This is a genomic window from Rhizobium lusitanum, from assembly GCF_014189535.1.
Lineage (GTDB): Bacteria > Pseudomonadota > Alphaproteobacteria > Rhizobiales > Rhizobiaceae > Rhizobium > Rhizobium lusitanum_C.
On sequence record NZ_CP050307.1, the window covers coordinates 1373777 to 1835149 of the forward strand.

Below are 461373 nucleotides of genomic sequence, written 5' to 3' on the forward strand. Positions count from 1 at the left end.
CCAGCTGCAACCGGGTCAAGCCGAGCGGCGAGTTCAGGGTCCTGCGTAGTGATACCGGCCGGGTCCTTGCCTTCGTGCCAGTCGTCATAGGCGCCGGCGGTGGTGCCGAGCTTCTGGTACTCTTCTTCCCAGCGCGGATCGTTGTCGCCGATCGCGACCAGCGCCGCCGTACCAATGGCGACGGCATCGGCACCAAGCGCCAACGCCTTTGCCACATCCGCGCCGGAGCGAATGCCGCCGGAGATGATCAATTGCACCTTGCGGTGCATGCCGAGATCCTGCAGCGCCTGAACGGCTGGACGAATGCAGGCGAGCGTCGGCATGCCGACATTTTCGATGAAGACGTCCTGGGTGGCCGCCGTACCGCCCTGCATGCCGTCGAGAACGACGACATCGGCGCCGGCCTTTACAGCCAAAGCCGTGTCGTAATAGGGACGTGCGCCGCCGACCTTGACGTAGATGGGCTTTTCCCAATCGGTGATTTCGCGCAGTTCCATGATCTTGATTTCAAGATCGTCGGGACCGGTCCAATCCGGGTGACGGCAGGCCGAGCGCTGGTCGATACCCTTCGGCAGATTACGCATATGGGCGACGCGATCGGAAATCTTCTGGCCGAGCAGCATGCCGCCGCCGCCGGGCTTTGCGCCCTGGCCGACCACCACTTCGATCGCATCCGCACGCCGCAGATCCTTCGGGTTCATGCCATAGCGCGAGGGAAGATACTGATAGACGAGGGTCTGCGAATGGCCGCGTTCCTCATTGGTCATGCCGCCGTCGCCGGTCGTGGTCGATGTGCCCGCAAGCGTGGCGCCGCGACCAAGCGCTTCCTTGGCATTGCCAGAAAGGGCGCCGAAGCTCATGCCGGCAATGGTAATCGGGGTCTTCAGCGTAATAGGCTTCTTGGCGAAGCGGCTGCCGAGAACCACGGTCGTGTCGCACTTCTCGCGGTAGCCTTCGAGCGGATAGCGCGAGATCGATGCACCGAGGAAAAGAAGGTCATCGAAATGCGGCACCTTGCGCTTCGTGCCGGCGCCGCGAATATCGTAGATGCCGGTTGCCGCCGCGCGGCGGATCTCGGCCAGCGTATGGTCGTCGAAAGTGGCGGACTTGCGCGGCGGCGTCAGAGGATTGTGATAGCTCATGATATTCCTTTCGCCTCAGTACGCGTCGGCATTGTCGATGTTGAAATTATAGAGCTTGCGCGCCGATCCGTAACGCTTGAACTCTTCCGGCTTGACGCCGCTGACGCCGGCCTTGTCGAGAAGCTCGGAAAGCTTTTCGAGATGCTCCGGGCGCATCTCCTTTTCGATACAGTCCGAGCCGAGGCTCTTGACTACACCGCGAACGAAAAGCTTGGCTTCATAGAGGCTGTCACCCAGCGCATCGCCAGCATCACCGAGCACGACCAGATGGCCCGACTGCCCCATGAAGGCAGACATGTGGCCGATATTGCCATGCACGACGATATCGATGCCCTTCATCGAGATACCGCAACGCGAAGCGGCATTACCCTTGATGACCAGGAGACCGCCTTGACCGGTCGCACCCGCATACTGGCTCGCATCGCCTTCGATGACAACGGTGCCCGACATCATGTTCTCGGCAACACCAGGACCAGCCGAGCCATGGACGGTGACGTTGCCGCCATCGTTCATGCCGGCGCAATAATAGCCGACAGACCCTTTGACATCGACAGTCACGGGCGCATCGATACCGACGGCCACCGCATGATGGCCACGCGGATTGACGACTTCGAAGGCTGTATCGTTGGCGCCTGCCGCAAGGCCGTGGAGAGCGCTATTGAGGTCACGCAGCGACGTGACGGAAAGATCGAAAACTGGCATTAAAGAACTCTCTCGATTGCGCTGACCCTAATCAGGCAGCCTTTTCGTGATCCCAGAAATAGACGGTGGCCGGCTCCGGCTCCCAGATACGGGCATCCTCGATGCCGGGCAGGTTGACGAGCGCGCGATATTCGGAACCGAACGCAACATATCGATCGGTTTCGGCCATGACGGCCGGCTTGCAGGCGATGGGATCGCGCACGACGCCGAAGCCGGACTTGGTGCCGACGACGAAGGTGAAGAAACCGTCGAGATCGTCCAGCGCGCCGGTCAATGCCTCGCCCAGATCCTTGCCCTTGGCCATCTCGGCCGTCAGATAGGCGGCGGCAACCTCGGTGTCGTTCTGGGTCTCGAAGGTCATGCCCTCGCGCACCAGTTCGCGACGCAGATTGTTGTGGTTCGACAGCGAGCCGTTGTGGACCAGGCATTGATCCGAGCCGGTCGAGAAAGGATGGGCGCCGAGCGTCGTAACGGCGGATTCGGTCGCCATGCGGGTATGACCGATGCCATGCGTTCCGGACATGGAGGCGACGCCGAAACGGGAGACGACGTCCTTCGGCAGGCCCGTCTCTTTATAGATTTCGATGGCATCACCGCTGCTCATCACCCGAACATCCGGCCGCAACGACGCGATCGCGGCGCGACCCTCATCGAGCTTATCCTTCGCCAGCGCGATAACGGCATGCGTGCTCTTTACCTCGATCGATACCGGTGCATCGAGCGCCCGCCGAAGATCCTGCTCGAGACCGGCGAAGTCCTTCGCCGGATTGGCGGACTGGATGGTGATTTTTGCTTTGTTGCCGTTCGCGCTGCCGTAAATCGCGATGCCGGCGCTGTCGGGGCCACGGTCCGTCATCGTCACCAGCATGGACGAGAGAAGCGAGCCGAGTTCCGGCTCCAGGCTTTTATCCTTCAGGAAGAGACCCACAATTCCGCACATGATCAGACCCTCCATTTCGCGTCTGCAAAATGACTAGCAGGTCCAATTTCAGATTTCAACTGGTAAGAATAATATTTTCTTTTAAAGCAAGTCAGTCACTCTTGCCGCGCTGTGGATAGCTGATGATCGAGAGATAACGGCTGGGCAGTTTCACCAGCACTTCCGGCCCATGCGGCGCATCGGCGTCGAAGAACAGGCTATCGCCCGGCTGCATCTGGAAAAGCTGGTCGCCGTGGCGATAGACCACCTCGCCTTCGAGCATATAGAGAAACTCCATGCCCTCGTGCTGGAAGGTCGGAAAGACGTCGGAATTGGTTGTCAGCGTGATGAGATAGGGCTCGACGATGACGCCGCTCGAATTATTGTCGATGTGGCCGAGCAGATTATATTGATGACCGGCGCGCGTGCCGCGTCGTTCAAGCTCGATGCCTTCCCCGGCTTTGACGAAGACGGCGTTGCGCGGCTCCTCGTAGCGCCGGAAGAAGGCCGTCAGCGGCACGCCGAGCGCACGAGAGAGCGATTGCAGCGTCGTCAGCGACGGCGAGATATTGCCGTTCTCGATCTTCGACAGCATGCCGAGCGAGATCCCGGTCGAGGCCGCAAGGTCGGTCACCGTGATGCCGAGCTTCTTGCGATAGGCGCGCACCTCATGGCCAATCGCCATTTCGAGATTGTTTACCTTCGGCTCGCGAACCGCATGCGGGTCCTGCAACAAGGCCGGCCGCGCGCCGTGGGGATGCTCGTCAGTCGATGTCTTCTCCGGCTTCGTCTTCATTCACAATCCTTTGCTGCAACGCGTCATCACAACCACCCTATCGTCGCAGTGAAATTTCCTCAACCATGAAGAAAGTCAGGACTTACGAATATTGCTGGGTGCGGCGCCATAGGCGCTGCGATAGACGCGGGAGAAATGCGCGCCGCTTGAAAAGCCGGTGGCGATGGCGATTTCGGAGATCGAAAGCGGGCTCTGTTCCAACAGTCGCCGAGCGTGCTGAAGCCTGATCCGGCGATATTGATCAAGAAAGGTGGCGCCGAGATGCGCGGCAAACAGCCGGTCGAGATGGCGCGGCGTGACGCCGGCGATCCTGGCCATCGCGGTGCGACCCAGCGGCATCTCGATCGTCTCCTCCATTTTCTCCAGCACACTGAGGAGGCCCGGATGATGAACCCCGTAGCGCTCGGCAAGCGAGCCGCGCTGTGGCGCTGTGGGTTCGCCGACCTCCGTATGTAGATACCAGTCACTGACGCGGCGAGCGAAATCCGGTCCCATGCGCTCGGAAATCAGCACATGCATCATGTCGAGAGGCGCGATACCGCCGCCGCAGGTGATGCGATTGCCGTCGACGACGAAGCGGGCCTGGCGGGGTGAAAGCGCGGGAAAGGCTTCGAGCAGCGTCGGCGCATGCTCCCAATGGATGGTGAAGTCGCGCTCGGCAAGCAGCCCGGCTTCGGCCAGCAGATAGGGGCCGCCTGAGATGCCGCCGATACGCACGCCCTCGCGCGCCAATTGCCTGAGACAGGCGAACACGGCCGGATAATGCCAGTCGCGCGGCGAACCGCCGGCACAGACGAAGACAGTACCGAGCCCGGAGCCACGGCCTGGAAGCAGATCGGCCGGCACCGACACGCCGCCGGAGGACAGAGCCGGCTCGCCATCCGGCGAGAAGCTTGAGAGACGATAGATCTCCCGCCCCGCCAACAGATTGGCGGCGCGCAGCGGTTCGGTCGCCGAAGCATAGGACATCAGGGCAAATCCCGGGATCAGGATGAAGCCGATGTGCTGGACGTTTTTCGCATCAATCGATGACATGTCCCTTTTCTATTCACAAAGGTCCTAAATGGGCAAGTGGATAGCTATCCTTCTGTCATCATAGGGCGGTTCTTTCGGAGCAATTCATGCGCTATTCCGCTTTATCCATTTTCCTCAACGGCCTTCGCGGCAATGCCGGCTGGGCTCCTGCCTGGCGTCAGCCCGAACCGAAGCCGCATTATGATGTCATCATCGTCGGAGGTGGCGGCCACGGACTGGCGACGGCCTATTATCTCGCCAAGACCTTCGGCATCACCAATGTCGCCGTGCTGGAAAAGGGCTATCTCGGCTCTGGCAATATCGGCCGCAACACGACGATCATCCGTTCGAACTACCTGCTACAAGGCAATAACCCCTTCTACGAGCTGTCGATGAAGCTGTGGGAAGGGCTGGAGCAGGATTTCAATTTCAACGCCATGGTCTCGCAGCGCGGCGTACTCAATCTCTTTCATTCCGATGCGCAGCGCGACGCCTATACACGGCGCGGCAACGCCATGCGTCTGCATGGTGTCGATGCCGAGTTCCTCGACAAGGCGGCGGTGCGCCGGAAGCTCCCCTTCCTCGACTTTGACAATGCCCGCTTTCCCATTATGGGTGGACTGTTCCAGCCGCGCGGCGGCACTGTGCGCCACGATGCGGTCGCCTGGGGCTATGCGCGTGGCGCCGACAGCCACGGCGTCGACATCATCACCGGTTGTGAAGTGACCGGCATCCGCTCCGAAAACGGCCGCGTGACCGGCGTCGAAACCACCAAGGGCTTCATCGGCTGCGGCAAGCTGGCGCTGGCGGCCGCCGGCAATTCCACTGTCGTCGCCGATATGGCTGGCCTTCGCCTGCCGATCGAAAGCCATGTGCTGCAGGCCTTCGTCTCCGAGGGGCTGAAGCCTTTCATCGATACGGTCGTCACCTTCGGCGCCGGCCATTTCTATGTCTCGCAGTCGGATAAGGGCGGCCTTGTCTTCGGCGGCGACATCGATGGCTACAATTCCTACGCCCAGCGCGGCAATCTCGCCACCGTCGAGCACGTCGCCGAGGCCGGCGTCGCCCTGATCCCGTCTCTGACCCGCGTGCGCTACCTGCGCTCATGGGGTGGCGTCATGGACATGAGCATGGACGGCTCGCCGATCATCGACCGCACCCATATCGACAATCTCTATCTGAACGCCGGCTGGTGCTACGGCGGCTTCAAGGCCACACCCGCCTCCGGTTACTGCTACGCCCATCTGATCGCCCGCAACGAGCCGCATGAGACGGCGCGCGAGCTGCGCCTCGACCGTTTCCGGCGCGGCTATCAGCTCGACGAAAAGGGCGTCGGCGCCCAGCCGAACCTGCATTGAGGACATGACGACATGGCAAGCCTGATTACCTGCCCTCACTGTGGCCAGCGTCCCAAGGAGGAGTTTACCATCAAGGGCGATGCGAGCCTCACGCGCCCTGCCCCCGATGCCGGCGCGGATGTCTGGTACGACTATGTCTATCTGCGCGATAACCCACGGGGTCATCATAAGGAATATTGGCATCACTCGTCCGGCTGCCGCCGCTGGCTGATCGTCGAGCGGGATACCGTCACCCATACCGTTCATGAGGTGAGCGACGCAGCGCTCACCAAGCTCGGAGGCCGGGCATGACAAGCTATCGCCTTCCCGCTGGCGGTCGGATCGATCGCTCGAAAACCATCAACTTCACCTTCGACGGCAAGGTGCTGACCGGCCATCCCGGCGACACACTTGCCTCCGCTCTGCTGGCCAACGGCGTCCAGCTCGTCGGCCGCAGCTTCAAATATCATCGGCCGCGTGGCATCCTGACGGCGGGTGCGGCCGAACCCAATGCGCTGGTGACCACCGGCACCGGCGGTCGGACGGAAGCCAACAGCCGAGCCACGATGGTCGACCTCTATGACGGGCTGATCGCGCGCAGCCAGAACCGCTGGCCTTCGCTCGGCTTCGATGTCGGCGCAGTCAACGGTCTGCTCTCGCCCTTCCTCGGGGCCGGCTTCTACTACAAAACCTTCATGTGGCCAGCTGCCTTCTGGGAGAAAGTCTACGAGCCAATAATCCGCAAGGCCGCCGGCCTCGGCAGGGCATCCTATGAGGCCGATCCCGATTCCTATGAGAAATGCTGGGCGCATTGCGACCTGCTGGTGATCGGCGCCGGACCAACAGGTCTTGCCGCAGCACTCACCGCTGGACGAGCAGGTGCCCGCGTCCTCCTTGCCGACGAGAATTTTGCTCTTGGCGGCAGTCTGCTGTGCGAGACCGGCCCTGCCCTGCAAGGCATTCTCGACGAACTCGCGACGCTGCCGAACGTGCAGATCCTGCCGCGCACCACCGTCATCGGCTGGTACGACGACAACGTCTTCGGCGCGGTCGAACGTGTGCAGAAACATGTGGCGACGCCCGATCCGCGCCGTCCGGTCGAACGGTTCTGGCGCATCATCGCCAAGCAGGCGATCCTTGCGACCGGCGCGGAAGAACGCCCGCTCGTCTTTGGTGGCAACGACATTCCAGGCGTCATGATGGCCGGCGCCATGCGCAGCTATCTCAACCGTCAGGCCGTCGCCCCCGGCGCCCGCACCGTCGTCTTCACCACCAACCAATCCGGCTACCGCACCGCCGCCGATCTTGAAGCGGCCGGCGTCGAGGTTGCCGCCATCGTCGATAACCGCAGCGGCGGCGAAAGCTGGAGCGGCAAGGCACCAGCCCTCTCCGGGGGATGCATCATCGACGCGCATGGCGGCAAGCAATTGCGCCGTGTGACCATTGCAACGGCGTCCGGCATGCAGGACATCGAGGCCGATGCGCTGGCCATGTCTGGCGGCTGGAGTCCGATCATTCACCTTGCCTGCCATCGCGGCGCAAGGCCGGTCTGGTCCGATGAGAAAGCCGCCTTCCTGGCACCGGAACAACAGGACGGCTTGCTGATCGCCGGTTCTGCCGCCGGTCTCGCCACCACCGAAACCTGCCTTGGCGATGGTGCGCGCAAAGCCGCCGAGGCGCTGGAAGCGATCGGCTTCGGCAGGATCACGCCGGCCTTCGCTCCGGCAGAAGAGGCCTCTGTTGCCAGCACCCAGCTCTGGTATGTCAAGGGCGGCAAGGGCAAGGCTTTCGTCGATTACCAGAACGACGTGAACCTTAAGGATCTCGGCCTTGCCGTGCGCGAAGGCTACGGGCATGTCGAACTCGCCAAGCGCTATACGACCAACGGCATGGCGACCGATCAGGGTAAGCTCTCCAATATCAACGCCATCGGCATTCTTGCCGAAGCGCGCGGAGTCTCGCCCGGCGAGGTCGGCACCACCACCTTCCGACCCTTCTATACGCCGGTCTCCTTCGGCGCGCTCACCGGCGCCTCGCGTGGCAAGCATTTCCAGCCGGCCCGCAAGTCGCCGCTGCACAACTGGGCGAGCAAGAACGGCGCAATTTTTGTCGAGACGGGCCTCTGGTATCGCTCCTCCTGGTTCCCGCGCCAGGGCGAGACGACATGGCGCGAAAGCGTCGATCGCGAGGTGCTGAACATCCGGAGTAGTGCCGGGATCTGCGATGTCTCGACGCTCGGCAAGATCGAGATCTACGGCAAGGATGCAGCAGCCTTCCTTGACCGCATCTACTGCAACGGCTTTGCCAAGCTTGCCGTCGGCAAGGCGCGCTACGGCATCATGCTGCGCGAAGACGGCATGATCTATGACGACGGCACCACCAGCCGGCTTGGCGAAGAGCATTTCTTCATGACGACGACGACGGCGCTCGCCGCCGGCGTGCTCACCCATCTCGAATTCTGCGCCCAGACGCTCTGGCCCGAGCTTGAGGTCTATTTTGCCTCCTCGACCGATCAATGGGCGCAGATGGCGGTCGCCGGTCCGAAATCCCGCGCGATCCTTTCCGAGATCGTCGACGAGGATCTGTCGGATGCCGCCTTCCCGTTCATGAGCGCCCGCCCGATCACGCTTTTCGGCGGCAAGCTCGAGGGCCGGCTTTTCCGCATCTCTTTCTCAGGCGAACTCGCCTATGAACTCGCCGTGTCCGCGGGCTATGGCGAATGGGTGGCCGATGCCATCATGCAGGCCGGCGAAAAGCATGGCATCTGCCCTTACGGCGCGGAAGCGCTCGGCGTCATGCGCATCGAGAAAGGCCACGTCACCCATGCCGAGATCAACGGTACAGTAACGCCTGGCGATCTCGGTTTTGGCCGCATGGTCTCGGCGACCAAGATTGATTTCATCGGCAAGGCCATGCTCGCCCGCGAGGGTTTGCAATCGCCCGACCGTCCCCGCCTCGTCGGCGTCAAGCCGATCGATCCGGCGACAAGCTTCCGCACCGGCGCCCATATCCTGGCGGACGGCGCGGCTGCCACACTCGAAAATGACCAGGGCTATGTGACCTCCAGCGCCTTTTCGCCAAGCCTCGGCCATACGATCGGCCTTGCGCTGGTCAAACGCGGACCAGAGCGTATCGGCGAAAAGGTCATGGTCTGGAATGGTCTGAGAAACGAATTCACCGAGGGGCTGCTTTGCAGCCCGATCTTCATCGATCCTGAAAACGAGAAGCTCCATGCCTGATCGTCCCGAACACAGACCGGTGCTTGCCGGCAACGCCGTCTTGCAAGGTCCCGGCATCCGCTTGGAACCCCTGCCGGAAGGCCATCTGCTGCATGTCATGGGCGCGATCGACGATGAGGGCCTTGCCGGCCATCTTTCCGCCGTCGGGCTTGAAGCGAGCACGATCCGCTCCGCCGGATACCGGCAATGGTTTATCGCAGGCGACGATGCACTTCCATCGTCGCGTATCGCTGCCCTTTCCTCGGCCCTGCAGGGAAGCGCCTTCGTCTCCGACCAGAGCCATGGCCGCGTCCGCATCGGCCTCTCCGGCCCACAGGCAGCCGAACTGCTCGCCAAAGGCACGGCCGTCGATCTGCATCCCTCGGCATTTTCGGAAGGCCGCTCGACCGTCACGCTGTTCGGCCATATTACGCTGCAACTGACGCGCATTGGTGCTGACAGTTTCGAGCTGACGGCGCTACGCAGCTTTGCCGAAGCGCTCTATGAGGAGCTTGAAGCCCTGGCGGTTTCGCTCGGTGCCGCGCCTGAGCTTTAATCCGCCGCCTTCAGCTCTCCCCAACAAGGGCATCTATTCCCTTGAGAGTCCGATGTTTTGGCATCGAGCTCCATTGTCTTTTTGCAAATGCAACACAACTGGGTTAGAGCGGTTCATTCCCAACCGAACCTGATCCGGCCGACATACTCATGCATTTCAAGAAGGACATAGCCGCACTCTGCAAGGAAAACGGGCTCCGTCTGACCGGGCCGCGGAAGGTCATCATGCAGGTTCTGTCGGCATCATCGGATCATCCCGACGCGGTAGAGCTGCATCGGCGCGTCAGCGAAATCGATCCGGGCATAGCGATCGCCACCGTCTACCGCACCGTCAATTTGCTGCAGGAAAAGGGTGTGCTCGAGAAGCACACATTCGGCGACGGCCGGGCTCGCTTCGAAAGCGCCGACCACGAGCACCATGACCATCTGATCAATGTCGAAACCGGCGATGTGATCGAATTCCGCTCCGACGAAATCGAGCGGCTACAGGAAGAGATTGCCCGCCAGCACGGCTTCACGATCGTCAGCCACAAGCTGCAAATCTACGTCAAGCCGATCGACAAGAAGCGCCCGCCCGGGAAGGGCAAGGAAACGGCCTAGCAAGGCTGCTCCGAGCCGCCTCCGGTAAAATCTCCCTTACATCGTCTCAGGTGCTTCCGACCGCACTGCCCTGCGGGCGGTGTGAAGAAAGGCGCCGACGAAGGTGATGGCAAGCAGCAGCACGATGGTTGGCGCAGGCGCGCTGTCGATGAAGAAGGACAGATAAACGCCGGCGAATGCCGCCGTCACCGCAATCACGACCGACAGGATGAGCATGACACTGAACCTGCGCGCCAACAGATAGGCGATGGAGCCCGGTGCGATCAGCAGGGAGATGGCCAGAATAATCCCGACCGACTGCAACGTCGCCACGATCGTCAGCGACAGCAGGCAGAGCAGGCCATAATGGAGTAGGTTAACCCTGAGGCCGACCGCCCTTGCCTGTGCCGGATCGAAGGCATGCAGCAGCAAGTCGCGCCACTTGACGGCGATGACGACGGCCGCCAGTACGGCAATGGCCGCAGTCTCCACAATGTCCTGAAATCCGATGCCGAGCATATCGCCAAACAGGATGTGATCGAGATGCACCTCGGACTGGATTTTCACATAGAGAACCAGGCCAAAGCCGAACATGCCCGAGAACACGATGCCCATCACCGTATCCTGCTTGATACGGCTATTGTCTTTGAGAAAGCCGGTGGCAAGGGCGCAGACCATGCCGGCGGCAAAGGCACCGACCGCCAGGGGAAAGCCGACGATATAGGCGATGACCACGCCCGGAAACACCGCATGGCTCATGGCATCCCCCATGAGCGCCCAGCCCTTGAGCACCAGGAAGCAGGACAGCAACGCCGTCGGCACCGCAATCAGCACCGAGATGATCAGGGCGTTGACCATGAAGTCGAACTGGAACGGCGCCAGCAGGGTGGATAGAGCATTCATGGTGTCACCTCCCGCCCTTCCGCCGCCCTGCGTCGGGCGGCAAGCATGCCGTGCTTGGGCGCGAGGAAGAAGGCGACGAGGAAGATCAGCGTCTGGAACACGATGATGATGCCGCCGGTGGCACCATCAAGGAAATAGCTTGCGTAAGCGCCCACGAAGCTACTCACGGCTCCGATCGCGACCGCAATAACGAGCAGCCGCGGGAAGCGATCCGTCAGCAAATAGGCTGTCGCTCCTGGTGTCACCACCATGCAGATCACGAGAAAGGCGCCGACCGTCTGGAGTGCCGCGACCGTCGAGGCGGAGAGCAGCGTGAAGAACAGGATCTTGAGTGCTGTCGGATTGAGGCCGATCGAACGGGCATGGGTCTCGTCGAAGAAGGTCACCATCAAGTCCTTCCATTTCACCAGCAGGATGGCGAGCGAAACGAAGCCTATAATGGCGAGCTGAAGCGTGTCTTCCGGTGTAATGGCGAGGATATTGCCGAGCACGATGGTCTGGATGTTCACTGCCGCAGGCTTGAGCGAAACGATGAACAGGCCTAGCCCGAAAAACGAGGAGAAGATCAGCCCGATAATGGCATCCTCCTTCAGTTTCGTGCGCTGGTTCAGGAACAGCATCGCCGCCGCCGCAAGCCCACCGGAGAAGAAGGCGCCGATCGAAAAGGGAAGCCCGAGCATATAGGCACCGGCGACACCGGGCACGATGGAGTGAGACAGCGCATCCCCGATCAGCGACCAGCCCTTGAGCATCAGGAAGCAGGAAAGAAACGCACATACCGCGCCCACCAACGCCGAAACCCACATGGCGTTGAGCATGTAATTGTAGCCGAAGGGTTCGAGAAGGGAGGCCATCAGACATGCTCTCCGTGTTCGTTTGCGGAGACATTCGCGGATGGCTTGCCGGCCGGGCCGTTGAGCACGAAATGGCGAAGCACGCCGCCGAACGTCCTTTCGAGGTTCTCCTGCGTGAAGGTCTCCTCGGTCGGTCCATAGGCAAGTACGGTGCCCTTTATGAGTACGGTGCGATCGCAGAACTCCGGCACGGAACCGAGATTGTGCGTCGAGACCAGCATCACCCGGCCATCGTCACATAGCGAGCGCAGCAATTTGACAATCGCTTCCTCGGTCTTCACATCGACGCCGGTGAAAGGCTCGTCGAGCAGGATGACGCGGCTGTCCTGCGCCAGAGCACGAGCCAGGAAGACGCGTTTCTTCTGGCCGCCGGACAATTCGCCGATCTGACGTTTGCGGAATTCGCTCATGTCGACGCGCGCCAGTGCCCTGGATACGGCTTCATGATCGGCCGCCTTCGCAATCCGCATCATGCCCATATGGCCGTAGCGGCCCATCATGACGACATCCTCGACCAGGACCGGGAAATTCCAGTCGACCTCTTCCGCCTGCGGCACATAGGCGACCAGATTTTGCCGCAGCGCCTGTTTGACCGGCAGTCCCAAGACCGAAATCTCGCCCTTTGCCAGACGCACGAAACCCATGATCGCCTTGAAGAGCGTCGATTTTCCCGAGCCATTGACGCCGACCAGCGCCGTGATGGTGCCCGCCGGGATCTTGAAGCTGGCATCGCGCAGTGCCGTGTGGCCGTTGCGATAGGTGACGGTGGCATCCTTCACGACAATGCCGCCCCCCGCATCCGCAGGTGCTGGGGAGATGCGGGTGGCGACCGCGTTCATTGCGACAGTCCCTCGGCGAGCCCCTTGGCAACGGTGTCGGAGGTGACGCGCAGGAGATCCACATAGGTCGGCACTGGGCCATCGGCCTCGCTCAACGAGTCAACATAGAGCACACCGCCATAATGGGTGCCGGTTTCGCGGGCGACCTGCCGGGCCGGCTTATCGGAGATGGTGCTTTCGCTGAAGACCGCGCTGATCCTGTTGGCGCGCACGGCATCGACCACCTTGCGCACTTGCTGCGGGATGCCCTGCTGGTCGGCATTGATCGGCCAGAGATAGAGTTCCTTCAGGCCGAAATCGCGGGCCAGATAGGAAAAGGCGCCTTCGCTCGAAACCAGCCAGCGCTTGTCTTCCGGAATAGTATCAAGTTTCTCGCGGATCGGCGCGATGGTCGCCTCGATCTTCGTCTTGTAGGCCTCCGCATTGGCCTTGTAGATCTCGGCATTCTTCGGATCGTATTTGACGAAGGCATCGCGGATGTTGTCGACATAGACGATCGCATTCTTCGGCGACATCCAGGCATGCGGATTGGGCTTACCGTTATAAGGCCCTTCCGTGATACCCATCGGCTCGATGCCGGTCGAGACCACGACGTCGGGGACGTCCTTCAGGTGTCGATAGAACTTCTGGAACCAGAGTTCGAGATTGAGACCGTTCGAGAACAGAAGCTGTGCACCCTGCGCCCGCTGAATGTCGCCGGGCGTCGGCTGATATTCATGGATCTCGGCGCCGGGCTTGGTAATCGACTCGACGATGGCGGCATCGCCGGCCACATTCTTCGCCATGTCGGCGATCACCGTGAAGGTCGTTACCGCCTTGAATTTCTGATTGGCGGCCTCCTCAGCGGCCGCACCGCCGGCCATCAGGCCGAGTGCCACGAAACCTGCCAATCCCCCAAGGACCGTGCGTCGGGCGCGATCTAACATGAAACTGTCTCTCCTTCTTTCTTGTCCGGACCTGAATATTCAACCCGTCCCGACAGCCAGGCTTACCCGTCGGGCCTTCATGGGCGCGCAAAATACCGTTCGGCTGCGGGCATCCGCAGCCGGTGAAACTTGAATCGATCGCTGGCTCAGCCCGCCCCCTGTTGCGAATTATTCGCAACATTTGAACAAAATTTTGCAAATGCAACTCATTTGCAAAACTATCCGCCACACCCCACAAACTAATAATTATGCAATTGCGACTGAATTGCAATAAGATTCGCATGCGTTCGCAAATTTCTGGCGAAGTAAACGCGATAGACCCCGTACAGTTGCTGACCGTGAATGCGACCCGAGACGAGAGCGCGCCACAAAAGGGTGGCGTTCTCAACCTCGACGTGACGTTATCGGCGCGGATACGCTGCCCGGCACACGGACATCACGGTGTCGCGCAGCCAACGATGTGCTGGATCGGCATCCATTCGAGGATGCCAAATTGCCGATACCTTAAACTCCGACGTTGGGACCGGGGGTTCGAAAATGGCAAGACCCGACGTGGCGGCGTGATCGGTTGTCAAACCATTGCCAAAGCACGAACGCGGCACGAGCGCGACCAGATCCGATTGGCGCGATCCGCATCGCATCCGGATACCCCGGCACGACAACCCTTATTGTCCGCTTGAGGCCGAGTTTCTCCAGGGCGGTATCGATCGGCTCGATCGCATTCCCTTCCTTGGACGCGACAATATGGTCACAGGCCGCATAGCTCGGCGGACCGGGCGCACGGCTGACCATCGAAGAGAGCATTCCTAGCCTGGTGAACGTCCTTCTCGCCAAACAGGGAAAACCGGGCCTGGAATATCTCGACTACCTCGGCCTTACTGTTCCCTGGTGAAATGGCGGCTTCATATTTCTGGAGCGGGTCAAAAACGCGCTATCCAATTTCGATTGGGAGTTGATCTTCGTCGATGACAACTCCTCGGACGGAACAGCACGACCCGGCGGTTGAATCTCGCGATGCTTGCCGGCTTGGCCGCAGCCATTCTCTCCGTGGGGCTCGCGGTTGGAAAACCGGGCTCGGACAAGATCGAGATCGAGGATGCACGAGAAATCGCCTGCCCCTTGAGCGTCCATGGCTCCGCTCCCTATTCAACCGGCACAACCCGGAATGTCGTGCTTTGGCCTGCCCTGGACAGGACGGTGGAGAACCGAAATCAGATTGATACGCCAAAATACGACTAGCGCAATAATGGTAATATTACCTTAGTTTACAGTAATAAAAGCTCGTAATTAAATGATTCTCCACACAACAACTAATTAAACACGGGCATTACAATCATTTGATGTGTTTTGTTTCTGTAAGTTTCTGGATATTTTCCGTGACACGGACGATGTTGCCTACATACAACAATAATACAGACTCTAATCCAATATTTTCACTTATATGTACTTCGGTCGTTCTCACCTTTCTCCGTTCTTGGTAGCTCATTTGGGAGAAGTCGGATGGCTTCTGAATGGGGAAACGTTCGAAATGGGATTGAAACACGGCGGACTTGGTTCGTGCGCCATTTCCCAGCTCGACTTACACGGATTGGAACTAGAATGAACATTAAGAGCCTTCTACTCGGCTCCGCTGCTGCGCTTGCAGCAGTATCCGGTGCTCATGCGGCTGACGCTATCGTTGCTGCCGAGCCCGAGCAGCTCGAATACGTTCGCATCTGCGACGCATATGGCGCCGGCTACTTCTTCATTCCGGGCACGGAAACTTGCCTCAAGATCGGCGGCAAGGTTCGTACGGAAGGTGAATGGGGCAACGCCTACAACCCGAACGACGTTCGTGGCACGCTCTGGCACACCCGCGCCGAACTGCAGCTGCAGACAGCTACGGACACCGAGTATGGTCCGCTGAAGACCAACACCGAACTGCGTTGGGACTGGAACGACGGCAGCTCGACGTCTACCAATCTCCTGCACGCCAGCATCAGCCTCGGTGGTTTCACCATCGGTAAGGAAGACTCACAGTTCAACGTCTTCACCGGCTACGCCGGCGACGTCATCAACGACGACGTTGTCTATGACGGCCCGTACGAACTCAACCAGATCACCTACAACTACGACGCCGGCAACGGCTTCACGGCTGTGATCTCGCTCGAAGACACCAACTCCGGCTCCAGCGCCACGGGCTCCAACGGCGAAGACAGCTCCGATCATTATGCTCCAGACGTCGTCGCCGGCGCCGGCTACAAGTCGGGCGCTTGGTCCTTCAAGGTTGTCGGTGGTTATGACTCCATCGTCGAAGAAGGCGCCGTCAAGGCTCGCGTCGATGCTGACTTCGGTGCTTTCTCGGCATTCGTCATGGGCGGCTACAACACCGATGGCAGCAAGCTGAACAAGTACGCCGGCGCGAACGGTGGCGGCGACGCTGCTGACATCGGCTGGGGCGATTGGGCAACCTGGGGCGGCGTCAGCGTTCCGATCAACGAGAAGCTGAAGTGGAACGCGCAGGTCGCCTACACCGACTCGAAGATCTTCTCCGCGACCACGAACGTCAAGTTCAACCCGGTCAAGAACCTCCTGATCGAGCCGGAAGTAACCTACACCAACTGGGATTCGATCAACGAAAACCAGTGGGCCGGTATCCTCCGTTTCGAGCGCAGCTTCTAATCTGATTTGATTGACCTCCGATCAGAGAAGAGGAAGGCCCGGTTCCCTGCCGGGTCTTTTTCGTTGATCGCCAAACATGTTCCAAGTGCAGCTTAGAAGCTTGGCGGCGTGCAGGCACTGATGACCTCGCACGGGACCGGTCCGACACACCGGAAGCGATGCGGACGCCGGCTCTCGAAATAATAAGCATCTCCTGGCCCAAGGATCCGTCGCTCCTCGTCCACGGTGACCTCGAGCCGCCCGGAGAGGACAATCCCTCCCTCCTCACCTTCGTGGACGAGCGGCACCTTGCCCGTGTCTGATCCCGGCTGATAGCATTCCTTCAGGATCTGAAGGCTGCGGCCAAACAGATTGTCGCCGATCTGGCGATAGGAGATCGGGCCCTTGCCGATCTCGACAAGCTCCTCGGCCGCGTAGAAAGCCCTGCGAGACTTCTCAGGCTCGAACGCGAAGAATTCCGCAAGCCCGATCGGAATGCCGTCGAGGATGCGCTTCAGTGCGCCCACCGATGGATTGGTGGAGTTCGACTCGATCAGCGAAATCGTCGAATTTGTCACGCCCGCGCGCTTTGCGAGTTCGCGCTGGGATAGATTGTGCGCCAGGCGCAGATGCCGCAACCGGTTGCCAATATCGACGGACATGGATTCCTCATGTTTTCAGTTGTTCGATATATGGAAATATCCTGCAACTCGTAATATATTTTTCAATGGGTTAGCAAGAGCGAGAAAAGGACTTGTTCGGAAACGGAAAATGCCCGATTTGAATCATTACCGCAATGGAGAGCGCCATGGATCAGATCAGCAAGCCCAACAGCCCCAGCCTCGAAAACTTCTGGATGCCCTTTACCGCAAACCGACAGTTCAAGGCGGCTCCCCGCCTGCTGGCCTCGGCAGAGGGCATGTATTACACCGACATTGACGGCAATAAGGTTCTCGACGGCACCGCCGGTCTCTGGTGCGTCAACGTCGGCCATGGTCGGGAGCGCATTGCCCAGGCCGTCGAACGCCAGCTTCGCACCCTGGACTTCGCTCCGACATTCCAGATGGGGCATCCGATCGCATTCGAGTTTGCGGAAAAGCTGGCTGCAATCGCGCCGGGCGGCCCCGCTGCCAAGCTCGACCGCGTATTTTTCACCGGATCCGGCTCTGAATCCGTGGACACCGCCCTCAAGATCGCCATCGCCTATCAGCGCGCCATCGGCCAGGGCACCCGGTCACGCATCATCGGCCGCGAGAAGGGCTATCATGGCGTCGGCTTCGGCGGCATTTCCGTCGGCGGCCTTGTCAACAACCGCCGCGTCTTCCCGCAGATCCCCGCCGACCATATGCGCCACACGCTCAACATCGAGCGCAATGCCTTCTCCAAGGGCCTGCCGCAACACGGCATCGAGCTGGCCGAGGATCTTGAACGCCTGGTGGCGCTACACGGTGCTGAAACAATCGCAGCCGTCATCGTCGAACCAATGTCCGGCTCGGCCGGCGTCATCATGCCGCCGAAGGGCTATCTGGAGCGTCTGCGCGCCATTGCCGACAAGCACGGCATCCTCCTGATCTTCGACGAAGTCATCACCGGTTTCGGCCGTCTGGGCACCCCATTTGCGACCGACTACTTCGGTGTCGTGCCCGATCTCGTCACCACTGCCAAGGGCATTACCAACGGAGCGATCCCGATGGGTGCCGTTTTCGCAAGCCGCAAGGTCTATGATGGCCTGATGACGGGTCCGGAAAACCAGATCGAGCTTTTCCACGGCTACACCTACTCCGGCCATCCCGTCGCCTGCGCCGCCGGCATTGCGACCCTGGAAATCTATCAGGAAGATGGCCTGCTGACCCGCGGCGCCGAACTGGCCGAGACCTGGCAGGACGCGCTTCATTCGCTGAAGGGCCTGCCCAACGTCATCGACATCCGCAACTTGGGGATCGTCGGCGCTATCGAGCTTGCCCCGCGCGACGGCGCACCCGGCGCACGCGCCTACGACATCTTCGTCGATTGCTTCCAAAAGGGCCTGCTGATCCGGGTCACCGGCGACGTCATCGCCCTGTCGCCGCCGCTGATCATCGAGAAGGACGAGATCGGCAAGATTGTCTCGATCCTCGGCGACGCCTTGAAGCGTGCTTTATAAGCCATCCGATCAGCCCCGGAGATTGCCGGCATAGCCTGCACCCGGCGATCTCTGAGACAAATTCCCCCAGGCCACACAGTTGGCCTGTACCTCGCCCGGCGTCTCCGATGCCGGGCTTTTTCGTCTTTCGCAAAAGGCGCGAAAGCTCCTCAGCGACGCCCCTTTGCCCGGGTCGCGAGCACGTTTCTGATCGAAAAGCTCGAATGGATCCGCAACACGCCCGGCAAGGTTGACAGGATCTCCTTGTGGATCCGCTCGAACTCGCCGGCACCGGCAACCTCTACCTTCAAAAGATAATCCGACCCGCCGGTCATCAGGAAGCACTCCTGGATTTCCGGGTGCTTGCGAACGGCCGCCTCGAAGCGGTTGAGATGATCCTCCGTCTGCCGCTCCAGCGTGATGTTGATGATCACGGCGATGGCGCTCTCGCCTGAAACATTGTCGATCAGCGCCGTGTAGCCACGGATTACGCCGGCCTTTTCAAGAAGATTGATGCGCCTCAGGCAGGCCGATGGCGACAACCCAACCTCGACCGCAAGCTTCGCATTGCTCATGCGCGCATTCAGCCGGAGCAGCCGAATAATGTTCCGGTCGATCGCATCAATTCCCGACATGCATGTTCTTTCAATTTTTCGCTGACTATTCTGAAAATCATGCATTCATCGAATAATCAATCAGCAATTAGAGGGAAATTCATCGATCGTTTCAATATTCTGCTTCAAACAGTAGTGAGGGATTTCCCATGGATGGCGTCGTGAGAATGAGCCCCGTTCCGGCACGGCAAAGACAAGCCGGTGCAACGGGCTATCTGACGATCGACCTTGCTGCGATCAGCAGGAACTATGAAGCAATCGCAGCCACCGTGGCGCCGGTAAAGGCCGCCGCCGTGGTCAAGGCGGATGCCTACGGGCTAGGTGCGGATCGAGTGGCCCCCGCATTGTATCGCTCCGGATGCCGCGATTTCTTCGTTGCCCAATTCGGGGAGGCAGAGAGCGTACGGCAGCACCTTGAAGCCGATACCCGCATTTACGTGTTGAACGGCCTGCAGCCGGGCGCCGAGGTTGCCTGCGCGGAGGCCGGGATCATTCCCGTGCTGAACTCTATGGAGCAGTACAAGCGGTGGAAATCCACCGCCCTTGCGCAAGGTCGCGTCCTGCCGGCTGTCCTGCAATTCGACACCGGAATGTCGCGACTGGGGATCCCGCCGGAAGACCGGGCAGCATTTGCCACGGAGCTTGCGCAGTCCAGCGCCGTCGAGATCCTGTTTATCATGAGCCATCTGGCCTCTGCCGACGAACTGGACAACGTGCAGAATGCCGAGCAGCTCGCCGAGATGCGCAAGATCGCCGTTGAATTTCCCCAGTTCGGCGTCAGCTTCGCCAATTCCGGCGGCGTCTTCCTTGGAGTGGATTATCACGGCATCCTCACCCGTACCGGCATTGCAGTCTATGGCGGCGCACTGACTGCGGGGCAGTCCAATTCGATACAGCCTGTCGTTCGGCTTGACGTTGCCGTCGTTCAGACGAGAACCGTGCCGCCCGGAACCCTTATCGGATATGGCGGCACCCATGCGGCAAAGGCGGAAATGCGCCTTGCCACGATCTCCGCCGGCTATGCGGACGGGCTGCCGCGCTGCCTTGGAGACCGGGGCGCGGTCTTCTACGATGGCGTGCGGCTGCCCATCGTCGGCCGCGTTTCCATGGACAGCGTTACGATCGATATTACCGCCCTGCCCCCGGGCACGCTTACCCTCGGCAACCTGGTGGAGGTGATTGGGCCGCACCAGACACTGGAAGACCTTGCCAAATCCGCCGGAACCATCTCGTATGAGATTCTGACCGGCCTCGGCCACCGCTACCACCGCGACTATCTCTGACATTCCCACCGCCATTATCGAGGACACCATGAAAGTCACTATTCTCGGCGCCGGGGTTATCGGCGTCACGACCGCCTATCAGCTTGCCAAGGCGGGACACCAGGTTACGGTCGTCGACCGGCAGGCCGGACCCGCGCTTGAGACCAGTTTTGCGAATGCCGGGGAAGTCTCCTTTGGCTACTGCTCGCCCTGGGCCGCGCCGGGTATCCCGCAGAAGGCGCTGAAGTGGCTTTTCATGAAGCACGCTCCCCTGATCCTTCGCCCGAAGATCGACGCGGCAATGCTATCATGGCTCGTCAAGATGCTGTCGAACTGCACGTCGGAGCGTTACGCGGTCAACAAGAGCCGGATGCTGCGGCTTGCCGACTACAGCCGGATTGCGCTCGCCGACCTCAGGGCGGAGACCGGCATTGCCTATGACGAGCGGATGCAGGGCACGCTGCAGCTCTTCAGAACCGAGCAACAGCTCGACGCATCGGCCAAGGACGTGAAGGCGCTTGCCGCCGACGGCGTCCCTTATGAGGTTCTCGATCGAGACGGCTGTATCCGTGTCGAGCCCGCGCTCAGCCACGCCCGCGACAAGATCGTCGGTGGCCTCCTGACCCCAAAGGATGAAACCGGCGACTGCTTCAAGTTCACCAACGCGCTGGCGGCAAAGGCTGCGGAACTCGGCGTCCAGTTCATCTACGGACGAACGATCAAGGAGCTGCAAGTCGAGGGCGGCCAGATACGCGGTATCCTGACCGATCAGGGCCCGATAGCCTCAGATGCCGTCGTCGTCGCGCTGGGTAGCTATTCACCGCTGCTTCTCAAGCAAGTCGGCATCGGACTGCCCGTCTATCCTGTGAAGGGCTATTCGCTGACAATCCCGATCATCGACCCAGAGCGCGCCCCGGAATCGACCGTCATGGACGAAACCTACAAGATCGCGATCACGCGTCTCGGGGACCGTATTCGCGTTGGCGGCATGGCGGAAATCTCCGGTTACACCAACGACCTCGGGCTTGCACGGCGCAATACACTCGAGCATTCCGTCATGGATCTGTTCCCCGGCGGCGACGTGAGCAAGGCGACCTTCTGGTCCGGCCTGCGCCCGATGACACCGGACGGAACCCCGGTCATCGGCGCAACGAAAATCCGTGGCCTCTTCCTCAACACCGGCCACGGCACCCTCGGCTGGACCATGAGCTGCGGCTCGGCGCGCGTGATCAGCGATCTGGTCAGTGGACACAAGGCCGAGATCGATACCGCGGACCTGTCAGTCGCACGCTACGGGTAACGACGTTCATCGGATCCCCCGCGGCATCACTGGATCCAACGAACCTTGTAGAGATGCATGCCTTCGATCGGGATGCGTTTCTGCTCACTGCCATCAGCCCCGGCGACGGTGAAGCCGTTCGCCCACCAGCTTTCCTCCGCCTGCACCCAAGCGAGCCTGTCCCCCAAGGCGCTCACCGCCTTGACTTGCAGTTTGGGATTGAGCGCGGAGAAGGGTAGGAAGGTGCCCGCATCCGGATCGAAGGTCCAGACGCCGTCATCCGTGGTCACGAAATACCCGCCGCCTGGCCTGCTCGACAGGTCGTGGCCGTCATGGCGGCCGGGAAGCGTCCAGCGCGCCGTTTCGGTCAGCGTCGGCGTCGCGTCTGTCCCCTCGACTTTATAGGCCTGGATCAGGTCATGCGACAGGACGAACAGCCGCGCGCGGGTCTGATCCCAGACTGCGCCATGGCCGGAAGGAAGCGGCAGATCGAGCAACGGCGCTTCTTCGTTGCGGTCGCGGCCATATATTTCGAGCCGATTGCCCTCCGCATGGAGCGAAAGTGCGACAGCGATCCAGCCACCAGGCAGAAGGTCAGCCGAATGCGCCATCGGCGTCTTGGCGTGGAAAGAGACATGACCGGTCTCGCGGTCGATCAGCACCACCCCACCGGTCGAGGCGGTCGCCAAGATCGAGCGGCCACCGTCGACCGGCTTGCAATCGTCGAGGTGCCGAAGAAGTTTGAGGCGATAGGCCTCGGGAAGGTCGGCGGCGTCAGCGGCACGCCAGCGCCAGGTCTCGGTGGCCGCCCCGCCCTCGACCCGGTATTCACGGATCTGATCGTCACCGCATGCATAGAGCCGGTCGGCGGCCAGTGTAGGCTGTGCCGCAGCGAATGCGACGATTGCCGCGGTGAGTATCATCGTGACGGACTTGGTCATTCGTGGTCTCCAAACGGATCATCCGCGAGGCGCGGCGGCGCGACCCATACATCGCCGAGTTTGACAGCTTTATGTCAGCTCGAGAGAATTGACATCATGGCGCACCCCTCGGTCCGCCAGGGTCTCGATGCTCTCTCCGGTGCCGATTGGAGAGTATGGCTCGCAGCTGGAGCACTGTTGCTGTTCAGCAACAGGCCGCATGTTATGCGTGCAATTCGAAATTGCGGGCTTGTCTATGACCGGTTCTTGCGTATCATTGTCGCCATCCGCAACTCAAATCATAGGAGGCGTCATATGCAAACTGCAACCGTATTTATGTGCGCCTCTGGCGGAATGTTCGTGATGGCTTTGGTCCGACCAATGCATCATCACGCTCTTCGGCGCTAATAGCCGATATTCCCTGCCTTTTTGGCGTTTTTCAATGAACCTGACGTGACCGGCTGATTGAGCGGGCGTGCGCATTTCTGCGTCCGCGATCCATCAACTTTGTCACCCGTAAGAGGACCTGGCTGCCTGGACGGCGCCGGGATGATAACGATGACAGATTCGCAATTACTGGTTGCCGACTCCTTGAGTGCGGCAGTGGACGAACTGTGCCAAAAATTCGGTGCCTGGAGGACGGCGCGCGCGCTGTTGTTCGCCGCCTGGAGGCGCCATCAAACGCACAGCACGGTCTCGGAGCTTTCAAACTACCAGCTACGGGATATCGGCCTTCCGGAGAGGGAGGATATGTTCGAACAGCCCAATTTCCTGTTTCGCAACATCCGACCCTTCGGCTAGATCGCCGACGCAAAGGGCGTTGGAGCTGGCTTCAAAAGCCGCTCCGACGCCTTTTTGACATGGCAAAATCTCAATCAGACAGTTGATTGAGCCAGAGCAAAGCTCTCGCGTCGAATGAGTCTACTCGGGATAACATGGCGCATCGCTGCTCCCCTTTCCGTCGCATCGATGCGCTCCATCAGTATATCGACGGCGGCTTGCCCCATCTCTTCGACCGGTTGCTCGATCGTTGACAGCGGCGGCGAGGAAAATTCGCAGACCGGTGAGCCATCGAACGAAACGACGGAGAGATCGCCGGGAATATTCAAGCCCATTCGCTGCACGCGGCTGACGAAAGAAATGGCCATATCGTCACTGGTTGCTATCACTGCGGTCGGCCTATTCGCCAACTGCGCGAAGTCGGCGGCCGCCTCAACACCGATCGCAAAACCCTCCTGATAATCGCGACGACCGCCCGATCGCGACATTGATTCTTCGGAGAGCCCCGCGGCACGAAGTGCCTCGAGCGCGCCGGCATAACGTTCCACGTCGTGATAATTGCCCTCCGGGCCGGCTATATAGAGAAAGCGTCTATGGCCTAGTCCGATCAACTCCTCCGTCACGTCCCGCATCGCCGCGCGGTCGTTCGTGACGACACTCGGCAAGCCGGCGTCGCTCATATCGAGCAGCATTGAGACGATCGGCAGGCCGGCATTGGCAAGAGACCGCCCGTCCACCTCCGGCAGCTTTGACGATAGGATGATGGCACCGCGTACGGTGCCGCTGAATGCCAGATCCAGGATGTGACGCTCCGACATTTCGTCACGATCAAGGTTGGCGATCATCAGATGGTAGCCGTTTTGGATCAAGGCCTTGTTGATGCTTTGCAGAACCTGCGGAATGATCTGGGACACGCCGTAATAGAGCGATCCCGGCAGGATGATCATGATGATATTGGACTTGCCGACCCTCAGATTGCGGGCCATGGCGTTCGGCGTATAGCCCAACTGCTTGGCGGCAGCATCGATCTTGAGGCGTGTCTTCTCGTTCACCCGTCCCGGATTGGCGAGCGCACGGCTGACCGTGGAGATCGCCACCCCCGCCAAGCGTGCAACGTCGGCCATCAAGGGTCCTGATTGCTCCTCCACGGGCATATCCTTGTTATTTTTCAATTTTTCGCTTTGCTCCCCGATGCCAGCCCTATTGAAGGATAAGATCAAGACTATAATCTTCTTAAGCGCAGTATTTTTCTTATATTATTCAATATGTTACAGCTACACCCAAATAGGCAGAGCGGATGATTTGCACTCGAGACACCACCAGGACACCACGGAATATGCGTTACGCAGGAGTTGCCCAAGCCTCTCACTGTTCTTGCGATATTCTGTCCGGCAACGAAACCACTTTTCTGTTTGCTTCTGCTTCCCAAACTCACACTGAATACCGGCGCACGTGGTAGCGGAGGTCCGTTCTGATCACAACAGCCGACAGCAGGAACGGACCGAAATCAGCTTGGGAACGTGGCAGATCGCATTAAAACGGGCAATCTCCAAGTATCTGAAAACAAAAGTGCCTATGCAGGCAAATACCGAAGGCACTCATGAGAACAAGCGGCAGATGGAGTAGCCCTGACTGCGTTCGGTTTCTAAAAATGCTACTGAAATTAACGGTCGCACTACCAAAAAACCGATCGCTAAAAACAACCCGAAATGACAAGTGGCCCAATCAGATCGGAGGCGACCCTCAAGCGTTTGGTGGCTTCGAAGCAGAACATCGACGATGCTGCAGTGCGCTACATGCGGGACAAATGGTAATACAGGGATGATCGAAGCCTATCTGACGAGGCTACTGTCAACACACCCAGAAGTATTTCCTACTATTTCCGCTACTGGAACCTTTGCCACGGCGAAGAGTTTTCCGATATGGAGGAAATTTATATGAGCAATAATTCGAATAGATCAAATCTAGATCTCAGAACAACGCCATATTCCCGCCGATCTTCTTGGGGCGTGTCGATCGCTATATTTGCGGTGCTTGCCGCCGCAGCACTGGCGTGGAACTTTTGGCCTTATGCAAACTCGCCTTACGCAAGCACACAGGAATCTAGAGTTCCAGTTGCTTACAAGACCACGACACAGCCACCGTCAATGCCGCCTGCGACGGCGCCTGCTCAGCAGTAGAGAAGGATAAAGCCCATGGCAAAACATAACGAACCGCCAGTCTTGAGCGCAACGGATGCGAAGCAAGCTGACAAGCGTGATACTAGCGCGTATGGGCGTGGTGCAAAAGCCGGCAACCAGAAGAACCCGGCAGAAGGCAACCCCTATCCCGAAGGCAGCGGCGCTGCCAAGTCGTTCGAACATGGACAACTGGACGCCCAGAAACTCAGAAGCAGCGACAAGCCACCGGGACGATAGACGCCAGCAGCCTGGTTCAAGTTTCAAATATCGAAATCTTTGGCTTCACCCGACTTGATCCGATGTCGGCGGACAAGTGTAGCTGTAACATCACCGATGTCGGCAAAACCCTATCGGCGGATTTCGTGGATGTCATCGTAACAGTTGCACCATCGAATTGAACGAAACTCGGTTCTGAACGTTGAGTTAGATTGGAGTGCAATTGCGAACAGCGCATCGTGCAAGTAAGCGCGATGGAGCTGATCAGGCGCTCCCCAGGAGACGCATATGGATATCACCACGCTTCTCATCATCGTTATTGTTGTTTTACTGATTGGCGGCGGCGGCTGGTTCGGCCGGGGGCGCTGGTACTAGAGGCGCCCTTTGCGGCATGGACAAATGCTCGCTGGTGACGAAGCTTCACACAGTAGTTGCCACTGCCTCGGGTCCATTAAGTTTACGATGCCCCTGCCATGTATCGCTTGTCCATCATCTTCGCCGTATGCGTATTTGCAACGTCGGTCGTAGCCGCGGACTTCAAACCGTACGAGAACGGCCGCTTCGGCTACGTGATCGACCTTCCATCGGACTTCAAAACGGTGCAGACGCCCGACAACGGGGACGGGATCGGTCTCGAGAGCGCCGACGGGACGGCGAAGCTATCGGTCTGGGGCAACTATGTGACGGAAGGCGGCTTCAGACAGGAGAGCGATCTTCGGAAGAAGTTCGAGACCGAGGACGGCTGGAAATTTAGCTACGAGAAGCGCGGCGCGTCATGGGCGAGCCTTTCAGGAACCAAGGGCGACCAGATCATATACATGCGGCAGATTGCGCTCTGCGATGACGCCATGGGGAACTTCACGCTCGAGTACCCCGCCGCGCAGCAAAAGCGGTTCGGGCGACTGGTGGACAGGATGGTGAAGACGCTTAAGGCACCGAAGCACTGCGACTGAGGGCCACCGGCTAAGTCACCGCCGAGCGTGCGGCATTGCGCGCCAGGATGTCGGCAAGTTCGTTGCCACCTGCCCCGGAATGCGCTTTGCACCATTCCACGACCACATGCGGATGCCGCTCCAGAAGGCCGTCGAGCTGCTGCCAGATTTCCATGTCCGGAATCGAACGGCGTCGCGCGTGCGAGTTCGGAGTGATCCGCTTCCAGCCGTTGGTGCGCCAGATGGCCCTCCATCGACGGCAGCCTTCTATGACGTGGGCGGCATCCGTCCAGAGCGTGACCGACCGCGCCGGGACCTCGGCAGCGATCCAGGCCATCGCGTTCAAAACAGCGAGGACTTCGAACGTGTTGTTCGATGTTCCGGCTCTCTTGCCGCAAGCGGCATATAACTGGCGGTCGCCTTCATAGACGACGAACGCCCATCCTCCGGAACTGTTGGCGGCATCAAAGGAGCCATCGGTGTAGGCGTGAAGCGCGTCGGTCATGTGGAGGGCATAGCATCGATAGGGAAGCCGCTAGGGAAAGAGTTCCAGGACTTTCGCAAACGGGTTCTTTCTCTCAGATTGTTGAATTCCATACGAAACTTCCCCCATTTGCCATTTCACGATCAGCCGTAGTTGGTTCAAAATTGTCAAGCATATCATGGGTTTGAATTCGCTTCGCAGGATCAGCGCCAAGCGAAAAAATGGGCCAAATCACGGTGGAATTCAACACAGCAGTTCTTATTCCGACCCCAGCTACTTTTACTCTTCTTTATATTTACCATGATTAAATAGGGGTGCAGCGCCTTCGCGTCGAGCATGACCGCTCCTTGTCTGCAGTTCCTTTGCCATAAGTAACAACGAGATATGCACCGCTGGCACACGTTCGCGACTATCGTCGAACGCGGGCCTCGCATGCATCAACGAGAGCGGCCCCCATGTCTTTTCTTCAGAATGCAAGAATAAGAACCAAAATTCTCTCAGTTCTCCTACCAATCTGTGTGGTGGGGGTTATCGGGATCGGAATGATGTCGCGCAACTACAAGAGCGCAGATAATGACTACTCCGACCTTCTGGCAAACGATGACGTTGCCAGCATTTCCATGGCACGCGCCAATCTGGAAATTACCTCGCTTAGCTACAATGCCTATCAAGTGCTTGCCTACGACTCCAAGTCACCTGAAATGGCAACCTTCGTCGCGAATTATGAGGACAGTAAGAAGCTTCTCTTTAGCGAATTCCAGAACGCAAAAGATCATGCCCAGGACATTGCGTCGACTGTTGACCCGTTGATCGACGCGGCAAAGTCTATCGTCGTCCTGACCGATGCGGCGGTGAAGGCAGGGCAAGTTGACGACAATGCGAAGGCGCTGTCGCTTCTGAAGGAAGCGGATGTCAAAATCGGCGCGGAAGTCAAAGATGTCAGGGCTTGGATCGAGAGCTCAATTCAACGCGTTCAGGTCCAAAGCGATGCTTTGACCGACAAGACGAACAATACGATCTTCTACACGCTGATAACGCTTGGCATTGTGTTCGCTGGCGCGATCTTGACTGGTCTTGTCGTCTCCGCCCGCGGCATTACCGCGCCCATCGAGAAGCTGCGTGGCCGCATGGCGTCGCTGGCCGAAGGAGAAACGGAAACTCCGGTCGACGGCTTGGAGCGCAAGGACGAAGTCGGCCAGATGGCCGCAGCCGTCGCAATCTTCCGCGACAACGCGATCGAGCGCATTCGTCTGGAGCATGACGCTGCTGCCAATCGTAGTCTCTCCGAACGGGAGCGGATGGAGCGCGAAGCGCACAAGGCCAAGGAGGCGGCGGATACCGAGTTTGCTGTCAAGGAACTTGCCGAAGGTTTGGCTCAGTTGTCGAATGGCAACGTGACCTATCGCATCAACACGCCCTTTGTCGCCCATCTCGATCAGCTGCGCAGCGACTTCAACGCCTCGATGGGCAAGCTCCACGAAACCTTGCGTGCCGTCGGTCAGAACGCCCGTGGCATCGATGCCGGTGCGAACGAGATCCGCTCAGCCGCCGACGACTTGTCCAAGCGCACCGAGCAACAAGCAGCCTCTGTCGAGGAGACAGCGGCTGCATTGGAGGAAATCACCACGACGGTGAAGGACTCGACGCGCCGCGCTGAGGAGGCTGGTCAACTCGTCGCTCGTGCCAAGGTTGGTGCGGAAAAGTCGGGCGCCGTTATGCGTGAAGCGGTCACGGCAATGGAAGGCATCGAGAAGTCGTCGAGCGAAATCTCCAACATCATCGGCGTTATCGACGAAATCGCCTTCCAGACGAATCTTCTGGCACTGAATGCCGGTGTCGAAGCTGCGCGTGCCGGAGATGCGGGCAAGGGCTTTGCAGTCGTTGCACAGGAAGTGCGCGAGCTTGCCCAGCGCTCCGCACATGCGGCCAAAGATATCAAGGCGCTGATCTCGACCTCGGGTGACCAGGTTCGCAGCGGTGTCGATCTTGTGGCGCGCACCGGCCAGTCGCTCAGCCAAATCGTTCAGGAAGTCGACGAAATCGACCAGAATGTGCGTGCAATCGTCGAGGCAGCGCGAGAGCAATCGACGGGACTTGCCGAAATCAACACAGCGGTCAACACCATCGACCAGGGAACGCAGCAGAATGCAGCGATGGTGGAGCAGTCGACGGCTGCAAGCCACAGCCTTGCCAAGGAAGTTGCCGCGATGAACGGTCTGCTCGCGCAGTTCAATACCGGCGAAATTCGCAGCCAGGGCCGCCCCGCCGCCGTCAGCGAACGCAATGCTCCGGTGGCATCGCCGGCACGCAATCTGCGCTCCAAGATTGCCGGCGCCTTCGGCAGTGGCGGCGGGGCGGCTGTTGCTGCGGCATCCAAGGACAGCTGGGAAGAGTTCTAAGCTGGCCAGCCAGATGGGAGCGACCGGGCTCGTCACCAACTTTTGGAAAGGCCGGAGCGCCGGCCATTTCTCGACATAATTATGCAGAGAATTGCTGAAATGCCGACCAGCCATCGGATGCAAATGGTGATGTCACATAAACTAGGTGTCAGTGATTCGAGCATAGAGATGGTTTGATGAAGAATTCGGCCGTCGGCTAGCCGTGGAGAAGTCTGACGCTTGGACGGCGGGTCACTGGCAATGTAGATTGCGGACGTAAGCCAAAAACAGTGATCTTGAAGGGAATTGAACCCCGCGCACCCCTATTCGATTTACGGCTGCATCGCGCAAATCGAACTATGGACCTTCAGACGATCTGCAACGGACCACCGTCGCGATGTCCGGCCTGAGAGACAGGTGACGCATTGTGTCGGGACATGGCCGCACCAGACCCACGGCCCCCAAACAGCGACTAAAATCACGTTGCCAAACCGGTGTCGTTCAAACATTAAAGTGCCAGGGAACAACATCGCGGATGTTGCCCTGCAAGTGGAGAAGACGATCCAAATATAGACTATTCGATGTTTGCGCTGCCGATAGTGACACTGGCACCTACGCCATCGCCCGTTTGCGGTTCGAGATGGATAGTGATGGCACGCGGCTGGCGGCAGGCCGGATCGTCGGGCAAGAGAAAGCTGAACCGCTGGGGTTGGGTTCCTGCTGACGCCGAAAACGCCTCGTCCGGGAAAATACCAAACCGGCCGATTTCTTGCGTATCGCCACCACAGTGCACCGAAACGACTGTTGTTACAGGCCCCGTTTTCGAAGGTTCGTAACCGCTGACGGTGACGACGATCCGCGTGCCGACATCAGCCGGCGCAGGATTTGTTGCACCGGAGATTGCTATCGTTGCCGGCTTGCCGACTGTCGCCTGCATGTCACCCTCATTGGCGTGGACCGGGCTGATGATACCCAACATTGAGAATGTTGCCGCCGCGCAGATCGCGATGAGCACCATAAGATGATAGCGCATCAATCTCTCCACCTCTCAGCCCGGTCCAAATCCTAGGCGGATACTATGGCTATTTCTAGCCTTGCAGGTTTCGCAGAGCCTGGCTTGCCTGCTCCCGCTCCGACTGGAACCAACTGCAGATTGATGTCTTCGCCGTCCGCATGCCCACCGCCATAGACCCGCTGGATCGCGTCCGTGAGATCAAGCACGAAGGATGGCGGCGGTCGGTGACCATGGGCGCCGCCATGATCGCCACTATGGTCGAGGACGGCGAAGGAGCCGACATAGTGGGGATCGGTAACCGGTGTATCCGCCTTGAGATCATGCTTGCCGAGGAAGACACGAACGCTCGTTGTCTTGGGATCGGTAATTTCGACATCGCGCAGGAACGCCAGGACGCGTGGAGCGGAAGCAGCCTGCTCCCGTGCGGCGCCAAAATCCATCGTCTCCATGCCGGAGGGCAAGGGAGGTTGACTGAAGATGCCCTGCAATGCACCGGCCGGGATCTTGATCGGCAAGGAAAGCGGCGCATTTCGCGTTGCTGCCTTGCTGTTTTCGACAAAGGCAGTCGTCAACCCCGCAACAGCGGCATCGGACGTCGTTGCTGCGATGACGGATGAAAGCTTGTCATCGAGAGCGAGTGTCTTGGCACTCGCGGTCGCAACCTTGAAGTAATTCCTGAAGCCATAGGTGTATCCAAGCTCTTCTGGAACATAAAGATCGGATACTTTCGGAGACCAGAAGCTGCCATCGACATTGTAGAAGTTCTCGTTGAACGGCATGTTGGTCCAGAGCGGATCGGCGCTGTTGGAATTGCGGAGATTCCACGTCGCCCAGATGCGGTCGATATTGGCGTGATGCATGAAAAATATCGGATCGCGCGGAGACGACGCGGTGGGCATATACCCGCCGATATTGTTGTGCACCTGATTATGCGGAGTGGCCTCCAATATGCCTTGCGTGCCGCCACCGCCGGTAATCCATGACGGATCGAGCGAATTCTGACCACGGGGACGGCTGGTCCCGAAGATTTCGTATGGTGTGGATGCCAATATGTTGTTGAGCACTGCTTGCCCGACGATGTTGTTTGGCATCGGCTGAGCGGGCGGCCAAGTGCGCGTCGCCACATAAAGAGGGTTCTCCTTGCCATCAGGTGTTTTTTGCATCGTGAACACTTCAGGCAGGTAAGGATTGGCCGTCCAATCCCAGAATGGCATGGCGAAATCATTGTTCTTGGTCACCTGCCGGACAATGCGCTCGTACATTGCCGTAAAGGCCCTATGCCATGGCAGGAAATACCAGTTGCCATGCGGGCAATATTTGAAACCGCTCGGGCTGCCGTGTATCTCCGAGAGCTTGACCCAGTTGAATTTCTCGCTGGCGGGCATGGCCTTGAGGATGCGCACCGCATCGCGATAGGTCGCAACGATCGGATCGTTCCAGGCCAATCCTTGAAGGGAACGCCGCCATGGAAGCGGCGATATCTGCGCGAGCGCCTTCATCCCCGGCAATCCGCTGGCGAGCAGGCCCGCTCCGATGACGCCACCCTGGACGATGACAGATCTGCGTGTGATGCTCATGTGACTCTCCCTTGGTTCGAAAAACGATTTACTTGAGGTCAGTGATGCGTCGCGTCCGATTGCTGGCCGGGCTCGGGCCGCAGCAGCCGGGCGCAATTTGCACCGCCGCCGCCATCGGGCAAATCGATGCAGACGTTCTGCATCATCCCCTGGTCCTCATGATCCAGGATGTGGCAATGCAGGACATATTCGCCGATGAAGCGCTCATATCGGGTGCGGATCTTGATCTTGTAGGTCGACGAGGCGAGCTTGTCCGGGAAGTCGGCCGGATTGCTGATCAGGCTCTTGACCCAGAGTGTATCCTTCCAGACACCCTTCAGACCGGGATATTGTGGATCGATCGTGCCGCCGCCATTGTCGACGGCTCCGGGCGCGCTGACGTCGACGCCGTTCGGATCGAGGATCTCCACGATCTGAAAAGGATTGACGTGAATGTGAAACGGATGGCCGACGAAGGCCGATTGCAAGGTCCATTCCTCGACACCGCCCAGCGGCAGGGCACGGTCGACATAGTTGGGGTCGTAAGAGCGTGGCTTGAACGTCGCGGGGTCGAAATTCTTCGGGTCGAACGATTTGTTGCCCACTTCGAACTTTGCGACCTCACCGCTGAGATCGATGAAGAAGACCAGTTCCTGCGTCCCGGTGATTTCGTCGTCACCGACATCCGGGTGGGGCACGAAGCGGGTCAGCTTCAGGCCGTCCTTGAGATCGGCTATGACGGCGGACTTGACATCGGCGGGCATTGTCCGCTCGGCGGCCGCAACGAGCGCATCGGTCAGCGCCGTGTCGATATTATTGACCGGAGACCCGGCCGCGACCGACACGGTGGCAAGCAGTTGGCGATCCTGAGCCGCGCGCGTCACGCTTGCCGTGCCGGGAAGCGGCTCGTTGACGACGCAATAATCGCCGGCAGCCGGGAACATGACGAGCGCATCGAAGCGGTATCCCGGTTGCAGCGTCGCAGTGAGGGTGGAGCGGGCCGTGGATGTCGTGAGCCCGTCCGCCGCCGCGATGTGGTATGGGATCGGCTCCCCGACGCAGTTCTGCCTTACATAGTCGGCCGCCGCCTCAGCGGTAGTCGCCCTGTAGACTGGAGCACCCGCCCGACGTGGACGAAAGGCAACAGTGAGCGTTTCGCGTACACCACCATGGATCATGCGCCAGCGTTCGACCTGGCCTACCTTTGAGGAGAAACGCGGCTGAACCAGCCCATTGATGGTCGTATAGCGCCCGGATTGTCCCCATGTCGGCGGGCCGAATTGGTCGTAATTGCGGATCTCGCCGACATCGCCCGGATCGCAGATCCAGGCGACGACCTTGCCATCCACCACTCTCGTCTTGATCTTGCCGTCCGCATCGAAGCAGGCATACTGGATCTGCTGGAACACCAGCAGCTGCTCCTGCATCGGCTGGCCGTCTGCATCCTTTAGCAAGGCGTCGAGATCGCCATTGGCATTTTGTGTCGGCACCCGATCGCCACGCACGATCAGTGCTCCAGCCATGCCGCTGGAAACCTGGAGCGCGGTCGACCCGTGCCGATGCGAATGATACCAGAACGTGCCGGCGGGATGCTCGTCCGGCAGGTCGTAGAAATAGGTGAAACTCTTGCCGGGATTGACCGAGATCAGGACATTGTCGCTGTTGCCGGTCGGGCTTACCCAAAGACCATGCGAGTGCAGGTTCGTCCCGTTGAAGCAATGCGGCTGGTTCATGTCGCCATGCCCGGCGCAACTGTCATCCGGGGGAAGCTCGTTGTGGAGCGCGACTGTGATCCTCTCCCCCGGCGCGGCCTCGATGACCGGCGCCACGTAGGGCGCCTTCGGATCGACGCCGGCGCCCGTATAGCCGCGGAGATTGACCTTGTCGACGCGGCCCGTCGCCGGATTATAGATACCGTTTTCGATGAACTTGACCGTCAGGTCGAGTTGCCGCCTGCCTGATGACGTAACCGGCGCCTGCGCTTTCCTTAATCGGCTCATCGGCGCCTGGCCGGGTCGCGTTTCCTCCAGGACCGGAGGATTGGAGAAACGTGGTTCCGCCTGCTGGCCGAAAGCCGACATCGGCAGCATGCATGCTGCAAGTCCCGCTGAAATCGCCAGGCCGTTCCGCCAGATTGTCCCGATCGCCATCCTGTTCACCGACATGCTGCGCCTCTCCCAATCGGTCAAAAAATCCGTGAAATTCCCGGCACGAAGCCGATGCAATTGTCTCTGCTTCGCGCTTGCCCGCCCTGTTTCGAAGGTTGATGCGGACAAGCGACCGGCATCTATGCTGGGATGAAATGCGCCCAGACGGTCACGTCTGCTTGACGGCGATGAACGAAGCGACGTACCCGGCCGGGGAACCGTTATGCGGTTTTGCGCGCAATACCGATCCGACAAAAGCCGGGACCTGGTCGACACCCTTGGGCCAGGTAAAGGCGTCGGTGCCGTGATAGTCGTATTCCCAACCCGCCGTCGGTGTTCCCGACCGCCCGGTGCCGGTCAGCATGAAGGCAATTCGAACGTCTCCGCCATCGACCGGCACCACCGGGCCGCTGAGATCGAGAACGTAGCCGGACCCCATATCGAGCGTCCCGCTCACTTGTCCGTTCAATACCGCAAGCGCGAATATGCCTTCGCCAAAGATGTTTTGGAGTGCTTTTTGAGCGTCGTCTCCAACGAGCGCGGCATCGTTTCGATAGCTTCTATAGGTCCAGCGTCCCTGCAACTGAAATGACATGTAAAATCCCCCAATTCTACTGTGGCCATAGACTTCGTCCGCGTTAAGACGCGTTCGTTACATCAGAAAACCGCAACCATGCGGCACTGTGAGATGTCGAGATTCAAAATCGGCAACGACAAGAACACCATGTGTTCTTACAATTAGAGAATGTATCTCAGAGCAATTGAACCAGCAAGTGGTTATATGCAAATATTCAAATATATTGTGAGGTCGCGTTGCGGAGCAGCTGGTTTGGAGACGCTATTGCCTTAAGCTCACATTCACAGGCTGTTGATTATCGAATTACGTTGACCCCCTTTTCCACTTTGTCATGCTCCTGTGCCAGAGGAGGAAGGCAAAATATTCCAAACGATTGGAAGTATATACATGCGTCACTGCGAAACGGGCAATTGGATCACTTTCGACAGGAGTATCTCATCTGCGGATCAAGCCGCCGCGTAAGGGATCTTTGTTGTTTCCTCAGCGAGACGCGCTTCGCCTGGATGCAGAAACTCTAGATGGCTCAAAGGAACATCAGGCCTCAACGGGTTTTGAAAGCCGCGTTCGAGCTGGAGCGTACTACCTTGCATCGAATAGAGACTGTGATGGCGCAGCAGGCCGGATACCGACGGGGTTGCCTGAATAGGCACTATCACTTCGTTATCGAGATATGAAGAAGCAGCAAGCGTATTGACATCCCAGCCAGTGGAAATCAGAAGATTTACCAGATTCGGGTGGGTCTCGACGATTAACGAGGCAATGCCGGCGGCGAGACAAAACTCCATCACCCCCGTCATCAAGACATGCGCGGCTGGTAGCCCATTGATCAGAATGTCGCCTTCAGCGACGACACAGCGAGTCCACTCGAAAATGCCTGGTCCACACGGCCACTTTCCTCCATGCATGATCTCGGGATAGACGTGTGAGAGGAGATGCGGCTCTGCCGTCGGCAGCAGTCGCGAATAGCCCACGACCTCCCCTTCCCTAATAAGCGCCAGATGCAAGGCTTGCTGATGATCGAACTGATCGATTTCGCGGCCATCTTCTCGACGGAGCGCATGCCAACCAAGGCGTTCGACGAACTGTTCGTGCCGAAAGCGCCAAATTTTCTCCATGGCATCTTGATTTGATGCTGAGTGACCGATGAAAATCCTAATCATTTTCACACCTAATTTTGGACAAAAGGTGCAACATATTTTTCGTCGCTTAAATGAGTAAATTTACTCAAAATCTAACGAAGAATGCCTGCGCGATAGCTCTCTGCGATCATCTGGGCAGCGTTGACGACGTTGAGCTTGCGTTGGACATTCGATATTTCGTTTTGAATGGTTCTATGCGAGCGTCCAAGGATACTAGCAACCTCCACAGCCGTTTTCCCTGCTGCGCACCATTGGATGATTTCACGCTCACGCGCTGTTACTCGCAGTGCGCTCGTGTTGCGCACATGCGCTTTTTGCACGGTCAATCCACGCAAAGCGTTATGGGCGTAAATCGCCAAAACATGCAGTGTTCCGCGCGCGGGTTTTGAAAGATCTACTTTGTCCGCGCCAAAGGTGACAATTGCCTGAGATCCACCGGCGGTGTGTAGCGGAACACTATACCCATCGTTTATCGTGAATTCCTTGGCTTCATTCATGATACGGCGCGCACAGCGCCCAAGTTCCTGATTGCGCAACGCTTCGGACCACACAAAGGCAGAATCCTGCATCCTGCATAGATTGATGACAGGATCCGCGTGAACGTAGTTGTTTGACAAATAATGCTCAAACCATTCCGCGGGCCACGCATTCAGCATAAAATAGGAATCGATACGCTCACTCGGCGACGGAATTCCTGATATCGCAAAGCAATTGAAGCCAAAATGATGAGCTGCTTTGGCCAGCGAGTTCAGTATATCTTCCCTAGACGTCGCTCCTGCGGTCTCCGATAGGAAATCGAACATGACGTTCGCTGATGCCAAAGCTTCACTGTCCATTCTTTCCTCCGGAAGTTTAACATTAGCTACAGAGCAACCACGTCGACACACCTACCGCCAGCATAATTTCAGAAATGTCTAATTATCATACAACTTACCATAGGTAGAGTAAAGGAATACAATAACTCGCGCTTTATCACCGTGATGTGCGGAAAAGCGCATCAAGAATGATGGGTTTTCACCGCATAGAATTGCGTTGAAATCTGCTCTCAACGCAGGGTCCTATCCCATCGTTTTGATCTTCAATAACGAGGATCCTAAATCATATCGGGCATGCAGCTTATAATTGCTTCGATGGAAGAAAGCTTTCGGTTAGGTCAGCAAAAAGCCAACCGCATCTCCAGCCCGCCAACATGGGACAGCTGTAACTTTAATCTCGCGAGGCAGAATATCGTTGCAGCGATGACATCGATATGGCGGTGATTGTTTCCTGAGAAGGTGAGTAAATTTGCTCATTTACTACGATGAACCAGGACTATAAATGACTAACACAAGAATATGATTTAGATATACATAAAACACTCAAGGCATACAATCCTTAAGGCGGAAATATGTCTTGAGTGTTGCTGAATTTCTCCCTGAATACTTCATTCCCCGGCGAGACATACCTGAGCCCAAAGCCGGTAGAGAATGCAATTTGCCACGCGTTGATAGCCACATTTGAATCTCAACCGGCACGAAGCAACGTCCTGGTGTCGAAGGGAGGGTTTGGGCCATGTCGTCCATCGCAAGATATAACGGTGAATATGATCCCGCCGTGGTCGTCAGCGGTGCGATCGGTCCATACGCTGCCGTTTGTGGAGGGACAGTCGGAAACGGCGCGTCCGGAACCGGCTATGTGACGGGGTTGAAACTCGCTGTGGGAATTACGTCTGCGGCTGGGCTGGATGAAGGCACATGTAGGATCGTGTCCGGGGACAGATGCCGTGTTGCCGGCACCTATATCGGTCAAACAAATTTTTTGATCGCAACCTCCTACACTGGACTCGACGGCGTTATCTGGGGCCTCGATGTCGTCGCCGAACCTTCCATAAACAATACTGTTCCACAGCCATTATTTTTGCAAAATCAGCCGGACGGCCCGCCAATTCCGGTCCTACCGATTGAACCGTTGCTGCAAGCCAGCCGTCAACTCCTCGGTACGCGTGAATCCCGAGATGGCCAGGTACAGGAACAGCGCTTTCCACCACTTCCAGGATTGCAGCTGGTCGCAGCCTACAAATCCGGGGCGGGTTATGGGCCGGGTTGGATCTGGTCGGCATTAGCATTGGCGGTCCTGGTCGATCGGAGCAGCGGCTCGAGTCTCTTCAACGAAGATGGGGGCATGTTTGGAGATGCGCAAACCAAGGAAGCCGATGTGCGGTCCTTCCTGATGCAAACCCTTCATTGCGTGGGTAACAGCATCGTTGCGTGTGGTCAGAACCACAACGTCCGCTACGGCCGGATCTTCGCCGGCGCAAAGGCACTCTATGTCCCCGAGGGCTATTATGGCTGCGCGATTGCCTGCGGCCCGTACCTGACGTTGGCGCAACGAACAATTCCCCCTGGATGGTCTGCGGCGCAACTTGCCAACGCAGACAGACCGGAATGGGAGACAGCGCTTGGGCTTGTTCCGTTGGCTCGCTCGCCGCCGATCTATCTGCCATCAGGAGAGGTCATACCTGGTGGGACAAGGATTGTCTCGATGGGGTGTGCGCCAGACGCTTGAGCATTTGCCGGTCATGCAAACGGTCCATTCAATTGGCTTTCGCAGTGCAGTGAACCACCAACCTGGGAGTATGTCATGACAGTCACAATCAAACGCAAGGCAAAATTCGCAGTGATTTCAACAGCTCAGCTGCGCGCCATCAGCCCTCTTTCCGATGAGGATGTTATCAACGCACAGAGCCATGTCTCGAAGGAGATGATCGCGGCACTCGAAGAAATGGTGAACGCCGCAAAGGCCGGCCGAATAAAGGGCGACGAAGTATTGGCCTTCGGCGCCGTTGCATGGGCGGGTGCCGCGGTCTAACGGCGGAAACCAGAAACGAAATCGATCAGGCACATTGCATCGGCAGCGCCGGCTATCCCACAAACGATCTGAAGCACTGCGAAAGCGTGGTCAGGTTCGGCGTCAGGCAGGAAAATGTGTCTGATTTTACTCTACGAGTGTGCGATGAAACGTTCCGAACTTCTTTTGCCACCCACAACCAGGCAGGATTCCCGGATCTGGCTGAACCAGCCACATGGGACGATCGGGGCTGCCCCGTTGGAAACCATAATCGGTCAATTCGGGCGACATAAAACTCTGACACCGAAAACGTTCCACTGCCGTAGTCTGAACGGTGATCTTTCCACCTTCGCCACGGCAATCCGCCTGCTCGAAAAGCTCTGCGAGGAACCGGCAATCGGTGTGCTTTCCGGCCAGTTGGGTAGGCTGATCGATGGTATGCGTAAGGCGTGCGCTGAAGAAGCACATCTCGATTCCGCAGCGGGCCTGGAAGGCGCAATCCAGAAAAACGGCGATGCACTGGCAGCATTGCGGCGGATCAGCCGCGAAAGCATGGTCAGCAGCAATCTCATCGATCAGGCCGCGCGCTGCGTTCTCGCAGCACTTGACGCGGCAGGTTACACACATGTGGTGATATCGAGTGCTGAGATCATCGATCGACCGAGCTTGAAGCTGTTTGCCAGAGCCTGTCTGCTGACCCCTGAAAATAGCAGGTTGGTTTGGATCTGGACGGCGACCGCTTCGAACTCTTGGAAAACGCACCCGGGTTTGGAGTTCGGGATGCTGCCGGTCTGCGCCCGTGAAAACTTCATGGAGGCCATAAAGTCCGTCTTGCAGCCCCTTGAACTGGATGCTCCGCAAGGTTCCCACGAGGTCGGCACTGCTCTCAAGACCCATATTGCGCAGCGAGGGGTCGGTGGCGCGACCGGCTGGCTGGCCAATCTCAACTACGATGCCTGCGCGCATTGGGCTGCGGCCCAGGCCGATCCCGGCGTTGACGACTGCCGCCTCATCGCTCTGCTTATGGTCAACCTTGGTCTTTACGACGATGCCGTCGATATCCTGCAGCGCGCTATTGCCATCTGCAGTCAAGCGACACTGCGTTGCCATCTCTGGTATGTAAGCGGCCTCATCTGGTCAAAGCGCCTATATAATGTCGCGCGCTCGAATGCTTGTTTTGACATGGGCGATGCGGCGTTAGAGAGCGTTGCTGCCGGAGACGGTGGCGACCCCCACATGGAACGCGCGTGGGTTCAGAACGGCCGTGCGATGAACGCAATCCTCGCCGCGCGACTGGCTCATAAGCCCATTTCGACTGCCTTCCCGATTGCCTTCAGCCATCTGACGCGAGCGTTTGATCTTGTGCGTGACGGAGGTACCCGGGACCGCGTCTATCTGCGCTTCAATCTGCTCGGCAACATGAGCAACCTGATGGAGATCGGCGGAAACTACGCAGTCGCACTGGACCTGCTGAACAGAACCTTTGACGAATCCCTGGCGCGTGGAGCCGAGAACGAACGGGAGTGGATCGCACAGCAGAGATGCATGCGTGCAGCGCTGATGGCGCGAGCAGGCGACGCCGCTGCGGCCATTCCAATCTTTGCCGAAGCGCGGGAACTAATGCAGCAGTTCGATCGGCCGATCAGCGCCGAAGCGCTCGGCCGGTCGCAGGCAAAAGCGCTCTATCAGAGCGGCGCCTACGGCGAAGCGCGAGAGCTGTTTTCGACTTGCCTGGACGAAGCGCGCGCACTGCGCAGCCGGCTTGGCGTGCAGACACATGTCATTGGACTTGCGGCTTGCGAGATTTCGCTCGGTCGGGAGAAAACAGCTCTTTCACTGCTTCGCACGATCGGAGAGCTGGAAGACGTCTGGGCCTTGCCGCCAGCCGCCCTTGCATCTGCAGATCTGAGTGGCCTGCGGATCCAGGACGCATACTATGGGCTATCGTTGAGTATTCCCGAAGTCGATCTCGAAGACATGGCGCCGGCCAGTATCGCCGGAGCGCTACGCGGACGGCAAACCGAAGTGGACGCAGTCAGGGCGTTGAAGAAATGAGCGATCGATCCAAGAAGCCACAACTTCGGTGCCTTATCATTGGTACCGGACAGATCGGAACCTTCGCCGTGCGCAGTTTTACGCAGGCAGGCTGGGTCGTCACCGCCGCCGACCTCGCCCCCAATATCGGCTATATCAGAAGATTCGGGCGCGCGGATTGCCCCATCCATAGTGTGGACGTGACCGATGCCGGGATGGTTCGCGCGCTTTTCGATCATGCCGGTGTGTGTGATGCCGTGGTCTTCGCCGCCGGCTTGACGGGGCAGCGAACCCAGACAGATCCTTCATTGGCGACCGATATTCTCCTAAAAGGGACCGAATCCATTGCAGCGGCAATGCGCGCAACGGGCATTCCCAGGCTCGTCGGCGTTAGCAGCCTTGCCGTTTATGCCACCGGTCGGAATTCTTCCGAGCCACTCTGCGAAGCCGAAAACCCGACCGGTCAGGTCGGCGTCTACGGCTCCGTCATTCGACGCATGGAGGCGGCAATGATCGCGTTGGAGGGACTGTCGGTCGGCCTCGCAAGGGCGGCCGGAGTTTACGGCCCCAACCGTTATGGACACGGCAGCCAATCCTCCCAACTGATCGAAAGGCTCCTCTACAGTGCCGCCTTGAAACAACCGATAAACCTTCAGGGTTACTGGCAAGACTGCGACGATTTCATCTATGCGCGCGATCTGGGGGACGCCCTTGAAGGGCTAGCAAGGCCTGGTCATCCCGAGGGTTGCGAAATCATCAATGTCGGAACCGGAACGACGGCGAGCCTGCGGGAACTGATTGAGGCGATTGAGCAGTCAATCGGACCGATCGATGTCAATCTTGTCGCCCCTGATCCGCCACGCGCTCCGTTGGCTCGCCCGCCTTTGGACACTGCAAGGATGCTCAAGCGCATCGGCCCTCCGAAATTTACGCTCAAGGAAGCCATGCGCGACTTTGCACGTGAGGTTGATCTTTTAATCGCACAGGAGGCGTGACCATATGCAAACCAATCCCGATCTGTTGGCGATTTGCGCATCGTTGAAGCCCGCGCCAGGACGAATGGAACCATCGGCTTGCCGGGAAATATTGAGAGCCGCGACCACCTATCTCTCCCGTGTCGTCCCCAATATCGAAACCCTGGATCTGCGCGATGCGGCATTGCCCGGTTTTGAGGGCTTGGCCCCGGCGCATCACTACGATCCGGCGGTCATGCGCGTTCACCAACGCATCCGCGCAGCGTCCGGATTGATCTTCTCTATTCCCGCCTATTGGGGTGGGGTTGGCGGTGCTTTCAAGACATTTGTCGAACTCGTCTGCGGACCAAGCTACGAAAATGCATCATCATCGCCCTTTCAAGGCAAGCCCGCAGTCGTTCTGCTTGTCGGGTCCGATCCGTTTTCAGCCGAGAGCGGAACTGCGCAGCTGGAAAATATCTTCGAGGCGATCGGCGTGCACCTAATCTGCGAGCTTGTGGTCGTGCCCAATCCGGCAGCAACGGGTGCGTCCGATGCGGCCATTCATGCGCTGATCGGCGCGTCCGCCCAACTCGCGCAGCATATTATCAAAGTGGAAGAGGGCGCATGAACGCTCTCACGCAACGGGATGTCGGGGTCATCATAGATGCATCCTTTGCTGTCCTGACATCATGCGGCATCTTGAAAGGGCCGGTCTCTTCTTTCGAACCCGACCTCTACGAGCGTGCGCAAGGACGAATCGAGCCGCATTTCGAGGTCCCGCAAACAACAATAAGCCCCTTGATGCGGCGGTTCCTGTTTCACTTCGCCCACGTGACACGGCCACAATTCATCTATGGCGCCGGCACCTATGTCGGTTTTGCATTTGCCTGGCTCATCAGTGGCAGGCAGGCGCGCGATGGCGACTTCAACGCAAGGGGTGTCGACTGCGATGAAGCGGCAACCATCATCGCTCGGCGCAACATGCTCAGGCTGGAGGCGACTGGAGCTCTCGATATTCGCATTGCGGATGCTCTGATTGATCTGAAAGCAAGGCGCGATCCGATTGATCTGCTGTTCATCGATGTCGACGCTGCCGACACGCGCAAATCTCTGTATACGGATATACTCGAATGCGCGAAGCCTCTTCTAAAGTCGGGAGCGCTGATCCTGGCCCATGATCCGCTGGTTCCGGCCTTCAGGAACGATTTTGAACGGTTCTTTGCCTATATTGAAGAGCAGGATTGCTTTGGCCCCAACTGCGTCCTGCCACTGGACGACTGCGGCATCAGCGCAACGGTGGTGCGATGAAGACCTTGCATGACTTGTCGCTCGGCACGCTGGACCCCTCTTACTGCCAAGCGGACGGAAGCAGCAATAGCGCCTATGCGCCGCGTCAGGGCTTGCCTGTTCTGACTCAGCTATTGGCGGCTCGTTTTGCGGTAGAACCCTCCGAAGTTCTCGTTACCGCCGGAGCATCGATGGGCCTGACCTGTGCTTTCCTCACCTGCCCCACCGCCCGACCGATACTGCTCCCTTCACCCGGTTTTCCGGCCTATGAGGCGGTTCTACGCCTTCTTGGAAGGGACATAATCTCCTACAACGTCGACCACGACTGGGAAGCGAATGTCTTGCAGGCGATCGAGCAAGGGGCGCCAGCCGCAGTCCTCTTGAATTCTCCTGGCAATCCATTGGGAAACGTCATCGCGGACGAGCAACGCCGAAGGGTGTGTGACATGGCGCGGGCTTGCGATGTGGCTCTCATCCTGGACGAAACCTATGCAGGTCTTGAATTTTTTGGGTCGGCGTCGACCGGCCCCCTTCTGGGACCAGCCGAAGGCGTCATCCGCATTGGCAGCTTCTCGAAGCGCTTCGCCCAACCGGGTCTGCGCATCGGGTATGTGATCGCGGATCCGAAAACCTGCCGCCAGATGACCGATATCAATTGGGTTATCGCCATGTCGCCGTGCGTTTCCTCGCAGTTGGCGGCGACCGATCTGCTGATGGCTGAAATCAAGGATCCGGCTCGGATCAAAAACACGGCCGGCGAGCTTGAAGCCTCCGCGAAGCTGGCCATAGCAACGCTTGCGACCCATGGGATTGCCGTTTCGATACCGAAAGGTGGTCCTCTCCTCTGGATTGAACTGCCGGGCACCCAGGGTGCCGGCGCACAGCTGGTTGCCTATTGCATCGAGCACGCAGGGGTAGTCGTGAGCCCCGGAAACGCTTTCCGACACCACGGACCGCCCGCCATTCGCTGCAGCTATGCGATCGCAAGACACTATATCCCTGCCGTCTTTGATCGTCTTGGTGCGGCACTTGCAAGATGGAAGAGCGAGAATAGCGATTGAACACATTTTCCGATGGTCGGTAGAGGTCGAACCATGACACATTCTCAAACCGTGCTCTTCCTGACGGGCAGTTTGCGCAGGCCGTCCCACAGTTGCGGACTTTGTCATTCCGTTGCCACCACTCTTGGGAATTTCGGCATGACGGTCACGATGTTCGACCAGCGTGACGTGACGCTGCCATTGCATGATTCTGTTTGGCACAAGGCCCCAGAGCAAAACCCCGATCCAGGCGTTCGAAAGCTCGTGCAACTGGCAGAGCAGGCAGATGCTTTCGTTCTTGCCAGCCCCATCTATCACAATGGGCCGAGCGGGGTTCTCAAGAACGCACTTGATCATCTGGCGATCGAGCATTTTGCCTATAAGCCGATTGGCCTAATCAGCCACGGCGGAAACCGAACGAGCCAGGCCGTCGATCAGATGCGCATATGGGGCCGCGGCTTGCTCGGACATGCAATCGCGACGCAGATCTGCACCCAGAACAGCGATTTTGAGCCCCACGATACCGATGATCCCCGTATCTCCAATCCGGATATCTCCGCACGGATTGAGAGATTTTGCCGCGAACTGAGCGTTATGGCCAAAACGCTTGCGATCGCACGGACAGCCCTGATCGAATGAGGGGATCAAGAAGACAACGTGCCTATCACCTGACTTTCGCGGGCATTGATAGCAGTGACGACCCCGGCAGAGATTTCGTCCCAGGTCAGCCAGCGCTTCCGTCCAGCCTCCCATTTCGCGCCGAGGGTAACGGTTATCAGACGCGCCCGCCCTCGCATTTCGAATGGTGGATCCTGTCTCGTTCCAATGTCTTGTAAGGCTTGACTGCCGCGCACTTGGACGATCAGGCAGGGTCGATGAGATAGCGCAACGAGGAGCCGTTGAGCGGCTTCCGCCCCACTGCCATGGATCCAGATGACCGCAAGCTGCGCGCTTTCAAACCTGGGCATTTCAACAATGGTGCTAACAAAAGGCAATGGATCACGCCAGTCGAGGTCAAGAGCTTCAACATTGTTGTATCTGCAGAGTGTAGAAGAAGACGCGTTGCGGGAGACGAGGATTACCCTGCCGGATCTCCCCACCACCCATTCAGCAGCAGCCGTCAGCATTCCGGTCGTCCCAATGAGCAAGCTAGCATCGAACTCGATTTTCTTCATGATTGGTCCCACTCGTGGCTCATCCTGGCGAGCACGCCATCCAATATATGTGAGGTTGGGCAACAGGGTGAGTGTCCAAGGTGCTGGGTCGACTGATTTTGTGGGTTCGCATGCCGAAGAAGGCCACACTGACATTATTAGCAAATGCTAGCATTCATTACTGAAAGTCAGGCCATTCAGATCTTCGCGTTGTTGACCGCCTCGATAGGACGAACCTCGGACCCGTCATTCCCTCGAACCAACGAGCTTCCGGCAACCGCCGCACATGGTGGTCTTGAAGGGATTCGAACGCTCGAGCCACACAATGCTTCGACGACAAAGGAAATAAATAGCGAGCTTTGCGATCAACTGCGGGCTCTGCACCGACAGCTGGAAGCAAACGAGCCACGACCAAAGGCCTAAACCTTGCCCTTTTACTTTGCCCGAACCGTAAGAACCTACCGGTGTCCGGCGAAAACGACGCTCGCGTCACTGACGGTCGCAACATGGGAATAGGCGGCTTGGCTGGCAGCGGTCGCATCCGCGCGCATGATCGCGGTCACAATGATCTCATGCTCGCTGAATGACTTGGCAAGGCGACCCGGTAGCCGAAACTGGGCGCGACGGAAGGGAGCCAGCCTGGCGCGGGTCTGCGTCACCAGCTCGAAAATATGATCGTTGTGAGCGCCGTGATAGAGTTGGCTGTGGAACTCGGTGTTGTAGGTGGCGTAGTCCTCCTCGGCGCCAGTGCGCACGAGTTGCGCCGACGCACGATGGTCGAGCTCCAGGTTGCGGCGCTCTTCAACCGTCATTCGCTCGGCGGACAGGCGCGCGCAGATTGCCTCAAGCTCGGCCATCGCCTCGAACATCGAATGCAAATAGGTGCCGCTGACGTTCGTTACCACGGCGCTGCGGTTCGGCTCGCGTCCGACCAGGCCCATGGCGCCAAGCTCGCGCAACGCCTCCCGCACCGGCGTGCGCGACACCTCGAAACGGCCCGCCAACGATATTTCGTCGAGCTTCTCCCCCGGCAGAAGCGCGCCTGTTACAATCATGTCCGCAATGGAGCGCACCATCTGCTCGACGGTCGTTCCGGCTCTGATCACTTCTCTGCGCTTGATCTGCTTCAACGGGGCGAATCTGCCTTTCAATCTTGCATACAGATTTATGCCGGCGGTCCTCAAAGTCAATCTTTGAATTATATCTATGTTTTCAAATGATATTTATCCCCGCTATATCGATTCTGAAACGAGAATACGGCTTAGCATCCCTTTTTATGGCTTAAAAAATAAGCAACTGTCTTCGCAAAGCCAATTTTACGGCATTAATGTGCATACACTTTCTACACGGCGTTTTCACCTCGCAATTTATATCATGAAAATCAATATCTTATAATCTGGCACGGTGATTGCATACACTTTTCTGCAACCCTTATTCCGAACCGGCTTCCGCCCCAAGGAGCATGCCCATGACCAGCCTCCTTTCCATGAATCGCCGCAATTTTCTCCGCACCTCCGCAGCCGGTGCTCTTGTCAGCACCGTCCCGGGCCTCCTGTCCTCCCGCGCCTTTGCCCAGAGCACGCTCACCGTCGGCTTCATCTATGTCGGACCCAAGGACGATTATGGCTATAACCAGTCCCATGCCGAGGGCGCGGCTGTCGTCAAGAAGATCTCCGGCGTGACTGTCGTCGAGGAAGAGAACGTCCCCGAGACTGTCGACGTCCAGAAGACGATGGAATCGATGATCAATCTCGATGGAGCGTCACTGCTGTTTCCGACATCCTTCGGCTATTTCGATCCCCATATGCTCGCGATGGCTGCGAAATATCCCGATGTGCAGTTCCGCCATTGCGGCGGCCTCTGGCAGGCCGGTAAGCATCCGGCCAATACCGGCTCCTATTTCGGCTATATCTTCCAAGGCCAGTATCTGAACGGCGTCACGGCCGGCTATGCGACGAAGAGCAAGAAGATCGGCTTTGTCGCCGCCAAGCCCATCCCGCAGGTTCTGCAGAACATCAACGCGTTCCTCCTCGGCGCCCGCTCGGTCGACCCTGCCATCACCTGCCAGGTGATCTTCACGGGCGAGTGGTCGCTGGCCGTCAAGGAAGCCGAGGCCACCAACGCACTCATCGACCAGGGTGCGGATGTCATCACTTGCCACGTTGACAGCCCGAAGGTGGTGGTCGAGACCGCCGCCGGCCGCGGCGCTTTCGTCTGCGGTTATCATGCAAACCAGAGCCCGCTTGCGCCGGCCAAATATCTGACGGGCGCCGAGTGGGCCTGGGGGAATGTCTATTCGGACTTCGTCAAGAAGGCACAGGCCGGCGAGAAGCTCGGCAATTTCGTGCGCGGCGGCCTGAAGGACGGGTTCGTCAAGATGAGTCCGCTCGGCCCCGGCGTTTCCGATGAATCCCGCAAGAAATTCGAGGCGACGCTGGCCCAGATGAAGGCCGGCAGCTTCTCGGTCTTCAAGGGCGCGCTCAAGGACAACAAGGGCAATGTCGTCATCGCGGCGGACAAGAGCTACGCCGAAGATGCGATCGAGCTCGAGAGCATGAGCTATCTGGTCGAGGGTGTCGTCGGATCAACAGCCTGATCGCAAGGGGAGACGCGTCATGACGGTCAAAATCGACGACCCCACCCTGTCCATTCCCGCCGAAAGGCGGGCACTCCTGCGCCCGGCGCTCGAGTGGATTGCGCGAAGGGCCGAGCCGTTGGCGATCACGCTCGGCGCCATACTGGCGGGCACGGCGCTCTTCTCCCTGTTCATTCTTGCGGTCGGCAAATCGCCGACCGACCTCTATCGCCTCATGTATACCGGCGGCTTCGGCAGCTGGTTTTCCATCCAGAACAGCCTGAGCCGCGCCTCTCCACTGTTGCTGACAGCACTCTGCGTCGCGCTGCCGGCAAGGCTCGGCCTTATCATCATCGGCGGCGAAGGCGCAGTCGTGCTTGGCGGCGTGGCGGCGGCGGCAATCGCACTGCCGATCGTCGGCCTGTTGCCGCCGATCATCACCCTTCCCGTCATGGCGCTGGCTGCCATGGTGATCGGTGGTATCTGGATCGGCCTTTCCGGCTTCCTGCGCCACTATCGCGGCGTCAACGAAACCATCTCGTCCCTTCTGCTCGCCTATATCGCCATTGCCTTGATGAACCAGTTCGTCGAAGGGCCGTTGCGCGATCCGGCAAGCCTCAACAAACCCTCCACCAGACCACTGCCGCACGACTACATGCTTGGCAGCATCCCCGGCATGGATGTTCATTGGGGCCTCGTCATCGGTATCGTCGCCTGCATCGCCTCCTGGATCCTCATCGAGATGACCAGCCACGGATTTGCCGCGCGCATTGCCGGCGGCAACGTCCGCGCCGCGCAGATCCAGGGTTTGCCTGTCGGACGTCTCATTACCGGTTTCACGGCGATTGCCGGCAGCTTCGCGGGACTGGCCGGCATGATCGAAGTCGCCGCCGTCCAGGGCGGCGCCAATGCGTCGCTCGCCGCCGGTTATGGCTATACCGGTATCCTCGTCGCCTTCCTCGCCCGGCACAATCCGTTGGCGATCATCCCGGTCGCCATTCTGCTCGGCGGCATCAATGCCTCCGGCGGGCTCATCCAGCGCCGCATGGGCCTGCCAGACGCAACCGTTCTGGTCCTGCAGGGCACGCTCTTCATCGTCATCCTCTTCTGCGAAACCCTCTACGGCCGCTTCAAGATCTTCAATCCCGACCTCTGGAAAAGGAGCACATGATGGAAGACACTGCCATCGGTCTTTGGGGCGTGCCCCTTGCCATTTTTGCAGGCGCGATCCGCGTTTCGACCCCCTTCATTTTCGTCAGCCTCGGCGAGACGATCACCGAGCGTTCCGGCCGCATCAATCTCGGGCTCGAAGGCACGCTCGTCTTCGGCGCCATGACCGCCTATGCCATCGCGGTCCTCAGCGGCTCGGCCTGGCTCGGCGTTCTCGCTGCCATGGCGACCGGCGCGGTCTTCGGCACGGTGCACGGCTGGATATGCAAGTGGCCGAAGGTCAATGATATCGCCATCGGCATCGCGATGATGCAGTTCGGCCTCGGCCTTGCCTTCTTCCTCGGCAAGCCCTTCATCCAGCCCGTTGCGCCACATCTGCCGGCAATCCCCTTCGGCTTCTGGTCGAACCTGCCGCCGGTAGAGGCCGCCCTCAATATCAATATCCTCTTTATTCTCGGGGGAGCACTTGCCGTCATATTGTGGTGGGCACTGAAGAACACCAGGATCGGCCTCGTGCTGCGTGTCGTCGGCGACAGCACGGACGCGGCGCGCGCCATGGGCATCAATCCCGATCGCGTCCGATTGCTGGCAACGGCCGTCGGCGGCTCGCTGGCGGCAATCGGCGGCGCCTATCTCTCGCTCTATTATCCGGGCTCCTGGAACGAGCGCATCTCCTCGGGACAGGGCCTGATGGCCGTGGCGCTGGTGATCTTCGCTCGCTGGAATCCGATCGGCTGCTTCGTGGCGGCACTTCTCTTCGGCGGCGCCGGCGCGCTCGGCCCGGCCTTGCAATCGGTCGGCGTGACCCAAGGATATTATCTCTTCTACGCCGCTCCCTATGTGTTGACGCTCGTCATCATGATCATCACCTCCTCGCCCACGCGCGCACTCGCCGGTGCTCCCGGCGCACTCTCGCTCACCAAATAGGGAGACCAGCCATGAACCATCCCGCGACCGCCTCCACGAACCAGACGCTGGCTTATATAGATGCCGATCCCTATGCCTGGCCCTATAACGGCGCCTTGCGACCCGACAATACCGCCCTGATCATCATCGACATGCAGACGGATTTCTGCGGGCCGGGCGGTTATGTCGACCACATGGGCTACGATCTCTCGCTGGTGCGCGCGCCGATCGAGCCGATCAAGAAGGTCTTGGCCGCCATGCGCGCCAAGGGCTATCACATCATCCACACCCGCGAGGGCCACCGCCCTGATCTCGCAGACCTTCCCGCCAACAAGCGGTGGCGGTCGCAGCGCATCAATGCCGGCATCGGCGATCCCGGCCCCTGCGGCCGCATTCTCGTGCGTGGCGAACCGGGCTGGGATATCATCGACGAGCTGAAGCCGATCGAGGGCGAGACGATCATCGATAAGCCGGGCAAGGGTTCTTTCTGCGCCACCGATCTGGAACTCATCCTCAATCAGAAGCGCATCGAAAACATCATCCTGACCGGCATCACCACCGATGTCTGCGTCCACACGACCATGCGCGAGGCCAACGACCGCGGCTTCGAATGCCTGCTGCTCGAAGACTGCTGCGGCGCGACCGATTACGGCAATCACCTGGCCGCCATCAAGATGGTGAAGATGCAGGGCGGTGTCTTCGGCTCCGTCTCCAATGCCGCAGCTCTGGTTGAGGCCCTGCCCTGATGCCGTCAATGCGTGCCCACGTCTATCGTATCGCCGCCGACGGACCGGACGATGTCTCCGGCCTCGATGCACTTTTTGCCGGCGGCGTGTCCGCGAAGAATGTTGTGGCCGTGCTCGGGAAGACCGAGGGCAATGGCTGCGTCAACGACTTCACCCGCGGCTACGCCACCCGCAGCTTTGAAGCCCTGTTTCAAAAACACGGCGTCGAAGGTGTCTCGCTTGTCATGTCGGGCGGCACGGAAGGCGCGCTTTCCCCGCACTGGACAGTCTTCACTCGTGAAATGGTCGATGCCGTGGCCGGCCGCGCGCTTGCGATCGGTGTTGCCCGCACCCCGCATTTACCACCTCACCATCTCGGTCGGCGCGAACAGGTGTTGCTTGTCGCGGACGGTGTGCGCAAGGCGATGCGCGATGCCGGCATCGATGATCCGAGGGATGTGCATTTTGTCCAGATCAAATGCCCACTACTAACGCTGCACCGCATCACCGAAGCGGAAGCCGAGGGCAACTCGCTCGCCACCCGCGACACATTGAAATCCATGGGCTTGTCGCGCGGTGCCTCTGCACTCGGCGTTGCCGTTGCCCTTGGCGAAGTGGATGCGCAAGAGATCGCCGATGCCGATATCTGCAGCCGTTACGAGCTCTTCTCGCATTGCGCCTCCAGCTCGGCCGGCGTCGAGCTGACCGATCACGAAATCATAGTGCTCGGTATGAGCGACAGATGGTCCGGCCCGCTTGAAATCGACCACACCCTCATGCGTGACGCCATAGACGCGACGTCCGTACATGAAACATTCCGGCGTCTGCCGCAGCCAAGCCGCCTCGCCGCCGTTCTCGCCAAGGCGGAGCCTGATCCCTCCGGCAAGGTCGGCGGCAAGCGTCATACGATGCTCGATGATTCCGATATCTCGGGCACGCGCCATGCGCGGGCCTTTGTCGGTGGGGTTCTCGCCGGCGTCTTCGGCATCACGGATCTCTACGTCTCGGGCGGCGCCGAACATCAGGGGCCGGCCGGCGGCGGGCCCGTCGCCATCATCGTCGAAAAGGAGGATTGAAGTGAGCATAGTGCGCGATACTCCCCTTCCGCAAGCCGGCAAGGCAGTCGGCGTCGAAACGCTCGACATGACCATGCGCTTCGGCAGCTTCACGGCACTCGACCATGTCTCGGTCAGCATTCCGGCCGGCAGCTTCCATGCCCTGCTCGGCGAAAACGGCGCGGGCAAGTCGACCCTGGTCAAATGCATCATGGGCTTCTACCACCAGACATCCGGCTCGCTGTCGGTCGACGGCAGGGAGGTGGTGATCACCTCACCGAAGGATGCCGCCGCCTATGGGCTCGGCATGGTCTATCAGCATTTTACGCTCGTGCCGTCGCTGACCGGCGCCGAAAACCTCGTCATCAGCCGCACGGAAGTCCCCGCCGTCATCAACTGGCCCAGGGAGCGCAAGGCGCTCGCAGCCTTCATGGAGCGCATGCCCTTCCAGATTCCGCTGGACCGGCCGGTCAGCCAACTGGCCGCCGGCGAAAAGCAGAAGCTGGAGATCGTCAAGCAGCTCTATCTCGGCCGCAGTTTCCTCGTTCTCGACGAGCCGACTTCGGTGCTGACGCCGGCTGAAGCCGACGAGATGCTTGGTCTCGTGCGTGGGATGACCGAGCGCGGCGAGCTCACCGTATTGATGATTTCGCACAAGTTCCATGAGGTGACCAAGTTTGCCGACACAGTATCAATCCTGCGTCGCGGTAAGTTGATCGGCGGTGGAAAGGTGGGGGAATTGTCGACCGCGGAGATGGCCGGAATGATGATCGGGGACGTCAAGCTTGCCGAGCTCGATACCCGTATTCCTGTGGTCGAAACGGCAAAGCCGGTGCTGCAGATCGAACGGATCAAGGCACCTGATCACTCTGGCCTGAAGACCATAGAGATCGACAGCCTGACGGTGCATGCCGGCGAGATCGTCGGCATTGCCGGCATATCCGGCAACGGCCAGAAGGAACTCACCGAAATCCTTGCCGGTCAGCGGCCGACACAGGCAGGTTCCGTCACCGTCAAGGGGGCCGCCTATGGCGCCACGCGGTCGGAGACGCGCCGTAACAATGTCCGCTTCATTCCCGAGGAGCCGCTGCAGAACGCCTGCGCGCCGCGCATGAGCGTCAGCGAGAATCTGGCCTTCCGGACTTTCGATCTTAAGGAAAGCGGTGCGGATGCGATCTGGCTTAACAGGAACAAGATCAAGAAGGGCGCAACCGCCCTCATCGCCGATTTCAAGGTCAAGACGGCTTCACAATCCTCTCCGATTGCCGCCTTGTCCGGCGGCAATGTCCAGCGCGCCGTGTTGGCGCGGGAGCTGACGGGCGAGGTCGATCTGCTGATCGTCTCCAACCCCTGTTTCGGGCTCGACTTTTCCGCTGTCGCCGAGATCCGGGCTCGCATCATGCGAGCCCGCAATGCGGGCACCGCCGTGTTGCTGCTGTCGGAGGATCTGGACGAGCTCATGGAAATGTCCGACCGGATCATGGTGATCTCCGAGGGCAAGCTCGTCTATGAGACTGCGGCCCGAAGCGCCGATACTTCGGTGATCGGCGCGCATATGGCGGGGCATCACTGATGAGAGAGATTTCAGCCCAACCCTTCGCCTTCCCGTTTCAACGCGATGCGGTCGCGCTTGTCGTCATCGACATGCAGCGCGATTTTGCCGAACCGGGCGGCTTCGGCGCAAGTCTTGGCAATGATGTCAGCCGTATCACCAGGATCGTCCCAGATGTGAAGCGGCTGATCGAAGGCTTCCGCAAGGCGGGCCTGCCGGTCATCCACACAATGGAGTGCCACAGGCCCGATCTCTCGGATTTGCCTCCTGCCAAGCGCGACCGTGGCAATCCCACGCTCAGGATCGGGGACGAAGGCCCGATGGGGCGCATTCTCATCGCCGGCGAACCCGGCACTGCGATCCTGCCGGAGCTCGCACCGATCGACGGCGAGATCGTCATCGAAAAGCCGGGCAAAGGGGCCTTCTACGCCACTGAACTTGGCGATATCCTGAAGGACAACGGCATACGACAGCTCATCTTTGCGGGCGTGACCACGGAGGTCTGTGTCCAGACCACCATGCGCGAGGCGAACGACCGCGGCTATGAATGCCTGCTGGCCGAAGAAGCAACCGAAAGCTATTTCCCCGAGTTCAAGGAAGCTGCCATCGCGATGATCCGTGCTCAAGGCGCGATCGTCGGCTGGACAGCGCATGTCGATGACATTCTGGAGGCGATCACTCATGCCTAGAACGACGCGAGAAATGCTGACGGCGGGCGGCTGGAAAGATCTGGCCTTCGGTCCCTTTCGCAAGGACGTCACCATTCATTGGATCCAGCCTTTCGAAGACGATCAGCCTGGCGTCGCCCTCTTGAAATACGAAGCCGGCGCTTCCGTGCCTCGCCACCGGCATGAAGGGCTGGAGACCATTCTCGTGCTCGAGGGCATACAATCGGATGAAGCCGGCGATTATGCCAAGGGCTGCTATATCGTGAATGCTGTGGGTACCGAGCATTCAGTTTGGAGTGACACAGGCTGCGTCGTGCTGATCCAATGGGACCGGCCCGTCAGAATATTGGAGGAACAGGCGTGACCGGTCCGGCTCTCGATATTTCGTCCCTGCATGCGTTCTATGCAGACGGAGACTCGGCGACTGCGATCATCGAGGCTGTCTTTGCGCGTATTGCCGCAGTAAACGATCCCGGCATCTTCCTGCATCTTGCCGGCAAAGCGAACTTGTTGGAACAGGCGGCGGCTCTCGGATCCTTTGATCCGGTGGCAAAGCCGCTCTGGGGCGTACCCTTCGCCGTCAAGGACAATATCGACGTCGCGGGGATGCCAACCAGCGCCGCGTGCCCCGATTTCGCCTACATGCCCAAAGCCGATGCAACGGTCGTTCGGCTATTGAAGTTGGCTGGAGCGCTGGTGATCGGCAAGACCAACCTCGACCAGTTTGCAACCGGTCTTGTCGGCGTGCGCACCCCCTATCCTGTGCCACGCAACGCCATCGACCCCGCTTTGGTGCCCGGCGGATCAAGCTCAGGCTCCGCCGTCGCGACGGCGCAGGGCATCGTGAGCTTTGCGCTCGGCACCGACACCGCGGGCTCCGGGCGCATTCCCGCGGGCCTTAACAATATCGTCGGCCTGAAACCCAGCCTCGGCGCATTGTCGACCACCGGCGTCATTCCCGCTTGCCGCACGCTAGACTGCGTCTCCATCTTCGCTCTGACGGTGGATGATGCATGGCGGGTCTTCGAGGTCGTGGCGCGCCATGACGCCACGGACGCTTATTCGAAAACCGTTCCAGCTGATGGTTTCGGCCGAACGCTACCGACCCTAACCATTGGTGTGCCGGCAAAGGCGGACCGACTGTTTTTCGGCGACGCCGTCATGGAAGCGGCCTACGACGACGCCTTGCGCATGTTGATGGAACTGGGCCATCGCCTGGTGGAGATCCCCTTCGGCGATTTTTACCAAGTGGCAAACCTGCTTTATGAAGGCGCCTGGGTCGCGGAGCGCTATGCCGCAGTGAAGGATTTCTTCGACACCAAAGAGGCAAGCTTTCATGCCATCACGCGCAAGATTTATGGGGGCGCCAAGCAGCTTTCGGCCGCAGATGCCTTCAAAGGCCTCTATGCGCTGCAAGCCCTGAAACAGAAGGTTACGCCGCTGATCGCTTCGGTCGATCTCTTCTGCGTACCGACCGCCCCAACGCACTATACGCGCGCGGACCTTGAGGCCGAACCGATCCGCGAGAACTCGCGTCTCGGTACCTATACGAATTTTGTCAATCTGCTTGATCTGTGCGGCATCGCCGTGCCGACAGGCATACGCAGCGATGGTCGTCCAGCCAGCGTTACCCTGCTGGCACCTTGGGGAGGCGATGGTCTCACAGCTTCGCTTGCTTGTGAGATTCACAGGGCCAGCGGCTTGACGCTTGGCGCCACCGGCTGGCTACAGCCGACGGCGAAAGACACGACCGCCGTTGACGAGGTCGACCTGATTGATATCGTCGTCGTCGGTGCCCATCTCTCCGGCATGCCGCTGAACGCACAGTTGCTCGCCCTTGCTGGCCGCCTTCTGCGGACAGCACGAACATCGGATTGCTATCGGCTTTATGCCCTACCGGGGCAGATGCCAACCAAGCCCGGACTCATCCGTGTCGCATCAGCAACAGGCGGTGAAATCGATGTCGAGATCTGGCGATTGACGCGGGCTGCTTTCGGCCAATTCGTCGCCGCCATCCCCTCACCACTCAGCATAGGTACCCTCTTCTTATCCGATGGTACTTCGGCCAAGGGATTTCTGGTCGAAGCCGCCGCCATCGCTGACGCGACAGATATTACGCATTATGGCGGATGGCGCAGTTATGTTACGGCAACGACGTAGAGCCGCCAAGACGGCGTTATCACGTTGTTTGAAATGTGGCCGCTTGAGCCGACACCGCGGTTTTCAGGCAGATCGTGCACTTACGGCTTCCCACGCGGCCATGGCCTGGCGTCGATGGGTTCGAATCTGTGCTGAGGAGCGGTTGGTCTGGGTGGGACGAAGAGGTTTCGGACGGCGGAGAAGATCGACACCGCCATCGACTTGCTGACCGGAGGTCGAAATGAGCGCCTCGATCTCAGTGGCCGCTTTGGCGGAGCGCTGGGCAAGCTCGCACCTCCCGGGCGACAATGGCGAAGCCACCTATCCGTTAGCTGCCGGCTGGACGCTCTCGGGAATGGGACACATGTAGGGCTCACCATCCATCTTCTCAGACCATTCGATTTTTGCCTGGGCAAGAAGTTCGGATGATGTCAATAGATCGAGGCCCGTTGCCGCCAGTGCCTTGGCGGCATGGATCATCGCCTTGTGCGCTCCAGGGCTGCGGCCTTGAGCTACGACTTGCCAAGTATGGGGATTGGTGCCGATTGCCCAGGCCGGCGCCCAGCATTGGGCCGTTGGCGTCACCCGACTGACATCTCCGACATCGGTCGAACCGGCCCGAAAATGCGACTGGCCCTCGAAGGCACGCAGGCCAAGATGAAGCGGCGTCGAGCCGTCGATCTTTCTGTTGGAGAAAACATCCTCCTTGATCTGGTAAAGGCGAATGCTGCTCTTGATCGCCTCCTCGCTGAAGGTTGCCTGAATCCTTCGGGCAAAATCGATATCGTTTTCATCGAAGGGGATGGGGCCGAGCGCAACCAGATTGTCGTGGATGGCATTTTCAAGCGTGAGATTGGGCAGGAGATTGGTCGAGGCGGTGTCGAAAACGGCCTCAACCTCCGTCTCCGTCATCATCGCCGCACCCCTCGCAACTTTTTCCACCCGCTCGCCAAGAGCAAGCGCCTGCGCCATTTCCGGCGCGCGGATCAAGTACAGTACCTCGGCCTGGGCCTGCACGACGTTGGCGGCCCGTCCGCCCGCATCGGTGATGGCATAATGCACCCGGCAATCCTGCGGCATGTGTTCGCGCAGGAAATTGACGCCGACATTCATCAGTTCGACGGCATCCAGCGCCGATCGGCCGAGATGGGCGCTGTTGGCCGCATGCGCCGCAACACCCTTGAAACGGTAGAATGTTTCGATAACAGCCAGATTGTTGGTCGAGCGAACGCCATTGAAGGGGGCTGGATGCCAGGTGAGCGCCGCATCGACATCGGCAAAGGCGCCGGCACGCACCATGAACGTCTTGCCGGAGCCGCCCTCCTCGCCCGGACAGCCATAATAGCGCACGGTTCCGGACAGCCCATTAGCCTGGAGATATCTGGCAAGCGAAACGGCGGCCAGCAGCGAACCGCTTCCGAGCAGATTATGCCCGCAACCATGCCCGGTGCCGCCCGCCTCGACGGCTTGCGGCGCGTCCACGCCTGCAACCTGGCTCATGCCGGCAAGAGCGTCGTACTCGCCGAGAAAGGCGATCACGGGCTTGCCACTTCCGAACTCGCCGATGAACGCGGTCTTCATGCCGGCAACATCTTGCCGCACCGAAAATCCGTGTTGCAGCAGGGTCTGGATCAGTAGATCGGACGATCGATCCTCATCGAATTTCAGCTCCGCGAAATCCCATATCCGGTCACTGAGAGCGGTGAATTCGGGAGCCATCGCATCGATGGCGGCGTTGAGCGAAAGCAGGGAAGCGGTGCCGGGCATGTGATCTCCTCGCGGAAGCCTGAAATTCAGACGTCGAAAATCGGGTTCGGCGGGCGGCATGCCCACCGAAGACATATGTTCTGATGCGTCCTGACGAATGGCGCCGCCAAGGCTACGTCATTCGTTTGTGCCCTAGTTGTCGAGAGACACTTCCCAGAGGCGGGCATTGGACTGCCAGACGGGCTGGCCTTTCAGCGCCTTGGTGGCACCCCAGACATCGATCATATCGTAGAGGAAGATGCCGGGCATATCCTGCAACATCAGCTCATGGAACTCATCGAAGATTGCCTGACGCTTTTTCGGATCGATTTCGGCATAGGCGGCCTTCATCAATTCGATGGCCTTCGGATTGTCCCACATCAGCGATGCGTTCTGATCCTTGTCGCCGACGTAGAAACTGTACATCAGCGCCGGGTCGAGGCGAGGCGCCACGGATTGCGAAATGATCTGATATTTGCCGGAACGGCGACGATCGACCTGGGTGGCGTAATCGAGCACTTCGATCTGGATGTTCATGCCGATCTGCTGGAGCATGGCCTGCGCCATGACCGCAGCAGGAAAACTCGGCACGTTTCCGCGCTTGTTGGCGATGATGCTGATCGGTTCGCCTTTGTAGCCGGCCGCATCAAGCTCTTTCTTGGCGGCCTCCAGATCATAGGGGAGACGCTTCTTCTGCGTTTCGCTGAAGTAAACGGAATCGGACGAGACCATCGATCCGTTCGCCTCACCCGTGCCGTTCGACGCGGCCTCGACGAGCTGGTCGAGATCGAGTGCCTGCGCCATGGCACGGCGGATGCCGGGCTTGCTTAAGGTGGGGTCGCGGGTCTGAAAGTAGAACAGGTTCTTGCCGTTGTTCCGCGAAATGATCACCTGGGTCGTCTTGCTCTCCTTGAATTCGGGAATGAGATCGGGAGAAATCTCTGCCGTGTCGAGCACACCCGATTGCAGGCCGGCCTTGACCGTGGAGGCGTCGGGAATGACCATGAATTTGATACCGTCGACCAGCGGTCGCTTGGAGCCAACCATACCGTCCGGCTTGCCGTCATTGGCGGGCGAAACATAACCATCAAACTTGGCAAGGTGAATATATTCGCCCTTCTTCCAGACGTCCCATTTGAAGGGACCCGTTCCGATCGGCTTGTCGAACGTGCCGTCGGCAGCAATGGAGTCCGGGGAGATGATGCCGGTATAGCCGCATTCGGGGCGTGACATCAGGCCGAGGAAAACCGCGGACGGCTTTTCCAGCGTCATGGTCACGCTCGAGGCGTCGGTCGCCTTGATGCCGGTCACGTGCACCGCGCCACTGCCGTCGAAATCCTTGATACAGGTCCATTTGGTCTTCGGATCCATGTAACGGTTCCAGTTCCAGACCACATCGTCTGCCGTCAGCGACTTGCCATTGTGGAACTTCACACCGTCACGCAGCTTGAACGTATAGCTGAGGCCATCCGCCGCCATATCGACGCTGGCCGCCAGAAGCGGCTTGACCTCACCATTATTGGCATAGCCGACGAGACCTTCGACAATATGGAGGATGACGCCGTCGGTGTTGCCGTCGCGATTGACGCCGGGATTGTTGCTGCGCAGGTCGGAACTCTGCGCCACGACAATATCGCGGGCGGTCGCGCTGGCGACGAGCGATATCAGCATGGCGCCCGCAAGCAGAATGGTCTTCATCGTTCTACCCCTCTTATGTGTTTGATTGTTCTACGCTTGAAACTCATCCCAGCAGGCGCGCGAAAGCCGACCGATGGTCTCGAGCGACACCGTGTATCCCGGTGTTCCGTCAGGAAGCGCCTGCGGCACCTGATCAGTGTAAGCGGCGATGATGTAGAGCGGTGCACCGTCGCAATAGACGATGCCTGCATCCATACGGCCACGCTTGCCGCGCCCACCCTTGCTCGCCACCTTCGTCTCGAACGGCAGGCGGGAGTGGATGCCGTAGCGCAGCACCTGGTTCTTCAATGTCTGAAGCGCGAATTGGCAGAGGTCCGCCGGGCAGCCAAGTTTTTCGGCTGCGGCTTTCGACGTTTGTGCGTCGAGGATCATCTGCAAAAGCATGACCTGATCGGCCGCTGTCGTGGTGGTGACCGCGCCAAGCGCATGATCCGGGGAAAGTGCCAGCGGCGGGATGAGGAAGCGGTGGTGCGTGCCGGTCATGCCGATCGACTTGCAGTAGAGATCGACTTCTTCCAGCGTCAGGCGTTCGAACACCATCTTGGTGCAGACATTGTCGCTCAGCACCATCATGCCGGTGATCGCGTCGCGGAGCGATATGACGATGCCCGGCGTCAGGTATCGAAATATGCCGCTCGCCACCTCCTCAGCGAAGCGCGGCTCATAGACGATCTGCTCGTCGAGATCGAGGCGGCCCTCGCCGACGGCCTTGAACGCCGCCATCATGATCGATGTCTTGCGCGTTGAGGCCGAGGGCGTCTCCTCTTCGGCACCGCGGCCAAAGGTTTCGCCGGTCAGGAGATTGCGGATGCAATAACGGGTTACAAAGGGTTGCGCGTCGCAGATCGCGTTCAGCCGTTCGGCCGCCTTGCTCGAATTGATGATCGTGTTCATTTTAGGCCTCCAGTCGCCATTTCAGTTTGACCCCGCCGGTCTCGTTGAGATCGAGCGCGGGGATGGCCGAGAGGAGACGTCGCGTATAAGTCTCCTGCGGCCGGTCGAAGATCGTATTGCGGTCACCCTGTTCGATGATGCGGCCGTCCTGCATGACGACGACGCGGTCCGCCACCTGCTCGACCACGCCGAGATCATGGCTGATGAACAGGCAGGAAAAGCCATAACGCCTCTGCAGGTCCGAAAAGAGCGTGAGAACCTGGGCGCGGACCGTGACGTCGAGTGCCGAAACCGGTTCGTCGGCAATCAGGAATTTTGGCCGCCGGGCGATAGCGCGGGCAATCGCAACGCGCTGGCGCTGGCCGCCGGAAAGTTCGTGCGGATAGCGCTGGGCATGGTCGGTTCCAAGTCCGACTTCCTCGAGCGTCTCATAAGCCCGCGTCTTCTTGGCGGCCCGATCGATATCCGGCACAAGTCGCAGGGCTTCCTCGACCAGCGCCAGGATCGTCATGCGCGGATCGAGCGACGAATAGGGATCCTGGAACACCATCTGGCAATTCAGCCGATAGTCACGCCAGTCCGCCGAACGCTCGCGCCCCTGAAAGAGCACTTCGCCTTCACTCTGATGAACCAGTCCGGCGATGGTGCGCCCAAGCGTCGTCTTTCCCGACCCTGAACCGCCAACCAGGGCGACCACTTCGCCCTCATGGATATCGACGCTGACACCGTGAAGCGCCCGCTTGGCGGCTCCCTTCTTGAGCAACGATTTGCGGCCGGGATAATCAACCACAATATTGCGCGCCGACACTATCGGCGCGGAGGCCGTGTCGATGCTGCGGACTTTGCCGCGAACGGGAAGCGACGAGAGAAGCTTGCGCGTATAGGAATGTTGCGGCGCCTCGAGAATCTGCTCCGTGGTTCCCTGTTCGACAACCGAACCCTTTTCCATCACGACGATGCGGCTGGTATAGCGCGCCACCATCGGCAGATCGTGGCTGATCAGCAGCACCGCCGTGCCTTCGGCCTTGGTGAGTTCGACCATCAGCTCCATGACATCTCGCTGGATGACAGCATCGAGCGCCGTCGTCGGCTCATCGGCGATCAGCAGTGCCGGTTTCAGGAGCATGACGGAGGCAAGCATGATGCGCTGACGCATGCCGCCGGAAAATTCGTGCGGATAGGCGGAAAGTGCCGCCTGTGGATCGCTAATCCCGACACGCTCCAGCATGGCGAGGATGCGGGCGCGGCGTTCAGCGGCCGTCGCGTTGGTGTGGAGCGTGAGCCCCTCCTCCAGCTGCCGGCCGATGGTCATCGACGGATTGAGCGAGGTCATCGGCTCCTGAAAAACGAGCCCGATCTCGGCGCCGCGCAGCCTGCGCAAATCCGCTTCGCTCATCGACATGACATCACGACCCTTGTAGGTCACCTCGCCGCCCGTCACTTTGATGGGAGGTGGAAGCAGCGAGATCAGCGCGCGCGTCGCCAGCGACTTGCCCGAGCCGCTCTCCCCGACAATGCCGAAAATTTCGCCCGGCTCGATATCGAAGCTGACGTTCTTCACCACCTCGACACCGCGGTGGGCAACCTCGAGCGAGAGGTTGCGGACGCTTAAGAGTTTCTGTTGGGTCATTTCAGGCCTCTCATGCGCGGATCCAGCCTGTCGCGGAGCGCGTCGCCCAGAAGATTGATGCCGAGAAGTGTGAGCGCGATGCACAGGCCTGGGAAAAGGCCGAGCCAGACGGCCTGCTCGACGAAAGGCCGACCGGCGGCCAGCATATTGCCCCAGGTGGGAGCCGGCGGCGGAACACCGAGCCCCAGGAAGCTGAGTGCGCTTTCAGACAGGATCGCCCAGCCGAACATCGAGGTGGCCAGAACCGTGATCGGCGCCAGGCAATTGGGAAGGATATGACGCAGCATCGTATAGATCTCGCCATTGCCCATGATCTTGGAAGCCTCAATGAACTCACGCTCGCGCAGCGACAACACAGCACCGCGAACCACGCGCGCCATCGACGGCGTATAGGCAATCCCAAGTGCAAAGATGATCCCGTATTGGTTGGCGCCAAACACCGCGAGCAGCCCCAGAGCCAGAAGAATGCCGGGAAAGGCAAGCAACGCATTATTGATCGCCATAATGACAGCATCGACCCAGCCGCGTGCGTAGCCGCTGACAAGGCCGATCAGCGTCCCGGCGATTACAGCCAAGGAGACGGTCAAGGCGCCAATCCAGACACTGGCGCGAGCACCAATCATGATCCGGCTAAGGACATCGCGGCCAAACTCGTCCGTTCCGAGCCAATGGTGGGCGCTGGGGGCCGCAAGGCGAGCAGTGAAGCTGAGCTTCATCGGATCGAACGGCGTCCAGAAGAGGCCGAGGGCTGCGACAGCAAGCAGAAGAGCGATCAGAGTGCTGCCGATCAGGCCGTTGAACGTATAATTTTTCATTCGGCCACCACACGCGGATCGAAGAGAGGATAAAGCAGATCGACGATCAGGTTGACGACCACATAGGAGAGCGCAACGATCAGGAGGCAGCCCTGGATGACCGGATAATCACGCTGGAAAATGCTGTCGACCATGAGCCGGCCGAGACCTGGAATGGTGAAGACCGTTTCGATCACGGCGATACCGCCGAGCAGATTGCCGAGGATGAGCCCGATCATCGTCCAGGTCGGGCCGAAGGCGTTCTTGAAAGCATGCTTCCAGAGAACCGCGCTTTCGGACAGACCTTTCGCCCGCGCATGGGTGATATAATCGAGCCGGAGGACTTCGAGTGTAGAAGCTCGCGCCATGCGGATCAGCACGCCCATCTCATGGATGACCAGCGTCATGATCGGCAGGACGAGATAAAGCAGCCCGGCAACGACATGGTCGCCGATCGAGACATAGCCAAGGACAGGCAGCCAGCCGAGTTTCAGGCCGAAAAAGAGAAGCAGCAGCAGGCCGAGCCAAAATGTCGGGATCGACAGGAGTACCGTTGCAGTGCCGACGAGCGCCAGATCCGTGAGACTGTTCTGCCGCCAGGCGGCGATGACGCCGGCCGGAATCGCGATCAGGCTGGCCAACAGCACCGCGGTCAGCACGATCTCCGCACTGACGACAAACCGGGACACGACAAGCCCCAGAACCGGTTCGTTGTTGACGATTGAGCGGCCGAAGTCTCCGGTCAGGACATTGCCGCCCCAGATCAGGAATTGTTCAGGCATGGATTTGTCGAGCCCGAGCTCGGCGCGCATTTCGGCAATCTGATCCGGCTGCGCCATGTCCCCAAGCAGCAGCGCTGCCGGATCGCCTGGAATGAACCGGATGAGCGCAAACACGGTGATCGCCACGATCACAACCGTCGGCAACGCCATGAGGAGGCGGTTTAACATGAATCTGAGCATCGGTTCCCCTGAACGCGATTGTTAGTGAGCCGTTGATCGGCTTGTTGTTTGCAAACTATGAGTGATTAGAAAATCTTGCGCAATATTATGCATTTTCGTCATAGTGCTATGCGAAAACCGCGCGCTGCGGAGGCCATAGTTGGCCTATGCGAAAATCAGTAATCCATTGTGCCGGCTAGATTTTCTGCGACAGGTCAATCTGGCGCTTGAGCGCATCCACCAAAGCCTGCGCGGCGAGCGATAGAGGCATGCCTGCCGGCTTGGCCAATCCGAACTCCTGCTTGGAGACAGGTGTGAACGGGCGTTGAACGACCGGTAGGCGCCGATAAAGGTTGGCGTAGAAGCTGCTGATAATGGCGATGCCCAGGCCATGGGCGACATAGGCGCATGCAGAACTGTTGGTGTGCGTCTCGATCTTGACATTCTGCTTCACGGCGGCTCGTTTGAAGGTCTGATCAAGAAGCATGCGGGTTGGCCTTTGCCGTCCGATGAGGATCAAGGGAATATTGCGCAGATCCCTAGGCGTGATCTCGGCAAGCGCTGCCAGCGGATGGCTCTCGGGGATGACGCAGACGCTTACCCCGCTTGCCACCGGCTCCATATCGATGCCTTGCCCAATTTCTCCTTCGTAGCGCAGAAACCCAAAATCGATCACCTGTTGTTCGACCAGCCGCGTGATCGCCGTCGTGGTCTCGAAAAAGGTCTCGATGCGGACCGTTGGATAATCCTTGGCATACTCGACCAGCATGGCCGGCGCGAACTCTTCCCACATGCTGCTTGGTAACCCAATGCGCACGACTTCAGGCCCCGCAGCTCCGCTGCGCAGATCCTCGGCCAGACCTGAAAACCGGTTGAGCCCGAGCAGGATATGCTCCGCGTCTCGGGCGAGGATGCTGGCTTCAGGCGTCGGAATGAGCCGCCCTTTGTCACGGGCAAACAGCGTCAGCGACAGATCGGATTCGAGCTGCTGTAGAAGACGGCTGACACCCGACTGGCTGAGCCCCATGCTCTTTGCCGTCGCGATCGTCGATCCTGTTGCCAGCAGTGTCTTCAACACCTCCAATTGCCGGAAATTGATCATTTCAAAGGTTCCTTAGAGGCATAGACACAATTTGTTCCGGTGGCTAACCAGTGCCGCCGGCGATTGGAAGGAAGAATGGACACTATGCCCAATCCTGCAGATACCGCAGAAACGGAGCCGCCGCCTTCGGCAGCGGTACGCGATCCGAGCTGACGATGGCATAGGATACCGGCAAGGCTGGCTCCAGCGGCACAAAGGCGAGCGGCATGGAGCGGTATTCGCTCGCCAGCAATTCGCTAACGATGGCGATCCCCAATCCTTCGGCGGCAAGCCCACAGGCGCATCCCACCGAATGGGCCTCGATAGCAGGGCGCTTGCGCAGTCCCTGTTTGTAAAAGAGCGCCTCCAGCTCATGGCGCACCGGGCGCTCTCGATTGAGCAGGATCAGGTCGTGTGACTTGAGGTCGGCGACCGTCAGCACGGCGCGTCCGGCCAGTGGATGGTCCCGATGCAACACGCAGATATTGCGCGACGGCAGTTCATGCTCGAGCCGCAATCCCGGCGTTGGCGACGGAAGGCGCGTAAAACCGATATCCGCCTCCCCGTCCGCCACCATTCGCTCGATCGCCAGATAGTTGCCGGAGGCAACCTCGATCCGGACGGGTCCATTCTCGGCAAGGAAGCGTTTGACAAGACGCGGAACAAGCGTCACGGACAGGCTCGCCGGAAACGCTAGCCGTAGGGGGATTTCCTGTGAACGGCCATTCTCCAGTTCCACCGCCAGCACTTTCAGCGCGGTCAGCCGGTCGGCGATCGCCCGTATTTCCGGTCCGAGCTGCAGCCCTTCGCGCGTCGGCGCCAGCCGGTTCTTGTCGCGTTCGAACAGCCGGACACCGAGATAAAGTTCCAACTGATGCAGAAGCCGGCTGGCATTCGATTGCGAGATGCCGAGTTCACCAGCCGCAGCAATCGTCGATCCTGTCGCTGCGATCGCGTCATAGGTCTGGATATGCTTGACGCTGATCGTGACATCGCTGTCCTTCGTCATTCCCGCTCCCGAAATTGAATAGATCGACCCGTAAACCGCATAAGATTGCACCCCTCTGCGAAGTCCAACATCCTTGCGCGCATCAACGAAGACTTTGTGGAGGCATTCGTCAATGGCGACAGTTCTGGAAAAAATCACTGATCAGATCGTTTCGAGAACGAGCTTTTCTCCCGTCGCGATGAAGCGTGCGCAGGAGGCTGTTGTCGACACGATCGGCTGCATGCTGGCGGGTGCCGCCGATCAGGCACCGCAATCCGTGACGAGGGCATTCTCTGCGGATATCGGCGCGAACGGCGCCTCGGCAATCCTGCGAGGTGGTCGGGCATCACCGTCGGTCGCAGCGCTGATCAACGGGACGGCCGCTCATTGTCTGGATTTCGACGACAATTTCCATCCCGCCCGGGCGCATGCCTCCGCGGTGTTAGTCCCGGCCTTGCTGTCGATCGCAACCGCCGATACCGCCGTCTCGGGACGACGGTTTCTGCACGCCTATCTCGCAGGCCTTGAGGCGCAGGCTGCCGTCGGCTTCGGGGTCAATCCATCGCATTACAACAGGGGATGGCACGGCACGTCGACCGTCGGCTGCATTGGAACAGCCGCCGGCGTGGCTGTGCTTTTGGGCCTGGATGCCACCGGGATCGCACAGGCGATGAGCATCGCCACAAGCTTTGCCGCAGGCCCCAAAGGCCAGTTCGGAACATCAGCCAAACCGCTTCATGCCGGCATGGCTGCGCGAAACGCGGTCGAGGCAGCTCTCCTGGCGCAAGCCGGCATCAGCGGACGGCTTGATATTCTGGAGCGCTCGCAAGGCTTTCTCGATCTTTTTGGTGGGGAGGCAAGCAATGGGTGGCAGGCTCTCTCCGCGAGCGATCGCCACGTCATCGAGACGTACGGCCTGGTGACGAAGCTCCATCCCTGCTGTGCCTCCACGCACCGCGCCATCGATGCGGCCCGCGATCTGCAAATCGAACACGGCTTCTCCTTGGATGATGTGCTTTCCATTCAAACGAAAGTGGGTCGATCCGCGGTCGACAATCTCGCCTATCCCCATCCGGTGGATGAGATGCAGGCCCGCTTTTCGATGCAATATTGTCTCGCAACCGCACTTTACCAAGGTAGGCTTTCACTGACCGATTTTACCGACAGCGCAATTTTGCGGCCTGAGATTCGCCGTCATATGCCGAAGATATCGATGAGCGCCTACAGCGCGGCGGAAGAGCACGGAATCGAACGCCTTCCGCATCAAGTCATCGTCAATCTCAGCGATGGGCGCAGCCTGAAGACCGAGCGGCTCCATGCGACCGGTTCGGTCGCCATGCCGCTCACCGCCGCCGACCGACGCTCCAAATTTGCCGATTGCCTGCGTTGGGCAGGACTGAAAACTGAGGAGACGCATGGCACACTCTTGCGTTTTGAAGATACAGCGTCCGTCAAGGTCTTGTTGAATGGCTTCGAATGGTTTGCCATTTCTTGAAGCGCCGACCGATAGCCTGAGAGATTACAGCGGATACCGAGCCTGCCAATCCAGCGCGTGTTGCGGCGTCTGGCATGCCCCCGCAGGATGATCCGGGTCGAATGTTAGTGCATGCTGGGCTTGAAGCGCTTGGGTTTGGTGGTCCAGCCCCAGGGGCTCACTCCACTTTCCGCTTGGCGCTGACCCAGATAACCGGAGATAGGCCCATGAAGTGCTTCACTATTTTGAACCAATTGTGGCTTATCGCGAAATGGCAAACGAGACGCGTTTCATATCGAATTCAACATGGTCGAATGTCATTCTATGCTGGCGCCGTGGACATTCGCAACTTTGTCACAACCATGTCATGAAATGCGTCGACACCTCGTGCCGGATCAAGAACGGGTACCCAGATGGATTATTTTAGACGTTTCAACTTTTTGTTTGCGACACCGGCCTTTGACAGCGAGGATTTGGAGGGCACCCGTTACAACCAGATTGTCGAGGAGATCGAGCGCTCCGGCTTCGAGGTTGTGCGCGCGCGCAATCTGGAAGACGCGGAGATGGCCGTGCAGACGGACGCCGCCATCGGCTGCATGATGGTCGACTGGGGTAAGAAGGGGCTCGAGGGCAAGACTGCCTCGCTCATCAATCTGATGCGCCGCCGCGGCCTCGAATTCCCGATCATCCTGCTGATCCGCCGCAAGCGCTTCGAGGATGTGCCGGTGGAGGTGCTCGACTTTATCGACGGCTATGTCTTCCTCTCCGAAGAAACGCCTGCCTTCATCGCCAAGAGCCTTATCAGCCGGCTCAAGCAATATGCTGAGACGCTGAAGACGCCGTTTTTCGGCGCGCTGGTGGACTATGCCGAGGAAGGCAATCAGCTCTGGACCTGCCCCGGGCATAATGGTGGCGTGTTCTACAGCCGCAGCCCTATCGGCCGGGTGTTCATGGAGCATCTGGGCGAAGCAGTGTTTCGTGACGACCTCGACAATTCGGTGCTCGACCTCGGCGACCTGCTGACCCATGAGGGCCCCGCGCTTGCTGCACAGAAGGAGGCAGCCAAGATCTTCGGTGCCGAGAAGACGTATTTCGTGCTGAACGGTACCTCCACTTCCAACAAGGTTGCGCTCTCCGCGCTCGTTACCGACGGCGATCTCGTGCTGTTCGACCGCAACAACCACAAGGCCGCCCATCATGGCGCCCTGATGATCTCCGGCGGCATTCCGGTTTACCTGCCGACCAAACGCAACGTCCATGGGCTGATCGGTCCCATGGATTTTGCGGCCATGGACGAGGACGCCCTGCGAGAGCGCATCCGTACCCATCCGCTGGTGAAAGATCCCGATGCTTATAAGAGGCCGCGTCCGTTCCGCGTCGCGGTGGTGGAGCAGTGCACCTATGACGGCACGATCCATAATGCCGAAATGATCCTCAAGCGCATTGGGCATCTGTGCGACTATATCCTCTTCGACGAGGCTTGGGCGGGCTTCATGAAATTTCACCCGCTATATGCCGGACGCTTTGCCATGGGTCTTGCTGAACTTGGTCCCGATGCGCCGGGCATTATCGCCACGCAGTCCACCCACAAGCAGCTCGCGAGCTTCTCGCAGGCGTCCCAGATTCACATGAAGGACCGGCATATCTCTGGCCAGAAGCGCCGCGTGGAGCATCGGCGGTTCAACGAGAGCTTCATGCAGCACGCCTCGACCTCACCCTTCTACCCCTTGTTCGCGTCACTCGACGTCGGGGCGCAGATGATGAAGGGGCGCTCGGGCGAAGTGCTTTGGGACGACACGATCCGTCTCGGCATTGAGCTGCGCAAGAAAATCCGGGCCGTGCGCCGCGAGTTCGAGGAGAAGGAACCTCGCACCGAACGTCGCTGGTTCTTCGAACCTTTCGTGCCGGACCGGGTGTCGATCCCGGACGTGTCCAGCCCCGGCGCTGTGCATGACGTGCCATGGGAAAGCGTCACCACCGACCAACTCGCCACCAATCCTGCCTTCTGGCACCTGACGCCCGGCGCGACGTGGCACGGTTTTCCCGGAATGGAACCGGGCTTCGCCATGACCGATCCCAACAAGCTCACCCTTCTCACCCCTGGCTTTGATCGGGCGACCGGCACCTACACCGAGCACGGCATTCCAGCGCCCGTGGTCGCGCAATACCTGCGCGAAAACCGCATCGTGGCGGAGAAGAACGACCTCAACTCCCTGCTGTTCCTCCTCACCCCTGGCGTAGAGGCCAGTAAAGCCGGGACTTTGATCAGCGGCCTCGTCGCCTTCAAAAGGCTCCACGACGACAATGCGCTGCTGGAGGAGGCAATCCCGGAATTCTATCGTCGCCGGCCGAAGCGCTATGCAGGAGTGCGGCTGCGCGACCTGTGCGGAGAGATGCACCGCTTCTTCCGCCAAGCCAATGTCAGCGCGCTTCAGACGAAGCAGTTTTCGGCGGCCCACCTGCCGCCGATCGTCCTCTCTCCCCATGATGCGGCGCGCTGCCTGGTGCGTAATGATGTGGAGTATCTGCCGATCGACGCCATTGCCGGCCGCATCGCAACAACGCCATTCGTGGTCTACCCCCGGGCATCGCCACCATCGTGCCCGGCGAGCGGCTGACGGATGAGGCGCAACCCATGATCGACTATCTCAAGATGTTTGAAACTTGCTTCAACACCTTCCCCGGTTTTGAAGTGGAGATTCAGGGGGTCTATCGCGAGACTGATGCAACCGGCCGCATCCGGCTTTATACCTATGTCGTAGCGGAATAGGCTGGGAAGTTCAGGTCAGTCATGGAGCAGGACAAAACAATCGTCATTCGCCCATCCCGGGATAGCGACGTCGATGCCATGTTGGCGATCTATCGCCGCCACATTCGCCGCGGCATCGAGGATGGAGTTGATGATAGCGACACGCCGCAACCGGATGATCTGCGAGAGCGGCGCAAGAATTTAAAGAACCGCCGCTTCCCCCATGTCGTTGCGATCAAGGGCGGAGAGGTTGTAGGCTATGCCTATGTGGTGCTGTTCCGCAAACGTCCGGCCTATCGTTACACCGTCAAGCACTCGATCTATGTGCATCACGACCATATCGGCCAGGGCGTCGGGAGCCAGCTTATGCGCGGGCTGATCGACGCCTGCGCGGCTGCCGGCTTCCGGCAGATGATCGGCTATATCGATGGCGACAACGTTGCTTCGCTCGCCCTGCATGAACGATTCGGCTTCGTTCGTGTTGGCCTATTGCCAGGAGTCGCTTACCGTTACGGCCGTTGGGCGGACAGCGTGATGGTCCAGCGCTCACTCGGCTCCGGCTCGACCACCCCACCACCGCCGCCAGCGCTTTCCACTCGTTAAAATGAACGGGATTGATGCATGCAGTGTATCTTGGAGTTCTCGACGTTTATCAACCAAAGACAGCGACTGCTGATTTGACAATGATACCACCATCCGGACTTCTGCGCATTTGACGGCCGGTAGCAGCATGAACGCCGTCCGTTAGCGCTTCCGCAAAGTGCTCTTCGTTGACGATTTCAATTCCAGGTCCACTCAAAACGCATGCATGAAGCTACGAAGGTAGCTACTGAGCTGCGGACTAAGATAGCCTCCTTCTTGGACGAGCAAAGTAGGCAATCCGAGACCCCGAAATCGACTTCCCGCTACGGAAAAGCCGTCATGGGTGACTTTAAATGCCGACACGGGATCATATTCTGCCGCATCCAAACCGAGAGACACCACTAGTGCCTCGGCTCCATATTGCTGCACTTTCGCCAGAGCTCGGTCAACGGCTCCCAGCCACACACTATCTTCGGTTCCCATCGGGAGTGGTTGATTAAAATTGAGATTCTTGCCTGGTCCATCGCCGGTTTCGTTCGCATATCCCGCATAGTATGGAGCAGCTTCCGACGGATCGACATGAATGGAGCAAAACAATACATCCGCTCGCTCCCAGAATATAGATTACGTGCCGTTGCCGTGATGAACGGCGTTGGTGCATGGGTCACAAGGGGAGCGGCTTTCTGTCTTTGAAGCAGACGCTATACCTTTGCTGCTTGGCAGCGGACGGAATTCGGGCGAGCGCATGCCAGCATGCGATTGAGGGCGGCGCAGCCGATGGCGACCTCGGTCTGTTGCGCGCCGAATGAGCGTGCCCGTAGTCGGTGTCCGATGATCGATTTGTATCGGCCGATGGCGGTCTCGACCAGCGAGCGCTTGCCATAGCCGGTCGTTGCTTGCCATTTCATCCGACCGTGCGCCTTGATCGCTTCGATGTATCGGTCTCGCTGACTGGCGATCCCCGTTTGCGATCTGTCGATCGCGTTTGATCAAGGTGGAATGACGACGACAGCATCGGCGCAATGACGACCGACGGCATCATAGCTCGGTTCACCATCATAGGCGCCGTCGGCCGTGAACTGGCTAATCGGTCGATCGATCTCACTGAGCAGCGGTTCGACCTGTGAGGCGTCGCCCGCATTCTGATCGGTCATGTTTTGAGTGATGATTTCGCCAGTGTCGGCGTCCAGCGCAAGGTGCAATTTGAGCCAGCGCCGACGGGATTTAGCACCGTGCTTCTCCGCCAGCCACTGGCCGGCGCCATAGACTTCGAGCCCTGTGCTGTCGATGAGAATGTGAACTGGTCCCGTTTTTGCAATGCTACGACCATTTGGCCTGTTCATCGATCGCCATGTCCGTGCCCGCCGGCTCAGCGCGGTGTGATCGGGCACGGCGAGATCCAACCCCATCAATTTGAGCGCCGACACCAGCAAGCCCTCCGCCTCTCGCAAACGCAGGCCGAACACCAGGCCCAGCGTCAAGGCGGTCTCGATCGCCAGATCAGAATAGCGAGGCTGGCCGCCGCGTGTCGTCCGCTTCGGCGCCTGCCAGGAAGACGCTTCCGGTGTTATCCAAAACGTCAGACTGCCGCGACGGCGAAGGCCAGCTTCGTATTCTGCCCAGTTCGTCACCTTGAACTTCATCTTGCCGATACGATGGCGGCGGGGGCATTGTGTTTGATGGGCATAGTGGTGGCACGAGGTTGAGGCGATCGCAGCCGATTATCCCATCATCGATAAACGATCCGTGCACCAACGCCACCCGGCAACAATTCCGCCGTGGCCTGATTGCCACACAATTCCTCATGCTCTCCATCAATGAGAAAATGCCGGTGCCATCAGCGGATCCTCACCAACTATCTCGATAAGAAAATCGAGAACGGTCCTAATACGCAGCGGCAGGTTTCGGCGCGACGGATAGACGACACTAATCGCGAGCCGGCTCGGCGGAAACTCAGGCATGACGTTTACCAGCCTTCCTTGCTCGATCTCAGATCCGACAAGAATGTGGGACAGTACGGCAAGACCATTACCGGCGAGCACCGCTCGGTAAACGGCAACCGAATTGCTGGCGTTAAAGCGTGGCGCGATGCGCACTGTAACGTCATCGGAGCCATTGGAAAATGACCATAACCGGGCGTTTCCGGCACGACTATAACAGATGCAATCATGTGCGGTGACATCGTCCGGCGTTTTAGGTTCGGCTCGCCCTTGCAGATAGGAAGGTGCGGCGACGAGAAAGGCCGTCGTCCAACCAATTCTGCGACACATCAGACTACAGTCCGAAACCGCCCCGAGACGCACTTCGAGATCGATCCCCTCTCCGACTAGATCGGATGGCTCTTCGCGAACGAGCAAGTCGACGGAAAGCCCCCGATGGCGTTCGAGCAACACCCCAAGCCGGTCGCTGACGTAAAGCCCGAGCGGAGTGGGCAAAGCTAGCCGTACCTTGCCGGCCACAGCTCCTCCACCGCGACACGTCGTTTCACTCAAAGCCTCCGCTGCTTCGATGACCTTAAGCGCCATCGGGATGATCTGCTCACCCTCGGCCGTCAGAGCTAATGCGCTCGTCGTGCGATGCAGAAGACGTGTGTTGAGATGTGCCTCCAGCGCCGAAATCTGTCGGGAGACCGCAGGCTGCGTCAAACTGAGGTCAACCGCCGCGGCGGAAAAAGAGCCGGCCTCCACCACTCGCATGAATGTTTGCAATGCGCCTACGATATCCATTCCCCACCGCCCCATACTTTTCAGCATAAGCCTTATGTCCAAAGCTTAGTCCGTCAGCGCTTTACTGTCCAGCTATTAAGGATATCATATATCCATAAGGACACTATATATCCTTAATAATGGAGCCGACCATGACACAGCGCTTGAACTATGCCCAACAATCCCCGGAACTTTTCAAGAAGCTCTCGGAACTCAGCATGGCCCTGAAGGACAGTGCTATTGAACCGAAGATCCATGATCTCGTGCAAATCCGCGCATCGCAAATCAACGGCTGCGCCTTCTGCCTGGACATGCATGTGAAGGAAGCCAAGATCCATGGCGAAAGTGAGCTCCGGCTCTACCACATCGCCATCTGGCGGGAATCCAATCTCTTCGTGCCCCGGGAACGTGCCGCGCTTGCCTGGACGGAAGCCGTGACGAAACTGCATGAGGGCGGCATTCCCGATGAGCTCTACGAGCGCGTGCGCGGTCAGCTTTCCGAGAAAGAAATCTCCGACCTCACCTTCGCGATCATGGTCATCAACGCGTGGAATCGTTCCAGCATTGCCTTCAAAGCCGTGCCCGGCTCGGCCGACAAGGCGTACGGCCTCGACAGGGCCGGTCTCAACTAAGCCTTTCGCCCAGCAGCCCCGTGAACAATGCCCGGCCGCACGAGTGGCCAAGGAACACCCTTGAACATCGCCATCCGCGCTGGAACCGGCCTGACCGGTTCAAAGACCGCAATCAACAGGAGACAGACATGACCATACAGAACACTTCTCATCCCATTAAGTCGCCCCCCGACGAGCTGGTTCCGTCGCGCTACGCGGTGCGGATCGGCGAGATCGACGTGCTGGTGGTGAGCGACGGCGTGCTGCCGCTGCCAACCAAGATGTTGGGCTACAATGCCGACCCGACCGAACATGCGGCATGGCTGGACGGCATGTTCCTGCCGCCGGACGCTTTCGATTGGGCACTGAACGTGGTCGTGGTGCGTAGCGGCGACCAGACCATTCTCATCGACGCCGGCTTGGGTTTGGACCCAGATCTGAACCTGCCGCGGGCCGGGCAATTGATCAAGCGACTGGAGGCTGCCGGCATAGACCTTGGCTTCGTGACCGACGTCGTGCTGACCCACATGCATATGGACCATGTTGGCGGCTTGCTCGTCGACGGGGTGAAGCAACGGCTGCATCCAGACCTGCGAATCCATGTGGCAGCAGCCGAGGTCAAATTTTGGGAGTCGCCCGATTTCTCTCATGTGTCGATGCCCCCCGGATTCCCGGACGCGCTTCGAGCGACCGCCAAGCGGTTCAGTAAAGAATACGAGAGCCAGCTGCGATTGTTCGATGACGAGCACGAGGTAGCGCCAGGCGTCGTAGTCTCTCGAACCGGCGGCCACACACCCGGACATAGCGTGGTCCGCGTGGCGTCCGGCAAAGACCGCCTGATGTTCGCTGGCGATGCCGTGTTCGCTGTCGGGTTCGAGCATCCCGACTGGTACAACGGCTTCGAACACGACCCGGAAGAAGCAGCTCGCGTTCGCGTTCGTCTTTTGCGGGAATTGGCGGAGACCGGCGAACTTCTGGTGGCCACCCACATGCCGTTCCCCTCCGTCGGCCACGTCGCGGTCGATGGCGACCACTTTCGTTGGGTGCCGGTCTTCTGGGACTACTGAGCACTTGTTGGTCGGGCAGAGCCGACCGCGAAGCCTTCGCGGTCGGCACGGCGCATACGATCTGCGGCTTCGATGGGGCCGCCCCGAACCACAACTACCGGCAACAATAAAACAGTGCGGCGCATAAAGTGCCGTGAATGGAGAAGCTCATGAAAATCGTCATCATCGGCGGAACCGGCCTGATCGGCTCAAAGACGGCCGACCGCCTTCGCAAGCAGGGCCATGAAGTCATCGCCGCCGCTCCGAGCACCGGCGTCAATACGATTACCGGTGAAGGTCTCACCGAAGCATTGACCGGCGCCTCCGTCGTTATGGATCTGGCAAACTCGCCATCCTTCGAGGACAAGGCAGTGCTCGAATTCTTTGAGACATCTGGCCGCAATCTGGCGGCGGCAGAAAAGGCGGCCGGCGTGAAGCATCACATCGCCCTTTCCATCATCGGGGTCGATCGCCTACCCGAAAGCGGCTATATGCGCGCCAAGGTCGCTCAGGAGAAGATCATCCGGGAATCCGGCATTCCCTATACGATCGTCCATTCGACCCAGTTCATGGAATTCCTCAGCGGCATCGCCCAGTCCGGCACGGTCGGCGATACGGTGCGTCTGTCACCAGCCTATGTGCAGCCGATCGCGTCCGACGATGTGGCCGACAACATGACCGTTGTTGCGAACTCGGCGGCCATCAACGGCGTCGTCGAGATCTCCGGTCCGGAACGTGCTCGGCTGAATGAGCTTGTTGCCCGCTATCTCACGGCGATGGGCGATGCGCGGAACGTCGAGGCGGATCCGGAAGCCCGCTATTTCGGCGCCAGGCTGGACGACGGCTCGCTCGTTTCCGACAACAATCCGCGCCTCGGCCGCATCACCTTCGAGCAGTGGTTCGCAACCTCTGCCCGCAAATGACCGGAACCGACAAGAACCCAGGCGCCGTAACACCTCTCTCTCAAGAAAGGAATTCGATATGCTAAAGTCAATTCTCGGCCTCGCCCTGGCCGCTCTTCTATCCACTACGGCTGTTGCTCGTGATGCAGGCGAGAAGGATGCAAAAGTCACGCTGGTTTACGAGCACGAACTGCCGAACGTTCCCGGCAAGAGCATCAAAGGCATTCTCGTGGAGTACGGGCCGGGTGGCTTTTCCGAGGGCCATACCCATCCAAGCTCCGCCTTCATCTATGCAACTGTCCTGGAAGGGGCGATCCGCAGCCAGGTCAATGACGGTCCGGTGAAAGTCTATAGAGCCGGAGAGAATTTCTCCGAAATGCCCGGCGATCGTCATGGCGTCAGCGAGAATGCCAGTAAGACCAAGCCGGCGAAACTGCTGGCCGTCTTCGTCGTCGATAGCAGCCAGAAAGAACTGACCTTCCCAATCAGGAAATAGCCGGATGCAGGATGGGTGCTTGAGGCGCCCGTCCCTCCCCGCCTTCAGGAAATCATCGTCGGTGAGCCCCATCATGTTTGGTGAAGATCATTCCCTGCCGCTCGTCCTTATCAATCTTCTAGGGCTCGCCGGTATTCTCATTTGGCATATTCAAGGGCGCCGTCATCCAACCGCCCGCCTTGTCGTGCAGATCCTGTTTTTCGCAGGCATGAGCCTCGTGCTTTGGCTCGCCGGCATTTCGCCCTATTATCTCGATGATGGCGAGCTCCAGGGTGCCGGCGTCCTGCTTGCCAAGTCTGCCAGGGTGCTTTGGTGGCTGCATCTTGCGTGGACGATGATCGGCTTCGTCCACATCTATCTCACCCTGAACCGCCGGCCTCAGGAGGCGCATCTTCTTCAGGATTTGATCGTCGGCGTGGTCTATCTCGGCGTCGCATTGTCGGTCATCGGTTTCGTCTTCGGCGCACCGATCGGGCCGTTGATTGCCACCTCCGGTGTTGTCGTTGTCATTATCGGTCTTGCTCTGCAGAACACGCTGGCCGATGTCTTCTCCGGGATCGCGCTTGCACTCGGCCGCGCCTACGTGATCGGCGATTGGATCCAGCTTGCCGATGGCACCGAAGGGCGGGTCGTTGAAACCAACTGGCGCTCCACCAACCTGCTCTCGGGCGGGAATAATGTCGTCGTGCTGCCGAATGGCGTCCTGGCGAAACAGGGCGTTACCAACCGCAGCCGCCCGGATGAATCGCACCAGATATCGTTGATGATGCGAGTTTCCGCCGCCCACAAGCCGCGGCTCGTCGAAGAATTTATGCTCGCGGTTCTGCAGGGCTGCGAAAGGATCGTCATAAACCCGCCGCCGGCCGTCGCGCTCAAGACCATCGATGCGATTGCCATCGAAGTCGAGTTGCTATTCCGCGTGGCGAGCGCGGCAAGCCGCATGTCGGCCCAAAACGAGATCATCGATCTCATCTACGAACATTGCAGGACGAATGGAGTGTCATTGGCGATGCCGGCACAAAGCCTCGTCTGCGTCCCCATGGGCGACCCCAAGGAGCGGGCTGCTCTCACGGCGATTTCATCCGGCGCGCTCTAGCACCCATTCGAAGGAGCTCTTCCAGAGTTGCGGCGGGATTTCCTGCGACAGGATGCCGACGAGGTCGGACAATCTGACACCGCGCAGTTTCTCCCGCCAGGCCTCATCCGCCTCCCACATGATGCGGGCAACCGCGCACGGGCTGCTTTCGCAATAATCCTTCGGCCGGCACGGATTGTTGGCCCTGATATTGCTGCAGATAAAGGTACGCTGCCGGCCTTCCACGGCTTCAACGATTTCGAGGAAATTGATATCCGCCGGAGGCTTTGCCAGTCGGTAGCCGCCGGACGGACCAAGAGACGTGTCGACAAGGCCCGCGTGCGACAGGCCCTGAAGGGCCTTGGAAAGATATTCCTTCGGAAGCCCATGGAATTCGGCAAGTGCTTTGGTCGAGAGATAGCGACCATCGGGCAGACCGGCAAGAATGGCGCAGCAATGGAGCGCCCATTCGACTTGGCTTTTTAAAATCATGAATTCATTTCCAAGGCCTCTGCACGCCTATCAAGGATAACGAATATCCTTATTTGATCCCCATGTAAACAAAAGGTGGAATCATTGACCACCTCACCCAATGCCGAACCTCGGCAGGTGGAATAACTCTACGGGTTTCGCTCCGCGGCAACATAGCCCGCACGATTCCTGCTGTGCGACCGATTGCATCAAGACGAGCAACTCGACGAGGGTCAGAATGCCGGTCTTGAGTAGATTCGAATTTCCGATCTATTGATCGATATCCCGCACGCGGCATATTGCATGCCTCGGTTTGATTGCCTTTTCTTTCACTTGGTCATCGTCCTCGCTCCCGCTCCACTAGATTGCGCAATGGTGCCATTTAGTAAAAATGCCATTCCGATAATTGACGCACCTTGCTGACGCGGCTGATAGCCTCTGTCTCGCCGGCGGGACCATTCTTGGGTACTTTTCGCAGCGCGCAAATACTCGCCATTCAGAGATGTACCCGGATCAATGCTCTTTGGCTGCAGCGAAAATAATAGGCAAAAGCTATTGTCATAAAAATGAAATAGGTATTTCCTATAATTCTGCTCACCGTACCCTTCTTAAAGGGATCTCCCAAGCACGAGAGCAGGGCCGGAAAGATCGCGAACCCACCGGGGGGTCCGCGCAATTCAACAAGAGGGAAAAGATCATGACAGCAAGATCTATACTGTTGGCTGCCGGCGTTGTTGCTGCAGCGGCGCTGCCGGCGATGGCGGCGGATAATGTCGTCACCATCTACAGCGCGGATGGACTTCATGACGGAACGCCGAGCTGGTTCGGCAACGAGTTTGACGCCTTCACAAAGGCCACCGGCATCAAGGTACAATATGTCGAGGGCGGTTCGAGCAGCGTTGTCGATCGCCTGGCGAAAGAGAAATCCAACACGCAGGCGGACGTTCTCGTCACGCTCCCACCCTTCGTGCAAAAGGCTGCCGCCGACGGCCTGCTGCAGGCCTATGAGCCGGCCGGCGCGGACAAGATCGACACCCGCGACAAGGATCCGAAAGGCCTCTACGTTGCACTGGTCAATAACTATCCCAATTTTATCTACAATGCCTCGATCCTGACGACCGCTCCCACGGCCTACAGCGATCTGCTCGATCCGAAATTCAAGCAGAAAGTCCAGTATTCGACGCCCGGCCAGGCCGGCGATGGCACGGCGCTGATGCTGCAGGCGTTCCACGCGTTTGGCGGCAAGGATGAAGGCCTTGCATATTTGAAGAAGCTTCAGGTGAACAATCTCGGCCCTTCGGCTTCCACCGGCAAGCTCACGGCGCTCGTCAACAAGGGCGAACTCTATGTTGCCAACGGCGATCTTCAGATGAACCTGGCGCAACAGGCCGACAATCCGAACATCAAGATATTCTTCCCGACCGGTCCGGACGGCAAGAAGACGGCATTCTCCCTTCCTTATTATATCGCGCTGGTCGCCGGCGCCCCGGACAGCGAAAATGGCAAGAAGCTGATCGACTTCCTGCTGACGGCGGAAGCCCAGAAGGACGTGAGCGCTGTCGCGCAGGGCCTGCCGGTGCGTACCGACATTCATCCGACAGACGAGAATTTCGCCAAGCTCCATGCCATCATGGAAGGCGTGGAGATCTGGTCGCCGGATTGGGCCAAGGTTCTGGCCGATCTGAAGCAGGACATCGCCGACTACAAGCAAGCGGTATCGGGGAGCTGATATGTCCTCGATCACGGTAATGGCAGAGAAGAAAGGTGCAGCCGCCACGGCTGCACCCGAGACACAGGGCGGCAGTCGGATCGGTTTTGAGAACGTATCGGTTGCCTATGGCAGCCTCGTGGTGCTCGATTCCCTGACCTTGACCGTCAATCCGGGCGAAATCGTCGCGTTGATCGGTCCCTCGGGATCGGGCAAAACGACGGCTTTGAGGACGGTCGCCGGTTTTGTGCGCCCGTCGGCTGGGCGCATCACCATCGGCGACCGCGACGTCACGCATCTGGCGCCCTATGACCGCAATATCGGCATGGTCGTCCAGAACTACGCCCTATTCCCGCATTTGCGGGTGGAGGAGAACGTGGCGTTCGGGCTTCGTGCGCGCCGCTTGCCGGAGGACATCATTCGGTCGCGCGTGCCTGAATCCCTGGCCATGGTCGGCATGGCGGCCTATGCCAAGCGCTACCCGCGCGAGCTGTCCGGCGGCCAGCAGCAACGCGTCGCCATTGCCCGGGCGATTGCGATCCGGCCGCAGGTGTTGCTTCTCGACGAACCTCTTTCGGCGCTCGACGCACAGATCCGCCGTTCGATGGTCGACGAGATCGCCAAGCTGCATCGCGATCTGCCGGCGCTGACCGTTCTTTACGTGACGCATGATCAGTCCGAGGCGCTGACCCTCGCCAACCATATCGGCATTATGCGCGACGGCAAGCTCAGGGCCTTCGGCGACACGCAGTCGCTGTTTCGCCACCCCCCGAACCGCTTCGCCGCCGAATTCCTGGGGCGCGCCAACCTGCTTCCGGTGAGCGGATTGAGCCCGCTCGATGGCAATCGGGCACGGGTCGGTTTCGGCAATACCGCGCTGTCGGCACAAAATCATCATGGCATGCCCCAAGGCAGCGATTGTCTGTTGTGCGTGCGACCGCACGATTTCAAGTTGCAGCAGGCCCGCGACGATTCAAACTCGCTGACAGGCATCGTACGCAGCGTCCAGTGGCAGGGCGACGTGCACAACATTACCTTCGACGCCGGCGGTCACGAATTGCGAATGACCTCCATGCCAATGAGCGAACCGCCCCAGCCCGGCGCCTCGATCGAAGTGCATTTTTCCGCCGCCGATGTGACGCTCGTGCCGGAGGATAGCAGACATGGCTGAGCTCGCCGTCACGGCGCCCGCGCCCAAGATGACATTGGGTCGGTTCTGGATCGCCCCACCGCTGCTACTGCTGGCGTTGCTCTTCCTCTATCCCCTGGGATTGATCATACGCCAATCTCTCGGCGATGGTGAGGTCCTGTCATCGGCCGCTTTCGCCGAGGTGCTCGGCTCGCACGAGTTTCGTGACGGGCTCCGGCACACCATCGTCATCGCCATCGGCGCCACGGCCGGTTGCCTTCTCCTCGGCTTCGTCTTCTCGCTCGTAATCGCCTTCGTTCCGTTTCCCGGCGCGAAATTGGCGAGCCGGCTGATCGATACCTTCGTCGCCCTGCCCACCTTCCTCGTCACCCTCGCCTTCACCTTCATCTACGGATCGGCGGGTCTTCTCAATGAATCACTGATGAGGCTGATGCATACCGATCTGCCGCCGCTTGATTTTCTTTATTCGCAATGGGGTGTCATCCTTGCGGAAGCGACGGTCTATACGCCTTTCGTCATGCGCCCGCTTCTGGCGTCATTCTCGCTGATCGATCAGGCGCAAATCGAAGTGGCGAGCAGTCTCGGCGCAAGGCCCTGGCGCATCGTCCGGCAGATCATTTTACCCGCAGCACTTCCGGCGTTGGTCGCCGGTGGCAGCCTTTGTCTGCTTCTGACGGTCAATGAATTCGGCGTCGTGCTGTTCATCGGCGCCAAAGGCGTGATCACGCTGCCGCTGTTGATCTATGGGAAAGCCATCCAGGAATTCGATTATACGACCGCCTGCGTCATAGCAGTGGTCAACATCGTTCTCTCCCTGGGTCTTTATAGTCTCTATCGCGTCGCAATAGCGCATTTGGGAGCTGGCCGTGCTGGTGTGGTCTAAAACAGGGCGATTTGCCGTCTGGGCGGTGGCCGTACCGCTGTTCCTGGTCATCTACGGCCTTCCGGTCGCCGTGATCGCGCTTGCAAGCATCAGCGGCCAGTGGAACGATATACTGCCCAGCCATCTTACGCTGGCGCACTATGCAAATGCTTTCAGGAGCGATTCTTTCACAAACCTGAAATCCAGCATCTGGACCGGCATCATCGCGAGCGCCGCGGCGCTGGTGAGCGGTACATGGGCGGCACTTGCCTTGCGCGAACTTAAGCCGCTGCCGAAGCGATTGCTGGATCTGTTCTTCTTCATTCCGAGCGCGGTACCGTCCGTGTCGGTCGGACTGGGGATGCTTGTTGCCTTCAGTCATCGGCCTTTGCTGCTGAACGGCACATGGCTGATCGTGCTGATCGCGCATTTCGTGCTGATATCCGCATTTACCTACGGCAATGTAACGGCGGGTCTGTCGCGCCTGCCGAATGATTGCGAGCAGATTGCCGAAAGCCTCGGCGCGCGACCCTTCTACAAGCTTCGCCGGGTAACCTTGCCGCTCCTCATGCCCTATCTGGTTGCCGCCTTCAGCCTTAGTTTCGCGATGTCGATGGGCGAACTCGGCGCAACAGTGATGGTCTATCCGCCAGGCTGGGTGACGCTGCCGGTCAATATCTTTGCGCTCTCCGATCGCGGAGCGATCTTCGATGCGGCGACGCTGACGATGATCCTCGGTGCAGCGACACTAATCGTGCTTCTCGCGTTGTCGCGACTGTCGACGAAGGCGATGTTGCGCTGAGCCAGGGCACCGGTGATCCCAGGGCTAGGCAAAGCCCCGAACACGGATTGTTTGCTTAGGCTAAGCGGCTCATCTAAGAGGTGTGTTGCGGCGAAGCGAACGATGGAGAATATCGAGCATGGCGTCCCCGACCCTTTCTCAAATGAGAGCCGTTGACGCTCTTGCGCGAACGGGCAAGTTTTCCCGGGCCGCCGAAGCCCTGGGAATCAGTCAGCCGTCGGTCTCCACGCAAATCCAGTCGTTCGAGGAGCTTTGCGGGACGCGCGTCTTTATTCGCGACGGACATACCATTCATGTCGCCCCGGCAGCCGTCGATCTCATCGCCAAGATCAAGATTGCGCTAAAATGCGTCGACGAGGTCGAAATGGCCATAACGGACAAGACGGCCCTGAAGAGCGGGCTTCTTTCGGTTGGCTTCAGTGCACACCGCCTTATCATGCCGACGCTGACAGCGTTCGTGCGCAAATATCCCGGGCTGCGCCTGACGACGCATGGCGGGCCATCGCTGGAACTGGCGGACGCGGTTTTGTCGGGCGAACTGGACGTCGCCACGATTTCCCAGGCCGTACCGGACAAGCGGTTTGCATCGTTCAAACTGTTTGACTCGCGTGTCGCCATTTATGGCCGCAAAGATCACCCGCTTTTGAAGAAGGGGCAGTTGAAGCTCACGGATCTGGATGGACAGGATATGGTCCTCTGGAATCGCGCTTCCGGAACCCGGACGGTGATCGAGGAAGCGGCCAATAAATACGGTGTAGAATTGAAACCGGTTCTGGAAGTCGCAACCCTCGACGTTGCTTACGCTGCGGCGGCGGCGGGGATAGGCCTTGCCATTTCCATCGAGGGCGAGGTTCGCGCCGACGAACATATCGACGTCGCACCGCTTGTCGAGCCTGAGTTGGCAATCGGACATTATCTGATCGCCTTGCCGGAGTGCCGTAACCATTCCACCGTCAATGCCTTCTTCGAGGTGGCGAAGGAATCCGGTTCTTCGGCAGATGGTCCAATCCCGAGATAGGCCACCTGCAAATTTATAGTTTTTGCCTATAAATTCAAAATATTCATATCATTGTCATATATAATGAGCTATGGTCACCCCATAGCGCAATCGACTGCGGCCGATTTACTTGTCGTCCCCGACAGTGATCGCGGCGGATGGTTTTCTGCAGCCAGATATGGCCGGACGAGAATGCCTGTGCCGCAAGTTGTAAGGATTTAAAATATGACGGTTGAGTATGATTTAGCGGTCGTCGGTGCGGGTATTGTCGGCCTCGGTGTCGCATTGGCGGCGTCGCGGCAGGGTAAGAAAGTCGTCGTCATCGAGCGCAATGCCAAGGCAATCGGCGCCTCCATCCGCAATTTCGGTTTCATCACCGTGAGCGGTCAGAAGGCCGGCGATCACTGGGCGCGCGCCATGCGAAGCCGGGATATTTGGGCAGAGGTGGTCGAAGAGGCGGGTATTGCCGTTCACCATCGCGGAGCGCTGCTGCCGGCAAGACGCGACGAGGCGGCCGAGGTTCTGGAGGCCTTTCTGAAAGGACCGATGGCGGCTGGTTGCCGGATGGTCAGCAAGAAAGAAGCGGCTGAAATCGTTCCCGCGCTGCGGCTTTCTGATGTCAGATCGGTCCTCTACAGCCCGCATGAGCTGCGGGTCGAATCCATGGATGCACTGCCGAAACTCGCTCTTTGGCTTGCCGCAAAGCACGGCGTCGAATTCCGCTGGAACACGGCGGTGCGCGCCATCGAGGGCCCGCGCATCGAAACCAGCCGCGGCATCGTGCATGCCGACGCCACCATCGTCTGCCCCGGCGATGATTTCTCGGCACTCTATCCGGAACGGATCACCCCGCATGCGCTCTCCGTCTGCACCCTGCAGATGCTGCGTGTCGCGCCTGCCACGCCTGCCCCCTTCGGCGCCGCCGTCATGTCGGATATGAGCCTTGCCCGTTATGAAGGCTTCGCCGCGCTACCGGAAGCCGAAGCTTTAGCAAAGCGGCTGGATGTCGAGGAGGCCGAAAGCCGCGCCGCCGGCATACATCTGATTGCCGTGCAATCCGGCGATGGCTCGTTGGTCGTCGGTGACAGCCATGTCTATGGCGACGCGCAGGCGCCTTTCGCGGAAGTACGCCTCGATGATCTCATCCTCGCCGAATTCGACCGGGTGTTCGATCTGCCGGGCCGGCAGGTGGTCAACCGCTGGATCGGCACCTACGCCTCTTCCAAGGAGCACACGGTCCTCGTGGATCGGCCGGCTGAGAATGTCCGGATCGTCATGGTGACGGGCGGAACGGGCGCATCGACGGGCTTTGCCCTTGGCGAACAAGTTATTGGCGATCTCTTCGGGTCGCATTCGGTTTATCAGGAGATTACACAATGAGCGGCTTGAAGGCAGTTGTGTTCGATTGGGCGGGCACGGTTATCGACTTTGGATCTTTCGCCCCCATGGGCGTGTTCGTCGAGGTGTTCGCCCGGTTCGGTATCGAGGTGACGATCGCCGAGGCTCGCCAGCCGATGGGACGGCCGAAATGGGATCATATCGATGCCATGCTCAAACAGCCGCGCATTCATGATGCCTGGACGTCCCGCCATGGCAAGGCGCCAGCATCAGCGGATGTCGATGCGATCTACGAGGTCTTTGTGCCGATGAACGAGGAGATCGTCCATAAATTCGCCGATCTCGTGCCGGGAACGCGGGAAATGGCCCAGTCCCTGCGCGCACGCGGCTTGAAGATCGGCTCTACGACCGGATATACCCGCTCGATCATGGAACGGATCCTGCCGCTGGCGAAGGCACAAGGATATGAAGCCGACAACCTCGTCTGTGCTGGCGACCTGCCCGAGGGTCGGCCGACGCCGATGAATATGTACAAGTGCTTTCTCGATCTTAACATTTGGCCCGCGCATGCGGTCGTCAAGGTCGACGACACCGATGTCGGCATCGACGAAGGGGTCGCCGCCGGCTGCTGGACGGTCGGCGTCGCGCTCAGCGGCAATGAGGCCGGCATGACGCAACAGGAGATCGCAGCACTTGCCCCGGACGAACTCGACCGCGTCCGCCAACGTGCCGCTGGCGTGCTGCGCGCACGGGGCGCTCACTACATCATAGATAGCGTCGCTGATTTGCTGCCGGTGATTGACGATATCCAGTCCAGGCTCCTTGCGGGCCAACGGCCTTAAAAAGCGGCGACTTAAAGATAGCGAATGATAGCTCCTGAAGGTGGTTGGCGAATATTACGAACCAAATTCTGCCTAAACATCTCAAGATCATTCCATGATCGCGAATATTGGTTCTGTCGCAAATCGTGCCTTTGGTGATCTAAACCCTTCAAACTGGACCGTTTTTGGTTAGAGTTTTCCGGTGCATTTTCCAAGCAGGGAAAGGAACGGAAGACGATGAAAGCATCGCAGTTTTCGGACGCACAGAAGGCGTTCATTTTGAAGCAGGGTGATGAAGGAGTGTCGGTGGCGGAGATCTGCCGCAAGGCGGGAATTAGCCAGGCGACCTATTTCAACTGGAAGAAAAAATACGCGGGCATGCTGCCGCCGGAGATGAAGAAGCTGAAGCAGCTCGAGGACGAGAATGCGCGGTTGAAGAAGATCGTCGCGGACCTGACGCTGGACCGCGAGATGTTGCAGGACGTCATCCGGCGAAAGCTCTAAGGCCTGCTCGGAAACGCGAGATGGTGAAAGGCATGTGCCGGGATTGGATGATCTCGATCCGGCGTGCCTGTGGGGCACTGAACTTCGATCGGTCGACCTACCATTACACCTCTCGCCGTGCCGATCAGGCCGGTCTGGAACGTCGGATTCGTGCGATCTGCGAAATACGTGTTCGCTACGGCTATCGTCGCGTGCATGTACTGTTGGAACGCGAGGGTTGGGGGCCAACATCAAGCGAACCTATCGCATTTACAGAGACTTGGGCCTGCAGCTGCGCAACAAGACACCGAAGCGACGGGTCAAAGCCAAGCTGCGGGAAGATCGGCAAATGGCCGTTGGACCGAACGATGTCTGGGCCATGGACTTCGTTCATGACCAACTCGCGACCGGCAAGAAACTGCGGGTGCTCACGGTGGTCGACACCTTCTCGCGCTATGTGCCGGTGCTTGATCCACGTCACAGCTATCGAGGTGAAGATGTCGTGCAAACCTTGGAACGGGTATCCCGGAAAGTTGGCTATCCGAAGACGATCCGTGTCGATCAGGGGCTGAGTTCGTGTCTCGCGATCTTGACCTTTGGGCCTATGCCAAAGGCGTCACCTTGGACTTCTCACGCCCCGGCAAACCGACCGACAATGCGTTCATCTTGCGTCGGGGCAATCGATTCACTGGATCGATTGCTTTTCCCTCCTCACGTTCAATGGCCGCTTCCGCGCCGAATGTCTGAACCAGCACTGGTTCCTGACCCTTGCGGATGCCCGCGAAAAGATGGAGGATTGGCGTAGAGAGTATAATGAGTTTCGGCCGCATGGTGCGATCGGCAATAAGGTGCCGATCTCGCTGATGAAATCAGGAGGCGCAACCAGCCCGCCTCCCTGAATGAAGCCGGAAAACTCTAGCCTCAGCTGGTCCAGAAACCTGGGGCGGTTCAAGCCCAGTATGTACTGACATTAAACCCGGATCATCCTGCGGGGGCATGCCAGTTTTCAAGAACGACAATACCTGCCCAATGTCGTATTTGGCTGGGCGCAGAATACCCACCTGTCGTGGCTTTGTCGAAAAGCTACGTCACCGCCAAATTGAACCGAGCAATGAAGGAAATAGCGTGAGTCTTTTTATCCCGTCACCGTTGATACAGGAAAACATAAATTCGGCTGTGGGTTGGATGACCGGCGACGACGACTTTCTCGCTGAGGTCTATCTCAGCTCGCCTACCGCCCGGATACAGATTAATTTTGGTGACACGCATCGGCACGGCGGGGTCGTGCGATTAAAGGCGCTGGAAAAGGCAATCGCTACCGCCAAGGATCATTTGAAATCCCTACCACTAAAGCAGAGGCTCCTATTCAAGCTCGCTTATTCTGGTCGCGGAAATCACCAGCTCTCAACTGATCTTCACCAGACACTAGAATGGGCTGATAGCATCGGGCTGCTCGCTAGCGGGATGATATTCAATCAGGTCTTCAGCAAGAACATTGCGGAGAGCTTTATTTGGCTGGGCTTTCCCGACCCCAAGATTGCAGTGCTTTTCAAGTTGGCAGGGTACGATCATACATTATTTTGACGAAGGATCAAAAGCCGCCGATGGGCGATCGTTGGCATCTGCACATCCCTGGAGCGAAACTCTATGTTGCGCTGTTCGCAACGATACGCCGGTGTCCGGCCAGCGTCCGAAATATGCGACATACTCGGACCCTAATCTCAATGGTCGCCTTGATGTTGGAGTGGACGGCCCCTGAACGGCATCGAAATGTGCCAGAATGAGCTGTTAAGATCTCAATCGAAGGGGCCGCCCATGGACAAGATTATTCGTATTGGCATGGATACGTCAAAACATGTTTTTCAGTTGCATGGCGTGAATGCTGGAGAGAAGCCGGTCTTGCGTAAGAAAATGCGACGCAAGGAGATGATCGACTTCTTCACGACCTGCCCGCCAACTTTGGTAGCGATCGAGGCCTGTGGTGGTTCGCATCATTGGGCACGGCTGCTCGCCTCATTCGGACATGAGGTGAAAATGATCGCGCCACAACTTGCTAAGCCCTACGTCAAGCGGAACAAGAACGACGCGGCCGATGCGGAAGGGCTCTGCGAGGCAATGAGCCGCCCAACGATGCGGTTTGTTCCGGTTAAGACAGTTGATGAACAAGCGGCACTCATGCTGATCGGCGTCCGTACCCGTCTCATCGCCAACCGCACCCAACTCGCCAACGCAATCCGGGGCTACGCCAATGAGTTTGGTGTCTCTGCAGCCAAGGGGCTGGCACATATCCCTCTGCTGCTTGAAAGGATACAAGCCGACGGGACTGTGCCAGAGCTCGCACAGGAATTGTTCATGAGCCAGGCCGAGGAATACGCTCAACTGGAGAAGAAGATTGCGGATGTCGAGGCCAAGGTAAAGGCATGGCAGCGTAACGACGAACGCAGCATACGTCTCAACACCATTCCCGGCATTGGCCCAATCGGTTCGGCTCTTTTGATAATGAAGACACCCGCTCCGGAGCTCTTCAAATCTGGTCGCCAGTTCGCAGCTTGGATAGGGTTGACGCCAAAAGATCACTCGACCGGCGGCAAGCTGCGGCTCGGTGGTATCACGCGAGCCGGCGATGAAGCTCTGCGGGCCGTCTTGGTGGCTGGAGCAACCGCTGTCATTCATCACGCGCGACGATCTGGCAAGGCTTCTCGATGGTTGGCGGAACTGCTCAAGCGCAAGCCGCCTAAACTGGCAGCTGTCGCACTCGCTAACAAGATGGCGCGCATGGCTTGGAAGCTCATGGTCTCTGGAGAGACATACAGCGCACAATCAGGACCAGCTTTGACGGGATGCGCCGCATGAAGATTGGGAAGCAAGAACCGGGACATCCTGATCTTCACCACGTGTTGGTAATACTACAACTTGCAAGATAATAGCAGATGGTGTGATCGATCGATCCGGGACACAGGACACCCCGGGAATCCCATTGGCCCCTCAAGGCCGCCTTGATGTTTGGGACCTGTGTTGCGGAAACCATCTTGGCCAGCGTTCATGTGCGAACGCAACAACAGGCCGGACATATGGACGCAAGCGATCAGATCAAATTATCTCAAACTATCTTGCGAGTCGGGGGCCGTCCACATATGGGATTTGAACCTGAGACGCACCAAATACCACAGCTCCATCCGAGGGGCGCTAAATGGAATGACTTGCCCAATCTTCATGCCCATGGCCAATTCGTATTACAAAAATTGTCTCGTCGTCTTCGATCCGATAAACGATGAGATGCGCTTTGAAGGGATGAATTCTAACGGGCGGATCAATCTCATCCCGTTCGCGCGCGATGCGTGGATTGACAGCTATCAGATCAAATAATGCGAAAAGTTCATCGTGGTAGCGCTTTGCCTGGCCTGCTGCGAACATACGGACACCTTGCTCGGCGATCGCAATAATGTCCTCTTCCGCTTCGACAGAAAGCTTAAAACTCATGACTTGCTGGCACGAGCCGTCGCTTCAGCAAAGAGTTCATCCTTTGATCGGATGCCAACACCACTTTGGAGCCCGGCCTCGACGAAGCTTTGCATGGCGGCGATCTTGTCGTTTCGTGTCTGGTCGCGGCGGATCAGGTCGCGCACGTAGTCGCTAGCATTCGAATATCGTCCGGTCCTGGCCTGGGCCTCCACCCAGTCCTTCATCGGGCCCGGAAGAGATACGTTCATCGTGGCCATTGATAACCTCCATTTGAAGGCACCATAACCGATTTTGGCAAAGTTTGTCAAAGGCTCGAGCGCCTTGTTGAGATGTGGACCAGTTCGTCTCGATAGCATCAAATTCAATGACTTAGCGACGCTGTGGCGGGGAAGTTGGAATGTCCGCTGTAGTGCAAAGTAGAAATGTCACTTCGCGCTGCATGGATACCGAAGTTTGCGAATGCATTGTGCTTCGAAAGCTGCTGATCCACAATCAGGGCCAGATCTGCATGTCGACGGAACGTATCATCGTCCGTCAGGCGATCGCCGACGCCGAGGCCAAGGGCGCAAAGCTGGTTGCCGGCGGCAAGCGGACCGGCACGGTCGTCGAGGCGACCCTTCTCGATCACGTCACGCCTGACATGCGTGTCTATGCGGAGGAGTCCTTCGGGCCGGTGAAGCCGATCATCCGAGTGGCGGACGAGGACGAGGCGGTGCGTGTCGCCAATGATACCGAATATGGGTTATCGTCGGCGGTCTTCAGCCGCGATGTCCAGCGGGCGCTCGCTGTGGCAGCCCGCATCGAGACGGGGCCTGCCACATCAACGGCCCAACCCTCAACGACGAAGCGCAGATGCCCTTTGGCGGCGTGAAGGGCAGCGGTTACGGCCGCTTCGACAGTAAGGCAGCCATCGCCGAATTCACCGATCTGCGCTGGATCACCATCGAGGATTCGACGCAGCACTATCCGTTCTGAGAAAACAGGCGGCAGGTACTGATCGATAGATTTGCCTGCCGCCTATTGCAGTCGATATTCCGCGTTTGAAGACTGCCGGCTTGGAGCTTGCCAAAACTATCTGGCCCTGTTTCTCCAATGGAGAAGTCGCTGCTCCACAATAGCCAGAAGCAACGACGACAGGCATCCGAGAGCAGCGAGCAGGATGACGCCCGCATAAAGGTCCGGTGCCCGGAACGCCCGCGCGGCAAGCAGGATCCAGTTTCCGAGCCCGTCCCGACCGGCAAGCATTTCGCAGACAATCGCGACGATGAGTGCCACCGTCAGTCCCAGTCGCATGCCCGACAGGATATCGGGGCTGGCGGAGGGCAAGGCGATTTTAACGATTGTTGCGGTTCGCGAAAACCCAAGGGCCCGCCCGACCTCATAAAGCGTCGGTTCGACTGAAGAGAACCCCTGGATCGTGGAAAGCAGCACCGGCCATAACGCGCCGAAGACGATGACGCTCAGGACCATGGCGTCCGTCAGGCCAAGGATAGCGATGGCGACCGGAATGATTGCAGACGCCGGCAGCGGACGCAGGAATTCCAGCATGGGTCCAAGATAACTGCGCAAGGTCGGTGACGTGCCAACGGCCGCGCCGAGCACAATCCCGACAAGCGACGCGACCAGCCATCCCCAGAACATGCGCTCGATCGTCAAAAGAAATTTGGTCAAGAGGTCGCCGGTCGCAAAGCCCTTTATCATCGCACTCCAGGCGCGATCAGGTCCCGGCAGGAAGACCGGCGAGATAAAGCGATGATCGGCAATCCACTGCCACAAGAGCACCAGCAGGGCGGCAACCAGCAGGCCCGAAAACAACGATATGAGCCGGTTCGCTCTCATCAGCGCGCCTCCGGCATGGCTGCTCGCCCGGCATGGCGCTGGAGGACGCCGAACAGCCAATTGAAGCCATAACCGACGATGCCGACCCAGAGCAGATAGGCAAGCATAAGATCAGGTCTCAGAGCTTGCTGGGCAGCGAGAATACCATAGCCCAACCCGAACGGATTGGCGGCGATCTCAACCGTCACCGCCACCACGAGCGCGATGCCGGCGGCAAGACGAAATGCCAGCGTGATGCGGGGCAAGGCGGCAGGAAGGATGATCTTCCATATGCGATCCAGCATCGAGAGCCGCAAGGCGCGCGACACTTCCATCAGGCGTGGTTCTATTCCCGCAAGAGCAGACCGCGTCAGGATCAGCATTGGCCAGATGCAGGAGAATGCGACGATTGCCATCTCCATGCGAAATCCGAAACCGAAGACCAATAAGGCAATGGGGAGCAAGGCGACGGAGGGGATCGGGCGTATCGCCTCGATCGACAATTCCAACGCACCATTGAGAAACGGCACGAGACCAAGGAGAAGCCCGAGGACAAGGCCGATGGCAACACCCAGAAACAGGCCCCCGAAAGCCATTGCCAGCGTATCCAGGGTCGCCATGGCGATCGAACCGTCGGCAATCGCCCGGACCAGCGCCAGAAGAACGGCGCTCGGCGGTGCCACGGCATCGCTGCCGCCGCTCGACAGGCGCGCCACAATTTCCGCGACGATAAGCAACGCCAGCGGAACCGCCAGGGCTTTCATCGTCGCCTTCATCTCTCCGCCTTTTCGATGAAGGCGAAGAGCTCGCGGCGAAGCTTGAGAAACTCCGGAAGCTCCCGGGTGGCGAGTTGGCTGCGCGGGCGCGGCAGGGGAATATCGAAAACCCGGCCGATACGGCCCGGATTCGGCAAAAGTCCGATGACCCTGTCACCGAGATAGATCGCCTCCTCGATGTCGTGCGTGACGAAGAAAACCGTGGCGCCGGTCTCCGAAGCGATCGACAGCATTTCGTCCTGCAGGCTCTGCCGGGTCATCGCGTCCAGCGCGCCGAATGGCTCGTCCATCAGAATGACGTCGGGCTTTTGGGCGAGACAGCGGGCAATCTGCAGGCGCTGCTGCATTCCACCGGACATCTCCGTCGGATACCTGTCCGCATGCGATGCGAGCCCCACTTTGGAAAGCAACGACATGATCTGCTCTTCGCGCTGCCGCACCGGCACGCCGGTCGCCTCGAGCGCCAGGGAAACATTGCCGCGGGCCGTTCGCCAGGGAAGGAGCGCCTTGCCATAATCTTGAAACACGATCGCGACATCGCGGCGCGGGCCGTCCAGTTTCTGGCTCAATACCTTGACGCCGCCGCTGTCCGGTCGCACAAGCCCGCCCGCCATTCGGAGCGCCGTGGTCTTGCCGCAACCCGATGGGCCGATCACGCAGACGATCTCTCCCTTGTTGACGGAAAAGCTCAGATCGGAAATGACCGCGCGATTTCCATAGGAAAGGGAAACGTGTTCGAATTCTATGCTGTGAAACTGTGATGCCAGGGAAATTGTCATTTTACCGTGTTCGCCTGTCCTGAATCATAGACGACATCCAAGGTATGATGGAGATGCGCGGAGAGACGGGCGACCACCGTTTCCTCATCCCGCGCAATCGCCAGGTCCGCAAGCTCCTGATGCTCCCAGAGGAACCAGCTCTTCTCCCTGATCGCACCCATCATCGCGCGGCGATAGCGATAAGCCTGCAGATAGAGGCTGTCATGCAGCGCCAGCATCCGCTCCGAGCCGCAGGCAGCGATCAGCGACCTGTGGAATGCCTTGTGGAGCGTATCGAACTCCGGATTGCCGTCCTGCATCTGCTCGGGGTTGTTCTCCACGTTGCGGCGAAGGCGATGAAGTGCCGCAAGTATTCCCGCCTCCCACGCATCATCCCCCTTCTGCATCGAAAGCCGCAAGGCCTCAGCCTCGATCAGCTTGCGCAGATTGGTGATGTCTTCCAGATCCGCGCGCGAAACGCTGGCGACGCGGAAGCCGCGCTGCCCGACAACGGAAATCAGCCCCTTCGAGACAAGGCGGGAAAGTCCCTCGCGCAGCGGTGTCGCGCCGATACCGTAATGGGCTGACAGCGCGTGGATACCGAGACGCATCTCCGGTTTCCAGCGTCCGGCAAGGATGTCTTGCTCGACTAGGCTGGCCGCCTGTTCGCTCAGGGTGTCGGCGGCTGTCCGCTCACCGTCATCCTGTTCCTGCCACTTGCTTTCCCGTGCCTTTATATCCGTCATTTTTGTATAAGCTTCGCCACATCTGGTTTCGATTGAAGCATGCCCTGCTTGTCCATAACGTCAACCCACCATCCAAGCTCTTCCGGCGTGAGATTGGGGTCGGCAACGGCAACTTTCATCGACGAAAGCACGTCCAGGGAGATCTTCGTAAAGCGGGATATTGCCGCCTTTGCCTTGTCGGGCTGACCATTGACCACGGTCGATGCCTCGGCGATCGACTTGCGGAAGGCCACGACCGTATCCGGGTTGGCATCCGCCCAGTCACGCGAGCCGGCATAGAGGATCTGCGGACGCTTCTCGGGTAGGGATTTGAGGAAGTAGGCGGCGGCCGTGCCGGTGCCGCTGGAAATGATCCGCGACATGATCGGATCGGCGGAGACCACGGCATCCACCGCACCTGACTTCAGCACGTCATTCATGGTCGGAAAGGTGACCTCGACGAAGTTCACCTGCTTGGGATCGACGCCGTTGTCCATCAGCCATTTGACGAACAGGACCTGAAGAAAGGCTCCGATACCGGGCGCTCCGACCTTCTTGCCGATGAAATCCTCGGCCGTCTTGATCGAGCTTCCCTTCGCGACGACGACGCCGGCTGCCTCGGCCGTGGAATCGGCCGTCGAGGACGCGCCGCTGACCACGACGAGATCCAGGCCGCCATCGACGGCCTGTAGGAAGACGGAGGGCGTCGGTCCGCCAATCTGGATCGAGTTTGAAAGCAACGCCGCCGGAATATTCGAGTTGAGCCCAATAAGGATGAGCTGAACATCGAGCCCGTTCTTCTTGAAGATGCCATCCTCGACAGCAATTGCGGCGCTGGCGCAGTCGGTCGTGGCCGTACAGCCAACGGTGACTTTTGCGTCCGCCGCCATGGCGAAGCCGGACATGCATAGCGTCGCCACGGCAGCTGCCGCGACAGCCGGTACAAAAGTCCTCATCTCAATTCCTCCCAAGACAGGTCTTTTCATATACATATTTTTCGTTTATCGATATAAACACAAAATATATATATTTGCAATGAGGTGATGCCATGAAACTCGCTACGTTCCGAAACGGCAATAGCGAACAGCACGTCGCGATCGTCCTTGACGAGGGCCGTTATCTGTTCGACCTGACAACTGCATCACGCCGCCACGGCCAAGATACTGAGACATTTTCCACGATGCTGTCGTTGATCGACGCCGGCAAACGCGGACTGGATGCGGCGGCCTCGCTCCTTGATAAATATGGATCGGAGGAAGATCTCTCGGTCCCAACCGACATGGTCGACCTTCAGGCTCCGCTGCCGTTGCCCCGGCAAATGCGCGATGGAATGAGCTTCCCGCTGCATATTCGCCAGTCGCCTCGCGGCATGCGAAAGCTTTATGCGGCCGAAAACGCCCAGCTCATAGCGGAGATCGATGCAGAGCCGCTGGCGGAGCTGCCCGCCCTCTACCGCGAATTGCCGATTTACTACATCACCAATCGTATGATTGTCGGCGGCCCCGGTTCGACCGTCGTCTGGCCGCGCTATAGCAAGGTGATGGACTATGAGCTCGAGTTTGGCATCATCACCATGAACACGGCCGCAAACATCAAGGCCGCCGATGCGCACGAACACATCTTCGGCTTTACGATCTTCAATGATTTTTCAGCGCGCGATCAACAGGCCAAGGAAATACCTGGCTGGCTGGGACCCGCGAAGGGAAAGAGCTTCGATGGTGCAAACGTCATCGGCCCCTGGATTGTGACCCCAGATGAGATAGGCGACCCCTACTCGCTGAAGGCGCAGGCAAGAGTGAATGGTGAAATCTGGTCCGAGGGAACGACAGAAGGCATGTTGTTCAGCTTCGAGGAAATCCTGGCGCACATGTCGCAGAGCGAAACGATCTTCGCCGGCGAATTCATCGGCTCGGGCACGCTCGGCAACGGCTGCGGATTGGAGCACGGCCGGTATCTGTCTGACGGCGATACGGTCGAGCTGGAATTCGAAAAGATCGGTGTACTCAAGAACAAAGTGATCCGCCAGGACTAACGGACGGATTCAAGGGAGGAAATGAAATATGGCGCAATCCATTGTCGATCTGTCGGTGCCGATAGCCAACGATATCCCGGCGGATCCTCCGATCCAAATCCCGCATATCGAATATATCGACCACAAGCAGAGCCTTTCGCAGATCCTGCCGTTCTTTCCGGGCCTTGCCGCCGAAGACCTTCCCGACGGCGAAGGCTGGGCGGTCGAGCGCATTACCCTTTCGACCCATAACGGCACCCATCTCGACGCACCCTGGCACTATCACTCCACCATGGATCACGGCCTGCCCGCGCTCAAGATCGATGAGATCCCGCTGGAATGGTGCTTTCAACCGGGCGTCAAGCTGGACTTTCGTCACTTCGAAGACGGCTATGTCGTAACGGCAAAAGATGTCGAAGCCGAATTGGAGCGCATCGGACACACGTTGAAGCCGCTGGAAATCGTCGTCGTCAACACCTCGGCGGGCAAGCGCTTCGGCCAGGATAACTATGTCGCCAGTGGTTGCGGCATGGGATATGAAGCGACCATGTATTTGCTGGAACGCGGCGTGAAGGTGACCGGCACAGATGGCTGGAGCTGGGATGCGCCCTTCGTCCATACCGCCCAAAAATATGCAGCAACCCGCGACGCGTCGCTGATCTGGGAAGGGCACAAGGCGGGACGGCACCGGGGATATTGCCATATCGAGAAACTGCACAATCTCGAAGTGCTTCCCTCTACGGGTTTCAAGATCAGCTGCTTCCCCGTCAAGATCGAGCGCGCCTCCGCCGGCTGGACGCGCGCCGTCGCCATTATCGATGCGTAAGGGTACCGCCGAAAGCTTGTCCTGTGAAGCGGCTGAAGCAGCTTGAGGAAGAGAATTCGCGACTGAAGAAGATCAGTCGCGGATTTGACGCTGGACCGCGAGATACTTCAGGACGTGCTGTCAAAAAATGTATGGTCCGCCCTGTCATTGCAAGGATTTTAGGTTCAGACGACTGCAGTTTGCGTAAATGTATCCGGCCTCTCGCGAGTGGACTGCTGTTGCAGCCAGGCCCTGATGAGATGCGCACATTCTGTTTCCAAATAGCTTCTTCGGGCACGAGGCCCGCTTTCGACCAGGATTTACAGAATGCCGATCAACTGTTTCGTCATCACCCTCGAACCTCGCAATCTGTCCAGTCGGTAAAGACCGGAAAAGCGATGGGTGTTAAATTGCTGCCTGGCGAATGTAGGTCGCGCCTGGTTTTGTCAGTATGACCCAGACGATGCGTGCCAGTTTCGCAGCCAAAGCAACAGTCACCTTGTTGACATGCATCCTCAGTCGCAGCGCATCGATCCAGCTTCCAAGGCGATCCTTGTTCCGGTCGAGGTGCATCATGCATGATCGGGCACCGTGGATAATCAGGCGACGAAGATAATTGTTTCCGCGCTTGCTTATACCCAGGAGGTTCTGCTTTCCGCCTGTCGAATACCGGCGAGGCACCGGACCTAACCAGGCAGCGACATCGCGTGCCTTGGAAAAGCGTTCGGGGTCACCGATTGCTGATAGAATCGCTGTTGCACCCAACGGACCGATACCCGGAATTGTCATAAGACGTCTTGCCCGCTCATAGGCATCCGCAATGTCTTCGATCTCATCCGACACTTGTCGAATACGGACGTCCAGCCGTTGAAGATCTTCATAAAGATCCCGGAGTATCGTGCGTGCCACAGAGGTCAGATCGTTTTCCAGGTCGTCAAGAACGCGGCAGATATCAAGTTTGAAAACGCCGGGACCCTGCCGCATCGCGACACCATGCTCCAGACAATAGGCGCGCATTTGGCAAATTAGTGTGAAAAAGCATCCAAAGATGACCCCGTGGATATGGGGCATAAATCATTGAAATATATTCAATTTTCTAGAGAAAGAAGCGGTCATATCCGGCGTCGCCCATGTCCCCATTTGTTGTTCCGATTTTCCTATAAATTTCAAATTGTTGAGCGAGATCGCAACGGGGTCATTGTTCAAAGCCAGTTCACACCCATAATCCGTATTACCCAGCAAAGAGGTCGGGCAAGGCGCCGGGGCAAGAAGGAAGTCGGCGCGGCCGTTCCATACCGCCGTATGGGCAGTGCCGAAGATCTCACGGGATGGCGGTTTTCCTCGCCTCCCAGGATTCCGATTATGTTGTCGCTCAATGCTACAATGTCAGCGGCGGGTAATGGATGCACTGATCTCAGGCGTGGGAGATCCGGAACGAGCGGTCGTCGTTCCGGGAAACGGATCGGGGAAGGACAAGTCTGACCGAGCGTATCTCCTCCGTGGGGTGCCAGCACGCGCGGTGTCGGGTTCCCTACAGGCCAGCTCACCAATTCAGCCCGCGATGCCCTCAACGATGAACACGCGATACTCGGCGCCCTTCAGGCGGTGTTTCATGGCTTCTTGATAGAGAGGGCTGTCGTACGAAGCCTTGGCATCAGCGACCGTTGGAAACTCAATGACGACTGCGCCATCCACTTTATCGCCTTCCAGCGTTTCGACCGCGCCATAAAAAGCGAGCGGGGTCATGGGTTGCCCGACCGATGCAGCGGGGGCGCTCTCCTCGTATTTTTTGAATTCTACAGGGTCGGTGATCCGGTCCCGGACATAAACGAGATAGGCACTCATTGAAGTTCTCCTATGCAAAGTAGCGGATAGATCAGAGTTCGCGCCTGTCTCTGAGGCGGCATTGGGCAGATGGCGAGCCGTGGATGGTTCCCCAACTACGTCGTGCGGGCGTTTCAGGCGGATGGAAAGTCGCCAAGTCGCTCGGCAAAGTTCAACTCGAATTCACCGACCTGTCCCAGACCAGCATCCAGCATTTTCGTGAATGCCTTTGCCGCCTCGGGCCACAAGTCCACCCCTTGCAGGATGTGGTTCGACATCCAGAGATCCCCTTCTGACGGAACGCCAGCACGCCCGTTGACCATTTTCTTGGCCGTCCCGAGCGCGCGCTTCTCGAACCGTGCCATCCGCTCGGCCAAGGCGCCGACGAACCCGTCTAGTTCGGCGTCCGGAATTGACCGATTAACGAAGCCGTAGCGCTCACCGATATCCGCGTCGAAATCGTCGGCGCTGCATACGATTTCGAGCGTCCGCGAACGTCCAACCAGCGCGGACAGCCATTCGACACCACCACCGCCTGGAATCGACGAGCCGCCAACCTCGATTAATGCGAACTTCGCCCGTTCCTTGGACGCGAAGCGCATGTCGCAGGCGAGCGCGAATTCAAAGCCCTGTGCCCTGGCACGCCCCCGCACCTTCGCAATGCTGATCACCGACGACTGCGCAAGGCGGGTCACGAACTTCGGCCAATTACCGAAGAAAGGCATCGCACCGGGTTGATCTGGAACCGTGAGGCGGTTTTCGACATCGTGGTGGTTCATGAAGAAGTCCTCGTCACCGCTCTCGAACACCACGACCTTGAGATCGGTATCTTTCTCGATGTCGTCCATGAGAACGTTCAATTCCGCGAACATCTTCGGGTCGAAAAGATTCAGCGGCAGATTGTTGATGACGATGCGCCAGTAGGCTGGCGACTGCCGGACGATAGTAAGGCGGTTGTTGGCGTTCATGAGGCGTACTCCATTCTAGCCGGCCATCTTGGTGGCCGGCGGTTACAGGGTCTGCGCTGCTCGTCGCAGTCTCGACGCGTGTCAGCGATTGAGATGGATATAGACCCACGGCCCCCGGCCAATAATCCCTCGCGCGTTCCGCTGTGACCGGAACCGCATTCCGTAGTGTGCCGACGCTCTCGGCGAATCTCCTTTAACTGATCCCGGAACCCGGTTCCTGGAAGATCGGAATATGAAACCGTTTTTCCCGTGGCGTACCCGGTCTACATCGGGGCGAAGCGGCCTCGTATCGGCTCGCGGATAGGAGATGATATGCCCTCGAATAAAGCTGAGGCCTCCACTCGCGGGAACCGGGCGCACATCCGACGTCCGCCCGACGCCGAAACGGGAACATGTTCGGCCTAATGGAAGCAGTTCGGACTGATGTGTTGCTTCCGGAGGAGAATCTTCTCCCTTGACGCGTCCACCGCGGGGCATGCAACGGCAGATCGCTGCCGTTGGTCCTCTATCTGCGGGGAACGGGACTTTGTGATCCGGAAAAGATTCTAGTGAGCTCCGTCGCAGCGACCCTCGTGTCGGCGGGCGCGACCGTGGTGGAGCCGGACTTCGGAGGGAGTGAAGGAATCGTCTTTCCGCAGGCATTCGAACAGATGTTCGATCTGATGTGCTGGCTCAACTCGCACCGCGCGCGGGTCGCGGGCCGGAAATCGCCATTGATCATGGCAGGAGAGGAAACAGGGGGAGGCCTTGCAGCCGGACTGGCGCTGAAGGCACGGGATCAGAACTCCGGCATGCTCGACGGGCAGATCCTCATTTCTCCCCTGCTCGATCCGTCTATGGCGACCGCATCCTTTCGAGGTGCCGAGGCGTTACAGCGGGACCATTGGAGCGAATGGTGGTTTCGCTACCTGGGTGGTCGCTACCACCCATATGGCGCCCCAAGCCTCTGCTCCCGGATGGCACGCCTAGCTCCGGCCGCGGTTTTGACAGCACAAGACGACCCGCTTCGCGACGAGGGCGTCGAATATGCAAGACGGCTGGAGACGGCAGGCGTGGCGGTTCATCAGCACGTCTTTCCTGCGGGGACAGGTTGGGCGACGATCTGCGGCGCGCAGTCCTGCGAGAGGCCCGCTTGGCAGACAAGTGTCCGCGACGCGCTTGGCAATTTCTTCAATGAGATCGCCCCGCGCTCGATACCGCGCCCATGAATCGAGCCGAAGTTCGATCAGCCGTCCGCGCTGTCTGCAGTCACGGCGCTCTAACGTCGAACGTCAGGTTCTCAGCGAGGAAATTTACGAAGGCGCGAATCCTTGGCGAAAGCTGGCGGCTGGTGGGCCAGAGAGCAGCGAACTCTCCCGTCTCCCTGACGTAATCATCCATAAGCGGGACAAGCGTGCCCTCCTGGATTTGGATGGACACGGCGAACGGCGGGAGGAATGCAACCCCGAATCCCCGCTCCGCGAGATGGATGATCGGCTCGATGGTCGTGGCGCTCATCGTCTCCGGAATGGCGAAGTGGACGCTGTTGGCGACGGCCAGAGGCCAGTCGACCAGCTTCCCGCTCGCAGGCGACCGCTGTCGCAGGCACGCATGTGATGTCAGGTCTTCGGGCACCTCGGGCCGGCCACGTCGCTCGAGGTAGGCTGGAGAGGCCACTATACGCCCGCTGAACCGCCCAAGACTGCGACGCATCAGTCGACTGTCCGTGGCGACACCGGTTCTGATCACGACATCGAACCCTTCCTCGACCACGTCGACGATCCGGTCGCTGTAGTCCAGATCGAGCAGGATCGCGGGATGGGCCTCCATGAATTCCGCAATGACAGGCGTCAGAAGCATGCCGACCAGCGGCAGGCTCACGCGCAGCCGTCCGCTCGGTTCCGACGCAATCTGCATCATTTCCATCTCCGCCGCTTCGATCTCGCCGAAGATGCGACGGCATCTTTCGAGGAAGACACGGCCCTCCTCGGTCAGCACCATGTTGCGGGTGTTCCGATGGAACAGCCGCACGCCGAGCCGCTTCTCAAGGCGGGTGATCGCTTTCCCGACGGCAGACGCCGACAGTCCGGTGTTTCTGCCAGCCGCGACAAAACTGCCTGTGTCGGCGGCGTGAACGAAGGCGTTGAGGGTGCCAAGGTGCTCCATCACCAATGGATAGCGGAATGCTGTTCCGTAGTAAACGGAAACCAAGGTCCTTTTTCTGAACGGCGGTGCGGTCTACTTGCTGAGCGCAGAGCTACTCAAAGGATACCAACATGGCTGATACGAAAAAGATCTGGTTCATCACCGGCGCGGCACGAGGCTTCGGCCTGCTCTGGGCCAGGGCCGCCCTCGAGCGAGGCGACAACGTCGCTGTGACGGCGAGGAATACGGACGCTCTCGCACCGCTGGTCGAGCAGTTCAGGGACGCAGTCTTTCCGATCGCCCTCGACGTGACTGATCGCCAGGCGGTCTTCGACGCCGTAGGCAAAGCCCACCAGAAATTCGGTCGGCTCGATGTCGTATTGAGCAACGCAGGCTACGGCCATCAGGGCGCCGTCGAGGAAATCACCGAAGCTGAAGCACATGCCCAGATCGACACCAACCTGTTCGGAACCATGTGGGTCGCACAGGCGGCCCTTCCGATCCTTCGCGAGCAGAAGTCCGGCCACATTATCGCGGTGTCCAGCGTACTCGGCGTCTTCGCGATCCCGAACTTCGGTATCTACAACGCCTCCAAGTTTGCGGTCGAAGGGCTACTCGACGCCCTGTCGCAAGAAGTCGCCTCATTCGGCATCAACGTCACGCTCATCGAGCCCGCCGGCTACGCGACGGATTTCAACAATCCGTCTTCTGCCAAGAACTCGGCGCCGAATCCTGCATATCAGGGTGTCAGGGATGGACTGGCGGCAGCCTTCGCGAACTATGTCATGGGCAACCCTGCTGCGACGCCGGCCGCAATTCTGAAGCTGGTGGACAGCCCGAATCCGCCGCTGCGTCTCGCACTTGGCAGCAGCGCCGTGGGCGACATCACCGGCGTCTACCAGAACCGTTTGTCGACATGGGAATCCTGGCAGGACGTGAGCGCGGAAGCGCAGGGCTGATGAACTAAGGGGCGTTTGCCACTCTGTCTCGGGTGGCGAACGCCTGCAACTGGAAGAAAGAGGCGTTCACCATGACTAAACTTTCGATCCTCGAACATGTGCGGGTGACCACCAAGACGGATGCGGGTCAGGCGCTGAACAATGCCCGTGACCTCGCCGCCCATGCCGAACGCTTCGGCTACCACCGCATCTGGGTGGCCGAGCACCATAACATGCCCACTGTCGCCAGCGCCGCGACCGCGGTCGTCATCGGCCATATCGCCGGCGGAACCAATACCATCCGCGTCGGCTCGGGCGGCATCATGCTGCCGAACCATGCGCCCTACGTGATCGCCGAACAGTTCGGCACACTGGCACGGCTTTATCCCGGCCGCATCGACCTTGGTCTCGGCCGCGCACCGGGCACAGATCAGATGGCGGTCCGTGCACTACGTCGTCCACCCGAGGCTTCCGACCAATTCCCGCAGGATATCCTGGAACTACAGGCCTATTTCGCGGCGGCCGCCCCCAACCAGCAGCTTCTCGCGGTTCCGGCGGCAGGGACGAAGGTGCCGCTGTGGATACTCAGTTCCAGCAATTTCGGTGCAATGCTCGCGGCTCAGCTCGGCTTTCCCTACGCGTTCGCGTCGCAGTTCGCCCCCGACTATCTCATGCAGGCGCTTCACATCTACCGCTCAAGTTTCCGGTCATCGCAACAACAGGAACGACCCTACGCCGTCATCGGTGTCAACGTCATCGCTGCCGACACCGATGCACAAGCTCGCCGGCTAGCCACCTCGCAGCAGATGTCGTTTGTCGACATGTTCCGCGGTACGCGTGAACTCACCCCGCCGCCCATCGACGACATCGAGACCTACTGGTCGCCATCGGAAAAGGCGCAGGCAAACAGAATGCTGGCACGTTCCATTATCGGGTCACGAGATACCGTCAGGACTGGGATCGACGCGCTTCTGGCCGAGACGCGAGCAGACGAACTGATGATCGTCTCCGACGTCTTCGAGCATTCCGCCCGGATACGTTCGCTGGAACTGATCGCGCAAGCCGCTGGCATCATGCAGACGTCGCCAACAATGGCTTCCTGACCGATCCCTAGCCTCAGAACATTGCAGACCAAACCATCATCGCGGAGGAAAGAATGATGATAGACGAACTTCTGAACAAGCTGACTCTTGAGGAGCAGGTCTCCCTGCTCTCGGGCGCGGACTTTTGGACCACGGTTGCCGTGGAGCGGCTGGGTATCCCCAAGATCAAGGTGACAGACGGCCCGAACGGCGCACGCGGCGGCGGCTCCTTCGTCGGAGGGGTCACGTCTGCCTGCTTCCCCGCAGCAATTGCTCTCGGAGCAAGCTGGAATCTGGAACTCGTCAGGGAGATGGGCGTAGCGCTTGCGGAAGAAGCCAAGAGTAAAAGTGCCCGCGTTCTGCTCGCGCCCACGGTCAACATCCAGCGCTCCGGACTGAACGGTCGCAACTTCGAGTGCTATTCGGAGGACCCACACCTCACCTCGGAACTCGCCGTCGCCTATATCGAAGGCGTCCAAAGCCAGGGCGTAGCTGCGACCATCAAGCACTTCGTCGCCAATGAATCCGAAATCGAACGTGACAGCATCTCGTCGGATGTCGACGAACGCACACTGCGCGAAATCTATCTTCCGCCATTTGAGGCAGCCGTCAAAAGGGCCTCCGTCATGGCCGTGATGACCTCCTATAACCGGCTCAACGGCACCTTCACCAGCGAGTATCCCTGGCTGTTGAATCAGGTGCTGCGAGAGGAATGGGGCTTCGACGGCATTGTCATCTCCGACTGGTTCGGATCTCATTCCACCGTCGAGACGATCAACGCCGGGCTGGACCTCGAAATGCCAGGCCCCGCGCGCGACCGCGGCGACAAGCTGGTGCAGGCGGTGAAGGATGGCAAGGTCGATCCTGAGGCTGTGAAAGCTTCCGCAAGGCGGATACTCGTTCTGCTGGATCGCGTCGGTGCCTTCGCCGATCCGTCAATGCACAAGGAGCGCGCCGAGGATCGCCCGCATCACAGGACCTAGATCCGCAAGCTGGGCACGGAAGGTGCGGTGCTTCTCAAAAACGACGGCATCCTGCCGCTGGATAAGAGCGTGCTCGATCGGATCGCCGTGCTTGGCCCAAATGCCGAGGAAGCCCGCGTGATGGGCGGAGGCAGCGCCCAGATCAACGCGCATTACAAGGTCAGTCCTCTGGAGGGCATTCGCGCCGCTCTTGCTGGTGCCAACAGCATCTCCCATGCCAGAGGCGTCCAGATCAACCGGCTCACCAAGCTATTCAGCGGCCCTGTTTCCATTGATTTCTTCGCGGGAACGGAATGCGAAGGTCCGGCCCTATGGCATCAGGAAGACATCAGTGGCGAATTCATCTGGCTGAACCTTCCCGACACGCTGGATCGCTTGAATTTTTCCGCACGGCTCACCGCCACCTTCACCCCCGAGGAGAGCGGAGAACATGTGGTCGGGATGACGACGGCGGGATATGCCAAGCTTCATATCGGCGGCGATCTGATCATCGACACTCATGAGGGCTGGGAACGCGGAGGCAACTTCCTCGGTGCGGGCAATGTAGAGAAGCGCGACACCATCATGTTGGAGGCCAGGCGCCCGTATCCAATTTCCATCGATTTCCGGACACTGGACCTTTCGTACGGCGGTATCGGATTCAGCGCGATCCGGTTTGGTCTGGAAAGACCTCTGGGAGAGGCTGAGCTTGAAGAGGCGGTGCAGCAAGCGAAAGACGCAGATGTCGCTGTCGTCTTTGCCGGACGCGAGGGCGAGTGGGACACCGAAGGTCGCGATCTGCCAGGTCTTTCTTTGCCTGGTCGTCAGGACGAACTGATCGCACGCATTGCCGCTGTCAAGCCGAGAACCATCGTCGTGCTGCAGACGGGCGGCCCGGTCGCCATGCCCTGGCTCGATCAGGTCTCTGGTGTTCTACAAATATGGTATCCCGGCCAGGAACTTGGCAACGCCGTCGCGGATGTCTTGTTCGGCGACGCTGAGCCCGGCGGCCGTCTGCCGCAGACCTTCCCAAAGCAGCTATCGGACAATTCCGCATTCACCGACGATCCTCTGACCTATCCCGGCCAGGATGGCCATGTGGCCTATCGCGAAGGCGTCTATGTTGGATATCGCCACCACGACAAGTGGGAGATTGCACCGCTGTTCCCGTTCGGGTTCGGATTGAGCTACACCAGATTCGAATGGGGAGAGGCTCGGGTTTCGTCTGCTGAAATGGGCAAGGACGGCATCTCCGTCGCGCTGAGCGTGAAGAACACCGGCGAGCGCACCGGTTCAGATCTGGTCCAGCTTTACGTCCGCCCGCTTGGCTCGAGCGTTAATCGCCCTGATAAGGAGCTGCGCGCCTTCGCGAAAGTCCGTCTTGATCCCGGCCAGTCCGCCGATGTGCATTTCTCGGTTATGCCAAGAGACCTTTCCTACTTCGACACCGACGCCAAGGCCTTTATCGCCCCCGCTGGAAATTATGAACTGCTGGTTACGTCCAATGCCAGCGAAGTCCATCGGGCAATCCCCATCAGTCTCCCTGAAGACTATGTCGCGCCCGTCGCGAAATGACGGGAAGAAATGAGAAGGAAACACCATGAGCACCAAAAGCCTCGAGCAGGCTGTTGAGTTCCGCCATGAACTACCACCTGGTAGTCCAAGTTTTTGTCCACATCCCCTCTGAGTGAATTCTGCTGGGAACTCAACAAACTCCTTATGCGAAAGTTCGAATCCTTACATCGAGCAGATTTGAACTTTCGACCTCGTCATTCCGTTGAATCGACAAGCTTTTCGACGAAGCCGCAAATGGCGGTCTTGAAGGGGTTTGAACTCTCGGCGCCCTGTTTGTCTTCGCCACTTCGAATCAATCAACTACTTGGCTTTCGAGTCAGAGGACAGCCTATTCCCCAAACGGAAGCTCAATGTCTTCGCGGTTTTTCTTTGCCCCCTCGATCAGGACCATCTTGAACCGCTCGGCATCTTCTGCTGGCAACATCCCCACCCCGGTTTGAACACCTTCCTGCCACGCAGGCCCTCGCTTCCACGCTTCGTTGTAGACAAGCGCCAAGTCGGCAGATCGCCTCGTCTGCTGTAGAGCTTCAAAGAGCAGGGCAGCTTGACGAACGTCCTTCTCTCGCTTGGCCGGTCCCTGCCCGTCAGTGTGCCGACGGCTGGCGACTATAAGCTTGTGGATCGCATACCTGGACGGATCCGGGACGATGACTGGGACACCGCTTCGGTGGAGCAGCATTGTCCTGACAGGTTCCTTGATGAGGAAATCGAGAAAGCGTAATGGATCCGCGCTGGCGCCGCCGAGGGCGGGCATCGTGGCCGGCTGGTCGATGTAGTCGTCCGAACCACGGTTTGACGTCAGGAATTCAACCCTGTAGCCGTCGGCATTCTGAAACGCCGACGAAGCCGCGGATCCCGATCGATGGAGAACTGGCCGGAAGCTGGCGTCGACGCTTTGCAGAAGCTCAACAATCGGAGGCAGGCTGTCTTCAACTTCCCGGCTGATGGCATAGTCCTGGGCGATGTCCGCATCGCCGGTCAGGATTGCAGCCATGGGAAGGCGGACGCCCAGCAGTCCTGAATAGCACTGAAAGGCCACTGTGCCGATGAGAACACCGCGGAGCCGAAAAAGACCGCCGTCGGCAAGGGTCTCGACGATGTCGCCCGACATCGCGTCAGGAGCGATCATCCCGCCTTCCCGGGTCAGGGTGTTGACCATGCGCCTGCGGGCGCGTAGATCGTCTTTGTCCCGCTTATGATCAGTTACGCGCTGCGCGATATCCGGATCGTCAGCAGGCCCGACGTAACGACGTTTCGTACCACCATGTCCATCCGGGATGTCGAAGTACCAGTACTTGCGCCCCTTGATGTTCGCCGGGGTGAACCGACCCTCCGGAGGAAAATGAGCCGTCCAAGCGGCGTCAAGCGAACGCTGACCTAGCTCGGCGAGCATCGTCTGATACATGAGGTCGATTGACTTCATAAGCGCGACTCCGAGTTATACTGTTTCTCAAAAACAGTATAACGGTCGAGAGGATGGGCAGCAAGATTGGATGCTAGCCCTATTTCGCCTTGAAGGGGCCTGAACCAACGACCTGTCAATTAGTTTCGAATCAAGGTTTTATGCGGTTTTTTTAAAACATGCCGCATTCGTAACGCAACGGGAATCGAGGTTGGAATCATATTCACGCTCCAAGGACTAACGCGGAATTTGTCCTATTCCCTTACGTGAGGCTATATCAATCGCCTGACCGTGTGACTGACGGATATCGCCAAGCACCGCTAACGGACCTACCCGAAAGAATTATCGACGTCGTGGGTTGTTGCGAGACCGACCGCCAGTTCATACATTCTCTGATCCAACCGCAGAAGGAGCAGCAGATGCAGATCGACCTCGCGGGCAAGACCGCTCTGATTACTGGATCTACCGAAGGCATCGGCTACGCGATCGCTCGCCAGCTCGCGAGGGCTGGCGCCGACGTGGTGATCAACGGACGGTCTCAAGAAAAGACCGCAAAGGCCGCCGAACGCCTGAAAGGCGAAGGTGCCGTGGGCACCGTAGCTACCGTCGCAGCCGATGTCGCGACCGCTGAAGGGTGTAGCGCTCTCGTCGCAAAAGTTCCTCATGTCGATATCCTAATCAACAATGCCGGTATCTTCCAGCCGCTCGACTTCTTCGAGGCGAGCGACGAGGTGTGGGATCGCCACTGGCAGGTCAACGTCATGTCGGCCGTACGGCTGTCGCGTGCCTACCTACCGGGCATGCAGAACGTCGGCTGGGGCCGTGTTATCTTCATCGCATCGGAATCCGGCTTTAACATTCCGGTGGAGATGATTCACTACGGCGTTAGCAAGACCGCCGATATCGCGGTTGCCCGTGGGCTCGCCAAGCGCATGGCTGGCACGGGCGTTACGGTCAACTCGGTCCTCCCCGGCCCAACACTGTCCGAAGGCGTCGAGGCGATGCTTGCCGAAGAGCGGGCAAAGACGGGCAAGCCGATCGAAGAGGTCGCCGCGGACTTCGTCAAGAAGCATCGCGGCAGTTCGATCATCCAACGAGCTGCAAGCGTCGAGGAGATCGCCAATCTCGTAACCTATTTGGCCTCGCCGTTGGCATCGGCGACGACTGGAGCTTCCATGCGCGTGGACGGAGGACTGATCGACACGCTCTGAGCGTCATCCCCCACCTGCGTCGGAGGCTAACGCTCCAAGCTGGACCACCAAACCCAAGCGCTTCAGTCTTGAAGAGATTAGAACCGTTGCCCCCTATTTGGTCAAAGCTTCCGACGTGCCCTGCAGGGCATAAGGGCATTTCTTTAAGTATGCTACCGACAATACTAAGCCGCTCCTACCCCTTTGCGAAGTGTAGCTCGGAGGCGCTCTTCTGGGAATTCCACTCCTCCTTCGTCTGAGTCGTGATATCGAACTGGTCACGCGTCCTGGCATAGGTGTGACCACCCATCCTCCCTACCGCATCCATCAACTGCTGATCGATATGGAGGTTCGACGGATCGACCGCGTCGCTGCGGACGTAGACGCCGAGAACTTCGCCGAGGATGATTTCTCGGGCCGGGCCAACTTGCAGGGTCGTGTGGCGACGGCATTCGAGCGCTGCTGGTGCTGCCAGAATGCGCGGGCTTCTGACCATCTGGCCCGGTGTCGTTGCCAGTCCTGCTTCACTGAGCTCATCAACTTCAGGGCCGAACTTGATGGCGCAGACCTCCATCTGATCGACGAGCGCATCGTCACAGATGTGCACCGTAAATTCCCCCGTCTCACGGATATTGCGGGCGGTATCCTTGAAACGCATGTCGGAATAGTTCTCGACGCCGATCGCAACGATCGCCGGATCGTGGGTCAGCACGTTGAAGAAGCTGAAGGGGCCGGCATTCGGGTTGCCGTCCTTGCTCACGGTGGTCACCAGCGCGATCGGACGGGGAATGACCGTGCCGATCAGGATCTTGTAACGCTCCCGTTCCGTTAGTTTTGCGAAATCGAAATGCGTGTGAGATTTGGTGTTGCTCATGTCAGGCCTCGACGGCGATGCGGTGGGTTTCGAGCGGGGTATGGCGGCTGAGATTTTCGAAACCGTTCTTGGTCACGACATACATATCGCCGATGTTGCCGCCGGCGGACAGTGGTTCCAGCCACTGCGTATGCAAGACAAAGACCATGCCCTCCTCCATCTTGTCGTAGTTGTGCGAGGAAATGTTGAAGCTGTTCTGGCCGCCGGCCATGCCGACCGAATGGCCGAGGTTGGGATTATGCGGCCCATGCGTTGCCGGGTAGACGTGCATGAGCTTGCGGCCCTGCGCTTCCCAGTCGATATCTTTGACATATTGCTGCGGGATAAGGCGGGCGCCGCCGTCCTCCATCGGAGCCCAGTTGTAGGGCATGGTTCGCGCCTCCGGTGACGACAACATGCCGCGCTCGATCATCGGCTCGAAGGCGGCATTGTTGACGTCACGCATCAATGCGCCGGGCCTGATCAATTTTTCCGCGCGCTTCACGCCTTCAGTGCAGGCGGCAAGCACCTCTTCCTGGCGCTTGGTGATATCGCCGACAGCGATCATCCGCGCCGTCTGCGCCGTGTAGCCGCGATAGGTCACATTCGAGATATAGAGGTTGATGAGGTCTCCCGGCCGGACAATGTGGCCATAGGGCTTGCCACAGTGGGTACCGAACTCGTTGATGCCGATCTGGTAGCCGTCGCCCGTCTCGCCACCAAGCGCGAACTGGGCAAGGGTGAAAGCGGCGTAGACTTCGTGGTCGGTCACGCCGGGCTTTGTCACGTGATAGGCGGCCTGCGTGCCGATGCTGATCAACTGGGCGGCGGCACGGAAGATTTCGATCTCGCGCGGCGACCTGATCTTCTGCATGCGATCCAGAATGGCGTTGTCAGCGACAGACTTGCTCTTCGGAAGCAGGTCCTCGAGCGCTGCCCAGAAAGTCAACGACGTCCGGTCACCGATCCTGCCGATCTGGGCCTTGGCGAGACCGAGATTGCCAAGAACCTCGGCGCATTTCTCGGCGGTCTTGATGACAGAATCGCCGGGGCGATCCGAATATTCCCGGCCGATCGGGCCGATCTGCCAGATTTCGTCGACGAGGACTGGCTCGCCGCCGGGGGGCAGCAGAACTGACTGGGTGAAGAAAGACAGAAGGACGAGCGCCTTGTCGGCGTCGGTCGGAATGATCAGCACGCCCTCGCGCATCCAGTCGCAGATGTAGCGGAGATAGGCGTTCGAGGCATGGAACCAGCCGACGCTACCGGCATGGACGATGATCGCGTCGTGGCCGGCTTCGACCGCCTGACGGCGAATTCGGCGCAGGCGGTCCTCGAACTCTTCGACAGGAAGTGGCAAGGGGGCGGAAAAGTCGAAATCCGGCTGGAAGTCTGCCAGCAGCGATCCGATGCGATGGCCGCCTGCCGGTGTCGAACGAATGTTCATGAGTTTATTCCTTGTAGGTTCATATATCTTGCTGAGGTCAGGCCTGCCGAGGTGGCGCCAGAACGCGCCGGGCAACAAGCAGTCCGACCAAAGTCACAGCGATCAGAATTCCGGAAATTGCTGCCACCCGGACATCGAGCGACTCCTCGATCAGCGCGAACATGCGCAACGGAAGCACGGTCGTTCGGGCGTCGGCGAGAAAGAGCGAGACTGAGACGTTGTCGAGTGATTGGATGAACACCAGAAACGCGCCAGCGAGAATGCCCGGCATCAGCAATGGCAAGATCACGCGCCGCAGCGTCATGAACCAGCTCGCCCCCATCACCGTCGAGGCTTCGGCAAGCGAGGGATTGAGACCCTGGGCAACGACGGATGCCGCGCGATACATCAGCGGCCCAAAAACGACGATATGGCCCGTCACCGTCAGCCAGAGCGAAGGCCGAAAGCCGAAAGCCGATGAAGTTGGCGACGATCAGGGCGGCAAGACCATAGACGAGGCTCGGCAGAACGAGCGGAGCCAGCAGCAAAGGTTCGATCGTGCCGACGGTGCTACGCTTCATTCGCGTCATGCCAATGGTTGCCGGCACAGCGAAAAGCAATGATCCGAGAACGGCAAGACCTGCGATCTTCAGCGAGTTCCAGGCTGCGATCTGTTCCGTTGCGGATCGCACCGGGTCCAGCAGAGCTTCATACCACTTGAAGGAAAAGCCCTGCGGCGGATATTTCAACGTCTGGCCCGATGTGAACGACATCGTCAGGGCGATCACGATGGGCGCGATGAGGTAAATCACGCACAGGCCTCCGAATCCGAAGACGAATACCTTGTAGAGTATGGCTGGAACGGGATTCTCCCTATTCGGACTCTTGTTGGGATCAGGCATGTCCAACCAACCTCCTGTGACGGGAAATCATTGTGAGTGCCACCAGCAGGCAGCCTGTCGACAGCAGCAGAACCACCGCGATGGCTGACGCCAGCGGCCAGTCGAACAGCGTGCCGACTTCTCGATAGATCAACTGCGGAACATAGACGTTTCGAGCACCACCGATCACCGCCTGGGTGACGAACGAGCTGCTTGTGCTCGCAAAGACGAGAATCCAGCCAGCCAGCAGACCCGGCAGCATCAGTGGCAAAAGCACAGTCACCAGAATGCGCCAAGGGCCAGCGCCGGAAACCTGGGCTGCCTCGGTAAGCTGTACAGGGGTGCGCGACAGGATCGCGATCAGCGGCAGGATGATCAGCGGTAGATCGATCTGGCACATGGCCATCAGCAGACCAAGCTCGGTGAACAAAAGGCTGGTTGGCATTCCCGTAAGGCCGAGCGCCATCAGCGTTTCGCTAATCGGTCCCTGACGGCCAAGAATGACGATCCAGGCAAAGGTCCGGACCACATTGCTGGTGAGCATGGGAATGAGGGTGAGGAAGATCAGAACCTGCCGCAGGTTTCGCCCCCCGTGCCAATAGAGCAGTGCGATGGGTATTCCGAGCACTGTCGTGCCGACGACAGTCTCAAGCCCGAGCCGCGCGGTATTGACGAGAACGCGGAAATTGAACGCATCCCCGAAGAAGCGCGCATAGTGATCGAGAGTTGCTCCGCCGGGACCGGCGAAGCTGAAACCGACGAGAACGGCGAACGGCGTCGCGAAGAACGCCACGGACAGCAACAGCATCGGTACGACGTATGGGAAGCCGCTCGCCTTCATCATCTCGCCTCAACCAGCCACGAGCGCGTCGAACTGGCGAATCCAGTCGGGACGGTGCTTGTTGATCTCAACCCAGTCCGGATAGACCATCGCCTTCAACTGCTCGCGCGTAACATAGGCTTCGATGGCGGGGGTAAGAGCGACGTCCTTGTTTGTGGGAAACATCTCCGTCGGCGGCTCCTTGAGCTGGTCCTGAGCTGCCTTGGAGATGGCGGCATCCATGTAGGCGTATGCCGCATCAAGATTGGCTGTGCCCTTGGTCAGATGGATGTTGACCGGTGCTGCCGGCGATCCGGTTTCGGGGTGGGCGAATTCCGCGTTGAGACCAAGGCTCTTGAGGCGGGCAACATTGCCGGTGCTGCACATGAAGACGGCGATTTCGCCCTGCTGGAACAGCGTCATCTGATGGTTGGTGCTGTCGACGACGCCCTTCAGATGCTCCGGATGAGCCTTGAACAGCTTGAAGACAGCATCCATGTCGTTGGGGCCGGAGCCGAAGATTTTCGCAATCTCGGTATAGGCCATTACGGCCGTGTTCGAGGCAAAGCCGGTCCAGGATACCTTGCCGCTATAGGCCGGATTCTCAAACAGATCGCGATAGCCCTTCGGCTTCGGAACGAGATCGGGATTGTAGGCGATGCCGTTGACTTCGATGGTCACGGTCGGCCCGTATTCGCCCTGAAACGACGGATCGAGCATTCCCCAGTTGCTGAGCTTGCTCGGATCTATTTTCTGGATCAGATCGTTCTCGATGGCCACCGCCATCTGGCCCGGTGACATCAGCAGCGTGTCATAGGGTGGATTGCCGGGGCTTGCCATCACCTTTGCGAGCTGGTCTTGAGCGAGAGCCGGTGCAATCGTGAGATCGTAGCCAGCCTTCTGCACCATCGGAGTGAGGACGGTCCGGTAAGCGTCCTCCCAACTGCCTGGAAAGGTGGCTGCGACCGCCCCAGCGCCCGCAGCGCGCGCGGAAACAGGAAGCATGGCCGATACGGCGGCACCTGCGGCCAGAAAGCCGAAGCCACGACGGGTCATCTGAAAATCTCTCATCATCATCTTCACCTCTGTTGACCTGTTTCTTTATTGGGTGCCGTCCGGTTCAGCCGGAAAGGCGTGACACCTTGCGGTGTCGATTTCGGCAAATAATTGCGCGCCCGGTTCGGGGATCGCGGTGGAAGGTCCCCTCACCTCGGAAGCGCGCAGACCCGTACCGTCTTCGAGGACAAGATCATGGACGAGGGATGGCCCGAGAGGCACGGATACCGTCATGCGTACCGGCAGCGCCGTTTCACTCGGCCGCGTCGACAGACGGACCTCTTCAGGTCGGAACGTGATCGTAACCTTCGAGCCGATGGTGAAGTTCAGGCGGCGCGGCAAAGCGAGGGTCTTTTCATTCGCAAGGCCTATCAGCGTGGTCTCGCCGTCGAACCGGAGGACTGTTCCATGCAGCAGATTGGCCTGTCCGATGAAGGTGTTCACGAAAAGGGTCTTCGGACGATCGTAGACGGTCATCGGCGTGTCGATCTGCTCGACATGTCCCTTGTTCATGAGCACCAGCCGGTTTGCCAGGCTTTGCGCCTCTTCCTGATCGTGCGTGACGATGAGCGTCGTGATGCCGAGCGTCTTCTGCAGATGAAGCAGTTCGACCTGCAGATCGAAACGCAATGCCCGATCGAGAGCGCCGAAGGGCTCGTCGAGCAGCAGAAGTGACGGACGGCCTGCAATCGCTCGCGCAACGGCGACGCGCTGCTGCTGTCCGCCCGACAGCTCCCGCGGCAGACGGTTGCCATAGCCGCCCAGCCGGACAAGAGACAGCATCTCCTCGACGCGCGCTCTCCGCTCAGCCCGTGGAATCTGCTGGCAGGCAAGTGGATAGGCGATGTTTTCCGCGACGGTCAGGTGCGGAAACAGGGCATAGTTTTGAAAGACCATGCCGACACCGCGTGACCTGGCGGAGACATTTGCGAGGTCCTTTTCTCCAAGGACAATCTTTCCGGTCTTCGGCTGGATCAGCCCCGCGATGGCGCGCAGGACGGTCGACTTGCCGCAGCCGCTCGGCCCAAGCAGAGCCACGATCTCGCCGGCTTCGACGTCAAACGAAACGTCGCTAACCGCATTCTGCCCGCCATAACTATGCGTGAGGCCATGAACGCTCAGCCGCTTCCGTCCGACAACATTCTGGGTGTCTGGCATCTGGTTTCCCTGAGGTTGCGACGAGTACACGAATGGATGCGTACTCTCCGGCATCAGGCGGAGATACGGCTTGGAGAGGAGTGTTACGTCGATCTTGTTCATGAAAGCTGAGGAGCAAGCTGCGTGCCAACTTTCGTAACCGGCAGTTCGTCGCATCATAATAGTTTGAAAATAATACGGTATTTTTGATTTATAAATATTCGAAACTTTATAATTATTATACTACGCGCCTAAGTTCGAATTTCTGCGTGAGCAATTTTCCGCCATTCAAGCATATTTATTGAGCATGCCTGTGAGCGTTTTTTGATCGATTGTGCGGGCTGCCCGCCGATGACAGACGTGGAAAGGGCGCAATCTCCGCACGAAACACACCCGCATCGGACATAACATCGGGCCATGCGCGCCTATGATGCCTATTGAATCCGTTATAAGGGCAAAAAATATGCAGATAATGTTCGAAATATCATTCGCATAATTATACGAATTATCATTCGAATAAACTTTCTCCGTAAATATTATTTCAATATCAAATAGATACCGAAAATAATTTGGAATTGGCACAGCAATTGCTTGATAGACCCCGAGAATTCATGGGAACAAAAATGAAAATGGGGATCACATGAAAAGCCTTGAGGAAATCTTGAAAGCGGGGCTTGCCGCGGCAATCGCCACGCTGATCGCCACCTCCGCACAAACCGTTGCGGGCGCGGCGGAGAAGACGCTCCCCGACACCGATGTTGCAAAGCTGCCCGGCGTCGTGCTGACGAAGAAACTGGCGGAAGCCTTACCACCGGCCATCAAGACTTCGGGCATCCTGAAGGTCGCCACCGACTTGACCCCACCGATCAGCTTCCACGCCGACGATGGGAAGCTTGTCGGCATTGACGCAGATATCGCTGCGGCGTTGGGCATCATTCTCGGTGTGAATGTTCAAATGACCGATGTCGGCGCGGGAGCGGCAATCGTCCCCTCGATTTTGTCCAAACGATTCGACATCTCGATCTCCGGGATCAACGACGATCCGGAACTGGAAAAGCAGGTCGACGTCATCGACTACATGTATGACGCGACCACGATCATGACCATCAAGGGCAATCCTCTCGGCATCAAGAGCATGGCTGATTTGTGCGGCAGGAAAGTCGCGGTTCCGGTCGGCACCTTCCAGGCAAAACTGGTCGAAACGGCTTCGGCCAAATGCTCGGCTCCGATCAATATCATGGCGATCCCGAAGATGCCCGATGTCCTTCAGGCTGTCCGCACCGGTCGGGCCGACGCGACCGTCAACGGATATGCCACCAGCGTCTACACGACGGAAAACCAGACAGGGAACGGCAAGGGCCTTGAGGCACTTCCCGATATCCGCCTGGCCGTCGGCTACCTCGGCATGCTGACCGCCAAGGACAATCCGCAACTGCGTGACAGCGTCGTTGCCGCCCTGCAGCAAATGGTGGACTCCGGAGCCTACGAGACCATCATGAAGACGTGGAGCCTCGGACCGCTGGCCGTGAAGACCATCAAGGTCAATGATGCCGCAAGCATGCCAGTGGATTGACGACCATGGCGCTGTTCATCGCTCAACCAATCACTCTTTCCCATGCCCCACGCAGCTCGCGGCAGATCCAGTGGGGGCAGATCGCAACGGGTGCCATCGCGATATCCGCGATGGCGTTCTTCGCCCTGATCGTGGGCCAAAGCCAAAGCATTCAATGGTCCGAGATTCCGCACTACCTCGTGCACCCCTCTATCCTGAGCGGCGTGCTGCTGACGCTTGAATTGACGGCGGGTGCCATGGTGTTCGGCATCGCGCTTGGATGCGTGCTTGCCGTGATGGCCACGAGCGAGAACCTGGTCCTCAAGGTCATGGCCGCCGGTTTTGCCTGGTGGTTTCGCGGCGTGCCGCTGATCGTCCAGATATTCTTCTGGTTCAATATCGCTCTCTTCATTCCACAGGTCGGGATCGGGAGCTTCAGCATTTCGATCAACGATCTGGTGACACCTTCACTCGCAGGGTTTCTGGCGCTCGGGCTTCACGAAGCGGCAAACATGTCCGAGATCATCCGTGGCGGCCTTATGTCCGTCGATCGCGGACAGCGCGATGCGGCTGCCACATTGGGTTTAAGGCCGGTGCAGCGGTTGCGCGCAGTCATCCTGCCGCAGGCGGCCCGCCTCATCATTCCGCCAACCGGAAACCAGGCCATCGGCATGCTGAAGGCCAGCGCCATCGTCTCGGTCATCAGCATACAGGATTTGCTGACACAGGCGCAGGCGATCTACGCCCGGAACTTCCTGGTCATCGAACTGCTGTTCGTCGCCTCGATCTGGTACCTCGCGATCACCTCGCTCGCATCGATCGGCCAGCATTTCCTTGAACAGAGCCTTCAGCCGAAGGGTTACGGCTCTGCGAAGAAAGCGCGCGTGTGGTGGCGACGCACGCCATGAACGCCGCGACATCGACAATCATCAACCGTCCAATAGCACCAAGGATCGCCAGTGAAGCGCATCCGATCAGGAAACAGCAAAGGAGTTTGACATGAAATTGGGTATAGACGGGCTGAAGCTGCCTGAAGCGAAGAAGCGCGGCCCGCTCGCAAGTCTCAACCACGTTAACGAACTTGGCCTGGCTGGCATCTTTTTCAGTGCTGTGCTGGATATGAGCCCTGACCTCGACAGCGGCATGCTCCGCGACATCAGGGCGAAGGCCGACGAGCTCGGACTTTACCTCGAGAGCGGCCTTGGCAAGATCAACCCTTACTGCAGCGCCGAGGCTCCGGAGCTGAGGGCCATCGGTGGAGGTGACATCATCGCCGGCCTGACCCGGATGATCGAAGCGAGCGCCGCCATCGGCTGCCACGAGCTTTGGGTCGCACCGGGCAACTTCAAGGCCGAATATCGCGGTCGACTGGCCAATGACCGCTTCCGCACCGACGTGACCTGGGAAGAACAGTTGCTCGGGATGGAAAATGTCCTCCAGAAGCTGGCTCCTGTCGCGCGTGCCAACGGCACACATATGAACATCGAAACGCATGACGAGATCACCTCCTTCGAGATTTTGCGATTGATCGACAAGGTCGGCGCCGACTGCGTCGGCGTCGTGTTCGATACGGCAAATGGACTGCAGCGGGCAGAGCATCCGGTCTTCGCCGCCAAGCGCCTGGCCCCCTATGTCCGCCAAACGCACATCAAGGATGCCTATGTCGGTCGCGCTCCCGGCGGTCTCGATTTCCAGACACGGCCCTGTGGCGGCGGTATCGTCGATTTCGCGGCGATCCTTCCGATTCTTGCGGAGGCCAACCCTGCGCTGAACCTTTCGCTGGAAGTCGCCCAGTCCGTCGACGACAAACGCCGCAAGGCCAATCCACGCCAGTGCATCGAAATCGACGACCCGATCTGGAGAGCCGGCCACCCCGACCTGTCACCGGGCGAACTAGACGCCTACATGGCCATGGTCGACGCCTACGAAGAGCGGGTCGCATCCGGTGAGGTTCCGGATTGGGAAGCCTACGAAAGCACCCAGTACGGCTATCCGACCTACGAAAACCAATCCTATGGCTTCAACGATGCGATCGGCTTTATCAAACGATCGGCCCGCCATATCGAGGCGCTTTGCGCCGACAAGGGGATCGCCTTGTCTTCGTCGTCAGCAAAACAGAAGGCAGCTTAGTCCTGAGATACGGAGGGTTGGCAAAAACTGACGCCAACGTTTCCAATTTGAATTGCCGTCCAAATTCGCAGCTTGCGCAGAAACATTCTTATGGAAATAATTACGGTGGAAAGATATTGAGTGCGGCGGGTTACCGGACACGCAAGAGATACCGAGGCTTGAAGTGGTGAAGGCAATGAGGAAGACGCGTCGTCAAAGCGCCAAGGCGATCCCCGCGGCCAACGGGGCGACGGAGAATGCTGATAACAACGACGACGTTTCGGAGCGCATCCGCGCGACGCTGGCCGCCGCCATTGGCGAAGGCGCACTCAAGCCGGGCACCAAGATTCTGGAAGAAGCGATTGCAGAGCATTTCGGCGTCAGCCGAACGGTCGTGCGCGGCGCATTGGGCGTTCTTGAAAGCGACCATCTCCTGGAGCGGAAGAGAAACCGCGGCACCTTCGTCGCTGAACCAAGCATCGCGCAAGCCAGGAACCTGTTCGAGGCCCGCCGAAAGCTCGAGGGACTTCTGCTTGAACTCGTGATCGCGCGGGCGACTGAAGACCAACTGGATGCTCTTCAAAAACTGACGGACGAGGAAGAGCACATCCATCATCATGGCGATGAGAAATCCAAGACGGTTTTGTCGGGCAAGTTTCATATCGTGCTCGCCGAAACCGCCGGAAATCCCGTGCTGACGGAAATGCTCTCGAAGATCGTCGCACGGCTCTCACTGGTCATGGCCTTGTACGAGGAAGAGCGCAAGGACGACTGCGGCGCAGACCACCATCGAATGATCGTCGCTGCCCTAAAGGCAAAGGACTTGGCGAAGGCGCAGCAACTGATGGATCATCACTTGGCCGATATCGAGGGCCGAGTACGGCTGACCGAGGGACAAGGCGACCGGCACACCTTTCTGGCCGTGCTGGAGAACTTTTCCTGACACTGGCGAATGATTGTTGAGAGCTGGTGGTCTTGATGGGATTAGAACCTGAGATCCGTGTTCGATTACAAGGCTGTATGGCGTAGACAGCAATTGCGGATTCAAACAATTGATACTAGAATACTAAAGTTGAGAGCGTATGTTGTGGAATGAGGGAAATATTCTACGGCGCGAGCGCTAGGGATCAGTCCCGCGTATCGCCTGCGATCCATCTCTCGAGCGCTCTCGCCTTCGATTCCAGATCGCGGCTCTTACCCGCAAGCTTTTCGATCGCGGCGATAGCGAGGTCGCTCGCGATATAGTCCGATTTATGCCCGAGATTGTGGACGACCAGCAACTCCGCACCGCCTATGTCGCGCGCGAGATGGCGCGCATGAACGTCAGGAGAAACGATCTCGTCCGCATCTCCCGTGATGATGACGGTGGGCGCTTTGATTTCGTGATATCGCCTGGAGGCGATCCTTGCCCAATTGCTCAGCGCAGCGATCTCCTGTGCGTTGTGACGAAAAGCTGCGGGCCTTAGGGCCTGCAGGGCTTTGATCTTTTCGATATAGTCGGGAGGTGGCGAATTCGGTGCGAAAACCTCCTTCGTTGCCCGATCGATCGCCAGAAGTCCGAGCGGTGGAGCGATAAGGGCGCTGAACAGTTGCCCCGTAATCGGCACCCGCGCCGCTTGGTAATACCAGGCGACACCACCCGGCCACGGATAGACGGCCGGTGACAGAAACACGAGCCCGACCACCATTTCCGGATGGCGGACCGCAAGCGCCGCGGCAATGGCGCCGCCGAACGAGTGGCCGACGATAATCGCCTTGCGGATGCCACGTTTTTCCATCAGGCGAGCTATTGCATCCGCCTGGCCATCGGGGAGGATATTCTCACGTCCTCCACTATCGGAACGTCCATGACCCGGCCGATCGAGAAAGAGCAACTCCGCCCTGCCCTCCAACTTTTCCCGAAACGACAGCATCGGATCATAGAGGCTTGTACTCGCGCCATGGATGAAGACGATCGGCGGAAGGTCGGCCTTTCTGGTCGCGCCGACAAGAACACTGTTGAGCTTGAAGCCGCCGACATCGATGCGGACTTGTCCGTCCGGTAGTTCGGCGGCCATCGCGGAAATGCCGAGAATATTCATTGCGAAAATCAAAGTGATGAGAATGGGGATAGGCCGGAAAATACGGTCGGTCATGATCTCTCTGGATAGGTTCGGCATCAACGCCGTTGACAGCTAGAGACGAGACGAAGAGCAGACGTAAATAGTTTCAGTACCGCCGCGAAATATCATCGCGGTGGCTGGAAGCACCCCTTTCCTGCGGGGGAAGGTCAAGACCTGCGGGCGACGCCGCTCGCGATTACCGGACCGGTGGGCAGGCCCGTCGGCGAACCGCCAAATGGTTCTAGGCTGACGGCGAATGTCGCGCCCTCGGACATATTGCCTCGGAGATCGGCCGGGATCACAAGCTCGCCATCCGCGCCCGGCTGGAAGACGCCGAGCGACTTTGGATTGCCGCTGCCCGGCACCAGCCAGAGCTGCAGAGACTTCTCCTCGGTCCCGCTGGCGGCGACCGGCACGATGTGCAAACGGCCGCTTGCGGCATCATATGAAGCCAGCAGATTGACCTGATTGTTGGGAGCGGAAAGTTCCGCCACCAGTGGCGTCGCGCTGTGCGTCGTTGGAACAACACCAGACGTATAAACCAAAGCGATGACGGCGATGGCAGATGTCGCGACCCAAAGCCGGCGCCAGAAAATAGCGGAACTCCAGAGGCCATGAGAGGGCGCTGTCAACTCAGTTGAACCGAACAGGCGCCGCTCGATCTGCGTGAAGACGGCAGCCCTTGGCGTGACGTCCTCATAATCGTCGTTGAACGACGCAAAGTCCGTCTGCCATCGTTCAATGACTGCGGCAAAGGCTCGATCATTCGCGATACGCTGCTCGACCCGGCGCCGCGCTTCGATCGACAGCACGCCGAGTACATATTCGCCGGCCAGGATTTCGTCCTGCGCGCGTCCACCTTGACCTTGATCGCCCGATGTCATCGCTGCATGCACTCTCTGAGTTTGAGTAGGCTCCGGCGCAGCCATGTGCGCACGGTATTCAAGGGAACCTTCAATTCGTCCGAAAGCTCGAGATAGCTTAAACCTTCGACATAAGCGCTCCGAACCGCGCGGGCACGCACTGCATCCAGTTCCTGCATGCAGCGATCGATCCGGCGGCCTTCGTCAGCGATCGCCACCTGCTGCTCCGGATCGGGGCTATTCTCGTCGGCAAGATCATAGGCTTCGTCGAGATCGTCGGCCACGGGCTTTCTTGCCCGGATCGTATCGATCGCATGATTGCGCGCGATCGAGGCCAGCCAAGAGGATGCTGTCCCGGCACTCGTTGCAAAGGTTTTGGAGCGCTGCCAGACCTTGATATAAATTTCCTGAAGAGCTTCCTCCGCGTCGGGCCTGTCTTTCAGAATACGGAGACATATCGAGAAAAGTTTCGGGTTCGTCGCCTGATACAATGTTGCGAAGGCCGTGCGATCTCCCATCGCGACGTGATTGATCAGAGCTGCGATCTCATTGCTTTGCATTCGGAAAAAACCTTCTCGCCCTCTATATATAGAGACCGAAGATCTGGAAAAACAAGCCGCATTCGTAGCAGAAATATGGCGTTGACTGATAGCGAAGAGGGGCGGCGTCAAGTCGCGAGCGTCAGCCATCAGGATTGCCCGCGTGCTGTCTTATCGCACCGTTGATCCCACTCGTGATCCATTGGCCGGCACCGGAGGCGAACGCTGAAAGGAAAGTACCCCAGATAAGGTCCGCCACCGTCAGCGACGTCGACCAGTTCTTCAGCGTTGCCTGATTGGTGAGATCATAGGTGGCGTAGGCCGTGAACCCCAGCGCCGCGCCATGGAAAACTGCCGTAGCCAACGAGCTGAATGCCAGTCCTGGGCGAACGGCAAAGAACGTCAGCCCAGCGATATAGACGAGATAGAAGAGCACGGCGGGTGCCAGCCGAAAATCCGGGGCCAGCATATCGCCCATCGCCGGTCGGTAGAGGCGATCTGCCATGGTGCCGAGCCAAACGGAGTCGATCGCCACAAAGACGGCCAAAGTGACGATATAGGCGATGATGTAACTCTTGATGGAAAGCTTCGGCATGGCTGCACTCCGTTTGGCTAGTTGATGCGCGCCCAATTGACGTCCTTGCAGAGAAGCCCCGCCAGCACGCAGCCTCTCGTGGTCATCGTGTCGCCCTTGACGCTCACGCTTATTTTGTAGGTCATGTTGCGCTGGGGATCGAAGGCCGTGCCTGAATATTCGCCGTTCGAAACTGGTTTGATCGTCATCGTCAATATGTCGCCGGCCTTCTCGCTCGGAGTGCCGGGCTTGATCCAGGTGTTGGTGGCGCAGATGTTCGATCCGCATGGCGCGATCCTCACCTTGGCATTGCCATCACCGCGCGCCCACTGGCCGTCCATGCCGGCTGCATCGGCCATGGTCGCAAAACCAAGGCTCAACATTGCCGCCATCGTTAGAATCCGCTTCATGTCGATGCCTTCTCTCATGCCGCCGCCCCTTGCGCCTCGGAATGCTCGATCGTGTAGAAACCGACGTTGATGGCTCCCTCTTCGAAGCCGGCTTCGCAGTAACAAAGGTAATAGTCCCAAAGCCGCCTGAAGCGCTCGTCGAAACCGAGAGCAGCGATAGCCGGCCAGTGCGCATGAAAACGCACCCGCCACTCGGCGAGGGTGCGAGCATAGGATTTGCCGAAATGCTCGGTCTCGGTGAGCCTCAGGCCCGCTTTGGCGACCTCAGCCGCAAGTGCGGAATCGGACGGCAGGAAGCCGCCGGGAAAGATGTATTTCTGGATGAAATCCGTATCCCGACGATAGGTCTCGAAACGGCTCTCCTCGATTGAGATAATTTGCAGCACCGCACGACCGCCCTGTTTCAGGCAGCGCTTCAGCGTCTGGAAATAAGTTGGCCAATAGGCCTCGCCGACCGCTTCGAACATCTCGATCGAAACGATGCGGTCAAACTGTCCGTTCGTATCGCGATAGTCCTGCAGCCGAAGATCGATCTGCTCGTCCTGGCCGGCCTTAAACACCGCATCCTTCGCCCAGGAGAGCTGCGACGGCGAGAGCGTGATGCCAGTCACTTTCGCATCCGCTTTGCAGGCAAGATGCGTGGCAAGAGCGCCCCAACCGCAGCCGATCTCAAGAATTGTCTCGCCGCCGCTCAAGGCGAGCTTTTGGCGAACCCTCTCGAGCTTGCGCTGCTGGGCGGCTTCGAGCGTCGGTGTAGCCGAATCCCAGATTGCCGATGAATAGAGCATCGAAGGATCGAGCCATTCCTTGTAGAAGTCATTCCCGAGGTCGTAATGCGCCTCGATATTCTTTCGGCTGCCGCGCTTTGTGTTGGCGTTCAGCAGATTTCCCAGCCTATAGAAGAGCCGCATCAAAGGAGTTCCATGGATCGCCGGGGCAAGCGCCTCACCGTTCCTCGCCGCAAAGCGGATGGCTGCTGTGAGGTCCGGCGTTGCCCAGTCTCCATGGATGTAGCTCTCGGCAAATCCGATGTCGCCGCCGGTCAGAAGACGGCGCAGCATGCGCCAGCGTCTCACGACGATCGTAGCGTCCGGCCCGGGTTCCGATCCGGCTTTCTCGATCAATGCGCCTGATGGCAGCTCTATTCTCAGCCGTCCATAACGGATATTGCCAAGCAGACGCTCGAGCAACCTGCCGCCAAAACCGAGCCTGTCCGTTTCGGTGGAAGCATCGAGCGGGATACCGGGGAAATCTTCAAGCGAACTCATAAACCTCGACCTTGCTGTGTGTGGATGCTGTGTGCGGATGGGGGACTGACAAGGGAGACCGGCTTTTCCGGCGGGCGCGGGTGTTCGCGCAGACGAATGCCTTTCAGCCAGATCTTGAGAGCTTCCCAATGGATGCCTCCGATCACCCTGAGTGTCAGGAATGGGATGGCGATGAAGGCTTTGAGCAAGGCTCTGTCCGAGAGCTCCACGCGCCGCGCGACGTGCCGTGCTGTCAGCACCAGGCCCTTGTCGTCGAACGTGTCGATCCGGATCGCCAGCTTGTTCGTGGGCGGAGAAACATGGAACGTGTAGCGGAGATCCATGTCCATGAACGGTGAGACATGGAATACCTTGTCGCAATGCTGGACGATCGCGCCGCCGATTTCATCCTCGACGGGGATCATGTAGCCATGGCGCTCGCCGAAGGTGTTGTCGACCTCCCACAGGATGGCCCCGAGCTGCCCGCTCCTGTCGTAACAGAAGAAGACGCTGAGCGGATTGAAAGCCCAGCCGAGAAGCCGCGGCATGGTCAGGAGCCGGATCGGACCACCGTCTGGCTCGACGCCGGCCGCTCGCATGGAGTGTTCGACCTGCGCGCGCAGGTCCGAGCCCGAGCGGTCGCCGCGATCCCTGCGGTAAAATGAAAAAGATTGAACCGGTCGACGGAGAACCAGCGCAGCCGGCGATCGAGTTCATCAAGTTCATCGAGATCGATCAGCAGTGAATAGATGCGATAGGCGAGCTTATGCACCTTCGGTGTCAGCCGCGCATGCGTCACATGGCCGGGAAACAGTGCCGATTGCAGTTTGGCCTTCATGCCAACACCTCTTGCGTGGTGGGATCGATGACCGGCTTGCGGACGATCCGGGCGCTGTCCTGCGCCACCTGCCAGGGCCGGCGCAGGCCGCCGAGATCTTCAGCCACGGCAAGTCCTGCCTGTAGACCATCCTCGTGGAAGCCGGAACCGAAGTGCGCGCCGCAGAACCATGTGTTGCGGATGCCCTGCAGCGACCAGATTTCCTGCTGTGCCCGCTCCGTACCCATGTCGAAGACCGGATGTTCATAGACCTCGCGGCGGATAATCGTCGCCTCGCGCGGCGCGCGGCGTGGATTGAGCGTCACGAAGACCGGCGGCGCCTGGCCGAGCGGCTGCAGCCGGTTCATCCAGTAGGTAATCGACGGCTGGGTCGGCGCCTCGCGCGTATCGGCCAGATAGTTCCAGCTCGACCACGCGGCGCGGCGCTTCGGCATGAGACCGGTATCGCCATGCAGGACCGCTTCGTTGCGAGAATAGGAGAAAGCCCCGAGGATGCGCTGCTCCTGCCGGCTTGCGTCAGTCAGCATTCGCAACGCCTGGTCCGCATGGGTGGCGATCACCACATCGTCGAAGACATTCCGCCCGCCATGGGCGTCGATGATCTCCACGCTATCGGACATCCGGCGGATCGCCCTTACCGGTGTCGAGAGCCGGATGCGGTCGGCGAACCCGCTCGTCATCCGCTTCACATATTCACGGCTGCCACCCTTGACCGTGCGCCAGATCGGGCGGTTCCAGAGTTCAAGCAGACCGTGATTGCGGCAGAATCTCACGAAGTGCGCCGCCGGATACCGGCCGACCTCCATGGCCGGTGTCGACCAGATGGCCGCCGCCATCGGATAAAGGTGGTCATCGCGGAAAGCGCGGCCATAGCCGTTGCGCAGCAGATAATCGGCCAGCGAGATGCCGCCCATCGTTGGCAGATCGCGCGGCGCATTGCGATAGAACCGCACGAGATCGCGCATCATCGACCAGAAGCGCGGGTTGATGACATTTGATTTTTGCGCGAACAGCCCGAACCCGGTACCGCCGGAATATTCATAGGCGCCGTCGTTGAGCGATACCGCAAACGACATGCTGGAAGCCACCGTCGGGACATCCAGCGTGCGAAACAGTGCGGTAAGATTGGGATAGGTGACCTCGTTGTAAACGATGAAGCCAGTATCGACCGAAATGCTGCCGGCTGTACTGTCGAAATCCACCGTATTGCTATGGCCACCGACACGATCGGCCGCTTCAAAGACGGTGACGTCATGGCGCTGCGACAGCAGCCACGCCGCCGAGAGACCTGAAATGCCGGTCCCCACGATTGCGATATTCAGACGTCTGCCGCCTGTGTTCCGGTCGTGATAACCCATGAAATCCTCTCTTCCGCGCGATGATCCCAGCCGTGTCTTCGGCCGCTTCGAAACAGTTACGAGAGGTTTCCGCGGCGAGTTTCACGGAGCCGACATTTTTTCGATCGAATTTCTTGAGGCGGGACGAAACTAGTTTCCCCTGCACTCCGTAGATGCGGGAACGAGCGCAATGATGCATCCCGCAACGCGAGGGGTTTGATGGACTACCTTCTTCTGGCTTTCATCGCGATCTGCCTTTCCCTTGCAATGACGGGCGCCTGGACAGTGCAGCGCGAGACCGGCGCGAGCGGCTGGGTCGATACGATCTGGTCATTCGCGGTCGGGCTCGGCGGCATTGGCGCGGCGACCTTCGCCGACGGCGCGTTTGACCGGCGCGTTGCGGTCATCACCATCATCGCCGCCTGGTCGCTCAGGCTCGGCTACCATATCGGTGCGCGCACCAGAGGCGGTGGCGAAGATCCGCGCTATGCCAAACTTGTCGAAGGATGGGGCGATTCGGCGCCCTGGCGTCTTTTCGTCTTCCTACAGGTTCAGGCGCTTGCTGCCTTCATACTCGTGCTTGCCGTCTATCTCGCGGCCGCCAACACCGCGCTCTATCCACGCGCATCCGATTTCATCGCCATCCTGGTCGCAGTCATAGCGCTCGGCGGTGAAGCAATCTCGGACGTACAGCTTGCTCGCTTCCGCAAGACGCCGGGCGCCAAGACTGCAGTCTGTGAGATCGGATTTTGGCGTTACTCCCGTCATCCCAATTACTTCTTCGAATGGCTCGGCTGGTGCGCCTGGCCGCTCTTCGCGCTCTCCGTAAGTCCCTGGAGCTGGCTTTCCCCGCTTGCGCCGGCGCTGATGTACTGGCTGCTGGTCCACGTCTCCGGCATCCCACCGCTCGAAGAACACATGCTGAGATCGCGCGGCGAAACGTTCCGTGGACTGCAGATCCGCGTCAACGCCTTCTTCCCCGGCCCCCGCAAACCCCAATCCCGCCAACAAGGAGACTTGCAATGAACATGCTGGCTTTTGCCATCAACACCGCAGAGCGGACCCCGCTCACCGACGGCATGACGCTCGCCGGCATCGATTTCCTCTGCGGCCGTACCAAGCGAAAATTGGCTGCCGCGTCCGAGGAAGCGGAACATGCTTTCCTCGAGACGATGAAGCATTTCCCGGTCGCCACCCATACCGACGACGCGAACCGCCAACATTACGAAGTGCCGGCCGAGTTCTTCTCCCTGGTGCTCGGACCGCAACGGAAATATTCAAGCTGCTTTTATCCAAGCACCGATACGACGCTTGCCGAAGCGGAAACTCATGCGCTCTTGCAGACGGTCAAGCATGCCGACATTCAGGACGGCATGAGCATCCTCGAGCTTGGCTGCGGCTGGGGTTCCTTGTCGCTCTACATGGCGCGGCGTTTCCCGAATGCCCGGATCACCTCCGTCTCCAATTCGGACTCGCAACGCCAATATATCCTGCAGCAGGCGAAACAGCGCGGTTTGGGCAATCTCTCCGTCATCACCGCTGACATGAACGATTTCTCCGCTGGTCAGACCTATGACCGCATCGTCTCGGTCGAGATGTTCGAACACATGTCCAATTGGCGCATCCTTCTCGAACGGGTCCGTATCTGGCTGAAACCCGAAGGCAAGCTTTTCCTGCATGTCTTCGCGCACAAGGATCGCTCTTATCGCTTCGACCATTCCGACCCCGCCGACTGGATCGCCCGCCATTTCTTCACCGGCGGCATCATGCCGGCTTTCGACCTACCTCACCGTTTCGGCGATCTCTTCAAGGTAGAGCAAGACTGGCGCTGGTCCGGCACGCATTACCGCCGCACGGCTCTCGACTGGCTCGCAAATTTCGACCGGGAGATAGACCGCATTCAGCCGATCCTCAAAAGTGTCTACGGTAGGGATGCCTCGCTGTGGCAGCGCCGCTGGCGCCTGTTCTTCCTGGCGACCGCCGGCCTGTTCGGTCATGAAAACGGCGATATCTGGGGCGTCGGCCACTACCTTATGACGCCAGTTGCCTGATGTCAGGGCTTAGAACATCCCCGGATTCCCTCACCCGGGCGAGCATCACGATCGCCTGGGTGATCATAGCCAACAAGCCCTTCTACCCGCTCTATGTCTGGTGGCTCCTCGGGAATGGCATTGTGGCTTCGCTGTTCACGCTGATTGCAGCCCCCTTCTTCCTGGCTATCCCGTTTCTTGCAAGCCGATCGCCGCTTGCCGCCCGCATCGCGCTGCCTGTCATAGGCACGATCGATACGCTCTTCGAGACAAAGCTGTTCGGTGCCGGATCGGGCACTGCGCTTTTCCTGGCACCCTGCATCATGCTCGCGGCGCTGTCATTTCATGCCGAAGAGAAATGGTGGCAGCGCGGCGTGACCGCCTTCATCTTTTTGGTTTTCGTCATCTCTCGGATGTCTGTTGGTGAACCATTTCACACCTGGGCGGACGCGGACCTGTCGATCTTGCTCAACCTCAATGCCTTCGCGGTCGCGAGCCTGATGGCTTTCATCGCGCTTCGTTACGCTGGCGTCCGATAAATTTCATTTATGAGGCTGTGAATCGGCTCCGAACATTCACCCCATGAGCGTCCACGACAACCATTTGGAACCGCTTAGAAAATTGAGACATTGGCTAGGGTCAACTAATTGCTGGCGCTGACCTCGCAATCCTGAAAAATTGCTATTTAAACTCAACAACTTAGATGTCGTCCGAAAGGGGTGAATGTTCGGAGCCGTTTCACACACAAGGTCTCAGGTCGGCGATGCGCTGAAAGCATGGGTCCAATCAGCAGACGGGCTGAGGGGGAGCGATCAGGCCCGGAACCGGTCGAAGGCCGTGAGGCGTTTGATGGGTGGATCGGCGTCTGGATAGCGATAGATTTCGGCCCTGAGATAGCGAAGCTCATCATCGAGCGCTTCTTCTCCAACCTCGATCCACCAGGATTTGGGACGGCCGTCGCTTCCGTCGGACCAGCGATAGCCTCGCGCCTTCAGATGGTCCTTCATGTCGAAGGGGCTGTTCTCCGCAAAGATCCGGACACGCGACCTCTGGCTTGCTTCATAGAGCTCGGCAAAAGCGGTGGAAGCCGGTCCATCCATTTCTCGAGCCAGGACCTCCAGAAGTGCAAAGCAATCGTCGACCGCGCGATGACCTTCATGGAAATATCCCGCTTGCCCGATCAGGTATCCGAGCTTGGTACCTTCATATCCCCGCGACGACCAGTCGATCTCGGAGTTGGAGCAAGCCCAGGGCTTGCCGGAAAACAGGTGAGAAAATGCCTCGCAGAATGGCCGGTCGAAACCGGGATTGTGGGCGATCAGCAGATCAGCCGGTTCAATCAGCGCCCGCAACGCAGCCATATCGATTGACTGTCCGGCGACCATATCATCCGTGATCCCGGTGAGCCTGGTGATCTCAGTGGGAATGGAAACGCTTGGCTGTTGAAGCCCACCGTAGATGCCGGTGACGTCACCGATGCTTCCTGTCGCATCGAAGGTGAAAGCGATCACGCCAATCTCGATGATCTCATCCTTGCGAGCATTGAGGCCCGTGGTCTCGGTGTCGAGAATGGTGCCCTTGAGGGGGTATGCTGGCCGGGCGAATGGTGCGATTGCGCGCGGCGCGAGTTTCTGCAGGATCCGATATCGACCTGTCTGCGACAGATGTCGGACCATGTTCTCTTCACTCATGGGGATGGCATGTTTGTAGGGTTTAGCGAATTTGGGGGAGCCGCGCGTGACCGCATGGTCGCGCGGAGCCTGCTCCGAAAACATGTCAAACTGTTCGGCCATTCCTGTTGTCTAAGCCCCGCCGCCAATTTTCCACCTTCAAAACACGGCACGATCTGCAGATTAACCTTGTTGGTGGGGGGTGCGATTTCAGCCAACCTAGCGAGCAGGGTTTACGATCGCGCAGTTTCACGCAGTGACCGCTCTTGGGTCGCTGCGCAGAAGCGTCTGGAATAGGAAGGGCATACCAGCTGTAGCAGGAACTGCGAAAGCCGTTCGCCTCCCACAAGACCGGTTAAAAGGGTTGCCGCAGGAGGTTTAGCATAGCGACGGCAACGCCGGAAACCGGGACCGACACCCCCGGCGCGCGGGTCCGCTCTTAAACCAGCTACCGCCGCAGTGGCGCTTTTGAGCAGTCAGATGTGAACGCCCTGATGGGAGCCGAAACCGACGACCTGTTAAGTCGGTCTGACGGCGTAAAGACTTATGGAACCTAGACAGAAATTTTAGATCACATTCGGAGTACACGCGAAACGTCCCCGAGCCGTGAGGAAGCGCTCTTTCGATCAGAGGTCGACGATCGTTGTGTCGGCTATCGTCTCGGCAAAACCGTCGCCGAACAGTCCGGCGGGTGTCTGGAACCCGGGAACCGCTTCGCCCTCCAGCACCCGCCGTCCGGCTTCGGCTGCTGCCATCGCGGTGAAGGTATAACCGTTGACAGTGTCGAGAAGCGCGCGGGCGATAGTCCCGTCGGCACCTATTACCTCAACGACTGCCTGATATCGGTTGGCCCGTCGCTCTTCCTCACTCGGACCGTCGGGCAGCGCCGAGAGATCGCCCTGCGGGAAGCCGTCCCCCGTGACGTGAACGAAGGTCTCGATATCAGCCACACCAGTGGCCTTCCAGATCGTGATCAGATCCGGCAGCGTGACCGGAAAGCAATCCACGACCCCATTGCCGAAATCGAATTGCTGAATATCGTTGACGGCCTTCTCAACCAGCTTGCCGTCAACGCGCTGGAAGGTCTCGACAGTGAGGTTTTTGCTCGCGCTGATTGCCGACCCACGTGACAGGCCGCCAGCGACATGAAGCGCGATCCCGATCTTCCTGGGATCCTCGACCCTGTTTACAGCGTGCCCGGCCAGGCTTCCCAGCATCGCGACGCTGCCACCGCCACCTGGTAGGAGCATCACGCCCGCCGCAGCTGCCTGGGCATCAAGGACTTCCGCCAGCCGGTAGCTATCGAGTTCCGCAGCCGTGTCGATATAGTGCACGCCGTTGCGGATGCAGGCCTTCATCAGGATTTCCGCCGTCCGCATGAACGGGCCGGCACAGTTCAGTATAACCGAGATATCCGTCAGCATCTGGTCGATGGCCGCGGCATCATCGAGTGCGAACACGCGGTATGGCACACCAAGTTCAGAGGCAAGCGTGGCAAGGGTCGCTTCGTTGCGTCCTGCGAGAACGAGCGGCGTGCCAGCCGCATGAGCATGCTGGGCGGCCATGCGACCGGTATAGCCCGTCGCTCCGTAGATCATCATGTTCTTCATGTCAGTGTTCCAGTTCTTTTGGCCCACACGGGCCCTATTCAAGATCGGCATCTATGCGAGCGATCAGGCCGCCAGGATCGAAAGTGAGATCGAGCCGCCCGATCTCGTGCCCGAAATCGCCTGTGAACTCGACACGGACACGAACACGGCTCGCATCGAGGGACTTGACCGACAGGAGCTTTGTCACGGTGTGATAGCCAACGAAAAATCGTTCCACATACTCTCGGATGCCAGGATGTCCATCAAATCGCTCGCCTGTCGACGGGTCGTCGATGACCGCGTTAGGCGTGAAGAGCGCAAGGACTGCTTCGACATCGTATCCGTTGGTGGCACTGATCAAGGCATCCACGATCCTGCTATCGGCTTCAATCTTGGTCATGGCTTCGCCTTTCGTGCTGCCAGGTTTTATAGACAAATTCGAGGCTGTAGCCGTCCGGGTCTGTCACCTGGGCGGCGTAGTAGCGGGGGTCGTAGTGAAGCTGCGGTCCGGGCGGATGGATTTCCGTGGCACCTGCTCCAATGGCGGCCGCATAGGCAGCATCGACTTCAGGCTTGCCGTTGGCGACAAAACCGACATGAGCAGCACGGCCTTCGACGACACCCTTGCGAAGCCAAAAGAACACCCGGCCGTTCGCGCCACACCCCTTGAGATCAGGATGGCCGGCATGGCCTTGCCTGCCGTCGTAGTCGATCGCATGAACGATACCGAGCGGTGCAAGTGCTTTCTCGTAGAAAGCGATCGAGCGGCTGATGTCGCTCACCGAAATGAAGACGTGGTCGAGCATATGGATCTCCTGCGCGTTAAATGATGTAGCCGCCCGCAACTTCGATGTTCTGGGCGTTGATCCAGCGGTTCTCATCGGAAAGCAGACTTGCGATCACGCCGCCGATGTCCTCAGGCTCGCCGACGCGACCGAGGGCGGTCTGGCCCGCCAGCATGGATTCGAACTCGTCGTTCAGTCCACCGCCGAGCTCGGTGCGGATGGCACCGGGAGCGATGGAATTGGCCCTGATCCGGCGCTCGCCGAATTCCTTGGCCATGTAGCGCGTCAGCACCTCGAGACCGCCTTTGAACGCTGCATAGGGAGCGACGCCGGCTGTGGCGACGCGGGTGGTGGCGCTCGTCATATTGATGATGTGCCCGCCATCCTCCATGAGCGGAAGAAGGGCTTGGGTCAGGAAGAACGGACCCTTCAGATGGACGTTGAACAGGCCGTCGAACTGTTCTTCAGTCACGGTGGCGATTGGATTGAAGAGTCCGTATCCGGCATTGTTGACCAGGTAGTCGAAGGACTGGCGTCGCCATACGGTGTCGAGCTCAGCGACAACGGCGTCCCGGAAAGCCGGGAACGTGCGGCTGTCGGCGACATCAAGCTTCAGCGCCACGGCCTTGTCGCCCTTGGCTGTGATGGTATTGACCACATCCTGGGCCGACTTTTGGGTGTTATTGTAGGTGACAATAACACCCATGCCGCGCTCCGCGCATTTGAGGGCGGTGCTGGCCCCTAGGCCGCGGCTGCTTCCGGTGATGATGACGACTTTCATGTGTCTCTCCTTCGTGTTTGGTGTGAGATGAACCTACGTCCATCGCACACCGCGCACTCACCCGATCCTCTTCGATACTTGCCTATTCCTGCTTTTGACTTGTCTGCGCCTCTCGCCTCTGCCAAGGTCCGCGCATGGAACAGCAACTACTTGAACTCCGGGCCTTGGCCTCAAGTGCCGAGAACAAACGCACCGAGACGGGCATCCCGCGCGTAGCCATGGTTCAGGGCGAAATCCCCGAACACCAGCTCGCCGCCATCTACGACCCGATGATCAACCTGATCCTGACGGGCAGCAAAACGATGACGGTCGGTGACAGAACATTCCACTATGACCCGGCGACCTATTTCGTCATGTCGGTGGATCTTCCGGCAGTGGGTTCGGTCCATCCATCGGATACGGGAGAGCCTTATCTGGCGATCAGCCTGACGCTCGATCCGACAATTGTCGCCAAGCTGCTGTCGGACATTGCGAAGCCGTCAGGTGGCGGGCTGTTCGTTTCAGGCTTCTCGGTCGCCCCGGTGACGAAGGAGCTTCTCGACGCCTGGCTCAGGATGATGCGCCTTGTCGAACGGCCAGACGAGATCGCAGCACTTGCCCCGGCCTATGAGCGGGAAATCCTTTTCCGCGTTCTGCAGGGGCCGCACGGATGGATGCTTCGCGATATCGCAACGCCTGACACCGCCCTCTCCCGTATCAGTGTAGCAATCGAATGGATCCGGCGGAATTTCGCCGAGCAGATCCGGGTCGAGGCGCTTGCCGAAATGGCAGCCTTGAGTGTGTCCGCCTTCCATCGGCATTTCAAGGCGGTCACGGCGCTCAGCCCTCTTCAATATCAAAAGCGCGTCCGCCTTCTGCATGCGCGCTCGCAGCTCATCGCGGGCCATGGCAGCGCGACATCGATTGCATTCGGCGTAGGTTACGAAAGCCCGAACCAGTTCAGCCGAGAATACGCCCGCCTGTTCGGTCTGCCGCCGTCAAGAGATCTGGCGAAGGCCGTGCGTGATTTGAAAGCAGCATAGGGGCCTCCGTTGACCCCCTCGTTTCAATCGCGACGAGTAGGGAAAAGTTGTCATCGCCTTGAAGGGATTCGAACCGACGACCCCTCGGTAAAATTTCAATGCCGAAACCAAATAGAATTGCGATATCAATAATTTGTATTGCCTTAGATCGACAATAGAGCTTTCGGCTCCCAATAGTTCGATCTTTGAGTGAAGGATCTGGATTAGGAGTAGCATTTGATGCTTCTTCAGAATTCACCGGCGCTCACCGTCGATATCGCAGCGCGCTGTGGATATGATTTCGCCGGTTTGCACCTGCTGCCTTCGGCCCCCAGAGGAATCGCCTAACCTCTTATGAGCGGCGAAGGTGTTAGGTTCCAAGTCATTTTGACCCATTTTTCCATCTGCGGTTGACTACAGCTGATCGAGATAAGGTAATGATCAATAATAGTTTTTTGCGAAGTAAGCGGGTCAGCTCCGGATGGCAATGAGGGGGGTGCGGATAAAAAGTTGGACTGCTTCATATGCTAATGCCGAGGCTCTTACGATACTCGACGGGGCTTAGCGATCCCAGCGATATCTTGATGCGCTTTTCATTGTACCAGCGGATGTAATCATCTACCTCAGCGACGAACTGTTCGATTGTGATGGTCTTCCAATCTCGTGGATAAAATAGTTCCGTTTTCAATCGGCCGAAGAAGCCTTCGCATGCGGCGTTATCTTGTGAGCAGCCCTTTCGGGACATCGAGCGAACCAGTTTCGCTTCGCTGATCCGCGTTAGCCAGCCTGGCCAGCGATAATGGGCTCCGCGATCGGAATGGACGATTGGCCGTTCCTCGCCGTCGGTCACGGTCTCAATAGCTGCATCCAGCATAGTATTGACCAGCCCCGCGTCTGGTTGCGTTCCAATCGACCAACTGATGACCATTCCGTCGAAGCAATCGATGATGGGCGAGAGATACACCTTCCCGGCTGGGATCTGGAACTCGGTGATGTCTGTCAGCCATTTCTCGTTCGGCGCTTTCGCATGGAAGTCGCGATTGATCAGGTTCTCGGGTGCCGGACTTATTTCTCCCAAGTATGATCCGAAACGCCGTCGGCGCGGTCTGGCCACGACCAGGTGCTCCTGCTTCATCAAGCGCTGGACAACCTTTTCCGAGATGATCACGCTCTTCCTGGCCAGTGACGCCTGTAGTCTGCGGTAGCCGTAACAACGACGGTTCGCTTCAAAGATTTCCGCAAGGCTGTGCCGGACGGCGGCATACTTGTCTGCCAGACACATGCGCGTGCGATGATAAAAGTAGGAGCTTCGCGCAATTTGCAGCTGTGCGAGCAGTTCTGGCAAGCGATAGGTATCTTTAAGGGCGTCAACCAGCTGTGTCTTTTCCCGATTACTCAGGATCTGCAGATCGACGCCCAGTTCTTTTTTTAGGAGTTCATTGGCCTTCTTCAGGAGGTCATGCTCGAGTTGCAACTGGCGAACATCACGTTGGAGGGCTTCAAGCTGTCGCTCGAGTTCCTCGCGTTCCGGCGCCTGCGGGGTGGTTTTGCGGCGTTTCATGGATGAAGGAGCCTCATGACCGAGTAGCTGGTCTTTCCAGTTGTACAACGTCGGCCTACAGACGCCCAGCCGGTCAGCCACCTGTTGGGCGCTTTCATTTCCACTACATAGTCCGATGACACCAGCTTGCTTCACCGCTGCGGGATAGGCAGGGCGCCACGATCGACCGACCATCGATGTTCGTGTCTCCGGAAAGGCCTCCCGTACCCATGCGGTCAGAGTTCCTCGACCAGGATAGCCGAGCGCCCTCATCGTCGCAGAGATGCAACGATCATGGGTGCGGTAATGCTCAAGTGCCGCCTGCTTCTGACTCTCGGAATACTTTGGCGCTCGAGCTACCGGCTGAATACGCAGGTCGAGATGCTGTACGTACTCGCGGTACCAACCCCTCAGCGCATTCTTTGTGGGGTAACCCAACTGGCGAATGGTCCCGTTAAGTCGCTTGCCAAGCCTGATATAAAGCTCAACGGCTCGAAGTCTGTCTGCGTAGGAATACATGAACTACCTCCTGGTGGTCCAAGTTTTCGTCCGCACCCCCTGAGGTTCAATCTGGTGCAGAAACCGACAGTCCAGTCGCAGAATTTCGGTGATTACGCTCTGCGCAGGTTCAAACAAACGCACCTTCACCCATCGAGGCCATCGGTGGCGTCTGCGTCATCGGGTCTTCCCTCGAATCACGGAGTTCTGCTAACCATTTATGGTTCGAATCAAGAGCCCTTTAACTTCCAAAAAGGACCGCGATGGCCTCTGCCGATCGTCTAAGCGATATTGCGAGCTGCGCCGACCTTTCGTCAGTTCCGGCCGTCCGAAAGCTGAACGACCACGCATTCGTGGACATGCTGCGGATGGCGGTTCCGTTCGAGTACGTGACCATCGGTGGCCTCGATCTGAAAGGCTATGAGCTAGGCAGCAGTCAATCGATCGACACCAACATGCCACCGCTCTACATGGAAACCTACTTTGCTGAAAAGATGAGTCCTCAAGACCCACTGATTGCTTTGGGAAAGACCAGGAAAACGGCGTACACCGAGGAAGAAGCCTTCGACCTGATTTCGCCGCCGCAGAGGCTGCTTTATCTGGGGCGCGCTCACGGTATCCGGAACAGGATCTTGTTTCCGTTGTCCAGAAAGGATGCCGTCTATGGTGCAGTCTGCTTCACCAGCACCAGGCCGTTCACTCAAGGCGAATTCGAGTTCTTGTCATTGATGGCCGAACCGCTGCATGCCGCGGTCACCAAGCCAATCATGGATAGATTTGCAGCCAGCCAGCTCCGCCTAACCAAGGGCGAGTTGCTGTGCTTGAAAATGGCTAGCCGGGGTTTGACGAGCGAGGAGATCGCCGTTGCGTCCGACTATGCGCTGGAAACGATCAATAGTTATCTCAAATCCGCAGTCCGCAAGCTTGGCGCATCCAACCGGGTTGAGGCGGTCGCTGAAGCGATCGGAAAGCGTCTGATCGACTGATCCATCGCAGTCGCGTTTAGATCTCACCGATGCTGTGAACATTGTCAGCCAATCGTACCAGGTCTGATTGACGATGTTGCCTTGGCCAAGTAACGGACTGGGCCTGTCGCCAGGCTCGATCGTCATCATACCTACTTCTTGCGCTATCAAAATACTGGCCCTGCTCAAACACTGACACCGTCGATCAATCTGATCACCTCGACAAGACGTCTGTCATCGCAGGGCTGCGTGGGAGCCTCATACTCAAAAGCGCCAAAATATCCAATATACGCAATGCAATTTGCGCACGCCCGGCATGTTTACATTTCATAAAGCACTCGACCCCAAATTTGGGGTTATCCGATGAGGTGCGGTCTGTACCTCTTACCGCCATAATGACGGGCTTCGGTGCGCTGTTTCCTGCGCTCATCATCCGAAACATCCTGGCGACTTGACGCTCCGATCTCGGCACGCACGCCGACCCGGGACGCTCTAATCAACACATTTAGTCGTCGCGAAGCTCTCTGTTCCACGGACGCCGGTCATCACCGGCGGTGCCATTGCTCTATTATCTTCGAGGACACCAATGCCGTTGCAAATCAATATAAAAATGACATTGTTCTGCCTTTTCGGAACTTTAGCCGCCGTATCCGCCATTCAAGGCCTTGTCTCTATCCGTTCATTGTCGGCCATCAACACATCTACGCGATCGATTGCGGAGGATACGGTTCCCTCAGTCCTGACACTTGGCCAGCTAAATGCTGACTACGGAGATCTTCGGACGGAGCACTTGGGGTATCTGTTGAGCGATGGCGCTCAGCAGCAACAGATTCTGAGGAACCTGCAGGAAACGCAGTCGGAGATAGCGAAGGATATCGCAACATACTTGCCAGCCATCACCTCGGATAATGAGCGGTCAATCTATCAGCGGTATGTCGACGCATCTGCATCCTATGATCAAATTTGGCAGCGCGCCAAAATATTGAAGGATCGCGGTCAAGGCGGTGAGGCTGTTGCTCTGCTGCTTGGCGATGGCAAGGCAGCCTACGAAAAGGCAAGCGATACGATCCAAAAGGATGTTGACCAGAACACTGTCGACACCAAGGCCAATTTGGACAGTACTGATGGCGCCATTGTATCCAGTCTCACGTCGGCGTACCTGGCCTTCGGTTTCGCCATGATCGTCGCGTTTGCCGCCATGATTTTAAGTCTGTCGCGGATTATCAAGCCGCTCTCACGAATGACCGCCCATATGGGCCTGCTGAGCAGCGGAGATACGACAAAAGAAGCGCCCGGCCGTGACCGGCAAGACGAGATTGGCGCGATGGCCGCCGCCGTTGAAGTATTCCGTGAGGCTGCGATCACCAACAGTCGGCTTGAAGGTGAAGCACATGCAATGCGTGAGCGTCAGGATGTCGAACGGGTAGCAGTCCAGAAGCGCTCCGAGATGGAAGCTGAGCAACTGCGGTTTGCTTCCGACAATATCGGAGCTGGCCTGAAGCGGCTCGCCGCAGGCGATCTGGCCTTTCAGTTGAACGAGGCTTTCGCGCCAGACTTCGAACCGCTACGCCACGACTTCAACCAATCGGTCCTCCAACTCGGCGCGGCGCTTTCGGCGATCACCGAAAGCATCGCCACAATGGACAACGGCACCCGCGAGATCGCCTCTGCCGCCCAGGACCTCGCCAAGCGTACCGAACAGCAGGCGGCCGCGCTTGAGGAGACTGCGGCCGCGCTTGACCAGATCACCGTCAATGTCGGCTCCTCGACGAAACGTAGCGAAGAGGCAAGGACGGTTGCGATGCAAGCCAACCAGAGTGCGGCGAAATCAACCGAGGTCGTCTCGCACGCGGAAGAAGCCATGCGCCGGATCGAGGAGAGCTCGCGCCAGATCTCCAATATCATCGGCGTCATCGACGAGATCGCATTCCAGACCAATCTCTTGGCATTGAATGCGGGCGTCGAAGCGGCGCGCGCCGGTGACGCTGGCAAGGGCTTTGCCGTCGTCGCCCAGGAGGTGCGCGAACTGGCGCAGCGTTCTGCGCAAGCTGCCAAGGAGATCAAAGGGCTGATCCGGAACTCGTCGACGGAAGTGGAAAATGGCGTCAAGCTGGTGCGTAACACAGGCGAAGCGTTGAACGATATCGGCGGTTTCATCAGCCAGATCAACAGCCACATGAACGCGATCGCCGTCTCGGCCAAGGAGCAGTCAACGGGATTGGCCGAGATCAACACGGCGGTCAATTCGATGGACCAGAGTACCCAGCAGAATGCGGCGATGGTGGAAGAATCGACAGCGGCGGCCTCAAGCCTGGCGCTTGAAGCGAGCAAGCTGCGCGACCTCGTCGCGCGCTTCAAGCTAGATAGCACCGTCTCCCCGCCACGCGCGGCGGACCGGACGAGCCGACCGGTGGCCTCACCCGCCCGCACCCTCGGCAACAAACTTGCCAGCGTCTTCGGCGGCAAAACAGCTACCGCCGCCGCTGTAAAGGAGTGGGAGGAATTTTGAGTATGGCTCCCTCGCTCAATTGCCGGCTGAACCCGTGAACGGCGCCTTCGAGATCATCGTCTTTCGAATCTCGAATCAAGAATTCTCTCTTAGAACCACCACCATCCGCGAGCTTCGCGGATGGTCTTCCTAGACCCCAGCGCCACATTCGCCGCCTGATATCGTTGGCGTGATCAATCCGCGCGGACCGGCGAGATCGAAGGGCCTGATAACGCGCCGGGCTCTAGTCGCTGCTGCATGAAAATTCAGTGTCAGGTCACCTGAAGGCGAGCGAGGTCGCGCCGTAAAACGCTGCTTGCCTATTTTTGGTCGTGCTGCCAAGTCGTGTTCCAAAGGCGCATATGTATCCGCTCTACGCTGGATATTAATGTCACTGTGCCGAACAACTGGGGATATGTCGGCCACCATACTTGATCAGACCGCTCGATCCTTCAGTCTTCTATTGCTCGACATGATGACGAGCAACGCCATGGCCCCGTGTCGGGTCCCCCAACTGATGACACGGTCGGCCATGGCCCTTCGTTCTCGCCGACAGGGATCGGCGATCCGCGCAGATTGATCACGCCAACGGGTGGCGTCGCCTTACCCAATTTTGCTGATCGGAATGGTATGCGTGTTCCGTGACAAAGCTTGGCACCGACATTGCCGCACGCCGCTACAAGCGCCATCGCTTTCCTGCTGGGATCACCACCCACGCGGTATGGCTCTATCATCGGTTCCCACTGGGTCTGTCGGACGTCGAGAGCCTGCTCGCCGAGCGCGGGTCGATATCTCGTTTCAAACCGTGTCAGAGTGGGCCACGAAGTTCAGTCGCAAATTCGCCGACAAATGGCATCTTGACGATGATGCTCGTGTCCATCAAGGCAAAGAAATACTGGCTGTGGCGCGCCGTCGATGCCAACGGCTATGTTCTCGACGCCCTCCTGCAAAGCCGGCGGAACAAGAATACCGCTGTTCGACTGATGCGAAAGCTGCTGAAAGCCAAGGCCTCACGCTGCGTGTGATGGTGACCGACAAGCTGCGCTCATACGCCGCCGCAAAGGCTATATTGATCCCCGACATTGAAACTCGTGCACACAAGGGCCTCAACAATTGAGCGGAGAATTCTCACCTGGCTGTGCAGCGACGCGAGCGGCGCATGACGCGGTTCAAATCGGCTCGACAATGCCAGTCTTTCGTTTCAGCCAACGGCCAGATCGCCAAACTCTTCCTCCACCATCGAAAGCATCTGACTGCCGCCGATCATCGCAAACTTCGCGGCGATACCATCACGACATGGCGCGAAATTTCTTTGTCGATTTCTGCATGAAAGCAGAACCGCTGCATCGTCTCAAACCGCAGTCATTAAGGCGACGCCACCACCAGCTTTGACCATGACCTGCGTGTCCAAAGCCAGGCGACCGGGCGGTCCATTCGATTCATTAAGGTGCGGCCACTCATAGGATGGTCTCAAATAGCGGAATCAATGCCGCTCCGATTGCGCCGGGGGCATCAAGCACCTCCGCAACGGCGAGCCGAGGCTCGTCACGCAATACGCCGTGCCGGGGCAGATTGTTGATTTCCGTGCGTTCGATGAGCATTTTTGCCAAAGAGGGTGGGAGCTCGCCACCAAGGACGATTAAGGCCGGGTCAAATACAGCGCAGATCGCGTTGATGGCGAGGTTGTGCGCGGGCGCAACGCGTTCGATCCACTCCTGAACGCCATCCCAGGTCGAGACGTCTTCGCTTTTGAGATCCCGCAAGGTCAGGTTCGGTCGGCTCTTCATTCGCAAATGCTCAATCAGAAGACCAAGCGCAGGACGATCCCCGTAATCCTGATGACCGAAGAGAACGGAAAATTCGCCGGCGTTTCTGAAATTTCCGCGGAAGGGCATGCCTCCGGAAATCAGGCCACCGCCGTAACCGTGAAGATGGGAAATATAGGCGAAATTAGCAACCTCGCGGCCGACACCGAAGATTGCTTCCGCCAATGCCGCCGTCCTGGCAACATTGTCGACCCAGACCGGCAAGCCAAGTTGCTTTCCAAGGAGTGGCGCCAAGTCGATCAATGACCAATGGGCGAGCGGCACGGGGCAATTGAAAGCCGTGTCCGGCATGTGATGGCCGCTGACGGCAAGACCGACGCCAAGGATGTCCTGCCGCTTGGCTCCACGACGGGCAAGAAGGTTCGCAATTCCGGCTTCGATGCGATCCATCTCCGAGGAAAGGGACGATCCCACCTGCGGAACCTCCATTTTCTCCAAAGGCTCGCCGAACCCCATGAGGCAAAGCCCGATCGAACCAACGTTTACGGAAATGCCGAGCGTCAGACACCAGTCTTTGCAAAGACTGAGCTTCGGGCTAGGAGGGCCGGGGCGCCGAGCGTCCGACGATGTGAAAGCAACCATTCCTCGGTCGTGAAGCCGCGCGATAATCCTGTGGAGAGATTGCTGAGTGAGGTCGAGCGGCTCGCTCAGATCAGATCGTTCGATCCCCGGAGACTTCCAGATCAGCCGCAATAAGTCACGTTCATTGCGCGAGGCAACCCGCGGAGGTTGTGAACCTCGCAGAAAATGGGGTGCAATATAGTCTAGCGGATCATACTTCATTTTTAGATCAATTTGATTTACACTATAGGTGTAAAACACGGTTGAGAATGCCTTGCGTCCGTCATACCGAGGAATTTAATCCCTGGAATGTGTCCTGCTTACCTCATCAGGACCGGTCAATCTAGCCGGTGGCAAGGCATCTATGGATCGCAGAAAGGACAGTGTCGACGTGTTGGAGGCATCGCTGCGTCTGTCTCAGACGAGATGGAGCGGACGAAAGAGCGGTCCCTGTTGGTGCCGGTGACCAAAAATGGAAAGAGCCGAGTTGCATGATATCGATCAGATCCGAGAACCTGTCATTGTGCATCCCCGATCAGTCGACCTCCAGCTTTGCGCCGACGCATGAAGGCGATGATTTCGAGTCAATGGTTCAAGCCTTTTCGGCCGGATATGGGGCCTTCGGAGCAAAGCCGCTGAGCGGCGATCGGCCCTTCACTTGGGCGGCAGATTTGAGAAGAACCGGGCCATTTACGATGTTTCATTCGGCTTACCAGAGCTCCTGGGAAATTCGAACGCTCAATGAGACGCCGCAACATCTTGCGTTCTACATCCCCCACACGGGGTCCTTTCGTCTGTCCATCGGCCAAAAAACAGTCGAAGGCGGATCCGGTCACCTTCTGATGGCCAACAATCATGAGGCAAGCGATCGTCTTGTCCAGGGCGATCCGCACCGCTCGGATGCTCTTTTCCTAGACTGGAAAGTGGTGACGCGGATGCTTGTGGCGCATTTTGAAACGCCGATCCTTTCGCCACTTAATCTAGAGCCCGTTGTTGATCTGGCAAAGCCCTCGGGCCAGCTCATCGGCAACCTGGCCCGAACAATCGTGCATGGTATGCGCAACGGCGGCGCGCTTTTGTCTTCGCCTCTTGCCGTGTCGATGCTGAGCGAAACGCTCGCTGACCTGGTGATTCGATTTGCCGACCACCGTCTTTCAAACCAATTAGAATCGAAAAAGGTCTCGATGATAGCACCGTGGCATGTCCGACGCGCAATCGACTACATGCACGCCAATATCAGCGATCCGTTCACAATGACGATGGTCGCGGATGCTGCCGGGGTCTCGATTCGCGCATTGCAAACGGGCTTCAAGGCTTTCAAGGGAACGTCTCCGGGAGCCTACCTGCGTGCAATCAGGTTGACAGCTGCTCGCGATCAGCTGCAAAATCCTGCAAACACGCTTTCCGTTGGCGAGATTTGCGCGACATGGGGTTTCTTTAATCCAGGCAGGTTCTCCGTAATCTATCGCAGCGCTTTTGGAGAAAGCCCGAGTGATACGCGCTCGCGCGCCGCGGTCTTGCGAAGGGAGGCTTTCACTTCCGCAGGTGTGGTTCGTAAGGAAGCGATTTGACTGCCATGCCTACTACCGCGATGGACATGGCAAGGCGGGTTCCAATCTTGGTCAAAGCGAAGGCGCGGCGCTCTGGATTTCGCACATCATTTTGCATGCGGCAGATGCATTCGCGTCCTCACTGTCGTTGATGACGTGGGCTATCTAAAAGTTCTGGACACCTTGGAATATATGACCGCCGCGCAATTAGGATAGAGTTGCGTGTTTCGGATAATGATATGACGTCCGTCAGCTACAATGAGGCCTGTGCGCGGGAAAAGTTTTGCGCGGAGAGGACAGAGCACCGGATCAGAATACGCTGCCACGTCGCTGTCTCGTTTCGGAAGGGGTTTCACCGAAGGATGCTCTGTAGATCGAAGAAAAGCGGCCGAAGTGGAAGAAGCCCCACTTCAGGCAGATCTTCGACATGGGTTCATTGTTGCTGAGGTCCAGCAAGTCGTTTCTCACTGCTCGAAGCCGCATTTCGCGCAGGAATTCAGAGGGTGATCGGTCTTTGAACATTCTAAAGCCGAACTCTAGGGCGCGTATGGACACGCCGACCGATACGGCCACCTCTCGTATCAGTATCGGCTGATTGATGTTCGCATGCATATATTCAATTGCCCGGCACACATGTCCGGGGGAAACGAGGTGTATCTTCTTGTCCAGAAGCTGAGACGCGCGATGTGGGACGGTCCGAACAATGATGTCAGCCAATGCTTCGGTTAGATTAGACAGGGCGATCGGGCATCTGAGGAGTGGACCCTCATTCTTGACGCCAACGTAAATCGTTTGCCACAACATGTTCAGGAGAGTTGCTGGTTTCCCATCAAGGTCAAGTGCCTGTGATATGTCGAGGCTGCCCATCAGGGGGGCTTCGAACGCTGCGGCATATGCTTGAGCAATCGCCTCCCAGTTCAGGCTGATGCTTTCCGCGAAATGTTGTCCGGGTGCAACGGAAACCAGATCGGGTTCGTGATTGTTGATTAGTAGAAGCTTTCCGGGTGTTCCCGTCACGTCTCGAGATAGCGCGGACAGTGAGATTGCGCCGGAGCGGGGCAGCACCAGAGTGAGTGTTTCGGGCGTGTTTGGCGACGTACGAACTCGCCATCCGCCATTGTCCCTGTTTGATACCAGCGAGAGGTTGTCGGTTGCCCAGTAGTCGACGCTCCAGTCGAGCGGGACGTCCCGTCCCAGGCGCCAAGCTTCAAACGAGCCGAAACCCTGCCTTAAGGCCTCGACCATCTCGTCGAAGGTAGAGCCAGTCAGTCGTGCTTTCAACGTTGGGTAACAATCACCTTGCATCAATTGTTCCCAGCCAAAATCATCTTTGAGCTAGTTGCCGGTGCCCACGAACCTGATTTTAGGCCTTCTAACATAATACCTAAGATTGGTCTTGAAGACTTCTCCAATCGGTCTTCTCCAGTGAGGCGGTGTTTGTTCATATTTTCTTCCCCAAGAGGTTACTGCCTTCCCCCAGGCACGCCAGGGGGGGCATAATATCGTTGTTCGCACCCAGACGCTGTCACCGGCTTCACTTTCGAGCGGCGGCTTGTGGATCGCAGCGACCGCAAATTGTTGAGACCGATGGCCATCCTCTAGGGCGCCTTGCTTGGGGCCGGCTTCGATAACATCATGCTGGCGGCCATCTGACCGATCATCATCGACGGCGCATTGGTGTTGCCGCCGATCAGCGTCGGCATGACGGACGCATCCGCGACACGCAGATTGTCCATGCCACGCACCAGCAACGTCTGCGGATCAGTCACCGCCATGGCATCGGTGCCCATCTTGCAGGTGCCGATGGGATGATAAACCGTCAGCGCCTCCGCACGTAGATAGGCAAGGATCTCGTCGTCGCTATGCACATCCGGGCCTGGCAGAATTTCGGGGCCACGCAGAGCGTCGAACGCCTTGTCGGCAAAAATCAAACGAGAAATCTTGATGCCTTCGACCAGCGTCAGCGCATCTTGCTCGTCTGTGAAGAAATGATGGTCGATCTCCAGCGCTTCGCTCGCACGACCTTTGCCTGTAGACAGCCGGATTTCGCCGATGCTTTGCGGCCGCAGCACGCAGGTGTGGATCGCATAGCCATGCCCATATTCTACCAGTCGGCCGCGATGGCTTCGATAGCCCGGCACAAAGTGGAACTGGATATCGGCCGGGCCATCGCCCGCAAATTTCGTCTTGGCAAAACCGCCAGCCTCGACATAGTTGGTCGTCAGCATACCCCGGCGAGCGCCAAAATACTGAAATGGCGCGGCAAGCATTGCCGGCAGGTTCTGGATTGACAGACCGAGCGTCCGGCTGCTCTTCGAGCGCACCGTGATCATCCCGTCGACATGGTCACGCAGGTTCTTGCCGACACCGGGAAGATCCACCACCGGCGTGATGCCAGCGGCGGCGAGTTCATTTGAGGGGCCGATGCCGGATATGAGCAGCAGCTTGGGCGAGCCGATCGTGCCAGCCGACAGGACAACCTCGCCGCGGCAGCCAATTACGCGCGCCTGACCATGCTGCGACACGCGCACGCCCGTGACCTTCCTTCCGTCGAGAACCAGCGACAGCACTTCGGTATCGGCGAGCGTGGTCAGGTTCCTGCGATCGGCAACCGGCTTGACGAAGGCGGTATGCGCCGAAAAACGACGGCCGCGATCCTGCGTGACATCATAGATGCCGACGCCGAACTGGCTCTTGCCGTTGAAATCCTTGTTCTCCGGCAGGCCGACATGCGTGCCGGCTTCCACGAACACTTTCGAGACTTCGTTCGGATCGCGCGGCTCATCAACCAGCAGTTCACCAGAAAAGCCATGATAGGCAGGATCCTGCTTCAGCAAGTTGCGCTCGAGGCCTTTGAACACCGGCAGAATATCGTCATACGACCAGCCGGCGCAGCCAAGCGAGGCCCATTCGTCGTAGTCTTCGCGGGCGCCTCTGATATAGATCATCGAATTGATCGCGCTCGATCCACCCAGTGCCTTGCCACGATTGACCGGCAGGCGACGGCCGTTCAACTCGGGTTGCGGCACGCCGACATGGCTGTAATCGTAGCGCGGATTTCCATAGAGCGACAGGATACCGGCCGGCACGCTGACCCGCAGGCTGGCATCGCTGCCGCCGCCCTCGATCAGGCAAACGGACTTGGAGGGATCGACACTCAACCGGTTGGCCAGCACGCACCCCGCCGAGCCGGCACCGATGATGATATAGTCGAAGCTCAGTTCTTGCATTGCGCTAAACCTCGCCCTCGCACTCAATGCCCACCGTTGTTTTTCAACAGACCAAGGATCTCGCGCTTCATGGCGATGAAGTCAGGCTCCATCACCAGATCCATGTCGCGCGGGCGTTCGAAAGGAACGGTGAGATCGGCAAGAATCTGGCCGGGACGACCGGACATGACGAAGACGCGGTCCGCCAGTAGGATGGCCTCGTCGATGTCGTGGGTCACGAACAGCACGGTCTTCTTCGAATGCTCCCACACGCTCAGCAGCAACTGTTGCATCGAGTGCCGGGTCTGGCTGTCGAGCGCCCCGAACGGCTCGTCCATCAGCAGCACCTCGGGATCGTTGGCGAGCGCACGCGCAATCGCCACGCGTTGCTTCATGCCACCGGACAGTTGCGATGGGTAGTGACTGCCAAAGGCCGCGAGCCCGATCTCGGTGAGGTAATGATCGACGATACGGTTGCGTTCGGCAGCCGGCATGCCCTTGCGGCGCGGGCCGTATTCGACGTTTTGCCGGACCGTCAGCCAGGGAAACAGCGTATAGGCCTGGAAGACCATGCCGCGATCGGCCCCCGCGTCGCTGACCGGCCGGCCGCCGACCTTGATCATGCCGCCAGTGCGCCCCTCCAGCCCCGCAATCAGATAGAGCAGGCTCGACTTGCCACAGCCCGAAGGCCCGACGATAACGCAGAATTCCTCTTTCTTGACATTCAGCGACAGTCCGTCGAGCGCCAGCACCGCGCCTTCGCCGGTGCCGTAGCGCAGGGCCACCTTTTCGACGGATATGTCGGAGCTGCGTGTCGCGGTATTTGGATTGTTCAGCATCAGCATGGCCTTTTAGTTTGCCCACGGGGCCGCAACGCGACGCAGCACGCGGAAGATCTGGTCGGTCAACAGACCGAGAATGCCGATCATGGCAATGGCCATGAAGATGACGTCGACCTGGAAGCCGCGCATGGCCTTGAGCGAGATATAGCCCAGCCCCGAGCGCGCGGCGACCAGTTCGGCGACCACGAGATAGGTCCATGCCCAGCCCATAGTCACGCGCAATACGTCGAAGATGTTCGGCAGGGTCGCCGGAAAGACGATGTGCCAGACAGTGTCGCGGCGGCGCGTACCCAGCGTATAGGCTGCATTGACCAGATCGCGCGGAACCGAGCGTGCGGCATCGGCAATCATCACCACCTGCTGGAAGAAGATGCCGAAAATGATCACCGAGACGCGCTGTTCGATGCCGATGCCGATCCACAGAATGAACAGCGGCACGAAGGAGGTGACCGGCAGATAACGGATGAAGTTGACGAGCGGATCGAGAAAAGCCTGCACGACACGATAGGTGCCCATGGTCAGGCCGAGCGGCACCGCGACGATCGAGGACAACACAAAGCCGATGATGACCACCTGGACACTGGCATAGGTGTGCAGCCAGAGTGTACCGTCGGTGGCCAGCGCGATCGTTGTGTTCAGCACCTCGTTCGGCTTTGGCAGGAACATCGGCTTGACGAAGCCGCCGAATGTCAGCACGAACCAAACCGCGAGTACCGCCACCCAGACAGCAATACCGAGGAAGACGACGACGCCGTGCGGAATGGCTTGATAGGGTGTCGTTAGGGATTTGAAGAAAGTTCGATCGTTCAACTGAATGCTCCACGCGGGAAAGGCTTTCGCTCCGACTGAAGCAATTGCGATCCAGATTTTCGCTGAAATCAAGAATGATGAGCCCAATCCGGCTCCGTGGCGATGGAGGCAGCGGCATGCGCCGCCTCACTAGAGCATGATGCCGAAAAGTGTGTGCGGTTTTCGGCATCATGCTCTAATTTCTTAAGTCTAGAGCGGCTTCAGATTTTAGGTCCCTTATTTGGTACCGAGGAAGGTGGTATCGACGATATCGTCGTATTTCACATCCATCTTCAGCTTCTGCATGCTGCTCCATACTTCACCGCCGAGAGTGACGAGCTTGCCGGCTTCGCCATCCTTGCCGTCCTTGAAGAATTCCTTGTTGCGTGCTTCGTCATAGAAATTGACGCCTGCCGCAGACGAGGCGAAATCCTTCGGATCCTTCAGCCAACCGCCAACGCCCTTGGCCATGACTTCATAGGCCTTCGCCTGGTCCGACTTGATCAACTTATTGGCCTTGTAGAGCCCCTTGACAAGCGCTTCCACGTCCTTCGGGTTCTTCTGGATGTAGTCGCAGCTCAGCTCGACCACATCGACGATCACGCCCGGTGAAGCCGACGAGTCGATCAAGACCTTTCCCTTGTTGGCCTTCTTGGCAAGCGTCAGATGCGGCTCCCAGGTGACGGCGACGGGGATGCGATCTGCCATGAAGGCGGCGGCGGCATCATCAGCCGACATGTTGGTTATCTTGACGTCCTTGTTGGTCATACTGTTCTTCTTGAGCAGGGTTTCGAACCAGAACTGCGAGGTCGAACCCTCATTCATGGCGACTTCCTTGCCCTTGATATCGGCAAAGGACTTGATGTCTGACGTGACCAGCACGCCGTCGCCACCATGGCTGTCGTCCAGCGCATAGACAGACTTGAAGCACAGGTCCTTGGAGCGGTACTTCATGATTTCATCGATGGTCGAGGCGCTGCCATCGAGTTCGCCGGCAGCCACGGCTGCCATGTAGAGCGAAGAATCTTCAATGATCTCGAGATCGACGTCGAGGCCGTTTTCCTTGAAGTAGCCCATGTCGCGGGCGAGAAACAGCGGGCCGTAGCCGACCCAGGTGGTCATGCCGAGTTTCATGCTGCCGGCATGGGCAGTGGACATTGCTGCAAGCGCAACACCGGCCGCCAGGGCCACGGTGCGCAGGCGTGAGGACAATTTGGTCATAGCGTTCCCTTTTGATTATATGTCGCTGGCTTCTGCCGCGCCAAAGCTATGATCCGCCCGATTTCTTCCCAGTCTACGTCGGGCGAAGCTCAAACTTTGTTCCGGTGCTGAAAACAAAGCACGGTTCCTTCGTCGCAAAAACAATGATTTTTGGTATTGCTGATTAGGAAAAACCTAAGCACGTGCAGATTTCGGCGCGGCGCTTAAATATTCGCCATTTAGCGCTTCTTCTGCCCCATCGCCGGCGACACCATGCCCGGAATATAAGCATCGGAAATGAACGACCGCGCATGACCAACAAAGGCGGTCAACAAACGTGACTTGCGGATTTGTTTGAGCGTTGCGAGCCCGATCGTCATCGGCCGGTGCTCGCCCGAAAGCCGGACGCGCACCACCTTGCGCCCGTCGAGCGCCAGATCCGATCGCGGCGTCACATTGGCAAGCGTGTAGCCATAACCATTGGCGACCATCGTGCGGATCACATCGGGATGAGAAATGCGGAAGGCAATGTTCGGCTGCAGCCCTTCCTTCATGAATATCGCCAGGAAATATTCGGCGCTCAGCGGCAGGTCAAGCAGTATCAACGGCAGGCTCGCCAGTTCCTCCAGCGTCACGGCGGAATGGCGGGCCAACGGATGGTTATCGCCGACCACCGCATGCACCGGCAGATCAACCAGCGGCGTGAACTCAATATCGGTCGGGATCTGCAGGTCGTAGGTGATCGCCACGTCTATTATCGCCTTGTGCAGGCCTGACAACAGTGTCTCCTGATGATCGGCATGCGGCCTGATGTTGGCATTTGGGAAGCCGGTCTTGAAGGAAATCGCCAGCTCCGGCAAAATCATCGGCGCAAGTGTAGTCAGGCATCCGACGTTGAGCTGCCCGCGCACCTCGTCGCTGGCCTCCGAGGCCACGGCATAGAGCGACTCCGCTTGGTCGATCAGTCGCTTGGCCTCGATCAGCATGGTCCGGCCAGCCGGCGTCAGCGACAGTCCCTGTGCGTGATGCCGGACAAACAGCTGGACATCAAGCTCCTGTTCGAGCTGCGAGATCGCCGTGGAAATCGACGGCTGGGAGATATTGATGCGCTCGGATGCTTGGGTAATGCTCCCGGCCTCGCCGGCTGCGATGAAGTACTCAAGCTGTCTCAGTGAAAAGCGCATGCGGGCCGTGGGCGATTGTTGATCGTCAAACAGTAGTGTGTATACAGTAAGATCTAGTCAATAGCAGCCGGCGCATAAGAGTGCTTTGTCTCGCGCCCAAACCATGACCCACACTCCTGATCCCCTACTGACTACTCACTCCCTAATACCTAATCCACACCGTCTTCAGCCCGGAGAACTTGTCGAATGCATGCATCGACAGATCCCGGCCGATACCCGATTGCTTGAAACCGCCGAACGGCGTCATCGGCGATAGCGCATCGACCGTGTTCACCGACACCGTGCCGGCCTTCAACTTCGCAGACAGGCGATGGGCACGCGAAAGATTAGAGGTCCAGACAGATGCCGCAAGACCGTAGATTGTATCGTTGGCCAGCGCCACCGCCTCGTCCTCGGTCTCGAAGGCCGAGACCGCCAGCACCGGCCCGAAGATTTCTTCGCGCATCAGCCGGTCATTGTGGCTGACATCTGTAAAGATGGTCGGCTGGACGAAACAGCCCTTGCCATCGACCGACACCCGTTCGCCCCCGGCCACAAGCCGCGCCGTCTTGCGGCCCTCATCGATGAAGCCCATGATCCGCCGCGTCTGGTTTTCATCGACGATCGCCCCCATTGTCGCCGTGGGGTCGAGCGGGTTGCCCGGCGTATAGCGCCCTGCCCGCTCCACAAGCTTTTCAAGAAAGACCTCGGCAATCGACTTCTCGACGTAGAGCCTGGAATTGGCAGAACAGACTTCACCCTGATTGAAGAAGATGCCGAACGCCGCCATGTCGGCCGCCGCATCCAGATCCTCGCAATCGGCAAAGATCAGGTTGGGGCTCTTGCCACCGCATTCCAACCAGACCTGCTTCATGTTTGACTGGCCGGAATAGGTCAAGAACATCTTGCCCACCTCCGTCGAGCCGGTAAACGTGATGCAATCGACATCGAGGTGCAGGCCAAGCGCCCTGCCGGTCACCTCGCCAAAGCCCGGAACAACATTCAGCACGCCTTTCGGCAGACCGGCCTCGATGGCAAGTTCGGCAAGCCGCAGCGCCGAAAGCGGCGATTGCTCGGCAGGTTTGAGGATGACGGAGTTGCCGACCGCCAGTGCCGGTGCGCATTTCCATGTCGCCATGTCGAGCGGGAAGTTCCACGGAATCACGGCCCCGACGACGCCAAGCGGCTCGCGGCGAATCATTGCCAGATTGCCGGGTTCGGTCGGCGCAATCTCGTCATAGATCTTGTCGATCGCCTCACCATACCATTGGAAGATCGCTGCCGATCCCGGCACATCGTCGGTCGCGGCATCATTCACCAGCTTGCCCATGTCGAGGCTGTCGAGCAGCGCCAGTTCCGTCAGGTTGGCGCGAATGAGATTGGCGAGCCTGAGCATCACCGCCTTGCGCTCGGCCGGCGACTTGCCCGACCAGCGGCCATCCTCGAATGCGGCGCGCGCAGATTTGACGGCACGATCGACGTCGGCGGCATCACAGGCCGAGACCTTAGTCAGCAATCCACCGGTGGCCGGATTGATGCAATCGAACGTGGCGCCCGACAATGACGGCACACGCTTGCCATCGATGAATGCCTCGCCGCGCAATGTCAGGCGGGATGCTTCTGTCTGCCAGTCGATTTTGGTCATGTCGTTCATAAGAATCTTTCCAATCGTTCGTCTGCCCCTCATCCGGCTGCCGCGCCTTCACCTGATCTGGCCGTCGATTGACACCCTGGTATCGAGGCGATCGTAGAATAGATTCCCTCACCCCGCCTGCGGAGAGAGAGGGTGAGGGGCCAACATTATTCGTCGCCCGGCACGCCGTAGTTTGGCGCGGCGGTTGGATCCAGCGCGCGCATCAAATAAGCGTTGAGCTGCGGTTTGTAGAGTTCCCAGAGATCGGCAAGTGCCGCGATCGGATCCTCTTCGTGCCAATCAACGCGCAAGTCCGTGACCGGCCAACTGACCTTGTCGACGACCAGCATGCCGGCGGAGTGCACGGGTCCTGCTTCGCCACCAGCGGCCACGGCTGCCTGCATCGCAACGATAAGCCTGTCTGCCAGATAGCCGGTAGATGCTTCAAACGCGCGCACCATCGCTTGCGGCACGTCCTGGTTCGCCAGCAGATTGCCGGCCGCGACGCAATCCTTGCCCTCGAAGGTCGAAAAAACGCCGAGCGCCTTGTCACCGGAGTAGGATGCGGTGCCGCCATCACGATCGACTATTGCCAGTTGCCGGAATTCGGTGAACTCGTAGCCATCGAGCAGTTTTGCCAGCGTATCTGTGGCCGAAAGTCCCTCGCCCAGCAGCAGCAGTCCCTTCTGGCCGAGAGCGGGATCGGTGATATTCTGGCTCGCAACCACGCCGGTGTTCGCCTTGGCATGCGCACATCTTGCGGCAACGGCCGGCGATGAGGAACTGATGGCGATGCCCAGCATGCCGGTCTTTGCGCAGCGCGCCGAGATCGAGAACGTCATGTGTTTACGCCTCGTCCGGAATGACGGCGATGGCGTCGATCTCGACCAGCCATTCCGGCCGCGCCAATGCCGAGACGACGATGCCGGTGGAAACCGGGAAAACGCCCTTCAGCCACTTGCCGACGACTCGGTAGACCGCCTCGCGATAGCGCGGGTCGGTGAGGTAGATGGTGATCTTGGTGACATGGGCGAGTTCCGAACCCGCCTCTTCCAGCAGCATCTTGATGTTGGCCATTGCCTGTTCGGTCTGGCCGGCAGCGTCGCCGATCGCAACGCTGGCCGATGTATCGAGATCCTGGCCGATCTGGCCGCGCACGAACACCATCGAACCCTTGGCGACCACCGTCTGGCAGAGATCGTTGTCGAGTTTCTGTTCCGGATAGGTGTCCTTGGTATTGAACATACGGATGCGCTTGTGAACAGGCATGTCAGTGACTCTCAATTGAACATCGAACGGGTTATATCGGCGAAGGCTAGGCATTCCAGGCCATTGGAGCCACATCTCTGCACGGAAGGAAAGAAGGCTTTCCATGGGCTGTGCATTTGAAATTCCGAAGTACTATGACGCTTTGGTTAGCCAGATCAGCACACAACCGTCGTACGCGCCCTTCCGACTGCACCCGTGATGCTAGATCAAAATATCCAAAGCAACGGCGAATTAAATCATTATTTCTCGAAGCAATCGCTTCGATTAGAAATTCGTTTGGCCCGCTGCCCCGCAGTCGGGATGTCAGGATTGCGATAGAAGGAGCCGGTGCATGACGATTGAACAGATCGACACGCTAATCGTCGGTGCAGGCCAGGCCGGGCTGGCGGCGAGCGAACATCTCACCAACAACAACGTCTCTCACCTCGTCGTTGAGCGTAATCGCATCGCCGAACGCTGGCGCAGCGAACGTTGGGACTCTCTCGTTGCTAATGGCCCGGCTTGGCATGACAGATTTCCCAGCATGACCTTTGCCGACATCGATCCGGACAGTTTCGCGCCGCGCGACAAAATCGTCGACTACTTCGTTGCCTTTGCAGAAAAGATCGCCGCGCCAATCCGTTGCGGCGTCGAGGTCAAGGCTCTCAGTAAGCTTGAGGATGGTTCGGGCTTTCGCGCGGAGACATCCCAGGGCGTGATCGAAGCGAAAAACGTCATCGTCGCCACCGGGCCGTTTCAAAAGCCGATCATTCCTGCCCTTTTGCCGGCAGATACCGGCATTGTTCAGATCCACTCTGCCGCCTATCGCAATCCAGCGCAATTGCCTGCAGGGGCCGTGCTTGTCGTTGGCGCTGGCTCCTCGGGCGTGCAGATCGCCGACGAACTGGCCCGTGCAGGACGGTCGGTTTATCTTTCGGTCGGCCCGCATAACAGACCGCCCAGAAGCTATCGAGGCCATGATTTCGTCTGGTGGCTGGGGGCTTTGGGACTTTGGGACGTCAAGACCAACGACCCGGCACTTGAGCATGTGACGATCGCGGTCAGCGGCGCACGTGGCGGCCACACTGTCGATTTCCGTGACCTCGCGGCCAAGGGTATCATCCTTGTCGGTCGTGCCGAATCTTATCAGGGCGGAATGATGCGCTTCGCGTCGGATCTGGCGAAGAATATCGCTGCAGGCGACGCGGACTATCTCTCCGTGCTCGACTCGGCCGACGCTTATATCGCCCGCAAGGGATTGAATTTTCCCGAAGAGCCCGAGGCCCGCATCATCGGCCCCGCGCCACAATGTGCGATCAAACCCGTGCTTGAACTCGACCTCGCCAAGGCCGGCATCACCTCGATCATCTGGGCTACCGGATACAAGCTCGATTTCAGCTGGCTCAATCTCGATGCGTTCGACGAAAAAGGCCGGCCGGACCATAAGAAAGGCGTCTCAAAAGTGCCCGGACTTTACTTCGTCGGTCTCGCATGGCTGTCGCGCCGGGCATCCCCATTCATATGGGGCGCATGGCATGATGCCAAATATGTTGCCGAGCAGATTGCGTCGCGCGCTCGGTAGCAGGTGCGAGCACAGCCTCCCCAACCCTCTTTCCCAGGCCTGTCACAGGAATCTAACGCACTGAGGTCCTTGAGTGCATCCGGAGGTAATTGAGGGAGGAGACGAATCTAAGCCGCGAGGCGCTTTGTCAGCCGCGATAGCATCGCCTGGCACTGGCTGAGCTGGTCGAAGCTGACGAACTCATCCGGCTTATGTCCCTGATCCATACTGCCCGGGCCGCAGACGATAACCGTCGTCGAGAGCGCATCCTGAAACAGTCCACCCTCGGTCCCGAAGGCCACTTTGATGCGATTGCTTTGGCCGGAAAGCGCGATGGCTTGCGTGGCGATGGCACCTGACGCGTCAGTGCCGAGGCCGGGATATTCATTGAAGATATCGAGCCGAATCTCGGCTTCCGGAAACTGCTGGCGTTCGCCGGCTGTGATCGCCTCGGCCCGCTCAAAGAACTGGTCCATGATCGTTTTGGGATTGTCGCCGGCGATGTTGCGGATCTCGAACAGCATCTCGCATGTGTCCGGCACGATATTGAGCGCCGTGCCACCCTTGATGACCCCGGCGTGCAGCGTCGTGTAGGGCACGTCGTAATCCGGATCGCGCAGTCCATTGCGCTCGATCTCGGCCTGCATGGCGCGGATTTCGGTGAGGAAATCCGCGGCGAGATGGATGGCATTAAGCCCGGTCGGCGCCAGTGCCGAATGAGCGGCATGACCGCAGCAGGTGGCACGGACGCCGGTCTTGCCCTTGTGACCGGTGGCGACCTGCATGAAGGTGGGCTCGCCGATCAGCACCCATTCAGGCCGAATGCCGGCCTTGGCGAGTTCTCCCAGCATTGGCCGCACGCCAACGCAGCCGATCTCTTCATCATAGGACAGTGCAAGATGCAGCGGCCGCGCAAGGTTCGCATCCTTGGCCATCACCAGAGCCTCGATAGCGCAGGCGACGAAGCCTTTCATGTCGGCCGTGCCACGGCCATAGAGATTGCCGTTGCGGGCCGCCATCCTGAACGGATCACTCGACCAGGCCTGGCCCTCGATCGGCACCACGTCGGTGTGTCCCGACAGCACGACACCGCCGGCGCCCGGAGGACCGACAGTGGCAAACAGCGAGGCCCGGTCACCGCCCTCGCTGGGATAAAGCGCCGCTTCGATCCCACCCTGCCGTAGCAGCTCTGCCACGTAGCGGACAAGATCGATATTGCCGTCACGACTGACAGTGGGAAAGGCGATCAGTTTCTCGAGCGTCGACAAAACCCGGTCCATGGGCCACCTCCTGTTTTTCGTCTCAGAGATCCGCCATCGCAGCGAGATAGCTCTTGTGAATATGGTCCGAGCGGATGTCCCGGGCAACCGCCGTGCCCTTGGTGATGATCCCGGAATCGCATGGGCCGTAAACTGTCGTCTTGCCGGTGGTTTCATCGGTGATCGCGAGATCGCCGTCAAGCAGCGTCGCATGATCGTGAAAGGCATAGACGACGCGGTACTTGCCCTTGGTGGCGCTGTATAGGCCGCCGAAAACAGCCGTTCCCAAGGTTCCGAACAGCAATTTTCCGGCGACCTTGATCGGGCCTTCGATCGTCGTGGCGCCGATTTCTTCCGGCGCACCCCAAGCATCGAGTTCAACCCTGTCCATCGAGAGTTTGAAAGGCAGCATGTGGTGTTTTCTCTTTTTATGTCGGTTTCTTATATCAGGGGTAGAAGTTCGGCTATCTCGCGCTTGACGGCAACTGCCCTTCGGCCAGCGGTGCGCCATCGAGTTCCTCATGTTTGGATGCCCCTTTCGATGCAAGGACTTTTTTGACCGCTGGAGCGAGTGATCGGGTGCGCACATGTTTCAGACCTCATATTGCGGCCATGACATGCCGCGGGCCGGTATGGTGATACGCGGACTGGACTCCAAATCAGTGGAACGAGCTAAAAGCTCCCTGAGAACTACTGGTTTGCCCAATCCCGATCTGTTCGATCATTTGCCCATGCGGATCATGTCCTCCTCACATAGCCGGCACTCCGAATAAGAACAGTTGCAGTCAGCAAACTGATCCAGTCGGATCTCTATAATCCTCGTTGCGTGCGAGCATGGCCCAGACCGTTCGCGCCATTTTGTTCGCCATTGCAATAGCCACCAGCATGCGCGGCTTTCGCGCGAGCATGTTCGAAAGCCACGATCCCGGTTTGCCGCCACCGCGCCCTTTCCAATGCACGACGGACATCGCACCGATGATCAATAGTCGCCGGATGTCTCGCTGCCCCATCTTCGAGGTGCGACCGAGCTTCTGTTTGCCTCCGCTCGAGTGCTGCCTCGGAACGAGACCGAGCCAAGCAGCAAAGTCGCGACCACATCGGAATTCCTGCATCGAGGGTGCGAAGCCCGTGATTGCCATTGCGCAGATCGGGCCGATACCAGGCATTTTTTGCAGCCTGCGAACGACATCGCTTTTCCGCGCTTCAGCAGCAATATGACGGTCGATCTGATCGATTTCGCCGTGCAACTGCTCGATCTTGCTCAAATAAAGTCGGCTCATGCTCTGCACCAGCTCCGGGAGGTTATCCGACGTGATCAGGGCCGCGAGGCGATCAACTTTGTCGAGACCTTTGCCGACTATGATACCATGTTCAGCTAAGTGTCCACGCAGAGCGTTCACCATCTGCGTTCGCTGGCCAACGAGCAGATCCCGTGTCCGGAAAAGCATGGCACGCGCCTGCTGTTCAGATGTTTTTACAGCAACGGTCCTCATCGTTGGTCGCATCGCAGCTTCTGCGACAGCCTCAGCATCTGCAGCATCATTCTTCTGGCGTTTGACGAAAGCCTTTACATGGACCGGCGGGATAAGGCGAACGTCATGGCCGAACCCTGACAACTCGCGCCCCCAATAATGGGCCGTGCCGCAAGCCTCCATCGCAATTACGCAAGGTGGCAGTGCCGCCATGAATTTTGGAAACTGAAGACGCGAGAGTTTCTTACGAAACAATACCCGACCGTCCTGTGCCGCACCGTGAACTTGGAAAACCTGCTTTGCGAGATCAACGCCAACAATGCTAACTTCATCCATGGATGCCTCCTCCTTTGTAGGTGACGTAAAGCATCACCATCATGGCACAGTGCGATGCCGGTGGGAGGGGCATCCAACCCATCAGTGGAAATCAACAACCAGGGTTAAAGATGTGGTATCAAACATCATTTATCGAAGGTAGGTGAAGTTCAACCTCCTGTCGTTGTTTCTCGTCCATCGGTTCGATGTTCTCCTTCCAGAACGCTTCTGCCTCCGCTGGCTCGTTTTCCCATTTCCGGGTGCTGATGATGTTATCATCGACCTTCGCACGTCGGCGGCCGCCGAGCTGCATGTATTCCTCTGCCAACTTCAATGACGGCGTTTTGTTTGCGGCACCCTGCTGAACTCGATCCTGATCGCCCTTCTTGTTCAACAGGGTAAGCAGGGCGTCGTGCTCCGGCCCGCGGGGCGTCTGACGGAGAAAGACCTCTACGGATAGGCGCGTTTCATGGCCGCCAGAGGACCGATTGCCGCGATGGAGAATAACGATCTGTTCGGTGACCGGGTCTTCCGCGAGGAGCCATTGGTCTCCATTCGAGCTGGCTGCAAATTCCTGCAAGTTTTCCAAGGCGGTTTCCTTTCCTGATTCAGTTGTATTTGCGTCGCAGCATTTCTGCTGCGCCCATATCGCGGTTATTGGTTTGGCGGCGATGCCTTGCCGAGTTTTACGGACGGCTCCCTTCCCCAGACACGAAGTTTGCCAAGCTCTGCGACGAAGGTGGAAAGACCTTTCTCGCCGGGAAGGACCAGAACGCCCTCGTCAAGCGAATCCGCGATGCCAGCCTTTGCCAAGAGCGGCATTGCAGACTGGTCGAAGCCGATGAACTTGCAATGTTGGAAAGCGTCGGCAACAAAGTCACGCGCCGCCGCCTCGTTGACAAGGTCTGCAATCGCGTAGGCCGACGTCAGCAGTGCCACCGCATCGAAAAGGACGGATGGGCCACCATCGATCATATGATGTGCCTGGATCCAGGTTCCATCGGACGCCGTAACACCGCCGACCTTCGGTGCGATCAGTTCGAAGACGGCCTTTTCTGCAGTGATGGCCGCAGTCAGCCCTTTTAACAGTTTGATATCGACACCGTCGGTGACAAGGATGCCGAGCTTGCGACCTTCGAAACGCTTCGGGCCACGTGCCACGATGCTAAGCGCCGGCGAGGGCTTGAGATCCTGACGGGTCGGCACTGCAGCATCAGCCGGCTTTGGCATTGACCGGAAGCCGAGCTTTTGTGCGACGGTGTTTGCCAAGGTCTCATCGATATTGAGGAGATGAGACACCATGCGTTCGCGGATCGCGGGCGTTTCGACCTTGCTCAGCTCGAACGTCAGGGCTGATGCGATGTGACGTTGTTCCGGTGTCGTCTGGCTGATGTAGAATTGCCGGGCCTGGCTGTAATGGTCGGCAAAGCTTTCGGAACGCAGGCGGGCCTTCGTTCCCTGTTCTTCCGCCGCGAAGTGGCGGTAGCCTCGCGTGGGCGACTCCCGCGGCCCCTCCCCGGAGGAGTTCGGCTCGTAGTTCAGCCGGCCGGTCGGGTTGTGCATCGCCATGTGGCCGTCCTGCTGGAAATGCGAAACGGGACACTTTGGTGCGTTGATCGGCAGGTGGGTGAAGTTCGGGCCGCCGAGGCGCTTCAACTGCGTGTCGAGGTAGGAGAAGTTGCGGCCCTGCAGCAGCGGGTCGTTGCTGAAATCGATGCCGGGCGGAACGTTCTGGGTCATGAAGGCGACCTGTTCGGTCTCGGCAAAGAAGTTGTCGGGCATGCGATCGAGCACCAGGCGGCCGATTGGTTGCGGCTGCAAGATTTCCTCCGGAATGATCTTGGTCGGGTCGAGCACGTCGAAATCGAAACTGTCAGCGAATTCCTGATCGAAGAGCTGCACCTGCAACTCCCATTCGGGAAAATTGCCTGACTGGATCGAGTGCCACAGATCACGTCGGTGGAAATCGGGGTCGGCGCCGTTGATCTTGACCGCTTCATTCCAGGCAACGGACTGAAGGCCGAGCTTTGGTTTCCAATGAAACTTAACGAAGGTGGATTCGCCTTTGGCATTGACCAGCCGGAAGGTATGAACGCCAAAACCTTCCATGAAACGGAGGGAGCGAGGGATGGTTCGGTCCGACATGGTCCACATGATCATGTTCATGCTTTCAGGCGTCAGGCTGATAAAGTCCCAGAAGTTGTCGTGAGCGGTTTGAGCTTGGGGGAACGCCCGGTCCGGCTCCTGTTTGGCGGCATGGATAAGGTCTGGAAATTTGATTGCGTCCTGGATGAAGAAGACCGGGATATTGTTGCCAACCAAGTCCCAATTTCCCTCCTGCGTGTAGAGCTTGACGGCAAAGCCGCGAACATCGCGCGCCAGATCGGCCGACCCTTTGTTGCCGGCCACCGTGGAGAAGCGGACAAAAGCTGGGGTCTTCTGGCCGCGGCGTTGGAAGAGATCGGCCTTGGTGTACGCCGCCAGAGATTCATATGTCTCGAAATAGCCGTGAGCACCATAACCACGGGCGTGGACGACCCGTTCGGGAATGCGCTCATGGTCGAAATGAAAGATCTTTTCCCGAAAATGGAAGTCGTCCACGACTAGAGGCCCTCGAGGACCAACGCGGAGCGAATTCTGATCGTCCGCCACCGGCCCGCCTTGCGCTGTCGTCAGCACTGGGGCATCGCCTTCCGTGAATTGATGAAGTTCACCGCCAGCGCCGCGTCGGAGCCTCTGGTCATGGATAGTCACCATTTCGGGTTTCGGGGCGGGGGATGCGGTCGTTACTTTCTTGGCCATCTAGGCCTCCTGTAAGTTTCGAATGCGAAGGACACCAGCAAAACAAAAGGCCGCCTCGAAAGGGCGGCCTGATGAGTGTCGGTGACTGGCTAGCTGGCTTTTTTCAACGACCCTTTGGCATTCGCCGAGGACTCGCCCAGCGCCGTCAGCTTCTTGTCGGTCGCGATCTCCTCTTGGAGGGTGGCGTCCAGCAGGGGAATTGCGTCCGTGATCCCAAGCTGCTTTGCCCAGGACTTCAGCGTACCATAGCGAGCAATCTCATAGTGTTCGACGGCCTGCGCCGAAGAGATAAGGCCAGCATCGAGCGCTGCTGTTCCCTTGTACTCTTCCATGATCTCTTCGCCTTCGGCCAGAATGCCCTGGATGGCCTCGCAGGTCTTGCCGCGAGCCGGCTTTCCAATTAATTCGAACACCTGTTCAAGGCGTTCGATCTGGCCCTGGGTTTCGTCGCGATGCTTGAGGAAACCCGCCTTGCCTTCTTCCGATTGCGCGGCACGCGCCATCCTCGGCAAAGCTTTCAGGATTTGCTTTTCAGCGAAGTAGATATCCTTGAGCGTATCGAGGAACAGGTCGTGCAAGGTCTTTTCGGTCGCCATCGTTAAATCCAATCAAATTTTCGAGGGGTGGTGCTAGCTAACCAGTGAACTCCATCGAAGTTCCACGCGGTCCCCCGATTCTTCGCCGGCGATTGCTATGGCAGCAACGCTTTGCATAGGCGCGGTCCAGTTCGGACCCTTCACGGGGGCGTGATTGATTGAGAGTCAAATGAACCAGAACATTGTCTAATTCTGCGGCAGGACCGATCCGCTGATTGGCAGTAAGAAAAGAACAGCCTTCTGTACAACGAGGCGTTGGTGCACCGCTCAGCGACAGGGCAGCATTTGGTCTTTGATACCTCACTTATTTCGTTGCTGCCGTCGGTGCCTTGCATCGAACGGATTTCGGGCGCGCGCAGGCGAGCATTCGGTTCAGAATGGCGACGCCGATCGTGGCCTCTGTCTGCTGAGCACGGAATGAACGAGCGCGCAAACGCGGCCCGATGATGACCGCCTCTTGTCTTGCGCCGGGACGCAGCCCAACCGCTAAGCGCTTCCAGCGTTACCCAAAGGGTCAAACTGCCACGACGACGAAGGCCCGCCTCGTACTCCGGCCAGTTCGTTACTTTAAATTTCATCTTGCTGATACGGTGTCGACGGGCGGTGTTGTGCTTATACGGCATGCCGGACCAATCAAGCTATGTTTGATCGCTGCCGCTTAGAGGCAAAACATTGAAATTTGATCCCTGCACCAATTCTCACTTTGGGAGCAAGTTGTCGAGATGTGAAAGCAAGTGTCTAGTGCTTGAACGAAACCAATTCCAAAATTGTGGACCGCTTCTTTCGTGAGATTTGCCGCCAATTCGAACGACTGGATGTCTTGCACTCGCAGCGGATCGACAGTCAGCGCGACCAGCATATAGCGGCGATCAAATGGCCGACAAACTCGATGAAGCGTCAGGCTTCAGACGCAACGCTTTTAGCTGCGGTCAAACGTAAACGATGTCAGCAAGGTCGTGACAAAATTGCTCGCCTTTTCTTTAACGAGCACTTCCGTCCATTCATCTGTCCCGCGCAGCCTTAGGTCCGAATAGATGCTGTCGACGGCTGCCTCTTCGATACGCTTGACGTGACTCATGAACGCCGCCTCTCCGTCTGTGCGATACAGATCACGGATGACCATCCGCAGGATTTCCTGAATCGCGATCTGCCAGGCCGTATTAATGGCCTGAAGCTCGCCGGTATTTTCTGGCATGGAAACTCCCGTGGGTGATTAATATTCAGCAACGATTTAAACGATGCTGATTAGGTCGACGTTGCTGCAATGTCGGAGACAGCCGGCATTCAATGCACGCCGCACGTAAAGCAGAGATAGATAGACTGCCGGCCTTATAAGGGATGTCGCTGCTAGGCTTGCCGAGCCTTGCGGTTGGCATAGCGCCTGTCGCGGTCTGCCTTTCGAGCGGCTTCATCTTCAATCAAGCGAGCCATACGGCCTGTTTCGGCTGTCTCGCGCGCTTCGATTTCGGCGCGGGCTGCAGCAATTACGGCTTCCTGCCGCTCGGCCGCCTCAGCCACCAGCCGCTCTTGCTCCTCAAGCTTGACCCGCTCGCGCTCAAGCCGCCGCTCTTCTCTGGCCGCGGCAACGGCCACGCGTTCCGCCTCCCGCGCCAACCTGGTCGGCTCGGCCGCAGCCTGCGCCGTGCGATAGGCAGTCAGGAGAGCCGTCTTTGCCTGCGTAGCGGCGGCGCGGCGATCGGTAAGGTCGTTGTTCTTGGCGTTCTTCAAGTCTTCATCCTGGGATTCGGGTTATAAAAGATCAGGGCTTCCTGGCGCGTTTGACCAGAAGCGAAGCGGTCGCCGCGGTGCGGTCCTGCAGTTCCTTTGCGAGGCGCGCTTCACGAAGGCGCAGCGTCTTTTCCTCACGGGAACGGGTCAGGAAGTCGAGTTCATCGACGGCGTTGTTGCGCGCAAAGAATTGCGATTGGGCATTGCCGAAGGCAACCTCCGCCTGCTGGCGAGATTTGCTGAATGTCTGTGCCATGGTGTTTCCTGGATTGAGGCCGGATCAATACGGCAATAAAAAAGGCCAGGCAATTTGCCTGACCTTGGGTTGGTATCATGCTCTCAACAGTGCCAGTACATCCGTGGTCAAAGGAAAGCCGATACCGGGTGCGTTAGGCAGCCTGGAGATTGCAGGCCGACATTTTGCCCGACTTGTTGTCGCGCTCCAGTTCGAAGCCGATCTTCTGGCCTTCGACGAGTTCGCGCATACCTGCACGCTCGACGGCAGAGATGTGGACGAACGCATCGGCGCCGCCATTGTCAGGCTGGATGAAGCCGAAGCCCTTGGTGGAATTAAACCATTTAACTGTGCCAGTGGTCATGATGAACCCTTTCATAGCAATAGAGAGACCACAACGCTCTCGCGTTGCGGATGGTGATAACGATTTTTGAAATGAAGGTTCGTTCAGGGCGCGGTGCCAAACGCGCGGTAACCAAAGCTCAGCAAGCAAATATCGACAACTCTTACTTAGGCTGCCCGCATCGAGTTGTCAACTTTTAGTTTTTCAGAAGACCAATTCTCGACATATGGTTGCAGTCGGAAACTTTACATCCAGCCGGAATTCTCGTTGCCCTGCTCCGTCGCAATTTCGAAAGTGGCCACACCGTCCTGGACCTCGCCCGCTTCGATATCTCCGGCATTGGAGTAGAAACGCCTTATAATCGGCCGTGCCAATTAAGTGTGGTGCTGATCTACGGTGGACGTGCTAGCTTGCCTTAGGGCGTCGGTACAACGGTTGTGTTGGCGGCGCTCCTGCCGAGTGATGACCCGCTACGCGAGTTTTCGGCCCATGAGGGCCATTTCCGTGTCCAAAGAACCGATTGTCCATTTCGAGGCGGCGAGTACACTTGCCGTCGTGGTCTCATCGAACGAGCCGTTGCTGTTCCTGTCCTCAGACCAGAAGGTTATTGCGGCGAGCACATCGTTTTGCCGAACTTTCGAGATCGATCCTGCGACAATTCCCGGCAGAGCACTCAGTGAGCTTGGAAACGGTGAGTGGGAAATGCCCAGGCTCGCCTCGCTTTTGAAGGCGACGGCCTCCGGGAGCGCAAAGATCGAGGCCTACGAAATTGACCTCATTCGGCCACATCAGAAGACACGCCAGTTGGTCGTCAATGCACAAGTTCTTGACGATGGTGACAAGGACCGTATCCGGCTGCTAGTGGCCCTCTCCGACGTGACCGACGCGCGCGCCGAAGCAAAACTGAAAGATGACCTCGTCCGGGAGAAAGCAATCCTGATACAGGAAGTCCAGCACCGGGTCGCAAACAGCCTTCAGATCATTGCGAGTGTCCTTATGCAGAGCGCACGTCGGGTGCAGTCGGAGGAAGCGCGCGGACATCTTCACAACGCTCATCACCGGGTCATGTCGATCGCGGCCGTTCAGCGACAACTCTCCACATCGAGCGGCGGCAATGTCGAGCTTCGCAGCTATTTCACCCAGCTTTGCGAGAGTCTAGGCGCATCGATGATTGCTGACGAGAACCGGTTCTCGATATCGGTGACAGTGGATGACAGCGTCGTCGAAGCGGACGTCTCCGTAAGTCTGGGGCTTATCGTGACCGAATTGGTGATCAACGCTCTCAAACATGCCTTTATTGAACAGCAAACGGGAAGGATCGCGATCGACTATCGCTCGACGGGCAGCGACTGGACACTTACGGTCGCTGACGACGGCGTCGGCATGCCGACTGGCAGTGTCGCTGCCAAGGCTGGACTAGGCACAGGCATCGTCGAGGCGCTCGCCCGGAATCTACAGGGTGAGATCAAGTTGAGCGACGTAAGCCCTGGAACCGCAGTGATCATCAGTCATCGCGGGGATGCCGCCCGTCGAACCAGAATTCCAGCGGCCGCCTAGGAACTGACCTTTCACCGAAACGTTATCAGCTGAGTCCAGGGTTCCCCGCTCACACAAAAACCGAGTGACATATGTTAAATGGCAAGGCGGTCATCCTGGTGGTCGAGGACAGCGCGCTTATTCGAATGGGCGCCGTGGACCTGGTTCAATCTGCGGGCTACGAAGCGCTCGAGGCGAGCAACGCCGAAGAGGCCATTCGCATTCTGGAATCGAGATCCGATATCGACCTGGTCTTCACCGACGTGGAAATGCCGGGAACCATGGACGGCATCAAGCTCTCCCACTACATCCGTAACCGATGGCCGCCGGTAAAGCTGATGGTTGCCTCCGGCAGGGCTATCCTCCAAGAGAGCAGCCTTCCCGAGGGAAGCCAATTCTTCTCAAAGCCTTATAGCGATCATGCCATCGCAGACGCGATGGCCAGGATGCTTTTGGGCAGCTGATATCTCACGGATGCGCGAGTAAGGGTGTCCGGAGTCTGATCGCACACCGGCTTGACGTTTACCGCGCCCGCGCCGTGGCTTGGTCAGGACGAGAGAGTTTTGTGAGTTGTTATTGCCTCTTGGACAGGAGTACTAAAGCTGGTGTGAAAAAACATCCAAGGGTGACCCCGTGAAGATTTGACTTAAACCGTTGAAATACAACCCGTTTTGCGGAGAAGGCAGCGATTATACCGGCGGTGCCCATGACCCCATTGATGTTCCGATTTTCCTATCAGTTTCAATTTTTTGCAGGAGATCTCAATGGGGGCATTGTTCAGAGCTGGTTCACAATGTGCCTTCGAGAGGAAGCATACGCTGTTCCTGCCGGGTGAGGCATGCAGCGCTCGGCCACTTCAGACGGAGGTCGATGCCAGAACCAAGGCTGGGATCAAAGCGGAACTGCTCGACGCTGCTACTCTTCGGGAACGACATGGGCTTCATCGGCAGGCAGCCGTCGACAGCGCGATTTCAGTATCAGCCGATCCGGTGCAACTCACCGCATCATTGCTTCGAAACGCAAAAATCCACGGCACCGAATCTCTAATTTTATCAGCACTGCATGAAACCTTTGTCATCTCGGCACGTTGCTGTGGCGGACCCGCCGCGGCGCAGCCGGCCCATGGCCGATAAGCGCTCGCGTAGGGAATTTCATGCCGAAATCTGTCAAGCTTATCTCCATCGGGACTGCCGTCCCTCCTCATGTCATCGATCAGCGTGACGCCGCACTCGCATCCCACCAAGCATTTTCATCCCGCTTTCCAGACTTCGAACGCTTGGCAAAAGTCTTCGAAAGCTCCGGTATCAGACGTCGATATGCCGTTCGTCCGCTCGACTGGTATCTCAAGACGCCGGGCTGGCCAGACAGGAACGACGCCTTTATCGAGGGCGCGAGCTCCCTGTTCGTATCAGCCGCAACTAAGGCGTTGCGTTCAGCCGACCTTTTGGCGACAGATATCGATACGATAGTTACCGTTTCATCCACTGGCATCGCCACGCCGAGCCTTGAGGCGCGGGTCAGTGCACAGATGGGATTTCGCGCCGACGTCGAGCGCGTTCCCGTTTTCGGGCTCGGTTGCGCCGGTGGCGTTTCAGGCTTTTCCATTGCCTCGCGACTAGCTGCGTCCAGGCCGGGTTCGGTCGTTCTGCTTGTCGCAGTGGAGACCTGCACGCTTGCCTTTCGCATCGATAAGCTGACGAAGGCCAACATTGTCGCAACCGCTCTATTCGGTGACGGCGCGGCGGCCTGTGTTCTTCGTGCGACGGATGACGGCATCGCCGAAGTCGAGATGAGCGGCCAGCATACCTGGCCCGACACGTTGGACATCATGGGCTGGAGCGTCGAGCCGGAGGGGTTGGGCGTGATCTTCGATCGGGCGATACCGCCGTTTGCCGAGGCGAACATTAAGCCTGCCGTCGCGTCCATTCTGGCGCGCTCCAACCTGACGATTGACAACGTCGACCGGTTTGCCTGTCATCCCGGCGGTGCGAAGGTGATCGATGCGCTGGAATCGGCGCTTGACCTTGGCCAGGGCACATTGAACCACGAACGCGATGTCTTGTCGGATTATGGAAACATGTCCTCTCCAACGGCATTGTTCGTCTTGGAACGGCTGATCTCCGCCGGTTTGCCGCGGCGCACGCTGCTCACCGCCCTGGGACCTGGATTTACGCTGAGTTGCGCGTCCTTAAAGGCGGCAGCATGATCTGGCCGATCCTGCTGTTGACGGCGGTAACCCTTGAAAGGCTGGGCGAACTCGGGCTTGCCAGAAGCAACACGCAGATCCTGATGGCAAGGGGAGCTGTCGAAATCGCAGCCTCACACTATCCGGCGATCGTCGCATTGCATGCTGCATGGCTCCTCGGGCTCTGGCTTCTCGCGTGGGATATGCCGGTTAATCTGGCATGGGTCGCAGTCTTCGCAGGTCTTCAGATCTTGCGGCTCTGGACCCTGTCCACGCTTGGTCGGCGATGGACGACACGGATCATCGTTGTGCCCGGAGAAACGCTTGTGGCCGAAGGGCCCTATCGTTTTGTGCGGCATCCGAATTATGCTGTTGTGATCGGCGAAATCGCGGTTCTTCCGATGTGCTTTGATATGCCGCTTTATGCGCTCGGGTTCACGATCGCCAATGTTCTGATCCTTGTGATACGTATCAAGGCCGAGAATGCAGCCCTTTCAGGATTGTCCCATGCAGAACAGGCCTGACCTCCCACACTCTGCCATCAACCCTCAGCTGGTGTGGACAGGCTTCATGGCTATGTGCGTCGGCATGTTCATGGCGATTCTCGATGTGCAAGTCGTTGCGACGTCGCTGCCGACAATCCAGTCAGCGCTTGACATCGATCCGGATCAAATGAGTTGGATTCAGACCGCCTATCTCATCGCCGAAGTTGTTGCGATACCGCTGACGGGATTTCTGACCAGGTTTCTGACCATGCGATGGTTGTTCGTCACCTCGCTGACGCTGTTCGTCATCGCGTCCGCTGGCTGCGCCACGAGCAGCAGTTTCGGTGGCCTCGTTTCTTGGCGCGTTCTCCAGGGTTTTTCCGGCGGCACCTTGATCCCATCCGTCTTTTCTGCCGTGTTCATTCTCTTCCCGAAAGAGCGCCAAGCCGTCGCCACCACGGTCGCAGGAGTGCTGGCCGTGCTCGCCCCGACCGTCGGACCCATCGTTGGCGGCTGGCTGACGGAAACCTATTCCTGGCATTGGCTTTTCCTGATCAACGTCCTGCCGGGCATTGCTGCAGCGCTGGTAGCCCTGCGGTCATTGCCGCGTGAAGATATAAATACTTCCGAGCTTCGGAATCTGGATGGGCTGTCGCTCGTCCTGATGGCCGTCAGCCTTGCGTCTTTGGAACTCGCGCTGAAGGAAGCACCGACAAGCGGCTGGATCTCGGTCTATATTGTTACTTTGTTGTGTCTATCGACCGCATCCGGATGCGCATTTGTCTGGCGGTCATTGCATCGGACACGACCGCTCGTAGACCTCGACAATTTCCGCGATCGAAACTTTCTGACAGGTTCGATCCTCAGTTTCGTTCTGGGGATCGGACTGTTCGGGTCAGTCTATCTCATGCCGGTTTTCCTGGCGTTCGTCAGGGGACACAACGCGCTCGAAATTGGCATGACCATGCTCGTGACCGGGACGGCGCAACTGGTGACGGCCCCGATCGCCGTCGCACTGGAAAAGCGCGTGGACGCCAGGCTGCTATCTGCCGCCGGCTTCACGGTTTTTGCCATCGGCATCGCCATGAGTGGGTTTCAGGACCCGCGTTCAGACTACGACGCCATGTTCTGGCCGCAGGTCGTGCGCGGCGCCGCCATCATGTTCTGCCTTCTGCCGCCAACGCGTCTGGCGCTGGGTAGACTGTCGCCGGACAAGGTGCCGGATGCGAGCGGGCTGTTCAACCTAATGCGGAATCTGGGTGGCGCGATCGGCATCGCCCTGATCGACACGATCATTTACACCCGCTCGGAGCCGATCGGGCGAACGCTTCTGGCACGCCTGCAGGCGGGGGACACGGATGCAGCCACGTTCATTGGAGTTCCGCTACAAGCCATCGCGGATCACAAGGGCGCCCTAGATCAGAAGACAATGGCAATGCTTGATCCTTTGCTACAGACCGCCGCAACAGTTCAGGCGCTCAACGAAGCGTGGATCGTCATGGCGGTTCTGACGGGCTGCGCGATACTGTGTCTGCCATTTGCCAGACCGGTTGCTCCGGCAGAGTGATCGCATGAAGGTACAAGGTCGGCCAACCGTCATTCTGCGTAAAACGTTTGTCTTCCCGTAAAACTGATGAACCAGAGAATTGGTAGATCAAAATTCAACATTCTCAGTCCATGCAATCGCGAACGAAAATAACGTGATTGATCCAACATGCAGCTTAGTGACGAGGCGGGTCTTCGTGGTGCGAGCTCCGTGTGTGGGTGCTACCGTCGGTGGAACTAAACTGAGATCGAGAGGCCAGCTTAGAACAGCCGGCTCTCATTGTGTCATGGCGGACGCTGGAATTAGCGCCGGGCTAACCTGACAATGAGAAGCAACAAACAGATTTGCGTTTGTTCGCTCATGCATAATGTTTTGTGCAGTGCAACAAATTGGTGGCGAACACGTTTAGCTTGATCACTGCCATTCTGGCTCTGATAGTTGGAGTGTGCAATGACATCCCTTTCCGATACGATCAAACGCCTCGCCGAGCAGCAAGCTGGGCACTTTGGCAACAGTGGTCAGACATCTCGGCTCGGTGACCTCGGTGACTTCGGCCCAAACCCGGGCAGACTGGCTGCAAAGATATATGTTCCCTCTCCGCAGGAACAGGCTCCCGCCCTCGTCGTGGTGCTGCACGGCTGTACACAATCAGCCGCAGCCTACGACAATGGTTCCGGTTGGTCCCGTCTTGCTGACGAACATGGCTTCATTCTTCTTTTTCCGGAGCAGCGCCGGGAGAACAACGCCAACCTCTGCTTCAACTGGTTTTCGCCCGGGGATATCCGCCGCGGCGAAGGGGAGGCATTTTCGGTCAGTCAGATGATCGACATCGTGTGTCGGCAGCACGAGGTCGATCCCAAGCGGGTCTTCATCACTGGACTTTCCGCCGGCGGAGCGATGGCCAATGTCATGCTCGCAACCTATCCGGAAGTATTCGCCGGCGGTGCGATTATCGCGGGGCTGCCTTACGACGTTGCGTCCACAGTTCCCGAAGCCCTTGAGCGAATGCGCGGTTATGACCTTCCGCCCGCGGCGCTCCTTTCAGCTAAAATCGTCGAAGCGTCACCTCATGAGGGGCCGTGGCCACTTGTCTCTATCTGGCAGGGTACCGAGGACCACACTGTTGCGGAGGCAAACGCACAAGGGCTCGTCGAGCAGTGGCGGAGCGTTCACGGTGTGGCCTCCTCTTCGCCGAAGTCCTCGTCTTCGGAGGGCAACCATCGCATCACCAGATGGGAGATGGAGGATGGTTTTGCCCCAATTGAGTTCCACAGCATCGACGGCATGGGCCATGGAACGCCGATCGATACCCAGAGTGGCCTTGGCATCGCTGCTCCGTTCATGCTTGATGTGGGCGTCTCGTCAACCGCACATATCGCCCGATCCTGGGGCCTGACGCCGTCCTTTGGTAGACGAAGTCATCCCGAGGCCGGTCAGAACGACATACTGCCGGAACGGCCAAAACTCGCCCCTGCCGACGGTATCCAGGCCATCATCGAAAACGCCCTTCGCTCCGCCGGCCTCATGCGCTGAGAGCTCGGCAGCGTGGCCGAGAACAATCCCGTCCCGCGAGCCTTGTTGTCGTCTCACGATTCTGATCGACAGAAGCTTCGTCCGATGTGGCGCATACCTATTTGGCTGTCATGCTGTCGCGATGCTGAACCGGAGCAGGATATCAGCGATCGAGGTGGCCGAAATCATTGTAGCGCATGGTGCCTTCATCAAAAAGTGTGAACGCTTCGACTTCGAGATGGTGGGCCGGTGGGATCTTGACATTGCTAGTCAGCTATGGGCCTCTGGCACTTAGCTATCGCGGATCAAAATGAGGTACCGTCGTTTCTCGAGCATAACTGGCTGACGGAAATCCATCGACGCAAAGTCCGTGACGCATGAATGCAGTCCCGGGCAAATCGCCTCTCATGCAGGCACTAAGTGCCAGTCAGTTCACAATATGAAGCAGCTGAATGGATTGACGGTCGGGACTATCCTACTGCTTGAAGATGAGCCTTTCATCGCTCTTGATCTCGAGGAAATCCTCAGCGAAGCGGGATTTACGCAAATCCGCACTATCGTTTCCTGCGCTGAAGCGGAGTCCTGGTTACAAGAGGGCGATCCAATGCTCGCCATTGTTGATCCTCGGCTGCAAGACGGGATGTGCAGCGGCGTCGTGCGGACGCTCGTGGAAAGAAAAGTTCCTTTCATTGTCTATTCAGGTGACGTGGAGACCGTGAGCGAGCAGGAACCAGCCTTCGCATTCGGTATATGGCTTTCGAAGCCGTCGCCTCCCGGGGACATCATACAAGCGATCAAGACAACGCTGCTGGGCAGGTTGTGAAAAGCATCCAAGAACGACTCTGTTGAGCTGGCGCTTAAATCATTGAAATACATGCAGCCTTTTCGGAATAAGAAGTGGTCACGACCGCCGCTACCCATGACCCGTTGATGCTCTGATTTTCCTATCAATTTCAAATTCTTGAAATGAATCCCAACGAGGTCATTATTCGGAGCCGGTTTACATTTCAGCCAAGTGAATGGGTGCCAAACAACCAGCGGTTCCCCGTTTTAATTTACAGGGATGCTTTGCCGGCTGGCGGATCATCTGCGGATTTCGAAACCTTGTTCGCCGCGAACGGATGGACTGGCGTCTGGAAAAACGGCGTCTTTGACTACCAGCATTACCATTGCGGTGCTCACGAGGTATGGATGTTGGACGTGGCAGCCCCACTCTGTTGATTGGTGGTCCAAAAGGACAAGCGATAGAGGTCTCAATGGGAGATTGCTTGATCCTCCCCGCTGAAACAGGGCACCGAAACCTTGGCTGCTCCCCGGACTTCGAGGTTGTCGGCGCTTATCCGGCCGGCCAGCATGCCGACATTCAGACCGCCGCCGCCACGAGCGACATGCTGGCAATCATCTCGTCATTGCCCGTGCCGGTTACCGATCCCATCCGAGGATCGTAAGGGGTCTGGTCGAGAGCTGGCGTTGAATGCCTGGGCAGAAGACGATGAAAGACGGGATTTTACTCGTTGATCTTTTGTCGTCATGCAGCGTTTCAAGTGTGACATGGGAGATCTACAATGCGTGAAGCATTGGCTAAATCGGCTAGTGGCTTGTCGCGAGTTGGCGAATATCATTGCGAATACCTTCTGTTCATTCGCAATACTGATAATAGCCAGCTGCTTGGGGCATTTATTCGTGAGAATGCTGGCTGTCGGTCGTCGTTGGGCGCATGCTGTCGACGCCTCGTTCACGATCGATCCATCGCATGACGGGCGTAACTGCCACACCGTGGACGACCACCGAAAACAGGATGATCAGACAAACCGTCGCCCAGATGACCTCAATCCCGTCGAACGACGCCTCTCCGGATGCGTAGGCCAGATAATAGAGTGATCCCAACCCTCTGATACCGAAGATAGAAACGATAAACCTCTCAGCACGCGGCTGCCGGCCGCCGATCAGGCTGATCCAACCCGCCGCCGGCCTGACTATCGTGAGCGTCAGCACCGCTACCATGACGACACGCCAGTCGACGTGAGACATCAGCGATCCTTCGGCAAGTGCGTAGCCAAAGCCGACAAGCACGACCATCATCAGAAGCCGTTCGATCTGCTCGCCAAAATCATGGAGCTCACCATGAAAGCTGCTCTGCCTTTCGACACCGCGTAGCGTCAGTGCCGTCACAAACACCGCGACAAAACCGTATCCGTGGATAAGTTCGGTTGCGCCATATGAAAGGCACGTGAAACCCAGCGCAGCCAACCCATCGCCTGTTTTGGCTATGCGACTGGCCCTTGGAATCTTGAATGTCAGATATCCGAGTATGCGGCCGGTTAGCCAGCCCAACGCGATACCTGCCGCCAGTTTCCAGATGACGTCGAAGGCGAACCAATGGGCAATCCGCTCGTAGTCGTTACCTCCTTGTGAAGTCATGGCGATAGCAGCCATAACGAAGGGGAAGCTGAGCCCGTCGTTAAGACCGGCTTCCGAGGTCAACGCGAAACGGATGTCGTCCTCCTCCCCGGTCTGCGGCGGTCCGACCTGGACATCGGATGCCAGCACGGGATCGGTCGGCGCGAGCGCCGCGCCGAGCAAGAGTGCAGAGGCCACTCCGAGCCCGAGAATGCCCCAGCCGAGGAGGGCAATCGCTCCGATTGAGATCGGCATGGCAATCCCCAGCAATCGCCAGGTAATCATCCATCGTCGCCATCCGAGCGGCCGATCGATCTTCAAGCCGGCGCCCATCAAAGACACGATCACGACGAATTCCGTCAGATGTTCTGTGAGTTCGCGACTATCGAGCGGGTTCATGCGCGGAAGAGGCGCGAGTGGCGACCATGGTAGAAGCATGCCGATCACGACACAGCAAATCGGCAGCGATAACGGCATGCGACGCAAAGCCAGCGGCAGCCACGCAGTCAACAGCACGATGACACCGAAGATGAACAGCGTGACCATATATGCGTCCATGCGGGGCTACTTCCTTTGGGGCTGCTTGATAGCCGGACCGGCGGCCACGGCTTCATAAAGCGTTTCCGCATTGCAAGGTCTTTCTCGCACGCGACGTCATTGGTCGGCGGGGATGTAGTGATGAACGTTGTCGCTGCTGCATCGTTCCGAGCGGCATCAGCGTTGTTGCCGATGCACGAGTTCTCTAAGCTCAGTCGATAAGAACCGGCCGGCACATATGCTTCCCAGAACGGTTCAGAAACGAGCGACTGAAGCCCTTGATAAGGCGTGCCGTCAGAAATCGGCCATCGACGGATAGCGTCTGCTCCCGATGAAGAAACACGGAGCCAGGGTTCGCGGCAATACCAATATCGATAGAGGAAACCAACAGTCACGACTATATCAAGGGCGCCGCCTAACCCCGGGGAACGGAAGGCCGTCTGGAAGGTCAGCACGAGGATCGTTGGCGCCAGGCCGACGCCGAGTTTAAGTCCACGTCGGCCAGCGGCGACCGTGATGAAACGCCGCCTTTGCCTGCGGAATGTGTTCCCCGACATCAATCAGGCGCAGGAATTTCGTGCAAATACCTCGTTATTCTCTGCTCTGCACCAATTTCGCATTGTCGGTGGAACCCTTATCACAGTCAAGGAATTGAATCGTGGAGGAGTATTGCAATGCGCAAAGATATCAACAACCCACGCCTCGACCTCAGAACAACGCCAGTCAGTCGGTCGGCGTGGTCGCCTTGGATCGCTATTCTTACCGTCGTGCTGGTCGCTACTCTAGCCTGGAGCTTGTGGCCTGTCGCGAGTGTATCTCGCGTTCCGCCTGCTCAGACCACTACCCAGCCATCGGCGGCTAATTCAACTCCGCCGGCAACAGCGCCAGCTCACTGAAGGCAATAGTGCCAAGCTCGGACGGCGATGCATCCATTGCTGCTCTTCGAAGTTTTGCATCCGCTCCATATTGGCATCTGAGGATCAGGAGGATGTATGTTCGAGGGCTTCCAATTGGAAATGATCGACGTCGGGCCAGGAGAACTTCGCGTCCGCCACGGGGGCTCCGGGCCTCCTCTTCTGCTGCTGCACGGTCATCCCCGCACGCATATGACATGGGGACAGGTCGCAGATCTGCTATCGCCGTTCTTCACAGTTGTCTGCCCGGATTTACGAGGTTTCGGTCGTTCGTTTCAGCCGGCGGAAAGCGGTGGCCATGCAGGATCTTCCAAGCGTGCCAAGGCGCAGGACTGCGTCGGCCTCATGAGACAGCTAGGTTACAAGCGGTTTGCAGTCGCGGGGCACGATCGTGGCAGCTATGTCGCGTTTCGGATGGCGATGGAACATCCGGACGCCGTCATAAAACTTGCCGTGATCGACAGCGTTCCCATTCTGGAAGCGCTTGAACGCGCTGACGAGAAGTTCGCGCGGTTGTGGTGGCACTGGTTCTTCTTCGCAACGCCGGACAAGCCTGAGCGCGCCATCTCGGCAAATCCTTTAGCGTGGTATGGCGAGCTGAGACCGGACTTGATGGGTGCCGAGGCGTATCAGGATCTGCTTGATGTCATCCACGACCCGGCGGTCGTTCACGGGATGGTGGAGGACTATCGGGCAGGACTGACGGTCGATCGGCAGCATGACCTCGAAGACAGAATGGCGGGAAGACGAGTGCAATGTCCGGCCCTTTGCCTGTGGTCGACCGAGGACGACATGGAAGAGCTGTACGGGAACCCGATCGACATCTGGCGGCCTTGGGTCAGCGAAATCGAAGGGCACGGGATCGCCAGCGGACATCATATCGCCGAGGAAAACCCTATGGCCATGGCGGAGGCCTTAAAATCATTCTTGCGCTGACGGGAAATCGCGGACGGAAAGGTAGGGTGCTCGCCTGCCGTTTCGTTGGCCATGGTAGGAAAACCGAAAAACCACCATGTTCACCATCCCTTTCGCGTCGGCTTGACACGCCCACGATCCCGAAAGCAAAACACGCGTTGCCCTGTATAGTTCCAAACGAGGCCATTTGCCTGTATGTGATCGTCCTGCGCAGATAATTGCGCGTCAACGCGCCTGAGGCACTTCGCCGAAATCAATATATATAGCCGGGTAATAAACTTGATTTCGAAGAAAGCATCGTCGCCCAAGGCGACACCCCGAACCGCACCGGGTTTGCCGGAGGCTCCAACTTCTGAGAAAGTGGAGCCACTATGAGCAAGACAACGAATAAATTTTCACCTGAAGTCCGTGAGCGTGCGATCCGCATAGTTCTGGATCATGAAGCAGAGCATCCGTCACGGTGGGCTGCCGTTTCATCTATCGCGGCCAAGATCGGCTGCTCGCCAGCCACGCTGCATGAATGGGTGAAGAAGACCGAGGTTGACAGCGGCAAACGAGCAGGCCTGCCGAGCGATGCAGCCGAGAAGATGAAGGCTCTTGAGCGGGAGAACCGCGAACTTCGCCAGGCCAACGAGATTCTGCGCAAAGCCTCAGCCTATTTCGCGATGGCGGAGCTCGACCGCCCCTTCAAGCGATGATCTCGTTCATCGACGAACACCGCGGTGTGTTCGGGGTCGAGCCGATCTGCAGGCTACTGCCGATTGCCCCATCAACCTATCACGAGAATGTCGCCAAGCGCCTGGACGTGGATCGCCTGTCGGTCCGCGCCCGTGGCGATATCAGCCTGAAGATCGAGATACGTCGTGTCTTCGAGCAGAACTTTCGCGTCTATGGCGTTCGAAAGGTCTGGCGGCAGTTGAAGCGTGAAGGCTTCGATGTCGCCCGCTGCACTGTCGCCAGGCTTATGAGGTCGATGCATCTGCAGGGGATCATTCGGGGAAAGCCGATCCGCACAACATTCCCGGACAAGTCGGCCCCGAGCCCGCTTGACCGGGTGAACCGCCAGTTCAAAGCCCCTGCACCAAACAGGCTGTGGGTTTCGGACTTCACCTACGTCGCGACCTGGCAGGGTTTCGTCTACGTGGCCTTTGTCATCGACGTCTTCGCTCGTCGCATCGTCGGTTGGCGGGCGAGCCGGACGGCACACGCGGGTTTCGTCCTTGATGCTCTGGAGCAGGCGCTTCATGATCGGCGTCCCGCTCATGGCGGCGGCCTCGTGCATCATTCGGATTGCGGTGTCCAATACGTGTCCATTCGGTATTCCGAACGCCTGGCAGAAGCTGGCATCGAGCCTTCTGTCGGAAGCGTCGGCGATAGCTATGACAACGCCCTCGCAGAAACGATCAACGGTCTTTACAAGGCCGAGGTCATCCATCGCCGTGGACCATGGAGGAGCTTCGAAACGGTGGAATTCGCTACCCTGGAATGGGTCGACTGGTTCAACCACCGACGCCTCCTGGAGCCCATCGGAAACATACCGCCAGCCGAAGCCGAAGAGCGGTACTACGCCATGCTGGACGAAGCAGCCATAGCCGCATAACTTAAACCAAATGGCCTCCGGCAAACCCGGTGCGGTTCATTACGCGCCGAACCATGAATCCGGCGTGATTGAACATATTCATCCGTCGCGCGGCCGGACCGGTGACGACGACCCTAAATGACAGGCGGCACGCGCGGGCGTACGACCGTCACTCGCCTTCTTCGCCCGTCTTTGGAAAGAGATGCGTGATATTGGAACCAGGCGTCTGAACCCTCACTGCCGCCTTCCTTGTGCCCGTGCCGCGTTGTCCAGCAGCTTGTACGACCGAGGCCAACCCTTCGCGCTGCCTATAGTAATCAGGCTTTTCGGGAAGATTGAGATCGAAATCGGCGAGCAGTCGCTCGATAAGATCCATCGCCGTCGCCGCAAGCATCGCGTAGCCCTCCTGGCGCCGCTCAAAAAAGCGGTCGAAGCCTGGGCTGGAGAGATCAAGGCTGTCCAGCGCATTGCCGAGATTCGTCACGCGGTTCGATAGCCATAAAGTCTCGTTGAAGAGCTCCTTGCCGAGGAGGCTCAAATCCTGCGCCTGTGGAAGGACGAGAACGGGTTCGGGTGTATGGAAGACGAACTCGCCTTCGTTGGCGGGGTTGAACTCGGGCGTGTCGTGCACGGCAGCGTAAGCGGCGCCGACAAAATCGTCCAATGCCAAAGCTGTCAACATCGCTGCGCTGCGCGCGTCCGCTTTTGGCTTCCGAGCGCGTTCAGCATTTGCCCACCGCAGCGCGCTCGGTATGATCGTGCCGCCGGCAAAACATCCAGCCCCAATCATCGCTCCGACTAACATGATGCCCTGAGTTGTTTCGAAGAACTGCGTCAACATCTACCTCGTAGAGTTCGAGAAGCGATTTGCATCGGTCGCACGCAGGACGGAATCAGTGCCGACTTTTGCAGTGTGCCTCGCTTAAGAGCGATTAGGAATGCTTTCTCGAAGATGAGATCTCGGCAGAGGAGATTCAAGGTTCAGTCCGTCGTATCAGGTCCGGCCAGATGACGCCGAACTGCTCATATTAAGATCAGAACAACGTCACACCTGTCGGCTCAGACAACTTCGAGATCAACCGCGCCTGGAAATCCGGATCGTTCACCGCCGAAGCAGCTTGTTGCGGTCGCCGATGATGCCAGTGCCCTACGGCGATGACTAAGGTTCCCCGAACGTCAACGGACGGGCCGGGCCGAGTATCATACTCGTTGACGTGGAAGGCTGCCAACACCATCTACGCGTCATGCCGAAACACGAAAAGAACGACGTAGAACTCATCAGGTCATGGACGCTGTCTACCGCAGCCACAATGGGATCGGCCGTGCGGGCGAAAGGAATTCTCCAAGAACTTCAATCGCGAGTTCCTGCCACCTCGAAGAAGTCGCTCGCTCTCGACGGCAGCCACATCATCCTCGCCATGCCGGCCAGCGAAAAAGCCATTTTCAGCGCGGCGGCCGCCGTCATCGTAAGGGCCATGGAGGACGTCGAAACCCTTCCCGTCATCCCACGGGAGATTCAAGACATCCTCACCATCAAGGTCGGCGAACGGCACCGATGGCTCGCGGACGGTCGTCTGCCGAGCGCAGGAACGCGGACCGTAAGGCTGAATGGGCGCGCCAGGCGGATCACCTTTCATATTTTCGATCCCAAGGTCGTCGAGGACCTGCTTGACCGCGGAGCCGTAGACGAATGGCGGGAAGAGGATGCAGCAGCCAAAGCCGAGAACCGTCGGAAGGCGGCTTACAAGGCGAAATTGACACGTTCGCTGAAGAAGGCCGCCAAAACGAAGAAGGCCAGTGAAGAAAAGTCGGACGAGCCAGCTTCGAAGCTTCGCGGTTGGGAAGAGTTCGACATCGACGGGCTGCTTCGATAGCCTCGTGAACAGTCTCGATAGTCGCGCTGCTGGTTCCGGCAACACCCCATCTTAGCGACTACCGTTCGATCTCGCCGAAAACACCTGCATTCTTAGCGGAGAGGTCGGAAAAGGCCCCGCCCTTCTAGGCTTGATCTAATATCAGTGGTCTTGAACGGAAACGAACCGCAGACCCGGCATTAGAACATTAGGCCTTTGTCCAAGCACCTGATAAACTCGTAAGCATGGCTGTCCGTTATCACCTACCCGGGCAAGAAATGGCGGCCCTTAAGAAGGAGAGCTCCTAGTGGGTTGGAAAACGCCGAAGATCGAATACGTGAACGGTTATAAGATTGTTGAAGTCGATGGCCCCATCTTCAAGGTCTACGAGGGCGACCGTCAACTCGGGGAAGACTTCCCCTATTCCGGTGAAGCGGCAGCCCACGCGAAATCTCTGCCGGGGCGGGACGCGTCACAGGACTAGGTATGTTGAATATCAGTACGATTTGACCCTTTTTGCCACTTTCGCATGCCCCTACGCGAACGAAGAAAAGCGAAGTATCCCAACAAATTAGTAGTCTCTACATGGGTCACCGCAAAATGCGCAATTGGATCACTCCCTGGCGGAAATCAACAGGAGTGACTAAACCGGCCACAAAAAAGGGCCCTCCGACCCGATCAGAAAGACGTTGCCGCAAACGCTTTACGGCTTCGTCGTCTCAATCAGCGGCCCGCATCAGATTGCGATTGCGGTGCTGTCGGTCCTCTTGTTCGTCGTCGGAACCGCGCCGCTCGAAATCCAGCGGCGCATCGTCAACTCAGCGACGGAGCATGGCTCCTATAGCGCCATAGCAATTCTGATATCTTACTACCTGCTCCTCGCTCTGGCGGAAGGGCTCATCAAGCTTGCGCTGAATATCTACCGAAACTGGGTTGGCGAGGTCGCTATCCGCTGGTTGCGACTATCAATTTTCGATGCGACCGAAAAATCGACGCCACAAGCAGCTTCGGCCAGCAGCGAAGGCATCCAACTTTCAATCGTCGTCGCCGAGGCGGAGCCGGTGGGTGGGTTCGTGGGCCAGGCCATCTCTGAGCCGCTGTTACAGATCGGCATTCTGGTCGCCGTCATCGGTTACATGCTTTATCTGCAGCCGCTCATGGGACTTGTCGTCGCCGTCGTGTTTTTTCCGCAGGTTGGCTTTGTCCCCTTGATGCAGTCGGCGATAAACCGCCGCGTTCAGAGCAAGATTGTGGTCATGCGCTCGGTCAGTGCCGGAATTGTTGATGCCGGGAGCGCCAGAGATCACGACGGGGTTCAATATGGCCGTATGCAGGAACTATTTTCCCTCGACATGGGTATCTACAAAATCAAGTTTACAATGAATTTTCTGATGAATCTCATGATGCAGCTTGGCTACGCGGGGATCTTCGCCCTGGGCGGCTATTACGTGATCACTGGCAAGACACAGATAGGGACTGTCGTTGCATTCGTCTCCGGGCTGTCGAAAATTAACGACCCCTGGGGCGATCTTGTGAATTGGTATCGCGATCTCAGGGTCACCCAAGTCAAATACGGGTTAATAAGGGATTCAGCCCAAATCGATGTTACGCGAACCTTCGACGAGCGGTCATGAAATTCGACAATCGGGCCCGAGTTGCTCTGCGCCATGGTACCTAAATTTCGTCTTTACCGGGGCTCGTCATTCCGGGCAGCGACCGAATGTCCCTTTTTTCGTCTTCGCGAAAGTTTGGGACTATGCCCGCGGAGATCGTGGGTGGGTATGGCATGGCGCCAACCTCCACCGGCTTTGCCTGATGCTCCATGCCCAGGGACAAGTGACGACCGGACGGCTTCTGACCAGGCGACTGGGGGCTTTGTCGCCGAGGATGCGGCGGTGCTGTATGCCGGTCTTGTGTCGTCACACTATGTGACGGTTGACGACACCGGTGCTCGACATTCCCATAATCCGTATTGCGCCACAGTATTGGTGCAGGGGGTGGGTACAACAGCGTTTTACTTGAGAAAAGTGGGACCTTCTGTAAGCGTTAGATGCCACGGAACGCATCTCGGAAAGCGGCATCTGCTTCGGCTTGCGATCCTCGTCCCAATGCATCCTGCACCTTGGTGAACCACCCGCGATAGATAAATGTGTTTGTCGCCATCGCAAGGTCCAGGTCGTTCTTCGCTCCCGCCAAATCACCTTGCCGCGTCTTCAGCCAAGCTCGAATCGCCAATGCATCGGGAGTTTGGGGGGCCTTTGCCAGCACCTCCGAAATATCCTGCTGCGCCTCGGCGTGAAGTCCTAAAGCCATTTCGATTTGCGCCCGGAGGATCAAATCTATGCGCCGCGATGCCTCAGGATCCAATACCTTGACGCTCTTCTGCTCCTCTAGCGACTTGTTTATGTCAGCCAGGGCTAGATCCTGTTTGTCGGCTCTGTGATAGGCCTGCGCCCTGAACAGATAACTGCCGATATCTTTGGGATCTGCCTCGATCAATTTGCTGAAATCCGCAGCCGCGAGGTCATACTGCTTTGTCCCCATGTAAAGTCTGGCGCGTTGATCTCTTGCCAATGTACTCTCGGCGACATCCAGCAAATCCGTGCAGATCTTAATCGCATTCAACTGGGATTCTTGGCTCAAGTTCACCGCGGCAAGACTGCAGTCCATGTCCGAGGGAATATGTTTGTTGAGAAGGGCTCCGAGTGCTTCTCGGGCTTCCGTTGCGCTCGGGGCGGCGGAAATCGCTGCGACAAAATCCTGTTTCGCCCTCTCCTGGTCGCCCATCTCAACATATATGCTGCCGCGCTTCGTCAGGGCATTGTTAAGATCGAAGTTCTCGTCTTTGCCGTTGGCTGCACCTAACTCCACCGCGCGATCAGCAAGTGGCAGTGCCTGTTGAAGTTGATGGCGTGCCAAATAGATCTCAGCCATCATCGTAAGGACGGAAGCTCGCGGCGGCGCGATTGCGAGAAATTTGTCGCCATCTTTCAGGGCAAGATCGTCCTTGCCAAGACTTTTGTAAACGCTGCTCCTTTGGAGATAGACGAGGGGATCTTCGGGACTGAGGGAAGCTGCCTCGTTGAAATCGCGCAAGGCCAACTCATAGCGCTTTGTGAGCATCATATGCCGGCCTCGTAATAGGTAGGAGCGGGCTTGGTGCGGTGCCAGCTCGACAACCTTGTCGAGATCTTCTTGCGCCTGTTTCCCGGCAGTCTGCTTCTTGGCAGGGCCAAACGCTGTTATGGCGAGAAAAGCATTGATCCTGGAGCGAGCTTCAAAGGCTGAAACAAGATTGGGCTCGATCGCGATGGCCCTATCACAATCTTCGGTCGACTCATCCAACAGAAGACTTAACCGCAAACTGCACCGATTGACGAGCGCCTGCGCGAGTTGGGTCGGGTCCTTTACTTTGTCGATCAGCTTGGTGCAGTCGCGGATTGTCGAGCAAAGCTGCGGCGTCGGTACGTCATCCGAGCCAGCATAGGCGTCACCCCATCCGAACAGCGCGACAGCAACGGACATCAGGAATAATTTTCGCAGGTTCATCCAGTAACCTCAGGAATATTGTGCAGTTGGCCGCGGGTCGAAAGTCAGCTTCATTTCAAAAGCGGAATAGCGCCCTCGCCGCATTCACTTTTTTGATCTGCCTCCGCGCTCGCGAGATTGCAACATCAAAGTCTTTGACGCTTGGATAACCGACGAGCTTTCCGACGAGAGTCGCAAATGGCGCTCTTGAAGGGTAGCGAACCGGAGGCCCTGTAAATAATCCGAGAGGGTCAATGGCGCTCCCAATCCTCGCGAAGCAACGACATCAAGACGAGATCTTGACGTCCCCCAGGCACACGCAACGACGCCCGCATGACGCCCTCCCTGACAAAACCCAGCTTCTCATAAAGGCGGGTGGCGTGCACATTCGACGGAAGCACATCAAGCCATAACCGGTCGAGACCATGTTCGGAAAAAACCCATCGGCAGATTTTTCGCAAAAATGCCGAGCCGTAGCCGTTTCCCGGTGGCGATACCGCGATCCGGTGCAACTGGGCTGTTCCCATGCCATCATCGTCGCGGCGAATGACGGCAAACCCTACCAATTCGCCGGCGTTGCGGCAGAGAAGATAAGTGCAGGTCTGCGCCTCCATCCGCCTGCGATGCTCTATGGCATCGTAACTTCCAACCAGCGCCTGATAACCGGGACTGCGCTCGATCGACATGATGAAGGGAATGTCGGCGGCACTGGCCGCTTCGACCGTCAGGGACTGTGCAGTGGCGCTCTGGCACATGTCTTTCTCGATCATGATCAGCCCCGGCGGGGCCTGAGTGTGTCGAGTGCCGCTTCGCGCCATCCATCCGCGCGCGTGAGGTAGGCGACCGTTTCATAGCCCGCAGCCGCGATCGCAGCCAGCGACTGGTCTAGCCCGACACCCACCGTCTGCGCCCCGTGGCTATCATCCCCGAAGGTCACGCGAATGCCCACTGCCCTTGCCCGCTCCAGGATCTGCGGCAGTGGATAGACCGGCCCGTATCCGTTGCGGAATGCTGCGCAGTTGACGTCGAGAACACCGCCTGAGGTCCCGATTGCCTCGAGCGTTGTCTCGATCGCGCGCAGTGCGCGCGGAGAGAAACTGAATCCGGCCGGCTCATATTTGCGCACCAGATCGAGATGCGCGACGATATCGGGCCGGAGCGATTCGACCATGTTCGTCACTGCATCGAAATAGGCGATTTGCAAGGCTTCCGATCCGCCGAGATCTGCGGTCAGCGCGGCTGTGTCGGTCGGAGAGAAATCGACCCAGCGGCCACAGATGTCGTGGACACTGCCAACGATATAGTCGAACGGATAGGCATCCCGAAGCGTCATCATGGCCTGCAGCCATCCCTCGGGCGGAAGCGTTTCCGTTTCGAACCCGACGAACAGCTCGATCTCCCCGGCACGGGCATCGCGCAGGTCGAGGGCACGCGCTACATAGGCTTCGAAAGCAGCCGCAAGACCGGCTATGCCAAGCTTTTCCTCGCCGGGATAAAGATCCTGCGCGCGGTAGCGGGGGCAATGTTCGCTAAGCCCGTAATGCGTGAAGCCGCGTTCGATGGCGGTATCGACAACCTCTTCGAGCGTCGATGTGGCATGCGCGCAGAACTCGCCGCTATGGCCGCCGTGATAGCTGAACCAAACCATGATAGTTTTCCTTAGGGGCCGAGAAACACCAGCAGTCGCGATCGTTGTGAACGATAGCAGTCACCGGAGCCTCCGGTCATTTGTCATCCGCAAGACGCGCGCAATCGATGTGCGTGCATTCAGTCCTTCGCCGGGGAACGATAGATCGCGCCGTTATAATCCTCGATCCGGCTGATCATGAGATCGTCCAGTTCGACGAACCCGGCATCGATCTCCTCATCCCCCAGTGTGAGGATCGTCAGCCCCAAAAGGGCAGAGCCCGGCTGTTCCGGCATGGAGTGATCATAGGTGAGAAAACTCGACGCGGCGCACCAGATCATCCGCGTTTCCCGCATGTCAATCTGGACGGTTCGATGCATGTGGCCGGTAACGACGGCGCAGACGTTATGATCGCGGATCAATCGGCGCAACCTGTTTCTACCCTCGGTCATCACCGCCCAGGCGGGCCGGTCTGCCTCTTCCCAGTCGTTCAGGAAAAGCGGCATATGAGTGAAGAGAACCGGCTTGCGCGATCCCCGCGTCGCGAGGGCGTCTTCGAGCACCTGCCACTGGGCCTCTTCCTCCGCCAGGCCAGTGCCAATGATCTGGCTGTTCAGACCGATCAGGCGCCAACCCGACAGCCGATCGGAATTCCAGTACGAAGGCCCGTATTGCTCTTCCCACAGGGCCAGCCGTTCGCTGTTGCAGGGCTGATGGCTGGCGCGGGAAATATCGCCGACATCGTGATTGCCCGGAATGGCAAGCCAAGGCGGGTTCAATGCTTCCAGGGCAGCCCTTCCAAACAGCAAGTCCTCTGGCTGTTCGGACCCTAGCAGGGTCAGGTCGCCCAGAATGATGGCGAGATCGATATCGGTGCGGGCATTCACATGCGCAACGACCTTCTCCCAGTTGGGTACGAAGACGGGATTGGTCGATCCGATATGGGGATCCGAGAGAATGGCGATTTTCAAGAGAAGTGATCTTTCACAGTCAGATATACAGAGTGTCCGGATATGGGCTGGACAGGAGATCGAAGCGACCGGCGGGCCCGAACCCGCCGGCCTTTCTCGAGAGCGTTCCAGGATGGAGGCGCCGAATTACTGCGCAGCCATCACACCGGCCACATGTTCGCGGATCTTCGGCAGGGCTGCGTCGGGCGTGATCTTGCCACGCTGCAGCTGGTCGAGGATCGGTGCAACGCCCTTCCAGACATCATCCGCGGTATTATTCGGGTAGGCGAACCACGGCATGGCGGCATTCATGGACTTGAAGACCGTCTGGAAATTGGGATGTTCGGCATAGAAGCCTTCCAGCGCCTTGGCGGTCTGAACGTTGACCGGCATGTAGCCGCTGGCCTTGGAAACGTCCGCTTGAACAGCGGCGCTGGTCATGTATTTGACGAACTCCCATGCGGCAGCGCGCTTGGCTGCATCCTTTGCAAGCACCATCAGGGCGTTACCGCCGGCTGGCAAACCACCCTTCTTGGCATCGATCAGCGGGAAGCGGACAGTGCGCATGGTGAAACGGTCGCCGATGGCGGTCTCGTAGGCGACGAGATCGGAAGGCGACTCGACGACCATACCGATCTTGCCGGCGAAGAACTGCTGCTGGGCCGGCTTCGGATCGGCGTAAACCGACATGCCCGTCTTGACCGCAATGTCCTGGGTGATGCGGAGCGCTTCCAGGCCGGCCTTGTCGTCATAGCCGATACCACTGTTTTTGGCATCCAGCATCTGGTCGCCGGCGCCCATGACCATCATCTGCCAGTACCAGTCGTCGCTGAGCCCGCCGACCGAGAAGCCGATGCCTTGGACGCCATTGCCGAGCTTGCTGATCTTGGCAGCCAGATCGATCACGCCGTCCCAGGTGGTCGGGAACCGATCGACATTTCCACCGGCCTTTTCGACCAGTTCCTTGTTGACATAGAGAAGCGGCAGCGATGCGGTGAACGGCATGGCATACTGCTCGCCCCTTACCTTCGCGAGGTCGAGAATGGCCGGTGCATAATTCGCCGTCTGCCAATCATTGCCTTCCTTGGCCAGCATGGAATCGAGCGACTGTGTTTCGCCGCGGTCCTTCATCACGCCGGCGATCGTTGGCAGCGAGGAATAGGAGACGAGATACACATCCGGCGCCGAACCGGTCATCATGCCGCGAATGACGCTCTGATCACCGGCACTGTAATTGGCCGCCGGGGCCTGGTCATTGATGGTGATTTCCGGATGAGCCTTCTTGAACCCTTCGAGGATGGACTGCATGAAAGGCAACTGGGTATGATAGAAATTCAGCGTCACTGAATCGGCCGCATAGGCCGGTGCAGTCCCAACCAGGGTCAGGGCCGCAGCCGCGAGGATGGCTTTCATTTTCATTGTGATTCCTTCGGAGTGGATTGGTCTTGACTTGCGCCTCTGCCCGGTGGCCGCCGGGCAGAGGCGTATTATTTGACGCCGGTCATCGTCACTCCCTGAACGAACCTACGCTGGGCAGCGAGGAACAGCAGGATCAGTGGTGCGGTGATCAGGGTTGCACAGGCCATCAGAGGCCCGAAACTGTCGCCGCCTTCCTGGCCCCGGAAGAACAGGAGGCCCAGTGTCGGCGGCGCCAGATCGATGGATCTGATCACGATCATCGGCCAATAGAGATCGTTCCAATGGAAGGTGATCGAGAAGATCGAGAAGGCGGCAATGGCGGGCGTCATTGCCGGCAGGATGATGCGGATGACGATCTCCACTTCACTCATGCCGTCCAGGCGCGCTGCCAGAAGGATCTCGTCGGGGAAGGAGCGGATGAACTGGTGGAATAGGAAAATCGCAAAGCCGGAGGTCAGATAGGGGATCATCACGCCGGTATAGGTATCGAGAAGCCCGAACTTGGCGAGCACGATAAAGATCGGCAGCGCGGTTGCCTGAGCGGGAACGGACAGGCTGATCAGCACGATCGCGAAAATCAGGCGCCGGCCGCGAAAGTCGAATTTGGCCAGCGCATAGGCGCAGGTGACCGTCGTCAGGATCTGGAACAGCAGGATGCCGCCGGTCATGATCACGCCGTTCAGCATGAAGCGCGGCAATGGGCTGTCGAACAGCGCTCGGGCGTAATTGTCGGCGATCGAGGCGAGGATCGGCGGCACGTCATGCAGGCTGCCGAAAATCTGTCCCGGGGCCTGGGTAGAGGCCCGCCACATCCAGAAGAACGGATAGATCATCAGCACGGCGCCACCCAGCAGCACGGCATGCGCCAGGATCTGGCGAAGGGAGAAACGGGCCATCAGAAATGCGCCTTTCGATTGCCGAACGCCACCTGGACGAGCGAAAACGCGCCGATTAGCACCAGATAGACGACGGTGAGTGCACTGCCATAACCGGCCTTGAGCCCGGTGAACGTATCGGTATTGATCTTGTGCAGGAGCATTTCCGTCGCGCCATAGGGGCCGCCATTGGTGAGCACCGCCACCGTATCGAAGACCTGGAATGCCTGGATGCAGCTCAGGACGAAAACGACAATCGTCGTCGGCGCCAGAAGTGGCCAGGTGAGATAGCGCAGCCGATCCCAGAAACCGTCCATTCCATCCAGCGCGGATGCTTCTTTCAGCTCGCCGGAAATCACAGTGAGGCCCGCCAGGAAAAGGATCAGGTTGAAGCCGATCAGATGCCATATGCCGATGATTGCAAGCCCGATCAGTGCCAGCGTTCCGTCGGCGAAGAAATCGAGCGGCGGCAGGCCGAGCGCCGTGAACAGGTTTGCCAAGGGTCCGATATGCCCGTTCAGCAAATAGCTCCAGACGATCGACATCGCCGTCAGCGTGGACGTGACCGGCAGAAAATAGACGATCTCATAGAAGCGCCGCGAGCGGCGGCGGCCATCGAGCAGCACGGCAAGACAAAGCGCACCGAAGACCGAGACCGGCACGACGATCGCCGTATAGATCGCACTGTTGCGCAGAGCGCTCCAGAAGAACGGATCCGCGAGCATTCGCGTGTAATTGCCCAGCCCCACGAAGTTCAGCGTGATGCGCCCGAGGCGATAATCGGTCAGGCTGATCAGCAATACGATGAAGACGGGCGCCACCACCGTTGCGATCAGGAGAATGAATGCCGGCGCGGAGAACGCGCGGGCAAGCGACGCTTGGCTCCATTCGGCGGTCCGCATCGCGCCCGCGTTCAGCTTGGCATCAGACCGTGTGTTCACGACGGTCCTCCTGCGCCAAAGCCGCCTGGATTTCCGTGGCCCTGACGCGCCGACCGGCGGCATCGAAAACAAGCGCCGCACCCTCGGCGATCTTCAGCGTGATCCTTTCACCGACATTCCGGCCCTGGTTCAATCGGGCAAAACTCTCCGGGCGCAGCTGCACGCGCACGCTGCCTGCGCCGATCTCCGCACCGTTACAGCGGATACCGACCTCGTTGCCGGTGAACTCGATCTGTTCCACCGGCAGAGAAAAGTCGCCAGCGCCGGCATCGGTCGGGTGCAGTCGTTCCGGCCTGACGGCCAACTGATAGGTCCCGTCGGCGATGCCTTGAAGCATCAGCCCCAGCGGCCGACCATTTACGGACACGGCGCCTCCTCTGATCGTTGCCAGCATCTCGTTGATCGCAGACGTGCCGACGAACCTTGCCACGGAAAGATAGTCCGGCCGGTCATAGATCTCTTTCGGTGCGGCGCATTGCCTGATCTCTCCGCCCTCCATGACGGCGATCCGGTCCGACATCGCCATGGCCTCGGTCTGATCGTGGGTGACATAGATGAAGGTAATGCCGGTGCGGCGGTGCAGATCGACGATCTCCTCGCGCAGCTGCTGGCGCAGTTTGGCATCGAGATTGGAGAGCGGCTCATCCATCAGGAAGACGGCAGGATGCCGGACGATGGCCCGGCCGACGGCAACGCGCTGCCGCTGACCGCCGGACAATTGTGCTGGCTTGCGGTCCATGAGCGCCTCAAGGCCAAGCTGCTTCGCCACCGTTGCAACCTCTTTAGCGATTTCGCTGCGGACGCCACGCACTTTCGACGAAAGGATGGCGGCGCCCGGCAGGCGCTGCCGGAATGAGAGTCGGGACATTTCCAGCGGCACCGCTATATTGGCCCGGACCGTCATGTGCGGGTAAAGCGCGTAGGACTGGAAGACCATGGCGATATCACGGGCCTTCGGCGGCAACGGTGCGACGTCGCGATCACCGATCAGGATGCGACCACCAGTGCAGGGCTCGAAGCCAGCAAGCAGACGCAGCAGCGTCGACTTCCCACAGCCGGAAGGCCCAAGAAGCGTTAGAAATTCGCCCTCACAGATGTGAAGGTTAATGCGCTTGAGTACCTGGGTGCGATCGAACCGCTTTTCCAGGTTCATGATATCGATGGACTGACCTGCCATATCCGCCACTGCTCTATCTGCGGCCGCCCGCCCGGAGGTGATCGCCCAATTCCGTTTTGCGCGCTGACCGGTGTCAGGCGAAGTCGAGCCGATCGAGGCATCTCGACACCCTGACCGGTTCTTGTCGTCAACGCGCCCTCCTCTATGGGTTTTTCTTGACGTTAAGATGACACGATCACCATAATTGATGATTATTTATCCTTATTTTATATGGCGATAGGGCACATAAATAACGAATGGGTTACTTTAAAACACCCCTTAAGCTATTGACGCAGGCCGCAAAAACACCCTATCGAATGATGGCAATGAACAAGCCGAAGCAGGCGCGATCTGGATGATGGGTCAAGCAAAATGCATACGCATTGATGGGAGCGAGAGGCGTCTTGACGGAAGAGAAGAGTGCAGAAGCGCGCAAACAGTCTCGGCGCAGACACCCGCGCAGGCCCGATCTTTCACAAGCGCGTATCCTTGATGCCGCTGTTGTGGAATTTGCGGCGAACGGGCTGACAGGAACCCGCGTTGAGGCCATCGCCGAGCGGGCCGAGATCAACAAACGGATGATCTACCAGTACTTCGGAAACAAGGAACTGCTCTATCAGGCCGTCATCGAGAAGGTCTATCGCGATGTCTGGGATGCCGAGGCGGCACTGAACCTTGACCAGCTCCCTCCCCGCGAGGCGCTAATCGCATTGGTGACATTCGTCTGGAACTATTATCTCGAACACCCGGAATTCATCACCATTCTGAATTCAGAAAACCAGTTGAAGGCCGTGCACTTTCGAAAGTCCCGCATTCTGAGGGACGGCGCCGCCAACTCGCGGCCGCTTGTCGATGACATTCTGCGGCGCGGAGAGGCGGACGGCACATTTCGTGCCCGGATCGACCCGGTTCAGTTGGGCCTCACAATTACGTCGGTCTGCTACTACTACTTCACCAACCATGCCACGAGCTCTATCGTCTACGGGCGCCGGTTGATGAACCGTGCAGCTTTGGACGAGCGGCTCACTTTCAACATCGATACGATTTTGGCTATCGTCGCACCGATCTAAGCCCATAAGCAATTGATATTCAGAGCAGACGCTCGTGTTTCGGCTCGTAGCTCTTGAAGGGGTTTGAATCTGCGACCCCATTCAGATAACGCGGCATATCGCCAAATTATGGAACTTGATATGTCTGCTCTTTTCGAAGTGCCTTCGTTGTAAGATGCCAAGTGTAAACCAAGGTAAGCCAGTGGATGAACTATTACTGCTTGAAACGAAGGGCTTCGACGAGCAAAGCAAACGCGGCAGTGTGCTGACGTCTGCTGGGGTAATACAGGTGATAACCCGAGAATGGCTGGCACCAGTCTTCCAGAACCCTGATCAGTCTCCCGTCTGCAACGTATTGCGCGACCTGGCTTTCGAAGGTGTAGGCCAGCGCCAGCCCATCCAAGGCAGCGGCCTCCAGCATTAGACCATCGTTCATAATCAGCGGCCCGTTCATACGGACTTGCAGCTCTTCGCCGTCGCGCTCGAATTCCCACGCATACAAACCACCCCCTGTGGTTTGCCGATAACTAACGCCCAGATGCTCACCGAGGTCACGGGGCGTTTGTGGGATCTTTCGGTTCGCGAAATAGGACGGCGAGCCCACGACTGCCATGCGAAGGTCCGGGCCGATCCTGACGGCAATCATGTCCTTTTGAACCTGCTCACCAACGCGAATACCAGCGTCGAACCGGTCCGCCACGATATCCGTCAGTCCCTCGTCGAGAATTATCTCCATTTCGATGTCCGGGTATTCCGCCAGGAATTTCGTGGCGACGGGCCAGAGCACACTGGTGGCGGCATATCGAAACGTCGTGATGCGGATTGTCCCCGTGGGCTTGTCCCGAAGCGCCGTAATCGCTGCGATCTCGTTTTCGATGTTTTCGAACGATGGCCGAAGGTTCCCCAGCATGCGCTGCCCAGCATCAGTCAGCGAAAGGCTTCGGGTGGTGCGAGAGATCAGTCGCACCCCCAGCTTCTGCTCCAGCATCCTGACCGAGTAGCTCACAGCGGACTGAGAAAGCCCCAGCTTGGCGGCTGCGCGCGTAAAGCTTCCGGCCTCGGCAACGGCGATAAAGGCTGCAAGTTCGCTGAAATCACCGTGTCTCATTTATCAATCCGATTTCTAACTTCCGGCCGATAATAGCGAATAATTGCCGTTTGTCTTCATTCCTTGCCGGCGTTCACAGACCGTTGAACGGCAAGCACGCAACAGACCGGTGATGAGGCAAGCAGCCTCGCACTGGATAACTGTGGATTCAGGGAAGCGATTTAGAAGTCAGATTCATAACGTCATGCAGACAACAGCAGCTAATGTGATGAGGGGCGGCAAGGTAGCCTGAGTTTGAATGCTTGTGTCCATTCTGGACCGACATGCAACGAGAGGAACCTGAATGCCTGCAACCAAACACCGATCAATCCGCGCCAAAACTGGCGCTTTACTCTGCTTTTTTATTGCGATTGCAACGAGCAGCCTGATCAGCGAACAGGCTTTTGCGCAGGCAACCGGAAATCGGGCGACCTTCCCGAAAAACTTCAAAGAGTACGTACTCTATGGGAGCTATGACCGCGGATCGTCGAAGGAGGAAGCCTTTGCCACTGCCGAGACCATTGCGATCTCCAAATCCGGCAAGCCCTTACCACCAGGCACTCAACTCGTTCTTGGCATTTGGACAGATTACAAACTCGTGAGCTACTTCGTCATGGAAAAAGGGTTCGATTGGGGCCTCTCCTCCCCTGAAGAGCTGCGCACCGGCGACTGGCATTTTCAGCAGTTCGACCTCAATGGGCAGGTCAAGCGCGAAGCAATCGCCGATCGCTGTCAGTCGTGCCACGGCTCGCAAGCCGATAGCGATTTCATGTTCACGATCGACAAGATGCGGGCCTACCTTCCTTGACGCCACTTTTTCTTTTTCGTTTGGTTTTGGATCTTCTCGCGATCAGCCTGCTGCTGACCGCCTTTGCCTACGATTGGTTCGGCAATGCCGTCCATGAGATCATTGGTACCTCAATGTTCGCCCTACTGATCAGCCACAACATCTTCAACCGTCGCTGGTACGGCAAGCTAACGAAGGGCTGGGGCGATCCGCGGAGTATCTTCAGCAGAACCGTAACACTCGCCCTTCTGCTGCTGATGCCGGGGCTACTCATCAGCAGCGTCATCGTATCCCAGACGGTCTTCAGCTTCCTGCCAGTGCGGAGCAGTTTCACAGTTCGCCAAGTGCATGCGCTCATCGCTTATCTCGTTCTGTTCATCGCAGCCCTGCATCTTGGCCTACAATGGTCGATGATCATGAGGGTCGCACGCCAGCGGCTGGGGATCACGAGGGACACTCGCGTTCAAGGCCTCGCTCTGCGTGGGCTCGCAGTTCTGATAGCCGCATACGGCATTCACAGCCTGTTTGTCGTAGATGTACGATCAAAGCTTTTGATGGAGGTCGCCTTCAGCTTCTGGGATTTCGAGGCGGCTTCGGTTGGATTTATCCTGCGCCATATAGCGATCGTTGGGCTGGGCGCCATCATCGCACATTACAGCCTGAAATTGCTGGATTTATATAAGCAGCGCAGAAGCCCGTCCTCCGAAAGACATGGGCAGTAAATCTGAACGAAGGCAAGCCGGCCGCATTCTCCGAGCTAACAGAATTGCAGACGTCTCGACATTGATGCTGGCGGGCTCGTCTCTTCTGGCATGGTTCACCTGGCGTGTTTCAGCGCGCGGCTCAGCCTGAGCGACCAGCCTTCGCACGGTCTTCATGTCCAAGCTCAAATCCGGACGGTACGCGAGATTTATCAGTCCCCTTTCTAACGTCATGCAGATATCGCTCACTAATCGGTCGTCAACAATCGAACTAGGTTCAATCATCGATCACCGGGTTCCAAAAGGAGACGAGATGTCGACCGCCCGTCAACTATCCCTCGAGGTCAATGGCAAGCGCCATGACCTCCAACTCGACGTACGAACGACGTTGCTCGACGCACTTCGCGAGCACGCAGATTTGCCCGGAACGAAGAAGGGCTGCGATCACGGACAATGCGGAGCCTGTACCGTGCATGTCGATGGCGAGCGCGTCTTGAGCTGCCTCACCCTGGCGGCCCAAGTTGAGGGCCGCCCCGTCACAACCATCGAGGGCCTGCAGACGGCCGACGGTGTGATGCACGCGGTCCAGACCGCTTTTATCGAGCACGACGCCTTCCAGTGCGGATATTGCACGCCTGGCCAGATCATGTCGGCCGTTGCCTGCATTCGTGAAGGTCATGCACGCACCGACGACGACATTCGCGAATATATGAGCGGCAACATCTGTCGCTGTGGCGCCTATCCACATATCGTCGCCGCCGTGCGCGATGCCGCCAGCCGCCTCAAGAAGGAGGCAGCACTATGAGACCTTTCGATTATCTACGCGCCGAGAACACCACAGCAGCGATTTCCGAGGCCACCAAGCCAGAAACTCGGTTTCTCGCGGGCGGCACCACGCTCCTCGATCTCATGAAACTCAATGTCGAGCGTCCCGCGCGCGTGGTTGATATCACCCGCCTCTCTGGGCTCGACACGATCGAGGTATCGGCGGCTGTCATCCGCATTGGCGCTCTTGCCAAGATGAGCAAAGTCGCGGACGACGCTGACATCAAGGAGGCGGCGCCGGTTCTCTCCGAAAGCCTATGGCGTGCCGCCTCGGCGCAGTTGCGCAACATGGCGTCTATCGGCGGTAATCTGATGCAGCGAACCCGGTGCACATACTTCCGCGATCCAAGCGCATACCCGAACTGTAACAAACGCAATCCCGGCTCTGGATGCGCGGCGATCGAGGGTGTCAACCGCAATCACGCCGTACTCGGCACCAGCGACGCCTGTATCGCCATCTATCCCGGGGATTTTGCCGTCTCGCTCGTGGCATTCGACGCCAAGGTCATCGTCCGTGGGGTTTCGGAGCGTATCATTCCGATCGACGATTTTTACCTGCTTCCGGGCCAAACCCCTCATATCGAGCACGAACTATCGCCCGGCGAGATGATCGTCGGGATCGAGATCCCGCGTGTCGCCGCCTTGAAGCGCTCTCATTATCTCAAGGTCCGCGATCGCGCCTCCTACGAGTTCGCCGCCGCAAGTGCCGCGGTCGGGATCGAGCTCGATGACGACGGCAAGACCATTCGCGACGTGCGCATCGCCGTTGGTGGCGTTGCCACTAAGCCATGGCGCCTTCGTGCAGTCGAGGAGGCGCTCAAGGGAAAGACGCTTGACGAGGCCACGCTCCGAACAGCTGCAGCATCGGCAGTCGATGGTGCCAAGTCGAGTGGACACAACGCTTTCAAGATCGAACTGGCACCAAAGGTCGTGGCGCGCGCCCTGATGACGGTAGGAGATATCGCATGACACAGGATAACAATCTCAAACTCAACCGCCGTACCGTCATGAAACTCGGAGCCGGCGTGGCCGCAGTCGCCGGTGGTGGTGTTAATCTTGCGCCAAAAGCTTTTGCTGTCGAGCCCGCCACCGCAAAGGTATCACCTCTTGGCGCCCGACTGTCTCGCGCTGAAGGTCCGTTGAAAGTGGCCGGACAGGCACGCTATGCAATCGAGCAGAAGCTGGAGAACATGGCCTATGGCGTCACGGTCCAATCGACGCGTCCGGCAGGGCGCATCGTCAATATCGATACGTCTGCCGCCAAGGCCCTGCCCGGTGTCTTGGACGTCTATACCTTTCAGAATACCCTGAAGATCAACAAGCCAACCGTCTACAGCAAGGGTGGCGGCGCAACGGAAGAATTCACGCCAATCCAGGACGACGTCGTCCGCTTCAACGGTATGCATATCGCCCTCGTGGTTGCAGAAACTTTTGAACAGGCGACGGAAGCAGCAAGCCTTCTCAAGGTCGAGTATGCAGACGGCGATCCCATTCTCGACATCAACGATCCCAAGGCAAAAGTGCAGCTTATCGAACCGATGGGTGCCGCGTGGGGCGATGCGGCGACAGCGCTGGCCAATGCCGAGGTCAAGGTTGACGTCACTTACACCACGTCACGCGAATACAACGTACCCATGGAACCACACGCCTGCATCGCGTCCTGGGAAAACGGAAAGATTACCGTTTGGGAGCCCAGTCAGTGGGTTGGCGGCGCACGAAGTGTCGTGTCGGAATGGCTTGGCATCGATATCGAGAATGTCCGGGTGATCTCGCCCTACGTCGGCGGCGGGTTCGGTTCCAAAATCGGGGCGCATCCCCATGTGGGACTGGCTTGCGTGGCCTCTCGCCAGCTCGGTAGACCAGTCAAGGTTTCCCTGACGCGCCCGCAGACGTTTACCGGCCTTGGTGGCCGGCCGGCGACGCGGCAGACCCTATCCATCGGCGCCTCGAAGGACGGCAAGATCAGCTCGATCGTCCATGAGAGCTGGAACGAGACGGCGATCGACGAAGTCCATATCGAAGCTTGCAACAATGTGACGAAGATCATGTACGCAACGCCGAACTTTGCGTCGCGTCTCTACGTCGTGCCGGTCAATACGGTCCAACCAGGCTGGAAGCGCGGTCCCGGCGAGAACCCCAGTGCCTATGTGCTGGAAAGCGCTATCGACGAACTTGCCTACGCGCTCAACATGGACCCGATTACGCTGCGCCTTGCCAACTGGGCTGACATCGATCCCAGCAGCAACCTGCAGTGGACAACGCGACAGCTGCGGGAAGCCTATGCCGCAGGCGCGCACGCCATCGGGTGGTGGAACCGGAATCCTCAACCCCGCTCAATGCGCGAAGGCCGAGAGCTTATCGGTTATGGAATGGCTGCCGGCTCTTACCCGATGATCCGCACTGCGAGCGAGGCCAAGATCGTCTTTCATGCCAGCGGGCAAATAGAAGTCCTCAGCGCGGGTACCGACATCGGAACAGGGACCTATACCATTCTTGCCCAAACCGCAGCCGAAGCCCTCGGCGTCCCCGTCGAGACCATCGCGGTCCGCCTGGGCGATACCATCCTCCCCAGATCGGCGCTCGCCGGCGGCTCCCAGCAAGCGAACAATCTGACGGGTGCCGTTGCCCGGGCGGCGAAGAACGCGCGCGATACCCTGCTGTCGCTGGCAGCCTCGGATCCAAAGTCACCCTTGGTCGCCTCCAAGGTGACGGACCTCACCTTCGAGAACGGCTCCGTTCGTCCGACACGTCGACCGACCGGCGGCATCAGCATTGCGAATTTGTTGAAAGCTGTCGGCAAAAGCAAACTGGAAGTCGAGGGCAACACATTCGCCCCAGACGCAACCGAGGACATGAAAAACGGCGCCGACCGTAGTTTCGCTCAATTGAAAGCCTCGTTGGAAGGGGGGCGTCTCGGCACACAGCTGGTGCGCGCAATTTGTGGAAGTTCGCGTCGACGAGGACTTCGGCACGATCCGTGTCAAACGTATGGTTGCGGCATTTGACAGTGGAAGGATCTTTAATCCGAAACTGGCCGAAAGCCAGTGGATCGGCGGCATGATCATGGGTCTGGGACAAACGCTTCTAGAAGAAGGATATGTTGACCAGCGAGACGGACGCATCGTGAATGCAAATTTCGCGGACTATGCGGTTCCCGTCAATGCCGATGTGCCTGACGTCCAGGTGATTTCAGTCGGCATTCCCGACTTGCAAGCGAGTGCTCTTGGGGGAAAGGCGTCGGCGAGATTGGTGTCGTGGGGGTCGCCCCAGCGATCGGGAATGCTGTGTTCCACGCGACGGGCAAGCGCATTCGAAGCCTTCCGATCACCTTGGAAAAGCTGGCTTAGAAAAGATGATCGCTGCGGCAATTCCCAGCTTCAGCGGTCATTCCTTTGAGGATTCTTCATGCTGACGTCTTTTTCCGTGCTCCATACCCCACCTGTGCCATTCTGCGCCTTCATGACCGACGACGCCGAGGCGATCGTCAACTATGCAGCCGATGGCGCCGAGACAAAATACGGTAGTGCGCTGGTGACGCTTGTCGAAATTCGTGGAGGCGCTGCGCGTGCACTCGGCGCGCAGATGGCCGTCCGTGGCGATGGTGGCTATTGTGGATATGTCTCAGGCGGCTGCACCGAAGCAGCTGTGGCGGCCGAAGCAATAACGGCGATAAATAAAGGGACGGACCGATACCTTCGCCTCGGCGAAGGCTCCCAATTCTTCGACATCATTCTCCCCTGTGGCGGGGGCATCACGCTGGCGATCCATGTCGTGAACGACGTAAAGCCGCTTCGCCAGGTTCTTTCGGCCCTTGAGAAGCGCAAGAGGATCGCTCTGCGTTACGACCCCGGCGCCCAGACGGTTGCTGCCGTCAAAGCGCGAGAGGAAGCCGCGGGCTCGTGGAGCGACACTTCGTTTATCCGATCCTACAAACCGAATCTTCGGCTGATCCTATGCGGCCGCGGAATCGAGCTTGCAGCGACGGAGAGACTGGCGATTGCCTCCGCCATCGAGGTGTTTTCCTTTGATCGGCGATCTCAGGAGTTTGACGAGACCGGGATTGATCAGGATACGGCATTCGCTGTGCTGTTTCACGATCATGATCAGGAGCTGCCGTTGCTGGAGGCAGCGTTGCAACATAAACCCTTCTACATCGGTGCCCTTGGCAGCAAGAGAACGCATGTGCGCCGCTGCGAGGCGTTATGGGCGCGAGGCTACACACCTGCGCAGACGGATCGCATCAAGGCACCAATCGGTATGTTCGGACCGACGCGCGATGCAAACACCCTTGCGCTTTCGGTCGTGGCAGACGTCGCACAGACGTTTTCGATGGCATGAATGGTAGCGGTTGACGAGGACGGCACACTGCATCTCAACCGGGACGATATTTCCGACGACAGACTTGTCTTGATCCTGGTGGAGAGTGCCTCGGATGATCATCTGGCCGAGCGCCAGCGCGATGGTATCTCATATACATTCGCTGGCAAAAACGAGTTTGATCTGGAAGCCGATTGCCACCCTCCCGTCAAGATTATGCCGACGATTCACAGGGGCGAATGCCCAACCCAGGAGAAAACCTCGCGCTACCAGTCCGGCAGGAAATACAACACTGCCAGCCGCATCTCCATGGCCAGCTTTGCCCATCGAAGCAGTTACGAGCAGAAATCTGCAGAGTTAGCGGGTCGCCTCTGGCGACCCGCACGTAGCGCTTTCAAGCCTATGCTTCGAAGGTAAGAGAACTGGACAGTTGCCTGTGAGCATCGATCTGTTGCTGCACCAGGGCAAGCTTCTGTTCGATCATGCCGACCGCATCGGCGCCAGCGATAAAGCGACGGGGCAGCTCGGGAAGGTTGACCAGCGCAATGAGGGCCTGGGCAAGCTTAGCTGGGTCACCGGGCTGCTGCCCGTTGGCGGACTTCCAAAAGGCAAAGTGCTGGGCGCGTCGTTCGTCGTAGTCACCAATGGATGACGGAGCATACTGGGTGGAATCGTCAGTCAGAAGCTCTGTGCGGAAGAAGCCCGGATTGACGATCATGGTCTCGATACCAAAAGGCGCGACTTCCCGCTGCAGCGACTCCATCCAGCCATCGAGCGCGAACTTCGAGGCAGCGTAAGCGCTGCAAAACTCGAAGCCGACCAGGCTAGCAGTAGAAGAAATGGAGACGATCTTGCCGGATCCTTGGCTGCGCATCACCGGCAGCACGGCCCGGGTAACGCTCATGGGGCCGATGAGTCCGCTGGTCAGCTGCAAATCCATCTGCTCCGGGGTCAGCTCCTCGAAATAACCCGCGTAGAAGCTTGCGGCATTGTTGACCAGCACATCAATGCGTCCGAAGCGTTTGAGCGCCGCCTTGAGAGCAGAGTCCGCATCAGCCGGCTTGGTTATATCCAGCGTGACCACCAGCAGATTTTCAGATTGCCCGATCGCCTCGGCTACGCGTTCCGGATTACGACCGGTCGCAACAAGCTTGTCGCCGGAAGCCAGAACCGCCTTGGCGAAATCCAGTCCCATGCCGCGCCCGGCGCCTGTGATCATCCAAACTTTACTCATGGAATTTATTCCTTCGGTGTTAGATCCCGAAGGGCAGACCTGCGCAGCCAACCCAACGGGGATTAAGTGACGACTTATGCGTTCGCTCTTTTCGATTGTTCTGGGAGGTCATCATTGACCTTGAACCAGCCCGTGGCGGCCTGGATAACGCCCCAGAGCTTGGCCGGAAGCTCGATCTCGGGGACTTTCGAGGTTCTGACCTCAACCTCGATCTGATGTTCGCTACCGCCCTTCGACAGCTCAATCCAGTTCGGGTTGATCACCAGCCCCTGGCCGACAGCCACGAGCGAAAGGCCGAGATCAAGAGCGCTCCTAGCCTGCTCAGACGTCCTGATCTGGCCAGCGGCAATCACTGGGACACGTCCGGCCACACGGGTAGCGATCAGTTCGGCGACGGTGCGATCGTCGTCACTATCAATGGGTTTAGCTTCCAGCACACTGGTCAGCGAGGCATGGACGTAATCCACGCCGGTTGCGATGAGACCATCGATCAGCGCGTAGGCGTCATCGATACGAAGGCCTCCCTCTTCTGATTCCTCAGGCGAAATACGGTATCCGAGAAGGAAGGGCCGCTTTGCAAATTGGCCGATGACCCGCTTGACCTCGAGGACAACAGCGAGAGGAAAACGCATGCGGCTTTCGGGCGACCCACCCCACTCGTCGTCGCGCTGGTTGTAGAGCGGCGAGAAGAAGTTCTGAAGCAGGAAGCCGTGCGCGCCGTGCAGTTCGATACCGTCGAAACCGGCTTCGATGGCGCGGCGCGTAGCTGCGCCGAAAGCGGAGATCACGTCGAGGATTTCGTCGTGGCTCAAGGGGCGCGGTGTGACTCCGCCGGGATTGAAAGGCCCCGCAGCAACTGGAACAGAGCTGGCACTCACGACATCTCCGTCAGGCACCAGGTTAGGTTCTGCCTTATTGCCAGCATGGAAGATTTGAAGCACCGCTGGCGCTCCGCCGCTCTTGGCGGCATTTGCAAGCCGGCGGAGACTCGGTATGAATTTATCGTCATAGGAGGCGAACTCGCCGGTGAAGCCGACACCGTTGGCTGTCACATGGGTGCAGCCCGTCAGAACCAGGCCGACACCCTGCGCCCTGCGCCGGTAATAGCTGGTTTCCTCACCGGAGACTGTCTCATCGTCGTTCGCGGACCATGTCGTCATTGGCGCCATGACGACATGGTTTCGAAGGGTCAATCCGTTTGGAAAACTAAACGGTTCGAAAAGTGTGGCTTTCATGATCGAGATTCTTTCTTGCACTGCTTTGGTGGCTGTTTCGGAACAGTCATTTAGCAAAGAAGACGACCGTTGATTATTCGCACCAATCTGCATGAAGTTAGAAAGACGGCTTCTGAATGTGGTCGCGGCGGCTTTGGAATTGCTCCGTGTTAGCCTGTGCAATTATTTCCTGCATCAGAGCGAGTTCGATCACGGCTTAGCCCGCTTCTGAAGGCGTATCCGGAATTCCGCTTTGCCGTGATTGGTTCTCCCTCCTATTTCCAGGAGCGGGATGTCGGTCTCCCGCGCCCCCCCCGACGCACCGATGCACAGCAATGTGAATTCGCGATATTTGATCAGCCATTCAAAAGCTACATTTCTAACGCCATGCAGATTAAGGCGGCTAATGTATTTGCTGGCCGAGAGTTATAGTCCCTGCCATAGCTCCCAAGAGCGAAACGCGGGTAAGTTGAAGAGTGCCTCGCGCTGTCGTTCAGTCAGGATTGTGCGCCGAGGCATGCTTTGTTTGTCCCTATTGAAGTACAGTCTGTTCTGGACAACAATCACCCCATTCAAATCAAGGCCTTCAGGGCCTAAAATTCGCGAGGGTTCAATTGGGACAGCGCGCCGCCATTTATTGCCGCGTTTCGACCGCCGATCAGTCCTGCTAGCGGCAGGAGCGTGACCTAACGGCATTTGCCGGACGCGCCGGCTTCAGTGTCGGCGGAATTTTCAAGGAAACCGGTTCCGGTGCAAAGCTCGATCGGGCCGAGCGGCGAAAGATCATGGCGCTGGCGCAATCGCGACAGATCGATGTCATCCTCGTGACCGAGCTTTCTCGATGGGGGCGATCTACGATCGACCTTCTCAACACGCTGCGTGAACTTGAAAGCTGGAGGGTTTCCGTCATCGCCATGAACGGCATGGCGTTCGATTTGTCGTCCCCTCACGGACGAATGCTGGCGACATTCCTTTCCGGCATTGCGGAGTTCGAGCGTGATCTGATCAGCGAGCGGGTCAAGTCCGGGCTCGCAGCTGCGAAAGCACGAGGCAAAAAGCTTGGGCGTCAGATAGGTGAGCGCCCCAAATCAGATCGGCTTGCGCCGAAAGTAATGGCATCGGTCGCAGAAGGCCGCAGCTATCGGTGGATCGCTCGCGATCTGGGCATCAGCAAGAACACCGTCGCTGACATAGCGAAGCGGAATCGCGTAGAAAGTAAGAATCATGAGTGAGATGTCTCAGAACCCAGTCGCTGCGGTTGAGCTCAGCAAGATCCGGGCTCGGGCAGTCGCATTGGCGGACGCAATTTTCGAGACGCCAGTTATCGAACTTGCCTCGCCTTTCATCACGCAGCTGTTCGATACGGGGCAAGTTTTCCTCAAGCTCGAATGTTTCCAAAAAACCGGCACCTTCAAGGCCCGAGGTGCGTTGTCAAACGCGCATTCTATTCCGCTGGAAAGGTGGGAGGCAGGTATCACTGCCGTTAGCGCTGGCAACCATGCGATCGCGGCGGCCTGGGCGGCTCGCCAGCTTGGGCTCTCGGCAAAGGTCGTGATGCAGTCATCAGCGAATCCCTTCCGGGTCGCGCTGGCGAAGGCAGAAGGCGCAGAAGTGATTTTCAAGGATGGCGGTCCTGCAGCATTCGCCGAGGCAGAGCGTATCGTAAGAGAGGAGAGGCGCACGCTAATCCACCCCTTTGAAGGCGAGAACGTCACACTTGGCACGGGAGGTGTCGGCCTCGAATTCATTGACACAGTTCCCGATCTCGATGCGGTCATCGTCGGAGTTGGCGGCGGAGGACTGATCAGCGGCGTTGCTGCGGCAATCAAACAGGTTAACCCGCGTTGTGCTGTCTATGGCGTCGAACCGAAAGGGGCAGCCTCGATGTCGCTCAGCCTGGCCGAGGGCCGGCCGGTTACCCTCGATAGGATTATGACCGTGGCGGATAATCTTGCCCCGCCAATGGCGCTACCGTTCGCTTTTGGCGTGATTGCCCACTACGTCGATAACATCGTCACGGTGTCGGACGACGATATTTGCGCCGGAATGGCGATCTATCAGGAAGAGGCAAAGTTGGCAGTGGAACCCGCCGGCGCCGCCGCTCTTGCCGGGGCTGTCGGCCCATTGCGTCAAAGGATAGCGGGAAAGCGCATTGGCATCGTGGTTTGTGGGGCGAACATCGATACGGAGTCCTATCTCACCCTGACCGAACGAGGCCGCCGGCACATAAGCCACATGGCCAACCAACAAACAGAAGATGCTGAAACGTCACGTTCTTAGTGTCATTTCGCCCCCAGGATTGGCCTACCACCTTGCATTGGGAGTCGGAAACTAATGGCATCCCATCCGATCAAGTCGGGCGGTTCTCGCGAGAGGCTTAAGGTAGTATTTCGCCCCCTCCCGCAAACGACCCCTGAAAGGCCGAAACGGAGTGGAGGACGGCCAGGGACAAGGTTTTTTGTCTCGCGAGGAATGGGCGCTTTAGCGCACAGGGGAAGAAAACGATCCGGCCGTTGCAGATGCCGATAGAGCCGAGCATCGCGAGGCGGTCTTCGGTCAGACATGCCCCATCGAGACCGCAGTGGACGTGCCAGCTGTCAGATAAAGGGGTACGGCAATGGCCTCATCGAGTGGTGACCAATGGAAATGGGTGCATAACGCCCACAAGCACCGACCGAGTGATCGAAGCCAACGCCGCATGTGGGAGGTTGCAGGAAACGGTGCGTTGCTTCCTCGCGTAGCTGGTTGTGGTGCCATGCCCGATGGATGACAAGACTGACGCGTGCTCACTCCCCCACTCGCAGCTTCAGACGGACCACGCCCCGGCCGGAAGACCAATCAGGGCTTCAAGCCGCACGATGTTTTCCGCCGGTCAACCCATTCCTTGAAACCACGAACGGCGGGGTCGCGAGGAGCAACCTGGCCGCCAATCGACTTCACCAAATTTAGTGCTAGCTTTGCGTGACATCGGCAAGCGGGGCCGCTTTACCCTTGAGCGCGAGGCACCCGCCGGGCCATGCACCTTCATCTGCTCCCAGCACTGTCTGAAGCCAGGCGAGCGTCAGACGCCTCAAAGCTTCCAGAACGTCAGGCGCCTCGGTCTCGGTCTCCTTTGCGTCAAGCCCGGCGATCCCGCCCAGCCCGTGACCGACGCCGTGCAACATCAACAGCGCTTCTGCGCCCGGCGCATCGTGAAACGCATCCGCATGCCATTCAGGGCCACGGCTCGTGAAATGCGGATCGTCCGCATCACCGCAAACGACAAGGCTGGGCGTCGTCAGCGTCGAGAATTCAACGTCGAAGAACGGAAACCGTGCGGCGTTCTCATCAGTCATGTCCTTTCCGCCGCGTCCCGGCGCAGCCAGCAGGATACCTGCCGAAATGCGTGGATCGGAGAAATCCTCACCATTCAGCTGCGCGCCTAGCAGGAGCCCAACGGTGTGCCCGCCGAAGGAATGACCGACGGCGGCGATGCACGAATGATCCATCCGGCCAGCAATGGCGGGCGCCTGCCGCTCTACCTCGTGTAACTGGTTGAGAATAGCCTTCATCTCCTCGACGCGCTCGCGCCAGAAGAACGGCGCGCCGGGCGCATCTGAAGGCAAGCCACCGACGCGCGAACTCGCATGCGTCGGCTGGATTACCGCGAAACCCCGTTCCGCCCAAAACTGGACGAGCGGCGCGTAACCGTCTTTCGACGGAATATAGTTGGACGGGCCGAACCCATGCGACAGCAGCACGATGGGAAGGTTGCCGCCGGTCGCCGGTGCGGTCAGACGCAGTTCCAGCGGTTGGCGGCCGGGCATCGGCAAACGGATTGGGGTATAGGCCACGGTGAGAGTGGCCTCAGGCGCAGGAATATGTTCGGCGAGACCGATCAGGTTGTTCATGGTCCAGATGCTTAAGCATTGATTTCCGTAGTCGTCTTCAGGCCACCGAGTGGACCGCCTCGCGGAACCGGGTTTGCGCATCCGCGCCGGCTGGAGTTTTCATCGGCGCTTCCGGTTCCGTGACAGCACGCCAGACGGCCTCTGCCACGTCTTCCGGCGTCGTGAATTCTATGCCAGAACGCAGCGTTGTCAGGTAGTCGTGAACGAATGCGCTATACGGCTCGGGGATGTCCATTCCCATACGGGCGACGGCATTCTTGCCCAACCCGGTCGTCGGCGCCGAACCCGGCAGAACAAGTTTGGCGCGGACGCCAAAGAGAGCCGCTTCAAGAGCGAGACTTTCCGTGAAAGCGTTCAGCGCTGCCTTGCTGGCGCTGTAGACGGAGAGTGCCGGCAGCGGTTTGAGGGTGACGCTGGAGCTGACGTTGACGATAACGCCTGACCGACGGATACGCATTTGCGGAAGAACGGCTTTGGTCATCGCCATTGCGCCGAACACGTTCGTTTCGAACAGTTCGTGGATTTTCGACATTTCGGCGCCTTCCAGTACATTGAGCATGCCGACGCCGGCATTGTTGACCAGAGCATCGATCGGCCCCGCCGCTTCCACCGCCTCCGTGATGCTATCCGCGTTGGTCACGTCCAGCGCCAGGATTTTGAGCTTTTCGCTATGGGGTATCAGATCGCTCTGCGGCGTGCGCATGGTCGCGACCACGTCCCATCCTGCGGTCACAAATGTTTGCGCGATTGCAAGACCGAAGCCGGATGAGCAACCGGTGATGAGGATGTTTGGCATATTCTGTCTCCTGACGATTAACTTACCGAGAGATGGACCACCAAACTCGGACTTGCTATATTTGATTGTCCGATACCTTTTAGCATGAGTCCGAAATTATGACCGATCCAGTTGCCGAAGTCGTTTCCCTGCTCAAGCCAAGCCCCTCGATCTCAAAGCTGGTGACGGGCGGTGGTCAGTGGCTCGTCGAGCGCACCGAACTTGGAAGCCCCTTTTATTGCGCCGTGGTCGAAGGCCATTGCCGGATGACGATCACCGGTCGTGAGCCGATGTTGCTGACAGCCGGCGACTTCGTGCTGGTTCCGGAAATCTTCTCGTTCACAATGAGCAGCCTGGAACCGCCGCTCCGCGGAGCGCTTGCCCAGCGTCTGGAGACCAGCCCGGGTGTCTTCCGGCTCGGAGACCCCGAAACACCTACCGAAATCAAGGCGATGGTTGGTCACTGCGCCTTTGGCTCGGATGACAAGGCTCTTCTCGTCTCACTGCTGCCGGAGGTCATCCATGTCCAAGGCGAAGAGCGGCTGATGATGCTGGTCGGGATGATAAACGACGAAACGAGAGCCGACCGTACCGCCCGTGAGATGGTGCTTCACCGGTTGTTGGAGGTGCTGTTGATCGAAGCGTTGCGATCAACGGCAAGTACGGCGGCCCCGCCCGGCCTCCTGCGCGGTATGGCCGATCCGCTGCTGGCACCGACCTTGCGCCGGATTCACGCAGATCCGGGCCGCAGCATGACGGTGGAAACACTCGCGCGGGATGCCGCCATGTCCCGTTCGACCTTCTTCGATCGTTTCCGGAAGGAGGTTGGCGTGGCCCCGATGGAATACGCGACCGGCTGGCGCATGGCGCTGGCGAAGGAATTCCTTCGCAAGGATGTTGCCACGGCAGAGATCGCGCAACGCGTCGGCTATGGCTCGGCAAGCGCCTTCAGCGTCGCGTTCAGTCGGCATGTGGGAATGCCGCCCGGCGCCTATTCTCGGGAAAACACTTCTGGGTAACGCTGGCGGTACAAAATGTGGAGCAGGCGGTCCCTCACCTGCCGATGTAGGCCGCCAGTTCATCGGGCGTTCCATTGGGAAAAGCCTGCTTCAGAAAATCCAGGAAGGCAGATACACGCGCGCTCAACAGACGCTTCGACGGGTAAAGCGCCCACAGCGCGACCTCGGATCCCTCGATATCGCCCCAGTGCAGCAAAGTGCCGTCGGCCAGATCGTGACTCACCAGCGAAATCGGCATGCGAGCAGCGCCTACGCCGGTTCGCACGGCATCCCGAACCATGATGAGTGACGACAGGGCGAGGATGGGCTCGATCCCGATCGTCACCGATCCTTCCGAAGTCACGAGGTTCCAGGTCTGCCGATCGCCGGCCCCGCGCACGACACCAGGCGCTAAGAGATCTGCCGCCGGTCGGGGAAGATCGGGGCTTGCCACGACGACCAGGCGATCATGCAGAAAGGCTCGGCCGACAAGACTTTCGTCTGGGTCCGGATTGACCCGGATGACCAGATCATAGCCTTCCTCGATCATGTCCACGGCTCGGTCTTCCGTCGTGACTTCCAACCGCACGTCGGGATATTTCAGTGCAAAGCCCGCCGCGATCCTGCCCATGGCGGTCTGCGAAAACAAAAGCGGCGCGCTAATCCGTAACCTGCCGCGCGGCTTTTCCGCACCCGAGGCAATAGCGGCCGCCGTTTCGTCGAGTTCCGTCAGCAGAGCGGTTGTCCGCTCATGAAGGGCGCGTCCTTCCTCGGTGAGTTTCAGGTTACGCGCGCCACGTTCAAATAGTCGAAGCTGAAGGGCGGCCTCCAGTTCCGTCACCCGTCGGGACAAGGTCGCTTTGGGACGGCCGGACGCCCGTGACGCTTTGCCGAAGCCACCGTGACGCGCGACAAGGTTGAAATCAGCAAGGGCGACAAGATCCATGATCGTTCCACTTGTGAGACAAACTGTCTAATTTAACAGTCTATTTGGATAATAATGAACCAGTCATATTCCGGGTGTCAAGCAATACCAACCTGGAGAAAATCCCATGACCATTCTCGTTACCGGCGCCACCGGCAATATCGGCGGCCAAGTCATCCAGCACCTCATCGATCGCGGCGCTGATGTCCGCGCGCTCGTCCGCGACCCCTCCAAGGCCAATTTCCCGGCGGGCGTTGCCGTCGCCAAAGGTGACTTTCTCGACGTCGACTCCCTGCGTACCGCCTTCGACGGTGTATCGACGCTCTTCCTGCTGAACGCTGTCGCACCAGACGAATTCACCCAGGCTTTGATCGCCCTCAACGTCGCCCGCTCGGTTGGCGTTGAGCGGATCGTGTACCTGTCGGTCATTCACCCTGATGTCTACGTGAACGTGCCGCACTTCGCCGGAAAATTCGGCGTCGAGCGGATGATCGAGCAGATGGGCTTTCACGCCACCATCCTGCGTCCGGCCTACTTCATCCAGAACGATCTGACGATCAAGGACGTCATCACTGGCTATGGCGTCTATCCAATGCCCGTCGGGACCAAGGGCCTCGCCATGATCGACGTGCGCGATATTGCGGAGATTGCCGCCCTTGAACTGCTGCGACGCGAACAGGCCGCACAGCCGCTCCCGATCACTCGCATCAATTTGGTCGGTCCAGACACCCTTACCGGAGCGGATATCGCCGCCATCTGGTCGGACGTGCTCGCTCGCCAGATCAACTACGGCGGTGGCGATACTGCTGCCTTCGAGCAGAACCTCAAGCAGTTCATGCCGCCTTGGATGGCTTACGACATGCGAATGATGGGCGATCGATTTTTAACAGATGGCATGCTGCCCGAGGGCAGTGATGTCGAGCGCCTGACGACGCTTCTTGGGCGTCCGCTGCGCTCCTATCGCGACTTCGCCTCAGAAACCGCTGCTTCTGCCTGAGGCAGGCGCCCACAATTTTAAACAAGGACCATCGTCATGATCTATTCGACCACAACAGTCCCGGTGAATCCGGAAGGCGAAACCAAACTCACCCGGGAGCAGGTCTGGAAGGGTCTGGAGCTGAAGGCGCGCGATGCGCGCCTCTTTCTCCCGCCCGGCCTCTGCACCCGCTGTGACGTCGTTGAGGAGAGCCCGACGCACTTCGTGCGCGAAGCTACCATTGTCGGCTCCGACATCAGGGAGATCATCACCCTCGAGCCAGAGAGCAAGGTCACCTTCTTCCAGTCAACCGGCCCACGCGAAGGCGCCATTATCAACGAGTTGTTCGAGGACGAAGCCGGCGCACTGCAGCTGAAGTTCTACTGCTACCTCGGCCTGCGCGGTAAGGAACCTGATGGCCCAGAGGAACAGGCCGAGCAGACGCAGTTTGACAGCGATAAGGGCTACAAATCGGCCCTGCTGTCGACGCTGAAGCGGACCCGCGAACTTCTCGCGGAGGGCAGGCTCTGATTATCACCAGCATCCAACCCAACAGGGCGGCCTCCTGAGAGGCTCCCGCTTTTCAAGAGGAGCACGACAATGACCACGTTTACGACCGATAAAACTCTCGCCGCTGCGCCGAAGATCCTGATCCTCGGCGCAACCGGGCCAACCGGCCGCCACATCGTCAGCCAGGCCGTCAGCCGCGGCTACGATGTAACCCTCCTCGTGCGCTCGCCAGAAAAGGCCGCAGACATGAAGGGAGCGAAGATCGTCGTTGGAGACGCCCGTGACGAGAAGGTGTTGCGCCAGGCCGTCAAGGGTCGCGATGCTGTGATTAGCGCGCTTGGCACACCAGCCAGCCCATTTCGCCAAGTCACGCTTCTTTCGACCGCGACTCGATCGCTTGTCAGCGCCATGAACGCAGAGCGCGTCTCGCGTCTCGTGACCATCACCGGTATGGGCGCTGGCGACAGCGCAGGACACGGCGGTTTCCTCTTCGACAAGGTGATCTTCCCTCTGCTCCTGCGTAAGGTCTATGCCGACAAGAATCGACAGGAGGCCATCATCAGGGACAGCGGACTTGACTGGACCATTGTTCGTCCTTCGATCCTCAACAACAAGTCTGGGCGCACCACGATTCAGACGCTCACGAACTTGAACCAGTTCCGCGGAGGCTCCATTTCGCGCGAAGACGTTGCGACCTTCGTGCTGGATCAAGTCAACACGGATCGCTGGCTACATAAGTTGCCGTTGATCACTTGGTAGGGTTGGCTGGAATGGCCTGTCGAAGCGAAAGATGCAGGCGTGAGAGATTGCGGTCACCCAAGCCGCGATCGCATAGCTGCACTGCACAAAAATTAGGGCATACAGACTTCAGCTGATGCACATGGCGGCCTCCTCCCAGTTCCGCCGCAGCAGCTGTTCCCCTCTGGAGGTCCATGACCTTCACACTTTATGGGCCGCGGTTTTCCGTCGGCCCTTTTTTCTTTTCAGAAGCAGGTCGCAACGGCGTTGCGGGCATTGGAGAAAAGCGGGGCCTGAGCCCCGCGGCTCGGCTACTCGAAGACTGACATCTGGGCAGTCGCGGCTTGTCTGCCGACCGAGTTCGCGGGCTGTTCGACCGTGCGCTCGTAAGGCTTCCAGGTTTCGCCGGTGATGGTGTAGCGTCCGACCCACGACCGCACGTCTTCAGCTGATGGCGCAAGCAGCGCTGCCGGATGCACCAGTTTTCCCTCGGCAAAATGCTCGACAAGAGCCGCAAGGGTACACGCGTGTACCTCTACGGCTCTGATATCCCCGACTGGCTTATGACGTTGGCAACCGATGCCAGGTTCGTGCGCCGAGGTCATGGACTATTCCGTGAAGAGACAAGCGGCGTCGAGAACAGCGAATTTAGCCTGTCAGATGAACCAGATGAGGAGAGGGCCATGAGCCCGTGGCGATGGCCTATCAAAATGTCATCGGCCGAGCGGGCTATATTGGAGGCTCTTGATGAATTACCGAAAAACGAGAGCTTTCACAGCATCGACATGATGTTTCAGGGAATGGTCAATCTACGCCCAAAATTGTTGACGGCGCTACTTGCCCAATGTCGTAGCGTGAAGGTGAAACGCCTCTTCTTCGTCTATGCAGACAAGCACGCGCATGCGTGGCTCAAGCATATCGATAGGTCACAGATCGATATGGGACGCGGCGATCGTGCACTTGTCCCAGGTGGCCGGCTTCACCCGATTTATCGCATTACGGTCCCTGCGGACCTTGTCCGACAGGAGCATACAGATGGCGCGTGATCGCTACATGCGGCAGCCCATCCACTTGGGTGTAGTTGCAGCCTCTATCATTCTCGCAGTCCTAATTTATATCTTCATGAAGGAAGCGCTTGCTGTCACCGGCGAGGCCGAGCAGACGGCGGAATCCCCAACCGTTTCATTCATTAAAAATATTGCTACTTTTTCTGCTCGCCAGTCTGGAACAAGGAGATCGCTATGGTGAAGCTTGCATATGTTTTAGGAGGACTACTCGTTTTGATCGGTCTGCTCTGGATGGGTCAGGGCAGCGGGTATTTTCCATATCCGGCCGAGAGCTTCATGATCGATCAGTCGCCCTGGATTTATCGGGGAGCTCTGGTCGCCGTTGTTGGCGTTGTGTTGATCGTACTGGCGCGACGCAAGCGGCCGCTCCCGTGACTGCCCCTGCCCAAAACGAAAAAGCCTGCCGCGGGAGGAGGTGCGGCAGGCTTTTCGAAAAGAACCGAACAGCAGCTGGGAGGAGGAGTGCCGCTGTTCCGACAGACGTCCCTGGGAGGAGGAGTGGGCCTTCTGAAACCGAAGCTCTGCGGGAGGAGTTGCATCGCTTCGATGAAAACCAGAATATCCATTCCCTCCGCACATTAAATAGACTTTGCTGCAGTGCAGCCATGCGAAAAGTGCATGATCTCAGATAGATCTCCAGCACAGCGCCTCTCGTCGGTCTAGACACAGGAACGCCCGCGTCATCAGCGGGCGTGTCGTCATTCAGGTGGGCTTGGAAACAGTCGCTTAACGAGCAACCGATGCGCGGGCAACGCTGTGAATGTCGGCGCGATCGATGCCGAGGTCCTGCAGCTCACGTGAGCTCATGCGGCCGAGTTCGGTTACGGTCTGACGATACTTGCGCCAAGTGTTGAAAGAGCGTGCTACGTTCATGATGATCCCCTTTCGTGAGGTCTCTTGACGCCAGCAACCATGCTTTGGTTCCAACGTCGTTTCGATGATTGCGATATAGGCCCCTGCCCGCCCGTCGATAAGGCACAAGGTCTCAGGTCCGCCATGCATTCAAAGCATGGGTCCAATCAGCAGACGGGCTGAGGGGAGCGATCAGGCCCGGAACCGGTCGAAGGCCGTGAGGCGTTTGATGGGTGGATCGGCGTCTGGATAGCGATAGATTTCGGCCCTGAGATAGCGAAGCTCATCATCGAGCGCTTCTTCTCCAACCTCGATCCACCAGGATTTGGGACGGCCGTCGCTTCCGTCGGACCAGCGATAGCCTCGCGCCTTCAGATGGTCCTTCATGTCGAAGGGGCTGTTCTCCGCAAAGATCCGGACACGCGACCTCTGGCTTGCTTCATAGAGCTCGGCAAAAGCGGTGGAAGCCGGTCCATCCATTTCTCGAGCCAGGACCTCCAGAAGTGCAAAGCAATCGTCGACCGCGCGATGACCTTCATGGAAATATCCCGCTTGCCCGATCAGGTATCCGAGCTTGGTACCTTCATATCCCCGCGACGACCAGTCGATCTCGGAGTTGGAGCAAGCCCAGGGCTTGCCGGAAAACAGGTGAGAAAATGCCTCGCAGAATGGCCGGTCGAAACCGGGATTGTGGGCGATCAGCAGATCAGCCGGTTCAATCAGCGCCCGCAACGCAGCCATATCGATTGACTGTCCGGCGACCATATCATCCGTGATCCCGGTGAGCCTGGTGATCTCAGTGGGAATGGAAACGCTTGGCTGTTGAAGCCCACCGTAGATGCCGGTGACGTCACCGATGCTTCCTGTCGCATCGAAGGTGAAAGCGATCACGCCAATCTCGATGATCTCATCCTTGCGAGCATTGAGGCCCGTGGTCTCGGTGTCGAGAATGGTGCCCTTGAGGGGGTATGCTGGCCGGGCGAATGGTGCGATTGCGCGCGGCGCGAGTTTCTGCAGGATCCGATATCGACCTGTCTGCGACAGATGTCGGACCATGTTCTCTTCACTCATGGGGATGGCATGTTTGTAGGGTTTAGCGAATTTGGGGGAGCCGCGCGTGACCGCATGGTCGCGCGGAGCCTGCTCCGAAAACATGTCAAACTGTTCGGCCATTCCTGTTGTCTAAGCCCCGCCGCCAATTTTCCACCTTCAAAACACGGCACGATCTGCAGATTAACCTTGTTGGTGGGGGTGCGATTTCAGCCAACCTAGCGAGCAGGGTTTACGATCGCGCAGTTTCACGCAGTGACCGCTCTTGGGTCGCTGCGCAGAAGCGTCTGGAATAGGAAGGGCATACCAGCTGTAGCGGGAACCGCGAAAGCCGTTCGCCTCCCACAAGACCGGTTAAAAGGGTTGCCGCAGGAGGTTTAGCATAGCGACGGCAACGCCGGAAACCGGGACCGACACCCCCGGCGCGCGGGTCCGCTCTTAAACCAGCTACCGCCGCAGTGGCGCTTTTGAGCAGTCAGATGTGAACGTCTTGATGAGATTCAAACCGTGAATCGTTCAAACCATCTTCGAGATTAATGACACGGCTCAAGTGATAGCAAACCGCTCAAGCATTTTGAGGAGCTGCAAATTCTGCTGACACAGCTGTTTCGCCAGGAGCCATTTCAAGCGTCGATTTTCCTCCTCAAGCGAGGTCAGCTCATCGTATGACGCTTCGCTGTGATCGACGGGCATAAGCGCGGTGGAAGCGTTGCTCTCCCCGTTGACAGACGGTTCGATCCTTGTGTCGCGACGACGTCCCACCCCTCGTCTCGATGGTCGCTTTGGCGGGTCCATCTCCTTCTGCGATACCGCACCAAACGTTGAACGCCCATCTTGCTGCTGTGAGCAGGATTGATCAGCCCCGATCAATAAAGCCTGTACCTGCTGCTCGTTGCCGACATCGATATCTACGGGCTCTTCCTGCGGTTCTACGTTAGACACCCGCCCCTCATCCTGGCGCGAAGCGTCCGCGACAGTGTCATGCTCGAACAGATGCGACGCGTCCGCTTCGCGAACGAGCGCCTTGAAATCGGTGTCGCTCCAGATCGATTTCGGTGGCATTTTTGACTGTCGGCGCGTCGATTTGATTTCGACGACGAATGATCGCTGCTGTGTCTTCATAGGTCTAATCTCTGGATATTTTCAGTTGGCTTGCGAGGATTCGAAGCGCTTGAGCATTTTTCTGAGCTGGGCATTTTGCAAACGCAGTTTTTGAGCTAACTGATTTTTGAGCTGTTTGATGTCTTCGTCCAAGCTTGCCGCCTCGTCAAAAAACTGGTTTTCGGACGCCGACGGAGATTGTCGAACTGGCTCCCCAGCGGCGGCCATATGACTCGGCGCAATCCGGCCGGCGTGGCCTTTCCCTGCTACCTTCGAAGGTTTTTCCTGCGACATGCCGGGTGGTTCAGCGGCCGCGCTCGCCGGCCCCAACGCCGGCACGTCGACGACCGGCTGTTCTCTGCCATGATCCGCTCCGGCCATTTGCTCTCTGGCTTCAGCCGTCAGCGATGCAGGCGCAACGGAATCGACTGTGCTTGTGGTTACCGCCGTCATTTCAACCAGATCTGGAGATGGGCTTTCATGGCCATGTTCCGGACTAGATGTTGCTTCCGGTAAAACTGACAACGGCGCTGGCTGCAATTCAATTTCGACAGGCTTGCGATCGATGTCCCGCTCACTCGTTTGATCGGGCTTCTCGGACGGTCGTTGCCGTGACATCAATTGAGCAAGGAACTTCCATGGTGGTTTCATCGTGCTTCAACCTCAAGCGACAGGCATCGTGATCATGCCACAGCTCGAAATCCGGGGTCGCGACGCAAGCCCGGTCTTTTCTGAACCGTCCAAGACCATACTGGTGAGGGTCGATAGTGCAACCGACCTAATGTTCGCTATGACAGACTAGACGCCAAGGCGCTTGCGCAGGTCAGCATTTTCCGCCCGCAGCTTTTCTGCCAAGGCTTTGCGAAGCTGCCTGTTTTCTTCCTCAAGCTGAATGAGTTCTGCCATCTCGTCTGCAGCCGTGACAGGCACCTTTGCTGGCGCTTTCGCCTGCCTGACTGCCTTGGGCTTTCCAGTCACTTTGGCGTCGGCCCCTTTAGCGATCTTGGCTGCGGGTGTTTCGACAGCAACGGACGTCGCCTCAACTTTGGCGGCGCGCTTTTTGCGAACCTTGGGTGACTTTACAGTCGTAAGCGATGCCAACTGGGCCGCTTGAATCTCCGCTTTTGAGCGGCGCGGCGCGCGCTGCTTTTTAACGACCGGCGCTTCTGCCGGGGTCGGTGTCAAAACCGCGCTTGCCGCGCCTGTATCGTTCTCGTCAGCCATCAGTGATCTCCCTCTAAGGTGAGTTTCTTTTCGACCGCGTACAAGCCGGTGTCAACATGAACCTAGGGATCGCCTACAATTTGGTAAAAGCGGTCCAGATTTCTCTGCCAACATCTGAATATGGGACCACTTGCCGCCACCATCGCCCTATCCGGCGGAGCGGTTGCTCGAACGTGTTGTTTTTCACTCCGGCCGGATCCAGAACAAGTTCCCACATAATATCTGGGACGGATCGACCAAGGACGTCCATGATAACTTGCTGTGCGATAGTCGTGCCACCCCCTGAGCGCGCTCAAGTTCAAGCCCCGCCGGGCAGCCGGCGGATCGCCGAGCTTTTCACGATTGTCCAATTACAGAAAAGCCCGGCACAACGGCCGGGCTTCGATGTTCTTGAGTTCAGAACGCTAGTCTTTGTGCTCGGGCATGTCCTTGAGCTGATCCTTCGTCCAGTTTGTGACGGCATGGACGTCGCCATCGTCGTCGCGCATGAATTCCAGATCGGTCAGCGCAACGCTGACGGGCTTTGCTCCGATACCAAGGAAGCCTCCAACGTCGATGATCGCGGTACCACCTGCGCCGGACCCGTGAATGTGATCCAGTTTGCCGACTTTGTGGTCATCGGCGCCATAAATGGTCGCGCCTTCAAGCACGGCAGGCGTCAACTCGATCGTGGATAGGCGAACGTGATTTGTATGATCCATTAGTGATCCTCCTTGTTTCCTGAGGAGGGGTAACCCGAAGCGAACAAAGTTTGTTCCATCGAGATGGTCTACAGCCCGAAGCGCTAACACGTCAGAAACGGAATGCTGTCACCTGTCGGGTTCGAAAAGCATCAGAGAACATAACCCGAGGGTCTCTACAAAACTCGGGGCTATTCATCTCCAATTTTTCCACCGACCTGAATTGCTACGCTGCCCAGACATGCTCGTCGCTCTGCCTTTCAGGAAAATAGAGTGTGCGGACAGTCACGAGATCTGCAAACTCCCCGGCCCGTATCCGTGAAGATAACGACCCAGCATGCGTTCCGATCGCACGCTCGAGCGGTGGAACATCGGCTGCGAGTGGAGGATAACGGCAGTGTCCCCGGCGCGCGCCGTCGCGTCCTAGCGGAACCAACAGGCCGCTCAGCACGTTTCAAAACAGCCCGCTATAGGAGACGAAAAATGGGAAGCACATCCGACAAGATCAAAGGTACCGCGAATGAAGTGGCCGGCAAGGCACGCCAGGCCGTAGGCAAGGCTGTAGACAATCACGAGGAACAGGCCAAAGGCGCTGTCCAGGAAGCCAAGGGCAAAATCCAGGTTGCCAAGGGCGATGCGAAGGATGCCATCAAGAACTTCGTCGACAAGGCTTAAAGCCATATCACTGGCCGTAGTTTAGGCCCGCGCTAGTGAATTGACCCCCGAGGGTGGATGTCCAACTTTATAGGGTCAGTTCATGTTCGCGGGCTTTTTAATGGGAGAAGATCGCATGAAATGCACTGCCTTAGGCGCCGCGGGCGTACTCGCCCTTTTTTCCGCAAACTACGCCTTTGCACAGGCCGCCGAAGACCCGGCGGTGAGCGCCTGTAAGTCGACCGGGCTGCTAGCCCTACAGGAGCGGTCGCCAGAGATCACCGATCTCGTGATGGACATGGAAAGTCTTGCCATCAGCAAGGCCGACACCACGGTCGAAGACGTCGCGGTCAAGACGGTCATTCTGGGAGAGGCCTACATCGCCCGCAAGGACAAGACTGGAAAGCCCGACAGGTTCGTCTGCCTGCTTGGCGACAAGGGCAAAGTTCTGCTGACCTTCTTTACGGCTCAGTAGACTATGAGGGTTCCCTGCTCTGAGTACTGAAGGGGCTCTCGAGCGTGCTGCTCCGCTGGTCATATGGACTTTGTGCGATCGGATTGATCTGGTGAGTGAGGGGATTTCAACCATTCATTTTGCCAGTCTCTCGCCTCTCAGTTTGAGAACAACGATGACCCCCTCGGCTGGCCTATCATACGTGGTGCACAGTGCCATCCGCATCTTAAAGGCGAAAATCAAAAAGCCACCCGTGCTGTTTGCCAAATGAACGGATGATGGAATGTCCTATGCGATCGGCCCCCGATAGTCTCAACGATTGGGTGTGCCGAAAGGCAAAGTCCAGCCCGAGGGCAGATTGGCACCTTCGGGACGATGCTGAGGAACAGCCTGTTTCAACACACAGGCGCGCATGTTCTCCAGCGTCTCACCGGGCGTGTGGCCTAACTCGGCTTTGAATAGGCGGAAGAAGGACTTCTCGTTCGAAAAGCCGTGACACCGGGCGACCTCAGCGATATGCGGCTGCGGACGGTTGGGATCTGCTAGCATCTGATAAGCACGACCCAATCTCTTGCGCTGTATTTGCTGTTGAGTTTCACGAGTTTTTGACCCCGATTGCAACTTCGCGCTAACCCGTTCAGACAGATCTAACACATTGAAAAGCTCGACAGTTCGACTAAACGGCCGGGTCATCACGAAACCCAAAACTGGGTTGAACCATCACACAAATCAACAATGAGACAAGCTACTGCCGAAGCGGATAGAAAATCCATTCCTGGCAGGCGTCGAGAAAATAGGAAAAATATAAAGGCCGCGAGCGCTGACGTCCGCGACCTCCAAACATGGAGATGAGGTATCTCAGTTGGCTGCCTTGAGCGAGCTGATGATCGCCTGCAGTTCTGCCCCGTGCTTTTCCTGCGTGCCCTTCGAACCCCAATAGGTGATGACCAGAAGCTTGTCGGCGGTTGGCGCAAGCAGGGACAGGCCGACATTGACGCCACCGTCGCTGTCGGTGCCATCCCAGTCGAAATTGGTCATGCTCATGCCGTTGACCATTTCGTCCGATTTCTTCTGTGTCGAGCCGTCGATCTTGACACCATTCTTTTCGAGATAGGCGATGGCGTCGTCGATGACCTTGTCGGTGGTCTTCGCGTCAGCAACATCGATCGAAATATAGATCGCCGAATCGTCCGAAGTCGCATCGATGCCGGTTTCCGTCTCCTTGGGACCCCAGCTATCTGGAATGGTGATCGAGGCGACCGGCTCATCGCTTGGGAACTTCAGGGTGGCGGCGTATGATGCCACTGGAAGAAGCGCGGCGATCAGGGTCGCCAGGACTAGCTTTTTCATGCAATTCACCTTTGGGTAGGGCCTCGGCTCGGCAAGTGCCCGAAGTGCGGGGGGATGGGGTTGGCGACCTGGACAATCGTTCAGCCTCCCGTGTGACGTCCGCTCAGGCCGGATTGGCTTGGTGACGATCGTCTTTCTCAGGCCGCCGCAGGTCTATCCCGGCGGAAGCAATCATTATCCAGTAACGCTGCATAATATTCTAAATTTGAGATAAAAACTACGGTGATGCCCAAGAGGATCATCACCGACAAGCTGCGCTCATATGACGCCGCCAAGCGGGACGTTATGCCGGATATCGAGCACCGATCCCACAAGGGTCTCAACAATCGAGCGGAAAATTCCCATTTGCCTCTGCGCAAACGGGAGAGGGCCATGCAAGGTTTCCGATCAACCGGAGGCTTGCAACGGTTCATCTCGATCTTCTCGGCACTTCGAAATATCATCGTCACCCCACGCCACAAACGATCCGCACTGGCCAATCACATTCATCGCATCCGCGCTATAGCTCATTGGAAAGCCGTCACCGGCGCAATTGCCCGATCTACAACGACAAAGCGCGCCGGCCGTTTAACGCTCGATAACGTGACAACTCGGTTTCACCCCTTGATCGCGCGTCGGCCAACGCTGCTATTGCGCCGACGATCAGGGCGGCAATTAGCTTTATCTTGTATGAGGTAGCTTTGGGCGCAAAAAGATGCCGGATTACCCATACAAACGCGGGGCTGTGTTTCTGTTCCTTTTGTCAGTTGGGCCGGCTCACGCCGCCAGCCCTATGCCTTCACTTCGGCCCGTTCCAGCTTTGTCAGAATTTCTTCCAGTCATTTGGTCGTTTCACGAAGTCGCGCGTTTACCATGGGAGAACCAAGCCATTTGGGAGATTGTCATGACCAAGAATTTTGACCTGTCCGTTTTTTCAGTTGAGGAGCTGACCTCTCTCATCAATGAGGCAACGACCCTACGAGACACCAGACGCTCGAGCCATGATCGCAAGTTAACGGGTGCGGATGGTTCTAAGGAACAGGATGTGCATGACCCGGACCACGGCGTTATCCCCACGCCGACGCCACGTGACGTCAAGGATGAAGGTCCGGCACACGGCGTGCGAAAATAGAGCCTCTGGGCGAAGATTATTAGGCGATCCGCGGCGTTCTGAAGCAGGCACGCCAGCTGCGTCAATCAGCCAGGGAGAAGGCGCATAACGATCTTGACCAGTTCCTTATTCATAAACGGCTTCTTCAGATCGGGCCGTTTGCGGTACCCGCGGGGATCGTCGGTGGGTATGGCATGGCGCCAACCTCCACCGGCTTTGCCTGATGCTCCATGCCCAGGGACAAGTGACGACCGGACGGCTGATGACGTTGCTGAATGATATTGGTCACAGCGTCATCGCCAGCGATGATCGCGCCCAAGCGTCAGATCGTGCGGCTTCTGACCAGGCGACTGGGTGGTTTTGTCGCCGAGGATGCGGCGGTGCTGCATTCCGGTCTTGTATCGTCACGCTATGTGACGGTTGACGACACCAGCGCTCGACATTCCCATAATCCGTATTGCGCCACAGTATTGGTGCAGGGAGGTGGGTGCCAACAGCGTTTTACTTGAGAAAGGTCGGACCTTCTGTAAGCGTCAGATACCACGGAACGCATCTCGGAAAGCGGCATCTGCGTCGGCTTGCGATCCTCGTCCCAATGCATCCTGCACCTTGGTGAACCACCCGCGATAGATAAATGTGTTTGTCGCCATCGCAAGGTCCAGGTCGTTCTTCGCTCCCGCCAAATCACCTTGCCGCGTCTTCAGCCAAGCTCGAATCGCCAATGCATCGGGAGTCTGGGGGGCCTTTGCCAGCACCTCCGAAATATCCTGCTGCGCCTCGACTTCATCCACGACCAACTGATGAACGGGCAGAAGTTCCGGGCATTGACGGTGGTCGATGTCTATACGCGTGAAGCACTGGCTATCGAGGTCGGCCAGCGATTGCGTGGAGAGCATGTCGTTGATGTTCTCAATCGGTTGGTCCGGCGACGCAATGCTCCGAACCGGCTGTTTGCCGACAACGGCAGCGAATTTACCGGTCACATGGTCGATCTCTGGGCGTATCACCACAAAGTCCGCATCGAGTTCTCTCGACCGGGAAGACCCACGGACAATGCCTTCATCGAAAGCTTCAACGGGTCGTTGCGCGACGAGTGCCTGAACGTGCATTGGTTCGAAACCCTATCCGAGGCCAGGAGGCAGATCGAAGCCTGGCGTAGGGAATACAATGAGAGCCGTCCTCACGCGGCTCTTGGCTATTTGACGCCGTCGGAATATGCTGGCGGTGCAGTTACTTCGGTGGGCCAAAACAGCCTCACCAGCGTCGGAGGCTAACGCTCCAAGCTGGACCACCAAACCCAAGCGCTTCAATCGCAGTATGCACTAACATTAAACCCGGATCATCCTGCGGGGGCATGCCACCGTCAGTTGATCTCTACGACTACGCGACCACGGATGCGACCTGCAACGATATCTTCTGCAATTTTCGGCAACGCGGACATCGGCTCAATTCGCATTAACGCCAGCAGGTGCACAGGGTTTAGGTGCTGGCCAAGGGTCTGCCAGGCACGTTGACGTTTTGCAACGGGCGCCATGACGGAATCGATGCCGAGCAGTGCCACATTGCGCAAGATATGCGGCAAGACCGTCGCGGTCAGATCGGCGCCGCCGGCAAGACCGCAAGCAGCCACGGCCCCTCCGTAGACTATCTGGGACAGCACATTGGCAAGCGTCGTCGAACCGACGGAATCGATTGCGCCCGCCCAGCGCTCTTTCTGCAGCGGGCCGCCCTTCTCGCTGAGCGTCGCGCGCTCGACGAAGCCGGAAGCTCCCAGCGAGGCAAGATAGTCATGTGTTTCCGGCCGGCCGGTCGATGCCGTTACCTTGTAGCCCTTGTTGGCAAGCAGGCTCACAGCCACCGAGCCGACGCCACCGGCCGCTCCGGTGACCAGCACTTCCCGATCATCCACGCCGATCGTTCCCCAATCCTCCAGAGCATTGACGCAAAGAGCGGCGGTATAGCCAGCCGTCCCAATCGCCATCGCCTGTTCCAGAGTAAATTCGGGCGGCAGCGCGATCAGCCATTCCGCCTTGACCCGCTGGTATCGGGAATAACCGCCCCATTCGGTCTCAGAGAGACCCCAGCCGTTCAACACGACCTTGTCACCCGCAACCCATTTGTCCGAGCGCGACTCGACGACGACGCCGGCGAGATCGATACCGCCAACCATCGGCGTGCGGCGCGCAATCCTTCCCTTGCCGGAGAGCGCCAGGCCATCCTTGTAGTTGACCGTGGAAAACGCGACTTCGACCAGAACGTCGTGGTCGGGAAGATCGGCCAAGGTCAGTTGACGGAAGGCGGCCTGCTGTTTGCCATCAACCGTGTCGATCACCATTGCCGTAAAAGAATCTGACATGGAATTCCCTTGAACTTCAATGCTTCTGCGGATGTGAGCCGACCAGCTTCAGGACTGCGCCTGCTCGCTCGCCCGACGGCCGCGCGCATCGAGCGCGGCGCTATAACTATCACGTACATAGGCGAGGAGATTTGTGAGCGCCGCCGTTGCTTCGCCGACATCGCGATTGCTCAGCGCCTCATGGATCCGCTGGTGGAAGGCAACGACCTGGCGGCGCTCGCGCACCCTGAAGACGATCATGTTCGTAATCGGAATGAAGGATTCGATCACGATGTACATCATCAGCTTCAAGGGGCCGTTGCCGGTCGAGTCGACCAGAGCGCGATGGAACCGCACATCGGAAGCGCAGAAATCTTCATCGCTGATGCCCTGATCCCGCTGCAAGGCAATCTCAGTGGCCATGGCCTGCAATCCCTCTCCGCTGCGGTTTTCGCAGGCAAGCCGGCAGCAGATGGTTTCCGTCTCAAGCCTTGCGGTAATGATCTCGTCGATATCGAAAGCGCCGATGCCGACGAGAAGCGTCGCGGCACCAGTAATCGCCTTCGACAGCCCCTCCGGATCGGGTCGCATCACGAAATTGCCGCCGAGGGGGCCGCGACGCGAATGAATGAGGTTCTGCGCCGCCAGACGCTTCAACGCCTCGCGCACCGTCGGGCGCGAAATTCCGAAACTCCGGGCAAGATCCTCTTCCGTCGGCAAGCGCTCGTCGATCTTCAGGCGCCCGTCCAGGATCGCGGACTTGATATTCTCGGCGACCTGCTTGGCGATGCCAGATCTTACCACTTCGTCATATCTAAGATTCATGGAGCTCCATCCTTCGCTCGAAAGCATTGATGCCATGCCTTCATCGAAAAGGCTACAGGTATTTAAATATAGGTTTGACAAATATCAGATTGGCGATAACCTGCCCTTGATCCAGATAACCAGGGGAACAGAATGGGCGGATCGATCGACCGGGCGCTCGTCGCTCGTCCCTTATTTGCGCCGTCTTTGCAGCTACAGGAATTATTGGCCCGCCTCGATGGCAGGCTGGACAAGAACGCTGTTGTCGCAGGCCCGGATGTTGGCGATACCTATTGCGCCGACGCGACGGACGAGCGCGGCGTGCGGCCATCCATCCTGTTTCGCCCTAGGGATACCGCATCGGTGTCGGCCATTCTTTCCGCATGCGATGCCGTCGGCCAGCCCATCGTCGTGCAAGGTGGCCGGACCGGCCTTGCGGGCGCCGCGCGGCCCATGGCCGGCGAGGTTGCGCTGTCCCTGGAGCGCATGAGCGCGATCGAACCCGTCAACGAGGATGCCGGCACTGTCATTGCCCATGCCGGCGCAACCCTGCAGGCTGCGCAAGAGGCTGCGGCCAGCCACGGCTTCATGTTCGGCGTGGATATCGGCGCGCGCGGCACGTCCACCATCGGCGGCAACATCGCCACCAATGCCGGCGGCATTCGCGTCCTGCGCTACGGCATGTATCGCGCCCAGGTTCTTGGCCTTGAGGCCGTGATGGCGGACGGCTCGGTGCTGACTAGCCTAAAAGGCCTTTCGAAAGACAATTCGGGTTTCGATCTCAACCAGATCTTCATCGGCAGCGAGGGCACGCTTGGGGTCGTAACCCGCGCCTGTCTGCGCCTTCATCCCAAGCCGCGCTCACTGGCAAACGCATTTTGCGCACTCCCGTCGCTCAGCGCGGCAATCGCGCTTCTGCGGCGTCTGCGCCAGAGGTTGGGACCTTCCCTTTCCGCTTTCGAAGTCATCTTCCCGACTGTTTATGCCGGCGTTCTCAAGCGCACCGGCGCGCCACCGCCTGTGCCGGCGGGTGCCGGAATGTATGCGCTCATCGAGATGCAGGGACAGGACGACGCGGGCGACGAGGATCGCTTCGCCGACGCGCTGATGGAATGCTACGAGGAAGGCATCGTCAGCGATGTCGCGGTTTCCCGCTCGCTGCGCGACTACCATGCCATCTGGGCTTTGCGCGAGGCGGCAAGCGAGTTCATTTTCAGCATGGACCATGTCGCGGGCTTCGACGTCAGCCTGCCCATTTCCGCGATGCAGCGGTTCCTGGACAGGGCCACGGCCGAAATCGCAACTGTCGATCCCGCTGCTTCCATCTACATTTTCGGTCACCTCGGTGACGGCAATCTGCATTTTCTCGTTCGCACACACCATTATGACCGCGTCGCGGACGCGACCCTTTCCTGTGCTGCCAGCGAGGGCGGATCGATATCGGCCGAGCATGGGATTGGCCTTGAAAAGAAGAGGTGGTTGCCGCTGGTTCGAAGCCCGGCCGAGATGGCCGCCATGCGCCGTCTCAAATTGGCGTTCGATCCCAATAACATCCTCAATCCCGGCCGCGTCTTCGACATGGAACCGACAGCACCGGGGAGCGCGCATAAATGGCTACCCTCCCCGTCGCCGCCCACCCCGAAAACCACCCCCGGCCTCCGCCGCGACGACACCCAGCCTCGACGACCGCTACGCGCTCGATCGGGGACGCATCCTCGTTTCCGGCACGCAGGCGCTCGTTCGCCTACCGATGATCCAGCGTCAGCGCGACCTAGCGCGCGGACTGAATACCGCCGGCTATGTCTCCGGATATCGCGGCTCGCCACTTGCTAGCTTCGACCGCGAAATGGCGCGCGCGAAGAAGTATCTCGACGACCACCACATCCGCTTCCAGCCCGGTCTCAATGAAGACATGGCCGCCACCGCCGTCTGGGGCACACAGCAGACGGCGATGTTTCCGGGCGCCCGGTATGATGGCGTCTTCGCCATGTGGTACGGCAAGGGACCTGGCGTCGACCGCAGCATGGACGTGATCCGTCACGCCAACGCCGTCGGCACCAATCCGAACGGCGGCGTTTTGCTGCTCGTCGGAGACGATCACGGTGCCGTTTCTTCGACCCTGCCGCATCAGAGCGAGCATAATCTGATCTCCGCGATGGTGCCGCTCCTATCGCCGGCGGGTGTTGGAGAATACATCGACTATGGATTGCTCGGCTGGGCGCTCAGCCGCTATTCCGGCGCCTGGGTCGGCTTCAAATGCCAGACGGAAATCGTCGAATGCACGGCGACGGTCGAACTCGATCCCGACTGGCCCACCATCGTCTATCCCGACGGTCATGGCGACCTCTCGTTGCGATGGCCGGACGGCCCGCATGCGATGGAGCGGCGGCTGGAAAACAAGATGGAGGCGATACACACTTTCGCCCGTCAAAACAGCATCGACAGAACGGTCTGGGGTAGCACTGCCGGCAAAGCGAGGCTCGGTATCGTTTCGACCGGGAAATCATGGCTCGACCTCATGGGAGCGCTGGCAAGCCTCGGCATCGACGAGCGCCGGGCCGGTGACCTCGGCATCCGGCTTTACAAGATCGGCATGGTCTGGCCGATCGAACCGGAAGGCTTGCAACGGTTCGCCTCCGGCGTCGAAACCATGTTGGTGGTCGAGGAAAAACGCGCGATCATCGAAGACCAGATCAAGGCTCAGCTTTTCAACATGGCCGCGGACTGGCGCCCAAGGGTCTACGGCAAATTCGGCGTGGATGGCAAACCGCTCTTGTCCGCCGCCGGCGAGATCAATGCGGTTGCCGTTGCCAGGGCGATTGTCTCGGTCATCGGTGAGCATCACACCGATCTGCTGGCCAGATCGCACGATATCGAGGCGCTCCTCGCGGCCAGTGCCACGGAAACGCCGGCGCTGAAACGCGACCCCTATTTTTGTTCAGGCTGTCCGCACAGCGTTTCCACCCGACTGCCCGAGGGAAGCCGCGCATCCACCGGCATAGGCTGTCATATGATGGTAATCGGGCTGGAGGAGCGCAACACCTCGACCTTTACCCAGATGGGCGGCGAAGGCGGCTCGTGGATCGGCCTTTCCCCGTTCACCGACGAGAAGCATATCTTCGTCAACATGGGCGACGGCACCTATTTCCACTCCGGGCTGCTTGCGATCCGCGCCGCGATCGCCGCCAAGGTCAACGCCACCTACAAGATCCTCTATAATGATGCCGTCGCCATGACCGGCGGCCAGAAGCATGATGGCGAGGTCTCCGTTCCCGGCATTGTCGGGCAGATGCTCGCCGAAGGCGCGGCACGGGTTGCGGTCGTCGCCGAGCATCCCGACGTCTGGCAAGGCAATCTGCCGCGCGGCGTTACCGTCAACCATCGCGACGAACTGGATGCGGTGCAGCGCGAACTGCGCGAGGTGCCGGGCGTTACCGTGCTCGTCTACGACCAGGTCTGCGCCGCCGAAAAACGGCGTCGGCGCAAGCGAGGCGCTTTGGCCGTTTCCGACAAGCGCGCCTTCATCAACGAGCTCGTCTGCGAGGGCTGCGGCGATTGCTCCGCGGTTTCCAATTGTATCTCCATCGAACCGCAGGAAACGGAGTTCGGCCGCAAGCGGCGGATCAACCAGTCGAGCTGCAACACCGATCTTTCCTGCATAAAAGGCTTCTGTCCGAGCTTCGTCACCGTCGAGGGCGGGACTATCCGCAAGCCGGCGCCAAAGGCAGGCAAGGCAAGTTTCGACGACCTCCCCCTTCCGGCCCTCCGACCGATCACCGACCGGCCCTACAACATGCTGCTCGCCGGCATCGGCGGGACGGGCGTGATCACTGTCAGCGCCATATTGTCGATGGCCGCGCACATTGACGGCCTTGCCGTGCAGACGCTCGACCAGACCGGCCTTGCCCAGAAGAATGGGGCCGTCATTTCGCATCTGCGGGTCGCAATGACGCGAGAGCAGATCACATCCGTGCGCATCGGACCGGGGGAAAGCGATCTGGTCCTCGGCTTCGATATCGTCGTGTCCGCGGCCCAGAACGCCCTGTCCACATTCGCTGCCGGCCGGACCAAGGCCGTTCTCGACGATCATTTCGCGCCAACGGCTTCGTTTGTGCAGAACACCGCAATCGATTTTCGCCAGGAAGCGACGTTAAAGGCATTGCGCAAAGCGGCCGGTGACAACGCCATCAGCCTTATTGCCGCAACGAAACTGGGCGCGGCGCTGATGGGCGACGCGATTGCGGCCAACATGTTCCTGCTTGGTCACGCCTGGCAGCGAGGTCTTGTGCCAATCCACCTTGAGACAATCGATGCGGCGATCGAACTCAACGGCACAGGCATTGCGATGAACCGCGCAGCCTTTGGCTGGGGCCGTCGCTCGGTGGTCGATCCGGTAGCTGTCAAACAAGCCGCCTCAATCGATCTGGACGAGATGCCTGCCAAGCAAACACTGGACGACCTCGTCGCTAGGCGTATCGAGTTCCTGACGCACTACCAGAACACCGCCTATGCCGACAAATACCGCAAGCTGGTGACAACCGCCCGCAATGCCGAGGCCCAAGCGAAGCTCGGAGAGGATTTTTCCGAAGCCGTGGCGCGCAATGCCTTCAAGCTGATGGCCTATAAGGACGAATATGAAGTGGCTCGTCTCCACAACGACCAGAGCTTCAAGGACAAGATCGCCGCGCAGTTCGAAGGCGATTTCGAGATCAAGCATCATCTCGCGCCGCCGCTCTTTTCCCGACGGATCGACAAGCGCACCGGCAACCCGGCAAAGATCGCCATCAGCCGCAAGCTCATCTCGCCGGCATTCTCTGTACTGGAGAAAATGCGCTTCCTTCGCGGCACGCCGCTAGATCCGTTCGGTTACACGCACGAGCGCCGCATGGAGCGCAAACTGGTCGCCGATTATGCGGCACTAATCAATGACCTCTCAGCAAACCTGTCGCCGGAAAACCAGCAACGCGCCATCACGCTTGCCCAACTCCCCGATCAGATCAGGGGGTTTGGTCCGGTCAAATCAGCATCGATAGAGCGTTTCGAAAAGAACAAGGCGGCCCTGTTGATGCAGGCATCAAGCACTGCATCGCAACCGGCTGACACCAGCGTAAAGAGGAAAAGCATATGAGCATGACCGAGAGCTTCGAGACCATTCTCTTCGACAAGGATGAACAGGACAAGTTCGCGACGATCACCATCAATCGGCCGGACAAGCTCAATGCGATGAACAAGACGACAGTGCGCGAGATCGACCGTGCCGTCGCGCTTGCCGTCGCCGACAAGGACGTCAACGCGCTGGTGATCACCGGTGCCGGTCGCGCGTTTTCATCCGGTTATGACCTGCAAGGCGCAGACTATGACGTCAGCATCGAGGACTGGCATGCCGACATGTCGGAAAATGCCCAGGCGCTTCTGAATATCTGGAAAGCGCCAATCCCTGTCATCGCCTCGGTGAACGGCTATGCGCTTGCCGGCGCGCTCGAACTCGTCATGTCTTGCGATCTTGCGATCGCCGCCGACAATGCCAAGTTCGGCGAACCGGAAGTCCGGCACAATTCCGGTCCGCCTGCCCTCTTCATGCCGTGGCTGCTGGCCACCCGCGATGTCCGCTGGCTGATGTATACGGGTGATCTGGTGGACGCGGAAGAAGCGCTGCGCATGCATCTGATCAACAAGATCGTGCCCGCCGATCAGCTCAAGCAAAAGACCGAGAACATGGCGCGCAAGCTGGCACGCATGCCGGTTCCGGCGATCAAATTCGCCAAGTCGTCCATCAACAACCAGCAGATCGCCGCCGGCCTGATGACATCCTTCGATTACAACGTGCACGCCATCGCTGCCCTTCATGTCAGCAAGGACGGGCAGGAATGGATGCGCAATCTCCAGAAGATGTCGCTGAAGGAATATCTCGAATTTCGCGACGCACCCTTCAAAGGGCTCGATTGACATCATCTCCCACGCAGGTGGGGTATCGAAGTGCCACGGCACCGCGGCTATGTTCATTCCGGAAAGGATCAGACAATGCAGATGGCCCCATCCTCAAGGCAGGATATGGATAGCATTCCGGTCATAGATATCTCGCCTTTCATCCATCAGACCGCCGGTAACGATGCCGTCGTCAAGGCGATCGAGGCTGCCTGCCGCGAAACCGGCTTCTTCCTGATCACCGGACATGGCGTCTCCGCCGAGGCGACCGCGCAGCTTTACAATCTTGCCCGCGACTTCTTCGACGAGCCGCAGGACTGGAAGAAGCAACAAGGCCGGGGAACCTCGCTAAAGGGGGGCGTCGCTTTCTCCCCCATCGCGGATGAAGCACTGAGCGCCACGCTTGGGATCAAGACGCCGGGTGACTACAAGGAAAGCCTGAATTTCGGGCCGCGCCTTCCGGGTGACGTCTGGCCCACGGTTCCACAAGGATTGCAGGCTGCCTTCAGCGCTTATTTTGCCGAGATGGAGACGCTCGCTGGGCATCTGCGACGCGCCTTCTGCCGGGCGATCGGGCTTGCGCCCGATTACTTCGAGCCGGCCTTTGCCGACCACCTTTCAGCACTCCGTGTCATCAACTATCCGGAACAACAGGAAAGCCCGCTGCCCGGCCAGTTGCGCGCGGGCGTCCACACCGACTACGGCTTCATGACCATTCTGCGCTCGGAGGCATCTCCGGGAGGGCTTCAGGTCCGCAGGCGCGATGGCGAATGGCTGGATGCGCCGAACGTCGAAGGCGCCTATGTCGTCAATATCGCCGATGCCTTCATGCGCTGGACCAACGACGAATGGCTGTCGACGCCGCATCGGGTTGCCAATCCGCCCGGCAGCTTCAAGGGAACGACACGGCGTCAATCCATCCCCTTCTTTGTCAATCCGTCGAAGGAGACGCTCATCGAATGCCTGCCGCCCTTTGCGGCAAAGGCGCCGGCAAAATACACGCCGATTACCTATGGAGATTATATCGCGCTGAAGACAAGCCAAGCCTTCAGCAAGTCCTGAGCGCAGAAGCGAAACATCGCCTGCCGCACCAGCACCCACCGACACGCAGCCATGACAAGGGGAACCGAAATGATGAACATGAACAGGCGGCAGCTTCTTGCCGGAATGGGCGGCCTTGCCGCAGCAAGCATGATCAGCCTTCCCGCGCGCGCGCAAAGCAAGACGCTCGTGGTGCCAACGCTCGGCGGCGCCTGGGAGCAATTCTGGCGCTCCACACTTGCACCCGCTTTTACGGCAAAGAGCGGTGCCGCGGTGACGCTTGATGCCGGCAACGGTCGCGTCTGGAGCGCCAACCTGCGGGCGGCAGGCGCTCAAAACCCACCCTATTCGATCCTGATGACCAACGAGGCCTTCGCCTCCAGCCTGCGCAAGGAAGGCTTCTTCGAGAAGCTCGATCTGACGAAACTATCGAACTACAACGATCTCTATCCCCTTGCGAAGAAGACGGATGGTTGGGGCGCCGTAGCCATGGTCTCGCCGATCGGCATCGCCTACCGCACCGATATGGTCAAAACCCCGCCGAAGGGATGGAAGGATCTCTGGGAGAACCCGGAATTCAAGGGTCGCATCGGCCTCTATAACTTTGCCAATACGGCCGGCAAGATGGAGCTGATGCTGGCATCGAAGATCTTCGGCAAGGATCAATACGATATTGATGCCGGCTTCAAGGCACTGGAAAAGCTCGGGCCCGTCATACAGGCGGATTTCAATCTGTCGACGGGCCTTGCAGCCGGTGAATTCGTGGTTGCGCCCTTCGATTTCGGGGAAGTGGCGCGCTTGCGATCCCAGGGGTTGCCGGTCGATGTCGTCGTGCCCGAAGAGGGTATGCTGATGTTCGACCAGACGCTGAATATCCTTGCCCACGCCCCGGAAAAGGAACTCGCCTACCAATATGCCGACTTCCTGCTCTCCCCGGAGGGGCAGATACCGCTCATGAAGCAGTTCTTCGTCTCGCCCACCAATTCCAAGGTGGTGGTCCCGGCCGACCTGCAAAAGGATGTGCCGATCTCGGGCGGGACGATGGACAAGATCCTGACATGGGATTGGAATTTCATGAACGAAAAGCAGGCCGAGTTCTCAGAGAGCTGGGCAAAGGTCATGCGCTAGACGCGCCCTGACGATCCCCTCGCCATATGCCGGCTCGCGCTTAAGCGGTCCGGCTGCTTTCTCGACATGGTGGCACAACCGCGATCGCCGCCGGCAGAATTTGGAAGATCGATCATGACAGAGGTGAGCATTGAAGCGCTGACCAAGCACTATGGGGCATCTCTTGCGGTAAACGGCATTTCCGTGAAAATCGCAAAGGGAGAGTTTATCTCCCTGCTCGGCCCTTCCGGCTGCGGCAAGACCACCACGCTGAAAATGATAGCCGGCTTCGAGGATGCTACATCAGGCGCGATACGTTTCGATGGGCAGGACGTCGTGCATGTGCCTGCGGAAAAACGCGATATCGGCATGGTCTTCCAGAGCTACGCCCTGTTTCCGCATATGACCGTCGCGCAGAACCTGGCGTTCGGATTGGAGATGCGCCGCAGACCGAAGCGCGAGATCGCCGAGCGCACGGCCCGCGTTCTCGACATGGTGCAGCTCTCCGGCTATGCCGACCGCTATCCGCGCCAGCTTTCCGGTGGACAGCAGCAACGTGTCGCACTGGCTCGAGCGCTGGTGATCGAACCTCGAATTCTCCTTCTCGACGAGCCGCTTGCCAACCTCGACGCCAAGCTGCGCGAAGAGATGCGCGTCTTTATCCGCGACCTTCAAAAGCGTGTTGGCATCACCACCGTTTATGTGACCCACGATCAGGCCGAGGCGATGACCATGTCGGACCGTGTCGTGGTCATGTTTGGCGGGCAGATCGCCCAATATGGCGCGCCAGCCGATATCTACGATCGGCCGGCGAGCCTCGAAGTCGCGCAGTTCGTGGGGCAGGTCAACATCCTATCCGGTCGGCTGCTCTCCACCGAAGCGAACGATATCTCGATCATCGATACCGCGCTCGGCACAGTCAGGATCGGCAATATGCCGAGGTCGCCCGATGGAGCCGTGACGCTGGTGCTGCGGCCCGAGGCAGTCGAGCTATTTCCGGAAAGCGCCGGGCAGATGGGCACCCCGGCCACCATCACAGCGAGCTACTATTCGGGCAGCCTGATCGACTACCGATTGGCGCTCGACAGCGGCGACACCATGAATGTTCAGACCTTCCCCCGCAGCCGCTTCTCTCCGGGCGACCGTGTCACCGTCAAGGTCGATGGCGATCGCTTCTGGGCGCTCGGAGCCGCCGCATGAGCCTTCGAGCGAAATCTCTGAAGCCGTTTGCCTTGATCGCCCCGGCTGTTCTACTGCTCGGCGTCTTCCTGGTATTGCCATATATCAACATCGTGATCATGAGCCTGCGCAATCCGGGGAACGGGACGCCCTATGCGCCCGGCTTTACCCTGGGGAACTATCTGAGACTCTTTGCCGACAGCTTTTATCTGGAGCAGACCGCAAACACGTTGATGATCGGCTTCATCACCACCTTTGTCTGCCTTGTCCTCGGCTTCCCCGTCGCATGGCAGCTCGCAAAGACCCAAATGCGTTTTCGCGGTCTTGCCTATGGCCTCGTGCTGTCACCGCTTCTCGTCGGCATCGTCATTCGCAGCTATGGCTGGACCATCCTGCTGGGCAACAATGGCATGATAAACCGGACCCTGATCAGCTTCGGTCTGATCGATCGCCCGCTTGGCCTGATGTACAATTCCTTTGGGATCGTGATTGCCCTGGTGCACGTCTTCCTGCCCTTCATGATCCTTCCGCTCATGAGTGCGCTGCAGGGGATTGATCCGTCGATCGAAGCGGCCGCCCGCTCGCTTGGGGCCGGGCGCATCACCGCCTTCAGACGAATTGTTCTGCCACTGGCCATGCCCGGCATACAGGCCGGCTGCATACTGGTCTTTGTCTTGTCGCTCAGCGCCTACGTCACGCCGTCCTTGATCGGCGGCCTGCGCGTGAAGACGATGGCGGTCAGCGTGGTCGACGCACTTATCGACACGTTTCAATGGCCGTTCGGCTCGGCCATGGCGCTGATGCTGTCTTTGACCGGGGCGATGATGGTGATGCTGTTTGCAAGGCTCACCCGCATGAAATGGAAGGCGAACTGATGTCCAGGCATCTCCTCACCGGCTACTGCCTGATGATCTACGCCTTTCTGCTGCTGCCGATCCTCGTGGTCGTCGGCGCCTCTTTCAACGCGGGCGCCTTCCTGACATTCCCGCCACAGGGACTTTCATTTCGCTGGTATGTCGTGTTCTTTCACAACGAGGTGTTCCTCAGCGCGATCAAGACCTCGCTCTGGGTGGCGGCCGTCTCGACCGTGATCTCCTCGATCATCGGCACGATGGCGGCGATCTTCTATGTCCAACATGCCGGCCGCTGGAAGGAAAGCATCCGGCTTGCCATGCTCTTGCCGCTGCTGCTGCCGGAAGTGCTGACGGCCATATCGCTATTGTTCTTCGTTTATTCGATCGGAATGGGCACACGAACGATCGCGGCGATGATCATCGGTCATTGCCTCATTACCCTTCCCTTTGTCTTCATCAACGTTTCGGCGGCCATGGAGTCCTACGACCCATCCTGGAGCCTGGCAGCCAAGAGTCTCGGAGCCGGACCATTGACGCGGTTTCGCCGCATCATGCTGCCGCTAATCAAGCCCGGCGTGATCGGCGGATGCCTGTTCGCCTTCATCATATCCTTTGACACGTTCACCATATCCTTCATGTTGAAGAATGTCGGCACCGCCACGCTTCCGATCCAGCTCTACGACTATCTGCGCACGAACTTCACGCCGGAAGCAGCCGCCGTGTCGACGGTATCCATCGTGCTGACATTGTTCGTCGTCGTCCTGTCGGAGAAAGTCCTGGGGCTGCGTATTCACCGGTTCTGACGTTGCGAAGCCATCCGGCACGCCCCCTTCATGCCGGGGCGGAACGTATGATCCCGAATGCCGTTATGACGCACCATATTGCGGAGCAAACGACAGGGCAGCCTGGAGATGTTGCGTCATAAGTAGGGCCGCGCGCTCGCGCTGTCCCGATGCGATTGCATCGAGGATCGCAACGTGTTCCCGGCACCAGTCCTTCACGCGCCGGCGATTGGTGTAGCCACCAAACTCAAGCAATCGCCGCAACCTGTTCTGCTGCTGGATGGATTGCAGGAAGAAGATATTACCACTGAACTCAGCGATCATTTCGTGGAACTGTGCATCCGTCTCGAACAATTGGCGGGGGTTTACAGACGTGATGTCGGGATGCGCCTCCAGATAGAGGTGCTGAAGACGCGATCGTTCCAAGGCGGCAGGATCGTGGCGAAAGGTGTTGAGCAACAATCCGGCAGGCTCGATCGTGGTGCGAAAGTCGTAGCTGTTGCGCAGGGCTACCTGCGTGTCGAGTGTGGGCAGGAAGGTCCAGCCCCTGCCGCTGTTTCGCGCCAGCAACCCGTCATTCACCAGATGGGTGAGCGTCCGCTGCAGGAGAATGCGGTCCACATCGAAACGGCGAGCAATTTCCGACTGCGTGAAGGTTTCCGGGAGCGCGCCGGAAAGACGGTGTTCTACGATCCTCAAATAGAGATCCTGATCGGCTGTCGTCGGCACCTCCAATTCAACGCGCAGCAGCTCTTCAGGCAATGCCTTCAAGAAAAATCCCTGGTTCTTGCGGGCCTCCACGACACCGTGTTCCACAAGCAACAGCAGCGCAGCGCGAACCGGTGTTCTCGATACGCCGATCAGATCGCCTAGCTGCTGTTCGCGCAGGTGATGCCCCGGTTCGAAGCGAGCATCCCGGGCGAGATCGAGAATCTGATTTGCAAGGCGATATCGACCTTGACGTGGAGCGCTGGCCATTAGGCTTTCCATTTTTGTACAAATTCATGCATCTAATACAACATGAGTATCGACATCGGCAACATGAGCAATCTCATGAAAGCATGAAACTCACGAGTTTCATCTGAAAAGCAGTCGCCGAGAGACACAGAAGCTGCGGGCGTTCCCCGAATCCATAAGTATTTCGGTCAAAATTTCGTCAAAATGCTCATTATTTGGGCCATTTCGAAAATGCCTATTTTTATGCTTCCGCGCTTGACTCTTTCGATGGCGACATTGTACCATTGTATTAAATCAGAGCAATTATAGCTCGATCAAACAAAAAGGGAACTGCCATGCTTCGATCTTTCATGACTGCATTCGCCTTGCCCCTGGTCCTTGCGCAATCCGTCGCCGCAGCCGATCTTCCAAAGTCGGGCCTCGTCGAAAACGGGGCCATCACCTACGGCGTTGCAGCGACTTTCGCGCCATTCGAATTCCAGAAGGATGGGGTTCTGTCGGGTTTCGATATCGACCTGATCGCAGCGCTGGCCGCGAAACTGAGCGCCAAGCCTGTGCCGATGAACATGGAGTTCAAGGGACTGATCCCGGCGCTTCTCTCCAGCCGGATCGATATCATCAACTCGGCCATGTACATCAATGATAAGCGCGCCGAGCAGGTCGATTTCATCCCTTATATGAGAATCGGCAATCAGGTGATCGTTCAGGCTGGCAATCCGGCCAAGATTACCGGCCGCGACGATACGCTTTGCGGGAAGACGATCGCCGTTACGCTCGGCGGCATTCAGGAAAATCAAGCGCGGGCCGACGATACGCGCTGCAAGGCCAAGGGGCTTTCAGGCGTAACGGTGCTGACGCTGCCGACAGCCCAGGATTCCGCACTGTCGTTGCGGCAGGGGCGCGCGGATGCGGAGTATGATTCGACGCCGGGTGCGGTGGTGCTTCAGGCGGCGGTTCCAGGCGTCTATGAGGTCGTTGGTGGCGAGTTTGAATCCAACACCAGCATTGGTATTGCCACCCGAAAGGGAGATGCTCCTCTTCAAGCCTCCATCAAGGCGGCGCTTGCCGAAATCGTTGCTGATGGCACCTACAAGAGCCTGATATTGAAGTGGAAGCTGCCGGCCTCCGTTTCGATCTTCAACTGACATCCGGCCTGATACCGAAGAGCCTGATATTGAAGAGAAGGAGCGGGCATGTCTCTCGAACTCGTTTTCGACTATCTGCTGTCGCCCGCTTTTTTTCACGGCGCCGTGCTGACACTTTTGATCACCATCGTGTCGCTATTCTTCGGGATCATCGTCGGGCTCATCATTGCTCTTTTGCAGGAGACAGAACTGCGCGCCGTCAAGGCGGCGACGCTCGTCTATCTCTGGCTGTTCCGGGGCACGCCCGTCCTGTTCCAGATCATCTTCATCTATAATGTGCTGCCAGGTTTCGGAATTCGTCTCTCGGCTATTCTCAGTGCGGTCCTCGCTTTGTCGCTGAATGAGGGTGCCTACATGGCGGAGATCCTGCGGTCGGGTCTGCATGCGGTGAAAAAGGGACAAAGGACGGCCGGGCTTGCGCTTGGAATGACGCGGGCGAGCGTCATGCGTTTCGTCGTGATGCCGCAAGCCGCCCGCATCGTCCTGCCCGCCGTCGGCAATCAGATGATCGGAATGCTGAAGACCAGCGCGCTTGTCTCCGTCGTCGCCGTGGAGGAATTGCTTCTCGTCGCCAACCAGACAGCCAGTGCGAATTTCCGCTATTTCGAGGCGTTGAGCGCGGCCGGCATCTACTATCTGGTGCTGACGACGATCTTCATGGTCTTTCAGTCAATTCTTGAGCGGTCGCTTGACCCGAAACGCGGGCGCCGGGGCAGCGTTCGCAAGCCCTTGAGCCTCATCGCCCCGAAATCCGAGATCCAGTGAGGAAAGACGACATGGCCGCGCCGGACAACAAGCCGCTCCTGGAAATCATCGGCATCGATAAGAGTTTCGGATCAGCACGGATTCTCAAGACCTGTAGCTTGAACGTTTTCCGCAAGCAGACCGTGGTCGTCATCGGTCCGTCCGGATCGGGAAAATCGACATTGCTGCGATGCGTCAACCTGCTGGAGCCGGCGGATGGCGGCAATATCTTCTTCGACGGCATCGATATCACCCGCGACCTCCGCAATGCCTCCAAGGTACGCCGCGATATCGGCATGGTCTTCCAGAATTTCGAGTTGTTCCAACATCTCTCGGCCGCCGAAAACATCATGCTTGCGCCGATGAAGGTCTCGGGCCTCAGCAAGCTCGACGCGCATGACATAGCGATGCAATTGCTGGCAAAAGTCCGCATTCCCGAGAAGGCCGATTTTTTCCCCGATGAATTATCCGGAGGTCAGCAGCAGCGCGTCGCAATCGCCCGGGCGCTCGCCATGAAGCCCAAGCTGATGCTCTACGACGAGCCGACCTCGGCGCTCGATCCGGAAATGATACGCGAGGTTCTGGATGTGATGGCCGATCTCAGCGCCGACGGCATGACCAGTGTCGTCGTCACCCATGAGATGGGCTTTGCCAAGCGCGCCGCCGATCAGATCGTCTTCATGGAAAACGGCGAGGTGATCGAAAACGCGACCAGCGAACAATTCTTCGGCGGAACGGTCAACGACCGAGCCCGCCTGTTTCTAAGTCAGATACTGCACTAAATGCGGAAGGCAGACATGTCCCATACCCCTGATATCGCGCGCATGAAGCGTGAACTGGCCGAGCTGATCGCCATCAGAACGGAAAATCCGCCTGGCCGGGAGGCAGACGCCGCCGTTTACGTCCGCGATCTGCTGCTGTCCGCGGGCTTTGCGGTCGATATCGTGGAGTACAAACCGGGCCGCTTCAATGTCGAGGCGCGACTGGACAACGGACCGGGTCCGGTCTTCGCCTTCAACACCCATATGGATACGGTGCCTGCGGGAGACGGATGGTCGTCCGATCCCTTCACGCTGCGGGAAGTGGACGGCAAGCTCTATGGTCGTGGCGCCTGCGACTGCAAGGGGCCGCTCATATCGATGGTGGAAGCCATGCGCATGCTGGCATCTGACCGTAGTGCATGGTCCGGTACCTTGCTCGGCGTTTTCGTCGGCGACGAAGAGATTGCCAGCGAAGGTGCCAAATTCTATGCGGCCGGCAAGCCGAAAATCGACTTTGCCGTGGTGGGCGAGCCCACATCCAACACGACCTTTGCGGCGCATAAGGGCAGCCTCCGGCCCGTTGTCCGCGTCCATGGGCAAGCGGCACATTCCGGAACGCCGCATCTGGGCGAGAACGCCATCTATCGCGCTGGACAGCTCTTGTCCCTGATCGAGGCCCATCATAACGAGGTGGTGCGCGGACGCACGCATCCGCTGGTCGGCGAAGCTAGCCTGACGGTGACGCGCATTTCCGGCGGGCATGCGGACAATGTGGTGCCATATGCCTGCGATCTGCTGCTGGACCGCAGGATGGTGCCCGGCGAGGACGAGGCGGCGGTAAAGCAGGAGTTTGCCGATCTGCTGGCGCTCGCCCACACGCGTTTCGGCGTTCGGGCCGAGATTATCGACTACAAGGCCACGACGGGCGGCGCGACGGAAACTGCGATCGACAGCGCGATCGTCTGGGCCAGTATGGCCGCCTGCCGGTCTCACGGCATCGCAAATCCCGGCCCCTTCGGCTTTCAGGGCGGCTGCGACCTGGTGCATTTTCGGCAGATCGGCGCGCAAGGCACGGTGATCGGGCCGGGGGATTTGTCCGTGGCCCACAAGCCAGATGAATTCGTTCCTGTCGACGAATTCGTGACAGCCAGCCTGATTTATCGCGATGTCGCCAAATCGATGCTGCAGGCCTGATCGATGCAAGCGTCCTTGCACCGCGCTATGCTGAGCTACGGGGGGAACCTGATGCTGCACACCGCATCATCCGGTCCGATCACCGGCCTCGATACGCTTTATCTGCGCCTGTGCGACGGCGATGTGGTGGCGACCGGCGAGGTCCGCATCAATATTGCCTATCTGAACGGGCTTCGGGCGGAGGTGGTCCTGGCCGAGGCATTGTCTTTCTTCGACCGGATCGACTGGTCGCTAGAGGCGGCCGATCTGCTTGCGGACGACGCGATCTGGGCAGAGGCGAGCGCCCCGGTGCGGATGCTGCTGGACACCGCGCTTTACGATCTTCTGGCGCGACGGCAGGGAGTGCCGCTTGCGCAATGGCTGGGCGCGGACGCTGCCACACCTATTTCACATTCGACGAACCAGACATTGTTCATTTCCACGCCGGAGCAATTTCTCGCGCAGGCGGAAAACTACATCAAACGTGGGTTTTGCGACCTGAAAGTCAGGATCGGAGCCGGCGCTTTCGAGGATGATCTGTGGCGGCTTTCTCAGCTGCGCGAGCGGTTCGGTCAAACCATCAAGCTCGCGGTCGATGCCAATGGCGCCTGGAGCCGCGACGACGCGGAAGCAAAGCTGGCGCGGCTGGCAGAATTCGATCTCGCCTATGTCGAGCAACCCGTTCCCGTCGGCGATTTCGACCTCATGCTAGACCTTGCACGGAAAAGCCCGGTGCCGCTGATGCTGGATGAAAGTGTCTCCAGTTTGCAAGATGTGGAAGCTATCATTGAGGCGTCCGGCCGCTTGTGGGCGCATCTGAAGCTGGTCAAGCTCGGCGGCATCGCCCCGACGCTGAAGGCGGCGAAGGCGCTTCGCAACGGCAATATCCCCTTTATGCTCGGTCAGATGAATGAGGGGGGCGTGGCAACAGCCGCAGCCCTGCATCTGGCCTGTGCGACCGGCCCGACATTCGCCGAATTATATGGAGCGGACGGACTGGCCGACGATCCGGCGTCTGGCCTCACCTATGCGCAGGGCCGAGTGACCGGCACCCAGGCTCCCGGTCTCGGGTTGACGGTTGATCTATCAAAGACAAGTCTCTTGAAGGAGTTCGCAAGATGACGACGGCAGGCACTATCGTACAGGGGCAGGAATCGGCCTTCCCGAAAGAGGAATATGAGATCCGGGTTGCGCGCGCTCGTCAAAATCTCGTCGAGGCGGGCATCGATGCGCTGGTCATCACCGGTCCGGAGAACATCTTCTATCTGACCGGCCAGCAAACGCCGGGTTACTACACGTTCCAGGCGCTGCTTCTTCCGGCCGAAGGTGATCCGGTCTTCGTGATCCGCCAGCTCGAATATTTCAACTTCATCGCCAATACTTTCATCGCTGACGCGGAAGTCTATCAGGATGGCGATGAGCCCGTCTCCTTCCTCATGGCACTGATTGAAAAACGCGGCCTTGCAGGAAAGCACGTCGCAATCGACAAACGAGGCTGGTTCCTGCCGATATTCGTCTACGAATCCCTGATTGAGCGGTTGGGCGTCGTTCATGACGGTGCCGGCGTTATTGAAAAATTGCGGGCCATCAAATCTCCGCTGGAAATCGAGAAGCTCGAACGTGCGGCATCCTATGTCGACGCGGGCATGCGGGCCGGACTTGCGGCCGTCAAGATCGGCGCCACCGACAACGACCTGGTCGCGGCAATGATGCAGGCGGCGATCTCAGCCGGATCGGAATATATGGGGATGGAGCCGCTGGTCTCTGTCGGCACACGCACGGGCGTGCCGCACGGCACCTGGCGCCGCGGCAGGATCGAGGATGGCGATCCTGCCTTTCTCGAAATGGCGGCCTGCCACGACCGCTATCACGCCGCCTTGATGCGATCGGCCTGGATCGGGCGCACGCCCAGCGAGGCAACGGAGATGATGAAGGTTTGCCAGGAGGCGCTGCAGGTCTCGCTCGATACCATCCGTCCGGGGGTTCCCTGCGAGGTTCCGCATATCGCCTGCCAGCGGATCATCGATGCGGCTGGCTATACCGATAATTTCCGCAAGCGCCTTGGCTACAGCGTCGGGATCTCCTTCGCGCCGGACTGGGGTGAGGGAGCCATCCTCAGCCTCAATGCCGGGGTGAAGACAGAACTGCGTCCGGGCATGACCTTCCATTTGCCGCCGGCGCTGCGCATTTACGGCCGCTTCACCGTCGGTGTCAGCGAAACGATCGTCGTCACGGATACGGGATATCGCGCGCTTGGAACCGTCAAGCGCGATCTGCTCGAAGTTTGAAAGCGATGAGAGGGAGCGCGCTATGGGGTTGATCCTCGTCTTGCATGATACGTCCCGCCCTGCCCTCTATGGCGCGGTTGCCGCTGCAGTCGCAGCTGCACGGCAATACAGTTTCATGCATGTTGCCGCGCGCTTCGATACCAAGCTCCATGCCGATGCCGCGCAGCATGTGATCGCAAGTGGCGGGCTTGGGCCGAGTGGGCTCTGCTGGTTCGAACGGCTTTCGGGCAAGCAGGCGCCGCCCGTCGCCACCTCGGAAAGTATTCTTGATGCTGCTCGGATGCAGGACGTCGTGGTGCCGATCCATCCGGCATTCCTGGTTGACCAAGACATGCCGACGGCACTCTCGTCTGCTGCCGAAGCCCTTGGAATAGAGGTGAAAGCGATCACCGTTCGCGAGGACTCCGATTGCTTTTTCGACGCGGCTACGCAGGAGCTCCTTGCCCTGCGGGATCGTTTCGGGCGGATCGAGTTGCGCGCGCGCCCCTTCTGGGAGGGCGATAGTCTGATGATCGGCCTTATCGGTGCGGAGAGCGATCATCGCGATGTCTACCCTGCGGCGCTGGCAAGCCTCGCCGACGCGGCAGACAGCCTTTCCATTCCGATTAATGTGCGCTTTATCGATCCGGTGAATATGGATCAGTTTGAAGATCCCGCTGTTTTCGAAGGCCTGTCCGGCATTCTGCTTCCCGGTGGGGCGGACATGAAAAACGTCGCCGGTCAGACGACAGCTGCCGCCTTAAGCCTGGAAGCCGGCCTGCCAACGGTTGGATTATGCCTCGGCATGCAGACGATGGCGACGGCGGTGGCATGGCGCGCCTTTGGTCGCGGCACGGCCAATCTGGCGGAGGCGGACCCGGATGCCAAGCTCAAGACCTTCGTGCCGATGGCCGGCGCGCAGGGGCCGGATGAAACTCTCCTGCCACTCCATAGGACGGGTGATCAGGCGATCGATATCGTTTCCGGAACTCAGCTCGCAGTCATTATTCGTTCCGATCGCCAGATCCGCTGCAATCATCGCTTCCGATTGAACCAGGCTCTACTGCCGGATCTGGAGGCAGCCGGACTTCGAGTTGCCGCGTCCAGCTCATCAGGCGCCATTGTCGATGCCATCGAAGTGCCTGGGCACTCCTTCTTCATCGGCATGCAAGGACATCCCGAATTGTCATCGAGAGCCGACATGCCCCATCCGCTGTTGGTGGCATTTCTGGAAACGGCCGCCAAGCGGCGTCCATCAACAATGTCATAGCAATCATCACCACTCTAACTCAGCCAGGTAACAATCATCATGCGCTCACTTTTCCATCTCGCCTATCATATAACCGACCTTGATGAGGCCCGCCGCTTTTACGGTGGCGTGCTCGGTTGTGAGGAGGGCCGCAGCACGGATACATGGGTCGATTTCGATTTCTTCGGCCATCAGATTTCCCTGCATCTCGGCAAGCCATTCGAAACGACGCGCACCGGCAAGGTCGGCGATCATATGGTGATGATGCCCCATCTCGGTGTTGTCCTTGCGCTCGACGATTGGTTCGCCCTTGCCAAGAGACTGGAAGACGCCGGCACGACATTCGACATTCCGCCCGTCGTGCGCTTCGAGGGGCTGCCTGGTGAGCAGCGTACGATGTTCTTCTTCGATCCGAGCGGAAACCCGATTGAAGTCAAGGGTTTCAAGGATTTCGACAGCGTTTTTGCGCACTAAGAGAGAAAGGAGATCGGTCGAATGATTGCGCTGGTAACGCGTATATCCGATGAGGCGGAGCACCAGTGGCTCGAGGCTCTCTCGCTGAGGATGCCGGAGGAGAAAATCGTCTCGTTCCGGCACCTCAATGAAGAAGACCGAGCGGCGGTCGATATCGCCATCGTCGCCAATCCGGATCCGAAGGACCTTGCCCGCCTGCCCGGCCTGAAGTGGATCCATAGCCTTTGGGCCGGCGTCGAACGCCTGGTCAGCGAAATTGGCGACAGCACTTTGCCCGTCGTACGTCTGGTCGACCCGCAATTGAGCCGCACCATGGCCGAAGCCGTTCTTGCCTGGACCTATTACCTGTTCCGCGACATGCCTGCCTATGCCCGCTTCCAGCGGGAGCGCAGCTGGCAGCAATTGCCCTATCGACGACCGGAGCAGATCACCGTCGGTCTGCTCGGAATGGGCGCGCTGGGTGAGGCGGCAGCGCATCGTCTGACCGACGCCGGTTTCAAGGTGATTGGATGGAGCCGCTCGGCAAAGGACATCGAAGGGGTCGAAACACACTCCGGCGAGGATGGGCTGTATGCAGTCCTGCGCGGATCCGATATCCTGGTGTGCCTTCTGCCGCTAACGTCAGAAACGCGGGCGCTGCTGAACGCAGAAAGGCTTGCGCTCCTGCCCGCGAACGCAGCGCTGATCAATTTCGCCCGTGGCCCGATCGTGGTGAGTGAGGATTTGTTGCAGGCGCTCGATACCGGCCGTTTGAGCCACGCGGTTCTGGATGTTTTCGATGTGGAGCCGCTGCCCGCCGATGCACCCTTTTGGGACCATCCGGAGATCACCGTGCTGCCGCATATCTCTGCCCCGACGGATCGGGAAACGGCGGCGGCGCTTGTCGCGGACAATATTCGAACCTTTCGTCGCACCGCCACGCTTCCATCCATTGTCGACTTCGCGCGCGGATATTAAAGGCGGCATGCCGCCAATGCGCCTCTCTTCAATGCAAGCAAACCTCTTTGGGAATTGAATGAACATGACGTCACCTCAACGCACTGTCTACGTCAACGGCCAGTATTGCCCTGAAACAGAAGCCAAGGTCTCGATTTTCGACCGTGGTTATCTTTTCGCGGACGCCATCTATGAAGTCACCTGCGTGCTGGGAGGCAAGCTCGTCGATTTCGATGGTCACATGGCACGGCTGCAGCGCTCCTTGCAGGAACTCGACATGACAATGCCTATGTCCATCGACGAGCTCCTGGCCATTCACCGCAAACTAGTGGCGGCCAATAATGTCGACGAAGGTCTGATCTACATGCAGATTTCCCGTGGCTCGGCCGATCGTGACTTCAATTTTCCACCAAAGGGTACGCCACCGGTGGCCGTCATGTTCACCCAATCCCGGCCGGTCATCGAAAGCCCGCTCGCCAAACGCGGCCTGAAGATTATATCGCTGCCGGACATCCGCTGGGGCCGCCGCGACATCAAGACCGTCCAGCTTCTTTACCCATCAATGGCGAAGAACGCCGCCTATCAGGCCGGCGCTGACGACGCATGGCTCGTGCAGGACGGTTATGTCACCGAGGCATCCTCTGCCAATGCCTATATCGTGACGACAGACGGCAAGATCGTCACGCGCAAACTTTCATTCGATATTCTGCATGGCATTACCCGCGCCGCCGTTCTCCGGCTTGCCGCTGAATCCGGCTACACGCTGGAGGAAAGATCCTTCACCATTGAGGAAGCGCTGGCTGCAAAGGAGGCCTTCATCACCTCCGCCACGTCTTTCGTGACCGCTGTCCTTGAGATCGACGGAACCGCCATCGGCGAAGGGGTTATCGGCCCTGTTAGCAAACGGCTGCGGGAAATCTATATCGAACAAGCAGTAGCGGCAGCGAAGTAATCCGATCGGGATGACAATCGGGGCCAGAAGGCGTTCGCCACCTGGCCCCGACCGTATTTCAACGTGGGAAACAAGGCCCCGGTCGACGCCGGCCGGAACCTCTGAATTTCTTACTCGACCGATTTGATCGGGTCTTTCGGCGCTGGATCGAAGCCAACCAGATCCGTGGTCAATTTTGCATAGGTGCCGTCGGCCACCATATCCGCGAGAGCCTTGTTGATAGCTTTCACGAGTTCCGGCTTGCCCTTCTTGATAGCAAAACCCTTCTGGATGTGGCTGACGTAGTCATCCGTCATCTCCAGCGGCATATGCGCATTCTTGACCGCATAGGCTCCGGCGATCGAGTCCGTAATCGTCGCATCGATATTTCCATTGACGAGATCCTGCATGGCGTCGGCCTCGGCCTTGTAGCCCTTGACGGCGGCGCCCTTTTCCTCGGCAATCTTGGCAAACGTCGAAGAGACCAGCGCGCCGACTGTCTTGCCTTTCAGATCAGCGGCGCTCTTGATCGGCGAGCCTTTGGAAACGATGATGCGACCACCGGATTCCAGCCAGCCGTTGGCGAAGGTAACCTTCTTCTGACGCTCGGGCGTGATGTCCATGGAGGCGCTGATGACGTCATACTGATCGGCCTGCAAGCCGACGAGGAGCGAATCCCATTTGATGAGGACAGGCGTGTAGGCGAGATCCAAACGCTTGGCCACTTCCTTCATCACGCGGATCTCCAGGCCGTCCAGCGAGCCGTCGGGAGCGCGCATGCTAAAAGGCGCAAATGTGCCCTCGGTCGCGACCTGCAGTTTGCCTGGTTCCAGGAGCTCCAGACCAGCGGCCGAAGCCGGCATGTTACCGAAGGCGGCGGCGGCAAGCATGGTGGCAGCGAATGCAAACAGTTTGAATTTCATGGCTATTGTTCCCTTTATTGATCTGGTTGAGGTATCGTCTTCGCCTCACGGCGCATAAGATTTCCGGGTGCGCGGGGCCCAGACCGTTACCGTTCAGGTCTGGGCCGCATAGTGCCGCTCCAGCCAAGCTGAAAGCTGGGTGAGAATGGTGGTCAGGACGAGATAGATGATTGCGACCGTGATGTAGAATTCGAACGGGCGGAACGTCGCGGCAATCAGCGTCTGCGCATAAAGGGTCAGTTCCACGACCGTAATCGTCGACAGCAGCGACGTATTCTTCAACGTCGAAATCGCCTCGTTGGTGATAGATGGCAGGATGATGCGAGAGACCTGTGGCAGGATGATGCTGCGCATCGTCTCTGCAGGGCTGAAACCGAGCGCGAGCGCCGACTCCGTCTGCCCACGCGGAATGGCCGAAAGGCCGCCACGAATGATCTCCGCGACGTACGCACCGCTGTTGATCCCGAGCGACAGAACGCCGGCGACAAAGGGAGAAAGCTTGATGCCAAACGCCGGCAGGCCGAAATAGATGATGAAAACTTGGATGAGGGTCGGTGTTCCGCGAACGAACCAGACATAGAAAGCCGATGCCATGCGCGCGGCGCGCCATTTCGATCCATGGGCCAGGGCGGCCGCGAGACCGCAGATCCAACTGAAGATGATCGTTGCTACCGTCAGCCAAAGGACCGTCCAGGCAGCCTCGACAAATCCCGGCCCGTAAAGCGTGAGTTCTTCAAGAAACGCTTCGTTCATAAAAGCACCTCCCCGTTGGATGCATCCATGCCAAGGGAGCCGAATTGGTCATGCAGAATGCGATGCAGGAACTGCTGCAACCGCTCGCTTTGCGGATTGCGCAGGATGCCGGGCGCTCCGGACTCGGCAACGACGCCCTTGTCGAAAAAGAGAACACGGGACGAAACGTCTCGCGCAAAGGCAATCTCATGCGTGACGAGAAGCATGGTCATGCCTTCCGCAGCCAGCGATGCCATGAGCACCAGCACCTCATGCACGAGTTCCGGATCAAGCGCCGATGTCACCTCATCAAACAGCATCAATCGAGGCTTCATCGCCAAAGCACGGACGATGGCGACGCGTTGCTGCTGGCCGCCGGAAAGTCGGGAGGGATAGCTATGCCGCTTCTCATAAAGCCCGATGCGCGACAGCAGCGCTTCGGCCTCGCCGACAGCCTGGAACCGTGGCATCTTCAGAAGCTTGACCGGTGCGTGAATGACATTTTCCAGAACCGTCATGTGTGGCCAGAGATTGTAGCTTTGGAAGACCATGCCCACCCGTCGCCGCAGCGCCTGCAATTGTGCCGGTGTCGGGAACTGACGGGACTCAGGCCGGAAATCGAACGTAAGTTCGTCGAAATCCATGAAGCCGGATTGCGGCATTTCCAACGCATTGATGGAGCGCAGGAAGGTACTCTTGCCCGAACCACTGGCGCCGATGATCGAGACGACCTCGCCCGCTGTGACTGTAAGCGAAATTCCCTTCAACACCTCATTGTCCCCGAAACTCTTTCGGATATCGCGCAGGGTCAGAATCGGTTCCGGCATCACTCGCCCCCCGACGGCAATTGGTCGAGGATATCAACCGAGACATCCCTAGGCATGCGAGCAACCCTGTTGATGACGGCGAACTGACCGGCGCGCATCGTAAAGGCACGCCCATGACTGGCCGGCACGATTTCGGAACATTCGGTCATGATGCAAAACTCGCGTTTCGACAGGGCGCAGGCCTCATTGGAGCTCGAAGCTTCTTGTGGTCCGTTTGCCCGGCCATTGACTTTCGAGGTCAGCCTATTCGGTATACCAATGGAATTCAAGATTGTTTTTCAATGATTTACTGCAAAAATGATTGGCGTTCTGCGTAAAAAATCAGCCTCATTGCGTAAAAGATAGCCATCGAGCATCCAAGGGAGATAGCCGGCCACATTCGACGGGCAACAGCACCCGCAGGAGCTCTGACAGCATCCGTTGACCGGCGAATACAGTTGGTGTACCGAAATTTGAAGGCGTTCGCGTCTTCAGCCGATCGGCGTCAAAAGACGCTTGCCTGTCAAAGGAACCGTGTCATGGCCAGATATTTTCCGCTTGATGAATACGAGGCGCGCTGGACACTTGTTCTCGCAGAAATGAAGGCACGCGGCTTTGAGACGGCCGTGGTTTTCGGGCGCGGCGGAGGTACGACGGACAATTGCGGCGACATTCTCTATCTGTCCAATCATTATGCTATCAGCGGCGGCATGGATTCGCTGATTTGGTCGGCCCGCTCTTTTTCCGGCATCATTCTGCAACAAGGCAAAGCGCCGCAGCTGCACATTGACGAACCGGAAGTGCGCGACGATCTCGTCTCCATCGCAGACGTGCGCTCCTCAAACCATCCCTTTACCAGCATCGCCAAAGCTCTGGTCGAACGAGGCATCACGGGCCGCGTTGCGCTGGTCGGAACCAATTTCATCCCGGTCAAATATTACAGTCAGCTCGTTGACGGAGCCCCGCAGGTGGAATGGATCGAGGCAGATGATCTCATCCGCAACGTCAGACGCATCAAGAGCCCGCGCGAACTCGACTGTTTCCGGACCGCCGGCGAGACGGCGACTATCGGGCTGAACCGGCTCATGGAAGGACTGACAGGCGGGCTATCCGAACGAGATGCCGCCGCCGAGGCGGCCCGCGAGGTGGTACGCCTCGGCGGTCGCCTCCAAATGATCGGCTGCAATCACGGCGATACGCTCGGCTTCGATCAGCGCTTTCCGCTAGCCGGTTACAGCGCCGACACGCCGCAACCGGGAGACATCGTCACCGGTACACTCCATGCAGCCTTCTATCAGGGCTATTACCTCGATCCCGGCCGCACAGGTGTTCGTGGAAGGCCCAATGACGACCAGCGCCGGCTGATCGAGGCCACCGCAGGCATAGTGCGTTCCCTGTCCGACATGATGCGGCCAGGTGTGAGACTTCTCGACGTGGCAGCGGAGGGTGATCGCATGACGGCAGCATTCGGCGGTACCATCTCGCCGATCATGAAGAACTTCCCCTTCTTCGGCCATAGTATCGGGCTCGGCTTCGAACTGCCGCGCATCTCCACCAGCATGTCCTTGCCGCAAGACCACATCGAGAACAATATGGTGTTCGGCGTGGAAGCCTTTCTGTCGCTTGAGGGTGTCGGCGCAGCTTTCTTCGAGGACATCATCATTATCGGTGAAGACTGCAACGAACTCCTGACCAAATCGCCGAGCTTCTGGTGGTAGCGCCTGCGCCTGAAGTTCGGCCAGACCCCGCCCTGCTATCGAACAACAAGGTCGCGCGGTAGCGTCGATAGCGGCTCAACCCCCGTTTCGGTAACGATCACGGTTTCGGAAGCGCCGACGGTCCAGACACCGTAGCTTCGCAGGGTCGCCGGCAGATGGAAGACCATGCCCGGCTCGATTGATTGCGATACGCCGCTGAAGAGACTGAGAATTCCGCCTTCGCCCCAGTCGGGCGCGAAGGCGACCCCCATCGAATATCCGATGCGCTTGCGAAAGGCCGCATGATAGCCTCTCGCGTCGATCACCCTCTGCGCCGCCTCGTGCGGCACGCTGCAAGGCACACCGGGTCGGATTGCAGTAAGGGCAGCCTCAAGGGCTGCAAGCGCGCAGTCCATCATCCGGCGTGCTTCGTCAGGCGGATGGCCGATCCAGACGGCGCGCATCAAGCCGGCGTGATACCTGGCGTGGCTTCCCGCCAACTCGAGAAAGATAGGATCGCCCGCCGTCAGCTTCCGCCGGCGCCATGTCATATGCGGCAGGCCGCTACGCGCCCCTGAAGACACCAGGGGCTCCATCGCCATGGCTTCCGATCCGGCTTTGGTGGCGGCAGCCAGCATGGCGGCAGCAACCGCGTTCTCGTCCACGCCGGCGTCACAGGCAGCAATCCCGGCCACGATACCCGCTTCGGCATAGCCTGCCGCAGCCCTGATCGCATCCAGCTCCGCCTGCGACTTCACCATTCTGAGCGGAGGCAGGATCGCAGAACCGTCTATCAATCCACCCTGCCCGATCTCCTGGGCAATCCTGTCGGCCATGATCGGCGAAACGAACCAGCCTGCCAGTTCAATCGCCGGGCGGGAGATGCCGAGTGTCTTCAGAAGTCCTGCTAATGCCACGGCCGGCTCTTCGCCGTCCTGGTAGATGCGGATATCCCGCAGCCACGTGTTGGCGACCGATCCGGCTAGTTCCAGCTCGCGCACCAGAAGGCAGGGGCTGCCCTCGGCAGGCAGAACCAGCGCCTGGAATGCGAAATAGCCAGCCGTCTGCCGACCGGTCAGCCAGTAGATGTTTTCCGGTCCGGTAACGACGAGTGCCTCATGACCGGCCGCCCGTATGGCGGCGCGGGCTCGCGACTGCCTTTCAGCGAACTCCGTTTCGGTAAAAGCGGCTTCCCGGCCGCGCAGTTCTGCGAATTCATGCATCTGGTGCGATCACAATTTCCATCATTAGCGTCGGTCGAGCCAGCCCAAAAATCGGCTGCGGACACTGTCGAAATGGGTTTGCATGGCGGCGCAGGCACGCTCGCCATCCCGCGCTTCGATCGCGTCGATGACGGCGAGGTGCTCTCTTGCCTGCTGGTCGAAGCGGTCATGGGTAAGGGTGATGGTACAGCGCCGGGCGATGCTGCGCATTTCCGTGATCATCGCCGGCAGCAGGCTGAGACCGGCAGCTTCCGCGACAGCCAGATGAAAGACATCGTCATCGAGCCAGAACTGATCGAAGGCCACGTCACCTCCCTGCGCGTAGGCGCGCATCGTCTCGCGGGACTGTTCCAGAGCCGGCGCCATGGGTCGCCCGGCAGCCCTGGCTGCAGCAGCACCTTCAAGCAAACGCCTGATCTGGACGATTTCAAGCAGTTGCTCCACCGTGACGGGCCGCACCATCAGCGCTCCATTGGTGAGCCGCGAAATGACGCCTTCCTTTTCCAGCCGAGAGATGGCCGCGCGCAACGGCGTGCGCGAAATACCGGATTCCTGGGCAAGGGCTCTTTCAGTCAGGACATCGCCTGCAGGGAGAGTGCCCGCGAGGATACGCTGTTTGACATCGCGATAGGCTTGCTGGGCCAATGTTTCTTTCTCGCTCATAGGCTCTCCTGGCCGTTCTTCGTCCATGCTGCATGCAGCACCCAAACTGCGGTGGCAAGGTCGGCGGGATCCATGCCTTCCTTGGGATTATGACTGCCATCCCAGTTGCGCAGGAACACCATGACCGACTCCCAGCCCGCCTGGGCGAAGGCGGCAGCATCATGGCCACCTCCAGACAGCATCCGGCGTGGCGAAAAGCCAAGCCGGCGCGCACCCTCATAGATCTCGTCGCCGAGTTGCACTGAGAGCCGCGTTGGCTGGCTGCGTGATTGGGCGCCAAGCTCGAAGGAAACGCCGCGCGCTTGCTCGATCAACGCAATTTCAGCCTTCACCAGCCGATCCATTCGCTCAAGAACGGTTGGATCGTCGCTGCGCAGATCGAGGCAGAAATCGAGCCGGCCAGGCACCTTGGCAAAGGCATGTTCGGAACTGGCCGCATCGACGCGGCCGACCGTCACGGCAAGATCATGCTTTTCTTCGAGGATTGCCCCCCATCTTCGATCCATCGCGACCACCAGATCCGCCAGGGCAAAAACGGTATCGGAACGCGCGGCACGCGGCGCACCGCCGGAATGAGCCCAGACACCATTGATGCGGGCGTCGCGATAGCGCAATCCGCCACGCACGCCGTCGACGATGGCGAAGGCCTCGCCTGCCTCATCGAGAACGGGGCCTTGCTCGATATGCAGCTCCACGAAGCGTGCGGGCGCCAGCCCCGGCCCGGAAACGACAGTCTCCGGATCGCCACCCTCCTCGCGCATGTGATCGGCCAACGTCCGTCCGGTATCGAACCGGATCGCCTTCATGTCTTCGGCCGAAAGCCGCCCGAGTGCGGCGCGCGAGCCGATATAGGAAACCGGGAACCAGACGCTCTCTTCCGCACGCGTCACGGTCACCACCAGATCGGCAGGCGGCGCCGTACCACTATCGACGAAGGCGGCGGCAAGGGCCATGGCGCCGGCAACGCCGGCCTGCCCGTCATAGGCGCCGCCCATCGGCACGGTATCGAGATGCGAACCGATATAGAGAGGAGTGGCCGTGCGGTCCCTGCCCGGCAGCCGGGCGAACAGATTGCCGGCGGCATCCCGCGTCACCTTCAAGCCCAGGGCTTCCGCCTCCTCGGCGATGACATTATGGGCAGCGGTTTCCAGCGCACTGTAGGATGGGCGCGTATAGCCCGGCCCCGGCTCCGAAATGGCGTTGATGCGATCGAGCAGCCGATCGATGGTATCTTCGATAATGCGGCTCATGCGTAGCTCCGTGCCGGATCGTTGAGTGCTGTCGCCGGGCGCTCACCGGAAACAGCCGTCAGCACATTGCGAGCCGAGCCGATTGCCACGCGACGCAGGGCCTCGAGCGTTGCACCACCGAGATGCGGCGTAAAGATCACCCGGTTCGATTGGCCGAGGGGACCTGATGTCGCTTCGTGGGAATAGACATCAAGTCCTGCCCCGGCGACCCGCCCGGAGGCGATGGCCTCGGCAAGGGCAGCTTCATCCACAAGGCCCGCTCTTGCGGTATTGACGAGAATGGCGCCAGGCTTGATGTGCGAGAGCGCTCTTGCATCGATCAGCCCGCGCGTCTCCGGCCGCAGTGGGGTGTGCAGCGAGACCAGATCCGCCTGTGCCAGACCATCTTCGAGTTTTTCTACCCGTTCGAAGCCCTCTACCTCGGCTGCGCGAGGCGAATACACCAGAACGCGCGCATCGAACGCGGCCCTCAGCATGCGGCCAAGCCCCGAGCCGGTTGCACCCCAGCCGACAATGAGAGCCGTCTTGCCGGACAATTCCGTGAAGGTCTCCATCTCGCGAAAACGCCTTATGCCGGCCCGTTCGCTGCGGTCTGCAGCCGGGATACGCCGCGCGACCGCCAGCGCGAGGCCAAGAGCAAGCTCCGAAACCGAACGCGCATTGGCACCCGGCGTATTGCAGACGAGTACGCCGCGTTCGCTTGCCGCTTCCTTGTCGACCGCGTCGTGCCCGGCACCGTGCACGACGACAACGTGCAACGCATCGGCAGCATTGATCGCGGCAGCGGAAAGGCCGGCATCCCTGGTGATCACCGCCTCGCAGCCGGGGATCATGCGGGCGACCGTTGCCATATCCGCAGAAGGGCAAAATACCGGCGCAATGCCTGCCTCCCTGAGCAGCGCAATGCCGTCGGCATGAACCGGTTGGACAATCAGACACTTCATCGATCGGATCCCTCGTCGGACGACTTCAGGCGCGCCAGAATGGCATCGCGCGCATTGGCGACATGCATGGCCATCAGCCCGCCGGCCGCTTCGCCATCGCCGACCCGCAGCGCGGCGATAATCTCGAGGTGTTCGGCGCATCCTTTAAGAAATCGATCCGGAACCTGCGTGTGGTCGAACATGCAGGTGCGGCGGCGGAGATCGTCGATGGTGGCGACGATCATGGCGCTGCCCGTTGCCGCGGCCAGCATGCGATGAAAGTCGTCGTCGACACGACGCTGTTCGTCCTCTTCCCCCGGCCCCTCCAATTGCAGGCGGCGGACGCGCGCTTCTATCTCATCCAGCCGACCGGCGGGAAGCCCCGTGGCCGTGCGGGCAGAATGGGCTTCGAGCGTCTGGCGCAAGAAGAAGATTTCCTCCACCTCCTCGCTGGAAAGCTGTCGCACCTTGAGGAAGCGTCCATCCTGCGTCACCAGCCCCTCGGCTTCGATGCGTTTGATCGCTTCGCGAACGGGCGTGCGCGACATGTCCAGCGCTTCGCCCAGCTTGGCCTCCTGCAAGGCATCCCCCGGCATGAGTGCACCCGACAGGATCATCTCGATGATCTTGGTATAGGCCTGCTTGGCAAGCGGTTGTGTCATAGCGCTACCTCTTGTGCGACGCTCATTGGCTCGGTCTTTTCGGACAGACCCGTCATCACGTCCTGCAGGGCTTGTCTCTCCGCGACCAGCAGCGCCTCTGCCGCGGCTTGGGAAATCAAGCGAAAGCGGATCGCCGAACCGCTTGGCGTCTGCGCCAGCCGTGGCACGTCGATGGAGGCAACAGTCGCGATTTTCGGATAGCCGCCAGTCGTCTGGCGCTCGGCCATCAAAACGATCGGTCGGCCGGAGCCCGGGACCTGGATCGATCCGAACGTGGTGCCATCCGAGACGATATCGTTGCCCCGGCAGGCGGAAATCACTGGCCCATCCAGCATCTGCGCCATGCGATCGCGACTGGAGGATACGACGAACGAACTCCCGAGGAAGGTACGCCAGGCGGACGCATCGAAATAATCATCCTGCGGTCCCGCCACGACGTTGATGGGGCGATTAGATCGTCGCCACAGCTTTGTGAGCGCCAGATGCGGCGTGGGATCGAGGCATCCAATCGGTAGGAGATCGCTAGCCCGCAGGCAGCGCCCTTCATGGCCACCGAGGCCCGTGCGCAGATGCGTGGCGCGGGAACCCAAGATCAAGGGCGTATCGATGCCGCCGGAAAACGCTAGATATCCCCATACGGCCGATCGCAGGCCGCCGACGACGAGCGTAGACCCGGGAAAGAGATTGTGGCTCTCCCATGGGCGCACGGCAGAGCCGTCGATCCGGATATCCACGTCGCCGCCGGTGACGGCAAAACGAACCGGCTCGGTGACCTCGAACGTGCCGCCGGCGCTGGCAAACTCAAGAGCCGCCATGTCCTCCCCGTTGCCCACCAATGCGTTAGCGATACGGAAGGACGGCGTATCCATCGGCCCGGAGCCGGAGACGCCGGAATGCAGCAATCCCCTGCGGCCGCGATCCTGAACCGTCACCATGGGCCCCGCTTGAAGAATCCGCAAATGCATCATGCTGCTTCGGGCTCCAGAACGGTCTGACCCGCAGCGACCATCGTATCGAGACGCGCCGCCTCGGCCTCGCCGATCGGGCGAAAGCGGATGCGATCTCCGGCCTTGAGAAGAAAAGGCGGCGTCCGATAAGGGTCAAAAAGCCTGACCGGCGTGCGGCCGATAAAGCGCCAACCGCTCGGCCCCGGCACTGAATTGATGCTGGCCTGTTTGCCGCCTATGCCGATGGCACTCGCCTCGATGCGTTGGCGCGGCGCGGCCAGCCGCGGGGTATGCAACGCATCCGGAAGGCCGCCGAGATAGGCAAAGCCGGGCGCAAAACCGATCATGTAAACACGATATTCGGCGCTGGCGTGCAGATTGACGAGTTCGACCGTCGTCATGTCCTTCATGCGCGCAAGCGCGTCGAGGTCAATCCCGACCGCCGCCCCATAGACGACGGGTACGCTGAAGCAGCGCGAGGATGTATCTGTCACGGACAGCGCCTGTAGTCGCTTCTGCAGCACATCGGCAAGCGCTCCGCCACGGGTGATCGCGGGATCGTATATTACGCTGAGTGAACGATAGGTCGGGGCCATTTCTTCGATGCCGGCAATGGGGTTACGGTTCAGCTCATCGAAGAGCGCGATGATGCGCCTGTTGACATCATCGTCGATATAATCGGCGAGTTCGACCGACAGCATGCTGTCGCCGCAAGCACGAATGCGTGGGAACATTTCGGCCATTGCGCCGACACCCCTCCTTCCGTCAATCTGGCAAATCGCAAACAAAGCGCCGCTTGTTAAAATCGCTGCGCTTTCCAAATTCATCAGGCTTGATATTTCAGTATACCAACTGTATGTCAACTATGACCGGATGATATGAACAAAGTTCGTGCAATGCAACAGAACGGTAGAGAATTATGCTGCCGTATCAGGCCGGAATCGTCGACTGGGAGCAAGCTGCATGGCAACGATTGATTTGAACTGTGACATGGGAGAAGGCTTCGGCGCCTATACGATCGGCGACGACAAGGCCATGCTCGGACTGATCACGACAGCCAGTATTGCCTGCGGCTTCCACGCCGGCGATCCGGTGGTCATGCGCGACACGATCCTCGCCGCCAAGGCTTCGGGCGTAGCAATCGGCGCGCATCCCTCCTTCATGGATCTCTACGGCTTCGGCCGACGCCGCATCTCCGGCGAACATCCGGAGGATATCGAGGCGCAGCTGATCTACCAGATCGCGGCGATCCAGGGCATGGCAAACGCACTCGGCTGGCCGATCAGCCACATGAAGACCCACGGCTCGCTCGGCAACATGGCGGCCGAGGATCCCGTCCTCGCGGATGTCTGCGTCCGTGCGATCAAGGCTGTCGATCCCTCTCTCGTCTTTCTCACTCTTCCCTATTCGGAGACCATGAAGGCTGCCGAAAGGGCCGGCCTGGAGGTCGCGTGCGAAGTCTATGCCGATCGGACCTATGACGACAACGGCATGCTGACATCCCGGCAGCGAGAAGGCTCGGTCATTCATGATCTGCAACAGAGCGTGGACCAGGTTTTGTCCATGGTTCGTGATGGAGAAATCCCAACCATCGGTGGCCGCACGCTGCCGGTCCAGGCGGCAAGCATCTGCGTCCACGGCGATACTCCTGGCGCTGTGGCAATGGCACGGTCATTGCGCAACGCGCTCGCCGCAGAAGGGATAGAGTTTGCTCCCTTTGCCTGCCCGCTTCAATAGATCATCGGCGGTACATCCATCCAGGCCGGGCTTGGACGTGCAACCCAGCGCATAGATCAGCAGCCGGCCAAGACCTGACCAGGCGAAGATCTCCTCGACCACGACGATGCCGCCAAGCAAGTAGCCAATGTCGAGTAAAATGACGGGGAACAAGACATGGAAATTAACATCTACACCATCAGAACCTTCACGGCCTTCACTCAGATCATAATGTTCCGCTACCTAACGGAATATGAGTACGGTGATCCCGGCCCAAAAGAGCTCGATCGAACAGCTGTTGTGACGCTGCCATAGCCTCATCCGGCGGGAGCGGCTATGAGTTGGTGATGACACGAAAAACTAACTCCGTACCCGGCATACGAGACGTCGCCAAAATGGCGGGCGTCTCGGTGGCCACGGCCTCCCGGGTCATCGCCAAGGCTGACTACCCGGTCGCCGCGGCGACCCGGGTGAGGGTGATCGAGGCCGCGGGCGCCCTCGGCTTCGTGCGCAACGCCATGGCGCGCGGCTTGTCGCGCTCGAGGTCCGACAGCGTCGGCGTGATCGTTCCGGCGCTCCACGCCTATTACGCAGCCATGATCGAAGGGATAGACGAGGCGGCGACCCGCCAGGGTCTCACCATCCTGCTGGGCCTCAGCCGAGGCGACGAGGCAAAGCGCGAGCAACTGGTCACTGAGTTCCTTGAGCGCAGGGTCGACGGACTGCTGATCTGTGCCGGTGCCGACGACCACCTGCCGGGACGAACTCCGACTGAGATGCCGATCCCGACCGTCCTGATCGGACAGCAGGCGAACCCGGGCTTCCCGATCGTTGTGACGGACAATGTGGCTGCTGGCTACGAAGTGGCCGAACACCTTTGGAGCCTCGGCCACCGTGCCTTCGCGTACTTGGCACCGGACAAGGGGTGGCACGACTTTCGGGATCGCCAGGCCGGCGTTAGCGTGTTCCTCAAGCAAGCCGATGAAGCCTACAAGCTGGACGTGCTCGACGGCATCTACAGCGAGGCCGACGCGTTCTCGCGCATGGGCGAGGCACTCAAGGGCGGCTTGGCAGCGACGGCTGTCATCGCGTCGACCGACCGCCACGCGCTGGGTGCGATGGCTGCGCTGACAGACGCGGGAAGATGGGTTCCGGACGCGGTGGCCGTGGTGGGGTTCGACAACTACCTGAGCAGCCAGTACCTGCGCCCGGCCCTCACTTCGATGCACATGCCGGCCGGTGAGATGGGCCGGCTTGGACTTGAGACGCTCGTCGCGGCGATTGGTGGCCATCAGGTTCCGATGCGTTCGGAGCTGCGCGCGACACTGGTCGCGCGGGGCTCGTCGGTGCCTAGTCCCTGATCATCCCCGCCTTGGCCATAGCCACAAGCCCGATGGCAGCGACCCCTGCGAAGACTGCGGGGAGGACGAAGACGTGCGGCAGGCCGACGGCAGCGACACCGAGGCCGCCGGCGGCACCGCCGAGCGCGGAGCTCAGCGCCGTGGAGCTCATGAAGATTGCCGACGCGGTCGCCACGGCCCCCGGCAGCAGGCGCTGGGCGACGATGATGCCGAGAACCATGAACACGCCCCAGACCCCGCCCATCAGGATCTGGCCCGCGAACATGCCCGCGGCGGAAGCCCAGAAGGCGAAGCACAGGTTGGCGCAGACGCCGAGCCCCGCGGCGAGCCACATCAGCCGGAGAGTGCCCACCTTGCGCGCGAGGACCACGCTGAACGGCATGATCATCAGCTCGATGAAGGGCTGAATGCCGATGACGGCCCCGCGCACAGCCGGGTCGAGTTTGAGGGTCTCCTCCATGTAAAGGAGGAGGAAGCCGTATTTGATCGGCTCCCCGGCGTAGACCAGGACGAACAGTCCGGTGAACGCGAGCAGGGGCACCATCTCCCGGCCGGGCGATCGCTGTCCCGGCGTGTCCTGGGTCGCCGGCTTGGAGGCAGGCGGGACGCTTAACGTGCCGAGAGGGATGATCTGTAGTAGCCAGCAGGCCGCTGTCACCCAGATCATGGCACGCAGCCCGTACTGGGCGGCCAGCCAAGCTCCGAGGACCGGGCCGACGATCCAGCCAGCGGTCAGGGCCATTCGGATTATGCCGACGACGCTCTCGTTGGCTTTCCCGTTATGACGGCTCAGCTCGTCGTGGACGGCAGTGAAGATCTGCGACGTCGCCGCGCCGGCCAAAGAGAGGATTACGGCGCTGATCACGAACGGCATCCACAGCACGTTCGAAAGCGCGATGGCGGCCCAGCCGAGAAAGCCGAGCAGTGCGCAGGCCCTGAACAGGCCGAGCCGGATGCCGGTGCGGTCGGAGTACCTGCCCACCATGTAACCCGCGATGGGGGCTGCGATGCTGGTAAGGTAGTAGAGGCTCGCAACGGGGAGCGGAGTGCCCAGCTCCCTAACAAGGAAAAGCACGATCTGCGGCGCTGCCGCCGAAGTTCCCAGGCCCGACAGGAACATCGCCATGGTAGCGCCTCGGAAGAGCGGCGACGCCACAACGTCGCTCATGGCGGAGGATGGCCGGGCCTGAATTGAAGAATCCACGTTATGTCCCCTCGTGCACAGGGCGAACCCATCTCGACCCTCCTACACTCTTAGAACAGAGCGGTGAAACAGTAAACGGTTACTGTCCGTAATTTGATGGATGTTTTGGTCGATCGTGGTCGACTCGACACGGGATAGCAAGGGCGGACCGAGGATGATAACGGCTCCCTCAATACCGTTGATCAGGCGTTAAGCCAGCCATCCGCGAGTGCGTGACTGGCCAAACATCCGCTTGATGATTCTAATGCCACCAGCGGACTAGCCGCTTCCCACCCCTTCATCAGCATTATGAGGGCGGAAACTGAACCGATGCTTTCAGGTAAGTGTTAACGCGGTCCCAACGACCGAAATGAGGGCGCTTATCAGACTTCACGTTCTTCGGCGCCGACAGAGCCTGGGCCGAGACTGGGCAATACCGGGCCATTAGGCCTGCCGGTGGCGTCGCCTTAACTGGCTGGTTGGAGCTGACTTGATATTAGGGGTTTCATGACCGAAGCCCCGCATACCCACTTCAGACGTCACCGGTTTCCTGCTGAGATCATTGCCCATGCGGTATGGCTCTATTATCGGTTCCCGCTGAGCCTTCGCGACGTCGAAGATCTGTTGGCTGAGCGCGGCATCTCCGTCACGTTTCAGACCGTCGCGGAATGGGCGGCGAAATTCGGCTTGAAGTTCGCTCATCAGCTCCGGCGCCGCGCACGAGGCCACTTTGCCGACAAGTGGCAACTCGATGAGATGGTGGTGACGATCAAGGGAAAGAGGTACTGGCTGTGGCGCGCCGTCGATGCAAACGGTTACGTCCTCGATGCCCTGCTTCAAAGCCGAAGGAACAAGGCAGCAGCGCTGCGTCTGATGCGCAAGCTGCTCAAGGGCCAAGGTACCACCCGCGGGTGCTGGTGACTGACAAGCTGCGTTCGTATTCGGCGGCAAAGGCCGAGTTGATGCCGGGCGTAGAGCATCGCTCGCACAAGGGATTGAACAACCGTGCCGAAAATTCTCATTTGCCGCTACGGCGCCGAGAGCGGCGAATGATGCGCTTTAAGTCAGCGCGGCAATGTCAACGTTTCGTCTCGGTCCATGGCCACGTCGCCAACCTCTTTCAGCTTCATCGGAAACATCTCTCTGCCGCAGACCACCGCCAGCTCCGCGCCACCGCCATCACCACTTGGCGTGAAATCGCATTGTCGACTGTCCTATGAAATGCGCCTGACAAGCACTCAAGACGTCGGCGATCGGTTAAGGCGACGCCACCCTGCCATCGTGTGGGTGATGACTTCGCTACTATCGGAATCACAGCCAGATGAAGCTTGCGCCAACCGCGACGAGACCTGGCGCCATGCTTCTCCTGCAGCCATTGGCCCGCGCCATAGACTTTGAGGCCGGTGCTGTCGACCAAGACATGGACTGGTCCGTCTGATGGAATCGGAAGATCGGGTCGCCTATGAGTTGATTTCCAGGTCCGCGCTCGACGGCTCAATGTCGTGCGATCGGGGACGGCCAGATCCAGACCCATCAATTGCAACACCGATCCAAGCAAGCCCTCCGTCTGACGCAGGCGCAAGCCGAACACCAGGCTCAGCGTCAAGGCAGTTTCGATCGCCAGATCGGAATAGCGAGGCTGGCCACCACGCATCGTTCGCCGTGGTGCAATCCACATGGCGATCGCCTCCGAAGTCAGCCACATGGTCAAGCTGCCGCGTCGCCGAAGTCCTGCCTGATACTCCTGCCAGTTTGTCACCTTGAATTTCATCTTGCCGATGTGATGACGGCAGGTGGCGTTGTGCTTGAAGGCATGGTGACGACTCGGTTATTGGGGTCGCGGCTCGCCTACGCCAGTTCGATTAATGATCCACGCACCAATGCCACAAAACTGTCATCATCAACCAGCTCGAAACCGCGACCGAATATTTCGGATTGACGTTCCATTTTCAGCCTGTACAGTTGACTGGACAACTTTGGAATGGCAATGGCACGACTTCTCGAAACCGGTGAACCCTACTACCTGCAAATAGCAGGTAAACTTCGCGGCATGGTCGGCAGCCTGCCGCCCGGCGAACGCCTGCCGAGTGAGCCTCAGCTAGCCAAAAATTTCAAAGTCAGCCGCTTTACGGTTGCAAAAGCCGTGGAAGAGTTGGCCAAAGACGGGTTAGTTGTGCGCAAGCAGGGCAGCGGAACGTTCGTTGCCGAAGCACCCTTACGGCGCCAGCCGGGCTACCTTCTCTCATTTACTGAAGCGGTCGCGGCTGCCGGACATACGGCGACCCACAGGGTCCTCGCCTTCCGAGCGGTAGATTGGTCGCCCGGCCTCCCTTACTCACCCGAGACGCCGCTGATCCTTTTCGACCGCTTGCGCTACGTCGACGATGTGCCGGTGGCGCGGCATCGCTCGATATTGTCGGCAGGACTAGTAGACCGGATCGGGCTGACCGAAGAAGTTGCTGCGACATCGGATTTTTCGCTCTATCGGCAATTCGAGGATCATGGCCTGACGGTTGCGACCGCGAACGAAAAGCTCATCGCCCGGCTCGCCAGTCACGAGGAACGCAAGCTGCTGGATCTCGCAGATGACACAGTGGTCTTCTCGGTCAGCCGCGACACTTATTCATATGACGGGATGCCGCTGGATTCGGTCGAGGCCACTTACGACGCGCGTCACTATTCGTATGAAGCCAGGCTCACAAGACAGCCTGATACGGGGAACCCCAAAAAAATCAGGAGAACAACGATGAATTCCGGAAGGCTGATACTGATGGCCACAACGGTCCTCGCCTCGGTCCTTGGGACACTGACGGCGAACGCAGCTGATAAGCCTGCGGCCCTGATCATTGCGCAGGGCGGACTTGGCGACCAGTCGTACAACGATCTGGCCTATGCCGGCTTTCAGCAGGCGCTGAAGGACGCCGGCCTCGAAGGCAAGGCGGTCGAGTCCAAGGAGGTTGTCGCCCAGGCTGCAGACATCTTGCGCCGCGCTTCTGACGCCGATTTCGGCTTGATCGTCGATCTCGAATACTCCCATGGCGAACCGATGCAGGAAGTTGCCAAGGACTATCCCAACACTACCTTTGCCATCCTCAATCAGGTCCAGAAAGGCGACAACATCGTCTCGGTCCTTTTTCAGGAACAGGAAGGCTCCTACCTCGCCGGTGTGCTGGCAGCCCAGGTGACGACCGATACATCGATCAAGGGCATCAATCCGGAGCCGATCATCGGCGTCATCGGCGGGACCAAGTCGGTTGGCATAGACAAATTCATTGCCGGCTATATCGAGGGCGCGAAATCGGTCAACCCGAAGATAGAGGTCAAAGTCGCCTATTCCAACAACTTCGGCGATCCAGCGCTCGGCCAGCAGATGGCCAAGGCCATGTATGAGGAAGGCGCCGATATCATCTACCAAGTGGCCGGCGGCACAGGTGCCGGCGTCATCCAGGCGGCCAAAGATAGCGGCCACTTCGCCATCGGCGTCGATGGCGACCAGGACAGCGTTGCCCCGGGCTATGTGCTGACTTCGATGATGAAGAAGACCAATGTCGCCGTCGAAGGGGTCGTCAAGGACTATGCCAAGGGCGTGAAGCTCGGCGGTACGACGGTGTCCTACGGTCTCAAGGAGGGGGGCGTTGGCCTGTCCGAGATGAAATATACCAAAGACATCATCCCAACTGCCTATCTCGAAAAGGTTGAGGCGGCCAAGGCCGACATCATCTCGGGCAAGATCAAGGTCTGGAATGTAGTCGAACAGGGATATCCGGATTACCTGAAGTAAACCGAACGGCAACAACTATGAACCCGATGACCACCCCACAAGCGGTGACCCGCGGCGTACGCCTCGGTGCGCGCGGTATAACGCGGCGATTTGGACCGCTTTTCGCCAATAGTAGCGTGGATTTCTCGGCCACCGTCGGGACTATCCATGCAATTGTCGGCGGCAACGGCGCCGGCAAATCGACGCTGATGCGTATCCTCCAAGGCATGGACAAGCCCGACGAGGGCAGCGTCGTCATCAATGACGTGGCCACCAGTCTATCAGGCCCGGCCGATGCCTTTCGGCTCGGCATTGGCATGGTGCATCAAGAGTTCATGCTGGTCCCAGGGCTGACTTTGCTCGAAAACCTGGTTCTGGCACGCGAGCCCGTAAAAGGGCTTGGCGTCATCGATCGCGCCAGGGCGCTGGAAGCGGCACGTGGGCTGGAGCGGCAGGCGGGCGTAACGCTCGACTGGGACCTGCAGGTCGATGAAGCGCCGGTGCATGTGCGCCAGATCGTAGAAATCCTGCGTCTGCTCTATCGCGGCGTCGACGTGTTGATCCTCGATGAGCCAACGGCCGTGTTGGCGCCATCGCAGACCCGCGAACTGATGGTACTGCTGCGCCGACTGCGTGACGATGGCCGCACCATTCTCTTCATCAGCCACAAGCTCGACGAAGTGATGACCATCAGCGACGACATCACCATCATGCGCACTGGCAAGGTGATCCGCAGCATGAAGGCATCGGAAACGTCCAAGGCCCAACTGGCGGAACTGATGATCGGCGAGATCCTTCATGAGACGAAGGCGCGGGCGAGTCAGCCGGGGAGCGTGGTGCTGGCGCTCGACAATGTCTCAGTCGGCGATGGCCGTGGCGTCGATCGGTTGAAGCAGACGAGTCTGAATGTCCGAAAAGGCGAGATCGTCGCCATCGCCGGTGTCGCTGGCAATGGCCAGGATGAACTCGTCGCCGCGGTGACCGGGCTGATGCGCGCCAGCGGCGGCAGGGCTATGCTGGGTGGCAAGGATATTTCCAGCCTGCCGCTTCCGGCCCGACGCGCGCTGGGCCTTTCCTATCTCAGCCCTGATCGAGCCGCAGAGGGGCTCTGCCTCGACGCCTCGATCGCGGAAAATGTCGTGGCGGGCCATCATCGCCGGCAGGGGTTTGTCAAATCGGGTGTTCTGAAGCTCGGCGCTATTGCCGAACATGCCGAACGATTGCTCGATCGCTATTCGGTCAAGCGTGCCTCGCCGACACTGGCGATTTCCAGTCTCTCCGGTGGCAACCAACAGCGCGTGGCCATCGCCCGCGAACTGGATGGCGATCCCGATCTTCTCGTTGCCTGCCAGCCGACGCGCGGTGTCGACATCAAGGGCATTGCCTTCATTCACCGATGCCTGCTTGATTATCGCGATCGCGGTGGCGCGGTATTGCTGGTCTCAGAGGAGCTCGACGAGATCCTGGCACTCGCCGACCGCATCGTCGTGCTCTTCAACGGCGAGATACGTGGCGAGCTCTCTCGTGGCCATGCCGATGTGGAAGCCATCGGCCGCATCATGCTCGGGGAGGTCGCGTGATGGCGACAATCGTTTCTCCTGCCCCGACCAGGCGCAACATCGCCGTTCTCAAGCCACTCGCTGAAGCGCTGCTTCCGGTCGCGCTGTCGCTGGTGCTGGCAGGTATCGTGCTGATCGTCGCCGGCCACAATCCGCTGGAAGTCTATCGCATGCTGGTGGTCGAATCTTTCGGTTCGGGCAAGCGCATCGCCTCGACGCTTTCGGCGGCGACGCCGCTCATCTTCACAGGCGTCGCAACAGCCATCGCCTTCCGCACCGGCGCCTTCAATGTCGGGATCGAGGGTTGCGTCAATGTCGGCGGGCTTGCCGCGGCCTTCGTCGGTTTCACCTTCATCTCGCTCTCCGGCTATATATTGTTGCCCCTTGCTATACTGGCGTCTGCGGTGGCCGGCAGCCTGTGGATGGTCATCCCCGGTTTCCTCAAATCGCGCTTGGATGTCGAGGAAGTCGTCACCACACTGATGTTCAATTTCATAGCCGTTGGTCTCACCGCCTGGCTGGTCAACGGCCCGCTGCTGGCGCCGGGCGCTGCCAATTCGGCGACGCCGATGATCGCCGATGCAGCGCGATTGCCAAAGCTCATGCGCGGCTCGACGTTGAACGCAGGCTTCGTCATCGCGCTTGCGTGCGTCGTTCTCTACTGGCTGTGGGGCAAGTGGACAGCGTTGGGTTTCGAGACCCGCATCGCCGGCATGAATCCCCGCTTCGCGACGGCAACGGGAATGAACGTGCCGGGTCTCGTGTTCAAGATGATGCTGCTTTCGGGCGCCGTCGGCGGTCTGGCGGGCGGAGTGCATGCTCTCGGCAATGTCTATCGCTACGTCTCGGGTTTCTCGCCCGGATATGGATTCGTCGGCATAGCGGTGGCGCTGCTCGGGCGCGGCAATGCTTTCGGCATGCTGCTGGCGGCCGTCCTGTTCGGGGCACTCGCCACATCCGGCGCGACAATCCAGCTCTTTAGCGATGTGCCGATCGAGATCGTCAACATTCTGCAGGGCCTCGTGATGATCTTCGCGGTCGCACGCTTCGGCTTCTTCGCGAGAAAGGGACGCGCGGCATGATCGACAATATCATACACGCGGCATTGATCATGACGACGCCGGTGCTTTTGGCGGCGATCGGCGGCCTCATCAACCGCACCGCCGGTCTCGTGAATATCGGCCTTGATTCGATGATGCTGGTGGGTGCGCTGGTTAGCTTTATTCTGGCATCGAGCAACGGCAATTGGATAGGCGCACTCATCGGTGCGGGTCTATCGGGTGCGGTCATGGGCTTTCTGATGTCGCTCTGCGTGACGCGGTTAAGCGCCAATGAAATCATCGTCGGCCTGGGCTTCAACATTGTTGCTGCAGGTCTAGTGCGTTTTTTCCTGAAGTCGACCTATGCAACGTCAGGCACGCTCAGCCTGCCCGACGTCACGCGGCTGCCTCGCTGGGATATTCCCTTAATCGGGGATATGCCCATTATTGGCGCGATCTTCTCGGGGCATGATATTCTGACCTGGATCGCCTGGTTGCTGGTGCCGGCAACCGTATGGTGGCTGGCGCGGACCCGACCGGGTCTTCGGCTGCGCGCCGCCGGCGCCGGTCCGAAGTCGGCGCGCGCACTCGGTCTTGATCCGCTGCTTACGAAGGACCTTTCGACGGTGTTTGCCGGCTTCATGGCAGGGCTTGCCGGCGCTTATTTGTCCATCGGTGTGGTCGGAATCTTCAACGAAGGCATTACTGCCGGGCGCGGCTTCATCGCCATGGCTGCCTTCTATTTCGGCCGCAATCGGCCGGTCATGACCGCCATCGGTGCCTTGCTATTCGGCTTCTTCGATGCCCTCCAGATTCGCCTGCAAGGACGCGGAATTCCAGCGGAACTCGTGCAGACGCTGCCCTATGTCGTGGTCATCGTCATCCTGACCATCATCGCCATCACGTCGAGGAAGTCCCGCGGAGCCAAGATATGAGTCATCCAGAAAAAACTGCACTGATCCTTGTCGATGTGATCAATTCCTTCTTCGAGCCGGGCCATCCCAACTACTACACGGGCGTCGAAGACGTGCTCGAACCGATGCGCAAACTCCGTTCGGTCGCGCGCGACAACAATGTCGTCACGGTCTATGCCGTCGAGAGACATCGGCCCGAATTCAATGATTTCGAATGGAAGAAGCTACCGATCCATCATCTCGAGGATGCGAACGACGCCGATTTCTTCGCCGATTTCCGACCCGAGGGAAAGAACGAGACCGCAGTCTACAAAAGGCGGTTCAGCGCCTTCTTCGCGACCGACCTCGCGCTTTTTCTGCATGAGCAAAAAGTCACCCGCGTCATCATTGCCGGGGTCAAGACGAACGTCTGCATTCGGGCAACGGCACAGGACGCATTTGCCAACGGGTTCGAACCGGTCATCGTCCGTGAAGCCACCAATTCCAACCGCCCTCACCTCGCCGAGGCGTCGCTAGAAGATATTGATCGTTACATGGGCAGGGTCGTGAGCCTCGCCGAAGGGTTGGAGATGCTGAAATGAGCGGCATCGTCATATCGGGATATGCGAGCCTGGACCATGTGATCGTGCTGAATGGCGATATCAGGCCCGGACGCACGACGACGATCCTGAGCAGGCCGGAAGCGGCATGGCCGCGGGTCGGCGGTGGCCCGGCCTATGTCGCTCAGGCGATCACCAAGGCCTATTCAGGAATGGTTCATCCGCTGAGTTGGATCGGCGAAGACGCATCGGGCGAAGCCTACCTCGAACAACTTGCCAGAAGCGGGGTTGCCTGCCAGGGTATGGCCAAGGTAGCAGGCGCCCGCACACCGATCTCGGTGCTCGCCTACGACCCCGCGGGCGATTGCGCCTGCCTCTACGACCCGGGCATGTCAACCACAATCGGCCTCACGGAAGACCAGAAGGCGCTGACGCGTGCGGCCGAATGGATCTGCATCACCATCGGCCCGAAGATCGTGACCGATCAACTGCGGACGCTGATCAAGCATGAGCAGAAGCTTGCCTGGATCGTCAAGAACGACCCACGCGCGATCACGCCGGAGCAGAGGGCGATGCTCGCCGCTCGCGCCGACCTGATCTTCTGCAACGGCCGCGAGCGCGAATTTCTCGAAAGCACACCTGTGGGAACAACGCGTCCCGGCCAGATCATCGTCGAAACCCAGGGCCGCCACGGCGCCACCTTCCAGCGCGATGGCGAGAGCACGTTCGTTGCCGCAGAGCCGATCAACGTCACCGATCCGACCGGCGCAGGCGACACCTTCGCCGGAGGCGTCATCGCGTCGATCCTCAATGGCGCACACGAGCCTGAAGTCTTCGGCCGCGCGGGCATGGAAGCCGCGCGCACCCTCCTCCTTGCCCGGAAATCCGAAGAAACCGAAAGCATGAAAGAATGACTGAGAAAGAACGAACCAACCGAGCCTGGTACATTGGTGCCGATCGCGATGAAGTTGGGAGGGCTGCAATTCTCGTTGGCGACCCAGCGCGTATCGCCCGCATCGCCGAGCATATGACCGATGTGCATTTCGTGGCCGAAAACCGTGGCCTGAAGACCGTGACCGGCACGCGTGACGGCCAGCGAATCACGGCCACCGCCTTCGGTATGGGAGCACCCATCGCTACAATCGTGCTGCATGAGCTGCACGCGCTGGGTATCAGGAATTTTCTGCGCATCGGCACCGCCATGGCTGTGGCGCCTGCCAAGCTCGGCGATTTCGTCCTGGCAGATGGCGCATTGCGCGCCGAAGGCACATCCAACACCTATGCGCCTCTGGGTTTCCCGGCAATCGCAGATTTCGACCTCAATACCAAGGTGCGGTCACTGCTTAAGAAGCGTGGAAAGCCATGGCATGCCGGCATTTTCGGCACCTATGACGGTTTCTACACTGAGATGTTTGGCCTTTCGGGCGAACGCCGCTCGATCATTGAGACACTAAAGCAGGATATCCAGAGGCTCGGTTTGATCGGAACCGACATGGAGACCTCGGCGCTCCTGACTGCCGCGCGCATCCTCGGCGTCCGCGCTTCCACACTCTGTGTCGCAACCGTCGATGCCTTCAGCCAGGAGAAGATCGCCGACGAGCAGATGGCGGTGCTGGAGCGCGACATGTTCGAAATCGCGCTCGACACGATGGCCACAATGGCCGCCGACTAAGCCTGAATTATCGAGATACAGAAAGGACGTGGATATGTCTCACCTCTCCACACGCTACTTCGATACATTGATCGAACGTCTCTCCAAGGTGCGTGACGAACAGGCGGCCTCGATCGAAAAGGCGGCCGAACTCTGCGCGAAATCCATCGCCGCCGGCAAGCTAGTCTTCACCTTCGGCACAGGCCATGGCGCGATCCCGGCGCTCGAGAGCTTTCCACGCACCGGGACGATCGTAGGCTTCCGCCCGATCGTCGAAAGCACCATGATCTCGTTCCACCACGTCTGGGGCGACATGGGCGCACGGCAATACCGCTTCATTCACGCGCAGGAAGGCTACGGCAAGGCGATCATGCGTTCGCATCAGCTCGATTCCGAAGACACCATGATCCTGTTTTCGCATTCGGGTATCAATGCCGTGATCCTCGACATCGCCATTGAGTGCAAGGAGCGGGGCATCAGCCTGATCGGCGTTACCTCGCTACCGCATTCGAGCAGCGTTCCCTCCCGGCACTCCTCGGGCAAGCGGCTATTTGAAGTCGCCGACGTGGTGATCGATACGGGGATACCCAAGGGAGACGCCGCAATCCATATCGACGGTCTCGAACATGCTGTAGGCCCAAGCTCGACCAGCGTCACAGTCGCGATTGCACATGCGATCGTTTCAACAACGGCCGAAAAACTCGTTCAGCAAGGCTTGGCACCAGGTGTCATGGTCAGTCCCAACACGACGAGCAAGACAATCGCCGACAAGCAGAACGACGAAAATTACGAGGCTCTTTGGGCCCGCCTGAAAGCACGGTGAGACCATGGATCGCAAGCTCTATATCGATGGCAAATGGCAGGATGCGACTTCAGGCCAGACTGCCGTCATTCATGACCCGGCTACCGGCGAACCGGTCGGCACGAGTTCGATCGCAACCGCGGCCGACGTCGATAAAGCGGTGGACGCTGCAAGCCGCGCATTCCCTCTATGGGCCGGCCTGCACGCCGACAAGCGGGCGCAAATCATGCATCGCGCCGCCGACCTAATCGCCCAGCGGATCGACAGGATCGCCGAGCTGCTAACCCGCGAACAGGGCAAGCCGGTGCCGGATTCCAAAAGGAAATCGCCTTCGGCATCGACGTCATCCGCTACTATGCCGAGGAGGGCCGCCGCGTCCACGGGTCGTTGCGACCAGCCTCACGAGCCGATATCCGCAATATCGTCACCTCGCACCCGGTGGGCGTGGTTGCCGGCATCATTCCGTGGAACTATCCAGTCGATCTGTATGCCTGGAAGGTCGCCCCGGTGCTTGCCGCGGGCTGCGTCCTGATCGCAAAACCGCCGCACGAGACGCCGCTCGCGATCGGCATGGTGGTCCAATGCTTCGCCGAGGCCGGGCTGCCGGCCGGTGTGCTGAACGATATTCCGGGAACCGGTCCCGAGGTCGGAGCGGCACTCTCGGCGCATAACGGCATCAACATGATCACCGCGACTGCATCGGTGCCGGCCGGACAGGAGATCGTTCGGGCATCTGCAGGCAACCTGAAACGTATGTCGCTGGAACTCGGCGGGCAATGCCCATTCGTGGTGCTAGACGATGCCGATCCGGCCGAGGCGGCGGCGGCGGCGGCCCGCCGGTCTTTTTCGAACATGGGCCAAATCTGCATCGCGGTGAACCGCATTCTTGTCTCGAAGGGCATCCACCAGCGTTTCGTCGAGGCTCTGGTCGCCGAGACCCGTAAGATTGAACTCGGCCATGGCATCAATGCCGGCGTGCTCTACGGGCCGGTGTTGAACGAGAGCGTTCGGACCCGCGTCAAACGTCATATCGATGATGCAGTGCATCGCGGAGCAAAGCTTCTGACCGGTGGTTCGGTGCCGACGGGCAAAACCTATGACAAGGGCTTCTTTTTCCGGCCAGCTATCGTCGACGAAGTTCCCGACGGTGCCCTGGCGACGACTGAGGAGACCTTCGGCCCGCTCGCGGCCGTGCGCCCTGTGGCAGATGACCGGGAAGCGATCCGCATCGCCAACGCCCTGCCCTTCGGACTTGCCGCCTACGTCTTCTCTGGGGATCTCGAAAGAGGTTGGGGCGTGGCCGAGCAAATCGACGCCGGTGCTGTGGGTGTCAATGTCAATGACACCAGCGAGCTACAGGCGCCCTTCGGCGGTTGGAAGATGAGCGGCATCGGGCGCGAGCTCGGGCCTGAGGGCCTCCATGCTTTCTTGGAGAAGAAACACATCAAACTTCGCGTCAGATTTGGGGGCCGGAGTGATTTGTCGTAGAAACCTAACGGCTATATCGCCCGTGACGATCTAGCAATTCCCGAGAGGAGAGCCGATCTGGTAGCCGCTTATTTGGAGGAGCACGCAGAGGAGCCGCCTTCGAACGTAGTCTGACCGTCAGCGAACATGAGCGGATGGTGGCGTCGCCTTAACCGGCTGGTTGGAGCTGACTTGATATTGGGGTTTTCATGACCGAAGCCCCGCATACCCACTTCAGACGCCACCGGGCCGGCTAAAGCGTTCAGTTCAGCTTGACCAGCACCACCCGACGATTCTTCGCACGGCCGGTTTCGTCGTCATTGCTGGCGACGGGCGCCATCATGCCGGCTCCGGCCGCCGTCAGCCGTGAACCACTGATGCCGTATTTCGCCACGAGCGCCGCCTTGACCGCTTGCGCTCGCCGCGATGACAGGTCGAGATTGTAATCGAAGGCGCCCTGATTGTCGGTGTGGCCGACGACGATCACAGCCATCTTCGGCTCATTGGCCAGCAGCGTCGAGATCTCCTTCAGCGTCGGCTCGGACTCCGGCTTGATGTCGTCCTTGTCGGTGTCGAAGAAGATGCCGTAAAGCGAAATGCTGCCGGTGGCGGAGAGCGAATCCGCCATCTTGGTCGCTTCGACGACCACCATCTTCTTGTCGCGCGCCTTGGGCTCCAGCACCTGGACGACGGCAATGGTGCGGCCGTTGAGCTCCTTGCAGTAGAGATCGTCGGTCATCGAATAGGTCTGCACGGTAACATAGGCGTCGCCGCCGTCTTGTGGCACCTTGGCCGAGAAATAGCGCTGGTCGTTGATGCCGGAGGTCAGCGCGCAGGCGCCATTGGAAAAAGCCTCGTCCTTGAGATCGCTGTCATGGAAGAAGTACATCATCAGGCTCATGTCGCCGCCGCCGCCGCTTGATGAACGGTCGGCAGCGCCGCCGCATTCTTCCTTTTTGCATTCGAACAGGGCCTCGCCGCCGGCTGCCTTGATCACATCCTGATAGTTGCGCAGCACCTCGAGCGGCGAGCGCTCGGCCGGCAACACATAGGCGATGCGGGTCAGGGCACCCTCTACCTCGGCTTTCTTGTCCGGCGCGAAAACGCGATTATTCATCGTGTCGCGTGCGTCCGGATCGGCGCTCGGCTTCAAGGGCGACAGCGGTAGGCTGAAATCGGTGAAGGCAAGCGTTTCGTAGGAGACTATGAAGGAGCCTTCGTAGCGCTTGGCCAGTTGATTGTCGGCCGCGCCCTCGATATCGGCGGTCGGCACCGTTGCGTCGGCTGCCGCGAGCCGCAGTGTCAGCGCGAGAACAAGTCCCGCCCAGAAGAATTTCATGACGGTCGTCTTGAGTGCATGCATCGATCATCCCCCCTCGCTTAATGTTCAATGCTAGCAGAGCGGATATGTCCAGTCGATGACACAGCTCAGGGGTAGCGTCGCCTTAACTTGGGTGGGGTGTGAATCGGCTCCGAACGTTCACCCCGTTTGACATCCTCGACAACCATTTGGAAACGCAGTGAAAATTAAGAAATTAAGTGGGGTTATCCCCGATCCGGCCGCAATCCTGCTTTGGGCGCGTAATTGCATAATAGGATCAATATGTTGGGTTCCATCCTCAAGGGGTCAACCTTCGGAGCCGGTTCACATCTCAACCCAAGCGGTATCGTTCCAGTTGGACCTGAGCGGGACTTTGATGAGGCGGTCTAAGAAACATGAATGACTGACCCCTTCCGTTAGACCACGAAACTGTCGGCTAAGCTGCTCACTCGCGCGATGGGAGAACCAAGTCCTCGGTTTTGCGTTAACTGATCGGGCCTTTCGTATCTTGCAAGCAGAACCACGAATTTAAAATAGGATCTCAGTAATGGTCAGTCGCTCAGAAATCTTCGACTACGCGCAAAAAGAGTTCGGGGTGAAACCGGATTACCCTTTTAAAAAGTTTCCCCACTACGCGGCCCTTCGACATTCCGATGACAACAAATGGTTTGGACTCGTGATGAACGTCTCCCTGAACAAGATAGGGCTTCAAGGTGATGAAGAAATAGACGTTGTTGACTTTAAGTGCCCGGTCGAGAAAGTGAGCGACCTCAGAAACCAAGATGGTTTTCATCCCGCCTATCATATGAATAAGGAACACTGGCTCACTGCACGACTGGATGGTTCCGTAAGCAAGCAGGAAATATTTGCGCTGTTACGGGAGAGCTACGAGCTGACCAAGTAAGCAGGCATTTGACATCAATTCCCCAACGCCTTGAACGGAATGGAACCAACGACCAGTCCGTCGCCAGCTACCTAAAATCCCGCGTCTTCACCTTGATCGCATCAAGATGCAGATGCGGCCCCTTCGGAAACCCGCGCGGATCCGGCACCGGCGACCCATGATGAAACTCATCCCCTCGCCCATGCCGCAACGGAAAGTCGGTATCCCGATCCCCAACACTCGCCAGCTCCCCTGATAGATCCGTCAGCCGATGCGCCACCAGATGCACAACCTCCCCTTCCCGCTGGATGCGGCCATAAACACCGATCATGCCGGCGCCCAGCACGACGCGGCGGTATTGTTCGAAGGTTTTTAGCCAGACGATGAGGTTGGCAATATCGGTCTCATCTTCGATGGTGATGAACATCACACCCTTGGCGGAGCCCGGCCGCTGGCGAACAAGCACGAGGCCGGCTGCCTCAAGCCATGTGCCATCACGGGCCTGCATCGCCGCGCGGCAGGTGACGATACGGCGCCTGGTCAGATCGGCGCGCAGGAATGAAAGGGGATGGTTGCACAGGGTCAATCCGACATGGCCGTAATCCTCGACCACCTCACCGCCTGATGTCATCGGTCGCAACGCCACTGTTGGCTCATCAAGCTCCGGAACGGTCTTGTTTTCACGGGCGGATGCGGCCGCAAACAGCGGTAGCGGTTCATCCCGTAACGCCTTGATCGCCCAGAGCGCCTCGCGCCGGGCAAGTTTCATAGATGGTTGGAAGGCATCGGCTTCGGCGAGCTCGACCAGCGAGGCAGCCGGCACGCCGGCGCGGCGCCAGAGATCATCGACCGAGGCGAAGGGCTGTTCAGCGCGCGCCGCAACGATTGCGGCGGCGTCGGCATTGGCGAGCCCCTTGACCATGCGCAGGCCGAGGCGAACGGCAAACCGCTCTTCGTCAGCCGTAGGCTCAAGCGTGCAATCCCAGCGGCTGGCGTTGACGCAGACAGGCCGCACCTCGACCCCGTGATCGCGCGCGTCGCGAACAATCTGGGCCGGTGCGTAAAAGCCCATCGGCTGGGCATTGAGGAGGGCTGCGCAGAAGACGTCGGGATGCCAGCATTTCAGCCAGGAGGAGGCATAGGGGCATTGCCAAGTTGTTTGACCGTTCTGCGTGGGCTATTCGAGCTGGATGAATACCCCGTCTCAAATGCCGCGCCTGAAAGGCTTTCGCTTTGCCCGTGAGATCATCGCCTATGCGGTGTGGGCTTATCATCGCTTTGCGCTCAGCACGGCCGACGTGGAAGATCTGCTCGCGGAACGCGGTGTCATTGTCAGCCGGGAAACAATCCGGCTTTGGGTCAATCGCTTCGGGCGGCATTTTGCAGATTGCGTCCGGCGCGATCGGCCTGCGCCTCGCGACAAATGGCACATCGATGAGGTCGTGATCACGATCCGTGGCGTGAGGCATTGGCTATGGCGGGCCATCGACGCGGACGGCAACGTGCTCGACATTCTGGTTCAGCCACGTCGGAATGCGAAGGCAGCGAGGCGCTTCCTGCGCGGATTGATGGCCCGATTCGGCACGCCAAGGGTAGTGATCACGGACAAACTGCGCAGCTATATCAAGCCGATCCGAACCCTTGCGCCGGACGCTGAGCATCGGGCGCACAAGGGGCTCAACAACGCAGTCGAAGTCTCGCACAGGCCGACCCGAAGGCGCGAGAAGATATTCGGGCAGTTCAAGTCACCCCGACAAGCACTGAGGTCCCTTGCTGCTCACGACCAGATCAATCTGATCTTCCGCCCCCGCCGCCACAAACTCTCCGCCGCATCTTGCCGTCACGCCAGGGCGGATGCGTTTGCCCTCTGGTATGACTATGCTCAAGAAATGGCCGCTTAATCTCGATCAAACCGCTCAGGAGCAACTTGCTTCAAACAACTTGGCGATACCCGCGCCACAGTTACGGTCTTGGTTCTTGCCTTCATCGGCTCACCTTGCCGCCGACCGCGCTGGATGAAGCAGCCCTCTTTCTCATAAAAATCGATGAGCGCACCAACCGTCATCTGTCGGCGCATTGCCTGGAGATCACCGGCCGGATCTTCCCCAGCAGCAACACTCCCGAGCTTAGCCTTGGCAATTTTTCTTGCTTGCTCAACGGTGACTGGACCAAAACGCCCTATGGTCAACAGGCGTTGGGGAGCTGATCGACCGCCGCCATCTGCTCGATACTTGATGATGAAAGTCTTTACGCCTGTGGGAGCGATACGAAGACCAAAGCCTAAAAGCTCACTATCCCAAACGTGGTAGCGTTCATGATCTGGCCGAGCCGCATCGACGACGCGCTTCGTCAGCAGCACACCATTACGCTTGCTCATCTACCACCTCCAGGACTTTGAGCGAGACACCACCAGGACACCACCAGGACACCACCGCAATCGGAAACTGGAGGATAATGATAGCGTTCAATCGACAACAGCATCAATCTAAACTATTGAATAGTAGCACTATTTAGCAATTTAGGATATTGTGGCGCCACCCAATTTCGTCCTATTGAAGGTTACGGCAATCGCGGTCAATTGGCAAACGATTGCCAAAAATCACTTGCATAAAAAAAGACTTGGCTACTATCTAGGCATGGCAAACGATTGCCATTTGCAGTGCATTGAAATTATTCGGATAATTTACTGCGGACCTCGCTTCCGCAAGCGATTTCCTGTGCCTGGAGAACGGATAGCGTCATGACCTCAACCGAACGGCTTCGCTTTGGCGTCGATCTCGTCACCTTCTTCCACCCCGGTTTCTGGGGTGTCGAGGATTATGACGGCATCATCGCCTTGTCCCGCAGCGAGCCCCGCGCCTTCTGGGACAAGATTCTCGACAGCGTGCAAGCCTCAGGCGTCACCGGCGTGGAGCTGACCTTCTCGCCGTTCAACTGGCAGGATGCGACGAAGACCTATGGGTCCGTCGAAGCGTTTGCCGCTGAACTGTCCAAACGTGGGCTAACGCTGGCGAGCGGCTTTTTCGCCGAACTTGAAGCCGCCGGCGATTTCACGCAAGGCGCGGCGCAGGCCGCCATTATCGACAAGGCGGAGAAATATGCCGAATTCCTGAAGGCCTGCGGCAGCGACATCATGGTGATCGGTGGTCCGTTGCGACAGACCCTCGGCACCCAGCCGGTGCGGTTCTTCGATTTCGAGCAGGCGCGCAAGATCGCCGATTTTCTCAATCGCCTCGGCGCGGCCCTTTACGCCAAGGGCGTTCGGCTGGCGATCCACACCGAGGCACACTCGATCTTCGCGTCCGCGCGCGATGTCGATCTGCTGATGCTGCTGACGGACCCGGCCTATGTGCATATGTGCCCGGATACGGCTCATATCATCGTTGCGGGATCTGACCCGATCCAACTCGTCGATCGCCATCATGAGCGTGTTATCATCGCCCATTGGAAGGATGCGCTCGGGCCGATGCCGGCCGACACCCCGATCGATGAGCATATTCATGATCGTCACCGCCCCTATTTCTGCGGCTTCGGCCTTGGCCGCGTCGATTGGCCGGGCTGGATCAGGCTGCTGCGTGATCGCGGCTATCAAGGCTGGGCCATTCTCGAACTAGACGCCGCACCCGATCCGATCAGCGACATCGCAAATGGGCTCACGCTCGTCCGGCAGGCGCTCTTGCCGATCTATCGCTGAATTTCATAAACCTGAAACCAACGGCCCCGCCAAGAGGGCCTTTTGAAGAGGTGGAACAATGAAGAATAAAATGAAACTTCTACTGGCGGGCGCCGCACTTTTTGCGGCCCTCGCTCCAGCCCATGCCGAAGACAAGCCGAAGGTCGAGGTCATGACCTCCTGGACCTCCGGCGGCGAAGCTGCGGCTCTCGACGTCATCAAGCAGGAATTCGAAAAGCGCGGCGGGGTCTGGAAGGATTCCTCCATCGCCGGCTTCGGTGCCGCCGACGCCGCCTTCCAGAACCGCCTGGTAGCGGGTGACCCGCCGACCGCCAAGCAGAGCGTGCTTGGTTTCGCCAACGCCGACTTCGTCAATCAGGGCCTTTTGAGCCCAATCGGCGAGGTGGCGAAAGCCGGCAAATGGGCCGATGTGCTGCCGAAATCGATCCTTGATCTGATCTCTTATAACGGCCAGGTCTATCTTTCCCCGACCGGCGCTCACGGTGAAAGCTGGGTGTTCTATTCCAAGGATACCTTCGCCAAGGCCGGCATAAGCGAAGAGCCGAAGAGCTGGGACGAATTCTTCGCAGCGCTCGACAAGCTCAAGGCCTCCGGCGTGCAGCCGGTTGCCTGGGGCGGCCAATCCTGGCAGGAATCCAAGGTCTTCAACATGATCCTGCTGACCCAGGTCGGCATTGACGGCTTCCTCAAGATCTATGCCGACAAGGACAAGGGCGAAGCCTCCACCGCCGGCGTGAAGAAGACCCTCGATATCCTCGGCAAGCTCCGCGCCTATGTCGATGCAGGTGCTCCTGGCCGTAACTGGAACGACGCCACCGCCATGATCATCAGCGGCAAGGCCGGCGTGCAGTTCATGGGCGATTGGGCCAAGGGCGAGTTCATCGCCGCCGGCAAGGAGGCAGGCAAGGATTACGGCTGCATGCTCGCCCCGCAATCGCCGGGCATGGTCTATGTCGCCGACTCCTTCTCCTTCCCCAAGCTCACTGATCCGGCTGCCCAGAAGGGTCAGGCGCTGCTTGCCGAAGTCGCCATGGATCCGGCCGTGCAAGTCGAATTCTCGCTGAAGAAAGGCTCCGTGCCGATGCGCACAGATGTCGACAAATCGAAGCTCGACGTTTGCGCGCAGAAAGGCCTGGAACTGATGAGCGAGGGCAAGATTGTGCCGGATCAGGCGCTGATCCTTTCGCCGCAACAGGCCGGTGCGCTCAATGACTTTGTCGACGAGTTCTGGAGCAATCCTTCCGAGGATAGCGCCTCCGGCGCGGAGAAGTTCTTCGCGATCTTTGAATAGAACCGTGCAGCGGGCCGATTGGAAAGAAAAATCCGATCGGCCCTGCATCTTCCTTTTGAGAAAGTTTGCCGATGCAAGCCAAGCGCAGACGTTCCTCCGCTGCGACCATCGCGCTCCTGCCGACATGGATCGCAGCGATTTTCATCTATATCGGCACCATGGTCTGGTCCGTGAGGCTGTCGTTCACGGATTCAACAATCTTTCCATCGTCCAATTACGTCGGCTTTGCGCAATATGCCCGGCTGTTTCGGACGTCGAGATGGCTCGCGTCCCTGGAAAACGTGCTGATTTTCGGCGTGCTTTACGTTGCGGGCTGTCTGGCGTTGGGCTTTGTGCTTGCGGCTTCGCTTGATCGCAAAGTGCGCTTCGAAGCCATGTTCCGCACCATCTTCCTCTATCCCTATGCCATGTCTTTCGTGGTCACTGGCCTCATCTGGCAATGGATGCTGAACCCGACCTTCGGCATTCAGGCAAGCGTGCGGGCGCTGGGCTGGCAGAATTTCGCATTCGACTGGATCGTTAGTCGCGACATGGCGATCTATACCGTCGTCTTCGCCGGCATCTGGCAGGGGGCGGGCCTCGTCATGGTCATTGCGCTCTCCGGTATGCGCGGCATCGGCGAGGAGCAATGGAAGGCGGCGCAGATCGACGGCATTCCCGTCTGGCGCATCTACCTGTCGATCATCCTGCCCCAGCTTGGGCCGGCTCTTGCGGCATCGAGCATGCTGCTCTCCATGGGCGTCATCAAAACCTATGACCTCGTCGTGGCGCTCACCGGCGGCGGGCCAGGCTTTTCGACCGAAGTGCCGGCAAAATTCATCATGGACAATCTGTTCGAGCGGCAAAATCTCGGCCTGGCGAGCGCAGGCGCCACCGTACTGGTGCTCTCCGTCGTCATGGCCGTCGCCCCGTTTCGCTATGCGCTTTACATGCGCGCCAGAAGAAAGGGAGCGCAGTGATGACAGCCCTTCGTCCAAACGGCCCCAAACCATCTAGGCTGACGGTCGGCCGCATCGGGCTCTACGCTTTCCTGATTTTCTCGGCGCTATTCTTCCTGCTGCCGCTCTATACGATGCTGGTGACTTCACTGAAGACGATGGAGGAGATCCGTCAGGGCCGCATCTTCGCCCTGCCCGGCTCTCTCGATTTCAATGCCTGGAAAACCGCCTGGTCGGGCGCCTGCATGGGCACGCAATGCCTCGGCGTGCGCCTCGGCTTCTGGAACTCGGTGAAGATCACCGTACCGGCAGTGGCGATTTCCGTCTTCATCGGCGCGATCAACGGATATGCCCTTTCCTTCTGGCGACCGAAAGGCTCCGGCTTCCTCTTCGGGCTGCTGATGGCCGGCGGGTTGATCCCCTATCAGATCTTCCTCTATCCGCTGGTGCGGCTGCTCGCCAATCTCAGTCTCTATAATTCAGTGGCGGGCGTCGTCCTCGTCCATGTGATCTTCGGCCTGCCCTTGGTGACACTGCTCTTCCGCAACTATTTCGTCGCGATCCCCGAAGAGCTCTGCAAGGCCGCGCGTGTCGACGGCGCCGGCTTCTGGCGGATCTTCTTCGAGATCATGCTGCCCATGTCGGTCCCCATGGTGATGGTCGCCTCCATCTTTCAGTTCACCGGCATCTGGAACGACTTCCTGATCGGGCTGGTCTTTGCCGGGCGGGACAATCTGCCGATGACGGTTCAGCTCAACAATATCGTCAACACCACCATGGGCGAGCGCGCCTACAATGTGAACATGGCAGCCACCATCCTGACCGCCATCGTTCCGCTCGCCATCTACTTCTTTTCCGGCCGCTGGTTCGTGCGCGGCGTGGCCGCTGGCGCAGTGAAAGGATAATTCCATGCAATCCGCTGTTTCCGTCAAGGATCTGAAGATCGCCTATGGCGATCATACCGTGATCGAGAAAATGTCGATCGATATCGCCCCGCGTGAGTTTCTCGTGCTGCTGGGACCGTCCGGCTGCGGGAAATCCACGCTTCTGAACGCCATAGCGGGACTACAGGACATTACCGGCGGCGAGATTTCGATATCCGGCAAGAACGTCACCTGGGAGGAGCCGAAGGATCGCGGCATCGGCATGGTGTTCCAGTCCTATGCGCTTTACCCGCACATGACGGTGAAGAAGAACCTCTCCTTCGGCCTGCGTGTGGCGGGCCTTCCCAAGGACGAAATCGAGGCGCGCATCGCCCGCACCGCCTCGCTTCTTCATCTCGAACAACTGCTCGACCGCCGCCCGTCCGCACTGTCCGGTGGCCAGCGCCAGCGCGTGGCGATCGGTCGTGCCCTCGTGCGCGAAGTCGACGTCTTCCTGTTCGACGAGCCGCTCTCGAACCTCGACGCCAAGCTGCGCAACGAGCTGCGCGTCGAAATCAAGAAGCTGCATCAGAGCCTCGGCAACACCATGATCTATGTGACGCATGATCAGGTGGAGGCGCTGACCCTTGCCGATCGCATCGCCATCATGCGCGACGGCGTAATCCAGCAGCTTGGCAGCCCGTCCGAGATTTATCATCGCCCGGCCAATCTTTTCGTCGCCGGCTTCATCGGCGCACCGGCAATGAACTTCATCGAAGGCGAGATCGCCTTCAAGGCAGGCGTCCCGGTATTCGAAAGCAACGGGCTCGGCATCGACCTCTCCAACTATCCCTTTATCGCAGCTCCCAAGGCAGGTCCGACCACCCTTGGCGTTCGGCCGGAGCATATTGCGCCCGATGGCATGGCAAAGGGCCTGCCCACGATCCCGGGCGTCGTCTCCGTCGTCGAGCCGATGGGGGCCGATGCGGTGATCTGGTTCGATTGGGCGGGCCAAAGCCTGTCCTACCGGATCATGGGCGATGCGACGCTCGATCCGGGCGCGGAGATCGCACCAGGGCTCGATATCGCCAAGGCCTCTCTCTTCGGCGCAGACGGCGTGCGCCTGTAACACCACTTTCAGAATATACGGAAATGACTCATGTCTCAGACTATCTATGATGCGCTGGTGATCGGCTCTGGCGCGGCGGGCTCCTTCGCCGCAAAGGAACTGACCGCTCAAGGGCTTTCGGTGCTGCTGCTCGAGGCAGGGCCTGCCGTTTCGCATAGGGATTTCGATCCATCCCGAAAGAAGGAGCCGGCCAGCAGCATCAACATCTGGGAGCGCGCCCGCGCCACGCTCAAGGGCCAGCCCATTCAGGCGCGCGCAGCCTTCTTTACCGAGCGCTTCAGCCACTTCTTCGTCAACGACCGCAAGAACCCCTACACGACACCGAAGGATGCACCGTTTCTCTGGATTCGTGGCCGTCAGAGCGGTGGGCGCCTGCATAGTTTCGGCCGCGTGCTGCTGCGCTGGACCGACGATGATTTCAAGATCCAGTCGCGAACCGGCAAGGGCGTCGACTGGCCCGTTTCGTATGACGAGTTGGCACCCTACTACGCCGAGGTCGAATCCTACCTCGGGCTCTATGGCAACAAGGACGGGGTGGAGACCCTGCCGGACGGCGTCTATGCCCATCCTGCAAAATTGACGCCCGCCGAAGAGACCTTCAAGGTCGAGGTGGAAGGCCGCTGGCCGGAACGGAGCGTCGTCTCCTGGCGCTATATTGCCCCGGACGCCGAGCGCACGCCGAAGCCTTTGCGTGAGGCCCTGGCGACCGGCCGTCTCACCATTCGTCACGACGCCATCGTTCGCCGCATCACGACGGATGATGAGAGCGGTAAGGCGACCGGTGCGGAATTCATCGATCGCGTGACGGGCAAGATCGAGACTGCGCGCGCAGCACTGGTGGTGCTTTCGGCCTCCCCGATCGAAAGCGTGCGGCTGCTGCTCAATTCGGCCTCCCCCAAGCATCCCGATGGGCTGGGCAACAGCTCAGGCACGCTCGGACGCTATTTCATGGACCAGCTGCCTTGCCTCGCCTTCGGGTCCTTCCCGAAAGCGAAAGGCTGGGCGGCCGACAAGTCCGCGCCGGCCGACCCGTTCTATAATCCTTCGGGCGGCATCTTCATCCCGCGGTTCGGGACAAGCGACGCTTCTCGCGGGGACTTCGACTATCAGGGCAGCGTCGGCCGCACGCCGACGCCGGATGACCAGCCCTCCCGGCTCGCCTTCTTCGGCTTCGGCCGGATGCTTCCTCACGCCGACAACTGCATCACGCTCGACCCCAGGCGCAAGGATGCCTGGAACATTTCGGTCCCGCATATCCGTTGTGTCATGGGCGAGGAAGAACACGCCTTGCTGCGACGTCAGGAAGAGACGCTAATTGAGACAGTGCGCGGCGTCGGCGGCGAGCTGGAATTCATCGGCTCGCCCACCGGTCTTAAGGAAATGGGCCGCGGCGCATTCCCCGACGCCGGTGCCTTCAGCCGCTTCATGTTCCGCAAGTGGTTCCGCAAGACCATGTGCATGGGAGCCGCGATCCATGAGACGGGCGGCGCACGGATGGGGACATCCGAAAAGGACTCCATCCTCAATGCCTATAACCAGAGCTGGGACGTTCCCAATCTGATCGTAACGGATGCGTCGGCTTTTCCTGGCAGCGGCATTGCCGGTACGACGCTGACGGTCATGGCGCTGACAATCCGCGCCTGCCGCAACCTCGTGGACAGGTATCGCGCCGGACAATTATGATTGCGCGCTCAAAGCTGTTGGGGCGCTGACGCTTGGCTTGGTCATCAAGCTTGAGATGTTTGTCCCAGGGAACGCATTATTGATCTACGTTTTCGTCAGCGGTCGCAACCTGGGGCGGCCCTGATGCGGCGGCGGCCAATTCCTGGCGGGCATAAGCAGCATAAAGATACCGACCAACGAGCCCGCTGAAGTCTGCTGGCTTCATGCCTCTGATCCCCATAGCGCCCAATGTGACGACGCGTTGTCGACGGTCGACCTTGCTATAAAGCGCTCGCCAGTCCTTCTTGGGTAGGGTTGCGTCTGGGTGGAGCCAGAAGCATAGGGAGAAACGGGTCGATGCGTAGACCGCGTATTTGGCAATTTCCGTCCAGGCAATCGGCCTGTCCAACCGCGGCGAAACCAGTCCATCCGCGTTCAGCACCATCAGTGGTCTTGCCGCTCTGCGATGGAGAAAAACCGCATAAATGGTGGCTGCCGCAGCAAATGCACTGGTGACGGCAGCCATCATCATCTGCCCGAATGGGTCATAACCGAGACCTGCCCATGCGGAAAACACGACAACCGACAGGCCAAATGCGCCGAAAATCCCCGCCACGATCCCCATCGTCCAGATCATCGGCTTGACGTTGTCATAGACAACGGTCTCGTCGGCGACATCTGCGACGACCTTTTCAAGCGCTTCACGACGAAGGGCACGCGCCTTACGCGCGTCATCGATGAAATCCTGGCTCAAACGGCGGCACAGGCCTGTCCAATCCGGAAACAGCCCATGCACGAAAGGCCGAACGCCCTGCTCCGGCCGACGCGTCGCTCTGTTCAGTAGATCATCATCAAGGTTGACGCCCAGCGCCGATATGCGCCGGATCGTCGGTGGATGGCTGTCCGTCGGGTGCGGTTGCCGGTCTTCAAGAAGCGGAACGGGGTCGTTCCATCCTTCCGTGCGGACAAGCTCCGTCGTCTGCGCGACGAGATCGTGCGAGGCATCATTGAGAGCGGCATGATCGGATTCTGCGTGGGCTCGGCCGAGAATATAGGTGACAGCAGGAGCGATAACACCGGTGCGGATCAGCGCCGAGGCGGCCTCTGCCGGCGCACCGAGCAGACTGCCCATACGGTCGGCTTCGAATTCCCGCAGCCGGCTCCAGTGCCAGACCGCGTGATCGAACTGCTGGATGGCATGAAAGCCGAGCTTAACCGCGGGGTACAAAACGAAACGACCACCGTCGACGCGATTAAGGGCTGTCAGCGCACGCCAGAAACCTGCGTAGATGGGGGCGAATCGTTGGCTGTAGCGGGTGTCCTCGCCGGAAAAATGTGCAAACTCATGGCCGATGATGGTTGTTATTTCGGGTCGATCGAGCAGATCAAGATAAGGCGCGGGCAGATAGAGCGACCGCCCGGTCAACAGCCTGTCTTCCGGCCACAGGCGCACCTGGCTTTCGGTAACAAAAAAGCCTTCGGTAAGGCCGACGATAATCGTGTCGGGTAGCAAGGCGTTTTGCCGAGCGGCCAGGCTTCGGGCAAAGCGCCAAAGCTCCGGCGCCTCCGCTTCGCCGATGGCTCGCCCCGAAACGTCAAGCGGCTCGGGCGTGAACAGCGCAAAGACGTCCCTCAGTCCGCGCAGAGCCATGAAGGCGCTATAGGCCGCCACGATGGCCAGAGCCACGGCGGCGACAAAAAGTTTGGCGCTTCCCGTCGTCAAGTCTGCCCATAGGCCGATGCTGATAGCCTCGAACAATATCGCCGCGCTTACGCCGATACAAAACCCGATCACCACCATTGCCAGAATAAACGGCAGAACAGATCCCAAACGTTGAAAGCTCTTGATCAATTGACGCTGGGAGCGTCGCGCCCGGAGCCCACTGATTGTCGCGGTGATGAGACCGGCTGCACCGCCTGTAAATGCAAGAACCGCTCCACCAATGGTTACCCAGACGAGTGGTCGGCGAATCCGGGAGATCTCAAGGTCCTCAGCGGCTTGCGAAAGGGCATCCTCGATACGCGAAATGGCAACCAGGGCGGAGAGGTGAATCGGCCCACCATCTCCCTCAAAGGTGAGACTGGCATTCGGATTGGTTGCCGCGATTTCCTTCACTTGGGCACGGGTCGTCGAGAGTTCGGCCGAAGAGCGATCCGCGATTTCAAGGGTTTCGGCCGCACGCTGCGCCTGCCAAAGCCCCAAGGCGGCGAGCGCGATGGGCACGAGAAGAACCCACACGGCCAAAACCAAACTCGCGCGGAGATCAATCTTGCGGTTGCCGTTGGCGCCGCCGCTGGTTTTGGTCACATTCATCTCGTATGATGCTCCATGCCAATTCGCGGCGACGAAAGCCTTGCCGCGGCGTTTTCTACCATAGCGGTATCGACTTCCCCATCGAAAACATCGGCATTCAGCGAGACTGGCGTCGTCGAGATCACAATGCCTTTCATTAGGGCCCGTCAATGTCCAGCACCCGAACGTAGCGCTCCAGAAGCAGGGTGCGCTCCTTGGTCAAAGCCACTTCCGCATCCGCCTCCATCGGCGCATACATGCTGCCTTTCCGGGTCTCAAAGAGGCTTTCCCGCGCCTTCGCCTCCAGATCGCGATAGGCGATCCAACTGCGCTGTGCGGACTTGAGGTCCTGTGCCGCTGGCGGCGGAAGTTCCTTGAGGAGCTTGGAATAAGCGAGGTTCATCCGCTTGTCGTAGGATGCCAGCGCTTTTGTTTCGCACGCCGTCTGGTCGCCCGTCGATCCATTGTTCGGATCCTGCAGGCAGAGATCAAGGCTGCGGTCGGTTGGGTCTTTCAGGTCTGCGGCAAGTGCCGGAAGAGATACGAAAGAGGCCAGCAAAACTGCCGCAAAGTATTTCGGTACAGACATCATGGCGGAACAACCGAAGCGAAAATGCTTGTAGCGGTGCAGTCGTCCATCCTCCATGCCATTCCATCGCAACAAATGAAATAGCTTTTCGTCCCGGCATGGGGCCACGGCGGCGAAATCGCCGCCGTGCTATTCCGCATTGAAAACCGGCCCGGGGTCTATTTCCAAGCAGAGAGAGAGAACGGAGCGATTTCCCGCCCACCCAGCACGAACTCCCGCTCGCCCGGAACCGTCCAGGCATCCGGCCCGTAATTGAACGCGAATGTCAGCTTGCCTGCCCGGCGAAGTCGGATGAAATCGGGTATCTCCGTGGTTTGCAGGTCGAGGCTGGAAGCGAGGTAGAACATCAGATTGCCGAGAAGCGCACCATCCGCCCAGCAGGCCAGGTAGCGATAGCGGCCCTTCGACACAAGCGCCGGTTTGCCATCTTCGAAGGTCGCCACAACATTCGCATCCGGCAGCGCCTCGATATCTTCGCGCCATCTTGTGGCTGGGCCGTTGACCGCACCAACCAGTGAGGCACTCAGGCCGGGACGCAGGGAAGCGACCTGCGTGATCCTGACACCGGTGAGTTCGCCGATCGGCCCCGGCGGAAGATTGGCCGGAATGCGGAAATTGCGGTCCCGCGATCCCGTCCTCGGACCGAAAAGGACGGTTCCGTCCGCTTGCTCGAATGCTGCCAGAGCCACATCCGATACGTGCATCAGGCAGGGAACGAGAACAAGCTTGTAGCCTTTCAGCGATTGCCCCGGCCGGACGAAATCGACATCGAGCCCGAGTTTCCTGACCGCCTCGTACCAGCGGAAGGCAAGCTCTTCATAGCGGAAATCCTTGCCCTGCGGCTGGATGACGGCGGACCAATAGCTTTCATAATCGTAGACGATTGCCACAGGTGCCTGAGCCGCTTCCGGCAATGGACCGACGGCATCGATCTCACGCCCGACGATCTCGGCTTCCTTGCCGCCCGGAGAAAGTTCGTCGAGACCGGGCAGATTCAGGCCGGCATGCATCTGCTCCTGTGCAAACGGTGCCTGACGCCAGCGGAAGTAACTGACGACTTCGGCTCCGTGAGCAAGACCTTCCCAGCTCCACAGGCGCACCATCCCCGGCTTGGGAATCGGATTCCACGGCGCCCAGTTCACAGGCCCCGGCTGCTGCTCCATGATCCAGAACCGGCCATTGCCGACGCCACGGTAAAGGTCGTGATGGAAGGCCGCGATGTCGGGGTGGGAGGTCTCCGCCCAGCGCACGCGCTCTTCCTCGCTGAAGGGAAACTTCTCCACGAAGCCGATCGGATAGGAGTCCCAGGACGCCAGGTCCAGATTCTCGGCGACCTTCCAATGATCGAAATCATTGACGAAGCCCATGAAATTATGGGTGATCCAGCGGTTGGGAGAATGCTTCCGGATGATGTCGCATTGCATGCGGTCGTAAGCTGCGATCTGGTCGGAATGGAAACGCCAGAAATCGAGCCGGACGGCGGGGTTCGTCTCCGTCACCGTCAGGTTCGGCAGCACGACGTCCTCGAAGCTTTGGACTTCCATCGACCAGAAGACGCTACCCCAGGCCTCGTTCAATTGCTGTGCCGACTGATAGCGAAGGCGAAGCCAGCGGCGAAACGCCTTCAGGTCTTCAGCACCCCAGGAAAGGCTTGTATCGTGGCATCCGTATTCATTGTCGGTCTGCCAACCAACAAGACCGGGATGCTCGCCATATCGCTTCGCGATGACCTCGACGATACGCTCCGACTCCTTCCACCAGACATCTGACGAGAAGGTATAATGACGGCGCGAGCCGAAGCCTCGCACCCTACCCTGTTCGTCCACCGGAGCGATCTCGGGATATTCATCCATCAGCCACTTCGGCGGCGTCGCGGTTGGCGTGCCGAGCACAACCTTCAGACCGGCGGCCGTCAGTGTGTCAATCGCGCGGTCGAGCCAGCCGAAATCGAAAGAACCACGCGTCGGCTCGAGGCGCGACCAGGCAAATTCGCCAATCCGCACATAAGAGATTCCAAGCGCCCGCATGCGACGCGCGTCTTTTTCCCACCAGCTCTCGGGCCAATGTTCCGGATAATAGCAAACGCCAAGCATTATTTCGTCAGGTCTCCGTTAAGGATGGCATTGCCGGCATCGTCAAACAGATGGCAGGCAGCCGCAGGAATATGGATGGAGAAATCGTCGCCGGGCTTGGCCTGCGCCAGGCCGTCCGCCTTCACCGCAATCTCCGTGCCGTCGGCAAGGGCGATGTAGAACATCGTTTCCGATCCCAAATATTCCGCAAGACGCACCTTGCCCTGAAGCGTCGCGTCACCGCCTTCGCTTCGATCGAGGTGTTCGGGGCGGATGCCGAGAGTAACCGACTGCCCTTCCTTCACCGAGCCGCCTTGCAGCGTGATCGACTGGCCACCGGGAAGAACGACCTTCACGCCGCCATCAACCGGCGAGGCCTTGGTCTTGAGGAAATTCATCTTCGGCGATCCGATGAAGCCGGCGACGAAGATGTTCTTCGGGCGATGATAGAGCTCCAATGGCGACCCTACCTGTTCGACCAATCCGCCCTGCAGCACGACGATCTTATCGGCCATGGTCATGGCCTCGACCTGGTCGTGGGTGACGTAGATCATCGTCGTGCGGAGATCCTGATGCAGCTTGCTGATCTCCGTGCGCATCTGCACTCGGAGCGAGGCGTCGAGATTGGAGAGCGGTTCGTCGAAGAGAAACACCTGCGGATTGCGCACGATGGCGCGGCCAATGGCGACACGCTGACGCTGACCGCCCGAAAGCTGCGACGGCTTGCGGTCGAGCATGGGCTTCAACTGCAGCATCTCGGCAGCGGTTGCCGTGCGACGGGCAACTTCATCCTTTGAATGGCCGGTCATGCGCAGGCCGAAGCCGATGTTTTCCGCGACCGTCATGTGTGGGTACAAAGCGTAGCTCTGAAACACCATGGCGACACCGCGCTCGGCGGGGCCGACCCTGGTCATGTCATTGCCGCCGATCTTGAGTTCGCCGGAAGAAATATCCTCCAGCCCGGCAATCATGCGCAGAAGTGTGGACTTGCCGCAGCCGGACGGCCCGACGAAGACACAGAACTCGCCGTCTTCGATCGTCAGATCGACGCCCTTGATGACGCTGGCAGCACCGAACTGCTTGGTCACACGGTTAAGCGTTACATTCCCCATGAGACTTAGTCTCCCGTCACTGGTTCGAATTCAAGAAGAAGCCCGCTTTCGGGCCGAAGCATCGGCAGCGGCAAGCCGACATGCCGGAGCGTATCGAGGCTGAAGGTCAGTTCTCCATTCAGAAGCCGCTGTTGGCCGTCCGAAATCCGGATGAACTCGGGCTCGGCAGGATGGATCGCTTTCACACGCCATTTGCCAGCACCCTCAACGCTCACCGGCAGACGGACGGGCGCCGGCTGCTCGCCGACCATTTGCGGACCCTGTGCAACGAAAGCCACGATACGGTTCTCGTCCGCAGCACCCCAGATGTAGCGACCATCGAGCGGCGGCAGGCGGAACTGCTTGCCGGCGGCATGCAGCAGCGGGCGCAGGCTCTTGTGAAGCGCAATCCAGCCTTCGAGCTCCTGCTTTTCCTCGGCGTCGAGGGTCAGCGGGTTGAGTTCGACGCCCAGATGATAGGCGAGCGCGACGAGCGCGCGGAAGGAAAGCGTCAACCTGCGGCCGGTCTGGTGGTTCGGCGAAGCGGCAATATGCGCGCCGAGAAGTTCCGGCGGAACGAACTGCGAGGCCCCATGCTGTATTTCAAGCCGTTCGAAAGCATCGGTGCAATCGGAGGTCCAGACGCGATGCGTGTGGCGGAGGACGCCGTAATCGATGCGCCCGCCGCCCGATGCGCAGCTTTCAATCTCGACTGCCGGAAACGCCTGCCGGATCCTGTCCATCAGAGCATAGACCGCCCGCGTCTGCTGCGCCGTGCGGGCACGGCCATCCGCGCCGCCGGCATGGGTCAGGTCACGGTTCATGTCCCATTTGATGTAAGAGATCGCATGCTGGGAGAGTACGGCTTCCATGCATCTGAAGAGATAGTCGCTGACCTCCGGCCGCGTCAGATCCAGCACCAGCTGGTTTCTCGACAAAAGCAGCGGACGCCCTTCGACCTGCAGAGCCCAATCGGGATGCGCACGAAATAGCTCTGACTCGGGGTTCACATTTTCCGGCTCGCACCAGAGACCGAATTCCATGCCCAGCGAGGTCACATGATCGACCAGCGGCTTCAATCCGTCAGGATATTTCCGCTCGTCGATGAACCAGTCGCCGAGGCTGGTGGTGTCGTCGTCGCGCTTGCCGAACCAGCCGTCATCGAGAACGAAGCGCTCGATGCCAACAGCCGCCGCCGCATCGGCCTGGGCCTTCAGGGAGTCCATGCGGTGATCGAAGTAATTGCCTTCCCAGGTATTTAGTGTCACCGGCCGAGGCTTCATCTCACCGCCCGGCCAGGAGACCACGCTCTCCCTGACGAAGGCATGGAAAGCTTCGCTGTCAGAACCGGCAAAGGCCGTCGGACTGGTGTAGGTCTCACCGGCTGCGAGACGCATTTCGCCAGGCTCGAACAGCTCGCCGACATGCACCAGCCTGCGCCCATCATCGAGCGTGTCGATCGCCATCAGGTGATTGCCGCTCCAGCCGAGATGGAAGCCCATCCGCTTGCCGCCGCATTCGAGGAAGGCGAAGGGGAAGCGGTCATGCGAGGTTCGCCCACGGCGGCTTTCCTGCATCCAGAGCCCGTCGGCAATTGTCGTGTGGCGCGTCTGGAATTCCCGGCCCCACATGCCCGTAAAGGTGGTCAGTTCCGCCGCGCCGGCAGGCATCAGGAAGCTCGCCGCCATACAGCGGTCGAGGGTATAAATGCTGGAGCCGTGGTTGCTCAGGGACGTGGAAATCGACAGCACTTCGGCGGAGCCTGCCTCGATGCATATCCGCAGCCCGACTTCCGCGACAGTATCCTCGGCTTTCAGAACGACACCGGAGTCGATCTCATCGGCCTGCCAGTTCTGGAACTCCAGGATGAACGCCCGCCCATCGCGGTGTCCTGAGATCGCCGGCCAGCCGAAAAAGCCGAGCCCACCGACAGGCAGAAGAACATTCGACGGCACAGCAATGTCCATGCCGTTGACACGGCTTGAACGCGGCACCTCGGGCCAGAATTCCGGCGCAAGCGCCCCACGGCCAAAGCCCAGAATCTCGGGCATGCCGCTCGCAGGCAGGCCGAGCGCCAGCGACACCGCGCCTGCTTTGACAACAACAGTCTTGCTCATCCCTTGGTCGCTCCGAGAGTGAGGCCCGCAATAAAGTGCCTCTGCATAAAGAAGAACATCAGAACCGGCGGCATCGCGGCAACGATGGATCCCGCCGACACCAGATGCCACGCGGCAACCCACTGGCCGTTAAGGGAATTAAGGCCGGCGGTAACGGGCATGGCGCTCTGTCCCTGTACGAGCACGGTCGCCCAGAAATAATCGTTCCAGACGAATGTGAAGATCAGCACCGACAGCGCTGCAATCGCCGGACGCATCAAAGGCAGCACGATATGGACGAAGATCCGCCATTCGGAAACGCCCTCGACGCGCGCCGACTCGATCAGCGCGAAGGGCAAGCCCTTGATGAAGTTGCGCATGAATAAGGTGCAGAAGCCCGTCTGGAAGGCGACATGGAACAGCACCAAGCCGGTCACCGTATCGTAAAGGCCCATCTTCAGCGTCATGTCGCGAACCGGAACCATCAGGATCTGGAACGGAATGAAGTTGCCGGCAACGAAAATGAAGAACAGCGCCAGACTTCCCTTGAACCGGTAGACGGCGAGCGCGAAACCGCAAAGGCATGATAGGCCGACCGCGCCGATAACCGTCGGGATGGTGATCTTGAACGAGTTCAGGATGTAGTGGCCGATCGGCGAATCCCGGAAAACGGCAGTGTAGTTTTCCACGCCCGCAAAGCCCGAGGGAATGCCGAAATAATTGCCGGCCGCCAGATCTCCCGATGGGCGGATCGAGGTGACCGCGACGCCGATCAGCGGCAGGAGCCAGATGATCAGCGCGATCGGCAGGATGATCTGATAGGTCGTGGACACCCATGGTGCCGATTTCTGGACAGGTGTTGGAAACATCAGGAATTCCTTTCCTGTCTCAGCATGCGAATGAGAAAGAAGGTGATGAAGATCATCATGATCAGGAAGAGCACGACGGCGATCGCGGCGCCGTATCCCATGCGGAATCCGTATTCCGACAGGGCTTCCTCATACATGTAGTAGGACAGAACGCGGCTCGACCCGTAGGGACCGCCAGCCGTCATGACGGAAACGAGGTCGAAGGACCGAAGCGCGCCGATGACCGTCACCACCACAGCGATGAAAGTGGCCGGCCGCAGCTGCGGCAGCACAATGTTCCAAAACAGGTGCCAGCCTTTGGCGCCATCCATGCGCCCGGCCTCGATCTGTTCCGAATTGATGTTGTTGAGGCCCGTCAGGTAAAGGATCATGCAATAGGCGATCTGCGGCCAGAGGCCGGCAGCGATGATGCCGTAGGTCACCAAACGCTCATCCGCCAGCACGGCGATCTGCGTCCCCGTCAAGGCTTCGGTCAGGACGGAGAAGAGACCGAAATTAGGTGCATAGAACCAGGTGAAAATCAGCCCGACGACAACCTGGCTGATCACGAACGGGAAGAAAAACAGCGATTTGTAGATGCGGATGCCGGCAACGGTCTGGTTCAGGAACAGAGCCGCGGCCAGGCCCGCCGGGACCGCCAGCAGATAAAGGACGAGCCATATGATGTTGTTCTCGAGCGACGTATAGAAGGCGTCATCGGAGAAGAGCTCGACGTAATTCCCAATACCGATCCAGGTTTTTGGCCCAAGACCATCCCAGTCATGAAAGCTGATCCACACGGACTGGAATACCGGGAGGATCACATAGATCAGGAACATCAGAGCGCCTGGCGCCAGAAAGAGCCAGGGTGCGAACGTCCGCTGATTGCGTTTCCAGAACCCCGGTAGAGCGGTGCTGCTCGTGCCCATCGTCTGCTCCTATGCAAATGCGAGTAAGAACGCTGCCGGACGTCATCAACGTCCGGCAGCGCGTCATCGTTGGAATGGACTACTTGTAAGCGCGGGCGCGCACCTTATCGAGGCGTGCCAGGATCCCGTCGATCTTGTCGGGCTTTACCATGAATTCCTGGAAGCCTTCCATGCCGGCCTTCGCCATATCAGCAGGCGCGTCGCGGTCGTAGAACTGCGAGAGAGCCTCGGCCTTCGACAGTATTTCGAAGCCCGCCTTCAGGAACTTGTCATCCGGCTTGGCCGACTGATTGTTGACCGGCAGCTGGCCGAGCGTCGCATTCATTTTCGTCTGCGCTTCCGGCGAGGCCAGATAGGCGAGGAACTTCTTGGCGTCTTCCTTGTTCTTCGCACCCGACGGAATATGGAACGTGTCGAGCGGCGCTTCCTCGGCGGCAGGCAGGCCAGCCGTGATTTCCGGGAACGGCAGGAAGCCGATCTGGTCTTCCTTCAGCCCGCCATCCTTCATCGGAGCGACGGCGAAGTTGCCCATGAGATACATGGCCGCCTTGCCCTGAACAAACTGCGGCATGGCATCCTGCCAGTCGAGCGCTGCATGGTTCTCAAGGAAGTAGCCGGGCTTGACCAGTTCCGCCCACTTGGCGAACACGGCCTTCACCTTCGGGTCGGTATAGGGCACCTTGCCGGACGCCAGATCCATATGGAACTGGTAGCCGTTGACGCGCAGATCGAGATAGTCGAACCAGCCGGCCGTCGGCCACAAGGCCTTGCTGCCGATCGTAAACGGCGTGATGCCGGCGCTTTTCAGCTTGGCGCAGGCGGCTAGCAGCTCGTCCCAGGTCTTCGGCGGCGCAATGCCCTTATCCTTAAAGATATCGGCGCGGTAATAGATGCCCCACTGATAGTAGGTGTAGGGAACGCCCCACTTCTTGCCGTCGATGGTCATCGACGCGGCAGCGGACTTCAGCTGGTCGTTCAGCCCGTTTGCGGCCCAGACGTCGCTGACGTCTTCAAAGAGACCCGCCTTGACGAAGGGCTCCATGCGGTTGCCGGCATACCAGGCGACGACATCAGGCGGCGTCGCCGTCAGAAAGTTGCGGATCGCGGACTTGTAGCCTTCGTGATCGAAATTGTTCCACTTGACCTTGATGTCAGGGTTCTTTGTCTGGAAGTCCGCAATCAGCTGTTCCATCGCCTTTTTCGGCACGGGATCCGACTGGTCGGAATTGAGAACGATTTCGCCGGCGCATGCCGCCGAGGCGACCAGCATGTAGCTCAATGCGATCGAGCCGATATTTTTCAAAAGGGTCACGTATATCCTCCACTGACCTGTTACGACGCAGGGCGCCGGCCAACACATCGCCCCCAATGCGCGGCGGTTGATATTCATCATCCAAATTCGTAGATCTCTACCGCGATATTAAAGATCGCTTCCGGTTTTCTAAGATCGCGACCGTAGTGGAGAGTCTCGCAATGCTGATCGAAGACGAGTCAGTTCCAGTTCATGATGGCCCGACGCGCCATCCCCTCGTCGTCTTCGGCGACCATCGCTTCTGCGCCGGCGAGCGCTTGGACGTGCGCCCCATGAGCGGCCCGCACATGCACAGCCAGGTGGAGCTCAACTATGTCCTGGACGGGCGCATCACATACTGGTTCGACGGTCGCAGGCTTCAGATTTCTCAAGGGCAACTCTGTCTCTTCTGGGGAATGATCCCGCACCAGGTTGTTGATGTCACCGAGTCCACGACCTTCGTCTGCCTCTATGTCCCCATGTCGGTGCTGGTTAACCTGCACAGCATGGGCGCCTTTCGAGATGCTGTCTTCCGGGGCGGCCTTGTAGAGGCACTGAACGTCAGGGCACATGATCGTGATGTCTTTCTGCGGTGGCGCGAAGAACTACTGTCGGGAGATCCGGAGTTGGAGCAGATCGTTCGCGACGAGCTTGTCGCTCGCATCCGCCGGATTGCTCGCGAGGGCTGGCAGGACTTGCGCGAACAGGGCTCCGCCATCGAAGCCTCGCGCAATCAGGATCCAGACCGCCTGCCGAGGGTGGAAAAGATGCTCCGCTTCATCGCCGAACACGCGCTGGGCGAGATATCGGCCGTCGACGTCGGATCCGCTGCCGGGCTGCATCCAAACTATGCCATGTCGATCTTCAAGAAGACCGTGGGGCTGACCGTCAATCAGGCCATCACGCGTCATCGGCTCGACACCGCGCAGTCCCTGCTGATCTCAAGCGACCTTCCGGTCGCTGCGGTCGCATTCGAATCCGGATTTGGTTCGCTATCGCGATTCTACGAAGCCTTCGAAGAGCGTTTCTCCACGACGCCGGCCAAGTATCGCAGCGGCTTCGGTCTGGTGACGACAAAGGGAGCTTCGGCGGCCTAAAACAATACCGGGAAAACTATAATCCTGCTTGAAGGCCGACGATCGGTGACCGCCTCATTCACAATCAGCTCCGTCCTTCGCGATCAACCCGTGGAGAATGACATCCACATGCGCCTCGAAAAACGCCTCCACGTCCTGCGGCTTGCGATCGGCAAAGAGCATCTGCCATACGGACAGCATCATGGTTGCCCCTATTGCGGCATCCGGAATCTTGACTGCCAGTGCGTTTCGGAATTCGCCGGCAGCAACGCCTGCTTCAAGGATATCCCTTGCCGCCTTCTTGAACGGCACAATGAATTCTTCATGATGTCGATCCACCACCTGCGGAAACCGTGATCCTTCCGTGAGGACGAAGCGCAGGAGTTCTCGCGTATTCCGATCCATCACGATGCGATCGTAAAGCAGGCGAATAAACATCCTGATTTTTTCGGAATAGGATCCGCTCAGGTTTTTTGCATTGGCGCTGATGTCGGCGAACGGGACGGAGATATGGCGGATCATCTCCTCGAACAACCTCTCCTTCGTCTCGAAATAGAAATAGATCGTCCCCTTGGTGACGCCGACACGACTGGCGACATCCTCGACGCGGGTCGCCACATAACCGCGCTCGACAAACTCCTCAAACGCCGCTTCCAGGATTTCCTGAGGACGCTGCGCTTTGCGCTGCGCCCGCTGCCCCAGTTGTTTTTCCGTTGACATGCAACCTCCTCGTTTTCTTAGGAAATCCTGATATAACAATCTTGATTGTAACATATTATTTCATTGACTAGTCAGTCAGTCAATAATATTGGACAGGCGCAATCGTAAAAACCCGCGCTCGGGGGATGTATGAATAGATCCGCACCCATCATGGGGTTGCTCACACTGACGCTGGCACTATCGTCCTGCGATCAGAATGACGCGCCCGCCGCACAGACGTCGCAAAACGTCAGAACCATCGAGACTACACTCAGCAAACCCATCGCACAGACAACCGTCACCGGCGAAGTGAAGGCCCGCATCGAATCGGAACTTTCGTTTCGCGTCAGCGGCAGAATCATCGAGCGCAGCGTCGATGTCGGAGCCAGGGTCAAGGCTGGTGATCTTCTCGCGAAGATCGATGCCGAGGAACAGCAGGCCGATGTCGAAGTTGCGGCGGCAAGCCTTCAGGCGGCGGAAGCCCAGCTCACCCAGGCGCAGCTCGCCGAGACCCGTCAGGAAAGCCTCTTCAAGAACCAGGTCACGACCCGTGCCGCCTACGACTCAGCGCACGAGACGCTTCTGACGGCGCAGGGATCTGAAGAATCCGCAAAAGCCCAGCTCGAGACCGCCAAGGACGCGCTTTCCTACACGGAACTGCGCGCCGACGCGGACGGGATCATCACGGCTCGCAACGCCGAAGTCGGTCAGGTGGCGCAGGCGGCGCAATCCATCTTCACGCTTGCCCATGACGGTCCGCGCGACGCGGTCTTCAATGTCTTCGAATCGCTGTTTTTGAAGGAACAGCCCGACAAGCAGGTCACCGTCACCCTCCTGTCCGGCACCCCCAAGCAGGTAACCGCCACGATCAGAGAGATATCGCCGACGATCGATGCCTCGACCGGTACCATCAAGGTCAAGGTCGGGCTGGATAATGGCGGGGACCTGCCGCTTGGAGCAGCCGTCTCCGGAACATTCAGCAAACCATCGGCGGAAGCGATCATTCTGCCGTGGAGCGCCATGACTTCGGCCAGCGGTCAGCCGGCGGTATGGGTCGTCGACCCCGCGACAAGCGAAGTCTCCTTACGAAAAATTCACGTCGACGAATACGAAACGGGACAATTCGTGGTCAACGGCGGACTGAAGCCACAAGAGATCGTCGTCACCGAAGGCGGCAAGTTCCTGCGCTCCGGCCAGCGCGTAGACCGCTCCCAGGAGGCCGCGAAATGAGAAATGCCTTGATCGCAGCATCGCTGCTGCTAGCCGCATCGGCACTGTCCTCCTGTGACAGCAAGCCTGCCGAGGCAGAGCAGAAAGTACGGCCCGTTCTATCGACCGTCATCAAGATGGAGCCGGTCGTCAGCCTCCAGTTGCCCGGCACCATCGAACCGAGGATCGAGACGGACCTGGGTTTCCGCGTCCTTGGGCGTGTCATCGCGCGCGATGTCAATGTCGGCGATCTCGTCACCAAGGGACAAGTGGTCGCCGCCATCGATCCGCTCTCCCTCGAGCTTGCCGTCCGCAGCTCCCGCGCCGACCTTTCAAACAGCCAGGCGCAATTGATCAATGCTGCAGCGTCGGAGGAACGCCAGCGCGCGCTGGCCGAATCCAGATCGGGCAGTGAAGCAGCACTTGAAAGTGCCGAGCAGGCACAGAAATCGGCCGCCGCCTCTGTCGCCAAGTCCCAAGCCAATCTGGCGAAAGCGGAAGAACAGCTTGGCTACGCCCAACTGAAGGCGGAGTTCGACGGCGTCGTTACCGCAACCTCGGCCGAAGTCGGCCAGGTCGTATCGGCGGGGCAGACGGTGCTTACCGTCGCGCGCCCAGATGTGCGCGAAGCAGTCATCGATATTCCGGAATCAAGCCTCGACGGGCTGAAGCCAGGGTCGCCCTTCGAAATCACCCTGCAGCTCGATCCGACCATCAGGGTCACCGGCATCGTGCGCGAAATCGCCCCCTGAATCGGAGGCGACCACGCGGACGAGACGGACGAGGATCACGCTCAGTAACCCGCCGGACGCGTTCCGCCTGGGCTCGATCATCACCGCAAGCGCGGTCGTCAACGCCGCGCCCACCATGTCACTGCCGTCGACCGCCATCCTGCTGCAGGACGGCAAGCCGAATGTCTGGCTGATCGACCCGGAGCAAGCGACAGTTTCGCGCAAACCGGTCACCCTGGACGGCTCCTTTACCGATCCTGACCACGTACGGGTCCTCGGCGGACTCAAGATCGGCGACCGTGTCGCGATTGCGGGCGTTCATCATCTGACAGACGGCCAGAAGGTCAAACTTACGCAGGAGAACCAGCTTTGAAGACCTTCAACCTCTCCGACTGGGCGCTCGAGCATCGTTCGATGGTCTGGTACTTCATGATCGTCTTCATTCTCGCCGGCGTGTTTTCCTATATTGGACTCGGCCGCGAGGAAGACCCTTCCTTCACCATCAAGACCATGGTCATCCAGGCGCAATGGCCGGGCGCCTCCGCCGAGGAAGTCACCAAGCAGGTGACCGATCGCATCGAGAAGAAGCTGGAGGAGCTCGAGTCCCTCGACTACACCCGCAGTGAAACCGTTGCCGGGCAGACGACTATCTTCGTCGAGCTGCTCCCGACGACAAAAGCCAAGAATGTCGAAAACACCTGGGTTCGCGTCCGCAACATGATCGCGGACATCAAGGGCGATTTCCCGTCCGGCGTAGTCGGTCCATTCTTCAACGACCGCTTCGGCGACGTCTACGGCAACATCTTTGCATTCACCAGCGACGGGCTCACTCAGCGGCAGCTTCGCGATCGCGTCGAAGACGCGCGCGCCAGGATCCTGACCGTTCCGAATATCGGTAAGGTCGACATCATCGGCGCGCAGGACGAAGCGGTCTATCTGGAGTTCTCGACCCGCAAGATCGCAGCGCTCGGCATCGATCGCTCCGCCATCATCTCGACGCTGCAGGCACAAAATGCCGTCACCCAGTCCGGTTTCGTGGAAGCCGGGCCTGAACGTATCGCGCTCAGGGTGGGCGGCCAGTTCTCCTCGGAGGAAAGCTTGCGGGCGATCAACCTCAGGGTCAACGACCGCTTCTTTCCCCTGACGGATGTCGCAACGATCAAACGTGGCTATGTCGATCCACCATCCTCGCTCTTCCGTGTCAACGGAGAGCCGGCGATCGGCCTTGCCATCGGCATGAAACAGGGCTCCAACCTGCTCGAATTCGGGAAAGCCCTGGAAAAGAAGGTCAACGAGATCGTCGCCGACCTTCCGATAGGGGTCGATGTTCATCGCGTCTCGGACCAGCCGGCCGTGGTCGACGAAGCCGTCTCCGGCTTCACGCGCGCCCTCTTCGAAGCCATTGCCATCGTGCTTGCGATCAGCTTCATCAGCCTTGGCCTCAGGGCCGGTCTCGTGGTCGCCATCTCCATCCCGCTCGTCCTTGCCATTACCTTCCTGGTGATGGCCTATTCCGGCATTTCGCTGCAGCGCATCTCGCTCGGCGCCCTGATTATTGCGCTCGGTCTGCTAGTCGACGATGCCATGATCGCCGTCGAAATGATGGTGGCGCGCCTGGAGGTCGGCGACGACCTGCGCAAGGCGGCGACCTACGTCTACACCTCAACGGCTTTCCCGATGCTCACCGGCACGCTCGTCACCGTCGCCGGCTTCATCCCGATCGGCCTCAATGACAGCGCCGCCGGCGAGTTCACCTTCACGCTCTTTGTGGTGATCGCGGTGTCGCTGCTCGTCTCATGGATCGTGGCGGTTCTTTTCACCCCGCTACTGGGGGTGACGATCCTGCCCAAGACCATGAAGAAGCATCACGACAAAAAGGGCTGGTTCGCCTCGTTGTTTTCGCGACTGCTGACGATGGCGATGCGCTTCCGATGGGTAACCATTGCCCTGACCGTCTTTGCCTTTGCCCTTTCCATCTTCGGCATGGGCTACGTGCAACAACAGTTTTTCCCGTCATCGGACCGGCCAGAACTCATCGTCGACTGGAACCTGCCGCACAACAGCTCGATTACCGAAACGAACCGGCAGATGGCCCAGTTCGAACGTGAGAAGCTTGCGAACAACCCGGGCATCGATCACTGGACCACTTATGTCGGACAGGGCGCACCGCGCTTTATCTTGTCGTTCGACGTTCAGACGCCGGACGTGACCTTCGGCCAGACGGTCATTGTCACGAAAAGCCTGGAAGTGCGCGACAAGGTGCGGGGGAGCTTCAGAACTACCTCAACAAGACCTTCCCAGGCACCGACGCCTTCGTGAAGCTGCTCGACATCGGCCCGCCGGTCGGCAAGCCAGTACAATACCGGATAAGCGGCCCGGACATCCAGAAGGTCCGCAGCATAGCTCAGGATTTTGCCGGCGTCATGGGCAGCAATCCGTCGCTGACCGGCATCATCTTCGACTGGAACGAGCCGGCGCGCGTCGTCAAGATCGACGTTCTCCAGGATAAGGCACGCCAGCTGGGTGTTTCGTCCGAAGACATCGCCACGGCGCTCAACAGCATCGTCGAAGGATCGAGCTCAACCCAGATCCGGGACGACATCTACCTGATCAATGTGATCGGGCGTGCCCAGACGTCGGAGCGCGGTTCCATCGAAACGCTCCAGAACCTGCAATTGCCGGCCTCGAACGGAAAAGCGGTTCCCCTGTCGGCTGTGGCTACCTTCCGCTACGAGCTGGAGCAGCCGACCATCTGGCGCCGCTCCCGCATCCCGACGATTACGGTCAAGGCCGGCGTGATCGGCGCGATCCAACCGGCAACGGTCGTCACCCAGCTCAATGCCAAGGTCGAGCAGTTCGAGAAGACATTGCCGGTCGGCTATTCCATCGCCGTCGGTGGTGCCGTCGAGGAAAGTGCCAAGGCACAGGGACCGATCGCCGCCGTCGCGCCAATGATGCTGTTCGTGATGGCGACGATCCTGATGATCCAGCTACAGAGCTTCAGCCGGCTGTTCCTGGTCTTTGCGGTCGCGCCCACGGCTTTGATCGGCGTGGTTGCCGCCCTGTTGCTGAGCAATGCGCCGCTCGGCTTCGTTGCGATCCTGGGTGTGCTGGCGCTGATCGGCATCCTGATCCGAAACTCGGTCATCCTCGTGGTGCAGATTGAGCATCTGCGAGAAACGGGGGTCAGTGCATGGCATGCGGTAATCGAGGCAACCGAGCATCGCATGAGGCCGATCTTGCTGACCGCCGCCGCCGCCACGCTCGCCCTGATTCCCATTTCGCGAGAAGTGTTCTGGGGACCGATGGCCTATGCCATGATGGGCGGCATCGTCGTCGGCACCGTCCTGACGCTGTTGTTCCTGCCCGCCCTCTACGTGGCATGGTTCCGGATACCGCGAGAAGAAGCGGTCAAGGAACCGGAAGCATCCGCATAACGCAAGACAACGGGCCTACGCCAAACTTTTTCGGGCGGCGTAGGCCGGCAACCAGTCTTGAAATCATTGCCCATGCGCCAAGGATCGGCCACGGTATTTCGTGGCCGAAAAACGCAACCAGGTAGCGAAAAATCAACTTTACTAATATCGTATTTATTGCAACATTCCCGAATTCGAAAAATCGTTCGGGATGCGAATATGAAACGAGTTGTTGGAATGCTGATCGCTTTCGCCATGTCAGCCAGCGTGGTCGAAGCCGCATCGTGCGAAAGCAATTTCAAGACCACCGGCGTGCCGATGGTCACAGCTGTCAGCTACAAGACCTGGCAGGAACTTCCGAAGGCAAAGGCGGCAACGGTTCTGAAAACGCTTGCCCAAGCTGTTGCGGCAGAGGGATTTTCCGGCATCAAGATCGACAGGGAACTTTCAGCCATCGACGCTTATCAGGAAACTACAGGGTCCGGCAGAATTCAGACCCTCAGAGTGGTCGCGCGCAAAAAGGGCGCTGGAGTGCGCGTCGACGCGATATTCGATATTCAGGCCGGCCAGGTTACATCCAACAATGCGGTCCGAACCGGTCTTTGCAATATCGTGAATTCCGCATCGGGGTGAAAGCCGGACGTTTCCGCTTCCACATCTGGCAAGATGTAAATGAGGCGGAAACGTCGATGAGCCGTCGGTAACTATGCGCTTACCCGATCGTCGCCCAGACGCCCTTGGTCTGGGTGTAGGACGTGAGCGCATCCATGCATTTGTCGCGACCGTTGCCGCTTTCCTTCCAGCCACCGAAGGGAAGCTGCATGTCGCCGGTCATATAGCTGTTGATATAGACCATCCCGGCCTCCACATCGCGAGCGAAACGGTGCGCCTTGCCAAGATCCGAGGTCCAGATGCCGGCGGCGAGACCGAAGCTGGTGTCGTTGGCAATTGAAACCGCCTCCTCAAAGCCATCGAAAGCAATGATGCTGGCGACGGGGCCGAAGATCTCTTCGCGGGCGATGGCCATCTGGTTGTTGACGCCGGTGAAGATCGTCGGCGAAACGAAGGCGCCCTTTTCCAGCCCTGCCGGAATGCCGCCGCCGAGCACGCATTCCGCGCCGGCCTGCTTGCCGATGCCGATATAGTTCAACACTCGCTTCTGCTGGCCGAAATCCACCAGCGGCCCCATGCTGGTATCAGGGTTCAGCGGATCGCCCGGTCGATAGCCCAATTCGGCCTTTTCGCGGAAGATATCGGTGAAGTCCTTGAGGATCTTGCGTTCCACGAGGATGCGCGACCCGGCGCAGCAGACCTCGCCCTGGTTCCCGAAAATGCCCATGGCTGCCCAGGAGGCAGCCGCCTCAAGATCGGCGGCGTCGGCCATGATGACATGCGGAGATTTGCCGCCGCATTCGGTCGAGACTTTCTTGAGGTTCGACTGGCCGGAATAGACCATCATCAACTTGCCGACCTCGACCGAGCCGGTAAACGCGATCTTCTCGACGTCACGATGAAGCGCGAGTGCCTTGCCCGCCTCCGGTCCGAAGCCGTTGACGACGTTGAGCACGCCCTCGGGGCCTCCCGCTTCGACGAAGAGGCGCGCGAGAAGAACAGCCGACAGCGGCGATTGTTCGGCCGGCTTCAGCACCACCGAATTGCCGGCCGACAGCGCGGGCGCGATTTTCCACGAGGTCATCAGCAACGGATAGTTCCAGGGCACGATGCACCCGACGACCCCGAGCGGCTGGCGCAGCACATAGGAAAGGATATCAGGGGACGTGGCGCCCACGCTTCCCTGTACCTTGTCGATGCATTCGGCGGTAAACCGGAAGCAAAGGACTGCCAACGGAATGTCGACGTTCAGCATCTCGCTGATCGGCTTGCCCATGTCCATCGTATCGATCAGGGCAAATTCCTCGCGATGCGCCTCGATGAGATCGGCAAAGCGCAGCATCACAGCCATGCGCTCGCGCGGCGCCTTTCGCGACCAGACACCAGACTTAAAGGCCTTCAGGCCGGATGCGACGGCGCGATCGATATCAGCGGCATCGCCCTGCGCCACTTCGGCGATTGTCGCGCCGTTGGCTGGGTTGATGCTTTCGAACAGCTTGCCGGATCTTGCCGGCAGGAGCGTGCCGTCGATGAACAACCCTCCCTCGGGCTTCAGTTTTTCGGCTTTTTGATGCCATGTCGTATTGATGGAAACAGCGGTCATTTTCGTTCTCCTCAAGCAGCAAGTATTTTCTGGCAGGCACGCTCGGCAAGCATGATCGTCGGCGCGTTGAGATTGCCGGACACCATTTTTGGAATGGCGGAGGCATCGGCGACGTGCAGACCTTCAAGGCCATGTACCTTCATGGTGACGGGATCGGTCACGGCGAGCCTGTCGACGCCCATTCGGCAGGTGCTGGAGGGATGATAGAGCGTCGTCATGTGCCCACGGACATAATCGGCGATCTCGGCATCGGTCTCGCATTCCGCACTCGGCGACAGCTCATAGTCGATGAGCTCCCTCATCGGCGATTGGGCGAGGATATCGCGGTTGATCCGCACGCCGGCGATCATGGTCGCAAGGTCGGTCCCGCCGGGATCGGAGACGAAGTATTTCGGATCGATCGCCGGATGCTCCGTGGGATCGGCCGAGCGCAGCCTGATCTCACCCCGGCTGTTCGGCCGCTGCAGAACGCAATGAGCGGTGATGCCGGAACGGCCGCCGAGAAAACGGGCATAGTCGCGATGCGGGCTGATGGCGCCATAGAGCTGGAGGTCGGGCTCGACGCCTTCTCGGCTGCAGACATGAGCACCCGCCGCCACCCATGGCGAGGTGCGGATGCCGCTTCGATGATCACGCCACTCCGCAAAACTGTCTTCGAGGGTTTCCTCCGTCCACGCCCCGATCCCCATCGGCTCCTTGGCATAGAAGGATATCGGGATATTGAGGTGGTCCTGCAGATCCTTGCCGACGCCGGGGAGATCGTGAACCGGTGTGACGCCAGCCATTTCCAGTTCCGTGGCCGGGCCAATCCCGGACAGCATCATGATCTGGCATGTCCCGATGGCACCGGCCGCCATGACGACCTCGCTCTCCGCATGGGATGTCTCAGGAATACCGTTGACCAGGTAGTTCACGCCGATGACGCGGCCCTTTTCGATGATCAGGCCAGTGACGAGAACGCCTTTTTCAAAGTCAGGTTCGGTCGTTCAAGCACGGGGCGCAGATAGGCCTTGCCGGTCCCCCATCGCTCGCCATTCTTGATCGTGAACTGGAAGAGCCCCGCCCCCTCCTGGCTCTCACCATTGAAGTCCGGGTTGAACGCAAAACCTGCCGCCTGGGCGGCTTCGAGCCAGAGACGCTCGTGCCTATCGACATAGGGCACGTTGGCAACGTGAAGCGGCCCTTCATTGCCGTGATAGGGGTCGGCCTGGAAATCGGCATTGTTCTCGGCCGCAAGGAAGGTCGGAAATACGTCCTTCCACCCCCAACCGATGCAGCCCATCTCCTGCCAGGCGTTATAATCTGACGGCAAGCCGCGTATATAGATCATCGCATTGAGCGCGCCGGACCCACCGACCATTTTGCCGCGCGGCCAGAAGATGCGACGGCCCCGGCAGCCGGGCTGCGGTTCGGTATAGTAGCCCCAGTCGGCGCTCGTGTTGAACATCGTCACCCAGTCGGACGGGATATCGGAGGCAATCGGCGCATCCCGCCCAGCCTCCAGCACCAGAACCTTTCGCTTCGCATCCGCGCTCAGGCGATGGGCCGCCACGCAGCCGGCTGAGCCCGCACCGATAATGATCGTATCGAACATCATCCCGTTCTTTCGTTGGAAAATCGGCACATAGCCATGCGTTGCCCTGGCGCCGGCGAGCGCGACACCAGGGCATTGTCTAAATCAGGCTTTCGCCGATGCCTCGAGCGCTGTCACCAGCGTCACAGGCCCATCCAGGATCGGGCTTGCGATGGCAAAAAACACACCCACCGCATCCGAACCATTGTGGCGATCCATGGCGGCGCGATCCGTGAAGCGTTCATAGGTGGTGAACAGGCACGGATCGTCCTCGCTCTGGGAAATGAAGAAACCGAGAGTTTCCGGCTCATTCATGGCCACATGCGAGGCGACCGCCATCAGGGCGTCGCGCATGGTCGCCTCCTGCCCGGCCTTGACCCGGATGATCGCGCTGATGGTGTGCATCAGAACGACCTCCAGTCGCCGTCTGCCTCAAACGCGCTGGCCGCACGATAGATCGTGCTCTCATCGTAGTCCTTGGCGATCAGCATCAGCCCAACGGGCAACCCGTTGGCGAGGCCGCAGGGTATGGACATGGCCGGATGGCCGGTGACGTCGAACGGGCTGGTGGAAGCGGTCATCTCGAAGGCGCGCTCGATGATCTCGGACAGCGGCGCATCCTTCTCGGGCAGTTTCGTTGCCACGCAAGGCAGGGTCGGCATCAGCAGCAGATCATATTCACCGAAGACCGCGTCATAGGCAGCCTTTGCCGCGATGGCGATGTTGCGGGACTTCGCATAGTAACGGCCACGGTAGTGAGTAAGCCCCCACTGACCAACCAGCATGCACAGCTTGAGGGTCTTCGACAGATCGTCGGCCCGGTTCCGCCAGGACGAATGCGCATCCAGCAGACCGACGTCGTAGAGTCCCTTCCAGTTGAAGCCCATGCCATTGCCGTGCATCATCTGCACCATGAAGCCTTCCAGCGTGATCGGGTTCCAGGCCGCAAGCGCATTGAGATGATCCGGGATCGAGACCTCGGAAATCTCGGCGCCGAGACCGGCCAGACGTTCGGCACCTGCCCGCACCTTGTCGGCAACCGCGTCCTGCATGTTCGGCGCGACAAAGCCTTCCTTCAGCAAGCCGATCTTCAGACCCTTGACGCCCTTGCCCAGGGCCTCGGTATAGGCCGAAACCTTTGGCGCATATTGGCGCGGATCGAAGCCGTCGGCACCGGCAAGCACTTCCAGCAGCAGAGCATTGTCGGCGACCGTCGCGGTCATCGGCCCGGTATGGTCGATGGTCGATTCGATCGGCATGACGCCGGTATAGGGAACGAGACCATGCGTGGCCTTCATGCCGTAAATGCCGCAATAGGAGGACGGAATCCGGATCGAGCCGCCCTGATCGCCGCCGATTGCCATGTCCACTTCGCCGGCCGCCACCAGTGCCGCGCTGCCCGAGGAAGAACCACCAGCCGAATAGCCCATGCGATGCGGGTTATGCACCGGGCCTGGATCGGAGGTATGGCTGCCGCCGGAGAGGCAAAAGTGCTCGCAGACCGCCTTGCCGACGATGGTCGCGCCGGCATCGAGCATGCGCGTAACGATGGTCGCGTCGGCCGCCGGCACGAAGCCTTCTAGCGTAGTGGACCCGTTCATCATCGGAACGCCGGCGAGCGCGACATTGTCCTTGAGGGCGACGGTTCGTCCCTTGAGCTTGCCTTCGGAAGCGCCCTTCACCTCGCTCTTGTAGGCCCAGGCTCCATATTTGTTCTCCTCCAAGCCAGGCTTATAGCCCGGAGTGCGCGGATATTTGGCCGGTGGCAGGGGATTGGGCAGCGAGTCGACCACATCATAGGCATCGAACATGCCGCCCATCAAAGAGTGATAGCTGGCGGCCTCCTCGGCGGACATATTCATGTGCAGGCTGGAGGCCAGCTCGACGACATCGGCGACGGTTGGACGGGTAATGGACATGCGTCATCCTTTCTTGTGAAGACAAGCGTTTCAGGTCGGATTTTCAGTGGGAACAGAGCCGAGGCGGCTCCGGTAAACTAGACGGGGGCCATGCCTACCTCCCCGGACAGGATGGCATCCCGATCGATTTCACCGGTGATGCGTCCCTTCTGGATATGCAGGATCCGGTCGGACAGCGAGGTGATGAATTCGAGGTTCTGCTCGACGACGATCAGCGACAATTTCCAGCGGCTCTTCAGCGCAATCAGCGTCTCGATGATTTCCTCGATGATCGATGGCTGGATACCCTCGGTCGGCTCGTCGAGGAGGATGAGCCTAGGCTTGGTGCACAGGCAGCGGGCAAGCGCCAGAAGCTGTTGTTCACCGCCGGAAAGCGCCCCGCCGCGACGGTCGAGCAGGCGCACGAGACGCGGAAAATCCTGAAGAACGGTATCGATGATCGATCGGTCCTCCTTCCGGGCCGCCACAAGCCCCATCCGCAGATTTTCATAGACGGAAAGCTCCGGAAAGATTTCGCGCCCCTGCGGCACCAGCCCCATGCCGAGCCTCGACCGCTCGAAAGGTTTCATCCCCGTCACGTTGCGGCCCGAGAATTCCACCGTGCCGGCGGTGGCGGGCAGATGCCCCATAAGAGTCCGCATCAGCGTCGTCTTGCCCATGCCGTTATGACCAAGGATGCCGAGATACTCGCCCTCCTCCATGGCCATGTCGACGCCTGCGAGGATCGGAATCCGCCCATAGCCGGATCGCAGGTCCTTCACGTTGAGAAGCTGTGTCATGCGACCACCTTCTTTCCGAGGTAGATGTCCCGAACCCTCTGATCAGCAAGTACGCGGTCGATCGTGTCTTCCACCAGCACCTTGCCCTGGTGAAAGACCGTGACCTTCTTGGCGATCAGCTTGATGAAAGCCATGTCGTGCTCGACGACAATGATGGCGCGCGACTGGTTGATGTCGCGGATGATCTCCGCGGTTCTGAGCGTCTCTTCGTCCGTCATACCAGCGGCGGGCTCGTCGAGCAGGATGAGGTCCGGCTCGGCGGCGAGCACCATGCCGATCTCGACCCATTGGCGCTGGCCGTGCGACAATGTCGCGACGACCCTGTCGGCAAAGTCGCTCAACCGGATCAGGGAAAGCACGCTCTCCACCATCGGCGCGAGCCCCCTCGGGGTCGCTTTTCGGCGGGCCGCCATCCAGATGTTTTCGCGGACGCTCAACCCGTTGAAGACGCTCGGAACCTGCGTCTTGATGCCGATCCCCATGCGGGCGATTTCATGCGGGAGCTTTCCCGCGATCGGCTGCCCCCGGAAGGCGATCGTCCCCGATGTTGGCGTCTGCTGGCCGGTGAGCGACTTGAAGAAAGTGCTCTTTCCGGCTCCGTTCGGGCCGATCAGGCAGCGTAGTTCCATCTCCTCCAGCGTAAAGTTGATGTCGTCATTGGCGACGACGCCGCCGAAGCGCATGGTCAGATTTTCTGTCTTGAGAAGCAAAGTGGGCTCGGGCATGTCACTTGGCTCCCACAGGCTGGGTGGAGGATGCCTGCGCTGGTTTTACCGATCTCGGCTCGATCTTCGGGACGAGACGCAACAGAAGGTCGCGGACGGTCGGCACCAATCCTTTGGGCAGCAGCAGCACGAAGAAAATGAGAACCGCACCCAGAACGAGGTTCGAATTCAGGGCCTGCTGCGAGCCGATGGCGGCAACGGCATATTCAATCAATATGCAGCCGATGATCGGGCCTAGCAGGGTGCCAAGACCGCCGATGGTGATCCAGATGATGATCTCGGCCGACAGCGACAGGCTGAAAATCGTCGGCCCGACGAAGGCGCCCCAATTGACATAGAGGGCGCCAGCCAATCCGGCGACCGCGCCGCCGATCACGAAGGTCACCAGCTTGATCAGCCGGGGATCATATCCCAGCAAGGAGGCGCGGACCTCGTTTTCCCGGACGGCGACCACGACGCGGCCGAATGGGCTCGCCAGAATGAGGCGCAACAGGAGATAGACGGCAATCAGCGCCCCGCCCGTCGCCCACCATGATTGTTCCGGCGACAACGGGGTCGAGGGATCGAAGGGCATGTTGAAGGTCGGCACCGCCGGGATGCCGTTGAAGCCGCCCAGCATCGCCGTCCCGATGTGATACTCGTCTCCCGACGTCGAGTTGATGACATTGAACAGGATCAGCGTCACCGTCAGGGTGATGACCCCGAGATAGACATCGGAGATCCGTCCGTAGAACACGAAGTAGCCGAGCAGCGCCGAAAACACCGCAGGAATGAACACCGCCAGCATGATGCCTTGCGTGGAATCCTGGAAGTTAATGGCGGAGATTGCATAGGCGTACCCGCCCAGCCCGAAGAAGGCCGTCTGGCCAAAAGACAGGATGCCGCCGAAACCCCAGATGAAGGCAAGGCTGAGCGACAGCACCGCCATGGCGGCAAACAGCGTGAACTGCATCAATGTAAAGAGTTCGAGCTGGCCGGGGGGCAATGGCGACGGCGACAATGGCGACGAGAACGGCCAGGGTCTGGGCAATCAGGCGAAGACGCGGCGTCATCAAAGGTTCCCCTTGAAAAAGCGCCCGGAAATGCCCTGGGGCAGCAGCCGGATCAGGATGATGGCGGAAGTGAAGACGATGACTTCGCCATAGACGGGGGTGGTGAGATAGGCGCCGATCTGGTTGATGGCGCCGAACAGGGTCGCTGCCGAAAGCGTCCCGGACAGGATTGCCGCGCCGCCGCCGACAACCGTGATGAAGGCTTTGGCGACATAGGCGCCGCCCATGACCGGCGTAACGCCCGAGACCGGCGCCAGCAGGCCGCCGGCCAGACCGGTAATGGCCGCTCCCGCCGCGAAGGTCGTCATGTAGACGCGGGCCGGATTGACGCCAAGCGTGTTGGCCATGGCCGGGTTCTGCATGGTGGCGCGCGCGATCAGGCCGAACCGTGTGTAGCGCATGACGGCGTAGACCAGCGCCATCATGATGATGGCCATCGCCAGCAGGAACAGCGTGTAGTAGCTCGACCGGTAGGCGCCGATGGAGAAGCCGCCGAGCGGCGTGGGCACGCCCTGGATGGTGTTACCGAAGATCGTCGTGACGATGCCGATGATCAGCAGGCTCAATCCCCAGGTCGCCAGCATGGAATCGACCAGCCGTCCATAGAGGAAACGGATCAGGCAGCGCTCGACGACGAGCCCGACCAGCCCGACGAAAAGCGGTGCTACGACCAGCATCGCGATCCAGATATTGACGCCCGCATTGGCGGAAATAACCGTGGCATAGGCGCCGAGCATGATGAACTCGCCATGCGCCAGATTGATGATCTTCATCATCCCGAAGATGATCGCCAATCCCAGGCATAGGAGGAACAAAGAGGCCGTGCCGTTAATGACGTCGAGCGCCACTATGATGTAGATATCCAAAATCGAGCTCCTTTCTCGCGAAGACTGCGGATTGCGCAGGTGTTGCCGCGCAATCCGCCGGCGGGTTTTAGAAGCTGATGACGTATTGCTTGTTGTCGGCCGGGTTCTTCACCAAATCGCAGACGCTGGCGGTGTCGAGCGGCTTGACGTCCGGGAAGCTCTCGAGAACGCTCCACTTGCGATCCTTGACCTCTGCGAGGAAGGCATTGCGCGTGGTGTGATGGGTGGCGTGATCAAGGGTAGCGGTGCCGGTCGGCCCGGCGAAGGAGAGGCCGGATTCCAGCGCGTCGACGACCTTGGCACGGTCGATGCTGCCGGCCTTGCGCACGCCTTCGGCCCAGAGCTGCGCCCCTTCATAGGTGGCCGCGGCAAGCTCGCTGATATAGGGCGTATCTGGATGGGCCTTCTTGATCTTCTCGACGAAGCTTTTGCTCGCGGGCGTATCGAGTTCCTCGAAATAACCATAGGCGCCCAGGATGTTCTCGCTTTCCGCCGCGTCCAGCGTCGTCGGCTCGTTGACGAGGCCGAAGGTGGTGGAGGCGATCGGGATCTGTCCCTTCATCCCCGCCGAGGTCCACTGCCGATAAAAGGCGGTGTGGTTGCCGCCGACGAGAGCCGACAGGATGAGATCGGGCTTGGCCGCCTGGATCTTGGAAATGGTCGGGCCGAAATTAGTGACATCGAGCGGGAAGAAGTCGATCGAAGCGACCTCGCCGCCATTGTCCTTGACATATTTGGTCATCCACTTCGCGGTGATCTGACCGTAATTGTAGTCGGCGGCGATGATATAGACCTTCTTGCCGGCCTTCTTCATGGCTGCGGGCACCAGTTTTTCGACGGTCTGCGCCGGCGTCGTGCCTGTGCAGAATGTATTGCGGTCGCAGACGCCACCCTCATAAAGCACATTGTAGAAATAGAGTACCTTGAAGCGGTCGAAGGTCGGGCGCACGGCCTCGCGCGAGGCCGAGGTGATCCCGCCATGGACAACCGCAACCTTGTCCTTCAAGGCCAGTTGCTGGGCATATTGCGAATACATCTGGATGTTCGACTGCGTGTCGTAATGCACGATCTTGACCGGCCGGCCAATAAGGCCGCCTGCCGCGTTGATCTCATCGGCCGCCAGTTGAAGCGCATGCACCATCGGTACGCCGGATGCCGCGATCGGGCCGGATTGGTCGTGCAGGCTACCGATCAGGATGGGGTTGTCTGCACCGAGGGCCGAATGACGAAGGATCATGGGGGCGGTGAGAAGCGTGGCGGAGGCGAGTGCGGAGCGATGCAGAAAGCGGCGGCGAGACAGGTGCATAGAAGAGTTCCCCTTGTTGCTTATGGCGGGGATAGTTAAATCCGCAATATTTGAAAAATCAAGTTATTTTATACGCCGGCGAGAATCTTAAAGTCGTAGCCGTCCAGGCGCGCGACATGCACGGGATGGCGCCCGCCGACCACTGCTTTCGGCTCGCTGCCGCGGGCGGTGCGTTGTTGTACGATGCGTCCGTAGAGGCGCGCGAGCTGTCTGGCATCGAATCCACCGGCCTCCTCGACAAGGGCGGCCAGGGAATAGATGCCTTCGTAGCAGGATTGTCCGAAGGCGTTGGCCGGCGGCGGGTTTTCGCCATAGGCCATATGATAGCGCTCCAGGAAGGCGCCGTTGTTACGGGACCTGATCGATGAAAAATAGGCCGAGCTAACGTAGAGATTTTCCGTCTCGTGCGGCGCGAGGCCATAGACGATCGTCTCGTCGATTGCCGAGGTGAAGCGCAAGACGCTGGGACCCAGGCCCGCCGCACAAAAGGCCCTGTTGAAAACGATGGCGTCGGAACCGAGGAAGTAGGGAAGGACAACATCCGCGCGCGTCGTCTTGATGCGATCCAGGATTTCATCATAGTCGTGCACGCCGACGGGAACAAAGCCTTCCCCCGTCACGACGCCGCCTGCGCGATGGATAAGTTTCCGCGCGATGGACAGGCTCGAGCGCGGCCAGACGTAATCATTGCCGCACAGAAAATAACGGCGGGCGCCCTTTTTCTCCGAAAGCCAGTTAATCGCCGGAGCGAGGAGTTCGTCGGCCGTTTCTCCGGTGGTCATGACCTGCCGCTCTGGCGCAAAGCCTTCAAATTGCGGGGTATAGACAAACGGCACCGTGTCATTGGTCGCGGCGGCGACGGCCTCGCGTGCGTAGCTCGGCAGCATGCCGATGATTCCATGAACGCCGTCAAAGCGGATAGCGTTCGCGGCCGCACGGCCCGCCGTTTCGCTTGTCTGTCCGGCATCGATAACCGAAAGCTCCACGGGCCGACGCAAGATCCCGCTCGCACGGTTGAGCTCGTCAACCGCCAAGCGACCGCAAGCCTCCGCAGACGGCGCCCATAATCCCGCCGAACCACTTTGTGGAGTGAGCAGACCAAGCCGAATCGTGAGCAAGACCTTTGCCTTTCATCTTCTTCGCTTCGCCAAGGCTTTATGAAAGCAGGAAATGTGCCAACCGTTCCCGACTGGCCTTTTGCACCCTTCGGACTGTCGTCGACCACTGCAAGCGGCCTGATTTGGGCCCCCTGAAGGGCGACGACGCCGATTGTGCACAAAAAATGACGGGGCTCGATGCTCAGTTGTTAAGCATAATGGCCGGTCGACGGCTTGATCATTTGGGCTTGAAAATTTATATGGAAAGGAAAATATTGAAAATGAACATATGCACGCGAGGATCAACCAAGTGCAACTGACGCGCCTCATATGCGGCGTCAACCGCAAGCTCGAACAGGCCATGGAGGCACATCTGAGACCGGTTGGCCTATCCATAGAACAATACAGGATCCTGGAAGCACTCGACGAACATGACGGCATGTCGATGGGAGAGCTGGCAGCCAGGGTTTTCGTCGATTCGCCGACCCTCACCAAGATCATCGACAAAATGGTCGCGTCTTCCGACGTCTATCGCGCTCCCGACGCCAAGGACCGGCGCAAGGTCCTCATTTTCCGCTCTAACAAGGGCAAGGAAATTTTTCTGACACTACAGGGCCTCAGCACGAAGGCCCAGCAAGACGTGATGAACATATTGGGCCAGAAGGAAGCGGCCGATCTTTCCAACCTCCTCTCCGAGGTTTTCCAAAAGCTGGACCAATAGGCGTTGCGCGCCGAAAATACCGCGATGTCTCCGTAAATAGTTTTCAAGCTCTGCCCATTGACAGATAGCCGCCCCGCGGCAATCATTCGTATACAAACGAAGGGCGATTAAGACCCTTGGGAACAGAGCGATGACTATCTTGACAAAGTGCGGCAGCAACTGCTCGGTTTCGCATCGCCTCCCGCCATCTCGGGAGATGACGATCCATTCCATCGCGCTTGCGACGGGAAGGGAGACGTGGTGAAGACTCGTCCGATCGCTCTTGATGTCAATGGGCACCGCCACACGCTCGACCTGTCCCCCGAAACGCCACTCCTCTACATCCTGCGCAACGATCTCGGTCTCAACGGGCCGAAATTCGGATGCGGCCTCGGCGAATGCGGCGCCTGCGCGGTGCTGATCGGCAAGCGTGCCGTGCGCGCCTGTACGATATCGGCCGCCGCCGCCGAAGGACGCGCCATCGTCACCCTCGAGGGTCTCGGCACCGAGGACAGGCTGCATCCGGTGCAGCAGGCCTTCATCGAGAAACAGGCCGCGCAATGCGGTTATTGCCTGAACGGCATGATCATCGCGACCACCGCCCTGCTTCTTCGCAACGCAAATCCGGATGAGACCACCATTCGCTCGGCCCTGAAGCACCATCTCTGTCGCTGCGGCACGCATATCGAGATCCTCGCGGCTGCCCGCCGTGCCAGTGAACTGATGACCGCTCTCCCCTCCTCGGCAATCGTGGAGGATGCACCATGACCGCGCCGCTAGAGACGCCCCGCGCCAGCTATCTGGAAGCGGATGAAATCCTGCTGGTGGTCAAGCCTGGCGACGCGCCCCAGCCCGACATTTTCCTTGCCCTTCATCCCGATGGGACCGCCAGTGCCTTCAACGGCCATGTCGATCTCGGCACCGGCATCCGCACGGCTCTAGCACAGATCGTCGCCGAAGAGCTCGACCTGCCTTTCGAACGAGTCCATATGGTGCTCGGCAGCACGACGGCGGCACCCGATCAGGGCGCGACGATCGCCAGCGAAACGATCCAGGTGACGGCGATCCCGCTGCGCCACGCTGCGGCAACCGCGCGGCGCTGGCTTCTCGATCAGGCCGCCCTCCGATACGGTGTCCCGGCACAGACGCTCTCGATTGAGGAAGGCGTCATTCACCCGGAAACATCGGCCAACTGGTCAGTCACCTTTGGTGAGTTGATCGCCGGGGGCCATGAACGGATCGCCATCGATGTTACCGCGCCGATCAAGCCGGTAGAGAATTACAGGATCGTCGGCAAGCCGCAGCCGCGCAACGACATCGCCGCCAAGGCGACGGGACAGTGGACCTATGTCCATGATGTCCGCGTGCCCGACATGCTGCATGGCCGTGTGGTCCGCCCGCCCTATGTCGGCTTCGACCAAGGCTCGCATGTCGGCCACAGCCTGATCTCAGTCAACGAAGCCTCGATCGCCGATATCCCCGGTCTGGTCGGGGTGGTGGCGATCGGCGATTTCGTCGGAGTCGTCGCTACGCGCGAGGAGAATGCCGCCGAGGCAGCGCGCCGGCTCGAGGTCGTCTGGCGCGATCCGCCGCTCCTGCCCGATCTCAACAATCCGGAACAGGCGCTGCGCGACAATCCGGCCCAAAAGCGCATTCTTGCCGATCAGGGTGATGTCGAACGCGCGCTCGAAGGCGCGTCGCCGCGTTTCGACCGCAGCTACGTCTGGCCCTATCAGATGCACGGCTCCATCGGCCCGTCCTGCGCCGTCGCCGATTGGCGCCCGGAGCGGCTGATCGTCTGGTCGGGAACGCAAAACCCCTATCCGATGCGCCGCGATCTGGCGCTTCTGCTCGACATGCCGGAAGAGGCAGTTCTCGTCGAGCGGCTGGAGGCGGCCGGCTGTTATGGGCGCAATTGCGCCGACGATGTGACCGCCGACGCGGCCCTTTTGTCGCGCGCGGTCGGCCGCCCGGTGCGTGTGCAGCTCACCCGCGAACAGGAGCATGGCTGGGAGCCGAAGGGGGCCGCGCAGGTGATCGACGTGCGCGGCGGGCTCGATCTCGAAGGCGGGCCAGCGGCTTACGATTTCGAGACGCGCTATCCGTCGAACCTGTCGCCGACGCTTGCCCTGATCCTGACCGGCAGAGCCTCGAACGTTGCGACGGTGGCGGAGATGGGCGACCGCACGGCGATCCCGCCCTATGCCTTCAGCAATATGCGTATCGCCGTGCAGGACATGCCGCCGATCGCGCGGGCCTCATGGTTTCGCGGCGTTTCGGCCATGCCGAACAGCTTTGCACATGAAAGCTATATCGACGAGCTCGCCTTCGCGGCCAAGGTCGACCCCGTCGAATACCGGCTGCGCTATCTGAAGGATCCGAGGGCGGTCGATCTGGTCCATGCAGTCACCGAACGTGCCGGCTGGACGCCGCGCACTGCGCCGGGAACGATGGGCGGCGAAGGCGACCTTCTCTATGGCAGGGGTTTTGCTTACGCGCTCTATGTGCACGGCAAGTTCCCAGGAACACCGGCCGCCTGGTCGGCCTGGGTCGCCGATGTCGCCGTCAACCGCAAGACCGGCGAGATCGCGGTCACGCGCGTGACCGTCGGCCAGGATTCCGGCATGATGATCAATCCGGATGGCGTGCGACACCAGATCCACGGCAATGTCATCCAGTCCACCAGCCGCGTGCTGAAGGAGAAGGTCGATTTCTCCAGCACCGCGGTCGAGAGCGCCGAATGGGGCGGCTACCCGATCATCACCTTCCCGGAAGTGCCTGAGATTGATGTCCTCATGTTGCTGCGGCAGGATGAAGAGCCGCGCGGCGCCGGCGAATCCGCCTCGGTCCCGTCGGCCGCTGCCATCGTCAATGCCGTCTTCGACGCCACCGGCATCCGGTTCCGCGAGTTGCCGCTGACGCCGGAGCGCGTGCTCGCCGCGCTTGGCGAAACACATCTAGCACTCGCTCCGCCAGCCCCAGTCAAAAAACCATGGTGGCGGCGTGGATCGACGCTCGCAGGCATGGGCGGCGTTGTCGCAGGCGTGCTTGCCGGCGGCATTCTCGCCGCCTCGCCTTGGCGCGGCGCTTATCCGGAGATCACACGGCCGGACCCCGGCACCTACAGCGCCGCCACGATAGAGCGCGGACGCCTGGCAGCAGCAGCCGGCGCCTGCAATGTCTGTCACACCGGACCAGACGGGACCCCCCTTTGCCGGTGGCCGTGCCTTCGACACGCCGTTCGGCGTGGTCCACGCCACGAATATCACCCCCGACGCTGAAAACGGCATCGGCGCCTGGTCCTATCCGGCTTTCGAACGGGCAATGCGCCAAGGCGTGCGCCGGGATGGAAAGCATCTCTATCCGGTCCATCCTTACCCCTCCTTTGCCGGCGCTACCGACGCGGATCTCCAGGCACTCTATGCGTTCCTGATGACGCAGACACCTTCTGACGCAAAGGCTCCGGAGAATGCCTTGCGCTTCCCCTTCAACATCCGGCCCTTGCTGGCCGGCTGGAATATGCTTTTTGCGGGCGGACGGACGGTGCCGGCGGATGCAACGAAGAGTGAAGGCTGGAACCGTGGCGCCTATCTCGTCGAAACACTCGGCCATTGCGGCGCCTGCCACACGCCGCGCAATGCACTCGGCGCGGAAAAGAAAGGCGACTTCCATCTTGCGGGCGGCCTCGCGGAGGGCTGGGATGCGCCGGCGCTGAACGGTGCCGGTCTCGCCCCCGTCGGCTGGAGCCAGACGGCGCTCTACGACTATCTGCGTACCGGTACGGCCAAGGGCCACGGCAGTGCCGGCGGGCCGATGGGCGCAGTCGTCAAGGCGCTTGCTCCGCTTCCAGACAGCGATATTCAGGCCATGGCGACGTATCTGGCAAGCTTCTCCGGGCAGACTGAAGAGGGTGCTACGGCACATCAGACAACCGCACTCGCCAACACGAAGGCGGCGGAAGCAACGGCGGCACGGATAGCGCCGGTAGGAGCGCGACTGTTCGAGGGTGCCTGTTCAGCCTGTCACACCGAGACTTCACCGCTCGGATCGCTCGCCTTCAATAGCAGCCTGCACGCCGATAGGCCCGACAATGTCCTGCTGACGATGATGCACGGAGCGGAAGCGCCGGCGCTACTTGCCCAGAAGGCGGGCGCAGATGCCGCCGAGATCATGTCCATGCCGGCTTATGGCGAAAGCCTGAGTGATCGCCAGTTGACCGACCTCGCCGCCTATCTGCGCGCCCGCTTTGCCCCCGACAAGCCTGCATGGCAGGATCTTGGCGCTGCGATCGAACGCGCTCGCGCCGTCCAGCCGATGGATTGAAGTGCAATGAATGCGCGACGGCGGAACTGATCGAAGGTTCAGCCGACGAAAGCGCGCTCGATGACGAAGGTCGCCGGCGCATTGTTGGCGCCTTCGATAAGACCGAAGGATTCCAGAACAGCTTTGGTATCCTTCAGCATCGCCGCCGAACCGCAGATCATACCGCGATCCTCATCCGGATTGATGCGCGGCAGGCCGGTCTCTTCAAAGAACTTGCCGCTGGTCAGAAGATCGGTGATCCGGCCCATGCGCGCAAAGGGTTCGCGCGTCGTCGTCGTATGCAGGCGCAGCCGTTCGCCGACGAGCTCGCCGATCAACGGATCATCCTTCAGCGTCTCCACCATCTGCGTAATATAGGTGAGCTCTTCCACGTCACGGCAGGTCTGGATGAGGACGATTTCCTCGAATTTCTCATAGGTTTCCGGATCGCGGATCAGGCTTGCGAAAGGCGCAACGCCGGTGCCGGTCGATAGAAGATAGAGCCGCTTGCCCGGGATCAGCGCATCCAGTACCAGCGTGCCGGTCGGCTTCTTGCGCATCAGCACGGTGTCGCCGGGCACGATTTTCTGCAGATGTTCCGTCAACGGGCCGTCCGGAACCTTAATGGAATAGAATTCGATCTCCTCGTCCCAGAAGGGGCTGGCGATCGAGTAGGCGCGAAAGACCGGCTTTTCGGCATTCGGCAGGCCGATCATGATGAACTCGCCCGAACGGAAACGGAATTCCGCCGGCCGCGTGATGCGGAACTTGAACAGCCGGTCGGTGAAATGCCGGACCTCGGTCACCGTCTGGACAAAGACATTGGCGGGGATCGGAAAGGCCGGCGCGGAACCTGCCTGCTGACCGTCAATGATGACTGCTTCTTCCGTTGACAAGCTCATCCGTCTTCCCTCGCCTTGGTCGCTCATATTCATTTGTACACGAATGAATTTTACTGCGCAATCCATTCCTTGCGCGAACCAGACAATGTTTCGTCATCGCCGACGGCAGAAAGAGGGAATCGAGGGCTTGAGAGCCGCAGTTCAGCAGATTTTTTGCAGCAGCTCGAGGAACATCATCCGCTCACCTGAGGTGAGCGGCGCCAATGTTCCCTCGGTCGCCACAAGCGCCGCGCCAACATTCGCGGCAATGACCGCGAGGCCGTCTTCGGTCAGCGACAACACAACCCGGCGGCCGTCATTCTGGTCCGGCGCGGTCGCGACGAAACCGCGCTTGACCAGGCGATCCACGACCCCTTTGACGGTCGCGACATCCATCGCCGTTTCGCGCCCGAGTTGGTTCTGCGAGCAGGGCTGGATTTCCTTGAGCTTCGAAAGCGCCGACCATTGCGTCGTCGTCAGCTTGTCGCCGATGGCGTTGGTAAAGATTGCCACATGCCGCTGGTTGGCCTGCCGGAGAAAGAACCCGACCTGCCGATCGACATGATATTCGGGCGCGGCGGATTGTCTGTCTTCACGCGATTTCTGCATTTGTCCCGCCCCGGATCTGCGCATATGGTTGCAACATCGATAAGCTGTTCTAGTTTCAAAAGATTAGAGCGTCATTGTGTGTTGATGTAAACGCTCGAGGTCCCAAGCCTCTACTTTGAAGACCGCATTTGTCAACGCCGCAGCTCCTTAAGAACCGGATCAATCGATGGCCGTGACGACGCGCATCTGTTCCGGCGACAGCATTTTTATCAGACCTCCCCGCCGTCGCTTGACAGGACCGATAGACGGGCTGATACTCATTCGCATACAAATGAAAAATGGGAACAATGACGGTCAAATATCTGTCCATGGGCTGATGGCAGCACCACCGGACGAGCGGCCGCGTTAAAATGGAGAGTGCCATGGTCAAGCAACGCGTGGAAAGCGTCGCAAACGGCAAGATACGCTGCGATGCCTGTCCCGTCATGTGCTATATCTCCGATGGTCGCTCCGGCGCCTGCGATCGCTACGCCAATGTCGGCGGCGAGCTGATCCGCGTCGATCCGCTGACGATCATCGAAAACACCATTTCCGAAGGCGGCAATGTCGTGCCGTTCCTGGCCCAGCCGGGCGAGAGCGAATGGGACGGCGACATCGTCCACGCCACCAGAAGCTTCGTCACGGCCGTCGGCGCCGGAACAACCTATCCCGACTACAAGCCGGCACCCTTCATCGTCTCGCAGCAGGAAAACGGCGTCGACATGGTGACCGTCGTCACCGAAGGCATCTTCAGCTATTGCGGCGCCAAGGTGAAGATCGACACCGACCGGTTTCTCGGCTCGGAAACGGCAACCGTGCGGGTCGACGGCGAAGCGATCGGCCATGTCACAACCGGCGAATACGGTTCGCAGATGCTGTCACTCGGTGGCGTGCATCACTTGACTGGCGGCTCCCAAAAGGAAGGCCGCATTACCTGCGACGCCCTATTGAGACTCTGTAATGGCGAATCCGTCGACATGCAGGTCGACGGTGGGGTCAACCTGACCATCAAGGCAGGTGCTGCACCTGTTATCAACGATGTCGAGGAAAGCCGCATGCGCGTCGGCTGCGGCTCGGCGACGATCGGCATGTTCGCCAAGCAGTGGATGGGCCATGTCGATGAGGTCGTCGTCGTCGACGACCATATCACCGGCGTGCTCTCCGAACACCAGGCCGGACGCCTGCTCGATGTGCCGGCCACCGGTATTCGCATCAAAGGCCGGCGCTCGACGCCCGGCCGTTATTTCCAGGTGGCCGAACCCGGCATTGGCTGGGGCGGCACCAACATTTCCGATCCCTTGACCATCCTCGGTGATTTCGACCCCAAGACCGCCTGGCCGGGCATGCGCATGCTGATGGTGTCGACCACCGGCGAGCAGTATGGCTACTATATTCTCGACGACAATCTGCGGCCGGAGCTGCAGATAATCCTCCCAGCAGCCCTGCAGGAATCGGTCGAGATCATCGCCGAAAACTGCGAACCGGCGCTGACCTCGGTCCTCTTCATCGGCGGCGCTGGCGGCAGCCTGCGCGCCGGCGTCACCACGAACCCCGTCCGCCTGACGCGCTCCGTCAAGGAGGCGCTGACCCATGTTTCCTGTGGCGGCGTTCCAGCCTATGTCTGGCCGGGCGGTGGCATCACCGTCATGGCCGACGTCACGCAAATGCCCAGCAACGCCTTCGGCTATGTGCCGACGCCAGCGCTCGTTGCGCCAATCGAATTCACTATGCGGCTCGATGACTACCGCGCGCTCGGCGGCCATATGGAGGCCGTCATGCCGATCGAGCAGGCACTTGAACTGGCCGAGCGCAAGGTCACACCGATCGGTCGTGGCCCGTGGCCGACGGAAAGCCGAAACTTCCGGTGGGGCGCCTGACGGCAAAGGAGCGATAGCATGTCGCGGCCTGTTGCCCGATATCTCGATGGTGGTGATCCGAACGGCCGGCTGCATTTGCAGCACGGGCCGATCGATCTCGTCATCGGCGTCGATGACGGCGGCGCTGCCCACAAGGGCGAAGCCGAACGGCGCGCTCGTGCTTTCGCGGCTGCCATTGCCCGTTTCCAGACTGTCCTCGACGAATTGGTGAGCGAACTGCCCCTGCTCCGCACACCCGCCGAAATTGGCAGCCCGATGCTTACGGGCTCGGTCGCCCGACGCATGGTCGCCGCGGTCCGGCCCTTTGCCGCTGACCATTTCATCACGCCGATGGCCGCCGTCGCCGGTGCCGTTGCCGACGAAATCCTGGCCTCGATGCTGGCAGGCTTCGACAAGGACGACCGCCCTCACCGCGCCTATGTCAACAATGGCGGCGACATTGCCGTCCATCTTGAAGGCGATGCTGAGTATCGTGTCCGTATGGCCCGCGAAGACGGCGCTTCGCTCGGCGATTTCGCGCTGCGTGCCTCCAGTCCCACGCGCGGCATCGCCACCAGCGGACGCGGCGGGCGCAGCCTGTCGATGGGGATTGCCGACTCCGTGACCGTATTGGCGACGAATGCGGCGGCGGCCGACGCGGCGGTCACGCTTGTTGCCAATGCCGTCGATCTCCCCGGCCATGCCGCCATCAGCCGGGCACGCGCCATCGACGTCGTCGACGACAGCGATCTCGGCGAACGCCTGGTTGTCACCGGCTGCGGGCCCCTGACCGATGCGGAAATCGACATGGCGCTTTCCCGTGGCCTTGCCAAAGCGGAGCATTTCATCGCGCTCGGCCTCATCGATCGCGCCGGCCTCTTTCTCGCGAACCAAGGCCTGCTCGCCATGCCGTCCGCAGCTGAGCCACTTTGCAGCCTCATCTCTTTCAATCGATCAATCCATGGAGCGGTTTTCCAATGCCTGACGTCAAGATCCGCAAGTTCCTCACCATCATCGAGGAAATTTATCATGAAGGCGGCAAGCCCGTCGAAAAGCCGCTGAAGCGGGGAGCGATCGTCGCCGTCATCGAAAACCCGTTCGCGGGCAGCTATCATGAGGAAATCACCGGTTTCATGAAGGATCTGGAGCCGCTCGGCCTCGACATGGCAAACCGACTGGTCGCGGCACTCGGCGGCGACCCCACCATTGTCGAGGGATACGGCAAGGGCATCATCGTCGGTCAGGCCGGCGAACTGGAGCATGGCGCGCTTTGGCATGCGCCGGGCGGCTACGCCATGCGCGAAGTGCTGGGCGGCGCCAAGGCGATCGTCCCCTCATCGAAGAAGGTCGGCGGCCCCGGCACGCGGCTCGACGTACCGGTCACCCATATCAACGCCTCCTATGTTCGAAGCCATTTCGACTCCATCGAAGTCGGCGTGCCGGATGGTCCGCGCGCCAACGAGATGGCGGTCGTGCTGGTGATGACCACCGGTCCGCGCGTCCATGCGCGTAGCGGCGGCCTCAAGTCTGAGGACATCAAGGGCGAGGACGGCCTGCGTTGAGCGCCGAGATCCGCAAGATCACCGTCTTCGTCGAGGAGACGCTGAGCGAGATGGGTCAAACCATCTCGCCGCCGACGCGCAAGGCTGCCGCCGTCGCCGTCATCGCCAATCCTTTCGCCGGCCGCTACGTCGAGGACCTGACGCCTCTGATCGAGATCGGCGCGGAACTCGGCGGCCTGCTTGGCCGCAAATGCGTCGAAGCACTCGGGATTTCGCCGGCGCAGGCCGAAAGCTACGGCAAGGCGGCGCTGGTCGGCGAGGATGGCGAGCTGGAACATGCGGCCGCCCTGCTACATCCATCGCTCGGAAAGCCGCTGCGCGAGGCCGTGGAAAAGGGAGCGGCATTGGTGCCCTCCTCGAAGAAGCGCGGCGGCCCCGGCCGGCCTCTCGATATTCCGCTCGGGCACAAGGATGCCGCTTATGTACGGTCGCATTTCGACGGGATGGAAGTGAGCCTCGCTGACGCGCCGCGTCCGGCGGAAATCATGGTGGCCGTCGCTGTCACGGATAGCGGCCGACCGCTTGCCCGTGTCGGCGGGTTGAAGACCTCCGAAGTCGAAGGCAAGGATGGCCTGCGCTAGGGGACGCTCGCGCTTGACAGGCAATCGATCAGGTCCGTAAATTCATTTGTATGCAAACAATAATGGGAACAGTCGTGACTCAGCCTTCTTCGAATGAACCATCGAGCCCGACACTTGAACAATCGCAGGTCGCGGGTATCGATGTCGGCGGCACATTTACCGATCTCGTGCTCTTCGACACGATCTCCGGCAAGGTCCGTCTCGCCAAGACGCCGACCACGCTCGACAATCAGGCTTTCGGCGTCCTCAATGCGCTGGACGCGGCGGAAGCCGATGTCGCGGCGCTCGACCTGATCGTGCACGGTACCACGACCACCACGAATGCCGTCCTCGAACGCAACCTTTGCCGAACGGGCCTGATTACCACCCGTGGCTTTCGCGACGTGCTGGAACTCGGCCGGCGCACGCGCCCGAACCCCTACGGCATGAAGGGCGAGTTTCGCCCGATCATCCCGCGCGACCTAAGGCTCGAGGTTCCCGAGCGCATGGATGCCGCCGGCAACGTGCTGATACCCCTCGACGAAGACGCGCTCCGCATTGCCTTGAAAGCTTTGGTGGATACGAATTGCGAGTCGCTGGTCATCCACTTCCTGCATGCCTATGCCAATCCGGCACATGAATTGCGCGCCGGCGAAATCGCCGCCGAGATCTGGCCGAACGACAACATCACGCTCGGCCATGCGCTTCTGTCCGAAAGCCGCGAGTTCGAGCGCGGCGTGACGGCTGCCGTCAATGCGTCGGTGCAGCCGCTCCTGGCGCGCTATATCGAGCGTCTCGCCGACCAGCTCGCCACCAAAGGCTACAGGCACGACGTTCTCGTCATGAACGGCAATGGCGGCATGGTGTCCGCGCGCCACGTCGCCAAGGAAGCAGCAAAGACGGTGATGTCCGGCCCCGCCTCGGGCGTCATGGCCGCCGCCTATACCGGCCGGCGTGCCGGCATCCCCAACCTTATCACGTATGACATGGGCGGCACATCGACCGACGTCGCGCTGATCCGTAACGCCGAACCGGCGGTCTCCAACGAGATCGAGATCGAATATGCCATGCCGATCCATGTGCCGATGGTCGATGTGCGCACCGTCGGCGCCGGCGGCGGCTCGATCGCCAAGGTCACCGCCGCAGGCCTCCTGCAGGTCGGCCCGGAAAGTGCCGGCGCCATGCCGGGGCCAATCTGCTATGGTCGTGGCGGCACCACGCCGACCATCTCCGACGCCAACCTGCTGCTCGGCCGTCTCAACCCCTCCAGGCTCAACTCGGTTCCCGGCGGCATCTCCATCGACGGCATCCGCGACCTGTTCGAGGAAAAGCTCGGTCGGCCACTCGGGCTTGACGCCACGGCGGCCGCCGCTGCCGTCATCCGTATTGCGAATGCCCGTATGGCCGACGCCGTGCGCATGGTCTCGGTCAGCCTTGGCGAGGATCCGCGCGATTTCGCGCTGTTCTCCTTTGGTGGTGCCGGCCCGCTGCACGCGACTGCGATCGCGCGGGAACTTGGCATTCCAAGGGTGCTGACGCCGTCGCGTCCGGGGATCACCAATGCGCTCGGCTGCGTGGTCGCCGATCTCCGGCACGATTTCGTCAACACGGTCAACCGCCCGCTCGATGTCGCCGATATGGACGCGGTGCACGCGCTCTTCGAAAAGCAGTCGGCGGAAGGACGCCGACTGATCGGCAAGGAGGCGGTCGCCATTCGCGAGATCCGGGAGATTTACTCCGTCGATATGCAGTTCATCGGCCAGACGCATCTGCTGCGGGTGCCGCTGCCGAGCGCAATGCCGACCCGCGCCGAATTGCAGGCTCGGTTCGAGGAGGCCTATTTCAACCGCTTCCATGTCGAGCTTCCGGAGATCCGCGCCAGCCTCGTCAACGTCAACACCTCGGTGATCGGCCGGCGCACGGAGATCGATCTGTCCATGCTGATCGATGCGGCCGGACGTAAGAAAACGCTTACCGAAGCGCAGACCGGCACACGCTCGGTCTGGTTCGACGGTTGGCGGGAAACGCCGATCTACTGGCGCGATCATCTGCCGCTCAAGGCAACGATACCGGGACCGGCGATCATCGAGCAGATGGATACGACTATCATCCTCGAGCCCGGCGACGTCGCCACCCAGGACGACGACGGCAATATCATCATCACGATCGGAGCCGGCCAATGAGCATCGACCCCATCACACTCAGCGTCATCCAATCCGGCCTGCAGCAAGTCTGCGATGAAATGGACCTGACGTTCTCCCGCGCCGCCTTCTCGCCCGTCATCGCCGAGGCCAACGATCGCTCCGACGGCATCTATTCGGCAGAGGACGGCTCGCTGATCGCCCAGGGCGCCGGCGGCCTGCCGGTCTTCGTCGGCACCATGCAATATTCGACGCGTACGCTGATCGAGATGATCGCCTCCGGCAAGGCGGCAGCGCCGAAGCCGGGCGACATCTATATCGTCAACGATCCCTATCTCGGCGGCACGCATCTGATGGACGTGCGCTTTGCCATGCCGGTCTATCGCAACGGCGAGATCTTTTGCTGGCTATCGAACACCGGTCATTGGCCGGATACGGGCGGCGCCGTCCCCGGCGGCTTTTCGGCCTCGGCCACCTCCGTCGAACAGGAAGGCCTGCGCCTGCCACCCGTCCGGCTGTTCAAGGAAGGCAAGCTCGACACCGAGATCTATGCGATCATCTGCTCGAATATCCGCGTTTCCGAGCAGCGCATCGGCGATGTGAAGGCTCAAGCCGCCGCCCTCCTGGTCGGTCAGGAACGGCTGGTGCGCATTCTCGAACGCTATGGCGACGATACCGTCAGCCAAGCGATCGGCGAGCTGCGCCGCCGCGCGGCCGAGCAAATGCGCGCCAATATTCGGCTGATCCCGGAAGGCACCTATCGCTCCGTCGCCTATATCGACAGCGACGGCGTGGTCAACGAACCGCTCGAGATCCGTCTTTCGATCACAGCAACAGGCGACGAGCTTTCCTTCGATTTCGAGGGATCGTCAAAGCCCTGCGCCGGGCCGATGAATTCTGTGCTGGCGACGACGCTATCCTCCGTCTACCTCGCCATGCGCCATATCTTCCCGGATGTTCCGATCAGCGCTGGCGCCTTCGAACCATTGAAGGTGAAGACCCCTGAGGGAACCTTCCTCGATGCCCATTATCCGCGCCCAGTTTCCGGCTGTGCTGCGGAAGTCAGCCAGCGTATCGCCGAAGCGGTGTTTGCGGCGCTGGTCGAAGCGCTGCCGGATAGGGTGACAGCGTCGCCCGCCGGAAGCTCCGGCAATTTCGCCCTCGGCGGACATGATCCGGAGCGCGGGCGCGGCTATGTCATGTACCAGATTTCCGGCGGTGGCTATGGCGGCAACAGCGATCATGACGGGCTCGCCAATGGCTGCTCGACCATCGGCATTTCCAAGGCACCGCCGGTCGAGATCATGGAGCAGCAATTCCCGGTGCTTTATCATCGCTATGCCCTTCGTGAAGGGTCCGGCGGGGCCGGCAAGCATCGCGGCGGCTTCGGCCTCGACTACGAGATCGAACTCAGGCGCGGTGCGGCGACCGCGAGCTTCGTCATGGATCACGGCCGTTTTGGACCGCAGGGCGCGCTTGGTGGCAGCGACGGACGAACCAACAGCGTTACGGTCTGGCGCGACGGCGAAGCGATGACGCCCGAGCATCTGTCGAAAGCGCAGGACATCGCGCTGAAACCCGGCGACCGCGTGCGCGTCGGCACGCCGGGCGGCGGCGGCTACGGCGACCCGTTGACACGCGACCCGCAAGCCGTTGTAGAAGATGTGCGGCTCGGTCGTTATACATCGACCGAAGCGCTCGATCTCTTCGGGGTTGTCTTAACAGTGGATTGCCATACGGATACGAACGCCACCGAACGAGCCCGCGCCAGCCGCAAGGCATAGACTGGCTGCGATTGAGAAAAGAAAGAATTGGGAGACGAGAGCATGAGCCGCGAGATATTCGATTGGGCCGATCCGTTCCGGCTGACGGAACAGTTGAACGATGACGAGCGCATGGTGCTGGACACCGCCCATGCCTATGCGCAGGAGAAGCTGGCGCCTCGCGTGCTCGACGCCTTCCGCCATGAGAAGACCGATCCCTCTATCTTCCGCGAGATGGGCGAGCTTGGCCTGCTCGGGCCGACGATTGCGCCGGAATATGGCGGCGCTGGCCTCGGCTATGTCGCCTATGGCCTGATCGCCCGCGAAGTGGAGCGCGTCGACAGCGGCTATCGCTCGATGATGAGCGTGCAGTCCTCCCTCGTCATGGTACCGATCGATGCCTTCGGGTCCGAGGCGCAGAAGCAGAAATACCTGCCGAAGCTTGCTACCGGCGAATGGATCGGCTGCTTCGGTCTTACCGAACCGAACCACGGCTCCGACCCCGGCTCGATGGCGACGCGGGCCAAGAAGGTGGATGGCGGCTATCACCTCACCGGTGCCAAGACCTGGATCTCCAATGCGCCGATCGCTGATGTCTTCGTCGTCTGGGGCAAGACCGAAGACGGTGTCATCCGTGGCTTCATCCTGGAGAAGGGCTGGAAGGGTCTGTCTGCGCCCGCCATCCACGGCAAAGTCGGCCTGCGCGCCTCGATCACCGGCGAAGTCGTCATGGACAATGTCTTCGTGCCGGAAGAAAACCTGTTGCCCAATGTCTCCGGCCTCAAGGGTCCGTTTACCTGCCTCAACTCCGCCCGCTTCGGCATTGCCTGGGGAGCGCTCGGTGCTGCCGAGGATTGCTATGCCAAGGCGCGGCAATATGTGCTCGACCGCCAGCAGTTCGGCCGGCCGCTTGCCGCCAACCAGCTGATCCAGAAGAAGCTCGCCGACATGGTGACCGAGATCACGCTTGGGCTACAGGGCTGCCTGCGTCTCGGCCGCATGAAGGAAGACGGCCATCCGCCGGTGGAGCTGACCTCGATCCTGAAGCGCAACAGCTGCGGCAAGGCGCTCGATATTGCCCGCGCTGCTCGCGACATGCTTGGCGGCAACGGCATATCCGACGAGTTCGGCATCGCCCGCCATCTGGTCAACCTCGAAGTGGTCAACACCTACGAGGGCACCCATGATATCCACGCCCTCATCCTCGGCCGCGCCATTACCGGCATCGCCGCCTTTTCGAACTGAGGCCGAATAGCCAAAAAGAGAGGTGCTGTCGAACGGCAGCATCTCACGCCGGTCTATTTCTCCGGCGCGCTCGATGATTTGTCATCATGGTAGGTCAAAATACGGCGCAGTAGATAAAGCAGGGCCACTCTTTCAGCCGGATTAAGGTCGGCCATGGTCAGCTCACTGATGAGGTGCGCCGCCGGTATCATCTCCTCCAGCAGGTCCTCCGCAGCCGGCGTCAGGGACATGATGATCTTGCGTCCGTCCTGCTCATCGCCTGAGGTCGTGATCAGGCCCCGCGCGGACAACCGTTCGATGATGCCCCGGATCGTGCCCTGATCGACGGCCGTGGCCTTGACGAGTTCGGTCTGGGAACTCGGCCCATGATCGCGAAGCGCGCAGAGGGTAACGAACTGAACGGAGGTCAGATTGGGGTCGGAGGCGTTGTCCTGGAAGATCGAAAGATGCCGCTGATACACCCTGCGCAGCAGATGGCCCACCTGCTGCGTGACATCATAGTCATCCGTATCCGGCCTATCGTGCTTCACATCAGCCACCCGTTGCCAAGATTAGTGTGTATACGCGAATTTCCATGTTCTCCGAACAATTGGCAAGCTGGAAATGCGGGGTTTTTGCGCAATTTTGCCTAAAAAATACACAGAGAAAGATCTTGCATTTATAGTGAACACACCAGATCATATCGTCAGGCGACAGGCTATGGATCGCGATTGCACGCGCTCGAAATTCGATGCCGCCGATGACGTGCCGTAATAACAAGAATCAAAACAGATCAATCCAGAGAGGACGGAAATGAGAGGACTTTTTGCGATTATGGGTACGGCCCTTTGTCTGGCGGCCGGAACACAGGCGATGGCTGGCGAGATCAAGGTCGGCGAGATCAACAGCTATTCCGCGCTACCCGCATTCACCGATCCCTATAAAAAGGGTTGGCAGCTGGCGCTTGACGAGGTCAATGCGGCCGGTGGCATCAACGGCGACACGCTGGTGATCATTTCCAAGGATGACGGCGGCAAACCCGGCGACGCGCTGACGGCTGCCAACGAGCTGGTCGCAAAGGAAGGGGTGGTGATGATCTCCGGCTCCTTCTTTTCCAATGTCGGCATGGCTGTTGCCGACTTCGCCAAGCAGAAAAAGGTCTTTTACCTGGCGGGCGAACCGCTGACCGACGCAATGATCTGGTCGAAGGGCAACGATTATACCTTCCGCCTGCGTCCGCCGAATTACGTGCAGGCCGCCATGCTCGCGCAGGAAGCCGCCAAGCTGCCGGCGAAGCGCTGGGCGACCATCGCGCCGAACTACGAATACGGTCAAAGCGCCGTGGCGGTGTTCAAGGAACTGCTCCAGAAGGCCCGGCCCGACGTGGAGTTCGTCGGCGAGCAATGGCCGCCGCAGGGCAAAATCGATGCCGGCTCCGTGGCGCAGGCCATCGAGGCCGCCAAGCCGGATGCGATCCTTAACGTCGAGTTCGGTGCCGATCTGGTGAAGCTCGTGCGCGAAGGCACGACCCGCGATCTCTTCAAGGGCCGCTCAGTGGTTTCCTTCCTGACCGGCGAGCCGGAATATCTCGATCCGCTGAAGACCGATACGCCGGAAGGATGGATCGTCACCGGCTACCCTTGGTATTCCGTCGATACACCAGCGCATAAGGCCTTTCTCGACGCTTACCAGAAGCGCTACAACGACTATCCCCGCCTCGGCTCGGTGGTCGGCTATGCGCTGGTCAAGTCGATGGCAGCAATTCTCATCAAGGCCAAGTCGACGGATACGGACGCGCTGATTGCCGCCGCCAAGGGTATTTCGGTCGATACGCCGTTCGGCCCGATCACCTATCGTGCCGCGGATCATCAATCGACGCTCGGCGCCTTCATCGGCAAGACCGCGCTCAAGGATGGAAAAGGCGTGATGGTCGATTTCCAGTACCATAGTGGCAACGACTTCCTGCCGAGCGAGGCCGACGCCGCCAAGCTTCGCCCCTAACAGAGCCGTCGAAGGCCGGCGGTCGCGGCTTCATGCCCTTCCGCCGGCGAAACGGGCATACATTCCGTCATAAAGCATAGCGCCGGCATTCGCTCCGTGGATCGAATGCCACCCTTGTTAAATGGGCAGGGAGCCTCCGTTGGACCTTTATTTTCTGCAGTTCCTGACCGGGCTCTCCAATGCCGCCTCGCTGTTTCTGGTGGCATCCGGGCTATCGCTGATCTTCGGTGTGACCCGCATCGTCAATTTCGCCCATGGCGCCTTTTACATGTTGGGCGCCTATATCGCCTATAGCCTGACGACCCGCTGGGAGAGCGCCTTCGGCTTCTGGGCAGCACTGCTTGTGTCTGCCGCCATTGTCGCTGTCTGCGGTGCTCTGCTGGAAATCCTGCTGCTGCGCCGTATTTACCGTGCTCCCGAACTGTTGCAGCTTCTGGCCACCTTCGGCGTCACGCTCGTCGTCGAGGACGGCGTGCGGCTGATCTGGGGACCGGAAGATCTCGTCGGGCCACGGGCACCGGGATTGTCCGGCGCCGTCCAGATCCTCGGCCGGCCCTTTCCCGCCTATGATCTCGTGCTCATCGCGCTCGGACCCGCCGTTCTCGGCCTGCTGTGGCTGCTGCTTCACCGCTCGCGATGGGGCATTCTGGTGCGTGCCGCCACCCAGGACCGCGACATGGTCAGCGCGCTCGGCGTAAACCAGAAATGGCTTTTCACCGGGGTCTTCGCGCTCGGTGTCTTCCTGGCTGCCTTCGGTGGTGGCCTGCAAATTCCGCGCGATGCCGTCACGCACTTCATGGATCTCTCCGTCATCACCGAAGTGTTCGTCGTTGTGGTGATCGGCGGCCTCGGCAGCATCGGCGGCGTATTCCTGGCCGCCATCGTCGTCTCCGAGCTGAACGCCTTCGGCATCCTGGTGTTTCCGGGCATTTCCCTCGTGCTGATGTTCGTGGTCATGGCGGTCGTCCTTGTCCTGCGTCCCTGGGGCTTCTTCGGCAAGCCGCTGCCGGTGTCCCGCGCAGGCTATGCGGCAAGGACGACGTGGCAACCACTTGGTCCACGCAGCCGGGCCGCCGCCGGCGTGCTGATCCTTGGCGCGGTCCTGTTGCCGCTGGTGCTCGGCAATTACGGCCTCGGTGTCGCCAGCGAAGTCCTGATAGCCGTGATTTTCGCCACCAGTCTGCAGTTCATGATGTCGGTGGGCGGGCTGGACTCCTTCGGCCATGCGGCGAGCCTCGGCCTCGGCGCCTATGGAGCCGCATTGTCGGTCCAGTGGCTCGGCGCGCCAATGGAGCTTGCCCTCATCATCGGACCTGTCGTGGCGGCTGCCATATCGCTGGTCTCGGGGTGGTTCTGCGTCCGGCTGTCCAACATCTATTTCGCCATGCTCACCCTGGCCTTCGCCCAGATTTTCTGGTCGATCGCCTACCAATGGGTCGACGTCACCGGCGGCGACAACGGCATCGTCGGCGTCTGGCCGTCCGACTGGGCAAGCGGAGCCAGGGCCTTCTATTGGCTGGCGCTGGCGGCGGCAGTACTGTCGGTCGGCTGCATCCGGTATCTGACTTTTGCGCCGTTCGGCCATGCCCTGAGAGCCCTTAGGGATTCACCGCAGCGCGCCGCGGCAACCGGCATTCCGCGCCGTACCGTCCAGCATACGGCCTTCGTCGTCTCGGCCTTCTTTGCCGGCCTTGCCGGCTCGCTTCTGGCGTTTCAGAAGGGAAGCATCTTTCCCGACGTGCTCGGTATTCCGATGTCGATCGATGGGCTCGTCATGGTGCTACTCGGTGGCTTCGGCACGGTGTCGGGCGGCATCGTCGGCGCGATCGTCTACAAGACCGCCTCCATCTGGCTGATGAGCAACACCGATCTCTCCCGCATGATCCTCGGTGGCCTTATCATCCTCCTGGTCGTCGCCTTTCCGGAGGGGATCGTCGGAACGCTGGGCCGCATATGGGGAGCCCGCAAGCGGCAACCAGCAATCCTTTCACAGCCGGTCGCCAAAATGGGGGATGCGCCATGAGCCAGCCGCTTCTGTCGGTATCGCATCTGAGCAAGAGCTATCAGGGCGTCAAGGCGGTCACGGACGTCTCCTTTTCGCTTGTTCGTGGCGAGTTGATGGCGCTCATCGGCCCGAACGGTGCTGGAAAAAGCACCTGCTTCAACATGCTAAACGGGCAGATCACACCCGATGCAGGGTCCGTAACCCTCGACGGGCTCAACACATCGGGCCTTTCACCCGCCCGGATCTTCCGCCTCGGCGTCGGCCGGACATTCCAGATTGCGGAAGTCTATCTCTCCATGACGGTTCGCGAGAATGTCCAGGTGGCGATCCTGTCCCATGCCGGACATCTCTCAGGATGGACCGGCTTTTTCGGGCGGCTGGACCGCAAGTTCCGTCGCGAGGCGGAAGAACTGATTGGCCTGATCGGTCTTGGCGACCAGGCCGATCGCCCCTGTCGCGAACTTCCCTATGGCGACGTTAAACGCCTTGAGCTTGCTATTGCGCTGGCGGGCGACCCAAAGCTGTTGCTGATGGATGAGCCGGCCGCCGGAATGGCTCCGCGGGAACGCATCGAGCTGATGAAGCTGACCGCCCGGATTGTCGAGGAAAGACAGATCGGCGTTCTCTTCACCGAGCATGACATGGATATCGTCTTTGAACATGCGTCGCGGATCATTGTGCTCAATCGCGGTGTGATCATCGCGGAAGGATCGCCCGAGGCGATCCGGACCAATGCCGATGTCCAGGCCGTCTATCTCGGCTCCGGCCTGCTTTACGCCAACAGATCGGAGGGCTGATGCTGGAAGTATCGCGTCTCAATAGCTGGTACGGACCCGCGCATATCCTGTTCGACGTGGAGTTGCAGGTCGCCGAGGGCGAGGTCATCGCCCTGCTTGGCCGCAACGGCGCCGGCAAATCGACGACCTTCAAATCGATCATGAGCCTGCTCATGTCGAAACAGGGGGAGGTCCGGTTTCGCGGCGAGGATATTTCCAGGCTCGCTCCATTCGACATCGCACGCAGGGGGCTCGGTTACGTGCCGGAAGACCGGCGCATCTTCACTGGACTGACAGTGGAGGAGAATCTCGAAGTCGGACGGCAGGCGGCGCGCGACCAACACGCGGTGTGGACGCCTGAGCGCATCTACGAGATTTTCCCGAACCTCGCCGACATACGCAAGAGACCGGCCGGCAACATGAGCGGCGGCGAGCAGCAGATGCTGACCATCGGCCGAACCCTGATGGGCAATCCCCATTTGATCCTGCTAGACGAACCATCCGAAGGGCTGGCGCCCAAGATCGTCGAGCAGATGGCGGATGCTATCGTCACGATGAAGCGCGAGGGGCTGTCCATCCTGCTATCGGAACAAAACCTGCATTTTGCCCGACTGATATCCGACCGCGCCTATATTCTGGAAAAAGGCGGGATCCGATATTCCGGCACCATTGCCGAACTTGAAAGCCGCGAGGATATTCGACAGGCCTATCTCGCGATGTAACTGGCGAATATGGGGCGCGTGTTAGGTCAGCCCTTCTCCTCGCCCGTGTATTTCCATACCCGCCTTACTGCACTTCATGCACGTAGCGGTGGCTTCTGGTCGTCGCCCGATGTCGCGCAACAAGAACGGGGACGGCGGACTGATCATAGGCCACCTCGTCGATCGTCAACGCGGCATCCGGCAAGTTGAGCTGCAACAACCGAGCATCTTCTTCCGTCGCAAGCGTTGCCGCGATCTGTTCGCGAACCGCGGAAATGCGAATGCCGTAGCGATCGAGAAGAAACAGATAGAGTAGCGCGGGAATATCCTCTTTTCGTTCGGGGAATCCGGGCAGTAGGTGCGCCGGAAGCGTGATGATCTCGTGCATGACCGGCACTCCGCCGACGCTGCGCAGGCGGTGAAAAGTGATCACCTCCGTCGCGCTTTCCACTTGCAGGCTCGCGCATTCATCCTGGCTGGCCTGACGCTTCTCCAGGGACAGAATTTCCGAGGTGGAATTCTGCAACGAGCCGTCGAGGCCATGAAGACGGAAATACTGAAAGAAGAACCGCAGGCTGTGCTGTGGCGTACGTCCTGTCACGACCGTCCCCGTCTTGCGCCGGCGGCTCAACAACCCCTCATTGGTCAGATCCGCCAAAGCCCGTCGGATGGTGCCGACTGCGACGCCGAACATCTGCGAGAGCGCAATCTCGCTCGGCAGGGTCGTTCCCGCCGGCCATTTGCCCATCATGATCGCTTCCGTGACCTGCCGTTTGACCACCTCGTAAAGCGGCAGGGAAAACTCCGACGCTCGCGATGTGTCTGCTAAAAAATTGGGCATTTCGCGCAATTAATTGCCTCTTATTTGGAGTTGACTCGCGAAAGGCGAGGAAGCATCATTACTATATAGTTTATATGAATACGAGAGCAGAGTAAGTCTCCATTCTGCGCGTCTTTTTCGGAACTCAACGTGAGCAATCAAGCCTTATCACCCCAGTCGATATCATTTGCAAACGCCTTGACGGCAATCGAACGCGATGTCGAAAAAGCGGTCGAGGATCTGGCACGGATGATTGCCATCGACACCTCCTTTCCGCCCGGCACGGGCTACCCCGCCTTTGCGGATCTGATGGAAGACCTGCTGAAGCCACTGGGCTTTCACACCAGACGCGTCACGGTGCCGGATGAGCTATGGCGTGTCGCCAATGGCCCAGCTTGCGGAGAGCGCGTCAATCTGATCGCCGAGCGTCCGGCAAACAAGCCGGTGTGCGGCCTCTACTATCATGTCGATACCGTTCCCGTGGCTCCGGGCTGGCAACGCCATCCGCTGCGGCTGACGCGCGAGGGAGAGCAGCTTTTCGGGCTGGGTGCCGCCGACATGAAGGGCACGATTGCCGCGACATTGCTTGCGCTTCGCGCTGCCGAGGAATGCGGCGTCGAGCTTGCCTACGATCCGATGCTGTTGCTGTGCACGGACGAGGAAGGCGGGCTTTATCCCGGCATCCGTTACCTCGCCGAGCAGGGCATGCTGAAGGGACACATCATCAACTTCAACGGTTCGGCCGCGCCGCGCATCTGGGCCGGCTGCTTCGGTGTCTTTAATCTACAGATCACCATCAAGGGGCATGCCGTTCATGCCGGCGAAGGCAATCGCACCGGTTCGGGCGTCAACGCCATCGAGGGCGCCCTTCCCCTCCTCAATGCATTGCAGGCACTGAAGCCGAAGATCGCCGCTTTCGAGTCCAAGCTGCCTCCACCGCCACATGCGAGCGGCCCGCTACGACCGCAGCTGTCCATATCCGCCGTCAACGGCGGCACGTCCGGCGGACAGGTTGCAGCCGAGATCAAGATTCTCGTCAGCCGCCGCTATGCCCCCGAGGAAAGCTACGAAGCAGCTCGTGCAGAGATCGAGGATCTGGTGCGCGCCTGCGTGGCGCAAACGCCGGGCCTTGAGTTCGACATCGATCTCGTCGGCCATCTGATCCCGACGGCGGATCCGGATGGTCCCCATTGGCCGCGCTGGCAGAAAGCGTTGAGCCTCGGCTTCGGCTATCAGCCCTCCGACTTCAGCAAATGGGGCGCGGCCAGCTGCTCGGATTTCGGTTACGTGCAACAGGCGGGTGTCATGCAGGAGATACTGCTCGGCGGGCTTGGCCGTCCCGAAAGCTGCATCCACAGCCCGGAAGAACACACGACAACGACGGATATCATCGCGCTGGCACAGAGCATTCTCGCCTATCTCGCGCGCGATTTTTCCGCCGATCTCATTCCTGAATACTCCGCGTCAAAATAAGGGGAACACCAGATGCTGAAGTTGAACCGACGTTATTTTCTGGCCGGAACGGCAGCGCTGCTGACAGCACCGTCTCTCGGCCTTGCCCAAACCACCACGCCCGCCAAGGGAGGAACCTTGCGGATCTCCGTCGATCAGGCGGCGAGCGTGATCCATCCGCTTCTGACCCGCGTCAATCCCGAATACATGGTCACCGAGCTGCTCTATAGCAATCTGACCCGGCTGAAGGTCGACATGACCATCGAGCCGGACCTTGCCGAATCCTGGAGCGCCAACGATGCGCTGACCGAATGGACGTTCAAGCTTCGCAGCGGCGTGAAATTCCATGACGGCTCGCCCTTCACCGCCACCGATGTCGTCGAGACCTTCAAGGCGATCCTCAATCCGAACAATGCTTCGCCGGCGCGCAACAATGTCGGCCCGATCGCCGATGTCACGGCTGCCGACCCTCTGACCGCCGTCTTCAAGCTCTCAGGCCCCTATGCCGACTTCCCGGTCGCCATGGCCTATACGGTGGCCCGTATCATTCCCGCCTCGATCGCGACCGGCGATTTCAAGAAGCTGTCGACGACAGCGAACGGTACCGGCCCCTTCAAGCTCGTCTCCTATGAGCCCGATCGCCTGATCGTCGTCGAGCGCAATCCGGACTATTACGATCCGAAGCGCCCCTATCTCGATCGCGTGGAAATCCAGGTCTTCCCGGATACATCCGCGCAAACTTCGGCGCTTCTGGCCGGCGACATCGACATCGTCTCCACGGTCCAGCCCACCGAATATCTGCGCATGAAGGATGCCCAGGGCGTCAATGCGTTGCGCATTCCGTCCGGCCAGTTCTGCAACATCAATTTCGGCTGCGACACCAAGCCCTTCAACGATCCCCGCGTCCGGCGTGCCCTGGCGCTGACGGTCGACCGGCAGGCCATGGTCGATTTCGTCACCGAAGGTTTTGGAACGCCGGGCAACGACACGCCACTGAATTCTTCCTACCACTTCTACACGGACCTGCCGCTACGCCAGGCCAATATCGAGGAAGCAAAGAAGCTGCTCACCGAAGCGGGCTATCCAGACGGGTTCGAAGCCACTCTGATCGCTTCCGACAAGCCGAGCCAGCGGACGCAACTCGCCGTGGCGCTCCGCGAAATGGCCAAGGAAGCCGGCATCCGGATCAATGTCCAGACCATGCCGCACGCCACCTATCTCGATCAGGTCTGGAAGAAGGGCAGCTTCTATGTCGGCTTCTACAACATGCAGCCGACAGCCGATGCCATCTTCAAGCTTCTCTACACCTCCGACGCAGCCTGGAACGAAACGCGCTGGAACAACGCGGCCTTCGACAAGGTCGTCAACGAGGCACGCGGGATCACCGACGAGGCCAAGCGTTCAGCGCTCTATGCGGAGGCACAGAAGCTGATGAACGAGGAAGTGCCCTCCATCATCCCGGTCTTCTTCGACGTCCTGGCGGCCAAGCGCGACTGGGTCTCGGGCTTCGAAGTCCATCCGCGCGCATCCGTCTTCCGCCTCGACTATACCGCCTTGACCGATAAGGCGCCGAAGCGGAGCTGACCTCGCTTAAGCTCGAAGTCGACATAGGCGTTGCGCGTCGTTTTCCGGCGCGCAACACAGCTCAAAGGCCGGCCGCGAGAAATTTGCAGCTGATCATAGGAACACCAGGGAACAAGCCCTTGTCACCGCACTATCTGATCAAGCGACTATTGATGATCGTTTACACGCTCTTCGTCGTGTCGCTCGTCGTCTTCGCCATTACCCAGGTCCTGCCGGCCGATGCCGCCGTGATGATGCTGGGAGAAAACGCCACCGCCGAGGCGCTGGACGCCCTGCGTCAGCAAATGGGGCTGAATGACCCCGTATGGCTGCAATATCTGCACTGGCTGGGTGGCGTCCTGCATGGCGATTTTGGCCATTCGCTGCGCACCGGCCAGCCCATCGGTCCCGTCATGTTCGAAGCCCTGGGACGGTCCCTGCTTCTCGCCTGCCTGTCGATCGGCCTGATGCTGGTGCTGGCCATTCCGCTCGGTGTTATCGCCGCGATGCGGCGCGGCCGTCTGACCGACATGCTGGTGAGCCTTGTGTCCTATGCGGGCGTTTCCCTGCCAGAATTCGTGACGGCAACGGTCGCGGTGCTGGTCGTCTCCGACTGGCTGAAATTACTGCCCGCGACCGGCTACGTGCCGCTCACCGAGAATTTCCTCGACGGCCTCGCGCATCTGGCGCTGCCAGTCTGCGTCATCTCCATCATCCTCATCGCCCACGTCTCGCGCATGGTCCGTTCGGAACTCGTCGATGTCCTGCATACCGACTATATCCGTGCTGCGCGACTGAAGGGTCTTTCCGGTTCACGCGTTCTGTTCGGTCATGCCCTGCGCAACGCGCTGCTACCAACCATCACCGTGGTTGCGCTCGATGTCGGCTATCTGCTCGGCGGCATCATTGTCGTCGAAGAAATCTTCGCCATTCCCGGCATCGGGCGGCAGCTGATCGTCGCCATCCAGACGCGCGACCTGCCCTCCATCCAGGCCGGCGTCCTTCTCATGGCGGCCACCTATTCCATCGTCAATTTCGCAGCCGACCTTCTCTATGCCTGGCTCGACAAGAGGATCCAATATGGTTGATCTTCTCAAGCGGCTGTTGCGCACGCCGCAGGGCGCCACTGGCCTGATCCTCATCATTCTGGTATTCATCGTCGTCGCATTTGGCCCGTGGCTCGCCCCTCGCGATCCGGAAGCCATGTCGATCCTTGCCCGTTACAAGGGACCGAGCATGACATTCCTGCTCGGAACGGATCAATATGGCCGCGATATTCTGAGCCGCCTTCTGATCGGCGCCCGCGCAACGGTAATCACGGCGGTCGTCGCCACGCTCGCCGGAACCTTTGCCGGCGCCCTCATCGGTACGGTGTCGGCCTATCTGGGCGGGCGTGCCGACGAGATGATCATGCGCACGATCGATGCCGTGATGTCGATCCCGAACCTTCTGTTCGCGCTTCTGATCGTCAATCTGCTCGGCTCCGGCAGCGTCAATGCGCTGGTGGCCGTCGCCGTCGCCTTTGCGCCCGGCATGGCGCGCATTACCCGCAGCGTCGCCCTTTCCATCCGCAAGCAGGACTATGTCAGTGCCGCCATCGCTCGCGGCGAAAGCTCGTCCTATATCATCCTGCGCGAAATGCTGCCCAACGTCATCGCCCCGATCATCGTCGAGACGACCATCCGCATTTCCTTCGCCGTCATGCTGTTCGCGACACTGAGCTTCCTCGGTCTCGGCGCGCAGCCGCCGGCAACCGAATGGGGACTGATGATCTCCGAAGCGCGCCAATACATGCATATCAGCGCCGGCATCTTGATCTGGCCGAGCCTGGCAATCGCAATCGTTGCCGTCGGCTTCAACCTGCTCGGCGATGGCCTGCGCGATGCCCTCAACCCGCGCACGGGAGGCTGAGATGAGTGAACCTGCACAGAACAGTGTTCTCCAGATCCGCAACTATTCGCTCGATTATCTGACAGTGAACGGTGTCTTCCACGCATTGAAGAACATCGATCTGGAGATCGGTGCCGGAGAAATACTCGGCCTTGTCGGCGAATCCGGTTCCGGAAAAACGTCGCTCGCCTGGTCGATCATGCGCTATCTGCCGGACAACGCCCGCGAAGTTGGCGGCGCCATCCGGCTGCAGGGCGAAGACCTCGCGGCGAAATCGCCGGCCGAAATCGGCCGCATGCGCGGCAAGCATATCAGCATGGTATTCCAGGACCCCGGCACCTCGCTCAACCCTACCCTTTCGCTCGGCACGCAGCTGACGGAGGCGCTAAGGCGCCATCGCGGACTTACGAAGAGACAGGCATGGAGCGAAGGCGAGGCTATGCTCGCCCGCGTCGGCCTGAAGAGCCCGGCGCAGATGATGCAACGCATGCCGCATGAGGCATCGGGCGGCGAGAAGCAGCGCGTCGTCATCGCGACGGCCTTTGCCTGCAATCCGCAATGCATCATCTTCGATGAGCCGACGACGGCGCTGGATGTTATCACCTCACGGCAGATCCTCGATCTGTTTCTCGATCTTCAGGCAGAGACCGGCGTCGCCTCGCTCTATATCTCACACGATCTGGCGCTGCTGTCCCGGACGGCCAAGCGCGTTGCGGTCATGCGGCGCGGCGAGATCGTCGAGCAGGGCGCCATTGACGATATCTTCAGGGCACCGCGCCAGAATTACACCAGAGAGCTGCTTGCCGCCGTGCCCCGGCCCGCCAACCGGCTGGTCGAGACGCGCCCCTCTTATCAGACCAAGCCGCTGATGGAGGTCGAGAATGTCAGCGTGCATTATGGCCGCAAGCCGTTTCTTTCGGCCTTGACGGGCCGCGCCTTCAAGCGCTTCACCGGCAATCGCGCCATCAGTCTCACTGTGCAGCCGGGCGAAATCCTCGGCATCGTCGGGGAATCCGGTTCGGGCAAGTCGACGCTAGCCAAGGCGATGACCGGGCTCAACCCTTTTGAGGGAAGGATGACCTTCGCCGGGCGGACGATCACCGGGCTTGCCGATATGGACCGGAGCTATCGGAGGGATGTCCAGCTGATCTTCCAGCACCCCGACGCATCGCTCAATCCCCGGCAGAAGATCCATGAAATCCTGTCACGGCCACTGAAACTCTATGGGGCGGATCAAGGCGGTTCACAATCGCAGCAGATCGGTGACCTGCTGGAACAGGTTCGCCTGCCGCGCACCCATGCCGACCGCTATCCGCATCAGCTCTCAGGTGGAGAGAAACAGCGCGTCGCCATCGCCCGCGCCTTCGCCTCGAAACCGAAGCTCGTCATCTGCGACGAGATCACCTCGGCGCTGGATGTTTCCGTGCAGGCCTCGATCGTGCAGTTGCTGCTGGAATTGCACCGTAAGCACGGCACAGCCTTTCTCTTCATCACCCACGACCTCAATCTCGTTCGCCAGATCGCCCATCGCATCGCCGTGATGTATCGCGGCGACCTTGTCGAGGTCGTACCATCAGACGAAATCGCCAGCCCTGACCGCGCCGCCTATACCCGCCAGCTCATTGCGGCGGTTCCGGCACTCGCGGGCACATCCCTGTAGAATTGCAGATCAAGGAGCATACAATGGACCCGAAATCGCTCGTCGGCAAAATCGACGAGAAGAGCTGCCTCGACTTCCTGTCGAACATGGTGCGCCAGAAGAGCCATTCCCAGACCGACGGCGAGCGCGAACTTGCCCGCATCATGGCCCGCGAGATGGCGGCGATCGGCCTCCAGTCCGAACTGCAGCCTTTCGAGGACGGTCAGCGCTTCAATGCTATCGGGCGCCTGAAGGGATCGGGCGGCGGCAAGAGCCTGCTGTTCAACGGCCATCTCGACACCAATCCGGTCACCGAAGGCTGGACGGTCGATCCCTGGGGCGGACTGGTTGATGACAAGTTCATCTACGGCATCGGCGTCTCCAACATGAAGGCGGGCGATGCGGCCTATTTCTGCGCCGTCAAGACGTTGCTGGACGCCGGCGTGAAACTCAAGGGCGATATCATCCTGACCTATGTGGTCGGTGAATTGCAGGGTGGCGTCGGCACGCTCGCGGCCATCCGCAGCGGCATCAAGGCCGACTATTTCATCAATAGCGAGCCGAGCGACCTTGCAGCCGTGACCATGCACGCGGCAGCACTGAGCTTCGTCATCGAGCTTACCGGCGACACCCGCCATCTCTCCAAGCGCGAGCAATCCGTCGATGCCATCGCCGCCGCCTGCGACATCATCCCGCGCATCAATGCCATGACCTTCAGCGGCGCGAAAAGCGACGTGCATCGCTCGATCAATCGCGGCCATGTCGGCGTCGTCCATGGTGCTCTCGGGCGCGATCTCGAGGAATGGCGTCCGCCGCAGGTCTCCGACTTCGTGCGCATCCGGGGCTCGGCCCGTTACGCGCCCGGCCAGACGCAGGAAGGCGTCCTCGCCGATCTCGCCGGCGAACTCGTCGAGCTCGAAAAGCGTTTTCCGGGGCTGAAGGCCAAGCTGGTTCCCGAGATGATCGAGGGCCGTCCGCTGATGCCGCCTTTCGAGGTATCGCCAACCTCGCGCATCGTCACATCGATCAATGCAGCCTACGAGGCAGTGCGCGGCGAGAAGCAGCCGACCGGTGCGATCACGCCGACCCGCTTTTACGGGACCGATGCCGGGCATCTCTATCACGAACTCGGCATGGAAGGCATCGTCTGTGGCCCGGGCGGGCGCTACAACACCATGCCGGACGAGCGCGTCGACATCGTCGACTATCTCGACATGATCCGCGTCTACATGCTCACCATTCTCGACATCTGCGAGATCGCCTGAGGTCGCATGTTTCCTCGTGACGAATATGACTGGCGGATTGCAAAGGCACATGCCGCCATGGACGCCGCCGCCGTCGATCTCCTTCTGATCGACAGCGGCGAGCTGCTGGCGTGGCTGACGGGCTATACCGTCTCCGAAACCATGTACCGTGCCGCCCTGCTTCCACGCCACGGACAGCCGTGGTTCGTCCTACGCGAACTCGACGAAGCGCCTTGCCGGGAAAAGACCTGGATCACCGATGTCATCGGCTTTGCCGATATCGATGATCCCCATCAGGTCGTGGCGGACAGCATCTGCTCCCACGGCTTCACTGACGCCCGCATCGGCGCTGATATCAATGCCTATAGCTTCAGTGCCCATACAGCCGCGCGGCTCAAGGCATGCCTGCCGCGGGCGGAATTCATCGCCCTTCCCGGCATCAGCGACAGCCTGCGCTGGATCAAATCACCGCGTGAAATCGCGGTTCTGGCGGATGCGTCTGCTATCGCCGACAAGGCCATGCGGGCCATCGCCGAGACAATCCGCCCGGGCATGTCGAGCCGCGATGCGGCAGCCATCGCAGCCGCGACCTTCCTGCGGGAGGGCGCCGATACGGGCGAGACCGGACCGATCGTCAAGGCGAGCGGCAGTCACGAGTTTCTCCATGGCGCGCTCAAGAATGAACTGCTGAGCGAAGGAGACATACTGCACGTCGAGCTGATCCCGCGCATCGGCGGCTACGGCGCACGTCTGATGCGGCCGATCATTATCGGCGAGCCCGCGTCGCGGCTTCGCGATGCGGCGTCCCGCATCGTCACGCTGCAGGATGAGCAGATTGCGGCCATGAAGCCCGGGGTGATGGCACGGGATGTGGACGCCATCGTCCGCAATAGCCTCGTCGCGGAGGGCTGGCGGCCCATCTATAACAACGTCACGGCCTATACGCTTGGCCTCTATACGCGTACGCCACGTACGAGCGACTTTTCCCGCGTGTTCCTGCCGACAGAGAACTGGCCGCTGGAGGACGGAATGGTCTTCCATGTCTATGCCAGCGCCTGCGGCCTTGGTTTCAGCGAAACAGTCGTGGTGACCTCTGACGGCAGCAAAAGGCTGACATCGACTGCCCGGCAGCTCTTAATCTCCGGCTAACCGCCCGATCGCGGCAGCGGCTCTTGCCCCCCGATTGGCCTGATCATCGGGGTAAACATCATCCACCTATACCAAGGTATAATCGCGGTGCACCAACGCCTGATTGACCGTTTATCCCCTCCATGACATCACGGCCATGCCCCACAACACAGTGCGCGGGGTTACCGAAACAACAGATCAAGAAGCCAATGGACAGCTACCCTAGTCGCTGTCCGGTTGCGGCATCAGGCCGTGGCCGGATGGTCATCGCAACAACCTGGACTGCCACCGGCACAATCGGCCGGGCGAGCGTCGGTCGGGCCTAGCCTGTCCGGTTTGCCGCCCGGACCCGCCGTCGGCGGACCGAGGAGGTGAACCATGAACAACATCGTTCTTTTTCGCGGACGCACGTCCGTATCCAAATTTCCAGTTATCCGGGCGCTGCCCGCCAATTCCGGTTCGCCGCGCCCGGTCCTTGTCGCCGTCTGGCATACCAATCCCCTGAGCGGAAAGCTGGAGTGCTTCTGGACAACGCAAGCCCAGTTACCTGTCGAAGAGGATGGTAGTCGACACATCGACAACCATCGGACGGCTTAACGGTCTCCTCCCTCCGTTCGACTGACGCCGCACCGGCGATTGCAGCTTTTATCACGTCGCGCGGGCATATCGCCGACACTCTCTCATTCTTCCATGAGGTCATCACATGGTCTTTCTTTCCAATGATCGCCGGGGGCATAGCGCCGTTGCCGAGCTGGCACGGACCCGCATCCTGCCGAACGGCTACGATCTCGTCGCCTTCGCCTTCGTCGCGGCGCTGGCCGTGCTCGCTGTGCATGGAGCAGCCGAAATGCGGGCGCCGCTGGACGGGTTGGCAAACGCTCCCATCTCGCTCGATCCCCGCGCGGCTGCCGGAATATGCCCTGCGCACGACGCTACGGATGTTCGCCGCAATCGGGGCCTCGCTGATCTTCACCTTCGTTTTCGCAACGCTGGCCGCCAAAAGCCGGCGGGCGGAGATGATCATCATCCCCGCCCTCGATATCCTGCAATCCGTGCCGGTTCTCGGCTTTCTCACCTTCACCGTCACCTTCTTCATGGGGATCTTCCCGGGAAGCCAGCTTGGCGCCGAATGTGCGTCGGTCTTCGCGATCTTCACCAGTCAGGCCTGGAACATGGCCTTTTCCTTCTATCAGTCGCTGCGAACAGTGCCACGCGATCTCGACGAAGTGAGCCGTGGTTTCGGCCTCTCTGCCTGGCAACGGTTCTGGCGGCTGGAGGCACCTTTTTCGGCGCCCGGGCTGATCTGGAACACGATGATGTCGATGTCCGGCGGCTGGTTCTTCGTTGTCGCCTCGGAGGCAATCACCGTCGGCAATGCCACGGTGCAGCTTCCGGGCCTCGGTTCCTGGCTTGCGGTTGCCATCGACAAGCAGGATTTTGCAGCGGTGAGCTGGGCAGTCCTCGCCATGGGCGTCGTCATCGTCCTCTACGACCAGCTCCTGTTCCGACCGATCGTCGCCTGGGCAGACAAGTTCCGCTTCGAGCAGACCGCCGGGCAGGAAAAGCCCCGCTCATGGGTCTATTCCCTGATCCAGCGCACGCGCCTGCTGAAATTCCTGATGGGACCGCTCGCCTGGGTATGGGGCAGGCTGATGCTCGTTCGCTTGCCAGCCATGGCCCGCAAGGCGCCGGTCGCCAAGCGCGACAATGCTATGGCCACACGCTTGTTCGATTATGCCTGGTTCGCCTTGATCACGGGTGTCGGCATCTGGGGCATCTGGACCGCCGTTGCCTATGTGAGCCAGACACTGACGTGGGGTGACGCATGGGAAGCCTTCCAGGGTGGTCTCGTCACTCTCTTGCGCGTGCTCGTGCTGATCGCGGTGGCAAGCGTGATCTGGGTGCCGATCGGTGTCTGGATCGGGCTCCGGCCGGCCGTCGCCGAGCGTGTCCAGCCCGTGGCGCAGTTCCTGGCGGCCTTTCCCGCCAACGTGCTGTTTCCCTTCGCAGTCGTTGCAATCGTCGCCACCGGAGCAAGCCCCGGCATCTGGCTATCGCCGCTGATGGTACTCGGCACGCAATGGTACATCCTCTTCAATGTCATCGCCGGGGCAAGCGCCTTTCCGACTGACCTGAAGGAAGTTGCCTCGGTCTACCAGCTCCGGTCATGGACCTGGTGGCGCCGTGCCATCCTACCGGGGATCTTTCCCTACTACGTCACCGGAGCGCTCACTGCATCGGGCGGCTCATGGAATGCCAGCATCGTCGCAGAAGTGGTGAGCTGGGGTCACACCAAGCTCGAAGCCTTCGGCCTCGGCTCCTACATCGCTAAGGCCACGGAGGCCGGCGACTACCCGCGCGTCATCCTCGGCATTGCGGTCATGTCGCTCTTCGTCACCCTTTTGAACCGAACTCTGTGGCGACCGCTCTACGTCTTCGCCGAACGCCGCCTGCGTCTCAACTAACCATTCCAGTCGGAGTAACACTCATGGAAAACATCATACTCACGAAGACGGCAGGAATTGCCGAAAACACCCCGCTGGTATCCGCCAAGCAGGTCTGCCAGATCTACGACAAGGGCGCATCCGGCTCGCTGGTCGTGCTGGACAATGTCGATCTGGAGCTTCGTTCCGCCGAAATCGTCGGACTGCTTGGGCGCTCCGGTTCCGGCAAGTCGACACTGCTGCGGGCGATCGCTGGCCTAATCCAGCCGAGCAAGGGTGAAGTCACTTTCGAAGGCAAGCCAGTGACCGGTCCGAACTCGGGCGTATCGGTCGTCTTTCAGAGTTTTGCACTCTTCCCCTGGCTATCCGTCCTGCAGAATGTCGAATTGGGCCTCGAGGCCCAGGGCATAGCACCGGGCGAGCGGCGCAAGCGTGCACTTGCCGCCATCGACCTTATCGGTCTCGACGGCTTCGAAAGCGCCTATCCGAAGGAGCTGTCGGGCGGCATGCGCCAGCGCGTTGGCCTTGCACGCGCCCTCGTCGTTCGCCCGAAGGTCCTTTTGATGGACGAGCCTTTCTCGGCGCTCGACGTGCTGACGGCGGAGACGCTGCGCACAGATCTTCTCGATCTGTGGTGCGAAGGCCGGATGCCAATCGAATCCATCCTGATGGTGACGCATAATATCGAAGAGGCCGTGCTGATGTGCGACCGCATCCTGATCTTCGGGTCGAACCCCGGTCGTGTCATCGCCGAAATTCGCGTCGACCTGCCGCAGCCGCGCAACCGTCTCGACCCCACCTTCCGGATGCTGGTCGAAGACATCTATGCAAGGATGACCGCGAAGACCGGCACCACGGCGCGCGATGGGCTCTTCCCGGGCACGGGCATCGCCATGGCCCTGCCGCGGGTATCGACCAACCTGCTGTCCGGCCTGATAGAAACGGTGGCAGCCGAGCCTTACCGGGGACAGGCGGATCTGCCGCCGCTTGCCACGCATCTCCATCTCGACATCGACGATCTCTTCCCGGTCGCCGAAACGCTGCAACTGTTGCGTTTTGCCGATCTGGAAGGCGGCGACATCCGGCTGACGGCTCCGGGCCTGCGCTTCTTCGATAGCGACGTCGACGAACGCAAGCGCCTGTTCGAGCAGCATCTCGCCACCTATGTGCCGCTCGCCGCCCATATCCGCCGTGTCCTCGACGAGCGGCCGACGCATCGCGCGCCGGCCCGACGTTTTCGCGACGAGCTCGAGGATTACATGTCGGAGGACTATGCCGATACCACGCTGAAAGCCGTGACGAACTGGGCTCGTTATGCCGAATATTTCGCTTACGACGAGAATGCTGACCTGTTCACACTCGAAAACCCGAGTTAAGGACCATGCTTGATCATCGCCGACCATTGGCCCACCTCAATGGTCGGCATTGCTCATGGCTTTCCGATCGTGCACCCTGCCGTCGCATGTGCGGCGGCGGATTCGTGTAGGAAGGGTAAGGCGATATGAGGCGCGAGGTCCTGCGATACCTGGTCGAGGCGCCCTTGCTGTGGCTGGGCCTTGCGCTGCTCGCCACCCTGATCTTCGTTGCCGACACGGTGACCAATCTGGAGATCGCCTTTGCGGTGCTCTATGTCTCGGTGATCCTCATCTCCGTGCGCTCCGGCCGGCCCGGGGCCGTCATGATCGTGGGGATCGCCTGTGCCGTCCTCACCATAGCGAGCTACTTTCTGACACGGCACGGAGATTCCCAATCCGGCATGGTGAACGGGGCCATAAGCCTGCTTGCCATCGGCGCGACTACCTATCTGGCGATCAGGATCGAGGCGACCGAGGCAAGAGCTAGACAGGCGCAATCCGAACTCGCGCGGATGTCGCGCATCATGACGATGGGCGAACTCAGCACCTCTATCGCCCATGAAGTCAGCCAGCCGATCACCGCAATCGTGGCCAATGGCAATGCGGCACTCCGCTGGCTGTCGGCAGCACCGCCCGAGCAGGAGGAGGCACGGCGCGCGCTCGACAGGATCGTCAAGGATGCCGGCCGCGCCGGCGAGGTGATTGGCCGCGTCCGCAGTCTGGTTGCGCGAACGGCGCCATCGCGCGACAGGATCGACATTGTTGAAGCGGTCACCGAAGCGCTGGCGCTCGTGCGTGGTGAGATCCGCGAAAACCATATCCTGCTGCGCACCGAACTCGCCAATGATCTACCATCAGTGACAGGCGACCGGGTTCAACTGCAGCAGGTGATCCTGAACTTCGTCATCAATGCCATCGAAGCAATGGCGGGCGTCGATGTGGAGAAGCGCGAGCTGCTGGTCAGCGCCGCCGCCGATGGCAGAAAGATAACGGTCAGCGTGCGCGACACAGGCACGGGCGTGCCGCCTGCCGCTTCCGAGAGGATGTTCGAAACCTTCTTCACGACCAAGACAACAGGAATGGGAATGGGGCTGGCGATCAGCCGGTCGATCGTCGAGGCGCATGGCGGCACGGTCTATACAGCGCCCAACTTCCCGCATGGCGCGGTGTTCGGCTTCATCCTGCCGTCGGTTGCCGGAACGAGAGGATGATCATGCCGGAGCAAAAACCGACCATCTATGTCATCGATGACGATCCGTCCGTCCGGGATGGGCTGGACAGCCTCCTGCGCTCGGTCGGCTACGACGTCAGCAGCTTCGCATCGCCACGGGACTTCCTCAACCATCGACGATCCGATGGCCCCTCCTGCCTTGTCCTCGACGTCAGGATGCCGGATGCAAGTGGCCTGGATTTCCAGGACGAATTGGCAAGGACCGGCAATCCCCTGCCCATCATATTCCTGACCGGCCATGGCGACGTGCCGATGTCGGTCAGGGCGATGAAGGCCGGCGCGGTGGAGTTTCTGCTCAAGCCCTTTCGGGAGCAGGATCTCCTCGACGCCATTCGGCAAGCTTTGGAAAAAGATCGCGTCCGACTTCGCCAGGACGCTGCGACGACCGATCTGCGGGAGCGGTTTGCGACGCTGACAACGCGCGAGCGTGAGGTGATGGCGCTTGTCGCCCTCGGACGCCTCAACAAGCAGATCGCAGCCGAACTCGGCCTGAGCGAAATCACCGTGAAGGTTCATCGCGGCCAGGCGATGCGCAAGATGCAGGCTGGCTCCGTCGCCGACCTCATCAGAATGGCCGATACGCTCGGATAGCCCGCAATGCCGGGGACATCAATCAGTTCAACGTCGTCAAGGCACGATCGAAATCGTGCCTTGACGCTATGCTTTAGCCCGCCGGCTACATTGGTCACGGCGGATGATGCGTGAGCCTTAATTGAGGGCCGGGCAGCCACGTCGATTGGCAAAAACCATACGGTCGGGGCCACCATCATTCCAGCCACGGACGACAATGCGTCGCCCGTTGTTTTCGACCGAATCAATGCGTCGGAAACCTTCCTGGCGGGCGGCGTCCATGAGTTCGCGCCGGCCGCAGCCCCCGCGGTCACGGTCTCTCCGTGGGCCGTCCCAGTTCTGATCCTGCCGGCGATCCCACCTTGGCGGCTGCCTGTATCCGTCGTCATCACCGAAATTCTGCGCCATGGCGGCAGACGGCATCAATTGCGTTGCGGCCAGGCCGGCCAATGCAAGAAAAGAAACTCGTGCAAAACGTCCAAACATCCTTCGCTCCTCACTTTTATATCGATGGCATGATTCGGTGATATTGCATTTTACATGAACGCTATCCGAACAGGCCGTTCATACAATCCCAACGTGATCGCCCCCAAGGCATCGCTTCCACGATGCAGCGCCTCCCCGAGCATAAAACTAGGGTTGCCAGCAGTGAAGGCAAGCACGGGAGCGTGGCCCACCGGGAGAAGCAACGGAATGAAATGAAACAACGTCTCCCCCAAGGGCGGCTTTGCTCTATCCCCACGAAACGTGACGGCGCGCCATCATATCGATTGACGAAATTCCAACCTCGTCTACCATATGTAGTGTTCGAGGTTCTTCCGATTCGCAAGGGTTGGGGGCTAAGACGGGAATACGGTGCGCGACCGCCCATAATGGGCGCCGCAATTCCGGAGCTGCCCCCGCAACTGTAAGCGGCGAGCATCTATCCACCGAAAGCCACTGAAGCATGATGTTTCGGGAAGGTGAGGATTGATGCAACGACCCGCAAGCCAGGAGACCTGCCTCAAACAAAACGTCCACGGGCGGGGTGTCCGGAAGGTCGCGATGTACAGCGGAATGACTCCGTTCGTGCACGCTTCCCCGAGGTCCTGCGATCAGTCAACTTCGGGGTGAAGTCCATGTCGAATTTTTCAAACCAGTCCCTGCGCGAGTAGCCGCACATCCACGTCCGAATCCGGGCGTGTGCTGACCCATCTTCATTTTCTTCGAACGGGCATCGGCGGATGTCTGGACGATATCGTGTGACTTTCAAAGATACGAGGACAATCATGAGCATCACCGTCTACAGCAAGCCCGCCTGCGTCCAATGCACAGCAACAACACGAGCACTCGACCGCCACGGCATCGCATACCGGGTCGTCGATGTTTCCACCGACAATGCCGCTTTCGAACTGGTGCAGGGCCTCGGCTACCGCAAGGTCCCGGTGGTCGTCGCCGGCGAACAGCATTGGGCGGGCTTCCGGCCCGACATGATCAGCGCGCTTGCCTGATGAGACAGCCATCGATGGGGCAGATCGTCTATTTTTCCAGCCGGTCCGAGAACACCCATCGCTTCATCGGCAAGCTTGGCCTGGACGCCGTGCGAATACCGGTTCGTCAGGATGAGCTTTTCCGTGTCCACCAGCCCTTCGTCCTCGTGGTGCCGACCTATAGCGGCGACAGCGGCAAGGGCGCGGTTCCAAAACAGGTGATCCGTTTCCTGAACGAGACGGAGAACCGATCGAACATCCGAGGCGTGATCGCCGCGGGCAACAGCAACTTCGGAGCGACCTTCGGGATCGCCGGCGACATCATCTCCGCCAAATGCCAGGTGCCGTATCTTTACAGGTTCGAGCTGATCGGCACGGAAGAGGACGTCGCCAATGTCAGAGATGGATTGGAACGATTTTGGACACGCTCACGCTCGAACGCCCGGTAAAGGCCACCGAAACGCAACTCGACTATCATGCGCTGAACGCCATGCTGAACCTTTACGACGAGGGTGGCAAAATCCAGCTCGACAAGGACCGGCTGGCGGCAAAGCAGTACTTTCTCCAGCGCGTCAACCAGAACACCGTCTTCTTTCATAACCTCAGGGAGAAGCTCGATTATCTCGTGACCGAGGGCTATTACGAGCGCGAGGTTCTCGACCAATATTCCTTCAACTTCGTGCGCGACCTCTTCGATCACGCCTATGCGAAGAAATTCCGGTTCCCGACATTTCTCGGAGCCTTCAAATATTACACCAGCTATACGCTGAAGACCTTCGACGGGAAGCGCTACCTCGAGCGCTATGAAGACCGCATCTGCATGGTCGCGCTGACCCTGGCGCAAGGCAATGAATCGCTGGCGAAAGACATGGTCGACGAAATCATTGCCGGCCGCTTCCAGCCGGCAACCCCGACCTTCCTCAATGCCGGCAAGAAGCAGCGCGGCGAACTGGTCTCCTGCTTCCTGATGCGCGTCGAGGACAACATGGAGTCCATCGGACGCTCGATCAATTCGGCGCTTCAGCTCTCCAAGCGCGGCGGCGGCGTCGCGCTGTCACTCACCAATATCCGCGAGGCCGGCGCGCCGATCAAGCACATCGAAAACCAGTCATCCGGCATCATTCCGGTGATGAAACTGCTGGAAGACAGCTTCTCCTACGCCAACCAGCTCGGCGCGCGGCAAGGAGCGGGCGCGGTCTATCTGAACGCGCATCACCCCGACATCATGCGGTTCCTCGACACCAAACGCGAGAATGCCGACGAGAAGATCAGGATCAAGACGCTGTCGCTTGGCGTTGTCGTCCCGGACATCACCTTCGAACTCGCGAAGAACAACGAGGACATGTACCTGTTCTCGCCCTACGACGTCGAGCGTGTCTATGGCGTGCCGTTCACGGAAATTTCCGTGACGGAGAAATACCGCGAGATGGTGGCCGACAACCGCATCCGCAAGAAGAAGATCAAGGCGCGCGACTTCTTCCAGGTGATCGCCGAAATCCAGTTCGAGAGCGGCTATCCCTACATCATGTTCGAAGACACGGTGAACCGCGCCAATCCGATCGCCGGGCGCATCACCATGAGCAACCTCTGCTCCGAAATCCTGCAGGTGAGCGAGGCAAGCACCTACATGGACGATCTCTCCTACGAGCATATGGGCAAGGATATTTCCTGCAATCTCGGCTCCCTGAATATCGCTGCTGCCATGGATTCAGACGACTTCGGCAAGACGATCGAGACGGCAATACGGTCGCTAACGGCGGTCTCCGACATGAGCCACATCTCGTCGGTGCCCTCGATCGAAAAGGGCAATGATGAGAGCCATGCGATCGGCCTCGGCCAGATGAACCTGCATGGCTATCTCGCCCGCGAGCGGATTTTCTATGGTTCCGAGGAAGGCGTCGATTTCACCAATATCTATTTCTATACGGTGACCTATCACGCCATCCGCGCCTCCAATCGCCTGGCGGTGGAACGGGCGCGCAGTTTCAAGGGGTTCGAGAATTCGAAATACGCCTCCGGCGACTATTTCGACAAATACACCGAACAGGAATGGAAGCCCGCGACAGAGCGGGTTCGAACACTGTTCGAAACCGCCGGCATAGACATTCCGACGCAGGAAGACTGGCAGGAACTGAAGCAGGCCGTGATGGAAGGCGGTCTCTATAACCAGAACCTGCAGGCGGTGCCGCCGACGGGATCCATCTCCTACATCAACCACTCGACCTCCTCTATCCATCCGATCGTCTCAAAGATCGAAATCCGCAAGGAGGGCACGATCGGCCGCGTCTATTATCCGGCTGCCTTCATGACCAATGACAATCTCGACTACTATCAGGATGCCTACGAAATCGGGCCTGAGAAGATCATCGACACCTATGCGGCGGCCACCCAGCATGTCGATCAGGGGCTATCCTTGACGCTGTTCTTCCGCGACACCGCAACAACCCGCGACATCAACAAGGCGCAGATCTACGCCTGGAAGAAGGGCATCAAGACCATCTACTACATCCGCCTTCGCCAGATGGCGCTGTCCGGCACGGAAGTGCAGGGCTGCGTGTCCTGCGCACTCTGATACCCTGGGGAACAAGATGAACATTCAAGTGAAAACCAACACGCCGAAGCGTTCCAAAGCGGTGCGCGCCATCAACTGGAACCGCATCGATGACGACAAGGATCTGGAAGTCTGGAACCGGCTGACAGGGAACTTCTGGCTGCCGGAAAAAGTGCCGCTTTCCAACGACATCCCTTCCTGGGCGACCCTGAAACCCGAAGAGCAGCAGCTTACCATCCGCGTCTTCACCGGCCTGACGCTTCTCGACACCATCCAGAACGGCGTCGGTTCGGTGACGCTGATGGCGGACGCGGAGACCTCCCATGAAGAGGCGGTGCTGTCGAATATCTCCTTCATGGAGGCGGTGCATGCGCGGTCCTACTCATCGATCTTCTCGACGCTGTGCCTGACGCCGGATGTCGACGACGCCTATCGCTGGTCGGAGGAGAATGAATTCCTGCAGCGGAAATCGGCGCTGATCATGGAGCAATATGCCTCCGGCGACCCGCTGAAGAAGAAGGTCGCCAGCGTCTTTCTCGAAAGCTTCCTTTTCTATTCCGGCTTCTATCTGCCGATGTTCTGGTCAAGCCGGGCGAAGCTGACGAATACCGCCGACATGATCCGCCTGATCATCCGCGATGAAGCCGTGCACGGCTATTACATCGGATACAAGTTCCAGCGGGCGCTCGACCGTGAGCCGGAAGCGCGGCGCCAAGAGATCAAGGATTTTGCCTTCGACCTGCTGCTTGAGCTTTACGACAACGAGGCAAAATACACCGAAGCGCTCTATGACGGCGTCGGTCTGACGGAAGACGTCAAGAAATTCCTGCATTACAATGCCAATAAGGCGCTGATGAATCTCGGCTACGAGGCGTTGTTCCCGCCGGAGGCTTGCAAGGTCAATCCAGCGATCCTGTCGGCACTCTCGCCGAATGCCGACGAGAACCATGACTTCTTCTCAGGCTCGGGATCGTCCTACGTCATCGGCAAGGCAGTGGCAACCGAGGACGAGGATTGGAATTTCTGAGCCGACACCGCCGGTCGTTTCCGAAACCATTCCGTTTTGCGAGCAGCGCTTTTCCCGTTGCCGCATGGATTTGGCCGGTGGTACATCTCGACCGGAATTCGAAGCAGACGAAATGGAAACTATTCAGATGGGCGACCGCACATGAACGATCAGCAGCCCCGCAAGCCGGGTATATTTGGGTGGCTGAACCGTTTCGAACCCCTGGTGCTCGTCATGTTCGCGGCTTTCTCTGGCGGGCTCTTTCTGTTTCTGCAATTGACCGGTGAGGTTCTTGAAGGTTCGACGAGGCGATTTGACGAAAGCATATTGCTGGCGCTTCGCCAGCCGGACAATCTATCGCTTCTATTGGGACCTGCGTGGCTCACCCATGCCTTCAGCGATATCACCAGCCTTGGCGGCACGACGGTCCTCACGCTGTTGACGACACTGGTGACCATCTACCTGCTACTCGATCGCCGCCGCTCGATCGCCATCTTCATCCTCGCCTCGGTGCTGGGCGGATGGCTGCTGAGCACCACGCTGAAGCTAGGCGTTGCAAGGCCAAGGCCGGACATCGTTCCGCATCTGGTCGAGGTTCATGACCTGAGTTTTCCGAGCGGTCACGCGATGGTCTCTGCCGTGACCTACCTGACGCTTGGCGCGCTTCTCTCCCGCACGCAGGCTTACAGGTCGACCCGGATCTTCATGATTGTGGTCGCCATTTTTCTGACGCTTCTGATCGGCACAAGCCGGGTCTTTCTCGGCGTGCATTTCCCGACCGATGTCCTGGGCGGCTGGTGCGCCGGCGCCACATGGGCGCTTGGGTGCTGGATGATCGCCCGCCGCTACATATCGACATCGCCTGAAACGAGAAACCCGGGATAGATGGTTGAACCCACCGGGCATTCAACCAAAACAGGGCGCATCGAATTGCGCCCTGTTTCGTGCCGAATAAGACCAGACTTGCCGGTCTCCTCAATGCCGTTGCGGCCTTGAGGAATGGGCGGGAACCAGCCGCTTGACGGCCGAGCCCGACACGTCCTGTATCTCGACGCTGGTATAGCTCACTCCTTCATAAGTTCCGCTGACGGGGTATTCGAGCGTGGTGCCGTCGGTAAAGACGATATGCACGGTCCCGGTGAAAGGGAGATCCGCCTGCCCCGTATAGGTCACGGCAAGCAGTGTGATCGAGGCGTGAGATGCCAGCGTGCCCGAATAGTTCCAGCTCATCTCATGCGTCGAGGATTCGCTGAAGGATTGCTCCGAACTCGTGCCCACTTCCCATGTGAAGGTCGAATTCACTTCCCCGATGGTCGGCACGCCCACGGTGAGACCGATACTTCCACCTAAGGAAAATGTCTGTCCCGTCGTCCAGGTGCTGGTATCGGTCACCGAGATCGAGCCCGAAAACGTATATTGCTTCTCGTCGGTTCCGTTGTTCGTATAGGTTTCCTTGGAGAGCCGGTCGGGGTTGCAAGGCTGGCCGTTGAGATTGGAATAAGTCACATCATCCAACGTCATTGCTGTGAACGGTCTCTGAAAGTAGAAGCCCAGATTGTCGATATCCAAACCGCTCCGGCCGGTGGCGCCGACGCAGATGCCGCTGCCGACATCGATATGGTATTCCGTCGAGGTTGAGCCGCCTGAATCGAACCTTCCGCCGCTGCTCGTGGTGAAGCGAATGCGGCCAAGGCGCGTTCCCACGCCGTCGCCCCACAGGCTTAACGCGCTGATTGTCTCTTCTTGCGCGAAGCTGTAGGTCTGGTCCGGAGCGTCGGATGCCGTCCCCTGGGTAAAGCTCGTGTCGTCGGAAAACAGCAGATAGATCTGGCGTACAACGGAGCCGTCGACCCATGCACTGATTTCCTTCAACGCTCCGCCCTTCATGACCAGATTGTAGTCGAAGGGATCACCGCCGTCGCCGCCGATGATTCTCAGCGGTGCGCAATATTGCGCCGGGTCACCTCCAGCCCCGACGGGGAATGTGGGATCGATTTTCGAGCTCGATTGTTGCGCGGAAATGTTCATGGCTGCCTCCTGAGGGATTGATTGGACATGACGCCAGCCTGTTCAATTTAAAATTGAATATCCTCAACTCAGGCTGGCAATGGCAGCGTATATAAGCGTGGCGAGATAAACATACGGCAGCTGTCGTATTTCAGCCGCGCCAGTGACTGACCGAAAAACCACTCGACCAATTCACAAAATGAAATGCTCCGCCCCATGATCGCGGCGGCGAACGGGCACCACATTTCCTTCGTCCTGCATTGACGACATGCAGATTCCTGTCTAGTTTTCCCATCATGAAGATCACGATGGTTCTTGCAGTGGTGATAGGGCGCATGGGCGGGATGGTATAACCATCCGGCGAAAGCACCCATGCGCGGTAAACAGGCTCCTGACGGGGCCTTTTTTATGCCCAAAATTCGGGCCGCGCCTCGTCAGATTTCCCTCGACACCCCACGGACAAGACGGTCAAGACCATGACGGATAACAATCCCATTCAGGCTTCGCGTATCCAACCGACAGCCAAGACGACTAGCATCCCGGCTGGTCCGCCTCCCCGACTGACAACCCTCATCTTTCTGTCGGCGCTCTCGGTGCTGCCGGTGAACATGATCCTGCCGTCGCTACCCAGAATTGCTGCTGCGTTCCACGCCGATTACGCGCTCGTCAACCTTTCGGTTGCCGGCTATACGATCGTCACGGCCATGATAGAGATCGTCGCCGGTGCGATGTCGGATCGGTATGGACGCAGGCCGGTCGCTTTGATCGCCGTCTCCATTTTTATCATCGCGTCGATCGGCTGCGCTCTGGCCACCAATATCGGCACCTTCCTCGTTTTTCGGGCGCTGCAAGCCTCGATCGGCGCCTGCTTTTCCGTCGCTCTCGTCGTCGTCAAGGAGACATCTGGCGAACGCGGAGCGGCAAGCAGAATTGGCTATGTCTCCATGGGATGGGCGATTGCGCCCATGGTCGGGCCGATGTTTGGCGGGTTATTGGACGAGTTGTTCGGATGGCGAGCGATCTTCATTGTCCTGGCTATCCTTGGTGCGGCTATCCTCGCTCTGTCCATACGCGAGCTAAGGGAAACCTCCACACACGCATCAAAGCCGAAGGCGAACTATCTCGCCTCCTATGCGCAACTCCTGAGTTCGGCGCGGTTCTGGGCCTATACCCTGTGCATGGCCTGCTCCATGGGAACGCTCTACATTTTCCTCGGAGGAGCACCCTTGGCATTCAGCCAGTCGTTCGGCGGATCAAGCGCGACCCTGGGCTTCTACATGGGAATGGTCCCGGCGGGCTTCATCCTGGGGAGTTATTTGGCCGGCCGCTACGCCTCCCGAAATGCGCTCAGCACCGTCCTCATCGTCGCACGCCTCTTCACATGCATAGGGCTGCTGGCTGGCCTGGTCCTTTCGATGTCGGGTGCCGCCCACATTCTTGCATTCTTTGGACCCTGCATGTTCATCGGCATTGGCAACGGGTTGACCATGCCCGCCGGCAACACCGGCGTGCTGTCCGTGCGCCCCGACCTTGCGGGCACCGCTGCGGGACTGTCCGCAGCCATGAGGCTCGTCGGCGGAGCGCTCATAGGTTCCGTGGCTGGTCTGTTTCTGGCGCGGTCGGGGACAATCCATGCCTTGTTCGTCATGATGCTGATATCGGCATTGCTCGCATTGTTGGCGGCATTTTACGCGGCCTTCGTCGATCGGAGTATGTCCAGGACGGTTTCCTAGCACATGGAACGTCAGGTCACGACCGGCATGTTATAGGAGGTGATGATTTCCACCGCCGACAACATCGCCGGCGCGCTGCGCCCATTTACCTGGCCGCTCATGATGGCGCGAAACGCCGATCGGGCGTCTGTTCGCAAGTCATGATGCAGCACGAAGCCGATCTTGCCGGCGGCGAGCAGCGCACGGTTGTCAGCATCGAGATCATGCGCCACGAAAATGCGGATCGGCCTTCCAGCTGCCTCGAAGGCGGCGAGCACGGCCCTGTTGCCGCCGCCGACGGAATAGACCGCATTGATCGTCGCATCCGCAGCGATGGAGCGCGCCGCAAGCGTTCCCGTCGCGACATCGGTGCCGTGACCTTCGCTGATCTCGGTAACACCGATCTGCGGATAGCGCTCGCGCAACACGCGGCGAAAGCCGATCTCACGCTCCTCCTCACCGCGAAAGCGGCCGCTCGACAGCGTGACGAGAACCCGTGCGTCAGCGCCGTCAAAACTGCTGCCGATGAGATAGGCGGCCGTTTCGCCTGCCGCACGATTGTCGGCACCTGCGTAAGCCGCGCGTGACGAATTCGGCAGGTCCGTCACCAGGGTGACGACCGTGATGCCGGCCTTGGTCGCGCGCTCGACCGCGGCGGCGATTTCCGGAATATCGGGGGCCTTCAAGACGATCCCATGCGTACCCCGCAGCCGGATGCGATCGAGCAATTGCACCAGTTCACTGGGCTTCATCACCTCGGCGAAATGAAAGCGACAGCGGAAGACCATCGGCAGGAAAGTCGCAACCTCCGCTTCGAAGGCTGAACGCACCGCGTTGGAAAAACGCTCTGGCGCCTCCATGACGATATCGATTACCAGCGTCCGGCCGCTGATCCCGGCGCCTGCCTGCTGTTTCTCCAGCTCGGCGATCGCCGCCTTCACCCGCATTTCGGTCTGCCGGCGCACGCCCGGCCGCCCGTTCAGCACTCGGTCGACGGTGGCGGTGCTCAAGCCTGCTTGAAAGGCGATATCCTTGACAAGAAACGGATGCGACATGCTCTTCGTTCTGATGGCTTTTTGATGGATTTACGATCTATAACACGACAATGCCTGCCGTATAGTGCCTTCATCAGAGATGGAGGAACACCTGATGAAAACCGACAATCCGCAGAAGCTGCGCGCCGACCGGGTCTGGCTGACCGAGGATGCCTGCGACCTCGCCGATTTCCGAACTCTGGCGGAAAAGACCACGACCCTTGCCGACTATCCGACCGCCGATAGCGTCGAGAAAAACGTCCTGATCTATGACAGCGCCAAGGTTCTGGCCGCCATTACCAGCCCAGACGGACGGCGTGCCGTGCTCGCCGAGATTTGCGAAGCCTTCGGCGAAGGCCCCGGCGTCGTGGTCTTCAAGCGCGCCTATGAGGATACATCCGTCATCGACCGCGCCAGCGTGATCTTCGACGACATCATCAATGAGCAGCACCGCACGGCGTCCGGCGGCGGCGACCATTTCGCCAAGCCGGGTGCCAACGACCGCATCTGGAATTCGCTGGAAAAACACTGCCTCGCCGATCCAGCCAATTTCGCAGAATATTACGGCAATGCCATTGTCGCGATTGCCAGCGAAGCCTGGCTCGGACCGAGCTACCAGATGACGGCGCAGGTCAACAGGGTCAATCCCGGCGGTGCCGCGCAATCCGCCCACCGCGATTACCATCTCGGCTTCCAGACATCGAAGGTGATCGAGCAGTTTCCGGCTCACGTCCACAAGCTCTCGCCGGTCCTGACGCTGCAAGGCGCGGTTGCCCATTGCGACATGCCGCTCGAAAGTGGGCCGACGCTGTTCCTGCCGCATAGCCAGACCTATGTGCCTGGTTATCTCGCGCTGAAGCGCCAGGAATTCCGCGACTATTTCGATCGTAACCATGTCCAGTTGCCGCTCGAAAAAGGCGATGTCGTCGTCTTCAACCCTGCCCTCTTCCATGCCGCCGGCACCAATCGCTCAGCGAATATCAAGCGCGTGGCGAACCTGCTGCAGGTTTCCTCCGCCTTCGGCCGCGCCATGGAGACGGTCAATCGCGAACGCATGAGCGCCCGCCTGTTCCCGGCACTGAAAGCACTGAAAACGGCGGGCAAACTCTCCGAGGCAGAAGTGTCGAATGCCATCGCGTCGTGCGCCGAGGGCTATTCCTTCCCCACCAACCTCGACCGCGACCCACCCGTCGGCGGTCTTGCCCCAAAGACACAGGCGCAATTGCTGCATGAGGCACTGACGGAAGGCTGGAGCGACGAGGCGTTCACCAAGGCTCTCTCGGAGCAGGCCGGGAAGAAGCTCACCTGACGGCCAAGGATACATCGATCACCCATCAAACCGGAGCCTCTCGCATCGCGAGGGGCTTTGCGCACATCACATCGAACCATTTCCGGGAGGAATAGCATGAGCACAGACCACAGCCGCTTCGACGGCAAAATCGCGATTGTCACCGGCGGCACGCAGGGGCTTGGCGCCACCATTGCCCGCCTCTTTGCCGATCGCGGCGCCAAGGGCATCGTCATCTGCGGCCGCAACGAGGCGAAGGGCAAAGCCAAGGCGGAGGAGATCTCGGCGGCAACCGGGGCAAAGGTCGTCTACGTCAAAGCCGATCTCGGCAATGTCGACGACGCGCGCAATGTCGTCCATGTCTGCGACCAGACTTTCGGCCGCGTCGATGCGCTGGTGAACGCCGCCGCCATAACCGATCGCGGCACGATCCTCGACACCAGCCCCGACCTTTTCGACGCCATGTTCGCCGTCAATGTTCGGGCGCCGTTCTTCCTGATGCAGGAGGCCGTCAAGGTCATGCGGCGCGAGACGATCGAGGGCACGATTGTCAATATCGGCTCGATGTCGGCCAAAGCCGGCCAGCCCTTCATCGCCGCCTATTGTGCCTCCAAGGGTGCGCTGGAAACACTGACGAAGAACACGGCCTACGCGCTCTTGCGCAACCGCATCCGCGTCAACGGCCTCAACATCGGCTGGATGGCCTCCGAAGGCGAGGACCGGATTCAGAGGGAGTATCACAACGCTCCCGCCGACTGGCTGGAAAAGGCGGCTGCCAGCCAGCCGTTCGGCCGGCTGGTCGACCCGCAAGAGGTGGCCCGCGCCTGCGCCTATCTGTCGTCAGCCGAATCCGGCCTGATGACCGGCTCGGTCACCTGCTTCGACCAGTCGATCTGGGGGGCCTACGACGGCTCACCGCACCCGGTCGCCGCCCTCTGAGAAAACGAGAAAGAATGATGCTGACGTTGTGCATTCATCAACGCCAGCACGTCTATTACAGGCTTGTCGCAGGCCTAAACGTTCTCGAGCTCAAGCAATTCGTCCAGCGTCTGGCGCCGGCGGATCAGCCTGTGTTTTCCTTCGTCCAAAAGCACTTCGGGAGCATAGAGCCGGCTATTGTAGTTCGAGGACATCGTCGCCCCATAGGCGCCTGCGCCATGGAACACCAGGAAGTCGCCGACATGGGTTTCCGGCAGATCCCTTTTCTCCACCGTTCCGAATTCCGTCTGCGTGAACACATCGCCCGATTCACACAAAGGGCCGGCAACGACGGTCGGCAGGGTGACGGCCGAGCGATCGCCGGGCGTGGGACCAGGGATGACGGATATATGGTGATAGCTGCCATACATCGCCGGTCTGGCGAGGTCACTGAAACCGGCATCAACCAGCGTGAACAGGTTCTGGCCCATGGTCTTGACCGCCCTCACCTCCGCAAGCAGCACGCCGGAATCCGCCGTGAGGAAGCGTCCAGGCTCGATCTCCAGGCGGATCGGATGCTTGAAGTGCGCCTCGACCTGCCGCCGCGCCTCATCCCAGAGCGAGAAATAATGCGTGGGGTCGATCTCCTCCTCGCCTTCCTTATAAGGAACCGAGAGGCCGCCGCCAGCGGAGATCGCCTCGATGTCGATGCCAAGATCGCGGCAGAAATCGACCATCGCCCCGCAGACACGCTGCAGATGACCGTAATCGACGCCGGAGCCGATATGCATGTGCAGCCCGACAAGCGTCAGGGAATGAGCGCGCACGGCAGAGACTGCCTCGTGCAACTGTTCGAACCAGATGCCGTGCTTGCTGTTTTCGCCGCCGGTGTTGGTCTTGTTGCTGTGGCCGTGTCCAAAACCAGGGTTGACGCGAAGCCAGACCCTGTGGCCGGGAGACCGCTCCCCGAGCTGATGCAGCATGTCGATCGAGCCGATATTGACCTCGATCTTGTCGGCAACGACCCTGTCGAGCATCGCACGATCGAAGACATCGGCGGTGAAGACGATTTCCGCCGTATCGGATGTGCTGCCTACCGCATAGCCCGCTCGCACCGCACGCTCGATCTCGCCGAGCGACACGGCGTCGACGAAAACGCCAGCCTTGTGCATTTCCCTGAGAATATGGATGTTCGAACAGGCCTTTTGCGCAAAGCGGATCACGTCGAAGGCCGATAATTGCTTGATGCGGCGGCGGATGGCTTCAGCGTCGTAGACCCAGAGGGGCGTCCCATATTCGGCGGCGAGCGTGGTCAGGGTGTCGTTGGAAGGGATGGTCATTTTCTCTCGGTCGGTTGGGGCTGAGGCTTGGCAATACGCCGGAACAATAATGCGGGCGGAATGCCGTTGTCACTCTACCCGCTTCGTAATGCAAATCAGAATTTGAGGCGTCGTCGCTTATTTTGCTGCGGCAACGGGGACCTACTCCAGATCCGCAATAATGCTCTTCGCATCATGAAAACCGACATTGAGACGGATCGTCCGGTCGTTGACGCTGAAGCGCGCGAAGACGTTCGCGGCACCCCGGATCAATCGCTCAAGGATATCCCGTTCGTCTCGCGCGAGGAACTCGACAGGCTTTCCGCGCGTGAAACACGGCTCAGTCAATACAACTTAAATTAGCTAAACCCTAGAGCCGCACTGACGTGTTTCGCTCATTCCAAAGCAAGCTGCTTCGGAGAAGTTGCCATGGGCCGTTGCAAGCTTCTGAAAAAGGGAAACCAGCTTTTCAGCATCGGAAGTTGCCCGTGATGATGACGGATTATTTCAATAAAATCTAACGAAATTAATATTATGTCTGAAATTGAACAAGGAAGTCCGCGCGCCCTCTTTTTTATGTTGAATATTGTTATCATGTTTTTTAGAGTATACCAAGCCGGGATACATTAAAATGCAATTTTAGATTGTATATGGAGCCCGACATGGTCGTCAATCCTTCACAATCAATATCGAATGAATAGCTCAAAGCAGTACTCCTCACCTACCCTAAACTATCGGCTGGCGCCCGGCGGGTTACCGATCAGCCGCCGGAATGCGGATCGCCCGCATCCATCCCGTCATCTTCCACGAGGACGACCATGAAATACGAAACGGCCGTCGAGCCTTCCAACGAGAGGCCCGCCGTCTTTACCACGGAGAAACTGCGTTTTGACGTGGATGGACGAACCATTCTTCATCCGCTCGACCTGAGCTTCAGGGCCGGGGAAATCTCGGGGCTGATCGGCCATAATGGCTCGGGGAAATCCACCCTGATCAAGCTGCTGGCCCGGCAGATCCAACCGAGCAGCGGCCGGGTGCTGTTCGACGGCGCACCTGCCGGCTCCTACGATGCGCGCGCCTTCGCCCGCGCCGTCGCCTATCTGCCGCAGGACACAACCTCGGCCGCCGGCATGACCGTTAGGGAATTGGTGGCGTCCGGCCGCTACCCCTGGCACGGGGCGCTCGGCCGCTTTACTGACCTCGACCGGGAAAAGGTCGAGACCGCCCTGCGGCTGACCCATGTCGACACATTGGCCGGCCGTATGGTCGACACGCTGTCCGGCGGCGAGCGCCAGCGGGTGTGGATCGCCATGCTGATCGCGCAGGATAGCCGCTGTCTTCTGCTCGACGAGCCGACCTCCGCTCTCGATATCGCGCACCAGATGGAGGTGCTGGGCCTCGTGCACGAGCTGTGCCGCACCAAAAACCTGAGCGCCATTCTCGTCCTCCATGACATCAATATCGCATCGCGTTTCTGCGATCATCTCTATGCCCTGAAGGCGGGACGGCTGATCGCCGCCGGCCCGTCCGCAAGCCTGATGAAAGCGGAAACTCTCCATGCCATTTACGGCGCGGACATGGGCGTCACCGCCCATCCCGTGCACGGAACCCCGCTCGCCTATGTCATCTGACGGACCTCTCGACATCTTCAGGCTGTCGCGCCGCGACGCATTGATCGCCGCCGCGGCAATGTTTGCCGTTCCACGGATCGGTCACGCGGCATCGCCAATGTCCGGCCCGATCGTCTCGCTGGATTACGGCCTGGCTTCGACCCTTCTGGCGCTCGGGGTGACGCCGGCTGCCATCGTCTCGCTTGCCGATTGGGACAAATGGGTGGTGGAACCGAAAATGCCATCCGGTGTCGTTGATCTCGGGACCGCCTGGGAGATCAATCTTGAAATCCTGGCGAGCCTCAAGCCGGCCCTGATCCTGACGACACCCTATCTGGCGGCTCTCAAATCGCGCCTCGAGCCGATCGCGCCCGTCCTGGAGCTGACGATCTATGCCGAAGGGGGGAGGCGTTGCCCCGCTCCATCGAGGCGACCAAGGTGCTGGCCACGGCGATCGGCCGCGAGCCGCAGGCGGCTGATTTCCTCGCAAGATCGGAGCAGTTCTTCGATGATTGCGCCCGGCGGGTCCGACAGATGTCACCGCCGCCACTGGCGCTCGTCAGTTTCGTCGATCAGCACCATGCCCGCATCTATGGTGGCGCAGGCCTCTACCAGAACGTCATGACCCGGATCGGCCTGAAGAACGCCTGGACGGGCAGCGGCAACTTCTGGGGCTTCGAGACGATCGGCATCGAACAACTGGCATCGCTCGACCAAAACCTGCGGCTGATCGTCTTCGAACCGCTCATTCCCCCCAATATCCTGTCCGGTCTGGAGGAGAGCCCCTTGTGGACCAGCCTGCCCTTCGTCAAAGCCGGGCGGATCTCGGTTCTCCCCGGCTCGCTCATGTTCGGCATGGTGCAGGAGGCGGAGCGCTTCGCCGGCATTCTGCTTGACCATCTCGAGAAGGCGGCCTGATGCGTATCCATTCGGACAATAGCCTCGGCGCACCGGCCGTAGGGATCGGACTTCTGCTGCTCGCCAGCCTGCTCGCCTGGCATCAGGTCTCGCCCGATCTTTCGCGCCTGACAGCGCAGGACGTCGGATATGATCCGCGCCGGATGCTGCTTCTTTACTCAACCCTGCCGAGGATCGTCACCGCGCTAATTTCCGGCGCGGCACTGGCGTTGGCCGGAAGCCTGCTCCAGCAGGTGTTGCGCAACCCGCTTGCCTCACCGACGACGCTCGGCATCTCCGCCGGCGCGAACCTCGCACTCGTCGCCGCTATGCTCGCCTTTCCAGCCCTTGAAGGGTTGAGCCGCGACGCAGTCGCCCTGTTCGGCAGTGCGGCGGCGGCAGCCGTCGTCTTTCTGATCGGCGCGCGGCGCGGTTTCTCGCCTTTCGCGCTGGTACTTGCCGGGTTGATCGTCAGCGTCTGGAGCGGCGCGCTCGCCGCCATCCTCGTCCTGATGAACGACCGCTATCTCTCGGGCCTGTTTATCTGGGGCGCGGGCTCGCTGGCACAGCAGAGCTGGACGGTCCCGATATCGCTGCTTCCAAAGATCGCGGCTCTAGCAATCCTCGCTACCCTGATGGCGCGACCGCTGTCGCTGATGGAACTCGGAGACAGCGGCGCCAGCGGGCTCGGCCTGTCGGTCAAGCGAACGCGCATCGCCGCCGTCTGCATCGCCATCGCGCTCGCCGCAATCGTCACCAGCGCTGTCGGCGTCATCGGCTTCATCGGCCTCATCGCTCCCGGGATTGCCCGCCTTGCCGGCGCACGGCAAATGAAGAGCCAGCTTAGCTGGTCGCCGCTGATCGGCGCCGGGTTGCTGCTTCTGACCGACGAGGCCTTGGCGCTTTGGACCACGACGTCTTCGACCTTTCTGCCGACGGGGGCCGTCACCGCGTTTCTCGGCGCGCCTTTGCTACTGCTGATGCTGCCGCGCCTTCGGATAACACAACGGGGCGAGCCAGCCTCTCCGGAGGCGAGAGGCAGGTTCGAACACGTCTCGCCCGCCCTCATTGCTGCAGCAAGCATCCTTCTCCTCGTCATCGTCGCCGGTGCGATCTTCTTCGGACGCGCGCCGGATGGCGCATGGAATATTCTTGCCTACGTGCATTGGCCGGATGTGCTGCCCTACCGCCTGCCGCGCGTCATCGCCGCCTTTGCCGCCGGCATGATGCTCGCGGCGGTCGGCTCGATCCTGCAGCGCCTCACCGGCAACGAAATGGCAAGTCCGGAAGTTCTGGGCATATCGGCCGGCGCGACCATCGGCGTGACCGCCGCTCTCTTTCTCTTGGCCGCACCCGGCATGGCCGCTCAGCTTGGCTTTGGTGGCCTCGGCGCACTCGCCGTTCTGATCGCCATCTTCATCTTCAGCATGCGGTCCGGTTTTGCGCCGGAGCGTGTCCTGCTGACGGGGATCGCGCTCGGAGCGATGCTGGATGCCTCGATCAGCGTTCTCGCGGCAAGCGGCGATCCCCGCGCCATGACGGTCATGCAGTGGATGAGCGGATCGACCTATCTGGTCGACACGCCGAAGGCGGCCGCGGCCGTGATCGCCGCGATCATCGGACTGACGCTCGCGTTTCTTGCCCGTCGCTGGCTCGACCTGCTACCGCTCGGCCCGCAGGCGGCACAGGCGATCGGCATTCGCGTTAATCTCGCGCGGGGTTGCCTGTTTTCGCTGGCAGCCGCCATGACCGCCGCCGCCACGCTCGTGGTCGGCCCCTTGAGCTTCATCGGCCTGATGGGTCCCCATCTGGCGCGCGAGCTTGGAATGCGGCGCGCCATGCCGCAGCTTGCCGGCGCAGCGCTGGCCGGCGGAGGACTGATGGTGCTTGCCGACTGGTTCGGCAGAATGATCGCCTTTCCCTATCAGATCCCGGCGGGCCTGGTGTCGGCGCTGGTCGGAGCGCCGCTGCTGCTGATCCTGCTCCTTCGAAGAAAGAGAGCATGATGACCAAGGCGTCTCTCTGTCGCGGTTGATGAAGAATCCCACGCAGGTGACGTGCGACCTACTCCTCTGAGCGGCTCGTGTCGTCACGATCGCCTTCGTATCGTCTGGTGAGTGGGAACGGCGGCAACCAGGACTCGCGACGGACGGTCCAGAGTTCGTAGGTTGGCATCAGTTGGTCAGGGGCATCCAGGGACCCCAAGTTCACTTCGATTTCATCTGCCGTGCGTGCGAAAACGGACGAGCCGCAGCGGGGACAGAAAAAATGCCCGGCGTAATCGCGTGTTTCGCCATCAACCGTCACCGCATCCTGGGGGAAGATCGCGGAAGCGTGAAAAAGGGCGCCATGATGCTTGCGGCAGTCGAGACAGTGACAAAGGCCGACCCGATATGGGAGCCCCGACGCCACAATTCGGACGTTGCCGCACAGGCAACCGCCCGTGAATCGCTCCATGCTGCATCTCCTCCAAGATCAAGCGAGCGGCCTATTTAAAACGAACATCACAGTCATTGCAATTTTCCACTGCACGCGGGATGCGTCGTTATTAAGCAGTGGGTCGATAGGGATCTTCGCTTTCAGGCGGATAGAGCCTGGCCGCACTCGACGCGTCGCCCTCTACATAAAGGGCGACGCGTAAATCACATTACCAGCGATATTTGAGCGAAGCGGTGAGGTTGCGCCCCTGGCCCAGGTAGCAATAACCTTCGTTGCACACCGTCAGGCGGCGGTTGGCGATATTGCGGACATCCAGTGATGCGGTCAGGCCTTTGTACTTCTTATCAACAGCCCCAAAATCGTAAGAGAGCGCCGCATCCAGATAGAAGCTTGCATCGTTCTTGTCGGTGTTGGCCGTGCTGGTGTAGGTCTTGCCCGTGTAGCGAATGCCGGTGCCGACCGTGAGGCCGTTTGCAGCCGTATCCTCCTGGAAGGTATAGTTCGACCACAAGCTAACAATATTCTTCGGCGTAACCGCGGGTGCGTTACCGGTGTCGTCGCCGGCAGTGATTTCGGAGTGATTGTAGGCATAGGCCGCAATCACATCCCAACCGTCTGTGACGTTCGCCTTGGCCTCCAGCTCAATACCCCTGTTGGTGACCTCCCCGAGCGAGGCATAGACAAGTGTCAGCGGATCGACCAGGACAGGCTTGTTCTTCTCGACGAGGTTATAGGCAACCGCAGACAGCAGAATGTCGGTGCCCGGCGGCTGATATTTCACACCCAGCTCGTATTGCTCACCCTTCGTGGGATCCAGAATTTGGCCGGAGGCGGATCGCTGTGTGACCGGATCGAAGGAGGTCGAATAGCTGGTGAAGGGCGCAATGCCATTGTCGAAGAGATAAAGCGCACCGGTTTGGACTGAAAATGCGTTCTTGCTGAGGCTGTCGTCGGTGCTTGTTCCGGAGGATACGTAGGTCGTATCTGACGATTGCTTGACCCAGGTCTGACGCCCGCCAAGCGTGAAGCGCCATTTGTCGAGTTCGATCTGATCGAGGGCATAGGCGCCGATCTGCTGCATGCTGGCGCCGACCCGGCTGTAGTTATAATCCGGCGTCGGGCCGGATACCCCATAAGTCGGATTGTCAATATCGAAGTCGTAGGCCGCGCTGGCCGTCGAATCGAACCCATACGCGAAGGAATCGTTCATACGGGTGTAGTCCAAGCCGAACAGCACGGTATGGGCTGCCGGACCGGTATCGAACTTCGATTCAAGCTGGTTGTCGACCTGGAAGACGTTCACTGTATCGCTGATTGCACTCGCGCCGCGATGAGCGACATTACCGGTCCAGCCGTAGACGCCGAGATAGCGCGCTTTCAGATCCAGATGAGAATAGCGCAGATTTTGGCGGAAGGTGAAACCGCCATCAAATTCGTGCTCGAACTGGTAGCCGACCTGCTGCTGGCGGGTCTTCTGATAGTCATAGTCCGGATCGCTCGCGCGCAAATTGAGAACATTGCCATCGGGGCCGGTCAGCGCATCGACATTCGCATCGCCTTCGGTGGACTGTGCCGAGCCGTAGACCGTGAATTTCGTGGCTTCGTCCGGCTTGAAGGTGAAGGACGGCTGTATGAAATAGCGATCATCGGCAATATCGAAATTGGTGTCGCCCTTTCGCGCAAGACCGACGATCCGGTACAGCATGCTGTCATCGTCCTGATTGACCCGGCCACCGAAGTCGAACATCGTCTGGGCGCGGTCCGACGTTCCATAGACGACCCCCACCTCCCGGATCATCTCTTCCGTCGGCAGCTTCGAAATCTTGTTGACGATGCCGCCCGGCGAGCCTGGGCCATACAACACGGATGTCGGCCCCTTGATCACTTCGACCCGGTCGAGCGAATAGGGATCCGTGCGGAACATCCCGTAATTCATATAGGGTTGACGCAGGCCGTCGCGAAAATCACCCGTGGTCGTAACGTCATTGCCGCGGATATTGACCTGATCGAAGCGTGGATCGAAACCATAGGAGCCGGTCTGGACGCCGGCGGAATAGCGCACTGCCTCGATGATGTCCTGAGCGCCGCGCTCTTCCAATTCTTTTTTAGTGATCACGGAAACGGATCGCGGCGTCTCGACCAGCGGCGTGTCGATCTTCGTGGCGCCCTTGCTCTTCTTGGCTGTGACAGTCGTATTGTCGGAGGCATCGCTTGTGCCACCGCTGACGACGATCGGCGCAAGCTGGGTCGCATTGCCCGTGCTGGCGTTGGTTGAGGAATCCTGGGCAGCAGCAGTCCCACTCAATGCAAACACAGTGACAAGCGCTGTCGTCGTGCGCGTCAGATAGAATCTATCTCTATTTAAAATATTGATATCGTTAAATGATTTAAACACCATGACGAACTCTGCCCACCCCGCATTGAAAAGATGGCGCAAACTAGATCGTCATATCGGCCTTCGTCAAGAATACATGATTATAATAGTCATCTTTTTCTTGTTGCTGATTTCGAGTGCGCCGATCCCGCTTAAAAAGGTCCCGGTAGGAAACGAACGGTCTTGCCCGTTTCCGGCCCTGCGGCACAAACATCGGCTTGCCAGGGCATGGTCGAAATAATATGAGAGATTTAATCATATTTTGAGTCGGCCGCGCGTTTCACGGAGGAACCGCTCGGCTCTATCGATCGCTCGACCCTGCGGAGAAAACATGCCCAACCCGTCATCTCCCGCGACAGAGGCGTCGCTTGCGCCCGTGACGATCGCCGACGCCAGCTTTGTCGATCTCAGCTCCGGGCATGCCGGCGAACCCTACCGTATCTTTCTCTACCGCCCCGCCAAAACACCTCCGCCCGAGGGATGGCCTGTCCTGTATCTGACGGATGGCAGCGCCTGCTTCGCAACGACGGTCGATGCCCTGAAGGTGCAAGCCTCCTATCCGAACGGGACCGATGTCTGCGACGGCGTCGTCGTTGCCATCGGCTATCCCACGGATCAACCCTATGATCCGCTGCGGCGTTCCTGGGATTTGAGCCCACCGCCCGGCCGGGTCTACCCACCCTTCTTTCCCGATACACCGGATGTCAGAACAGGCGGCGCGGAGCAGTTCCTGACCTTTATCGAGGAACGATTGAAGCCCTGGGTCGAGGAACAGGTTCCCATCGACCGCTCCCGCCAGACCTTGTTCGGCCATTCCTTCGGCGGGCTGTTCGCCCTCTACGCCCTGTTTTCAAAACCGACCGCCTTCAAGCGATGGGTCGCGGCAAGCCCGGCCATATTCTGGGAAGACGCGGCAATCCTTGCGGCGGAAAAAACGTTCCTGACAGAGCATACCGCCCCCCTCGACATCGAGCTGCATCTTTCCGCCGGCCAATATGAGGGCGAGATGCTGGCGCCCTTTCACAAGGGAACGCCTGAGGAACAGAAGCGGCAGGAACGCGCCAGGGAAACCCGGACGGTGGAATATGCCCAGGAAATGGCCTCGCGACTGGCGGCCTCGGCTGCGCTGCCGGGAAAAGCGACCTTCGAAGAATATGCAGGCGAAAATCACATGTCGGTGCTTCCGGTCGCCTTGAACAGGGCGGCGCAAATTGCGTTCCGAAGAGCGAGCTGACAGCAAAAACGAGGACCTTCCACACGCGAGAGCCATCCTCGGCTTTACAATCCTCAATGACTTTTCGACCTACGGCCAGCAGGCTAGGAAATATCCGCGCTGGGCTCGGACACGGGCGGAGTTGAGGAAGAAGCAAATCATGACGCAAACCATTATCGATCTGTCGGTGCCGATAGCCAACGATATTCCGGCCGATCCCCCGATCCAAATCCCGCATATCGAATATATCGACCACAAGCAGAGCCTTTCGCAGATCCTGCCGTTCTTTCCGGGCCTGGCCGCCGAAGACCTTCCCGACGGCGAAGGCTGGGCGGTCGAGCGCATTACCCTTTCGACCCATAACGGCACCCATCTCGACGCACCCTGGCACTATCACTCCACCATGGATCACGGCCTGCCCGCGCTCAAGATCGATGAGATCCCGCTGGAATGGTGCTTTCAACCGGGCGTCAAGCTGGACTTTCGTCACTTCGAAGACGGCTATGTCGTAACGGCAAAAGATGTCGAAGCCGAATTGGAGCGCATCGGACACACGTTGAAGCCGCTGGAAATCGTCGTCGTCAACACCTCGGCGGGCAAGCGCTTCGGCCAGGATAACTATGTCGCCAGTGGTTGCGGCATGGGATATGAAGCGACCATGTATTTGCTGGAACGCGGCGTGAAGGTGACCGGCACCGATGGCTGGAGCTGGGATGCGCCTTTCGTCCACACCGCCCAAAAATATGCATCGACCGGTGACGCATCGCTGATCTGGGAAGGGCACAAGGCGGGACGGCATCGGGGATACTGCCATATCGAGAAACTGCACAATCTCGAAGTGCTTCCCTCTACGGGTTTCAAGATCAGCTGCTTCCCCGTCAAGATCGAGCGCGCCTCCGCCGGCTGGACGCGCGCCGTCGCCATTATCGACGGCTGAGTGTATGGGCAGGGCGGCTGACCAAGCAATGTCGGCCGCCTGAAAGGTCGGGAAAATCCCGGGGCTTACATCAACGCGCGTTTTCGATAAGCAAGTGACATGAGACTTCTGGCTATCAACGACCCGCATCTGGCAGCCGTACACCGGAACTTGTCCACGAGGTCTTACTGACCTTCTGGACCCTTAAGGAAGCCTATGTGAAAGCGATCGGCAAGGGGCTGGCGCAGCCGCTGGACTCCTTCGCATTTACGCTCGATCCGGTTCGACAGCGAACTGGCCGACGATCCCGCACACTGGTTTCTCCGCCGCTTCCAGCCAACACGCGACCATCTGATGGCGCTCGCACTGCATCACCCAAGACCACATGACGTGACCGTTACGACACTGGCCGCCGATTCAAGCTTGCTGCTCTCCACGGGATGACGACAGGACACTCTTGCGACGTCAAATGTCCGTTATGATCTCACACGGTCGGGATGCGCCGCCTGAAAGGCCGGCAGTTTCGCGCAGTTGCCATCGATATCGACGATGCGCTTGAAACCCGTCATGTCCACGCCCCAGCGGCGGGCATTGTAGACTTGCGGAACGAGACAAAGGTCCGCCATCGTCGGCGCATCGCCAAAGCTGAGCGCCCCGTTGAATTCGCCAAGCATCCCCTCAAGTTTGCGAAGCCCGTCCGAGATGAAGTGCTTCATCCATTCTTCGCGGGCCTCGGCCTTGCCCGTCAGAGTCATGACCTCCGCCACGACATGCATGTTGCAAATGGGATGGATGTCCATGGCGATTGCATAGGCGAGCGCCCGAACATGTTGCCGGCCGACAGGGTCACGAGGCAGCAATCCACTCTCCGGTCGCAACTCGGCCAGATACTCGATGATCGAAAGTGACTGCGTCAGCGTCTGTCCGTCGATCATCAATGTCGGCACCCGCCCCTGTGGGTTCAGCGCGAGATAGTCCGGGCTCTTATGCTCTCCGTCCAACAGGTTGATCGGCACTGTCCTATGGTCGATCCCGAGCATGTTGAGCGCGATACGGACGCGATAGCTCACGGACGATCGCCAATAGTCGTAGAGAACGACCTCATTCATTGCGGGCCGCCCCACCATAGCGTTCGACAGTCTGCTCGATCGCCCCGAAGATCGAATGCCCGGAACGATCCTTCATCTCGATTCGGACCTGATCGCCGAATTTCAGGAATGGAGTTTTTGGCGACCCGGTTTCGATCGTCTCGATCATCCTGATCTCGGCGATACAGGAATAGCCGTCGCCTCCGTTCTCGATCGGCTTTCCCGGCCCGCCGTCCAGCTTGTTGGATACCGTTCCCGAGCCGATGATCGTGCCAGCCACCAGATCGCGGGTCTTGGCGGCATGGGCGATCAGTTGGCCAAAATCGAAGGTCATGTCGACGCCGGCATTCGCCTTGCCGAATGCCCTGCCGTTCAAGCTCACGAGCAGCGGCAGATGCAGCTTGCCGCCATCCCACGCCTCGCCGAGTTCGTCCGGCGTCACCGCCACCGGAGAAAAAGCCGATGCCGGCTTGGACTGGAAGAAGCCGAATCCCTTTGCAAGCTCTTCCGCTATCAGACCACGCAGCGACACGTCGTTGACGAGCATCACCAGCCGGATAGCGTTTCGGGCGATATCAGGACCGGAACCCATGGCCACATCGCCGACAATAACGGAGACCTCGCCCTCCATGTCGATCCCATAGGCCTCATCGGCCGCCGCGATCGGATCGCGCGGCGCGAGAAAGCTGTCCGAGCCGCCTTGGTACATCAATGGGTCGACCCAGAAGCTCGCCGGCATCTCGGCATTGCGCGCCTTACGCACCAGTTCGACATGATTGACATAGGCCGAGCCATCCGCCCACTGATAGGCCCGCGGCAAGGGCGAGGCGGCATCATGCTCGTGAAACCGGATGGTCGGCTGGGCGCCTGTCTCGATCCCCTCGGCAATCAGCGCCAGTCTCGGCGCCACATGTTCCCAGTCGTCGAGGGCTGCCTGCAAGGTGCGGGCGATATGACCGACCTCGGAGCAGCGGGTAAGGTCGCGGGAGACGACGACGAGCCGGCCGTCCCGTGTGGAATCTTTCAAAGTGGCGAGCTTCATGTGCTGGTTCCAATGTCGGAGGATGCGTAGCCAGTCTTCACTTGATGCCGGGTGTCCCGTCGAACTTGCGTTCCAACCCGTCCCAGCACTCCAGATAATTGTCCTGCAGGGTCTCAAGCTCCGCCGCATATTTCGTCACCTGCTGCGGGTAGCGGGTCTCGAACATGAAGGCCATGGTGTGATCCAGCTTCACCGGCTTTAGCTCGGAATTGGATGCCTTTTCGAAGCCTGAGGCGTCCGGCCCATGGGGAAGCATCATGTTGTGCAGGCTGATGCCGCCCGGCACGAAGCCCTCTTCCTTGGCATCATACTGACCATGGATCAGGCCCATGAATTCGCTCATGATGTTGCGGTGATACCAGGGCGGGCGAAAGGTATGCTCGGCGACCAGCCAGCGTGGCGGAAAGATGACGAAATCGACATTTGCCGTGCCTGCTGCCTCAGTCGGCGCGGTCAGCACGGTGAAAATAGAGGGATCGGGGTGATCGAAGAGGATCGCTCCAACCGGGGAAAATGTCCGCAAGTCGTATTTGAAGGGCGCATAGTTGCCGTGCCAGGCGACCACATCGAGGGGCGAGTGGCCGATCTCGGTGACGTAGAACTTTCCGCACCATTTCACATGCACACGGCAAGGGGTCTCCTTGTCCTCGTATGCGGCGACCGGCGTCTTGAAGTCGCGTGGATTTGCCAGGCAATTCGCGCCAATCGGCCCGCGATCCGGCAACGTGAATTTCGCGCCGTAGTTCTCGCAGATATAGCCGCGCCAGACTTTCTGATCGCCGATGCGCAGCACCTTGAACATCATCCCCCGCGGGATGAGGCATATTTCCAAGGGCTCGACGTCCATGACGCCCATTTCGGTGAACACGCGGATAGTGCCGATTTGCGGAACGATCAGCAGTTCACCATCGGCGTTGAAGAAATAATCATCCACCATGTCCTCGTTGAAGACATAGACATGCGCGGCCATCCCCGTCTGGGTCAGGGCATCGCCTGCAACCGTCATTGTCCGCACCCCGTCGAGAAAACTCAGCTTTTCGTCCGGCGCGGGCACAGGACCCCAGCGAAGCTGGCCGAGGGGAAGCGAATGGTCATCCAGGCAGGGCGCCGATTTCCAGTGCGGATAGGCGGCGTTCGAAAAGCGCCGGGTGTGGCGCACGCTCGGACGGATGCGATAGAGCCACGACCTTTCGTTCGTCCCTCGGGGCGCGGTGAAGGGCGAGCCGGAAAGCTGCTCGGCATAGAGACCGTAATTGCATTTCTGCGGACTGTTCTGGCCTTGCGGCAAGGCGCCGGGAAGCGTTTCCGTTTCGAAGTCGTTGCCGAATCCAGGCATATATTGCAGCTTGTCTGCCACCGAGGCCTCCTTGTCCGAAGCCTGGGTTATTGTCTGGTCCATCGCTCAATTCCTCCCGAAAACTGAGGGCGACCCCACGCAGGCGCAGGATCGCCTAGAGATTACTCCGCCGCAGTACCGATCACGCCACGTTTGATCTGATCTGCCTCGATCGACTCGAAAAGGGCGCGGAAATTGCCTTCGCCGAAACCCTCATCGCCCTTGCGCTGGATGAACTCGAAGAAGATCGGGCCAATGACGGTTTTTGAGAAGATCTGCAGCAGGATTTTCGTCATGCCGCCATTCACCACACCTTCGCCGTCGATAAGGATACCATGTTTCTTCATGCGCGCGATCGGTTCGTCATGCCCGTTCACGCGTGCATAGGACATGTCGTAATAGGTCTCCGGAGGGCCGGGCATGAAGCGTAGCCCATTGTCGGCAAGCCTGTCGGTGCCTTCGTAGATATCTTCCGTTCCGACAGCGATGTGCTGGATGCCCTCGCCCTTGTACTTCTTCAGGAACTCCTCGATCTGGCTCGTATCGTCCTTCGATTCATTCAGCGGAATGCGGATCTTGCCACAGGGCGACGTAATGGCGCGGCTCACCAGACCGGTAATGCGTCCGTCGATGTCGAAGAAGTGGATCTGCTTGAAGTTGAACAGCTCGCGGTAAAAAGCCCACCACTTATCCATGTTGCCGCGAAAGACATTGTGGGTCAGATGGTCGAGATAATAGAAGCCGACCCCTTCGGGACGCGGGTCGCGTTCCCCAAGCCAATCGAATTCGGCATCGTAAACCGACCCCTTTTCACCGTAAGTCTCGACGAAATAGAGTATTGAGCCGCCGATGCCAACGATCGCCGGAACATCGAGCGCCTTGTCATTCCCCTCGTAGGGAACGGCGCCTTTCGACACCGCGTGGTCGAAAGCGTGCTTGGCGTCAACGACGCGCCAGGCCATCGACGGGGCGGCAGGACCGTGTTCTCTAACGAACCGGGCGGCATGGCTGCTAGGTTCGGCATTCAGGAGATAATTGATGCCCCCCTGGCGCCAGACGGTGATGTCTTTCGTCCTGTGCTTGGCGACCGGAACATAGCCCATGCGTGTGAAAAGCTCGCGTAGCTTCTCGGGCTCCGGATGGGCGAACTCAACGAATTCGAAGCCATCGGTACCGGCTGGATTGTCGGCGCTGATTTCCGGCGGCGGCGCATCGTGCGGAAAAGGACCCATTTTCTCCTCCAGGGAAATTTGGATTTCGACTGCGCAAAGTGTGATCCAAAATGCATGCAATGTGCTTGCATTCTTGATGATTAAGGAGAATTTTATGCACGAGTCGTGAGAGTTTCGGGGATTTTGTGCAATGGATGAACAACTCGACAAGTTCGATTTGCGTCTGCTTCAGGAGCTGCAAAAGGACGGCAGATTGACGAACAATGAGTTGGGCGAGCGCATCGCGCTTTCACCTTCACAATGCTCGCGCCGGCGGACCAGACTGGAGGCTGAGGGATATATTCGGGGCTACCAGGCCAACCTGGATAGGCAAAAGCTGGGTTTTGATATGCTGGTGGTCATTTCCGTGACGCTCGCAACCCACAACAGGGACAATGCTCAGAGATTTTCCCAGTTGATCAGCGGACTGCCGGAAGTTCTCGAAGCCTATGCGCTGACCGGTGAAATGGATTATCACCTGAAGGTAGCAACCCGTGGGCTCGCGGACCTCTCGAGGTTCGTCAACGATGTCCTGTTGCCGCACGAGAGCGTGCAGCATGTGAAGACGTCGATCGTTCTCGACACGCTCAAGACCTTTGAAGGATTTCCGGTGCTCATGCCACATGGCTGACGTGAGGATAGTCCGCGCTAAAGCGGCAGCTCGGTCGAGAATTTCAGCTCGCGCAGCACAAAGCTCGACACCACGGTGCGTACATGCGGGTTGCGCATGAGATAGCGGGTCATGAAGGCCTCATAGCTTTCCACGTCCCTCGCCCTAATCTTAAGCATATAGTCGAAGGCGCCGGACAGTGCGTAGCATTCCATGATCTCCGGCCGTTCCAGCACCACCGAAGCGAACGACGCAACCGCCTCCTCATGATGATCTTCCAGCGTCACATGCGCGATCACGCAAAGCTTGAGATCGAGTTTTCCTGGATCGAGCAGCGTCACGCGCTTGCGCACGACGCCGTCTGCTTCCAGCTCCTGTATCTTTCGCCAGGCCGAACTCTGCGACATCCCGGCTTTTTCCGCCAGCTCCGCCAGCGAAAGGCTGCCATCGGCCTGAATCAGCTGCAGAAGCTTGCGATGAAAACTCCCAGGTTCTTTCATTTTCTGCGCCAGATCCGAGAATATTTGCCATCAGTATGGCAATACCCAACAGGAAAGAAAAGAAAATCCTCCAAAGCCGGAGCATGATTGCAAGGATATCGCAGCATCTGGGAGGATCGAGCCATGGTCAAGGAAAGCAGCTACACCGCCAAATTGCCTGGCCCGGATGGCCTATATGCTTACACCGCCGAAGAGGATGCGATCTGGGGTGAGCTTTACGAGCGTCAGTTGAAACTGCTGGCCAATATGGCCTGCCGCGAATATCTGGACGGCGTCAAAACCCTGGGGCTCAAGCCGGACAAGGTCCCCCAACTTCTCGACGTCAACCGACGCCTGAACGAAACCACCGGTTTTGGCGTCGAAGGTGTGCCGGCGCTCATTCCACCCTCGCGCTTCTACGAACTGCTGTCGCAGGGCAAGTTTCCGCTCGCCACCTTCCTTCGCCGCCGCGAGCATATCGATTACATCGAGGAACCGGACCTGTTCCACGAGGTCTTCGGCCACTGCCCGTTGCTGACCAACCAGAGCTACGCCAATTTCGTGCGGCATTTCGGCGAAACCGCCGTCCGGCTCGGCAAGGGTTATTCCTGGCACCTGTTCCGCATCTTCTGGTTCACCGTCGAATTCGGCCTGATCAACACGCCTAAGGGCCGCCGCTGCTTCGGCGCCGGCATCGTCTCGTCGCCAAGCGAAGCCAAGGCCGCGATGGAGGGCAGAGCGTGCGAGTTCAGGCCATTCGACTTGCTGGATGTCCTCAGGACATCCTACCGGATCGATATCGTCCAGCCGATCTACTACGTCATCGACAGTTTCTCCGACCTTGAAGCGATCGTCGAGCAGGATATCGAGGGCATGATCCTCAAGGCGAAGGCGTTGGGTGATTTCCCGCCCGCCTTCGAAGCCAAAGCTTCCTGAACCACGGATCGGCCACCCTTTGGCGGCTCTTCGAACGGGACAGTATAGACGCTCAAGGTGGAAAACTGCTCCTGGGTCGATGGTTATCGAAGACACCGAGCGGTTTTCTGGTTAAAGAAACCAGCCTAGCGTCAATCAGGTATATTCAATGAACGAAGAAGATTTCATCGCTCTTTGCAAAAATGGGAAATTCAAGGAAGCGCTTGCGCTCGCTTTGCAGGGGCGTGAGAAAGCGAAGTTTTCGCCCAGCCGGTTTTCCATGGACAAGAAGACGGGTAGACCGATCTTTTACCGCGGCAACAAACGTGTCGAAATGGATGCCGAAGGGGAATGGCAGCAGGCGAAGAACACCAGTAACCGATAGCCCGATTACGAATGCTGCATTCTTCACGATCCGCGCGCCAACCCGCGGGCTGCTCGACAAGCAGGTATATCCCATCTGCTTCGACGTCATTCGCAAGAGTATCCAATACGAATAAAGCGAACGGGCCGAGGTGCGCATTCAGCAACCCAGCCCGTTCTCAGCATGCCTTTAGCGCTAGGACTAAGACGCCAAAGCGTAATGCCGATGTGCCGGCGTAGCCGCGCTGCGTGTCCTGAACCGGTGCACCAGATCGGCGAGGTTCTCCGTCTCCTGGGTCAGGCTCTGGGCTGCGGCCGTGGTTTCTTCCACCATCGCCGCGTTCTGTTGAGTGACCTTGTCCATCTGATCGCCGGCCGCCGAGACTTCCCGTAGGCTGGCAGCCTGTTCACGCGCGGCCACCGCGATTTCCGCCACCGTGGCACTCATCGCGCCAACCTGTTCGACGATCTGCGCGAGCGACGTGCCGGATTCGCCGACGAGTTCTACACCCGCTTTAACCTGGGCGGACGATGTAGAGATCAGTGCCTTGATCTCTCTGGCGGCACTGGCCGATCGCTGGGCGAGTTCGCGCACTTCCTGAGCGACGACGGCAAAGCCTTTCCCCGCCTCGCCCGCGCGCGCCGCTTCCACGCCCGCGTTAAGGGCAAGAAGGTTGGTCTGGAAGGCGATTTCATCGATGACGCCGATAATATTGCCGATCTTCGACGACGAGCTTTGGATCTCGGTCATGGCCGCAATGGCGCGAGCGACGATCGCACCGCCATTCTCGGCATTGGCGCGTGCGGTGGCGACAGCGCCCTGAGCATGACTTGCGCCTTCCGCCGTGCCGTTGACGCCCCGCGTTACATCGCCGAGAGCTGCCACGGTCTGCTCGAGCGAAGCTGCCTGCTGTTCCGTGCGACGAGCTAGATCGTTGGAAGCTGTCGAGATTTCCGAAAGGCCGGATCTGATCGTACCGACCGCGCGAATGACGGAATCGAGAGCCTCTTCCAGACTGGAGACCGAGTTGTTGAAATGATCCCGAATGCGGACATAACGACCGTCAACCTCGCCGACACGGACGGTAAGGTCACCCTTCGAGAGCGCATCAAGGCCGAGGGAAATCTGCTGGAAGGCATGTTCCATTACCTGAGCATCGGCAAGACGCTCGGCTTCCTGGCGCAGGCGCTCTTCTTCAGCCGCAAGGCGGGCACGCTCGGCATTCGCTTCCGCCATAACTTTGCCGCGTCCGGTCTCCTGGAAGACCTTCAGCGAACGTGCCATGGCGCCAAGCTCGTGACGATGTTCGGTGCCATCCACCACCATCGTGTCGTCGCCACGCGCAAGCCGCTCCATCGTCGACGCCATCTTGCGCACAGCCGATGAAATCAGCTGACCAACGAAATAAGCAAGCACCAGACCGATCACGATCAGAAGACCGCTGATCACGAGCGTCGAGCTGGCCGCAGAGGCGACCGTCGTATCTACTGAGCCATCGAGCGTTTTCTGCGCATCCATGACGGTGGCCTGCAAATCCTTGAAGCCCGTGGCGATTTTCGGTGCCAGGACGTTCAATTCACTCTCGCGGATCTTGTCGGTCGCCAGCAATACGTCTCTCACGTCGCCGAGACGGCTTGTATAGTTCTGCATCAGCTGCCCGGCGCCTAGAATGCGTTTGCGCTGCAGATCACCCTTAGCCGCTTTGGCGGCAGCATCGTTCAAAGCCATCGCATCGTTGAGCGCCGACTGAGCGATGTCGTAAGAGGCCAGATCGCCCGCGTGGATAAAGCGCTCCGAGAAATAGAGGCTGCGGTTCAGCGCCTCGAGCGTGGCGCCTGTCATGTGCAGCAACGTCACATCGTTCTGCCGCCAGGCGCTGCGCATGACGTCATTGAGCGCAATGCTGGTCCAGGGGCCGAACTCGGTGACCTTGGAGATCAAGGCATCGCGCCTTGCATGCAGGGATACGATCTGCTCGAAAGCCTTGCCGTAGGTGGTAATATCCTGGCGGATAGCTGCCATTCCTGTCTGCAGGGTACTATTACCCGCAAAGCGCTGGTCGTCGGCGTCAAACGCCTTCACGCCGGCGCGAAAACGGTTCACAACATCCTGCGTCGGGCTGGAGCGGAAAGCTTCCACCGACATCTGGATTTCGTTCAGCTGGTCGCTATAGCCGGAAATGGCGAGGCTCTGGCCGGCGGTGCCGCGGTAGGAGGAGAAGATGGACGAAAGTCCCTCCATACCGGAGATAGCATTGACCGAGAGTAGGCTCATCAGCAGGATCAACGGCAGGAAGCCAGCCGTAATCTGCGCGCGAATGCCTAGTTTATTCCAAAAGCGCAACATGATGATCCCCTTATGCTCACTGGGTCTTCGGCAGGTATTGGGCGAGATTTTGTGGCGTGACGAGCTCGAAGGGCACGTTGTTTTCTCGCGGCACCTTCTGCCCATTGATGAGCTTGACTGCGGCATCGACTGATGTCGCGCCCTGTCCGACGGCGCTCTGGAGAATGGTGACGTCCAGATCGCCGGCCTGCATCGCTGCAAGGGCATCGTCGGTCGCATCGACGCCTGCAACGACGACGTCCTTCATCGACATGCCGTTCCTCTTCATGGCGCGGATCGCACCGACCGCCATCTCGTCATTGTTGGCAATGACGGCGTCGAACTTCACCCCTGCCGACAGCCATTCCTGCATCTGCTGATCTGCATAATCGCTCGACCAATAGGCAGCCTGCCGCTCGACGATCTGGAGACCCTTGCATTCGGGCGTGGCGATGACATTGTCGATGTCCTGCGTGCGGGCGCGGGCGGCCGCATGGAAGGGTTCGCCCATCAGCACCACGAGGCGTCCCTTGCCTTTCAGGAGAGAGCAGACTTCCTTCGTCTGCATGGTTCCCGATTCCGCTTCGTCGGAGGCGACGACGACCTGGTTCTCCGGTAGATCCGACAGGTTCGAGGGAACGTTGTTGATATAGACCAGCGGAATATGAGCATCGGCGGCAAGCTTGGTCATCTGCGGGCCGAGGTCGCCATCGGAGACGCCAAGGATAATGGCATCGACCTTATCCGCGATAAACTGCTGAACCTGCTTCTTCTGAAGCTCATTGTCGCTTTTGGCGTTCTGCACGACAAGCTTCAGCCCGGAAATCGTCTTTCCGTGCGAAAGAATTCCGTTAAGCAATGCAGTTCTGAATTTATCGAGATCGGACATCGACACGCCGATCGTCTGCGCACTTGCAGTCGAGGCGGATATCGCCATCACAAAAGCCGCCAGTATGGTCTTTCTCACTATTACCCCTCCGCAAGACGGTTATCGAGCTGAAGATTTATAAGGAGATTTTGGTTAATATTTACTTTGCGATATTTGATGTAAATTAGAGATTTGTTAAATAACGAAGCAAGTCCTCTTCGACTGAGCCGGATTCATTGTAATATCTATATTTGTTGCTTCACAAGATCCAATGGAAGCCTTTTGTCGCAACAATACTTATTAGGTTAGTCTATTTAAGCCTTGCGATCCTATCCGCTTTGATCTGAACGCGGGAGAGCCGGCTCAATCTCGATGCATGCCTGCTTGGGTATCGGGGCAGGCCCGCGAAAGCGGTCGTCCGAGACGCCAGACTTAGCGATTCCTCCCGTAAACCGTCTGTTAGGGATCTATTGACCATAATTGGAGTCGAAGCGACGTCGCAGATGCGGCGCCGTTAGTGTTCCCTGTCTTTTACCAAAGACGAAAGTCGTGTCCGTGCACCAAGCGTTTCTCTCCATTCCAGCGACAATGTCGGCCATGATTTTGTCATTCGTCGCTCATCGTGTAGCGCTGGTCGCAATGCTGGTTCTTGCTGCCTTTGCGGGATCTACAGCAGCAGCGGCCGAGGACCGGGCACTCAAGCTCTTCTTCACACACACAGGCGAAAAGGCGACCATCGTCTTCAAGCGCGACGGCAAATTCGACCCGAAGGGCCTGGCGCAGATCAATCGTTTCCTGCGTGACTGGCGAAAGAACGAACCGACCAGGATCGATCCGGAATTGCTCGACCTCGTCTGGGAGGTCTATCATCGCAGCGGCGCGAATGAATCCATTCATGTGGTCTCGGCTTACCGCTCACCGTCCACCAACAACATGTTGCGGGGCCGGTCCCGCAGCTCCGGCGTCGCCAAACACAGCCAGCACACGCTCGGCAAGGCGATGGACTTCTACATACCGGGCGTGAAGCTCGCGACCCTGCGCGCGGTCGCCATGCAGATGCAGATCGGCGGCGTCGGCTTCTACCCGAACTCAGGATCACCCTTCGTGCATCTGGATGTCGGCAATGTCCGCGCATGGCCGAGAATGTCGCGCCAGGAACTGGTGCGGCTTTTCCCCGATGGGCGCACCCAGCATCTACCCGCGGACGGCTCGCCGCTGCCGCGTTACGAACTGGCAGTCGCCGACGCCAAGAAGCGCGTCCGCCCGGCCCGCAGCGAAATTGCCCGCATAGCGGCTGATGAAGACATCGCCGGGGCCTCGACGAGCGCAAGCCTCGTGACCAGCATGCTGCCGATACCCCAAAAGCGGGTCAACAGTGGGCTTGAACTTCAACTCAACAAACAGGTAAACGCGAGCAAAGAAACTCCGCGCTTCACCGACCTTGCATCCTATGTTGTGCCACTGCCGACATTGCGGCCAGTTGTCAGCGATGGGGCCGGCACGACCCCAACCGACAAACCCTCTCCCATGGCTTTTGCAAGCCTCGTGGTGGGCCGCAACCCCGCTGGAAAATTGCAGCTTTCGGACCAGCTGAGGGCTTCCATGAATAGCGACACAGCCACGCTGCAGCCCATGGCAATCCTGCAAGCTCCCGCTTCCCGCGAAGTATCCGCCGGCGTCGGCAACATGTCCACCAGAGCCCTCGTCGCATGGGCCTTGCAGCCTCCGGGCACCACGATGGAAATGACGCTGCCGAGCATGGTCGGCGCCGCGCTTCCTCTGGAGCACAATGCAGACGGCGCCTGGAGCGATGCTTCCGAGATCGCCGAGGATGACTTCGATACCGAGAGGTTCGGCTTCGAAGGCTAGAACCCTTCACCGCGTCGAATATCTGCCGGCAATTGACGAGTCGTATGGCATGCTCGCCTAACCATCCGGCAGATGGAAACGGCTGCTGCCTTCATGCACCCATGCTCGACATGCGCTTGATCGCAAGATCATAGCCTTCAGTGCCAAATCCGGCGATCACCCCGTCCGCGCGCAAGGAGACGTAGGAGTGATGGCGGAACTCCTCGCGCTTGTGGATGTTCGAGATGTGAACCTCGATCACCTTGCCGTCGAAGGCATTCAATGCATCCAGAATGGCGACGGATGTGTGGGTAAAGGCGCCGGGGTTGATGATGATGCCGAAAGCGGTTTCGCGCGCCTCATGGATCCAGTCGATGATCTCGTATTCGCGATTGCTTTGGTGAAAGCGCAGCTGCAGTCCTAGATCATCGCAGATCTTACGGCAGCGCACGCCGATATCTTCAAGTGTTTCCGATCCGTAAATCTCTGGCTGGCGTTTGCCGAGGAGGTTGAGGTTCGGTCCGTTGAGAAGGAATATCGTGTTCAAATTTTTATCCTTTCGTCTTCTGTGCTCCGATCATGGCACCTTGCCGGGCCGGCGTCTGCGCATTCACGAACCGCGCGGATATCAGTCCACAAAAGACTGCGCGGCGAGCTCCAGCGCATCAGCCCATAGCTGAAGCGCATCCTCATCATGCCTGGAAGACAGATAATGACGGCCATAGGTGCTGTACATCGACATGACGCCGTTGCGCCTCAATTCCACATGAAGCTTGGCGGTGAAGTCGGCGTCGGCTCTTTGAACCGCCTCGCGATAGCTCGACGGAGCGTCTTTGCCGCGCCAGATGGTGAATACGGTGCCGTAGCCGCTCGTGCAGACGTCCATGCCCACCCGCGCGAAGGCCTCGACCGTCTGCCGCCTCAGTTGATCGCCGGCCTTGTCGAGCGCGGCATAATCGACCTCGTCAAGGACGCTCATTGCCGCCTTGACTGCGGCGCAGGCGACCGGATTGCCGTTATACGTGCCCGCCCGGTTGACCCGTTGATCCTCAAATGCCGACATCAGCTCAGGAGTACCCAGCAGGGCGGCAACCGCAACCCCGTTGCCGATCGCCTTGCCGACGGTTGCGAGGTCCGGATTGACGCCCATGAGATGGCTGGCCAGGCCCGCATGGCGGCGGAACCCCATCAGAACCTCGTCCATGATCACCAGCGCCCCGTGACGCCGGGCTAGCGACGAGACGAATTGCAGATAGCCTGGATCCGCCAGAATACATCCAGCATTCGCCATCATCGGCTCGAGCACGATCGCGGCGATGTCGTCGCATTCCTGGAACAGCAGCTCGGCGTCCTGACGATCGTTGAAGCGCAGGAGCAGGGTGTCGCCTTTCGACGGCCGGTTGTTCATCGCCATCTTCGCTTCCGGCGAGCCTGCATTGCCGAACGCCACATCATCAAACCAGCCATCATAGCCGGCCGCCATCTTGACGATCTTCTGGCGCCCGGTCAGCGCCCTCGCCGTACGACATGCCAGATGCACGGCTTCGCTGCCCGAATTCAGGAACACCACCTTGGTGAGGTCCTGCGTATGCGAGGCGAGGCTGGCGGCAGCCTCCTCCTCAAGCGCATGGGCATAGGCCGGCATCGAGCCTTTTTCCAATGCTTTGCGAATGGCATCTGTCACGACCGGATCGGTGTGCCCAAGGAACGTCGCCCCGAAACCGAGCGCCGTATCGACATATCGTCTGCCAAGATCATCCCAGACATAGGGACCTTGGGCATTGGCAACGAGGAACCGCCTGCCGTCGAGATCGGGCACGGCTCTGCCGCCGCTGGATATCCCGCAAACCAGGTGTTGCATTATTCAAACTCCAAACAGATGGGGAAGCCACTCGGTCAGTGACGGGAAGGCGACGAGGGCTGCGACGCAGACGACGCTGGCGATCCAATAGGGGACCAGCCACTTCGAGACGGACCACATGTCGATCTTTGCGACATTGCAGACCACGAAGATGTTGGTGCCGATCGGCGGCGTGAACAGTCCGATCCCCAATGTCATCGTGAATACGATCCCGGTCTGATAGGGCATCAGCCCGGCGGCGAGTGCGATCGGAACCAGGATCGGAGCGAGGATGATGAGGGCAGGCCCCAGATCCAGCCAGAAGCCGACCACCTTCAACAGAACCAGAACCAGAATGATGGTGACGAGCGGTGTGGTGTGCAGGCCCGTGATCCAAGCGGCGGCATTTGCCGGAACCTGCTCGACGGTCAGGATCCATCCAAACGGTGTTGCCAGCGCCATGATCATCATGATCACACCCGTCGTCGCCACCGCCGCGGCGGCGGCCGAATAAAGCGAACGCAGCGGCAGTTCGCGATAGACCAGAATGCCGACGAGGAAGGAATAGACGACGGCAAGCGCCGATGCCTCCGTTGCCGTTGCGATACCGCCGATGATCGATCCGAGAACGAGCGCCGGCATCAAAAGCGCGGGCAAGGCTCCCAGAGCATCCTTTCCGATTTCGCTCCAGCTGGCGGGTGTCTCATTGCGTGGGAAGTTATGGCGACGCGCAACGACATAGGAGGTGATCATGAAGGTGGCCGCAATGAAGAGGCCGGGGATCAAGGCAGCGACGAGCAGGCCACCGATCGATGTTCCTGTCAGCACGCCGTAGAGGATCAGGATGACGCTCTGCGGCCCGATGATGCCCAAGGTTCCCGACGCGGCCGTGACCGCTGCCGCGAAGGCCTTGGGATAGCCGCGTTCCGCCATCGCCGGGATCATGATCGATCCGACCGCGCCGGTGTCGGCCGTGGCGGATCCGCTGATCCCACCATAAACCAGGGCCGTGGCGACATTGACCAATCCGAGACCACCGATGATGCGACCGAAGACGTGTTCGGCGACCCGCATGATGCGGGCGGTGAGGCCGCCACGGTTCATCAACTCGCCGGCAAACAGGAATAGCGGAATGGCCGCAAGCGTGATGGCATCCGCGCCACGGACGGTCTGCTGCGCGAACCAGGCAAAGGGCAGACCGAGATGGCCCACATAAATCGTCAAAAGACTGGCGACACCCATGCACCAGGCGATCGGCACGCCAATGAGGAGAAGAAACGAAAAGCTGAGAATAAGAACCGCGACGGTCATAGCACCTGCCCCTTTTCATTTTTTGAGACAAGCGGCCGGATGACCTTTGGAAGACGCGAAATCGCAATGCAGACCGCAGACAGTCCGAGGATGAGAACCGTCGCGGTTATCACGCCGGTTGGAAGACGCAGCACCGAGGTCGGGACCATCCAGGACCGCTGCCATACGGCCCAGCCGCTGATGAGGAAGGCAACCCCCATCGCGAGCAAAACCAGGGTGGAGATCGTCTCCAATACCGCCCGGAGCCGTGGAGGCGCGCTATGCTTCAAAGCCTCGAACGCGACATTCTCGCCACGTATCTCCGCATTGATGACGCCGATGAAGGTTATCCAGATGAAGGCGATGCCTGCGACCTCGAAGGACCACTCGACCCCACCGAACTCGAAATAGCGGGCGATAACACCCAGAAGCGTCGAGCCGAACATGACGGCGAAGGCAATCACGCCGACGAATTCAAAAATACGCTTCAGCCACCCTCGCCCATCGGGCGAGGGTTTCACAAGACCTTGGTTCATTGGATTTACCTCAGTTGGAAGCAGCGGTTTGCTTCACGGCGGAAACCAGATCGGCGCCCCACTCAGTCGAGAACTGGGCGTAGACCGGCGCAACCAGCGCGGCGAAGAGCTCCGTGTTGACGGTAGTCACCTTGACGCCCTTGTCCTCGAGCTTCTTCTGGATATCGGCATATGTTTTCGACAGTTCGCCCCGATACCAAACTACGGTATCGACTGCTGACTTCTTGACCGCTGCCTGCTCCTCAGGGCTCAGGGACTCGAACTTGTCCTTATTCATATACCACCAATTGGCGGTCCAGATGTAGTTCGATATCGAGAGGTTCTTGGCCACTTCATACCATTTGGAGTCGTAGTAGTCGCGCATCTCAGGCTCGACGGCCGCAACGACATGCGACTGCAGGGCGGTGTAGACCTGGCCGAAGGGGATAGATTCCGCGAGAGCACCTAGCTGCTTCATCGTTGCAAGGATCACCGGATTGGGAGGCGTGCGGATCTTGACGCCAGCCAGATCGGCGGGCTTCTCAATGGCCTTGTTCGTTGCGAACTGGCGGAACCCGGAATCCAGGACGCCGAGCATCAGATAGCCGCGGTCTTCTCCGAGATGCTGGACCTTCTGACCTTCGTCGCTATCGAGAAACTTGTGCACATTGTCCGCGTCTTTGAAGAGAAACGGCAGCGACAGCACGTTGAGGCGCGGATCGATGGCATCCACCGCCCCGCCGAGGCCGATATCGATTGCTCCCGCACCCACGCCGTCGGCGATCGGGCCTTCATCGCCCAATTGTGCATTCGGAAATATCTGTACCTTGATCGAGCCCTTCGAGATATCGCTCACTTCGTCCGCGAATTTCTGGACGGCCTGATTGATAAGACTTTCGGGAGCGGAAGCGTGAGCCAGCCTCAGAATAGTTTCGGCATCCGCCGTACTGGCCCAGAGGCTCGACAGGCAAATAACGCCGCCGGCCATTATTGTGACAAAACGATTGCGTTCCATACGACGAAACATGAATTCCCCTTTACGTTCTTGTTGTGTTGACGCAGCATCAAGATAATCGGCGGAGCGGTGTTGAAAATGACAGATTTGTTATTCTCGCATAAGCGCCGCTGATACATGCCCGCAAGCTCAGGGCTCTCCGCATGTGGCAGGCATTGCTACCGCCAGCCCCGGATGGTTACTTGAACAGGATGGGGAAATAGATCTACGGCCTGGGATGAATGCCTGGCGACAGGAGTATGACACATGCGCAACCTCGATAGCGATGCTTTGGCCAGCTTTGTGGCTGTGGCCGAAACCGGAAGCTTTACGGCAGCGGCCGAGAGGCTGGGCCGCACGCAGGCGGCCGTCAGCATGGCCATCGGCAAATGGGAAGAGCGCCTTGATCTGCGTCTGTTCGACCGTGGCCATCGCCGCGTTACTCTTACCCCGATCGGGGAAAGATTGCTGGGATATGCCCGCAGGATACGCGCGATCGAAGACGAGGCTTTGGCCACCCTGCTCGAGGGCCGGAACGAAAGCCGGGTTCGGCTTGGCATGCCGGACGATTATCTGACGCTGTTCGGCACCGCTTTAATGCAGCGCTTTGTGCCGCAATACCCAAAGGTCAGTCTCGACCTCCAATATGATTTCTCCCACCGTCTTGAATATATGGTCGAGAACCGCGAATTGGACATCGCCATCATCACGCAGAATGCGGTGGAGCCGAAAGGCGAAATCATCCGGCTGGAAAAACAGGTCTGGTGTGCAGCGGCGGATCGCTATCCGGAACGTGAGAACTGCATTCAGCTCGCGCTGTTTCCAGAAGGCTGCCGGGCGCGGCCGCAGGTACTGTCGGCGCTGGATCGCGCAGACCGCCGGTGGCGCATCGTCTATTCGTCCTCCGACATCGCCGGCATTCAGCTGGCGGTCCATTCCGGAGATTTGCTCACGGTCTTGCCGGAGTCGGCAGTCCCGGCCAATTGGCGAAAGCTCGGACCGGAGGATGGCATGCCGGAGCTTCCGACCTTGCGGCTGGCAATGGTTCTGCCGCAGCAGCCTCGTCTGCCCGTAAGGCAGCTTGCGACATTCCTGCGTGCGGAATTTCAACGCTCGCTCGTCGAACCCGACGGTGACATCAATGCCGCAATGTTGATGGCGTGATCGATCGCGCTCGCTGTGATCGGCCATAGGTCATGGCCGACTTCCAGAGGCAATCACCATCGGAAAGATCGGCATGGCGCTGAGATCGCTTGCCATCTTCGCCGTGGGTGTCACATTACAGATCTGAACGTGACTGGCATAAACCGGCCTAGAAAAATGAACGTCTGCGGCGTGCCCCATGAATGTCGGCCACCAGACAGAGAAATGCGAGCAAGTGACGACCAATATCAGACATATCGCCAAACTTGCTGGAACATCGATCTCTTCGGTCTCGCGCGTGCTGAACAATAGCGGCTACACCTCGCCCGATCTCAGGGACAGGGTGGAGGCGGCCATTCGGACGCTGAAATATACGCCCAGCAAGGACGCGCGCATGCTGCGGGGCGCGCAAAGCCGGATGATCGGACTGATGCTGCCGTCGATCGATGTCCCCTTCTTCGGTATCCTGGCCCATGCCATCGAACAGGAATTGTTCCAGCGCGGGTATCAGACGCTGATCTGCAGCACTGCGGAAAACATGGACCACGAGGCGCGCTATATTTCCATGCTGCTCGCCCAGCGCGTCGATGGCGTCATCGTGGCAAGCGCCTTTGGGAGAGCCGAGCATTTCGAGGTGCTGCGGGACACCCGTATTCCGATTATCGCCATTGACCGTGAGCTGAGCGGCATCGCGGACGAAGCGATCATGGCCGATCATGAGGAAGGCGGGGCGCTGATGGCGCGTCATCTGATCGATCTCGGCCACCGGTCGATCGCCATCGTCGGCGCACCGGCCCATAGTCAGCCTGTCCAGCTTCGCCTCCGGGGCATTTCGGCGGAAATGGCGAGAAACGGGATCACGCCCGCCGCCGTGACGATGGCCGAGGAACACAGCTTTGCCGCAACCTACCCGCTGGCGCGGGATCTGCTGGCGGCACGGCCCGAAATCACGGCAATCATCGGCACCAGCGATATCTCAGCGATCGCGGCAATCCACGCCGTCCTGGATCGCGGTTTTTCCGTTCCTGGCGATTATTCGGTGATCGGTTTCGATGACTTGCCGGAGGCGGCCTACGTCTTTCCCCGGCTAACGACGGTCGCGCAGCCGATCCGCGATGTCGGGCAACGGGCGGCACAGCGGCTGGAAGCACTGATTGCAGAACACCAGACAGTCCGTGAGCCACGCCAGGCCACAGTCGTGAAAGTACCGGTCACCCTGATCCAACGCGACTCCACCGGCCCTGTCCGCAGCTAAGGCGGAATGGGGCCATTGCATGACCAAGAGCTAAGGTCGGACGATGACCTTGATTTCGCCCGGCAGTGGCGCGCCGCCCACCACGCCCGCGACCTCTTCGAGACCGATGGTCCTGGTCACCAGCATATCCAGCTCCAACGCCCCGCTCGCGACCATTGCCGCAGCTCGCGAATGGGTGAACGGATTGAGATAGGCCGGCCTTATATCGACTTCGTTGACGAGCAGATCGAACGGCAGAACCGGCACCTCGACACCTGCAGGCGTCACTCCGAAAAGCACGAAGATGCCGCCGCGCCGCGCCATCCTCAGACCAGTCTGCAAAGTTTCGGGAACACCGGCGCACTCGATGACGACATCCGCGCCGCCATGAGTGACATCTCGAACAGCGGCAATCGCGTCCGAAGCCGTCGGGTCGAAGGCATGCGTCGCTCCAAGGCGCAGCGCTGTCTGGCGTCTTGAGAGCTGCCGAGTGATCAGGATTACCTGGCTCGCCCCGGCCAAACGCGCCAATTGCACCATGAGCAGGCCGATCACGCCCCCTCCCAGGATCGCGACGCTCTCGCCCGGACGGATTCCGGCCCTGTCGATGGCATGAAGGCAGCAGGCAAGCGGCTCGCAAAAAGCGCCATGCACGGGATTGAGATCGGCGGGCAGTGTGAAGGCCTGCCGGTGCGGTAGCACCACATACTCCGCAAACCCGCCATCCCGAGTCACGCCGATTGCAGTCAAACCTTCGCACAAGTTCGACCGTCCGCGCGTGCAGGCATGACAGCGACCGCAGGCGATATTGGGATCGACGGTGACGAGTTCGCCTCCGACAAAGCCGGCGACATCATCGCCGACCTCTTCCACGATGCCACAGAATTCATGGCCCATCGTTACGGGGATAGCCGTCGGGTACTCGCCCTTGTACATGTGTCGATCGGAGCCGCAGATGCCGGCGGCGAGCACACGGACAAGCAGTTCGCCCGGCCCTGCAACCGGTTTCTCGACGTTGCGCATGGTCATGGACCCGATCGATTCCAAGCGGACAGCTTTCATTCTTCTCCCCCTCCTCGCTGATGAATCCACATTAGAGAGCGATGCATCTGCTCGAGCATCAGCTCATGACGTTGCCGCCATCGACATTGTAGCACTGCGCCACGATGTACGCCGCATCCGGCCCGGCCAGGAAGGCCGCCATGGCGGCCTGTTCTTCGGCAGTGCCAAATCGTCCGGCTGGAACCGCAGCGGCCACCCGGCGCTTCACTTCGCCCGGCTGCAAGCCTTCCCGGCTCCCGAGTTTCGCATCGACAATGTCCCACATCGGCGTGTCGACCACGCCGGGAGCGATGGCGTTCACGTTGATCCCATAACGGATCAGTTCCAGAGCGCAGCTTTGCGTGATGCTGATGACGGCAGCCTTGGAAGCGCAATAGGCCACTGCCGGCCCCTCGCCACGGCGGCCCGCCTGAGACGAGAAGTTGATGATGCGTCCGCCTTGGCCTCTCTCTACCATGTGCCGGGCCACCGCCTGGGTCATGAAAATCAGACCCTCTACATTGACCTGGAAAACCTTGGCGGTGCGCTCGCGCGATATCTCCAGAATGGATTGCGCCTCGTAAATGCCGGCTGCGTTGACCAGGATGTCCATCTGGCCGGCGGCCTTTATCGAGAAATCCACGGCGGCGTCGATGCTGTCCTGGCTGGTCACGTCGAGCACCACGCCCCAAGCATCGGAGCCGATCGCCGCCGCGACCCGGGCACATCGTTCACCATCCAGATCGGCGACGACAACCTTGGCACCTTCCGCAGCAAAGCGCTCGCAGACCGCCTTGCCGATACCGCTGGCACCCCCCGTCACCAATGCCACCTTTCCGGACAGCCTGGTTGTTTGCACAAGCGTCATGGCGTCAACTCCCCGATCACCCTGCTGCCACGGATGGCTGATGCCGCCGCTGTTCTGCATGATTTCATGTCTGCTCCTCCACTTGCTTGGATCATGACCGGAACCGCCTTCTCCCAAGGCGACCCCAATGGGCTAACCGGATATCGGAGTCGTTTCCTTCGTATCTGCCAGAAGGACCGCCATGTCCGGGATGCCGTCGGTGGCCGTCGCGCCGCTTAAGCAACGCGCGGCCGCGCCATGAGCGACGGCGCATATGCGCTCGACAGGCCAGTTCTCGTGCAGGCCGTAGAGGACGGCGGCGCAAAAGGCATCGCCGGCACCGACCGTGCTGACAATATCGCCCGGATCGACGGACCGCGAACGTATGACGACGGGCAAAGCGCCGGGCGCAAACCAGAAGCAGATCTCCGGGGCATGGATGACCGCCCCTTTGGCGACGCCCGCCGCAAGCAGGCGTTCGCCCGCTGTCAGAAGCTCCGCCTCGATCAGATCTCCCTTCGCGTCGCGAACGGTAACGCCCGTCGCCCGGCCCGCTTCCATCTCGTTGATAACAAGGAAATCGCAGAAGGGCAGAGCGGCACCAACCTTGGCCGCGAACTCCGGGTCTTCGCTCGATACGAAATCGACACAGGTCGTCAGACCTGCGCCCTGCGCGGCCTCCAGCAGGCGCGACGCTCCCGATCGGCCATCCGCATCCAGCCGGTCGAGACCGGGCAACAGCATCAGATAACCGAGATAGAAGAGCCTGTAGCCGGCATTCGCAAAAGTCGCAGGCGAGATGAGCGTATCCGTAACCGCATCGTTGGCGCCGCCATGATAGAAGAAGGTGCGGTTCTGGCCCGGCACGTTCATGACATGCGTATGCGCCGTCGCGTGATCGGCAAGCACGGTCAACCCGTCGACATTGATACCAGCAGCGACCAGACGCGACTTGACGATCTCCCCGTCAATATCCGCACCGATGCACCCCGCCGCCGCCAGCTTTCCGGGAAAGCCGAGCGAGGCCAGATCGCTGACGACATTAGCCGCTCCGCCGCCGACGCCCAGATCCTGGTGCAGGATATGGGCGAGATTACCCTGTTCGGGCCAATAGGACAGGGTATGGACGCGGTCGACAATGAAATTGCCCGCGCAAACGATGCCGCCCTGTTTCTGACTGTTGCGACCGTGAACCTCCTCCCCGGTCCGCATCAGCCGCTTGCCTCATTCCAGAGAGGCATGAGCGGCGGCTCGTCTTCCTCGATCGCGGCAAAACGCCCGATCGGCTCCAGAAAGAAGTTGTCGCTATTGTCGTCGTTCACCTGGCTGACCTCGCCGACGAAAACCGGGCCACCACCTTTCCGACCGTAGAAGCGATGATAGAGACCGGTGTGGATCGTCACGCTCTGGCCAGGTGAAAGAACTAGCGGTTCCCATGCGGCGAGCCTGCGTGGCAGTCCATCTACCGGAACGGTCACATCGTCGTTCAACACATTGCCATCCGCGTCGATGGCCGCGAATTCGATAACGAGATCGCCGCCGGCGCGGTTGATGATGTCTTCCATCTTCGCCGCATGACGATGCGTCGGCGTAACTTGGCCCTCTTCGACGAAGAGCAGCTTTTCGGCATAGGTACGCTCGCCCTCGACGCCAATGATGCCGTTGCGCAGGCAGAACAGCACGAGGCCACATTCGGCGAACCGGCTCGAGCCGAAATCGGTAACGTCCCAGCCCAACTGATGGGTACGTAGATAGCTTGCTGCTTGCGGATGGGCGACAAAATCCGCCGCCGTCCAATATCCCCAGTCCGGCAGCGACCAGTGCCAGCGTTCAAGGGTTTCGCTTGCCCGCCGAAGCGCCGCATTGATTTCGGAGCGCTTCATCGAACCACGGCTCCGTCATACTCAACCGGCACCACGATATCCTCGCGCCCGGATTTGAGCGCCGCCGTCAGCACAGCATGATGCGCCTGTGCCTCGGCCGGTGTCGCGCAGCCGAAACCATTTGCATTTCCTCCAGCCAGCTCATCGACGAAGGCCGCCCACATCTGCTGGATGGCATCGGCAAAGCCGAACTCGAAAATCTTGCCGGTGATGGCCGGGAACAGCGAGCCATAGCCGAGATCCTCGGTGCTCCAGGCCTGTGTGCCGCCATTATAGTCCATCCATTGCCACTGGCGCGGCGACTTTGTGCTGAAGAAGGCACTCTTCTTCATGCCGAGAATGCGAAGGTACCAGGTGTTGGATTCGCCGGGCGCAATGCGCCAGGTTTTCAGCACCATGGGAAATTCCTGATCCGCCGTGCATACCCGGCTGCTGATCGTGGCATTGTCCCAGGTGGTGCAGGGCAACATGCCACCCTTACCGTCGGGACGCTCGGTGACCATCTTGACCAGTTGCGCGTGCAGGGTAGACGGCCGCCAGCCGAGACGCAGCGGCACATGCAGGACATGCATGCCGAGATCACCCATGCAGCCGTATTCGCCGTTGATCTCAGCCATCCGCTTCCAGTTGATCGGCTTTTGCCGATCAATATCTGAAGAATGCAGGAATCCCGCCTCGACTTCGAGGATATCCCCCATCTCACCGCTCTCCGCCAGCGCGATGACCTTCTGCGCACCCGGGAAGAACGGCATTTCCGACGAGCAACGGACCAGAAGCTCTGGATGCTCGGCCAGGACCGCCATGATCGCGCCGTTCTGGGCCGCATCCATACCGAAGGGCTTTTCGCCTAGCAGGTGCTTTCCAGCCTTCAGGATGTCGATGTAGAGCTGCTGATGCAGCACATGCGGTACGGCGCAATAGATCGCGTCGATCTCGGGATTGGCCAGAAGCTCCTTATAGTCGGCAGTGAACTGCCGCACGCTCGGCACATGATCCCTGAACCAGTCGATCAGCGTCGCATTGGTGTCGCAGACGGCGACGATCTCCGGCCGCGCCTTCACATCGGCCAGATGCAGCCAGCGCGCCGCGGCACTGGCGAATTCGCGCCCCATCAGGCCGCAGCCGATAACGCCGAAACGGAATATTTTCGTCATGACATTTCCTCCCCAAGAGCCTGTCAGGCGAGATGCAGCGAGGCTTGCTCGACAGATGCATTTTCATGGACAATCGCCATCAGGGCGCGCGTCATACCGGCGGGATTGTTGTGCTGAATGACGTTGCGGCCGTAGACGATGCCGCGTGCGCCTTGCTCCATCAACTGCTTGGTGCGGCTGAGGATCTCCTGATCCGAAACGCGGCCGCCGCCACGGACCAGCACCGGCAGGCCCTGGGCGATCTCGACGACACGGTGATATTCCTCGACATTGTCGCACGGGTCGGCCTTGATGATATCGGCGCCGAGTTCGGCTGCCTGACGCACCAGCGGCAGGATCTTGTCGATCGCGCCGTCGACCATGTAGGCGCCCTTGGAATTGTCCTGCATGACCAGCGGCTCGACCATCAGCGGCATGCCGTAGATCTCACATTCACGCTTCAGGCTGTTCACGTTGCGCACGCAGGCCCGATAGACTTCGGGCTGGTTCGGCAGCATCAGCAGATTGACGACGACACAGGCGGCGTCCAGCGCCACGCCCTGCTCCACTGCCCTGTCAATCATTTCGGAAAACAACGCCGATGGCAGCGGATTCCCATAGATGTTGGCGATATCGGTGCGCAGCACCAGCGCCGGGCGCTGCTTACCAGGGATCGCCTGCAGAAGCGGCGCGGTACCCGGTGGAAGCTGAATGGCATCAGGTGCAGCATCCGCGATGACCTTGACAGCCGTCCTCATGTCTTCAATGCCGGCGAGAAAGGTCCGCTCATTGAACATGCCATGGTCGATGGCGACGTCGAAGCAATTTCCAGACACGCCAAAAAGGCGGTTGAGCCGCGCGGATTTCATGAAGTTCCTCCCAGTATGGTAACGTTTCCACATCGATATTAAGCGACGGATACGGCGAGTCAAGATGAATGTGGTATCGTTTCCACACCTACCTATTTCCAACTCTTAACCTACTAGGGCTCGACTACAAAAGCGCTCTGATTGAGGGATTTGACGGCCTCGACGCCTGACGCGAGCGTGGCTCAGTTCAAAGGATAATAGCGACCAGTGCTAATCCAAATCGATGAGACGCTGAGCCGTAAACTTGTCCGTCACAAGCGTATCGATGACACCGACACGCAGCGCTCCCGCGATTGCGGCAGTCTTCTTTTCACCGCCTGCAAGCGCGACGACGCGCTCGACCTTTGCAAGCTCATCCAGTGAAATTCCGATGACGCGTTCGTCGAGCGGCGTCTTGACGGCATTGCCCTTCAGGTCGAAGAACCGGAGCGAGATATCACCGACCGCACCAGCATCGGCCAAGTCAGCCAACTCGCGGGACGAAAAGATGTTGCCGGAGCGCGCCAACAGCTCCGATGGCTCGACGGCACCGATCCCGACAATGGCGAGGCTGATCGAGCCGAAAAGATCAATCGTCTCACGAACGAACGGATCGACCATCATCAGAAGCTTCGCTTCCCGTGAGCTTGTGACGCCCTGCACGGTCAACAGTTTCGGCTCTCCGCCTGTCAGCCGGGCCAATCTTGTCGTCAGCTGCGTCGCATGGGTTTGCACCGACGGATCGCCCATTCCACCCAGCGTTTGCACGATGTATTTCGCCTGCGCGCTCTTCTGGGGATGAATGTTCTCCACCATCTTGAAGATGGTCTGACTCCAGCTTGAAACACCGATGATTTCGCCTTGCGCCAGCGTTACTTCCAGAAGGTGCGCCGCGGCTTCACCGATACGCGCCATGATCGCGCCGTCGCGATCCTCCGAACATTCCACGACAATGGCTTCTGGAAGATTGAACCGTTCGCGAAGGGCGCCTTCCAAATCAGCATAGGTGCCCGCAGGAGGGATGACGGTAGTTCGAACGATGTCTTCGGCTTCCGCACGCTTGAGCATGCGCGACACGGTTGCCTGTGACAGCCGCAGATGCTGAGCAATGTCTGCCTGACGCTTGTGCTCGATATGGTACATCTGTGCCACGCGGGAAATCAGGCGAAGTTCATTGATACGTCCCATATTTTCCCCAGCCGTGAATTTTTATTCACCATTAGCGGGCGGCGGGCCGAACGTCGAGCGGGCAATGGCATCGCTCCACGTATTAAGTTTCTCCGACGAAATATTCGCCTGCGGTCTTATGACCGTGCTGCTGCGTGGCAGACGCGCGATAGCGTCCAGATCCGGCCACATGCCGAGCGACAGACCGGCCAGGTAAGCCGCCCCCAAGGCCGACGCCTCCGGAGCTTCACATTGAATAACCGGGTGCTGCAAGAGGTCGGCAACGCACTGCATCAGAAACGTATTCTTGCTGGGGCCGCCGTCGACATAGAGCGCACCGATCGTCCCACCATTTTGGCTTTGCATCGCCGCAAAGACATCGTGAACCTGAAAGGCGATCGAGTCCGTCACGGCTCTGGCCATTTGCGCCCTGGTCGTGTTGAAATCGATCTGAGAAAACAGGGCACGCGCGTCCGAATTCCAGTGCGGCGCGCCGAGGCCGACAAATGCCGGCACGAAACCGGGTCCGCCGGGCTCCGCCGTAGATGCCAGGTTGATCAATGCGGCAACATCCGGCAGTCCAAGCACATCCGTCATCCATGGCAGGCTGGCGGCCGAGACGAGGATGTTTCCCTCGAAGGCAAATGTCGGCTTGCCGGCAATACGCCAGGCGACCGTGGTGGTGATGCCATTGCTTGGGGCGATGAAGTGCGGCAGCGTGGTCATGACAGACGACCCTGTTCCGAACGTCACCTTTCCGTCGCCGGCCTTGTAGGCTCCATGTCCGAAGAGGGCAGCGTGGCTATCGCCGATTGCCGCGCAAATCGGAGTGCCATCGCTCACGCCAGGCACACCGATGGTCGATCCGAAGCTTCCGGAACTGTCCAGCACCTCCGGCAATACGTCCTTGGTGACGCCGAACAACTCGCAGAGCTCATTGCTCCATTGCTGTGACTTGAGGTCGAAGAGCTGGCTTCGCGCGGCGTTGGAGGCATCGCACACATGCCGTTTACCGCCGGACAAGCGATGGATCAGCCAGCTGTCCACCGTGCCGATCCGGATCGAACGCCCTATCGGAGCGCGATCGAGAAGCCACCGCACTTTCGATCCCGGGAACATCGGGTCGATGGGAAGACCGGTGATCTGCTCGACCCGATGCGAATGACCGTGCTCGATCAACCGGGCACAATCCGGCGCCGTCCGGCGGCACTGCCAGCTGACGACGGGTCCAAGCGCCTCTCCGGTTTCACCATCCCAGATCGTCACCGATTCACGCTGATTGGAAACCGCCACGGCTTCGATCGTAACCTGCGGCGCCGCTTCGATGCAGAGACGCACGGCCTCGCAGACGGACTGCCAGATCCGGTTGGGATCCTGCTCGACCCAACCGGATTGAGGATAGCTAATGCCGACCGGAGCCGCGCCACGCGAGATCAGCTCGCCTGTCTCCGATACCAAAATGGCTTTGGAGTTGGTGGTGCCCTGATCGATTGCCAGGATGGCGCGCATGACTATCTTCTCCACATAGGTATCGGAGCATGGTCGCTGCTCCGCAAACGGCGACTAGCGCTTGCTCACTTCCGCTTCAACAGGGCAAGCGTCGCCTCTGCGATGGCACTCGGAGCCATACCAAACTCATCCAGCAGAAATTCGGCGGAGCCCGTCGGCGCATAGATGCCAGGAACACCCAAGCGCTTCATCGGCACCGGCGCATTGTCGACCACGACTTCGGCAACTGCCGAACCGAGACCGCCATAGATCGAGTGTTCCTCAGCGGTCACGATCGCACCGGTTTCCTTTGCAGCGGCGATGATGGCATCTTCATCGATGGGGCGCACGGTTGCCATATTGAGCACGCGTGCGTTCACACCCTGTTTTGCCAGTATGTCTGCCGCCTTCATCATGCGATGCGTCAGCGTTCCATTGGCGATCAGCGTCACATCTTCACCGTCGCGAAGACGATTTGCGCGGCCGGGCACGAATTTATGACCTTCCGGAAGAAGATCCGGCACGCCGACGCGCGACAGGCGAAGGAAGCAGGGACCGGCATAGCTCGCAGCCCATTCGATCGCTGCGGCAGTCTCGATGCGATCGCATGGCGCAATGACGGGCAAATTCGGCAGAACGCGCGTCCATGCAAAGTCTTCGATGGAATGATGCGTGGGGCCGAGCTCACCGTAAGCCATGCCTGACGAAATCCCGATCAGCTTGACGTTGGCATTCGAGTAGGAAATGTCGGCCTTGATCTGTTCCAGGGCGCGGCCGGTCAGGAAGCAGGATGCGGCGCAGACGAAGGGGATGCGCCCGCCATTGGCAAGTCCCGCGCTAACGCCGACCATGTTCTGCTCGGCGATACCGACGTTGATCAAACGGTCCGGAAACTTCGATTTGAAGCCACCAAGCTTCGAGGAGCCGACCGAGTCATTGCAGACGGCAACGATCGTCTGGTCGATCGATGCCATCTTCTCCAAGGTTGCAGCAAACGCATCGCGGCAGTCGTGCAAAACGGTAGTTGAGATGGGCGCGTCCATTAAAGTGCCTCCGACAGTTCTGCGACTGCGAGTTCGTACTGTTCCTTGTTTGGCACCTTGTGGTGCCAGTCGACCCGGTCCTGCATGAATGAAATGCCGTGACCTTTGTTGGTATGGGCAACGATGCAATGCGGGCGGGCGCCCCGATGCTGGAGTGCCGGAACGATCTCCGCCATGTCGTTGCCGTTGATCTCGGTGACCTCCCAGCCGAAAGCTTCGAGCTTCGGCCTCAATGGCGCAACATTGTTGGTGTCGGCAAGGGCGGCACCTTGCTGGAACCGATTGTGGTCGATGATCAGCGTCAGGTTATTCAGCTGAAACTGGGACGCCGCCATGATCGCTTCCCAGTTCGAGCCTTCCTGCATCTCGCCATCACCGGTCATCACATAGGTGTGGTAAGCGGCGGAGCTAAGCTTGCCGGCCGTTGCGATACCGATGGCGACGGGAAGGCCGTGTCCGAGCGGACCGGTATTGGTCTCGACGCCAGGAACCTTGTTGCAGTTCGGGTGGCCGTTCAGACGCGAGTGCGGCTGCAGGAAAGTCGAGATCTCGTCCTCGGGAAAGAAGCCGCGTTTCGCCAGGGTGACGTAGAGCGCGCATGCGGTGTGTCCCTTCGAGAGAACGAACCGGTCCCGATCAGGATGCTTCGCATCATCCGGATAGATCTTCAACACATGAAAATAGAGTGCGGTCAGTATATCGATGGCCGACATCTCCCCGCCAATGTGACCCGCGCCCGCTGCATATACCGCTTCCAGATCGCGCAGACGTATCTGACGCGCGGTGCGCTCGAGTTCCTTCCACTGCATGGCGTTTCCTTTGTGAATAAATATTCAATACAACATATTTTTGCACAAACTACGCTCTAGTCAAGCCAGTTTCTGAATATATGCCCACGCGGCCCAAAGCCGCTCGTGCTTTCCGGCCTATTGACATGGACAAAAAGAGGCGGTAGTGCATTTTTCAACACTTATGAATAATTATTCTTAGGTGAGGGTTAATCCTCACGGCAAGCGAATAGGTGGGAGGAACAATGTCCGCACTCGGCGTTCAAGAGCAGGCTCGACAGCCCAGGAATTCGCTAGCATGGCTCGGCGGGGCCACTGGCCCCCTGATCGGATTGTTGGCGCTCTGCGTATTTCTGAGCTTTGCGACCGATACGTTTCTTTCGACCCGGAACGCATTGAACATTCTCGACCAGATTACCGTCCTCGGCATCATGGCCGTCGGAATGACCTTCGTCATTCTCATCGGAGGCATCGACCTGTCGGTGGGGTCCGTGCTCGCTTTGTCGATGATGATCATGGGATGGGTCGCAAACATCGCTGGACTGCCGATAGCGGTCGCAATCCCCCTGGCTCTCCTTGCCTCGGCGGTCAGCGGTCTGATTGTCGGTCTGATGGTGACGAGCTTCCGGGTACCAGCCTTCATTGCAACACTTGCGATGATGTCGATCGCACGCGGCGTTGCCAACATGATCACCGACGGGCAGCAGATCGTCGGCTTCCCGGATTGGTTCACGATGCTGGCAATCGACCGGCATTTCGGCGTGCTGACCGCGACCGTATTCGTGATGCTTGCCATCGTCCTCGTCGCCTGGCTTTTTCTGCAATACCGTTCGGAAGGCCGCATGCTCTACGCCGTCGGCGGCAGTCCGGAGGTTGCCCGTCTCGCCGGCATCAATGTGCCGCTCGTGACGATCGGCGTTTACGTCCTTTGCGCGACGCTTGCGGGCCTTGCCGGTATTGTCCTTGCCGCTCGCCTTGATGCTGTGCAGCCGTCCAGCGGCTTCGGCTATGAACTCGATACCATCGCGGCAGTCGTCATCGGCGGCACCTCGCTTTCGGGTGGGGCCGGCGGTATCGGCGGCACCCTGATCGGCGTGCTCATCATCGGCGTGCTGCGCAACGGTCTCAATTTGCTGAATGTCTCCCCCTTCCTGCAACAAATTATCATCGGTGTGGTCATCGTGCTTGCCGTCGGCGCCGAGACGCTGCGCCGCAAGAAGGGATGATTTTGTGCGGCCGGTTCGGCCGCGCATTCCAGAACTCCTCTCCTGGCAATTGGAGAGGATCAAAGGCTCGAGGGCGGAGGAAACACCCGAGGGCAAGGTCAAAACTAAGGAGGAACTCATGAAACTGTCCCGCATTCTACTGACGACTGCCGCCGCCCTCGCCCTTTCTCTCGGATCGGTGCAGGCCAAGGAGGTCAAGAAGCTCGGCCTCGCGGTCGCCAATCTTCAGGCAAATTTCTTCAATCAGATCAAGCAAGCCGTTGAAGCCGAGGCCAAGACCCGTGGCATCACGGTGGTAACCGTCGATGCGAAGGGCGATGGCCCGACGCAGGTGAACCAGATCCAGGATCTTCTCACCCAGAACATCGACGCGCTGATCTACATCCCGGCGGGTGCGGCGGCAGCGACCATTCCCGTGAAACTCGCCCACCAGGCGGACGTGCCGGTGATCAACGTCGACCGCAACGCCGATGGCGCTCCAGGCGACACCTTCCTGGCAACCGACTCCGTCGCCTCGGCCAATGCTGTGTGCAAGCACATCATCGAAAAGGCCGGCGGAAAAGGCGACATGGTGATCATCCATGGGCAGAAGGGCACCACTCCGGAAGTCGATCGCACCAAGGGCTGCATGGAAGCTGTCAAGGCAAATCCGGGCGTGAAGATCGTAGCCGAGCAGTGGTCCAACATGTGGAGCCAGGATGAAGGCTTCCAGATCATGCAGAACCTGCTGCAGGCAAAGCCTAACGTTTCGATCGTGTTTGCCCAGGCAGATGGCCTGGCATTGGGCGCGGCCCAGGCCATCAAGGTCGGCAATCCATCGCAGAAGATCATCGTCGGTGGCTTTGACGGTGACACCGCCGCTCTTGAAGCCCTCAAGAATGGCGTTTTCGACGTCACCGCGACACAGCAGACGCAGAAGATGGGCCGCGCGGCCGTCGACATGGCCGTCAAAATCGTTGGCGGCGAAAAGGTGCCGCCGGTTCAGCTGCTGGATGCGACGCTCACCACCAAGGACAACGTCGAAGGCTTTATCGCCAACCATCCATAAATTCAGGCTCGGGAGTGGTGATATGACGGAACCGGTTCTCTCTCTTCGAGGCATCTCGAAGCGCTATGGCCCTCTTGAGGTCCTCAAGAACGTCAGCCTCGACGTTTACCCCGGCGAGGTTGTCGCCCTCCTCGGCGAAAACGGCGCCGGCAAGTCGACCTTGTCGGGCATTATTGCCGGATCACGTACTCCTTCTGAAGGAACGATGACATGGCAGGGGCAGCCTTATGCCCCTGCCTCCCCAAGGGACGCGATCGACAGAGGCGTCGTGCTGATCCACCAGGAGCTTCAGCTTCTGCCGGAACTGACGATTGCCGAAAACGTCTTCATCGGTCGTTGGCCGATGAAGAACGGGATCGTGGATCGTGCACAGATGGTCAGGCGCGCGCAGGAACAACTGTCGCGCTTGAACCTGCATATTCCAGCCACAAGAAAAGTTGCCGGCCTTTCCACGGCAAATCAACAGCTGATCGAGATTGCAAAGGCGCTGGCGCTGGACGCAAAGCTGCTGATCCTCGATGAACCCACGGCCGCACTCGGCGGAGCGGAAACCGAAGCTCTCTTTCAACAGGTTCGCAAGCTGCGCTCCGAAGGTGTCGGGATCATCTACATCTCGCACCGAATGGACGAAATCAAACGGATCACGGATCGCGTCGTCGTGCTGCGCGATGGCGAGCGGGTCCAGGAATTCGCCGATAGCGCAACACCGGTTCGCACGATCGTCGAAAGCATGGTTGGACGGTCGCTCGACAGACTGTTTCCCGCCTTGCCGGCTCCGCAGGACCGGGCGGTCCTCAAGGTCGAGGGCCTGACGGCCGTGGACGGCTCTTTCAAGGATGTGAGCTTCGAGGTCCGGGCCGGTGAAATTTTCGGGATAGCGGGGCTCGTTGGCGCCGGGCGAACCGAGCTGGTGCGCGCGATTTCCGGCGCCGACCCGCTGAAAGCGGGCGTGGTCCACCTCAATGGAGAGCAGCTCGCCCTGCGCAGCCCGGCCGATGCGATCGCAAAAGGCATCGTGATGGTTCCAGAGGACCGGAAGCTCCAGGGTCTCGTCGTCAGCCATCGTATCGGCGAAAATCTCGTCTACGCCAATCTGGACCGGTTCGGCCGCCGGTGGATCACGCCATCAATGAAGCGCGACTTCGCAAAGAAAGCCATCTCGACATTCGGGATCAAGGGGCGCGGCGATCAGCTGGCATCGGACCTTTCCGGCGGCAACCAGCAGAAAATCGTGATCGCCAAGTGGCTGATGCGTGACCCCAAGGTCGTCGTACTCGACGAGCCGACGCGCGGCATCGACGTTGGCGCGCGCGCCGGCATTTACGACATTATCGTGGGCCTTGCAAAACGTGGTGTCGCCGTCATCGTCGTCAGCTCCGATCTTGAAGAAGTCCTCGGCGTTTCGAACCGGATTCTCGTGCTTGCGCAAGGCAAGCAGGCGGGCATTCTGGATCGCGACCAGGCGAACGACGTCTCCATCATGGAATTGGCTACAATCTAAAACGAATGAAGAAAGGAAGAGCGATGCCTGACATCACTCTAAATGCGCCCAAGCTTTTCGATCTTGCCGGGCAGATTGCCTTTGTCACCGGTGCCGGCAGCGGTATCGGACAACGCATCGCGATCGGCCTCGCACAATGCGGTGCGGACGTCGCCCTCCTCGATCGCCGGGATGATGACGGCTTGTCCACGACGGCAGGGTTTATCCGTCAGGCCGGCCGCCGGTCGATCCAGATCGCGGCCGATGTGACGAACAAGGCGTCGCTTGCAGAGGCGGTCGAGCGGACGGAAGCCGAACTCGGCCACCTGTCGCTGGCGGTGAATGCGGCCGGCATTGCGAACGCCAATCCCGCAGAAGACATGGAGGAAGATCAATACCAGACCCTGATGGACATCAACCTCAAGGGTGTGTTCCTCTCCTGTCAGGCAGAAGCCCGCTCCATGCTCAAACGCGGCAAGGGCTCCATCGTCAATATCGCCTCCATGTCCGGCGTGATCGTCAATCGTGGACTTAATCAATGCCACTACAACGCCTCCAAGGCGGGCGTGATCCACATGTCGAAGTCCATGGCGATGGAGTGGGTCGGACGCGGTATCCGCGTCAATACGATTTCGCCCGGCTACACGGCCACGCCAATGAACACCCGGCCGGAGATGGTCCACCAGACGAAGCTTTTCGAAGAGCAGACGCCGATGCAGCGCATGGCAGCCGTCGATGAGATGGTCGGCCCCGCCGTGTTTCTGCTCTCGGATGCCGCCAGCTTCGTAACCGGCGTCGACCTGCTGGTCGACGGCGGATTCTGCGCCTGGTGATCATGCAGAAGATGAAAGGGAGGAGCCTTTATGCATCGCTTCGAAAATAAAACCGTCGTCGTCACCGGCGCGAGCCGGGGGATCGGCGCTGCCATCGCAAAACGGTTCGCGCGCGAAGGCGCCAATGTGCTTGTCTCGGCGAATGAAGAGACTGTCCACACGGTTGCGGATGACATCAGAAGCCATGGCGGTCGCGCAGCATCCTTCGTCGGCGATGTGACGGACAAGAGCAGCGTCATCGCCTTGTTCGACACCGCCGAACGCGAATTCGGCTCCATTGATGTCTCCATCCAGAATGCCGGCGTCATCACCATATCGCGTGTCGAGAATCTTGCTGAAGCGGACTGGGACAAGGTGATGGCGGTGAACACAAAGGGCGTGTTCCTGTGTGCCCAGGAGGCAATCGCGCGCATGCGCAAGCATCGTCGCGGCGGCCGCATCATCAACACCGCGTCCGGCCAGGCCCGCGACGGCTTCATCTACACCCCCCATTATGCCGCCTCGAAGATGGGCGTGGTCGGGATCACGCAAAGCCTGGCCAAGGAAGTCGCGATCGAGAACATCACCGTCAATGCCTTCTGCCCGGGGATCATCGAGACCGACATGTGGGCCTACAATGATCAGGCCTGGGGTAAGCTGCTTGGCAACTATGGTCCCGGCGAACTCATGAAGGAATGGGTTGAAGGCATACCGATGAAACGGGCGGGTTCCGGGGAGGATGTTGCCGGTCTGGTGACCTTCCTCGCCAGCGACGATGCAGCCTACATCACCGGGCAGACGATCAACGTCGATGGCGGCCTGATCATGTCGTGAGTGCGTTGAACGGATCGAGCCCTTGATGCTCCGGAAAAAACGGCCAGTCACATATTCCCGGCCTGCGCCATGGCACGGGCGCGGAGGAATACCTGTTCCATCTGCCAATGTTCATTGGTGAAACGCGGATCGTCAGCCCATTCATCCCAGCCGTGCAGCCGGCGGAATTCACCGAGAAGTCCCGAGCCTGCGATCGCCTGCGCATCGACTGTCACTGGATGGTCGCAGTCCGGCGCGACATAGATGGCATCATGCGGACAGTAGAGCTCGCACATGAAGCAGGTCTGGCAGTCGAGTTGGCGGGCGATCACCGGAATTCCGGGGCCGGCATCCAGCACATTCGTCGGACAGACGACGACACAGGCGTTGCAATTAGTGCATCGGTCTTCGACGATGATTGCGATCATGATGCCAACTCCATTTTCTGCGAGGATGCGGAGTTGACCCAGACAGCGTCGAGGCCGCCGGAGACGATGCTGCCGGCAAAACGCGGATCGGTCTCTGGCTTGTCCTCCCGCCGATGCATGCCGCGGCTTTCGTCGCGCGCAAGGGCGGAGGCGGCCGACCAGCGCGCCGTGGCAAGCATCGCCGCTGTCTCACGGGTACGCAGAATCCCTTCGCCTTCCCCGAGCGCATGGGCGCTGACCACCTTCCAGAGATCGTCGAGAAGTCTGGTGGTTCGTAGGAGCCTGTCGCCACGACGGAAGATATTGCGGTCATAGGCAAGCATCTCGCCCTGAACGATGGCAAGCGCACCGCGCAGATCGATCGTATGGGCGCTGTCCGGCTGCAATCCCGCCTGTCCGATCGGGCGGCCGGGCGCACGCGAACGAACCGAACTGGCAAAACGGGCAGCACCTTCGCCCGCCCATTGGCCGGAAGAGAGCGCCCAGGCAGAATTGATGTTGCCGCCGCCGGAGATCGCGCCCGCGACCAGCTCTCGCGTTGCCGCATCGCCTGCCGCGTAGAGGCCGGGCACTGAGGTTTCGCAGTTGTCGCCGGTGATCCTGAGGCCGCCGATACCACGGATGGTGCCTTCACCGTGTAGCGTCACTTCGAAACGCTGGCGATAGGGATCGATGCCCCACCGGTGGAAGGGCAGCAGGAAATTCGGCGAGATGATTGGAACCTTGGCGCGGATATCCTCCGGCGTCTTGTGCAGATCGCAATAGACACGGCCCTTCAGAAGCGCAGCCGCGAGCGGCCGGCTCGTATCCAGCCCGGCCGGAATGGGAATGACCTCGCCATCCTCGTCGTAATAGGTGGCAAAGACGTAGGACATCGAGCGTGTCATCGTCGAGCCCTTGGCCGCCACCGTATAGTAGTTGGTGAACTCCATGCCGGAGAAATCGGCGCCGGCTTCCGCCGCCATCAGATAACCGTCGCCGGTATTGGTGTGCGAGCCGAGCAGCCGTGACAGGAAGGATGTGCCGCCGGTCGCCAGGATGACCGCGCCGCAATTCACCCGCCAGCGCCCGCCTGCCTGGCGGCGAATGCCCTGCGCGCCTCCAATCGTGCCGTCCGCGCGCTGAAGCAGTTCAAGCCCGGGACAGTGATCGAGGATCTCGACGCCAAGATTTTCGCTCTGCTGGCGCAGCGCCCGCATATATTCCGGTCCGCGCAGCGCCCGATACTGCGTGGCGCCCTTCTCGTCCTTCGAGAATTTGTACGTTTCCAGCGTCGGAAGGCTTTCCCAGGTCTTGGCGAGGGTGCGCGCCATCCATCCGGCGTCGTTCAGGCCGAACCCGCTCTTGCGGCGGGCGGCGATCGCCGTTTCGCGCAGATCGGCGGGATCAGGCGGGATCCACCAATGCCCCGGCCCCGCCGTTGCCGTCACTCCGCTCGTGCCGCAATAGCCCTTGTCGGCAAGGACGACAGAGGCGCCGGCTCGCCTTGCCGCTGCGGCCGCCCAATTACCGGCAAGACCGCCGCCAATGACCAGCACGTCGGCGGTCAATTCCAAGAGATCATCCTGACATCTAGACATAATCTTTCCCTATGCCGCCGCGTCATGCCGGCCATGGCGCACGCCAAGCCAGCCAAGCAGCCTGCCGCGCAGCGCCGCGAACTCCGGATCGGCGACATCGCGCGGCCTTTCCAGTACGATCCGCTCCTCATGCGCGATGATGCCGTCCTTCATCACCAGCACGCGGTCGGAGAGCAGCAATGCTTCCTCGACATCATGGGTAACGAGCAGGACGGCGCAGCCGTGCCGCTGCCAAAGATCGCCGACAAGCTCCTGCGCCTTGATGCGGGTCAGCGCGTCGAGTGCCGCGAAGGGTTCGTCCAGCAGCAGCAGATCCGGCTCGCACACCAGCGCGCGGGCAAGCGATACACGCTGCGCCTCGCCGCCCGAAAGCACCTTCGGCCACTGATCGGCGCGATGGCTGATACCGACCTCGTCGAGCGCCGCGATCGCCCGCGCCTTGTCGGGAGAGCCCGGCAAGCCGAGCACAACATTGCGCCAGACCCGCTTCCACGGCATCAAGCGCGGCACCTGGAAGGCGACCGATCGGCGGAGAGGCACCTCGACTGCGCCGGATATCTCGCGGTCGAGATCGGCAAGAACACGCAAAAGCGTGCTCTTGCCGCAGCCGCTCGCCCCGAGCAGCGCCACAAACTCGCCCACACGGATATCGAGATCGAGGTCCTTCAGGACGATGCGCTCGCCAAAGCGACGGGAAAGCCCGCGCACCGTCACTACGGAGGGTGGCGCGGATGGCCGGATGGCCGTCAGGTTCCGCTGAATGCCGGTCGCCATGACAGGAAGATCCTTTCGAGCGTTCTGACGATGAAATCGACCGCAAGGCCGAGGAAGGCATAGACTGCGAGGCAGACGACGATGACGTCGGTCTGGAAGAACTCGCGCGCATTGGCCATGAGATAACCAATGCCGGCGGTGGCGTTGATCTGTTCGCCGAATACCAGCGCCAGCCAGGCGATGCCCAGCGAATAGCGCAGCCCGACGAGAGCCGAAGGCAGCGCTCCGGGCAGGATGATATGGCGGATCATCGCCGAACGAGAGAGATTGAGCGTCCGGCCGGCTTCGATCAGCGACGCATCGACATTGCGGATACCAGCATAAACGTTGAGATAGAGCGGAAAGGCCGTGCCGAGCGCTATCAGCGCTATTTTTGGTGCCTCCCCGATGCCGAGCCAGATGATGAGCAGCGGGATAAGCGCCACATTCGGCACGGTGCGCAACATCTGCACTGTGGCGTCGATCAGATCTTCGCCGAGCCGGGAGAGACCGGAAAGCACGGCCAAAGAAACACCGATCGTACCGCCGATCGCAAGGCCCGCCAACGCGCGACCGAGCGAGACCCACATCGCCTGCTGCAATTCGCCTGTTGCGACGAGCTTCGCCGCACTCGTCAACACCACCGAGGGACCAGCCAGAACCTCCTGAGGCAAGACGCCGGTGATGGAAACGAGATGCCAGAGGGCGATAAGTAGCACCGGGCCAAGCGCCCGCCTGAGCCAGCGCGGCACGCCGCGCCGGGCGGCGGAAAGCGGCTCGATGCGCTTCATCGCAACAGAACGGGCATGAGCCGATGGCGGTTCGACGGTCGTCTCCCGTGTTGTCTCAACCGGCTCTATCCTGATCGTTGCGATGCTGCTCATGATTGTCTCCTGAAGCTCAGTTCGTCGGCAGGTCGCGATAGACATATTTGGAGAGATCGAGATCACCGGAGAGCACACCGGCTTCCTTCCAGGTCGCGAAGACGTTCTGCAGGGAGGCGACAAACTTGTCATCGAGCGGCACGCGCTGATAGGCGGCCTCGGCGTCGTAGGTTCCCTCGATGATCGATTTGTCCTGCTTTGCGAAGCCGGCGTAGAAATCGATATAGGCCTGCTTGTTATCGAGCGACCATTTGTAGCCTCGCTCGATACGGTCGGCAAAGTCGGCAATCGCCGCCACCTTGCCAGGATTGGCGAGAGCACTGATCGTGGCGCTGACGACGGTGTTGCCCGTATTGATGCCTTGTCCATCAATCAGGACCCGGGCCTTCAAGGAACCGATGGCGCGGGCCTCGTATACGCTCCATGTGCCCCAGACATCGATGCTGCCAGCCTGGAAAGCAGCGCTCGCATCGGTCGGGGCAAGGAAGGCGAGCTTGACATCGCTGCTCGTCAGCCCTGCTTTCTTAAGGGCACCCACCGTCAGATAATGCGCGACACTGCCGCGCGTGGTCGGCGAAATCGTCTTGCCCTTCAGATCGGCGATGGTCTTGATCGGGCTGTTGGCGGGAACAAGCAGCGCCGTCCCAAGGCCGCCATTGGAAAAATTGGCGACAACCTTGATCTTGGAACCGCCGGCGATTGCGCTCACAGTTGGAGAATCCGCTGCCGAACCGATATCGACCGCATCCGCCTTCAACGCCTCATGCAGATTGACCGCCGCCGGATAGACGGACCACTCGATCTTGTAGGGGACATCCTTCAGCAGCCCGGCCGCTTCGAGCTTGGCGCGCGTAGCACCGGTCTGGTCGCCGATCCGCAACGTCACCTTCGAGAGATCTTGCGCGGCAAAGGCTGCTGTAAGCGGCGCAGCGGAGAGAAGAACGGCAAGGCCGCCGGCCAGAAGATTGAATGCACGTCTGGAAAGGATGGTCATGGATGCCGCCTCGGTTTTACTCGTTGATCGTGTCTTGGGAGGATCATTCGGCGGCGACGGAAACGTCGCCTGCCGCATAGCGATTGCGCGGCACCGGGATGCCGAGATTGCCGCGGAAGGTTTCTGACTCATACTCTTCGCGGAAGACGCCACGCTTCTGCAGGATCGGAATGACAGTCTCGGCCACGACTTCGAATTCCCTGGGCAGCGAGACGTTGACGACAAAGCCGTCCGAGCCACGCTCAACCAGCCAGCGCTCGAAAGCATCCGCCACCTGCTCCGGCGTACCGATGAAATCAGTCCTTGGCGTTGCAAAACGCAGTGCCACCTGACGCAGCGTCAGATTGTTTTTGCGGGCGGCGTCAAGGATGCGGTTCGACTGGCTCTGGTTGGAATTGGCGCCATGGGCGGCAATGTCGGGGAACGGCGCGTCAAGATCGTGCTGCAGGAAGTCGTAATCGTTGAACGGCCGGCCGAGCATCGAGAGCGCGTTCTCGATCGAGGTCAGATTGGCAAACTCCTGATATTTGCGCTCGACCTCCTCTTCTGTCGAACCGATGACCGGACGGATGCCGGGCAGGATGAACAACTCGTCCGGATCGCGGCCGAAACCGGCGGCGCGCTGCTTCAGGTCTCGGTAATAGGCCTTGCCCTCGTCCAGGCTGTCGTGATGAACGAAGATCGCGTCGGCGCGCTGGGCGGCATAGTTGCGGCCATCCTCAGACGCACCGGCCTGGAAGATCACCGGCTGGCCCTGCGGCGAGCGGGCGATGTTAAGCGGCCCCTTCACATGGAAGAACTCGCCCTTGTGGTTCAGTGTGTGCAGTTTCTTCGGATCGAAGAAGACGCCGCTCGCCTTGTCATGGATGAGCGCATCGTCTTCCCAGGAGTCCCAGAGGCCTTGCACGACATCGAGATATTCGCCGGCGAGATTATAGCGGACGTCATGGGCAAGATGCGACTGCTTGCTGTAGTTGGCGGCGCTGCCCTCAAGCCAGGAGGTGACCACGTTCCAGCCGGCACGACCGCCGCTAATGTGATCGAGCGAAGCGAACTGCCGGGCGACATTGAAGGGCTCGCTGTAGCTCACTGTCAGCGTACCGACGAGGCCGATATGCGAGGTGGCTCCGGCTAGCGCCGACAGGATCGTCAGCGGCTCGAAGCGATTGAGATAATGCGGGCTCGACTTCTCGGTAATGAAGACGCTATCGGCAACAAAGAGGAAATCGAACTTGGCGGCTTCGGCGATCTGGGCCTGCTGTTTGTAATAGGCGAAACTGGTGCTTGCCGTCGGTTCGGAATCCGGATGGCGCCAGTCGCCCCATCCCATGCCGACGCCATGGAGCATGAAGCCGAGTTTCAATTGCCTTTTCCTAGTCATCGAAAATCCCCTGACAGCTCAACCTGACAGTGGACAATCTATTATCGATAAAAACTATAGAATAGATTATTTATTGCGAATTAACGGCGGACGGCGGGAAGGAATTCCCATTCGCCGCCAGTTTGCGCACATCGAAGATGTCGGTGAGGATGACCGAGCGGAAATCGCTGACGAGCACGGTCGCCCGAACGATCCAAAAACCGTCAATCGGAAGGAAAAAACCTCCGGCAGTATAGTGACCCTCACCGCCCTTGATGGCCACATGCGTAAATGGGCCGATGCCATAGGCCGGCTTTTCCAGATCAAGACTGATCGACATCGGCTCGAATGTCTTGCCGTCAAGCTGCAGGTTGTCGATCTCGACCGTAACCGGACCGACCAGCGCCGGCCGCAAGGTCAAACGAGCCGAGAGGCCGTCCTTCTGCGCGGTGATGATTGCCAACGGCAGGGTGGAATCGAGGATCGCCCTTGGCGGCGGCGTGAAGCGCCAGAGCCCGAGTACGGCAAGGATTGCAATCGCGATTACCATCTCCGCGAGGATACTGCGCTTCAAGTGCCGAAGGCTCAACGTCTCGCCGGCAATCGCACCTTCCGTCAACCGGTAGCGATTGACGGCTGCCAAGAGCAGGAGCAGCGCGACAAGGCCAAGCTTCGTCAGCAACACCAAGCCATATTGCGTCGTCCAAAGCGCCGAGATGTGGTTGAGCTGGACCATCGCGAGAAAGAGGCCAGTGACGACGAGGGCAAGGACGACAGCGGATATCGCCGACGAAAAGCGACGCAGCGTGCCGCCAGTCGTGCCGTCATGGCGACCGATGACATCGGCAAGCGGGATCAGCGCACCGATCCAGGCGATGACCGACAGGGTATGCAGAAAGACCGCCGGTGTCGTCAGAAAACGCGGCTGCGCGGTCGCCGCATGCCCGGCAGAGGCAAAAGCGGCGCCCGCAGTCAGCAATGCCGCAGTCGACAGCCATTGCCTTGTCCGTGCGCCGGAATGATGCGCGATCAAGGCCAGCAACAATGCGGCAGCGGCGAGCATCGTTGCGTGCCCATAAGCGGTCGACCACAGGCCCGCAGACCAGACTTGCGATCGCGCCAGCCCGGGAAAAGTCTCGCCAAGCGCATCGAGGCCCTGGAAACCGATGAGAGCGGGTGAGGCCAGCAAGCCAAGGGCGATCAGTGCCGAAACCGTGTGGTGGGCAGCCGGTCTAAGATTGAGCCGTGCAAAGGTCGAGAAAGTAACGCTGCCCGCGCCAAAGATCAGGCCGAGCATCAGCAAGAGCCTCTCCGCCCAGAGCCCAACCAGAACCGGGAGGTCCGATTGCGCGCCGACGGAGGCACCCGCCGCACTCGGCGCGCCGACGGAAAATATCTGCCCGCCGCCGATCGGATGGCCGTCGGAAGAGGTGACGCGCCAGGAGAGGATGTGGGTGCCGTGCTCGAGACCAGTGGGAAGCCTATAGGTAACCGTCGTTCCCTTGCCGCCGTCATCCAGCAGGATATCCGCCTTGCCGTTGGGGTGGATAAGCCGCGCCACCAGTGGTGTCACCGGCTCCGAAAACTGGAGCGTAATCGCCGGCGGTCCCTCGGGCAGCACAGCGGCATCGGCAGGCTCGGAGGTGGTCAGGCTTGCATGCGCGAAGGCCGCCATGGCCAACGGCCCGAGATAGAGGATGCAGAAGACCGCCGCCCAAAAGAAACGACGGGCCGCTTTCAAGGATAACTTCACGGCTCGACGCGCACCGAGGGTGCGGGATGCTTCAGATCGTCCGACGAACCGCCGTCAGTGGGGATCTCGATCCAGCGCGCGGCGGCACCATCGCATTGCTGGACGACCGGCACGAAGATACGGCCGGTCGCCGCCTTGCTGATCGCGGCGCGAAAGACGAACTCGTCATAATGGGCATCTTCCAGCCGGCCGCCCGTCCAGGCGATCTCCTTGAGATTGCCGGTGCCGCCATGATCATGGCCCGGTGTGGCCGTGGCATTCTGAACATTCTCCGTTACAAGCGAAAGCATCCAGCCGGGCTTCGGCTGCGGCTTCGCATCGCTGAGGCTCTCCGGCAGCGCGATACGCACGGCCGTCGTCGCCGCACCATCGCAGCCATGCGGAACACGTAGCACGAATTTCACCGTCGCCCCGGGCTTCACCTCCTTGTTTTCGAAGGTGATGTGAGCGCTTGCCGGCAGACCGAAGGAGACGGCGGCAAGACCGGTAAGGACGAGGCGGCGGAAAGCGGATTGCATGGTTCTGTTCTTTCGCATGAGGTTACCAGCTCGCGGCAAGGCCGAGATGGCCGAGCGCCTGCTGCCTAAGCTCGGCAAGGCGCGGATCGCCGCGATGGCGGGGATAGGAAAGGTCGACGTCAAGATCGGCGATGATCTTCGCCGGGCGCTGGCTGAAGATGATGACGCGCTGGGCGAGAAAGATTGCCTCCTCGACATCGTGGGTGACCAGCACCGCCGTCAGCCCCGCCCGCTGCCAGAGCGACACGAGCTCGCCCTGCATGGCAAGCCGCGTCAGCGAGTCGAGCTTGCCGAGCGGCTCGTCGAGCAACAGCAATCGCGGCTGGTTGACCAGGGCGCGGGCAAGCGCCACGCGCTGCGCCATGCCGCCGGAGAGCTGATGCGGATAGGCCCGATCGAAGCCCTTGAGGCCGACGAGTTCGATCGCATTGTCGACGCGGTGGCGGGCGCTCTTCAGGATGCCTTGTGCCTCAAGCCCCAGCGCAACATTGTCCCACACGGTTCGCCAGGGAAACAGCGTCGGATCCTGGAAAACGAGGATGCGCGAGGGATCGGGTTCGCCGACCTTTTCGCCGCCAACCGTCAATTCGCCCTTCGTCGGATAATCGAGGCCCGCAAGCAGCCGCAGCAGCGTCGACTTTCCGCAGCCCGATGGCCCGAGCAGCGCAACGAACTCGCCGGGTTCGACCGAGAAGCTGACATTGTCGAGCACCGGCAGCGGCGCGCCTTCGAGCTCGAACTGATGCGAGACGTTGCGGATGCCGATCGGCTGGCCAGTGATCTCGGCTTGCGCCTGTTTGAGTGCTGTTGCCACTACCATCTGACGAGACCCTTCTGCCAGGAAAGCGTCCAGTCGCGAACGCGGAAGAGAATGGTGATCAGGCTCGAGCACATCAGCGCCATCACGAACAATGCGGCATACATATTGCTATAGGCAGCCCAACCCTGCGCCCATTGCAGATACCAGCCGAGCCCGGCCTTGACGCCGAGCATTTCGGCAACGACGAGCACCGCAAACGAGGTGCCGAGACCCATGAACAGGCCGACGAAGACATGTGGAAGTGCCGCGGGTATCGCCACCTTGAGGATGAGAAAGGAAGGCTTGGCGCCGAGCGTACGGGCGATATCGTAATAGTCGCGGTTGACGCTGGCGATGCCCGACCAGGTGAGGATCGTCACCGGAAAAGCAGTTGCGAGCGCGATCAGGAAAACGCTTGCCGAGCCGCTGGTCGGGAAGATGAAGAAAGCGAGCGGCAGCCAGGCGGTCGCCGGCAACGGACCGATCAGGCGCAGCACTGGATGCACCCAATAGCTGGCGTTGCGTGACCAGCCGATGGTGGTGCCGATGAGGAAACCGGTGATAGCGCCGAAGAAATAGCCCTTGGCGAGGAGCAGAAGCGAATACCAGACGCTGATGCCAAGCCGGTCGTAGTCGTCGAAATAGACCTCGAGGATGCTTTGCGGCGAGGCGAAAAAAGGCACCGGCAAGAAGCCGGTCTTCGCCGTCAGGATCTCCCAGCCGGCGAGAAACGCGGAAGCGAGCACAAGCCACGGCCCGTAATAACGGACCGTGGAGGCAACCTTGCCGAGACGCGTGCCCGTGACTGCGACCACCGCCGCGACGGCGGCGATCACCAGCGCAATAAAAGCGAGTTCACGACCATAGGGCTGGGGAATGATCTCCGGCCAGTATTCGATGAGCACCGCTGTCCCGGCCCAGCCGAAGGCCGCCAGAATACCGGTGAACGAGGCGTTCCAGCCTATGCGCGGGATGCCTCTGCCGACCGAGGTTTCGATGTCGTCGGCCAGTGCCGGGTCGAGAGAGCTCATGATCTTTCCTCCTCAGGCGGACAGGACGTCGGCATAGACGCGGTCGGCGAATTCCTTCGGATCGGTCGAGCGCTTGAAGACCTGCACGTCACGCAGTTCCTGCGCGTAGAGAGCGATTTCCGTCTTGAGATCGCCGCCGACAGGATTGTGGTTATGCGTCTGGCTCTTCAGCACACCGACGAGATCCTGGATCGACTTGTCCTTCGGCGCATTGGGCAGAAACGCCTTGGCGGCGTCTTCCGGCTTGGCGACGGTCCAATCCTGGGCCTCGAGAAGCGCGCGGGTCAACGCGGTCGCGGTCGGTCGGTCATCGCGGACCAGTCCGCCACGTAGGCCGACGATGCAGCAGACGCGGTTTTCAAAGCCATGGTCGAGGTTCGAGGCGACCTGAACATATTTCGGATCCTCCAGCCAGAAATAGGCTTTCGGATCGCCATCGGCGATCGCCTGGATCTCACCCTTGTCGGCGGCCAGCTGCAACAGTTCGCCCGGATACTGCCGCCATTCGACATCGGCGACCGGATCCAGCCCCTCCTTCTGCAGGAGGATAGAGAAGAAATTCTTGCCGGGGCTGGCAAGATCGGAAATTCCGATGGTCTTGCCCTTCAGGTCGGAAAGCTTCTCGATGCCTGTGGATTTCAGTGCGACGAGACGGGTGCAGCCGCCATGCGAACCAGCGGTGATCTTGACATCGAAGCCCTGCTCCAACGCCTTCAGCCAGCGCAGCGCCATGCCAACGCCGCCGTCAGCCTTGCCGGATGCGATCGCTTCCAGCAGCGCCTCGGTCGAGCCGCCGAAATTGACGAGTTCGACGTCGAGGCCGTATTTCTGGAAAATGCCCTGCTGCTGAGCGACATAGACCGGCGCCAGGCATATGGCGGTCGCATTGACAGCAAACTTGATTTTCTTCAATTCGCCGGTTGCCGCCGCAGGGGTTGCCCGCGCGGCGAAACTGCCAAGCGTCAGGGCGCCGAGCGGCGCCGCAATGCCAAGGGCGCCCGCCGTGCGCAGGAAGGAGCGGCGATCGATGCCACCGGAAAAATCATTGCCTGCCCCGAATAATGTCTTTGCATTCCAAGCCATCGTCCCAACTCCTGTGTCGTGTTGAATGGATCGCGGAAGCCCCCCGGCGCCGCCCCCAACTGATTGGTGAATTTGTTATTCCGCTGCCTGCACGCTTGCCTGCGCATCGCGCTCGGCCACCAGCGCACGAACGCGCGGAATGAGGTCGCGGCCATAATGGAAGGCATCCTCCAGCGGATCGAAACCGCGGATGAGGAAAGTGGTAATGCCGAGGTCGTAGTAATCGAGCATGGCTTCGGCCACCTGATCCGGCGTGCCGACCAGTGCAGTCGTGTTGCCGCTTGCCCCAGTCAGCGCCGCCATTTCGGTCCACAGGCGCTTGTCGAGACGCGCACCGTGGGAAGCGGCCGCAAGCAGTCGCTTCGAGCCCTCGTTCGGCGGATTGCTGCTGGCACGCCGGCGGATATCGATCAGCTTTTCGGCGCTCGGATCCTTGCGCAGCGCCTTGGCGCGTTCGAGGAGGCTGGCTGCCTTCTCCCAGGCTGCCTCTTCGGTCTCGGCAAGGATCGGGCGAAGCGACAGGCTGAAACGCGGCGAGCGACCGTGTTGTGCAGCGATTGCGCGCACCTTGTGCACGGTCTCGGAAACCTGCTCATAGGTCTCGCCCCAGAGCGCATAGATATCGGCATGCTTGCCCGCGACCGCGAAGGCCGCCTCCGAGGAGCCGCCAAAATAAACCGGAATGCCATCGGCACCCTGCGGTTTCACATTGGCGAAGGCCTGCTCGACCCGATAATATTTGCCGGCATAGTCGAAGGGCTTCTCGCTCGTCCACTCCTGGCGGGCGATATCGAGATATTCGCTGGTGCGGGCATAGCGCTCGTCCTTGGTCAGGTGATCGCCATCCTGGGCAAGCTCCTGGTCGTTGCCGCCGGTGATGATGTGAACGGCGACGCGGCCTTGGGAGAGATGATCGAGCGTCGCAAGCTGACGAGCGGCAAGCGTCGGCGTCGTGAAGCCGGGGCGATGGGCGATCATCAGCTTCAGCTTGCGGGTCTGGCCCGCGACATGCTGGGCGATCAGAATGCTTTCCGGCGAGGTCGAATTGAAGGCGAAGAGAACGCGGTCAAAGCCGCCATTCTCATGGATCGCGGCGGCAGCGGCGATATGATCGAGATCGATAAGCGGGCCATTGCGCGCGATTGTCTCGGACGCATTGTGGTTTCCGATGTAGCCGATGAATTCGACAGGCATGCTATCCTCCGTTCGTTGGATCAGACACCCAGGACAAGCCGGCCTGCGCCGATGCGCACCGTATCTTCCTGCGGGCTGTGAATGCGGCCGCAGAGCACGTCGCGATGGTGGCGCTCGAGCGGATTGTTGCGGGAAATGCCGTGATTGCCGGTGAGCTTCAGAGCCTTTTCGACAGCGTCAATGGCATTTTCGGTGGTAACGACCTTGATGAGGCCAGATTCCGATTGGGTGAAGGAGACACCTTCATCGATGTCACGCGCGGCGGATGCGATCAGCCGGCGGTTGACGGTGATCAGTTCCTCGATCTCGCCAACAGCTTGCTGGATGCGCGGCACGGTCGCCAGTGGCGCCCCAAGATTGGTTGGCACACGGTTCTTGAGGAAGGTCACCAGCCAGTCGCGAGCGGCTTCGGCAACGCCGGTGTAAAGCGCGCCCGGCAGAATGCCGAACCAGGCCGCCTGCCCCTCGCCGCGACTTCCCCACTCTTCCGGCAGGCGGATATCGACCGCGTGGTCGAGTGGCACCTCGACATTGTCGAACACCGCGTCATGACTTCCAGTGGCCCGCATGCCGAGCGGGTTCCAGGTCTTGTCAGTGGTGAAGCCCGGCGTATTGAGCGGCACCAGGAAGCCACCAACACGGGGTTTGTCTTCATCCGTGCGCGCCCAGACGATGGCATAGGTCAGCCCTTCGGCGCCGGTGGAGTAGATCTTGCGGCCACTGATCGACCAGCCGCTTTCAGTGCGTCTGGCCGTCGTTGCCGGTAGACCGCCGCGTATCGGCGTGCCGAGCTCAGGCTCGACGCGGAAAGCATTGATGAGCGCGCCATTCTCGACCGCGTCGGACAAGACCTTGCGAACGAGATGCTCCGGCCAGCGCCCACCCGGGATCGTCGCCAGGTTGATATATTGCATGATCAGGATCAGTGCCGTCGACGGCTCGCCGCGGGCGATGGTGCGGATCACCTCCGCCGCTTCGGCAAAACTCGCCCCTGCTCCACCGAATTCGACGGGCGCCGTCAACGCGACAAGGCCGGCCTCATGTGCGAGCCGGATATTATCGAACGGAAAGGAGGCGCTCTCGTCGTAGCTTGCCGCCGTTTCCGCAAAACGAAGTGCAAGGATCGAGGCACGTCGCAAGGGATCGAGCGTTTCCGAGACCGGCTTCTGTCGAATGTTCTGCACGGTCATGATCGCCGCCCCAATTATGTTTAGCTGATATTATCTACTGATTTTATAGACTAAAGAAAACTTCGCCCCCTCTGTTGGCTTTGAGCGAAAAATACTGCCTCTTTGGGCCATCGCTTCGAAACGGGATCGCTGGTTCGCCCCGCGCCCGGCAGTATTATCGGCACCGTTCACAAGTTGAGCAGCCGCGCCGCCGCTAACAATTCAAGGGAAGAGAAGACAGTGACGCACGATCATGGCCACGACGACCACCATCACGACGACGATCACCACCACCATCATGCCGACCATTGGCGCGACAATGGCGTGAAGGTCATTCCGGGCAATTCGCTCGATCCGAACACGGCGCAAACGCCGGGCATGAACCGGGCGACGGCCATCAGCAAGGCGCGCGCCGGGGCTGAGAAGATCTGGGCCGGAACGGTGACGATCCACGCCAATGCCAAGACCGGCGCCCATCATCACGGCGATCTCGAAAGCATCATCTATGTCGTCAAGGGCAAGGCCCGGATGCGCTGGGGTGATAATCTCGAATTCGTTGCCGAAGCCGGCCCCGGCGATTTCATCTTCGTACCGCCCTACGTGCCGCATCAGGAAATCAACGCCAGCCGCGACGAAACGCTGGAATGCGTGCTGGTCCGCTCCGGCCAGGAACCCGTCGTCGTCAACCTCGATATCGAACCGGTGGAAAAGCCGGAAGAGGTGCTCTGGATCGACCCGATCCATAAATAAGTCCCGATGATTTCCGGGTTCAATCGAGCAGATCGGGCTCTGCTGCCACGATCCAGTCCCAAAGCGGCTGGAACGAGAAGTAGCCGCCCTTGTGGGATCCGACCTGCGAGGCGGTGTGCCGCGCAATATCATGGTGGATCGGCTTCGGTTTTCCGGCTGCTTCCGCGAGCAATTGCGTGCGCGCGGCATTATCCATGGAGATGAACCACCATGCGGCGGCCTCTACCGTCGGACCGACCGTCAGCAAGCCGTGGTTCTGAAGGATAGCGGCTTTCTTGTCCCCCAAGATCTCGGCGAGGCGAATACCTTCTTCCGCTTCCAGGACGACGCCCGAGAACGGGTCGAATAGCGCGTGGTCTTCGTAAAAAGCGCAGGAATCCTGCGTCAGCGGATCGAGCAGCCGTCCAAGCGACGCCCATGCCTTGCCGTAGGTCGAATGGGTATGGGCTGCGGCAAGAACATCGGGACGAGCGGCGTGGATCGCCGAGTGGATGACGAAACCGGCCTGGTTGATAGGGCGATTACCGACCAGGATATTGCCGCTGTGATCCACCAGTTGCAGATCCGAAACCTTGATCTGGCTGAAATGTTGCGCCAGCGGGTTGATCCAGAACTGATCGGGAAATTCCGGGTCGCGCACGGTGACATGGCCGGCCAGTCCCTGGTCGAATCCATAGCGGGCAAACAGGCGGAAGGTGGCTGCAAGACGTTGCTTGCGATGCAGGCGTTCTTCCTCGACGGACGGAGACGTCTCCCGTTCAATCAGCTTGAACTTCTTCGGATGCTCTTCATGCTTTGTCATGATGTTATCCTTCAATAGCGGGTCAGAGGATCGACGACGTCGGAGAGCGGCAAGCCACGGACATAGGCATCGAGATTGGCGATAATCCGATCCGTCAGCCGCTGGCCGTTGCGCGTTCCGGACCAGGAAATGTGGGGCGTGATCAACACTTTGGGATGCCGATAAAGCGGGTGGCCTTCCGGCAGCGGCTCCGGATCGGTGACATCGAGCGTCGCGCCGGCGAGGTTCGGTCCATCGAGGGCGGCAAGCAGAGCCTCCTGATCGATCAAACCGCCCCGCGCCACATTGATGATGTGTTGCCCCGGCTTTGCCACTGACAAGACCCGCGCATCAAGGATGTGACGGGTCTCCTCCGTCAGCGGAGCAGCAAGCAAGAGATGATCGGAGCCGGCGGCCAATTCTTCCAACCCACTCAAAAAGCGTACACCATCCTGCGTTCCGGATGTGCCCGTTCGCCGGACGGCGAGAACCTCCATACCGAAGGCATTTGCACGGACGGCAACCGCCTTGCCAATCGCGCCGAAGCCGAAGAGACCGATCGTCTTGCCTTCGACTGTACCGGTTGCGGTTTGCGCGTATTGTTCCGGCGTATGTATGGCCAGTTGCCGCAGGCGCTTTTCATGTTCGAAGATCGCCGCGAAGACATATTCGGCGATCGGGTCGGCGGTGATGCCACGCCCACAGCTCACCTTGGGTCCGTCGGCCGTAACGAACCAATCCGGATAAAAATCGATGCCGGCCGAGACGACCTGAACCCAACGCAGATCGGCTGGCCATTCCGGTGGTCGAACGCGGGGCGCGGCTTTCCAGCGCGGCCCCGGACGCGTCAGGAGAACATCGACGCCCTTCGGAATGTCCCACACCTTTTCCTCGTCGTATCCGGGCACGACGGTAGGCTGCGACCAGTGCGCGCCGAGCACATCATCGAATTCCGCGCCCAACTGGTTGAGCACCACGGGGCGGCGGAGCGAAGCGTCACTGGATACTGCGTTTCTGGCGTCTACATTCACGGTGGGTTCCTCAGACTATCTTGACCAACGGGCCGTTGAAACGATGGTCGAACGTGGTGCGGAATGATGCCAGGATCCAAGAGGATGGCTGCAACGTTCTGGACCGGCGCAGCGCCAACATCGAGCGAAGCCATCTCCACCCCTAAGCAATTGCTATTGCCTATATAATCCAGTTAAACTATAGATTATACAGGCAAATAAATTGCAAAACGGCGGATGCCGGAGATTGATTTTTTGGATAGCCTGCAAAGGGCAGCATCATGTTTCAGCAATGACTGGCAGCCCTGCGCCAACGTCAATAGCGAAGAAAAAAGCGGGATGATGCGGATGGCAATCAACCGCCCCGAGAAACTCAGGGGCCGGTCCAACTGAAGCACATCGCCGATACCTAGAAGCAAAAGTCAGAACGAGGAAACATACGCATGGCCAGCCAGTCCGTCTCCACCCGCATCGTCCTTGCGTCGCGCCCATCCGGAACACCGACGGCGGCGAACTTCCGGCTCGAGCAGGAGCCGGTCCGGGATCTTGCCGAGGGCGAAGTTCTTCTCGAGATTCTCTATCTTTCCCTTGATCCCTACATGCGTGGCCGCATGGACGATGCCAAATCCTATGCCAAGCCGGTCGACATCGGCGGCGTGATGGAAGGCGGCACGGTCGCGCGGATCGCACGCAGCCGCAATACGGCGTTCAACCCCGGGGATATCGTCCTCTCGCATTCCGGCTGGCAGAGCCATGCGATTTCCGACGGCACTGCGTTGCGCAAGCTCGATCCAGAGGCGGCACCGATCACGACGGCACTCGGCATTCTGGGAATGACGGGCTTTACCGCCTATGCCGGGCTGCGCAATATCGGCAAACCCAAAGCCGGCGAGACGCTGGTGGTCGCGGCAGCGAGCGGTGCGGTCGGCTCCGCCGTTGGCCAGATGGCGAAGATTTTCGGGGCGCGCGTTGTCGGGATCGCGGGCGGGCCGGAGAAATGCGACTACATACGCAAAAAGCTCGGCTTCGATGCAGCAATAGACCATCATTCGAGCGATTTTCCCGCACAGCTCGCGGACGCCTGCCCGAAAGGAATCGATGTCTATTTCGAGAATGTCGGCGGCCATGTCTGGAGTGCGGTATTTCCGTTGCTGAACGACTTCGCGCGCGTCCCTGTTTGCGGGCTGATCGCACATTACAACGAAGGCCCTTCCGCCTCGAGCGGACAGGATCAGCTCCCGACCGCGATGCGGGCCATTCTGCGCAAAAGCCTCACGATACGGGGCTTCATACAACGCGAGTTTACCGACCAGCGTCCCGACTTCTATCGCGAAGCCGGAACATGGATCTCCGACGGCAGGCTCAAATACAAGGAAGATATTGTCGACGGACTTGAAAACGCTCCGGAGGCTTTTCTCGGTCTTCTGGAAGGAAGGAATTTCGGCAAGCTGATCGTGCGCGTCGCGTCCTGAGCAGCAATAGCTGTTCAGTGGTCGAACATACCAGCGTCCCCTCCCGACGGGACGCTGGCAGACGCCGGATGTTCAGGTCTTGACCCATCGAGCTTATGGATGGCTCGAATCTCGCAAGCGACCAGCTTCTGAAGCCGCCACAGGTTCCGGTCGCGAATGCCCCATTCCTCCAGGTGCTTCACCGTCAGGTACAAATATTCGGCACAGGAGCCCATATGGCCGCATGCCCTGGCAAGCACATGCGCGACCGTCTCCAGCGGCAATTTGCGGGAAACCCGCTTGCCCCTCGGCCCTGCCCAAAAGACCAGGGCGCGCACCAATCCTTCGCTTGTCTCGACCGGAATCCAGCGAACGGTCGAAATGTCTTCGAGCGTACCGACTTCGCGGCGGATCATCCGGCGAATTTGACCAAGGCGGTCCTCATCGGCAAGCTTGAAGACAACGCCATTGCAGCGCCCGCCCCGATCGAGCGCCATCATGAGGCCGGGCTGTGTTCTTGTTCCCCGCCAGCGCGTCATTTCCAGGCAGAACGATCGATGCCAGCCTCGCGCAGAACCCTGGCGTGACTCGACAGCATCAAAGTCTGGTTTCCATATCAGTGATCCATAGGCAAAGACCCACAACGGGGTGCCTTCGGTTTCATGAAGGAGCCGCTTCGCCAGAGCCTCTATCTCGTCTTCCTTGAGGGGAATGCGGTAAGGTTCAGGGCCGGGATCGACTTCAGTTCGAAAACTGAGCGAAACCAACTGATCCGTCAAAACCATCTTTGATCTCTTAGACATCGAAAGTTCACCCTGTCGGATTTCGTTTCCTTATCGCTACCGGACCCTCATCATGATCGATGCCTGGAGACCGTTCGAAATACCCAGATGCTGACAATCCTCAAGCCGGCGTACCAATCCGCCATTGATAAGGCGGTGGCGTTCCGTTGACGGCGAAATCTCCGATGATGCGGTCCTTGTAGATACGCGGATTGTGAGAGGACAGCGTGCGGGCATTGCGCCAATGGCGGTCCAGCCCGTTCGGCTTCTTGGTCGCCGAGGCGCCCAGTGCATCGAAAAGACTGGTGGACGCCTGCAGGATCAGATCCGAAATGACGGTCTGGGCTTGTGCGGTTTCAAGTTCGGCGAGCGCGTTCGCCTTCTCCTCCAGCTCCGGATCATCGATGAAGCGAGTGTCGAACGCCCGCTGGATCGCCGCTGCCGCCTGAAGCACGATAGCACCTGAACTATAAGCGCCACCACGGATGCGCCCGACAACCTGCAGAACCTGCGGGTCCTGGCTGGAACGGGGGCCAGCCGCATGGGTATAGGTCCGCGTGCGTTCCGCAACGGCCTTGGCGACATCGTTGGTGATCGCCCGGCCGATGCCCGCAAGGGTCGCCAGATGAACGAGCTGATAGAAGGCGGCACCATACTTGAAGCGATCATCATCAAGCACGATGTCGTCTTCGGTCACCTTGACGTTGGTGAACGTTGTCGTACCGCTTGCCGTCAGGACTTGGCCAAATCCATCCCAGTCGTCGACGACATCTACACCTTCGGCACGACGGCGCACGGCAACCGCGATCCCCTCGCCGTTTGCATTGGAGGCGCCGACGTCGATCCAGTCGGCGTAAAGCGAGCCGGTCGTATAATATTTGGCGCCGTTGAGTACCAGGGAGCCGTCGTCGCCCGAGACATGGGTCGAGAAGCGATCGAGCCCCGCTCCATTTCCAATCTCCGTCCAGGCACTACCCAAAGTCTCGCCACGACCAATCCGCTCGAACCAGACTTTCTGCCGCTGCGCCGACTTCGAATTGAGAATGTCCTCGGTAAAGCCGAAATGGGCGCGCAGCGCCTGGGTGATGTTGGAATCCGCCGCTGAAAGTTCGATCAGAAGGTTGAAGAATTCCGGCAGCGTTGCGCCCTGCCCGCCATGCTCACGCGGCAGGCGAACGGCACCGAAGCCGGCCTCCTTGAGCCTTTTGATGGCGTCGAAGGGCAGATCGCGCTCCAGTTCGCGGCGGTTGGCATCCTTGGCGATATCATTGAAAATCGGGCGGAACGGTGCCGCGATCGTCTCGTATCTCTCACTCGGGCCGGCGCCCCAGCCTTGTGCGATCTGTGTCATCAGTGTGGGTATCCCTGTTGGTCCTGTGTTTCGGCGCGGTTGCCGCCGAGGTAGAAATCATGGACGTCGTCGCGCGCCCGCAGCTCCTCCGCCGTCCCGGAAATGGCGACGCGACCGTTTTCGAGAATGTAGCCGTAGTCGGCATAGCGCAGCGCCAGATTGACGTTCTGCTCGGCGATCAGAAAGCTGACGCCGCCCTGCTTGTTGAGCGTGTGGATGATCTCGAAAATCTCCTGCACGATGATCGGCGCAAGGCCCATCGATGGCTCGTCGAGGAGCAAGAGGCGCGGTTTCGTCATCAGCGCACGACCGATGGCGACCATCTGCTGTTCACCGCCGGAGGTAAGGCCCGCTTTCGTCCGGCGTTTTTCCTTAAGCCGCGGAAACCAGCTGTAGATCTGCTCCAGATCGGCCTGCAGGTCGCGCCGCTTGGGGCGGCGCAGGAAGCCGCCCGACAGGATATTTTCCTCGACCGTCAACTGCGGAAAACAGTGTCGCCCTTCGAGAACCTGGACGACACCCTTGGCCACCAGCCGCGAAGCGGACAGGCGATTGATCGCCTCTCCATCCCAGGTGATCGACCCTCGGCTCACATGGCCGCGCTCCGGCCCGAGCAGGTTCGATATCGCCTTCAGGGTTGTCGTCTTTCCGGCGCCGTTGGCCCCGAGGAGAGCGACAATCGCGCCCGCCTCGACCTTGAGCGAGACATCCCTCACGGCCAGGATCGCCTGGCCGTAAAGAGCCTCGATGGTGCGGACCTCAAGCTGCCCGCCTTGTGTAGCGCCAACAACGCTCATCGGTTCACCCGCCCGTCAGTTCGCCACCGGCTCGCGCGGCGGCAAGTTCTTTTCCTTGGCATAGGCGGCGGCCTTGGCGAAGATTGCATCCTTGAAGAGCGGCCTGTCCCCCTTCAGCCAGCCGGTGACGGCATTCCATTTGGTGCCATCCCACTGCACGATCTTGGCGGCCGGCTGGCCCTCATGATCCTGCGGCGTCACCTTGAGCGGGCTCAGCAAGCCGGTTGCGCCGAGTTCCTCGATCCGTTCCGCCGTGATGTCGAGATGCTCGACGGCCCAATGACCTTCCTCCTTGGTCAGCGGGTGGTTACCGAACTTCGCCTGTCCGGTGCGCAGGACTTCGGTGAAGATAATCGCCTGCACGAGGCCGGCATTGTAGTAGACCGAACCGAACTTCGTGGGGTCCTTGAGATCCCCCTTGCCAGCGTCGATGATGTTCTTCTTCAGCTCCTGGCTGATCTTGAAATCAGTGCCTGACGGATAGACGGAGACGGCGAGATAGTTCTTTGCCGCGGCACCAGCCGGGCGCGCGTCTTCCTCGGAGCCAGTCCAGATATCGCCGATGATCCGGTCTGCCGGAAAGCCGACGCGAGCGGCCGTCTTCAGACCGACCGGCGACATCACGCCCCATGCGCGGAAGAATACCCAGTCGACGCCGGCGCGCTTGATCTGCTGCCATTGTGCCTGCTGCTGCTCGCCCGGATGCGGCACGGGGATCTGGATGTCCTCGAAGCCATACTTCTTGGCGAGGATACCCATCGGCTGGATGGTTTCGCGTCCATATCCGGAATCATGGTAGAGCGTCGCGATCTTCAAGCCCTTCAGCTTGTCGTAGCCGCCGACCTGATTGGCGATATGCTCGACGACGATCGAGGCTTCCGTCCAGTAGTCGAAAAGAAGCGGAAACTGGTAGGGGAAGACACTGCCATCAACGGCATCGCCGCGTCCGCCGGCGACCGACACGATCGGCAGCTGATCGATGCGTGCCTTGTCGGAAATCGCCGCATCGAAGCCGCTCGACGTGGTGAAGAGGGCCGCGACCGGCGCGCCGGCATAGCCGTTCTTGTAGCGCTCATAGCATTCGAATGCCCGCTCCAGCGTATAGGCGGTCTCGCATTCCTGTACGAAGATCTTGACGCCGTTGACGCCGCCCTTTTCGTTTATGTAGTTGAAATAATCGCGATATCCCGCCCATTGGGGAATACCCGATGGTGCATAAGGACCGGTGCGGTAGGAAAACAGCGGAAAGAGCTGCTGTCCTGTCCCTTCCTCCGCTAGGGATGGCGTAACTGCCGCCGACGCTGCGATGGCGATCGCCCCGGCCAGCATGAATGCTTTCTTGAAAAATGACATTGGAAACCCCGTTGGTGCAATGAAAGAAGGCGGCGCCTGACTGCTTGGGAGGAGGAACCCGACGCCGAAGGTTCACCCTTGTTTGAAAAAGAACGTCTATGTCGCCCCGCGCTTCCATTTGCCGATGGCGGTGGTTGCCCGGCGTATGAGCGCGGCGAGACCGTCCGGCTCCTTGATCAGGATAAGGATGATGATCACGCCGAAGATGACGCGCTGCAGGTTCGTCAACGCCCCTTGATCGCCAAGGAACGAGAGGTTGGCGGCAAGGACGATGCGATCGAGCAGGATCGGCGTCAGCACGATGAAGGCCGCGCCGAGGAAATTGCCGAAGATCGTCGCGGTGCCGCCGATCAGCACGATGAAGAGCACCTGAAATGACTTGTCGAGATTGAAGGTGTGGGCATCGGAGGTGCCGAGATAGGCGAAGCCCCAGAGAACGCCGGTCACGCCCAGAAAGAACGAACTGATCGCATAGGCTTGCAGCTTGCGGCGCGCGATGCGAATGCCGATCACCGAGGCGGCCGTATCCATATCGCGGATCGCCATCCACTCGCGGCCGAGACGGCTCTTCACGATCAGGAAAGCAAGGCCTATCAGCGCCGTGGTAACCGAGATTGCCAGCAGGTATCGGCCCGCCGGAGACTGGAGATCCCATCCAAGAAAGGCGAGACGCGGCGCCGAGATCGTCAGTGACTGACTGTCATTGGAGAACCAGGTGAAATTGCTGAAGACCCATTCGAAGAAGAATTGGGCGCCGAGCGTCGAGGCACCGAGATAGAAGCCTTTGATCCGAAGAGCCGGAAGTCCGAAGACGACGCCGGCAGCAGCGGCGACGAGACCCGAGACCAGAAGCACCACCGGAAGCGGCAGGAAGGGCGCGCGCAGGATCAGATTATAGGCGGAGAATGCCCCGATCGACATGAAGGCGGCCGATCCCAATGAAACCAGTCCGGCATAGCCCATCAGGAGGTTGAGGCTGATCCCGGCAAGGCCCATGACCAACGTGGGGATGATGATCGAGCTTAGCCAATAGTCGCTGGCGCCAAGCGGCACCGCGACGAAGAGCACCAACAGTCCGGCAATGACAGCCAGAATGCGCAGATTGCTCTTCGACGATATGGCGGCGGCCTCGGCGAGCACGTTGTTGGAGACGCTCATGGATCAGACCCTTTCGATGGCGCGGTCGCCGAAAAGGCCGGCCGGGCGGACGAGGAGGAAGGCGACTGCCAGGATGTAGGCGAACCAGGTGGAAACGCTGCCGCCGACCAATGGGCCGATATAGATGTCGGCTAATGATTCCGCCGCACCGACGATCAGACCGCCGACAATGGCGCCAGGAATGGAAGAGAAGCCGCCGATGATGAGTACCGGCAGCGCCTTCAGCGTGATCAGCGACAGCGAATACTGCACGCCTTGGCGCGCGCCCCACAAAAGCCCGGCAACCAGCGCCACGATCCCCGCGACGCTCCAGACGATGCGCCAGATCTGCGGCAGGCGGATACCGATCGACTGCGCGGCGAGCGTATCGTCGGCAACAGCACGCAGGGAGATCCCCATGCGGGTCTTGCTGAAGACGATGGCGAGAACAACGACGAGCCCGATCACAATCAGCGAGGCGACGATGTCGAACTGGCTGATCAATATGCCGCCGAAATCGGTGGCGATATCATCGATCCCGATATCGAGCATATGCACGTCCGTTCCAAGGAAGAACTGCGTCGCGCCCTCGATGACGAAGCTCAGGCCAAGCGTCGCCATGAACAGGGTCAGCGGATCGCGGTTGCGCAGAGGTCTGAGAACCAGCGCCTCGATCGCGACCGCCGTCGCGATCATCACGCCACAGGTGATGGCGAAGGCAATCCAGAAGGAAGTGCCTCGCTCGGTCAGTGTGACGAAAGTCAGCGCCGCGAGGAACACCATCGCGCCCTGCGCGAAGTTGAAGACGCCGGAGGCCTTGTAGATCAGCACGAATCCGATGGCGACCAGGCCGTACATCAGGCCGGCGAAAAGGCCGGTGGTCAAGGTTTCGAGAAAATATCCCATCGTGACAACCCCTAATGAACCGTGCCGAGATAGGCGGAGATGACCTCGGGATTGGTGCGGATCTCATCCGGTCCGCCGTCCGCGACCTTGCGGCCGTAATCCAGCACGACCACATGACTGGCCAGGCCGAGCACGATGCCGACATCATGTTCGATCAGGACGATGGTGGTGCCGAAGGCGCGATTGACCTCGGCGATTACCCGGCTCATATCCCGCTTCTCATCCTGGTTCATGCCGGCCATGGGTTCGTCGAGGAGCAGGAGCTTGGGCGACGCGGAAAGCGCCCGTCCGAGATCCACCCGCTTCTGAACGCCGTATGGCAAGGTCGACACGACCGTGTCGGCATAGGGTTCGAGGCCAAGAAAGGAGATAATCCTGCTGGACCGAGCCTCGAAATCGCGCCGTTCCTCGGCGTCGCGGCCAAAGCGGAAGATGTTTTCGAGAAAGCTCGCCTTTCCGTGGCGGGAAATACCCGCAAGCACGTTTTCCCTCACCGTCAGGCGGCGGAACAGCGCGTTGTGCTGAAAGGTGCGCCCGATGCCGAGATGAGCCGCCTTGAAGGGATGGATGGCCTCGAACCGCTCGCCATCAAAGACGACATCGCCTGAATCGGCGCGGTAAACACCATTGATGACGTTGAGCAGAGAGCTTTTGCCTGCACCGTTGGGGCCGATCAGCGCACAGATTTCCCCCCTCGCGACACTGAAGCTCAACGCATTGAGCGCGCGCACGCCCTTGAAGGAAAGGGATACATCATGAAGTTCGAGCAGGCCGGCCATCACGCACCGACCGATTTTAACGGCAGCGACGCATCACCCGCCTCCGCCTCGCGCCGCTTCACGGCCTCGATGTCGCGGAAGCCATTCGCCGGGTGGCTGACTGGCAGGTAAGGCCCGTCTCCGAAGAGTTTTTCACGCAAGGTTCCGGGCTTGTAGGCGGTCGGATAGACGCCACGCTTCTGCAACTCCGGCACGATATGGCCGACGATATCCTCGAAGCTGTCGGGCGTCACCGCATAGGCGATGTTGAAGCCGTCGACGTCGGTATCTTCGACCCATTCTTGCAGGATATCGGCGATGCGTTCGGTTGAGCCGACGAAGACAGGCCCCATGCCACCGATGCCGCCAAACTGCGCAAGCTCGTCAATGGTCCAGGATTTGTCGCCCCCGGCAATGTGCTCGACAAAGGAGTGGATCGCGTTGGTTTCGATCCGCTCCACCACGTCGGTCGGTGCATATTGCCCGAAGTCGATGCCGCTCCAGCCGGACATGAAGGTCAGAGAGCCGTCATAGGAGACGTAGCTCTTGTAGTCCTCGAACTTCTTCTGCGCCTTCTCTTCCGTCTCATCGGTGATGATGGTGATCAGCGTATAGATGAACACCTTCTTCGGATCGCGGCCAGCCGCGGCAATGCGCTCGCGAATATCGGCGACATAGTGCTTGAGGACGGATTTCGTCGGCGCGGCGACGAAGATGCACTCCGCATGCCCCGCCGCGAATGTCTTGCCTGGCCCTGAAGCACCTGCCTGATAGAGCACCGGCGTGCGTTGTGGCGAGGGCTCCGACAGATGATAACCCGGGACCTCGAAATATTTGCCCTTGTGGCCGATCTCGTGAACCTTGGACGGATCGGTGAAGATGCGGCGGTCGCGGTCACGCTGCACCGCGCCCTCTTCCCAGCTCCCCTCGAAGAGCTTGTAGAGCACCTCGACATATTCGGCCGCGACTTCATAACGGTTGTCGTGCCGGCGAAGTCCGCCCTGCCCGATATTCTTCGCGCCGCTCTCGAGATAGGAGGTGACGATGTTCCAGCCGACGCGACCCTTCGTATGGTGGTCCGCCGTCGAAAGGCGGCGCGCAAAGGTGTAGGGATGCTCGAAGGATGTCGATGCCGTGATGCCAATGCCGAGATGTTCCGTCGCAAGCGCGATGGGAGCTGCCAGCTGCAGGGGATCGTTGACCGGGATCTGCGCCGCCTGCTCGATGGCGTGATAGTTCGACCCCTTGTAGACGTCGTAATAGCCGATAACGTCGGCAATGAAGACGCCATCGAAAATGCCGCGCTCCAGCGTGCGGGCGAGATCCTGCCAGTAGTCCAGATCCTTGTATTTCCAGGATTTGTCACGAGGATGCGCCCATAGGCCCGGCGATTGATGACCAACGCAGTTCATATCGAATGCGTTAAAACGAATTTGGCGGCTCATGACATTCCCCTGCTGAGTACCTGGACGGGCAGATGGGGGAAATTAGGCGGGGCGGTCCGCTCAATACAGGAAATCTATGGTTTTAATATATATAAAGGGGGGATTATTTTGCCTCTCGGCCCGGCATGTAAGGGATTGATGAAATTTGGCACCCGGCAGACCACAGGTTCCGGCTGCTCTGTTTAGCAATGCTCTACGAGGGATTTAGATCCAGGCACCTTATCGCGAGCGCCGTGCTTCATCAGAGGGGGAAGGGATGCTCCAAGTGGAGCCAAAGACAGCCAGTCATGCGGCGCGCATTTGTAGCCGGACCAAGGGAGACGGCGGTTGTCTCGATGCTGGCTGGATGAACCTCACCGGGGGTGCACGACAAGGCGCACAGCAAGATCAAACCAGCCAGCGGCGTGTGTAGAACCAAGTTAATGCGGCAAGATAGTGACGCTTACGTAAGGCCCATTCTTTTCGTAAAGGAAGATGCTGTCTCCGGGCTATTCAAGCGGAGGCTTGAAACCAGACACGCTCGCGTTCCCTTTGGCTTGGTCAGGGCAAAACACATAAATTCTAAAAATTTAGTAGAAAATTGAAATTCCCTTCTCTGTTCCGCGACTTAAATCGCAGCGATGCCCTTTGCCAATCGCGATCCTTCTCGGGAAAATATCGTTGTTGGCATCTTCATAGGAGTGCTGCCAAGCGACGTTGAAGTGAAATCAGGAAGGAAACACGAATGGCATTTCGCCCACTGCATGATCGTGTCGTCATAAGGCGCCTCGAAAGCGAAGAGAAGACGCGGGGTGGCATCATCATCCCGGACACCGCCAAGGGAAAACCCCAAGAGGGCGCCGTCGTCGCCATTGGCCCAGGGCTGCATGATGAGAGCGGCAAGCTTGTGCCTCTCGACGTCAAGGCCGGCGACCGCGTGCTTTTCGGCAAGTGGTCGGGCACGGAGATCAAGATCGACGGCGAAGACCTGCTGATCGTCAAGGAAGCCGACATCCTCGGCGTAGTGGCCTAACACGGACTTTTAGGAAGGAAATCATCCATGGCTGCCAAGGAAGTCAAATTCTCCGCCGATGCCGGACTCATCCCTCATGCCAAAAGGCTTCAGGCGCGACGCCGGCATTTTTCAAGTTTCCGCTAAATATTAGATATATATGTCAAATCCATGCGTAAAATAGGTCGGTCCATATGTCGCCTTTGAAGCGCCGCGGACACATTATGATCATACTCGACGCGATCGGCGTTTCCCTCCTCCCGGTCTCGCTGCGTTGGCTGTTCCCTCTGGAGGTTTGACCTTCAAACTTAAAGGGCTCCGGTTTACGCCGAGAGCCCTTCTTTCTTTTCTGTTGTCCTGTGTAGCCACGCCATCAAATGGCACTTACCGCGCTTCGTGCTCTCTCGCCTAGACCTCGCTCTCGAGCGCTAGCACGGCGAACGTGGCAAGCCAGTGCTCACCCATATAATCGGAAGCGATGTGCGGGAGGCCCGTGGTCAAGTGATGGTCGGCCGCTTCCAGCATGATGGCTCGGCGGGGATCGTCGGCGGATAAAGCGGCGGCCAGAGAACGCCAGCACCAGGCCCGGCTGAGATTCAGCCCGTCGAGATGGGCGATCTTACCATCAGTACGATCCGTGACCGTCGCCGGTCGGAACAATGTCGATGGCTCATGCTCCGCAATCCGTGGCAGGAAACGGTCGAACCACGGCAGGAAGTCTTCCCCGGGCAACAGTCGGCGCATGCACTCCGCCTCGACGAGGGCGGAAGACTGGAATTCGTCGCCGCTCGGCTCTCCCCAGGCCGGGCAATCGACATCCTCGCCATACCAGCGGCTGGCCGTATCACCAAGGAGGCCTGTCAACTCGGCATCCTGCGTGACGGCCGCATAGTCCGCTGCCATCCTCAACCCGAAAGCTGTGTTGAAATGGGTGCCGACCCGTATGGGATAGGTCGAAAGCGGCAGGAAATCCCGGAAACGCTGGGCGATGACCTGCGCCAGCGGCGCAAGCGCCCGCGACCAACGTAGGTCATCCTGCAACGCCAACTCCGTCGCGAGCTTCAGCAGCCATGCCCAGCCATAAGGACGCTTGAAGGCACGCGCCGTTGGCGCTGCGAAATAGGCGCATTCGGCGGCGACCTTCTCGGCAACAAATTGTTCGTCGAACAGGGCACGAACGCTGGCGGCGAACGAAAGTTCGGGAAACCGGCGCAGCAGGCGCGCCAACAGCCAATAGCTGTGTACGCAGGAATGCCAATCAAAGCTGCCGTAGAAAATCGGATGAAGATCGCGCGGCGTCCGGGCGTCGTTCGGTCCCGAGAGCGCGTGATCGAGATTGTTGGGATATTCACGCCGAACATGACCAAGCGCGATGTCGGCGAACTGCTCGGCCAGTTCAGGTGTCAGGATGGAGAGCGTCACGGTTGGTCCTTTGCAAACGATAAAGACAATGGAAGGTCCCTGCTTATTGGGCCATCGGCCCCTCCCGTGTCGTCGGACCTGAAATTTTTTACAGATCGTCTCATATCAGCAAATTTCTTCGCCTGAAGCCAACATAAAGTCCATAACTTTTATAGACTACCATGGTCTCCCATGGATATAAGTTGGGCACACATCCGTCGCGCATTCAGCCTTTGCCGGCGACGGATCGAACCGACGAATTGGGTTGAAGCAGCGATGACAACCTTGCTCAGACAGAAGCGCGGACGTAATGGCTATGCGCAGGCCGAAGGTGTTGCAAACCTCGATCAGGTTCCGGAAACCGGTGCACTGGTGGCGATCGGCTATCCGAAGTTCGGCGGCGGGCTGGGCGGCTATGCCCGCTATATCGCCATCTGCCCTCCAGATTGGCCGCATGGCGTGACCATCAGCTCCGTGCCGGAGGCGCCTCTTACAAAATTCGACAAGCCACTTCACTACGATGAAGCAGCCGGCATGCGCGTTCGCTAGGACGAGCAATCAAACCCAACTTTTAGAAATGCAGGCCCACCCCATGAGCGGCAATTCCGAATTTCTCTGGTATATCCCGAACGACGTAAAAGCCGGCCATCGCGGCGATTCCACCGTCGAAAACCATAACAGCCTGGAGACGTTGACCATCCACGCAAAAGCGCTGGAGGAGCACGGCTGGAAAGGCGCGCTCATCGGCACCGGCTGGGGCCGGCCCGACACCTTCACCGTGGCGGCGGCGCTCGCCGCGCGAACCACCACCTTCGAACCGCTCATCGCGATCCGCCCAGGCTATTGGCGGCCGGCGAACTTCGCGTCCGCCGCGGCCACGCTGGATCAGCTGACCGGCGGGCGGGTGCGCGTCAACGTCGTATCGGGTCTAGATAACCTGGCCGCATATGGCGACAGCGAAGGCGATCAGGCGCACCGCTATGCCCGCACCAGGGAGTTCATGCGGCTGGTTCGCAGGCTATGGACCGAAGAAAACGTCACCTCCGTGGGCGAGCATTTCGGGGTCACTGAATCCACCGTGGTACCGCGCCTCGAGGCTCGCGGAAGCCGCCGGCATCCCAAGCTCTACTTCGGCGGCGCCTCGGAAGCAGCCGAACAGGTCTCCGCCACCGAGGCTGATGTCCAGCTCTTCTGGGGTGAACCGCTCGACGGCGTCCGCGAGCGGATCGAGCGGCTTAGGGCGCTGAGCAAGACGCTGGATCGCGACCTCCCGCCGCTGGAGTTCGGGTTGCGGATCACCACGCTGGTCCGAGATACGACGGAGCAGGCCTGGGCCGACGCCGAGGCGAAGGTCGCCGAGATGGCCAAGAGCAAGGGTGCCGGCTGGAACGACCATCGGCAGTCCATCGCGGTTGGCCAGCGACGTTTGCTCGATCTGCACGAGCGCGGCGACGTCCTCGACGACAACCTCTATACCGCGCCGGGCAAATTCGGCGGCGGCGGCGCCGGTACGACATGGCTGGTGGGTTCGGCCGATGACGTCGCCCGCTCGCTGCGCAAATATCAGGATCTGGGCATCACACATTTCGTGCTTTCCGACACACCGTATCTATCCGAGATCAAGCGGCAGGGCGATCAACTGCTTCCGCTGTTGCGCGGTTGACACCGGAGCCGTTATCCAACTCTGCCTTCTTCAATCGTTCAAGCCTGCGCCGCCGCCGCTCTAATCTGCGTTGGCGTCCGTCCATACATACGCTTGCAGCATCGGGAAAAGTGCGAGGCGCTTTCGAAGCCGACGTCCAGCGCGACCTCGATCACCGAGCTTTTGGTTTGTGTCAAAAGTGTCCTGGCACGCTCGAGCCTGACGAGATTATAAGCCTTGGCGGGGGAGATCCCGGCCTTCTCCAGAAAAATCCGTTCAAGCTGCCGGCGGGATAGCCCGACCAAAGCAGCTAGCTTCTCGATCGAAAGTTCCCCATCGAGATGTTGCTCCATGGTGATCAACGCCGCCTTGACGCGGGTATCCTCGAAATCCTCATAGAGAGGGCGTCGGGGCTGGATATCCGTCGAGGACCGCGCCTTCTCGATTTGCAGCACTTCCAGGGCGTTTCGCTCCGCATCCCTACTGATATAGCGCCGGACCAGGGACGCGGCCATGTCGGCAGCACTGCTGCCGCCGGCGCATGAGCCGCGCGTCCGGTCGAGATTGAAGATGCGATCCGAGCGGACATCGTGATCGGGAAAGCGCTCACGAAAAGCCTGATAATGCAGCCAGCTCACGCAGGTCTGGTGCCGTTTCATCAAGCCTGCTTCCGCAAGGATGAAGGAGCCCGTGCAAAGCCCGATGAGCGGCACGCCCTTGGCGTCGGCCAATCGCAGGAATTCGATTGTCTCACGGTCAACCGGGTTCTCCAGGTTCAGCAGTCCCCCGACAACGACGATATAGTGAAACTGGCTGGGATCGATGAAGTCGGAGGTCGGTGCGACCTGAACACCGCAGCTTGCGGTGATGAGATGACGGGTACTGCCGAGAACGTGCCAATCGGCAAGGACACGGCCGGAGCGATCCAGATCATCGCTCGCCAGTCTCAATGTATCGACAAACAGGGCGAAGGCGGAAAGGGTGAAGGACCTCGCGAGCACGAATCCGATCTTCAGCCGCTTCTTTTGCGCGGCATTGCCGGAAGGCTGCGCGTGATCTCTCGTCTTCATTTCAGAACCTCGTGTTTCATACCTTCGAAAGCACCAGTGCTTTCAAGGCATGCGGCCTTGGCCATCTCGGCGGGACATGCTCCGTCCTTCTCCCCTTGTCATTTACCGAATTTGAAAGCCGTGGGCGAGTGGGTCACGTTCATCGACGAAGATTGTATTGTGGCCGATGACCCTGGCCCAACCGCCTATGCTCGGCAAGATGCCTGGCATATTACCCACAGTGGCAACACCTTCGATGCGCCCTTCGAACACCGTTCCGATCAGGCTTTCATTGCGAAATGAATCGCCAACGCCAAGACGGCCGCGACCGTAGAGCTGTGCCATGCGCGCCGAGGTGCCGGTGCCGCCGGGGGATCGGTCAATCGCCTTGTCTCCATAGAAAACGGCACCGCGGCCATCTGAGTTTTCGCTGCCTGCAGCGTCACACCAGATTGCGTGGTGCACGCCCCGGATCCGTTCGTCATCGGGGTGAACCGGATCGCAGACCACAGAGAGCGCATCACGAAGCCTCTGGCTGAGCGAAACGATATCGCTGGCACTCATGCCATCCAGCCCGCTCCAGTTTTCCTGGGGTTCAATGACCGCGTAAAAATTCCCGCCATAGGCGATATCGACCGACAGCGAACCCAAACCGGGGACATCGACAACGACGTCCTTGCTATGGAGATAGCTCGCGACATTGAAGAGCCGGACTGCCTCCACGAAACCGTCCTTCAGCTGATAGTCGACGTCGACCTTCCCGGCCGGCGTCTCGATCGACAATCTGCCCGGCACCCTCGGGGTGATCAGGCCTTCCTCTATCGCGACAGTCGCGAGACCTATCGTCCCCGCCCCGCACATTGGAAGGCAGCCGCTGACCTCAATGAACAAGGCGGCAAAGTCGCAATCTTCGCGAATGGAGGGATAGATGATCGCGCCCGACATGATGTCATGGCCACGCGGCTCGAACATCAGCGCCTTGCGGACCCAATCATGGTCCCGGACGAAGATCTCGCGACGCTCCGCCATCGAGACATGGGGCAGCAACGGCCCGCCACCGGCAACAACGCGAACCGGGTTCCCGCAGGTGTGTGAATCGATGCAAAAGAAACTGCGGCGCATGTGTAAACTCCGGAAATACTAGAATGTGAGTGCGGCGCGCTTTCGCTGAAGCGCACCACGCGAAAGCCGATCAAGCAGAAGAGCGACCGCGACGATGCAAAGCCCGGCGCGAAGCCCGAGCCCCATCTCCATGCGCGTCAGGCCTCTGGTTACCTCCGCACCAAGGCCACCCGCTCCGACGAGGCCGGCCAGGACGACCATGGCCAGGGAGAGCAGGATGCATTGGTTGAGGCCGACCACGAGTGTCGGCTTGGCTGAAGGGATCTCGATCTTGAGAAGGATTGAGGTCGGCGACGCGCCGATTGCCTGGCCGAGCTCCTTCAGATCGTTCGGCACCTGACGGAACGCGAGCGTCGTCAGCCGCAGCATGGGCGGGACACCGTAAACGATCGTTGCGATGATCGCGGGTACCCGTCCGAGGCTGAAGATCATCACCGCCGGTATCAGATAGACCCAAGGCGGCACGGTCTGCATGATATCAAGAATGGGCCGGATGATCGCCTCGATGCTCCTGTTTCGTGATGCGAGGATCCCGAGCGGGAACGCGAGCGCAACGGAGATGAAGACGGCAACGGTAACGAGCGAAATCGTCTGCATCGACGGCACCCAGAGATCGGCTACCAGACAAAAGCCGAGGGCCAATGCTGCAAGAAGAGCGACGCGCCAACCGGCAACCGAGAGGGCGAACATGACGACCAAGGCGATCACCGCGTAAGGTGGCAGCGACAGCAGCACCGCTTCAATGGCATTCAACACGGCTTCAATCACCGTGCTGATCGTCGCGAATAGCGGGTGGAAATTGGTGTTGAGCCAGTCGACCACCGGCGCGAGCAAGACCCCAGGCGAATATGCCAGAATCGAAGGATTCATGTCCGTCCTCCATAGCTGACGCGCGCAGCGCCCTGTGCCAGTCGATCGAGAACCATTGTCAGGACAACGATTGCAGTCGCGGCGTTGATGGATTTGGCAATATCGAGCGTTCGGATTGCACCATAGATCGTTTCTCCAAGCCCGCCGGAGCCGACGATCCCGGCGATCACCACCATCCCGAACGCCATCATCAGGCTCTGGTTTATTCCCGCCATGATGCTCGGCATCGCAAACGGGAGCCGTATCTTGAAAAACGTTTGCAGGCCGGTAATGCCGCTGGCCTGACCCAGTTCCACGAACTCCAGCGGCGTCATTCGAATGCCGAGAGAGGTCAGCCGGAATGCCGGCGGCATGGCAACAATAACGGTGGCGACCAACGCAGTTGCAGGCCCGTATCCGAGAAGGGCAATTGCAGGCAGGAGATAAATGTAGGGAGGCATGGTCTGGATGAGATCGAGCACCGGCTCGAGTATCCGATCGAGTGCCGGTACAAACCCTGCGATAACACCAGCCGGAATTGCAACAAGCAACGCCAGGAATGTCGCGGTAATGACGAGGGCGAGCGTGCTCATGGTCTCGGGCCAGAGGCCGATCGCGGCACAGAAAACCAAGGCGACGACGGCGAAGATGCCGAACCATACATTGACCAACCGCCACCCCAGGGCAGCGATGACGATGGCAACGATGTAGAAGGGCGCAAGTTGCAGCGCCCAGAGGACACCATCGTACAATCCTTCAAGGACATCTCGAAAGAAGTCGAAAACAAACCCGCCATTGTCGCTGACCCATTCGAGTGCGGCATCCGTCGTCGTGTCGAAGGCATCTGCAAAACTTGAACTGTCCATCTCGGAACGCTCCAACTAGAGATACGAATTATGCCGCGGCAAGTTCGTCGGGTTGCGCGCCTTTGACGCCTCGCAGGAGACCTCGGGTGGTGACGACGCCGATGACAGAGCCGCTATCGACCACAGCGATGCCATCGCGTTCGGATTGCATCGTCAATCCGATCAGCTCGTCGATGTCTGCTTCTGGCGTGGCCGTGGTCAGCGTGGCGATATCGGCGTTCGGATGCGACCGCTGATATTCGGCAACGGAACTCATGACCGAGTGGGCCTTTACAAGGTGGAGACGGGATATGCCGGCGACGAATTCCGCCACGTAATCATCTGCGGGGTTGAGGACGATCTCCTCGGCGGTGCCAACCTGGATGATGACGCCATCCTTCATGATCGCGATCCGGTCGCCAATGCGGATCGCTTCGTCCAGATCGTGGGTGATGAAGACCGCCGACTTCCCCAGCTCCTTCGTAAGCTGCCGAAACTCATCCTGAAGCTGGCGTCGGATCAACGGATCGAGCGCGCTAAAGGGCTCGTCCATCAGAATGATTTCCGGATTTGCGGCAATTGCGCGAGCCAGGCCCACGCGCTGCTGCATGCCGCCTGACAGCTCTGCCGGGTAACGAGACAGCCAGTCGGCGAGGCCCACTTTCTCGAGCGCCTCGGTCGCTATCTTATTGCGCTCCGATTTGCCGATCCCCTGAACTTCCAGCCCAAAGGCGGCGTTCTCGAGAACCGTACGGTATGGCAGAAGAGCTACGCTTTGAAACACCATTCCAATGTGACGGGCTCTCGTCTGGCGGAGATCAGCGGCACTCAATGCGGCGAGGTCGTGCCCCTTTACGATCACCTTGCCAAGGCTCGGCACGATGAGCCTGTTGAGGAGCCGGATGAGCGTGGATTTTCCGCTGCCGGACAATCCCATGATGCAGAAGATCTCGCCGCGACGGACCTGAATGCTGGCATTGGAGACGCCCACCACACAGTTGTAGTCCTGAAGGATCTGCTTTTTGGTCAGCCCTTTTTCCACCACGGCTTTTACGGCCGTGCCCGCCTTGTCCCCGAAGATCTTCCAGATCGACTGGCAGTCGATCAAAATTTCGCTGTTGCCAATATCCGATTTGTTCATCTCGATCCCCTGGAACCAGTTCAAAGCTGGCTTCTCTTGTCGACTGATGTTTGGATTGACCGCCCGGAAAAGGACCGGGCGGTCAATCCGTCGGTTAGTTCTTCTTGATGTTCTCCCAACGCTTCAGAAGATCCGCATGGCTATCCGTCCAGTCCTTGACGGCCTGGTCCATGGTCTTGCCGTCCTTGACTTCGCCGTTGATGGAGGTGATGTCCGCGATCGGGACGTAGACGCTGGCCATCACTTCGCGCGCATGCGGGTAATCTGAAGAGAAACCCTTGTGGCCGATCCAGTAATAGCTCTGCGGCGGCGGGAAGATGCCCTTCGGATCCTTGAGGTACTTCACCTCGTACTTCTGGACCATCCATGACGGCTCCCAGATCGTGACAGCGATCCATTCCTTACGGTCATAGGCCGACTTCAGCGCCGCCGACATGGCGGCTGTGCTACCTTCGACAAGCTGGAGCTTGATATTGTAGTCCTTGACTGCGTTCGACGCGTCGCGCATCAGGCCGGAGCCCGGTTCGATGCCGATGATCTTGCCGCCGAACTTGTCGGCGTTTTCGTTGAGCTGTTCGAGCGAGTCGATGGGCACGTATTTTGGAACGGCGATGCCCTGATAGAGACCGTGCGAGACGGGCGAAATCTTCTCGAGGCGGTTCTTGTTCTTGTCCCAGTAGTCCTGGGCCACATAATCGGTCTGCGAGGCCAGGACCTGAATATCGCCCTTGCCGAGCGCAGCATAGGCAATGCCCCATTCGGAGAATTCCGTCACCTTGACGGTGTAACCGGCGTCCTCGAGAACCTTCTTGGTAATCCCGGTAATCGGCGTCAGGTCTTCCCACGACAGCGTCCCCATCGTGATCGTCTTCTCTTCGGCGCGTGCAGGCAGCATGGTCATTCCGACCATCGCAGCGGCGCATAATGCTTTCCACAATGTCTTCACGATTTCTCTCCTAGTTTTTGTTCCCATTTTTATCGAAGACCCGCGGCGTGCCCGGTCTTCGTCATTGCGCGGCTGAAGGGTCATCCTTCGCGGCCAGCACGCAATTCCTGCCATCGGATCACCGAGTTGATGCCGAGCCATGCGAACGGCTCCGGCGGCAGCCTCGCAGGCTGCGGGTGATCCATGTATTGTTCGAGATGCCGGGACGTCGTCCCGGTCGCCAGTTCGGCCGCCATCATGCCAGCCAGGGTGCTCTTCACGGTTCCGAGCCCGTTTTCGCAGCAGGCGGAATAGAGCCCTTCTTCAATCTCGCCGAAGGCGGGTACGTGGTTCCGGCTGAGGCAGAGCCGCCCGGCCCAGCTATGTGCGAACGGTATGCCCTTCAGACCCGGAAACCGCGCATCCAGCGAACTCCTGTGTTCTTCGGCCATCCTGGCCATGCGCCGGTCCGTCACGCTGACTGTCGTCTCGTAAGTGTACTTAGTCCGGATCGCGATGCGCGACTGTCCGCCGGAGGTGATCTTGCGAACCGTCGCGCCCATCGCGTCAGCGGGAAGCAGCGCCCATCTGTCACGCCCGGAGACATCGCGGCCGAAATCTTCCGCCGGGAACGGTGCAGTCATCGAGGCATAGGCAAAGATGTGCATCAGGCGACCGCGGAAATGGCCGAAATCTTCTATATGGCTGTTTACGCCCAGTATCACCCTGGGCGCAGTGACCGTTCCGCGCGCAGACACAGCCGTCCAGGTCCCATTCTCACGCCTCAGCGAGGTGACGGGCGAACGTTCGAAGATCTCCACCTTGCTCAAAAGCCCGGCGGCAAACTGGCGGATATAGTCTGCCGGCTGGATCAGGACAGCGCCCGGCGTATAGAGCCCACCGAGATAGTAATCCGATCCGGTGATCTCGCGCATCTCGGCCGCGTCGAGGAAGGCGTGCTCCTCGCCCGCCCCCTTCAGGGACTGGCCAAAACTCAGGTTCAGCTTCATGCCCCGCGCCGTCGCCGCGGCATTGATCTTGCCCGAGGGATCGAAAGTCTCGCGTGACATCCCGTATTCGGCTGCCGCCTGCGCGGCGAACGCGATCGCGGAGCGGTTTTGGGCCATCTCCAGTCGGGTGGCATCCGTGCCGCCACTCGAATATTCGCTGGAGGAGAGATTGTGCGGAACATCAATCATGAAGCCCGAATTCCGGCCTGCGGTGCCCTTGCCTGCCTCGCTCGCCTCCAGAATGACGATCCTGTCGTCCGGGCGAAGTTCGAGCAGGCGGCGCGCGGCGGAAAGGCCCGCAAAACCCGCGCCGACGATCAGCCAGTCCGCTGTCACGTCGCCTGCCAGGCTCCGGACCGGAAACGAACGCTGACTGATCGCCTCCCAGCCCGAGATGCCGTTTTCCACCGGCAGACGTTTGACGGACTTGGTGGTCATCTGACCGTCTCGTCCACCGAGCGATCCGAGACGTCGATCCAGATCGTCTTCAGCTCGGTGTACTGATCATGCGCATGGATCGACTTGTCGCGGCCGCCAAAGCCTGACTCCTTGAAGCCGCCGAACGGCGTGGTCGCGTCGCCCTCGCCAAAGCAATTCACCGTCACCACGCCGGCGCGGATCTCGCGGGACAGCTTGATCGCATTGCGAAGGCTGCCGGTATAAACCGATGCCGCCAGGCCGTAGGGCGTGTCGTTTGCCAGCGCGATGGCTTCCGACAGGGTTGTGAAGGTAGTCACCGACAGGATCGGACCGAAGATCTCTTCCTGAAACAGGCGACTGTTGCGATCGACGCCATCGATCACCGTCGGCTCCACAAAGATCGACTTGTCCGTCTGGCCGCCAAACACTACGGAGAGCTTCTCCTTGGCGGCGTGATCGAGATAGGATTTCACCTTCTCGAAATGCTCGCGGCTCACCAGCGAGCCGACACGGTTTTCCGGATCGAGCGGATCTCCCATCTTCCAGTCACGCAGATAGGCGCCGACACGCGTCAGCAACTCGTCCTTGATCGAGGCGTGAACGATGAGCCTCGAAGTCGCAGAGCAGTTCTCGCCCATGTTCCAGAAGGCCCCGGCTACGACCTGTTCGGCCACGAGATCGATGTCTTCGCAATCGTCCATGACGACGGCAGGGTTTTTGCCACCGCATTCAAGGACGACGCGCTTCAGGTTGCTGTCGGCGGCGTAGCGCAGGAACCGTCTTCCGGTCACCGTCGAACCGGTGAAGCTGACCATATCTACATCCTTGTGCAGGCCGATCGGCTCCCCGACATCCTTGCCGGTCCCGGTGACGATGTTGAGGACACCAGCCGGAACGCCGGCTTCATGGGCCAGTTCCGCAACACGCAAGGTCGTCAGCGAGGTCTGCTCGGCCGGCTTCACGATCACCGAGCATCCGGCGGCAAGTGCAGGCCCGATCTTCCAGGCCAGCATCAGCAGCGGGAAGTTCCAGGGCAGGACGCAACCGACGACACCGATGGGTTCGCGCACGATAAGCGTCAAGGCGTTCGCGCCGACCGGAGCGGTGTTGTCGTAGATCTTGTCGATCAGTTCCGCATGCCAACGGATGGTATGAATCGTGTCCGGCACGTCCACCGTCTGGCATTCGCGGATCGGCTTTCCGCTATCAAGGCTTTCCAGCACCGCCAGCTCATGGCTGTTTTCTTCCAAGAGCTTTGCAAATTTGAGGAGCACAGTCTTGCGTTCGCCGGGCGAACGCAAGTGCCAGCGACCGTCGTCGAAGGCTTCCTTGGCTTTGCTGACGGCATAGTCGACATCCTCGGCATCGCAGGCAGCGACGGAGGTCAGGACTTTGCCGGTGGCGGGGTTGATCGTCTCGTAGGTTCTTCCGGATGCGGCCGGACGAAACGCACCGTTGATAAAGGCGTTTCCGGGAAGCTCGAGCGTCTGCGCTATTGCTGCGTATTCACTCGCGGTCAGAACGTCATGCATGGTTGGCTCCCGATGTGATCTGCGCAACCGTGCGCTTGAGATTGGCGACGACGGTTTGAAAGGCGCGTTTCTCTTCGGAATTGAGGGGACGAAGCGGCGCTCGGACCGGACCAACCTTCAGTCCGCTCAATTCGCAGCCAAACTTGATCGACTGCACGAACTTGCCGCCATCGAGCGCGTTCATGAAGGGAAGCATCGCGGACATGATCCGGCGGCCCTTGTCGAAATTCTTTTCGAGAACGCAAGCCGCGTAGAGCGCGACGTGCTCCCGCGGCAGGAAGTTCGAGCCGGCGCAAACCCAGCTTTGAGCACCCCAAGCGAAGAATTCGAGTGCCTGGTCATCCCAGCCGCAGGACAGGCCGATATGTGGGAAATCGCGCGCCAGCATATGGACGCGCGCCATGTCGCCGGAGGCTTCTTTGATCGCGACGACGTTCTTCGACTTGCCGACGCGGGAGAAGTACTCCTCGCCCATGGAGACGCCCATGCGGGCGGGATAGTTATAGAGCATGATCGGCAGGTTGGCGGCCCGGTCGATCGCAAGCGCGTGGACCGCATTTTCCCGATCGGTCGGCATGGCATAGGGCGGCGAGGAGACGAGAATTGCGTCTGCCCCGATTTCCCTGGCTGCCTTGGCGTACGCGACGGAGTCCTCCGTGCGTGTCGCGCCGGTGCCGATGATCAGCGGCATCCGGTTTCCAAGAACATCCTTTGCATGGGCTGCGAGATCGAAGCGCTCCTGGGCTGTCTGAGCATAATACTCGCCGGTGGACCCACCGACGATGATGCCATGGACCTTGGCCTCGACGAGGAATTCCAAAACATCGGCAAATGCCTGTCTGTCGATAGTGCCGTCGGCCGCATAGGGCGTAACCGCTGGCGGATAGATGCCTTCAAATTTCACGACTGTTTCTCCAACGATGCGGAGACGGCTCCCACGAGCGCATCCGCCTTCAATCCTTCAGGTGCGATGAACATCTCCATGTTCTCGCGGGAGAGTTCCCAATGCTCAAAGACAAGATCGACCACGGCGTCCTCATCGTGGGCGGCGATCGCGGCAATGAAGCCGTCGTGGTGTTCAACCGACAGCCTCAAGCGCGTGTTCATGTTTTCGTTGCGTGGCCGGAAGAACGTATGGCCGATGCGGGCATGGTCGATGAGAAGCCGTCCAAGACTAGGCTGCAGGTAAACATTGCCCGACATCTCGCCCATGATCTCGTGAAAGCGATTGTTCTCCAGAACCATGGCAAGCGGGTCGGTGGATTGGCTCGCCGCGCGAAAACGCTCCTGGGTATCCTTGAGATCGGAAAGCTGTTTGGGCTTGAAATTCTGGACCGCCAGACGGCCGATCGCCGCGTAGATCATCGGAGCGACGAGAAAGAAGTTCCTGAGCGTCGAGTGGTTCATCGGGATGACCCGAGCACCTCTGTTTTCGCGGATGTCGATATATCCCTCGCCCGCAAGACGGCGGAAAATCTCCCGCACCGGCGTGCGCGAAAGCCCGTAGCGCTCACTGAGGCTCGCCTCATCCAGATCTTCGTCCGGATCAAGCTCCATGGTCAGGATTTGACGCTTCAGATCGTCGTACAGACTGCTTTTGCTGCTTTTCATCGCGAACCTCCGGACAATCTAAGGCCGCTCTGAGGCGAGCTTGGCGGCCGATGTCAGGAAGTTTGCATGCGTTTTGGCATGAGTCAATAGGATTGTATTTTCTTTGTATACATTATCAATATTAAGAAAATACAATTTAACATTCACAGAGCTGTGCTGACCTACAGCGACGGCTCGTCGCCGACGGTTGTGTCAGCTCGAATTGTGTGTGTTCCGGTGTTCAGAACTGGCTCTGACGCAGTGCCGGTGATGAAGAGCTTGTCCCACGCCAATGACGGACGCCACGTCTTTGACGGCGGGTTTGTGAAAGACCAAACCCGACGGGGCGTGCACGAGCCATGACCCGGGGATCGACGAGGGACGTCTTGCGGATCATGGCCTGGAAGGCGCTGGAGATGAAATCCCAATTGGTCTTTCGAAAACCACTGGGGGAGTAAGCCGAAGCCCCTTTCCGCGCCAATATCTATCAGACCGCTATTTTGCCGAAAGGATAGACACCGTCAGAACTCCTCCCAGCTTCCGGTCGACGTAGCGGCATTCCCCTGAAAAGCGGTAGCCAGCTTCGCGGTAAGCCGGCGTGCCGGCGACGCGACGGGCTTCGATATCGTATTGGCAGCGGCAATGGTGGCGGGTTTGCCGCGATTGGAGGTAACTTGAGCGCTGATTCTGAACTCCGACAACAGATGAAACAAGGCCTCGGCCTCGGATGCCAAGTTATGGGCCGAAGCCGTGGCCTGCTCGACCATCGCAGCGTTCTGCTGCGTACCTTGGTCCATCGTGTTCACGGACGCGTTGATTTCCTTGAGGCCCGTCGCCTGTTCCTTCGAAGCCTCCACGATAGCCCCGACATTGCCGTCAACCTGTTGAACTTGGACGACAATCTCTTCCAGTGCTTTTCCGGTTTCGCCGACCAGGGAGACACCGTTTCGGACATGATCGTTTGAGGTGTTGATCAGATCCTTGATCTCTTTCGCGGCCTTTGCCGAGCGCTGCGCAAGCTCACGCACCTCCTGGGCGACGACGGCAAAGCCTTTTCCCGCTTCACCAGCGCGCGCTGCTTCAACCCCTGCATTCAACGCAAGGAGATTAGTCTGGAAGGCGATCTCGTCGATGACGCCAATGATATTGCCAATTTCGGTCGCGGACGTTTCGATCTTGCCCATGGCCTCGACGGCGCTGCGAACAACGCGCCCGGAGTGCTCGGCACTTTCCTTTGTCTTGCGGACGAGGTGACCGGCCTCCTGTGCGCGGTTGCTGGATCCCGACACGGTTATGGTGATCTCTTCCAGCGCTGCCGCTGTTTCCTCCACCGAGGCGGCCTGTTGTTCAGTTCTCCGCGCAAGATCGTCGGAGGAGGAGCGAATTTCCTGTGCACCCGAAGCGATGGCGCTCGCGTTCTCGGCGACCTTTTGCATCGCCAGTCGCAGTTTCTCCACGGCCTGATTGAAATCGACGCGCAACTGGTCGAGCGATGGAATGAACGGGTTCGTAATCTCGCGAGTAAGGTCGCCGTTCGCCAGCCCTTGAAGGCCGTCGGCCAGCTGATTCACCGCAGCATTGGTTTGTTCGGATAAGGCGTTGCGTTCTGCAGCCTCAGCTTCGAGCCTCTTGCGTTCGCCAATGGCCCTTGTCGTCTCTGCGTCCGCGTCTCGTGCTGCCTTCGCCGAAATTACGTCACGGAGTGTTGCGACAGCGCGCGCCAACATCCCGATCTCATCACCGCGTTTTTCCAGCTTGCGGTCGCCCTCCATGTTGCCTTCCGCCATCGACTTCAGCGAATTCTGAAGCTTGGCGAGCGGCCCGGTAATGGAGCGCGCCGTAAATGCAGCAGCTACGAATGCCAGAAGAGTAGCAATTCCGAGCGCAGTCACAGCAAGTGAGTGGAAGCCGCCGGCAGCGCTTTGAACCTCGCCTCCGATCAATTTATTCAGGGCCTCCTGATAGTCAATGAACTTGTTGATCGCTTTCAGCCAGGCGACGAACTGAGGTCTGGCCTGTTCCAGAAGGATCTTGCGGGCTGCGTCTCCATCGCCTTTGTCCTGAAGCGCGATGATCTCGGCAACCAGCGGATTGGTCTTGGCCTGTACTGCGGAAATCTCATCGAGGATCGCCTTCTCCTCGGCCGTAGCGCCGGCCGGCGAAGCGACCATCTCCGCCATCTTCTTTTCGTTTTCCGAATAGGTCGAGGCGAGCTTCTCGATAACCTTCACAGCAGCCTGCCGTTCATCCGCGGATGTCACGAGCGTTACGTCCCGGATCGCGATTGCCCTATCGTGAACGCTGCCTCGGTAATTGATCGCGTAGCGCTGCTTTACGCTGTTGATGTCATTGATCAGCCCGAGATTGTGATCGATCTTCCCGACTTGACCCGTCGAGTAGAATGTCAGGCCGATCATCAGAATGAGCAGGAAGCCAAACCCTGCCGCCAAACGAGTGACAATGCCGAATGCTTTCAAACTTGCCATGAAGGTTCCCCACCTACGATTTTGGATTTTTGCTACTGGCGCCAAACATCGGCGACAAACAGGGCAAGGGAACGTTGCACCGGATAAGGGCCTGACATTGCCGGCCCCCAATCATCCCGAAAATTTCTGGGCGCTTAGTCATCCGCCCACACCCCGGTCTCCACCTGATGCTACATTTCTGCGACAATATGGTTTACATTGTATGAACCATATCAATACTCCCCAGAGTAGTTACAGGAATACCGGACAACATATAATATTATGTAATTTATCATTAAATTATACTTAGCTACAATTCCTATGAAACTATGCTTCACCTGATTTCGGAGCGCGCGCACTCTGATGACAACAAGTTTTATTGAAATGGTCGCGTTGAATTAGCGCTCCTTCAAGCCAGATGATGCCAACTGCGAACCGCCGAATGCACTTTCGTCTCGTGTCGCCTTCGCCCCTGTCGGCCTTCATCATTCCTTCACCGCGCCCGTCATCGACGAAACGTAGTAGTCGACGAAGAAGGAGTAGAGAATGACGACCGGCAATGAACCGAACAGGGCGCCGGCCATCAGCGAACCCCACTCGAAGACATCGCCGCGTACCAGTTCCGTTAGAACACCGACCGGAATGGTCTTGTTTTCCGAGGATTGGATGAAGGTGAGCGCATATATGAATTCGTTCCAGGAAAGCGTGAAGGCAAAGATGCCCGCCGATATAAGCCCGGGCACGGCGAGCGGAAGAATGATCTTCATGAGGATCTGCCAACGGCTGGCACCATCGACCAGCGCGCTTTCTTCCAGCTCGAAGGGTATCGACCTGAAATAGCCCATCAGCAGCCAGGTGCAGAACGGGATGAGGAAGGTTGGGTAGGTGAAGATGAGAGCCAGCCTGGAATCGTAGATCCCCAGTTTGAAGACAATGAAGGCCAGGGGAATGAAAAGGATCGACGGCGGAACGAGGTAGGCCAGGAAGATCAGCAGCCCGATCGAACGCGAGCCGGTAAAGCGTATGCGCTCGATGGCATAGGCGCCGAAGACGGAGGCGAGCAGCGACAGCGCCGTCGATCCGACCGCCACCAATATCGTGTTCCACAGCCAGCCAGGATAGGAGGTCTCGAAGAACAGGTATTTGATGTGATCGAGCGTCGGCTCGACGACCCAGAAGGGGCTGTAATTGTCATAGTCGGTCAACTGCGCGTTCGGCTTGATGGCCGTTATGGCCATCCAATAGAACGGAAACAGCAGCACGAAGACGAAGACCGCCATCGGCAGATAGAGCATGACGATGCGCCGAGGCAGGCGGTTGAGATAGCTCATACCTTCGACATTGTCGGTCAGGACCGGAGTGGTGGTGTTGGCTTTGGTGTTCATGGCGTTCTCCCGATCTCAGTCCTGTCCGCCCTGCTGCCATTTGCGGCGCTGCAGACCGAAGAAGCTGAACATGATGGCGGCAAGCAGAAAGGGGATCATCGCGACCGCGATCGCCGCACCCTCGCCGAGTTGACCGCCGGGAATGCCGCGCTGGAAGGAAAGCGTCGCCATCAGATGCGTCGCGTTGACCGGCCCGCCCTTGGTCAGCACATAGATGAGCTGGAAATCCGTAAAGGTGAACAGCACGGAGAACGTCATCACCACGGCGATGATCGGCGTCAGCATCGGCAGCGTCACATGACGGAAACGCTGCCAGCTTGTGGCGCCATCCAGGGATGCCGCCTCCTGAAGCGAAACAGGAATCGTCTGCAGGCCGGCAAGCAGCGAAATTGCCACGAAGGGAATACCGCGCCAGACATTGGCGACGATGACCGAGATGCGCGCATTGATCGGATTGCCAAGGAAATTGATCGGGCTGTCGATCAGGCCCATCTTCATCAAAGACCATGAGATAATGGAAAATTGGGCATCGTAGATCCACCAGAATGCCAATCCCGACAGCACCGTCGGAACCACCCAGGGCAGAAGCACGATCGCCCGGAAGAACGACTTGAACGGCAGATGCTGGTTGAGAAGCAGCGCCAGCCAAAGGCCGAGCACGAATTTCAGGATGGAGGCCACGAAGGTGTAGACCAACGTATTGAAGACCGACAACCAGAAGACGGAGTCCTGAGCCAGGAACTCGTAATTCTCCAATCCGACGAAATTGCCCGTGCGCCCGATCCGCGTGTCCGTGAAACCGAGCCAGACCCCAAGCCCGAGCGGATAGGTGAGAAAACAAACCAGAAAAATGGCGGCCGGCAACATGAAGAGGAAGCCGAGCATATTGTTGTTCCGCATGAGCGATCTGATCGAACTGCGCGTCGTATCCCCGGATGTCACGGTCGACATTGTGTTATCTCCTGATGGACGGTCGCAGCATGCCGTCGCCGGCATGCTGCAGATCTTCGCGCGGGATCAAACCCTGTAGTAACGGTTCGCCCGTCGCTCAGCCTCCTTCATCGCATCCTCCGGCGTCAGCTGGCCGGTCACGGCGGCGGCGAACATGTCGACGAGCACGTAATCGGCCATCACGCCCGCCGATGCATAGCCCAGGGGGCCGGCATAGCCGTTCGGGCGCAGCGTCTCCGAAGCGCGGGCATAGGGCGCATGGACCGGATCGGCGGTCCAGACAGGGTTATTGGCAAAGGCCTTCAGGGGTTGGCAGCAATAGGCGCTCGATCCCTGTATCCAGGCGTTCATCTGGTCGCCTTCCATCATGAACTTGATATAGGCCTTGGCGGCTTCCGGATATTTGGTATGGCTGAAGAGAAGCAACGAGCTCGTCTGGTGCAGCTCGACGCTCTTGCCGATGGGGCCGATCGGGAAGTTGGTGGTCCGGATATCGGCCGCGATCTCGGCGAGTTTCGGGTCTTTCTTCGCCGCATAATAGACCGACACGCCGTTTGCGATCAGCGACACCTGCCCGGCAAGGAAGGCCCGGTTGTTGTTGATGTCCTGCCAGCTTTCCGTTCCGGGGATGAAGGTGGCGTAAAGGTCCTTCGCATAATGAATGGCCGCCAGCGTCTCGGGGCTGTTGATCGTCACCTTGCCGCTTTCATCCACCATCTTGCCGCCATGGCTCCAAAGCAGCCAATGGGCGTAGTTGTTGCCGTCGCCGACGGCCTTGCCGTGCGGGAATCCGGCGGGTGTGCCCTTGGCCTTCATTGCCTTGCAAAGCTCGAGAAAGCCGGCGGTGTCCTTGGGGAATTCGCTGAAGCCCGCAGCCTTCACATGGCTGTCGCGATAGACGACGGCATTGCCGATCGCCGTCAGCGGCATGGCGATGAACTTGTCGCCACGGGTTGCATAGCCGCGCACGCCGTCATACCAGCCGCCGTATTTGTTGCCGAGATAGGTGGCAAGTTCGGTCAGATCGACCAGCTTGTCGGGATACTGATGCGCATCGTCGAACCAGCACATCACCATGTCGGGACCAGAACCGACATTGGCGGCGACGGCCGCCTTCGGTCGGATGTCTTCCCAGCTCTCTTTGTCGACGCGAACCTCGACGCCCGTCGCCTCCGTGAACTTCTTGGTATTGGCAAGCCAGGCTTCCTCGTCTCCCTTGACGAAGGGCGTCCAGCGAAGAAGCCTGAGACTGGCGCCCTTTTCGGGCGTGTAGCCGGGTTCGGCCTGGGCGAAGGCCGGGCGCATGCCGAGCGGCGAAAGGCCGGCGATACCGGCTGCTGCCGCCGAGGCGGCAAGAAAGTCACGTCTCTTGAATGTCATGATATTCTCCTCCTTTGAAACGGGAGCAAATCCCCCGGCGCCCACCTTCCCGCTTGGTGAACGACGACCATTGCATCCGAGCCTGCCGGATGCCTCCGCATCGACCGGTGAGCAGGAAGACTCCTCTTCCTCCAGCTCACCTTTGAAGCGGTATCAGATACTCAATCTCTGACCGCCTTCGGCGTCGAAGAGATGGACATGTGGTGCATCGATGGAGATGCGCAGCGTATCGCCGGGGCGGGCATCGATCCGCTCCCGGAAGATGCAGTTGACGTCGCTGCCGCCAAACCGGACAATCATCTGCGTCTCATAGCCGGTCGGTTCGATCACCGTGATTTCCGCCGGCAGACCGTTGGGATCGAGCGCGATATATTCCGGACGCAGCCCATAGACGAGATCCCGACCCTTTGCGCCGGCAGGCGGATTTGCGACCGGCAGGACGGTTCCGTCCGACGCGATGAACTGGCTGGCATTCTCCGGATTGAGGCGGCCCTTGATCATGTTCATCGCCGGCGAGCCGATGAAGCCGGCGACGAAGAGATTGGCGGGCGTGTCGTAGAGATCGAGCGGCTTTCCCACCTGCTCCACGACACCATCATGCATGACGACGATCTTGTCGGCCATCGTCATGGCCTCGATCTGATCATGCGTGACGTAGACGGTCGTGGTGCCGAGGCGTTGATGCAGCTCCTTGATCTCCGCGCGCATGGCGACCCGGAGCTTGGCATCGAGGTTGGAAAGTGGTTCGTCGAAAAGGAAGACCTGCGGATCACGCACGATCGCCCGACCCATGGCGACGCGCTGGCGCTGACCGCCGGAGAGCTGGCGAGGATAGCGGTCGAGAAGCTTGGTAAGGCCCAGGATTTCCGCAGCCTTGTTGACCCGCTGATCCATGTCGGCTTTCGGCGAGCGTTTGAGCATCAGCGAGAAAGCCATGTTCTGCGCCACCGACATATGCGGATAGAGCGCGTAGTTCTGAAACACCATCGCGATATCGCGGTCGCCCGGCGGGATCCCGTTGACGGCGCGATTGCCGATACGGATCTCGCCGGCGGAAATATTCTCGAGCCCGGCCAGCATTCTCAGAAGCGTAGATTTTCCGCATCCGGATGGTCCGACCAGGATCACGAACTCGCCGTCCGCAATCTCGATGTTCACCCCCTTGATGACCGGAAACGCCCCGAATGATTTCCTGACATCGACAAACTCAACACCTGCCATAAAAGTCCCTCCCCGAACCTATCCCCTTTTTTGACCCCCATCTGCCGGTCGTCCCCTCCTCCAGGATATTCACCGCCAGAACGCGCGCCAAGTCTACTTCAACATCCTATCCCCTGCCGACGAGCGGCATCTTTGTCGCCATCACCGTCATGGTCAGAACATTTGCCTCCAATGGCAGGCTTGCCATGTAGACGACCGCGCGAGCGACATGCTCGGCGGAAATCGTCGGCTCGCTGGCGATTTCCCCGTTCGCCTGCAGCACGCCCGAACTCATCCTCGCGGTCATGTCCGTTGCGGCATTGCCGATATCGATCTGGCCGCAGGCGATATCGTATGGCCGTCCGTCGAGCGCGGTCGATTTCGTAAGGCCAGTAATCGCATGCTTCGTCGCGGTATAGGGGGCGGAATTCGGCCTCGGCGTCGTCGCCGAGATCGACCCGTTATTGATGATACGGCCGCCGCGAGGCTCCTGCGACTTCATCAGCCTGAAAGCCTGCTGCGTGCAAAGGAAGGCGCCGGTGAGGTTAGCCGCGACCACGCCGCTCCACTGCTCGAAAGTGATGTCTTCGAGAGGGATCGCCGGAGCACCGCTGCCGGCATTGTTGACGAGAAGATCGAGCCGACCAAACTCGGTTCTGATCTTGCCGAAGAGATCGGCGACCTGCTCGGCGGCGCCGATATCGCAGGCGATCGCCCGTATCGTGCCGCCGGTCTCGGTTGCAAGTTCGCTGGCGGCTTTCTCCAGCACATCGCTGCGGCGGCCGGTGATGACAACGGCATAACCCTCCGCGCTCAGCGCCCTGGCGATGCTACGGCCGATGCCGGTACCTCCGCCGGTGACGAGGGCGACGGGGATTCTATGTGCGGCTGCGGATTGCGGCATCTCAGATATTCCCTCCAAGCTCATCATCGATATGGATCCTGATGATCTCATCGAAATTGGTTTCCGCTTTGAAGCCAAGGGCCGTCGCGCGCTGCGCACCGAAATCCGTCGCCCATCCCGAAACAATCGAACGGATAACCGGATCGATCTCGCGGCGGATGAGTTTGACTGCTTTTTCGCCCGCGACGCGGCGCAGAGCCTCGATCTCCTCGCCAACAAGCGCCGACAGGCCGGGCATGGTGAGATTTCGGCGCGGCCCGATCCTGCTGCTGTCGATGCGCGCTGCGTGGATGAAAAAGCCGACCGCGGAACGTGGGCTGGCAAACCAGTGCCGGACGCTCTCATCCACCGGCAGCACGGCTTCCTGATGGGCGAGAGGCTCGCGCAGGATGTTCGAGAAGAAGCCGGAGGCTGCCTTGTTGGGCTTGCCGGGCCGGATGCAGATCGTCGGCAGGCGAATGCCGATGCCGTCGAATATCCCTCGCCTCGAATAGTCGGAAAGCAGGAGTTCGCAGATCGCCTTCTGCGTGCCGTAACTCGTCAAAGGTGTCGTGAAGAAATCGTCGCCGATCTTGTCCGGAAAGGGCTGCCCGAAAACCGCAATGGACGAGGCAAAGATGACACGGGGATTGTAGGGCTCTTTCTGTCCCTCATGTCGGATGGCTTCGAACAGCGAGCGCGTGCCATCGAGATTGGTGCTGTAGCCTTTGTCGAAATCCGCCTCGGCCTCGCCGGAGACGATTGCCGCGAAATGGAAGATCAGATCCGGCCGCAAGCCGGAAAGCCTGGCCGCACTGCCAGCATCGGAGAGATCAACCGTCAGCGTGGTGGAAATCGACGCGAGTGCGGCCGGTACCGGCGACGCAATGACATCGACGAGCGTCAACCTGTCGATCCCACAGCCAAGCACTTCCGCTTCCAGACCAATCTTTTCCACCAGCTTGCGGCCGATCATGCCGGCCGCCCCGATAACCATCACATGCATATCAGTCAGATCTCCTCATGCTCGCTGGCTTGAACCGCCTTGTCGGTGGCCAGCAGAATTTTGGTCGTTTCGTAAATGCGTGTCAGATGATGCTGGAACGCCGCAATGACAGCCTCCCGGTCATGCCGCGTAAGGGCCTCAAAAATGGAGAGATGATCGCTATAGCTCGCCTCGATGGCGCCCGGCTTGGACATGGCGTTGCGCCGGTAATTCATCATGTAGGTGTATAGATCGGTGACGAAAGCAGCGAGGAGCGGGTTCCCGCAGGCGCGATAGATCGCGACATGGAATTCGCGGTCGCAAATCAGGAAACGCATGGCATCGTCTCCACCGAGACGTTGCGCCTCCAGCAGGGCCTGCAGCTTTGCCAGCGCCGCGTCGTCGATCCGCTCGGCGGCATCGCCGACCACCTTGAGTTCGACATGGAGACGTGCTGCGTGAACCGATTCCAGATCGTAGCTGTCGATCGCGTTGGGAGAGGCGATCGTCACCGTGATGTGGCTGAGATCGACCTTGCAGACGCGGCTGCGGCTGCCATGCGAAACCTCGATAATGCCCTGCCCGGCAAGCGTCTGGATAGCCCCGCGCACCGTTTCGCGGCTGACATGGAGAACATTGGCCAGTTCGCGCTCGCCCGGCAATTCGTCGCCCGGCCGCAACATATTGGTGGCGATCAGGACCATCAGTTTTTCGGCGATGACCTCACGCGCCGTCCGGCGGGCGAGACTGCGCGCGATATTCGGTACTTCGGTTAAGATTGGACTTTCGTCCATCGCACCCCTCCGGTCCACTGGTTGGTCCAGCAGATCAGTTTATTAAGGGTTGTGAAGTGAAATCCGTCAAGACGATTTCGTCGCCGCAACGCAGCAGAAATGAGATCAATTCCCCCGCACTGCCGCAATCTGAGCGGGAGGGATGGAAATAGCAGATTGGCACACACGCCGCGGCAAGAGCGGCATCAGGAGATTTCACACGCGGAACCTCGGGCAGGCCGCGTGACAAGGTCCGCCTATGCGACACGGATCGCATAGGCGGTTACCTCTCCGGCATCATTCGAAAATCAAGGTGAGCGATACGCTTTTCAACCAGCCCGTCCCACACCGAGGCGATCTCGCCTAAACAATCCCAAGCGCAGCCTACTTCAGCGTGATCATGCCGGCAGCGATATCCGGCGTCGCGGGGATGATGCCGCTTTTCACATACCACTCCGCTATGTTGCCGATCTGCTTGACGTCGGCATCGGTGACGGCGGTTGTTGGTACGGCGTTGTTTTCGCCGATCTTCGCACCAAGTTCGGCCGGAATATTCATTTCCTTGGCCCAGATCGTGCCCGCTTCGGCCTTATTTGCCAGCGACCAGGCATTCTCGCTCTTCACAACATCGAATATGGCCTGCAGCTGATCCAGCTTCTTGGATGCAAACTCGCGGCTTGCGACGAGCACGACGGCATTGTCGGACCCGATCGCCGCACCGTCGGCAAGGACTTTGCCGTCATAGGTTTTCTCGGCAATCGTCAGGAAGGGATCCCAGGTCGCCCAGGCATCGACATGGCCTTGAACGAAGCTCGGTCCGCTGTCGCTGGGGCTGAGGTAAACGCGCGTGACGGTCGATGGATCGACGCCGTTCTTTTCAAGGCCACGCATCAGCAGATATTCGCCGGTCCCGCCCCGGTTCACGGCGACCTTCTTTCCGGCAAGGTCTTTCAGCGAGGAGATGCCCGAGTCACTCTTGATAACAACGCCTTCAGAACCGGCCGCCATCTTCTGATAAGCGAAAACGACAAGCGGGATCTTGGCGGCGAGCGCGGCGATGGACGATGTCGAACTGCCCGCAGTGATATCGATGCTTCCAGCATTCAGTGCTTCAAACGCTGGGGCTGCCGCGGGAAAGGGGCCGGCCCATTCGACCTTGATGCCTTTTTCGGCGAGCGCCTTTTCCAGCGTGCCGCGCGACTTCGCAAGGGTCAGGTCGTTCGGCCCACGCAGCCAGCCGATCCTGACGACATGATCGGCGGCCTGCGCCATCGGCGCAAGTAGTGAGAAGAGAGTAGCGACGGCAAATGCTTTAAAAAATGAGTGCTTTCTCATGGACTTGCGATCCGTTCTGCCTGAGGGGCGTGATGGTGTTCAAGATGATTTTGTTCGACGCCAAGCTGCGACAGAAGCTGGGATTCGATCTGGGTAGCCCGCGGGTCGCTTCGCTGCCGCGGATGTGGGATATCGACGTTGATTTCCAGACTGAAGCGCCCCTGATCGATGACGAGAATCCGATCTGCCAGCGCCACGGCTTCCCAAACGTCATGCGTGACCAGAAACACGGCCGGCCTGTGCTTGCGCCATAGCTCGTCGACAAGTGCATGCATTCTGATCCTCGTCAGCGCGTCGAGCGCCGCGAAAGGTTCGTCGAGCAGCAGCAATTGCGGTGTTCTGACCAGCGCGCGTGCCAGTGCTGCCCGTTGCGCCTCGCCACCCGACAACGTCAGTGGCCAGGCGTCGCGGCGATGCGACAATCCGACATCGGCAAGCGCCTGCTCGGCCGCCTCGCGAGCGTTCGGCAAATTCACGCCGAGAGCGACATTGTCGATGACGCGCTTCCACGGCATCAGCCTCGGCTCCTGAAAGACGACAGCGCGCCGGGTGGGGATCTCGGCTTTCTCCGCAGGTGCCTGATCAAGGCCGGCCAGGACGCGTAGAAGCGTGGATTTCCCGGAGCCACTGCGCCCAAGCAACGCGACGAACTCTCCCGGTTTTATCTGAAGGTCGATGCCATCGAGCACCGCCGGGCCACCGAATGATCGGCTCAGGCCCTGAATATCGACAAGCGCGCTCATGCCGTCACCACTGGGCGCCAGCGCAGCGCATAGGCCTCGATGATCCGCACCAGACCGTCCGTCAGAAGTCCCATCACGGCATAGACCAGAAGGCACACCACGATCACATCCGTTTGCAGGAAGTCACGCGCATAGGTCATGATGGAGCCAATCCCGCTTGACGCGTTGATCTGCTCGCCGACCACGAGACTGAGCCAGGCAACGCTCAGGCCGTAGCGGATACCGACGAGCAACGATGGCAGCGCGCCGGGGATCACGATATGGCGTACGATCCCGAGGGTCCCCAGACCAAGCGTTCTTCCAGCTTCGATCAGTTTGCGGTCAATGCCGCGAATGCCTCCGTGCAAGGTCAGGTAAATCGGGAAGATGCAACCAAATGCCACCATACCGACCTTCGGCACCTCACCAATTCCAAACCACAGGATGAACAGCGGCAGAAGCCCGAGAAACGGCATCGCCTTCAGCATCTGGATTGGCGGATCGATCATCGTTTCCCCGAAGCGGGAAAGCCCGGAAACAAGGCCGAGCAATACGCCCACCACGAGAGCAATGGAGAAACCGGCCGCCACGCGCAGAAACGACACGCCAAGGCCAATGATGAGTTCACCCGATGCCGTCAGTTTCGTACCGGCGGCAATGATCTGAATTGGCGACGCCAGAATCCGTGGCGACAACAAACCGGTGACACTCAAAAACTGCCAGAGAACCAGGATGGCCAGCGGCGACGCCAGGCGACTAAGGAACGAGCCGAGCCGAACCTTGAACCTTTGGCTCTCGTTTTGCGGCACGACAGGCTGGTCCAGCGCCTGCTCGATAAGCCGGGTATCAACCATTCGTCTTCTTTCCTGAGAGGTCGCGGTCGAACAACGTCGACCAGGTGAACTGCTTCCTTTCAGGGGTCAATCGTTCGACCGGCAGTCTCGGCAGGACCGTCTCGCCGAACCGATATGCCTCCTCGAGCAGCGGCATGCCCGACAAAATGAAGGTATCGACGCCAACAGCCTGATAGGCCTCGAGCGTGCGGATGACGGTGTCGGGCGATCCGACGATCGCGGTTCCCGGACCCGGCCGAACGAGGCCGATACCGGCCCACAGGTTTGGCGATATCTCCAGATCGCGGAGATTGTCCGGCTTGATGCCCCCATGCATGCGGCTCATGCGCTGCTGGCCGATGGAATCGGTGTTCGACACGAAACGCTGGTTGGCTGCGATCGCGGCGTCATCCATCTGCTCATAAAGATCGGCGGCAGCCTCCCAGGCCTTCGCGTCGGTTGACCGCACGATGACATAGAGCCGGATGCCATAGTTCAGCTCGCGCCCGTACGCAGCAGCTCGGGCCTTCACCTGCAAGACCTTTTCACCCATCTGTTCGGGCGTTTCTCCCCAGGAGAGGTAGGTGTCGACATGCTTGGCCGCCACCTCGATGGCGCTGTCGGACGAACCGCCGAACCAGAGCGGCGGCGCGGGAATTGAGGAGCCTACCGGAAGCGCAAGCTTGGCGCCTTCCGTCTGGAAATATTTGCCGTGATGGGTCACGCTTTCGCCGGCCATCAGGCGATGCCAGACCGTCAGATATTCATCGGCCATGTCATAACGTTCGTCGTGCGGCAGCGTCATGCCGTAAGCGCCCAGCATCTTGGCGTCGCCGGACACCACGTTCAGAAGCAGCCGCCCGTTGGAAAACTCCTGGAACGTCGCGGCCATCTTCGCCAGCAAGGTCGGCGCCACCAGACCGGGGTGAAACGCCAGAAGAAATTTCATCCGCTCCGTATACGGCAGCAAGGCGCCTGCCAGTGGCCAGACGTCATGGGCGCCCGTTGCAAACAATGCGCCGGTAAAGCCGAGATGATCGTAGGCTTGCGCCAATTGCTTGTAGTAGCCGTAGTCGATCGTGCGTGACCCCTCAGGCTTCCACGGATAAGCGCCATCCGGCGCGCACATGTACCAAAGAACGTTCATGGCTATGAATTCCCCGCGATGGTGTTGGTTGCGATCTCAAGCCTGGTCGCCAGATCCTTGTGACGGAACAGGGTATCAGCTTCCGCCTGCTGCTCGCGAAGGATCACTACACTGGCCGGAACGACACGCCAGTCCCGTTCATTGACAACGCGCGTCCAAGCTCGCCGCTCCACCTCGGTTCCATTCTCCGACAGAAGTGCGGCCGCCTTTTCCGGATCGGATTGGATTTCATTGCCGATCCGCGCCAGTTCATTTGCAAAGCCATCGATGACATCGGCACTCAGCCCACGCTCGCGGATCGTCCAGAAGGTCGACCGGTTCGGGATGGACGCGCCGCAATGGGCGAGTACCCGGAACTCACCTGATGACAGCGACTGCTCAAGGTGCGGGGCCATTGCCACCCAGGCGTCGATTGTGCCGGATCTCAGCGCATCGCGAGAAGGCACCGGCAGCAGATCGTGACGACGTATGTCCCGCAGTTCAAAACCGACATCCTCCAGGCTCCTGGCGAGAAAATAGGTCAAGAAGGAGCCATCGACGAGAGCGACTGAACGGCCCTTCAGATCCGCCAATGTTTCAATTTTGGATTGGCGATTGACCAGGATCGCCCCATTGGCGGGCCTTGGCGTCGATCCGGCAACATAGATCACAGACAGGCCGGAGGCGGCCGCCAAAATCGGCGGCGTCGATCCGGTGCCACCGATGTCGAAAGCACCGGCGGCAAGCTTGGCGGCGGTCTCGCGCCCCTCCTGGTAGGGCACGAATTCGGGATCGAGATCCGCAAAGGCGTCTGGCCAGCGCGACGCGAGACTGAGATGCAGATTGTTCGGATGAAAACCGATCCTCAAGGCCATGAATGTTTCCGCGATCGTTGAAACTCTCAATATACAAAATTATATAATATAAGACCGATTGCAATCGAAGAACGATTCGATCAAACTTTTCCGGATCGAGAGAAAACTATTTCACGGCAAACGCTGCATCATGAAGAGCGCCACGATGAACGTCATGAATGCCGAAAGGCACGAATTAAGGGACCGGCAGAAGGTCAAATGCCGTGCCATCGGCGCCGCGTCGGATTTCCTGAAGGCAATGGCGAATCCTGTTCGCCTTTCGATATTATGTGCCCTGGTGGAAGGGTCTCGTTCGGTAACCGAACTGGAAACCATGCTCGATGTGCATCAGCCGACCTTATCCCAGCAGCTCGGCGAATTGCGGGAAG

General features: G+C 59.4%; 409 protein-coding genes, 35 pseudogenes, 1 riboswitch and 1 other annotated feature (2 of these 446 only partly in view). Of the genes and pseudogenes, 213 read left to right on the forward strand and 231 right to left on the reverse strand.

The window, feature by feature from the left end:
* The 5 genes from HB780_RS09355 to HB780_RS09375 form a co-directional block, all read right to left on the reverse strand.
* Positions 1-1142: the 5' portion of an FMN-binding glutamate synthase family protein gene (locus tag HB780_RS09355; protein WP_007698458.1), read on the reverse strand. Its footprint begins 187 nt before the window's first position; 1142 of the gene's 1329 nt are visible here — the first part of the coding sequence; its start codon is at positions 1140-1142; the stop codon falls past the left edge of the window.
* A gap of 15 nt (positions 1143-1157) precedes the next feature.
* Entirely contained in the window at positions 1158-1844 is a 687-nt protein-coding gene (locus tag HB780_RS09360) for a GltB/FmdC/FwdC-like GXGXG domain-containing protein (RefSeq protein ID WP_183687131.1), read from the reverse strand.
* A 31-nt stretch (positions 1845-1875) separates the two neighbouring features.
* Positions 1876-2784: a class II glutamine amidotransferase gene (locus HB780_RS09365; RefSeq protein ID WP_183687133.1), complete on the reverse strand. Its 909-nt coding sequence runs from the start codon at positions 2782-2784 to the stop codon at positions 1876-1878.
* A 91-nt stretch (positions 2785-2875) separates the two neighbouring features.
* A complete protein-coding gene (locus HB780_RS09370; RefSeq protein ID WP_183687135.1) occupies positions 2876-3559 on the reverse strand; it encodes a helix-turn-helix domain-containing protein in 684 nt (227 codons plus the stop codon).
* Positions 3560-3634: 75 nt separating this feature from the next.
* A complete protein-coding gene (locus tag HB780_RS09375; RefSeq protein ID WP_183687136.1) occupies positions 3635-4594 on the reverse strand; it encodes a GlxA family transcriptional regulator in 960 nt (319 codons plus the stop codon).
* Between the two features lie 86 nt (positions 4595-4680).
* Here HB780_RS09375 and HB780_RS09380 point away from each other — a divergent pair, with 86 nt between their 5' ends.
* The 5 genes from HB780_RS09380 (at position 4681) to HB780_RS09400 (ending at position 10283) form a co-directional block, all read left to right on the forward strand.
* On the forward strand, positions 4681-5931 hold the full coding sequence (locus HB780_RS09380; RefSeq protein WP_183687138.1) for a sarcosine oxidase subunit beta family protein: 1251 nt from the start codon (positions 4681-4683) through the stop codon (positions 5929-5931).
* A gap of 12 nt (positions 5932-5943) precedes the next feature.
* Positions 5944-6222: a sarcosine oxidase subunit delta gene (locus HB780_RS09385; protein WP_183687140.1), complete on the forward strand. Its 279-nt coding sequence runs from the start codon at positions 5944-5946 to the stop codon at positions 6220-6222.
* Positions 6219-9149 (forward strand): sarcosine oxidase subunit alpha family protein, encoded by a 2931-nt coding sequence (locus HB780_RS09390; protein ID WP_183687142.1) that lies wholly within the window; start codon positions 6219-6221, stop codon positions 9147-9149. Before HB780_RS09385 ends, HB780_RS09390 begins: the two co-directional genes overlap by 4 nt.
* The gene (locus HB780_RS09395; protein WP_183687143.1) at positions 9142-9684 is read left to right on the forward strand and encodes a sarcosine oxidase subunit gamma; all 543 of its coding nucleotides are present in this window, start codon (positions 9142-9144) and stop codon (positions 9682-9684) included. The genes HB780_RS09390 and HB780_RS09395 overlap by 8 nt, the downstream gene beginning before the upstream one ends.
* Before the next feature lie 149 nt (positions 9685-9833).
* Positions 9834-10283, forward strand: a complete 450-nt coding sequence (locus HB780_RS09400; protein WP_183687145.1) for a Fur family transcriptional regulator — start codon at positions 9834-9836, stop codon at positions 10281-10283.
* 36 nt (positions 10284-10319) lie between these two features.
* Here HB780_RS09400 and HB780_RS09405 read toward each other — a convergent pair whose 3' ends face one another.
* The 4 genes from HB780_RS09405 to HB780_RS09420 are packed head-to-tail and all read right to left on the reverse strand — an operon-like array spanning position 10320 to position 13784.
* Positions 10320-11165 (reverse strand): metal ABC transporter permease, encoded by an 846-nt coding sequence (locus HB780_RS09405; protein ID WP_183687147.1) that lies wholly within the window; start codon positions 11163-11165, stop codon positions 10320-10322.
* Positions 11162-12022 carry a metal ABC transporter permease gene (locus HB780_RS09410; protein WP_286203032.1) on the reverse strand — a complete coding sequence of 287 codons (861 nt, stop codon included), beginning with the start codon at positions 12020-12022 and terminating at the stop codon, positions 11162-11164. The genes HB780_RS09405 and HB780_RS09410 overlap by 4 nt, the downstream gene beginning before the upstream one ends.
* Positions 12019-12858, reverse strand: coding sequence for a manganese/iron ABC transporter ATP-binding protein (locus HB780_RS09415; RefSeq protein WP_183687151.1), 840 nt, complete (start codon positions 12856-12858; stop codon positions 12019-12021). Before HB780_RS09415 ends, HB780_RS09410 begins: the two co-directional genes overlap by 4 nt.
* Positions 12855-13784, reverse strand: a complete 930-nt coding sequence (locus tag HB780_RS09420; protein ID WP_183687153.1) for a metal ABC transporter substrate-binding protein — start codon at positions 13782-13784, stop codon at positions 12855-12857. The genes HB780_RS09415 and HB780_RS09420 overlap by 4 nt, the downstream gene beginning before the upstream one ends.
* A 763-nt stretch (positions 13785-14547) precedes the next feature.
* On the opposite strand from HB780_RS09420, the pseudogene HB780_RS32965 reads away from it, so the two are divergent.
* The 3 genes and pseudogenes from HB780_RS32965 to HB780_RS09430 all read left to right on the forward strand — a co-directional run.
* Positions 14548-14676, forward strand: a pseudogene (locus HB780_RS32965) (3-oxoacyl-ACP reductase); the annotation flags it as partial.
* 122 nt (positions 14677-14798) lie between these two features.
* Positions 14799-15023 (forward strand): hypothetical protein, encoded by a 225-nt coding sequence (locus HB780_RS09425; RefSeq protein ID WP_183687155.1) that lies wholly within the window; start codon positions 14799-14801, stop codon positions 15021-15023.
* Positions 15024-15383: 360 nt separating this feature from the next.
* Positions 15384-16445, forward strand: a complete 1062-nt coding sequence (locus HB780_RS09430; RefSeq protein WP_183687157.1) for a porin — start codon at positions 15384-15386, stop codon at positions 16443-16445.
* A 92-nt stretch (positions 16446-16537) separates the two neighbouring features.
* Here HB780_RS09430 and HB780_RS09435 read toward each other — a convergent pair whose 3' ends face one another.
* A complete protein-coding gene (locus HB780_RS09435) occupies positions 16538-17086 on the reverse strand; it encodes a cupin domain-containing protein (RefSeq protein WP_047465255.1) in 549 nt (182 codons plus the stop codon).
* A 146-nt stretch (positions 17087-17232) separates the two neighbouring features.
* Between HB780_RS09435 and HB780_RS09440 the strand changes: the two genes are divergently transcribed.
* Positions 17233-18567 carry an omega-aminotransferase AptA gene (locus tag HB780_RS09440; RefSeq protein ID WP_183687159.1) on the forward strand — a complete coding sequence of 445 codons (1335 nt, stop codon included), beginning with the start codon at positions 17233-17235 and terminating at the stop codon, positions 18565-18567.
* A gap of 149 nt (positions 18568-18716) precedes the next feature.
* Here the strand turns inward: HB780_RS09440 and HB780_RS09445 are convergent, their stop codons facing one another.
* A complete protein-coding gene (locus tag HB780_RS09445; protein ID WP_183687161.1) occupies positions 18717-19181 on the reverse strand; it encodes an Lrp/AsnC family transcriptional regulator in 465 nt (154 codons plus the stop codon).
* 128 nt (positions 19182-19309) lie between these two features.
* On the opposite strand from HB780_RS09445, the gene alr reads away from it, so the two are divergent.
* Together alr and HB780_RS09455 are read left to right on the forward strand one after the other, a co-directional pair.
* Positions 19310-20443 (forward strand): alanine racemase, encoded by a 1134-nt coding sequence (gene alr / locus HB780_RS09450; protein ID WP_183687163.1) that lies wholly within the window; start codon positions 19310-19312, stop codon positions 20441-20443.
* A 28-nt stretch (positions 20444-20471) separates the two neighbouring features.
* Positions 20472-21722: a D-amino acid dehydrogenase gene (locus tag HB780_RS09455; RefSeq protein WP_183687165.1), complete on the forward strand. Its 1251-nt coding sequence runs from the start codon at positions 20472-20474 to the stop codon at positions 21720-21722.
* Positions 21723-21748: 26 nt separating this feature from the next.
* Here the strand turns inward: HB780_RS09455 and HB780_RS09460 are convergent, their stop codons facing one another.
* Positions 21749-22642, reverse strand: coding sequence for a DUF6528 family protein (locus HB780_RS09460; RefSeq protein ID WP_183687167.1), 894 nt, complete (start codon positions 22640-22642; stop codon positions 21749-21751).
* A gap of 537 nt (positions 22643-23179) precedes the next feature.
* Here HB780_RS09460 and HB780_RS09465 point away from each other — a divergent pair.
* Entirely contained in the window at positions 23180-23422 is a 243-nt protein-coding gene (locus HB780_RS09465; protein ID WP_183687169.1) for a DUF1127 domain-containing protein, read from the forward strand.
* A 74-nt stretch (positions 23423-23496) separates the two neighbouring features.
* Here HB780_RS09465 and HB780_RS09470 read toward each other — a convergent pair whose 3' ends face one another.
* Positions 23497-24573: a LacI family DNA-binding transcriptional regulator gene (locus HB780_RS09470; RefSeq protein ID WP_183687171.1), complete on the reverse strand. Its 1077-nt coding sequence runs from the start codon at positions 24571-24573 to the stop codon at positions 23497-23499.
* Between the two features lie 1023 nt (positions 24574-25596).
* Between HB780_RS09470 and HB780_RS09475 the strand changes: the two genes are divergently transcribed.
* Both HB780_RS09475 and HB780_RS09480 read left to right on the forward strand, forming a co-directional pair.
* Positions 25597-25818 (forward strand): hypothetical protein, encoded by a 222-nt coding sequence (locus tag HB780_RS09475; RefSeq protein WP_183687173.1) that lies wholly within the window; start codon positions 25597-25599, stop codon positions 25816-25818.
* 452 nt (positions 25819-26270) lie between these two features.
* Positions 26271-26750 (forward strand): hypothetical protein, encoded by a 480-nt coding sequence (locus HB780_RS09480; protein WP_183687175.1) that lies wholly within the window; start codon positions 26271-26273, stop codon positions 26748-26750.
* A 10-nt stretch (positions 26751-26760) separates the two neighbouring features.
* Here HB780_RS09480 and HB780_RS09485 read toward each other — a convergent pair whose 3' ends face one another.
* Positions 26761-27234 carry a ribonuclease H family protein gene (locus HB780_RS09485; RefSeq protein WP_183687176.1) on the reverse strand — a complete coding sequence of 158 codons (474 nt, stop codon included), beginning with the start codon at positions 27232-27234 and terminating at the stop codon, positions 26761-26763.
* Between the two features lie 434 nt (positions 27235-27668).
* On the opposite strand from HB780_RS09485, the gene HB780_RS09490 reads away from it, so the two are divergent.
* Positions 27669-29612, forward strand: a complete 1944-nt coding sequence (locus HB780_RS09490) for a methyl-accepting chemotaxis protein (protein WP_183687178.1) — start codon at positions 27669-27671, stop codon at positions 29610-29612.
* Positions 29613-30165: 553 nt separating this feature from the next.
* Here the strand turns inward: HB780_RS09490 and HB780_RS09495 are convergent.
* From HB780_RS09495 to HB780_RS09520, 6 genes are all read right to left on the reverse strand, one after another.
* Positions 30166-30624, reverse strand: coding sequence for a hypothetical protein (locus tag HB780_RS09495; RefSeq protein ID WP_183689667.1), 459 nt, complete (start codon positions 30622-30624; stop codon positions 30166-30168).
* Between the two features lie 32 nt (positions 30625-30656).
* Positions 30657-32183 (reverse strand): tyrosinase family protein, encoded by a 1527-nt coding sequence (locus HB780_RS09500; protein ID WP_183687180.1) that lies wholly within the window; start codon positions 32181-32183, stop codon positions 30657-30659.
* Positions 32184-32221: 38 nt separating this feature from the next.
* The gene (locus tag HB780_RS09505) at positions 32222-34327 is read right to left on the reverse strand and encodes a multicopper oxidase family protein (protein WP_286202900.1); all 2106 of its coding nucleotides are present in this window, start codon (positions 34325-34327) and stop codon (positions 32222-32224) included.
* A gap of 151 nt (positions 34328-34478) precedes the next feature.
* Complete coding sequence (locus HB780_RS09510; RefSeq protein ID WP_183687182.1) at positions 34479-34904, reverse strand: hypothetical protein; 426 nt, start codon at positions 34902-34904, stop codon at positions 34479-34481.
* A 428-nt stretch (positions 34905-35332) separates the two neighbouring features.
* Positions 35333-36046 (reverse strand): acyl-homoserine-lactone synthase, encoded by a 714-nt coding sequence (locus tag HB780_RS09515; protein ID WP_183687184.1) that lies wholly within the window; start codon positions 36044-36046, stop codon positions 35333-35335.
* 71 nt (positions 36047-36117) lie between these two features.
* The gene (locus HB780_RS09520) at positions 36118-36861 is read right to left on the reverse strand and encodes a helix-turn-helix transcriptional regulator (protein ID WP_183687186.1); all 744 of its coding nucleotides are present in this window, start codon (positions 36859-36861) and stop codon (positions 36118-36120) included.
* A 715-nt stretch (positions 36862-37576) separates the two neighbouring features.
* Here HB780_RS09520 and HB780_RS09525 point away from each other — a divergent pair.
* The 8 genes from HB780_RS09525 (at position 37577) to HB780_RS09560 (ending at position 44807) form a co-directional block, all read left to right on the forward strand.
* The gene (locus tag HB780_RS09525) at positions 37577-38569 is read left to right on the forward strand and encodes a histidine decarboxylase, pyruvoyl type (protein WP_183687187.1); all 993 of its coding nucleotides are present in this window, start codon (positions 37577-37579) and stop codon (positions 38567-38569) included.
* A gap of 75 nt (positions 38570-38644) precedes the next feature.
* The gene (locus HB780_RS09530) at positions 38645-38872 is read left to right on the forward strand and encodes a hypothetical protein (RefSeq protein WP_183687189.1); all 228 of its coding nucleotides are present in this window, start codon (positions 38645-38647) and stop codon (positions 38870-38872) included.
* Between the two features lie 144 nt (positions 38873-39016).
* Complete coding sequence (locus tag HB780_RS09535; RefSeq protein WP_183687191.1) at positions 39017-40906, forward strand: hypothetical protein; 1890 nt, start codon at positions 39017-39019, stop codon at positions 40904-40906.
* A gap of 68 nt (positions 40907-40974) precedes the next feature.
* Entirely contained in the window at positions 40975-41880 is a 906-nt protein-coding gene (locus tag HB780_RS09540) for an NAD-dependent epimerase/dehydratase family protein (RefSeq protein ID WP_183687193.1), read from the forward strand.
* Between the two features lie 4 nt (positions 41881-41884).
* Positions 41885-42469 carry an NAD(P)H-dependent oxidoreductase gene (locus HB780_RS09545; RefSeq protein WP_183687195.1) on the forward strand — a complete coding sequence of 195 codons (585 nt, stop codon included), beginning with the start codon at positions 41885-41887 and terminating at the stop codon, positions 42467-42469.
* Positions 42466-43149: a class I SAM-dependent methyltransferase gene (locus HB780_RS09550; RefSeq protein WP_183687197.1), complete on the forward strand. Its 684-nt coding sequence runs from the start codon at positions 42466-42468 to the stop codon at positions 43147-43149. Before HB780_RS09545 ends, HB780_RS09550 begins: the two co-directional genes overlap by 4 nt.
* Positions 43146-44189, forward strand: a complete 1044-nt coding sequence (locus tag HB780_RS09555) for a pyridoxal phosphate-dependent aminotransferase (RefSeq protein ID WP_183687199.1) — start codon at positions 43146-43148, stop codon at positions 44187-44189. The genes HB780_RS09550 and HB780_RS09555 overlap by 4 nt, the downstream gene beginning before the upstream one ends.
* A gap of 33 nt (positions 44190-44222) precedes the next feature.
* Positions 44223-44807, forward strand: coding sequence for an NADPH-dependent FMN reductase (locus tag HB780_RS09560; protein ID WP_183687201.1), 585 nt, complete (start codon positions 44223-44225; stop codon positions 44805-44807).
* Positions 44808-44812: 5 nt separating this feature from the next.
* On the opposite strand, the gene HB780_RS09565 is transcribed toward HB780_RS09560, so the two are convergent.
* The gene (locus HB780_RS09565) at positions 44813-45343 is read right to left on the reverse strand and encodes a Rossmann-fold NAD(P)-binding domain-containing protein (protein WP_183687203.1); all 531 of its coding nucleotides are present in this window, start codon (positions 45341-45343) and stop codon (positions 44813-44815) included.
* A gap of 437 nt (positions 45344-45780) precedes the next feature.
* Positions 45781-46452: a GntR family transcriptional regulator gene (locus tag HB780_RS09570; protein ID WP_183687205.1), complete on the reverse strand. Its 672-nt coding sequence runs from the start codon at positions 46450-46452 to the stop codon at positions 45781-45783.
* A gap of 338 nt (positions 46453-46790) precedes the next feature.
* Between HB780_RS09570 and HB780_RS09575 the strand changes: the two genes are divergently transcribed.
* The 9 genes from HB780_RS09575 to atzF are packed head-to-tail and all read left to right on the forward strand — an operon-like array spanning position 46791 to position 56133.
* Complete coding sequence (locus HB780_RS09575; RefSeq protein ID WP_183687207.1) at positions 46791-47918, forward strand: BMP family ABC transporter substrate-binding protein; 1128 nt, start codon at positions 46791-46793, stop codon at positions 47916-47918.
* Between the two features lie 19 nt (positions 47919-47937).
* On the forward strand, positions 47938-49068 hold the full coding sequence (locus tag HB780_RS09580) for an ABC transporter permease (RefSeq protein ID WP_183687209.1): 1131 nt from the start codon (positions 47938-47940) through the stop codon (positions 49066-49068).
* Positions 49068-49994, forward strand: coding sequence for an ABC transporter permease (locus tag HB780_RS09585; RefSeq protein ID WP_183689669.1), 927 nt, complete (start codon positions 49068-49070; stop codon positions 49992-49994). The genes HB780_RS09580 and HB780_RS09585 overlap by 1 nt, the downstream gene beginning before the upstream one ends.
* Positions 49995-50005: 11 nt before the next feature.
* Entirely contained in the window at positions 50006-50719 is a 714-nt protein-coding gene (gene biuH, locus HB780_RS09590; protein WP_183687211.1) for a biuret amidohydrolase, read from the forward strand.
* The gene (locus HB780_RS09595; protein WP_183687213.1) at positions 50719-51774 is read left to right on the forward strand and encodes a cyanuric acid amidohydrolase; all 1056 of its coding nucleotides are present in this window, start codon (positions 50719-50721) and stop codon (positions 51772-51774) included. Before biuH ends, HB780_RS09595 begins: the two co-directional genes overlap by 1 nt.
* 1 nt (position 51775) lies before the next feature.
* On the forward strand, positions 51776-53326 hold the full coding sequence (locus HB780_RS09600) for an ABC transporter ATP-binding protein (protein WP_183687215.1): 1551 nt from the start codon (positions 51776-51778) through the stop codon (positions 53324-53326).
* Positions 53326-53994 (forward strand): cysteine hydrolase family protein, encoded by a 669-nt coding sequence (locus HB780_RS09605; RefSeq protein WP_183687217.1) that lies wholly within the window; start codon positions 53326-53328, stop codon positions 53992-53994. The genes HB780_RS09600 and HB780_RS09605 overlap by 1 nt, the downstream gene beginning before the upstream one ends.
* Positions 53987-54337: a cupin domain-containing protein gene (locus HB780_RS09610; RefSeq protein WP_183687219.1), complete on the forward strand. Its 351-nt coding sequence runs from the start codon at positions 53987-53989 to the stop codon at positions 54335-54337. Before HB780_RS09605 ends, HB780_RS09610 begins: the two co-directional genes overlap by 8 nt.
* Positions 54334-56133: an allophanate hydrolase gene (atzF, locus tag HB780_RS09615; RefSeq protein ID WP_183687220.1), complete on the forward strand. Its 1800-nt coding sequence runs from the start codon at positions 54334-54336 to the stop codon at positions 56131-56133. Before HB780_RS09610 ends, atzF begins: the two co-directional genes overlap by 4 nt.
* 177 nt (positions 56134-56310) lie before the next feature.
* Here atzF and HB780_RS32970 read toward each other — a convergent pair.
* The 9 genes and pseudogenes from HB780_RS32970 to HB780_RS09655 form a co-directional block, all read right to left on the reverse strand.
* Positions 56311-56431, reverse strand: a pseudogene (locus tag HB780_RS32970) (methyl-accepting chemotaxis protein); the annotation flags it as partial.
* Positions 56432-56433: 2 nt separating this feature from the next.
* Positions 56434-57879, reverse strand: coding sequence for a M20 family metallopeptidase (locus HB780_RS09620; protein WP_183687222.1), 1446 nt, complete (start codon positions 57877-57879; stop codon positions 56434-56436).
* A 132-nt stretch (positions 57880-58011) separates the two neighbouring features.
* On the reverse strand, positions 58012-59556 hold the full coding sequence (locus tag HB780_RS09625) for an ABC transporter substrate-binding protein (protein WP_183687224.1): 1545 nt from the start codon (positions 59554-59556) through the stop codon (positions 58012-58014).
* A gap of 30 nt (positions 59557-59586) precedes the next feature.
* Positions 59587-60450 carry a serine hydrolase gene (locus HB780_RS09630; RefSeq protein WP_183687226.1) on the reverse strand — a complete coding sequence of 288 codons (864 nt, stop codon included), beginning with the start codon at positions 60448-60450 and terminating at the stop codon, positions 59587-59589.
* Position 60451: 1 nt separating this feature from the next.
* Entirely contained in the window at positions 60452-62080 is a 1629-nt protein-coding gene (locus HB780_RS09635; RefSeq protein WP_183687228.1) for an ABC transporter ATP-binding protein, read from the reverse strand.
* Positions 62077-62895, reverse strand: a complete 819-nt coding sequence (locus HB780_RS09640; protein WP_183687229.1) for an ABC transporter permease — start codon at positions 62893-62895, stop codon at positions 62077-62079. The genes HB780_RS09635 and HB780_RS09640 overlap by 4 nt, the downstream gene beginning before the upstream one ends.
* The gene (locus HB780_RS09645; RefSeq protein WP_183687231.1) at positions 62892-63836 is read right to left on the reverse strand and encodes an ABC transporter permease; all 945 of its coding nucleotides are present in this window, start codon (positions 63834-63836) and stop codon (positions 62892-62894) included. The genes HB780_RS09640 and HB780_RS09645 overlap by 4 nt, the downstream gene beginning before the upstream one ends.
* A gap of 175 nt (positions 63837-64011) precedes the next feature.
* Positions 64012-64914, reverse strand: coding sequence for a LysR family transcriptional regulator (locus HB780_RS09650; protein ID WP_183689670.1), 903 nt, complete (start codon positions 64912-64914; stop codon positions 64012-64014).
* 85 nt (positions 64915-64999) lie between these two features.
* Positions 65000-65905 (reverse strand): LysR family transcriptional regulator, encoded by a 906-nt coding sequence (locus tag HB780_RS09655; RefSeq protein WP_183687233.1) that lies wholly within the window; start codon positions 65903-65905, stop codon positions 65000-65002.
* A gap of 112 nt (positions 65906-66017) precedes the next feature.
* Between HB780_RS09655 and HB780_RS09660 the strand changes: the two genes are divergently transcribed.
* From HB780_RS09660 to HB780_RS09670, 3 genes and pseudogenes are all read left to right on the forward strand, one after another.
* The gene (locus HB780_RS09660) at positions 66018-67379 is read left to right on the forward strand and encodes an MmgE/PrpD family protein (RefSeq protein WP_183687235.1); all 1362 of its coding nucleotides are present in this window, start codon (positions 66018-66020) and stop codon (positions 67377-67379) included.
* A gap of 392 nt (positions 67380-67771) precedes the next feature.
* A pseudogene (locus HB780_RS09665) lies at positions 67772-70128 on the forward strand (Orn/Lys/Arg decarboxylase N-terminal domain-containing protein).
* 21 nt (positions 70129-70149) lie between these two features.
* Positions 70150-70710 (forward strand): GNAT family N-acetyltransferase, encoded by a 561-nt coding sequence (locus HB780_RS09670; protein WP_183687237.1) that lies wholly within the window; start codon positions 70150-70152, stop codon positions 70708-70710.
* 192 nt (positions 70711-70902) lie between these two features.
* Here the strand turns inward: HB780_RS09670 and HB780_RS33355 are convergent, their stop codons facing one another.
* The 3 genes and pseudogenes from HB780_RS33355 to HB780_RS09685 all read right to left on the reverse strand — a co-directional run bounded on the left by HB780_RS33355 (position 70903) and on the right by HB780_RS09685 (position 73415).
* A complete protein-coding gene (locus tag HB780_RS33355; RefSeq protein ID WP_183687239.1) occupies positions 70903-71286 on the reverse strand; it encodes an arginase family protein in 384 nt (127 codons plus the stop codon).
* 104 nt (positions 71287-71390) lie between these two features.
* Positions 71391-72376, reverse strand: a pseudogene (locus tag HB780_RS09680) (IS5 family transposase).
* 127 nt (positions 72377-72503) lie between these two features.
* Positions 72504-73415 (reverse strand): LysR family transcriptional regulator, encoded by a 912-nt coding sequence (locus HB780_RS09685; RefSeq protein ID WP_183687241.1) that lies wholly within the window; start codon positions 73413-73415, stop codon positions 72504-72506.
* 131 nt (positions 73416-73546) lie between these two features.
* On the opposite strand from HB780_RS09685, the gene HB780_RS09690 reads away from it, so the two are divergent.
* From HB780_RS09690 to HB780_RS09710, 5 genes are all read left to right on the forward strand, one after another.
* Positions 73547-74026 (forward strand): carboxymuconolactone decarboxylase family protein, encoded by a 480-nt coding sequence (locus HB780_RS09690; protein ID WP_183687243.1) that lies wholly within the window; start codon positions 73547-73549, stop codon positions 74024-74026.
* A gap of 128 nt (positions 74027-74154) precedes the next feature.
* Positions 74155-75072 (forward strand): MBL fold metallo-hydrolase, encoded by a 918-nt coding sequence (locus HB780_RS09695; protein ID WP_183687245.1) that lies wholly within the window; start codon positions 74155-74157, stop codon positions 75070-75072.
* 149 nt (positions 75073-75221) lie between these two features.
* The gene (locus tag HB780_RS09700) at positions 75222-75974 is read left to right on the forward strand and encodes an SDR family oxidoreductase (protein ID WP_183687247.1); all 753 of its coding nucleotides are present in this window, start codon (positions 75222-75224) and stop codon (positions 75972-75974) included.
* A 58-nt stretch (positions 75975-76032) separates the two neighbouring features.
* Positions 76033-76449 carry a cupin domain-containing protein gene (locus HB780_RS09705; RefSeq protein ID WP_183687249.1) on the forward strand — a complete coding sequence of 139 codons (417 nt, stop codon included), beginning with the start codon at positions 76033-76035 and terminating at the stop codon, positions 76447-76449.
* A 73-nt stretch (positions 76450-76522) separates the two neighbouring features.
* Positions 76523-77545, forward strand: a complete 1023-nt coding sequence (locus tag HB780_RS09710; RefSeq protein WP_183689671.1) for a mechanosensitive ion channel family protein — start codon at positions 76523-76525, stop codon at positions 77543-77545.
* Here the strand turns inward: HB780_RS09710 and HB780_RS09715 are convergent.
* Positions 77528-78016, reverse strand: a complete 489-nt coding sequence (locus tag HB780_RS09715) for an RrF2 family transcriptional regulator (RefSeq protein WP_183687251.1) — start codon at positions 78014-78016, stop codon at positions 77528-77530. The two genes, HB780_RS09710 and HB780_RS09715, sit on opposite strands and share 18 nt — an antisense overlap.
* A 676-nt stretch (positions 78017-78692) precedes the next feature.
* On the opposite strand from HB780_RS09715, the gene HB780_RS09720 reads away from it, so the two are divergent.
* The 10 genes and pseudogenes from HB780_RS09720 (at position 78693) to HB780_RS09765 (ending at position 89009) form a co-directional block, all read left to right on the forward strand.
* Positions 78693-79724 carry a 2-aminoethylphosphonate ABC transporter substrate-binding protein gene (locus HB780_RS09720; protein ID WP_183687253.1) on the forward strand — a complete coding sequence of 344 codons (1032 nt, stop codon included), beginning with the start codon at positions 78693-78695 and terminating at the stop codon, positions 79722-79724.
* Between the two features lies 1 nt (position 79725).
* Entirely contained in the window at positions 79726-80874 is a 1149-nt protein-coding gene (locus HB780_RS09725; RefSeq protein WP_435693855.1) for an ABC transporter ATP-binding protein, read from the forward strand.
* Positions 80867-81736, forward strand: a complete 870-nt coding sequence (locus HB780_RS09730) for a 2-aminoethylphosphonate ABC transporter permease subunit (protein WP_183687255.1) — start codon at positions 80867-80869, stop codon at positions 81734-81736. Before HB780_RS09725 ends, HB780_RS09730 begins: the two co-directional genes overlap by 8 nt.
* Positions 81720-82517, forward strand: coding sequence for an ABC transporter permease subunit (locus tag HB780_RS09735; protein ID WP_183687257.1), 798 nt, complete (start codon positions 81720-81722; stop codon positions 82515-82517). Before HB780_RS09730 ends, HB780_RS09735 begins: the two co-directional genes overlap by 17 nt.
* A 118-nt stretch (positions 82518-82635) precedes the next feature.
* Complete coding sequence (locus HB780_RS09740; protein WP_183687259.1) at positions 82636-83535, forward strand: LysR family transcriptional regulator; 900 nt, start codon at positions 82636-82638, stop codon at positions 83533-83535.
* Positions 83536-83739: 204 nt separating this feature from the next.
* Positions 83740-84894, forward strand: a complete 1155-nt coding sequence (locus HB780_RS09745; RefSeq protein ID WP_183687261.1) for a TIGR03364 family FAD-dependent oxidoreductase — start codon at positions 83740-83742, stop codon at positions 84892-84894.
* Positions 84891-85694, forward strand: a complete 804-nt coding sequence (gene phnX, locus HB780_RS09750) for a phosphonoacetaldehyde hydrolase (protein WP_183687263.1) — start codon at positions 84891-84893, stop codon at positions 85692-85694. The genes HB780_RS09745 and phnX overlap by 4 nt, the downstream gene beginning before the upstream one ends.
* A gap of 216 nt (positions 85695-85910) precedes the next feature.
* Positions 85911-87055: pseudogene (locus HB780_RS09755) on the forward strand (IS3 family transposase).
* Between the two features lie 97 nt (positions 87056-87152).
* Complete coding sequence (locus tag HB780_RS09760; protein ID WP_183687265.1) at positions 87153-87740, forward strand: hypothetical protein; 588 nt, start codon at positions 87153-87155, stop codon at positions 87738-87740.
* A 231-nt stretch (positions 87741-87971) separates the two neighbouring features.
* Entirely contained in the window at positions 87972-89009 is a 1038-nt protein-coding gene (locus HB780_RS09765; RefSeq protein WP_183686283.1) for an IS110 family RNA-guided transposase, read from the forward strand.
* 333 nt (positions 89010-89342) lie between these two features.
* Here the strand turns inward: HB780_RS09765 and HB780_RS09770 are convergent, their stop codons facing one another.
* Positions 89343-89636 (reverse strand): type II toxin-antitoxin system RelE/ParE family toxin, encoded by a 294-nt coding sequence (locus HB780_RS09770; protein ID WP_183687267.1) that lies wholly within the window; start codon positions 89634-89636, stop codon positions 89343-89345.
* Positions 89633-89875 (reverse strand): type II toxin-antitoxin system ParD family antitoxin, encoded by a 243-nt coding sequence (locus HB780_RS09775; RefSeq protein ID WP_183687269.1) that lies wholly within the window; start codon positions 89873-89875, stop codon positions 89633-89635. The genes HB780_RS09770 and HB780_RS09775 overlap by 4 nt, the downstream gene beginning before the upstream one ends.
* Before the next feature lie 233 nt (positions 89876-90108).
* On the opposite strand from HB780_RS09775, the pseudogene HB780_RS09780 reads away from it, so the two are divergent.
* Positions 90109-90593, forward strand: a pseudogene (locus HB780_RS09780) (aldehyde dehydrogenase family protein); the annotation flags it as partial.
* Positions 90594-90689: 96 nt separating this feature from the next.
* On the opposite strand, the gene HB780_RS09785 reads toward HB780_RS09780, so the two are convergent.
* From HB780_RS09785 to HB780_RS09805, 5 genes are read right to left on the reverse strand one after another with little or no spacing between them, the layout of a single operon-like run.
* Positions 90690-91457 (reverse strand): ABC transporter permease, encoded by a 768-nt coding sequence (locus tag HB780_RS09785; RefSeq protein ID WP_183687271.1) that lies wholly within the window; start codon positions 91455-91457, stop codon positions 90690-90692.
* On the reverse strand, positions 91457-92212 hold the full coding sequence (locus HB780_RS09790) for an ABC transporter permease (protein WP_183687273.1): 756 nt from the start codon (positions 92210-92212) through the stop codon (positions 91457-91459). The genes HB780_RS09785 and HB780_RS09790 overlap by 1 nt, the downstream gene beginning before the upstream one ends.
* Positions 92209-92991: an ABC transporter ATP-binding protein gene (locus tag HB780_RS09795; RefSeq protein WP_183687275.1), complete on the reverse strand. Its 783-nt coding sequence runs from the start codon at positions 92989-92991 to the stop codon at positions 92209-92211. The genes HB780_RS09790 and HB780_RS09795 overlap by 4 nt, the downstream gene beginning before the upstream one ends.
* Entirely contained in the window at positions 92988-93716 is a 729-nt protein-coding gene (locus HB780_RS09800) for a GntR family transcriptional regulator (RefSeq protein WP_183687277.1), read from the reverse strand. Before HB780_RS09800 ends, HB780_RS09795 begins: the two co-directional genes overlap by 4 nt.
* A complete protein-coding gene (locus HB780_RS09805) occupies positions 93713-94651 on the reverse strand; it encodes an ABC transporter substrate-binding protein (protein WP_183687279.1) in 939 nt (312 codons plus the stop codon). The genes HB780_RS09800 and HB780_RS09805 overlap by 4 nt, the downstream gene beginning before the upstream one ends.
* Positions 94652-94743: 92 nt before the next feature.
* Here HB780_RS09805 and HB780_RS09810 point away from each other — a divergent pair, with 92 nt between their 5' ends.
* Together HB780_RS09810 and HB780_RS09815 are read left to right on the forward strand one after the other, a co-directional pair.
* Positions 94744-95727 carry a fumarylacetoacetate hydrolase family protein gene (locus HB780_RS09810; protein WP_183687281.1) on the forward strand — a complete coding sequence of 328 codons (984 nt, stop codon included), beginning with the start codon at positions 94744-94746 and terminating at the stop codon, positions 95725-95727.
* A 28-nt stretch (positions 95728-95755) separates the two neighbouring features.
* Positions 95756-96532, forward strand: a complete 777-nt coding sequence (locus tag HB780_RS09815) for a cyclase family protein (RefSeq protein ID WP_183687282.1) — start codon at positions 95756-95758, stop codon at positions 96530-96532.
* Between the two features lie 384 nt (positions 96533-96916).
* Here the strand turns inward: HB780_RS09815 and HB780_RS09820 are convergent.
* A pseudogene (locus HB780_RS09820) lies at positions 96917-97540 on the reverse strand (IS110 family transposase); the annotation flags it as partial.
* 237 nt (positions 97541-97777) lie between these two features.
* On the opposite strand from HB780_RS09820, the pseudogene HB780_RS32975 reads away from it, so the two are divergent.
* Positions 97778-97911, forward strand: a pseudogene (locus tag HB780_RS32975) (L-iditol 2-dehydrogenase); the annotation flags it as partial.
* 151 nt (positions 97912-98062) lie between these two features.
* On the opposite strand, the gene HB780_RS09825 reads toward HB780_RS32975, so the two are convergent.
* On the reverse strand, positions 98063-98356 hold the full coding sequence (locus HB780_RS09825; RefSeq protein WP_183687285.1) for a DUF1330 domain-containing protein: 294 nt from the start codon (positions 98354-98356) through the stop codon (positions 98063-98065).
* A gap of 113 nt (positions 98357-98469) precedes the next feature.
* On the reverse strand, positions 98470-99303 hold the full coding sequence (locus HB780_RS09830) for an enoyl-CoA hydratase/isomerase family protein (protein WP_183687287.1): 834 nt from the start codon (positions 99301-99303) through the stop codon (positions 98470-98472).
* Between the two features lie 548 nt (positions 99304-99851).
* Here HB780_RS09830 and HB780_RS09835 point away from each other — a divergent pair.
* A complete protein-coding gene (locus tag HB780_RS09835) occupies positions 99852-100511 on the forward strand; it encodes an alpha/beta hydrolase fold domain-containing protein (protein ID WP_183687289.1) in 660 nt (219 codons plus the stop codon).
* A gap of 40 nt (positions 100512-100551) precedes the next feature.
* On the opposite strand, the gene HB780_RS09840 is transcribed toward HB780_RS09835, so the two are convergent.
* Positions 100552-101448: a LysR family transcriptional regulator gene (locus HB780_RS09840; protein ID WP_183689673.1), complete on the reverse strand. Its 897-nt coding sequence runs from the start codon at positions 101446-101448 to the stop codon at positions 100552-100554.
* 110 nt (positions 101449-101558) lie between these two features.
* Here HB780_RS09840 and HB780_RS09845 point away from each other — a divergent pair, with 110 nt between their 5' ends.
* The 3 genes and pseudogenes from HB780_RS09845 to HB780_RS09855 all read left to right on the forward strand — a co-directional run bounded on the left by HB780_RS09845 (position 101559) and on the right by HB780_RS09855 (position 105984).
* Positions 101559-102386: an SDR family NAD(P)-dependent oxidoreductase gene (locus tag HB780_RS09845; protein ID WP_183687291.1), complete on the forward strand. Its 828-nt coding sequence runs from the start codon at positions 101559-101561 to the stop codon at positions 102384-102386.
* Positions 102387-102457: 71 nt separating this feature from the next.
* On the forward strand, positions 102458-103468 hold the full coding sequence (locus tag HB780_RS09850; protein WP_183687293.1) for an LLM class flavin-dependent oxidoreductase: 1011 nt from the start codon (positions 102458-102460) through the stop codon (positions 103466-103468).
* Between the two features lie 56 nt (positions 103469-103524).
* Positions 103525-105984: pseudogene (locus HB780_RS09855) on the forward strand (beta-glucosidase H).
* A 328-nt stretch (positions 105985-106312) separates the two neighbouring features.
* Here HB780_RS09855 and HB780_RS09860 read toward each other — a convergent pair.
* Positions 106313-107407 carry a nucleotidyltransferase family protein gene (locus HB780_RS09860; RefSeq protein ID WP_183687294.1) on the reverse strand — a complete coding sequence of 365 codons (1095 nt, stop codon included), beginning with the start codon at positions 107405-107407 and terminating at the stop codon, positions 106313-106315.
* A 398-nt stretch (positions 107408-107805) separates the two neighbouring features.
* On the opposite strand from HB780_RS09860, the gene HB780_RS09865 reads away from it, so the two are divergent.
* Positions 107806-108597: an SDR family NAD(P)-dependent oxidoreductase gene (locus tag HB780_RS09865; RefSeq protein WP_183687296.1), complete on the forward strand. Its 792-nt coding sequence runs from the start codon at positions 107806-107808 to the stop codon at positions 108595-108597.
* A 175-nt stretch (positions 108598-108772) separates the two neighbouring features.
* On the opposite strand, the gene HB780_RS09870 is transcribed toward HB780_RS09865, so the two are convergent.
* The 6 genes and pseudogenes from HB780_RS09870 to HB780_RS09895 all read right to left on the reverse strand — a co-directional run bounded on the left by HB780_RS09870 (position 108773) and on the right by HB780_RS09895 (position 114872).
* Positions 108773-109450, reverse strand: coding sequence for a flavin reductase family protein (locus HB780_RS09870; protein WP_183687298.1), 678 nt, complete (start codon positions 109448-109450; stop codon positions 108773-108775).
* Between the two features lies 1 nt (position 109451).
* Positions 109452-110876, reverse strand: a complete 1425-nt coding sequence (locus HB780_RS09875) for a Xaa-Pro peptidase family protein (protein ID WP_183687300.1) — start codon at positions 110874-110876, stop codon at positions 109452-109454.
* A 37-nt stretch (positions 110877-110913) separates the two neighbouring features.
* Positions 110914-111757: pseudogene (locus HB780_RS09880) on the reverse strand (ABC transporter permease).
* Positions 111750-112580: an ABC transporter permease gene (locus tag HB780_RS09885; RefSeq protein WP_183687302.1), complete on the reverse strand. Its 831-nt coding sequence runs from the start codon at positions 112578-112580 to the stop codon at positions 111750-111752. The pseudogene HB780_RS09880 and the gene HB780_RS09885 overlap by 8 nt, the downstream one beginning before the upstream one ends.
* A 6-nt stretch (positions 112581-112586) precedes the next feature.
* Positions 112587-113627, reverse strand: coding sequence for an ABC transporter substrate-binding protein (locus tag HB780_RS09890; protein WP_183689674.1), 1041 nt, complete (start codon positions 113625-113627; stop codon positions 112587-112589).
* A gap of 8 nt (positions 113628-113635) precedes the next feature.
* A pseudogene (locus HB780_RS09895) lies at positions 113636-114872 on the reverse strand (ABC transporter ATP-binding protein).
* Positions 114873-115389: 517 nt separating this feature from the next.
* Between HB780_RS09895 and HB780_RS09900 the strand changes: the two are divergent.
* The 4 genes from HB780_RS09900 (at position 115390) to HB780_RS09915 (ending at position 119353) form a co-directional block, all read left to right on the forward strand.
* On the forward strand, positions 115390-116322 hold the full coding sequence (locus tag HB780_RS09900) for an ABC transporter substrate-binding protein (RefSeq protein ID WP_183687306.1): 933 nt from the start codon (positions 115390-115392) through the stop codon (positions 116320-116322).
* A gap of 5 nt (positions 116323-116327) precedes the next feature.
* The gene (locus HB780_RS09905) at positions 116328-117209 is read left to right on the forward strand and encodes an amino acid ABC transporter permease (protein ID WP_183687308.1); all 882 of its coding nucleotides are present in this window, start codon (positions 116328-116330) and stop codon (positions 117207-117209) included.
* Positions 117210-117300: 91 nt separating this feature from the next.
* Positions 117301-118431 carry a sugar phosphate isomerase/epimerase family protein gene (locus tag HB780_RS09910; RefSeq protein WP_183687310.1) on the forward strand — a complete coding sequence of 377 codons (1131 nt, stop codon included), beginning with the start codon at positions 117301-117303 and terminating at the stop codon, positions 118429-118431.
* 175 nt (positions 118432-118606) lie between these two features.
* Entirely contained in the window at positions 118607-119353 is a 747-nt protein-coding gene (locus tag HB780_RS09915) for a GntR family transcriptional regulator (protein WP_183687311.1), read from the forward strand.
* Positions 119354-119537: 184 nt separating this feature from the next.
* On the opposite strand, the gene HB780_RS09920 is transcribed toward HB780_RS09915, so the two are convergent.
* From HB780_RS09920 to HB780_RS09955, 8 genes and pseudogenes are all read right to left on the reverse strand, one after another.
* On the reverse strand, positions 119538-120545 hold the full coding sequence (locus HB780_RS09920; RefSeq protein WP_183687313.1) for an alpha/beta fold hydrolase: 1008 nt from the start codon (positions 120543-120545) through the stop codon (positions 119538-119540).
* 134 nt (positions 120546-120679) lie between these two features.
* Positions 120680-121396 carry an anti-sigma factor gene (locus HB780_RS09925; protein WP_183687315.1) on the reverse strand — a complete coding sequence of 239 codons (717 nt, stop codon included), beginning with the start codon at positions 121394-121396 and terminating at the stop codon, positions 120680-120682.
* The gene (locus tag HB780_RS09930; protein ID WP_183689675.1) at positions 121393-121935 is read right to left on the reverse strand and encodes a sigma-70 family RNA polymerase sigma factor; all 543 of its coding nucleotides are present in this window, start codon (positions 121933-121935) and stop codon (positions 121393-121395) included. Before HB780_RS09930 ends, HB780_RS09925 begins: the two co-directional genes overlap by 4 nt.
* A 121-nt stretch (positions 121936-122056) precedes the next feature.
* Positions 122057-122494, reverse strand: coding sequence for a DUF2177 family protein (locus tag HB780_RS09935; RefSeq protein WP_183689676.1), 438 nt, complete (start codon positions 122492-122494; stop codon positions 122057-122059).
* Positions 122495-122526: 32 nt separating this feature from the next.
* Positions 122527-122898, reverse strand: a complete 372-nt coding sequence (locus HB780_RS09940) for a DUF2147 domain-containing protein (RefSeq protein ID WP_183689677.1) — start codon at positions 122896-122898, stop codon at positions 122527-122529.
* A 14-nt stretch (positions 122899-122912) separates the two neighbouring features.
* On the reverse strand, positions 122913-124166 hold the full coding sequence (locus tag HB780_RS09945) for an SAM-dependent methyltransferase (RefSeq protein ID WP_183687317.1): 1254 nt from the start codon (positions 124164-124166) through the stop codon (positions 122913-122915).
* Positions 124163-124983 (reverse strand): annotated as a pseudogene (locus tag HB780_RS09950) (DUF1365 domain-containing protein). Before HB780_RS09950 ends, HB780_RS09945 begins: the two are co-directional and overlap by 4 nt.
* Complete coding sequence (locus tag HB780_RS09955) at positions 124980-126341, reverse strand: NAD(P)/FAD-dependent oxidoreductase (RefSeq protein ID WP_183687319.1); 1362 nt, start codon at positions 126339-126341, stop codon at positions 124980-124982. The pseudogene HB780_RS09950 and the gene HB780_RS09955 overlap by 4 nt, the downstream one beginning before the upstream one ends.
* A gap of 198 nt (positions 126342-126539) precedes the next feature.
* Between HB780_RS09955 and HB780_RS09960 the strand changes: the two genes are divergently transcribed.
* Genes HB780_RS09960 through HB780_RS09970 form a run of 3 tightly spaced genes read left to right on the forward strand, consistent with a single transcriptional unit; the run spans position 126540 to position 128889 of the window.
* Entirely contained in the window at positions 126540-127346 is an 807-nt protein-coding gene (locus tag HB780_RS09960) for a DUF1295 domain-containing protein (RefSeq protein WP_183687321.1), read from the forward strand.
* Positions 127343-128371 carry an SAM-dependent methyltransferase gene (locus HB780_RS09965; protein ID WP_183687323.1) on the forward strand — a complete coding sequence of 343 codons (1029 nt, stop codon included), beginning with the start codon at positions 127343-127345 and terminating at the stop codon, positions 128369-128371. Before HB780_RS09960 ends, HB780_RS09965 begins: the two co-directional genes overlap by 4 nt.
* The gene (locus tag HB780_RS09970; protein WP_183687325.1) at positions 128371-128889 is read left to right on the forward strand and encodes a hypothetical protein; all 519 of its coding nucleotides are present in this window, start codon (positions 128371-128373) and stop codon (positions 128887-128889) included. Before HB780_RS09965 ends, HB780_RS09970 begins: the two co-directional genes overlap by 1 nt.
* A 273-nt stretch (positions 128890-129162) precedes the next feature.
* Here HB780_RS09970 and HB780_RS09975 read toward each other — a convergent pair whose 3' ends face one another.
* The 5 genes from HB780_RS09975 to HB780_RS09995 all read right to left on the reverse strand — a co-directional run bounded on the left by HB780_RS09975 (position 129163) and on the right by HB780_RS09995 (position 133175).
* The gene (locus HB780_RS09975) at positions 129163-130041 is read right to left on the reverse strand and encodes a 3'-5' exonuclease (protein ID WP_286203035.1); all 879 of its coding nucleotides are present in this window, start codon (positions 130039-130041) and stop codon (positions 129163-129165) included.
* A 605-nt stretch (positions 130042-130646) separates the two neighbouring features.
* Entirely contained in the window at positions 130647-131630 is a 984-nt protein-coding gene (locus HB780_RS09980) for a saccharopine dehydrogenase family protein (protein WP_183687329.1), read from the reverse strand.
* A 34-nt stretch (positions 131631-131664) separates the two neighbouring features.
* Entirely contained in the window at positions 131665-132009 is a 345-nt protein-coding gene (locus tag HB780_RS09985) for a YybH family protein (RefSeq protein WP_183687331.1), read from the reverse strand.
* Positions 131996-132415 carry a VOC family protein gene (locus HB780_RS09990; RefSeq protein WP_183687333.1) on the reverse strand — a complete coding sequence of 140 codons (420 nt, stop codon included), beginning with the start codon at positions 132413-132415 and terminating at the stop codon, positions 131996-131998. Before HB780_RS09990 ends, HB780_RS09985 begins: the two co-directional genes overlap by 14 nt.
* 16 nt (positions 132416-132431) lie before the next feature.
* Positions 132432-133175, reverse strand: a complete 744-nt coding sequence (locus HB780_RS09995; protein WP_183687335.1) for an SDR family NAD(P)-dependent oxidoreductase — start codon at positions 133173-133175, stop codon at positions 132432-132434.
* A 134-nt stretch (positions 133176-133309) separates the two neighbouring features.
* Between HB780_RS09995 and HB780_RS10000 the strand changes: the two genes are divergently transcribed.
* Positions 133310-134197, forward strand: a complete 888-nt coding sequence (locus HB780_RS10000) for an AraC family transcriptional regulator (protein ID WP_183687337.1) — start codon at positions 133310-133312, stop codon at positions 134195-134197.
* Positions 134198-134696: 499 nt separating this feature from the next.
* On the opposite strand, the gene HB780_RS10005 is transcribed toward HB780_RS10000, so the two are convergent.
* On the reverse strand, positions 134697-136235 hold the full coding sequence (locus HB780_RS10005) for an IS3 family transposase (RefSeq protein ID WP_183686203.1): 1539 nt from the start codon (positions 136233-136235) through the stop codon (positions 134697-134699).
* 242 nt (positions 136236-136477) lie between these two features.
* Here HB780_RS10005 and HB780_RS10010 point away from each other — a divergent pair, with 242 nt between their 5' ends.
* The 4 genes and pseudogenes from HB780_RS10010 (at position 136478) to HB780_RS10020 (ending at position 140997) form a co-directional block, all read left to right on the forward strand.
* Positions 136478-137200 carry a helix-turn-helix transcriptional regulator gene (locus HB780_RS10010; RefSeq protein ID WP_183687339.1) on the forward strand — a complete coding sequence of 241 codons (723 nt, stop codon included), beginning with the start codon at positions 136478-136480 and terminating at the stop codon, positions 137198-137200.
* Between the two features lie 589 nt (positions 137201-137789).
* Entirely contained in the window at positions 137790-139688 is a 1899-nt protein-coding gene (locus HB780_RS10015) for a HAMP domain-containing methyl-accepting chemotaxis protein (protein WP_435693856.1), read from the forward strand.
* A gap of 19 nt (positions 139689-139707) precedes the next feature.
* Positions 139708-139818 (forward strand): annotated as a pseudogene (locus HB780_RS32980) (chemotaxis protein CheW); the annotation flags it as partial.
* Positions 139819-140308: 490 nt separating this feature from the next.
* A pseudogene (locus tag HB780_RS10020) lies at positions 140309-140997 on the forward strand (IS6 family transposase).
* Between the two features lie 127 nt (positions 140998-141124).
* Here the strand turns inward: HB780_RS10020 and HB780_RS10025 are convergent.
* Positions 141125-142276 (reverse strand): ROK family transcriptional regulator, encoded by a 1152-nt coding sequence (locus HB780_RS10025; RefSeq protein ID WP_183689678.1) that lies wholly within the window; start codon positions 142274-142276, stop codon positions 141125-141127.
* 269 nt (positions 142277-142545) lie between these two features.
* Here HB780_RS10025 and HB780_RS10030 point away from each other — a divergent pair, with 269 nt between their 5' ends.
* Positions 142546-143625, forward strand: coding sequence for a helix-turn-helix transcriptional regulator (locus tag HB780_RS10030; protein WP_183687343.1), 1080 nt, complete (start codon positions 142546-142548; stop codon positions 143623-143625).
* Between the two features lie 288 nt (positions 143626-143913).
* On the opposite strand, the gene HB780_RS10035 is transcribed toward HB780_RS10030, so the two are convergent.
* The 9 genes from HB780_RS10035 to HB780_RS10075 form a co-directional block, all read right to left on the reverse strand.
* The gene (locus HB780_RS10035; RefSeq protein ID WP_183687345.1) at positions 143914-144909 is read right to left on the reverse strand and encodes a helix-turn-helix domain-containing protein; all 996 of its coding nucleotides are present in this window, start codon (positions 144907-144909) and stop codon (positions 143914-143916) included.
* 293 nt (positions 144910-145202) lie between these two features.
* Positions 145203-146834 carry a GMC family oxidoreductase gene (locus HB780_RS10040; RefSeq protein ID WP_183687347.1) on the reverse strand — a complete coding sequence of 544 codons (1632 nt, stop codon included), beginning with the start codon at positions 146832-146834 and terminating at the stop codon, positions 145203-145205.
* A 23-nt stretch (positions 146835-146857) separates the two neighbouring features.
* Positions 146858-147652, reverse strand: a complete 795-nt coding sequence (locus HB780_RS10045) for an ABC transporter ATP-binding protein (RefSeq protein ID WP_183687349.1) — start codon at positions 147650-147652, stop codon at positions 146858-146860.
* Positions 147653-147664: 12 nt separating this feature from the next.
* Entirely contained in the window at positions 147665-148465 is an 801-nt protein-coding gene (locus tag HB780_RS10050; RefSeq protein WP_435693857.1) for an ABC transporter permease, read from the reverse strand.
* Positions 148466-148681: 216 nt separating this feature from the next.
* The gene (locus HB780_RS10055; RefSeq protein WP_183687351.1) at positions 148682-149665 is read right to left on the reverse strand and encodes an ABC transporter substrate-binding protein; all 984 of its coding nucleotides are present in this window, start codon (positions 149663-149665) and stop codon (positions 148682-148684) included.
* Positions 149666-149883: 218 nt separating this feature from the next.
* Entirely contained in the window at positions 149884-150828 is a 945-nt protein-coding gene (locus tag HB780_RS10060; RefSeq protein ID WP_183687354.1) for a LysR family transcriptional regulator, read from the reverse strand.
* A gap of 142 nt (positions 150829-150970) precedes the next feature.
* Complete coding sequence (locus HB780_RS10065) at positions 150971-152461, reverse strand: aldehyde dehydrogenase (protein ID WP_183687356.1); 1491 nt, start codon at positions 152459-152461, stop codon at positions 150971-150973.
* A 146-nt stretch (positions 152462-152607) separates the two neighbouring features.
* Complete coding sequence (locus HB780_RS10070; protein WP_183687358.1) at positions 152608-153282, reverse strand: DUF1028 domain-containing protein; 675 nt, start codon at positions 153280-153282, stop codon at positions 152608-152610.
* 4 nt (positions 153283-153286) lie between these two features.
* A complete protein-coding gene (locus HB780_RS10075) occupies positions 153287-153709 on the reverse strand; it encodes a RidA family protein (protein WP_183687360.1) in 423 nt (140 codons plus the stop codon).
* Positions 153710-154040: 331 nt separating this feature from the next.
* Between HB780_RS10075 and HB780_RS10080 the strand changes: the two genes are divergently transcribed.
* Entirely contained in the window at positions 154041-155270 is a 1230-nt protein-coding gene (locus HB780_RS10080; RefSeq protein ID WP_183687362.1) for a flavin-containing monooxygenase, read from the forward strand.
* Between the two features lie 107 nt (positions 155271-155377).
* On the opposite strand, the gene argE is transcribed toward HB780_RS10080, so the two are convergent.
* The 11 genes and pseudogenes from argE to HB780_RS10135 form a co-directional block, all read right to left on the reverse strand.
* Positions 155378-156529, reverse strand: a complete 1152-nt coding sequence (gene argE, locus HB780_RS10085) for an acetylornithine deacetylase (protein ID WP_183687364.1) — start codon at positions 156527-156529, stop codon at positions 155378-155380.
* A gap of 22 nt (positions 156530-156551) precedes the next feature.
* On the reverse strand, positions 156552-156920 hold the full coding sequence (locus tag HB780_RS10090) for a cupin domain-containing protein (RefSeq protein ID WP_183687366.1): 369 nt from the start codon (positions 156918-156920) through the stop codon (positions 156552-156554).
* A gap of 373 nt (positions 156921-157293) precedes the next feature.
* Complete coding sequence (locus tag HB780_RS10095; protein WP_183687368.1) at positions 157294-158316, reverse strand: IS110 family RNA-guided transposase; 1023 nt, start codon at positions 158314-158316, stop codon at positions 157294-157296.
* 118 nt (positions 158317-158434) lie between these two features.
* Positions 158435-158884: a hypothetical protein gene (locus HB780_RS10100; RefSeq protein WP_183689721.1), complete on the reverse strand. Its 450-nt coding sequence runs from the start codon at positions 158882-158884 to the stop codon at positions 158435-158437.
* Positions 158885-158949: 65 nt separating this feature from the next.
* Complete coding sequence (gene catE, locus HB780_RS10105) at positions 158950-161052, reverse strand: catalase (RefSeq protein WP_435693882.1); 2103 nt, start codon at positions 161050-161052, stop codon at positions 158950-158952.
* Between the two features lie 134 nt (positions 161053-161186).
* The gene (locus HB780_RS10110) at positions 161187-161693 is read right to left on the reverse strand and encodes a YciE/YciF ferroxidase family protein (protein ID WP_183687372.1); all 507 of its coding nucleotides are present in this window, start codon (positions 161691-161693) and stop codon (positions 161187-161189) included.
* A gap of 440 nt (positions 161694-162133) precedes the next feature.
* Positions 162134-162316: pseudogene (locus HB780_RS10115) on the reverse strand (IS5/IS1182 family transposase); the annotation flags it as partial.
* Positions 162317-162612: 296 nt separating this feature from the next.
* The gene (locus HB780_RS10120; RefSeq protein WP_183687374.1) at positions 162613-162888 is read right to left on the reverse strand and encodes a hypothetical protein; all 276 of its coding nucleotides are present in this window, start codon (positions 162886-162888) and stop codon (positions 162613-162615) included.
* 152 nt (positions 162889-163040) lie between these two features.
* Positions 163041-163421: a DUF6481 family protein gene (locus HB780_RS10125; protein WP_183687376.1), complete on the reverse strand. Its 381-nt coding sequence runs from the start codon at positions 163419-163421 to the stop codon at positions 163041-163043.
* A gap of 31 nt (positions 163422-163452) precedes the next feature.
* A complete protein-coding gene (locus HB780_RS10130; RefSeq protein ID WP_034479759.1) occupies positions 163453-163677 on the reverse strand; it encodes a hypothetical protein in 225 nt (74 codons plus the stop codon).
* Between the two features lie 133 nt (positions 163678-163810).
* Positions 163811-164020: a cold-shock protein gene (locus tag HB780_RS10135; protein ID WP_003504088.1), complete on the reverse strand. Its 210-nt coding sequence runs from the start codon at positions 164018-164020 to the stop codon at positions 163811-163813.
* A gap of 483 nt (positions 164021-164503) precedes the next feature.
* Here HB780_RS10135 and HB780_RS10140 point away from each other — a divergent pair, with 483 nt between their 5' ends.
* The 9 genes and pseudogenes from HB780_RS10140 (at position 164504) to HB780_RS10180 (ending at position 172737) form a co-directional block, all read left to right on the forward strand.
* Entirely contained in the window at positions 164504-165556 is a 1053-nt protein-coding gene (locus HB780_RS10140; RefSeq protein WP_183689680.1) for a sensor histidine kinase, read from the forward strand.
* A gap of 71 nt (positions 165557-165627) precedes the next feature.
* A complete protein-coding gene (locus HB780_RS10145) occupies positions 165628-165999 on the forward strand; it encodes a response regulator (RefSeq protein WP_183687378.1) in 372 nt (123 codons plus the stop codon).
* A 300-nt stretch (positions 166000-166299) separates the two neighbouring features.
* Positions 166300-166668: an FAD-binding oxidoreductase/lyase gene (locus tag HB780_RS10150; RefSeq protein ID WP_183687380.1), complete on the forward strand. Its 369-nt coding sequence runs from the start codon at positions 166300-166302 to the stop codon at positions 166666-166668.
* 20 nt (positions 166669-166688) lie between these two features.
* Entirely contained in the window at positions 166689-167741 is a 1053-nt protein-coding gene (locus HB780_RS10155) for a type III polyketide synthase (RefSeq protein ID WP_183687382.1), read from the forward strand.
* A complete protein-coding gene (locus tag HB780_RS10160; RefSeq protein ID WP_183687384.1) occupies positions 167738-168244 on the forward strand; it encodes an isoprenylcysteine carboxyl methyltransferase family protein in 507 nt (168 codons plus the stop codon). Before HB780_RS10155 ends, HB780_RS10160 begins: the two co-directional genes overlap by 4 nt.
* Positions 168228-169772, forward strand: coding sequence for a DHA2 family efflux MFS transporter permease subunit (locus HB780_RS10165; protein ID WP_183687386.1), 1545 nt, complete (start codon positions 168228-168230; stop codon positions 169770-169772). Before HB780_RS10160 ends, HB780_RS10165 begins: the two co-directional genes overlap by 17 nt.
* Before the next feature lie 429 nt (positions 169773-170201).
* Positions 170202-171284, forward strand: a complete 1083-nt coding sequence (locus HB780_RS10170; protein WP_183687388.1) for an extracellular catalytic domain type 1 short-chain-length polyhydroxyalkanoate depolymerase — start codon at positions 170202-170204, stop codon at positions 171282-171284.
* Positions 171285-171702: 418 nt separating this feature from the next.
* Positions 171703-172086: a response regulator gene (locus HB780_RS10175; RefSeq protein WP_183687390.1), complete on the forward strand. Its 384-nt coding sequence runs from the start codon at positions 171703-171705 to the stop codon at positions 172084-172086.
* 143 nt (positions 172087-172229) lie between these two features.
* Positions 172230-172737 (forward strand): annotated as a pseudogene (locus tag HB780_RS10180) (cupin).
* Between the two features lie 203 nt (positions 172738-172940).
* Here HB780_RS10180 and HB780_RS10185 read toward each other — a convergent pair.
* Entirely contained in the window at positions 172941-174221 is a 1281-nt protein-coding gene (locus HB780_RS10185) for a cation:proton antiporter (RefSeq protein WP_183687392.1), read from the reverse strand.
* Between the two features lie 971 nt (positions 174222-175192).
* Between HB780_RS10185 and HB780_RS10190 the strand changes: the two genes are divergently transcribed.
* The gene (locus HB780_RS10190; protein ID WP_183687394.1) at positions 175193-176050 is read left to right on the forward strand and encodes an alpha/beta fold hydrolase; all 858 of its coding nucleotides are present in this window, start codon (positions 175193-175195) and stop codon (positions 176048-176050) included.
* A gap of 350 nt (positions 176051-176400) precedes the next feature.
* Positions 176401-177629 (forward strand): IS3 family transposase gene (locus HB780_RS10195; RefSeq protein ID WP_183687396.1). Its coding sequence is split into 2 segments (ribosomal slippage): positions 176401-176695 and positions 176695-177629, totalling 1230 coding nucleotides; the frame shifts between segments, so codons are not numbered across the junction.
* Positions 176682-176798: a sequence feature (AL1L pseudoknot), on the forward strand. It overlaps the preceding gene by 117 nt.
* Before the next feature lie 148 nt (positions 177630-177777).
* Here the strand turns inward: HB780_RS10195 and HB780_RS10200 are convergent.
* Entirely contained in the window at positions 177778-178446 is a 669-nt protein-coding gene (locus HB780_RS10200) for a hypothetical protein (protein ID WP_183689681.1), read from the reverse strand.
* A 406-nt stretch (positions 178447-178852) separates the two neighbouring features.
* On the opposite strand from HB780_RS10200, the gene HB780_RS10205 reads away from it, so the two are divergent.
* From HB780_RS10205 to HB780_RS33480, 4 genes and pseudogenes are all read left to right on the forward strand, one after another.
* The gene (locus tag HB780_RS10205; RefSeq protein ID WP_183687398.1) at positions 178853-179482 is read left to right on the forward strand and encodes a hypothetical protein; all 630 of its coding nucleotides are present in this window, start codon (positions 178853-178855) and stop codon (positions 179480-179482) included.
* Positions 179483-179768: 286 nt separating this feature from the next.
* Positions 179769-179945: a hypothetical protein gene (locus tag HB780_RS10210; protein ID WP_183687399.1), complete on the forward strand. Its 177-nt coding sequence runs from the start codon at positions 179769-179771 to the stop codon at positions 179943-179945.
* 205 nt (positions 179946-180150) lie between these two features.
* Positions 180151-181095 carry an ABC transporter transmembrane domain-containing protein gene (locus HB780_RS10215; protein ID WP_183687401.1) on the forward strand — a complete coding sequence of 315 codons (945 nt, stop codon included), beginning with the start codon at positions 180151-180153 and terminating at the stop codon, positions 181093-181095.
* A gap of 151 nt (positions 181096-181246) precedes the next feature.
* Positions 181247-181488 (forward strand): annotated as a pseudogene (locus tag HB780_RS33480) (IS66 family transposase); the annotation flags it as partial.
* 19 nt (positions 181489-181507) lie between these two features.
* On the opposite strand, the gene HB780_RS10220 reads toward HB780_RS33480, so the two are convergent.
* The 8 genes from HB780_RS10220 to HB780_RS10255 form a co-directional block, all read right to left on the reverse strand.
* Positions 181508-183010 carry a tetratricopeptide repeat protein gene (locus tag HB780_RS10220; RefSeq protein ID WP_183687403.1) on the reverse strand — a complete coding sequence of 501 codons (1503 nt, stop codon included), beginning with the start codon at positions 183008-183010 and terminating at the stop codon, positions 181508-181510.
* A 230-nt stretch (positions 183011-183240) separates the two neighbouring features.
* Positions 183241-183759 (reverse strand): GNAT family N-acetyltransferase, encoded by a 519-nt coding sequence (locus HB780_RS10225; RefSeq protein ID WP_286202902.1) that lies wholly within the window; start codon positions 183757-183759, stop codon positions 183241-183243.
* 2 nt (positions 183760-183761) lie between these two features.
* Entirely contained in the window at positions 183762-184637 is an 876-nt protein-coding gene (locus HB780_RS10230) for a histidinol-phosphatase (protein WP_183687405.1), read from the reverse strand.
* Positions 184638-184756: 119 nt separating this feature from the next.
* Entirely contained in the window at positions 184757-185587 is an 831-nt protein-coding gene (locus tag HB780_RS10235; RefSeq protein WP_183687407.1) for a metallophosphoesterase family protein, read from the reverse strand.
* A gap of 126 nt (positions 185588-185713) precedes the next feature.
* On the reverse strand, positions 185714-186985 hold the full coding sequence (locus tag HB780_RS10240) for an ABC transporter substrate-binding protein (RefSeq protein WP_286202903.1): 1272 nt from the start codon (positions 186983-186985) through the stop codon (positions 185714-185716).
* Positions 186986-187053: 68 nt separating this feature from the next.
* Positions 187054-187881, reverse strand: coding sequence for a carbohydrate ABC transporter permease (locus tag HB780_RS10245; RefSeq protein WP_183687409.1), 828 nt, complete (start codon positions 187879-187881; stop codon positions 187054-187056).
* Complete coding sequence (locus HB780_RS10250; RefSeq protein ID WP_286202904.1) at positions 187881-188801, reverse strand: carbohydrate ABC transporter permease; 921 nt, start codon at positions 188799-188801, stop codon at positions 187881-187883. The genes HB780_RS10245 and HB780_RS10250 overlap by 1 nt, the downstream gene beginning before the upstream one ends.
* Positions 188785-189978 carry an ABC transporter ATP-binding protein gene (locus HB780_RS10255; protein WP_183687411.1) on the reverse strand — a complete coding sequence of 398 codons (1194 nt, stop codon included), beginning with the start codon at positions 189976-189978 and terminating at the stop codon, positions 188785-188787. Before HB780_RS10255 ends, HB780_RS10250 begins: the two co-directional genes overlap by 17 nt.
* A 383-nt stretch (positions 189979-190361) precedes the next feature.
* Between HB780_RS10255 and HB780_RS10260 the strand changes: the two genes are divergently transcribed.
* Positions 190362-191027 carry a TetR/AcrR family transcriptional regulator gene (locus tag HB780_RS10260; protein ID WP_183687413.1) on the forward strand — a complete coding sequence of 222 codons (666 nt, stop codon included), beginning with the start codon at positions 190362-190364 and terminating at the stop codon, positions 191025-191027.
* A gap of 193 nt (positions 191028-191220) precedes the next feature.
* On the opposite strand, the gene HB780_RS10265 is transcribed toward HB780_RS10260, so the two are convergent.
* On the reverse strand, positions 191221-192114 hold the full coding sequence (locus HB780_RS10265; protein WP_183687415.1) for a LysR family transcriptional regulator: 894 nt from the start codon (positions 192112-192114) through the stop codon (positions 191221-191223).
* A gap of 283 nt (positions 192115-192397) precedes the next feature.
* Here HB780_RS10265 and HB780_RS10270 point away from each other — a divergent pair, with 283 nt between their 5' ends.
* The 7 genes and pseudogenes from HB780_RS10270 to HB780_RS10300 all read left to right on the forward strand — a co-directional run bounded on the left by HB780_RS10270 (position 192398) and on the right by HB780_RS10300 (position 199140).
* Positions 192398-192901 (forward strand): cytochrome P460 family protein, encoded by a 504-nt coding sequence (locus HB780_RS10270; RefSeq protein ID WP_183687417.1) that lies wholly within the window; start codon positions 192398-192400, stop codon positions 192899-192901.
* Positions 192898-193602 (forward strand): DUF4405 domain-containing protein, encoded by a 705-nt coding sequence (locus tag HB780_RS10275; protein WP_183687419.1) that lies wholly within the window; start codon positions 192898-192900, stop codon positions 193600-193602. The genes HB780_RS10270 and HB780_RS10275 overlap by 4 nt, the downstream gene beginning before the upstream one ends.
* A 292-nt stretch (positions 193603-193894) precedes the next feature.
* Positions 193895-194386, forward strand: a complete 492-nt coding sequence (locus HB780_RS10280) for a (2Fe-2S)-binding protein (RefSeq protein ID WP_183687421.1) — start codon at positions 193895-193897, stop codon at positions 194384-194386.
* Complete coding sequence (locus HB780_RS10285) at positions 194383-195375, forward strand: FAD binding domain-containing protein (RefSeq protein ID WP_183687423.1); 993 nt, start codon at positions 194383-194385, stop codon at positions 195373-195375. The genes HB780_RS10280 and HB780_RS10285 overlap by 4 nt, the downstream gene beginning before the upstream one ends.
* Positions 195372-197753 (forward strand): annotated as a pseudogene (locus HB780_RS10290) (xanthine dehydrogenase family protein molybdopterin-binding subunit). The gene HB780_RS10285 and the pseudogene HB780_RS10290 overlap by 4 nt, the downstream one beginning before the upstream one ends.
* Before the next feature lie 58 nt (positions 197754-197811).
* Positions 197812-198744 carry an XdhC family protein gene (locus HB780_RS10295; RefSeq protein WP_183687425.1) on the forward strand — a complete coding sequence of 311 codons (933 nt, stop codon included), beginning with the start codon at positions 197812-197814 and terminating at the stop codon, positions 198742-198744.
* Positions 198745-199140 carry a hypothetical protein gene (locus HB780_RS10300; RefSeq protein ID WP_183687427.1) on the forward strand — a complete coding sequence of 132 codons (396 nt, stop codon included), beginning with the start codon at positions 198745-198747 and terminating at the stop codon, positions 199138-199140.
* Here HB780_RS10300 and HB780_RS10305 read toward each other — a convergent pair.
* Both HB780_RS10305 and HB780_RS10310 read right to left on the reverse strand, forming a co-directional pair.
* On the reverse strand, positions 199124-199957 hold the full coding sequence (locus tag HB780_RS10305) for an SDR family oxidoreductase (RefSeq protein ID WP_183687429.1): 834 nt from the start codon (positions 199955-199957) through the stop codon (positions 199124-199126). The genes HB780_RS10300 and HB780_RS10305 overlap by 17 nt on opposite strands.
* 74 nt (positions 199958-200031) lie before the next feature.
* Positions 200032-201192 carry an NADH-dependent flavin oxidoreductase gene (locus HB780_RS10310; RefSeq protein ID WP_183687431.1) on the reverse strand — a complete coding sequence of 387 codons (1161 nt, stop codon included), beginning with the start codon at positions 201190-201192 and terminating at the stop codon, positions 200032-200034.
* A 593-nt stretch (positions 201193-201785) separates the two neighbouring features.
* Here HB780_RS10310 and HB780_RS10315 point away from each other — a divergent pair.
* Together HB780_RS10315 and HB780_RS10320 are read left to right on the forward strand one after the other, a co-directional pair.
* Positions 201786-202403 (forward strand): annotated as a pseudogene (locus HB780_RS10315) (recombinase family protein).
* Positions 202396-203451 (forward strand): pyridoxal-phosphate dependent enzyme, encoded by a 1056-nt coding sequence (locus tag HB780_RS10320; RefSeq protein ID WP_286202905.1) that lies wholly within the window; start codon positions 202396-202398, stop codon positions 203449-203451. Before HB780_RS10315 ends, HB780_RS10320 begins: the two are co-directional and overlap by 8 nt.
* A gap of 671 nt (positions 203452-204122) precedes the next feature.
* Here HB780_RS10320 and HB780_RS10325 read toward each other — a convergent pair.
* Both HB780_RS10325 and HB780_RS10330 read right to left on the reverse strand, forming a co-directional pair.
* Positions 204123-205061 carry an alpha/beta hydrolase family protein gene (locus HB780_RS10325; RefSeq protein WP_183687433.1) on the reverse strand — a complete coding sequence of 313 codons (939 nt, stop codon included), beginning with the start codon at positions 205059-205061 and terminating at the stop codon, positions 204123-204125.
* Positions 205062-205098: 37 nt separating this feature from the next.
* Positions 205099-205857 carry an SDR family oxidoreductase gene (locus HB780_RS10330; RefSeq protein ID WP_183687435.1) on the reverse strand — a complete coding sequence of 253 codons (759 nt, stop codon included), beginning with the start codon at positions 205855-205857 and terminating at the stop codon, positions 205099-205101.
* Between the two features lie 98 nt (positions 205858-205955).
* Here HB780_RS10330 and HB780_RS10335 point away from each other — a divergent pair, with 98 nt between their 5' ends.
* Positions 205956-206855: an AraC family transcriptional regulator gene (locus HB780_RS10335; protein ID WP_183687437.1), complete on the forward strand. Its 900-nt coding sequence runs from the start codon at positions 205956-205958 to the stop codon at positions 206853-206855.
* Between the two features lie 34 nt (positions 206856-206889).
* Here HB780_RS10335 and HB780_RS10340 read toward each other — a convergent pair whose 3' ends face one another.
* Positions 206890-207780, reverse strand: a complete 891-nt coding sequence (locus HB780_RS10340; protein ID WP_183687440.1) for a LysR family transcriptional regulator — start codon at positions 207778-207780, stop codon at positions 206890-206892.
* Between the two features lie 106 nt (positions 207781-207886).
* Between HB780_RS10340 and HB780_RS10345 the strand changes: the two genes are divergently transcribed.
* The 3 genes from HB780_RS10345 to HB780_RS10355 all read left to right on the forward strand — a co-directional run bounded on the left by HB780_RS10345 (position 207887) and on the right by HB780_RS10355 (position 210004).
* Positions 207887-208756 carry an SDR family oxidoreductase gene (locus tag HB780_RS10345; RefSeq protein ID WP_183687442.1) on the forward strand — a complete coding sequence of 290 codons (870 nt, stop codon included), beginning with the start codon at positions 207887-207889 and terminating at the stop codon, positions 208754-208756.
* A 36-nt stretch (positions 208757-208792) separates the two neighbouring features.
* Complete coding sequence (locus HB780_RS10350; RefSeq protein WP_183687444.1) at positions 208793-209266, forward strand: SRPBCC family protein; 474 nt, start codon at positions 208793-208795, stop codon at positions 209264-209266.
* A 69-nt stretch (positions 209267-209335) separates the two neighbouring features.
* Entirely contained in the window at positions 209336-210004 is a 669-nt protein-coding gene (locus HB780_RS10355) for an NAD(P)-dependent oxidoreductase (RefSeq protein ID WP_183687446.1), read from the forward strand.
* 290 nt (positions 210005-210294) lie between these two features.
* On the opposite strand, the gene HB780_RS10360 is transcribed toward HB780_RS10355, so the two are convergent.
* Positions 210295-210462, reverse strand: coding sequence for a hypothetical protein (locus tag HB780_RS10360; protein WP_183689722.1), 168 nt, complete (start codon positions 210460-210462; stop codon positions 210295-210297).
* On the opposite strand from HB780_RS10360, the gene HB780_RS10365 reads away from it, so the two are divergent.
* Genes HB780_RS10365 through HB780_RS10375 form a run of 3 tightly spaced genes read left to right on the forward strand, consistent with a single transcriptional unit; the run spans position 210457 to position 211425 of the window.
* Complete coding sequence (locus HB780_RS10365) at positions 210457-211029, forward strand: type IV toxin-antitoxin system AbiEi family antitoxin domain-containing protein (protein ID WP_286202906.1); 573 nt, start codon at positions 210457-210459, stop codon at positions 211027-211029. The two genes, HB780_RS10360 and HB780_RS10365, sit on opposite strands and share 6 nt — an antisense overlap.
* Positions 211019-211231 carry a hypothetical protein gene (locus HB780_RS10370; RefSeq protein WP_183687448.1) on the forward strand — a complete coding sequence of 71 codons (213 nt, stop codon included), beginning with the start codon at positions 211019-211021 and terminating at the stop codon, positions 211229-211231. Before HB780_RS10365 ends, HB780_RS10370 begins: the two co-directional genes overlap by 11 nt.
* On the forward strand, positions 211225-211425 hold the full coding sequence (locus tag HB780_RS10375) for a hypothetical protein (protein ID WP_183687450.1): 201 nt from the start codon (positions 211225-211227) through the stop codon (positions 211423-211425). Before HB780_RS10370 ends, HB780_RS10375 begins: the two co-directional genes overlap by 7 nt.
* Positions 211426-211776: 351 nt before the next feature.
* Here HB780_RS10375 and HB780_RS10380 read toward each other — a convergent pair whose 3' ends face one another.
* From HB780_RS10380 to HB780_RS10405, 6 genes are all read right to left on the reverse strand, one after another.
* Complete coding sequence (locus tag HB780_RS10380; RefSeq protein WP_164049362.1) at positions 211777-211923, reverse strand: DUF1127 domain-containing protein; 147 nt, start codon at positions 211921-211923, stop codon at positions 211777-211779.
* Between the two features lie 171 nt (positions 211924-212094).
* Positions 212095-212973 carry a 3'-5' exonuclease gene (locus HB780_RS10385; protein ID WP_286203035.1) on the reverse strand — a complete coding sequence of 293 codons (879 nt, stop codon included), beginning with the start codon at positions 212971-212973 and terminating at the stop codon, positions 212095-212097.
* A gap of 525 nt (positions 212974-213498) precedes the next feature.
* Positions 213499-214074, reverse strand: a complete 576-nt coding sequence (locus tag HB780_RS10390) for a hypothetical protein (RefSeq protein ID WP_183687452.1) — start codon at positions 214072-214074, stop codon at positions 213499-213501.
* 21 nt (positions 214075-214095) lie between these two features.
* On the reverse strand, positions 214096-214704 hold the full coding sequence (locus HB780_RS10395) for a hypothetical protein (RefSeq protein ID WP_183687454.1): 609 nt from the start codon (positions 214702-214704) through the stop codon (positions 214096-214098).
* 147 nt (positions 214705-214851) lie between these two features.
* Positions 214852-215277 carry a SyrB-like regulator gene (locus HB780_RS10400; RefSeq protein WP_183687455.1) on the reverse strand — a complete coding sequence of 142 codons (426 nt, stop codon included), beginning with the start codon at positions 215275-215277 and terminating at the stop codon, positions 214852-214854.
* Between the two features lie 404 nt (positions 215278-215681).
* Positions 215682-215978, reverse strand: a complete 297-nt coding sequence (locus tag HB780_RS10405; RefSeq protein ID WP_183687457.1) for a PRC-barrel domain containing protein — start codon at positions 215976-215978, stop codon at positions 215682-215684.
* Positions 215979-216440: 462 nt separating this feature from the next.
* Between HB780_RS10405 and HB780_RS10410 the strand changes: the two genes are divergently transcribed.
* A complete protein-coding gene (locus HB780_RS10410; protein ID WP_183687459.1) occupies positions 216441-216632 on the forward strand; it encodes a CsbD family protein in 192 nt (63 codons plus the stop codon).
* A 115-nt stretch (positions 216633-216747) separates the two neighbouring features.
* The gene (locus HB780_RS10415) at positions 216748-217086 is read left to right on the forward strand and encodes a hypothetical protein (RefSeq protein ID WP_183687461.1); all 339 of its coding nucleotides are present in this window, start codon (positions 216748-216750) and stop codon (positions 217084-217086) included.
* A 291-nt stretch (positions 217087-217377) separates the two neighbouring features.
* Here the strand turns inward: HB780_RS10415 and HB780_RS10420 are convergent, their stop codons facing one another.
* Positions 217378-217758, reverse strand: a complete 381-nt coding sequence (locus HB780_RS10420; RefSeq protein ID WP_183687463.1) for a helix-turn-helix domain-containing protein — start codon at positions 217756-217758, stop codon at positions 217378-217380.
* Positions 217759-217923: 165 nt separating this feature from the next.
* Positions 217924-218415: a histidine kinase gene (locus HB780_RS10425; protein ID WP_183687465.1), complete on the reverse strand. Its 492-nt coding sequence runs from the start codon at positions 218413-218415 to the stop codon at positions 217924-217926.
* Positions 218416-218628: 213 nt separating this feature from the next.
* Between HB780_RS10425 and HB780_RS10430 the strand changes: the two are divergent.
* The 3 genes and pseudogenes from HB780_RS10430 to HB780_RS33485 form a co-directional block, all read left to right on the forward strand.
* A pseudogene (locus HB780_RS10430) lies at positions 218629-218952 on the forward strand (DDE-type integrase/transposase/recombinase); the annotation flags it as partial.
* Positions 218953-219298: 346 nt separating this feature from the next.
* Positions 219299-219526 carry a hypothetical protein gene (locus tag HB780_RS10435; RefSeq protein ID WP_183687467.1) on the forward strand — a complete coding sequence of 76 codons (228 nt, stop codon included), beginning with the start codon at positions 219299-219301 and terminating at the stop codon, positions 219524-219526.
* A 143-nt stretch (positions 219527-219669) separates the two neighbouring features.
* Positions 219670-219972: pseudogene (locus tag HB780_RS33485) on the forward strand (IS66 family transposase); the annotation flags it as partial.
* Between the two features lie 66 nt (positions 219973-220038).
* Here HB780_RS33485 and HB780_RS10440 read toward each other — a convergent pair.
* Positions 220039-220296: a hypothetical protein gene (locus HB780_RS10440; RefSeq protein ID WP_183689723.1), complete on the reverse strand. Its 258-nt coding sequence runs from the start codon at positions 220294-220296 to the stop codon at positions 220039-220041.
* Between HB780_RS10440 and HB780_RS10445 the strand changes: the two are divergent.
* A pseudogene (locus HB780_RS10445) lies at positions 220282-220779 on the forward strand (IS3 family transposase); the annotation flags it as partial. The gene HB780_RS10440 and the pseudogene HB780_RS10445 overlap by 15 nt on opposite strands.
* An 89-nt stretch (positions 220780-220868) precedes the next feature.
* Here the strand turns inward: HB780_RS10445 and HB780_RS10450 are convergent.
* Positions 220869-221861, reverse strand: a complete 993-nt coding sequence (locus HB780_RS10450; protein WP_183687469.1) for an MDR family oxidoreductase — start codon at positions 221859-221861, stop codon at positions 220869-220871.
* A 48-nt stretch (positions 221862-221909) separates the two neighbouring features.
* Positions 221910-222665: a FadR/GntR family transcriptional regulator gene (locus HB780_RS10455; protein WP_183687471.1), complete on the reverse strand. Its 756-nt coding sequence runs from the start codon at positions 222663-222665 to the stop codon at positions 221910-221912.
* A 132-nt stretch (positions 222666-222797) separates the two neighbouring features.
* Here HB780_RS10455 and HB780_RS10460 point away from each other — a divergent pair.
* From HB780_RS10460 to HB780_RS10495, 8 genes and pseudogenes are all read left to right on the forward strand, one after another.
* Positions 222798-224204: pseudogene (locus HB780_RS10460) on the forward strand (FAD-binding oxidoreductase); the annotation flags it as partial.
* Positions 224205-224355: 151 nt separating this feature from the next.
* Positions 224356-227772, forward strand: coding sequence for an indolepyruvate ferredoxin oxidoreductase family protein (locus HB780_RS10465; protein WP_286203037.1), 3417 nt, complete (start codon positions 224356-224358; stop codon positions 227770-227772).
* Positions 227769-228590: an enoyl-CoA hydratase/isomerase family protein gene (locus HB780_RS10470; protein WP_183687473.1), complete on the forward strand. Its 822-nt coding sequence runs from the start codon at positions 227769-227771 to the stop codon at positions 228588-228590. Before HB780_RS10465 ends, HB780_RS10470 begins: the two co-directional genes overlap by 4 nt.
* 75 nt (positions 228591-228665) lie before the next feature.
* Positions 228666-229631, forward strand: a complete 966-nt coding sequence (locus HB780_RS10475) for an isopenicillin N synthase family dioxygenase (protein WP_183687475.1) — start codon at positions 228666-228668, stop codon at positions 229629-229631.
* A 69-nt stretch (positions 229632-229700) separates the two neighbouring features.
* Entirely contained in the window at positions 229701-230738 is a 1038-nt protein-coding gene (locus tag HB780_RS10480; protein ID WP_183687477.1) for an ABC transporter substrate-binding protein, read from the forward strand.
* A gap of 114 nt (positions 230739-230852) precedes the next feature.
* On the forward strand, positions 230853-231917 hold the full coding sequence (locus tag HB780_RS10485; protein WP_183687478.1) for an ABC transporter ATP-binding protein: 1065 nt from the start codon (positions 230853-230855) through the stop codon (positions 231915-231917).
* Positions 231914-232771 (forward strand): ABC transporter permease, encoded by an 858-nt coding sequence (locus tag HB780_RS10490; RefSeq protein WP_183687480.1) that lies wholly within the window; start codon positions 231914-231916, stop codon positions 232769-232771. Before HB780_RS10485 ends, HB780_RS10490 begins: the two co-directional genes overlap by 4 nt.
* The gene (locus HB780_RS10495) at positions 232771-233553 is read left to right on the forward strand and encodes an ABC transporter permease (RefSeq protein ID WP_286202907.1); all 783 of its coding nucleotides are present in this window, start codon (positions 232771-232773) and stop codon (positions 233551-233553) included. Before HB780_RS10490 ends, HB780_RS10495 begins: the two co-directional genes overlap by 1 nt.
* Positions 233554-233616: 63 nt before the next feature.
* Here the strand turns inward: HB780_RS10495 and HB780_RS10500 are convergent, their stop codons facing one another.
* On the reverse strand, positions 233617-234510 hold the full coding sequence (locus HB780_RS10500) for a GntR family transcriptional regulator (protein ID WP_183687484.1): 894 nt from the start codon (positions 234508-234510) through the stop codon (positions 233617-233619).
* Between the two features lie 314 nt (positions 234511-234824).
* Here HB780_RS10500 and HB780_RS10505 point away from each other — a divergent pair, with 314 nt between their 5' ends.
* From HB780_RS10505 to HB780_RS10550, 10 genes are read left to right on the forward strand one after another with little or no spacing between them, the layout of a single operon-like run.
* The gene (locus HB780_RS10505; protein ID WP_183687486.1) at positions 234825-235634 is read left to right on the forward strand and encodes an ABC transporter substrate-binding protein; all 810 of its coding nucleotides are present in this window, start codon (positions 234825-234827) and stop codon (positions 235632-235634) included.
* 48 nt (positions 235635-235682) lie between these two features.
* Positions 235683-236399, forward strand: a complete 717-nt coding sequence (locus HB780_RS10510) for an amino acid ABC transporter permease (RefSeq protein ID WP_183687488.1) — start codon at positions 235683-235685, stop codon at positions 236397-236399.
* Positions 236400-236410: 11 nt separating this feature from the next.
* Positions 236411-237160, forward strand: a complete 750-nt coding sequence (locus tag HB780_RS10515; protein WP_183687490.1) for an amino acid ABC transporter ATP-binding protein — start codon at positions 236411-236413, stop codon at positions 237158-237160.
* Between the two features lie 15 nt (positions 237161-237175).
* Positions 237176-238333, forward strand: coding sequence for a M20 family metallopeptidase (locus HB780_RS10520; RefSeq protein WP_183687493.1), 1158 nt, complete (start codon positions 237176-237178; stop codon positions 238331-238333).
* Positions 238334-238336: 3 nt separating this feature from the next.
* Positions 238337-239434, forward strand: a complete 1098-nt coding sequence (locus tag HB780_RS10525) for a mandelate racemase/muconate lactonizing enzyme family protein (protein ID WP_183687495.1) — start codon at positions 238337-238339, stop codon at positions 239432-239434.
* Positions 239431-240600 carry a M24 family metallopeptidase gene (locus tag HB780_RS10530; protein WP_183687497.1) on the forward strand — a complete coding sequence of 390 codons (1170 nt, stop codon included), beginning with the start codon at positions 239431-239433 and terminating at the stop codon, positions 240598-240600. Before HB780_RS10525 ends, HB780_RS10530 begins: the two co-directional genes overlap by 4 nt.
* Positions 240601-240622: 22 nt before the next feature.
* Positions 240623-241849, forward strand: coding sequence for a glutamine amidotransferase-related protein (locus HB780_RS10535; protein WP_183687499.1), 1227 nt, complete (start codon positions 240623-240625; stop codon positions 241847-241849).
* A gap of 39 nt (positions 241850-241888) precedes the next feature.
* Positions 241889-242302: a VOC family protein gene (locus tag HB780_RS10540; protein ID WP_183687501.1), complete on the forward strand. Its 414-nt coding sequence runs from the start codon at positions 241889-241891 to the stop codon at positions 242300-242302.
* Between the two features lie 21 nt (positions 242303-242323).
* Complete coding sequence (locus tag HB780_RS10545) at positions 242324-243259, forward strand: 2-hydroxyacid dehydrogenase (RefSeq protein ID WP_183687503.1); 936 nt, start codon at positions 242324-242326, stop codon at positions 243257-243259.
* 58 nt (positions 243260-243317) lie between these two features.
* A complete protein-coding gene (locus HB780_RS10550) occupies positions 243318-244190 on the forward strand; it encodes a D-amino-acid transaminase (RefSeq protein WP_183687505.1) in 873 nt (290 codons plus the stop codon).
* Between the two features lie 110 nt (positions 244191-244300).
* Here HB780_RS10550 and HB780_RS10555 read toward each other — a convergent pair whose 3' ends face one another.
* The 4 genes from HB780_RS10555 to HB780_RS32985 all read right to left on the reverse strand — a co-directional run bounded on the left by HB780_RS10555 (position 244301) and on the right by HB780_RS32985 (position 246800).
* The gene (locus tag HB780_RS10555) at positions 244301-245092 is read right to left on the reverse strand and encodes a transporter substrate-binding domain-containing protein (RefSeq protein WP_183687507.1); all 792 of its coding nucleotides are present in this window, start codon (positions 245090-245092) and stop codon (positions 244301-244303) included.
* A 93-nt stretch (positions 245093-245185) separates the two neighbouring features.
* Positions 245186-245845 (reverse strand): amino acid ABC transporter permease, encoded by a 660-nt coding sequence (locus tag HB780_RS10560; protein WP_183687509.1) that lies wholly within the window; start codon positions 245843-245845, stop codon positions 245186-245188.
* A complete protein-coding gene (locus HB780_RS10565; protein ID WP_183687511.1) occupies positions 245842-246651 on the reverse strand; it encodes an amino acid ABC transporter ATP-binding protein in 810 nt (269 codons plus the stop codon). The genes HB780_RS10560 and HB780_RS10565 overlap by 4 nt, the downstream gene beginning before the upstream one ends.
* The gene (locus HB780_RS32985; RefSeq protein ID WP_286202908.1) at positions 246651-246800 is read right to left on the reverse strand and encodes a hypothetical protein; all 150 of its coding nucleotides are present in this window, start codon (positions 246798-246800) and stop codon (positions 246651-246653) included. The genes HB780_RS10565 and HB780_RS32985 overlap by 1 nt, the downstream gene beginning before the upstream one ends.
* 369 nt (positions 246801-247169) lie before the next feature.
* On the opposite strand from HB780_RS32985, the gene HB780_RS10575 reads away from it, so the two are divergent.
* Positions 247170-248348 carry a M24 family metallopeptidase gene (locus tag HB780_RS10575; RefSeq protein WP_183687513.1) on the forward strand — a complete coding sequence of 393 codons (1179 nt, stop codon included), beginning with the start codon at positions 247170-247172 and terminating at the stop codon, positions 248346-248348.
* Positions 248349-248383: 35 nt separating this feature from the next.
* Here the strand turns inward: HB780_RS10575 and HB780_RS10580 are convergent, their stop codons facing one another.
* Genes HB780_RS10580 through pxpB form a run of 7 tightly spaced genes read right to left on the reverse strand, consistent with a single transcriptional unit; the run spans position 248384 to position 254738 of the window.
* Positions 248384-249550, reverse strand: coding sequence for a M24 family metallopeptidase (locus HB780_RS10580; protein WP_183687515.1), 1167 nt, complete (start codon positions 249548-249550; stop codon positions 248384-248386).
* Positions 249551-249574: 24 nt separating this feature from the next.
* Positions 249575-250213, reverse strand: coding sequence for a GntR family transcriptional regulator (locus HB780_RS10585; RefSeq protein ID WP_183687517.1), 639 nt, complete (start codon positions 250211-250213; stop codon positions 249575-249577).
* Positions 250210-251463: a Zn-dependent hydrolase gene (locus HB780_RS10590; RefSeq protein ID WP_183687519.1), complete on the reverse strand. Its 1254-nt coding sequence runs from the start codon at positions 251461-251463 to the stop codon at positions 250210-250212. The genes HB780_RS10585 and HB780_RS10590 overlap by 4 nt, the downstream gene beginning before the upstream one ends.
* Positions 251460-252407: an NAD(P)-dependent oxidoreductase gene (locus tag HB780_RS10595; protein WP_183687521.1), complete on the reverse strand. Its 948-nt coding sequence runs from the start codon at positions 252405-252407 to the stop codon at positions 251460-251462. Before HB780_RS10595 ends, HB780_RS10590 begins: the two co-directional genes overlap by 4 nt.
* On the reverse strand, positions 252404-253048 hold the full coding sequence (locus HB780_RS10600; RefSeq protein WP_183687523.1) for a GntR family transcriptional regulator: 645 nt from the start codon (positions 253046-253048) through the stop codon (positions 252404-252406). The genes HB780_RS10595 and HB780_RS10600 overlap by 4 nt, the downstream gene beginning before the upstream one ends.
* Positions 253045-254016 (reverse strand): 5-oxoprolinase subunit C family protein, encoded by a 972-nt coding sequence (locus HB780_RS10605; RefSeq protein ID WP_183687525.1) that lies wholly within the window; start codon positions 254014-254016, stop codon positions 253045-253047. The genes HB780_RS10600 and HB780_RS10605 overlap by 4 nt, the downstream gene beginning before the upstream one ends.
* Positions 254013-254738, reverse strand: a complete 726-nt coding sequence (gene pxpB / locus HB780_RS10610) for a 5-oxoprolinase subunit PxpB (protein ID WP_183687527.1) — start codon at positions 254736-254738, stop codon at positions 254013-254015. The genes HB780_RS10605 and pxpB overlap by 4 nt, the downstream gene beginning before the upstream one ends.
* 220 nt (positions 254739-254958) lie before the next feature.
* On the opposite strand from pxpB, the gene HB780_RS10615 reads away from it, so the two are divergent.
* Together HB780_RS10615 and HB780_RS10620 are read left to right on the forward strand one after the other, a co-directional pair.
* Positions 254959-255732 carry a LamB/YcsF family protein gene (locus HB780_RS10615; RefSeq protein WP_183687528.1) on the forward strand — a complete coding sequence of 258 codons (774 nt, stop codon included), beginning with the start codon at positions 254959-254961 and terminating at the stop codon, positions 255730-255732.
* 326 nt (positions 255733-256058) lie between these two features.
* Positions 256059-257072: a LacI family DNA-binding transcriptional regulator gene (locus tag HB780_RS10620; RefSeq protein WP_435693858.1), complete on the forward strand. Its 1014-nt coding sequence runs from the start codon at positions 256059-256061 to the stop codon at positions 257070-257072.
* Here the strand turns inward: HB780_RS10620 and HB780_RS10625 are convergent.
* Positions 257062-258198: an MFS transporter gene (locus HB780_RS10625; RefSeq protein WP_286202909.1), complete on the reverse strand. Its 1137-nt coding sequence runs from the start codon at positions 258196-258198 to the stop codon at positions 257062-257064. The genes HB780_RS10620 and HB780_RS10625 overlap by 11 nt on opposite strands.
* A 564-nt stretch (positions 258199-258762) precedes the next feature.
* Here HB780_RS10625 and HB780_RS10630 point away from each other — a divergent pair.
* Positions 258763-259475, forward strand: a pseudogene (locus tag HB780_RS10630) (IS6 family transposase).
* 57 nt (positions 259476-259532) lie between these two features.
* Here the strand turns inward: HB780_RS10630 and HB780_RS10635 are convergent.
* A pseudogene (locus HB780_RS10635) lies at positions 259533-260026 on the reverse strand (IS5 family transposase); the annotation flags it as partial.
* Between the two features lie 216 nt (positions 260027-260242).
* Between HB780_RS10635 and HB780_RS10640 the strand changes: the two are divergent.
* The 9 genes and pseudogenes from HB780_RS10640 (at position 260243) to HB780_RS10680 (ending at position 270008) form a co-directional block, all read left to right on the forward strand.
* Positions 260243-262036: a BMP family ABC transporter substrate-binding protein gene (locus HB780_RS10640; protein WP_183687532.1), complete on the forward strand. Its 1794-nt coding sequence runs from the start codon at positions 260243-260245 to the stop codon at positions 262034-262036.
* 17 nt (positions 262037-262053) lie between these two features.
* A complete protein-coding gene (locus HB780_RS10645; protein ID WP_183687534.1) occupies positions 262054-263595 on the forward strand; it encodes an ABC transporter ATP-binding protein in 1542 nt (513 codons plus the stop codon).
* Entirely contained in the window at positions 263595-264656 is a 1062-nt protein-coding gene (locus HB780_RS10650) for an ABC transporter permease (protein WP_183687536.1), read from the forward strand. Before HB780_RS10645 ends, HB780_RS10650 begins: the two co-directional genes overlap by 1 nt.
* Positions 264653-265549 carry an ABC transporter permease gene (locus HB780_RS10655; RefSeq protein WP_183687538.1) on the forward strand — a complete coding sequence of 299 codons (897 nt, stop codon included), beginning with the start codon at positions 264653-264655 and terminating at the stop codon, positions 265547-265549. The genes HB780_RS10650 and HB780_RS10655 overlap by 4 nt, the downstream gene beginning before the upstream one ends.
* A complete protein-coding gene (locus tag HB780_RS10660; RefSeq protein ID WP_183687540.1) occupies positions 265546-266109 on the forward strand; it encodes a cysteine hydrolase family protein in 564 nt (187 codons plus the stop codon). The genes HB780_RS10655 and HB780_RS10660 overlap by 4 nt, the downstream gene beginning before the upstream one ends.
* A complete protein-coding gene (locus HB780_RS10665) occupies positions 266106-266981 on the forward strand; it encodes a carbohydrate kinase family protein (RefSeq protein WP_183687542.1) in 876 nt (291 codons plus the stop codon). The genes HB780_RS10660 and HB780_RS10665 overlap by 4 nt, the downstream gene beginning before the upstream one ends.
* A complete protein-coding gene (locus HB780_RS10670; RefSeq protein ID WP_183687544.1) occupies positions 266978-267739 on the forward strand; it encodes a nucleoside phosphorylase in 762 nt (253 codons plus the stop codon). Before HB780_RS10665 ends, HB780_RS10670 begins: the two co-directional genes overlap by 4 nt.
* A 34-nt stretch (positions 267740-267773) precedes the next feature.
* Complete coding sequence (locus tag HB780_RS10675; RefSeq protein WP_183687545.1) at positions 267774-268541, forward strand: sugar isomerase domain-containing protein; 768 nt, start codon at positions 267774-267776, stop codon at positions 268539-268541.
* 4 nt (positions 268542-268545) lie between these two features.
* Positions 268546-270008, forward strand: a pseudogene (locus HB780_RS10680) (aldehyde dehydrogenase family protein).
* Between the two features lie 241 nt (positions 270009-270249).
* On the opposite strand, the gene HB780_RS10685 reads toward HB780_RS10680, so the two are convergent.
* Entirely contained in the window at positions 270250-271350 is a 1101-nt protein-coding gene (locus HB780_RS10685) for an OmpA family protein (RefSeq protein WP_286202910.1), read from the reverse strand.
* Between the two features lie 505 nt (positions 271351-271855).
* On the opposite strand from HB780_RS10685, the gene HB780_RS10690 reads away from it, so the two are divergent.
* Positions 271856-272212: an MmcQ/YjbR family DNA-binding protein gene (locus HB780_RS10690; protein WP_183687547.1), complete on the forward strand. Its 357-nt coding sequence runs from the start codon at positions 271856-271858 to the stop codon at positions 272210-272212.
* Positions 272213-272279: 67 nt separating this feature from the next.
* Here HB780_RS10690 and HB780_RS10695 read toward each other — a convergent pair.
* Positions 272280-273332 (reverse strand): annotated as a pseudogene (locus HB780_RS10695) (OB-fold nucleic acid binding domain-containing protein); the annotation flags it as partial.
* 49 nt (positions 273333-273381) lie between these two features.
* Between HB780_RS10695 and HB780_RS10700 the strand changes: the two are divergent.
* Positions 273382-274092, forward strand: a complete 711-nt coding sequence (locus HB780_RS10700) for an IS6 family transposase (RefSeq protein ID WP_183689689.1) — start codon at positions 273382-273384, stop codon at positions 274090-274092.
* Here HB780_RS10700 and HB780_RS10705 read toward each other — a convergent pair.
* Entirely contained in the window at positions 274089-274568 is a 480-nt protein-coding gene (locus HB780_RS10705) for an Arm DNA-binding domain-containing protein (protein ID WP_183687549.1), read from the reverse strand. The genes HB780_RS10700 and HB780_RS10705 overlap by 4 nt on opposite strands.
* A gap of 363 nt (positions 274569-274931) precedes the next feature.
* Between HB780_RS10705 and HB780_RS10710 the strand changes: the two genes are divergently transcribed.
* The 6 genes from HB780_RS10710 to HB780_RS10735 all read left to right on the forward strand — a co-directional run bounded on the left by HB780_RS10710 (position 274932) and on the right by HB780_RS10735 (position 281789).
* Positions 274932-275885, forward strand: coding sequence for a sugar phosphate isomerase/epimerase family protein (locus HB780_RS10710; RefSeq protein ID WP_183687551.1), 954 nt, complete (start codon positions 274932-274934; stop codon positions 275883-275885).
* Positions 275886-275943: 58 nt separating this feature from the next.
* Entirely contained in the window at positions 275944-277176 is a 1233-nt protein-coding gene (locus HB780_RS10715; protein ID WP_183687553.1) for an ABC transporter substrate-binding protein, read from the forward strand.
* A 71-nt stretch (positions 277177-277247) separates the two neighbouring features.
* Entirely contained in the window at positions 277248-278135 is an 888-nt protein-coding gene (locus tag HB780_RS10720; protein WP_183687555.1) for a carbohydrate ABC transporter permease, read from the forward strand.
* Positions 278135-279019, forward strand: coding sequence for a carbohydrate ABC transporter permease (locus HB780_RS10725; protein WP_183687556.1), 885 nt, complete (start codon positions 278135-278137; stop codon positions 279017-279019). Before HB780_RS10720 ends, HB780_RS10725 begins: the two co-directional genes overlap by 1 nt.
* A gap of 4 nt (positions 279020-279023) precedes the next feature.
* A complete protein-coding gene (locus HB780_RS10730) occupies positions 279024-280106 on the forward strand; it encodes an ABC transporter ATP-binding protein (protein ID WP_183687558.1) in 1083 nt (360 codons plus the stop codon).
* A gap of 30 nt (positions 280107-280136) precedes the next feature.
* A complete protein-coding gene (locus HB780_RS10735) occupies positions 280137-281789 on the forward strand; it encodes a GMC oxidoreductase (protein ID WP_183687560.1) in 1653 nt (550 codons plus the stop codon).
* A gap of 76 nt (positions 281790-281865) precedes the next feature.
* Here HB780_RS10735 and HB780_RS10740 read toward each other — a convergent pair whose 3' ends face one another.
* The 8 genes from HB780_RS10740 to HB780_RS10775 form a co-directional block, all read right to left on the reverse strand.
* Positions 281866-284082, reverse strand: a complete 2217-nt coding sequence (locus HB780_RS10740; RefSeq protein ID WP_183687562.1) for a M48 family metalloprotease — start codon at positions 284080-284082, stop codon at positions 281866-281868.
* A 136-nt stretch (positions 284083-284218) separates the two neighbouring features.
* Positions 284219-284653 carry a lysozyme inhibitor LprI family protein gene (locus HB780_RS10745; protein ID WP_286202911.1) on the reverse strand — a complete coding sequence of 145 codons (435 nt, stop codon included), beginning with the start codon at positions 284651-284653 and terminating at the stop codon, positions 284219-284221.
* 155 nt (positions 284654-284808) lie between these two features.
* Positions 284809-286743 carry a beta-galactosidase gene (locus HB780_RS10750; RefSeq protein ID WP_183687566.1) on the reverse strand — a complete coding sequence of 645 codons (1935 nt, stop codon included), beginning with the start codon at positions 286741-286743 and terminating at the stop codon, positions 284809-284811.
* Positions 286743-287834 carry an ABC transporter ATP-binding protein gene (locus tag HB780_RS10755; RefSeq protein WP_183687568.1) on the reverse strand — a complete coding sequence of 364 codons (1092 nt, stop codon included), beginning with the start codon at positions 287832-287834 and terminating at the stop codon, positions 286743-286745. Before HB780_RS10755 ends, HB780_RS10750 begins: the two co-directional genes overlap by 1 nt.
* Positions 287835-287839: 5 nt before the next feature.
* On the reverse strand, positions 287840-289930 hold the full coding sequence (locus HB780_RS10760) for an alpha-galactosidase (RefSeq protein WP_183687570.1): 2091 nt from the start codon (positions 289928-289930) through the stop codon (positions 287840-287842).
* On the reverse strand, positions 289927-290778 hold the full coding sequence (locus HB780_RS10765; RefSeq protein WP_183687572.1) for a carbohydrate ABC transporter permease: 852 nt from the start codon (positions 290776-290778) through the stop codon (positions 289927-289929). Before HB780_RS10765 ends, HB780_RS10760 begins: the two co-directional genes overlap by 4 nt.
* On the reverse strand, positions 290778-291686 hold the full coding sequence (locus tag HB780_RS10770) for a carbohydrate ABC transporter permease (RefSeq protein ID WP_183687574.1): 909 nt from the start codon (positions 291684-291686) through the stop codon (positions 290778-290780). The genes HB780_RS10765 and HB780_RS10770 overlap by 1 nt, the downstream gene beginning before the upstream one ends.
* A 79-nt stretch (positions 291687-291765) precedes the next feature.
* Positions 291766-292956: an ABC transporter substrate-binding protein gene (locus tag HB780_RS10775; RefSeq protein ID WP_435693883.1), complete on the reverse strand. Its 1191-nt coding sequence runs from the start codon at positions 292954-292956 to the stop codon at positions 291766-291768.
* A gap of 203 nt (positions 292957-293159) precedes the next feature.
* Between HB780_RS10775 and HB780_RS10780 the strand changes: the two genes are divergently transcribed.
* Complete coding sequence (locus tag HB780_RS10780) at positions 293160-294074, forward strand: helix-turn-helix domain-containing protein (protein WP_183687578.1); 915 nt, start codon at positions 293160-293162, stop codon at positions 294072-294074.
* Between the two features lie 54 nt (positions 294075-294128).
* Here the strand turns inward: HB780_RS10780 and HB780_RS10785 are convergent, their stop codons facing one another.
* Complete coding sequence (locus tag HB780_RS10785) at positions 294129-294773, reverse strand: TetR/AcrR family transcriptional regulator (RefSeq protein WP_183689690.1); 645 nt, start codon at positions 294771-294773, stop codon at positions 294129-294131.
* 129 nt (positions 294774-294902) lie between these two features.
* Here HB780_RS10785 and HB780_RS10790 point away from each other — a divergent pair, with 129 nt between their 5' ends.
* From HB780_RS10790 to HB780_RS10805, 4 genes and pseudogenes are all read left to right on the forward strand, one after another.
* The gene (locus HB780_RS10790) at positions 294903-295982 is read left to right on the forward strand and encodes an efflux RND transporter periplasmic adaptor subunit (RefSeq protein ID WP_183687580.1); all 1080 of its coding nucleotides are present in this window, start codon (positions 294903-294905) and stop codon (positions 295980-295982) included.
* Positions 295979-297065, forward strand: a pseudogene (locus tag HB780_RS10795) (efflux RND transporter periplasmic adaptor subunit). Before HB780_RS10790 ends, HB780_RS10795 begins: the two are co-directional and overlap by 4 nt.
* Positions 297062-300129, forward strand: a pseudogene (locus tag HB780_RS10800) (efflux RND transporter permease subunit). Before HB780_RS10795 ends, HB780_RS10800 begins: the two co-directional pseudogenes overlap by 4 nt.
* 198 nt (positions 300130-300327) lie before the next feature.
* Complete coding sequence (locus tag HB780_RS10805; RefSeq protein WP_183689691.1) at positions 300328-300741, forward strand: hypothetical protein; 414 nt, start codon at positions 300328-300330, stop codon at positions 300739-300741.
* Between the two features lie 79 nt (positions 300742-300820).
* On the opposite strand, the gene HB780_RS10810 is transcribed toward HB780_RS10805, so the two are convergent.
* From HB780_RS10810 to HB780_RS10855, 10 genes and pseudogenes are all read right to left on the reverse strand, one after another.
* On the reverse strand, positions 300821-302323 hold the full coding sequence (locus HB780_RS10810) for an aldehyde dehydrogenase (protein WP_183687582.1): 1503 nt from the start codon (positions 302321-302323) through the stop codon (positions 300821-300823).
* An 11-nt stretch (positions 302324-302334) separates the two neighbouring features.
* Positions 302335-303917 (reverse strand): annotated as a pseudogene (locus tag HB780_RS33490) (GMC family oxidoreductase).
* Between the two features lie 84 nt (positions 303918-304001).
* The gene (locus HB780_RS10820) at positions 304002-304301 is read right to left on the reverse strand and encodes a putative quinol monooxygenase (protein ID WP_183687584.1); all 300 of its coding nucleotides are present in this window, start codon (positions 304299-304301) and stop codon (positions 304002-304004) included.
* The gene (locus HB780_RS10825; RefSeq protein WP_183687586.1) at positions 304301-305815 is read right to left on the reverse strand and encodes an amidase; all 1515 of its coding nucleotides are present in this window, start codon (positions 305813-305815) and stop codon (positions 304301-304303) included. The genes HB780_RS10820 and HB780_RS10825 overlap by 1 nt, the downstream gene beginning before the upstream one ends.
* A 77-nt stretch (positions 305816-305892) precedes the next feature.
* Positions 305893-306594 carry an ABC transporter ATP-binding protein gene (locus HB780_RS10830; protein WP_183687588.1) on the reverse strand — a complete coding sequence of 234 codons (702 nt, stop codon included), beginning with the start codon at positions 306592-306594 and terminating at the stop codon, positions 305893-305895.
* Positions 306591-307319, reverse strand: coding sequence for an ATP-binding cassette domain-containing protein (locus HB780_RS10835; protein WP_183687590.1), 729 nt, complete (start codon positions 307317-307319; stop codon positions 306591-306593). Before HB780_RS10835 ends, HB780_RS10830 begins: the two co-directional genes overlap by 4 nt.
* A 1-nt stretch (position 307320) precedes the next feature.
* Positions 307321-308371: pseudogene (locus HB780_RS10840) on the reverse strand (ABC transporter permease subunit).
* Positions 308371-309237, reverse strand: coding sequence for a branched-chain amino acid ABC transporter permease (locus tag HB780_RS10845; RefSeq protein WP_183687592.1), 867 nt, complete (start codon positions 309235-309237; stop codon positions 308371-308373). The pseudogene HB780_RS10840 and the gene HB780_RS10845 overlap by 1 nt, the downstream one beginning before the upstream one ends.
* Positions 309238-309304: 67 nt before the next feature.
* Positions 309305-310543, reverse strand: a complete 1239-nt coding sequence (locus HB780_RS10850) for an urea ABC transporter substrate-binding protein (protein WP_183687594.1) — start codon at positions 310541-310543, stop codon at positions 309305-309307.
* 68 nt (positions 310544-310611) lie between these two features.
* On the reverse strand, positions 310612-311661 hold the full coding sequence (locus HB780_RS10855; RefSeq protein ID WP_183687596.1) for a substrate-binding domain-containing protein: 1050 nt from the start codon (positions 311659-311661) through the stop codon (positions 310612-310614).
* A 289-nt stretch (positions 311662-311950) separates the two neighbouring features.
* Between HB780_RS10855 and HB780_RS10860 the strand changes: the two genes are divergently transcribed.
* The 3 genes and pseudogenes from HB780_RS10860 (at position 311951) to HB780_RS10870 (ending at position 316663) form a co-directional block, all read left to right on the forward strand.
* Entirely contained in the window at positions 311951-312361 is a 411-nt protein-coding gene (locus tag HB780_RS10860) for a MarR family winged helix-turn-helix transcriptional regulator (protein WP_286202914.1), read from the forward strand.
* A 237-nt stretch (positions 312362-312598) separates the two neighbouring features.
* Positions 312599-313108 (forward strand): (2Fe-2S)-binding protein, encoded by a 510-nt coding sequence (locus tag HB780_RS10865; protein ID WP_183687600.1) that lies wholly within the window; start codon positions 312599-312601, stop codon positions 313106-313108.
* A pseudogene (locus tag HB780_RS10870) lies at positions 313105-316663 on the forward strand (molybdopterin cofactor-binding domain-containing protein). The gene HB780_RS10865 and the pseudogene HB780_RS10870 overlap by 4 nt, the downstream one beginning before the upstream one ends.
* Positions 316664-316701: 38 nt before the next feature.
* On the opposite strand, the gene HB780_RS10875 reads toward HB780_RS10870, so the two are convergent.
* Positions 316702-317544 carry a ferredoxin--NADP reductase gene (locus tag HB780_RS10875; protein ID WP_286202915.1) on the reverse strand — a complete coding sequence of 281 codons (843 nt, stop codon included), beginning with the start codon at positions 317542-317544 and terminating at the stop codon, positions 316702-316704.
* A gap of 141 nt (positions 317545-317685) precedes the next feature.
* Positions 317686-318132 (reverse strand): MarR family winged helix-turn-helix transcriptional regulator, encoded by a 447-nt coding sequence (locus tag HB780_RS10880; protein ID WP_286202916.1) that lies wholly within the window; start codon positions 318130-318132, stop codon positions 317686-317688.
* Between the two features lie 362 nt (positions 318133-318494).
* Here HB780_RS10880 and HB780_RS10885 point away from each other — a divergent pair, with 362 nt between their 5' ends.
* The 7 genes from HB780_RS10885 to HB780_RS10915 all read left to right on the forward strand — a co-directional run bounded on the left by HB780_RS10885 (position 318495) and on the right by HB780_RS10915 (position 327238).
* A complete protein-coding gene (locus HB780_RS10885; RefSeq protein WP_183687604.1) occupies positions 318495-319988 on the forward strand; it encodes a 6-hydroxynicotinate reductase in 1494 nt (497 codons plus the stop codon).
* 18 nt (positions 319989-320006) lie between these two features.
* Positions 320007-321029 carry a UPF0280 family protein gene (locus HB780_RS10890; protein ID WP_183687606.1) on the forward strand — a complete coding sequence of 341 codons (1023 nt, stop codon included), beginning with the start codon at positions 320007-320009 and terminating at the stop codon, positions 321027-321029.
* Positions 320945-321529, forward strand: a complete 585-nt coding sequence (locus HB780_RS10895) for an amino acid synthesis family protein (protein ID WP_183687608.1) — start codon at positions 320945-320947, stop codon at positions 321527-321529. Before HB780_RS10890 ends, HB780_RS10895 begins: the two co-directional genes overlap by 85 nt.
* The gene (locus tag HB780_RS10900; protein WP_183687610.1) at positions 321526-322110 is read left to right on the forward strand and encodes an amino acid synthesis family protein; all 585 of its coding nucleotides are present in this window, start codon (positions 321526-321528) and stop codon (positions 322108-322110) included. Before HB780_RS10895 ends, HB780_RS10900 begins: the two co-directional genes overlap by 4 nt.
* A gap of 62 nt (positions 322111-322172) precedes the next feature.
* Positions 322173-324272: a hydantoinase/oxoprolinase family protein gene (locus HB780_RS10905; RefSeq protein ID WP_183687612.1), complete on the forward strand. Its 2100-nt coding sequence runs from the start codon at positions 322173-322175 to the stop codon at positions 324270-324272.
* On the forward strand, positions 324269-326014 hold the full coding sequence (locus HB780_RS10910) for a hydantoinase B/oxoprolinase family protein (protein ID WP_183687613.1): 1746 nt from the start codon (positions 324269-324271) through the stop codon (positions 326012-326014). The genes HB780_RS10905 and HB780_RS10910 overlap by 4 nt, the downstream gene beginning before the upstream one ends.
* 42 nt (positions 326015-326056) lie before the next feature.
* Positions 326057-327238 carry an acyl-CoA dehydrogenase gene (locus tag HB780_RS10915; protein WP_183687615.1) on the forward strand — a complete coding sequence of 394 codons (1182 nt, stop codon included), beginning with the start codon at positions 326057-326059 and terminating at the stop codon, positions 327236-327238.
* A gap of 53 nt (positions 327239-327291) precedes the next feature.
* Here the strand turns inward: HB780_RS10915 and HB780_RS10920 are convergent, their stop codons facing one another.
* A complete protein-coding gene (locus HB780_RS10920; RefSeq protein WP_435693859.1) occupies positions 327292-327768 on the reverse strand; it encodes a MarR family winged helix-turn-helix transcriptional regulator in 477 nt (158 codons plus the stop codon).
* Between the two features lie 262 nt (positions 327769-328030).
* Here HB780_RS10920 and HB780_RS10925 point away from each other — a divergent pair, with 262 nt between their 5' ends.
* From HB780_RS10925 to HB780_RS10940, 4 genes are all read left to right on the forward strand, one after another.
* Complete coding sequence (locus HB780_RS10925) at positions 328031-329218, forward strand: ABC transporter substrate-binding protein (RefSeq protein ID WP_183687620.1); 1188 nt, start codon at positions 328031-328033, stop codon at positions 329216-329218.
* 139 nt (positions 329219-329357) lie between these two features.
* Positions 329358-331241 carry an ABC transporter permease gene (locus HB780_RS10930; protein WP_183687622.1) on the forward strand — a complete coding sequence of 628 codons (1884 nt, stop codon included), beginning with the start codon at positions 329358-329360 and terminating at the stop codon, positions 331239-331241.
* On the forward strand, positions 331238-332020 hold the full coding sequence (locus HB780_RS10935; RefSeq protein ID WP_183687624.1) for an ABC transporter ATP-binding protein: 783 nt from the start codon (positions 331238-331240) through the stop codon (positions 332018-332020). Before HB780_RS10930 ends, HB780_RS10935 begins: the two co-directional genes overlap by 4 nt.
* Positions 332020-332721 (forward strand): ABC transporter ATP-binding protein, encoded by a 702-nt coding sequence (locus tag HB780_RS10940; RefSeq protein WP_183687626.1) that lies wholly within the window; start codon positions 332020-332022, stop codon positions 332719-332721. The genes HB780_RS10935 and HB780_RS10940 overlap by 1 nt, the downstream gene beginning before the upstream one ends.
* Before the next feature lie 64 nt (positions 332722-332785).
* Here HB780_RS10940 and HB780_RS10945 read toward each other — a convergent pair whose 3' ends face one another.
* On the reverse strand, positions 332786-333541 hold the full coding sequence (locus HB780_RS10945) for a GntR family transcriptional regulator (RefSeq protein ID WP_183687628.1): 756 nt from the start codon (positions 333539-333541) through the stop codon (positions 332786-332788).
* A gap of 129 nt (positions 333542-333670) precedes the next feature.
* Between HB780_RS10945 and HB780_RS10950 the strand changes: the two genes are divergently transcribed.
* From HB780_RS10950 to HB780_RS11005, 12 genes and pseudogenes are all read left to right on the forward strand, one after another.
* Complete coding sequence (locus tag HB780_RS10950) at positions 333671-334993, forward strand: M20 family metallopeptidase (RefSeq protein WP_183687630.1); 1323 nt, start codon at positions 333671-333673, stop codon at positions 334991-334993.
* Positions 334994-335005: 12 nt separating this feature from the next.
* On the forward strand, positions 335006-336556 hold the full coding sequence (locus HB780_RS10955; RefSeq protein ID WP_183687631.1) for an ABC transporter substrate-binding protein: 1551 nt from the start codon (positions 335006-335008) through the stop codon (positions 336554-336556).
* Positions 336557-336675: 119 nt separating this feature from the next.
* Positions 336676-337623, forward strand: a complete 948-nt coding sequence (locus HB780_RS10960) for an ABC transporter permease (protein WP_183687633.1) — start codon at positions 336676-336678, stop codon at positions 337621-337623.
* The gene (locus HB780_RS10965) at positions 337616-338446 is read left to right on the forward strand and encodes an ABC transporter permease (protein WP_183687635.1); all 831 of its coding nucleotides are present in this window, start codon (positions 337616-337618) and stop codon (positions 338444-338446) included. Before HB780_RS10960 ends, HB780_RS10965 begins: the two co-directional genes overlap by 8 nt.
* A 1-nt stretch (position 338447) precedes the next feature.
* Complete coding sequence (locus HB780_RS10970; protein ID WP_183687637.1) at positions 338448-340085, forward strand: dipeptide ABC transporter ATP-binding protein; 1638 nt, start codon at positions 338448-338450, stop codon at positions 340083-340085.
* Positions 340086-340108: 23 nt separating this feature from the next.
* Positions 340109-341329, forward strand: a complete 1221-nt coding sequence (locus HB780_RS10975) for a M20 family metallopeptidase (protein ID WP_183687639.1) — start codon at positions 340109-340111, stop codon at positions 341327-341329.
* 6 nt (positions 341330-341335) lie between these two features.
* Complete coding sequence (locus tag HB780_RS10980; RefSeq protein WP_183687641.1) at positions 341336-342457, forward strand: M24 family metallopeptidase; 1122 nt, start codon at positions 341336-341338, stop codon at positions 342455-342457.
* Between the two features lie 357 nt (positions 342458-342814).
* Complete coding sequence (locus HB780_RS10985) at positions 342815-343033, forward strand: hypothetical protein (RefSeq protein ID WP_183687643.1); 219 nt, start codon at positions 342815-342817, stop codon at positions 343031-343033.
* Between the two features lie 106 nt (positions 343034-343139).
* A pseudogene (locus HB780_RS10990) lies at positions 343140-344901 on the forward strand (ABC transporter permease).
* 23 nt (positions 344902-344924) lie between these two features.
* Positions 344925-346256, forward strand: a complete 1332-nt coding sequence (locus tag HB780_RS10995; protein ID WP_183687645.1) for an ABC transporter ATP-binding protein — start codon at positions 344925-344927, stop codon at positions 346254-346256.
* Between the two features lie 125 nt (positions 346257-346381).
* On the forward strand, positions 346382-347446 hold the full coding sequence (locus HB780_RS11000) for a sensor histidine kinase (protein ID WP_183687647.1): 1065 nt from the start codon (positions 346382-346384) through the stop codon (positions 347444-347446).
* 2 nt (positions 347447-347448) lie between these two features.
* Positions 347449-348057: a response regulator transcription factor gene (locus HB780_RS11005; protein ID WP_286202917.1), complete on the forward strand. Its 609-nt coding sequence runs from the start codon at positions 347449-347451 to the stop codon at positions 348055-348057.
* Between the two features lie 117 nt (positions 348058-348174).
* On the opposite strand, the gene HB780_RS11010 is transcribed toward HB780_RS11005, so the two are convergent.
* Positions 348175-348522 carry a hypothetical protein gene (locus HB780_RS11010; RefSeq protein ID WP_183687651.1) on the reverse strand — a complete coding sequence of 116 codons (348 nt, stop codon included), beginning with the start codon at positions 348520-348522 and terminating at the stop codon, positions 348175-348177.
* 307 nt (positions 348523-348829) lie between these two features.
* Positions 348830-349056: riboswitch (cobalamin riboswitch) on the forward strand.
* A gap of 248 nt (positions 349057-349304) precedes the next feature.
* Here HB780_RS11010 and nrdH point away from each other — a divergent pair.
* From nrdH to HB780_RS11035, 5 genes are all read left to right on the forward strand, one after another.
* Positions 349305-349526, forward strand: coding sequence for a glutaredoxin-like protein NrdH (nrdH, locus tag HB780_RS11015; RefSeq protein WP_183687653.1), 222 nt, complete (start codon positions 349305-349307; stop codon positions 349524-349526).
* A gap of 14 nt (positions 349527-349540) precedes the next feature.
* Positions 349541-349954, forward strand: a complete 414-nt coding sequence (gene nrdI / locus HB780_RS11020) for a class Ib ribonucleoside-diphosphate reductase assembly flavoprotein NrdI (RefSeq protein WP_183689693.1) — start codon at positions 349541-349543, stop codon at positions 349952-349954.
* A gap of 41 nt (positions 349955-349995) precedes the next feature.
* Positions 349996-352077 carry a class 1b ribonucleoside-diphosphate reductase subunit alpha gene (gene nrdE, locus HB780_RS11025; protein WP_286203039.1) on the forward strand — a complete coding sequence of 694 codons (2082 nt, stop codon included), beginning with the start codon at positions 349996-349998 and terminating at the stop codon, positions 352075-352077.
* Positions 352078-352093: 16 nt separating this feature from the next.
* Positions 352094-353083: a class 1b ribonucleoside-diphosphate reductase subunit beta gene (nrdF, locus tag HB780_RS11030; protein WP_183687657.1), complete on the forward strand. Its 990-nt coding sequence runs from the start codon at positions 352094-352096 to the stop codon at positions 353081-353083.
* 141 nt (positions 353084-353224) lie between these two features.
* Positions 353225-353947, forward strand: coding sequence for a phosphatase PAP2 family protein (locus HB780_RS11035; protein WP_183687659.1), 723 nt, complete (start codon positions 353225-353227; stop codon positions 353945-353947).
* 90 nt (positions 353948-354037) lie between these two features.
* On the opposite strand, the gene HB780_RS11040 is transcribed toward HB780_RS11035, so the two are convergent.
* Complete coding sequence (locus tag HB780_RS11040; RefSeq protein WP_183687661.1) at positions 354038-355090, reverse strand: jacalin-like lectin; 1053 nt, start codon at positions 355088-355090, stop codon at positions 354038-354040.
* 455 nt (positions 355091-355545) lie between these two features.
* Between HB780_RS11040 and HB780_RS11045 the strand changes: the two genes are divergently transcribed.
* Complete coding sequence (locus HB780_RS11045; RefSeq protein ID WP_183687663.1) at positions 355546-356802, forward strand: multidrug effflux MFS transporter; 1257 nt, start codon at positions 355546-355548, stop codon at positions 356800-356802.
* An 11-nt stretch (positions 356803-356813) separates the two neighbouring features.
* Here the strand turns inward: HB780_RS11045 and HB780_RS11050 are convergent, their stop codons facing one another.
* Positions 356814-357836 carry a LacI family DNA-binding transcriptional regulator gene (locus HB780_RS11050; protein ID WP_183687665.1) on the reverse strand — a complete coding sequence of 341 codons (1023 nt, stop codon included), beginning with the start codon at positions 357834-357836 and terminating at the stop codon, positions 356814-356816.
* A gap of 94 nt (positions 357837-357930) precedes the next feature.
* Here HB780_RS11050 and HB780_RS11055 point away from each other — a divergent pair, with 94 nt between their 5' ends.
* Positions 357931-359124: a phytanoyl-CoA dioxygenase family protein gene (locus HB780_RS11055; RefSeq protein WP_183687667.1), complete on the forward strand. Its 1194-nt coding sequence runs from the start codon at positions 357931-357933 to the stop codon at positions 359122-359124.
* Between the two features lie 96 nt (positions 359125-359220).
* Positions 359221-360042, forward strand: coding sequence for an SDR family oxidoreductase (locus tag HB780_RS11060; RefSeq protein ID WP_183687669.1), 822 nt, complete (start codon positions 359221-359223; stop codon positions 360040-360042).
* Positions 360043-360116: 74 nt separating this feature from the next.
* Here the strand turns inward: HB780_RS11060 and lysA are convergent, their stop codons facing one another.
* Positions 360117-361361: a diaminopimelate decarboxylase gene (lysA, locus tag HB780_RS11065; RefSeq protein ID WP_183687671.1), complete on the reverse strand. Its 1245-nt coding sequence runs from the start codon at positions 361359-361361 to the stop codon at positions 360117-360119.
* A gap of 60 nt (positions 361362-361421) precedes the next feature.
* Between lysA and HB780_RS11070 the strand changes: the two genes are divergently transcribed.
* The 4 genes and pseudogenes from HB780_RS11070 to fhuB all read left to right on the forward strand — a co-directional run bounded on the left by HB780_RS11070 (position 361422) and on the right by fhuB (position 365853).
* Positions 361422-361703 carry a hypothetical protein gene (locus HB780_RS11070; RefSeq protein ID WP_183687673.1) on the forward strand — a complete coding sequence of 94 codons (282 nt, stop codon included), beginning with the start codon at positions 361422-361424 and terminating at the stop codon, positions 361701-361703.
* Positions 361704-362158: 455 nt separating this feature from the next.
* The gene (locus HB780_RS11075) at positions 362159-362971 is read left to right on the forward strand and encodes an ATP-binding cassette domain-containing protein (protein WP_183687674.1); all 813 of its coding nucleotides are present in this window, start codon (positions 362159-362161) and stop codon (positions 362969-362971) included.
* Positions 362961-363868: pseudogene (locus HB780_RS11080) on the forward strand (iron-siderophore ABC transporter substrate-binding protein). Before HB780_RS11075 ends, HB780_RS11080 begins: the two are co-directional and overlap by 11 nt.
* A complete protein-coding gene (fhuB, locus tag HB780_RS11085; RefSeq protein WP_183687676.1) occupies positions 363868-365853 on the forward strand; it encodes a Fe(3+)-hydroxamate ABC transporter permease FhuB in 1986 nt (661 codons plus the stop codon). The pseudogene HB780_RS11080 and the gene fhuB overlap by 1 nt, the downstream one beginning before the upstream one ends.
* A gap of 58 nt (positions 365854-365911) precedes the next feature.
* On the opposite strand, the gene HB780_RS11090 is transcribed toward fhuB, so the two are convergent.
* Both HB780_RS11090 and HB780_RS11095 read right to left on the reverse strand, forming a co-directional pair.
* Entirely contained in the window at positions 365912-366304 is a 393-nt protein-coding gene (locus HB780_RS11090; protein ID WP_183687678.1) for a GFA family protein, read from the reverse strand.
* A 190-nt stretch (positions 366305-366494) separates the two neighbouring features.
* Positions 366495-368684 carry a TonB-dependent siderophore receptor gene (locus HB780_RS11095; protein WP_183687680.1) on the reverse strand — a complete coding sequence of 730 codons (2190 nt, stop codon included), beginning with the start codon at positions 368682-368684 and terminating at the stop codon, positions 366495-366497.
* 307 nt (positions 368685-368991) lie between these two features.
* Here HB780_RS11095 and HB780_RS11100 point away from each other — a divergent pair, with 307 nt between their 5' ends.
* The 3 genes from HB780_RS11100 to HB780_RS33005 all read left to right on the forward strand — a co-directional run bounded on the left by HB780_RS11100 (position 368992) and on the right by HB780_RS33005 (position 371178).
* Positions 368992-369894 carry an alpha/beta hydrolase gene (locus HB780_RS11100; protein WP_183687682.1) on the forward strand — a complete coding sequence of 301 codons (903 nt, stop codon included), beginning with the start codon at positions 368992-368994 and terminating at the stop codon, positions 369892-369894.
* Between the two features lie 139 nt (positions 369895-370033).
* Positions 370034-370810: a cyclase family protein gene (locus HB780_RS11105; RefSeq protein ID WP_183687684.1), complete on the forward strand. Its 777-nt coding sequence runs from the start codon at positions 370034-370036 to the stop codon at positions 370808-370810.
* Between the two features lie 197 nt (positions 370811-371007).
* Positions 371008-371178, forward strand: coding sequence for a hypothetical protein (locus HB780_RS33005; protein ID WP_286202918.1), 171 nt, complete (start codon positions 371008-371010; stop codon positions 371176-371178).
* An 87-nt stretch (positions 371179-371265) separates the two neighbouring features.
* Here HB780_RS33005 and maiA read toward each other — a convergent pair whose 3' ends face one another.
* The 4 genes from maiA to hppD are packed head-to-tail and all read right to left on the reverse strand — an operon-like array spanning position 371266 to position 375487.
* Positions 371266-371898 (reverse strand): maleylacetoacetate isomerase, encoded by a 633-nt coding sequence (maiA, locus tag HB780_RS11115; RefSeq protein WP_183687686.1) that lies wholly within the window; start codon positions 371896-371898, stop codon positions 371266-371268.
* Positions 371891-372919, reverse strand: a complete 1029-nt coding sequence (locus HB780_RS11120; protein WP_183687688.1) for a fumarylacetoacetate hydrolase family protein — start codon at positions 372917-372919, stop codon at positions 371891-371893. Before HB780_RS11120 ends, maiA begins: the two co-directional genes overlap by 8 nt.
* 37 nt (positions 372920-372956) lie before the next feature.
* On the reverse strand, positions 372957-374318 hold the full coding sequence (gene hmgA, locus HB780_RS11125) for a homogentisate 1,2-dioxygenase (RefSeq protein ID WP_183687690.1): 1362 nt from the start codon (positions 374316-374318) through the stop codon (positions 372957-372959).
* Between the two features lie 59 nt (positions 374319-374377).
* Positions 374378-375487 (reverse strand): 4-hydroxyphenylpyruvate dioxygenase, encoded by a 1110-nt coding sequence (hppD, locus tag HB780_RS11130; RefSeq protein WP_183687692.1) that lies wholly within the window; start codon positions 375485-375487, stop codon positions 374378-374380.
* A 130-nt stretch (positions 375488-375617) separates the two neighbouring features.
* Here hppD and HB780_RS11135 point away from each other — a divergent pair, with 130 nt between their 5' ends.
* Complete coding sequence (locus HB780_RS11135; RefSeq protein ID WP_183687694.1) at positions 375618-376097, forward strand: Lrp/AsnC family transcriptional regulator; 480 nt, start codon at positions 375618-375620, stop codon at positions 376095-376097.
* A 17-nt stretch (positions 376098-376114) separates the two neighbouring features.
* Here HB780_RS11135 and HB780_RS11140 read toward each other — a convergent pair whose 3' ends face one another.
* On the reverse strand, positions 376115-376576 hold the full coding sequence (locus HB780_RS11140) for an Lrp/AsnC family transcriptional regulator (protein WP_183687696.1): 462 nt from the start codon (positions 376574-376576) through the stop codon (positions 376115-376117).
* A 123-nt stretch (positions 376577-376699) separates the two neighbouring features.
* Here HB780_RS11140 and HB780_RS11145 point away from each other — a divergent pair, with 123 nt between their 5' ends.
* Positions 376700-377491 (forward strand): phenylalanine 4-monooxygenase, encoded by a 792-nt coding sequence (locus HB780_RS11145; RefSeq protein ID WP_183687698.1) that lies wholly within the window; start codon positions 376700-376702, stop codon positions 377489-377491.
* Between the two features lie 148 nt (positions 377492-377639).
* Positions 377640-377855, forward strand: coding sequence for a hypothetical protein (locus HB780_RS11150; RefSeq protein ID WP_183687700.1), 216 nt, complete (start codon positions 377640-377642; stop codon positions 377853-377855).
* 180 nt (positions 377856-378035) lie between these two features.
* On the opposite strand, the gene HB780_RS11155 is transcribed toward HB780_RS11150, so the two are convergent.
* Positions 378036-380180 carry a methyl-accepting chemotaxis protein gene (locus HB780_RS11155; protein ID WP_183687702.1) on the reverse strand — a complete coding sequence of 715 codons (2145 nt, stop codon included), beginning with the start codon at positions 380178-380180 and terminating at the stop codon, positions 378036-378038.
* Positions 380181-380196: 16 nt separating this feature from the next.
* Positions 380197-381096, reverse strand: coding sequence for a substrate-binding domain-containing protein (locus HB780_RS11160; protein ID WP_435693884.1), 900 nt, complete (start codon positions 381094-381096; stop codon positions 380197-380199).
* 528 nt (positions 381097-381624) lie between these two features.
* On the opposite strand from HB780_RS11160, the gene HB780_RS11165 reads away from it, so the two are divergent.
* On the forward strand, positions 381625-382896 hold the full coding sequence (locus tag HB780_RS11165) for a peptidoglycan L,D-endopeptidase MepK (RefSeq protein WP_183687706.1): 1272 nt from the start codon (positions 381625-381627) through the stop codon (positions 382894-382896).
* Positions 382897-382987: 91 nt separating this feature from the next.
* On the opposite strand, the gene aroQ is transcribed toward HB780_RS11165, so the two are convergent.
* The 5 genes from aroQ to HB780_RS11190 form a co-directional block, all read right to left on the reverse strand.
* Positions 382988-383422: a type II 3-dehydroquinate dehydratase gene (aroQ, locus tag HB780_RS11170; RefSeq protein WP_183687708.1), complete on the reverse strand. Its 435-nt coding sequence runs from the start codon at positions 383420-383422 to the stop codon at positions 382988-382990.
* A gap of 81 nt (positions 383423-383503) precedes the next feature.
* Positions 383504-384736: an aspartate aminotransferase family protein gene (locus tag HB780_RS11175; protein WP_183687710.1), complete on the reverse strand. Its 1233-nt coding sequence runs from the start codon at positions 384734-384736 to the stop codon at positions 383504-383506.
* Between the two features lie 3 nt (positions 384737-384739).
* Positions 384740-386026, reverse strand: a complete 1287-nt coding sequence (locus tag HB780_RS11180; RefSeq protein ID WP_183687712.1) for a TRAP transporter large permease — start codon at positions 386024-386026, stop codon at positions 384740-384742.
* The gene (locus HB780_RS11185; RefSeq protein ID WP_183687714.1) at positions 386023-386541 is read right to left on the reverse strand and encodes a TRAP transporter small permease; all 519 of its coding nucleotides are present in this window, start codon (positions 386539-386541) and stop codon (positions 386023-386025) included. The genes HB780_RS11180 and HB780_RS11185 overlap by 4 nt, the downstream gene beginning before the upstream one ends.
* A gap of 10 nt (positions 386542-386551) precedes the next feature.
* Positions 386552-387547, reverse strand: a complete 996-nt coding sequence (locus HB780_RS11190; protein WP_183687716.1) for a TRAP transporter substrate-binding protein — start codon at positions 387545-387547, stop codon at positions 386552-386554.
* A gap of 234 nt (positions 387548-387781) precedes the next feature.
* Between HB780_RS11190 and HB780_RS11195 the strand changes: the two genes are divergently transcribed.
* On the forward strand, positions 387782-388678 hold the full coding sequence (locus HB780_RS11195; RefSeq protein WP_183687718.1) for a LysR family transcriptional regulator: 897 nt from the start codon (positions 387782-387784) through the stop codon (positions 388676-388678).
* A gap of 214 nt (positions 388679-388892) precedes the next feature.
* Positions 388893-389912 (forward strand): LacI family DNA-binding transcriptional regulator, encoded by a 1020-nt coding sequence (locus HB780_RS11200; RefSeq protein ID WP_183689694.1) that lies wholly within the window; start codon positions 388893-388895, stop codon positions 389910-389912.
* Between the two features lie 30 nt (positions 389913-389942).
* Here the strand turns inward: HB780_RS11200 and HB780_RS11205 are convergent, their stop codons facing one another.
* The 10 genes from HB780_RS11205 to HB780_RS11250 all read right to left on the reverse strand — a co-directional run bounded on the left by HB780_RS11205 (position 389943) and on the right by HB780_RS11250 (position 400150).
* Entirely contained in the window at positions 389943-390953 is a 1011-nt protein-coding gene (locus tag HB780_RS11205; protein ID WP_183687720.1) for a zinc-dependent alcohol dehydrogenase family protein, read from the reverse strand.
* Positions 390954-391011: 58 nt separating this feature from the next.
* Positions 391012-391800 carry an L-iditol 2-dehydrogenase gene (locus HB780_RS11210; RefSeq protein ID WP_183687721.1) on the reverse strand — a complete coding sequence of 263 codons (789 nt, stop codon included), beginning with the start codon at positions 391798-391800 and terminating at the stop codon, positions 391012-391014.
* Between the two features lie 132 nt (positions 391801-391932).
* Positions 391933-392991 (reverse strand): carbohydrate kinase family protein, encoded by a 1059-nt coding sequence (locus tag HB780_RS11215; protein WP_183687723.1) that lies wholly within the window; start codon positions 392989-392991, stop codon positions 391933-391935.
* The gene (locus tag HB780_RS11220) at positions 392991-393662 is read right to left on the reverse strand and encodes a D-lyxose/D-mannose family sugar isomerase (RefSeq protein ID WP_183687725.1); all 672 of its coding nucleotides are present in this window, start codon (positions 393660-393662) and stop codon (positions 392991-392993) included. The genes HB780_RS11215 and HB780_RS11220 overlap by 1 nt, the downstream gene beginning before the upstream one ends.
* The gene (locus HB780_RS11225; protein ID WP_183687726.1) at positions 393659-394816 is read right to left on the reverse strand and encodes a Gfo/Idh/MocA family protein; all 1158 of its coding nucleotides are present in this window, start codon (positions 394814-394816) and stop codon (positions 393659-393661) included. Before HB780_RS11225 ends, HB780_RS11220 begins: the two co-directional genes overlap by 4 nt.
* Before the next feature lie 23 nt (positions 394817-394839).
* A complete protein-coding gene (locus tag HB780_RS11230; protein ID WP_183687728.1) occupies positions 394840-395664 on the reverse strand; it encodes a class I fructose-bisphosphate aldolase in 825 nt (274 codons plus the stop codon).
* Between the two features lie 210 nt (positions 395665-395874).
* Positions 395875-396831: a sugar-binding transcriptional regulator gene (locus HB780_RS11235; RefSeq protein WP_183687730.1), complete on the reverse strand. Its 957-nt coding sequence runs from the start codon at positions 396829-396831 to the stop codon at positions 395875-395877.
* Positions 396832-396852: 21 nt separating this feature from the next.
* Positions 396853-398319 (reverse strand): FGGY family carbohydrate kinase, encoded by a 1467-nt coding sequence (locus HB780_RS11240; protein WP_183687732.1) that lies wholly within the window; start codon positions 398317-398319, stop codon positions 396853-396855.
* A gap of 65 nt (positions 398320-398384) precedes the next feature.
* A complete protein-coding gene (locus tag HB780_RS11245; protein WP_183687734.1) occupies positions 398385-399341 on the reverse strand; it encodes a transketolase family protein in 957 nt (318 codons plus the stop codon).
* Entirely contained in the window at positions 399341-400150 is an 810-nt protein-coding gene (locus tag HB780_RS11250) for a transketolase (protein WP_183687736.1), read from the reverse strand. The genes HB780_RS11245 and HB780_RS11250 overlap by 1 nt, the downstream gene beginning before the upstream one ends.
* Before the next feature lie 224 nt (positions 400151-400374).
* On the opposite strand from HB780_RS11250, the gene HB780_RS11255 reads away from it, so the two are divergent.
* The 5 genes from HB780_RS11255 (at position 400375) to HB780_RS11275 (ending at position 405529) form a co-directional block, all read left to right on the forward strand.
* Positions 400375-401355, forward strand: coding sequence for an ABC transporter permease (locus HB780_RS11255; protein ID WP_183687738.1), 981 nt, complete (start codon positions 400375-400377; stop codon positions 401353-401355).
* A gap of 118 nt (positions 401356-401473) precedes the next feature.
* Complete coding sequence (locus tag HB780_RS11260; RefSeq protein WP_183687740.1) at positions 401474-402403, forward strand: sugar ABC transporter substrate-binding protein; 930 nt, start codon at positions 401474-401476, stop codon at positions 402401-402403.
* 22 nt (positions 402404-402425) lie between these two features.
* Positions 402426-403904: a sugar ABC transporter ATP-binding protein gene (locus HB780_RS11265; protein WP_183687742.1), complete on the forward strand. Its 1479-nt coding sequence runs from the start codon at positions 402426-402428 to the stop codon at positions 403902-403904.
* A 23-nt stretch (positions 403905-403927) separates the two neighbouring features.
* Positions 403928-404716: an SDR family oxidoreductase gene (locus HB780_RS11270; RefSeq protein ID WP_183687744.1), complete on the forward strand. Its 789-nt coding sequence runs from the start codon at positions 403928-403930 to the stop codon at positions 404714-404716.
* A gap of 30 nt (positions 404717-404746) precedes the next feature.
* Complete coding sequence (locus HB780_RS11275; protein WP_183687746.1) at positions 404747-405529, forward strand: glucose 1-dehydrogenase; 783 nt, start codon at positions 404747-404749, stop codon at positions 405527-405529.
* Between the two features lie 47 nt (positions 405530-405576).
* Here the strand turns inward: HB780_RS11275 and HB780_RS11280 are convergent, their stop codons facing one another.
* The 13 genes from HB780_RS11280 to HB780_RS11340 all read right to left on the reverse strand — a co-directional run bounded on the left by HB780_RS11280 (position 405577) and on the right by HB780_RS11340 (position 419075).
* Positions 405577-405936 carry a 4Fe-4S dicluster domain-containing protein gene (locus HB780_RS11280; RefSeq protein ID WP_183687748.1) on the reverse strand — a complete coding sequence of 120 codons (360 nt, stop codon included), beginning with the start codon at positions 405934-405936 and terminating at the stop codon, positions 405577-405579.
* Complete coding sequence (locus tag HB780_RS11285; protein ID WP_183687749.1) at positions 405933-407516, reverse strand: FAD-binding protein; 1584 nt, start codon at positions 407514-407516, stop codon at positions 405933-405935. The genes HB780_RS11280 and HB780_RS11285 overlap by 4 nt, the downstream gene beginning before the upstream one ends.
* 9 nt (positions 407517-407525) lie before the next feature.
* Positions 407526-408290, reverse strand: coding sequence for an ABC transporter ATP-binding protein (locus HB780_RS11290; RefSeq protein WP_183687751.1), 765 nt, complete (start codon positions 408288-408290; stop codon positions 407526-407528).
* The gene (locus HB780_RS11295; protein WP_183687753.1) at positions 408263-409153 is read right to left on the reverse strand and encodes an ABC transporter permease subunit; all 891 of its coding nucleotides are present in this window, start codon (positions 409151-409153) and stop codon (positions 408263-408265) included. The genes HB780_RS11290 and HB780_RS11295 overlap by 28 nt, the downstream gene beginning before the upstream one ends.
* Before the next feature lie 16 nt (positions 409154-409169).
* Positions 409170-410147, reverse strand: coding sequence for an ABC transporter substrate-binding protein (locus HB780_RS11300; protein ID WP_183687755.1), 978 nt, complete (start codon positions 410145-410147; stop codon positions 409170-409172).
* Positions 410148-410190: 43 nt separating this feature from the next.
* Entirely contained in the window at positions 410191-411528 is a 1338-nt protein-coding gene (locus HB780_RS11305) for an LLM class flavin-dependent oxidoreductase (protein WP_183687757.1), read from the reverse strand.
* Between the two features lie 70 nt (positions 411529-411598).
* On the reverse strand, positions 411599-413248 hold the full coding sequence (locus HB780_RS11310; protein ID WP_183687759.1) for a copper resistance CopC/CopD family protein: 1650 nt from the start codon (positions 413246-413248) through the stop codon (positions 411599-411601).
* An 8-nt stretch (positions 413249-413256) separates the two neighbouring features.
* A complete protein-coding gene (locus HB780_RS11315) occupies positions 413257-413778 on the reverse strand; it encodes a YcnI family copper-binding membrane protein (RefSeq protein WP_183687761.1) in 522 nt (173 codons plus the stop codon).
* A 22-nt stretch (positions 413779-413800) separates the two neighbouring features.
* Entirely contained in the window at positions 413801-414598 is a 798-nt protein-coding gene (locus HB780_RS11320) for an ABC transporter ATP-binding protein (RefSeq protein WP_183687763.1), read from the reverse strand.
* Entirely contained in the window at positions 414592-415608 is a 1017-nt protein-coding gene (locus HB780_RS11325; protein WP_183687765.1) for an ABC transporter permease, read from the reverse strand. The genes HB780_RS11320 and HB780_RS11325 overlap by 7 nt, the downstream gene beginning before the upstream one ends.
* A gap of 12 nt (positions 415609-415620) precedes the next feature.
* A complete protein-coding gene (locus HB780_RS11330; protein WP_183687767.1) occupies positions 415621-416691 on the reverse strand; it encodes an ABC transporter substrate-binding protein in 1071 nt (356 codons plus the stop codon).
* Between the two features lie 75 nt (positions 416692-416766).
* Positions 416767-417885, reverse strand: coding sequence for an LLM class flavin-dependent oxidoreductase (locus tag HB780_RS11335; protein WP_183687768.1), 1119 nt, complete (start codon positions 417883-417885; stop codon positions 416767-416769).
* Positions 417886-417905: 20 nt separating this feature from the next.
* Positions 417906-419075: an acyl-CoA dehydrogenase family protein gene (locus tag HB780_RS11340; protein WP_183687770.1), complete on the reverse strand. Its 1170-nt coding sequence runs from the start codon at positions 419073-419075 to the stop codon at positions 417906-417908.
* A gap of 219 nt (positions 419076-419294) precedes the next feature.
* Here HB780_RS11340 and HB780_RS11345 point away from each other — a divergent pair, with 219 nt between their 5' ends.
* Entirely contained in the window at positions 419295-419804 is a 510-nt protein-coding gene (locus HB780_RS11345) for a cupin domain-containing protein (RefSeq protein ID WP_183687772.1), read from the forward strand.
* A gap of 19 nt (positions 419805-419823) precedes the next feature.
* Here HB780_RS11345 and HB780_RS11350 read toward each other — a convergent pair whose 3' ends face one another.
* Together HB780_RS11350 and HB780_RS11355 are read right to left on the reverse strand one after the other, a co-directional pair.
* Positions 419824-420606, reverse strand: coding sequence for a class II aldolase/adducin family protein (locus tag HB780_RS11350; protein WP_183687774.1), 783 nt, complete (start codon positions 420604-420606; stop codon positions 419824-419826).
* Between the two features lie 11 nt (positions 420607-420617).
* The gene (locus tag HB780_RS11355) at positions 420618-421616 is read right to left on the reverse strand and encodes a D-isomer specific 2-hydroxyacid dehydrogenase family protein (RefSeq protein WP_183687776.1); all 999 of its coding nucleotides are present in this window, start codon (positions 421614-421616) and stop codon (positions 420618-420620) included.
* Positions 421617-422038: 422 nt separating this feature from the next.
* Here HB780_RS11355 and HB780_RS11360 point away from each other — a divergent pair, with 422 nt between their 5' ends.
* A complete protein-coding gene (locus HB780_RS11360) occupies positions 422039-423067 on the forward strand; it encodes an NADP-dependent oxidoreductase (RefSeq protein ID WP_183687778.1) in 1029 nt (342 codons plus the stop codon).
* A 14-nt stretch (positions 423068-423081) separates the two neighbouring features.
* On the opposite strand, the gene HB780_RS11365 is transcribed toward HB780_RS11360, so the two are convergent.
* The 8 genes from HB780_RS11365 to HB780_RS11400 all read right to left on the reverse strand — a co-directional run bounded on the left by HB780_RS11365 (position 423082) and on the right by HB780_RS11400 (position 431575).
* The gene (locus HB780_RS11365; protein ID WP_183687780.1) at positions 423082-423849 is read right to left on the reverse strand and encodes a gamma-glutamylcyclotransferase; all 768 of its coding nucleotides are present in this window, start codon (positions 423847-423849) and stop codon (positions 423082-423084) included.
* A gap of 100 nt (positions 423850-423949) precedes the next feature.
* Positions 423950-425179 carry an acyl-CoA dehydrogenase family protein gene (locus HB780_RS11370; RefSeq protein ID WP_183687781.1) on the reverse strand — a complete coding sequence of 410 codons (1230 nt, stop codon included), beginning with the start codon at positions 425177-425179 and terminating at the stop codon, positions 423950-423952.
* On the reverse strand, positions 425179-425976 hold the full coding sequence (locus HB780_RS11375) for an ABC transporter ATP-binding protein (protein WP_183687783.1): 798 nt from the start codon (positions 425974-425976) through the stop codon (positions 425179-425181). Before HB780_RS11375 ends, HB780_RS11370 begins: the two co-directional genes overlap by 1 nt.
* A gap of 15 nt (positions 425977-425991) precedes the next feature.
* The gene (locus tag HB780_RS11380) at positions 425992-427329 is read right to left on the reverse strand and encodes an ABC transporter substrate-binding protein (RefSeq protein ID WP_183687785.1); all 1338 of its coding nucleotides are present in this window, start codon (positions 427327-427329) and stop codon (positions 425992-425994) included.
* A gap of 96 nt (positions 427330-427425) precedes the next feature.
* Complete coding sequence (locus HB780_RS11385; protein ID WP_183687787.1) at positions 427426-428487, reverse strand: branched-chain amino acid ABC transporter permease; 1062 nt, start codon at positions 428485-428487, stop codon at positions 427426-427428.
* A 3-nt stretch (positions 428488-428490) separates the two neighbouring features.
* Complete coding sequence (locus tag HB780_RS11390) at positions 428491-429372, reverse strand: branched-chain amino acid ABC transporter permease (RefSeq protein WP_183687789.1); 882 nt, start codon at positions 429370-429372, stop codon at positions 428491-428493.
* An 11-nt stretch (positions 429373-429383) separates the two neighbouring features.
* On the reverse strand, positions 429384-430151 hold the full coding sequence (locus tag HB780_RS11395; RefSeq protein ID WP_183687791.1) for an ABC transporter ATP-binding protein: 768 nt from the start codon (positions 430149-430151) through the stop codon (positions 429384-429386).
* A complete protein-coding gene (locus HB780_RS11400) occupies positions 430151-431575 on the reverse strand; it encodes an LLM class flavin-dependent oxidoreductase (protein ID WP_183687793.1) in 1425 nt (474 codons plus the stop codon). The genes HB780_RS11395 and HB780_RS11400 overlap by 1 nt, the downstream gene beginning before the upstream one ends.
* A 724-nt stretch (positions 431576-432299) precedes the next feature.
* Between HB780_RS11400 and HB780_RS11405 the strand changes: the two genes are divergently transcribed.
* Positions 432300-432587 carry a co-chaperone GroES gene (locus HB780_RS11405; RefSeq protein WP_183687795.1) on the forward strand — a complete coding sequence of 96 codons (288 nt, stop codon included), beginning with the start codon at positions 432300-432302 and terminating at the stop codon, positions 432585-432587.
* Between the two features lie 387 nt (positions 432588-432974).
* Here the strand turns inward: HB780_RS11405 and HB780_RS11410 are convergent, their stop codons facing one another.
* Positions 432975-433988 (reverse strand): DUF2891 domain-containing protein, encoded by a 1014-nt coding sequence (locus HB780_RS11410; protein WP_183687797.1) that lies wholly within the window; start codon positions 433986-433988, stop codon positions 432975-432977.
* Positions 433989-434276: 288 nt separating this feature from the next.
* On the opposite strand from HB780_RS11410, the pseudogene HB780_RS11415 reads away from it, so the two are divergent.
* A pseudogene (locus HB780_RS11415) lies at positions 434277-434516 on the forward strand (cyclase family protein); the annotation flags it as partial.
* Between the two features lie 43 nt (positions 434517-434559).
* The gene (locus HB780_RS11420; protein ID WP_183687799.1) at positions 434560-435630 is read left to right on the forward strand and encodes an LLM class flavin-dependent oxidoreductase; all 1071 of its coding nucleotides are present in this window, start codon (positions 434560-434562) and stop codon (positions 435628-435630) included.
* A gap of 38 nt (positions 435631-435668) precedes the next feature.
* Here the strand turns inward: HB780_RS11420 and HB780_RS11425 are convergent, their stop codons facing one another.
* The 23 genes from HB780_RS11425 to HB780_RS11535 form a co-directional block, all read right to left on the reverse strand.
* Positions 435669-436679 carry a GlxA family transcriptional regulator gene (locus tag HB780_RS11425; RefSeq protein WP_183687801.1) on the reverse strand — a complete coding sequence of 337 codons (1011 nt, stop codon included), beginning with the start codon at positions 436677-436679 and terminating at the stop codon, positions 435669-435671.
* Between the two features lie 102 nt (positions 436680-436781).
* Entirely contained in the window at positions 436782-437780 is a 999-nt protein-coding gene (locus HB780_RS11430) for a 4-hydroxyproline epimerase (protein WP_183687803.1), read from the reverse strand.
* Between the two features lie 18 nt (positions 437781-437798).
* Positions 437799-438650: an ABC transporter permease gene (locus HB780_RS11435; RefSeq protein WP_183687805.1), complete on the reverse strand. Its 852-nt coding sequence runs from the start codon at positions 438648-438650 to the stop codon at positions 437799-437801.
* Positions 438647-439495, reverse strand: coding sequence for an ABC transporter permease (locus tag HB780_RS11440; RefSeq protein WP_183687807.1), 849 nt, complete (start codon positions 439493-439495; stop codon positions 438647-438649). The genes HB780_RS11435 and HB780_RS11440 overlap by 4 nt, the downstream gene beginning before the upstream one ends.
* Before the next feature lie 28 nt (positions 439496-439523).
* Positions 439524-440615 carry a quaternary amine ABC transporter ATP-binding protein gene (locus HB780_RS11445; RefSeq protein WP_183687808.1) on the reverse strand — a complete coding sequence of 364 codons (1092 nt, stop codon included), beginning with the start codon at positions 440613-440615 and terminating at the stop codon, positions 439524-439526.
* A gap of 94 nt (positions 440616-440709) precedes the next feature.
* Positions 440710-441561 carry a glycine betaine ABC transporter substrate-binding protein gene (locus tag HB780_RS11450; protein WP_183687810.1) on the reverse strand — a complete coding sequence of 284 codons (852 nt, stop codon included), beginning with the start codon at positions 441559-441561 and terminating at the stop codon, positions 440710-440712.
* Between the two features lie 80 nt (positions 441562-441641).
* Positions 441642-442988, reverse strand: coding sequence for an NAD(P)/FAD-dependent oxidoreductase (locus HB780_RS11455; RefSeq protein ID WP_183687812.1), 1347 nt, complete (start codon positions 442986-442988; stop codon positions 441642-441644).
* Positions 442985-444502, reverse strand: coding sequence for an aldehyde dehydrogenase (locus HB780_RS11460; protein WP_183687814.1), 1518 nt, complete (start codon positions 444500-444502; stop codon positions 442985-442987). The genes HB780_RS11455 and HB780_RS11460 overlap by 4 nt, the downstream gene beginning before the upstream one ends.
* Positions 444495-445406 (reverse strand): dihydrodipicolinate synthase family protein, encoded by a 912-nt coding sequence (locus HB780_RS11465; RefSeq protein ID WP_183687816.1) that lies wholly within the window; start codon positions 445404-445406, stop codon positions 444495-444497. Before HB780_RS11465 ends, HB780_RS11460 begins: the two co-directional genes overlap by 8 nt.
* Positions 445403-446113: a GntR family transcriptional regulator gene (locus tag HB780_RS11470; protein ID WP_183687818.1), complete on the reverse strand. Its 711-nt coding sequence runs from the start codon at positions 446111-446113 to the stop codon at positions 445403-445405. Before HB780_RS11470 ends, HB780_RS11465 begins: the two co-directional genes overlap by 4 nt.
* 500 nt (positions 446114-446613) lie before the next feature.
* Complete coding sequence (locus HB780_RS11475) at positions 446614-448578, reverse strand: HAMP domain-containing methyl-accepting chemotaxis protein (protein WP_183687820.1); 1965 nt, start codon at positions 448576-448578, stop codon at positions 446614-446616.
* Between the two features lie 464 nt (positions 448579-449042).
* The gene (locus HB780_RS11480) at positions 449043-449942 is read right to left on the reverse strand and encodes a carbohydrate ABC transporter permease (RefSeq protein ID WP_183687822.1); all 900 of its coding nucleotides are present in this window, start codon (positions 449940-449942) and stop codon (positions 449043-449045) included.
* Positions 449943-449957: 15 nt separating this feature from the next.
* Positions 449958-450893 carry a carbohydrate ABC transporter permease gene (locus HB780_RS11485; RefSeq protein WP_183687824.1) on the reverse strand — a complete coding sequence of 312 codons (936 nt, stop codon included), beginning with the start codon at positions 450891-450893 and terminating at the stop codon, positions 449958-449960.
* A 66-nt stretch (positions 450894-450959) separates the two neighbouring features.
* A complete protein-coding gene (locus HB780_RS11490; protein ID WP_183687826.1) occupies positions 450960-452273 on the reverse strand; it encodes an ABC transporter substrate-binding protein in 1314 nt (437 codons plus the stop codon).
* Positions 452274-452426: 153 nt separating this feature from the next.
* The gene (locus HB780_RS11495; RefSeq protein ID WP_183687828.1) at positions 452427-453494 is read right to left on the reverse strand and encodes an ABC transporter ATP-binding protein; all 1068 of its coding nucleotides are present in this window, start codon (positions 453492-453494) and stop codon (positions 452427-452429) included.
* Between the two features lie 106 nt (positions 453495-453600).
* A complete protein-coding gene (locus HB780_RS11500) occupies positions 453601-454377 on the reverse strand; it encodes an SDR family oxidoreductase (RefSeq protein ID WP_183687830.1) in 777 nt (258 codons plus the stop codon).
* Between the two features lies 1 nt (position 454378).
* Entirely contained in the window at positions 454379-455362 is a 984-nt protein-coding gene (gene denD, locus HB780_RS11505; RefSeq protein ID WP_183687832.1) for a D-erythronate dehydrogenase, read from the reverse strand.
* Between the two features lie 5 nt (positions 455363-455367).
* The gene (locus tag HB780_RS11510) at positions 455368-456135 is read right to left on the reverse strand and encodes a FadR/GntR family transcriptional regulator (RefSeq protein WP_183687834.1); all 768 of its coding nucleotides are present in this window, start codon (positions 456133-456135) and stop codon (positions 455368-455370) included.
* 363 nt (positions 456136-456498) lie between these two features.
* A complete protein-coding gene (locus HB780_RS11515) occupies positions 456499-457449 on the reverse strand; it encodes an aliphatic sulfonate ABC transporter substrate-binding protein (RefSeq protein ID WP_183687836.1) in 951 nt (316 codons plus the stop codon).
* Positions 457446-458192, reverse strand: coding sequence for an ABC transporter ATP-binding protein (locus HB780_RS11520; protein WP_183687838.1), 747 nt, complete (start codon positions 458190-458192; stop codon positions 457446-457448). Before HB780_RS11520 ends, HB780_RS11515 begins: the two co-directional genes overlap by 4 nt.
* Complete coding sequence (locus tag HB780_RS11525; RefSeq protein ID WP_183687840.1) at positions 458189-459025, reverse strand: ABC transporter permease; 837 nt, start codon at positions 459023-459025, stop codon at positions 458189-458191. The genes HB780_RS11520 and HB780_RS11525 overlap by 4 nt, the downstream gene beginning before the upstream one ends.
* Positions 459018-460151, reverse strand: coding sequence for an LLM class flavin-dependent oxidoreductase (locus HB780_RS11530; protein ID WP_183687842.1), 1134 nt, complete (start codon positions 460149-460151; stop codon positions 459018-459020). Before HB780_RS11530 ends, HB780_RS11525 begins: the two co-directional genes overlap by 8 nt.
* 2 nt (positions 460152-460153) lie before the next feature.
* Positions 460154-461005 carry an ABC transporter substrate-binding protein gene (locus tag HB780_RS11535; RefSeq protein ID WP_183687844.1) on the reverse strand — a complete coding sequence of 284 codons (852 nt, stop codon included), beginning with the start codon at positions 461003-461005 and terminating at the stop codon, positions 460154-460156.
* A gap of 130 nt (positions 461006-461135) precedes the next feature.
* Between HB780_RS11535 and HB780_RS11540 the strand changes: the two genes are divergently transcribed.
* A protein-coding gene (locus HB780_RS11540) for an ArsR/SmtB family transcription factor (protein ID WP_286202920.1) crosses the window boundary here: on the forward strand, positions 461136-461373 show its 5' portion. It continues 167 nt past the right edge of the window; 238 of the gene's 405 nt are visible here — the first part of the coding sequence; the start codon lies at positions 461136-461138; the stop codon falls past the right edge of the window.

Coding starts and splice junctions, on each gene's coding strand:
- HB780_RS09360 (WP_183687131.1), bottom strand. CDS start 1,844: ATGCCAGTTTTCGATCTTTCCGTCACGTCGCTGCGTGACCTCAATAGC.
- HB780_RS09365 (WP_183687133.1), bottom strand. CDS start 2,784: ATGTGCGGAATTGTGGGTCTCTTCCTGAAGGATAAAAGCCTGGAGCCG.
- HB780_RS09370 (WP_183687135.1), bottom strand. CDS start 3,559: ATGAAGACGAAGCCGGAGAAGACATCGACTGACGAGCATCCCCACGGC.
- HB780_RS09375 (WP_183687136.1), bottom strand. CDS start 4,594: ATGTCATCGATTGATGCGAAAAACGTCCAGCACATCGGCTTCATCCTG.
- HB780_RS09380 (WP_183687138.1), top strand. CDS start 4,681: ATGCGCTATTCCGCTTTATCCATTTTCCTCAACGGCCTTCGCGGCAAT.
- HB780_RS09385 (WP_183687140.1), top strand. CDS start 5,944: ATGGCAAGCCTGATTACCTGCCCTCACTGTGGCCAGCGTCCCAAGGAG.
- HB780_RS09390 (WP_183687142.1), top strand. CDS start 6,219: ATGACAAGCTATCGCCTTCCCGCTGGCGGTCGGATCGATCGCTCGAAA.
- HB780_RS09395 (WP_183687143.1), top strand. CDS start 9,142: ATGCCTGATCGTCCCGAACACAGACCGGTGCTTGCCGGCAACGCCGTC.
- HB780_RS09400 (WP_183687145.1), top strand. CDS start 9,834: ATGCATTTCAAGAAGGACATAGCCGCACTCTGCAAGGAAAACGGGCTC.
- HB780_RS09405 (WP_183687147.1), bottom strand. CDS start 11,165: ATGAATGCTCTATCCACCCTGCTGGCGCCGTTCCAGTTCGACTTCATG.
- HB780_RS09415 (WP_183687151.1), bottom strand. CDS start 12,858: ATGAACGCGGTCGCCACCCGCATCTCCCCAGCACCTGCGGATGCGGGG.
- HB780_RS09420 (WP_183687153.1), bottom strand. CDS start 13,784: ATGTTAGATCGCGCCCGACGCACGGTCCTTGGGGGATTGGCAGGTTTC.
- HB780_RS09425 (WP_183687155.1), top strand. CDS start 14,799: ATGCTTGCCGGCTTGGCCGCAGCCATTCTCTCCGTGGGGCTCGCGGTT.
- HB780_RS09430 (WP_183687157.1), top strand. CDS start 15,384: ATGAACATTAAGAGCCTTCTACTCGGCTCCGCTGCTGCGCTTGCAGCA.
- HB780_RS09435 (WP_047465255.1), bottom strand. CDS start 17,086: ATGTCCGTCGATATTGGCAACCGGTTGCGGCATCTGCGCCTGGCGCAC.
- HB780_RS09440 (WP_183687159.1), top strand. CDS start 17,233: ATGGATCAGATCAGCAAGCCCAACAGCCCCAGCCTCGAAAACTTCTGG.
- HB780_RS09445 (WP_183687161.1), bottom strand. CDS start 19,181: ATGTCGGGAATTGATGCGATCGACCGGAACATTATTCGGCTGCTCCGG.
- alr (WP_183687163.1), top strand. CDS start 19,310: ATGGATGGCGTCGTGAGAATGAGCCCCGTTCCGGCACGGCAAAGACAA.
- HB780_RS09455 (WP_183687165.1), top strand. CDS start 20,472: ATGAAAGTCACTATTCTCGGCGCCGGGGTTATCGGCGTCACGACCGCC.
- HB780_RS09460 (WP_183687167.1), bottom strand. CDS start 22,642: ATGACCAAGTCCGTCACGATGATACTCACCGCGGCAATCGTCGCATTC.
- HB780_RS09465 (WP_183687169.1), top strand. CDS start 23,180: ATGACAGATTCGCAATTACTGGTTGCCGACTCCTTGAGTGCGGCAGTG.
- HB780_RS09475 (WP_183687173.1), top strand. CDS start 25,597: ATGGCAAAACATAACGAACCGCCAGTCTTGAGCGCAACGGATGCGAAG.
- HB780_RS09480 (WP_183687175.1), top strand. CDS start 26,271: ATGTATCGCTTGTCCATCATCTTCGCCGTATGCGTATTTGCAACGTCG.
- HB780_RS09485 (WP_183687176.1), bottom strand. CDS start 27,234: ATGACCGACGCGCTTCACGCCTACACCGATGGCTCCTTTGATGCCGCC.
- HB780_RS09490 (WP_183687178.1), top strand. CDS start 27,669: ATGTCTTTTCTTCAGAATGCAAGAATAAGAACCAAAATTCTCTCAGTT.
- HB780_RS09495 (WP_183689667.1), bottom strand. CDS start 30,624: ATGCGCTATCATCTTATGGTGCTCATCGCGATCTGCGCGGCGGCAACA.
- HB780_RS09500 (WP_183687180.1), bottom strand. CDS start 32,183: ATGAGCATCACACGCAGATCTGTCATCGTCCAGGGTGGCGTCATCGGA.
- HB780_RS09505 (WP_286202900.1), bottom strand. CDS start 34,327: ATGTCGGTGAACAGGATGGCGATCGGGACAATCTGGCGGAACGGCCTG.
- HB780_RS09510 (WP_183687182.1), bottom strand. CDS start 34,904: ATGTCATTTCAGTTGCAGGGACGCTGGACCTATAGAAGCTATCGAAAC.
- HB780_RS09515 (WP_183687184.1), bottom strand. CDS start 36,046: ATGATTAGGATTTTCATCGGTCACTCAGCATCAAATCAAGATGCCATG.
- HB780_RS09520 (WP_183687186.1), bottom strand. CDS start 36,861: ATGGACAGTGAAGCTTTGGCATCAGCGAACGTCATGTTCGATTTCCTA.
- HB780_RS09525 (WP_183687187.1), top strand. CDS start 37,577: ATGTCGTCCATCGCAAGATATAACGGTGAATATGATCCCGCCGTGGTC.
- HB780_RS09530 (WP_183687189.1), top strand. CDS start 38,645: ATGACAGTCACAATCAAACGCAAGGCAAAATTCGCAGTGATTTCAACA.
- HB780_RS09535 (WP_183687191.1), top strand. CDS start 39,017: ATGAAACGTTCCGAACTTCTTTTGCCACCCACAACCAGGCAGGATTCC.
- HB780_RS09545 (WP_183687195.1), top strand. CDS start 41,885: ATGCAAACCAATCCCGATCTGTTGGCGATTTGCGCATCGTTGAAGCCC.
- HB780_RS09550 (WP_183687197.1), top strand. CDS start 42,466: ATGAACGCTCTCACGCAACGGGATGTCGGGGTCATCATAGATGCATCC.
- HB780_RS09555 (WP_183687199.1), top strand. CDS start 43,146: ATGAAGACCTTGCATGACTTGTCGCTCGGCACGCTGGACCCCTCTTAC.
- HB780_RS09560 (WP_183687201.1), top strand. CDS start 44,223: ATGACACATTCTCAAACCGTGCTCTTCCTGACGGGCAGTTTGCGCAGG.
- HB780_RS09565 (WP_183687203.1), bottom strand. CDS start 45,343: ATGAAGAAAATCGAGTTCGATGCTAGCTTGCTCATTGGGACGACCGGA.
- HB780_RS09575 (WP_183687207.1), top strand. CDS start 46,791: ATGACCAGCCTCCTTTCCATGAATCGCCGCAATTTTCTCCGCACCTCC.
- HB780_RS09580 (WP_183687209.1), top strand. CDS start 47,938: ATGACGGTCAAAATCGACGACCCCACCCTGTCCATTCCCGCCGAAAGG.
- HB780_RS09585 (WP_183689669.1), top strand. CDS start 49,068: ATGGAAGACACTGCCATCGGTCTTTGGGGCGTGCCCCTTGCCATTTTT.
- biuH (WP_183687211.1), top strand. CDS start 50,006: ATGAACCATCCCGCGACCGCCTCCACGAACCAGACGCTGGCTTATATA.
- HB780_RS09595 (WP_183687213.1), top strand. CDS start 50,719: ATGCCGTCAATGCGTGCCCACGTCTATCGTATCGCCGCCGACGGACCG.
- HB780_RS09605 (WP_183687217.1), top strand. CDS start 53,326: ATGAGAGAGATTTCAGCCCAACCCTTCGCCTTCCCGTTTCAACGCGAT.
- HB780_RS09610 (WP_183687219.1), top strand. CDS start 53,987: ATGCCTAGAACGACGCGAGAAATGCTGACGGCGGGCGGCTGGAAAGAT.
- HB780_RS09620 (WP_183687222.1), bottom strand. CDS start 57,879: ATGCCCGGCACCGCTTCCCTGCTTTCGCTCAACGCCGCCATCGATGCG.
- HB780_RS09625 (WP_183687224.1), bottom strand. CDS start 59,556: ATGAAGACCATTCTGCTTGCGGGCGCCATGCTGATATCGCTCGTCGCC.
- HB780_RS09630 (WP_183687226.1), bottom strand. CDS start 60,450: ATGAACACGATCATCAATTCGAGCAAGGCGGCCGAACGGCTGAACGCG.
- HB780_RS09635 (WP_183687228.1), bottom strand. CDS start 62,080: ATGACCCAACAGAAACTCTTAAGCGTCCGCAACCTCTCGCTCGAGGTT.
- HB780_RS09640 (WP_183687229.1), bottom strand. CDS start 62,895: ATGAAAAATTATACGTTCAACGGCCTGATCGGCAGCACTCTGATCGCT.
- HB780_RS09645 (WP_183687231.1), bottom strand. CDS start 63,836: ATGCTCAGATTCATGTTAAACCGCCTCCTCATGGCGTTGCCGACGGTT.
- HB780_RS09655 (WP_183687233.1), bottom strand. CDS start 65,905: ATGACGAAGGACAGCGATGTCACGATCAGCGTCAAGCATATCCAGACC.
- HB780_RS09660 (WP_183687235.1), top strand. CDS start 66,018: ATGGCGACAGTTCTGGAAAAAATCACTGATCAGATCGTTTCGAGAACG.
- HB780_RS09670 (WP_183687237.1), top strand. CDS start 70,150: ATGGAGCAGGACAAAACAATCGTCATTCGCCCATCCCGGGATAGCGAC.
- HB780_RS09685 (WP_183687241.1), bottom strand. CDS start 73,415: ATGGATATCGTAGGCGCATTGCAAACATTCATGCGAGTGGTGGAGGCC.
- HB780_RS09690 (WP_183687243.1), top strand. CDS start 73,547: ATGACACAGCGCTTGAACTATGCCCAACAATCCCCGGAACTTTTCAAG.
- HB780_RS09695 (WP_183687245.1), top strand. CDS start 74,155: ATGACCATACAGAACACTTCTCATCCCATTAAGTCGCCCCCCGACGAG.
- HB780_RS09700 (WP_183687247.1), top strand. CDS start 75,222: ATGAAAATCGTCATCATCGGCGGAACCGGCCTGATCGGCTCAAAGACG.
- HB780_RS09705 (WP_183687249.1), top strand. CDS start 76,033: ATGCTAAAGTCAATTCTCGGCCTCGCCCTGGCCGCTCTTCTATCCACT.
- HB780_RS09710 (WP_183689671.1), top strand. CDS start 76,523: ATGTTTGGTGAAGATCATTCCCTGCCGCTCGTCCTTATCAATCTTCTA.
- HB780_RS09715 (WP_183687251.1), bottom strand. CDS start 78,016: ATGATTTTAAAAAGCCAAGTCGAATGGGCGCTCCATTGCTGCGCCATT.
- HB780_RS09720 (WP_183687253.1), top strand. CDS start 78,693: ATGACAGCAAGATCTATACTGTTGGCTGCCGGCGTTGTTGCTGCAGCG.
- HB780_RS09725 (WP_435693855.1), top strand. CDS start 79,726: ATGTCCTCGATCACGGTAATGGCAGAGAAGAAAGGTGCAGCCGCCACG.
- HB780_RS09730 (WP_183687255.1), top strand. CDS start 80,867: ATGGCTGAGCTCGCCGTCACGGCGCCCGCGCCCAAGATGACATTGGGT.
- HB780_RS09740 (WP_183687259.1), top strand. CDS start 82,636: ATGGCGTCCCCGACCCTTTCTCAAATGAGAGCCGTTGACGCTCTTGCG.
- HB780_RS09745 (WP_183687261.1), top strand. CDS start 83,740: ATGACGGTTGAGTATGATTTAGCGGTCGTCGGTGCGGGTATTGTCGGC.
- phnX (WP_183687263.1), top strand. CDS start 84,891: ATGAGCGGCTTGAAGGCAGTTGTGTTCGATTGGGCGGGCACGGTTATC.
- HB780_RS09760 (WP_183687265.1), top strand. CDS start 87,153: ATGCCAGTTTTCAAGAACGACAATACCTGCCCAATGTCGTATTTGGCT.
- HB780_RS09765 (WP_183686283.1), top strand. CDS start 87,972: ATGGACAAGATTATTCGTATTGGCATGGATACGTCAAAACATGTTTTT.
- HB780_RS09770 (WP_183687267.1), bottom strand. CDS start 89,636: ATGAGTTTTAAGCTTTCTGTCGAAGCGGAAGAGGACATTATTGCGATC.
- HB780_RS09775 (WP_183687269.1), bottom strand. CDS start 89,875: ATGGCCACGATGAACGTATCTCTTCCGGGCCCGATGAAGGACTGGGTG.
- HB780_RS09785 (WP_183687271.1), bottom strand. CDS start 91,457: ATGAGAGCGAACCGGCTCATATCGTTGTTTTCGGGCCTGCTGGTTGCC.
- HB780_RS09790 (WP_183687273.1), bottom strand. CDS start 92,212: ATGAAGGCGACGATGAAAGCCCTGGCGGTTCCGCTGGCGTTGCTTATC.
- HB780_RS09795 (WP_183687275.1), bottom strand. CDS start 92,991: ATGACAATTTCCCTGGCATCACAGTTTCACAGCATAGAATTCGAACAC.
- HB780_RS09800 (WP_183687277.1), bottom strand. CDS start 93,716: ATGACGGATATAAAGGCACGGGAAAGCAAGTGGCAGGAACAGGATGAC.
- HB780_RS09805 (WP_183687279.1), bottom strand. CDS start 94,651: ATGAGGACTTTTGTACCGGCTGTCGCGGCAGCTGCCGTGGCGACGCTA.
- HB780_RS09810 (WP_183687281.1), top strand. CDS start 94,744: ATGAAACTCGCTACGTTCCGAAACGGCAATAGCGAACAGCACGTCGCG.
- HB780_RS09815 (WP_183687282.1), top strand. CDS start 95,756: ATGGCGCAATCCATTGTCGATCTGTCGGTGCCGATAGCCAACGATATC.
- HB780_RS09825 (WP_183687285.1), bottom strand. CDS start 98,356: ATGAGTGCCTATCTCGTTTATGTCCGGGACCGGATCACCGACCCTGTA.
- HB780_RS09830 (WP_183687287.1), bottom strand. CDS start 99,303: ATGAACGCCAACAACCGCCTTACTATCGTCCGGCAGTCGCCAGCCTAC.
- HB780_RS09840 (WP_183689673.1), bottom strand. CDS start 101,448: ATGGAGCACCTTGGCACCCTCAACGCCTTCGTTCACGCCGCCGACACA.
- HB780_RS09845 (WP_183687291.1), top strand. CDS start 101,559: ATGGCTGATACGAAAAAGATCTGGTTCATCACCGGCGCGGCACGAGGC.
- HB780_RS09850 (WP_183687293.1), top strand. CDS start 102,458: ATGACTAAACTTTCGATCCTCGAACATGTGCGGGTGACCACCAAGACG.
- HB780_RS09860 (WP_183687294.1), bottom strand. CDS start 107,407: ATGAAGTCAATCGACCTCATGTATCAGACGATGCTCGCCGAGCTAGGT.
- HB780_RS09865 (WP_183687296.1), top strand. CDS start 107,806: ATGCAGATCGACCTCGCGGGCAAGACCGCTCTGATTACTGGATCTACC.
- HB780_RS09870 (WP_183687298.1), bottom strand. CDS start 109,450: ATGAGCAACACCAAATCTCACACGCATTTCGATTTCGCAAAACTAACG.
- HB780_RS09875 (WP_183687300.1), bottom strand. CDS start 110,876: ATGAACATTCGTTCGACACCGGCAGGCGGCCATCGCATCGGATCGCTG.
- HB780_RS09885 (WP_183687302.1), bottom strand. CDS start 112,580: ATGATGAAGGCGAGCGGCTTCCCATACGTCGTACCGATGCTGTTGCTG.
- HB780_RS09890 (WP_183689674.1), bottom strand. CDS start 113,627: ATGAGAGATTTTCAGATGACCCGTCGTGGCTTCGGCTTTCTGGCCGCA.
- HB780_RS09900 (WP_183687306.1), top strand. CDS start 115,390: ATGAAAAGCCTTGAGGAAATCTTGAAAGCGGGGCTTGCCGCGGCAATC.
- HB780_RS09905 (WP_183687308.1), top strand. CDS start 116,328: ATGGCGCTGTTCATCGCTCAACCAATCACTCTTTCCCATGCCCCACGC.
- HB780_RS09910 (WP_183687310.1), top strand. CDS start 117,301: ATGAAATTGGGTATAGACGGGCTGAAGCTGCCTGAAGCGAAGAAGCGC.
- HB780_RS09915 (WP_183687311.1), top strand. CDS start 118,607: ATGAGGAAGACGCGTCGTCAAAGCGCCAAGGCGATCCCCGCGGCCAAC.
- HB780_RS09920 (WP_183687313.1), bottom strand. CDS start 120,545: ATGACCGACCGTATTTTCCGGCCTATCCCCATTCTCATCACTTTGATT.
- HB780_RS09925 (WP_183687315.1), bottom strand. CDS start 121,396: ATGACATCGGGCGATCAAGGTCAAGGTGGACGCGCGCAGGACGAAATC.
- HB780_RS09930 (WP_183689675.1), bottom strand. CDS start 121,935: ATGCAAAGCAATGAGATCGCAGCTCTGATCAATCACGTCGCGATGGGA.
- HB780_RS09940 (WP_183689677.1), bottom strand. CDS start 122,898: ATGAAGCGGATTCTAACGATGGCGGCAATGTTGAGCCTTGGTTTTGCG.
- HB780_RS09945 (WP_183687317.1), bottom strand. CDS start 124,166: ATGAGTTCGCTTGAAGATTTCCCCGGTATCCCGCTCGATGCTTCCACC.
- HB780_RS09955 (WP_183687319.1), bottom strand. CDS start 126,341: ATGGGTTATCACGACCGGAACACAGGCGGCAGACGTCTGAATATCGCA.
- HB780_RS09960 (WP_183687321.1), top strand. CDS start 126,540: ATGGACTACCTTCTTCTGGCTTTCATCGCGATCTGCCTTTCCCTTGCA.
- HB780_RS09965 (WP_183687323.1), top strand. CDS start 127,343: ATGAACATGCTGGCTTTTGCCATCAACACCGCAGAGCGGACCCCGCTC.
- HB780_RS09970 (WP_183687325.1), top strand. CDS start 128,371: ATGTCAGGGCTTAGAACATCCCCGGATTCCCTCACCCGGGCGAGCATC.
- HB780_RS09975 (WP_286203035.1), bottom strand. CDS start 130,041: ATGAGTGAAGAGAACATGGTCCGACATCTGTCGCAGACAGGTCGATAT.
- HB780_RS09980 (WP_183687329.1), bottom strand. CDS start 131,630: ATGAAGAACATGATGATCTACGGAGCGACGGGCTATACCGGTCGCATG.
- HB780_RS09985 (WP_183687331.1), bottom strand. CDS start 132,009: ATGACCAAGATTGAAGCCGATAGCAGGATCGTGGATGCCTTGATCAGT.
- HB780_RS09990 (WP_183687333.1), bottom strand. CDS start 132,415: ATGCTCGACCACGTCTTCATTTCGGTGAGCGACATCAGCCGCTCGATC.
- HB780_RS09995 (WP_183687335.1), bottom strand. CDS start 133,175: ATGAAAGTCGTCATCATCACCGGAAGCAGCCGCGGCCTAGGGGCCAGC.
- HB780_RS10000 (WP_183687337.1), top strand. CDS start 133,310: ATGGAACAGCAACTACTTGAACTCCGGGCCTTGGCCTCAAGTGCCGAG.
- HB780_RS10005 (WP_183686203.1), bottom strand. CDS start 136,235: ATGTATTCCTACGCAGACAGACTTCGAGCCGTTGAGCTTTATATCAGG.
- HB780_RS10010 (WP_183687339.1), top strand. CDS start 136,478: ATGGCCTCTGCCGATCGTCTAAGCGATATTGCGAGCTGCGCCGACCTT.
- HB780_RS10015 (WP_435693856.1), top strand. CDS start 137,790: ATGACATTGTTCTGCCTTTTCGGAACTTTAGCCGCCGTATCCGCCATT.
- HB780_RS10025 (WP_183689678.1), bottom strand. CDS start 142,276: ATGAAGTATGATCCGCTAGACTATATTGCACCCCATTTTCTGCGAGGT.
- HB780_RS10030 (WP_183687343.1), top strand. CDS start 142,546: ATGATATCGATCAGATCCGAGAACCTGTCATTGTGCATCCCCGATCAG.
- HB780_RS10035 (WP_183687345.1), bottom strand. CDS start 144,909: ATGCAAGGTGATTGTTACCCAACGTTGAAAGCACGACTGACTGGCTCT.
- HB780_RS10040 (WP_183687347.1), bottom strand. CDS start 146,834: ATGCAAGAACTGAGCTTCGACTATATCATCATCGGTGCCGGCTCGGCG.
- HB780_RS10045 (WP_183687349.1), bottom strand. CDS start 147,652: ATGCTGAACAATCCAAATACCGCGACACGCAGCTCCGACATATCCGTC.
- HB780_RS10055 (WP_183687351.1), bottom strand. CDS start 149,665: ATGACCAAATTGTCCTCACGCCTGCGCACCGTGGCCCTGGCGGCCGGT.
- HB780_RS10060 (WP_183687354.1), bottom strand. CDS start 150,828: ATGCGCTTTTCACTGAGACAGCTTGAGTACTTCATCGCAGCCGGCGAG.
- HB780_RS10065 (WP_183687356.1), bottom strand. CDS start 152,461: ATGAACGACATGACCAAAATCGACTGGCAGACAGAAGCATCCCGCCTG.
- HB780_RS10070 (WP_183687358.1), bottom strand. CDS start 153,282: ATGACGTTCTCGATCTCGGCGCGCTGCGCAAAGACCGGCATGCTGGGC.
- HB780_RS10075 (WP_183687360.1), bottom strand. CDS start 153,709: ATGCCTGTTCACAAGCGCATCCGTATGTTCAATACCAAGGACACCTAT.
- HB780_RS10080 (WP_183687362.1), top strand. CDS start 154,041: ATGACGATTGAACAGATCGACACGCTAATCGTCGGTGCAGGCCAGGCC.
- argE (WP_183687364.1), bottom strand. CDS start 156,529: ATGGACCGGGTTTTGTCGACGCTCGAGAAACTGATCGCCTTTCCCACT.
- HB780_RS10090 (WP_183687366.1), bottom strand. CDS start 156,920: ATGCTGCCTTTCAAACTCTCGATGGACAGGGTTGAACTCGATGCTTGG.
- HB780_RS10095 (WP_183687368.1), bottom strand. CDS start 158,316: ATGGATGAAGTTAGCATTGTTGGCGTTGATCTCGCAAAGCAGGTTTTC.
- catE (WP_435693882.1), bottom strand. CDS start 161,052: ATGGTGACTATCCATGACCAGAGGCTCCGACGCGGCGCTGGCGGTGAA.
- HB780_RS10110 (WP_183687372.1), bottom strand. CDS start 161,693: ATGGCGACCGAAAAGACCTTGCACGACCTGTTCCTCGATACGCTCAAG.
- HB780_RS10120 (WP_183687374.1), bottom strand. CDS start 162,888: ATGCCAGAAAATACCGGCGAGCTTCAGGCCATTAATACGGCCTGGCAG.
- HB780_RS10130 (WP_034479759.1), bottom strand. CDS start 163,677: ATGGCACAGACATTCAGCAAATCTCGCCAGCAGGCGGAGGTTGCCTTC.
- HB780_RS10135 (WP_003504088.1), bottom strand. CDS start 164,020: ATGACCACTGGCACAGTTAAATGGTTTAATTCCACCAAGGGCTTCGGC.
- HB780_RS10145 (WP_183687378.1), top strand. CDS start 165,628: ATGTTAAATGGCAAGGCGGTCATCCTGGTGGTCGAGGACAGCGCGCTT.
- HB780_RS10150 (WP_183687380.1), top strand. CDS start 166,300: ATGGGGGCATTGTTCAGAGCTGGTTCACAATGTGCCTTCGAGAGGAAG.
- HB780_RS10155 (WP_183687382.1), top strand. CDS start 166,689: ATGCCGAAATCTGTCAAGCTTATCTCCATCGGGACTGCCGTCCCTCCT.
- HB780_RS10160 (WP_183687384.1), top strand. CDS start 167,738: ATGATCTGGCCGATCCTGCTGTTGACGGCGGTAACCCTTGAAAGGCTG.
- HB780_RS10165 (WP_183687386.1), top strand. CDS start 168,228: ATGCAGAACAGGCCTGACCTCCCACACTCTGCCATCAACCCTCAGCTG.
- HB780_RS10170 (WP_183687388.1), top strand. CDS start 170,202: ATGACATCCCTTTCCGATACGATCAAACGCCTCGCCGAGCAGCAAGCT.
- HB780_RS10175 (WP_183687390.1), top strand. CDS start 171,703: ATGAAGCAGCTGAATGGATTGACGGTCGGGACTATCCTACTGCTTGAA.
- HB780_RS10185 (WP_183687392.1), bottom strand. CDS start 174,221: ATGGACGCATATATGGTCACGCTGTTCATCTTCGGTGTCATCGTGCTG.
- HB780_RS10190 (WP_183687394.1), top strand. CDS start 175,193: ATGTTCGAGGGCTTCCAATTGGAAATGATCGACGTCGGGCCAGGAGAA.
- HB780_RS10205 (WP_183687398.1), top strand. CDS start 178,853: ATGCCGAAACACGAAAAGAACGACGTAGAACTCATCAGGTCATGGACG.
- HB780_RS10220 (WP_183687403.1), bottom strand. CDS start 183,010: ATGAACCTGCGAAAATTATTCCTGATGTCCGTTGCTGTCGCGCTGTTC.
- HB780_RS10225 (WP_286202902.1), bottom strand. CDS start 183,759: ATGATCGAGAAAGACATGTGCCAGAGCGCCACTGCACAGTCCCTGACG.
- HB780_RS10230 (WP_183687405.1), bottom strand. CDS start 184,637: ATGGTTTGGTTCAGCTATCACGGCGGCCATAGCGGCGAGTTCTGCGCG.
- HB780_RS10240 (WP_286202903.1), bottom strand. CDS start 186,985: ATGAAAATGAAAGCCATCCTCGCGGCTGCGGCCCTGACCCTGGTTGGG.
- HB780_RS10245 (WP_183687409.1), bottom strand. CDS start 187,881: ATGGCCCGTTTCTCCCTTCGCCAGATCCTGGCGCATGCCGTGCTGCTG.
- HB780_RS10255 (WP_183687411.1), bottom strand. CDS start 189,978: ATGGCAGGTCAGTCCATCGATATCATGAACCTGGAAAAGCGGTTCGAT.
- HB780_RS10265 (WP_183687415.1), bottom strand. CDS start 192,114: ATGAGACACGGTGATTTCAGCGAACTTGCAGCCTTTATCGCCGTTGCC.
- HB780_RS10270 (WP_183687417.1), top strand. CDS start 192,398: ATGCCTGCAACCAAACACCGATCAATCCGCGCCAAAACTGGCGCTTTA.
- HB780_RS10280 (WP_183687421.1), top strand. CDS start 193,895: ATGTCGACCGCCCGTCAACTATCCCTCGAGGTCAATGGCAAGCGCCAT.
- HB780_RS10285 (WP_183687423.1), top strand. CDS start 194,383: ATGAGACCTTTCGATTATCTACGCGCCGAGAACACCACAGCAGCGATT.
- HB780_RS10295 (WP_183687425.1), top strand. CDS start 197,812: ATGCTGACGTCTTTTTCCGTGCTCCATACCCCACCTGTGCCATTCTGC.
- HB780_RS10300 (WP_183687427.1), top strand. CDS start 198,745: ATGGTAGCGGTTGACGAGGACGGCACACTGCATCTCAACCGGGACGAT.
- HB780_RS10305 (WP_183687429.1), bottom strand. CDS start 199,957: ATGAGTAAAGTTTGGATGATCACAGGCGCCGGGCGCGGCATGGGACTG.
- HB780_RS10310 (WP_183687431.1), bottom strand. CDS start 201,192: ATGAAAGCCACACTTTTCGAACCGTTTAGTTTTCCAAACGGATTGACC.
- HB780_RS10320 (WP_286202905.1), top strand. CDS start 202,396: ATGAGTGAGATGTCTCAGAACCCAGTCGCTGCGGTTGAGCTCAGCAAG.
- HB780_RS10325 (WP_183687433.1), bottom strand. CDS start 205,061: ATGAACAACCTGATCGGTCTCGCCGAACATATTCCTGCGCCTGAGGCC.
- HB780_RS10330 (WP_183687435.1), bottom strand. CDS start 205,857: ATGCCAAACATCCTCATCACCGGTTGCTCATCCGGCTTCGGTCTTGCA.
- HB780_RS10335 (WP_183687437.1), top strand. CDS start 205,956: ATGACCGATCCAGTTGCCGAAGTCGTTTCCCTGCTCAAGCCAAGCCCC.
- HB780_RS10340 (WP_183687440.1), bottom strand. CDS start 207,780: ATGGATCTTGTCGCCCTTGCTGATTTCAACCTTGTCGCGCGTCACGGT.
- HB780_RS10345 (WP_183687442.1), top strand. CDS start 207,887: ATGACCATTCTCGTTACCGGCGCCACCGGCAATATCGGCGGCCAAGTC.
- HB780_RS10350 (WP_183687444.1), top strand. CDS start 208,793: ATGATCTATTCGACCACAACAGTCCCGGTGAATCCGGAAGGCGAAACC.
- HB780_RS10355 (WP_183687446.1), top strand. CDS start 209,336: ATGACCACGTTTACGACCGATAAAACTCTCGCCGCTGCGCCGAAGATC.
- HB780_RS10365 (WP_286202906.1), top strand. CDS start 210,457: ATGCACCAGTTTTCCCTCGGCAAAATGCTCGACAAGAGCCGCAAGGGT.
- HB780_RS10370 (WP_183687448.1), top strand. CDS start 211,019: ATGGCGCGTGATCGCTACATGCGGCAGCCCATCCACTTGGGTGTAGTT.
- HB780_RS10375 (WP_183687450.1), top strand. CDS start 211,225: ATGGTGAAGCTTGCATATGTTTTAGGAGGACTACTCGTTTTGATCGGT.
- HB780_RS10380 (WP_164049362.1), bottom strand. CDS start 211,923: ATGAACGTAGCACGCTCTTTCAACACTTGGCGCAAGTATCGTCAGACC.
- HB780_RS10385 (WP_286203035.1), bottom strand. CDS start 212,973: ATGAGTGAAGAGAACATGGTCCGACATCTGTCGCAGACAGGTCGATAT.
- HB780_RS10390 (WP_183687452.1), bottom strand. CDS start 214,074: ATGAAGACACAGCAGCGATCATTCGTCGTCGAAATCAAATCGACGCGC.
- HB780_RS10395 (WP_183687454.1), bottom strand. CDS start 214,704: ATGAAACCACCATGGAAGTTCCTTGCTCAATTGATGTCACGGCAACGA.
- HB780_RS10400 (WP_183687455.1), bottom strand. CDS start 215,277: ATGGCTGACGAGAACGATACAGGCGCGGCAAGCGCGGTTTTGACACCG.
- HB780_RS10405 (WP_183687457.1), bottom strand. CDS start 215,978: ATGGATCATACAAATCACGTTCGCCTATCCACGATCGAGTTGACGCCT.
- HB780_RS10410 (WP_183687459.1), top strand. CDS start 216,441: ATGGGAAGCACATCCGACAAGATCAAAGGTACCGCGAATGAAGTGGCC.
- HB780_RS10415 (WP_183687461.1), top strand. CDS start 216,748: ATGAAATGCACTGCCTTAGGCGCCGCGGGCGTACTCGCCCTTTTTTCC.
- HB780_RS10420 (WP_183687463.1), bottom strand. CDS start 217,758: ATGACCCGGCCGTTTAGTCGAACTGTCGAGCTTTTCAATGTGTTAGAT.
- HB780_RS10425 (WP_183687465.1), bottom strand. CDS start 218,415: ATGAAAAAGCTAGTCCTGGCGACCCTGATCGCCGCGCTTCTTCCAGTG.
- HB780_RS10435 (WP_183687467.1), top strand. CDS start 219,299: ATGACCAAGAATTTTGACCTGTCCGTTTTTTCAGTTGAGGAGCTGACC.
- HB780_RS10450 (WP_183687469.1), bottom strand. CDS start 221,861: ATGTCAGATTCTTTTACGGCAATGGTGATCGACACGGTTGATGGCAAA.
- HB780_RS10455 (WP_183687471.1), bottom strand. CDS start 222,665: ATGAATCTTAGATATGACGAAGTGGTAAGATCTGGCATCGCCAAGCAG.
- HB780_RS10470 (WP_183687473.1), top strand. CDS start 227,769: ATGAGCATGACCGAGAGCTTCGAGACCATTCTCTTCGACAAGGATGAA.
- HB780_RS10475 (WP_183687475.1), top strand. CDS start 228,666: ATGCAGATGGCCCCATCCTCAAGGCAGGATATGGATAGCATTCCGGTC.
- HB780_RS10480 (WP_183687477.1), top strand. CDS start 229,701: ATGATGAACATGAACAGGCGGCAGCTTCTTGCCGGAATGGGCGGCCTT.
- HB780_RS10485 (WP_183687478.1), top strand. CDS start 230,853: ATGACAGAGGTGAGCATTGAAGCGCTGACCAAGCACTATGGGGCATCT.
- HB780_RS10490 (WP_183687480.1), top strand. CDS start 231,914: ATGAGCCTTCGAGCGAAATCTCTGAAGCCGTTTGCCTTGATCGCCCCG.
- HB780_RS10495 (WP_286202907.1), top strand. CDS start 232,771: ATGTCCAGGCATCTCCTCACCGGCTACTGCCTGATGATCTACGCCTTT.
- HB780_RS10500 (WP_183687484.1), bottom strand. CDS start 234,510: ATGGCCAGCGCTCCACGTCAAGGTCGATATCGCCTTGCAAATCAGATT.
- HB780_RS10505 (WP_183687486.1), top strand. CDS start 234,825: ATGCTTCGATCTTTCATGACTGCATTCGCCTTGCCCCTGGTCCTTGCG.
- HB780_RS10510 (WP_183687488.1), top strand. CDS start 235,683: ATGTCTCTCGAACTCGTTTTCGACTATCTGCTGTCGCCCGCTTTTTTT.
- HB780_RS10515 (WP_183687490.1), top strand. CDS start 236,411: ATGGCCGCGCCGGACAACAAGCCGCTCCTGGAAATCATCGGCATCGAT.
- HB780_RS10520 (WP_183687493.1), top strand. CDS start 237,176: ATGTCCCATACCCCTGATATCGCGCGCATGAAGCGTGAACTGGCCGAG.
- HB780_RS10525 (WP_183687495.1), top strand. CDS start 238,337: ATGCAAGCGTCCTTGCACCGCGCTATGCTGAGCTACGGGGGGAACCTG.
- HB780_RS10530 (WP_183687497.1), top strand. CDS start 239,431: ATGACGACGGCAGGCACTATCGTACAGGGGCAGGAATCGGCCTTCCCG.
- HB780_RS10535 (WP_183687499.1), top strand. CDS start 240,623: ATGGGGTTGATCCTCGTCTTGCATGATACGTCCCGCCCTGCCCTCTAT.
- HB780_RS10540 (WP_183687501.1), top strand. CDS start 241,889: ATGCGCTCACTTTTCCATCTCGCCTATCATATAACCGACCTTGATGAG.
- HB780_RS10545 (WP_183687503.1), top strand. CDS start 242,324: ATGATTGCGCTGGTAACGCGTATATCCGATGAGGCGGAGCACCAGTGG.
- HB780_RS10550 (WP_183687505.1), top strand. CDS start 243,318: ATGAACATGACGTCACCTCAACGCACTGTCTACGTCAACGGCCAGTAT.
- HB780_RS10555 (WP_183687507.1), bottom strand. CDS start 245,092: ATGAAATTCAAACTGTTTGCATTCGCTGCCACCATGCTTGCCGCCGCC.
- HB780_RS10560 (WP_183687509.1), bottom strand. CDS start 245,845: ATGAACGAAGCGTTTCTTGAAGAACTCACGCTTTACGGGCCGGGATTT.
- HB780_RS10565 (WP_183687511.1), bottom strand. CDS start 246,651: ATGCCGGAACCGATTCTGACCCTGCGCGATATCCGAAAGAGTTTCGGG.
- HB780_RS32985 (WP_286202908.1), bottom strand. CDS start 246,800: ATGACCGAATGTTCCGAAATCGTGCCGGCCAGTCATGGGCGTGCCTTT.
- HB780_RS10575 (WP_183687513.1), top strand. CDS start 247,170: ATGGCCAGATATTTTCCGCTTGATGAATACGAGGCGCGCTGGACACTT.
- HB780_RS10580 (WP_183687515.1), bottom strand. CDS start 249,550: ATGCATGAATTCGCAGAACTGCGCGGCCGGGAAGCCGCTTTTACCGAA.
- HB780_RS10585 (WP_183687517.1), bottom strand. CDS start 250,213: ATGAGCGAGAAAGAAACATTGGCCCAGCAAGCCTATCGCGATGTCAAA.
- HB780_RS10590 (WP_183687519.1), bottom strand. CDS start 251,463: ATGAGCCGCATTATCGAAGATACCATCGATCGGCTGCTCGATCGCATC.
- HB780_RS10595 (WP_183687521.1), bottom strand. CDS start 252,407: ATGAAGTGTCTGATTGTCCAACCGGTTCATGCCGACGGCATTGCGCTG.
- HB780_RS10600 (WP_183687523.1), bottom strand. CDS start 253,048: ATGACACAACCGCTTGCCAAGCAGGCCTATACCAAGATCATCGAGATG.
- HB780_RS10605 (WP_183687525.1), bottom strand. CDS start 254,016: ATGATGCATTTGCGGATTCTTCAAGCGGGGCCCATGGTGACGGTTCAG.
- pxpB (WP_183687527.1), bottom strand. CDS start 254,738: ATGGCCGAAATGTTCCCACGCATTCGTGCTTGCGGCGACAGCATGCTG.
- HB780_RS10615 (WP_183687528.1), top strand. CDS start 254,959: ATGGCAACGATTGATTTGAACTGTGACATGGGAGAAGGCTTCGGCGCC.
- HB780_RS10620 (WP_435693858.1), top strand. CDS start 256,059: ATGACACGAAAAACTAACTCCGTACCCGGCATACGAGACGTCGCCAAA.
- HB780_RS10625 (WP_286202909.1), bottom strand. CDS start 258,198: ATGGCGATGTTCCTGTCGGGCCTGGGAACTTCGGCGGCAGCGCCGCAG.
- HB780_RS10640 (WP_183687532.1), top strand. CDS start 260,243: ATGGCACGACTTCTCGAAACCGGTGAACCCTACTACCTGCAAATAGCA.
- HB780_RS10645 (WP_183687534.1), top strand. CDS start 262,054: ATGAACCCGATGACCACCCCACAAGCGGTGACCCGCGGCGTACGCCTC.
- HB780_RS10650 (WP_183687536.1), top strand. CDS start 263,595: ATGGCGACAATCGTTTCTCCTGCCCCGACCAGGCGCAACATCGCCGTT.
- HB780_RS10655 (WP_183687538.1), top strand. CDS start 264,653: ATGATCGACAATATCATACACGCGGCATTGATCATGACGACGCCGGTG.
- HB780_RS10660 (WP_183687540.1), top strand. CDS start 265,546: ATGAGTCATCCAGAAAAAACTGCACTGATCCTTGTCGATGTGATCAAT.
- HB780_RS10665 (WP_183687542.1), top strand. CDS start 266,106: ATGAGCGGCATCGTCATATCGGGATATGCGAGCCTGGACCATGTGATC.
- HB780_RS10670 (WP_183687544.1), top strand. CDS start 266,978: ATGACTGAGAAAGAACGAACCAACCGAGCCTGGTACATTGGTGCCGAT.
- HB780_RS10675 (WP_183687545.1), top strand. CDS start 267,774: ATGTCTCACCTCTCCACACGCTACTTCGATACATTGATCGAACGTCTC.
- HB780_RS10685 (WP_286202910.1), bottom strand. CDS start 271,350: ATGCATGCACTCAAGACGACCGTCATGAAATTCTTCTGGGCGGGACTT.
- HB780_RS10690 (WP_183687547.1), top strand. CDS start 271,856: ATGGTCAGTCGCTCAGAAATCTTCGACTACGCGCAAAAAGAGTTCGGG.
- HB780_RS10700 (WP_183689689.1), top strand. CDS start 273,382: ATGAATACCCCGTCTCAAATGCCGCGCCTGAAAGGCTTTCGCTTTGCC.
- HB780_RS10705 (WP_183687549.1), bottom strand. CDS start 274,568: ATGAGCAAGCGTAATGGTGTGCTGCTGACGAAGCGCGTCGTCGATGCG.
- HB780_RS10710 (WP_183687551.1), top strand. CDS start 274,932: ATGACCTCAACCGAACGGCTTCGCTTTGGCGTCGATCTCGTCACCTTC.
- HB780_RS10715 (WP_183687553.1), top strand. CDS start 275,944: ATGAAGAATAAAATGAAACTTCTACTGGCGGGCGCCGCACTTTTTGCG.
- HB780_RS10720 (WP_183687555.1), top strand. CDS start 277,248: ATGCAAGCCAAGCGCAGACGTTCCTCCGCTGCGACCATCGCGCTCCTG.
- HB780_RS10725 (WP_183687556.1), top strand. CDS start 278,135: ATGACAGCCCTTCGTCCAAACGGCCCCAAACCATCTAGGCTGACGGTC.
- HB780_RS10730 (WP_183687558.1), top strand. CDS start 279,024: ATGCAATCCGCTGTTTCCGTCAAGGATCTGAAGATCGCCTATGGCGAT.
- HB780_RS10735 (WP_183687560.1), top strand. CDS start 280,137: ATGTCTCAGACTATCTATGATGCGCTGGTGATCGGCTCTGGCGCGGCG.
- HB780_RS10740 (WP_183687562.1), bottom strand. CDS start 284,082: ATGAATGTGACCAAAACCAGCGGCGGCGCCAACGGCAACCGCAAGATT.
- HB780_RS10745 (WP_286202911.1), bottom strand. CDS start 284,653: ATGATGTCTGTACCGAAATACTTTGCGGCAGTTTTGCTGGCCTCTTTC.
- HB780_RS10750 (WP_183687566.1), bottom strand. CDS start 286,743: ATGCTTGGCGTTTGCTATTATCCGGAACATTGGCCCGAGAGCTGGTGG.
- HB780_RS10755 (WP_183687568.1), bottom strand. CDS start 287,834: ATGGGGAATGTAACGCTTAACCGTGTGACCAAGCAGTTCGGTGCTGCC.
- HB780_RS10760 (WP_183687570.1), bottom strand. CDS start 289,930: ATGAGCAAGACTGTTGTTGTCAAAGCAGGCGCGGTGTCGCTGGCGCTC.
- HB780_RS10765 (WP_183687572.1), bottom strand. CDS start 290,778: ATGTTTCCAACACCTGTCCAGAAATCGGCACCATGGGTGTCCACGACC.
- HB780_RS10770 (WP_183687574.1), bottom strand. CDS start 291,686: ATGGGCACGAGCAGCACCGCTCTACCGGGGTTCTGGAAACGCAATCAG.
- HB780_RS10775 (WP_435693883.1), bottom strand. CDS start 292,956: ATGCTGGTCGCCTCGGCGGCATGCGCCGGCGAAATCGTTCTCAATTCC.
- HB780_RS10780 (WP_183687578.1), top strand. CDS start 293,160: ATGCTGATCGAAGACGAGTCAGTTCCAGTTCATGATGGCCCGACGCGC.
- HB780_RS10785 (WP_183689690.1), bottom strand. CDS start 294,773: ATGTCAACGGAAAAACAACTGGGGCAGCGGGCGCAGCGCAAAGCGCAG.
- HB780_RS10790 (WP_183687580.1), top strand. CDS start 294,903: ATGAATAGATCCGCACCCATCATGGGGTTGCTCACACTGACGCTGGCA.
- HB780_RS10805 (WP_183689691.1), top strand. CDS start 300,328: ATGAAACGAGTTGTTGGAATGCTGATCGCTTTCGCCATGTCAGCCAGC.
- HB780_RS10810 (WP_183687582.1), bottom strand. CDS start 302,323: ATGACCGCTGTTTCCATCAATACGACATGGCATCAAAAAGCCGAAAAA.
- HB780_RS10820 (WP_183687584.1), bottom strand. CDS start 304,301: ATGCACACCATCAGCGCGATCATCCGGGTCAAGGCCGGGCAGGAGGCG.
- HB780_RS10825 (WP_183687586.1), bottom strand. CDS start 305,815: ATGTCCATTACCCGTCCAACCGTCGCCGATGTCGTCGAGCTGGCCTCC.
- HB780_RS10830 (WP_183687588.1), bottom strand. CDS start 306,594: ATGACACAGCTTCTCAACGTGAAGGACCTGCGATCCGGCTATGGGCGG.
- HB780_RS10835 (WP_183687590.1), bottom strand. CDS start 307,319: ATGCCCGAGCCCACTTTGCTTCTCAAGACAGAAAATCTGACCATGCGC.
- HB780_RS10850 (WP_183687594.1), bottom strand. CDS start 310,543: ATGCACCTGTCTCGCCGCCGCTTTCTGCATCGCTCCGCACTCGCCTCC.
- HB780_RS10875 (WP_286202915.1), bottom strand. CDS start 317,544: ATGAGCTTGTCAACGGAAGAAGCAGTCATCATTGACGGTCAGCAGGCA.
- HB780_RS10880 (WP_286202916.1), bottom strand. CDS start 318,132: ATGCAGAAATCGCGTGAAGACAGACAATCCGCCGCGCCCGAATATCAT.
- HB780_RS10885 (WP_183687604.1), top strand. CDS start 318,495: ATGGTCAAGCAACGCGTGGAAAGCGTCGCAAACGGCAAGATACGCTGC.
- HB780_RS10890 (WP_183687606.1), top strand. CDS start 320,007: ATGTCGCGGCCTGTTGCCCGATATCTCGATGGTGGTGATCCGAACGGC.
- HB780_RS10895 (WP_183687608.1), top strand. CDS start 320,945: ATGCCTGACGTCAAGATCCGCAAGTTCCTCACCATCATCGAGGAAATT.
- HB780_RS10905 (WP_183687612.1), top strand. CDS start 322,173: ATGGGAACAGTCGTGACTCAGCCTTCTTCGAATGAACCATCGAGCCCG.
- HB780_RS10910 (WP_183687613.1), top strand. CDS start 324,269: ATGAGCATCGACCCCATCACACTCAGCGTCATCCAATCCGGCCTGCAG.
- HB780_RS10915 (WP_183687615.1), top strand. CDS start 326,057: ATGAGCCGCGAGATATTCGATTGGGCCGATCCGTTCCGGCTGACGGAA.
- HB780_RS10925 (WP_183687620.1), top strand. CDS start 328,031: ATGAGAGGACTTTTTGCGATTATGGGTACGGCCCTTTGTCTGGCGGCC.
- HB780_RS10935 (WP_183687624.1), top strand. CDS start 331,238: ATGAGCCAGCCGCTTCTGTCGGTATCGCATCTGAGCAAGAGCTATCAG.
- HB780_RS10940 (WP_183687626.1), top strand. CDS start 332,020: ATGCTGGAAGTATCGCGTCTCAATAGCTGGTACGGACCCGCGCATATC.
- HB780_RS10945 (WP_183687628.1), bottom strand. CDS start 333,541: ATGCCCAATTTTTTAGCAGACACATCGCGAGCGTCGGAGTTTTCCCTG.
- HB780_RS10955 (WP_183687631.1), top strand. CDS start 335,006: ATGCTGAAGTTGAACCGACGTTATTTTCTGGCCGGAACGGCAGCGCTG.
- HB780_RS10965 (WP_183687635.1), top strand. CDS start 337,616: ATGGTTGATCTTCTCAAGCGGCTGTTGCGCACGCCGCAGGGCGCCACT.
- HB780_RS10970 (WP_183687637.1), top strand. CDS start 338,448: ATGAGTGAACCTGCACAGAACAGTGTTCTCCAGATCCGCAACTATTCG.
- HB780_RS10975 (WP_183687639.1), top strand. CDS start 340,109: ATGGACCCGAAATCGCTCGTCGGCAAAATCGACGAGAAGAGCTGCCTC.
- HB780_RS10980 (WP_183687641.1), top strand. CDS start 341,336: ATGTTTCCTCGTGACGAATATGACTGGCGGATTGCAAAGGCACATGCC.
- HB780_RS10985 (WP_183687643.1), top strand. CDS start 342,815: ATGAACAACATCGTTCTTTTTCGCGGACGCACGTCCGTATCCAAATTT.
- HB780_RS10995 (WP_183687645.1), top strand. CDS start 344,925: ATGGAAAACATCATACTCACGAAGACGGCAGGAATTGCCGAAAACACC.
- HB780_RS11000 (WP_183687647.1), top strand. CDS start 346,382: ATGAGGCGCGAGGTCCTGCGATACCTGGTCGAGGCGCCCTTGCTGTGG.
- HB780_RS11005 (WP_286202917.1), top strand. CDS start 347,449: ATGCCGGAGCAAAAACCGACCATCTATGTCATCGATGACGATCCGTCC.
- HB780_RS11010 (WP_183687651.1), bottom strand. CDS start 348,522: ATGTTTGGACGTTTTGCACGAGTTTCTTTTCTTGCATTGGCCGGCCTG.
- nrdH (WP_183687653.1), top strand. CDS start 349,305: ATGAGCATCACCGTCTACAGCAAGCCCGCCTGCGTCCAATGCACAGCA.
- nrdI (WP_183689693.1), top strand. CDS start 349,541: ATGGGGCAGATCGTCTATTTTTCCAGCCGGTCCGAGAACACCCATCGC.
- nrdE (WP_286203039.1), top strand. CDS start 349,996: ATGCTGAACCTTTACGACGAGGGTGGCAAAATCCAGCTCGACAAGGAC.
- nrdF (WP_183687657.1), top strand. CDS start 352,094: ATGAACATTCAAGTGAAAACCAACACGCCGAAGCGTTCCAAAGCGGTG.
- HB780_RS11035 (WP_183687659.1), top strand. CDS start 353,225: ATGAACGATCAGCAGCCCCGCAAGCCGGGTATATTTGGGTGGCTGAAC.
- HB780_RS11040 (WP_183687661.1), bottom strand. CDS start 355,090: ATGAACATTTCCGCGCAACAATCGAGCTCGAAAATCGATCCCACATTC.
- HB780_RS11045 (WP_183687663.1), top strand. CDS start 355,546: ATGACGGATAACAATCCCATTCAGGCTTCGCGTATCCAACCGACAGCC.
- HB780_RS11050 (WP_183687665.1), bottom strand. CDS start 357,836: ATGTCGCATCCGTTTCTTGTCAAGGATATCGCCTTTCAAGCAGGCTTG.
- HB780_RS11055 (WP_183687667.1), top strand. CDS start 357,931: ATGAAAACCGACAATCCGCAGAAGCTGCGCGCCGACCGGGTCTGGCTG.
- HB780_RS11060 (WP_183687669.1), top strand. CDS start 359,221: ATGAGCACAGACCACAGCCGCTTCGACGGCAAAATCGCGATTGTCACC.
- lysA (WP_183687671.1), bottom strand. CDS start 361,361: ATGACCATCCCTTCCAACGACACCCTGACCACGCTCGCCGCCGAATAT.
- HB780_RS11070 (WP_183687673.1), top strand. CDS start 361,422: ATGCCGTTGTCACTCTACCCGCTTCGTAATGCAAATCAGAATTTGAGG.
- HB780_RS11075 (WP_183687674.1), top strand. CDS start 362,159: ATGAAATACGAAACGGCCGTCGAGCCTTCCAACGAGAGGCCCGCCGTC.
- fhuB (WP_183687676.1), top strand. CDS start 363,868: ATGCGTATCCATTCGGACAATAGCCTCGGCGCACCGGCCGTAGGGATC.
- HB780_RS11090 (WP_183687678.1), bottom strand. CDS start 366,304: ATGGAGCGATTCACGGGCGGTTGCCTGTGCGGCAACGTCCGAATTGTG.
- HB780_RS11095 (WP_183687680.1), bottom strand. CDS start 368,684: ATGGTGTTTAAATCATTTAACGATATCAATATTTTAAATAGAGATAGA.
- HB780_RS11100 (WP_183687682.1), top strand. CDS start 368,992: ATGCCCAACCCGTCATCTCCCGCGACAGAGGCGTCGCTTGCGCCCGTG.
- HB780_RS11105 (WP_183687684.1), top strand. CDS start 370,034: ATGACGCAAACCATTATCGATCTGTCGGTGCCGATAGCCAACGATATT.
- maiA (WP_183687686.1), bottom strand. CDS start 371,898: ATGAATGAGGTCGTTCTCTACGACTATTGGCGATCGTCCGTGAGCTAT.
- HB780_RS11120 (WP_183687688.1), bottom strand. CDS start 372,919: ATGAAGCTCGCCACTTTGAAAGATTCCACACGGGACGGCCGGCTCGTC.
- hmgA (WP_183687690.1), bottom strand. CDS start 374,318: ATGGACCAGACAATAACCCAGGCTTCGGACAAGGAGGCCTCGGTGGCA.
- hppD (WP_183687692.1), bottom strand. CDS start 375,487: ATGGGTCCTTTTCCGCACGATGCGCCGCCGCCGGAAATCAGCGCCGAC.
- HB780_RS11135 (WP_183687694.1), top strand. CDS start 375,618: ATGGATGAACAACTCGACAAGTTCGATTTGCGTCTGCTTCAGGAGCTG.
- HB780_RS11140 (WP_183687696.1), bottom strand. CDS start 376,576: ATGAAAGAACCTGGGAGTTTTCATCGCAAGCTTCTGCAGCTGATTCAG.
- HB780_RS11145 (WP_183687698.1), top strand. CDS start 376,700: ATGGTCAAGGAAAGCAGCTACACCGCCAAATTGCCTGGCCCGGATGGC.
- HB780_RS11150 (WP_183687700.1), top strand. CDS start 377,640: ATGAACGAAGAAGATTTCATCGCTCTTTGCAAAAATGGGAAATTCAAG.
- HB780_RS11155 (WP_183687702.1), bottom strand. CDS start 380,180: ATGTTGCGCTTTTGGAATAAACTAGGCATTCGCGCGCAGATTACGGCT.
- HB780_RS11160 (WP_435693884.1), bottom strand. CDS start 381,096: ATGGCGATATCCGCCTCGACTGCAAGTGCGCAGACGATCGGCGTGTCG.
- HB780_RS11165 (WP_183687706.1), top strand. CDS start 381,625: ATGATTTTGTCATTCGTCGCTCATCGTGTAGCGCTGGTCGCAATGCTG.
- HB780_RS11175 (WP_183687710.1), bottom strand. CDS start 384,736: ATGCAACACCTGGTTTGCGGGATATCCAGCGGCGGCAGAGCCGTGCCC.
- HB780_RS11180 (WP_183687712.1), bottom strand. CDS start 386,026: ATGACCGTCGCGGTTCTTATTCTCAGCTTTTCGTTTCTTCTCCTCATT.
- HB780_RS11185 (WP_183687714.1), bottom strand. CDS start 386,541: ATGAACCAAGGTCTTGTGAAACCCTCGCCCGATGGGCGAGGGTGGCTG.
- HB780_RS11190 (WP_183687716.1), bottom strand. CDS start 387,547: ATGTTTCGTCGTATGGAACGCAATCGTTTTGTCACAATAATGGCCGGC.
- HB780_RS11195 (WP_183687718.1), top strand. CDS start 387,782: ATGCGCAACCTCGATAGCGATGCTTTGGCCAGCTTTGTGGCTGTGGCC.
- HB780_RS11205 (WP_183687720.1), bottom strand. CDS start 390,953: ATGAAAGCTGTCCGCTTGGAATCGATCGGGTCCATGACCATGCGCAAC.
- HB780_RS11210 (WP_183687721.1), bottom strand. CDS start 391,800: ATGACGCTTGTGCAAACAACCAGGCTGTCCGGAAAGGTGGCATTGGTG.
- HB780_RS11215 (WP_183687723.1), bottom strand. CDS start 392,991: ATGCGGACCGGGGAGGAGGTTCACGGTCGCAACAGTCAGAAACAGGGC.
- HB780_RS11220 (WP_183687725.1), bottom strand. CDS start 393,662: ATGAAGCGCTCCGAAATCAATGCGGCGCTTCGGCGGGCAAGCGAAACC.
- HB780_RS11225 (WP_183687726.1), bottom strand. CDS start 394,816: ATGACGAAAATATTCCGTTTCGGCGTTATCGGCTGCGGCCTGATGGGG.
- HB780_RS11230 (WP_183687728.1), bottom strand. CDS start 395,664: ATGAAATCCGCGCGGCTCAACCGCCTTTTTGGCGTGTCTGGAAATTGC.
- HB780_RS11235 (WP_183687730.1), bottom strand. CDS start 396,831: ATGGGACGTATCAATGAACTTCGCCTGATTTCCCGCGTGGCACAGATG.
- HB780_RS11240 (WP_183687732.1), bottom strand. CDS start 398,319: ATGCGCGCCATCCTGGCAATCGATCAGGGCACCACCAACTCCAAAGCC.
- HB780_RS11245 (WP_183687734.1), bottom strand. CDS start 399,341: ATGGACGCGCCCATCTCAACTACCGTTTTGCACGACTGCCGCGATGCG.
- HB780_RS11250 (WP_183687736.1), bottom strand. CDS start 400,150: ATGCAGTGGAAGGAACTCGAGCGCACCGCGCGTCAGATACGTCTGCGC.
- HB780_RS11255 (WP_183687738.1), top strand. CDS start 400,375: ATGTCCGCACTCGGCGTTCAAGAGCAGGCTCGACAGCCCAGGAATTCG.
- HB780_RS11260 (WP_183687740.1), top strand. CDS start 401,474: ATGAAACTGTCCCGCATTCTACTGACGACTGCCGCCGCCCTCGCCCTT.
- HB780_RS11265 (WP_183687742.1), top strand. CDS start 402,426: ATGACGGAACCGGTTCTCTCTCTTCGAGGCATCTCGAAGCGCTATGGC.
- HB780_RS11270 (WP_183687744.1), top strand. CDS start 403,928: ATGCCTGACATCACTCTAAATGCGCCCAAGCTTTTCGATCTTGCCGGG.
- HB780_RS11275 (WP_183687746.1), top strand. CDS start 404,747: ATGCATCGCTTCGAAAATAAAACCGTCGTCGTCACCGGCGCGAGCCGG.
- HB780_RS11280 (WP_183687748.1), bottom strand. CDS start 405,936: ATGATCGCAATCATCGTCGAAGACCGATGCACTAATTGCAACGCCTGT.
- HB780_RS11285 (WP_183687749.1), bottom strand. CDS start 407,516: ATGTCTAGATGTCAGGATGATCTCTTGGAATTGACCGCCGACGTGCTG.
- HB780_RS11290 (WP_183687751.1), bottom strand. CDS start 408,290: ATGGCGACCGGCATTCAGCGGAACCTGACGGCCATCCGGCCATCCGCG.
- HB780_RS11295 (WP_183687753.1), bottom strand. CDS start 409,153: ATGAGCAGCATCGCAACGATCAGGATAGAGCCGGTTGAGACAACACGG.
- HB780_RS11300 (WP_183687755.1), bottom strand. CDS start 410,147: ATGACCATCCTTTCCAGACGTGCATTCAATCTTCTGGCCGGCGGCCTT.
- HB780_RS11305 (WP_183687757.1), bottom strand. CDS start 411,528: ATGACTAGGAAAAGGCAATTGAAACTCGGCTTCATGCTCCATGGCGTC.
- HB780_RS11315 (WP_183687761.1), bottom strand. CDS start 413,778: ATGCAATCCGCTTTCCGCCGCCTCGTCCTTACCGGTCTTGCCGCCGTC.
- HB780_RS11320 (WP_183687763.1), bottom strand. CDS start 414,598: ATGGTAGTGGCAACAGCACTCAAACAGGCGCAAGCCGAGATCACTGGC.
- HB780_RS11325 (WP_183687765.1), bottom strand. CDS start 415,608: ATGAGCTCTCTCGACCCGGCACTGGCCGACGACATCGAAACCTCGGTC.
- HB780_RS11330 (WP_183687767.1), bottom strand. CDS start 416,691: ATGGCTTGGAATGCAAAGACATTATTCGGGGCAGGCAATGATTTTTCC.
- HB780_RS11335 (WP_183687768.1), bottom strand. CDS start 417,885: ATGCCTGTCGAATTCATCGGCTACATCGGAAACCACAATGCGTCCGAG.
- HB780_RS11340 (WP_183687770.1), bottom strand. CDS start 419,075: ATGACCGTGCAGAACATTCGACAGAAGCCGGTCTCGGAAACGCTCGAT.
- HB780_RS11350 (WP_183687774.1), bottom strand. CDS start 420,606: ATGACAAAGCATGAAGAGCATCCGAAGAAGTTCAAGCTGATTGAACGG.
- HB780_RS11360 (WP_183687778.1), top strand. CDS start 422,039: ATGGCCAGCCAGTCCGTCTCCACCCGCATCGTCCTTGCGTCGCGCCCA.
- HB780_RS11365 (WP_183687780.1), bottom strand. CDS start 423,849: ATGTCTAAGAGATCAAAGATGGTTTTGACGGATCAGTTGGTTTCGCTC.
- HB780_RS11370 (WP_183687781.1), bottom strand. CDS start 425,179: ATGACACAGATCGCACAAGGCTGGGGCGCCGGCCCGAGTGAGAGATAC.
- HB780_RS11375 (WP_183687783.1), bottom strand. CDS start 425,976: ATGAGCGTTGTTGGCGCTACACAAGGCGGGCAGCTTGAGGTCCGCACC.
- HB780_RS11380 (WP_183687785.1), bottom strand. CDS start 427,329: ATGTCATTTTTCAAGAAAGCATTCATGCTGGCCGGGGCGATCGCCATC.
- HB780_RS11385 (WP_183687787.1), bottom strand. CDS start 428,487: ATGAGCGTCTCCAACAACGTGCTCGCCGAGGCCGCCGCCATATCGTCG.
- HB780_RS11390 (WP_183687789.1), bottom strand. CDS start 429,372: ATGGGATATTTTCTCGAAACCTTGACCACCGGCCTTTTCGCCGGCCTG.
- HB780_RS11395 (WP_183687791.1), bottom strand. CDS start 430,151: ATGGCCGGCCTGCTCGAACTTCATGATGTATCCCTTTCCTTCAAGGGC.
- HB780_RS11400 (WP_183687793.1), bottom strand. CDS start 431,575: ATGAGCCGCCAAATTCGTTTTAACGCATTCGATATGAACTGCGTTGGT.
- HB780_RS11405 (WP_183687795.1), top strand. CDS start 432,300: ATGGCATTTCGCCCACTGCATGATCGTGTCGTCATAAGGCGCCTCGAA.
- HB780_RS11420 (WP_183687799.1), top strand. CDS start 434,560: ATGAGCGGCAATTCCGAATTTCTCTGGTATATCCCGAACGACGTAAAA.
- HB780_RS11425 (WP_183687801.1), bottom strand. CDS start 436,679: ATGAAGACGAGAGATCACGCGCAGCCTTCCGGCAATGCCGCGCAAAAG.
- HB780_RS11430 (WP_183687803.1), bottom strand. CDS start 437,780: ATGCGCCGCAGTTTCTTTTGCATCGATTCACACACCTGCGGGAACCCG.
- HB780_RS11435 (WP_183687805.1), bottom strand. CDS start 438,650: ATGAATCCTTCGATTCTGGCATATTCGCCTGGGGTCTTGCTCGCGCCG.
- HB780_RS11440 (WP_183687807.1), bottom strand. CDS start 439,495: ATGGACAGTTCAAGTTTTGCAGATGCCTTCGACACGACGACGGATGCC.
- HB780_RS11445 (WP_183687808.1), bottom strand. CDS start 440,615: ATGAACAAATCGGATATTGGCAACAGCGAAATTTTGATCGACTGCCAG.
- HB780_RS11455 (WP_183687812.1), bottom strand. CDS start 442,988: ATGACCACCAAGTCCGTCAAACGTCTGCCGGTGGAAAACGGCATCTCG.
- HB780_RS11460 (WP_183687814.1), bottom strand. CDS start 444,502: ATGCATGACGTTCTGACCGCGAGTGAATACGCAGCAATAGCGCAGACG.
- HB780_RS11470 (WP_183687818.1), bottom strand. CDS start 446,113: ATGAAAAGCAGCAAAAGCAGTCTGTACGACGATCTGAAGCGTCAAATC.
- HB780_RS11475 (WP_183687820.1), bottom strand. CDS start 448,578: ATGGCAAGTTTGAAAGCATTCGGCATTGTCACTCGTTTGGCGGCAGGG.
- HB780_RS11480 (WP_183687822.1), bottom strand. CDS start 449,942: ATGAACACCAAAGCCAACACCACCACTCCGGTCCTGACCGACAATGTC.
- HB780_RS11485 (WP_183687824.1), bottom strand. CDS start 450,893: ATGTCGACCGTGACATCCGGGGATACGACGCGCAGTTCGATCAGATCG.
- HB780_RS11490 (WP_183687826.1), bottom strand. CDS start 452,273: ATGACATTCAAGAGACGTGACTTTCTTGCCGCCTCGGCGGCAGCAGCC.
- HB780_RS11495 (WP_183687828.1), bottom strand. CDS start 453,494: ATGGCAGGTGTTGAGTTTGTCGATGTCAGGAAATCATTCGGGGCGTTT.
- HB780_RS11500 (WP_183687830.1), bottom strand. CDS start 454,377: ATGCCGCAATCCGCAGCCGCACATAGAATCCCCGTCGCCCTCGTCACC.
- denD (WP_183687832.1), bottom strand. CDS start 455,362: ATGCATGTGATGGTTATCGGGGCGGCCGGCATGATCGGCCGCAAGCTG.
- HB780_RS11510 (WP_183687834.1), bottom strand. CDS start 456,135: ATGGACGAAAGTCCAATCTTAACCGAAGTACCGAATATCGCGCGCAGT.
- HB780_RS11515 (WP_183687836.1), bottom strand. CDS start 457,449: ATGAGAAAGCACTCATTTTTTAAAGCATTTGCCGTCGCTACTCTCTTC.
- HB780_RS11520 (WP_183687838.1), bottom strand. CDS start 458,192: ATGAGCGCGCTTGTCGATATTCAGGGCCTGAGCCGATCATTCGGTGGC.
- HB780_RS11525 (WP_183687840.1), bottom strand. CDS start 459,025: ATGGTTGATACCCGGCTTATCGAGCAGGCGCTGGACCAGCCTGTCGTG.
- HB780_RS11530 (WP_183687842.1), bottom strand. CDS start 460,151: ATGAACGTTCTTTGGTACATGTGCGCGCCGGATGGCGCTTATCCGTGG.
- HB780_RS11535 (WP_183687844.1), bottom strand. CDS start 461,005: ATGGCCTTGAGGATCGGTTTTCATCCGAACAATCTGCATCTCAGTCTC.